Raw genomic sequence first — 461,373 nt, 5'->3', positions numbered from 1 at the left:
TTTAACTACATTGTTCATAATGGTCTACTTTTAATTCTGCCCAAAATAAGCATACGTATATTTAATTATTATGTCAACACTGTCACAAAAGAAATATATAAGAATTTTGTTTGATTTTTGGTGTAATCATTTGTTTACAAGTGTGTGAGGTCTAAATTAGAAAAAAAGTGATCTAGTGAAGTTGCAAGGAGCTGAATATGTTTCGGGTGAAAAAAAGGCTCCGAAACCAGGTGGTTAGGAGCCTTTTATTGTTTTCAAGGTTTAACTGGTAGGAAGGCGCTAATAATAGCTAAGCTTTTCCGATTTACCTGAAAATATTTTGTATACCATCGCGGTGTAGGCAAGAATGCAAGGTACTACAATAACGACACCCACTAATAAGAAGCGAAGTGAGTTGGCGTCGCTAAGTGCATCTTGTACCGTAAGGTGTCCTGGTATGACAAACGGGTAGTAACTTACTCCAAAAGCGGTGAAGCAAAGCACAAACACCGTTAGTGCTATAGCAAAAGGCATCCATTCACCTTTCCCGCCTGCATCAGGTAGCTTTTTCAATAGCACGCCACATAAGCTAAGTAATAAAAAGCAGGCAACAGGAATAGCCATCAATACATAGCCAACAGTGGATGATAACCACAAGTCACGCACATCATCATGCAAGGTTAAGTTTGCTAGACTAACCGCTACTATTCCTATAGAAAGCGCAAACAATCCTCTGCGCGCCCAATAATAGGCTTTGGCTTGTAAGTTGTTCTCTGCTTTTAATATTAACCAGCAAGAGCCAATAAACGCATACGCAGCCGTTACACCAATAGCAGACAGTAAGGCAAAGCCTTGTGCCCATAAGTCGGTACGCAAGCCGGTTACATAAATGCCTAGCATATAACCTTGCGCCAGCGTGGTAAGTAATGAACCGTACTTAAAGGTGAGATCCCACTTACGCTTATGCACTTGAACGACCTTCGCCCTAAAATCAAAAGAGACGCCACGTAAAATGAGCCCTAATAGCATTATAGTTGCGGGAATATAAAGGCTTTGAAGCACCTCACTGTGTGCTTCGGGAAAAGCAATCAGCAGAAGCCCAACGGCCAATACCAACCACGTTTCATTGGCGTCCCAATAGGGCCCAATAGACGCAATCATATCGTCACGAAACTTTTCTTCTCGGGGCGGTATTAAAACACCTACCCCTAAATCGTAACCATCTAAAATAGCGTACAGCAATACTGCCAGCCCAAGCAGGCCAACGTAAATATTCCCTAATGTTTCTGCTGATACATTTTCGAATAACATAGCTGCTCCTTAAGTGTTAGCCGGCGACATTTTGCTAGCTTTTGCCATTTCACGCTCTTCCGTAGAAATCTCTTCAATTTCAACGGCGCGGCGACACATCAACATGAGCGTTCCCATATAAGCGAACAGCAAAATTGTATAAATTGTGGCGTACATGGTGAACGAGAAAGCGATATTCGCAGGAGGAAGTGTTGTTACCGCTTCTTGAGTACGTAAAACACCACTGACGAGATAAGGCTGCCTCCCAATTTCAGTCACATACCAACCGGCTAAGGTTGCAATCCAGCCGCTGAATGCCATGCCAGCGAATACTCGCTTGAGCCAAAGTGGGAAAGATTTCCCTCTAAGTAAATAACTACTGCCAAGCCACGAAACCGCCAACATTAAAAAGCCCATGCCTACCATCACCCGAAACCCGAAGAATACAGGTGCTACTGGCGGATGCTCGCCTTCAAAGTCGTTTAGGCCTTGAATTTTGCCATCCATTTTATGGGTTAAAATTAGGCTCGCGCCGTTGGGTACCGGTATTTCGAAGTGATTTTCTCTGCTTTCTTCGTCGGGAATAGCAAACAACAGTAAGGGCGCACCCTCTGTGGTATCCCACAAGCCTTCCATTGCGGCAACTTTTTGTGGTTGATGCTCAAGGGTATTTAATCCATGCATATCGCCTGCAAAAGTCTGCAAAGGAATAAGCACTGCCGCGGTATAGGTTGCGGTTTTAAGAGCAAGCTTTGGCGCTAGCTTGTCATCACCTTTCAACATACGGTAGGCCGACAAACCGGCAATTAAGAAACTGGCCGTCAAACCCGAAGCTAGCATCATGTGTACAAAGCGATACGGGAACGAAGGATTAAAAATAATTTCGCTCCAATTTACCGCATACACAACGCCATCTATAACTTCATGCCCCTGAGGCGTTTGCATCCAGCTGTTAAGCGCCAAAATCCAAAAGGCTGACATGGTAGTGCCCACTGCCACAATCAATGTTGAAAGGGTGTGTAACCAATTAGGGACTCGGCGAATACCAAACAGCATAATACCAAGGAAGGTGGCTTCTAAGAAAAACGCAGTAAGGACTTCGTAGCCCAATAGGGGGCCTGCCACATTACCCACCCGCTCCATGAAGCCGGGCCAGTTGGTACCAAATTGGAAAGACATGGTCACGCCACTTACTACACCAAGTGCAAAGCTTAGTGCGAATACGCGCACCCAGAAGCGGTACATACGCATCCAAACAGGGTGGCCGGTTACATTTGAGCGAAATTTGAAGTAGAAAAGGAACCATCCCATTGCCATGGTGATAGTAGGAAACAGAATATGAAAACTAATATTTAATGCAAATTGTAAACGAGACAGCAAAAACGCATCCACAGATAGTCTCCTTAATTAACGGAATTTTTTCCCGGAAGAATTTTGTCTTTCAGTTCTAACATACGGCCAACACCCGAGCCGAGTTTCATCAAGGTGTTAAGTTTATCTGGGCCTAGGTTTTGAAGCTCTTGTGACCATGCGGTTACCGACTCTAATAAGTCATGAATTTCATTCAGCTTATCTTGTGCGTTGGCTTCAGTTTTGTTGGCGGGCGTATCGAGTAATAAATCTCGCAATAAACTCATGGTAGGGTCTATTTCGCGTTTGCGGCGCTCTTCGAATACGCGGTTTGCTAGGGTCCAAATGTCACCGCCTGCAATAAAGAACTCTTTTCGTTCGCCAGGGACAAGGTGCTGTTTTACCAAGCGCCACGACTGAAGCTCCTTTAATCCCATGCTGGTGTTGCCGCGAGATATATTTAGCGCGTCGGCGATTTCTTGCGCTGAGATGGGTTCATCAGCAAGTACAATCAGCGCCAAAATTTGGCCCACAGTACGGTTAAAGCCCCAACGACTGCCCATTTCGCCGAAATGCATAACCGCGGAAGTAATAAGTGGTGTCATTTTCATGTCTATACCTGCTGAACTTTCAGAAATTACTGAAAGTTTATGCCGAAGTTTGATTGAGATCAACAAGTATCAGATGAAAATTATGTTAGGAGGAACTCGAAAACGACATAAATGGGCATGGTGAATCTTATGTTCGTTGATAAGTTGTCTCGTGACGTTTCGATTTATTGTTAAGTTTAAAAGATAGGTGCTATAAACAATATAGAATTAAACAGGAAACGCGATGTTGAGGTTTATTACTTTTAACACGCTAAAAATTAGGGATAAATTGTGAAAATATTTTCTGCGCTATTATGCGTGTTATTGATCGTGTCCAGCAGCTTCTCTTTTGCCAATGGTAACAGCAAAGAAGTTAAAGCCGCCAAAATAATAAAAAATGCTAATAAAGTGGAAGAGACCTTTACCTCGCGCGGAGGCATGGAAGGTTGGACAAGAGTTTCATTTATAATAGACAAAGACGGCACAACGAAAGATATCGTTGTTTTTGATTATTCAGGCAAAGACAGATATGTCAAAAAAGTCACTAAATACATAAGAAACCTTCAATATTCTCCTGCGCTCGTTAACAATAAGCCAGTAGCAAGTGCTCAAACTCTGTTTGTTAAACACACATACTCAGAGGCTGGCCATAGCGAAGGTAGCGTGACGCCTGCCTTTGCAAAAGAATACCAAGCTACCATAGATGCGCTTTCTAGCCCTACCGCAGATATGCTTAACATAAAAAAATCCATAGACAATTTGGTAGAAGACCATACTAAAAATTTAAACGAACATGCTTTGGCTGCGTGGTTAAAGTCTATCTATTATTATAAAAATGAAAATTTTTTAGAATATATGCGCCAATCCCAAATTACAGTAGATTTATACGAACACTTGCCTATAGCAATATTGGCTAAGTCGACGGTGAATCTTTTTCAGTCACAGCTTTATTTCGGCAATTTTAATGGTGCCGCCGAAACCCTTTCGCGAATGGGAAGTGTTAATGGCCTTAATTTATCTGAAGAAACCTATCAACAATTTGCAGATGCACTGAAGGCTGCTAAAGCGACTGGGTCAGCAAACGTCACTAAAGGTCAGCTGAGTCATTTAGGCGCGTGGTCTCAAACGTATGATCCCTCAACATTTAAAGTTGAAGTTTCTCAAGGGAATGTTGATTCAGTGGAGCTTAGATGCAACGATTATCAACAAAAATATATAGAAGGTTGGGAGAACAAAATAGAGTTTCCGGCGCAAACTTCCGATTGTATTTTGTTAATCAGAGGGGATGCTGGCTCAACATTTGATATTCTTGAAATCACTAGTTGAAAATTAAGAAAGCGAGAGCGGTTTCGCAAAATGATTGACTATAAGGGCGCTCTTCTACAGTGCTAGCAAAAGGCACTGCTAAAATCTGCTCCTAAAAAGCGCAATAAAAAGCGCAATAAAAAGCGCAATAAAAAGCGCAGTTAAATAACTACCAGCGTCTAATCATGGTTTTATAAACATCAGGGTCGAGCAAACTTTCTCGCTCGGCCTTAACGCCATCAAGCATAGCCATCGCTTCAGCTTTCGTTTCAACGATAACACCATCAATAACGTAAATACTGCTATCACCAGGTAACGATTTATCGAGTGGGTAGGCGGTAAGTGTATCTGTGGGTACAAGGCTCACACTAGTTTCACCAATATAGTCGGCGATACCGTCGTTGTTAATGTCTTTGGATAGCCAAGGTAGCCCCAGAATTTTATTGTAACTGCCATCTTGTTGCATGACCTGAATGGTTTGTTCAAACGCTTCAATAGTGGCCTTAGCGTTAGGCGTACTTGTGCCAAGTGCCAAGGAAAAACCAGCGTTCATCAACGATGCTGAAGATACGTGTAAAAGCTCTTCACCGTCTTTATCAAGAAGTAAATTAAACTCTTCAATCAACAAGTGGGTAGTAATTAAATACGGCGCTCTGTCATCGGCTAGCTGCTTAAAAGCGTCGTACGTGCTGGGATTACGTGACCACTTGATTTCTTTTAGCATGCGGAACTTTGGCGTATTAGCAAAGCGGTTTTCTATCGCTACGCGGCTGTCTTTTAAATGCGGTATCAGCTTAATCTCTTCAACATCGTATTTTTTACCCGTGGCATATAAATAGATGGGAAGGTAGGGGGCTGAAAGGGTAACCGTGTCTTTTCTTTCACCTAAATCTATATAGGCGAACTCGCCATCCACCTTACCAGAACGTACTGCGCTACCTAAGAAAGCATCGCGCATAACCTGAAGCTCCAGGTCGGTTTGCATTCGCGAGAACGCCGCTTCAACGATAGACGTGAGTCTTGAAGGTTCGCCCTCATCGCTTACGTAAGTTTCAAATGGCGCTGCGGCAAGTGTGACACTGTTTGCCTTTAACGGCGCCACCACGGTGATAAAACTTAATAAAGCGATGACTCTCACCAACACGGGCGACATCTCCAAAACAACATTATTATTATCTATAGGCGCTATTACCTATCAACAGTATAACCGTTACTGGCCAAAACTGCCTGCAGCGCCTGGGAATACAACTGGGCTTTCAATGCCATCGTTGTTCACACTGGCAACCCCGAAAAAGTAGTTGTCAATTACTACGTTTTCTAACGTGGCTTCGTTCACCTTACCAACAAACTTACTAAATTCCCATTGCGGTGCATCGGTATGACGCCAGTAAACTTTATAGCCCGACAGTTGAGGGTTTTGCGCTGTATCTGCTATATCCCACATTAATGTGGTAGAAGGCTGAACGGCGCCTTTAATTTTTACGTTAGCTGGCGGGTTGGGCGCCCAAGCCATAGCCGCTAGCGATACTGCGTTTAAACCAGTTAGCTTGGCTGCGTAATCAAAATTCACACCGTCTAAGGTATCGCCATACTTGATACCATCTTCTTCTCGAAGATCCTGATGCTGGCGAGTGTAGTTTTCATTGGTTTCCATAATACGAATACCGGGGAAACCTAAATCGTTGAAGGGGCGATGGTGCCCGCCACGACCAAAGCGATCTAATCGATAAATGACCATGGTATCTAGATTCTCAATGTATTGGTCGGCAATGTTATCAATGTATCTTGCTAAGTTTCTGCTTGGTGAATCGACTTCTCCACCTGTGAAGCGGCGGGTGCGAGCTTCATCTGTGGTTTCGGTTACGCGAGTGCCTTCAGCAAATATGCGCGCCGTGGTGTTGTTGATAACCCCATTAACGCCCTCTATATTGCCAATCATGTCGTTGTTCAATACTGCTTTTAACCGCCAGCCATCTTTTTGAACTTGGTTTGCCATAATACGCCCACCAAACAGGCCTTGTTCTTCCCCTGCTAGTGCGGCGTACACAATGCTACCGTTAAACTTATATTTCGATAGTATGCGTGCGGCTTCCAGTGTTCCAGCTACGCCCGATGCATTATCGTTTGCGCCAGGTGAGTCTGATGTGAAATCCATCACATCAGATACGCGAGAATCTATATCACCAGACATCATCACGTAACGTTCTGGATCGGTACTGCCGCGTTGAATAGCAATAACGCTTACTACCTCGACAGGGTCGGGTATACGTTTTTCACCGCTAATGGTTTCAGACTGAAAATACACGTCTAAGCAACCACCACATTCGGCTGATATCTTTTCAAACTCAGACTTAATCCAGCGCCTTGCGGCCCCTATGCCTCGGGTATCTGATTCGGTTTCCGATAAGGTATGTCGGGTTCCAAAATTCACAAGGGTGGTGATATCGCTTTCAATGCGCTTGGGGGAAATGTCTTCGGCTATTTTGTACAAGGCTTGTTGTTGTTCATTTTGCGCTTGCGCTGTAAAGGTCAAGGAAAGTGGTAATACTGCTAACGCTGAAATTTTTACGAATGTAGGAATGCTTTTTATCATTGTTTTCTCCATCTCTTTTTTTATAACCATACTGGATACGAAAGAAAGCAACAAATGGGGTTAACGTGTGGAGAAGTTAATGGTCGAATTAAAAGGTGTATTAAGAATAGCCTCTTCAAAAAGAGGCTATTGACAAAGGTGAAAGCAAGTTGCTAACTATCTTGCTATATAAAGGGCACCAAATGAAGAATTACTCCAATCAGATAAAGATTCAAGATAATCAGTTGTATTTAGTACGTCTTCCGCTCGCAGATACAAGAACCCTGACTCTATTTCCTGTGTTATGTCTAAATCTAGTTCGAAAGGTAAAACAACATCATCAAAATTCAGCGTATCAAGAATGCTCATTGAACCTTGAGCGGGAGTGGTCAAGCTGAAAGAAAATTCACCATCTGAACTGAAATACAGGTAAACATTGTCGGCACCGGTATTGGAGAAATCATAATCGTCGCCTGAAAGCATATCTTGAGCGGCTTCAAGGAATGGGGTTGGTTCCATCACGGTAAAATCGACGACGCCTGCATAATCTGAATCGACCGAAACACCAGACACCATGTCCATCCAAACGAAACCTTCTATGTCATCAAAAAGTATCTCATCATAGGTTGTTTCTTGAAATGTAAGATAGGTTTCCAAGTTTTCGCTTTCGCTGTAAATAGGTAAACTTTGCGGTAAAAAGGCGAGTGAGTCAGCGCCTGTGTAAAAACCAAAAGAGTGTAAATCTTCAATCTGGCTAGAACTTGATACGCGGTAATTGCTTTCAGTAAATACAGGGGTATTGGTGACTAAATAAGGAACGTTCGTATTAAGGTGTGCATCTGATAGTGAAATATTATTCGTGCTATCAACGTCATAATCAGATATCTCGGTGCTGTACACCTCTATTTCTTGGTACGGCTGGCCGTTAATGGGAGTTGAAATAACGACTGCTAAACTAGGCCATTCGCCATCAACCGCTCTACACACTTCCGCTTCAGCCACGTCGTCAATGCTAGATAAATACGTTTGCTCATTAGTATTGGCCGCAGATGCACGCACGGTAACACCGCCTGATGAAGTAAATTCACTGATATCAAAAGTGACACTCTCGCATTCACATTGAGTCACATTATCATCGGCACCGGGAAAGGAAGTCATATCAAAAATTTTATCGGCGGTAACCGACACGTAGGTTTTTACTTCAGGAAAGCGGCCACTGTCGCCGATTGAGAAAGTAATTGAGCTGAAAGTGGCTACATCACCATAGTCTATCGTAATATCGCCATTTTCATCGGCTTCATAGACTTCTACAGCGTCGCCTGATGCATCATGCCGTACGATAACCGCTTCAGGTTGGGGAGTAATAGTGCCGCACTTCGATGTGTAAGAGGCGTTAACAATATATTCAAATGAAGAGTTTCCGCCACCAGATGGAGGCGTTTGTGTATCTGGGGTACCATCGCTACCACCGCAGCCAATCAAGCCCATGGCGACTGAAGCAACAAGAAGATTTTTGGTGTTATACATGATTTACTCCTACATACGTCAAGAAAAGGCGCAAGCAAAAGCAAAAACAAACAATTAAGGTGGCAATGCTTCTTGCTAGGCCAAAAAGGGCTATCCCGCCCTTTGGATACCGATTATAACAAAGCAACTCGTTGAGCAGTCAGTGGGAAGGTGCTCAACGCTTTGTTAATCAATTTTCATACTATCTCTGTATGTACAAAGTCACCATTTTAAAATGTAACAATATGTACGTATGTTTAAATAAACGCGAAGGCATCGCCAAATAGGTTTTCTACTTTTAAGCCGCGAACGGTAAAGTCTTCACGTACAGTTTTAGCCATTTCAAAACGCCCTGCTACATACACTTGCATGTGTTCGAAGTCTGTATGGTCGGCTAATACTGCATGGTGAACCCATCCTGTTCTACCTTTCCAGTCGTCTTCGGCAAATTCCACTACAGGTACAAAGGTAAAGTTATCGTGCTTGGCAGCGAGTGCATTTAGCGCTTCTGATAGATATAAATCACCGGTATGACGGCCTCCCCAATAAAGGGTAATAGGTGTTTTATCACCGCTGTTCAGATGCTGCTGTAAGATAGAGTAGGTGTAGGAAAAGCCTGTGCCGCCAGCGATTAGTACCATCGGCAAGCCATTTGATTGTAAAAAGGCTTCACCGTTATTTACGCTAAGACTAATTTCGCCTTCTTCTTTCATCCGACTTAATACTTCGCCGGCGAAAGTATTGCCAGGCTCTGCGCCAATGTGAAGTTCAATGCGTGAATTATCATAGGCTGCATTGGCAATAGAGAAGGGGCGCTTGTCTTTTTCGCCCATATCAATAAGTGCGTACTGGCCTGCTTGAAAGGCAACTGGCGCGGGAGGTGTTAATTCAATTTTGTATACTACGTCGGTTAACGGCGTGATGCTGGCAACCTTACATTTAATTTCTGACATGTAATCTCTTCTTACGTTTGCTGTTAGCGTTTCGCCGTTGGTAAGTCCATGATACCAAGTTCATCCCAGATATCATCCACCCGTTTTTTCACGTCTTCGTCCATCACAATGGGTTCGCCCCATTCACGGTCGGTTTCGCCGGGCATTTTATTGGTGGCGTCCATCCCCATCTTCGACCCAAGGCCAGACACTGGCGAAGCAAAATCTAAATAGTCGATGGGAGTATTTTCAATCATAACCGTATCGCGTGCCGGATCCATACGCGTGGTAATGGCCCAAATCACATCGTTCCAGTCGCGGGCGTTTACGTCGTCATCGCACACTATCACAAACTTTGTGTACATAAACTGTCGTAAAAACGACCAAACCCCCATCATTACGCGCTTAGCATGACCCGGATATTGTTTTTTCATGGTAACCACAGCCATGCGGTAAGAACACCCTTCTGGCGGTAGGTAAAAGTCTACAATTTCTGGAAACTGTTTTTGCAAAATAGGCACGAATACTTCGTTTAATGCTACGCCTAAAATAGCTGGCTCATCAGGCGGGCGACCGGTATACGTTGAATGGTAAATAGGATCTTTACGATGGGTAATATGGGTTACCGTAAACACAGGGAAGTCATCAACTTCGTTGTAGTAACCAGTATGATCGCCGTAAGGCCCTTCGGGCGCGACTTCGTCTTGTGCAATATAACCTTCCAGAACAATTTCAGCGCTTGCAGGCACTTGCAGGTCGTTACTTATCGATTTAACCACTTCAGTTTTATCGCCTCGCAACAACCCTGCAAAGGCATATTCGGAAAGGGTGTCAGGCACAGGAGTAACGGCACCTAAAATAGTGGCCGGATCGGCCCCTAGTGCCACGCTTACCGGATAGGGTTTTCCTGGGTGAGTTTGGCACCATTCACGAAAATCGAGCGCACCACCACGGTGAGATAACCAACGCATAATAAGCTTGTTCTTACCGATAACCTGCTGGCGATAGATACCTAGGTTCTGGCGGTTTTTATGCGGGCCTTTAGTCACACTTAACCCCCACGTAATAAGCGGCGCGGCATCACCGGGCCAGCAACGCTGGATAGGCAGTTTACCTAAATCGACATCATCACCGGTTAGTACGACTTCTTGGCAAGGTGCTTTTTTTACGACCTTGGCTGGCATATTCAGTACCTGTTTAAAAACAGGCAGTTTTTGCCATAAATCCTTTAGTCCTTTAGGTGGTTCGGGTTCTTTTAAATAGGCCAGTAATTCGCCCACTTCTCGAAGTGCCGCAACCGATTCTTGCCCCATTCCCATTGCCACACGTTCTGGTGTGCCAAATAAGTTGGCCAATACAGGCATGCTATGGTTTTTAGGGTTTTCAAATAATAGCGCAGGGCCACCGGCACGTAATGTACGGTCAGCTATTTCGGTCATTTCTAAATCGGTATCGATTGGCTGGCTAATGCGAACCAATTCACCTTTGGCTTCCAACTGGTGAATAAAGTCACGTAAATCTTTGTACTTCATTTGAACAGGGGGTATCCGCAGACTAAAGTTAGGAACAAGAATATACTATTTCGACACAAAGTCCGATCAGTTCAGTGGGCTAAAAGGGTGGCTTATCAGGTTTTAGCGGCGTATGTTGATAAAATAATCTGGACACCCTACGTAAATGGTAGTCTGATAGCGTTAGTGCGGTTGAACTTCAAGTAGTTGAACTGTCAATACAAAAGAGTGAAAAACAATAATACCCTTTTTTGCCTAAGGTGAGTGTATGACAATATTTGACCAGGACATGCTCGACGAACTTAACTTATTAGTTAAGTTCCCTACAGACAGTTTATTACAAGGCCTAAAGATACATCACGATGCCAGCCAATCAATGGTGAATGCTGCATCAAGACTTTATGCAAAGGGTCTGATTACTCAGCCCGATGGCGGTTACCTTACCGACTTAGGAATAGATTTGGCCGATCATTCCCGCCATCTGCAATCGGCGTTGTGTAACCGCAAAAGTAGCCACTAAAGAATACACGCTTGTAGCGGGGCTGCTGTTTAACATGCCCCGTTAAACAAGCCTCGTTAAACTAGCATTAAGTATTCGCTTTAATGGCCGATAATTAAACATAGCCATTAAGGTCTAGATGCAAATATCGTCATATTCATACCCTTATTTGTTTCTTTGCCATTATACCTAAACGCTTTAGAAGCATGGTTTGTAGACATTAACCTCAGACTTTAACTTAAGACTTTAACTTAAAATACCAACGTCTAAATAAAGAAGCCATTGATATGAAACTGTATTCACTGCCCACAATCTGTTTATTGCTTTCTACACTTTTCAGCGCCGCGGTGTTGGCTGAAGGGGAAACCATTGATGAAATTCGTGCGGTACAGTTATACGATCAAAATGCGCTTATCGATATGATTAATGCCAACACCCACTTAGATAAAGTGGTCGCCGATAGGTGTCAGCTTGTACAAGATATTGAAGCCCGTGCGGATATACTTAAAGTGCCTGCCTACCAGTTTTTATGGGGCGATATGTTAGCCTGGGGCGTATGTGTAGATGCTGAACCTGCCAGGGGCATGACCCATATTGAAGATGCAGCGAACCAAGGTTTCCCTGCTGCGTTAGAACAGTTAGGTCGTTATTATGCGAACGGCACTTTAGTACAACAAAATAAAGAAAGAGCGGTAGTGTATTTGCGAGAAGCCGCAGCGCTTAAAAGTTTAAAGGCGCAATTGCAGTTAGTTGAGCTATTTCTTGACGGTTACGGCAGCCCTTACGACTATCAAGATGCCTATCATTGGTTACATAACTCAGTCACTAACGACAAAGCACAGCATCAAAAAATAGCCAGTTACTTAAGCAAGCTTGAACAGCTAATGCACCCTAAAGCAGTACGCGCAGCAAAACGCCCACTAGACAGCTAATCCACTTAGGCTAGCAATCACTGGTAGCACGTTCGCCCGCCATTAAGCACGTTCGCTAAAAAGTATATGGCGCGCTCGAAAACTTCCCCCACTGCAACAATGCTTGAGCAAATTCACTTAAACCGCAATTCACTTAAAACGTAATATAGTGCGACTTTAATAAATTAAAACCGCAAGAAAAAACATCCAGTAGGCTATCAATAGCCTCTTACTCCAATCCAACACATTCATTGTGTACTTATATACGTGCATGATATTTATTGGGTTTTGAAACATGTTGTCATAAAACTGCCTCTTACCTGTCACCTTCGCTTCATCATTTCGTCTTATAACAAGATTAGATTCATCTGCTTTGCAGAGCTCTGACCACTACTGCAATAAACCATGAAAAAACACACACAACCAAGCGCAGAACACATTAACGAGATATTCATTAAGGGACACACATGTTTTCAAAAACGCTATTAGCCAGCGCTATTTTTAGTGCATTGGCCGCCCCAACATTTGCTAATACAGATTCACCAGCAGATGAGAAAGACTACATTGAAGAAATTACCGTTACTGCTCAAATGCGTGAGCAATCGATAATGGATGTTCCGGTAACCATGGATGTTATTTCAGGCGACTTTTTAGAGCGCACAAACATTATGGAACTTGATGAGCTTTCTCGCGTTTTGCCAAACGTTCAAATTCAAGAACAAGCGGTAAGCCTACCTTCATTTAATATTCGTGGCGTTACAGACGACGGCTCTTCCGTTTCGGCTACTCCACGTATCTCGGTATATCAAGATGGCTTCGATATCAGTAAGAAAACAGTATCAAGTGTAGCGCTTTACGATATTGCTCGTGTCGAAGTATTAAAAGGCCCGCAGCCCACACTATTTGGTGTTGCCGCGGCTAACGGTGCTATCAGTATTCACTCTCACTTGCCTACCAATGAAAAGGAAGCAAGGGTTCAGCTAGGTTACGACACTGAGTCGGGCAAAGAAGCCGAGTTCATGGTCAATACACCTATTAATGACAATCATAGCGTGCGTATTGCCGGCTTATATCGTCAGATGGACGGTATTGTAGAAAACAATGCCTGCTCTGAAGACAGCTACTATGGCAACGCCGACATGATTGATCATTTAGGTAATACCGTGCCCTGTAACAGTGAAGATCTGCAAGGTATTTCAGTACAAGCCCTACGTGGTACATGGAAAGCCAGCTACGATAACTTTGAAATAATAGCCCGTGCTTCAATGGAATATAACGACCAACCAGGTATTGCATTTAAATCAGGCTCGATTGCGCCTAATGGCGGCGATACCAGCCCGTTTACAGCGGCTGAATTTAGTATGGGCAGTGAGCTTGGTATTGAGCGTACACTGCAGGCCTACGATATTTCATTAGATTACGATATTAGCAACAGCTTAATGTTTCATGGCGATGCGTATTATAAAGATGTAGAAGTGAGTGAAGGGTTTGATGCCGATGGTTCGGCCCTTAGAATTCAAGATGCTTACTTCGATAACGATGCAACACTAAGCGGTGGTTCTATGCGCTTGGTTTATGATGCGGGCGAAAAGCTGGTGGCTTTTGTGGGCGCCTCAGTAAGCCAAGACGACTCAATATTGCCGTATTACGTTATGGTAGACCCGTTTGTACGCGGCACCTTCGATGCGGTAAAAGCGCAATTAGAAGCGTCTTCGAATATTCCGCTCAATCAAAACATTGCTACCGATGCCTCGCTTGAAGAAATTGAAGCTTTGCGCGCTATGTTAGTGTCTTCATTGTTTAATGCCGATGGCACGCCAATTTCAAGTGCAGACTTCCCCTCTACTATAATTCAAGGCCCGTACATCTTTGAAGCTGAGTTAGACATTACTTCTTATGTGGCAGAAGTTTCTTACTTTGTGACTGATAAAGTGAATGTGACCGCCGGCGTGCGCTACATTGATGAAACTCGCTATACCAAAAATACCTATACATTAGATTCAGGCACGTTTGAATTTGAGGGGGAAGGCGACTTTGACGATACGCTACCTCGTTTTGCTGTAAGTTATGACATGAACGATAACTGGAATCTCTATGCGAACTACGCCCGAGGCCGTCGCTCACCTGTAGTTAATGCCGACTTCTCTGGTGTATCGACGACTAAAGCTGAAATTGTTGATAGCTACGATTTAGGCGTTAAATATCAAAGTAACAATTTCACCTTCTCCGGTGCGGTTTTTACCTATGAATATAGCGATTATCAGCAGTCTTATACTGATCCTGAAACTTTACAATCCATTACCGTAACCGTGGGTGATTCAACCATGTCCGGTATTGAAGGCATGGGAACCTACCATTACAGCGATACCTTATCGATTACCGGTAGCATTGGTTTCTTAGACGCAGAATTTGCTGATGAAACGGCCGATGGTAGCCCATTTCAATATGCTGGCAATAAATTCCGCTTAGCGCCAGAAGTGAGCGGTGCGATAAACATCAATAAGGAATTTGAAGTTCAAAACTGGCTTGTAAATGTGAATTGGTTAACTAGCTTCCAGTCTGAAGTATTCTTTGAAAGCAGTAATTACCCGGGTTTATCGCAAGATACTCATTCTTTAACAGATATTTCAGTACAGTTCTCACAAGAAGCCAGCAGCTTTGCGTATGAAGTGTATTTAGAAAATGCCTTCGATAAAGAATATGTAATTGATGCTGGTAATACGGGTGGTGGTTTAGGTATTCCTACCTATGTTCGTGGTATGCCGCGCATTGCAGGCGTTCGCTTCTACTATAGCTACTAATATCGGTAGCTTTTAAATAATAAAAAATCCCGTTTCGCTTTTGGCGGTAACGGGATTTTTTTTGTCTTGGTGCTAGGTGGCAAGTAACGGGGCTAGCGCTTTACTCGTATCAATTCAGACTTTGCCCAGCCACTACTTACTTTTTTACTTAGCCTCTACTTGGCCACTAATCAGGCTTTCGTCAGCCCTCAATAACAAACTCATGACTATTTACTGTACTGGATGATGTGGATTTAATCGTATCTACATAACGCCACGTGGCAACCGCCTGTTTTTCAGTAAAAGATACCGTTAAATATCCCCGCTGATGCAAATTGCAATATGCTAAATCATCGATAAGTACAGGAAGATCCTCCGCCATAATTTTCGCAGTGTCAGCATCCATTTTTAAATAATGCTCCATACCCGGCGATGAAACACTGGATGTGGCAAGCTCCGTTGCCACCGCGGTGCCATCTTGCAAGGTTAAGGTGTTATGCCACGCATTGTGCGTGTCGCCCGCTAACGCGATCACTGGTTTATTTAATTGTTGCACTGCGGTTAGCAATTTTTCCCTTTCTACCGGATAGCCATCCCAGGCATCAAGGTTGTATGGCATGGCAGCGGCTAGCAGCTTTTCTTCTTGTGCTGAAATGGTTTCTCCGGCTAGCTTTCTGCGTTTGCTATTTGCAAGGGCGTGCACATGAGCAGGAATTTTTTCAAAAGGGACACCATTAAAGATAGAGGCAGGAAACATCATGCGGCCAATTAAAAGCTGCTGCCCTAATACTTGCCACTTCGCTTTGCTATCGTTCATGGCCGTGTTAAGCCATGTTCGTTGAGCATCCCCCAGTAAACCTCGTTCCGGCGCACTAATCGCCTTGGTAAAGCTGGGTAAATCAAAAGCCTCGGAATCGGGAGCATCAGGGTTGCGAAAGTCACTATAGGCTAACTGCTTATCTCGCGCTAAAACACGAGTATCTAGCATGTATAGGTCAACCAAGTCGCCAAAGGTAAACTGTCGATATATTTCTAATCTGCTTTCACCAAAGGTAGGTCGAATGGGGAGCCACTCATAATAGGCTTGCACCGCCGCGGCTCTGCGCGCATAAAAATCCCCCTCATCTTCCTGATGATTTTCAGCACCATCTTTGTAGGTGTCGTTAGTGATCTCATGATCGTCCCACACCACAATAAAAGGCTTAGCACGGTGTAAATCTAATAAACCTTGGTCAGTACGATAGAGCGCGTAGCGTTTACGGTAATCTTCAAGAGTATACAACTCGGTATCGTTGTCTTCGGCAAACGTGCGGCCTAATTCTTTAGCATGTTCGGTGGCATAGCCTTCGCCATCATATTCGTAAATGTAGTCGCCTAAATGCAATACAAAATCAATATTCTGCTGTGACGCAGCATCAGCATAAGGCGTAAAAAAGCCCGCAGGGTAGTTAGAACATGAAAACACTCCGAACGTTACCTGGCTTACATTTTCTTTCGGTAAGGTTAATGTTGTACCTACTTCGCTCATACTATTTGCGCTTTTGAAGCGATAATAATAGCGGGTGGCAGGATTCAAACCGGAAACATCAACTTTAACAGTATAGTCTCGTGATTGCTGAGCCTGGGCAATATCACTGGCAACAAGCGTACTAAAATCTTTTGAAGTAGATACTTCCCATAAAATGTTAGCGTTTGCTGCTTTTTTGTCGGGCAAAGCTCGGGTCCAAAGAATAACGCTATTATGCAGAGGATCGCCGCTAGCAATGCCATGAGTGAAGCTGGCACTATCTTGTGGCTTTTTAGTAGAAACACAGCCGGCTAAACCTGTTGCAATGGCAACACTGGCACCGGTAATAGAACTTAATTTAATAAAAGAACGTCTGTCCATAAGGCATGTCCGTAAGGGTTATTTTTTTAGTGATTGAGAACTAAAGATATATCGAAAGTGTATGACACTGGCATGGCAGTTTTATAACGTAATGTTTTGTGCAGATTGCTGTTATACTGTGCGTAAATCGAACGCTTTAAAATTGCTATGCGTAGAACATGGGCAACAGTGTTTGAAAAATGAATAAACTAACGAGGCGACAGAACAACTCTATGAGTGATGATCCGCATTATCAGCGCGAGAAAGAAAAGTACGAAAATCCGGTAGCAAGCCGGGAGTTTTTGATGAGTTTATTGAAAGAAGAAGACAGACCTATGTCTTTTCTTGAAATATGTACGGCAGTAAATGCCGAAGAAGAAGATGCTCGCATTGGCATTCAACGCCGCCTTCGCGCCATGGAGCGAGAAGGGCAAGTTCAGTTCACCCGTCAAAAGAAGTACATTCTTCAAGATCAAGATGAGTTGTTCCGCGGTAAAGTGATTGGCCACCGTGATGGCTTCGGCTTTTTACGCCCGGAAGATAAAAGCGGAGACCTGTTCATTAGTGCAGGCCAAATGAAACTGTTTTTGCATGACGATATTGTAGAAGCACGAGTAAGTGGCACTGACCGCCGCGGTCGTAAAGAAGCCTTTATTACGCAGGTGGTAGAGCCGCGTTCAGAGCCTATTGTTGGTCGCTACTTTGTAGAGCAAGGGTTTGGCATGGTTGTGCCAGATGACAGTCGTCTACAGTATGAAATTGTTATCCCTCCTGAACACGTACACGGCGCCCGTATGGGGCAAATAGTGGTGGTTGAGCTTACGCAGCGCCCACGTCGTAAAATGAGCCCAGTGGGTAAAATTGTTGAAGTACTAGGTGAACATATGGCGCCTGGTATGGAAATAGAGATGGCGCTTCGCACCTTTGATATTCCGCACCAATGGCCAAAAGGCGTTACCAAACAGGTTAAAAGCCTTACCGAGCAAGTGCCAGATGAAGCAAAAGAAGGGCGAATCGATTTACGTCAGCTTCCACTTGTTACCATCGATGGTGAAGACGCTCGCGATTTTGATGATGCCGTATATTGTGAACCGTTAGATGATGGTGGTTGGCAACTATGGGTAGCCATTGCCGATGTCAGTTACTACGTACGAAACGGCACAGCGTTAGACGATGAAGCCCAGCAGCGAGGCAACTCGGTGTATTTCCCCGAGCAAGTTATTCCTATGCTACCGGAAGTGCTGTCTAACGGCTTGTGTTCACTGAACCCAGAAGTTGATCGCTTGTGTATGGTGTGCGAGATGACCATTACCGCTCAAGGTAAGTTAGATACTTACCAATTCTATGAAGCCGTAATGAATTCTCACGCGCGTTTAACTTACACCAAGGTATGGCAAATACTGCAAGGCGACAAAGATCTTCATCAACGGTATGAAGCACAAGTGCCGCATTTGCGCCATCTTCACGATTTATATCGCTCGTTGAAAAAAGCCCGTCAGCACCGTGGTGCTATTGAGTTTGAAACCCAAGAAAGTAAGTTTGTATTTAACGCCCAGCGTAAAATTGAAAACATCGTGCCGCTTATCCGTAACGATGCCCACAAACTTATTGAAGAGTGCATGATTTTAGCTAACGTTAGTGCTGCACTGACACTGTCTGAAAATGAAGCGCCAACGCTTTATCGTGTACACGATAAACCAGATGCCGATAGGTTGACGGCTTTCACCAGCTACTTAGCTGAAATAGGTGTACCGCACAAAATTACCGATGAAGCCTTACCGGCAGATTTCACCGACGTGGTATTAAAAACCCGTGGTCGCCCTGACGAAGAGCTTATTCAAACCATGCTGCTTCGTTCAATGAAGCAGGCTATTTATGATGGTGACAACCTAGGCCACTTCGGCTTAGCCCTTGAAGCTTATGCGCACTTTACGTCACCTATTCGTCGTTACCCTGATTTGGTAGTTCACCGCGCATTAAAAGGGATTATTGCCAAGCAAAAGGGCAAAAATACGGTTTCAGGTGCAAAGAATTACACCGTTGAAGAAATTGAACAGCTAGGCGAACAGTGCTCGATGACTGAGCGTCGTGCCGACGATGCTACCCGTGATGTTGCAGACTGGCTTAAGTGTGAATTCATGCTTGACCATGTAGGTGACACTTTTGAAGGCGTAGTGAGTTCAGTGACAAACTTTGGTTTGTTTGTTCGCTTAACCGAATATCACATTGATGGCCTAGTACACATTACTTCACTTGATGACGATTTCTATCACTACGATCAAGTTAAACAAATACTGGCGGGTGAGTCGGGACATCGTCAATTTAGATTAGGCGATACCGTAGAAGTGAAAGTGGCTGCGGTTAACCTAGATGAAAGAAAGATTGATTTATTGCTGGATAAGTCTATGCTGCGCGGCCCCGGCGGCAAGAAGGTTAAAGTAGCCAGTGCGAAGAAGCCGCCTAGAAATGCCAAGCGAGGCCCTAAAAAAGCTGCGCCCAAAGGCAAGGGGGCACCATCGCGTTCGAAGAAAGGGGATAAGCGTTAATGGCACAGCAAGAATGGTTATATGGTTTACATGCAATGCAGTCGGTTCTAGAGCAAGAACCAGAGCGTGTAATGGAAGTAATGGTATTGAAAGGCCGTAATGATGAGCGTTTGACTAACATTGTTAATCAAGCACGTCGATTCGGTATATCAGTACAGTTTTGTCAGCGCAAAGCACTAGATGATAAAGTTAACGGTGAACAGCACCAAGGCGTAGTAGCCAGAGCGAAACCCGCTCGTGTTATGGATGAAGCTGACCTAGATAGAATTTTAGATAAAGAAAGTAAGCCTTTATTGTTAGTACTTGACGGTATAACCGACCCGCATAACCTAGGCGCTTGTTTGCGTACAGCTGATGGTGCTGGTGTGCATGCGGTTGTTGTACCTAAAGATAAATCGGCAAGCCTTAATGGCACTGTGCGCAAAGTCGCGTGCGGCGCAGCGGAAGTGATTCCACTTATTCAAGTGACTAACTTGGCGCGTACATTAAAGCATCTGCAAGACAAAGGTTTATGGATTGTGGGCACGGCGGGCGAAACCGACAAAACCCTTTACGATATAAAACTAGATGGCCCAACCGCATTAGTAATGGGCGCTGAAGGTAAAGGCATGCGCAGGTTAACTAAAGAAACCTGCGATGAGTTAGTGAAGCTACCTATGGCAGGTAGTGTAAGTAGCCTTAATGTATCGGTAGCCACTGGTGTTTGCTTGTACGAGATAGTGCGACAACGTGGCTAACTAGCTTTTATTAAGTTGGTATACAACTATTCGCTACAAACTTATATTAGCTACAGACTTATTCGCAAAAGACTGATTCGCAAAAGACAGAAGCCGTTAACGTATTCGTTAGCGGCTTTTTCGTTTCTGAAAACCGTTAGGGAGAGCGTGAAATTAATAAGTAAATATTTAAGGTGTTTTAAATTGTAAATTAATATTTTCTTACAAATTGGCGCTTTACATTCGAACCTCGCGCCACATCTGCATTTACCGAAATTCCAACGCTACTGAAGCACAATTCAATCTACAACTTACGTATATATTTTCAACGTGAGGAACATTTCGTAATACTTAACTCATTGATTCTATGCTTAATAGTTAAATGGTGTGCATTTGATGTATTACCGAATGCCACATCAAAAGGCAGGTGGGTCGTTTGCGAATTTGAGCATGGAGTGCTTTCGTAGGAAGTAGCGTTTGCCCTGAATGTCTATTAATAACAACGAAGTTTCAAAAGCGCTGTAAAGCGTTGAAACACGACAAGACAGATAACAGGAAATAAAAGTGAATATGAAACACACAAGTATATCAGCCATCGCCCTTGCAGTTTCTGTAGGGTTGGTAAGTCACGCTGCAACTGCAGCAATGACTAAAAACACGACAGCAACGAACACAACTAATGCACCAGTAAAAGTGGAAGAGCAAAAAGCATCGCTTCAATCTTTACTCGGTAAACGACTAGTTTTAAAGGGCGAGTCTGCACAAGAAGAACAGCGCTATATTATAAAATTCAAAGAAACATTAACGACAGATGTTATTAGCAATGCCAGTAGCAGTAAATCTGGCTCGGCTGAAACAGTTCAAGCCACAAAATCTATTGTGAAGCGACCTTTTGAAGTGCAATCAGCCCGCAGTGAAATACAAAAGGTGGGGGGAGAGGTTCGTAAAGAGCTTGGAAAACATCGCATGATGGCGGCGTCTTTAAGCCGAAGTGCCCTCAACAAACTGCGTAACAACGCAAATGTAGAAAGTATTGAAGTAGATGTAAAGCGCACACCTATGGCGCAAACCACGCCTTACGGTTACACAATGGTACAAGCTAATCAGCTGTCGCAAGCAGATACTACCGCTCGGCGAGTATGTGTTATCGACACGGGATACAACCTAGGGCATCCAGACTTACCTGGCACTAACAACGGCGTAACCGGTCAGGCGAATAATAGTGCCGTGGGGAATTGGTATAATGATGGTAACGGTCATGGTACGCATGTGGCGGGCACCATTGCCGCTTATGATAATAGCGAAGGGGTTGTTGGTGTTTACCCAGGCGTGAATTTGCATATCGTTAAGATATTCAATGACAATGGTGATTGGACCTACGCCTCTGATCTTATTGATGCCATTTCACAGTGTCAAAGTGCCGGGGCTAACGTGGTAAACATGAGTTTAGGTGGAGGCAGCGCGTCTACAACCGAGCAAAACGCCATGCAAAGCTTTACCGACGATGGCTTGTTGCTAGTAGCTGCTGCAGGTAATGCAGGTACGAGCGCGAAGTCATATCCTGCTTCGTACGATGCAGTCATGTCGGTTGCCGCTGTTGATTCAAATGAAAATAGAGCAAGCTACAGTCAGTACAATGACCAAGTTGAAATAGCCGCACCGGGTAGTGCCGTTTATTCAACATACCCTACAGACACGTATGCGTCTTTAAGTGGAACTTCAATGGCTACCCCTCACGTAGCAGGTGGCGCGGCCTTAGTATGGAGTTACTTCCCTCAGTGCTCAAACACGCAGATAAGAAATGCGTTAACATCAGCGGCCGAAGACAAGGGAGCAAATGGGCGAGACAACTTGTATGGTTTTGGCCTGATGCAACTTGAGGATGCCTACAGTTACCTGAATACCAATGGTTGCGGCGGCAGTGGCGGTTCAGATCCCGGTACCGACCCAACTGTTGAGCCGGTTTCAGGCCAACTAACTGGGCTATCGGCATCCCGAAGTAATTGGAATCGCTATACCTGGACCATTCCTGAAGGTGTGACGACTATGACGGTACAAACGTCTGGCGGTAGTGGCGATGCCGATTTGTATATGAAATTTGGGTCACAACCCGAAACCAGTGACTTTGATTGCCGTCCTTACGAGAATGGTAATAACGAAGTGTGTACGTTCCAAGCACCAGCAGCGGGTACCTGGCACATCGGAATTCGTGCTTACACAACTTACAGTGGCGTAACGTTATCGTATTCCTATGAATAAATAGTTAATCCACAAATAATAAGCTAGCCCCTATTACCTTATAAACAGGTAATAGGGGCTTTTTTGTATAGAAAGACAAAATACTTTTGTAGTGAATTGTCAGCTTTGTAAAGGCAGCGTAAAGGTGTGAACTATAACAAGCTTTGTAGTGCCATACGGCAGTATAGTTCACGCCTTTCTGGGCAGTGTAACTCCCTTCAAACAATCACGAATTTAGTAAGGACGTTCAGTATATGCAATTTCAATTTCCGGCTTGGTTACGAAACGTAGCTATCGGTCTGGTGGCAATATCAGGGTTAGCTGCTTGTGGTGGCTCTGACAGCAGCTCCGATTACTCGTATGCTTATATACAATTCTATAATGCTTCGCCAAATGGTGCGAATGTAGAAATGCGAGAAGTCGATGGAGATAGCTTTGGCTCTGCGCAATTTGGTGATACTACTGCGATGTACTCAATGGACAACGGTGAAATTGAACTTGAGTTCATTCGCACCGACTCAGATGACCAAGAAGTACTTATTGATACTTACACCGTTAACCTTAAAAATGGTGACAAGCGTCTTATCGTAATGAGTGGTGATTTTGATTCACCCATTATCAGCGATTACAGCTATACCCGTGAAACGCTAGAAGATCACTTTAGGTTATTCGCATTGTCTGTAACCATTGATGAAGGTTCTTACGACTTCTATTTAGCCGAGTCTGGCGACCCGTTTGAAGCGGCAAACTTCTTAGGTACGGTAACGGCCTCTGAAATGATTGAGTTTGACTACTGGGATCCAGATGATGACAGCGACTACTTTGATGAAGATGAGTACACCATTTATCTAACAGAGCCAGGAAGTACTGAAGTTCTATTTGAATCACAGACAATAGACTTTGCATACGAAACTGAATACCTACTCACCATGCGTGATGTAAGTGGCGCAATTCAATCAGGTTTGGTTGTAGACACTATTTTGAATTCATCATCAGTGACGGCGTTAACCGATGTTGAAGCAGACTCACAGTACCGTATTTATAACTCGACAAATATTACCACTGCACTTGATGTGACTTTTGGTGGCAACACCGACGAAGAGGATGTTGCATTTTCACTGGATGCCGGGGAATTATCTGAATTCACTGAAATTGGGTATGGCGATTACCGCGTAACAGTAACGGATACCTCTGGTGAAGCCACAACGCTAAGTAATAAGCTTATCACCTTGAACCAAGGTGAAAGTAAAGCAATTCTAATCTACGAAAAAGCGGGCGCACTTGGCGCGGTAACATTCGTAGAAAGTGGACTGCCTCAAGCGTACGATAAAACAGTGAACTTCATTAATCTTGTTGAAGACTTTGATGATGTGGATTTCTACCTAGTACGTAACGATGAAACTATCGATACTGCAGAATACGACCTACAAAATTTAGAGTTTGGCGAGACTGACAGTGAAGTATTACCGTCTGATTACTACGAAATCATTGCCGTTTACGAAGATGATAACGAAGAGCAGATTCTGCTAGACCGTACAGCTCTATTCGGATTTAACGAAGAAGAGAACTATATTGTTACGGTAGAACCCGCAGATACCGCAACTGGCTATGAAATTAACATTTTGTATTAATCACTTATGTGAAAATTATACTAATTGCTAATACTGGTATGCTTTAAATACCGAGAGTTTCAGTTACCTTTAGAAAAGACTATTACTTCCCTGTAATGGTCTTTTTTTGTTTTAAGGGCTTTTTAAAGGTGGGCGTAAATCCTCATGAGTGTAATTAAAGATCTTCACAAAATTACTACCGATGGCGGGTTATCCTTCAGCGAAAAAGTGGCCCGTTTGCTAGAGATTGGCACTGAGGTATTAGGCCTTGAAACCGGCATTGTTAGCTTTGTGCAAAATGGCACCTACACGGTGGTGCAGGCCATTTCACCGTTGAATGAAATTGTAAGCGGCGCTGAGTTTCCATTGTCTGATACGTATTGCGCTGATACCGTGAACGCAAATGGAATCGTGGCCTATAACGACATTGACGTAATGCCAGGCAACAGCCACCCGTGTTACGCCCTCTACACATTAAAAAGCTACTTAGCTACTCCTATACATGTGAATGCAGCGCTATATGGCACACTCAACTTCTCTTCTATTACGTCGAAGAGCGACAGTTTCACCGCCTTAGATTATGACTATTTACTGCTGCTTGCCGACTGGATAGGGGCAGAGGTGGCACGTGAACAAGCGTTGAGTGAAATCATTTCTCAGAAAAATGCCTTAGAAGAACAAAACGCGCTTTTAAACCAGATTACTGAATTGGCGGGTGTTGGCACGTGGGAGCTTGATGTAGAAACAGGTGCACTCAAATGGTCTGCGTCTTTGAAGCGCATGTTACAAATGAGCGAAAAGCAAGACATCACCCCATCCCACGCACTTAACTTTATAGCGAATAAAAAAGTACGGAATGTTTACGAATCTAAAATGGAAGAAATTGCCATAAACGGCAATGATTGGGCTTACGAGTTTGAAGTTATTACCGATGGTGGTGAAAAACGGTGGTTGGAGAGTCGTGCACACCCCATTATGAAAAATGGAACCTGCCTTAAAATTATCGGCGCAACTCGAGATATAACTGAGCGATTTAACACCACCCAATCTTTGAAACAAAAAACCGCGATCGCAGAGCAAGCCCTTAAAGCGCGAAGTGAGTTCCTAGCAAACATGAGCCATGAAATACGAACCCCAATTCATGGTGTGCAAGGCATGCTCGAGACCCTTTGCAGTACATCGCTTAATGAAAAGCAAAAAGAGTATACCCATGTAGCTATGCGAAGCGCAGAATCCTTGCTCAATATTGTGAATGATATTTTAGATTTTTCAAAAATTGATTCAGGGCATATGACCTATGATGTTGAGCCTGTTAATTTTAAAGAGTTAATTGAGCAACAAATACCTATGTTTAGGCGTTTAGCCGATAAAAAAGGGATTGAATTTATCACCGAAACGGCGGCGGTTTCAGATACGTTATTTCTCGCTGATTCGTTAAGATTAAGTCAGATACTGATGAACCTTATGAACAACGCGGTGAAGTTCACTGATAAAGGTTCAATTAAAATTAGTACGCGATGTACCAAGTATGGTGCAGGGCGCTTTAGGGTTAAGCTAATTGTTACCGATACGGGTATTGGTATTAGTGATGAGCAGCAAAAAGTCATCTTTTCGCCATTCCTTCAGGCCGAAGAGTCGACACAGCGACGCTTTGGCGGTACAGGTTTAGGCTTAGCCATTGTGAATAATATTGTTGAGCATTATGACGGCAACGTAGAAGTGTCTAGCGCGATAGGGGAAGGGGCTCGATTTATCGTTACCATGACCCTAGATTGTGCAAATGCCGGTGTAATGAAAGAAAAAGCTATCGCAGCAAACAAGGTCACACCGCTTTGCAAAAGAGTGCTGTCAGAATCGCGCGTGTTAGTGGTTGAAGATAACGAAATAAATCAGATAGTCATTAAAGAGCAATTAAAAGAAATTGGTGTGTCGGTAGAGCTCGCCAATAATGGTGCGTTAGGCCTCGCTAAGGTAACAAGTGCTATTGCGCGGAAAAAGCCATACGACCTTATCTTTATGGATTGCCACATGCCAGTGATGGACGGATTAGCTGCCACGAAAGAAATTAGAGCGCTAGGTGAAACCGTTCCTATCATTGCACTTACTGCCAACGCGCTGAGTGGCGAAAAGGAAAAGTGTTTGCGAGCAGGAATGGATGACTTCATATCAAAACCTGTAGGCGTTTCGCGGTTAGGAGACTGTATTAACTATCACTTGTCTTATAAACAGGAGAAGTTAAAAGATCCTGCTTGATAGCCAACTTTTGGCTATCTGCCCCGGCAATGCTGGGGCTTTTTTATGGATGTGTTACGGGGGATATAAAATCACAAGACAAACTATAAAATCATGCGTATAATATGTGTCTGCTTCTGGCGCTATTCATGTCATGCGTCATGCGACCCCCTCGCATTTCAGAAACAATGTACTCAAATTCCCCATCGATTAAAAATAATCCAATTTAACGCTATCTCTAGCTCAAAATTTCTGTTATAGTTTCGCGCCCTTTTTATGGGGGTATGTATATAAATTCAACAATGTTTGTTGGGTTTAGCAGCAATAACGACTCGGCAGAGTCTCATAATAGAGCGGAGCACTAACATGATCCAAATGCAAACTAACCTGGACGTTGCAGACAACAGCGGCGCTCGCAGGGTTCAGTGTATTAAGGTTCTTGGTGGCTCGCATCGCCGTTATGCAGGTATCGGTGACATCATCAAAGTTACTGTGAAGGAAGCAATTCCTCGCGGTAAAGTTAAAAAAGGTGACGTACTGAATGCAGTGGTGGTGCGTACTAGAAAAGGCGTTCGTCGTGCAGATGGTTCATCCATTCGTTTTGACGGCAACGCAGCTGTTTTGCTTAACGCAAACAAGCAACCAATTGGTACGCGTATCTTTGGACCGGTAACCCGTGAGTTGAGAAGTGAAAACTTCATGAAAATCATCTCATTGGCCCCAGAGGTACTATAAGGAGTCACGATAATGGCTAATAAAATTCGTCGTGATGATGAAGTAGTCGTATTAGCGGGTAAAGACAAAGGCAAACAAGGCAAAGTCCTTAAAGTGCTTATTGCTGATAACCGTGTAATTATAGAAGGTGTTAATCTTATCAAGAAGCACACTAAGCCAAACCCACAATTGGGTGTAGCTGGTGGAATTGTTGAGAAAGAAGCTTCTATTCACGTTTCTAATGTTGCGATTGTTAACCCGGCAACGGGCAAAGCAGATCGCGTTGGTTTCCGTTTCGAAGATGAGAAGAAAGTTCGTTTCTTCAAATCTAACGGCGAACTTGTTTAATTATATTGGAGAGTACGATGGCGAAACTGCATGATTTCTATAAAGAAACAGTAGTAGCTGAACTTGCTAAGCAGTTCGGGTACAAAAGCGTCATGCAAGTCCCTCGGATTGAAAAAATCACTCTAAACATGGGTTTAGGTGAAGCAATTGCTGACAAGAAGGTGCTTGAAAATGCTCAAGCTGACATGGCGGCTATCGCCGGTCAGAAGCCGATTGTTACAGTTGCTAGAAGATCAGTAGCGGGCTTTAAAATCCGTGAAGGTTATCCGATTGGCTGTAAAGTAACCTTACGCGGCGAGCGTATGTGGGAATTCCTTGAGCGTTTGATTTCAATCGCTATCCCACGTGTTCGCGACTTCCGTGGTTTGAACCCTAAGTCATTCGACGGTCGTGGTAACTACAGCATGGGCGTGCGTGAGCAAATCATTTTCCCTGAAATCGATTTCGATAAAGTGGATAAAGTTCGTGGTATGGATATTACTATCACTACCAGTGCGGACTCAAATGAAGAAGCACGTGCTCTGCTGGACGCGTTCAACTTCCCATTTAAAAAGTAGGGTGTAGGGTTATGGCAAAAGAATCAATGAAGGCCCGTGAAGTAAAGCGCGCTAAGCTAGTAGCTAAGTACGCAGAAAAACGTGCCGCACTTAAAGCGACTATCAGCGATGTTAACGTATCTGAAGAAGAGCGTTGGGACGCTGTTCTTAAGCTACAACAACTGCCACGTGACTCAAGTTCTTCACGTCAGCGTAATCGCTGCCGCGTAACTGGTCGTCCACATGGTTACCTTCGCAAATTCGGTCTTAGCCGTATCAAACTGCGTGAAGCAGCGATGCGCGGCGAAGTCCCTGGCCTTAAAAAAGCCAGCTGGTAAGGAGTAGCTGATAATGAGCATGCAAGATCCTATCGCGGATATGTTTACCCGCATCCGTAACGGCCAAATGGCAGAGAAAGTTTCTGTAGTTATGCCTTCTTCTAAACTTCGCGTAGCAATTTGTGAAGTATTAAAGTCTGAAGGTTATATTACTGACTTCGCTGCATCTGGTGACGTTAAGCCTGTTTTAGAAGTTACGCTTAAGTACTTCGAAGGCAAGCAAGTAATTGACACTATTGAGCGTGTAAGCCGCCCAGGTCTGCGAATCTATAAGAAAAAAGATGAGCTTCCTAAAGTAATGGGTGGATTGGGTGTCGCGATCGTGTCGACTTCTAAAGGTGTGATGACTGACCGTGCAGCGCGTAACGCTGGCATGGGCGGTGAGATCATCGGTTATGTAGCATAACGGAGGAGTTGAAATGTCACGAGTAGCAAAAGCCCCAGTAGACTTGGTTTCAGGTGTAGATATTTCTATCGCTGGCCAAGAAATTACCGCAAAAGGTAGTAAAGGCACTTTGACCCGCGTTTTTAACGACGCTGTAGAAGTTGTACAAGAAGAGAACCAATTGAAAGCACTTCCTCGCGAAGGTTTCGCTGACGCTTGGGCACAGGCTGGTACTGTACGCTCTCTTCTTAACGCAATGGTTCAAGGTGTTTCACAAGGTTTTGAGAAAAAGCTTCAGTTAAATGGTGTTGGTTACCGTGCGCAAGCACAAGGTAGCAAACTAAACCTGACGCTTGGTTTCTCTCACCCAGTAGTATACGAGATGCCTGAAGGCATTACCGTTGAAACGCCTACGCAAACTGAAATCGTCGTGAAAGGCGCCGATAAGCAGGTTGTAGGACAGGTTGCGGCGAACATTCGCGCTTACCGTCCACCAGAGCCTTACAAAGGCAAAGGTGTACGTTACGCTGACGAACATGTACGTCGTAAAGAAGCTAAGAAAAAGTAGGTGGGTGATACGATGGATAAGAAAACAGCTCGCATTCGTCGCGCTACACGCGCACGAGCAAAAATTCGTGAACTGGCCGCGCATCGCTTGGTAATTAACCGTACACCTCGCCACATCTATGCTCAGTTAATCGCTCCTAGCGGTTCTGAAGTATTAGCAGCGGCTTCTACTGTAGATAAAGAACTTGCAAAAGATCTTAAGTCAACAGGTAACGCTGAAGCAGCGGCGATAGTCGGTAAAGCAATTGCAGAACGCGCTAAAGAGAAAGGCATTGAAAAAGTGGCTTTCGATCGTAGTGGTTTTAAATACCACGGTCGCGTTAAGGCATTAGCTGATGCAGCTCGCGAAGCTGGCCTTCAGTTCTAGGAGTTTATAATGGCTAAACAAGAAGTTCAGAACGGTGAACTATTAGAGAAATTGATTGCTGTTAACCGCGTATCTAAAGTGGTTAAAGGTGGTCGTATCTTTAGTTTTACTGCATTGACAGTAGTGGGTGACGGTAATGGTCGCGTAGGTTTCGGTTATGGTAAAGCACGTGAAGTGCCTGCTGCAATCCAGAAAGCTATGGAAAAGGCACGTCGCAACATGGTTGACGTTGACCTTAACGGCCACACGTTACAGCACCCAATTAAAGGTCGTCACTCTGGCTCTAAAGTCTACATGCAACCAGCATCAGAAGGTACCGGTATCATCGCCGGCGGTGCAATGCGTGCAGTACTTGAAGTAGCTGGTGTACAGAACGTACTTTCAAAATGTTACGGTTCTACGAACCCAATCAACGTTGTTCGTGCAACAATCAACGCGCTGACAGAGATGAATTCTCCAGCGAAAGTTGCTGCGAAACGTGGATTGTCTGTATCAGAAATTTTGGGGTAATCAGACATGGCAACGATTAAAGTAAAGCAAACTAAAAGTGCGATTGGCCGTCTGCCAAAGCACAGAGCTACGCTTAAAGGTTTAGGCCTTCGTAAAATCAACCATGTTCGTGAACTGGAAGATACGCCAAGTGTACGCGGCATGATTCACCGTGTTAATTACATGGTCGAAATAGTCGAGGAGTAAGTTATGCGTTTAAATACTATTGCTCCTGCTCCAGGAGCTAAACATTCTGGTAAGCGTACTGGTCGTGGTATCGGTTCAGGTCTAGGTAAAACAGGTGGCGCAGGTCACAAAGGTCAAAAAAGCCGTTCAGGTGGCCGTGTTAAGCCAGGATTTGAAGGTGGTCAGATGCCACTTCAGCGTCGTCTTCCTAAATTCGGTTTCACATCACGTAAGAGCTTCGTTACTGACGAAGTAACTCTTGCAGAAATCGCAAAGGTTGATGGTGATACAGCATCTCTAGAAACTTTAAAAGCAGCTGGTCTTGTGAAAAAAGAGATTCAGTTCGTTAAAGTTATCAAGAGCGGTGAAGTATCACGCGCTGTTACAGTAAGCGGTTTAAAGGTTACTAAAGGCGCTAAAGAAGCGATTGAAGCTGCTGGCGGTAAAGTAGAGGAATAAGCTAGATGGCTAAACCAGGATTGGATTCAGGCGCGAAAAGCGGCTTGAGTGAGCTTAAAGCAAGATTGTTGTTCGTACTCGGTGCGATTGTTGTATTCAGATTAGGTTCTTATGTTCCTATTCCGGGCATCGATCCAGCTGTACTTGCTGACTTGTTCGAGCAACAGAAAGGTACCATTGTAGAAATGTTTAACATGTTCTCCGGTGGTGCGCTTGAGCGTGCATCCGTTCTGGCTTTGGGCATCATGCCATACATTACTGCATCAATTATTATGCAGTTGCTCTCGGTGGTTCATCCACCGATGATAGAGCTTAAAAAAGAAGGCGAAGCAGGTCGTCGTAAAATTAGTCAGTACACACGTTATTTAACGTTGGTATTGGCTATCTTCCAATCAATTGGAATATCGACGGGTCTGCCTAACCTAATTAATGGACTGGTATTGAACCCTGGCTTCGGATTCTACTTTACGGCAGTAGTGAGCTTAGTCACAGGAACGATGTTCCTAATGTGGTTAGGTGAGCAAATTACTGAACGAGGTATCGGTAACGGTATTTCTATATTGATATTTGCTGGTATTGTTGCCGGTCTACCAACAGCGATAGGTCAGACGGCAGAACAAGCAAGACAAGGCGACATTAACTTGTTGTTCTTGTTGTTGATGGCTGTGATTGTTATTGCGCTTACATACCTTGTGGTATTTGTAGAGCGCGGACAGCGCAGAATTGTGGTAAACTACGCAAAGCGTCAGCAAGGCCGTCAGGTTTTTGCCGCGCAAAGCACGCATTTACCACTGAAAGTCAACATGGCTGGTGTAATTCCACCCATCTTTGCTTCCAGCATCATTTTGTTTCCGGGTACTATCGCAGGATGGTTCGGACAGAATGAATCTACGGCGTGGTTGCAGGACGTAGCACTTATGCTATCTCCAGGTCAGCCCCTGTATGTGATGTTATACGCAACAGCGATAATCTTCTTCTGCTTCTTCTACACGGCGTTGGTTTTCAACCCGCGTGAAACAGCGGATAACTTGAAGAAGTCTGGTGCGTTTGTACCAGGTATCCGTCCTGGTGAACAAACATCACGTTATATCGATAAGGTAATGACTCGTCTGACTCTGGCAGGCGCGCTGTACATAACCTTTATTTGTTTGGTGCCTGAATTCATGCTAATTGCCTGGAATGTTCCGTTCTACTTCGGTGGTACGTCGCTTCTAATTATTGTGGTGGTTATCATGGACTTTATGGCACAGGTGCAGACACATTTGATGAGTAGTCAATATGAGTCTGTTCTGAAGAAAGCTAATCTTAAAGGCTACGGCCGTTAAGTTAGCCCCTTAATTTATAAGATAGGGGAGTGATGTAATGAAAGTTCGTGCATCAGTTAAAAAGATTTGCCGTAACTGTAAAGTTATCAAACGCAACGGTGTTGTGCGCGTAATTTGTACAGAGCCGAAGCATAAGCAAAGGCAAGGTTAATCTACGCGGTACTGAATACTCGCAAAGCCAATAAGCAGGGCCTGACTTATACTTATCAGGTTCTGCTGGTTTTGTTTAAAGTGTTCAGAACCTAAATATTTGCAATTTAGTTGACGGGTAAGTATCCTATCGGGCTTTTTAGGTCGTCAACAATAAATTAGAGGAGTGCTGTTAATGGCCCGTATCGCTGGCATTAACATTCCTGAGCACAAGCATGCTGTAATCGCTATCCAAGCGATCTATGGCGTTGGTCCTACACGTGCTAAAAGCATTTGTGTAGGTGCTGGTGTTGCAGAAGATACAAAGATCAAAGAGCTAGACGAAGCGACTATTGATAAGCTTCGTGACGAAGTGGCTAAATTTACCGTTGAAGGTGATTTACGCCGTGAAGTCTCTATGAGCATCAAACGTTTGATGGACCTGGGTTGCTTCCGTGGTATTCGCCACCGTCGTAGCTTGCCTCTACGTGGTCAGCGCACTAAAACAAATGCGCGTACCCGTAAAGGTCCTCGTAAGCCAATTAAGAAGTAAACGGGGAATAAGTTATGGCTAAAGCACCAGCTCGTAGTACGCGTAAGCGCGCTAAACGTCAGGTTGCAGACGGTATGGCTCATATCCATGCGTCTTTCAACAACACAATTGTGACTATTACAGACCGTCAAGGCAATGCATTAGCATGGGCGACATCTGGTGGTTCAGGTTTCCGTGGTTCACGTAAATCTACCCCATTTGCTGCACAGGTTGCTGCAGAGCGTGCAGGTGTTGCTGCACAAGAATACGGTCTTAAAAACCTAGAAGTGTTTGTAAAAGGTCCAGGTCCAGGCCGTGAGTCTGCGATCCGTGCTCTTAACGCTACTGGTTATAAGATCACAAATATTACCGATGTGACACCAATTCCTCACAACGGTTGTCGTCCACCGAAAAAACGTCGCGTTTAATCGACGGACAGTTGGAGAAAGATCATGGCAAGATATTTGGGTCCAAAACTCAAACTTAGCCGTCGCGAAGGAACTGATTTGTTCCTTAAGAGCGGCGTTCGCGCAATCGATTCTAAATGTAAAATCGATACAGCGCCTGGTCAGCATGGAGCCCGTCGTGGCCGTTTGTCTGACTACGGTGTTCAGCTGCGTGAAAAACAAAAAGTTCGTCGTATGTATGGCGTTCTTGAAAAGCAATTCCGTAACTACTATAAAGAAGCTGCACGTCTAAAAGGGAACACAGGTGAAAACTTGTTACAACTTTTAGAAAAGCGTCTTGATAACGTAGTTTATCGTATGGGATTTGCTAGCACACGTGCAGAAGCACGTCAGCTAGTTAGCCACAAGGCGATCATGGTAAATGGTCAAGTTGTGAACATTCCATCATTCAACGTTTCTGCCGAAGACGTGGTTTCTGTTCGTGAAAAAGCTAAGAAGCAAGCTCGTATCGTAGCTGCTTTGGAACTGGCTGACCAACGCGAGAAGCCAACTTGGATTGAAGTAGACAGCACTAAAATGGAAGGTACTTTTAAGCGCCTACCAGAAAGAACTGATTTGTCTGCGGAAATTAACGAACAGTTGATCGTTGAACTTTACTCTAAGTAAAGCTAACTAAAGAGGAAGCATTGTGGGTTCTGTGACTGAATTCCTTAAACCGAGATTAGTTGAGATCGAAAACGTTTCTCCTACTCGTGCCAAAGTAACTTTGGAACCACTAGAGCGCGGCTTTGGCCACACTCTAGGTAACGCCCTACGTCGTATCTTGTTGTCATCCATGCCAGGATGCGCAGTTACTGAAGTAGAAATTGATGGCGTTCTTCACGAGTACAGCACCAAAGAAGGTGTGCAAGAAGACGTAATTGAAATCTTGCTAAATCTTAAAGGTTTAGCGGTTCGCCTTGAAGGTAAAACTGAGGCAACCCTAACTCTAGTGAAATCTGGCGCTGGCCCTGTTGTTGCTGGTGACATTCAGCATGATGGCGACGTAGAAATTGTTAACCCTGACCACTTAGTTTGTACTTTAACTGGCGAAGCTGAAATCAGCATGCGCATTAAAGTAGAAATGGGTCGCGGTTATGTACCAGCTTCTACCCGTCGCTCCTCTGAAGAAGATGATCGTCCAATTGGTCGTTTATTAGTTGATGCTTCATACAGCCCAGTTGAGCGTATAGCTTACAGTGTAGAGTCTGCCCGTGTTGAACAACGCACAGACCTAGACAAATTGATTATCGATATGGAAACGAACGGTACTTTAGATCCTGAAGAAGCGATCCGCCGTTCTGCGACTATCCTAGCTGAACAGCTTGATGCATTCGTAGATTTACGTGATGTGTCCGAGCCAGAAGCGAAAGAAGAGAAGCCGGAATTTGATCCGATTCTACTTCGCCCAGTTGATGACCTAGAGCTAACTGTACGTTCTGCTAACTGTTTAAAAGCAGAAGCTATCCAGTACATTGGTGACCTGGTTCAGCGTACTGAGGTTGAGCTACTTAAAACGCCAAACCTTGGTAAAAAATCGCTAACTGAAATCAAAGATGTTCTAGCATCTCGTGGACTTTCTCTAGGTATGCGCCTAGAAAACTGGCCGCCTGAGAGCATCGCTGAAAAAGATTAATCAGGTTTTTAATAAACTGATTTGTAGAGAAGGATAAAACTATGCGCCATCGTAAGAGTGGTCGTCAGTTGAATCGCAACAGCAGCCATCGTCAAGCTATGTTCAAGAACATGGCCGGCTCTTTGGTCAAGCACGAAGTGATCAAAACGACGTTACCAAAAGCGAAAGAATTACGTCGCGTTATTGAGCCTCTTATCACTATGGCTAAGCAAGACAGCGTTGCAAACCGCCGTTTAGCTTTCGCCCGCACTGGTGATAAAGAAGTTGTTGGTAAACTATTCAACGAGCTTGGTCCTCGTTACGAAGCTCGCCCAGGCGGATACACTCGCATTCTTAAATGCGGACTCCGTGCTGGCGACAATGCCCCTATGGCATACGTTGAACTAGTAGACCGTCCAGTTGTTGAAGCTGAAGAAGAAGCAGTAGAAGCAACTGAAGAGTAATAAATACTCTTAATTCTGAGTTATCAGAATTATTAAAAAACCCGGCTTAGGCCGGGTTTTTTGTTTTTGGCACATTTCTTTTATTAAATAGGGAATGATAGAGACGAATAACTGTCGAAAATGTTATTATATTGAAGCTCTTTTTTATATATAAAGGGTGAAAGGAAGCGAAATGACAAAGAGATGAATCCGCAGCATGCTTAAAAATACGTCACTGAAAGAGTTCGGGTATAATTTTCTGGGCCCTATCCTATCTGTTTATACATCAAAGTTAATCAAAAAATTAAACGTTATACCAGGTGAGCCTAAAGTGTTTCACTTGGCTAGAGAAGGCTATGCGCTCAAACAAGCTTTCAATATACTCAATAACGATAGTATACCCTCACACTATCTTTATGCTTCTAGAACCTTTATGTTCAGAATAACGCTAGATATCGAACGTAGTTGGTCAATAAGCGTGAAGCATAGTTTCGATGGTTTGCTCGGCGAGTTTTTTAAATCTCGATATGCGTTCACGTCAGAGCAAACTGAAGCGATATTATTAGGTTATGATGAAAGCTCAAAGATTAAACTGCCTCGAGACTATCCGAAAGTCGTAAAAATCCTCAAAGAAAAAAAGAGTGTTATCAGTGATATTGTTTCTACAACTCGTAGCATTTATCAAAACTATTTGTCATCAATAGGTTTCACTGACATAGAAATTACGCCGGTTGTTACCGATGTTGGCTATTCGGGTACGATTCAAAAGCTTCTTGCCATGATAACCAAGCGTGAAATATACGGTGTCTATATGATCACTACTGCTTCCGGTGAAATAGATATCGATGGTTATACAGTTTCCATAGATCATATATACAAGACAAATGTGAACATGGGGGGAGGGTATATGATGCTAGACCGCTCTATGTTTCTTGAGTCTCTTCTAACGGCCCCCAATGGTCAATTTGTAGATATCCTCTTAGATAAAAATAGTAATAAATATCACTTTTGTTTTGGTAAAAGAACATATACACAAGAGAATTTTACAGATCTTGAGATGTTGCTATCAGGTGCACTAGAGTGCGTTTTTGATTGTCATGTCAATAACATTCAATATTCAATAGAAGAAGTTGAAGCTATATTTAACGCCCATGTTACACAACGTAACCTTTTACCTCGCGCCTCATGGCCGTTGTTTGAATTAGATGATGCAATCTCTGGGCAAGGTAATTTGAATCCATTAGATTTCTTTGGGTTATAGAATGCGAAATAAACTAAGAAATATTGTACGACGTGCTCAACAATCATTTGAAATGACAACTCGTCCAAAGGTTGCAAAGGCTTTTAAAAGAGCCGTCGCTGAGGGGTTATTCGATGTGGAGTGGTATCAAGAACACTATGGTACTTTTCCACATGCACTTGCAGCCTTTAAAGATTTCAGCGAAAAATCAAAATCGTCAAATGTAAATCCTTCTCCTAATTTTGATACGGAATATTATCTACGATGTAACCAAGACATATACTTAGCTGGGATCGAGCCGCTAACCCACTTCATGTATCATGGCCGCCATGAACATAGAGCTTCATCTAAAGTAATGAATCGCTGGTTCCCATCAACAGATCTCGTAGCAAAAGAAACCTCTTCTTGGAAACAACAAAAAGTTGCTATCGTTTTACATATATTTTATCCCGACTTTGTTGATAAGTTTGCGGCTTCAGTTCAGCGGTTTCCCACTAATGTAGATGTATTCATCACTGCCGGTACCGATGCTATAAAGAATAAAGCGCTAAAAACTTTTAATGGTTTGAAAAATGTTCAGAAAGTCCAAGCGGTTTTGTGTGAGAACCGAGGAAGAAACTTTGGACCGTTTCTTGTAAATTTCAGCGATGAATTACTCGATTATGACTTGATGTGTCATTTGCACTCAAAGAAATCTTTGTATAGTGGAAGAGAACAAACTCAGTGGTTCGATTATCAAAATAACTTTCTACTAAAAGATAAACACGTCGTAAAATCAATATTACGACTATTTGACGAAAGAGAAGAGTTAGGGATCTATTACCCTACCTCATTCTGGATGATGCCTGCTTGGGTTAATCACTGGACGTGTAACAAGGGCATCTCACAAGACTTTGTAGATAAATGGGGATTAGATATAAGCGACGACTTCGTAAACTATCCTGTAGGGGGAATGTTTTGGGCTAGGCCAAAAGCTATTGCGCCGTTATTGAAGGAGAAGTTCGAGTACTCCGATTTTCCCGAAGAGCCTCTGCCCAACGATGGCAGTTGGTTACATGCATTAGAACGTTCTATCGGTTTGTTAGCTGAGAAACAGGGCTTTAAACAGTTTTTTTATTATCCGCCACAAGGTAAATTCACTACAGACAAATCATACATTTCATCGAGTTATTATAAGCCCTTCGAAACTGTGTTATCTGATTTAAATACATTTGATATTATTTCGTTTGATATTTTCGATACGGTTCTGAGGCGAGAATACACTGAGCCCGATTATGCGAAGTTTAAATTAGGTAGAGAACTAGTAAAGTTAAGCTATTTCTCTTCGGAGAAAGATTTTGTCGCACAAAGAAACAATGCTGAACTTGCTTGTAGAAAAATGCGTGCTTTCGAAGGTGATGTAGATATATATGAAACTTATGAAAAGTTGGCTGAAGCCTTGTCAATACCGAAAGTCACAACAAAGGAGTGGGCCGATAAAGAGTTTTATTTTGACTTGTCTATGGCTAAGCCAAAAGATGAGATGGTCAAGATCCTCCATAACCTTCACGAGAAGGGAAAGGAAATTTGGTTTGTAACTGATATTTACTATACAAAAGCTCAGATAACCAAAATGTTAAGAAAAATAGGCATCACAATATCATTTAAATTGTTTGTTAGTTCCGATTTACGTAAGCGAAAAGATGCGGGAACCATGTGGACGTATGTAAAAGGCTTAGTTGATGAGTCAGGTAAAACATTTATTCACGTAGGTGATAACGTTCGTTCAGACGCTCAAATATGTGGGGATTTTGGGTTAAATAACTTACATATACTGAATCCTATTGATAAGTGGCGAATAGCAAATTTTCCAATGCCTGATTTCGAAAATGAACAGAATATTCTTAAGTGGGGGAAACAAGTTTCTCACTTTGGACGTTACCCTTTTTTTGGTGAATAAAGTATGAAGTTATATTTGCATGTTGGCCCCCATAAAACGGGTACTACATTAATTCAGAAGACCATGTTGGACAATCAAGGTTTGTTGCTTCAACAGGGCGTTTTTTATCCTAAAAACTTTGTCACAATATTTGGCCACCACGATTTTAGAAACAAAATTCAAGATGAAGCAATAACTGACGAAGATGTTTTATTCTTAGAGCATACTGAAAAAAATGTATTGCTTTCGAGTGAAGATTTTATTTCGCTAAATGAAAAAAATTTTAGATATTTAAAACAGCGTCTATCCAATTTCGATATTGAAATAATTTACTCATGGCGTCGTGGCAATAAGAAAATGTTTTCTATTTGGCAAGAATACGTTAAGCACGGGGGCCAGGATACCTTTTTTGAGTATCACTTCCCACACTTGGCGCGCCCAGCAACTAGTGCCATGCTTTCCCCAGATATAAAGCTGCAATCCTTTGCACGTGTCTTTGGAAAAAACAAAGTTAAGATAATAGATTACGACGCTGCTGCAGAAGCTGACAACTTACTAGAGCTATTTTTCAGCATAATACAAGTCAGTGATACCAAAGAGTTTAAAATTCCTCTGCAGGATGAAAACGCGAGCAATAAATCTCTCAAATATTATGAATCAGAATTGCTTCGAGCTTTAAATACTTTTTTCGCAGTAAATAAAGAAATTTCAGGTAGCCAAGTACGAATCGCATTTAATGAACACAGAGCAAAGCTTGATCCAGATATTATAAATAACTTATTTGAGCTGATTAAAAACGACATTATCGAAGTTAATGCCGATAAGTATTTTATCGATCAGCGTAGCGAGAAGGTAATGAGCGATAAATTTGTCGGTTGTATTGCTAACTATCAAGAAAACAAGCTTATTAATTCTTTTACGCTATCTAGTCAGAAATGGTTACTTCGGAGCGATGCTCAAATGAAAATTAAGCAACTTGCAGAGGAATTGTGTGAGTATCTATCATAATAGTGGACCTTTTAAAAAGCAGGTTGGTTCGATTTCCCTTTGCTTATTTTCAGACAAGTTAGAGGTGGTTGCATTATGAACTTCTTTAAAAAAACGGTGAAGCAAGAAAAGAAAGTCAAACTAGTCGCGGTAGCTAAAGATGAAGCAGCTTACTTGCCTGAATGGATACATCACCACCTATATTTCGGGTTCGACGAAATCGAAGTATATGTAAATAGATCATCAGATAACAGTATTCCCCTTCTATCTAAAATTTCACAGGAACATGATGAAGTAAAATTTACTACGGCTGATTGGGTTGATTTATGTCCAGAGGCAGCAAAAAGCCACATTCAACAAATTGTCTATTCATTGGCATTGCATAAGGCGAAAGAAGACGGTTTTGATTATATTATGTTTATCGACGTTGACGAATTCTATATGCCTAAGGATATGGTTACTGGCATAAAGAATAAACTGTTGCAATTGGATTACCCTGATTCGATATCTTTCCAGTGGTTTAATGAGAAAGGCCAAGATAAACCTTTTAGTGTATTACCGGCATCAATAAATGGCTTTAGACATAAACTAATAAAATCGATTGTTGCTACTAATGCGCCTATTGATTCAATGAGTTTACATTTACCGCGTTTCAAAAAAGGTAAAAAGTTGCTGTCAGATGGAAGCAAATTTATACCAGCGAAGGGCCATCATGAGCAACTTGATCCGAGGCTATCTCAACAAAGAGATACGATGATTGTTCATAGAATGTTCCGGTCACCATTAGAGTACGTTTCCCTTCTAAGCCGTGGGAGGCCGTCTAAAACTCGTTTAACTATTAAGACTAATCGGTTTGGTTACAACGTCGACAACGCTGAGTATGAAGACTTCACTGTAGATGTAGAAAAATATGAAGCTTATCAATTAAGTCTGCAACGTTTTATTGATAAATGTGGATTGGCCTCTGAATTGTTAATAGCTCAACAGTTTGTGAAAAGTCGTTATCACCAGACAATCAAATCTATATCCAATATTCCAATCAACGCTTCTAAGGAAGCCACTAGAGCATTTCGAAACTGTGATAAAGAAGTAGTTTCTGCTTTGAATAAGAAATACGCGACGAGTGAATTTCTTAACAGCGTATCAACGCCAGTCCTCCTATCTGAACTGGCTAGGATGTTTATAGATATAGATAAAGGTACAGCGAAAAAGCTAATTTCTAAGGCGGCCGAACTTCACCCAACCGGGCCTCAAATCAAAAATCTATATAAGCTAATTTTCGATAAAAATAGCGGAAATATTTGAACGATGTTAAATAGTTTTTTTTCTCGACAGAAAATAAATTTTTCAGACACTTTATGGTTATCTCATCACATACCCAAAACAGCCGGTACGTCGTTGCGAATAGCTTTTGATGATGCCGTAGGTCGCAAGGAAGTTCGAAAGGTTTACAGGCCATTTGAGGTGGTAAGTTTAGAACGGGGAAAGATAACATTACCTCGAAAGTTGCCCTTTATTATTCATGGCCATTTCAAGCCATCTCCCGAGCAGTTAGCAATAGCGCCTTCAATAAAAAGAGCAGTCTGGTTGAGGGACCCTGTTCAAAGAGCATGGTCCTTACTAAAACATTTAATTGATGCTCAAAACTACAAAAACGAGTATGAGATACTGAATAGAAAGTTTGGGGGAAGATTAGTAGACCCTGATCCAGAAGTTTTGGAATACTTCTTATCCAATAAAGAATTTGCTCATTTGAACAGGCCTTATCAAAATTACTTTAAAAGTGTTCGACTGCATGAGTTCGATTTTGTCGGCAAAATTGAGAATTTTGAAGGTGACCTATCACGGTTGGGACATATGATGAACATAAAGCTCAGTAGTCCACGTGTAAATGAAAGACGAAGTGAAATTGTCATTCACCAAAAAGACTTTATGCATTATTTAGAAAAGGAGTATGACGTTGTTAAAGACTATTACGAATAGTAAGACATTGGATGTGTAAATAATGGATTTTAGTATAGGGTCGCCACATAAAAGTGCGCTTTGGTATGACTATAGATTGTACGTTAACCTTATTGAAGCGATGGCATCGCTAGGTATTAATTACCGAAAAAATTCAAAGAATAGAATTTATTTCTTGGGAGCCCCAAGACGGCATGTTTATCCGGATGTTGGGAAGTTTGACCCGAGTGCCAATAACTTAGCATTGGCTTATTGTCATTTTGAGAAAATTAAAAGCTACAACGAATTTAGAAAGGTGTTTTTGCCAAGTGAGTTTGTTAAAGATGCTGTGCTTAATGATAAAAAGAAGCACTCTAAATTATTCAGGAAAAACGTATTTTTAGATAATAAAAATAGAATCGACATTATACGACCGTTTTCATCACTTTCATCTACCGATGAAGTATTAAAAACATATGAATGCGATATCTCTTTCATCGGCTCTCCACGGATAAGACCAATAGTAGAAGACATCATCCCTATTGTTGAAAAGCATAATTTATCCTTTCAAATATTTGGGCCACATTGGCATGAATATAAAGGTAATAAAAATGCGGTTAAGTACGTTACAGCGAATGAAATACCTTATGAAAATATTCCTTTGTTATCTTCTGCATCGAAAATTTCATTAGTTGATCATCATCAACCCATGAATGACATTGGAACTGTAAGTCACAAGTACGTTGACTTAATAGCTAGTGGCGCTTTTGTGCTAAGTGACAATAACAAAGATGCTGTTCAGCACTACAAAGGTATTACTTATAATAGTGTAAATGAACTCGAGGAATTGGTGCTTTTCTATATCAATGATGAAAACGCGAGACGTAAACAGCGTGAAAGGCAACTCGATATCGTCCAAAAAAATTCTACTCTTTTGGCTGCAAAGCAGATAAGCCAGTTTTTCATATAATTTATAACAGGGCAAAAAATTGAATAAAGAAAACGTCAAAGTATATTGTCTAAGTGCCAGTGACAGATACAACTACGGCGACTTATTATTTCCGATAGTAGCCAAATACCATCTTGAAAAACAAGGTCATTGTAACTTTGTGAATGTAGCGACAATTCCTAGTGATTTGAGGTCTATTGGGGCTCTAGAAACAATAGGTTACGATATTTTTTTAGATCCTAAAAAACGGCCAGTAAATAGTACAATATTGATTGCAGGTGGTGAGGTATTAAATGCAAACTGGCTCCGCCTACTAGGCTTTACCAAACGACGATGGCAAAACCTTTACGATAGATTTAAGGGGCCAACACTCGAGCGTCGCATAATGAAGCGATTTGGCTTAAACCGTGAACCAATACCATTTACGCTAACCAACCCAGGTTTAATAGAAAATAACAAGATTATTTATCATGCGGTTGGAGGAGGGCTTCCAAAAGTTAGGCGTCAGAAAATAATGACTAAGTCAGCTTTAGCTGGCGCAAAGTATCTATCTGTTCGCGAACACCTTACACAACGCGTATTAAAAAACCAGCTTCATCTGGATGCACAATTAATTCCTGATTCAGTTATTACTTACAGCGATATAGTGCCCAAAAATACGCTATATAGACAACTTGAAGAGGACTATGTGTGCGTGCAATTTGCTGTTGAAAAATCTAAAGGTCAGTGGCCTACCATTTTAAAAGAGTTAAAATCTATCCATATAAAAACTGGGTTACAGATAGCCGCTCTTAGCATTGGTAACTGCCCCGGACATGATGACATAGAGGTCGCCAAATGGCTTAAGGAAAATGCAGACTTTCCCATTTCTATTTTAAGTCATGAATGCATAGATGATATAACCAGTGCGATAGCCCACGCAAAGTTGTTTATTGGTACTAGTTTGCATGGCGCTATTGTCTCCATGACGTATTGTAACCCATTTGTGGCAGTCAATAAGCGTATAAATAAACTCAACGCCTATACCGTGGCCTGGGCTCCAGATTATTTAAAAGGATGTGTAGATTTTTCAGATATCTCTGAAGAAGGTATTTCGCGACTTAATAACCATTACGATTATTCAAAATTAATAGAGCAACAAAAAGAAGTGGTTCGTAAATCATTTCGCCATATATTTACCATCATGAATGACTAAATATTTCAATATATTTTTTGTAAGCTAGTTGCATCAGGAGCTAGCTTCTACTCCTCTTCCCCCTTATCTGTTACTTACCTTAGAAAATCTGAACTTCATCTTGATTTTAATTTGATATCGATTGTTTTTTATTCTATAAACTACTTTGTAGATATCTTGTTTAGGATGATGAGATGAAAAATACAGGGAGTGTTAACACCTAGTCACTTATCATTTCACATTTGTCCTTAATGCCTTTCTTGATTAGCAGAAAGTAAGAAAGCGTATTGATTTAATACAAAGCAAGTAACTACGAATCCCGTAAACTTTCAGTTTTTGGGCTAGTTCTGACTTCATTAAATTAATCGAGCGTAAAATGAAAAATATAACGTTGTTCAAGTCCTTATTAATGGGCATTAGTGTAGTGTTATCACCAGTGAGTTTGGGGGTAACCTTACAGCAACTGTTTGAAGAAAGTGACAAACTGCTATTGAATTCGGAAGAAAGGGTAGAGCACTTTGGAAGCTATCCAAATTATATACTAGACACATCGACAAGTGGTGAGGTAACCATTTCTAATGGTGATCTTTATTCACTGCTCCCCGTCGTTACTGTCAATATAGAAGCAACAAGTAATAGCGTATCGATTCCAGTAAATGGGTTTGCAAGTACATCGTATGAATATGTCGATGTTTACGATACTGAGTATCGCGATAAATGGGGTGATTCAGTTATAGACCAACTCATAAGCGCTCATACGCAAGGTCTTATACCACAGTATTACACCTTTGAAGTGACAAACGTGACCAGCACTATTTCAATATCTAATTTGGTTGATAACGATAGCTCCTACTCTGCAGATGTTTCGATCGTTCATTTACAAAGTTTAGTTATCCCACAATTTATAGTCGATGATATTGCAGGAGGTTGGGAAGGAGATTCTTTACCCACCATTGAACATGAGACTTTTGGCAACAATACAAACATTATTCCGATATCTAGTTCAAAAGTCACTGAAATGGGAACATTCACTGATAGTCAATGGACGCTACCGTTGCTTGATAATATTGCCTTTTACTATGATGAGAATGAGTTACTTACCGCAATTACAGATTTAAGTGGAGATATTACTAATGGTGTCGGTATCACCAAAGTACAAAACCTTCCATTTTCCATTAGCCAAACAAACGAAGAGATAATTTTATTTCAGGGGGAGTATCGATACGTGTATTTTCCCTTTGCTCATACAAGTGATGATTGGGAAACAATAGTTGAAGTTTATAGTGGCAATGAACTCATCTATATGTACGTAGAAATGCTGGTTGAACTACAGGAAAACACTGCAAATTTCAGTAAACATATCACAACTCAGTTTCCGTTTGTCCAGGGCAATTTTATTAACGGACGAAGTGTGTCTAGCTATGATGAAACGGGTCTCCTCAAGTGCAATTACACATTTGCCTATCGATTTAGCACTGAGGGGGCGCTTGAGCGCGGCATATTCTGCGACGAGGATGCAGATACTATTAATATTGGTGATTCTCGTTGGACTTGGTATTTAACTGATGATGGTAAAGTTGTTCATTCATTTGAAGATCCTGATAGTTACTTTGTTGCACGCACTAGGTACTGGGATCCTATTTCAACAAACGAGGAAGGCTTTACGCGAGTATTGGAATATAGCTATGCTGAAATTGACAATAATTTAGATGGGGAAATTGACGAAAGTGGTTTTTTAATTCGGCCTAGAATAAATATCGTCAAGCTTCAAGATTTAAGTAAATACGAAACTGAATACACAGCATCAGGCTTTCAAGGAGATAACGATAGTGATGGCATAAATGATAGCCAAGATGACGATGATGATAACGATGGCATGTCTGATGTATTCGAAAACTCTTATAGCTTGAATCATCTGGATGGTTCTGATGCATCAAATGATGAAGATTTTGATGGTTTGAGCAATCTACAGGAGTTTAGCTTGGGTACAGATCCCTCATTAATGGATACTGATGGCGACGGTGTGTCTGACGGGCGTGATATTGACCCTTTGGATCCGTTAGTCAGTGCAGATAGTAAAGTTTTGGCAGCAGAGTTCTTTGGTGATATCAATGGAGACTACTATTGGGATTGGTATATGGCTACCCAATTTAATGATGGGTATGAATTAGTAATTTACTCTGGCAAAGATAATGAAGTGCTTCAGACCCTGTCTTGGAATCAAGAATATACCAATGCAGAAATAGTTCAATTAGACGATATGAATGGTGACGGCGTCGCTGAGCTTGGCCTATTCGGCTTCGTAGACTTTGTAGGTGAAAACGAAAACCTCAAAAAGCCCCAGTTATATGTATTAGATCCGGTTTCGGGTGAACGAGTGGTAGTTCACAACTGGCCAGGGAATTGGTCTGATATTAGTTTTATACTATTACCTGACGCTAATGGCGACGGAATTTTAGATGTAGCTATTCAAGGCAAGTTTAAAGATGGCGGTCGCCCACAGTTATATGTAAAAGATGCCATTACCGGAGACAAGTTAGCACTTCATGCATACCCTGCGATTTATTCCAATACTAACTTTGGTTGGCATAGTGATTTCAATGGTGATGGTGTGCGTGATATTTCCATGATAGGTCAAAAATCTAATGGGAAGATTCAAGTGAGAATATCATCTGGTAGTAACGGGCAAAAGCTGGGTTCGTATAACTTTCCAGCTAATTATTCAGATATATCGTGGCTGTACGCAGGCGATATTAATGATGATGGCAATAATGATTACGGATTGTTGGGCAAGCGTTTAGATGACGGCCGTGTGCAATTTTTTACAAAAAGCGGGGTGAGTCAATCTGGATCCCTAGGTATTTATTCATGGCCTGATTTGACTAACTTCAACTTGTTCCGCGTGCGCGACTTAACCGGCGACGATGCACAAGAGTTTGCTTTGGTTGGGTTCAGGGAAAGTGCCAACCGGTACCAGATGATAGTAAAAGATGGAAGAGACCGAAACAGCACAATAACTTCGACTGGTTGGGCGAACAACTGGGATGAAGTCTCTTTTGAGTTCTTGGGTAACATTGATGGTGATGAATCTGGTTCTACTGAAATCGCACTATTTGGCCGTAAGAAGACTAATGGGAATTGGCAAATGAATATCCGAAGTTCTACCGGTGAATTCGTAGGTCTACTAGAACTTGGTTCAGAATGGGATAGCAAACCTGGCTTTCATCACATCATTCTCAGTGATTCTCAAGTTATTTTCTTATACGGAGAAGCCAACGGCGAGAGCACGACAAAATCAGTAAATTTTGATTTCTAGCAATGATTGGCAATAAGAATGGTGCTGACGTATATAACCCGTCGGCACCTTTAATTTTATAGAGTTTCTTTACTTTTCTTTACAGATGAAAGCCGTTAGTATATTAAGTTAACATTATTTAAACACGGATTTTTTTGCGTACTCCCTTTCTTCTCTCGACACTCGCTCTATTGGCTTTAGCTTATTGTTTTATTGATAGCGAGCCTTCTCATAGTGAAACCAAAAGGGCAAGCGTTGCTTTACAAAGTACAAACGTTCAGCCGGTTGTGAGTAATAACAACGGGAACGCAGGAAGGCTAATAAAAATCGAAGTAGAGCCTGGTACATTTTATTTGACCATAGAAGATAAAAATGGTGTCGAACAAACGCTTGCAACCTCATCATTAAACCGGGCTAGCTTATCGGGAGCCCCTTCCATTGGCGATGAAATAAGATGGGAAACCCTTACTAAAGATCACCAGTTAAACAGTAAGTACCTTGATAAAAGCTTTGAACATATCACCTTCGTAAGATTGGAACCTTTACTACCCATTAATGGTACGGTACAGAAAGTCAGTTTACTTACTAACGAAGCGATTATATATGTAAGTGTACTTAATACAGATGGTGGACAGCAGCAGGTTATGTTGAAAGGTAGAAAGGGTGATTTACCTGACGTTCAGTATATAAAAAAAGGAACAAATATAACGTGGAAAAATGCCGCGCTATTATCTATTTCTAGGGGCCGGGCCAAACCAGCCGTAGTTGCTATAAGTTCATTAAAAGTTACATCTTAAATTATAAGAAGAATTAGAATATGAAAAGGAATTTTACTCTAGGTTTCACTGCTTGTGTTGCATTGGTTACAAGCTTGCAATTATCAGCGGCTGATACCGGACGCCTTAATTTCACGGATGCATCAAACCAAATTGTAAAAAGTATACAAAAAGGCGATGCTTTGTTTCTGAAACTGAGCGATTCGGATTTAAATACCAACGCTAATCTTCGTGAAACCGTTGAGGTTGTCGCCACTAGTCTCTTAGAAAATCAGGGCACGCCAGCACAGATTATCGATTTCGTTGCCAATAGCAGTAATAATGGTAATGGTACAATAAACGTACGAATTAATTCAAATGAGGTCGAAGCACAAAGCTGGGAGTTATTGGCCCTCAGCAATTATGAGTTTCTAGTAACAGGCAGTAAAACAGGGCGAGAGGAACAGTACTTTTTTACCTACAATGATAATACTTATACAACAAGCAGCGGTCATATAAGCATTGATTTTGAGGAGGGGGATATTGATTTTGCCTTAGGTGACAAGTTCACCTTTACTGTAGCGCCTGAGGTGGTAACAGGGGAGCGTGTGATACTCACGGAAACCTCTGCAGATAGTGGGGTGTTTGTTTCATCTGTAGTCGTGAATACAGATGGCAGTGTAAATGCAGATGATGGAATCTTAGATTTATATACCGGGGATAAGTTACGCGCTTTTTATAGCGATGAAGTAACAGTAAACGACCTTGAAGATGAGATTCGAGCTGAAACACATTACGCTACAACAGTTTTGAGAGCTCAAAACTATACACAAGACACAGTATGGACACCAGCAAATAGTCCTTATCTTATTCTTGGTGATATTAATGTGAATAGAGATAGTACTCTCACATTACAGGCTGGTACGGAAGTATTATTTTTGCCCGATACTGATTACAGTGGAAACGGGAATTATTATAACAAAACAGAAATTTTCATAGAAGGCACGATCCAATTTCTGGGTAATGTGGATGCCCCTATAAGTTTAAAATCATTAAGTGATATCCCTTCAAATTCAGACTGGGGCGGACTGCGCTTATACGAGTCTGGCGATTTAACTATAAGTCATACAGAAATTAAAAATGCTGAAGCCGCTCTTAATTTGTATTTTAATGATGAGGAGGCAAAACTCAATATCGACCATTCAGTTTTCAAAGATAGTAAAGAGGGTCTAAATTTCTATTCTTGTTACGAATGTGATGTAACGATAAAAAACTCTGAATTCAGTAATATAACTTACAGGGCTATCGAAGCTTATGGCGAATCTGGAACAGTAAATTTCAGCGACAATATCATTTCAGATACAGGCGATATTTTCTTGAATTATTTTTCCAAAGTAACATTTAATGGGAATGTTTTTGATGACATCGGTTATCTCAATTTTTATGGTATGTCTTACTACCTTGATTTTTCAGAGAATACTATTGATAAAACCGAAGGAGTATTCATTTCTTCCTCTTACTATGAAGAGCAGCCGTTAGACTTCAATATATCAGATAACATTATCATTGGCCCAGGTTATCAAGGCCTAGTCTTGAGTATCTCAAGTGCAGGCGATGTGGAATTGAGTGTTACCGGCAATACAGTTCGTGGTTTCGGGATATATTCACCTTATGATTACGGGAACGGAGCCTTTGAAGGCGGCGGGTTAAATATTATTAGCGACTGGGATATAGCGCCAGTTATTGAAGGTAATACAATTAATGGCAATATTGGTACTGGTGTTAGCTTGTCCGGTAGAGTTTTACCTGTATTTCGTAATAACATAATTACTAATAACGGTGCAGGTTTATCTGTGGACTACAATGATGAAGACATTGTAGGCACGTTTGATATTACTAATAATAATATATCAAACAACAATAGTTATGGTATTGAGATAAGTGGAAGTGTACGGGCGAATATTCAATACAATGATATTGAAGGAAACCAGAGTTACGCAATTCGAAATTTAACTAATTTAGCAATCAATGCACGATTCAATTGGTGGGGAGAGGAAGAAACAGCCGAGATTGAAAACGCAGTCAATCCTCAAAGTCTCAGTTTCATCTACTCACCTAACAATTCAACAGTTAATTATTCTGCTTGGTTAAACAGTTCTTCTGGAAACGGTGGCATACCCTCTGTACATACATCTACAGGAATATTGACTTTTTTAAGTAGTAACAATAGTTCAGTTGTTAGTTATGAAACGGGTGACGACATCACCATTCAGCTCATCGATCAAGATCTTAACGAACAGCCTGAAGAAATTGAAACGGTAACTGTTCTCGTCACTAGTGACAAAGAGAACAAAGGTACTCCTGCCCATGTAATGAACCTCATTCCTAATAGTAATAATGTAGGTACTGGGGGAATCAATGTAAATATTAATACAGACAGCGTACAAGAACAAAGCTGGGAAGTCCTAGCGATCAACTCTTCTGAATTCTTAATTACCGGGAGTGTTTCGGGGCAAGAAGAAGAGCGCTTTAATGTTTATTACAACGATGATGAGGAATATACAACCAGCTTAGGTGAGTTATCTATCGATATAGATGCCGGCGCAGTAGAATTTGAGGTGGGTGATAAATTTACGTTTGATGTCGTGAATGAAGTATTGACCGGTGAGCAAATTGAGCTTACTGAAACACAAGCTAATAGCGGCGTTTTCACTTCCGAGGTTTTTGTTAACTCCGATGGAGACGCAGTGAATGCAGATGGTATTTTAAACGTAAATAAAGGCGATAGATTACGCGCTATTTACGAAGATGAGGCTGATGATTGGGGATTGTTCTCTTATGTTAAATCTGAAGCATACCGCGCGACTACTGTACTTAGTGGTCAAACGTTACATGAGGACACTAATTGGAACGCTTACGGTAGCCCGTATTTGGTATTGGGTGATATAAGCACTGATTCAGGTACCTTGCTTACACTGGAACCTGGGACTGAAATCCTATTTGTACCATATTATGATGACCAAATTAGTGGAAATTATAGAAATAGAAGTGAGTTAATTGTAAAGGGAAACCTTGACCTACTCGGCAGTGAAGACGAACCTGTTGTATTACGTTCGATAAGAGATAGGGGCAGAAGTAGTGAGTGGGGAGGAATATTCCTAGAAATGTCGTCTAGGTTTAAGATGGATCATACCAAATTATATAACAGCTATATTGGTGTTCGTTCAGATAACTACTCGCCGAACTCTTCTTTTATCATAACGAATAGTGAGATAGTTAATACACGGGTTGGAATGGAACTACCAGGCTACTGCGAGTGTGTCGTAGAAATTAGTGATTCCGAGTTTAGTAATATATCAAGCGATTTCATGTCAGGTTATTTAGAATCCACAACATTGGTGTTTGAAAACAACACTGTAAACAATGTAGGTCAGACTAGCTTAAGGTATTTGCAAAGTGTAACTTTTAATAACAATGTAATGACTGGTCAGAAGAATATTTACTTCGATAGTGTGACCGAAGACTTCACTTTTAGAAACAATATTATGCAAAACGGTGGGGGCATTATTCTAGAAATGGGATACGGTTCCGAAGAATTTGGTGAAATAGCTATAGATGGAAACTATATATCTGGGACAGGGTCGAATGGACTGCGTGTGTCCACTTATACCTCTCTAGCGAAAAATCCTAGTATTACTAATAATCACATTAGTGGTTTCGGTAGTGTGTTTGATTATGGGTATGATGACCTGTATTACGAAGGGTATGGGTTATCATTCTTCGCCTATGAGGATGTAACACCCTCCATCACCGAAAATAGTGTAAAAAATAACCTTGGAGAAGGAATTCGCTTAAGTGGTCATGTTCGTCCAGTACTGGAAAATAATGTCATAGTTAATAACGGTATAGGGTTGGTCAATTCCTTCGATGGTGATGAAGGAAATGGCACTTTTTCTATTACGAATAACACTATTTCAGGTAACAAAGATAGCGGCATTTTACTGTTAAATAATGCTGAACCAGTCATTCAATACAATGATATCGCAGATAATGCGGGCTACGGTGTGGAAAATCAAAGTACAAGTAACATTGATGCTCGATTTAATTGGTGGGGTGAAGAAGCCATCGCTGAATTGCAAAGAAGTACTGCGTCAACAAACCTTAGTTTTATCTATGATAAGTACGATGAATCCTACTATGGAAAGCTTAACTTTCTTGGTTATCAACTAGGTGCATCTTCAGACTCAGATGGCGATGGTATTGTTGGTCAATATGATAACTGCCCACTTATGAGCAATCCACTTCAAGAAGATTATGATAACGACGGGTTAGGTGATGCTTGTGATATAGATGACGATGGTGACGGCGTTGTTGATTCACAAGATGCGTTTCCGTTAGATGCTACCGAGTACCAAGATAGTGATAACGATGGTATGGGTGATAACTATGAGTTGTTGATAGGGTTCGATCCTCATAACCCAGATAGTAATGGCAATGGCATTCTAGACGGGAATGAGAATTTAACACTGCTAAGCACTATACATCATGTAACTTCGGTATCTGACACTTCTGGTGATGGCGTTGATGAGTTGGCTGTAACCTATGAAGCCATCAACGGCGATGTTACAACTAGTATTATAAATGGTGTAACTCAAGCTGAAATAAAACTACTTAAATATCCGAATAACTTTAGCCAATTTACCGTTCATAAATTTGCCGATATGAATAACAATGGGGCGTCTGAAATAGGGTTGTTTGGGGTTATTGAAGATGCAAACACCAATGCCGGATTGCGCTCGAAACTTATGGTTAAAGATGTGAAAACCGGTGCAACGGTGCAAAATTATTCTTGGGCAGGTAATTGGACTCAAGTACATTTTACCCCGCTAGCAGATTTGAATGACGATGGGGTTGTTGAAGTTGGGATGCAAGGGTTGTTCTATATTGGGGACAGGCCTCAGCTGCTGATAAGAGATGGCGTGTCTAGCCAAGCACTACATAAATATTCCTTCCCTGCTCTTATGAACAATGCAAAGTATTTGCAATTAAGTGATATGAACGGTGATGAAGTACCTGAAGTAGGAATGCTTGGAAGGCTAAAAACCAACAATAAAATACAGGTGAAAGTTATAAGTGGTACAGATTCAACAAATAAAATGCCAGCTTACAATTTCGGTGATAACTGGGAGGATGATGAATGGGTAACGTTAGAAGACATAGACTTTGATGGAGAAAATGACGTAGCCCTTTATGGTCGACGTACTGATACAGGTCAAGTTCAGCTATTTACAAAAAGTGGTGTGAGTAGAGTGGGCACTTTAGGAATCTACAGCTGGCCCAATGATTTCGTTTCCCATGAACCAGTGATCGTGCCTGACGTGAATGCCGATTCAATTAGTGAAATTGCAGTGGGCGGCCTAAGGGAAAGCTCTAACAGATATCAAATCATTGTAAAAAATGGCACGGATAGAAATGACACCATGTTTAGCATCGGTTGGCCCAACAATGTAACCGGAGGTCGCTTTGTCGCTATAGAAGACTTTGATGGTGACGAAGTTGTTGACATAGGCCTTTTAGGTCAGACAGCTAGCGGAACGTTTGAACTGAGTATTAAAAACTTATTTAACGTGAAGGTTTCGACATTTAATTTAGGCTCAGACTGGTTAAAAAGACCAACATTAACGGTAGTTCCAGATATTACTGGCAATGGCTATAACGATATAATTGTTTATGGTGAGAACCTGTATGGCCAACATAAACTAGAAGTATTGAGCGATTTACATTAATTAATAATTTGAGAATTACAGCGAGTAAAAGATATGGTGTAACAGTGAGTTACACCATATTTTTATGCGCTTAAATTGCCTTACTACGATATAGTAAGCTGGAAAAATAAATAGCGTTAAGTATAAAAAAAAATAACATTGCGCATTCTTCTATACCTGTAAATACATTGTTCTAACCATCTATTTCTAAATAAACTAATAGCTTACTGTATATTGATGTTCGGTTTTCCAATCGTGTCCGTCCGGTAATCCCCACATTCAATTCATAGGTTTTCTACGTCATGGTGCTCTCTTTGTTAAGGAGAATGACCATGGCGCATCATCAACGAAGAGAAGTAGAAGACTGGCTCAATTTATTTGAGCAACAAAAACAAAGTGGACTGTGTCCGTCCGGTAATCCCCACATTCAATTCATAGGTTTTCTACGTCATGGTGCTCTCTTTGTTAAGGAGAATGACCATGGCGCATCATCAACGAAGAGAAGTAGAAGACTGGCTCAATTTATTTGAGCAACAAAAACAAAGTGGACTCACAGCGGTGGCGTTTTGCCGCCAGCAACAGATTAATGTCCAAACCTACTACACCAGGCGACGTGATATTCGTCTTCAGCGTACTCACAGCAAGTTCGTTCACGTCAAACGTGAAGTAACAAAGGTTGAGTCACACACCGATGAGACCGGTGGCGAACTTCTTCTGCAACTTGGGAGCGCTCATCTTAGCGTGCCAACGAATGTTAGCCCTCACTGGCTTGCTACCGTGATGAAGGCACTAGCTGAATGAAGATGTTTGTTGAGCCTGCCGACGTTTATTTATACATGGATATCGTCGACTTTCGTAAATCGATTAATGACTTGATTGTAGTGGTCGAACAGAACATGGAGCTCAATGCCTTTCGTGATGCGCTGTTTGTGTTTTGCAATAAAAAGCGCGATAAGCTCAAAATACTCTATTGGGATAAAACGGGCTTTGCGCTTTGGTACAAACGTCTCGAGAAGCATCGGTTCAAGTGGCCTGTCGATGCTAACTTACAGCATCTGAATGTAAGTGAACAGCAGTTACAGTGGCTGTTATCAGGCTACGATGTAATAGGCCATCAGCCGTTGCACTACAATGCATCCGGCTTATAACCTGTGATCATAAGTAGCGATTAACGATCACGAAATCGTCTTAATAATGTCGGTAAATCAATGCATTATTACATTATAATAAGACCATGAATATTGATATCGAAAGCTTACCTGATGACCCAGCAACATTGAAAAAGGTGTTGTCGCAGGTGATGTCTCGCTATCAATATCTTGAGGAGCAGTTTCGTATTTCCCAGCATAAACAGTTCGGTCAAAGCGCCGAAGGTCATCCTGGGCAAGGTGAGTTGTTTAATGAAGCGGAAGCGCTTGCTGTTGAATCAGATACGCAAGAAGAAGCCATAAGCTACACGCGTAAAAAGCCCACACGTAAACCGTTACCCAAAGGCCTACCTCGTGAGGTTATCGTTCACGATATTAGCGACGAAGAAAAAGTCTGTGGCTGTTGTGCAGGTGAGCTACATCGCATTGGTGAAGATAAGTCAGAAAAGCTTCAGTTTATTCCTGCTCAGGTCAAAGTGATTGAGCATGTTCGCCCTAAATATGCGTGTCGTACCTGTGAGAAAGACGGTATTAGCAACACAGTAAAACAAGCGCCTGTACCTCACAGCGTTATCCCTAAAGGTTATGCGACCCCAAGTTTATTAAGCCAAATCATTACCAGCAAATATCAGTATGGGTTACCGCTGTATCGACAAGAGTCTATGTTCAAACAGCATGGTATCGAATTAAGTCGTAAAACCATGGCTGACTGGATAATCCGCTGCGCTGAGCTATTTAAACCGCTTTATGACCAGCTCCATCAACATATCCTGAAACAACCGGTTATCGCGGCGGATGAAACCACGCTGAAGGTCGTTGAATCTGAGAAAGTGAATAGCTACATGTGGTTGTACGCCAGTGGCGCTGACTCACCTACCGGTAATATCTCGGGGACAGAGATACCTAATATCGTGCTGTACGACTATCACAATAGTCGCGCTGGGCAATGCGCCGTAGACTTCCTTAAAGGTTACAGCGGCTACTTACAAGTGGATGGCTATCAAGGCTACGAGCAAACGCAAGCCATACTCATTGGTTGCTGGGCACATGCACGCCGTAAGTTCATGGAAGCCAAAAAAGGCGCAGGTAAGAAAGGCAGTGGCAAAGCGGATTGGGCACTCAATCACATCCAAAAACTCTACCGCCTAGAAACCCAGCTAAAAGATAAAACGGTAGAGGTGCGATATATTACAAGACAAGAAAAAAGTGTGCCGTTACTGAGCCAGCTTCATATGTGGCTAATGAAATCGGCTCAACAAGTGTTACCCAAAACCAAGTTGGGCGAAGCGATACAATACTGCTTAAACCAATGGAAAAAGCTGGAACGCTATACACTCGGCGGGTTATTGAGTATCGATAATAATCGCGCTGAGCGCGGGATAAAGCCGTTCGTCATAGGTAGAAAAAACTGGCTGTTTAGCCAAACGGCCACGGGCGCCAACGCCAGCGCTGTTCTCTACAGCATCATCGAAACGGCTAAAGCCAACGACCTGAACGTATTCGAGTATGTGATGACTTGCCTTGATGAACTCAGCAAGCCCGACGTCGACATCGAGCAACTGCTACCATGGCAGTTTGCTAAGCGCTAGGTGGAATTATCGGACGCTTACCTTTAAGCATTCCAGCTACAGGCTATCGAACAACTAGGCCGCTTTTTCAGTTGGGTATCGTGGTAGAAGGGGAGGCCCAAACGCTACTTCAATATTCAGGAATTTTTACAAGTAATTAAAACTAGATTAATAAAAGATTATGGCTTATTGCTTTTACCGTAAGGTCTATTCTTTGTTATATTGGCTAAAAGTATTTTAAAATCGTGATTGTTTAAAAAAGGAAACACGTATGCTCGGACAAGCTAGTATAGATGTCGCAAGTCGAGGGGTGGTAAGCGGGTGGTTGGTAGCAGAAAGTGGGACTGATACGTTCCTTTGCGTTAATGGCGAAAAAAAGGCAAAAATTGATACCTTCCATCGAAGACAAGATGTGGTCGATGCGGGGATAACAGATACTGACTGTGGCTTTAGTATCGATGTAAGGAACATACTGCTTGAGTACCAAGACGAAGTAGTTCTCTCAATAGAAAATAATGGCAATGTTTTAGTTGAACAGCCCTTGGTTCTGCCCTCCATCAAAAATTTGATTGCTAACCCAACGTTTTCAATATCGTCTTTAAATCAAATAAAGCATTGGAAACTCAATTTTTACCATAGAATTGGCGCAACGTTCAATAGCTTTATTTCGCCTAAAAGTTTGAAGTTTTCAGATGGCTACTATACGCGATTGTCTTTCGCTGATACTCATAACACCCGTTCTCAGGTTGAACTAACACCAGAAGTTGAATTCTCAGACGTTTTAAATCCGCTACAGCTAGCATTAGTTGCAAAAGCATCTCAAGAAACAAACCTTCACATAAGAATTGTCTCGAAGGATTCCCGTTCGATTATTTACGATGATATTTTCACTCTTACTAATGAGTGGCGTCACCACGTTTCAAGTATTCCTTCAGAGTTTATTAGCGATTTACGCGAGGGAGCAGCCGAACTAAAAATATGCACGAAACATTATGGTAGGCGTTTTGTAGATTTTGCATTTGCATACCTAGCTGAGGATGCCGTCAATATTCAGTTGCCAGAACGCGCTGATGTTACCGTAGATAGTTATAGTGAAGAAATTGAATCTGGTAAAAACTTAATTGCCAACGGCGATTTATCGTCTTGGGAAAAAGGAATTCGATTCGAGAAACTTAACAGAGTACAAGAGCTTGCAGATAACTGGTTTCTGGAGTTCAGCAAAACCAATAAAGAAAAAATTGCTGTAGCTGCTGTTTCTGATAACTCGCAAAAAGACCCACTTCAGGAAACGCTTACAAGTAAGTTTGGGTTACGGGTAAGAGCAAGCCAGAATTTAGAAGGTTACGCTCGCATCCTTTTACCTTTCGATAGAATTGCGTTAAACACTGTACAGCACGTTCTTTCAATTGATGTTGAACCAACAAACTTATCAAAGAGGTTGGTGCTTCCAAGAGTTTATTTAATTGCAAGAGATGCGGTAAATGAAACTGCGGTTGCTGACTTTGTGAGAAAGCAAACGGTTACCGATAGAACAACTTTGCAGTTCGAATTGTCGGCAAGTCAGGTTGAAAAAATTCAAACAAAAGCGCGGTCGCTACCTGTTTTTAATATCGTTGTTGATATACCGAGCGGCGCAGATTTCACACTCTATAGCGTTCTCTTGCAAGAGCAATCTTCCTCTCCTGTTGTTGAGTCTAAAAATGATGAGGCTGTTTCAGCGCTAAATATTCCCTTCGCGTTTGAAGATGACTGCATTAATCAGCAACTGAATGTGCTTAAAGGGCTAGAAGAATGGGCGACGGGTAAACCATTTGAGCAAGCTGCCTCCAATGTAGCATCAAGCGCTAAAAATGATTTTAAAGGTACGACATCGCTGGCAGAGTTTGACGAAAAGGTATTCTCATTGGTACCGCACAAGCTGGCTAGACCTACAAGACACTTCCCACTTGTTGATATAATTGTCCCCGTTTATAACGCATGCGATGATGTGCTGCTTTGTTTGTCAGCGCTTATCGAAAAAACAGACCTTTTACATCGCGTAATTGTAGTGAATGACGGTGATGATGAAAGAACTGCAACCATGCTTGCTGCATTCAATAACGCTTTTAATCACCTAGAAGTAGTAACAAACCCACAAAACATGGGTTACACAAAATCTGTCAATATTGGTGTTAAGCACTCAAATGCCGATTGGGTTGTTGTACTTAACAGCGATACAATAGTAAGCGAAGGCTGGCTTGGTAAGCTAATGAACTGTGCTCTGAGCGATGATAGCGTAGGTATGGTGGGCGCATTAAGTAATGCTGCAAGCTGGCAATCGGTCCCTCTCATACATGATAAAAATGGCGATTGGAATTTGAATCCGCTGCCTACAGGTACGTCAGTAGATGAAATGGCTAACTTGGTGGCGGAGTATTCAACGCGCGCTTACCCAGATGTTGGCGTAATAAACGGGTTTTGCCAGCTTATTAATATGAACTTATTAGATAAAATTGGTTTGTTAGACGAACAAGCATTCCCTGTTGGTTACGGTGAAGAAAATGATATGTGCGCTCGAGCGGTAAAAGCTGGTTTTAAATTACTTATTGCCGACGACACCTACGTATTCCATGCTAAGTCTAAAAGCTTTGGCCACGAAAAAAGAAAAGTACTTGCGAAACAAGGCAGTGCAGCATTGAAGAAAAAGCACCCTGATGTTGATTGGGGGGCAGTAACTAAAAAGATTTTTGAGCACCCAGCACTGGTAGAGTTAAGAGAAGATTTGGCTAAAGCACTGAGTAAGTAGTAAAGGATTAATGACGATGAAAGTATTATATGTATTACCCGTAAAGGGCGGCGGCGGCGGTGCTCACTCAGTAGCGCAAGAAGTTAATGAACTGGTGAAAATGGGAATAAGTGCACAAATTGCCGTGAACCAGAAAAATTTTGCTAGCTTTGTTACCTGCTACAGCGACATGCCAAATGTCAGCCGTAATGTTGTTGAATTTACTGACGAGAAGTCTCTGGCTGCGCTTTTAAGTAATGTTGACAGCGTGGTTTGTACCATTTTTACTTCTGTAAAGTTGGTGAAAGACGCGCTCACTATTACTAAATCTAAACCTAAGGTAAGTTATTACGCGCAAGATTATGAACCATTGTTCGTTCAACCCGCAGACCCTATGTGGCAAGAAGCCTTCGACAGCTATACGCTAATACCCAACATGACGGTGTTTGCTAAAACAGACTGGATTAGAAACGTAATTACAGCAAACCACGGTATTGAAGTAAGCAAAGTGAGTCCTAGTATAGACCACGATGTTTATTATCCCGGTTTGAACAAATCAGAAGCGCAAGTGTGGATTTCAGCGATGATAAGGCCGAGTACGCCAAGAAGAGCGCCACAACGTACTATGCGCGTGTTGAAGAATATTGCTGAAGAGTTTGGTAACAAGGTGAACATTAATGTGTTTGGCTGTACTGACGAGGATATATTTACAGCGAATTTATCTAGCGACTTTGAATACACAAACCACGGTGTTCTGTCTCGTAATCAAGTTTCTGCATTGCTAAGAAAAAGTCATTTGTTTATAGACCTCTCTGACTATCAGGCTTTTGGAAGAACAGGCCTAGAGGCGATGGCGTGTGGTTGTGTTTCGCTTGTTCCTTCAACAGGGGGGACCGAAGAATATATTAATGACCAGAAAAACGGTTTTGTTGTTGACCCAAGAGCTGAAAATAAAGTTTCAAAGGTTATTTTAGGCTTCATCAATAGTTCAAATACTGATAGAGACAAGCTAAGGAATGAGGCCATGAACACTGCAATACAATTCTCAGTGAGAAAAGCTGCATGTAGTGTATATGACTTATTGGCTGATAAGTAGGGAGCTATTAATGAATGGACTTGTGATTGAGGATAAAGGTTTGAATAATCAAATCCTTATAGAAGATGATACCGTTTTTATAAATTCTCGCATAACTATTGATGGTGACAATAATATAATTACCCTTGGCAAGGCAAGAGAGTACTTTGCACTAACAATAAATTTAAAAGGCCATAGAAAGAGTGTAAAGATTGACGCGTCAAATAAAAATATTCGAAGTCTCAAGATTGGCTCTATAAGAGGTTCTCGCCAAAAGCTTACAATTGGCAAGAATTTCAGTTGTGGGGGGATCGAAATTCAGATGAATGATGGCGATGAAAGTTGCCATATTGGTGACAATTGCTTGTTTAGTTGGGGTATAAAAATTAGAACTTCAGACGGGCATTCGGTAGTTAATTTACGAAGTGGTTTAGCGACTAACTTACCCAGAGACGTATTTATTGGGAATAATGTTTGGGTAGGAGAGGATGTATATTTTAGCAAGGGAGCCGCGATAAGCGATGAAAGTGTGGTTGCAAGCAGAGCAGTTGTAACGTCAAGTTTTAAAAGCCCAAATGTGATTGTAGCTGGTTTTCCCGCAAAGATTGTTAAAACGGGGATTTCTTGGGATAGGAGGATGCCTTATGAATATAATGCTAGTAAGTTAGACAATAACTACTTTAAGCAGCTCATTAGTGATGATAAAGCGCTTTTGGCATTTGAGTTATGGTTAAAAAATTCCGAAAGAGTAAACTCTAAAATCGTCAGTGAAAACGTCCATCTTATTGAGCAGAGTGACATATTTCAGGCTGTAATAAATGAACTTGCTCGAGAAAGTTTTGACTTTGAAAATCCTTCTCCATTCTCCAATTTGGTTTATCGCATTTACAGGACTAATAAGTTAAAATTTGAAAGATATTTAGACGCTATTAAAAAAGCTCGGGAGGTAGACTTGTTCTTGGCAGCAAGTGTTGGAATTGCTGATTCACTTCCTACGCAGTTTATTTTAAAGTTGTTAGATAAGAACGATAAAAAGCTAACTCTTAGAATCTTCTCTAGACTCCCTATTCATAAAAAAAATTATGAAATATTGAAAGAGAAGGTCGGAATAAGTTCTATTAAGCACAAAATTTTAAGACTAGCTTATAATCATGTTGAAAAAATGCAGCCGCTCCCACATTCGTTTCAACCAAGTAAAAGAGCTTTAAAAATTGCAGTTTGCATTTCTGGTCAATTGAGAGGGTTCGAGCAAGCCTTTAAGGCTTTAAAGGAAACCTCTTTTTTTGAGCATGATATTGATGTGTTTTTGTCGGTATGGAAAGACAAAGGAAGAAAGAAGATTCATCCAGCTCATTTAGATCGAATTTTTCCAAAAGCATTCGCTCAAGTTCTATCTAATTTCATTACTAGCTATGGGATCCCAGCACTTCAAGAGAAAATCCCTTCGTTGTTCGAAAAATTAAATCAAGCTAGCTTGATTAGCGAAAGCGAACTAAAATCAGTTTATAACCCCAAAAAATTACAGATACTTAGCGACAATGAATATGAAGATTTTTCCAATATGGAAAAGATGTACTTCATGATTAATCAATGTTGGAATTTAATTGATAAACCTGAGATGTATGACCTAGTTGTAAGGTTAAGACCTGATAAAGAGATGATTTCTTGTAGCTTAGACTTGGAAAGCTTAGCTAGTGATGAGTTTTCTCATTGTTTGGTAACTGATGCAAATCCAAATATCCACACTGATGATATTTATGTCGGTGACCAGTTCGCGGTAGGAACACCGGCTGTTATGAGAACGTATAGCGAAATTTTTAGCAATTATAGCTCTTCGTCTTCTGAATTGTTCGAAGCTGATGGCTATAGTCAATTATTGCCTCACAGTACCATTTTTGCGCAGATGTTGCTGCACAACGTTGATGTAAAACCTGCGGACCATTCGTTCAAGTGGGGGCAGCTACTAGATAGCGAAAAGCTATCCAATGACGAAATAATAAAGGCTTTGAAACTAGATTTGGTCGAAGACGACACCTTTCTTCAAACTTTATTAGATAGCCTTAAACAAGAAAAGAACGAATTATAATGAAACGATTAGTTGTGGATCTAGACGGTACGCTCACGCTTGCAAATACTAGCGACTATTGTAACGTATTGCCAAACAAGCCATTAATAGAAGTTCTAAGAAAATACAAAAATGATGGATTTACAATTGTCATAGCAACTGCCCGTAATATGAGAACTTTCAAAGGTGATATTGGGCTTATAAATGTTAAAACACTTCCTTTGATTATTGATTGGCTAAATAGGCACAATATTCCATATGATGAGATAATCGTTGGCAAACCGTGGTGCGGATTTGAAGGATTCTATATAGATGATAAAGCAATAAGGCCTTCAGAATTTATATCAATGAATTACCAAGAAATCATGGAGCTCTTAGAAAAAGAAAACAAATCAAAAGAAAGTGGGAATGAGGTCTAAAAAATTCAATGTTTTTAATTATGTCTGCCGCTTACATTGGCCAAGAATTACAATCTGTTTTTGGAAGAATGCCACCTAGCTTTTTACCGCTAGGAAATCGTCGGCTTTTCAATCATCAAATAAAGCTAGCAAAAGCATCATCCGATTTGATTTGTCTGGCTCTTCCGCAAAGTTATAAAGTACCGGAAATGGATCGTGCAATTCTCGAGAATAACAATGTTAAATTATTGTTTATTCAGGAAAAATTAGGCTTGGGTGAAGCTGTGGTGGCTGCGCTAAGCCAGTCTTTGCATGACTTTAATGAGCCATTTGAATTACTATTTGGAGATACGCTATTCACTGAGCTTCCGAAAGGTCAGAACTTTCTTTCTTATTCGAAGGTTTCAGAAAACTATCATTGGGCCGTAATTGCTAAGAACGATCATGGATGGCTGCAGCAAAGTGAAGGTGAAACGGAATTTACGGACGATGAAGTTGTCAATGGCTTTTTTAGGTTTTCTAAACCAAGGGACTTACTAAAGGCGCTGTCCCAATCAAACTGGAATTTTCTTGACGCGCTCAATGAGTACAGAGAATTGACGGACTTTGTCAGTCAGAGGTCTGATTTTTGGTTGGATTTTGGTCATTTAAATACTTATTTTTCATCTAAAGCACATTTCACTACTCAGCGCTCATTCAATAATTTGAAGATTACATCAAACTGGGTGGAAAAATCGAGCGATGAAAAAGATTTAAAGATTGCAGCTGAATCGAATTGGTTCAGAGAATTACCTCATTCACTTCGGTTTTACACCCCTCAGTACTTGGGAGAGGAAACACGTGATGATGTTACTTGTTACAAGCTAGAGTACCTTCATCTTACTGCACTTAACGAGCTATATGTATTCGCCGATTTACCAATAGAATCTTGGAAAAGGATCCTGAATAGTTGTATAAGCTTTTTAGTTGATTGCAGCAAACAACATAAGCCTGCTGAAGACCCGGGATGCTCGCTAAAAGAGCTTTTCAGTGATAAGACGGAAGAGCGGCTTCAAGAGTTTTGTGAACAGAGAGGAATAGACGTTAATGATAGTTGGTGTATTCAAGGAGAGCAGTTTAGCCTCAAAAGTTTACTAGAAATCTCCAATATGCACGTGCCCAAAAAAGAGGATTATGTCTCAGTAATGCATGGTGATTTTTGTTTTAGCAATATACTTTATGATTCACGCTCTAATCGAATAAAAACCATTGACCCTAGAGGCGTAACTCCGAATGGTAAAATCTCTATTTATGGAAATATATACTATGACATTGCAAAGCTTTCACATTCCGTCATTGGTCTTTACGATTTTATTATTGCTGGATATTTTAAAGTATCTCTGAATGGTGGGGAAGTGAAATTAGAAGTAAGCGTTAGTGAAAAGCATATCCTAATTCAAAATTATTTCACCGAGCTAGTACGAGAAAAGTTCTCATTAACACCGAAACAATTGATTGCGATGCAGATTCAACTTTTTTTGTCGATGCTACCTCTCCATTGTGATGATTTTAACCGACAGAACGCACTGTTTGCTAACGCGTTTCGACTCGGGAGAGAGCTTATTATTTTAAATAGGGAAATGAGATGATTGTCATACCTATGGCGGGAATGAGTTCCCGTTTTTTTTCAGCTGGGTACTCTTTGCCCAAATATATGTTAGAAATAGAGGGAAAAACACTTTTTGATTATTCTGTTGAAAGTTTTTCTAATTATTTCTCTAGCGAGTTGTTTCTTTTCATAATCAGGGATGTTTATGGTACAAAAAAATTTGTAGAGGAGCGTATAGCTGCATTAGCTATAAAAAACTTCACAATAGTCACTGTCAGAGGAGAAACGAGGGGGCAGGCGGAGACGGTTAATCTAGGTCTCTCAGAATGCCGCGGTTTTAAAGGCTCGATCACTATTTTTAATATTGACACATTTAGACCAGGTTTTACTTTTCCCACCAAGAATGATTTGGGTGACGGATACTTGGAGGTATTCAAAGGAGAGGGTGCCAATTGGTCCTACGTAAGGCCTGTGCAGAATCAAGGCACGGAAATAGACTTGGTAAGAGAGAAGCAACCAATCTCAGATCTCTGTTGTACAGGTGTATATAACTTTTCAAACGTTGAAGATTTTACTGCTTCTTTCGAACATTACACCAGCATGCCTAAAGAGTTTTGGGAAAAAGGTGAACTATATGTAGCGCCTCTTTACAATTACCTAATAAGTTTAGGTAAAAAAATTAACTATCACTTGATTGAGCGGGATGAAGTAATTTTTTGCGGTACACCTGATGAATATCGAACGTTAAAGAGAAATGCAGTTCGACTAAAATAGTGATCTATAATGTCAATAAAAGCTATCGAAAACGAAAGCTAGCGAATTTTTTGAAGCTGTGGTATTGGGGTGAATTAGTTCGGTCTCACTTGATCTTTAGTTGTATTTTAAAAAGTCGGAAAATAATAGGATTAATCGAATGCACGCATCATCAATGGAGAATATGGCCCGTTGTTTTCGGCGCTATGTTGGTGCTAAACAGCTCTCTCAAAAAGAAGCCGTTAAAGTATTAGATATTGGTGGTGCGAACGTAAATGGTTCTTATCGAGATATTATAGAGGGGTATAACCTAAGCTATCTTGCTGCCGATATTGCAGATGGTGAAGGGGTAGATGTACATATGGTCGACCCTTACAAAATCCCTCTAGATGATGGCAGTATTGATATTGTTATTTCTGGTCAAGCCTTCGAGCATGTAGAGTTTTTTTGGCTGTTGTTTGAAGAAATAGTGCGTGTAGTAAAAAACAATGGGTTCATTTTTTTAATCGCGCCATCAAGCGGCGTGATTCATCGGCATCCCGTTGATTGTTATCGCTTTTATCCAGACTCTTATTATGCATTAGCAAAATACACCAACATTCATACGCTCGAAGTTTTGCATGATGAACGAGGCCCATGGCGAGATCTCGTGGGTGTATTTTCAAAAACAGAGCAGAGTGTTTTGCCTTTAGCTGAAAGAGTATTTGGCAATTCTAATAGCCAGGTGGGAGCGGGTAGCGTTGAGGTAGACTACCCAACGTCAGGCCCCGATGCGGAAGTTAGCGGTTTAATGCCTTATTTGGAATTTATTGCTAAAGTTCACGAATTGTTAGAGCCAGACTGCTATTTTGAAATTGGTGTTAGAGAAGGCCACAGTGCCGAGCTTGCAAAGTGCAAAACAATTGGAGTTGACCCTGCATCGGCAATAACGCAAGATTTGCCGAGTACGTTCAGGCTTTTTCCATTGTTAAGCGATGAGTTTTTTGAAGAGCTTCCAGAACGTTTTGAACCGCCTGATTTGGCGTTTATTGATGGAATGCATCTGTTCGAGTACGTTCTTAGAGATTTTATAAATGTAGAGAAAAATTCTCGTCATCACTCTGTCATAATTATTGACGATATTTTCCCGTGTACAGAGGCACAAGCCTCGCGAGAACGAAAAACAAAAGCATGGATGGGGGATGTGTGGAAAATCAAAGAATGCTTATCCATTTACAGGCCCGATTTAATATGCATCGCAGTTGATACCTACCCATCTGGCTTATTGGTCGTATTCGGTGCAGATAGCGCCAATACCGTATTAACAGATAAGTACAATGAAATAGTAAAACGTTTTGCAAGAATGGCAGTGCCACCTTTTGATATTCTCAGTAGAAAAGGTGCATTTAATCCCAAAGATCCTTTTGTTCATCAGTCTATTCAAATGGCGAAAGTAACCAGGCAACAAAATAAACCTGTCTCGTATTTAACGACTAAGATTAAACAAGCTTTTCTAAAATATAACGCTTTAGCAAAACAATTAGACGGAATTTGAAAATAAAAAATTTGATTTATGTATGCAATTGAAAATAGAAATAGATTTTGCCTTTGCAGTAGGTTCTAAACTGCTACTAGGAGGGTGGGCAGTTGTAGACAGTAATATGTCCACGCACCCACTTCAGTTCGACGGTGAACCCGCCTCACAGCTTTTGCTCTATAAAAGAGAAGACGTAAGTCAGGTTATGCAGTGTCTCAGTGAGCACTGTTCTGGTTTTTTGGTTGTGCTTTCTGATGCCACAAATAAAAGCAGTGTAGATGTGTCGTGGGGAGAGGATTCTTGTAGTGTAGAGTTAACCCCTTCTTTATACACAACTTTGCTCGCAGAAATTTCCCCACTCCCGCAAAATTTCATGCAAAATGCCACAGCACTGCTTGAGAGGAACGGCTTTTACTGGGGGCAAAAGGCATTAGAATTCGACGAAAATACGCCCAATAATCTTTCTCTATTTCATAAAGACAGTAAAATCCAAGTAGATTATACCTATACCTTAGATGCAAATACCATTTTGTTAATAGGATGGGTGCTTGATGAGGCGCGTTTATTTAAGCGTATTAATTTGCGCATTAATAACGTTATTACCAACTGTATTTTAGAAGATGCGTTTTTTCATCCACGATACGATGTGGCAGAGGCGCTGAGTTTACCGCTTAGCCAAGGTGAAAAAATTGGTTTTGCATTTACTGTATCGTTGCCCGAGCAGGTAAATACAAACGTTGAGCTTATGTACAGTGTTGATGGTGTGTTTTTTCATGGGCAAGCGCTAAAGGCCGAGCAATTTAATCGCGAAGAAACTTGGTTAACAGAAATACTGCTTGCCAACGTAGATGTTACCAATACTGCTAAATTTCCAAAGCTTTCTAAACACGTTAACGTGGCCATAGAAAAGTGCTGGCGTGGAAGGCTTGAATCCCCAAATTCAGCCGTGGTTAAACAGTTTGGTACTTCGGTGGCTACCCCTCGCTTGTCTCTTATTATTCCTATTTATGGCCGCTATGACTTTGTGCAAATTCAAATGTCTCAATTTAGCTTAGACTCTGATTTCGACAATATTGAAATAGTATATGTATTAGATGACCCAAGAATAAAGCATGCATTTATGGTTACCTGTCAGGGGGTATTCGAAACTTTTGGTGTACCGTTTAAAGTTGTACTTAGCGAACGTAATTTAGGTTATGCAGGGGCGAACAATTTAGGTGTAGCTCATGCTTCTACCGAGCACATCGTACTGCTTAATTCAGATGTTATTCCAAAGCAAGTCGGTCAGTTTTCAGTATTACTGAGTCAGTATCTCGAAAACGATAATATGGGCATACTCAGTGGTACTTTGCTGTATGAAGACAATACTATTCAGCACCAAGGAATGGAGTATATGGAAGACCCTTCACACCCAGGTATGTGGATGAACTACCACCCACAAAAAGGGTTTCCATTATCGCTTACTGATGAATTCGATATACGTGATGCGCAAGCGGTAACTGGTGCGCTTATGCTTATGACTAAGCAGCAATATATAGACGTTGGCGGGTTTGACATTGGCTACATACTAGGTGATTTTGAAGATTCAGATTTGTGTATGAAAGTACGTAATCAAAACAAGCGTATTGCGGTGTCAGGAGTGGTGCAAATGTATCATCTAGAACGCTTATCGCAGTCGTTGGTATCAGGAAATACTTGGAAACATACTCTGTCTATGTTGAATGGTCTAAGACATACCAGTAAGTGGAACGATAGAATAGTAGAAGTGATGGCTGAAAATGGATAATAAAAAAATACTCATTGTTGCCCACGGTCACCCAGATGTACATAAAGGTGGTGCAGAGCTGGCAGCTTATCAGCTATTCCAAGAATATGAAGCACAGGGCTTAGACGTTATGTTTTTGGCTAGAAGCGAGGAGTCACCTCATGGTGGTGCGGCTTTTTCAATTCGCAATAAGCCCAACGAGTTACTCTTTCATACTCGCCAAGACGACGACTTTATGTTTTCGAATATTCGTACAAGATACATTTGGTCAGAATTGCGTGATTTACTAGCGCGTTTCAAACCAGATATAGTGCACTTTCATCATTTCTTTTTGATGGGTATTGAAACCCTGTTGGAAGTAAGAAAAACACTACCAAATGCAAAAGTTGTTTTTACGCTGCATGAATATTTAGCTATTTGTAATGCCAGTGGGCTAATGCTGAAGCCTAAGTCAGGCAAGCTGTGCTCAAAGGCTTCCCCGCGAGATTGCCACAATTGCTTTCCTGAAAAGTCGCCAGCAGATTTTTTTATGCGTGAGATTTATATTAAACGCGCTTTTGCGGTGGTCGATCAGTTTATTTCACCTTCAAAATTTCTAAAAGCCCGATATGTTGATTGGGGAATTGAGGAAAGCCGTATTTCTATTATTGAAAATGGCATGCCTATGGTGAATGAACAAGATGCTAAGCTATTAACTGAATCAGTTGGATGTGATGAGCAAAATCGCCAACCAGTACGCCTAGCCTATTTTGGCCAAATTAACCGCTTTAAAGGGTTAGACGTATTACTAGAAAGTTTATTGCTAATGAATAGGCAAAAAAGAAAGCAGTTCGTACTAAATATTCACGGTGCTAATTTAGACCAGCAACCACCAGAGTTTCAAGAAAAAATATTTTCTGCACTTAGCAAGCTTAAAGGTATTGTATTTATGCATGGTAGTTATGATAGTGCAGAGCTGCCAGGCTTACTTGCTAATGTAGATTGGATGGTGGTTCCATCCATTTGGTGGGAGAACTCGCCAATAGTGATTCAAGAAGCGTTTCGGTCTACCGTGCCAGTGATTACTAGTAATATTGGGGGAATGGTTGAAAAAGTAAAGCATGGTGTTAATGGGCTAACCTTTAACGTAGGCAAGCCTTTATCACTGTTATCCATACTGCAAGATATAGTGGAGAATCCTGGCTTACATTCACAATGCAAAGCCGGAATAACAGTGCCCATGTCTATTGCTGAGTCAGCCGAAAAAAACTTATCGTTGTACAAATAATATGAAGTGGACTTATTTTTTAGAGCACGATGATGCCTCTATTTTTGCTGGTGCCAGTGTTGGGGTTTGCTCAAAAACACTTAGCTTGAATTTACTGCCGAAGTTCAAGGATGCAGAGATTACAGTTCAATTTGCCTCACATTCTGAGCTTTTAAATAACGAGCGCCCGTTAGGTGGCGTTGTTGTTAATAACAGTCAACTCTTACTTCCTTTGAGCGCTTTAGTAAATGAGGTTCAAGTCCTCAAGATAGTTGCTTCGAAAGGTGGCAATACGTATAAAAACTATGTTGCGCTACTGCCTTCTCCAGACCTACCTAAGGTTTGTATTGTAGTGGGGTCGCCCCGAAGTGGAACAACGGTTGTTGGGAATATGATTCAACAAGCCTATGGAACAAAAGCCCACGGTGAATCACATTTGGCCGAGTTGTTTAGTGGGCTAATCTCTCATGCTGATGAATATTTAACCAATAGCCAAGCTGCTAAAAACAAGGGCACAATGGTATGGGAGATGCCAAGTCTGTTGGTAAAAGCACAGCTGATAAAGCAACTGCGCGATATTTACATTACCTATTACGGCAATGAAGTAGTGGTTGATAAAACACCGGGCATTCCTATGCTTAAGTCATTACCTCTTCTGATCTCAGCATTTCCAAGTGCTAAGGTAGTTTATTGTCAGCGCAGAGGGATCGAAAATGTTGCCTCTCGCCTGCGTAAGTTTCCCAACGCTAAATTTGATGTCCATTGTAAACAGTGGACTCAAACGCTAAAAATATGGAAAAGAATGAAGACTCAACTTAGCACTGTTTTGGGGAGTAGTTCTTGGTGCTTAGAAGTAGAGCAGTACGAGTTAGCTACGGCTCCTTCTAAGGTAACAGATGAAATAGGTTTTTTTCTTCAAGTTGGGAAAGGCGCTATAAATCGTATGTTCAGATACCAAGAACGGAAGGCTCCACAAGTAACAAGCGGCAAACCTTCCGATGTAACCAGTTTAAACGCGGTGAACTGGACTGAACAACAAAAGGCTTACTTTATAGAAACTTGCGGCGAACTAATGAAAGAGCAAGGCTATTCTCTAGATGAAAGTTACTATTTTAACGAAGCTCAATAAGCTTCGTTAAAAGCGTATAGTCTTTATATCTTTGGCCGGTATTACAAGCTCATCCCTTCCTTTGAGTACTTTATCTATTTCAATGTGCTCGCTAATAGGTGCTAATAATTTTGCGTTTACTTTTATAGGGGTAGAGTTATTGTTGGCAAAAAGTACTGCTTTTTCAAAAACTCTTGCCTCTATTTTTACGCCCGTTGATAAGAGTAAGTTACTTATTTCCGGTTTACCTGTTCCAGTTTCAAATGCAAAACAAATGGGCGAATTATTTTTATTCTCCCAAGAAAACCATGCCGTAAAAGGCTTGTTTCCATAGAATGTTTTTTGCTGGTTATTTTGTGTTCCAATGTAAAATAGGGCGGGGCGCTCACTTTCACTCTTCGCTGAAGAAGACGCAGTCGCTGTCATTTGTATTGTTGCACCCTCTAAGGCGGAAGAGGTATCAATACAATGTGTGGCGGCTAGTTTTTTAGCGCTATTATTTAAAGTTTCTTGCCGAAATAACGTTGTGTCAGATTGGTTAGCTTTTACGGGAGAATAGCTAATGGGTGAAAGCTGACTTGTGGTAAGTACTAAAAGTTCACTTAATGGCTTACCTATATTCTTAAGTTTTCTAAACTCTGGCCATTTGTGAAATGCCAAACCATTGGGCTTATAAGCTGGCACAATGGCACTATTGGTGAGCAACCCTGCGGCAACCACAAGGCGCCGTATGTTTGCTTCTGGCTCTATACTGCCTTTGCCCGGAACATGGTATTTGGCAACTTTTATATAGCTTATAGCTGGCTGCTGGGCAAAACTTTGCCAGAATTTATGGCGATTCAAACCGCTAGACCATTGTTGTAATTCTACATCACTAGCCGATGGCCATCCTTCACTTTCAATCCCATTTAGCAACCATGTAGCACGTTGGTTAGCGTAGCTTCCATCGGCGAGTATTAGTTTCTTCTTTGCTAATATTTTTCGTAAATTTTTTAAAAACGTATATATTCCTGCGGCATGGGCTTCACTGTATTCATTTGAAGAATACTTATCAGGCTTCCCATCTGAGTTAGCATCTAACTTCATAGGGTAGCCTATGTTAGTAGTGCGATGTGACTCTGTTAATACATCAAACTGCAAACCATCGAAGAAACTGTATTTTTTTGAAATATTTGATGCTAAAAAATCTGGCAAAGTTGAAAAAAGTTTTCGATTATTATCTTCAAACTTAAACCAGTTATATTCCCATAGGCGTTGGGTTTCTTGAGAAAAGGGGCCTTTTGCAACGTGCTGAGCAATGTAGGCGCGATTGGCAGCTAGTTTTATCTTGCCTGTATTCAATGTGTCTCGGAGTAGGGTTACCGTACCGTTTTTGTTTATTGATATTAATTTTGCGTGTTCAGTGTTGCTCCAGTTTAGCTCGCCATTATTGTCCAACTCAACAATAACGACATCTTCCGAAGCATTATTCTTGAGGTTTTTTCTGATAGAGAACGCATTTGTCTTACGAACCTTAATGGTCGACTTTTCTTCATTGTCCTTCAATTCAGAAATTGCTGAGGTTCCTAAAAAATACAAATAATCATGAGAGCTAGCATATTGAGAGGAAAAGGTAGGAAGTGAGGCTCTACCATTAAAGTGCAGTAATAATAGCTTGTTCGGGTAAGTTTTTTTGAAGCCTGCGAGTGTATCGTTAGTTTTGTTGTTAAAGCCTGAAATTTCTTCATTAAAGGCTTTCACTACAACTCCATCAAACCTACCCCAGCGCTTTATCCATTGCTCTTGTTCAGTATTTTTTAAACTACCTTCAGCATAGCGGAAAAAAAGCTGTTTCAGCGGCTTTTCTGACAAAACATCTAATTCTTCTGCTAAACAAAGTGGCGAAAGTAATATAAAAGTCAAAATGAATATGTGTTTCATGTAAGTCCTTTTCCTCTGGTGTATCGTGCTACTACGAAATTAACGCCTGAATAGCCTTTAATTTAGTTTGCAGGGCTTTATTTGAGCATTGTTCTGTTGCCCTTTTGAGTGACTGAGCAACTTCATGCTTTTCAGTTTCTTCAATTTTTGGGTGCGCTAAAAATGCGCTCATTTCCCGAAGATCTTTTGGCGTTACTGTATTTGTCGGTAGGTCATTGAATAAAATGTATTTTATTAAGTGGCTTTTATCTAAATTCAAACGCCTTAATTTCTGAAAAAGCTTTACTCTAGAGAGAAACAGTTTTCGTTTTTCATCAGATAATCTTAGTGATCTAACATATTCTAATGAGTCTATTTTTTCGTTCTCGACTAAAAGACGCTTAACCCGACTAATATCATAAGTCTTGCTAATGATGCCGGATTGCTCCAAGCCTTTTATGGTATCTATTATGTTTGCAAAATAGGCAAGGGCATTGTTAGGTCTATTTTGCGCTAGTTTATCCATTACAAGCGAACTATCGGTGTAAAGGTTGTCGTATTTTTTTTCGAGGAAGTTTCTAATGTTAGGGTTTTTAGGTCTTCGCATTATCAGCGCGGCGCGGGAATTTTGCTTTGCCAATAGCTCCATTAAGTGTACAGCACTTCCCTCTTCCCAAATAATATGTGATGCCGAAGATAGTAACAGTAGCTGTTCTTTAATGGACAGTTCTTCAGGGTAAACTTCTTCAAAGCCTTGCTCTGCTAAGAGTTCAGCCACAGCATCCATACCAGCTACTCTACCTTTAAGCTTATAATTCCGTCGAGAAATAAATAGCTTTCTATTTTGGTGAATATGAGATTGCTCGCCATATAGCGGATTTCCATTCAACCACTCGGCATACCACGATTTTATCTCCCCATGAAAAGAGGCCCCCATTTCTGGTATATGTATATGCTCTACTTCGGTCAAATTAGTAATTATTTTGATATCTTCTTTGGCGATACCAAATAACGCATACACATCAAATATAAAAGCTGGCCATTTATTGATGTCTGAATATCCAGGCGGGGGAAGCACAATAATACCGTCTACTTTGGTTGCCATAGATTGCCATGCCCATAATCTATGGCAACTCTCTGCCATAAAATGACCAAAATGGGGCGCCAAAAGTCCTCCAAAAAGCCATGTTCCTTGAAGTTTTAAAGATTTACTGTTTTTGATGGTGCTTAACTGTAAGTCTTTGTTAAGAAGTAAATTATTTTTGTATTTATGCCCGAAAAATATATCAGAGTTTTTGGTTTGACACACGCCACTAATAAAGTGGTCGCGAGACATAGGCTTTCTTCCAAAGTCCGAATGTGGTGTTTGAGGAATAACAAGAGCATTGTTTAGCTGCGAAATGTGGGCGTGATTTTCCATGGCACTCATTGATAAAGTATTTGATTCATTGTAACAAGTGTTTAGCTTCGCAAATAGGTAAAGCAAGTAGTTTAGTAGAACTGTTTGTTGCTTTTTTGTTCGCTTCGCTTTAGTCTAATTATAATAAATATCGATACTACTTACTTCCTACTAGAGTAGTCTCGTAAAGTGTAGCTATTTAGTTTTTGTTTTGGATAGTTACCCAGTATTACAAAGGAGTGTAGTATGTGCTTAAGCCCGATAGGGCGCTTTTTAGGCCTCTCCTAATTGCCTTTAATTACAAAATTTGCAATAGGGTTTATCATGGAAAGTCAAATTGCCTCATCCCGTTTACGGGCTAGTTTTTTGCGTCTCTTCTGGCGTCTTATCTTTTGTTCAATTATGAGCGTTTTCGCTTCTACGTCTGTTCATGCGTTAGAAATTGAAACGACACTCGACAATAAAATCAAACGCGAGGGCGGTTATCTAGTATATACCGTGGCGTTAATAAATAATGACTCGGTTACCAGAAACGATGTCACGCTTACCGTCTCTGCGCCAACGGGTCTTGAGTTTAAAGGTTATACCGCACTTCCCAATTTTACGTGTAATACCTGTAGCGGGGTGGTTTCTTATAATGTTGGTACTATTGTTTCAGGTGGCTCTGCGCTATTTACCATTCCTTTGTATCCAAACAGCTTATTCGACGACAACTATGACAGCGAAATGACAATTTCTTCATCTGTAACTCATGGGGGAAGCCCTACGCCTGTCACGAATACGGCTCTAGTTACGTATGTTGATGAAGAAAGTATTCTAATGAAGACTACTTCGGCAAACGCATTTGTAGAGGCGGGTTCAGATGTTACATTTGAAGTAACCGTGGGGAATATTGGCGATACGGGCTTCGCAGGTAGTTACATTTCGGCTGCAATACCAAGCGGGGCGACCTTTGTTAGTGCTTCGGACGAGGGGAGTTTAGTAGGCGGTGAAGTGGTTTGGCAAAGTGCCTCAGTGTTAAGTGGAGGCAGCGGAGAAAAACGATATTTTACGGTACGCTTACCTAATAACGCATCAAACGGCACCGTTTATAAAACACAGGTTAAGTGGGCAAGGAATAGTAGTCTATCTGCTGCACAGACCTCAGAGAGTATGGTGGTGGTGCGCAATTCAAATAACTATTTGGTAGAAACAGCGGTATTTGGTGATACAGCCATGACAGGTCAAGCTAGTGATTATCGCTTTACTGTAGTGAATAACAGTAGTCAGATCCAATCGAATTCGACGTTATACGTTAAAGCAGGATCTTACTCTAGGCTTTACGGAAGTAGAATTTGGCCTGCGTCAGCGGTTCCTTCTACTGGCGTATTCTATGGGGATAGATGGATAGCATTATCGGTAGAGGAACTTCTTCCTGGCGAATCAACTAGCCTACTTGTCCCTATGTCGGTATATAACCCGCTAGACGGTATGCCAATAGACCTACACGCCGTATTATACAGTGAAGATGGTATTGAGCTTCAAGCTTCTCATTCGGTATATCTATGGGACGTTGAACAGAGCATTCGGCTTGGTATCTCATCAGATAAACAGAAAGTGGAAGTGGGTGAGTTTTTCGAATATGAATTGAGTTTTGGTAATTTAACAGATACGGCTTACCAAAATACGGTGATAGAGCTGACTTTGCCGGAAGAGCTCGAAGTTATTGGTGCTAGTGACAGTGGTGTGGTTTCAGATACAAGCGTAGCTTGGTCAGTTGGGACATTAAGTGCGCGAAGCAGTGGAAAGCGTTATTTGAAAGTAAGGGCTCCAGAAACTAGTGACGCTGGAGACATATTTAAATCAACAGCTAACATCCATAACGGCGGGCTTAGTATATCCCGCGCCAGTGAAGTAGTATCTGTGGTGGATAACAGACCCTTAGGTCTCACTATCGGGCAAATAGGCGACATTCGGTCCCCAAGCCACTACAATTATTTAAGATACGTGGTGACCAACACTAGCAATATTACCCGTACAGATGTAGCACTAAATATATCAACTTCTGCTGGAACACGTTTTGCTGGGAATGACGGTTATCCATCAGCCCCTTCTAACGGTACATATTATGGCGACAACTGGGCTTCTTATTCTGTTGGCGATTTAGCACCGGGCGAAGAGTACATACTTACGTTGCCATTCAGTGGGTATAATCAAATAGACGGCGCACCGCAGATAAGCGATGTAATTCTAAGTGATTCTGTGAGTGCATTTATACAAGGTACTAAGCCTTCAACTCTTTATAGTGCAACAAATTCCGTGGTATTTACGGTAGCAAGCGATAAGCAAATAGTGATGCCGGGTGATGAGGTCACTTTAGAGCTTAATATAGCAAATGTTAGCGATTCTACTATTCAGAATTTGGCCGTCCCACTCACTCTACCGGGACAGGTTACAGCGCAGTCGGCTACCAATGATGCTGAAATAAATGGGTCGAATATAAAATGGAGTATAGGCAGCCTCGCAGTCGGTACCTCTGTTAAGCGTTTCATAACAGTAACGATAGATGAAGATCTTTCGGCGGGAGACAGCTTCAAAGTGGCAGCTGGCTTAGAAAGCAGTTCAACTACCTTAGCGCGTGCGTCAGAGGTACTAATCGTAACTGAAACAATGCCACTAGTGCTAACTCCAACTATAACAGGCGATACGCGTTCACACGCACACTACGGCTATAGTAAATACGTTATTTCTAACCCAGGTACAACGGTACGAACGGATGTGGTATTGGCCGTTTCAGTTGACGCAGGAGTACGTGTTTATGGAAACAACACATACCCTTATTATACCAATAGCTCCTTCTATGCTACAGATTGGATGTACTACACGTTCGATGTGATCAATCCAGGTGAATCGAAAGTAGTTCAATTTCCTTTGAATAGTTATCGGCAAATTGATGGTAAGCCTTGGGTTGAGAATGCAGTACTGTCAGATGGTTTAGATTCGTTCATTCAAAGTACAAGAAATACATATTCGTTCGATAATGAACGTACAATAAGCAGTCACTTGTCGAGTGATCGTAGCGTTGTAAAGGTCGGCGAAAGTATTAACTTTGAAGTGCTCTATGGCAATGAGTCTAATACCAATATGCAAAATTTAGTGTTGGAAGTAGCTATACCTGAAGGGCTCAATGTGGAAACTATTAACGATGGAGGTAGTTTTGCCGATGGTGTCGTTCAATGGGAGTTAGGCACGTTGACATCTGGATATGCTGCTAAGCGTTCGTTCACCGCATCTGTTAGTAATACTTTAAACGATGCTGATGCAGTGGTTGTTAAGTCAAATATTCTACAAAGTGGCGAGTCGCTAACCCGCTCTAACGAAAGCATTGTCGTCAAGGCAGATACTTCACTAACGTTAGATGTGACATACGAGCAAGGTATTACCAGCTTTATCATAAGTAATACAGATGATGTAAGTCATGCTGACGTAGAGTTAGTCATTCAACCAGGAAACTACTCAAGGTACTATACTCCAGATGCATTGCCGCTTAATGGTTCTTCAACAAAGTATGCCAACGAGCGAGTAGTGTATGAATTTGGCGAGCTATCAGCTGGTGAAACACGGGCTGTAGTTGTTCCTTTTTATAGTTACCAAGCCAAAGCTGGTGGCATAAGCGTGGCACACGCTACACTTGAAAGTTCCACTACAGATTACGTACTTACCGCTACTCCCACATTAGCATATACCAGTGAATTAGGAGGTGCTTTACCTCAGTTAGCAATTGACTCTACCTCTCATCATATGTCCGCTGGCGAAGAGATAAGCTTAAAAGTGACAGTGGGCAACCCTAGCCAACAAATTATTGAAAGTGCAATGCTTCAAGTACCAGTTCCAAGTAATGCTGAGTTCGTTTCTGCATCAGGTGTATATGAAGTAGTAGACGATATTGTTTATTGGCCTCTGGGTAACATTCCTGTAGGAAACTGGCATCAACTATCGATAACGCTTGCGGCTGATAGCAACTTAGAGCCCGGTGATACTATACATACCAATGCTCGTATTGTGGCGAATTCTACAACAAGAACACTGGCTGTTGCATCGCAAGTTAATGTTATCCAAGAAAGGCCCCTTTCTATTACTGCTACGCAAACCGTGGGATACCCTTTACAGCAAGGGGCGCAGATGCAAATTTCCATTGGTGTAGAAAATAATAAGCTTACTGAGTTGGCAGATGTTGAGCTCTATTTTATGCCCCCTCAGGGTACCCGAGTTTACAGTTCAGATATTGTAGGTGGTGGATGTACAAATGGCTCATATTGTACTTTTAGGGATTGGGTTTTGTGGGATTTAGGAAACATGGCGGGTAGCAAGATCTCTAATGTTTCGGTAGCTCCACTATTGCTTACCGGTAGTTATGGAGTCTCTAATGGCTCGGTTTTAACTTCTACCTACTTTGCTGAGCATACCTCTAACAACCTATCTACCACATTACTGCAAACCTCCTACGGGGTCGGCAATGCCTACGAGATAGATACTAATCATGATAGTGATGGGGATGGAATTCCTGATTTTTGGGAGCTTCGCTATTCTCATTTAGCTAATTGGTTAGATTCGTCTGATGCTGGCGATGACCTAGACGGCGATGGTTATACAAACTTGCAAGAGTATCTGAACGGCCTTTCACCAGATAACAGAGATCCTAAAGATACTGACTTCGATTCCCTTTTAGATAGCGTAGAAATAGCGCTGGGTTTAGACCCATTGAGTGAGGACTCAGACGGAGATGGACTTATCGATAGGCTTGATAATTGGCCTTCTATTTATAACGAGGCTCAGTCAGGGCTTACTGATCTGCTATCGGTTGGTGATGTTACGGGCGATGGTTCGGATGATTTCGCATTAATATCTGTTGTTGATGGTATCGTTTCAGCGAGTGTAGTAAATGGAGCTAACGATACGATTTCACACAATATTAATTGGTCTACTGAATATCAAGATGTTCAAGCTTATATACTGGAAGATATTAATGGAAACGGCAGTGTGGAAATTGGTATTTTCGGGATGATAAGCGCCAACGACGCCTCAGGTAATGCCGTAATCAAACCCCAACTATTCGTAAAAGATGGTAAAACGGGTAATCGGATAAATGTGTATAACTGGTCTGCTAATTGGCTAGAGACATCCTTAGTGGTTTTAGATGACGTTACGGGCGATGGAATAGCTGATTTTGGCATGCAAGGGCGCTTTATTGTAGAAGGTGCGCGCCCACAACTATTTGTCAAAGATGCAGTAAGCGGTTCAAATGTTACTACTTACGGCTATCCTAGTTTGTTTAAAAATCCGAAGTTCTATCAGCTCAGTGACTTCAATGGTGATGGCGTAGATGATGTTGGTCTATTTGGCGAAATCGAACGCAATGGAAAAGTGCAAATTAAAATCACAGATGGCACTGATTCGGGTAACAAATTAAAGGCGTACAACTTTGCAGCAAACTGGAATAATGTAAGCTGGCACCGTTTATCTGATATTAACGGCGATAGTGTTGATGATTGGGGCATGTTCGGAACAAGGAAGGATGATAATAAACCCCAACTATTCACCAAAAGTGGTGTGTCGACCTCAGGTACATTAGGTATTTACACGTGGCCGGAGGATTTGGAGTCTACGAGTTTTCACATTATTCCAGATTTCACTTCAGATGGTGTAGATGAACTGGCCGTAGGGGGGTTCCGGACAAGCGCCGGACGTTACCAATTGACAGTTAGAGATGGAACAAGCCGTTCAACTACACTGGTAAATTACGGTTGGCCAAGTAATTGGACTGAAGTATCTTTTGACGTAGTAGGCGATCTTACTAATGACGGAGTGAACGAAGTGATGTTGTTTGGATTGCGAAGTAATGGTAACTACGAGCTTAGTATTAAAGATGGTATAGCGAGTAACGGAGCATATGCTACCGTGAATTTAGGTAATGACTGGCTGGCTAAGCCAAGCTTTAAGCTTATAGGAGACATTGATTATGATGGTACGCCAACAGTTGTCGTTTATGGTAAGTCTAAAGCTGGGGTAGATAAATACCAGTTGCTTGATTAGCGATTGTATCTTGGTAAAGTAAAACCCTCTTACTGAACGGCAGTAGGAGGGTTTTCTTTTTGAGGAATTAAAGCGTTACTAACCGTTGTTAATAACCTCTTCAAATTACTAAACTAATAGGTATGGGTGCTAAGCAACGAAAGATCTTTGCCACTGTAAGTAGTAATAATTCGCTCTAGCGATGCCTTCGATATCGAATTTACAATAATGTCGTCGTGTGAATCGTTGCTAGCATCATATGAGTGAATTTTGATGTTTGCCCTGTCACCTTCTAGCCAAATACGACCATACTCTGCAGTGGTGGCTCCATCCTTAATGACAAGTTGGTAAGTGTCAGTACGCTCATGAATTCCTAACAATATAACTTCGTTGAGTCCGTCATTGTTTAAATCCCCTACCTCTTGAATATGCTCATCATGCCATAAAGCTGGCCAACTAAAATTCGCGATTCTTTGGTTCGGTAAGCGGCCATCGTTGATGCGTAACAAAGTATTTCCCACGCTATTTTTGCCGTAAATTGCTACTTCTCCAATACCATCCTGAGTTCTATCGGAAAGATATATGGAGTTAACGTTAATTAGATCTGCAGGCCAACTAAAAGTTCTTATAACGCCTTGCTTATCGTGGCCCTTCTTAACTACCCATTGGTATCGACCATCATCTATTCTTTGACCAAATTGTCCCCAATCAGTAGTGCCATCGCTGTCTATATCGTCCATTTTATGCAGCCTTAAGTTACTCCATAATTTGTTCCAGTTATAAACTGTTAATTTTTCAGAAGCATTGGCGCCACTAAATACAAATAGTTGACCTTTATTTAGCCGCTTATGTTCTCCATATAAAGCAATTTCTGGCACGCTATCGCTAGTAATGTCACTCATTACAACCAAGCGTGTATTTACCCAGTTATCTACCCATTTAAACGTTTGATGTGTCTGCTTTGTTACACCATTTTTTATGAACAATTGTCGAGCGCCATTAATTTTATGTGTGCCTTCAATGGCATACTCTTCAATTCCATTATTAGTTAAATCTGGAAGAAGTTTAAAAACAACGTCATCAAGCGTGTTTGACCAATTCCATACCCCCAAGCTAGCTCCGGTCTTTCCGTCTAAAATATATAATTGGTAGCGTTCTACACCTTGGTTAAATCCGAAAATACCAAGGTCCTCAATGCCATCAGCGTTTCGGTCACCAAGTACTTTTAATGATGCCAACTGAAAAGGGTGGGAAACGGAAAACTCTGAGATTATATTGAATTGTTTTGCATCAATGAGGCTAAATGCTGCGACTGCGTCTTCAATTCGGTACTTTAACCAATCTTTGGTTTTATCATTATTGATGTCGGAAAACTGAATGAAAATATCTGGTGCACGTGATGCGTCGGTGTCATTAAGAGGGTCTAACCCTAAACTTATTTCATTAGCATCATTTATACCATCTCCGTCAGTATCTTCAGAATAGATATTTGTGCCGAGTTCTATTTCTTCTTTATTTGATAAACCGTCTCCATCAAAGTCAGCATCAGCATCTGCGCTATCTAGTGGGTCTAGTCCTACTTGGACTTCTTCAAAATCGGAAATGCCATCGGAGTCGGAGTCTGCATTGTTAATACTCGTTCCGTATTCTTCTTCTTGGTAGTCAAATAAACCATCATCGTCTGAGTCACTTTTATATTGAGTGAAAGTAAACTTGGCATCTGGAATGACAAGCTTTGCTTTCTCATCGGTAGCTTCCCAAAAATTGAATAACCGCTGGTAATCGTCATTACCGTCCCGCGCAAAGTTACTCACTTGATGTTCGTAACTGTGCCACTCGTCATCCGTAAGGTATTCTTGAGAAACGACCACAAAAAGTGTATCGAAAGTAGGCTCAGTAGCATCATAAGAGGGTATGCGAGTTCCATTTGCATCAATAATTTGTTGTATGGAAATAGTATCAAAGCTATCTATCTGATAAATAGGGTAACTTTCAGTTTCTATAGGCTGGGTTGCGGGTTCGATAATATCGGGCACTTGTGAGGGAGGGCTCAAGCCCATCAGATAGAGTTCAAGCGGGCTATATTTGGCCGAGTTATTACCTGGCCCTAGCCCTGAGAAGCCTGCAGTACCTTCTGGTGCGTCACTAAGTAGGTAAAGGTTTCCACTATCAAGGTTGAAGTCAAAATCGTTCCAGCCTCCTAGTTGGCCACCAGCGCTCTGATATCCAAAGTGATATTGCTGTTGCTCTGTGTAGCCTAACCAATCACTGTGACGAAGGGACTCAAGTGGGTAACTAAGGTAATTCCCCCATCGGTGCGCTAGTTCATGAAGAGAGGGACCGTAGGTAAGGTCATATAGGGTCGGAAGTACAACAATACTTTCCAATTTTCCTTCACTGCCATAAGAATTCGAAAAGTCGAAAATACCTTGGCCAATTCCACTGATGCTATTTTGAACCGGCACATGATAACCATAAGCGTTAGAGTCTTGCGATTTTGTGGGCTCGTTGAATATAAAATAGATAAATTTATAGGAATCTTCGAGCTGCTCATAGATGGATGCGGTTGCCCGCCTTAATGCTGCGCGTTGGGCCACGCCGTCAAAGCTACCATGGATCAGGTGGTAGTCGTCTGAGTTGTTCAATACAAGGTTAACAACATTACCTTTTCTATTAATGCTTATTTTATCATTATTACTTAGTGTTTCTGACGCTATTTCTTTGGGAAGCCAGGGTTCATAAGGTAAAGGTTCTGTAGGAGTAACATCTAGCTCGAGTTTATAGACGTCTTTTGATTTATCGTCACCTTCATCTTCGGAAAACTCGATGTAATAAAGTGAAGAACCGCTTCCGACTATATCAAACGTTGATATTTCATCTGAGTTTGGCAGAGACTTGCCTAAAGACCATTGTAATTCGTCTGTGTCGTATATGTATGAATACCATTGACTGTTTATGGTTAAACTATCAGACGTCTTACCATAAATAATAAGGAGTTTTCCGACTTTCGTCATTTTTTGATGATAAAGTGTTTCAGGAAGCTCTATGGAGTGCCACTCAGATTCTGCAATATCAAATACTGACAGTAAGTGCTCGGGGTCGTCATTCGAAGGTTTTGCTGTTAGATATACTTTGTTACCAATAATTTCACTGTCAATAAACTCTGTTTCAGTTGGTGCGTTGATAGTTACACTCCAAGTATCAGTATTTATATCGTAAACTTGAACATCCTTTCTCCAGGTTGGATTTTCTGACAATTCAGTGAAGAAAAAACCATCTGCGCCAAGCTTTATATTGGCTCTGTTATAAGTATCAAAACCCCACCCACCGAATACATAAATTCTACCATTATATTGCTCAGCTATCGATCCCGACCTAGCTAGTGGCGCTGCAGAATGCTGTCGCCAACGGTCCCCAGCAGGGTCATACTCTACTACGTTGTTTAATGTATAATTTATGGCGTTATTTACTCCGCCAATAGAAAAGATTTTTCTCTGGTACGTTGCTGTTGCATTACCCAGTAAGTAATTCATTCCAAGAGCTGCGGATTCATTAATGTCGCCCGTTAAGAGGTCTATCGACAGCGCAGTGTTGGTAGCATGGGCACCTCTGGTAGTAGCATTCCCCAATAAAAAATAGGCTTTTTCGTTGATAACAAATGGCCTAACTGTTTGCCCTACGTATGCACCACCGTAACGTTTAACTCCTGCATTACTGGAAACAAATTCCCACTCGCCAGAACTGTAGATTTGGGTAGAGCTAGTGTGTTGACTAGTTGTGGGTGAATTATCAAAAGCCTCAGCGCTAGATAAAGTTGCTGTTAAAACCATGCAAATACTGCACGCTACTGAGCCAGCGCTGAGTCTAAAGTGTGTTACCATTGTGATATCCCTATAGATTATTATTTTTTATTTTTGGATGTTCGGATTGGGACTAGCTAAGTGTAGAAAATACTAGCGTCTGTTTGCTAACTAGGCAAATAAGTGTGATTTATTAGCCACTAACATCATTAGTGGCCGATAAAAAAGGAATTAGTATTAGCGGATAAATATTGAGAAAATTAGCGGTTTAATTACTTAATCGACTTGATTGTTAGTTAAATAAAAACGCGCGAACATATCAGCAATATCCATTTTGGTTAATGTTACTTCGCTATTTAACGTTGACTCTTCGCTTTTTAGTGTGCTTGAAATATTGGTTAAAAAAGCATTATCCCCAAAGTATTCAATCTCGACTTGACGATTGGATGCGTAATAAAAATCCAAAATAGCTTGGCGTTGCTCGGAATTGAAACGATAAATTTTATTGCGTTCTTTCTGCTCTAAGCTTTTTGCTACACCATTTAAAAAATTGACTCGATTATTGCCAAGTTGCGAAATGATCCTCGGCGAGTTGCACAATCTAGCTAATTCAATAACACTTACGGGCCAAGATACATTCTCATTTTGGCTTTCGAGTGATAGGGTTTCGCTATTGATGCCTACAATGTTAAAGAATGAAGATAGTAGCCCCTTGTCCTTTATTTCAGCTTCATAGTCTTTAACGATTAGTGCGTCTCTGCCAAATACTGAAACCCACCGGTCTAATAAAATGCTGAAGTCGTACCTTTCACGTAAGGGTAGGTGAGAGTTATAAAAGTCTTCAAATCCTATTCTTCCTCCAGCCTTTATAATAGTAGAGTAAGTAGATTCCATGAACTTGTCTTGCCTTCGCAAATAAATGATTATTTTTAGATTAAATAAGTTATCTAGGCCGCTTAGTTTTTGTTTCAAATACTGTAGCCCATTTTCCATGGTACGAGAGCTAAAATGTTCCGCACTGATTATTATGTCATTGCTTGCGTTAGCTTTTGCGAAATCAATAAACCCATTCCAAACAGAATCGGCATCAATTTCTTCATTTCCAGGGTAGTAATCAGCTCTTGGGCGTTGTGGGTAATCTAGTGCCTGCAGTGCAGCGGGAAGCAACAATTGTGCGAAGTCGAGTTTACCTATTTTTGGATACAAAACCCTTTGTTGTGAGAGCGCACTGCGGTTGTCTGCAAGAACATTTTGAATACTTGTTGTGCCAGTTTTTTCACATCCAATATGTATGTAAAGCGTTTTTTTAGTCATAGAATTCAACGTACTTTTTTGAACTAATTCGATTTTTAGGAATTTGAAAAATAGGAATGCGCGCAGTGTTCAAATCTGACTGGGCTTCATGCGTATTATCCGTTACCATTAATGATTAGCTCTATTGTATAGAAAAAACTAAACAACACGAAGGCTTAGTATGAGAAAAGGAATTATTCTGGCGGGCGGCTCAGGCACACGCCTACACCCGCTAACAAAAGTAGTCAGTAAGCAGTTAATGCCGGTTTACGACAAACCTATGATTTTTTACCCGCTTACTACACTCATGATGTCGGGTATAAAAGATATTCTTATCATCACTACTCCTCAAGAACAGCAGCGTTTTATTGAACTTATAGGTGATGGCAGCGCATTAGGTATTAATGTTCAATACGCCGTTCAACCTTCCCCAGATGGCTTAGCCCAAGCTTTTCTAATTGGCGAGGAGTTTCTTGCAGGGGAAAGCTGTACATTAGTACTAGGTGACAATATTTATTATGGTCACGACCTGAAGCTTTCACTTCAAAATGCTTTTAAACAAGAGCATGGTGCTACCGTGTTTGGTTATCATGTAAACGACCCCGAGCGCTATGGCGTGGTCGATTTTGATGACAACTGGAACGCGCTTTCAATTGAAGAAAAGCCCGAAGCGCCAAAGTCTAACTACGCTGTTACTGGGTTATATTATTACGATAATCGTGTGGTTGATTTTGCTAAAGAAGTGAAGCCATCACACCGTGGTGAGCTTGAAATTACCGACCTTAATAATCTTTATCTGCAAGATGGCAGCTTAAAAGTTGAATTAATGGGGCGTGGTTCTGCTTGGCTTGATACAGGAACGCTTGATTCTCTGTTAGATGCAGCAAACTTCGTAGCTGCTATTGAAAAGCGCCAAGGTTTAAAGGTGTGTTGCCCTGAAGAGGTGGCTTATCGAATGGGTTACATCGATGCAGCACAGTTAGAGCAATTAGCGGCGCCACTTAAAAAGAGTGGCTATGGCGATTACCTACTAAAAGTAATCAACGACCGCGTTAAGTAAGGCTACTAAGTGCGTTGTACTTTTCAAGTACACAGTATTACCAACGGAATTAAGTAAAACATGCAAGCAATAGCAACAGACATCCCAGACGTTAAAATCATTGAGCCAAAAGTATTTGGCGACGAACGCGGCTTCTTCCTTGAAACCTTTCGCACCGACTGGTTTAAAAAAGAATGTGCAGACGTTGAATTTGTGCAAGACAACCATTCAAAATCCAGCCAAGGAATCCTTCGTGGGCTGCATTATCAGTTGGAGCAGACCCAAGGTAAATTGGTTCGCGTAGTCAGCGGCGAAGTATATGATGTTGCTGTTGATATGCGTAAAGATTCACCTACGTATGGAAAGTGGGTCGGCGTTTTACTGTCGGCTGAAAATAAACGTCAACTATGGGTACCTGCAGGTTTTGCTCACGGTTTTTATGTAACCAGTGAGTCTGCTGAGTTCGTATATAAGTGTACTGACTACTATCACCCTGAGTCAGAAGTGTCGGTTAAGTTTAACGACCCAACTTTAAACATCGATTGGCCTTTAGTTAACGGTGAAAAGCCGTCTTTATCTGGAAAAGATGAAAATGGCGTCGCTTTCGTTGATGCCCCTACGTTTTAAGGATTAAACATGAGTATTGTAGTTATTGGCAATGCTGGCCAGTTGTCGTTTGAATTGGTTCGTATTCTAGGTGAAAACACTATATGTTTAGGCCCTGAAGATACTGACATTACCAACGAATCGGTATTATCTGAAACGCTAAGCAAACTAGCGCCAAGCGTCATTATTAACGCAGCGGCTTATACTGCGGTAGATAAAGCAGAAGAAGATTTCGATTTATGCCACGCGATCAACGCTACTGCCGTTGAAAATTTAGCAAAGTACTGTAAGCAGTCAGGTGCATTTTTAGTACATGTATCTACAGATTACGTATTTAACGGCCACAAAGGTTCGCCTTACCTCACTGATGACACTATTGAGCCTCAAGGGGTTTACGGTAAAACTAAAGCTGATGGCGAAAAAGCCTTGCTGGAATTACTTCCTAACTCAAGTTGCTTAATTCGTACTGCGTGGGTGTATTCATCACATGGCAATAACTTTGTGAAAACCATGCTGCGTTTAATGGCAGATAAGCCTCAATTGTCGGTTATTGATGACCAAATCGGCACGCCTACATGGGCAAAAGGGTTGGCAGAAGTGTGCGTAAGTGCAGCGCAAAATAAAACCCAAGGTGTATATCACTGGACTGATGAAGGCGTAGCTAGTTGGTACGATTTCGCGTTAGCCATTCAAGAGCTTGGTATTGAAAAAGGTTTGTTGTCTTCGGCTATTCCGGTATTGCCTATTCCTTCTTCTCAGTACCCCACACCGGCTTCACGACCGCATTATAGCGTGCTAGATAAAACCAGCACACGAGATACTTTTTCATCACTTAATCTTACACATTGGCGTACTCAATTGTCTGCCATGATGGATGAGTTAAAAGCATAATTATTGAGTAACACACGTATGAAAACAATTTTAGTAACAGGTGGTGCGGGGTTTATTGGCTCGGCGGTAGTTCGCCATCTTATTAATTATACAGAACATAAAGTCGTAAACTTAGATAAGCTTACTTACGCGGGTAACTTAGAGTCGCTTTTGTCTGTATCAGATAACGAGCGCTATGCGTTCGAACAAGTCGATATTTGTGATGCCGACGGCGTAAAAGCCGTTCTTAATACCCATCAACCCGATATCATTATGCACTTAGCGGCAGAATCTCATGTAGATCGTTCAATTGACGGCCCTGGTGAGTTCATTCAAACCAATGTTGTAGGCACTTATACCTTGCTTGAGCAAGCTCGAGCTTATTGGTCAACGCTTGATGATGTGAAAAAAGAAGGCTTTAAATTCCATCATATTTCAACTGATGAAGTTTATGGTGACCTTCCACATCCAGATGAAGTAGAAGAGGGCGCTGAACTGCCGTTATTCACTGAAACTACGCCATATGCACCAAGCTCGCCTTATTCTGCAAGTAAAGCGTCTTCCGACCAGTTAGTGCGCTCATGGCTACGTACTTACAAGCTACCTACATTGGTAACCAACTGTTCGAATAATTATGGCCCGTATCACTTTCCTGAAAAGCTAATTCCGTTAGTTATTCTAAATGCCTTAGCAGGCAAGCCATTGCCTGTATACGGTAAAGGCAATCAAATTCGAGATTGGTTGTATGTGGAAGACCATGCCCGTGCATTGGTGCTAGTGGCTCTTGAAGGAAAAATTGGCGAAACCTATAACATAGGCGGCCATAACGAAAAGCAAAATATTGAAGTAGTGAATACAATTTGCGACATTTTGGATGATGTTCAACCTAAAGACAGTAAGTATTCAGAGCAAATCACTTATGTTGCAGACCGCCCTGGTCACGATATGCGATACGCGATTGATGCATCTAAAATTGAACGCGAGTTAGGGTGGTCACCCCAAGAGACCTTCGAGAGCGGTATTCGCAAAACCGTTGAATGGTACTTAAACAACGAAGGTTGGTGGAAAGCGGTACTAGATGGTAGCTATCAAGGCGAACGCTTAGGTGCTGGCAGTTAGTTTTTTAGTTTTTAAATCATGTTAAACTTGAAGGCCGCTTTATTAGCGGCCTTTTTCTGTTTATCCGGGGTACCTACGCAGTATGAAGAAGTTTGCAATGCTTACCGTGAAAGGTGCGGTAGGGCTTTTGCCTTTGTCAGTGAAACAAAAGCTTAAACAAAATGCTCAACTCACTGAGTTATATAGCCGTTCTCTACAGCGCTCAGGACTCTTCTATGGTTTCCCTAGTAAAAAGAAGCGCATGGCAATGTATAAGCATTACTTAAAGCTTCAGGATAGGGCTTTAAGCGATAAATACGAGAACCTTTCTGAAAGTAATAAAGAAAAAATTAATGTGGTAGTAGTAGGAACTGACTTTCTAGCCACCACACAAAAAGATTTGCAACGCTATTTAAGTCAAATTAAGAAAGTGTTCGTAGTTGGTAAAGTGACGGCTTCGCAATACGAAGATGTTGAAAGCGTAGCGTCTCTATCTGAAGCCCTCGGGGCATGCGATTCATCTCATTCTACTCTATTCATAAAATCCGGCGACACGCTTTCGAAGTTTGCACTAAATGAATTTATTGCAGTGGCAAAACAAACCGATATTGCTTATTGCGATACCGATGAAAAGAATCAGAAAGGGGTATTAACAAGCCCTAAGTTTCTACCTGATTGGAATCCAGATCTGCAACTCTCGACTGCTTATATAAATACGGGCGTGCTGATTTCGCCAGAGATATCAGATGTATTAGCCGTGAACAATGTTAGTACTATTGCTCAATTAGTTACCACTGCTTGGCAAAAGCAATCAACGGTTACTATCTCGCATATTCCATATACCTTGGTGCATTCAGAAAATTCGGTCAAACGTGAGCAAAACGAATTGCTTTCAATCTCTGATGATTTGAATTCACAGGGTAGTGCGGTGTCGAGCTTTTCAAAACATCAAAAAGTTAACTGCGTGCTGTGGAAAACACTTAACGAGCCATTGGTATCTTTAATAATCCCCACTAAAAATGGCAAAGAGTTAGTAAAGGCGTGTATAGATTCCATCCGTGAAAAAACCATCTACAAAAATTATGAAATTCTTCTCATTGATAATGGTTCCGATGAAGACGCGAGCATTCGTTATTTTGAAACATTAGCAGAACTCCCAGAAGTTCGCGTTTTAAACTACCCTGGACCTTTTAATTACTCAGCGATAAACAACTTTGGCGTAAAACATGCTAAAGGAGAAGTAGTAGGGTTAATAAATAATGATATTGAAGTTATTAGCCCTGACTGGCTAACTTATATGGCTGGCCATGTGATGCGTGAAGATATAGGTTGCGTAGGGGCTAAATTACTTTATTCAGATGGCCGTATACAGCATGCTGGCGTAGTTCTCGGCTACGGCGGTGGAGCAGGTCACGCTCATAAATATTTCCCACGCTATCATCCTGGGTATTTGAAACGACTTGCTGCAACACAAAATTACAGTGCGGTTACTGCGGCATGTCTGTTAGTAAAGCGTAGCCATTTTGGTGCAGTGGGTGGCCTAGACGAAGAAAATCTCGCGGTGGCCTTTAACGATGTCGACTTCTGTTTACGGGTAAGAGAGTTGGGGGTTAGAAACTTGTATTGTGCCGAGGCTGAGCTATATCATCATGAGTCGGTCAGTCGCGGTTTAGATATTTCGCCTGAAAAGGCGGCTCGGTTTAATCGCGAGCTTGAATATCTACAAACAAAGTGGTCTCATGTTATTAAACATGACCCTGCATATAACCCTAATTTAACGCTGAAACGCGAAAACTTTGCGCTTAAGACAAAAGAAGAGCAGAGTGTTTTATTAGCTTCATATTGATAATTTATAGTCATTGCTTCTAGTTACGGAGAAAACGAAATTATGGAAAGCACACCACAAAGCATGAAAATAGCCGTTGCAGGCACAGGCTATGTAGGTTTATCGAACGCAGTTTTATTGGCACAGCACAACGAAGTTATTGCGGTTGATGTAGTACCAGCGAAAGTGGATCTTCTGAACGACAAAAAGTCTCCTATTGAAGATAAAGAAATTACAGACTATCTAAATAACAAGCAGCTTAACCTTAAAGCAACGTTAGATACTGAACTTGCTTATAAAGATGCCGAGTTTGTCATTATCGCAACGCCTACAGACTACGATGCACAAACCAATTACTTTAATACCAGTTCAGTAGATGCGGTAATTAAAGAGGTTATGCGAGTAAACCCTAATGCGGTAATGGTGGTTAAGTCTACCGTTCCAGTAGGTTTTACTGTTGAAGCAAAAGAGCGCCATGGCACTGAAAATATTATCTTCTCACCAGAGTTCTTACGTGAAGGTAAAGCCCTTTACGATAACTTGTACCCAAGCCGTATCATTGTGGGTGAGCAAAGCGAACGCGCAAAGAAATTCGCAGCATTGCTAGAGCAAGGTGCTATTAAAGAAGACATTAATGTACTTTTCACTCACAGTACCGAAGCTGAAGCTATCAAGCTTTTCGCTAACACTTACTTAGCTATGCGTGTTGCTTACTTCAACGAACTAGATAGCTATGCAGAGCGTAGTGGTCTTAACACGAAACAAATCATAGAAGGTGTTGGATTAGATCCACGTATTGGCGATCACTACAACAACCCAAGCTTTGGTTATGGTGGTTACTGCTTACCTAAAGACACTAAGCAGTTGTTGGCAAACTACAGTGAAGTGCCTAACAACATGATTCAGGCTATTGTTGATGCCAACCGCACCCGTAAAGACTTTATCGCCGATTCTATCGTGAGTCGACAGCCTAAAGTGGTGGGTATCTTCCGTTTAATCATGAAGTCTGGGTCTGATAACTTCAGAGCAAGTGCCATTCAAGGCATCATGAAGCGTATTAAGGCGAAGGGTATTGAGGTAGTGGTTTACGAGCCAGTAATTGCCGAAGACGATTTCTTTCACTCTCGCGTAATTAAAGATCTAGAAGAGTTTAAATCTATTTCTGATGTAATTGTTGCTAACCGCGTAACAGAAGACATTGAAGACGTATTAGATAAAGTGTACAGCCGTGATTTATTCGGTGCTGATTAACAGTAACTAGCTTTCGAACACGAAAAAAAACCAGCTATATCGCTGGTTTTTTGTTTTTAGCTCAAGTCAGTTGAATGACTCTTTGCTTATTTTGGGCTTCGGCCATATCTATCCGAAAAGCGAACAATATCGTCTTCATCTAAATATGCGCCTGATTGAACTTCGATAAGTTCAAGGGGGATCTTGCCAGGATTTTCCAACGAATGCACTGCGCCGATTGGAATGTAGACTGATTGGTTTTCAGTTAATAAATTCACATTATCATCTACCGTGACATTGGCCGTGCCAGACACTACAACCCAATGCTCAGCTCTGTGATGATGCATTTGAACCGAAAGCTTTTCACCTGGTTTTACCGTAATACGTTTAACTTTAAAGCGGCCACCATTGTCTATTGAGTCGTAACTTCCCCAAGGCCTGAATACTTCTCGGTGAAATTCAAACTCAGGGCGTTTATTTGACTTAAGATGATTAACTACGTTTTTAATGTGTTGTGAGTCGTTCTTATTCGCTACCATCACGGCATCTTTTGTTTCTACCACCACAACATTTTCCAATCCAATAACGGAAACAAATCTGTGCTCTGAGTTTACATAGCTGTTTTTGGTGTTTTCCAATAAGGTATCGCCAACCACAACGTTGCCGCTTTCATCTTTCTCACCTGTTTCCCATAAAGATGACCAACTTCCTACATCAGACCAACCGGCGTCTAATGTAACCATTACTGCACTCTCGGTTTTTTCCATTACAGCGTAATCGATTGAGTCGTCAGGGCATGTTTTAAAAATATCTTCTTGAATTCTAATGAAGTCTAAATCGCGTTGAGTCTCTGATGTGGCTTTCTTACATATAGCTAAAATTTCGGGGTTGTACTTTTTAAGCTCTGTAAGGTATGTACTTGCTTTAAACATAAACATACCGCTATTCCAGAAATATTCTCCAGAGTTGACATATTGCTTTGCGGTAGGTAAATCTGGCTTTTCTACAAACTGGCGAACTTTAAAGCCTAAGTTAACACTGTCACCAGATTTGATGTATCCGTAACCAGTATGCGCTTCGGTAGGTACTATACCGAAAGTAACAAGCTTGCCTTCTAAAGCGAGTTTTTCAGCATCTTTAATTTTGGCCTGAAAGGTTTTTGAGTCTTTTATGAGGTGATCGGCAGCAAGTACCAACAGTACAGGGTCCTCACCATTTTCCGTTGCGTTAAGTGCAGCAAGCGCAATAGCGGGAGCAGTGTTTCGTCCCACTGGCTCTAAGATAATATCGCTGTCTTCAATATCTATCTGGCGCATTTGTTCTGCAACAAGAAAGCGGTGAGCTTCGTTGCAAATAATAATAGGAGCGTCATGACTTAAGCCGTTTAGCCGCGAAACTGTTTCCTGAATCATTGTCTTATCAGAGGTAAGTGATAAAAATTGCTTAGGGAGTGCTGCGCGAGACTTAGGCCATAACCGGCTTCCAGTGCCTCCAGCGAGAATAACTGGTTTCATTAAGCTTTCCTTGGTTTTTTTGAAGTGTTTTTTGCAAGTATACTAACTTACTAAAAGATTGAAATGCTAGAGTAACTCACAACGTAGACTTTAGCTTTAGGATGCCATCATTTTCAGTCTACTTAGCCTTATCAAGTATATGCTTCGCGGCCTTAATAACAGATTCAATACTAGTAAAACCTACACGACCTTGCCCTGTATTAGTTGCTAACCGCGTAACAGAAGACATTGAAGACGTATTAGAGAAAGTGTACAGCCGCGATTTATTTGGCGCTGACTAACAGTAACTCGCTTTCGAACACAAAAAACCAGCTATCAAGCTGGTTTTTTTATTTCCAATTTAAACAGTACCTTACGCTTTTTACCTATATCTCTATCAGTGCCATTCATTTACATTCCATTTACTTAGTAATGCATTTCGAATTTTCATAAGCTATTATGCGTTGGAAATTAAATGGTATTGTTATAAAAACTATAAAAATTGATAAGGACGTTGAGTAATGAAACATAGCATTATTGCGCTTGTTGTTAGTGCAACTTTTCTTTCTGCCTGCGGCGGTGGTTCAGACGAAAAAAACCAAGCTCCCATTCTAACTGCTGATGCTGCATCCACGTTGAACGATTCAGCTGTTACTGTTGACGTGTTAGCGAATGACAGCGATCCAAATGGTGATGCGCTTACTATTTCTGCAGTCGGCACGCCTGATGTCGGCGAAGTCACCATTACAAACAATACATTGGTTTATACGCCTTCAGCGCAAGCAATGGGCGATGTGAGCTTTTCGTATGAAGTTACCGATGGTGAATTGTCATCAAGTTCAACGGTTACGATCACTAACCAACAGTCTGTCACAATCTCTGGTATTGCAACCGATGCGCCTTTAAACAATGGAGCGGTTACTGCTACTAACAATAATGGTGACGTTCTAGCGACTGCAACTACTGATAGCAATGGCAGGTATTCACTTCCAATTCTTGTAAGTGAAAACCCTGGTTACTTAGTGCTTAACGCTAACGGGGTGGGTGATCAGGCACATGTAAGTTTAGTGTCGCGGGTGGGTAATTTCTTAGATTTAAGCGCGCTTGCAAGTGAGAACGATACTAACGAGCTTTCAGATGCACTGCTCTTAGAAAGTAAAATCACCCATGTAAGCACCGCGCTTTCTATTATGTACACTGAGTATGTAAACGACGGCGGGGAAGCAAGCTTTGACGTATATGTCGCTGAAGCCGATTTTGAGAAAGTGTTAGGCCTTGCAAGCTTTATAAAGGTACTTGCTGACAATGAAGATTTTTCGTTACCTGATGGTACGGATACGGTTTCATTCTTTGCCAACAGTGAAGAAAACATTCTCACTACCATTCGTGCCTATTTAAATGATTTAGGGCTGATAAACGAAGACGGTACCTATGCCGATGCGTTCGCCGATGCAATTAACACTGCCCGTGTTGAAACATTAGAAGATGACACGCTTCAACAAAGCTACAGTGAATCATCGGTAGCAGGCAAAACCTTTGCAACCTATAACGCAGGAGCGTACCTAGCGACTAAAGGTTCGGCGGTTTATACATTCAATGACGATGGAACAGGAAGCAAATCGTCAGCCGAAAACTACTACAACATTTTTTCAGATAGTGTTAGTTGGTCGGTAGATGATGGGGTGCTTGTAGTGGTGAACCCAGATGCAACCCCAAGCCTTGAATTTCCGCTAAGCCCATCGAACTACCTTGAATACTTCGATGAAGAAACAGTATTGCAAATTCTTGCAGCAGATGAAGAAGGTTACTCTGCACAATGGAGAATAGAAAAAAGCCCGGTTTCTGAGAGTTTCGAATTAGTGTACGAAAATGGTGGCAATGCGATTGCCCAGGTATCACAAGTTATAGAGCTAACGATAACGCCAGCGGTTGATGAGAGTTATGGAGCGCCTAAGTTTGTCACAGAGTATCCTCAAACTTATACCTCCATTTACAGTGATACTTCTGAAGCCATTTCGCTTTCTGGTGAAGACGTGTTGGCATCTCCTTGGGTAGTCGCCTATAACAGTGAGTTTGAGTACAGCTTAAACGACCAAGAAGGCAATCCGGTTTCTCTGGAAGGTATGATAAGCGATTACCTTACTTTTAACGATGACAACACGGTCACTTCTCGTCTGTTTGGTACTCAGGGCAGTTGGGCTTTCGACAGCGGTACAATTAGTTTATCTGTAAATGGTAAATCATTTACTGTAACACCGTTCAAAAAGCAGAATGATTACTTAATTGCTGTGTACGAATATGAAGAGGCCGGAAACGTAATAAAGTATGCGGCTGATATGCATAGTATCGACTTCAGTTTACCTGAGAGTTTTGATGTAACGTCTACGCCACCAAAGGTTTGGGCTTCTACCTTGAGCGCTTCGCTTTTTGTTAATGATTTACCACTAGCGGAAGATTTGTGGAGTTACTACTTTGATAGTGATGGTACTGCCGGTAGGGTTTTTGCCGAGATAGATTATTCTGAGCCAGACTTACCTGTTTCTCGTTTTGTAGATGACAGTGCGCTCTATAACTTTCAGTGGCAGCAAGAGGGGGACCTTTTAACGCTAGATGGTCTTAGAGAGAACAGTGCGTTTGTCTTTCAGCGTCGTTTTAAGTGGGAACTACTTGGTGTAACAGATTCAGGGTTAATGGCTACCATTGAATATCAAGTAGGTACTATCAACTATAGCGACGGGTACAGCGTTGAGCCAGTTGGTACAGTTCCAAGGCTTAACTTCTTTATGCCACTAAACCTAGAGGAAGCTTATCCAGAGATTTGGGGAAATACGGAAATTAATGGTCTTAATACCCCAGACTCACAAAACAATAGGTCAGTTTCATCACTAGAGCTTGATCAATAACGTATTGTTGTTATCGGAACTATGACTCAAGCCGAGCACATGCTCGGCTTTCTTTTGTATTTAAAATCTCAAAGTTCATTCCAACTAAGCATCTATAAGCTTTTGTGAGTAACCTAAGATAATGCGTGCCGCCTTAATAATAGATTCAGTAATAGTAAAATCTACTCGACTTTTCCCCGTAATCGCATAGTACCTTTCATTCAGCGAGTGAGCCTGCCCTATACAATACACACCGTATTGTGCTTCCACATGATTTGATATGGCCGACGGCGCACAAAACACGCCGAAGTCCTCGCTACCAAATAGCTTTAGCAGTGCGGTGTCATCAAACTCTGCTACTATCTTTGGGTAGAGTTGCTCTGTTTCTAGCCAACTCATTAACGCGTGGTGAATACCGGATGTATTACCCTGAATCAGCAATGGCATATGATTTAAACAATCAGGGAATGTCTGACTGTTGGAAAGGGGCGCTTTGGCAAAAAAGCTTAGCGCGCTTTCTCCAAGAAAGTGACTGTTAGCATTCACCTGTGAGCCCGGAGCAATCCCCCTATCGGCCACAATGAAATCAATTGCATTAATTGCGAGTTCTTTAAGTAATCCATCGAAGCTATCTTCTTTAATAACATATTTAACGTTAGCAAAATTGCGCATAGTGTCATGAACGAAGTCATAAAAAAGCACTTTAGGTATACCATTAGTAATACCAATCACAAATTCTTTAGTATTTACTTCATCACCGGCGTTTAGTATTTCTGCTAGCTGATGGCCTTTATGAAAGATCTCACTGGCATATTGAAAGCTTACTTTTCCTTTATCATTCAAATATAGGCGTTTATTAACCCTATCGAAAAGCGGGTAACCAATTTGATTTTCAAAAGTACTTAGTTGCCCACTAACGGTTTGAGGAGTAACGTGAAGTAATTTAGCGGCTTGCGCAATGCTGCCTTCGCGAGCCACTAAATAGAAGTAGTAGAGATGATGATAGTTGAGGTGATGCATAAGTAAGGTTTTTACGATGAACTAATAAGAATATAACAGGTTTAGTATTCTTTTATTTGAATTACACTAGATAAAATGCGAAGTATCACTCGGCGCTATTGAAGGAATTATGGGAAAAGTCATTAATTTACACGCAACGAGGAAAACCTTGTTTGCTATTTTAAAGCCAGAGTCAGGTTTTTTCTGGGTTGCCATAGCTTATGGTGTTGCTATTAGTTTAATGACGTTGGCTGTGCCTATTGCAGTACAAACATTGATTAATAGTATTGCTAATATTGGCTCTGTTCGCTCGGTTGTCATACTTGCTATTGTGCTGTTTCTAACACTCTTCGTATCGGGTATTTTTAGTGCGCTTCGAATGCGCATTATGGAATATTACGAACGCAAAGTTTATGCACGCCTTACCGCTATGATCAGTTTAAAAACCATTATGGCGGAGCATCGTTTTTTTGAAGGCAGACAAAATACCAATATTACTCAGCGTTACTTCGACATTATGACCTTTCAGAAGAATGTGCCTTCACTTATGGTGGATGGGTTCGCGTTGGTATTGCAAATGCTGGTGGGCTTTACGCTAGTATCATTTTATCACCCCATGTTATTTGCGTTTAACTTAGTACTTATATTGGTGATGTATGCCATATGGAAAATATGGGGTACGGGGGCCAAACGCTCTGCTATCGAGCTTTCTCATGCAAAGTACGATTCGGCCAAATGGCTAAACGACATTGCTGCGGCCCATGAGTTTTTTAAATCGGCTGACCATGTTGAATATGCGGGTAGAAGTACCGATACCTTCATTAATAATTACATCACCAAACATAAAAACCACTTTCATTACACCTTTTCCCAAGTGGTAATGTTTTTACTGCTTTATGCGTTTGCCAGTGCGGCACTGTTAGGTATTGGCGGTGTGCTGGTGGTACAAGGCCAGTTATCTATCGGTCAGTTGGTCGCAGCAGAATTAATAATGTCTGCGGTATTCTTCGGGTTGTCGCGTTTTACGCAATATTTAAAGCTTTACTATGAATTGTATGGCGCCGCTGAAAAGATAGGTTCTGCCCTGGTTATTCCGCAAGAAGTCGTTAACGAAAAAGCAGATCGGGTGCCAAACTCTTCGCAGTTAATTTTTAATAAGTTACACCTCACCCATGGTAGCGATACCTGTTTAATAGATTTGCAAATTGAAGCGGGTGGTAAGTACTTCATTACTACGAATAAGAGTTGGGTTCAAAAGCAACTTATTGGGCTAATGAAGCGCTACGAAAAGCCGCAAAAAGGTGAGCTACTGCTTGGTGACTTAAGCTTGTATGATTTCGATACCTATGAATTACGCCAAGCAATTAATACGCTAGACCGCTCTCTTATCGTTGAATGTTCCATCGAAGAGTATTTACGACTGGCAAACCCAAGAGCGAGCTTTGCTGAAATTAGAGCTGCTTTGGCGGCTGTTGAATTAGATACCGTTATTGATGCGCTGCCTAACGGGGTTGATTCTAAGGTGTCGGTATTAGGGGCGCCATTGCAGCCGCTAGAATTCTTATTGTTAAAGCTGGCCGCAGTCATTATTGAAGAGCCCAAAGTGCTTATCATTAATCAACATTTCGACGCTATTCCGCTAGCACTGCGGCTACGGTTGTTAAACCGTTTGTCTGAACTTAGTTGTACGGTACTTTATTTTACCAACACACCTGAAGCTCATTGTTTGGACGGTGTTATTTATCTAAAAGACAGTGCCGAGGTAGTGGCAGCTGAACCTGCAAAAGAAAGCGTTCTTAGCCAAAACGTGTCGCAGGAAGGAGCAAATGATGAATAGTGCAGAAAAGCGATTTTTAGATAATGTCAGTTCTTTATCTTCACTACATGTTCCGAAGCTTCATAAAGTGGTGTGTGGATTGGTGTTAGCGATGGTGGTGTGTGCTTCGCTTATTCTGTGGTTTACACCATGGATGCAAACGGCCTACGGCACAGGAATGGTCGACTCTTTAGATCCCGTCGATAGAACGCAGGCGATTAGTGCTTTAGTTGATGGGCAAATAAAGCAATGGCATGTACGAGAAGGTATGCAAGTAAAGGCGGGCGACCCTATCGTCACGTTAATTGATACCGACGCTGGCCGATTAGAGAAATTGCAATCTCAACTAGCGGCGGCAAAAGCGGGGCATCAAGCTAATGAAACTGCAGTAGCTAACGCTGAAAATAATTTAGCACGTCAAATGGGCTTACAAGAGCAGGGGCTAGTGTCTCGCAAAGATGTAGAAGCAGCGCAAATAAAGGTGCAGGAGTTAAAAGCTAAGGCGGCAAGCTCTCTATCTGCCATCAACGATGTAAGCATGAGTTTATCGCGTCAGTCTATTCAAACAAAAGTGGCGCCTGTAGATGGCACTATTATTAGGCTTTACTCTGGTGGAGTCTCAACGTTTGTAAAAGCAGGGGCGGTGTTAGGGCAGTTTATCCCTTTGAACGCCAAACGTAGTATACGTATAACGGTAACAGGGCTAGATGCGCCACTAGTTAAAAAGGGTGCCAAGGCGCGTTTACAGTTTGAAGGCTGGCCAGTGTTTCAATTTAGCGGGTGGCCGGGTAGTTCTATAGGCACATTCGGTGGCGAGGTGGTTTACGTTGAGCCGGTGGCAAGTACCGCTGGTACGTTTCAGGTGTGGATAATGCCTGATGCAGATGACGTACCATGGCCTAAAGAAAGCGCTACGCGGTTAGGAAGCCGCGTTAAAGCGTGGGTATTGTTAGAGGAAGTGAAGTTGGGCTATGAACTGTGGCGACAACTGAATAACTTTCCTCCCCAGCAAACCGCTGATCCCGAATCATCTCAAACTAAAACGTCGAGTTGGTAAGGGATAGCATGAGAAAACTACATGTTGTTACGTTTGCCTTTGCATTGACCGTTTCTGTGATGAGCTGCGCAGTAGCCGCAGCTCTGCCAACGGTAACTGAGCTTATCGAGTCAATGCAGTATCACCATCCTTATACTCAAGCCATTGCTGAAGGTGAAATTCAAAGCGGTGCAGATATCGATATTGCGCTTAGCGAGTTCGACCCTTTTATAGAGCAACAAACATCTAGCAGAGTAAGTGGTTATTACGATGGTTTGGCACTACAGCAACGCGCGATAAAGCCGCTTCAGTCGTTGAACGCTTCAGTTTATACAGAGTACCGTGTGTCTGATGGTGACTTTCCTGTTTACGAACAAGAATATGAAACCCTCTCTGGCGGGGAGGCCAGCGTAGGAATTTCACTTTCGTTATTAAAGAACCGAGAAGTCGATAAACGAAGAGTAGGGGTAAGAAATGCAAGGTTAGCTGCACAGCAATGGCAGGCTGAAGCGCAAGACTTGCTGAATAGTTTTTTACACAAAGGGTTAACCGAGTATTTGTTATGGTATGAGAGCGCGTTGCAGGTTACATCGGTGGAATCATTATTGAGCCGCGCTGCTGAACGTGAACGTGCACTATCTACTCGGGTTGAAAAAGGCGATCTAGCTCGGGCCACGCTTACCGAGTTTAAAGCGAATATTTTAGAACAGCGTTTATTAGTGGCTAAGTTGAAGCAAAAACGAAATGCACATGCCCGAACCTTGTCTTACTATTGGCGCGATACTCAAGGTGAAATGATACCGATAACAGAAACTAAATTATCGGCAGATATTCATTGGCCTTTTAGCCTAAGTACTTCGCAAATAAGTCAGCTACATAAACAAATTACTCAGCACCCTCAGTTAGCGTTATTGCGCATGAGTAAAACGGTGGTTCAGAACAAGCAAGTCTTGGCTAAAAATGCGCTGTTGCCGAAACTTGACCTTAAGGCGTCTTTGGCACGAGATATCGGGAGCGGACCTAATTCACTTGACGGTACAGAGAGCAAAGTGGCCTTGGCGTTTTCCTATCCGCTAGGCAATAGAAAGGCAAAAGCTGAGCAAGTTAAACTCGTGTCGAAGGGACGAGAGCTCGAACACAAGTATGTATCTAGCAAGCAATCCATCGAGCAAGCATTCGAAAAAGCTTATGAGTATTGGGTGCAAGCAAAAGAGATCGCTAGTTTACAGCAACAAAATGCAGAACTCGCCAAGCTACTATCAAGTATGGAGCTTCAACGTTTCGACGCGGGCGACAGTGATATGTTTACGCTAAACGCTAGGGCATCCAATGAAATAAAGGCGCAAATGAAAGCGATAGAAACCAATATCGATTTGTTGAATGCTGAGCTTATGCTTTATCGTGTCGTTGCTGCATTGCACACGGTTAATCACTAGTTCAGTAGGTGGCCAAAACGTGTTTAATCTTAATGTTCTATTATACCTTTAAAGCTGGCTTGCAACTAGACGAGGGCGCTTATTGACTTGATGCATATACTCGCGCTTGATTATATTGCATTAAGGTAGGTATAAGTGCGGCTGCTAACATGTAGTTGGTTTCACTAAACCACCGGTCGTCATATCTAATCTCAGCTTTACGTGTTTCACAATTTCGCATTGGGTTGCCGAATAACACATGATGTGTCGATTTTCCTAGGTTTTCGTTAGGTGGAGTTTTTGACAACGCTAAAAAGTCGTAAACGTTGTCTAGCGTTTCACTGGGGTTGAAACAAAACGGTTCGTAACCTACCACTTCGAAGGGCAAAGCGAGTTGGTTTAAGAGAGATTCCCTTTTCTTATTGTCGCTTAGCCATCGCATCATCTGATACCAATAGTGGCCCTTTACCTTTTTTAATCCTTTGCGAGGCTGCGACCGGGCTAACCTTGCTTGCGAGCTTGCGTAAGAGCGAACATCTCTGATCAAAAATAGCGCTCTAACATCAATAGTCTCAGAGCCCGCCAGCAACGTTAGATGTTTTACGCCCTTAGAGGTATCTATGGGTTGATAGTTGTTACCATATAATTTAGAAAATTGAGAGAGCACAGTAGCGTAAGCATCTGGATAATAATTTGGCTTTGCAGGGTTTACGATATCTAAGCTTCGCATTTTCGATAATACAGGTTGCCAAAATTCGCACTTGTCAGCGGGGGCGCCACAACTACAAAGATGCGCTTGCTTATTTAGCCAATAGGTCGGGCCCATCCGTAAAACTTGATATATTTCTCCAAGCGATATGAGGTTTTCGTGACACGCTAATGCCATTGAGAATACCGTTGACCCAGAATGAGATAGGCTGGTTAAACAAACGATGGGTTGTTTAGATGGGGAGAAGTCGTCATTGTTTTGCGTCATGGGTTATCGTTAGTCAGAGTAAATATGGAATTACCTACTCTGACTTACAAAAGAGACGAAGGGTCTTATCTTTACGTATTATTTACGTAAGATTGAAAGATTGTTTAGTTTTGTTGAATCAGTTATTGATAGCTGAATTAAAATCTTCTTCAGATAACCCTGCGGCCATCGCATATTCTTTTAGCTTGTCGTCTTGAACACCTGCATGTTGCGCAGTGGCTAATATACGAATAACTTGCTCACGTTGCTGAGACGATTCTCTTACGGCCGTTTCCACTACTGTTTTTGCATCGTTTGGAAATACAGCTAACAGCGCATCTACTACATATTCACCAACAAAAGGGACTGCATTAAGTGCGCTCGTCATAATATCGACAATTTTGTTTGGGTGTTCTTGAGACAAAGTCTGAACAATACTGTCTGCTGCATCAGGTTGCGTTAGCACGGCAACGCGAACAATCTCGCTCAGTTCTTCAGGCGTTGCAACAGCAGCAGCTTGAACAACGAAGTCTACATAAGTAGGTTCTGCCATTATCGCCAACTGAACGATGTTGGGACATGAACTTACTTCTTTCTCTATAGCCAACTGTACTATTTCTTCTGTAGATGAAGGCTGAGACGAAATAGCAGCAAAGATAATCTCGCGGTATTGATCAGGGTATGTATCTAATGCGATATCAACAATAGAAACTACATCTTGAGGATAATGACTTGCTATAGAACTAATAGCACGCCCAACAGACATGTTTTGATCAACCTGGCGTTTTAAGAACGAGGTTTGAAAATGATTTGTTTGATTAGAGGTAGCTTCTTCCGGTGAAACAGTTCCATCCTTTGCGCTCATACCTATCGCTGGTGTACTTACTGCAAGTACCAGCACTGCCGATGAAAGCAATGAAGTAATACGAAACATATATCCACCTTATATTTATTGCGTAGTCTATTACCACTAACGGACTACTACTTTATAGGAATTATAGTCCCATCCTATTAGTAATTAGTCCATATTGTCTACTTATTATCTCATCTGAGTGAAAATTAACCGAATGGTTCAGTTTATTACACTTTTCTTAAAACAAGGGTTGACGCAGGCTCAGAAATCTCTAGAATGCGCATCCGCTTCGACAGGAAAGTGAAATAACTTACACTGACAAAGCAAGTCACTACTTACCTTTAAGGCCAAGTGTGACGGGGTTTTAAAGAAAACGCTTCAGAAAATAAATTTTCAAAAAGTGTTGACACTGAAAGCTTCAAGCGTATAATGCGCACCTCACTCGAACAGGGTGAGTCACTAACAAGCCAAGGCTTATAGTGAATTGCGACAACCAAGGTTGTCCGCTAGCAAGGAAAATGAATCAACTGAGAGTAATGTTGGTCCTTCTTGCGCAGAAGTCACGACAAAAAAGCGTCGAGATTCTGCACTATGTTCTTTAACAATTTATAACAAGACAATCTGTGTGGGCACTCATTAAGAGTGTCACACAACGACGATTCATATTCGATATATTTAATTGAAGAGTTTGATCATGGCTCAGATTGAACGCTGGCGGCAGGCCTAACACATGCAAGTCGAACGGAAACATGTCTAGCTTGCTAGATGATGTCGAGTGGCGGACGGGTGAGTAATGCTTGGGAACTTGCCTTTGCGAGGGGGATAACAGTTGGAAACGACTGCTAATACCGCATAATGTCTTCGGACCAAACGGGGCTTCGGCTCCGGCGCAAAGAGAGGCCCAAGTGAGATTAGCTAGTTGGTGAGGTAAAGGCTCACCAAGGCAACGATCTCTAGCTGTTCTGAGAGGAAGATCAGCCACACTGGGACTGAGACACGGCCCAGACTCCTACGGGAGGCAGCAGTGGGGAATATTGCACAATGGGGAAACCCTGATGCAGCCATGCCGCGTGTGTGAAGAAGGCCTTCGGGTTGTAAAGCACTTTCAGTTGTGAGGAAAAGTTAGTAGTTAATACCTGCTAGCCGTGACGTTAACAACAGAAGAAGCACCGGCTAACTCCGTGCCAGCAGCCGCGGTAATACGGAGGGTGCGAGCGTTAATCGGAATTACTGGGCGTAAAGCGCACGCAGGCGGTTTGTTAAGCTAGATGTGAAAGCCCCGGGCTCAACCTGGGACGGTCATTTAGAACTGGCAGACTAGAGTCTTGGAGAGGGGAGTGGAATTCCAGGTGTAGCGGTGAAATGCGTAGATATCTGGAGGAACATCAGTGGCGAAGGCGACTCCCTGGCCAAAGACTGACGCTCATGTGCGAAAGTGTGGGTAGCGAACAGGATTAGATACCCTGGTAGTCCACACCGTAAACGCTGTCTACTAGCTGTTTGTGGCTTTAAGCCGTGAGTAGCGAAGCTAACGCGATAAGTAGACCGCCTGGGGAGTACGGCCGCAAGGTTAAAACTCAAATGAATTGACGGGGGCCCGCACAAGCGGTGGAGCATGTGGTTTAATTCGATGCAACGCGAAGAACCTTACCTACACTTGACATGTTGAGAAGTTACTAGAGATAGTTTCGTGCCTTCGGGAACTCAAACACAGGTGCTGCATGGCTGTCGTCAGCTCGTGTCGTGAGATGTTGGGTTAAGTCCCGCAACGAGCGCAACCCTTGTCCTTAGTTGCCAGCATTTAGTTGGGCACTCTAAGGAGACTGCCGGTGACAAACCGGAGGAAGGTGAGGACGACGTCAAGTCATCATGGCCCTTACGTGTAGGGCTACACACGTGCTACAATGGCATATACAGAGGGATGCGAGACAGTGATGTGGAGCGGACCCCTTAAAGTATGTCGTAGTCCGGATTGGAGTCTGCAACTCGACTCCATGAAGTCGGAATCGCTAGTAATCGCAGGTCAGAATACTGCGGTGAATACGTTCCCGGGCCTTGTACACACCGCCCGTCACACCATGGGAGTGGGATGCAAAAGAAGTAGTTAGTTTAACCTTCGGGAGAACGATTACCACTTTGTGTTTCATGACTGGGGTGAAGTCGTAACAAGGTAACCCTAGGGGAACCTGGGGTTGGATCACCTCCTTACCAAAATGTCGATGGTGACATTGTTAGTGTAGTGCCTACACAGATTGTTTTGTTTAATAGTTTAAAGATGTGCCTTAGAGCGCTTAAGTTTGATTGTGAAATCAAACTTAAGTGCTTTCTTTGAAAGCATTATGTTCTTTAACAATTTGGAAAGCTGATATTTAATTAGTAAATCAATCAAAATTTGAGTAATTGAGAAGTCGAAAGACGTACTTACTACTCTACTTGACTTGAATTGCTTGTTATCGAAAAAGCGTTGAAAAGCGTGCCAATCGGCAAGTCCGATTAGCAAGAAGATAGCAAGGCAATTTCACGATTAGCTTGTCATGCATACAACTGAGTTAGATCTCATCCAGTCCTGATTTCAAAAGGCGGGAGAGCGCTTCGCTCAATCATTGTTTTAATATTCTTATTTATAAGATTATTAGTGCAATGGTCGAGGTAACAGTTTCTAGTCGACTAAATCGACGAGTAAGCGAAGACACATACTTTTAGTATGTAACTGAGCGAACGAGGAAAATTTAGGAAGAATAGGAAGTGTTAACGAAGGCCATTTGGGGTTGTATGGTTAAGTGACTAAGCGTATACGGTGGATGCCTTGGCAGTTAGAGGCGATGAAGGACGTGTAAGTCTGCGAAAAGCTGTGGTGAGCCGACAAAATGCATTTGAGCCACAGATGTCCGAATGGGGAAACCCACCTATTTATAGGTATCGTTACATGAATATATAGTGTAACGAGGCGAACGAGGGGAACTGAAACATCTAAGTACCCTTAGGAAAAGAAATCAACCGAGATTCCCCTAGTAGCGGCGAGCGAACGGGGATTAGCCCTTAAGCAATTATGAACGTAGTGGAAGCCTCTGGGAAGTGGCGCGATACAAGGTGATAGCCCTGTACACGAAGTGTTTGTTTTTGTGAAATCGAGTAGGTCGGGACACGTGTTATCTTGACTGAATATGGGGGGACCATCCTCCAAGGCTAAATACTCCTAACTGACCGATAGTGAACCAGTACCGTGAGGGAAAGGCGAAAAGAACCCCTGTGAGGGGAGTGAAATAGAACCTGAAACCGTATACGTACAAGCAGTGGGAGCCCCATCACTAAGTGCCTTTAGTGATGTGACTCACAAAGTGCAACCGTTTGATAAGCGTTAGCGTTGACCTGCGAAGCAGCCAACGGTAAACCGCCAAAAATCAAGCAGGGTGCTTAGTGATGGGGTGACTGCGTACCTTTTGTATAATGGGTCAGCGACTTATATTTAGTAGCAAGGTTAAGCGAATAGCGGAGCCGTAGCGAAAGCGAGTGTTAACTGCGCGTTTAGTTGCTAGGTATAGACCCGAAACCCGGTGATCTAGCCATGGGCAGGTTGAAGGTTGAGTAACATCAACTGGAGGACCGAACCCACTAACGTTGAAAAGTTAGGGGATGACTTGTGGCTGGGGGTGAAAGGCCAATCAAACCGGGAGATAGCTGGTTCTCCCCGAAATCTATTTAGGTAGAGCCTCGGACGAATTCCATTGGGGGTAGAGCACTGTTAAGGCTAGGGGGTCATCCCGACTTACCAACCCTTTGCAAACTCCGAATACCAATGAGAACTATCCGGGAGACACACGGCGGGTGCTAACGTCCGTCGTGAAGAGGGAAACAACCCAGACCGCCAGCTAAGGTCCCAAAATATTGCTAAGTGGGAAACGATGTGGGAAGGCATAGACAGCTAGGAGGTTGGCTTAGAAGCAGCCACCCTTTAAAGAAAGCGTAATAGCTCACTAGTCGAGTCGGCCTGCGCGGAAGATGTAACGGGGCTAAGCAATATACCGAAGCTGCGGATACGTGTTTACACGTATGGTAGGGGAGCGTTGTGTAAGTGGATGAAGGTGGATTGAGAAGTCTGCTGGACATATCACAAGTGCGAATGCTGACATGAGTAACGATAATGGGAGTGAAAAACTCCCACGCCGGAAGACCAAGGTTTCCTGTCCCATGCTAATCAGGGCAGGGTAAGTCGGCCCCTAAGGCGAGGCAGAAATGCGTAGTCGATGGGAAACGGATTAATATTTCCGTACTTATATAATCAGTGATGGAGGGACGGAGAAGGCTAAGCAAGCTTGGCGTTGGTTGTCCAAGTGAAAGCAAGTAGGCCGAGAATTTAGGTAAATCCGGATTCTTAAAGCTGAGATGCGAGACGAGCCACTACGGTGGTGAAGTTGTTGATGCCCTGCTTCCAGGAAAAGCTTCTAAACTTATGATTATATGAACCGTACCCCAAACCGACACAGGTGGTCAGGTAGAGAATACTAAGGCGCTTGAGAGAACTCGGGTGAAGGAACTCGGCAAAATTGTACCGTAACTTCGGGAGAAGGTACGCCCTTGTTTGTGATAGGACTTGCTCCTTGAGCAGATGAGGGCCGCAGTGACCAGGTGGCTGGGACTGTTTATTAAAAACACAGCACTCTGCTAACTCGCAAGAGGACGTATAGGGTGTGACACCTGCCCGGTGCCGGAAGGTTAATTGATGGGGTTATCTTCGGAGAAGCTCTTGATCGAAGCCCCGGTAAACGGCGGCCGTAACTATAACGGTCCTAAGGTAGCGAAATTCCTTGTCGGGTAAGTTCCGACCTGCACGAATGGTGTAACCATGGCCACGCTGTCTCCACCCGAGACTCAGTGAAATTGAAATCGCAGTGAAGATGCTGTGTACCCGCACCTAGACGGAAAGACCCCGTGAACCTTTACTACAGCTTGGCACTGAACATTGAACCTACATGTGTAGGATAGGTGGGAGGCTTCGAAGCACAGTCGCTAGATTGTGTGGAGCCGTCCTTGAAATACCACCCTTGTATGTTTGATGTTCTAACATTGGTCCCTTATCGGGATTATGGACAGTGTCTGGTGGGTAGTTTGACTGGGGCGGTCTCCTCCCAAATAGTAACGGAGGAGCACGAAGGTTAGCTAATCACGGTCGGACATCGTGAGGTTAGTGCAATGGCATAAGCTAGCTTAACTGCGAGACAGACACGTCGAGCAGGTACGAAAGTAGGTCATAGTGATCCGGTGGTTCTGTATGGAAGGGCCATCGCTCAACGGATAAAAGGTACTCCGGGGATAACAGGCTGATACCGCCCAAGAGTTCATATCGACGGCGGTGTTTGGCACCTCGATGTCGGCTCATCACATCCTGGGGCTGAAGTCGGTCCCAAGGGTATGGCTGTTCGCCATTTAAAGTGGTACGCGAGCTGGGTTTAGAACGTCGTGAGACAGTTCGGTCCCTATCTGGTGTGGGCGTTGGATGATTGATGGGAGCTGCTCCTAGTACGAGAGGACCGGAGTGGACGAACCGCTGGTGTTCGGGTTGTCATGCCAATGGCATTGCCCGGTAGCTACGTTCGGAACGGATAACCGCTGAAAGCATCTAAGCGGGAAGCCGGCCCAAAGATGAGTCATCCCTGACTTTTAAAGTCCGGAAGGGTTGTTATAGACGATGACGTTGATAGGCAGGATGTGGAAGCGTTGTAAGGCGTTAAGCTAACCTGTACTAATTGCCCGAGAGGCTTAACCATACAACGCCCAAGAGGCTTTATATCTTGAGTGTTGTAAGACAAAGCTAATAGCAACTAGAGTAGTAGTACTCAGTGCTCAAAGATTGATTACGTGAATATCAGAATTCCTAAATTGTTAATTATTAAAGTAATATGGACTAAATAAGTCGGTATTACGCAAACTAACGTTTGCAAAAGTTTTTGCTTGGCAGCCATAGCGATACGGTACCACCTGATCCCATTCCGAACTCAGAAGTGAAACGTATTAGCGGCGATGGTAGTGTGGGGTTTCCCCATGTGAGAGTAGCACACTGCCAAGCTCCCATTCGAAGAAAGGGCTATCCTAACGGATAGCCCTTTTTTTATGCTTGTAGAAAAGTGTGAGTTAGCGCGAAGCCCGTTGGTAGAAGTTACCATGTAGCTTACTTATGCTGATCGACTGACTCCAGCCGTATCCAGATCTTCAAAATAATATATTAATACGCCACTACTGAAAACTATGGTTAAAGTGAGTCGCTTAATTACGTACCTATAGTAAGTTACACAGAAAAAATAATAAAATCATGTGAGGCTAGTAGGTTAAGCTACATATTTCATGCCATAGCTTATCTGTCTGCTTTAAAACATAAGCTTTCAATTTAAGTAATTTAGTTAATCCCATAAGCCCCACCAAGTGAAATATGAACATGAAAGTATATGTGGGCATAAAGCCCACTAAACCAGAAGCAATGACTGTTAGAAACTATATGCGTACGACAGGTTCATAAAATCCAAACCAGGGTTATTACTATTAAATCCACCATTAGAGAAGTGCATATAGCGCAAGGCGACGTGTTGGTTTTCATCAAGTTCAAGTACTAAACCTAGCCTATCTTCAAATTGGTAATTAGACCCTATATCCTTACCTGCTACTTTCTCATCATTGATGAAACTTGCCCCTATACCTGCTTCAACAAACAGAGGGTAGTCATACACGGTGCTAATTTGTTTCATAAAAATTGGCGTTATCGATAGTGCATAACTTGTACTATGGTTATTTTCTTCACCGTATTCCCAGTGGTATGCACTAAGTTCCCAGTAAAGCTTGATGTCACCAAACCATCCAGTGCTTAAGTTGTGTTCTATGGGGCGGTAGGCAAAGCGAATGCCGTCGATATCGTCGAAGCCATTCATATAATCAACGCTGATGGTTTGTTTCGCTTGAACTAAGTTAGGTAGTAAAAGCAAAGCTAGCACGGTAAGTTTGAATGTAGTTTTGAACATGTTGTCTCCTTAATATATAAGGAGAAAAGCAAAATCATTACCAGAAATTAAAATCTATAATTTTCAGAGTGTTAAAGTTAGTTGGAATGCTTATGTATTTTTAGCTACTTAAGAATTTTCTTGAAATAAGTAATTATTACAGGGGTTTCCACACTTCGTTTTTCTCAATATTTTGTTCTGTTCGAAACCTTTCTACCAGCTCATCAGGTAGAGCAATATCGTATTTTTCGTAGATGTTAGATATCAAGCTTTGGTTATTTATTAAGAATAGGTTTAGTTCTTTAATTATTTCGGGGTGGCGTAAAGTGGATAATAGAAAAGGGACATCTATAAAAGGAAGTGTAACATCAACGGAAAAGGGACCCAGTTGAGGGTAACTCTTCATAAAATACTTTCCAACGTGATATTCAACATCTACAGCATCGACTTCTTTATGTTGAAGTAGTGAAAGTGCGTTATAAGTTTCTTCAATGGGAACTAAAGATAAAAGGTTGTCGTCAATTCTGCTTTGCCATTTAACCGGTGTAAACCCTTGTGGAATAGCTAACTTCTTAATGAAATTTATCCCTTTTCCAACATCTTCTGACCTAACAAAAGTTCCAGACAATGTATGAGCAATAGGTTTAGAAAATGTTTTTTGATCTATTGTTGTATCTGCGCTATTCCAACGTGGGTTATCAGGATAGACAAAATCTACATTCCCTTTATTTAATTCAATTTGTAACCTTCGAACAGGCATGTCTAAATATACGAATTCATGCCCTGAGGCATCAGAAAAGGCTTCTAAAATTGCCCATCCTACGCCTTTATCAACTTTAGAAGTGAAATCATAGTGAGGAAAGTACTCAATATTTTGAGCACCAATAATATACTGTTCCGCTTGCGCTAAGTTGACGCCGAAAACAAAGAGAAGGCAGTAGAAAGTCCGTTTTATGTAACCCACTGGTGTTACCTTATTAATGAATACTATTTTTTAACACAGAGATTAATAGTAGCCCATAAGCGATTATTCAGGCTGCCAAATGTCTTTATCTTCAATACTAAATTCAGTTTGAATTTGTTGTGTCAGTGCTTCTAATGTAGTTATACCATAGCGTGCTCTGATCGAATCAATAATCGCGGGGTTGTTATTTATAAAAGCATTAAGTTCCCCAATCACTTCCTGATGTCTTAAAGCAGAAAGCATAAAAGGGATCTCGTTGTGGGGGAGGGTAATATCTAATATGAAAGGGCCGATTTGCGGCGACTGACTAGAATAGTAATTACCTACATGGTATTCAAAATCTATGGCGTCTACACGCTCTAATTGTAGTAACGACAAACCTGCAAAAGTATCAGAGATAGACACTATTTTAATAAGGTTTTGGTCTAATCTTGCTTGCCAATTTACTGGAGTAAAACCCAGAGGCATAGCAATTCTCTTAATAGCATTGATACCTTTATTCACATTTTTTGGTTTTACAAAAGTACCTGTGACGGCACGGGTAAGAGCAATCGAGAAATATTTTTCTTTGGCCTTAGTGACATCGTTATACCAGCCAGGGTTATCTGGATATACAAAATCCACATGCCCTTTAAGCATTTCCATTTGAAGACGCCGAATAGGCATGGCTAGATACGAAAACTCGTGACCAGATGCTTCGGAAAAGGCTTCAAGTATTGCCCAACCAACACCCTTATCAATAGGTGAGGAAAAATTATAATGGGGGTAATATTCTATATTCTGTGAGCCTACAATAAATTTTTCAGCAGTTGCCGCTGTACTAATCCACATCAGTAATAGGCAAAACAACCCCTGCTTCATATCAAACTCCTTGTCATGTTGATGCTACAATACTTGAGACTGTAAAACGCGTATATACGTAATTGGACTTAATGAAAGTCTCTGGATGGCATACTGATATCCTCAAGCCATGATGTTCGGTCTATTAATTTTCCCGCAATAATATGAATAACCCCTTCCTTCGAGCGTTCAATAATACCATCAATTTGCATAAGTTTAGCCTTTAAAAAGGTCTTATGCTGGGCGCGAGAGGTAGCCTGCCATACTACAACATTGATATTTCCAGTATGGTCTTCTAACGTTAGAAATGTAACCCCAGCCGCACTGCCCGGTGCTTGTCGCCCAGTCACGCATCCAAGTATTTTTACAATAGATTTATGAGGCTTTTGAAGTAAAGCTTTAGCTGGGGTAATAAAACCTAGCTCTCGCTCTCTGTGCAACAGTGCTACAGGGTGGTCGTTAACCGAAAGCCCTATAGAAGCATAATCTTCAATTAAGGTTTCAGCTACGCTTGGAGCAGTATTGAACGTGTCCTCGTTATTAGTATGTTCAAACAACGGCAAATCGGCTTGCTTGTCCATTAGCCGCCAACGTGTTTGATAGCGATTACCTGCAATACTTCTAAATGCATCTGCACTTGCTAATGCTTCTAGTTCATCAGAACGTATTGCGAGGGTTCGCACACCCTCTATATTTTTATAGCCAGTTGACGGCCTGCAGCTAACAATAAGGTTTGCACTCTTTTCACTTAAGCCTTTTACAAGCGTTAGGCCAAGCTGAATTTGCTTATCGCCTTTGCATTCAACAATTAAGTGTTCGTAGTTTGATGCATTCACACAAGGCGCCTGTACCGTAACATGATGGCGCTTTGCATCTAGTACCAGCTGTGAGGGCGTATAAAAACCCATCGGCCAGCTGTTTAACAAGGCAACATAAAATTCAACAGGAAAATAATATTTTAACCAACATGATACATAAGCTAACACGGCGAACGATGCTGAGTGGGACTCTGGAAAGCCATAGCCAGCAAAGCCTTTAATTTGTTCGAATAGATTATTTGAAAAAGAGGTATCGTAGCCTCTTGCTACCATGCCTTTTATCAGCTTTTCTTTAAACTCAAAAATTCGGCCGTCTTTTTTCCAACTGGCCATCGCGCGACGTAGTTGATCTGCTTCACCACCACTAAAGCCAGCCGCTACCATGGCCAGTTTTATCACTTGTTCCTGAAAAATTGGAACTCCCATGGTACGCGATAACACTTCTTTTACTTCTTCAGAAGGGTAGGTTATAGCTTCTTTTCCATGCCGTCGTAGAAGATAAGGATGCACCATATCCCCTTGAATAGGGCCCGGTCTAACAATAGCTATTTGCACCACTAAGTCATAATAACGGCGAGGCTTTAAACGAGGAAGCATCGACATTTGTGCGCGAGATTCAATTTGAAATACGCCGACGGTATCAGCTTGGCAAATCATATCGTAAACCTGTTGGTCATCGCCTAATTTGGTAATGAAAGGAATATCTATATTGATAGGGAATTGCTTGTTAAGTAAGTCAAAGGTCCGGCGAATGGCGCTTAGCATTCCCAAAGCTAATACATCAACTTTAAGTAGTCCTAGAGTTTCAATATCATCTTTATCCCACTGAATAATAGTGCGCTCTTGCATAGCTGCATTTTCAACAGGGACCAACTCATACAGTGGTCCTGAACTAATAACAAAACCACCAACGTGCTGAGAAAGGTGTCGAGGCGTGCCGAGAAGTTGCTCGGTGATACTAATTAGAAGTTTTACCCTTTCATTTGCCGGGTCGAGCCCTAAATTCGCAAGCTGAGACTGCCAAGGAATGACACTGTCGCGGCGATTAATTTGCTTCATCACAAAGCTTAATTGCGACTCACTGAAGCCCAAGGCTTTACCTACATCTTTAAACGCCGATTTAAAGCGATAGCAGATAACCGTAGAAGCAATGGCAGTTCTTTCTCTGCCATATTTTTCATAGATATATTGGATAATTTCTTCACGTCGCTGGTGCTCGAAATCTACGTCGATGTCAGGCGGTTCGTTTCGTTCTTTAGAGATAAAGCGTTCAAAAAGCACATTGATTTGTCGTGGATCAACGGCGGTAATCTCTAAGCAATAACACACAATAGAGTTAGCTGCCGAACCCCTGCCTTGATAGAGGATTTTGCGCGATTTGGCGAATTGAACAATGTCATAAATGGTAAGAAAAAAGTACTCGTACTCTTGTTCGCGAATCAGTGAGAGTTCTTTTTCAATAAGTGCCCTAAGCACATCGCTCAGGCCATCTGGGAAACGCACTTTAATGCCGGCTTCTACGCGTTCCCTTAAATATGTAGTGGGCGATGCACCTTTAGGTATAAGTTCAGAAGGATATTGATAGCGTAGCTCTGCTAACGAAAATAGACAGCCTCTTGCCACGTCAATAGCATTGGCAATCCACTTTTCAGGGAAAAGCTTTTTTAATTTTGAAACGGTACGCAAGCTACGCTCGGCATTGCTTAATGCTGCTCGCCCCAATTTACTTACTTGCGTATGTGCTTGGGTGGCATGAAGAACATGTTGAAGTGGAAGGTTATCTACATGGTGCATAAGCACGCCAGTGCAAGCAAGAACAGGAAACTCGAATTTTTCCTGTAGTTGTGTGTAAGTCGCAAATCGATGATGATCATACCCATCAAGTAAACGTTGTGCGCCTATGTATGTTTTTATATTGGGTTGGCTGGTTAGCCAAGTCGCCCAGTAATTATCTTTTTCTTCCTGAGTATTGGGAAGCCATATAAAAATGCAGTGACGAATGGTCCGCAAGTCCCACTCTGCAAGTTGATACTCACCCTTTTGGCTGCGTCTTCTGGCATTTGTAATTATGCGACAAAGCTCGGTATATGCCGCTTTATTGGGGCAAAGTAATACAAAAGACAATGCATCATCGAAGCGAAAATAGCTGCCGACAATGAGCTTAATAGGGAGTTTTTGCTGTTTAATTTCAGCATAAGCTCGCACCACTCCCGCCACAGAACATTCATCGGTAATCGCTAACGCTTCGTATCCTAGAAAAGAGGCGGTAGTCACTAACTGTGCAGGCGAAGATGCCCCTGTTAAAAAGCTATAGTGGCTCTGACAGAAAAGTTCGCTATACATTAGCTGTATACGCCTTGTGTCCACCAACAGGCATTTACATCTTTAAAGACGAGCAAGCGTACACCGTGATTAGTTTCTGCTATAAAATAATCTTTCTGGCTAGCAGCGCTACTCCACCATTGCGTTTGAAGTCGTATAGGGCCAAAGCAAATACGTGTTGGTAGATTTAGGGGCATGGGGCGCTCAAACAAAAATGTCGGAATGATATCAGCGGTATAAGCAGGTGTAATTTCCTCTACTTGATTGACTGTCATGCCTTCAAAGGTATGACTGTTTCCAGCTTTAGGGTGAAGCGTGCTGTTGTCGCCTAATTTGGCTTTTAACCTTCCAACAAGTTGCTTTTGTGCCACTGAGGTAAATCGATGGGAAAAAAAATTATTCCCATCGTTTTCAATGGGCTCAAATTGCTGGCAGGTTAGGGATATAGCGATAGCGGGCTCGGGCAGTAGAAGGGACTCAACTTTAAGCTCAACCAGCGCTAACCAGTCTTTCTGCGTGGCAAAAGGCATAGCACCATTAACCGCTATAGATAAAGGCTCTGCTTCTCTAAAATGCACCTGAAAAAGTATAGATGACGTGAGTAAATTGCGTGCGCGTAAGTAGTGTTCTAACGAAATTAGTAGCGCTTTAATGCTCGGCAATAAGTGTTGAGTGTTTTCCACTTCAAACGATAAATTTTTTAACTGCTTGAAGCTTATCGATGGCCTGAATAAAACGTATTTGGGAAAGGTTTCCCCCCTCAGGGCGGTTAAATAACGAATAGTATCGTTTGAGAAGCGCTGTCCAAGTTCATGAACAGGAAGTTTAAGCAGTTGGCCTACCTGCCTAACACCTACTTTAGCAAGTGTGGCGATGGTTTTTGAATCAAGCGAGGTCTGCTCTAGCCTACACCGTGACAATAGTAATATTATGCTTTCTTTATTATCGGTATAGCGGTTTGTTTTATTGTGAGCGAGAAGGCGAGCTGCCTCCACCCCCCATGCTGTGGCGAAGTAATAGTGAATACCCGCAGAATGTAGTTCGTTTATAAGTACATGCCATAAAGCGTTAAGGCCACCGTAATACTGCAGTAAATTATCAAGTCGAATGGCGATGGCGTTATGAGCATCAATTACAATATCTGATGCCAGTGGGTATAACCGATGTGCAAGAAATAGAAGCGTCTCCTTTTCGGTGTCACGGTTAAATCCAAGAATGTGCACGTGTGGACAAAGCGCAGCAGCTTGTGCAAGCCCTTGACCACATTCAATTCCTTCTTTAATAGCCTGCGAATTAGCTTGTACTACTTGGTTGCCTTGTTCCTGATAAACCACAACAGGAATTTCACAGTCGGTGGCGCCGCCATCTTTTTTATAGGCATCAAGGGTTAACTGATAGCAGTAAAAATAAGCCCATAGCATGATTAAATCACCGAGTGTAATGTTGGCTCGGTTTTCTTATTATTCTGCATAGCCGATTGAATGGCGTGGTTGTTAGGGGTCCAAGAATGGGGGATCACAATATTCGATACGGGCCATCCATGACGCTGCTTAATGATATTAACAACCAATTGCGCATCACGTATATGCAGACTTAAATCAAGAGCAATTGGAAAAGAAGCCCCTTGTTGATGAGGGGAAGTAAAAAGTAAGCATAGGGTATCGTTATGCGATGCAGCCACTTGTAAGCGCCGAGCTGCTTTTGCATTCATAGTGTTATTCCAAAGCAATACGCAATGACAAGCTGCACTTTTTAAGCATTGCTCTGCTGCCCACAAGGCTTCTTGATCTGTTTTTGGAAGCACGACAATGACTTGTTCTAAGTCTACGCCTAAGCCGCTTAACCAAGGTGCTTGGAGCTGAGCGGGTGGTTTTATAAACACACGCAGTTTGTGCGCCCGATGTGTAGTTAAAACTTGTTTAAAAAGCGTGATTTCCCCAATACCGGTTAATGACGCAATTCTGACTACTCCGGAAGTTGCGATACCACCGTGCAGAGCCTCATCTAAAACACGAGTACCCAGCAAAAACTTGTTTTCGCTTATAGGCTTCTCTCGAGCTCGCCATATATGAGGGTGCTTATCAAAAAGCGCCGCTTTTGAACGAGTTTCATTAATGGGTGATATAGGAATATTCATAACACTATAATACTGTATATATGTACAGCATTATAGTGTAGAGGTTTGTCTTTTCAAGATGAGGCGAATAGTTAACGCTGAGAAGACATCTAACTATCTGAAAAAATTACTTAAATTTTTACGCTGTGCTGGCATCGTTACTGGTAGGGCTTTTTTTAGTGTTTCCGCCAACCGAGCTAGTAATTAATTGGCAGGCCGCTATAAAGCCATCAGCGCTGTTTTTAGACCATGCCATCCGAATGGGGCCTGGCATTTCTTTAATCACGTCTCGTACATCACTTTGCGATACATCGGTGCTGCTTAATGCAGAATCTAATGCTTCTTCTAGCGTAGCGCCTTTTTCACAGCAGGCCATTACAATACTTGAGAAGTTAAGCATAAGCGGCATAAGAGCCGTATGTTGTTGTTGACTTATCAAGCGGCTTTTGTAAGCACTTTCAATGCGAGCGGCATACGTTTTTTCTAAGGCATCTGTCACTAGCACTAAGTTTTTATAAGCATGATTAACTTTATTACCACTTTGTTTTGCTGATGAACGTGTAAGCGTAAGCTCTCGTTGCAGCGTTTGTACACGAAGTGCCAGATAAATCAAAAACAGGACAAGTAGCCCTATGATCCCAAATGCAAATATCATTACATCGCCGCCTTTTGTTCTTCTATGAATTGATTAATTTTTTGCTCTAAAATAAAGAGGGGTATAGATCCATTTTCTAAAACTGCTCGGTGAAATTTGCGCACATCGAAATGCTGCCCAAGTGCAACCTCAGCCTTTTCACGCAGCGCCTTTATTTTAATTTCACCGATTTTATAAGATAAGGCTTGGGCTGGCCATGATATGTATCGGTCAATTTCAGTATTCACATTATGCTCTGATAAAGCCGTATTGGACATCATGAAATCAACCGCTCTATCTCGGCTCCATCCCATGGTGTGCATGCCGGTATCTACTACAAGACGACACGCACGCCACATTTCATAGCTTAGGCGGCCGAAATTATCATAGGGGTCTTCATAAATGCCTGCTTCAATTCCTAAAAATTCAGAATACAAACCCCAACCTTCACCAAAGGCCGAAATATAAGTGTTACGACGAACCATGGGTAAATTTTCTAATTCCGCCGCTAAAGATATTTGTAAATGATGCCCAGGTACTGCTTCGTGCAATGTTAGTGCTGGAAGGGCATAAAGCGGGCGCTTATCTAGCGCATAAGTATTTACCCAATAGTAACCAGGTTGATCGTCACGGCTAGGATGAATATAACGACCCGTGGTGTACTTAGGGGCGATATTATCGGGAACCGGCGCTACACCATAAGGTGTGCGAGGCAAGTATTCAAAGAGTGAGGGTAATTTTGCGTCCATCTTTTTCGCTATAAAAGAGGCCTCTTTAAGCAGCTCTTCTGCGCTGGTGGCATAAAATTGCGGATCTTCACGTAAAAAGGTAATGAATTCATCAATACTGCCATCGAAATTAAGGCTATCTACTACGCTTTGCATTTCTGTGCGAATGCGCTTCACTTCTTTTAAGCCAAGGGTGTGAATGTCTTCAGGGCTCATATCTGTTGTAGTATAATGCTTAGCGCGATTGGCGTAATAAGCTTTGCCATCAGGCCACTCGTTAGCAGCAATGGCGGCTCGGGCGCCAGGAATATACTCATCAACCATAAAGTCATAAAATGCTTGGTAAGCAGGAAAAACGCTGATGGTGATGGCTTTTTGGCCCTGTTGAGCTAAAGCTGCTTGTTGCGAGGCATCTATATGTTTGGGAAATCGTGTAAATGGGCTGTAGAACCCACTCTTCTTTGGGTCGTCCAGAATATAGGCGGCTACCGCATTTTCGAAACCTTCAAGGACCACCTTAGGTTGGGTATAACCTTCTTCTAGGCCTTGACGCATATAGGCAATTTGCTGTTCAAAGTAGGGTTTTAGTGCATGCAAACGAGATATATATGCTTGGTAATCATTCTCGCTTTTAAATGCAGACAAATTTGGCAATGATGCCATGGCACCATGAAAACCGTATTCGGAGTTTATGGGGACAAGATAAGCGCGAAAGTGATATTGGCTAATATAGTTCTCTAGCCGATATTGCTGCATAAGTAAGGAAATAAACGCATCATCAGATAGGTTTTCCTTAGAATACGCTTCCAACGCTTTACGGTACGCTTGCCATTGTTGATCTTGTGTTGCCAATCCTTCTGGTGAAATATCGGGTAGCTTGTTATTTTGCGAATTATCACCTTGTCTTGAGGCTAGAAGTGGGGAAACACTAATCTCATATTCCCAAATTTCATCTAACAACGCATAAAATGACTTATCCTCATTGGTGTTTGCCAATGAGGTAAAGCTAATCAGAGCCAGCGTAAAAAGTAACAAATAACGATACATGAGAGCCTCCGGTAACCTTAGACCGGATTATCAACGGTGGGTTACTCTTTGTTAGGTGTATAAATTGGGCTAGGGAAAGGCATCACTTTATCAGACTTACTGTCTAATTTAGTAATTTTGGCTGTGCCTTTTTTACTGACCGCATCAATTCTAAGGATGTTATGCATAGGAATGTAAGTACTGGTAACGTCCGCGAACTCCGATTTGAGCTTTTCATGGCTGGGATCTACCACTATGCCGGTATGGGTATCCCACACAAATTCACCTATTTCCACAAATCCAAATAAGCCACTTTGAGAAAGTGATTTGACGTACACATCGTAGCGCTCGCCATTACTGATGAACTGCACGCGATATAAAGGGTCAGCTTTTGTCATAAAGGGGTCGTTAATTTCATGATGGTTTGAAGAGCGTGAATATTACAATGGTCTATGAATACGGGCAATGGTCGAAAATCCCTTGGCTTAAACGTTACGGAATCGCTTGGGTAAGGTACTATGTAAAGACCTTAAAAATAGTGGAAATACAATGATAAAAAAACTATTACTTGGAAGTGCGATGACGGCGATGGCATTGGCTGCCACTGCGCATAACCATGAAACGACAGAAAATAGCTTTAACCCTGATACTCAGCGTATAAAGTCACACTTATTTTTCTTAGCCGATGACTTACTTGAAGGTCGTGATACGGGTTCTCGAGGGCATGAAATTGCCGCGTTATATATTGCGACAGAATTCGCAAAATACGGTTTAAAGCCAGCAGGCACCGAAGGTTACATGCAGCAGGTGAGCTTCCGTAAAGCCAATCTATTGCAAGAGTCCCCCGAATTTACGCTTAACCGTAATGGCGAAAAAATTGACTTTGCTTACCCCAAAGAATATTTAGCGGGTCCTAGTTTACTTAGTGTAGATGCTAATGTTTCTGGCGAACTTGTGTTTGTTGGCTATGGCATAGTGGCTGACGAGTTGTCTCACAACGATTACGAAAATATCGATGTGGAAGGCAAAATTGTGGTTTCCCTAGCCGGTAAACCAAGTGATTTTCCTTCGGAAGAAGGTGCGCATTTTGCCTCAGGGTATCAAAAGCAAAAATACGCCGCTGAGCATGGTGCAATTGGTATGATCACCATCACCACGCCTAAAAACGAAAAAGTACGGCCTTATCAAAGTCGCTTAAGCTATATTCATACACCGCGCATGGCTTGGCTAAACGACGAAGGTCAGCCCGCCAATACCTTCCCACAAATTAAAGGTGGTGCTTATTTAAGTGAAGCTGCGGCAAAAACGTTATTTGAAGGTGCAGAACGAGAACTTGATGATATTTATGCCGATCTTGAAGCGGATAAAGTCCCCACCGGCTTTGCGTTACCTGGCACAGTAAGCTTAAGTAAAAAGAGTACTCACGAAGTAGTGACCAGCCCGAATGTGGTTGGCGTGCTTGAAGGTTCAGATCCTGCGCTTAAAGACGAATACGTTGTTTTTTCGGCGCACTCAGATCACATCGGCTTCGCGAAAACAGTTAAAAAAGACAATATCAACAACGGCGCTATGGATAATGCCTCTGGCACATCGGTAATGCTAGAAACTGCACGCTTATTTAGCGAAATGGACGTAAAACCTAAACGTTCGATATTGTTTGTATCGGTAACAGGTGAGGAAAAAGGATTATTAGGGGCAGATTACTTTGCTCGCAATCCTACCGTGCCGGTGACGTCAATGGTGGCAAACGTTAACCTTGATATGCCCATTTTAACCTATGAGTTTGCCGACGTAATTGCGTTTGGTGCAAACCACAGTGATTTGAAAGCGTCGGTTGAAACCGCTGCAAGTAATGCTGATATTTCATTAAGCCCAGATCCTTGGCCAGACCAAGCGCTATTTACTCGCTCAGATCACTACGCGTTTGTTAAACAAGGCGTACCAGCCGTATTTTTAGTTCCTGGTTTAACATCAAAAAATCCAGAGGTAGATGGTAGTAAAGTGTTTGGTCACTTCTTATCAACGAATTACCATAAACCTAGCGATGATATTAACCAGCCATTTAATTGGAATGCTGCTGAAGCCTTTACCAAAGTAAATGCACAAATTGGTTGGACGCTAGCTAATCAAGAAGAGAAACCGAAATGGAATGAGGGTGATTTCTTCGGGAATACGTTTAGTAAATAACGTAGCTTAATCTTAAATAAAAAAGCAGCATATCTATGCTGCTTTTTTGTAGGTAACGTGCGAACTACGTTATGCGATTTGAAAGCCCATTGAGGCTAAACATAACCTGTATCGATGTAACGAGATAGAGTCGTTGTTGATATTCGCTAGAGAAAACATTCTAGCCTTATACCACCATGATGATTGTACGCAAATGAGCGATGTTGCACTTGGAAGATGATATTAGAGAATATTTAAACTTATTTTTTACTAATACAGAACTAGTAAGCTTTTTTTTACTCTAAATCAGGGATTACATGGAATTTTTACGTTTGAGTTATCAATTAGTAAAAAAGTATCTTCTAAATATTTAATGGCATCATTATGTTTCAGCACTTTATATTGACGCGCTTTAATCTTAGGAAAAAAGGTTGGGATGAGACAAAATCTCAATCTAAAGTTTTAACCGATAAGTGGATGGAGAATAGATTAGAGCTGTTTGAACAGTATTGCTATTCTTCGATAAAAGCGCAAACTAAAAAGGATTTTGAATGGTTAGTGTTTTTCGATAAAATGACACCACAACTCTTTCGTGAAAAAATTAGTGAGCTCTCTTCAAATTTTTCCAAATTCATACCTATTTATGCAGATGGAATGGACGATTTTTTACCGTCTATTACCAGAGAAATAAAAAATCGTCTCACAACGCCTTATTTAATTACAACGAGGCTAGATAACGACGACAGTCTTCATCAAGATTTTGTAAAAGAAGTACACAATCAATTCTCTAAGCAAGAGTTTAGAGTTATCGATTTCGTTGACGGATATACGCTACAGGTTTCGCCACGGGTAAGATTTGGTCTGCATTCACATGTTCACAACCCATTTATGAGTTTGATTGAAAAGAGTGAAAACTTTAAAACAATATGGACTCAGGAAAGGCATGGCTATTGGCGCAGTGTAAAAGAAGTTACTCCTTTACGTGGTAAAAGGTTGTGGATGTCAGTTATTCACATTGAAAACAAAGCAAATGAATATAAAGGTTACGGTAACGTAGCAAAGAGTGCTATTGATTCATTTAATTTGCACCCGCAAGCATTAGAAAATTTCAAATCTAATGCTGAAGATCTTCAGTTAAACAGCGCTGGCGCTTTTAAGCATAAGCTAAGAACAAATTGGAAAGTTAACTTCAAGCTATTAGAGAGAAGGTTATTTTCTTAATTAACTATTAAAGACGAAAATAAATAAAATCTAATTTGCTGAAATTATTTAACCCCACACAAATCAAAAAGGCGCTGTATTAAAGCGCCTTTTTCTAATCTGAGATCTGCCTTATACAAACATCTGCTTAAAAGCTGCCCATTGCTCATTGAACTGTTCAGTTGGTTTACGGGTGAAACCACTTCGAATAAACAAGTTAATGCGGCCGTCGGTGTAACAAATAAGCATGTTAGCAATTATCGCTTCATCGGCTGATAGGGTTTTTCCTTCACGCAACTTGCGCTCACGTAGTACCTGCTTAAGCTGAGTCTCTAGGCGTTCAAAGAGTTTTGCGATACGCGCGCGCAGTCGGTCTTGCTCTCCCATTAATGCATCACCGTTTAATATACGGGTAATGCCGGGGTTCTTTTCGGCAAAGCCTAAAATGAGGTGAAGAATTAGCTGACAGCGAGTCAGCGAGTCTTTCTCTTCGTTAACTATTTTATTAATGCGGGTAAACAAGGTTTCTTCGATGAACTCAATGAGTCCTTCGAACATTCTGGCTTTACTTGGAAAGTGGCGATATAGCGCCGCTTCTGAAACGCCCACTTTTTCAGCTAATTTTGCTGTAGTGATACGTTGACCAGGGTTTGTTTCCAACATGCCCGCTAGGGCTTGCAGAATTTGGGCTCTGCGATTTGTTTTTTTGACAGCAGGCATGATGAGAGTAATTCCTCCGCAACCGGACTTAAGAAGTCCGTTCCATGTTAAGTTGGCTCAGGCCAAATCGTTATGATGAGTTCTTGTTATTATCGACACGCTGAATACTAGTATTAGCGTATATCGTTATTTTTTATTTTTAAGTGATGTTCTAAGCTTGGCTATTGAACAATATTCTTACTGTTAAATCGATTCGCAATAAGTAGTAACAATGCTTCAGCTAACTTAGGTTTTGTGGTGGCAGGTAGGTGTTTATCGCCATCGTCCCAAATCACATGTAACGCATTATTATCGCTATTGAAGCCAAGTCCGTCGGCAGTTATGTCGTTTGCCGCAATCATATCAAGCTTTTTGTTTTTCAGCTTTCCACGGGCGTACAACTCCACATCTTGGCTTTCTGCAGCAAATCCAACACAAAAAGGCTTATCAGTTCGCGTTGCAATCGTTGCTAGAATATCAGGGTTTTTAACAAAAGTAAGTGTTAACTCATCACCGATTTTCTTAATTTTATTTTCGGCAACCTGCACTGCTTTATAATCTGCTACCGCAGCCGTGGCCACAAAAATATCGCATTGAGAAACCGCTTGCTCGCATGCCACTAACATTTCATCGGCGGTAGTCACATCAATACGCTTACATCCATCAGGGGTAGGTAAGTTTACTGGCCCCGCGATAAGAGTGACGTCGGCGCCCGCTTTAACGGCCATATCAGCAATAGCAAAACCCATTTTTCCCGAGCTATGATTGGAGATGTAGCGGACCGGATCCAGTGGTTCTCGTGTTGGACCTGCTGTAATAAGGAGGTGTTTCCCCGATAAAATCTTATCGTTTGAGGTGCCTAGGCTTCGGCTGATGGCAGAAGCAATTTCTACCGGCTCCACCATACGGCCTGAGCCTACATCACCACAGGCTTGCTCTCCATCAGCTGGGCCAATAAATAATGCGCCATGCTGCGTCAAGATGCCTAAGTTCACTTGCGTTGCTGTCGCTTTCCACATTTGCTGATTCATTGCAGGGGCAATAAAAATTTTCGCTTCTGTTGCTAAGTATAAAGTGGTGAGCAAGTCGTCAGCCAATCCATGAGCCAGCTTAGCCATAATATTTGCTGTAGCGGGGGCAATAAGTAACACATCTGCCCATTTAGCCAACTCTATATGGCCCATTGCCGCTTCTGCCGCTGGGTCTAGCAAATGTTGATGTACTGGATTACCAGACACCGCTTGCAACGAGAGAGGGCTGACAAATTCAGCCGCAGAGTCTGTTAGTACAACACGTACATTCGCGCCTAGCGCGGTAAGCTTACGCACTAAATCTGGGGTTTTATAAGCGGCAATCCCACCACTAACACCAAGCAGAATATTTTTATTTGCTAAAGACATATTTGAAACATCATTTTTTACATAACCTAAGACTATCATGATGGCTATTTTTGCGGTAGCTGAACAAAAGTACGCTCGGCGCTTAACACGCACCAAATAGTAAGTCACTTAAACAAGAACTCGCCCAATGATCAGTCGATTATAAATAGACTACTGCGCTATAACCCTATATTCATTTGGTGTGTGAGAAACTAATCATGTCGATAAAAGTGTGGCCTGTTAAAGAAAGGCCAAGGGAAAAACTACTTTATTACGGTGCAGAATACTTAAGTGATGCTGAGTTAATTGCCGTTATGCTAGGCGCTGGAGTGCCAGGGAAAACCGCTTTAGGTTTGGCCAGAGATCTGTTGGAGAAAGTGGGATCGCTACGAGGTGTGGTTGCGGCAAACGAAGCCGAATTTACCGATGTGAATGGCCTTGGTGCTTGTAAATTTGCCCAATTCCAAGCCGCCTTTGAGATATTTAGACGCAACTTAGAAATCCCACTTGCTCGACAAGACGTATTTAATAATGTGGATGATACAAAGCGTTATTTGCAAGCAAAGCTACGAGACTGTCAGCAAGAAAAATTCCTGCTGTTGATGTTAGACAGTCAGCACCAACTTATTGCGTGTAGAACCATGTTTACAGGCACGATTAATAGTGCGGCGGTTTATCCCCGAGAGCTTTTAAAACAAGTGATGAAAGATAATGCAGCGGCCGTGATCTTAGTTCATAATCATCCCTCAGGCGTGGCGGAACCGAGTCAGGCAGATATCAGGCTGACCGGCGAGATCCAAAATGCGATGGCAATGATCGATGTGTCAGTTCTCGATCATTTTGTGGTCGGAGACACGGAAACGGTTTCATTTGCACAGCGAGGCCTGTTAACATAGAAATTGTTAGTCATTCATCGAATATAATCTAGTCAAATCGTTGAAAATGATTTAGCATATGTCTCTAATGGGTAAATTTTCTGAAAGGACTAATATGAAAAAGTCAATTATTGCATTGTTTGCAGCGGCGGCTATGTCTGCTGGTGTTAGCGCTCAAGACTCTGAAGGCGGAGCTGGATCTACAGGACTTGGCGCTGTAACTGCTCCAGTTGTAGCGACTGCTGCTGTTGTTGCTGGCGTTGTTGCTGGTATTGCTTCTAACAATTCATCAACTACCCCAGTTGAAACAGTCTCATCGTGTGAAGGTACTGATCCATTAGTTGATGGTGTTTGTGTTGGTACTACTAATACTGTAACCGTTAGTGGGACTACCACTATCACTGTTCCAGTGACATTTACTTACGCACCGACCGTACAGTAATAATAAATAGTTTCGAAAAAGCCGCTTTCATTAGCGGCTTTTTTATTTATGCCAAGAAAGTGTTCTTATTACTAAATAACAGTTGTCGAAATTTTCAATGAAAAAATCCCTTTTACTGACTGCTATCAGCCTGTTGTCTCTTCTTGTCTCAGGGTGCTCCACCACCATTAATGCCTATATTAAAACCGTTAGTCTTGCCCTTGAGGATCGCACCGTTTCCTACACAGTAGATGAAATAGCGGCAAGTAAAGCCGATTTATTACAAATTAAGGCGGGTGGGCGTGATGCTGCTTCACTTGCTCTTGCTTATATTGATGGTGATAAATACCGCTGGGTATCAGGTGATAAGGTTATTTTCACCATGCATCATGGCGTGATTGTTCGCACTGAAGGACTAGATAACGAACTGTATTATACAGGAAATTTAAAGCACAACCCCTTGGCTAGCAATGATGTTTTAGCCTACTCGTGGCAAAGAAAACTTGATTTAGAAAACGTAGGATTCGGTCTGCCTGTGAGCTCAACATGGCGAGTACACGGCGAGGAAAGCCAAACCTATCTAGGTGCTACTTTGACGGTTACTAAAATAACGGAAAGTGTTATTTTTCCAGAGACTACGCCTTATATCGACACCAACTTGGAATGGGAAAATACCTACTACCTTGACGCAAAATCGAAACAGCTTTTAGCTTCTACGCAAAAGTTTAGCCCACAAGGTGATGTATACGACATGGTCTATTTAAGTCGAGTAGTACGTTTAATGAAAAGTAAGGAGCAGTAAATAAAATGAGAGTTTTTGTTACCTTACTAATGAGTTTTTGGCTTTTACTATTTACCGCTTCTGTATCTGCCCAAGTGACTATCATAATTAATAAGCAATCTTATGAGTTTACGCAGCCGATAAGACTTAACAGTGTATTATCCATTGTGGCTGAATCTGGTGATTGGTATTGGCCAACATCAGGCATATACAATTTAAATGACGCTTATGCTGAGCGTGAGAAAGATGCTGTTTTATCAGAAATTCGTATGGTTATGAAAGACTACAATGCGAACAGCGATACGTACCGCGCATTAGAAAACCTGTATCAGCAGGTCTCTTCATGGACAGTATCTACGCGAGTCATCACGCCAATATCCTATAATCGTGCGCGTTTGATTGCTGAAGAAAATCCTATGTTTCAACCTGGGCGATATTTGCTTCGCATTAGTCCTCGTCCGTCAGTTGTGCACTTTTCTGGGTTAGTTATTAAACCTGGTGCTTATAGACACGGTAATGATCTTTCTATTTTTTCTACTGCAAAGTCAGTCACTAAAGCCTCAGACGCTGATAAAAGCCATGTTTTCGTGATTACTCCAATGGGCGAGATAGAGAAACGTGGTATTGCCTATTGGAATATTGATTACTCTCAATTAATGCCAGGCAGCCAAATTTATGTACCCATTACAGGGCAGATATTCAGTTCAACGTTGGATGCACTCAATACCCGCATCGCAAACTTAGCAGTACATAGGATCCTTCCTCAATGAGCGCTTTTCCTTATAAGAAAACATCTTTAGCACTCATCATTAGTGCATCAGCCTGTCCCGCCCTGGCTGATACAGATAACATCGACACCGAGTTTCGGGTTACTCCTTCGCAAATGGTGCAAGGCGGTAACGGGCTTATTCAAACCCCTACAGCGCGTATGCGTGAAGAAGGGGGATTAGCTGTAAATTATACCGATAACGGTGAATACCGTTTTTGGTCAGTCAATTTGCAATTATTCGATTGGATGGAAGCGACTGCTCGCTATACCGACGTACGTACACAATTTTATAGCAATGTTGAATCGTTCAGTGGCGACCAAACCCTTAAAGATAAAGGCTTAGATGTAAAATTTAGGTTGTGGAAAGAAGGCTACTACACGCCAGATATTTCGGTTGGTTTTCGCGACTTTGGCGGTACAGGTTTCTTTGAAAGTGAATATATTAACGCCAGTAAATCATTTGGGCCTTTTGATGTTCATTTAGGGTTAGGTTGGGGCTACTTAGGTACGGCAGACGATATCACTAACCCACTTTGTGAGTTTAGAGACAGTTACTGTGATCGACCGACAGGGTTTTCTGGTCGCGGCGGAAAGGTTGATTACGACCAGTTCTTCAAGGGAACAACGGCCTTTTTTGGTGGCATCGAGTATCAAACACCTTGGGAGCCATTAACCCTTAAACTTGAGTTTGAAGGTAACGATTATTCGTTAGATAGGGCTGGAGAATTAGAGCAAGATTCTCGTTGGAATGTGGGGGCGGTATATCGCTGGAAAGACTTTGATTTCAGTATGAATTATCAGCGCGGAAACACGTTTGGTTTCGGTGTAACCTATCGCTTTAATATGAACACCATAAGCCAAGTTAAGTACGATAAACCACCCAAAACCTTAATGGCTAGGCAAGCGCCTGATACTATTGATAAAGTGGATAAATCAAGATTGTATAATACACTTGTGCAGTCAGGTGGCTTTGCATTGTCCGACGTTAATATTGATGAAGACAAAGCTGTATTTTATGGAACACAGTTTGTTTACCGTGATCAGGATGAAGCAATTGAACGGGTAGGACGCATTATTGCATCAGAACTTCCTGATTCAGTGACTGACTATCACATTGTTGAAAATAGCGGTGGTCAGCCAATGGTTGATACCACAATAGATGCTGAACAGTTTATTACGGCAGCACGCTATGAGTCGATAGATTCGGACATCACCCAGTCTTATGTAAGAACCACACCTTCTAAAGAGGTAATGGATGCTTATGAGCCCACGAATACCCACGGGCTGTTTTATGGTGCTAACTTCTTCTGGACACAATCATTCGGTAACCCTGAAGACTTCTATTTATATCAAACAGGTTTAATTTTGAATGCAGGTTATGCCCTTAATAACAAACTATCTGTTATGGGCAGTGCGCGGGTTACCCTATTAGACAACTTTGATAAATTTAACTTTCTGGTTGATAACGAAGAAACCGTATTACCACGTGTAAGAACACGAGTAAGGGAGTACGTATCAGAAAATCCCATAGGGCTAGACACGGCCTTTATTCACTATAAAGATAATATCAGTGAGAACGTATTTGGGCAGGTGTACGCGGGTTATCTAGAAACTATGTTTGCTGGTGTCGGTGGTGAGGTTTTATACCGTCCTGTCGATAGCAGATTGGCATATGGAATAGACATTAACTATGTAAAACAGCGTGATCCTTATAATCAATTGTCGACTTTAGATTACGATGCTATCACCGGCCATGCCAGTGTTTATTGGCAACCTGAAATGCTTAAAGGTACGCAATTAACGGTCAGTGCTGGACAATTTTTGGCAAAAGACAAAGGCGTTAATATCGATTTCGCAAAACGTTTCGATAGTGGAATTGTTGTAGGTGCGTATGCGGCTTTCACCGATGTCTCATCTGAAGAATATGGAGAAGGTAGCTTTACCAAAGGCTTCTATATCTCAATTCCTTCAGACTTGTTCTTACTGCAACCTTCGAAGGGGAGAGGAACATTCCCCTGGGTGCCGATTTCTCGAGATGGCGGACAAATGTTAGGGCGGCCAGTGCGTCTTATCGATTCCACTGCAGTACGCTCACCGTTTTACGACTAACTACTAAGGTAAGCACGAGGTAACGATTGCTTCGTGCTTACTTCCACCATAACTAAAGCTTATTTTTACGTGTTTTTTAATAATATTAACAACACGTTACTCGCTGCTTTCTTTTATTATTTCAATAATTTCAGTGGTTGAAATAGAAGGCGTTCGAGGCAGGTAAACCACGTCGCATATATCCTTAAACTCATCAAATTTACCGTACCAGTCATCACCCATAACCAGCACATCCGCTTTGTGTTGAATAATATAATCACGTTTCTTTTCTAAAGATTCTTCCGTAAAAATTTTGTCGACAAAGCGCAAGGATGCAAGTAATTCCTCCCTACTGTGATAGGGATAAATAGGATTTCGCCCTTTTTTACTCAAATTGAGCTCATCTGAAGAAAGACCCACTATAAGAACGTCGCCTTCTGCGCGAGCACGTTTAAGTATTCTTATGTGACCAATGTGCAGTACATCAAATGTACCGAAGGTTATAACGCGTCTCAAAATGCCACCTGATTATTAGGTTTTAAGTTATTGGGTTGTAAGATATTCGGCTATGCGGTCACTGCATTTACCATCAGTGATGCCTACCATTTCTTGTGTAATTTTTTGGCGATTTGCGCTTAATTCCATCGGTTGTTTTAAACACTCTACTATTAACATATTCGCTTGAAAAGCATTGCTAGCTCGATGTGATAGCTGGTTAAACAAGGCGATATCTGGATCGAGTCGTTTCTTTAATCTGAAACTGAATAGTCCTGAGTAATTCCAGCGTGTATGAAAAAAGTCGCACCATACGATTGGGCGATCGATAGAAGCAAATTCAAAAATAGCGGATGATGCATCAGAAAGCATAATATCGGAGACCTGCATGAATGGCAGTAGGTCAAAGTCTTTTGCATTTGCTAGGTAAACATTGTCATAACAGCTCCAAGCTTCAACCCTTTGTTTTTGAGATTTGTATTTAGGTTTTGTCAGGCTAAAGAAATGAGGTTTAACAATAATATTTACGTTGCTTAGCATTTCCGGCCAATGTGGTGGGAAACACTCGATACTTGAAGGGAAAAAGGTGGGCGCATACAGCACAGTCGGCTTCTTTGAATCTAGCCCCAATGTTGACAAATCGATGGGTTGTTCAGTTTCATTAAATATTGGGTCGAGTTTCGCATAGCCTGAATTTATAAAATGTCTATTAGGGTACATTTCTTCTAATCGTTCAAGGCGACTTTCCCCTTCAACAAACCTGACATCGAAGGGAAATTCAGAGACATCGTAATAACATGCTTTAGGGCCGATGCCATGCAACATAAGCGCAAGGCGAGCAGTGATATGCTTTTTTTGGTCAGCATTAAAATAGGGGCGATTTCCAAATACAATCCAGTCAGCGTCACTTTTACTGTAAAGAGAAAGCGTTTCAGCTTTATTGGCAATAAACTGAAATCGGAAACCTTCTTTCTCTATCACTTCTTGTTTTAAAGCATCTAAACCAAGTTCTTGGTGTAAGACGAACTCACATAAAATACCCGCTTTTAACAGTATACGAGCCACGGGTATGTATTGCGGAAGGTAGTAAAGGTGTTGCACATCAAAGAGGACTTTACCTGGCATTTGGAAGGCTCCAACATCGCGGCGGCAAAGTTATTAAACAGACGCACCGTCAATTATTATTATTTTTATTGCGTATAATCTGCGTTTAACGCAGTATAGCGCGCGTTCGTAAAACAGTAACAGAGTTCAAAGCGCGATGACTTTACACTTAAGTGTAATTTTTTAGCTCTTTTTAAAGATAATCGTCATTTTTGACTAAAAATGTGACAAAAATTGAGCTTTTTTCCTTTTCTTATTGAAATTGGGATCTGTTTGCTGTATAAAATGCGCCCTCTAATTTATAGTAATACGTCATTTGATCCAGTGACCTTTTGATAGGTGGAATCGATTGACGCGACAGTTATCGTTGTTCTGGAGACAAATCAATGTCAAGAGTATGTCAAGTAACAGGTAAGCGCCCTACGGTTGGTAATAACCGTTCGCACGCAAGAAACGCGACTCGTCGTCGTTTTTTACCAAACCTTCACTCTCACCGTTTTTGGGTTGAGAGCGAAAACCGTTTCGTTAAGTTACGTTTATCTGCTAAAGGTATGCGTATCATCGATAAAAATGGTATCGATTCAGTACTAACTGACATCCGTGCCCGTGGTGAGAAAATCTAAGGAAGCCTACAATGCGTGATAAAATTAAATTAGTTTCTTCAGCAGGTACAGGTTTCTTCTACACCACTGATAAGAACAAACGTAACATGCCTGGTAAAATGGAGATCAAAAAATTTGATCCTGTTGTACGTAAGCACGTTATGTTCAAAGAGGCCAAAATCAAGTAATAAACTTGCTTTTGTCTCCACGAAAACCCAGCCTTTGCTGGGTTTTTTGCTTTTGAGCATATGAAAATATTGCCGCTGGAATATGTCTGTCTCAGGCATTACCATAAACGCTATATTCGTTAAATAGGATTGCTGGTGGCAAGACTCTCACAACGCGCGATGAACAATGTGGTTATTGTTGCCATGTTAGTCATGATTGCGCTATTTAACTTAGACAGCTTCCTGCCTAAACGTGCCGTTCCCGAATTAAGGCCGCTACTGCCACCTGACGCCTATGTACTTAAAATAGAGCATGCCAGTAGCAAGTTAGAGAGAAATGGTCAGCAGTGGCGTCAAGTGTCCTCTAAAGGGGCCTTGCCTGTATCAGCACAGGAGCAAATTGCAGCGTGGCAAGCCGCTCAGCTTAAAACGGCGTCTTTGGTAGACAACGCATTTCAGTCAATTGAGCCCATAGTGGTGGTTATCTGGCTAGCAGGGCAAGCGAATGGCCATGTCTTTGCGTTTTATAACAATACGCAGCCGGTTACTGTAAAATACAACGGCCTTTGGTACACCCTTGAAAATACTGAACTGAACGCGCTTCTTCCATGGCTTAGTGAACCCGCTAATTAATTAAGCGTATTAGCCTAGTCACTACTGTCAGTGACCAATGACGCTCAACCAATCTTCATTACAACGAATTAGATCACCCAAAGGTGGAGGGGAAAATGCCTGAGTTACCAGAAGTTGAAGTAAGCCGTTTAGGCGTTTCCCCCTATCTGTTAAACGAAACGATAGATAATATTATTGTACGCGAACGCAGAATGCGTTGGCCTGTTCCCGAGGATGTGGCGCTAGCTATCGGTCAAAAAGTGATAGCCGTTAAGCGTAGAGCAAAGTACCTCATGATCGAAACCGAAGCGGGCACGCTTATTTTGCATTTAGGTATGTCGGGTAAGTTGCGAGTTATTGATGCGTCTACACCTGTTGCGAAACACGATCATGTGGATATCGTGATGGCTACGGGGAAATGTTTACGTTTTAACGACCCTAGGCGTTTTGGGGCCTTCTTATGGCAACCACCTGGGGAAGCGTTGAAGTTACTTGCTAACCTTGGGCCAGAGCCATTAACTGACGATTTCGATGATAGGCGTTTGTTCACGCTCTCGAGAGGCAAAAAAAGTACAGTAAAAAACTTCATCATGGATAATGCTGTTGTGGTGGGCGTAGGGAATATTTATGCCAACGAAGCTTTATTTTTAGCGGGTATCGACCCAAGAAGAGAAGCAGGAAAAGTCAGCAGCACCCGCTATAAAAACCTTACGCAAATCATCAAGCAGGTTTTAGCAAAAGCGATAGAACAAGGCGGCACTACATTAAAAGATTTTGCGCAAACCGATGGTAACCCAGGCTACTTTGCACAGCATTTAAATGTGTATGGAAGAAAAGGGGAGCCGTGTGAGGTATGTAAAACAGAAATACAAAGTAAAGTGATTGGCCAGCGAAATACATTCTTTTGTAAACAGTGTCAGCGCTAGTTTTAGTGCACACTAGATAGAACACGTTAGATAAAACAGACTGAGCTCAATAGGCATGTTGAGCGCAGTGTGTTTAACATTTTCTATTAAAGCGTTTTAGTCTTCTCGGCGCAGTCTATCTTGCAATGCTTGATCGACCACCGGATGGCAAAAACCACCTACCTTACCTCGATGCAGTGCAACTTCTTTTACTAATGTAGATGATATAAAAGAGTTTTCTTCTGCTGGTGTCAAAAACACACTTTCTAATTTTGGATTCAAACGGCGATTCATGTTGGCTAGCTGAAATTCATATTCGAAGTCAGATACCGCACGTAATCCGCGAATAAGAATGGTGGCTTGTTGTTCGTCGGCAAAATCTGCAAGTAGGCCCGTGAAACCCACCACTTCTACATTCGGTAAATCGGCGGTGACCTTGCGAATCATTTCCACTCTCTCATCAAGGGTGAATAAGGGTTGCTTGTTGGGGTTCGCGGCAATACCAACTATTACATGAGAGAAAAGCTGTGATGCCCTTTCTATCAGGTCTGCGTGCCCATTGGTAATGGGGTCGAAAGTGCCTGGATAAAGTGCTCGTGTATGCATGTTAATCTAATCTTTATTGTTGTAGGGCAACAGTATCGATAAATATGGGTAGATGCAATTGCAATTCAGCTGCTTCTATAGCCCGCTAAACAATACTGCCAGTCATCTTGAGTCCAGTAAAACTGGGTATTCAAGCCTTTTTCTTTATTCAACGAGCGTAACAAACGGGACAGGTTATCTTTCTTCCAATGGTGTCCGCGACGTTCATGACAGCGATCAAAATCTATCAACCAAATATTACGCTCATTATCCATCATAATATTTCTGATGTTCGCATCGTGATGATAAATCTGGCAGGCATGCATTTTAGCCAAAGCTTCGCCCACCGCATACCAATCATCTTTTGATAAGGGTTCTCGGGTAAGCATGTGATGCAAGTCTTGGCTTGCCGGAATATTCTGGGTAATAAGATCCCCACGATAAATAAAACCACGGCGATGAATGCGGGCGCCAACCGGTACAGGCACGCGTAGGCCATGTTCTCGCATTTTAGTCAAAAGGCGAAACTCTTCAAACGGACGAGAACGCTCTACACCAAGAAAAAAATACTGATCACTAAGTAATTTCCCAACCAATCCGCCACGCTTAAAATGTCGTAGCACCCAATGCTGAGCATCATGATCGATAAAAACAGTGGTACCACGGCCTTTGGCCTCACCGGTAATTTTATTTTGGAATAGCCAAAATTCATGACTGAACATATCTACGCTAGGTTCAGTCATGAGTTCATCGTTGTATAAGAAGTGATGCCCAGCACCTAAGTCTCGTCGTATTATCGCCATGACGCCCGTTACTTATGGTAAAATTTACCATTCTAATGAATTATTTCGGCATTTCAGCAACGAGAGAGCATTTGTGGGAAAAAAGATTTGCTTAATGCGTCTATCTGCTATTGGTGATGTCTGCCATGCAGCCGCTATGGTAACACGTATTCAAACCCATTGGCCGGACGCTGAGTTAACTTGGGTCATTGGCAAGGTAGAGTATCAGCTGGTTAAGCTAATGCCGAATGTGCGCTTTATCATTTTTGATAAAAAACAAGGCAAAGCCGCCGTTGAGAGCTTAAAAAATGCAGTGAAAGGTGAAACCTTCGACGCACTGCTTATGATGCAAGTTGCCCTGCGCGCGAACCTAGCCTCTAGAGTTATAAAGGCGAAGCGCAGAATTGGCTTCGACTGGGCCAGAAGCAAAGAGCTGCACTGGTTATTCGCTAACGAGCGAGTCGCGCCACGTCAATACTCTCACGTGCTTGATGGCTTTATGGATTTTGCCGATGCGCTAGGTGTACCAAAAGTCGATACGCCATCATGGAATATTCCTGTTAGCGAAGAAGATGAGCGTTGGGGTAGAAAGCAAGCCGAGGCATTAGGCGACTATGTTGTAATTGCGCCTGCTGCCAGCAAGGCAGAACGTAACTGGCTTCCTGAAAGGTACGCTGAAACTGCTGACTACTTATCACAACAAGGTAAATCAGTCATATTAGTCGGGGGGCCTGGTGAGCTCGATAAAACCACTGCCAATGCTATTTCAGCGTATAAGCCAAGTATAAAAGCAGACTTTACTGGCAAAACCAGTCTTCACCAATTATTGGTATTGCTAAAGCACGCGAGTTTAGTGCTTGCACCCGATACCGGTCCTGCTCACATGGCTACTACCGTAGGCACACCCGTTATTGGATTATATGCGCATTCGAACCCTATTCGCACGGGGCCGTATAACAGTATAGATAACACGGTTTCTGTGTACGATGCGTGTATTGAAAAGCAAAAAGGAAAAAAGTGGGAACAATTACCTTGGGGAATTCGCGCGAAGGGCGATAACTTGATGAAAGGTGTTACCACTGATGCGGTTTTTTCAAAAATTAAAGCAGTGCTTTAACGAATACGCACTATTTCTGGGAATTTCTTTTAACCATTATCTACACTTAGCTTACACGCGCCAATTTTTCTAAGACATGGAGAGCCCCCTTTGGTGATTATGCTCGCATTGATTAAGCGAATACGAGCTTTAACTAGCAATACCGAGTACTCGGCACTGGTGCTCAGCATGCTATTTTTAACTTGTAGTCCAGTTGCTCTCGCACAACAGGCCGTCGTGGTCGCTAATGCGTCGGTGGATACCACATCCCTGACTCAATCAGAATTACGCCAAATATTTACAGGCCACAAACAATACTGGAGCAACGGAGAAAAAATCCACGTTGTTGTTCTTGAGGATGTTCACACGCTGCACAAAGCATTTTGTCGTGAAAACTTACAAATGTTTCCTTACCAACTCTCTCGGCTTTGGGATCAACTTACGTATTCCGGTCAAGGTGTTACACCTACACGGGTATCATCCCAAGAAGCCCTTCTTAAAATGGTAGAGAGTACTGCAGGCACTATAGGGTATGCAGATATCGACAAAGTAAAAAATGAAAAAATTATTGAGGTGCGTGAACAATGAATAATCAAGTGTTCGTATGGTTTCTACGCGCTGTATTTCTTGCAGCTTCTAGCTCAATAGTTATGGCACAAGAAGAGCCCAAGTTTTCATGGCATGGATACATAGCTCAAGGGCTAACGCAGTCAATTGATAGCAATTTTATCACCGAAGATAATAATATTACCGGTGAGTTGTCGGAATTTGGCATTAACGGTCATTACCGTTTGAATAGCAATTTATCAGTAGCGGGGCAGGTGGTTTATCTTGATGCAGGAAATAGGTTTGAAAAAGGCACGAGGCTAGATTATCTGTTTGTCGACTGGACTATTCCCGATTTGGCTGGGTGGCAAGCGCAAGTGCATATTGGCCGCTTTAAAAATACTCACTGGTTATATTCAGTGACTCGCGATGTACCTCAAACGAGAGATACTACGGTTCTTCCTCAATCAATTTACTTCGATGGGTTTCGTGATATCGCGTTAGGGAGTGACGGGCTTCAGGCAAAATTTAAGAAATACTCAGCAGACAATATTTGGGAAGTAAATTGGAGTTACGGTCGTTCTCCATTGAATGACGCTCAAAGAGACTTCTTCCTAGGCGACGATGCCAATGGGAGTATAGAGCAAGACTTCGTGCACCAAGTCAGCGCTTTTTGGCAACCTGCCACAATGGCGTGGAGGGTAGGCGTAAGCTGGCTTGAGTCAGATTTTGGATACACTGCGGCACAGGAGGATAGTCGTTTAGACGGCGGTGCGAGCATCCGCAGGTTCATGTTCTCTATGCAATACTTTAGTGAAAAATGGCAGTTTAGCAGCGAGCTAGTGAGAGAATTGCAAGAATATAATGGTCTCTTCGCGCCTAATTATGTCGATAGGCTTACAGGTGAAGGCGGTTTTGTTCAATTTAGGTACCTATTTAACAACCGTTTTAGCGGCCTTATTGGCTACGACACCTATGTGAACAACGACAATGATCCGAATGGGGAAGCCCTTGAAATAAGTACTGGCGGCCTTGTTCCTTCTTACTTTGGTTATATGGATACAGTGACCGTTGGGGCAAGGTGGGATATCTCGCCTAGATGGCGTTTACAGGCCGAGCATCATTGGGTTGACGGAGCCGCAAGAGTGGTAAGTTTACTCGACCCTAGTATAAGAGACCATTCGCAGGAACACTGGCGTATGTGGTCTGTACAACTGATGTACTGGTTCTAGGTTCACTTATGAAAGTGGAGATGTCCTTTACCACTAAAACCATCATTATGTTGATGGCGATGGTGTTAACCGTCACGGTGGTTATTTCCATGGTGCTGATTCGAGAGTCTGATTCAAGCCTGGTTTTTCAGCAGCAAGAAGAGCAACTTAAAAACCAACGTCGATTGCAGCTTTTCGAGGATATTCTGCATAACCGTATGGTGTTGTGGGTAGACATGTTTAGCCACATAGAAATGTCGGAGCATCAAGATGTAGATTACTTCTATGAAAACCTTCAGCGAAATCAAGAATACCTGATGCTGAACTTTCATGTGGAGCAGTTGTATCTGTTTGACCAAGATGGCGTAGTGGGAGAGCAGCCAACCCCCATCAGTGATTTTGTTCTAAAATTGGTGCGTAGCACGCAGCAGTCTCTTAGCAGTAGAGCGTTAATTCGCTGTGAGGATGCGTGCACACATTATTTATCAGTGCCCATTATGACCGATGACGAGGTGGTTCCTGTCGTTATCTTGTCTGCTTCATTGCGTGAACTTTTGTCTTTGTTTAACCGCTCTACCGACGCTCATAAGGTCGTGATGGTTCAGAATAAGCAAGGCGATGAAAGCGACCCTACCTTAACGCTGTCCAGCCAGCTTTCACAATCTAACCAAGATTATTTAACCGAGCTCATTGCCGCCTTTCCCAAAGGCTGGAGTGTAGAAAAGCTGGTGGTTAAAGGGCTTCGAGTTTCGTTTCAGGGAAAAGAGCTGTCGGTAAGTTTGTTGCCCTTCCCCCACAGCCTCACAGAGCAACCTTACCTCATGGTTGTGCAAGATATTACTGCATTAGTACATCAAAAAGAGCAGTACGAAATACTGGTGATCATCAGTGCGATTGTGCTGTTTATCGTGTTCTCATTGCTTCTAAGGCTCTTTCTTAATCAATACCGCTTGAGGCTATTAGGTATCAGTGAAGGTTTGCCTATGCTTGCCGACCACAAATTTATTGAATACCGCAAACTGGTTGGAAAAAAGCAGCACGCTTCGCTTTGGCGATTGAACGATGAACTAGATGTGGTAGAAGATGCCGCTAATGCATTGGCAAAACAGTTAGAAGACTTCGATGGCCAAATGGCGGTGAACACTGCCAAACTTGAAAAAATGGCTATGTTTGATGTGCTTACCGGCCTACCAAATCGGAACATGCTGACCTTTCAGATTGAAAACCAACTTGCCCACTCAGCGCGAGACGATAGATTGGTTGCACTAATGTTCATGGACTTAGACGACTTTAAAAAAGTTAACGACAGCTATGGTCATGACGTGGGGGATAAGCTTTTAAAAGCCGCGGCTATGCGGATATCGCGGCCTATTAGAGAAACTGATATTGCTTCACGATTTGGTGGTGATGAGTTCGTTGTATTGTTATCTAGCATCGAAAACAAAGAACAAGTGGAACACGTTGCGAAGAAAATCATTGAAGAGTTTGACCAGCCGATTGAAGCGGGTGGCATGCAATTTTACGTCTCTATTAGTATAGGTGTGGCCGTGAGCCGCCATGCCAGAGCTACGCCAGTGGAATTGTTACGGCATGCTGATATTGCTATGTATGAGGCAAAATCGAAAAAAGGGGCGGGCTATAGAGTTTACGATGCCACCATGAACTTGAAGGTAATGAAAAAGGTTGAGCTTGAAGCCGAAGCGCGGGTGGCGCTAAGAGAAAGTCAGTTCAGTTTGGCCTTGCAGCCTCAAATCGACTTGCGAACCAATGAATTAATAGGCTTCGAAGCACTACTTCGCTGGTATCACCCTGTTAAGGGGACCATATCACCGGCAGAGTTTATTCCTTCACTTGAAAACACCTCTTTCATGCTAGAGCTAGATTATTGGGTAATAGCCAAGGCCACCTACCTTATTAGAGAACTGAACGCGAATGGTTACCCTAATGTGAAGTTAGCGATTAACCTGTCTGCTGGGCAGTTTCTTGACCCCAGTCTTCCTGATTTTTTGCAGCAGCAAATTATTCGCAATGATATTTCACCATCCCAAGTGTGTTTGGAATTAACGGAAACCGTATTGGTCACCGACATTGAACGTGCAACCTCAATTATGCGTACTATTAGAGACATGGGGTGTACTTTGGCCATTGATGACTTTGGAACGGGCTACTCGTCACTCAGTTACTTAAAATCACTGCCCGCTGACTTTATAAAAATCGACCGTTCTTTTGTAGCCAATATCGTCGAGAATGCCGATGATAGAAACATCGTGCATTCAACCATTGCCATGGTGCGAAAAATGGGGTTAATTGTGGTAGCTGAAGGCATTGAAACAGCAGAGCAGTTTGAAATGCTATGTCACTTTGATTGTCAGATGGGGCAGGGGTATTTAATTAGTCGACCCATTCCAGAGCCAGACATTTGGACCACCCTAAGCAAGAACGTACACATGGGCATATGGGACAGTACGCGGTCTAACGAATAGGGCAGCCTAGCCAGTTAGATTTTTAGCCACAGCTAACAAGTGTGCTAAAAAGTTTACAGCTACAAGTTTTAATACTGTTAAAACGCCCCCTTCCTTGTGTAACCTTTATATCGCTTTCTTTAAAATACATTTTTTATTAATTTCGGAGTCTGACATGTCAGCGGCATTTATCTCTCACCTGCAAGCGCAAATTGAGGCCACTAAAGAAGATGGTCTGTATAAAAAAGAGCGCGTTATTACTTCACAGCAACAAGCAGATATAGACGTGGCCAATGGCGAGCATGTCATCAACTTCTGTGCGAACAACTATTTAGGTTTGGCTAACCATCCTGATCTTATCGCTGCGGCTAAAAGTGGCCTTGAAACCCACGGGTTTGGCATGGCGTCTGTGCGTTTCATTTGTGGTACGCAAGACATACACAAACAGCTAGAAACCGAAATTAGTGGCTTCCTAGGTACCGAAGACACTATTTTATACCCTTCATGCTTCGATGCGAACGGCGGGTTATTTGAAACCTTGCTTGGCCCAGAAGACGCCATTATTTCTGATGCGTTAAACCATGCGAGCATTATTGACGGCGTGCGTTTGTGTAAGGCTAAGCGCTACCGTTATGCCAATAACGACATGGACTCACTGGAAGATCAACTTAAGCAAGCCGTTGCCGACGGCGCACGATTTAAAGTGATTGCTACCGATGGCGTGTTCTCGATGGACGGTGTAATTGCCAACCTTGCAGGTATTTGCGACCTTGCTGAAAAGTACGATGCACTGGTCATGGTAGATGATTGTCACGCTACAGGCTTTTTAGGCGAAAACGGCAAAGGTAGTCATGAATACTGCGACGTAATGGGCCGAGTGGATATTTTAACTGGTACTTTAGGCAAAGCTATGGGCGGCGCATCAGGCGGTTATACGTCAGGCAAAAAAGAAGTGGTTGAGTGGTTACGTCAACGCTCTCGCCCGTACTTATTCTCAAACTCTGTTGCTCCACCTATAGTTTCGGCCTCACTTAAAGTATTTGAAATGATGAAAGATGGCGCAGCATTGCGTGAACAACTATGGCGCAATTCAGCCCACTTTCGTTCTCGTATGGAAGATGCTGGCTTTACCCTTGCAGGTAAAGATCACGCTATTATTCCTGTGATGCTAGGCGATGCGCGTGTTGCTAGCGAGATGGCAGACAAGCTACTTGAAAAAGGTATTTACGTGATTGGTTTCTCATACCCTGTAGTACCTAAAGGGCAAGCTAGAATACGCACCCAAATGTCAGCTGGGCATTCTATTGAGCACGTAGACAAAGCCATTGATGCGTTTATTGAAGTAGGCCGTGAAATGGGAGTTATTGCATGAAGTCGTTAGTTAAAGCAAAAGCTGAAAAAGGCATTTGGCTTCAAGATACCCAAGAGCCTGAAGTTGGCCATAACGATTTATTAATCAAAATTCGTAAAACCGCCATTTGCGGCACCGACATGCACATTTACAACTGGGATGAATGGTCGCAGCAAACCATACCTGTACCTATGGTAGTGGGTCACGAGTACGTAGGTGAAGTGGTTGGCATGGGCCAAGAAGTACGTGGATTTGCTATTGGTGACAGAGTATCTGGTGAAGGCCATATTACATGCGGACATTGCAGAAACTGCCGTGCAGGCCGTCGCCATTTATGCCGCAATACAGAAGGCGTTGGCGTAAATCGCTCTGGCGCCTTCGCAGAGTATTTGGTTATTCCTGCGTTTAACGCATTTAAAATTCCCGATAATATTAGTGATGAACTGGCATCTATTTTCGACCCATTTGGTAATGCTGTGCACACCGCCCTTAGCTTCGACTTAGTGGGTGAAGATGTATTAATTACCGGTGCTGGTCCTATTGGTATTATGGCAGCTGCAGTGGCGCGTCACGTTGGTGCGCGCCATGTGGTTATCACCGACATCAACCCGTATCGCTTAGAGCTTGCTAGAAAGATGGGCGCAACTCGCGCCGTTGATGTTAGCAAGGAAGACTTGCAAGACGTGATGAACGAGCTTGGGATGAGTGAAGGCTTTGATGTTGGCCTTGAAATGTCGGGCGTACCGGTCGCCTTTCGCGACATGCTAAAGAAAATGAATCACGGCGGAAAGGTGGCAATGCTAGGTATTCCACCACAAGATGTATCGGTTGATTGGAACCAAGTTATTTTTAAAGGGTTAGTGATCAAAGGTATCTACGGTCGTGAAATGTTCGAAACCTGGTACAAAATGGCAAGTTTGCTGCAAAGTGGCTTAGATTTGTCGCCAATCATCACACATACCTTCTCGGTTGATGACTTTCAGAAAGGTTTTGATACCATGGGTTCAGGACAATCAGGCAAAGTTATACTGGACTGGCAATAATGACAGCATTTTCACACATTAGTGTACAAGACGTAGCAAACTTCAATGGCGATGTAGCCATCGTAGATATTCGTGACCCGCAATCTTTTGCTAATGGTCACATGCCAGAAGCGAAGCCGTTGAATAACGATAACTTCGCGGCCTTTGTAGAACAAACGCCAAAAGAAACCCCTGTGGTAGTAGTGTGCTATCACGGCGTAAGCAGTCAGCAAGCCGCACAGGTTATTGCCGAGCAAGGTTTTAACACCGTCTATAGTATGGACGGTGGTTTCGAAGCATGGCGATTAGGTCAGTCTGTGGTGTCTGAAAATTCGTGAGCCATCCTTTAATTGCTTTTCGTCAGCAAGGCGTGGCGCATTTACTGGCTAACTACTTAGGTAGCCAGAATATCACCGCCACGGTAAAGCCTACTGAAACGGGTGATGAGTTTGTTGTATTATTGGCAGACGACAACGATGCACTTAAAGCCCGCGCCATAACTGAAGAATTTATTCAGCAACCGAACAATCCTAAATATCAGCAAGCTGCTTGGCAGCATGGTGAAAACGTCGATTTAGTGCCCTCACGTCAGTTTGATATGAAAGGGTTCATCAACAATGCATTGTCGGTACCGTTAACCAGTATTGTGTTTGTACTTTGTGTACTGGTGTATGGTTTGTCGTTGCTAGGCTTGTTCAGCCCCATTGCGCAACACCTGCTCATGCAGCCACTTAGTGTGCTTGCCGAAAACCATGAGTGGTGGAGGCTATTAGGCCCCGCATTTATTCACTTCAGCGCACTGCATATTATTTTCAATCTACTTTGGTGGTGCATGCTAGGCGCCAAAATAGAAAGTACCTTTGGTAAAAGCATGCTGTTTGTGGTGTTTGCACTGTCGGCCATTATATCGAACGTGGCTCAAGCGATGTTTACTACGCCAGTACAAGGTAACTTAATGCTCTTTGGCGGCTTGTCAGGAGTGGTATACGCTGTAATGGGCTTTGTATGGTGGTTAGGTTGGCTGAAGCCACAGTGGGGCTTGTCGCTGCCTAAATCGGTAATAGGTTTTATGTTGGTGTGGCTAGTATTAGGCTTTGCCGATGTGCTGTGGGTGAACATGGCCAATGCGGCGCACACCGCAGGGTTAATTACTGGCTGTTTACTAGCAGGGTTGCTAAGCCTTGGAGCCGATAAACGAAAGCAGGGGCAATAACACCTGCGGTCTTGAACAGGTGCTGCTGTAGTAGCGCCTAGCCCTGGTATAAATATTTGGTAAAGATAACGTTTTTGATAACCTCGCCACCGGTTTCTTTTTTCATATGATCTTGAAGTGCTTTTAGAATGGCGCGGCGAATATCTTCTCTGCCCGTTAGCGATTTTACTTTTTCTTCAGGCTGTCTGCCGAAGATATCGATGGCAGTTGCACGTAATAACGGCATATGGTGTTCTGCTATTTCTAGCTGATCTACGTCATAAATCATTAATTCAACGGTAACGCGAACATACCCAAGTTTTTTTGAAGACTCGCCAATGTAATTGGTAACGATGTCTGGCTCTAGCCCAAGATAAGCAAAATTTGCCTTATCTTGGGCAAATGCAGGGGCGAAAGCACTACTAACTAATAGAGCGGTAGCTATAAAACGTGAAGCAAGTGACTTTGTCATGATGAGAGCCAAAAATACCAATTAATTTAGATGACAGGCTGTAGTGTAGCAAATCATAGGTTAATGACACTACTGCAAAAGTACTAAGGTACACGTAAAATCAATATGCTAGCTATTAGCAATCAGATAAACCACCATGTCACCAACAAGTGATATGATACTTTTTTTATCATGTAAAATTATGACAGAGATTTGGTAGTGAGTTTTCCTAGCAGCTTTCCCGTTGGCTTAAATGTAGAGTGGATGCAAGCCGACAGTGCGCCCCGTAACAATCCGTATTTAAAAAATTGGTTACTAGATACGGGCTCCTTAACCAAGCGGGTGCAGTCGCTTTGCCATCAATTTTCGTTAAACGTGCTAGGGCAAGCTGAAACCGCACTTCATGCTAATGAGCAAAGCCTACTATCGAACCAAAAATCACATCTGCCTTCACAGGCATTTCAGGTACGAGAAGTACTGTTGTGTGGTAATGCATTGCCGTGGGTATTTGCCCGTTCCGTTATTCCTAAGCGTTTGGTTGAAGCTGAATTAGCCAATTTAGGCAGTGAACCCTTAGGTAAGCGACTGTTTAACGATGCTAGGTTTATACGCTCTGAGTTTCAATTGTGTCAGTTGCCAGCAACAGCATTAGGCTTTGAACGCACTCAACAATTATGGGGCCGACGTTCATTATTTACGTTAGGTGAAGACAGCATGATAGTGGCCGAAGTTTTTTTACCTGATGCCCCCGTTTATTATTCAAGGTACGACAATGGCACTGAATCTTAATTTAGCCCAAAACATCAATCATATAAAACAGCATCCGTCTGCGTATAGTCGCCTGATGCGGCTAGACAAGCCCGTGGGGATTTACTTGCTGCTTTGGCCTACCTTTTGGGCATTGCTTATGGCATCTGAAGGCCTACCCAGTATAGTCATTGCGCTTATTTTTACCGCTGGTGTGGTAGTAATGCGCTCAGCGGGCTGTGTTATCAACGACTACGCCGATAGAAAAGTAGATGGCAGTGTAAAGCGCACCGCCACGCGGCCTCTGGCCACGGGAGAAGTTACTCCTAAACAAGCGCTAACCTTGTTTGCGGGGCTAATTATACTGGCCTTCTTGTTAGTGCTGATGCTGAATTGGCAAACCGTTGCTCTATCTGTCATTGCGCTGTTGCTTGCCGCTAGCTATCCCTTTATGAAACGCTACACTCACTTACCGCAAGTGGTATTGGGCGCGGCCTTTGGGTGGGCAATTCCCATGGCTTTTATGGCGGTGTCTGAAACTGTGCCTGCGTATGGCTGGTGGCTGTTTGTGGCTAATCTATTATGGACGGTAGCCTACGACACCATGTATGCCATGGTAGACAGGGATGACGACCTGGAAATAGGGGTGAAATCTACAGCCATTTTGTTCGGTAAGTACGACGTGCCCATTATTATTGGGCTTCAAGCCACCATGCTAGTTATTTTGTATTTTATTGGCGGGGCTATCGAAGCACATTGGCCGTATTATCTATCGCTAATTATTGGGGCAGGGCTGTTTTACCGCCAGTATCAATATATTAAGAACCGACAGCGAGAAGGGTGTTTTACCGCCTTTATCGAAAATCACTATGTTGGCTTGGTTTTTACGTTAGGCTTAGTGGCAAATTTTTGGATAGGTTAAGCGGTTCAGTTATTAGTTAACACAATGAACCGCTTAGCATTAATGAGTAAAAAGCTATTCAGGCTTCGTTGTTTCAGCTGCTTTCGCTTCTAATTGAACAATGCGAGCTTCCATCGCATCTAACTTTTCGCGAGTGCGAATAAGCACCTGGCTTTGAATATCGAACTCTTCACGAGTGACTAAATCAAGCTTTGAAAGCTGCGACTGTAAAATCTGTTTAATTTTACCTTCTGCGCCTTCAGCCATGTTACGCACACCCGGTGGTACGGCGTCAGCAATCTGTTTCGCTAAATCTTCGAGTTTTTTCGGATCCAACATGGATTTCCCTTATAATGCGCTTCGTTAGAATAGGCTTCTATTCTATCGGTATCGCCACTTCTTGCAATGAAAAAGCACATTAAAGAAAAGCATGGCACACATTACACCTGTTAGCTTTTAGGAACGTAATTTAGGAACGCGATGAAATTAAACGATGCGCAACAATCAGCTGTCACCTTTGTGTCGGGCCCCTGCTTAGTATTAGCTGGCGCCGGCAGTGGTAAAACTCGGGTTATTACCAACAAAATTGCGCACCTAGTTAGAAATTGCGATATGCCAGCTCGGTATATTGCAGCGGTAACCTTTACCAACAAAGCCGCTCGCGAAATGAAAGAGCGGGTAGCCGAAACCTTAGGTAAGCCAGAAGCGCGTGGTTTGAAAGTATGTACCTTTCACACCATGGGGCTAACCATTATAAAAGCCCATATGAAAGAGCTAGGCTTAAAGCCTGGTTTTTCGTTGTTCGACGACAAAGACTCGTTGGCACTGCTAACCGATTTAACCGAAGACACGCTAGACGGCGACAAAGATCAGCTTTCGCTATTACAAAGCTGTATTTCAAATTGGAAGAACGACTTACTGCTGCCCGAGGCGTTACTAAAGCAAGCTACCAGTACCGGTGAGCGGGAATTTGCTGAAGCTTATAAGCGCTACCAAGATAACTTACGCGCCTATAACGCCCTTGATTTTGATGATCTTATTTTGTTGCCCACACTGCTGTTAAAAACCAGTGAAACCGTACGGGCCAAGTGGCAAAACAAAATTCGTTATCTGCTGGTGGATGAGTATCAAGATACCAACACCAGTCAGTATGAACTGGTAAAACTATTGGTGGGTGAGCGCTCGCGCTTTACCGTAGTAGGCGACGACGACCAATCTATTTATTCATGGCGCGGTGCTAAGCCACAAAACTTAAACTTGCTGCAGCAAGATTTTCCGCGCTTGAACGTTATTAAGCTACAACAGAACTATCGCTCTTCTGGGCGAATACTGCATTGCGCGAACATTCTTATTCAGAACAACCCCCACTTGTTCGACAAAACTCTGTTCTCTGAACTGCAATACGGCGAACCGCTTAGAGTCATAGAAGCGAAAAACGAAGAGCACGAAGCTGAACGAGTGGTAGCAGAGCTGCTAGCGCACAAGTTTATGAACCGTACTAAGTTTAAAGACTACGCTATTTTGTACCGAGGAAATCATCAAAGTCGCTTGTTTGAAAAGCTGCTTATGAGTAACCGTATTCCGTATAAAATTAGTGGTGGTATGTCGTTTTTCGGGCGCACCGAAGTGAAAGACATCATGGCTTACTTGCGTTTGTTGGTAAATCAGGACGATGACAACGCTTTGCTACGGGTAATTAATACGCCAAGCCGCGGCATAGGGCGGGTAACGCTGGAAAAGCTGGGTAACTTTGCGAACAGCTTAGGCGTGCCCATGTTCGAAGCAGCTTGTCACCCTAATTTAAACAGCGTGTTGTCGGATAGAGCCTTCGATGCCGTATCGGGGTTTGCTCGCTGGATAGTAGAAGTGGCCGACAATGCTACCCGAGGCGATACCAAAGATGCCCTTCGTGGCATGATCAAGTCGATGAGCTACGAAGAATGGTTATACGAGCAAAGCGCTAGCCCTAAAGCGGCTGAAATGGGCATGGCGAACGTGAGTACGCTATTTGGTTGGGTAACCGACATGCTAGAAGGCAACGAGCTTGATAGCCCCATGAATCTTACCGAAGTAGTCAACCGCCTTATTTTACGTGACATGATGGAGCGGGGCGAAGACGACGGTGATGGCGATCAAGTACAGTTAATGACCCTGCACGCTTCTAAAGGGCTAGAATTTCCTATTGTGTTCTTAGTGGGCATGGAAGAAGGCTTGCTACCCCATCAAAGCAGTGTAGATGAAGACAACGTAGAAGAAGAGCGTCGCCTAGCGTATGTAGGCATTACCCGTGCGCAGCGAGAGCTTATTTTTAGCCTAGCTAAGGAACGCCGTCAATTTGGGGAAGTCATTAACCCCGAGCCAAGCCGTTTCTTATACGAGCTACCCATAGACGATCTTCAATGGGAAAATCAAAAGCCGAAAGAAAGTGCCGAAGTGCGCCAGCAAAAAGGCCAAAGCAGTATTGCTAATTTAAGAGATATGCTGGGTAAGAAATAGCGCACGCGGTTACGAATAAAAGGTGACGCAAGTCACTCAAAAAAACCGTGACACAAGTCACAGAAACAAACAGTGCTAATAGTCGGAATGAAAAGGTGTTAGTGATACATAGCAGGTGAAGATAGCAACTAACCGCTAGGCTTAATGAAACAGCTAGCCAGCTAGCTGTTTCATATCAAGCACAGTAGCGCGAGTAAGTACTTTACCTTGGGCGTAATTACACTCAATGTCGGTAAGCGCGTTTAGCTGTGCAGGTGAATCTACCCCTTCGGCAATAACTTTAAATTTAAGGTGCTCAGAAATAAGCATTACCGATTGAATAAGCTTAAGGTTTCGCTGTGAACGCGGCAGCGAACGCACGAATCTGTGGTCTATTTTGATGAACTCGAACGGGTAGGCAAATAAGTAACTAAGCGACGCTAACCCGCTACCAAAGTTATCTAGTACTAAGGTAACTCCAGCACGTTTCAACTTCTTAATGGCAGGCAAAATAAACTGCGAACGTCGATTTAAATCGTTTTCATCAAACTCAAATACCAAGTCGTGGGGCGATATTTTGTATTCGTCTATCAGTGAAATCATCTTATTCACCATAGAGGCTTGCAGCAAATGAATAATAGAAACGTTCACCGCAATACGGCCTTTGTCTTCGCCTGTTGCTTTCGCGTGAGCCAGCAACTCGCAAGCTTTGCGTAGCTGAAACAAATCTAAATCTAAGGTTAAGCCACTTTGTTCGGCCACTTGGCGAAACTGCTCTCGGGCTATTTTGCCGAAAGTAGGGTGGCACCAACGCACATACATCTCGTTGTAAAGCGTTGTGTTGTCTCTTAAATCAATCACGGGCTGCAAGAAGTATTCAAACTCTTCATCACGCAAGGCACGGCGAAATTCGTTTTCTAGTTCTAGCTCTTCAATTAGGCGGTCGCGCATGCTCTTATCGAACATAACAAATCGGCCACGGCCTAAAGTTTTCGCTTGGTACATGGCAGCATCGGCATCACGCAGCACTTCATCGGCACTACGATAATACGACTCTAAATTAGCTATACCGATACTGGCACCCGAATACATTTCGCGGCCATCTAACAAAAACGGTTCTGAAATAGAGTTGATAATACGAGACGCCACTTCTTGCACATCGGTTAAATCTTCAAAGTTATCGAGTAAAACAACAAACTCATCGCCACCTAAACGTGCCAATAAGTCGTGCCCTCGAATGCATAATGCAATACGTCTAGCCACTTCAACCAAGAACTCATCACCTGCGTGGTGGCCCAAGGTATCGTTGATAACTTTGAATCGGTCTAAGTCGATGAACAACACCGCAAAGTAGTTTTCGGTGTAGCGCTGCTTACTGGCAACGGCGAGTTCAAGCCTGCTGGTAAACATCGAGCGGTTCGGAAGGTCGGTCAGTGAATCGTGATGGGCATCGTGAATAAGCTTAAGCTCAATCTCTTTACGCTCTTCAATTTGCTGTTTTAAGTATTTGTTGGCTCTATCAAGCTCGGCAGTGCGTGCAGCAACTCTAAGCTCGAGCTCACTGTTGTGGCGCTGAATTTCTTCAGTACTGCGCTTACGCTCCATGGTTACCGCAATATGGTGTGAAACAAAGCGCAGTAACTCTAGGTCTCTGGCGTTGTATTTGGCATGCTTACCATAGGTTTGTACCGCAATTACCCCAAACACCTCACCATCTACCACCAGAGGCGATCCTAGCCAAGAGTTGGCACTGTTTAGCATAGTTTGGGCAATAGTAACGTCAATTTCACCCGCTTCTGCCAGTTCCAACACTCTAGGCGGGTTAATTAGCTCAGCTTGACCTGTACGTAATACAAACTCTGTCAAACCCAACCCCATTGGGCGAGCTTCAACGTCTTCGCTTTCCATATCACTAAAATACGGGAACTCCAGCATTTGCTTCGATTCATCAATGATAGAGATAAAGCAGTTTGGTGCACTAATAAGGCGGGCTAGAATTTCGTGCAGACTAGAATAGAAGACCGACATATCGCCTTCTAGGTTGGCTGCTAATTCTGAAATTTCAAATAAGGCTTGTTGTAGCGACTCTACTTTTTGGCGCTCAAGAATTTCTTCTTGAAGGTCGTCGTTAATTTTTCTTAGCTGGCGAGTACGTTCACGAATGGTACGTTCGGTTAGTTCGCGGTTTTTAACCCGGTCAACCGTGGTAACAATGTGCTGAGAAACAAACAGCAGTACCTCTAAGTCTTCTTGGGTGTAATGCACACCCTCATCGTAGGTTTGAACCACCATAGCACCAATTACTTGGCTGCCACGTTTAAGTGGAACCCCAAGTAACTCAAAAGGCTGCGAACCAACTAATTTGATGCCGTGATCTTCTGCAAATATTTCTTCTTGAGCACGTTTATAAAATAAGTGCTGACCGGTGCGCAATATAAAGCCCGTCATGCCGTCCATTAACGAATCGGCGGGTAACTGTTTAACGGTTTGTTCGTCAAATTCATCAACGAAATAGGCGAAGTCGACAATTTGGCTGTCTTGTTCGTAGAAGGCAACAAAGAAGTTATCTGCGTTCATGAAGTCGGCAATGATTTCATGAATAGCGGTGTAAAGGCGGTTTAGGTGACTAACAGAACTTGCTAGCTCGGAAATGTCGAATAGCGCTTTCTGAACTCGTTCAGCACGCTTATATTTATTAGTGAGTTGTTGAAGCTGCGGGATAATTTCCCGCAGTTCTTCTTCTGTCAACTCATACTGCGTTGAATCTGATGACATTCCGTTCGCCGGCAAGTAAAAATAGCTTATTCTTAGATGCGGTTAAATTACCCGATCTACATCAAAAACGCTACTTTTTCCAACACATTGTACGTAAAGATAGAAGGTTAGATACCTTCTATCATGTACTCAATTGCGGCTTTAATTTCATCATCAGAGCACGAAGCACACGTACCACGAGGAGGCATAGCGTTAATACCGTTAAGGGCATTTTGCCATACGCCGTCTAGGCCTTTTTCGTCTAAGCGCGGCTGCCAATCAGCGGCTACGTGAACTTTAGGTGCACCAAGTACGCCAGAACTATGACACGCTACACAGGCAGAGTTATAAACATCTTCACCCGACTTAGCACCACCACCTGCAGCAGCAGGGCCAGCAGCTTCAGCGCCAGCTACGTGTATCTGACCAACCGGCTTAATACGGTTAGCAATATCGTCGTTACTCATTTCTTGTGCTTGCGCCGCAAACACCGTAAGTGCTGTAGCTGCAACAATAAACCAGGTTTTCAATTTCACATCTGTCTCCAGGCAATCATGAACTTTAATTAAAGTATAACTGGCCAGATTATAACGGTAATTCAAGCCCGAACAACTATTTGCTACCAATTACCTATAAAAAGTAAGGATAAAGTACCTTAAAAACCCATTAAAGTAAGAGAATTACACAAACCAGTTGATGCGAGCCCATGGCCTAAGTATCATTACGCCGCGCTTAAGCAGGAAGTTTAACCACACCACGTTCTTATTCCTTTAGAACAGGTTAAATTTTTATCACATTAAGCCATTTTCAATGCACCCGTAGCTCAGCTGGATAGAGCGTCGCCCTCCGGAGGCGAAGGTCACAGGTTCGAATCCTGTCGGGTGCGCCATTTTTAAAGGGTTTAAGCTAAATATCTTCTTGTGGGAATACCGTTTTAAAAATATGTAGGAAATGTGTAGCAGGTTCATCTTCATTAGCTAGCCAAATTAGGCAAATAAGTCCACAGAGAGCTAGGATAATTTTCAGGGATGAACCTAGTTTGTTTAGATAGTAAATTTCCTTAACCCGTATAGCATTGTTTCTTATTTTGTAATATTTAGTGAATAAGTGATATACAACTCCTGCGAGGATAGCAATGGCAAGTGGTACAACGTAGGCTTGCTTAATCTCATACTTTGTTGGGGCACTTTCAAATAGGAAATTTGATATGCCCCAGAGAAATATTAGAGAAAAGCCTAGCCATACTTTAGCTTTTGAGGCTATAAGCTCATATGCTGAATCAATATATTTAATACTTCCATCAAGTGCAGAAAAAGATTCTTTTACATTGTCTAGACGCTCTAGCTCAACTTGCGCCTTTTCTTCTGACAACATACCTAATGTTCGACAGGCTATTACTAATGATTTGCTATAAGCAATAATCCCAAGTGAGTTATTTGTTGGATGTGTGGAATTGTCAAACTTTGCGATTCGGCTTAATGTTGTGAGCTCGCGTTTGAGTTGGGTTAGTAATCTTAATGGTGCTTCTGAATCATTTGTAGTAATAGTCGTTAAAGAGTCTTGTTCATCAATGTGATGTTTATGACTGTGGGTAGAATACTTGATGTAGTAATAGACTTGACGAGCTATTACATACTTACTATCTGCATCAAGTGCAGAGCTTGAGTTCTCATAATCAAGGAAAATTAGTCCGTTAGGTTCTATTTTTATATCAAGTACTGCCTTCAAACAGTCCTCTTTCAGGCCACTGATATGCTCTCCCTCTTTTAGAAGAGCTTTGAGCTTAGTATATTGCTCATCAATGTTATCTTTGCAGATGTTGTGAGTTAAATTATGGAGAGGCATCTCCCGTTTTTCGTTTAAGTCGTCAGGCTCTGCATCTAACGGATAAATGAGTATTGTAGCGTGTAAAGCGCGTTCATCCATATCCGGAGATTCATTTACTTCGCCACAAGTAAAAAGCCTAAATTGTCCAATTGTATTGTTTTCGTTATCTAGCTTTGTATCTCGCCAATCCACCCAAGATTGAAGTATTATTCTTCGAACATGTGAGTCAGCGTGAGAGCCATTGGCTGATAAATTTTCGTCAATGACAGAAAGGTCTTTGTGTTCAGGAGTTGTAAAACCTCCTTTAATTCCGACTTTTGTTAAACCAAAGTCTAGATGACCATTTACGCATGGTATCCAACCGACGTAACGATAATCTTTATTTTCCTTCACTTTTTACTTCCATATAAACAAAAAAATCCTGCCATAGGCAGGACTTCTTAAAAAATAATTTTCTGTTAGGCCAGACGACTATACCATGCCGATGATTTTTTTTGGTCTTTGATTACGCCGGATTTATTATGGTTTAACTTCATCCCATGACATAAACCTGAGCCTGATGGCGTCACACCAACTTTTCTTAATTCATCTTCTCTTCGTTTCATTTTACTCTGAAGACGAATTATAGCCACTGAGTACACTAAGTATGCACAAATAGCCAAAGCTAAGGCATATAATAAGGTAGCCATTTTATTCTCCTTGGATTCCCATACGAGGGGCGCAGAATTGTACACATATGCAGCATTTCCGTCAACTACATACGATTTCTCTTTATCTAGATTCGTTTACATTGGGTATATTGTCAATAAAATAACTATTACTAATACGTGAAAATACGATGGGTGATCAGTTCTAATGCCACTAAGTAGCATCTAGTACATTTATTTACAGAACTCCAAGTAAAAGCATCTGAGCCGCGATGCGGCTCTAGTTCCACGGTTTTTTAATACACAACTAATGAATTCGACTAATCAGTTTTTCCCTAGCTTTACGCTTCGCAACGAAATCTAGATAATCTCATAAAATTAGGCTTGTTTAAGTTCTCCGGTTTTTGTGTCCGCTTTCCCTTTATAGAGCGGGTGTATGGGGACTCATCGCGCTTACAGAATACACCACCTATTAACGTTACAAATTCGGCTCACGAACTCTATCTACGTCGCCAGCGTATTTTTGCTTTGTAATAGGCAGCGACAAAGAAATAGGGCGTGCGCCTGCGCGCTTCATCCAACGTTCAGTATAAGAAAAATGGAGCCCACCGCTCTTATCTTTTAACAGTGTACCTACTTTGACCCCGTTAAGGCTTACCATCAGCTCCATATTACCACTCCTGATCCCAGCCACTATCAGTCTTTTGGCCGCTTTCATTTTCTTGCTTTGGCTTAAGCTCAATAGAGAGACCGAGTTCATGCGCAATTTTAAAGAGGGTATCAATACGGGAGGTACCGGCAGAATTTTCAATAGCCGAGATGGTTTTTTGCTTTAAACCAACATGCTGTGCCACATCGGTTTGCGTACGGTTTAGCGTATTTCGATGTAGCTTTATATAATCAGCCAGTTCTTTTGAGTTATTAAGCTTCATTATGCCTCTCCACTATTAATCCCTTTAAGGTATAACTTTAAACGTAACCCCTAAAAGGTATATTAAGTTCAATATACCCTTTGCGGTATAAGTGTCAAATTATACCTTGCAGGGTGTTATTTATTTTAAAGCATTGCCCGTGACGTAACCGTGACCAATGGTGTTAATCGTTGTAAATCAGCTAGTGCTCATGAAACTCTCAATCCCTTTATACACGCTGTGTAGACGCTTTCCGCCGGGGTAGACCGATTAAGCCCCTTTCGACGAGGCCTCCTTCCGGAGGCGAAGGTCACAGGTTCGAATCCTGTCGGGTGCGCCATTTCTTTCTAATGTATTAATTTTTCTTAGTCACAAGACTTTTCAAAGTAGTTATACTCCTTCTCACGACTTCATTTTTAAGTGCGCCAACTTGTCTTTTACTTCGCCTAACTCTATGCGTAGCCCCAGCTTTGCCCAGTCATTGCTATGTTTCAGCGTTATTGTAGCGTTAATAGCGGGTGGTTTATTTGGCTTAGGCATTAGCCTGCATGCATTAATTTTCTTGTGTTTGCTTTGGGCTGGTATTAATGCCTTTAGTTTGGGGTACAACTACCTGCAAATCCGTGAATTAATGACCAGTGCATTAACGCGGGCAATGCCGGCAATATTTATTTTTATCCTCATTGGAATGGTTATCGCCAGCTTTATGCAAAGCGGCACTATCTCAACCCTAATTTATTACGGCCTTAGTTGGCTAAACCCCAGTTTATTCTTGGCGGTAGGATTAATTCTGTGTGCGGTAATGTCGGTAGCCACCGGTACGTCGTGGGGCACGGTGGGTACTATGGGGGTGGTGCTAATGGGCATTGGCGAAGCCATGAATATACCGTTACCTATCATCGCTGGCATGGTAGTAGCTGGCGCTACGTTTGGCGATAAAATGTCTCCGGTTTCTGATACCACCAATCTCGCGTCGATGAGTGCGGGCACCACTATTTATCGGCATATGTATGCCATGCTGCTAACTACACTGCCTAGCTTTCTTCTAACATTCGTAATTTTTCTAGTTATAGGCTTTACCTACGCAAGCCAAAGTTTAAATGTTGAAGAGATATACAAAATTAAAGCAGCGCTTGCCAGCCTCTATAACCTTGCGCCTTACATTACCTTGTTACCGCTGGTGTTGCTAACGGTAATGAGCATTAAAAAAGTCCCAGCTGAAGTTGCCATGTCATGCAGTATTCTTCTTGCCGTCATCATTGCTATTTTCTACCAAGACACCAACACAATTAGCGTACTCAATGCACTTTGGGAAAACACCCCACAAAATACAGGTATCGCAAATTTAGATGCATTACTAGGACGGGGCGGCATCAGCAGTATGAGCTGGACGCTATTGCTCGCGTTAATGGCAATAGCATTGGGCGGTATATTGCACGGAGCAGGCTTTTTAGCGGCGTTATTGTCGGGCATTATTAAACGGGTAAAGCGCACCGAAACGTTAATTGCCGTCACCATCGCTTCAGGCTTTTTAGGGAACGTGGCAATGGGCGAAGCGTATATCTCTATTATTTTAAATTGCCAATTGTTTAAATCAAAATATCAGCAACAGAAGCTTGATCCTTCCATGCTTTCTCGGTCGGTGGAAGAAGGCGCTACCATGACCACGGGCCTTATTCCTTGGACAACGGCGGGGGCATTTTACTCTGCAACCCTAGGGGTTGAGGTTCTCGACTACGCGCCCTATGCATTTTTTAACTATCTAAATGGTGTTGTTGCGATAACCATGGCTGCATTGGGCGTAGGTTTATTGAAAGAAAAAAGAGCACAACACCACTGACATACCAATAAGCAGCCCGCCAGCTAAACCGGCTAGTGGTTCAAACGGGGTTGTTGTCTGGTTTTCCAACGCGCTCTTAACGTTTAACTTAGTTCGTTCTAATGCCCACAGGTTATTTAAGTATTAGTGTGCGTTGTAGGGGGAAACCATCATTCTTGGCCATTTTTTAAGAAGTACAAATCAGAAAACCCCATTTTTATAAATTCGGCATCTCTAAAGTTTCTTACGGTTTTTTTGTCTTTACTGATTGAGGCAAGTTGCTGTTCAGTTTGCAAAAACTGAGTAAGGTCTATTCCTTCAGCATCGGCCACGGCTTCATGCATATTTTGATAGCGGCTGTAAGAAAAGTTTATTTCTTTTGCCACACCATTAAATTTATAACGTACTTTATGGGCCATGTTCTACTCAGGTTGGTCGATAAAAATTCGAAAACGGTTTAACCGCCATTATAAACGCAATTAGCGGTGCATATTCAAAAAGCTTAGTAATAAAGCTATCGAGGTCAGGTGAACATTAAGCGTAAACTTGCAGTCAGTTACACCGACATACCTACAGCGTTAATCTGGTACACTGTTTCGTAAGATTGCCCGTTTAACGCTTCATTGCATAATGGCATCTATAAAAACAAAAAAAGGAACGTGTATGAGTAGTAACGCCCAAAATGCTTCTTCAAAAAAGGCCAGTACCGAACAGGAAAGCGCTTTTAGCGTTATCGACAAGCCAACGTTTTTTGGCTCTCTTATTCTTCTTCTATCGGTAACCATTCCTTTAATTATTTGGCCAGATCAAGGCGCACAATGGGTGGCGGCCGCAAAAGACTTCGTTACCAGTAAACTAGGCGTTTTGTACTTATTGCTTGGCGTTGGCGCGGGTGGATTCATGGTTTACATCATGTTTAGCGACATCGGCCAAATAAAACTGGGCGAGCCTGAAGAAAAACCCGAGTTCTCACCAGTATCATGGGCTGCCATGCTGTTTTGTGCAGGCATTGGGGCGTCTATTTTGTACTGGTCTATGATTGAGTGGGTGTATTACTACCAGGCACCTCCGTTTCATATACAAGGCGAAACCCCAGAAGCCGCCAAGTGGGCAGCTGCCTACGGCATATTCCACTGGGGGCCGCTAGCGTGGGCTATTTACCTTATTCCCGCCGTGCCTATTGCATACTTCTATTATGTGCGTAACCACAGCGTATTAAAAATATCTGAAGCGTTAATGCCGGTTATTGGCGAAAAGCTAGCCCACGGCTGGTTAGGTAAAATTATCGATATCAGCTTTATCTTCGGCATGTTAGGCGGTGGGGCCACCACGCTTGGTTTGGCTGCGCCCATGATTAACGAAGGGGTACATGAATTATTCGGAGTGCCCAAGTCACTGACCACCCAAATTATTGTGCTGATAACCTGTACCGCTATATTTGGTTACAGCGCGTATGTAGGGTTAAAAAAGGGCATTAAGCTGCTGTCAGACATTAACTTTTGGCTGGCCATTGGGTTGCTGCTGTTTATATTTATTGTAGGGCCAACCCTGTTTATGGCGAACACCGGCCTAGATGCCCTTGGCCGCGTACTTAGCAACATTGTGAAAATGGCCACATGGTTAGAGCCATTTGCTGAACTTAACGGCTTCCAGAATACCCACTTCCCCCAAGACTGGACCATATTCTACTGGGCTTGGTGGCTGGTATTTGCGCCTAGCGTAGGGCTTTTTATCGCGCGTATTTCAAGGGGCCGCACTATTCGTACTATGGTGGCGGGTTCCATGTTCTTTGGCACCATGGGCTGCTTTTTATTCTTCATGGTAATGGGGAATTACGGCTTGTATTTGCAGCTGTCGGGCGAGCTAGACGTAGTAACCATACTCAACCAGCAAAGCCCAACCGCGGCCATATTTGCCATGCTGCATACACTGCCATTGGACTACTTGGTTATCTTCGTATTTACCTTATTGGCGCTAATCTTCACAGCAACTACCTTCGACTCTATTTCATACATTCTAGCGGCGGTAGTACAAAAAGAAGTAGATGAAGAGCCGTTACGCTGGAACCGTTTGTTTTGGGCGTTTGCGTTATCGTTCATGCCCATTGTACTTATGTTTGTAGGCGGGTTAGAAACGCTGCAAACGGCATCGATAATAGGGGGCGTACCGCTATTAGCGGTGGCCCTATTGCTGTGCATTTCCATAGTACGAGCTGCAAACTACGACATGCGCTACCAGCTCGATTATTCCATAAAAGAAATCAATATAGGCGAATTCCCCGACGACGATCCATGGAGCGAAGAAGGCTCGTGGGATATTGAAGAAAGCGAGGTGGGCAATAAAAGCGAAGAGGATGTGCCAATTGCGGCAAAACCCAGACCTCGCAAACCCAAAAAACATATTGAAGGCGACCCGCACAGCAAGCCGTCGCGCCTGTAGTTTATAAGTGCGAATACGGTAAACAAAGCGCTGCCAATTGGCGGCGTTTTTTGCTTTTAAAACAGCGCAATTAACTTTTCCTATAAACTAGCTGTGTTACCGTTATTGGCATTAATAGCCCCGAAAGTTCCAAGCAAGTAGCACTATGTCAGTATCGAATTATCAAAAATTCTACGAACCATTAAACGCAGTACATTCGGCTGACTTTAACCGCTGTATTTACTGCGGCTGCGAAGCGGCGCGCCCCGACTTTATTCCGCCCATAAAATTTATTCACGACTGGCGAGACGTAAACTCAAGCGCCGATTTTATTTGTGTACCCTCATGCAACGAATGCTTCGACCTGCTAAAAAAAGAAAACAACGGCACGCTAGAACCCAGAATAGCAGTGTTAAAAAAGCTATTGGCAGCAAAATATAAAAAAGCCATTAGAGTGTTTAACCACTGGAGTATGGATGAAATTGAAGAAATGGATATCGCATTTCAAATAAGCCTTAAAGGCGGTGTGTATTTAGGTAAAGAAGCCCTTTCACGGCTTCACTTTGCTGGCTTCGACTATGAAATAAACGGCAGCACAACGCGGGTAGCAAAACCGCAGCGCGAGGTGTTTAAGGTGTTCGATGAAGAATTCGAGAGCTTTAGAGAAGCGCTAGCCTTTGCCAGCGATACCTACCAAATAAAGAAAAGCCGACTAAGCCAGCTTTATTTTGAAAATGATGAAAGCTTTGATAGGGCTATTGGGGGTTTTCATGGGTTGGTTGGGGGAAGCTATAGTTAGTGGAATACTATAGCTTGCTTGCTCATGCTCCAAAGGCCATAGAATCAAGTTTTATTCTGTATAACGACATTTAGGAAAGCTTGAACACCCTAAAAATCCGTTTCCTGAATTGGGACCTCGCTTTGCTACTCTTTGTACCAAAGCGCTTCTACATCGTGGGCAGAGAGCTTGTTTTTCATTGCTTAAAATTGGATTTGATTGGACATCTTGAATCAAAGCAGAAAGCTCATAGCCGTCCATAAGCGTCACCGGCTTATCTAAAGCGAAGCTATATGCATCCTGAGTAAACTTGCCTGAACAAATAATAATTATTTCATTAGCATTACTGGCAGTTAGTACTCCATACATTTCACGAATGATATTTACACCGACCTTTCGTGCTTTCCATTGCTTGCACTGAATGAATAGAAGCTTTCCATCCTTTCTAAGCTCTATGTCGATACCTCCGTCTGGACCAAATCCACCTTCTGTAACTTGATATCCCAACCTTCTATAAGCTTCCGCAACAAGCTCTTCAAAATTTTTCCAGTGAAGTTGTCGAATTGAATTTAAGTTGGTTTGCTGGTCTAGCATCTTAACTTTCCTGCGGGTATTAAAAAAAGCGAAAGGAGCTAAGAGTAAAAAGAAAAAACTGAAAATAGGCGCGGGGACGGCGACCGCATTTAAAATCATATTTAGGAATTGATTATTGGTTTCTATGGCAGGAATGATAACGCCCATGACAATGTAAACAGCTGCTGCTGTTACAACAGATACCCACCAAGGAGCTTGTAGCAATAAATCTGTGATAGAGTTGCTTTTTCTAGGCATATATAGACATCCTTGTTCTAAATTAATGCAGAATAAATTTAGCTAACTCAATATAAAGTATTTAAATTAAAATATACGTATCAAACCTATTCATTGATTTAATAGCTCCCAGGTCACATTCATTGGCTTTTCGCTTTCGTGTTTGACGTATTTAATTTCCCCGTAAAAGGTGAAGGGCGAAGCTCTTTTTCCTCTTAATTTATTCTCACGAATAAATAAGTAAACGCTACTATCTATTTTTTGATGCTCAATGATTTCACGTCCACGTTTGTTACTAGGCGAGGTACTATTCTGCGACTGCCAGTGAAAGTGTTTCTCGTCCATAAAGTAGTCGTGATATTGGTGATCTTCTGCCTTTCCTTGCTTATTTAGTGTAACTAGAAGAATTTGGGCGTTCTTCTCTTTTAAGACAACGTGGCCCGACTGCCAATTACCGGGGTTAAATTCTTCATTGAAAAGAGGCGGTATTTCCTCCCGCATAAACTCTTCACCTACAAATAGCTCGAGTGGGTCAACTTTCCCCTTTAGCCTAGCAAACGTCACCATATCTTCGCTTGCTGTTATATCTTCATAGTCTGGATTCGCTGCGCGTAAGGTGTAACTGCCGTCATTATTTTTCAGTACTTTTCTCAATAGGTACTGGTTATCACCTGCGGTATCTTGGCGCTCAATAGCAACGGTGGTGTTGCTTATGCCGCCTGCGTTGTTAGAGGTAATTTGTTCTAGTAACAAATAATCGCCGTCATAAATTGGTGTTTTACCACCATTCATTGAGTTGCCTGATGCGCGAGCGATGAAATGCTTGGTGGTATCCAGGCGACCAAAACCGCTCGGCATATTAACCATTTCAGAGGCTTCCGCGTCACCAGTTTTAAAATGACCGCAGGCTATTTTAATATCAGGGAAGAATGGTAACTGCTCCTTCTCAGGAAACCGCACTATATTATTGGTTGAAGGAATGTCGACAGACAGCCGCTTGTGCTTGTAGGCTGCCAACCGTTGCTCATTTACTTCTTTTGTCATCAAGCGGAATGTTTCAAGCTGACTGGCAGAAATGCTTTGATTAAAACTAAACTTATTTTGAGAGTTATTGAACCACACTATTTTTGATTCTGGTTCTTCCGTACACCAATACTTTATTGGGAAGTCACGCCAATGGCGTAACCATTCTGATTTACTAAGGCTTTGAATATCTCGTTTACTCTCTGGTAAATCTGTAAGCCAAACAGGGTTATCGAAATACCATTGGCTTGCCCATGCCGCCAAATCTTCAAATGCAATTTGTGTATGAAGAGATTGATGAGCAACTAGTGTGTCTAGCAATACTAGTTTGTATGACTTAGATACGCGGGTAACGGCAAGGTCTTTAAACCATTGAAGGTGTTCTTCAAGAACTTCAAGTTCGGCAGGTGTAAGGTCGCCTTTGTTATCAACAAACTCCCACCATGAGCCACGGTTTTTGCGAAGTTTATCCATATTTGCACCGGCGGTATAAAACTCGGTGTAGGAAGGCCGTCGGCCTAACGATGACTTTAGTTTTTCATATTGCGTATCAAGTTGATCTTCTGAGAGGCTTTCAAGAAAATCAATAAATGCTAGGTCAAAGTTAACGTAACACCCGTCGGGTAGTAAGGGGTTAGGGTTCTTGGCAATACTTACTATTTCATGTCTATTTAAAGGCTTATCTTTAATGCCAGCGAACAGCATTTCTGGGCGGTTTAAAAAGCTATGATGGTTACCAACAAAATCCAGAATAACTAATCTTTCTTTACCTTCGCTGCGTCGCAGGCCTCTTCCCATCTGTTGTAAAAATAGTATTTTTGATTCTGTAGGTCTAAGTAGCAATACAGTATCTATTTGCGGTAGATCTACGCCTTCATTAAACAGATCTACAGAAAAGAGTACTTTTATTTTGCCATCACTTAATCCCTCTAATGCTTCTGTACGTGTGAGTTCTGAATCGGAGTGAACGCTTGCCGCACTTACGCCGTTTTCATTAAAGTACTTGGCCATGTAATCAGCGTGTTGTCGAGACACACAGAATGCCAGCGATACCCTTTGAGCTTTTTCCTTCCATTCACTTAATGCATGTTTAGCCCTGCCTTTTGTGGCTAATTTATTTGAAAGCTTTTCTGGATCGAAGCGTCCGTTTCTCCAAGGCAAGTGCTCATAATCGACTTCTTTATCGTAAATAGCAAAATAGCTAAACGGGCTTAATACTTCACCGTTTACACCATCGAACAAGTCTTTTTGGTAAATTAGCTTGTTATCACACAACTTAAGAATGTCGCTACCATCTGTTCTATTTGGTGTGGCGGTTAGGCCCAACATGAAAGAGGGATTAAAATGCGCTAATAGTCTTTGATAGCCGTTGGCAGCAGCATGGTGAAATTCATCTACTACGATATAATCGAAGTCGTTTTTATCGAATTTATTTAAATGGCTTTCTCGTCCAATTGTCTGCACCGAAGCAAACAGCATATCGAACTCTTTGTCTTTTTGTTTACCGCTGTATCTGCCTACTTTTTTACTGGGGAGAATTTTTAAAAAGCTAGCTTCAGCCTGCAAAAGAATTTCTTCTCTATGCGCTATAAACAAGACCTTCTTAGCATTAAACTGCGCTGCATCGAACGCTGCTAAGTAGGTTTTCCCCATACCCGTAGCTAACACTACGAGGCCTTTTTTAAACCCAGAGTCACGAGCATTTTCTAAAGCTTCAAGCGCCTCTACTTGGTGGTCTTTTGGAGTGGGTATTTCGTGTTCGGTTTCAGAGGGAAGCGCAGAAGAAGAATACAACGGCGTTACTTTTCTAGCCGTGTTGTAACGAACTTCGTAGTCTTGAATCCAGTTATAGCTGAGTGACTTTACCTGTGGAAGCGTGAGTAGGTGGTTATATTCCTCTCGAATATTATCAATTCGAGCTTCTGCTTCACTGTCTTTGTTGTTCGGGTAATCAATACGGTAATTCCATTCTATACCGTCGGTTAAAGCCGTTTTACTGATGTTACTAGAACCGATGAATGCTGAAGCGGATACAACGCCTTGTTCGCTGTCGGTCACAAAAATGTACGATTTCAAATGAAAGCTAGTAGCTTGTCGGCTTTCGAATACTTGTATATTAGCGCCACGCTCTTTCAGCAACATAAGGAGTTTCAGAGCTTGGGGCTCTGTAATATTCATATAGTCAGACGTTAAAACCGTGAGCTCTACATTTCTTGTTGAAGAGCTCATCGCAGCTTCAATATCGTCGACGATAAGGTTTAAGCCAGAGTTGCGAATGAAGGAAACGGCAATTTCAATATTCGTCGCAGTTTTAAGTGCGTCTCGAATTTCATGCAGAAGGTGCTTTTCTTGCCTGCCAGTAATTAAATAGTTTTGTACTGTCATTTTTTAACTTCGGGCACAGTTTGGTTAACTTCCAAGTTAGCCAACAAATCGTAACGATCTGCGTTGCCACCATAATGCGGAGTAAATGCTTTCAAGACTAAAAATCCTTATTTATTCTGCATATACAATATCGTATTAGTTCGTACCCGACCAGTAGTACAGTTTCAGTAATTGAGGATTAGTACACAGCTCAAGCTTAGAAATTAACTACCAATCTCACCCACCAAGCCCAACCCGAATCAACAACACACCCATACCCCCAGCCACTACAGCGAACACGGCCAGTATTAGCGATGTGCTTTTTAGAATGTCGCCATCACGGTTTTGCAAACCAAGAATAGCGGTTACTGCCACTATGTTATTGATGCACACCATGTTGCCCATGGCGGCGCCTACACTTTGTAGTGCCAATATGGTGGTTAAGGGTAATGACAGTTGTTCGGCAATGGTGGTTTGAATACCAGCGAAGGTTAAATTAGAAATAGTGGCCGACCCTGAAAAGAATGAACCTAGTGCGCCTAATAGCGGCGCGAAGAAAGTCCAGTTTGCGCCGGTAATTTGTGCTAAATGATGACCTATTTGGGCTACTGCCGCGCTGTTTTGGCCAGAACTGTCGCCAAGCATCATCATGTTCACAAAGATAAGTGCACCTAGCATGGCGAAAAAAGGCGTGCGCATGCGGGCAAGAGTTTGTTGGCCTGCTATTTTTAACGTATTTGGTTCTGCTTGTTGGCGAAATAGCCACAAGGTTACGCTGCCGGTTACCGCAAAAGGAATGATAGACGGAATATATAAAACGCTATGTTTCCAGGTTACCGCGGTATTTAAAATGTCGGTTAAGCTGGCCACTAAACTTGTGCTTATGTGGAATGAGCCTAAAAAACCTAGGCTAATGTGTAATGCAGGTTCGGTGGCTTGTAAAAGCGCTTTTAACCCTAGTTCCGGCAGGCGAGTTAACACTAAAAGCAACACGGTGCCCCATAGCGGGAACGCGGCTTTTATTAGTGTTTTTAGTGGTACTGTATTCGCTGGGGCTTTTTCGGTGGCTGTTGGTCGATTAGCTGATGGTAGATTTACTGCCTCTATTCCTATTTTATATTTCGCTAGCAACAGGGTAATGATTAAGCCAATTAGCCCGCCCAGCAATGAAGGGAATTCCACACCAAAATAACTTAGCCCCAAGTAGGGCAGGGTGCATGCGCAGGTGGAAAGTAGAATAAAAAGCAGGTTCTTTTTAATATCGGCGGTATCGCTTACTACTAATCGCAATGCCAATATCACAATAATAGGTGCGGCTATGGTGTTAATAAGGGCTGCTTGCTGTGCTATTTCCCGCACGCTTTCTTGGGGAAGCTGCAACAGCGATAAGCCAAACCATACTGGCGTGCCCATGGCCCCAAAAGTAACGGGAATGGTATTTAGCACTAAACAGAACAGCGCCACTCGTAAGGCGGGAAAGCCAAGGCTGTAAAGTATGGGGGCGGCAATAGCGGCCGGTGTACCAAAACCACTGGCGCCTTCAATTAGAAACATAAACGCCCAGCCTACAATCATTAGCTGGGCTACGGGGTTTTCGCTTACGCCGTCTAGCGATTTACGTAAAATAGCTAAAGCGCCGGTAATTTCCATGCATTTAAAAAGGAATATCGCGCCGGCGATAATAGAAAGCGGGGTAAGTGCCAGTAATGCGCCACTTATTACATTGGCATTCACTAACCTTGCGTCTTGTTTGAATACCAACAGCACCACAATATAAGCGACCAAAGCGCTTAAAGGTAGGGCTTTGCTAGATGGCATAGGGTTCTTTTTTACCATTAAGGTAATTAGCAAAATAAGAGGTAGGTAAGAGAACGCTAAATTCATCATAGTGATAAGGCTTCGCTTAATGTAAGCATCTCTATACTCTGCTAGTTGCTTGTTAACTAGTCAAATTATTAGCGCATATGAGTTACAGCGCAACTTTACCTCAAGCAGGCTCTACGTTGCCGGAGTGGCGCACAGGTTAAACGGGCGGGGGCATTGATAGGCCCAAGTGCTACAATCATTGATGCACGCCGCGACCCCATGTCATGCGGGTTCAGCATCTTCAAGCAGTTGTTTGCGGAACGGCTGGAATTTTGTTACAACCTTGAAGATATTGGAAAGTACTACAATAATTACGTTGAGCTGATGGATCACTGGAACACAGTGCTACCAGGTAAAATTTTAAAGATGCAGTAATGGAAGCATTTTGAATCAGATTTAGGGCCATTAAGTACTTTGGTGTCAGCATTGACGTAGCCATTAATAGCCAAAGCTAGCTTATTTGCGGTACGGTACGACTTAGGTGTTATACTTTCGTATAATGCGATAGCCGTTGCAGTAACCCGAAAGGATGCATTGTGGTCAATAAAGTCTCCAAATCAGCACTCCTCATTTCTATATTCTGCGTATTATTTATTGCCATCGTGGCAGTATTAGCCAATATCTTGTGGATTGAAACTAAGCGGTTTAGTAACGACGCTATCAGCCAACAATTCGATGTACTGCATCAAAATTTTCAGAGTCAAATCAACCACGTTATATTGGATGCGCGTTCCATTGCTATTCAAGAAAGCAAAAGTACTTTAATTACCGATGCGCTAGTTGAACAGAATGCTAAGCGGTATCTTACTGAACACTGGTCAGCGCTTTTCGATGCCTACCCAAGTTTGCAGCAAATCCGTTATATTGCCCTTGATGGTAATGAACAACTACGGGCCGAAAAATCGTCCGGAAGCCTTATCTGGCGAGACACCCAAGACCTTCAAAACAAAGCAGATCGATATTATTTTATTGAAGCTGTTGAATCATCAAAAGACTATTACATATCGCCCTTAGATTTAAATAAAGAGCGGGGAGTAATAGAACTGCCTTATCGGCCTACTATTAGAAGTGTTGCTAAATATCGCGTTGATGGCGAAGTTTTGGGTTTAATCGTACTGAACTTTGATTTACGTGAAGTATTCTCTCGCTTAAAAGAGCTGCAAACCGAGAGTGCGCATTGGTTAATTAATCCAGATGGATTCTTTTTAGCTTCACCGAATAACGCAGCGTGGGGTTGGCTGCTCGATAGGCCCAAGAACCAAGTAAGTATGCAATTTCCTGGCTTTGAAAAACGCTTTTATGGTGGCGAAGATGACGTGCCAGATAGGAAATTTACCAGTCGATTTAAACACGGCATTATTCCTATTGGTAAAAGGAATACTGACGACACTGACATTGAAGATGCTTACTACTGGTTAGTCATGGAAAAGCCAACAGAGGTTATAGCGTATTTGGCGCGAACCAAGCATTTTATTGCTTTGGGCTTTGCGGTGGCGGCTTTGTTTTTAATAGGATTAGCGTATTTATTAATACGACTGCTTAATCAATTGAACTTGGAAAAAGAGCTTGCCATAAAAGCAAAGAATAAAGCCAACAGTGCCGAAAAATCTAAAGCCGATTTTCTCGCCAGAATGTCACATGAAATCAGAACGCCTATGAACGGTGTGTATGGGCTCCTGCAAATCACACTGGGTGAGCGTAACTATAAAAAAATCAACGATAATATAGAGCAAGCTATCACAAGCTTTTCTTTATTAAGCCGAATTATTGATGACGTGCTCGATTTTTCTAAAATTGAAGCCGGTAAGCTCGATATGGTTGAAGCCCCATTCCGTTTAGATAGTTTGCTTAATCAAGTGGGCAAGATGATGGGGCGTGCGGCTTACGGTAAACATATTGAGCTGTGGATTGATGTTGATCCTAAATGCCCACAACATGTTGTGGGTGATGCCGTTAGGCTTAATCAAGTTATCAGTAACTTAATTAGTAATGCCATCAAATTTACCTCTCGTGGGGAAGTGAATTTAAGCGTAGAATTACTAAACGAAAACGAAGATACCGTTCAGCTAGGGTTTGAGGTTCAAGATACGGGTATTGGCATGACTGAAAAGCAAGCCAACCAAGTATTTGGGGCGTTTACTCAGGCTAGCCGCGACACCAACTCTAAGTTCGGTGGTACAGGCCTAGGGCTAAGCATTGCCAAGCAGTTAGTGGAAATGATGCACGGTAAGATTGGTGTAGTAAGCCAGCAGGGTAAAGGCAGTAAATTCCATTTTAATGTGTTGCTTAAAAAAGCATCGGTAGCGCAAGCAGACAGCTTAAGTGAGCAAGATGTTATGTCTTATCAGGCCATAGTGCTTACGCAAAATGTAAATGTAGAAACCGGCATTCAGCGCCAATGTTCTGTACTTGGGTGGCCGTCCTATGTGGCAAAAAGTGTTGAAGACTTAACTACTCATAAAGCGTCGAATAGCCTACCTAGGGTCATTATCATTGATGAAGCAATCTTAACTGTTATCAGTAAAGAAGCACTGGAAAGTTGGCAACAAGAACAAAAAGAAATTACCCATTTGGTTGTGGTCTCGCACAACAGAGAGAGTCTTGATAAAAATAGCTTGGTGCTATACGACGACCTTTTATATAAGCCATTCACACCATCTACATTGTACGATACGGTTATTTCGTGCAGCCAATCTATCGATGAATTAGCTGAAAAGCCCGAGGTTGAAGATAACGAAAAACTCTTGGCTAAAACCTTAATCTTGGTAGTGGAAGACAACCCAATTAATCAACAAGTTGCGGGCGCTATGCTTAAAAGTGCAGGGGCTGTCGTAAAATTTGCCGAAAATGGACAAGAGTGTTTAGATCTTCTTCTGAGTGGGTTCAAACCTCACTTAATATTAATGGATATGCAAATGCCTATTATGGGTGGTGTAGAAGCAGCTGAGCACATTCGCGCAAATTCTACCTGGGATAATATCCCTATTTTAGCCATGACAGCTAACGCCATGGAAGCCGACAGAAAGCGTTGTATCGATGCAGGTATGCAAGGTCATATTGTTAAACCTGTGGTGAAACAGGATCTTATTACCCAAGTAAAATCGAGACTTCCCGATAGTTAGTATTTTTTTTCAGTGATGGCTGAAGGCGCTAAATTCTTTGGCCAACCAACTTGCCCTATTTATATTCTGAAGAAAGCAAAAATCTGATCAATTTTTATTAACAGGTAAATATTAGCATTATTGTAAATGCTAATAATTATCATTTGCGATCCTTCTCTACTTCCGTATAATCCTCTGCGACTAAAAACTAAACCAAAATCACTGTAGAGAACACAATGAAACTGACCACACTCTTTGCGCTTACCCCTGTAGCGCTCGCTTTCTCAATTAACGCTCAAGAAACTCAAACAGATACTGCAATTGTAGAAGAGTCGCAGGTTGAGAAAATTCACATTGTTGGTGTACGTCAAAACCGCGTAAGTCGCGGTGCGACTGGCTTAACAATGGAGCTAAGCGAAACACCTCAGTCAATTAGCCTTATCTCTGAAGCGCTAATGCAGTCGTTTGGTGCCTACAATGTTAACGATGCACTTAAACTTGCACCGGGTATTAACGTAGAAGAGTGGGAAACCAACCGTACAAACTACACAGCCCGTGGTTTTGAAATTAAAAACACGCAAATTGATGGCGTAGGATTACCTAACGACTGGGGAATTGTCACCGGTGCGCTTGAAGCCTACGGTTATGAAAAAATTGAAGTTATTCGTGGTGCCAATGGCCTGCTAACCGGTGTAGGTAATTCATCGGGTACATTAAACTATGTACGTAAACGCCCCACCAATGAAGAAGGTGGTGAAGTGACAGTGAGTGCAGGGTCGTTTGATTTTAAACGCTTGCAGGCGGATTACTCTACTTTGCTAACCGAAGATGGCCGTTGGGCTGCACGTTTTGTAGGTGCTATAGAAGATAAAGAATCTTACTTAGATGGCTTAGAGAACGATCGCACCTTTTTATATGGCGTAGTAGATGGGCAACTTACCGATAACGCCACCATTACGTTGGGCTACTCTTACCAAGATGCCAACACCGATGGAAACAATTGGGGCGGGTTAGTATTTAATTACACAGACGGTACACAAGCTGAGTGGGATGTGAGTGATACCACAGCGCAAGAATGGGCAATGTGGGACACAGAAAACACCAATGCCTTCGTTGAATTCGACTATATTTTCGATAACGACTGGCAAGTGAAAGTAAGCTACAACTATCGCGGCTACGAAGAACAAGATAAGTTGTTTTATGCTTACGGTACTATCGATAAAGACACGGGCTTAGGTTTAGTAGGCTGGCCCGGTCGTTATGATTCAGACATAGATTCAAACTTAGTAGAAGCGCGTACCTTTGGTACTTTCGAGCTCTTCGGCCGTCAACATGAAGTGAACGTTGGTGTAAGTCATGCCTCTAGTTCCGACACCATGTATCAATACGGTTTCGACTATGCTAATACGCCTGCCTATGGCGCAACGCCAGCGTTCCCCTATGCATTTGATGCCATTGCCGAACCAGACTGGTTTGACGCGGTGCTGTATTCTGATATTGAACAAGATCTTACCCGCTATTTTGGCTCTACCAAAATAAGCGTCACCAATGAATTGTTTGTTATTGCGGGCTTCAACGCAATTGATTTTGAGCGCAGTGGTAACAATGCGGGCACCACTATCGACAATGAAGAAAGTGAAGCTAGCCCGTATGTTGGGGCGACCTATGCGGTAACTGAAAACATCAATACTTATGTAAGCTATTCAGATGTGTATCAGCCTCAAGAGCAATACGACTTGTCGGGGCAATTTTTAGCACCCACTAAGGGCAAAAACTTCGAAGCAGGTGTGAAAGCGCAGTGGTTAGACGACGCACTATTAACGACCTTCGCATACTTCACAGCAGACCAAGAAAATCTTGCTGCTTTTGCGGGTATTAACCCAGAAAACCAGCAGTACTACTACGAAGGTGTTACGGTAGAGTCTGAAGGGTTTGAGGTGGAAGTGGTCGGTCAAATTACTGATGCATTGCGTGTTCAAGTATCGTATACCGCAATTGATGTGGAAGATGAAGCGGGCAATGATGCGAACCTATGGGCTCCACGTGATGTAGTGACTTTCCAATTGGGTTATGAACTACCAGCTGTACCAGCACTTACCGTTGGCTTAGGCGGCAGATGGCAATCTGAAATCAGCAACACCGATTACAACGTAGAGCAGGGCAGCTACTTCTTAGCAAATGCCTATGCAACCTACGCGGTAACCAACGACCTTACCTTGCGTGCAAACATCAACAATATTTTTGACGAAAAATACATTACTAGCCTACATACTATAGGCTTTTATGGTGCACCAGTGAATGGTTCTGTGAGCCTAACTTACGCATTCTAAAATGTAATAGAAAGAACACTAAAAAGCGCCTTCGGGCGCTTTTTTTATGTAGGTGTAACTTAGCGAAAACAGTAACATGGCAAACCTGTGGCTAGTTCAAAAGATGTCAGCGTGTTGTTGCACGGTATCGTTCAACCAATCTAAAAATACATTCACCCTGGCTAAGTGCCTTACATCGCGGTGAGTTGCCAGCCAAAAGGTACGGGTAATGTTTATTTTATCTTGCAGTACCGGTTGTAGTTCATGGGCATTCTTGGCAATAAAATGAGGCAGAATGCCTACGCCTGCTTTGTTTCGTAGCATTTGAAATTGCGCATTAATACTGGTGCTTTTAAGGGCGTGAAGCGGCGAAAGCAGCGATTCTTCAATGAAATTAAGCTGTGGCGCATAAATTAAATCGGGCACGTAACTTACTAGGTTAAATGGGCTTAGTTGCTCGATAGACGTTGGAGCGCCATGCGCTGCTACTAGATCTTCATGCATGTATAAATTTAAGCGGTAGTCGGTAAGTCTTTTAGTGTACAGCAAGCCTTTCGTGGGCTTTTCTAGCAAAATGGCAATATCGGCTTCCCGTTTATTGATATTTAAAAAGCCGCTGTTTGCCACTAACTCCACGCAAATAGCGGGGTAGCGCTGCTTAAACTCTGCCAATGCTGGAGCTAACACCCAAGAACCAAACCCTTCAGAAGCACTAACCCTTACCGTGCCGGAAAGCTCCTGACGCTCGTCGGTTAAGTCATTTTTTGCTTCTAAAATGTGCCTCTCTGCATGTTCTATGTAATTGACTAAGCGCTTACCGTGATCGGTAAGTAAATAGCCTTTATTGCTTAGCTCGAACAAATTGCAATTAAGGGCAGTCTCCAGTCTTTTTACACGCCTAATGAGCGTGGTGGCATCAAGGTGTAAGTTTCTGGCAGCAATGCTAATTTTTCCATTTCTGGCGAGGCCAAGAAACAGTCTTAAGTCATCCCAGTTCACGTGATTACCTTTTTAACTTGCTGCAAAAATGCAGCACTGTGCTGTAACTATATTGACTTGCAGTTTTTAACGCAAGGTTTCAAAATTGTAAATAATATGTTTTTATTTTTAAGTTGTTGAGGTAGGCCATGAGAACCATAACGCATTTTATTGAAGGCAAAGATTATACTGCTGAAGGCGAGCGTCACGCCGATGTGTTCGCCCCTAACACAGGAAAGGTTCAAGCCCACGTTACGCTGGCTACCGTGGAAACGGTAAATCATGCTGTTGAAGTAGCCCAAAAAGCCCAGCGTGAATGGGCAGCCACAAACCCTCAGCGCCGTGCACGGGTTATGTTTGAATTTAAACGCCTTGTTGAGCAAGACAAAGACAGGCTTGCCCAGTTGCTATCGAGCGAACACGGTAAAGTGCTATCCGACGCCCAAGGTGACATTCAACGAGGGCTAGAGGTTATTGAATTTGCTTGCGGCATTCCTCATGCGCAAAAAGGAGAATACACCGATAGCGCAGGGCCGGGTATTGATGTGTATTCCATGCGCCAGCCATTAGGTGTGGTTGCGGGGATAACGCCGTTTAATTTCCCAGCAATGATACCCATGTGGATGTTCGGCGTAGCCATTGCCTGCGGGAATGCCTTTATTTTAAAACCTTCAGAGCGGGATCCGTCGGTACCTGTTGAATTAGCCAAGCTCATGCTACAAGCAGGGTTGCCTAAAGGCGTATTGAACGTGGTACATGGTGACAAAGTAGCGGTTGATGCCTTGCTTGATCATCAAGACGTAAAGGCAGCCAGCTTTGTGGGCTCATCTGACATTGCCAATTATGTTTATGAGCGTGGTGCACGAGCCGGCAAACGTATTCAAGCCATGGGCGGCGCTAAAAACCACGGCATAGTGATGCCAGACGCTGATTTAGATCAGGTGGTGGCCGATTTAGTGGGCGCTGCGTATGGGTCTGCGGGCGAGCGATGCATGGCATTGCCTGTGGTAGTGCCCGTAGGTGAGGGCACCGCAGAAAAGCTTATCGACAAGCTTATCCCTGCCATTAAAGCCATAAAAGTAAGTCACTCTGAAGATGAGTCGGCCCACTACGGCCCTGTGGTAACCGCTGCCCATAAATCACGGGTTGAAGAATACATTGAACTAGCCATTTCAGAAGGCGCGAACCTTATTTACGATGGTCGCACGTCGCAAATACCTCAGCAAACTAACGGCTATTTTATTGGACCCACATTGTTCGACAATGTCACTGCCGATATGCGCTCCTATCAAGAAGAAATCTTCGGGCCTGTGCTTCAAATTGTTCGTGCCACCGACTTTAACCACGCGGTATCGCTGGCAAGCGATCACCAATACGGTAATGGTGTGGCTATTTACACCCGAAACGGCCATGCCGCCAGAGAGTTTGCGCATCGTGTGAACGTGGGCATGGTAGGCATCAATGTACCCATTCCGGTCCCTGTGGCTTACCACACATTTGGCGGCTGGAAGCGTTCGGCCTTTGGCGATACCAATCAGCATGGTATGGAAGGGGTTAAATTTTGGACCAAAGTGAAAACCGTTACCCAGCGATGGCCTGATGGTTCTGATACTAACGACAATGCGTTTGTTATTCCTACCATGGAATAGGCCGAGTCCAACGATATAAATTTGGAGTGAATGATGACTAAAAAAATTGCGTTTATTGGCCTAGGTAATATGGGCTCGGGCATGGCAAAAAACCTAGTGAAAAACGGGTTTAGCGTATTGGCGTTTGATTTAAGCAGCGATGCTATGGCCATGGCAAAAGAGAATGGCTGTGAATTAGCCGAGTCTGCCAAGCAAGCCGTAGAGCGCTGTGATGCAGTGGTAACCATGTTACCGGCTGGCAAACACGTTAAGGGCATATACGAAGAAACCGTATTGCCCAATGCAAAATCAGGTACCTTGCTATTAGATTGTTCAACCATAGATGTGGCCACTGCCAAGGAAGTCGGCGGCATGGCAAAAGCGCAGGGCTTGCTTATGGTAGACGCACCAGTATCTGGCGGCACCAAGGCTGCAGGCGACGGCACCCTTACTTTTATGGTGGGAGGAGAAAACACTGCCTTCGAACAGGCAGAAAAAGTACTTTCAGCCATGGGTAAGAAAATTATTCATGCGGGAGAATGTGGGGCAGGGCAATCCGCTAAAATTTGCAATAATATGCTGCTAGGTGCCAGCATGATTGCTACCTGTGAAGCGTTTCAACTAGCTGAAAAGCTAGATTTAGATCCACAAGTATTTTTCGATATTGCGTCGAATGCGTCGGGGCAAACATGGTCGATGACCAGCTACTGCCCAGTAAAGGGGGTAGGCCCAGCGAGCCCCGCGGATAATGACTTTGCCGGTGGTTTTGCCGCAGCGCTTATGGTGAAAGATTTGACCTTAGCCATGCAGGGCGCTGAGTCTGTGGGAGCAAAAGTGCCGATGGGAGAAAGAGCTGCCGAGTTATATCGGGCGTATTGTGAACAAGCACAAGAAAACGGTGGGCTAGATTTTTCTTCTATTATCAAAACCCTTTAGCTCAACGCTTCTATCTTTAGGATTTTAGCTAAAAAGCTTTGCTTAAAACTTGATTATTCAAGGTGTAAAAAAGGTGCAAGAAAGGTAGAGGCGACCTTCATTTTTTGCACCTTTATCAGGTTCGATATTCTTTTACTTTCCATACAAATATCCTCGCTTACGCTTCTAAGCAACATCTGTTTAATAAACTTCAGCTTACTAATAGCTCAACACTACGTTTTGTTGATTTAGAACAAAGATGCTTCCTCCCTAATGGGTACACTGGGTTATTCAGCTAGAAAGCCATTAATTGATTAAATCACAGGGGTAACTTATTCGTTCCCCACACCGTGAAAACACTCGCGCTTTTTATACAGCGAGATTCATTACACAGGAAGCGTTGCCGTGAAGACAGTGAAGAAGACCCCCTTCGTTTTAGTTCTTTTGTTGATGGTATTGTTAGTGCTTGGCTATAACGCCTTATTCGGTGACGCCGAACAAGAAGATGTGGTGTCGAGTAATGGCCGAATTGAAGCGATTGAAATTGGTATTGCTGCCAAGGTGGCGGGAAGAGTAGAAGCTATTTTTGTAGATGAAGGCGAGCAAGTAGAAGAGGGAATGCTAGTCGCAGAGCTTGATACTACAACGATTAAAGGTCAGCTTCGTCAAGCTAATGCCCAGCGAGTTCAGGCGCAAAGTGCAGTAGCCGCAGCGCACATGGCCATTGCACAGCGTGAGAGCGAAAAGGTGGCCTTACAAGCTGCGTTGCTTCAAACCGAAGCCGAACTAAAAGCGGCAGAAGCCCATGCAAGACGCACCAATGAATTATCAAAAACCGGTGCGGTGTCGAAACAGTTAGCCGAAGATAACTTAACCACGGTAGAAAGTGCGAAGGCGGCAGTGAATGCTGCTTCGGCAAGACTTGCTGCCGCAGACGCTACCATTGAAGCCTCTAAATCTCAGTACTTGTCAGCCCAAGCGGCGGTAACGGCAAGCGATGCCACCATCGCGCAAATTGAATCTGAAATAGACGATATGTTATTAAAAGCACCGCGCAACGGGCGTATTCAATACCGTGTTGTGCAACCTGGCGAAGTGGTTGCTGCAGGCGGGCGTGTACTTAGCCTTGTGGATTTAACCAATGTTTATATGACGTTCTATTTGCCTGCTACCCAAGTAGGGCGGCTTTCTATTGGCTCTGAAGCACGTATTGTTTTAGATGCTGCATCTGATATTTCTATTCCCGCCAGCATTTCTTATGTGGCAGATGTCGCCCAATTTACGCCTCGTTCAGTGGAAACTGAAAGTGAGCGAGAAAAATTGATGTTCCGGGTAAAAGCACAAATTCCAAAAGACTTGCTGCAAAAGCATATTGAAAAAGTGAAGACAGGCCTGCCTGGAGTGGTATGGGTAAAGCTTGATGATGATGCCGCGTGGCCAAGTGATGTGCCTGAATTGGTTGCGCTATGAAAGACGTCATTACCTGCGAAGGTCTGACGGTTCATTACAAATCAACTACCGCCATCGCAGACATCTCACTTCACATTCCGCGCGGTGCAACGGTAGGTTTCATTGGGCCTGATGGCGTGGGGAAATCTACGCTTTTATCGCTTATTGCTGGTGAACGGGCGTTGCAGCAAGGTACGCTTAATGTCCTTGATGGCGACATGCGTGAGCGGGCTCACCGAGAAGCCATTTGTGCGGATATTGCCTACATGCCACAGGGATTGGGCAAGAATCTATATCCCACCTTATCGGTTGAAGAAAACTTACAGTTTTTCGCCAAGCTATTTGGGCACGGACGCGCCGAGCGTCGCAAACGTATCGACAATTTAACTAAGCGCACCGGGCTGTTTCCTTTTTTATCTCGCCCTGCGGGCAAGCTGTCTGGTGGAATGAAGCAAAAGTTAGGCTTATGCTGTGCCCTTATTCACGATCCTAAATTACTGATTTTAGATGAGCCTACTACCGGCGTAGATCCGTTAGCGCGCAGTCAATTTTGGCGCTTAATTGCGGATATTCGAAAAGGGCAGGTTGATCTAACGGTGCTGGTTGCCACCGCGTATATGGATGAAGCGCAGCAATTTGAACATCTTATTGCCATGAACGATGGCAAGGTGTTAGCCACAGGTACGCCGAAAGAACTGCTGGCGAAAACCCAAACGGATAATCTAGAGTCGGCATTTATTGCGTTGCTGCCCGAATCGATAAGACGCAAACACCTGCCCGTTGTTATTACCCCCATAGATGAAAGTGCTCACGCGCCTATTGCCATAGAGGCGAAAAGTCTCACCATGAAGTTTGGTGATTTTACTGCGGTTGATAACGTCAGTTTTTCTATTAAAAAAGGCGAGATATTTGGCTTTCTGGGGTCGAATGGCTGTGGTAAATCGACCACCATGAAAATGCTAACTGGGCTATTACCACAAACCGCTGGCGAAGCATGGATGTTAGGCAGCGTATTAGATCCGAACGACATTGCCACGCGATACCGCGTGGGCTATATGTCGCAAAGCTTTTCCTTGTATACCGAGCTTACCGTTGAACAAAATTTGGTACTACACGCGCGGCTATTTACACAGGCTAATACTCAAGATAACAAGCAGCGTGAGGCTCGCGTACAAGAGATGCTTGAGCGCTTTTCACTAAGTCATCACAAAGATGCGTTGCCCGCATCGTTACCGTTAGGGTTGCGTCAACGGTTGTCGTTGGCGGTGGCCATGGTACACAAACCTGAAGTACTGATTCTAGATGAACCCACATCGGGGGTAGACCCCATCGCGAGGGATAATTTCTGGCGTTTGCTCATCACCTTGGCCAGAGAAGATGGTGTGACTATCTTTATTTCCACACACTTTATGAACGAAGCGGCAAGGTGCGATCGCATTTCGCTTATGCACGCTGGCAAAGTGCTGGTAACTGATTCACCTGAGGCCATTGTGGCCCACAAGCAAGCTGCGACCTTAGAAGAAGCGTTTATCGACTACTTAGAGGCCGCGCAGCCAAGTAAAGATGATGTGCAAAGCGAAGAGGCTAGCTTGAAGAAAGGTGTTTCTTCAGCGGGACAAGAAGCCATCCCAGAAAAAGAAAATACCAGCGCAGTGCCTGCGGCTACAAAACAAAAGAGCCGCTATAGACAGTCGCTACAACGTTTAATGAGTTATGCCACCCGTGAAACGCTGGAGTTAATGCGCGACCCTATCCGCTTAACCATGGCATTTTTAGGCTCTATCGTATTGATGCTGGTCATTGGCTACGGCATAACCATGGATGTAGAAGATTTACAATATGCGGTGTTCGACCGCGACAAGTCTGCCATCAGTGAGCAATACACCAATAGCCTTGCAGGTTCACGATATTTTGTTACCCAGCCTGATATAACCAGCTATGAAGATATGGATAGGCGAATGAAAAGTGGCGAGCTGTCACTTGCCATTGAGATACCACCTGATTTTGGTCAAAAGCTATACAAAGGTGAAAATGTACAAATTGCCGCGTGGATAGATGGCTCTATGCCCTCTAGAGCAGAGACCATTGAAGGCTATGTTGAAGGTATCCACTTAACCTGGTTGTTAGAACAAGCCTCTCAAATGAGCACGACCACTTCTACCTCGCTGATTGATGTGCAATCGCGCTACTTGTATAACCCCGATATTAAAAGCTTAGTTGCCATTGTACCTGCGGTTATTCCAATGCTGTTATTGATGATACCGGCGTTGCTTACCTCGTTAGCCGTGGTGCGAGAAAAAGAGCTAGGCTCAATTATTAATTTGTATGTGACGCCAGTATCGAAACTCGAATTTCTGCTGGGCAAACAAGTGCCTTATATCCTTACTTCGTTTGTTAGCTTCATTTTATTGGTACTGATGGCGGTGTACTTTTTTAAAGTACCGCTTAAAGGCGATGTCTTCGCGTTTGCCATTATTGCACTATTATTTGTGACCTTTTCTACCAGTTTTGGCTTGTTGGCGTCTGTTTTTACCAATAGCCAAATTGCCGCTATTCTACTTACTACCATTGGAACCATGGTACCTGCGGTACAATTTGCAGGCATGATTACGCCGGTTTCAGCGCTCGAAGGTATTGGTAAAGTTATTGGAGAAATGCACCCCATAAGCTACTTCTTGTTAGCCAGTCGAGGCATTTTCAGCAAAGGGTTAGGGTTTGGCACTTTAGATTTTGCGGTATATGCCATAGCGATTGGCATTCCCGTTACTCTGTGGTTGTCAGTGGTGCTACTTAAGAAACAGGAACGCTAAGACATGAAGATGAATAATGTATTACACCTTAGCGTAAAAGAACTGTGGAGCTTATGGCGCGACCCTGTGATGTTGGTGCTCATTTTCTATGTATTCACCTTAAACATTTACACTGCGGCCACAGCAGTACCTGAGTCTTTGCATAACGCGCCTATCGCGTTTGTAGATCACGACCGTTCGCAGCTTTCTCATCGGGTAATAGACGGCTTCGTGCCACCTTATTTTTTAACACCTGATATTATTACAGATCAGGAGGTTAACCCCAGCTTAGATACAGGCAAGTACACCTTTGTAGTGACCATACCGCCTGAATTCGAAAAAGACGTGATGAAGGGGTCAGTACCTGATGTACAAGTTAACGTAGATGCTACCCGCATTAGCCAGGCGTTTACCGGTAACGGCTATATTACGGAAATTATCGGCGAAGAGGTGGCCGCTTATGTGGCTGGGTATAAGTCAGAAACCAGTTACATTGTAGACTTAATCATGCGCGCACGGTTTAACCCCGCATTAGAAAGTTTTTGGTTTGGCTCCGTTATGGAGCTCATTAATGCGGTGACCATGATTGCCATTATTTTATCGGGCGCGGCGCTTATTCGAGAAAAAGAGCGGGGTACGGTAGAGCACTTGCTGGCAATGCCGGTATCTAGCAGTGAAATTATGTTGTCGAAAATTGCCGCTACCTTATTGATGGTATGGCTTGCTACACTCATGTCTGTGTACTTAGTGATTCAATATGTACTGGGCGTTCCCATAAATGGCGACGTGTGGTTATTTATGCTGGCGGTGGCCATTCACCTGTTTGCGGTGAGTAGTTTAGGTATATTCATGGCAACCATCGCGCGCTCTATGCCACAGTTTGGGCTTTTATTGATTCTAGTATTATTACCGCTTCAGTTGCTGTCTGGTGGTGTAACACCAAGAGAAAGTATGCCTGACTTAATTCAAAACATTATGCTTATTGCGCCTAATACTCATTTTGTTATGGCATCACAAGGTGTGCTGTACAGAGGGGCTGGGCTAAGTGTGGTGTACCCTCAACTTATTGCGCTAACATTTATTGGTGGGGTATTTTATTATATTGCCCTACGTCGATTTAAAAGCACCGTGGGTAGCATGGCTTAAAAAGAAGGTTTTGCCAAGAAAGGCGCGAGCCCAAGCCCCAAGCGGTAGCAGAAGGCACAATAGTTATTTTTTTGCCTATAAATTGTACATGTGCTAGGTTGAATTTAACGCATCAAAAAGGGAACAAATGATGAAGGCACACACCACTTCCGCTATATCTGGCGCTACCATAAAGCACTTAGCAGGCCTATTCACAGTAGCTTCTATTCTGTTTAGTAGTGCAGTATTTGCGCAGCATGATAAAACTCGACAGTATGAGAAATTTGAAATACTTGGACAAAAAACAAAACCGCAATTACAGCGTGAATTCAATAAAGCCAAATTTGATTTCTTGGATATGTATCATGAAATAAATGAAGTGGCGAAGTTTGACGTGCTCTGTTCTTATCATCGGCCTATAGGCAGTAAAATTGCCAAAAAAACCTGTGAGCCTCGGTATGTTAAAACTGCGCGAGCAATGTATATCCAAGCCATGTCTACTGGCACAGGGATTGATTTGAGTCGATTACCTAGCGACCAAATGATTAAATTTTTAACCAAACAAACTCGCGAAGAAAGCTATGAACACGTGTTGGCGTTAGTCATGACGAACCCAGAGTTAAACAAAAGTTTTGCCAAACTTGAGCTCATTCATAGTCGTTTGAACGAAGACAGTGAGTAGCGTAAACACCATTCTTTTGAACACCTAATACTGAAGAGTGAATAAGAAAAAGAGGCCTACTTAGAAAAGTAGGCCTCTTTTTTGTTTAATGCTCGAGGTTATTTATAAACGCTCATGGCTGGTTATCCGCTCAGGGCTGTTTACCTGCTCAAGGCTGTCTGTTCGCTCAGGGCTGTCTATTCGCTCAGGGCTGTCTATTCGCTCAAGGCTGTCTATTCGCTCAAGGCTGTTTTATTGATACTTTCTAAGCTCTATCCGCGACACCATGCCTTTATGCACTTCATCAGGGCCATCAGCTAATCGTAGTGCGCGAGCACCTGCAGCAAAGCGTGCTAATGGGAAGTCGCTACACATGCCAGCACCACCATGAATTTGCAGGGCCATGTCTACGACCGATTGCAGCATGTTTGGCACCACCACTTTAATGGCAGATATTTCTGTCATGGCGTGCTTCACCCCAAGGTTGTCTATCTTCCATGCCGCATGAAGGGTTAATAGCCTTGCTTGCTCTATGGCCATTCGAGCTTCAGCAACTCGCTCTAAATTACCGCCTAAGCGGATAATAGGCTTACCAAACGCGACACGTTCGTGCCCACGCTTAAGGGCAAGTTCAAGTGATTTTTCAGCCATGCCGATAGCGCGCATACAATGGTGAATACGGCCAGGCCCTAAGCGCCCTTGAGCTATAGCAAAGCCTTTGCCTAAACCCATCACCAGGTTTTCTTTGCTTACCCGTACATTATCAAAATGCATTTCACCATGACCGTAAGGGGCATCGTAATCGCCGTAGGCATCAAGCATGCGGGTTATAGTAATTCCCGGTGTATCAAGTGGCACAATCACCATACTATGGCGGCTGTGCTTGTCGTTTTCAGGGTTAGATAAACCCATGAATATAGTGAAAGCAGCGTTGGGATGCCCCAAACCGGTAGACCACCACTTTTTGCCGTTGATCACTACATCATCGCCATCTTCAATAATAGTCGCTGCCATGTTGGTGGCGTCAGAGGAGGCAACATCGGGCTCCGTCATACCAAACACGGAACGTATTTCACCTGCTAGCAATGGGGTAAGCCACTTGGCTTTTTGGGCATCGTTACCAAAGTGATAAAGCACTTCCATGTTTCCCGTATCTGGCGCGTTACAGTTGAATATTTCAGGGGCGAAAAGAAATCTGCCCATACGCTCAGCCATAGGCGCATATTCTAGCGTGGTTAGTCCTTTACCAAGCTCAGCATCGGGCAAAAATAAATTAGCTAAACCTGCTTCTCGCGCTTTTTGTTTTAGTGCCTCGGTGCCAGGGTGTAGCTTCCACTTTTTCCAATCACCGTGGTGGTTCTCTTTATGATGAAAATCATAAACTTCATTTTCAATGGGCTCGATATGTTCAGCAATAAATGCATCAAGTTTTTCGAGTAGGGCGTTTGTTTTATCGTTATGCGAAAAATCCATGACTATCCTCGGGTGCTTAGCAAATGGCTAGTAGCTTAAAAGCAGTGGGTAATAAATTTGATAGCTATAGCGTAGTTTAGTTAATAGAATGAATGAAATGAAATCTCGTCCGCCAGTATTGTGAATGCTATTCACTACGTTACGATGTTGTGATGCGCTTTTAGCAGCCGTTTTTAACAACCGCTTTTAACCGCCAGTTTGAAGCCAGTTTCAATAGGTGGCTTTAGCACAGTTTTACAGCACAGCTTTACAGCACGGCTTTACAGCATAGTGTGGTGGTAGGCGCTTTAGGTATTAAAAGGAAAGCCTTAATGCAAGATAATCGGCAATTTGAAAAGCTCGACTTAAACTTACTGAAAGTGTTTGAAGCTTTGTGGCAGCAGCGCAACATGACTCATGCGGCGGAGTCGCTGCATATCACCCCATCAGCGGTTAGCCACGCTATGAGGCGGTTTCGCGAAATTCTTGGCGACCCACTATTTGCTCGTGAAAAAAATCATATGCTGCCTACGGCCGCCTGCGAACGGTTAGCACCTCAAATTCTAGAGGCGTTAGCCAATATTCGTCGAGCATTAAGTGAATTTACCGTCTTTAACCCCGCTCACAGCCATCAGCGTTTCGTTATTGCCATGCAAGAGTCGTTAGAACTTAGTGTGTTGCCGGCACTATTGGCCAAGCTTGAAGTGCATGCGCCTAATGTTGAAATTGTCAGTGCGCGACTAAATCGCGACACTATGGTAGCCGACTTAAGCAATCGCAATTTACATTTAGTGGTAGACATTGGCCGACCCATTTCACCGCCGGTTGAACACTGTTTGCTAACCCGAGATAACTACGCTGTATTAATGAATACTCAGCATGCCTTGCGTAACAGCCTAAGTGCAGCGGCTTATTTAAATGCGCGGCATATAACGGTATCGAATAGAATAAAAGGAGCCTCGGTAGAGGAGATAGCTCTACAGCAACTTGGCGTAAGTCGCCCTTCGCTATGGCGTTGTCAAAACTACCGGGCCGCGGCAGAAGTTACCGCGAATACCAACGCACTGTTAACCTTACCAGGCTCTATTGCCAGCGCCCTTGCTGACGAAAACTTAAGTATCGCAGCACTGCCCTTCAACCTACCCGCATTGGAAACACATCTGTACTGGCATCAGCATCAAGAAGGTGAGCCAGGGTTAATGTGGCTTAAGGCTCTGGTATTACAGCTGTTTGCGTAATCTGGTTATTGCGTGTAATGTTTGCTAGTATTTCAGCATAAATTATTGGCTTGCTGTGCTATTTTCTTGCAGTGCTGTAAAAGTCACATAGAAAGCGCACATAATATTGATGGCAGTGTTCAACGCCTTGAGAACTCAAATGAAGATCCACACCATTTCTGGCTACATTCAACATATATACTTGGCTGAGCACGAGCATGGCCTACTGTTGTTAGATGGGTGTAGTCGCGCAGACGTTGAAACAGTGAGCCAGTTTATTACTGATACTTTACATCGGCCATTAAGTGACTTAAAACTGATTGTGGTAACACACATGCACCCCGACCATGCTGGTGGGGCAGTTCGACTAAAAGCGTTAACCGGGGCGCCTATTGCTGCGCACCCCAAAGCAAAAAGTTGGTATGCAGGCTTAATGGGTAGAGCAGCCCACGCCATTGATTTGGGCTTAACGTGGTGGGTGGCAAACCGTATAGGCAAGCAGCGTGAGTCTATTTGGTATAACCCTGTATTGCGTGCTGATATTTTGCTGGAAGACGAGCAAAATCTGCCCTTTTTTAACGAGTGGAAAGTGCTATATTCACCCGGGCACACTGACCACGATCTCACTATTATGCACGAACCTACGCGGCAAGCGTACGTGGCCGATTTATTGGTGAAAGTAAAAGGTGAGTTAGTACCACCTTACCCTCTATGCCATCCAAACCAGTACCGTAAGTCGTTGCAGCGCATTGCGCAGTCGTCTATAGAAACTATTTTCTGCGCCCATGTTGCCCCAGTACAATTGACTGATATTCCTTTCGACCACGTTATCGAGAACGCGCCTACCTTGCCAAAGAATCACTGGCACTCAGCTAAAAACCGTATAAATCGAAAGCTGTTTGGCAAAACCGCTCAGCACTAGTGGGTTCAGTAAAAGTGCATATTGCAAAAGTGCGAAGGCGGCTGTATTTAAAGCCGCTAAAGACAAAGCCAGCATGCTAAATTACCCCTGAGTAAATTGCTCGTAGGCTAACATGGCATCAGCAGCGTACATCAGGGACGGGCCACCGCCCATATAAATTGCCATCCCTAGTGTTTCTTCTAACTCTTCTTTGGTTACGTCTAAATCGACCAATGCTTTTACATGAAAGCCAATACAGCCGTCGCACCGTGTTGAAATACCAATAGCCAATGCAATCAGCTCTTTGGTCTTTTTATCTAGCGCGCCGTCTTGAGTCGCGGCTTTCGCCATGGCTGAAAACCCTTGCATAGTGTCGGGTATGCCAGCACGAAGCGACTTCATGTTATCTGAAATGCGTTTGGTTATATCAGGGTACGACTTGCTCATTTGATCATCCTTTTTACTATTAACGGTAAAGACTAAGCACAAAGTAAGTAAATATTTACATGCGTGTAATCTTATATATCAGTGCATTATATTATGGTCAATATAGAGTACGGCGAAATGCTGGAAGTTGTAACAAAACGTGCAATATGCTTGTCTTACATCAATTAATGACCACATTATGTAGAAGCACGTATGTTTAAGTGCAACTAAAAGGAAACGGGTGGCTCATGCAAAACAGTTTGTCTTCTTTACTTGATAAGGTGCGCTCAGCCGCGTCTGCATCAGGGGAAACCCTGTCTGATATCTTCAGTAAAGAAACCCATAGGTTTACCATTACCGGCTTAAGCCGAAGTGGCAAATCTATGTTGTTCACCAGCTTAATGACCATGCTGAAAAGTCGTAGCGAAGAGGGTTATGCTTGTATGCCTTTGTTGCGATACCTTCCGCCTTCACAGGTTGAGTTCATGCGGATTGAACCCATAGGCGGGTACAAGCCATTTCCTCTTGATGAGAACATGGCTGCACTGGCTGAGGGCCGCTGGCCTGCCGCTACGGAAGAGGCTTATGGTTTTAAGCTTATCGTGCGGTTAACACAAACCACCAGTATTAAGCGCCACGTGCTACCCCATACCGATATTGTTTTTGAGTTTATCGACTACCCAGGGGAGTGGATAACTGATATCCCCATGCTAGGTAAAACCTACGCCCAGTGGTCTGATTCTGCGTGGGCACAGTTAAGCAGCGGCCCCCAGCAGCATTTTGCGAATGAGTGGAAAACCGTTGTGAATGCCTTTGACTTCGAGCAATCACCTACTCAAGATAATATTAATGAACTTGTAAGTGCCTATCGACACTATTTAGTGATAGCGAAAAAAAATGGTATATCCCTACTACAACCTGGCAGTTTTTTATTAGATTCAAGTGATTTCGATTGGCAGCAGCTAGGGTTTGCGCCGTTACCGTCGAGTATTACCAGCGACGTATCTCATCCTTGGTACAAAGCATTTGAAAGCCATTTTACTGCGTTTCAAAAAGACTGGTTAACACCGTTAAAGCAGTCTGTATTTCGAGAAACCGATAAACAAATTATTTTGGTGGATTTATTCGAGGGTTTAAATCACAGCCGTCAGCATTTGTATCAATTAAAAGAAACGCTTAGTCATTTGGCCGACACCTTTGTGTACGGCCAAACAGGGTGGTTTGCCCGCAATGTTATGCGTAAAGAAGCCATTGGCCGAGTGGCTTTTGTGGCCACAAAAGCTGATTTAATACCGGTGTCTGAACGGGAAAACTTGTTATCGTTACTTAAGCAGGTTACTGAAGGGGCCAGAGCCCGTTTTGTTGATAAACCCATTCAGTTTGAGCACTTTTTAGTATCGGCAATACAGGTGACTGATGAAGGTGGTTCGCCGAACGCATTGCGCTATCAAGATGCCGAGAATGGCTACGTAGAAGCGGCATTTGAACCTATACCTGCTTCACTTAAAGCCATGGAAGCAGATGCACACTTTCCTGTATTGAACACCCAAGTGCCACAAGATTATATGGCGCGAATACTATCCGGCAGAGGATTGGACAGATTACTCCAGTTCTTGTTGGCTGAAGGAGTTTCCAATGAATAAGCCAAGCGCGATGAACGAACAAAACTCGATGGATAAACAACGCTCGATGGACAAAAATACCGAGAAACCAACAAGTGCAGCTGGGCCAGCCTATCGCCCCAAAGTGGTACAGCAGCGCCTTGATATTAGGCCCCCCGATACTGCAATGCCCGCAAAAACTGAAACCAACGAATGGCAAATGGACAGCGCAAAAGTGCGTATTTCCACTGGTGGATTAACCTTAGGGCTAGGTGTACTTTCCATTATTGGCTTCTTTGTTTTCGATGCCTACACCACCCTTACCGCAAGCGTGGCCGAGCACCCTATTGCTAGCATTGCTTTGGCCGCACTACTTAGTGGTTTTGTGGCCTGTTTCAGTTATTTGAGCTTTCGAGAATGGCGAGGCTATAAGCAAATCAATAAGGCCATTGATGATGGGCAAACAATCGCGTCGTTAACGGGTGAAGACAGCATTGAGACCGTGGATAAGGTACTCAAACGCCATGGTAGCCGTTTTACCTCATCGTCTTATGCTGCGCATTGTTTCGCTATTTACCAAAAGCAGTTACACAATGATATGTCTGCCAAAGAGCGGCTTGAGCTGTATCACGATACGGTGTTAAACGCGGTGCAACAAAAAGCGCAGAAAGTGCTTAACAAAGAATCGATTACCGCAGGAAGCTTGGCATTTATTAGTCCGAATAACTTAATTCAAACCTTTGCGGTGATGTGGATAAGCTTTCGTACCATAAGACGCATGGCCAAAATTTATGGCCTTCGACCCGGCACCATAGGCAATTGGAAACTACTCGGCGTATTAGCACAAAATATTGCTGCGCAGGGCGTGTTCGATTTAGCGACTGACGAAGTCGCCAATCAAATTGGTGGTTCGTTAAGTGCAAAATTTATGGAAAATTCCGCTGAAGCCGTTGCTGCGGGAGCGCTGAATGTGCGTTTAGGAAAGGCGCTAATGAAGCTATTGAAATAAAAAATAACAGCGTTATTTATAACGCTGTTATTTTTATATGATCATTTTAAGAGTATGGACACGAAGCGAAAATTCGAGCAGTCGTGCTCAGCTACCATAAGCTATAGCGCTTTTTTAGTTGGCATCACAACGTTGGCAAAAATAAGCCCTGCTACTAGCGACATAAAGATCAAGAATACTTCTTGGCCTAAGTGATCGGCCTGTACAAAATCTTGCCCCGAAATAAACGAGTTCAACCCAATATAAGTTTTAGACCCCGGCACCAATACAATTAGCCCATGCATAGCCACAATGGTAGCAGGCTGATTTGCAATGCGGGTGAAAGCATTGGCAAAAAGCCCTAGGGCGAAGGCTCCCACGAATGCGCCTAATCCGGGGCTCATGTAATCAGAGCTCCACGCCGTGGCACTGTATGCAATAAAGGCCGCCGCCATGGCCCATGGAATATGTTTAACCCGGGTGCGAAAAATAGCCACTAGCGCTAAACATAATAGAAATACCGATAACCACGTTGCCCAATAAGGCAAAGACTCAGCCGGTTGGTATACGTTCTCGCCAAATAAACTAAAGCCTGCCGATACGCCTAAAAAAGCACCGAAATAAAGCTTAAACAACTGCATTACGGCATCCATGGTGCGAGCAGTGCCCGATACCATATTGCGGGACGAAAGCTCGGCAAGCCCCATGGTAAGGGCAAGCCCAGGAACAAATACTATTACCGAGGAAAGTACAATAAGAGGAATGTTAATCCCTGGGTCGATGTAAGTACCAATAGCACACGCGAGTAGGGCAGCAATAAAAGCGGTAGCCGGTTCTAGCATTAAATTAACCCGCTTAGAACGCTCGGACCACAGCGTCCATACATAGGCAAGTAAGCCTAGTAAACCTGACCAACCAATTTCAGCCCAGCTTGCACCCATTAGCATGGCAAAGGCGCTGGTAGCCATACCGAAGGCGCCACCCGTAAGCCATTTCCCATAGGGGCTACCCATAGCATCAATTTCATCAAGGCGTTTATCGGCTGCTGCTAGAGTAAGCTCACCGTTTAGTAGTGAGCCTGCAAGCTCGTCGGTAAGTGATAACGCGTTCATGTCTAGGTCGCCGGGAAGTAGGCGAGAAGCATGATTATATTCATCTTCGTGTCTGTCACTCCAAATAACAAAAGTTAATGAAGTCGGTGTGGAAATAAATGAAGCGTGCACGCCTAAGTAGGTCGCAACTTCTAGTAAGTAAGCTTCTAGTCGAAAAGCAGGCGTGCCGTATTTGTGCAGCATTTTGCCAAGCTTTACAATAAATCTCCGAATTTGAATAAATTCTACAGTGTCCAACGACTTGTCCTACTTGGGGGTTATTTTTTAATAAAAATAAAAGTGCATTCACCGCTAAGTGCGGTAGCGAAATAAGCCAAGCCTGAATTTTTGAGTATAAAAAGGCTTGGCTAAAATTTGCGCGGATTGTAGAGGCAAAATAAGCATAACGCAAAAAACATTTATTAAATTTTCACGTTAGAAAAACTAATGCTTTTTTCTACTAAGATGCGTCACTAGGAAGGCGCTTATTTTGTGGAAGATCCCCAGGAGGGCCATCATCACGAAGACCTCCAGGAGGGCCACCAGGAGGATGATCACCAAGACCACCAGGGCCACCTCGCTTGGTATCGCACTGCATACTGTCACCCTGTATAGCGCAACCTTGAGGTGCACTGAAACAGGCTAAAATTTGGTTACTTCCGGCATCGCCAGCATGGTAGTGGTAACCGATGTCACCCTCTTTCTCTTTATCAACGCTACTTCCATCTAGAGCATGCCCGCCGCAGTCATCAAGATCATCAGGTACTTGTCCATCAGGGAGTTTACGTTCAAAAATAGTAAAACCGTCTAGTGCTACGCCTAACATTTTGCCGTGGGTAGAAAGCGCAGTATCAATAGATGAGCATTCGGTAATGGCATGGTAATGGTACCCAACATGAGGGTTAACGTGTCCGCCACAGTCATCAAAGGGGGCAAGAGTGTAAGCCCCTAAAATGGCATCAACTGGCGCAGGCGCATCCATCTTAATACCGTTGAAAGCAAGGCCTACTCCACCATGAGGGTCGAATTGGGTAATGCGTGATGCTTTTTTAGGGTAGGCGGGAATAAGGTATTTTTGTGGTTCAACATCTTCCGCGTATTCAGGTTGGCATTCAACGCAGTAGTTCTGATATTCGGGGGCAACATCGGGGCGCGCAGCAGCAAGGCAGGCATCTTTGCTATCGGTCACTTTAACTTCACCCGTTTCAGGGTTAAACAGCTGCCAATTGTCATCACTATAGAAGGTGGCTAGGTTTTCTATAAAGTTGCCATCCGCATCGTATACTTGGTTATCACTCAACCAAATTCCCGCGTCTTCAGCGGTATCGTTAATATTACGCGGGCACCACGGCCCTTTGTCGTGCCCAACGTCTATACCGCTATTTACCGGCATAGTAACGATATAACACGAAGATTCACTGCCATCGCTCAATGTACAGTCTACAAGGCCATCACTAACAATCACGTCATCAGTAAAGTATTCGGTAGTGGTTGGGAGTGAAGCGTTTGTACTTTGTTTTGTTGATTCTTTTTTTGGGTGCTCGTGGGAGTCTGGGTTGGAATGATCGCCGCACGCGGCAAGTGAGCTTAGGGTAAACACACCCATAACCAACGCTAGTCTTCGTAGTTTGTTATTCTTCATTGCTATCCTTTTCCACACGGTTAAAACAAAGCTGCTTAGTAATAGTAGCTTACAGAGGGCTTTTTGGATTAACACTCAGAAACAATAAGTATTACTCATCGCTTACATAGCACGACGAGGCCATGTCTTAGCCATATATAACGGCCAAAAACAAACAAAAGGGTGTGACAGAAAATAAGGTATTTATTGAATGGCTAACTAAAAGCCATCCAATCTTTCCATACCGGCTCCAACCCTTTTGCTTCAATGGCGGCGGCTACCAAATTTACAGCGCGGGTGTCATCTATATCAAACTGGTTAAGCGCTTCTGAAGGCGCACTATAACCGCCAGGTTGAGTTTGCGACCCTGCTGACATAGAGGTAATACCTAGTGGTAACACACCATCGCGAAATCGCGCCGATTCACGAGTAGATAGGGACAGTTCGGCTTGTGGGTTAAACAAACGGTGAGCGCATATCAATTGCAACAGTTGCGTTTCGTTAGGAAACTGCTGGGTTAATAAATTAACTGAATCGTTGGTATTGCCTTCGCACTGTCGTAAGCGCGGGAAAGAAATAGCCACCCGACTTCGCCAGTAATGCTGCTGAATAAGCTGGCCGTGCAGGGCAGTCATCACACTATCGGTACGCCAGTCACCTAACCCTAATAATGCGCCAATACCTATTTTATCAATACCTGCTGCGCCAATACGATCGCTGGCCTGCAAACGCCATAAGAAATCCTGCTTTTTGCCCCGAGTATGGTATTTTGCGTACGCTTGAGGGTTATAGGTTTCTTGGTAAACTAATACCGCATCCACCCCTAGGGTCTTTAAGGTTTCATAGTCTTTTTGTGGCAACGGCTGCACTTCCATCATGACGTTGCTCGCTTTAGCCCTTATTGCCGGTAGCACTTCACTAAAATAAGGCATGCCTACCTTTTGTTCGTGCTCGCCTGTTACCAGCAATACTTGTGAAAACCCCATATCGGTAATAGCGTCTATCTCGGTTTCTATTTGGCTCAAATTCAGCACCGTACGCTTTATTTTGTTACTCATGGTGAAACCGCAATATGTACATTCGTTTGCACATAAATTGGCAAGGTATAGGGGCACAAATAACCCCATGGTATTGCCAAATCGGGCGCGGGTTAGCATTTGTGATTGCGCGGCCATCTCTTCTAAATAAGGCGTGGCAGCAGGGGATATTAGCGCCATAAAATCATCTAAATTGCGGCTGGTTTTCCCTAACGCTTGCTCTACGTGCTTGTTGGTTTTACTTTGAATAGAAAGCGCTATATTCGTTAAATCTTGCGACATGAGTGTGCTTGCAATGCCCATTTTCAAATTACTCCTGCACCAAAAACTGGGTTAAGGGGCTAGAAGGCTGGGCTTCTTGATGAGTAATAGGCATGCCGGCTTCATAAGCTTTACGGCCTATTTCAACGGCTTTAGAAAAAGCGCTCGCCATGGCAACAGGATTGCTTGCAGTAGCAATAGCTGTGTTCACCAACACAGCATCAGCGCCCATTTCCATGGCCGCCATGGCTTCGCTAGGCTTACCAATGCCCGCATCAACAATAACGGGTACATTCGCTTGTTCAATAATAATGCGCAAAAAAGGCGCGGTTTGTAACCCTTGATTGGTGCCAATAGGTGCGCCTAATGGCATAACCGCTGCGCAGCCCACTTCTTCTAACCGCTTACAAAGCACAGGGTCGGCATGGCAATAAGGCAACACATTGAAGCCTTTTTTCACTAATACTTCGGCGGCACGTAGAGTTTCGATAGGATCTGGTAAAAGGTGCTGTTGGTCAGGGTGTATTTCTAACTTTATCCATGGCGAACCGAGCACTTCATAGGCTAACTCAGCAGCAAAAATGGCTTCTTGTGCGTTTTTGGCGCCAGAGGTGTTCGGTAATAGCGTAACGTCTAATTCTCTTAAAAGTGCTAAGGAATTATCATGCTCAATATGCGCAGAAAGCCGCTTCATGGCTAAGGTTACTATAGTGCTTTTGGCACTTTTTACGCTGCGTTTCATTATGCTTGGCGAGCTAAATTTACCCGTGCCCATTAATAGGCGAGATGAAAAAGTTTGATTCGCTAAGGTAAGCATTTACCCTCCTGCTACAAGCGTGAAAATATCAAGCTTATCGTTGTTTTGTAAGTGGATTTCATCCCAAAGCGGCTTGGCCAAAATAGTGCCGTTTTTAGCCACAGCAGTGCCGTCTTGGCTTATGTCTTGGATTACGCCTTGGGCTGTTAGAAATGCTAACACCGACGTATTTGGTGCACAGTTAGCCTGTTCACCATTTAATGAAATATTTATGTGTGACATTGGCATACCTCGCAGTGTTTGTAAGGCGGAAGTGAGAAAGATTGAAACTGTGCGGAGGCCACATTCATGATGGTGTATTGCCCCCACGTAATGTTTACCTTGGGGTTGGCCATATACAGCAGGGCTTGGGTAGCTTGAAAGCATGCTGCCATGCCTACCACAGGGCCTAAAATACCTTGACTGATGCAGTCTTCTTGTACCCTTGTGTGCGCAAGTAGGCATGCGTAGCAGCCACTGTTTTTTTCACTCAATTGCAGGTTTATCGCTTGCCAGCTGTACTGGCTGGCGGCAGCAATAAAAAGTGCTTTGCGCTGGTCAACACAAGCGGCATTAATGGCTTTTCGGGTAGTGATGTTGTCACTGCAATCCAGCACGCACTGGGCACCGGTTATCAGCAACGGTAAGTTACTGCTATTTGCGTGAATTTCGGCTAGTTCAATCTGGGTGTGGGGGGTTACTAGGCGCAACTGGGCATAGCTGGCTTTTGTTTTGTATTGGCCAATATGTTCTTGGTTAAACAGCACTTGCCGATGGATGTTACTCTTATCAACAGTGTCGTTATCTACCAGCAAAACTTTGCCAATACCTGCACCCACCAAGTAACGCGCAACTAAGGTACCTAGCCCTCCAAGCCCGATAACAACAGCGTATGCTTGTTTCAGGCGAGCTTGCCCTTCTTCGTCAATGTCATCAAGCAGCAACTGGCGACTGTAACGGCTGATGTCATCGGCAGAAAGGTGTGCACTATCCATAGCTAAGGCCGTGTTGAACTAATGCGCCAGGCTCGGTAATTCTGTCTACCATGTCTTCGCCATTATCTTCGGCATCATTCATCCGCCTTAACAAGTCGTGAAATGCCGCAGCCGGGTCCGCTGCTTGTGTAACGGCTCGCACAACGGCAATACTCGACACGCCAGTACTGGCTACCGTGTTAATTCGTGACAAATTAATACCGCCAATGGCCACCGTAGGAATATCTGCACAAAGCCGAACGTAACGTGAAAGGCGATCGAGCCCTTGTGGTTTCGACGGCATGTCTTTTGTGGTGGTGGGAAAGATATGACCAAGTGCAATGTAAGAGGGGCTTAGCCTTTTAATGCGTTGAAGCTCACAGTAACCGTGGGTAGAAACACCCAACCTAAGCCCTGCACGGGAAATGGCTTGTAAATTGGCCGTTTCGAGATCTTCTTGCCCCAAATGTACGCCGTAGGCACCATGCTTGATGGCTAATTCCCAGTCATCGTTAATAAATAACTGACAGGGTGTGTTCTTTACTACCTCTACAGCCTTCGCTATTTGTGTTGACTTGAAATCTTCAGTGCCAAATTTTATTCTCAATTGAATAATCACGGCGCCTGCTTTTACCAGTACCTCCAATTGCGATACATCGCTAACCACTGGGTATATCCCTAGTGAGGTGTTGGTTAATTTAGGAAATTGCATTGGGGTTTTGTGCGAAATAGGGTCATTTTCACCATAGCGGACAGAAGGATAGTGTACCGGCGTTAAAGGAAAGCCAACTAAACCTGCGCAATGAATTTGGTCGGCGGAACAGACAGAACTGCTTGAAAATACCGACGCGTTACGCACTTTATGCAGGTATGCATTAGCAAGGGTTAGCGCATCTTGAATATCATAATCACTTGCCACAAAACCGGCTAATGCACTGGAAAACATGCAACCTGTGCCTCTAAGGTTACCCATGTTATCTCGGGGTTGTTGGAAAATTCGAATCGCCTGCGCTGACACGAAAGTATCAATTGCTGTACTTTGCCAGTGGGCGTGGCCGCCTTTAACGTAAACAGCTTGAGCCCCACGGGCAATAAGCGCTTGTGCCGCGGCTAATAGAGACTTTTCACAGTGCACAGGCCAGCCGGTTAACTGTGCTAACTCTTTCACGTTAGGGGTTACAACATCCACAGTCGCAATAAGCGTATCAATACTATGTTGGCTGAGTTCACCTAAAACGCCTCCTGACGAACTTACCAATACAGGATCCCAAACGACAAAACAGTTAGCGGTTTTATACTGTTTTATTTTTACTACATGCTCACACAAAAATAGGGCTTGAGCAGAGTTTGCAATAGCGCCAATCTTTATTGCCCTAGGTGGAAGGTCGCTTTCGAGTGCTTGCCATTGTTCATTGAGTGTATCGATACTTAGCGCGGATGCGCTTCGCATTATCGAATGTGATTGGTTTGCGACCTGGGTGGTTAATACGCATGCATGCACATTTATATCAGCAAGGGTAATGGCGTCGCGGGTTATACCCGCGCCTCCACTTGTATCTATGCCACCAATAGCCCATACAACGGGTTCCTCGCTCATGGCTTGTGTTGCTTTAAATAAGCCTCTTGTTGTTTCTATCACGGCAGCTGCACCTTGGTATCGGCACCGTGATATAGCGCAGCTCCAGAGTTATTAAAGGCGGTAGCCATGTCTTGCATGCCTTTTTCTTGCAGTGCTTTTTCTTGAAGAGCACTGTCTTGTTGCGCAGCTTCCTGATTAGCTTTGGCTACATCTCGCACTTCTTGAGAAATTTTCATAGAGCAAAACTTGGGGCCGCACATAGAACAAAAATGTGCCACTTTACCCGAGGCCTTGGGCAGGGTTTCATCGTGATAAGCGCGGGCGGTATGGGGGTCTAATGCGAGGTTGAACTGGTCTTCCCAACGAAACTCAAAACGGGCTTTCGACATGGCGTTATCGCGAATTTGCGCACCGGGGTGGCCTTTCGCTAAGTCGGCAGCATGTGCCGCAATTTTGTAGGTAATTAGCCCCTGCTTAACATCTTCTTTGTTGGGCAAACCCAAATGCTCTTTAGGGGTAACATAACAAAGCATGGCGCAGCCGTACCAACCTATCATAGCGGCACCAATTCCAGACGTGAAGTGGTCATAACCTGGCGCGATATCAGTAGTTAGGGGGCCTAATGTGTAAAAAGGCGCTTCATGGCAATGGGTTAACTGCTCTTCCATATTAGCTTTGATCATGTGCATTGGCACATGCCCTGGGCCTTCAATCATAACCTGAACATCGTATTCCCAGGCTATTTTAGTGAGCTCACCCAAGGTGCGAAGTTCAGAAAATTGTGCCTCATCGTTTGCATCGGCTACGCTGCCTGGGCGTAATCCGTCACCTAAAGAAAGCGATACATCATAAGCGGCACAAATTTCACAAATATCGCGGAATCGTTCGTACAAAAAGCTCTGTTTGTGATGACTTAAACACCACTTGGCCATAATAGAGCCGCCGCGCGACACAATGCCCGTTACTCGATTTGCGGTAAGTGGCACGTATTCAAGTAATACGCCTGCGTGAATGGTGAAGTAATCTACCCCTTGTTCGGCTTGCTCGATAAGGGTGTCTTTAAACAACTCCCAGGTAAGATCTTCAGCCACGCCATTTACTTTCTCGAGGGCTTGGTAGATGGGCACAGTACCTAAAGGGATTGGGCTGTTACGAAGCAGCCATTCGCGTGTTTCGTGAATGTTGCGGCCGGTGGATAAATCCATAAGCGTATCGGCGCCCCAGCGGGTAGACCACACTAGCTTTTCTACTTCCTCTTCAATAGACGAGGTGACCGCTGAATTACCAATATTGGCGTTAATTTTGACTAAAAAATTGCGGCCAATGATCATAGGTTCTAGTTCAGGGTGATTTATGTTCGCGGGAATAATCGCGCGACCAGCTGCCACTTCTTGGCGAACAAATTCAGGGGTAATGTTTGAAGGCAGGTTAGCCCCGAAGTGCTCGCCTTTGTGTTGATTGCTTAGCGGGCTGTCTTTTAGTGCGTCGCGGCCCATGTTTTCGCGAATGGCAATGTATTCCATTTCGGGCGTTATAATACCTTGGCGAGCGTAATGCAGTTGGGTTACATTTTTACCTTCTAGGGCTTTGCGTGGTTTCAGCGTGCGCGTGAAACGAAAATCTTCAGTGACAATATCTTGCTCACGTTGCTTCGCGAAGTGCGACGATACCCCTTCAAGCTGGTACGTGTTTTCGCGGGCTTTAATCCAGTTTTCTCGTAGCGGCGCCAACCCTTTTTGCACGTTAATGGTAACGTCTGGGTCGCCGTAAGGGCCGGAAGTATCGTAAACCCCAATGGGTGGGTTACTTTCAAATATAGGCTTTTCTTCGGTGCCGCCAATTAAGCTGTCGTGCTGGTGAATCAGTCGCATGGCAACGTTAATATCGTCGCGGCTGCCTTTTTCGTAGTGACGAGTAGAATTAGGGTAGGCCTCACCGGCCAATTGATTAATAAAGTCTTGCGCCTGTTGGCGCTGTTCGCGTCGAGTCGACATAGCATTTTCGCCTGTTAGTTTAGGTTATAAAATGCTTGTCAGGAGTGGAGGAGAGAATACAAAGGGCGCAAAAGCATGACCAGTATTGCATGCAAAATCCTGAAGGACAAATTCATGCCATACCACATAGTTTAACTTTTACTATTTACGACTTACCACTTTGTACTTTCTTGTTCCCTTCGCAGGTATTAGCCTGATCAGGTTCAACGGATCCCGCTTTCGCGGTCTCAGCTCACTGGATTAATTCAGTTGAGCACTCCGACAAGTAACTGTAATCAGTATAAAGCGAAAGAAAATAAAATTTCAAGCCTTGTTTTAGCGTGGTAGGGGAAGCGTGTTAGCCGTAAAAAGCTGTTTGAAGTTTATCAAGCAACACACCCTTCTGCTGAGGGCGCTAGTGGATTATTTTGAAGTCGTTTCTGATTGTCTAGTATGCTGGTTGAACAAGTTTTGTGCATTGGTCAAACGAGAAACGATATGCTCAAACTCATCAGGAACTGTAAAAAACATTTTTCCAGAGATAGCTTCTACATGATCTTGATTGACTGCGTGTAATCTTTCACCATCAGGAATTAGTCGCAATCCACCGCTTAAAATAGCTTCAAAATCGACGCCTGGAGTGGACCACCTGTGCTTTTTCATTTCGATAACAGCCTGCATAGCCTCAGTTGTTGCAAGCGGGTCTGCAAATTTGTTTTGTAGTAAACAATCAACATCATACCAATGACGAGCCAACCTGACAGGGTTTGGCTCTTTTGTTTGTGTAGAAAATTGATGAAGAGCCGTTAGTTTTTCCCATAATATGTAATCCTGTTGGAAAACTTTAACATTGGCTCTGGGTAATTCCAAGTTACTCAAATCTGGACATTGATATAAATAAGTCTCGACATTCAAAGTTTCCGTAGGTTTTCCTCTGTTACGACCGCCAAATTCTAACAAAACATGATCGAGCTGGTAATCATTCGAGCCACGAGTGGTTCGTGGGAAGTGAATATCTATTTTTTCACCTCTGCTACCTGGCTCAATTTCAGCGTATAAACCTTCAATCTGGTACTTATCCAATTCTTGGTTTAGACCCACTAAAAATTCATTACTCCAGTCTTCCAATAGACTTTGTTGTTTATCTCTGAATTTTTTTGCTTGGCTTTTTGATGTGGTGCTTTGTTGCCATGCTTTTAATTCATCTTCTTCAGAGAGACCAGATAAGTCAGCCCAGTGAATTGAAAGATCGATGTCTTCAGAGAAACGCGAAATTGCACTCCAGCATTTACTTAAAGCGGTTCCACCTTTAAATGCAACTGATAGATTACCTAGTAATGACTCATCATAGAGTAATCTTAGTATCTCCGTTACCCAAATGTCTTTCTCTAAAAAGTTTGCAGGTAAGCCGACTGGGTGCTGTTGTGCGCCAATTGTGAATATATCAGTTAAATCTTTATAGTTTTTATTATCGGTATAAAGTTCAAATAAGTTCATGATGTCAAGGTCTGCTTTATGCTAGATAACTTGTTTTTCCAAGTCCTTAAGCTGCTGTTGTTGAGCAGTTTGTTTATCACTACCAATTTTTCTTCATGTGAAATATTGAGACGTTTGAGAGCTGTACTCAATTGTTGCATCGAAGTATGTTCAGGAGATACGAACATTAAACCGCGTAACAACTCTCCTTCAGGCCGATGCTGCCATCTAAGTTTGAAATTAGCAGTATGTTTGATCTGAACCTCTTCGTTCCCTACTTTAAATACACGTGAAGGGCCGGAACTCCAAAACACTGTTTTTAATGGAGCTTGAGTTTGTAGCCCTAATCGGTAGGCAGACTCTAGCCCCTGAGGAACCATCTTGTAGTGATTAGCCTTAGCCCAAGTTATAGCAACATCTTCAGCTTTAGCTGTAATTTTAATAGATGGGAGGGCCGCTAGTGGTTTCGGTCGAGAGTAGATCCCTTTTGCTACTCGAACAATTTCCCCCTCTTTTGTAAGCCTACTCATTGCCTTTTGGACAGCCGTAACAGAGCCTAGAGAATAAAATTTCTCTATTGTAAATGGTGTTCCTCGTTGCATACGAGATAACCTATTATTAACCAATGCGGACACGGACATATCTATTTAAATGCTGACAAATTTATTCTATGGTGAACCCATTGTATCCTACTATTTATGGTGTTTTCAAGGTTAATGATGTCAGGATTGACTGGTGTGACATGTTGCTATATATTCGCCCGGGAAAACACATTCTTAAGTTTTTGGTGGTTTATAAATTGTACTAATTTATATGCAGGCACGATACTATGAACCTGTTATCGGGCGGTTTTATTCGAATGATCTTGTTGGGTATACTGGTGAGGTAGATACGTTTAACAGGTACTTTTATGTCGCAAATAACCTTTTTAAATACACTGATCCGAATGGTGAGGAAAAATATTATAGGCAGGTAAAAGTGACGCCTTATGGAATTGCTAGTGAATTTCAAAGAAGAAGAAAAAAATGGATTTTAATATCCATTGTTTGCAGTTGTGTTTTTCTCCCTCTTCTATTTACCTTGGACAGTTTTGAGGGACAACGGCTGAGCATAGGAATTACTGTATTCACATTAAGTTTAATAGCTTGGGTTGTATTCACATTAACAAGTTTATACTTGCCCGAAATGCGATACTGTGCCATTTACAATAGTTGCTCAGGGCGGAGTTGTATTAAATCCAGACAGTTGCCCCCTATGCAAAGCAATTTTAAAGCCGGAGAACTTATAAAGAGGAACATCAAACGTCTTAGGCAATTTAAACAAAACTTAATTATAAATCCAAAGCCTCGCACTCTGAAGTGACCCCCAGTAATTGGATAGTCCAACTATTAGGGGTCACTTCAATGAGCCCCGTCTTTCTTAGAAATTACGTCTTACCGTAACGCCGTAAGTGCGTGGTTTTGCGTAAGAGATTTGTGAGTTTCCGTAGAAGCCTGATACGTCGAAACCAATTAATTCGTGGTCTGAATCGGTAAGGTTATCTACATAAGCGGCTACGCTCCATAAATCTTCTTTGTCAGTCCAGGTAATGCGTGCATCGGCTTTGAAGTGGCTTTCGATGGTATGCGCAGTAAAGTTTCTTGCGTTGTGGAAAGCTTCTGACTGGTATGAACCGCTTACTAGGGCTGCAACACTGCCGCTGTCTATATCCCATGTGTAGCGTACTAAACCTGATGATTGCCACTCAGGTGTGTAAGGGGGCGTGGTGTCTACAAATACGCCTGAAGCTACTTCTAAATCTTCTACCACAGCATCGGTGTAAGACACGCCGAACATGATGTCTAGTGCATCAATAGGGTTTAATAGTAGCTCAACTTCAGCACCGGTAAATTGCGCGTCTTCGTTGAACACTACGCCAGCATTATTCACCCACGAAAACGACTGATAATCAGAGTAATCATAGTAGAAAATACTACTGTTTAACTGTGCTTTACCGTCCATAAGGGTTAGCTTTGCGCCCGCTTCATAGGCAAGAAGTACTTCGGCGTCGTAGGTGCTAAAACTACCGCCTAAAGGCGCGTTGAAGTTACCTGCTTTTACGCCTCGGTTAATACCAGCATATAAAAGCGTATCTGAGTTTGGTTTATAATCTAACTGTAGCTTTGCAGACCACATGGTTTCATCATTATCCATGGCTACATCTACCAATGGATCAATGCCGTAATCTACTTCAATATCACGGTCTACCAAGTTGGCGTTTTGACGCAATTGGCCATCCATCGACTTATTTTCACGTACTAAACGTAAACCCGATACCAGCACGAGTTCGTCGGTTAAATCGTAGTCAATTTGCCCGAATACAGAGTAGGAGTCGGTATCAATGGTGGCTAACGTGTTTTGCTCTTCGCCGGCTAAATAACCGCCCGTTGGGCTTGCAGCTAGGCCTTGCAGGTAGTCGGTTTCAATGCTTAAGTAATAAAAACCTGCCACCCATTTGCTGTTCATAGTGTTGCCGCTTACGCGCAACTCTTCACTGAACTGGGTAATGTCGCCGTCTGATTGGAAAATCAATTCTGGTGAGGCGGTTTGATCTGAATCTAGGCCGATAACACGGGTAAAGTTTTTCCAGTCGGTCACCGAGGTAAAGGTGAAGTCGTCAAAATCATATTCATAGGTTGCCGCTAGGCCGCGTGACTTAATTTTGTTTTGATCTTCAAAGGCGAAGTCTTTATTTACTTTCTCACCGCTACCATCAGGGTCGATATTACCGTTAAAGTCACCGCCTTGAACTGGGCGCAACGGATCACCGTTAAAGTTACCGTCTACACAAGCGCCAGCTTGAATGGTGTCGCAGCCTAGAGGATCGTCAGCGGCGTAAATAACATCAATAACATTACCAGCAGCGTCTTTAACTTCTGTGGTATTAACTACCTGATAAGGGCCTTCACTTTTTGTGGTATCGGCCCAGTTTGCACTAACCAAAAGGTTAGAATTAGCGCTTAAGTCAAAGTTTAACTGTGCACGAAAAGCTTTGGTATCGTCGTTGTAACCGTCTTCGCCGCCACCAATACTTCCGGCACGGGTGTCGGGGGCCGCTTCATCTTCGTACACGTTCTCAAGGATGTTACCCATATGGTTCGCCATCACAGAGATACGGCCCGATACTTTATCGCTTAATGCGCCAGATACCGCACCTTCAAAGCGTTTTTGTTCGAAGCTAGCGAAAGTGAGTTCAGCGTAACCTTCCACTTCTTCAGTAGGTTTCGCTGTAATTGTATTTACCATACCGCCAGTGGCGTTACGGCCAAAAAGGGTGCCCTGTGGGCCTTTTAATATTTCAACACGGGCTATATCGAATAAACCGAATGTTTGCGCTTGTGTACTGGCTAAGTACCCGCCATCTACGTATACCGCAACAGGAGCTTCAGCAATGTCGGCGTAATCGTTTTGTACAACACCGCGAATGTTAAAGATGGCACGTTGACCACCAATATCACCGGCTAGGGATACACCTGGCGTAAACGCAATAAGATCAGTGCTGCTTTCAAAACCTAGTGACTCCATTTGCTCGCCACTAAATGCCGTTACCGCAATACTTACGTCGTTTATGTATTGCTCACGCTTTTGCGAAGTAACCGTAATTTTTTCAAGTACCACCGAATCTGCTGCTGCAGTGTATGAAGATTGAAGTGCTAATCCGATTGCTAAAGCGCATAGCGTCTGTTTCGATTTCATCATGTGTTCCCTTCTTGTTGTTGTTACATCTACAAACTACATAGAAGTATTTTTTTGTTTTTTATTTGATTAACTTTTGTTCTAACGAAACTAAAGGGGTTTTACCAAGGGGTAAATATTCATGTGTCGAAGTCATGTTTCATATTTATGAAACTAAGTGGCACTTACTTTCCTAAGTTTACAATATATTAACAATGTGGTGATTTAAGCGAAATTAGGTGGTTGGTGCTTAAATAGCTAATATATATAGGTAAAGTTTGTTTTTTATGGTGTTGGAACTGATTTAGGGTAAAGGGTTTATTGATATGGCTATAAGGAAAAGCGATAGCGTAGGGCGAAGTTTCAAGCAAATTAAATGACAATAATTTACGTGAAACTCACCCTTGGCTAGTCACCAAATTTATCGGAAGGCAGGGATAACTTCTTTGCCGTAACGGGTGATAATATTTTCTTCATCACCGTTGTCTAAATAGATATTAAATTGCGTGGTTCCGGCATTTTTAAGTGCCTGAATTTTAGTAATGTGATCTTCAGCTTCACCTAATACACAGAAGCTTTTTACGATGTCGTCGGTAATAAAGTCTAGGTAAGGGTTATCGCTTTGACCATGTTTTGAATAATCGTAGCCACGACGTTGTTCTATATAATCGGTTAAGCTTTTTGGTACTAAGCCTGAATCTGTACCGTATTTTTCTACAATATCAGCCACGTGATTACCTACCATGGCAGGGAACCATTTGGTTTTTTCAATACAGGTTTCCATGTCACCAAAGTATGCAGGTGCAGCCGCTTGAACTTTGAAGTCGCTCATGTCGCGCTCAACCTTGTTGCCTGCGTCTTGGCACTGTTGGCCAAACCATTGCACTAAATCTGGGTCGCCGATTTGAAGAATAACACCATCGCCATGCTCGCCAGCTACTGCTAGGGCTTTCGGGCCATAAGCGCCCACCCAAACTGGCAGTTCATAGCCTGTAGCCCAAGGGAATTTAACCGGCTTTTCGCATTCGCCGTACATCACTTCTTCTCCGCGCACCATGGCTTTCACTTTGTGAGTGAATTCGGTTAAGCGGGCTAGGTTAGCAGGCTTTTTACCCATTACGCGCATGGAAGAATCGCCACGGCCTAAACCAATGTCGAAACGGCCATTACTTTGCAACGCCAAGCTGGCGTACAAGCTTGCCGCTACCGACCAGTCACGTACGTTAGGGTTAGTCACACAGGGGCCAAAGCGCATTTTGGTGGTGTGCTCCATACACATAGCCATTGCCACGAAAGACTCGCGCCAAAGAATGTGTGAATCGTAAAACCAGCAATAATCGAAACCGGCTTCTTCGGCCATTTTTACTAATTTACGGGCACGATCTGGGCTAACAAAGCCTTTAAATGTAATACCAAATTCCATGAGTTCTTCCTCTGCTTTTTCTATTTTGTTTAATGCGTGTCTTTACTTAATTTTCTTTGCTTAATTTATTTGGCAGCTAATACCTAGTAGCTAATCACTAGCTGCTTACCTTGTTTTTCACGTCGCCGTTTTAATGATCGGGTGGGCAGATACGAATACCTGCATGGCTAAATGGCACTGCTTTGGATATGTTTAAGCGAATCAAAATGGGGGTGATGGCTTCAATACAGCGGGCACTTTCTGCTAGGCCAGCGTTGTAACTTTGAACACCTAAGTTATCTAGCAATGCTATGACTTTATTTTTGGCTTCAAGCTGATTACCGCAGACCAAAATGTCGCAGTTAATGCTTTGCTCAAGGTTGTTAAGGGTGACAGCAGATACATTATGTAGCGCACCTACCACGGCATAGTCATCGCCTAACAATGCTTGGGCAGATTCTGTGGCTGAGCCTTCTGGCGGCATGGCAACCGCTTTGGGGTTGTTGTCTGCCAGCGGTACAACAATATCGATAACGATTTTGTCGCGAAGCAATGGACGGATTGCATCTAAGGTCGCGTGATGCGCAGCCCAAGGTACTGAAATAATAACGAACTCATCCGCTGCCGATGTGGCTGCAATCGTATCTGTGCCACTGATGGTGCCCGTTGTGGCGGTACTTGCCGCTGCAATAGATTCTTGTAATGCTTGGGCTTTTTCTGCTGCCCGCTCACCATCTCGTGAACCAATAACGACGTCTATTCCCGCTAGGGCGAAGCGTTTCGCTAGCCCCGAACCTTGCGGGCCAGTGCCGCCTAAAATAGCAATCTTCATGCAAATAAATCCTCTTGGGTTGGTCTTAACAGGTCTGAGGCTTTACTGTCTGGGTTACTTTCCCATTCAAGCCCTTTGAATAAAATAACGGGACACTTACCTTGTTTACTCATCAGCAAGCCAGAAGCTGCAGCAAGTTCATCGGCAAGGGCAGGCGCTGTAACTTTTAGGGGGCGACCCCAAGCATCACATTCACCAAAAAGTGGGTTTAAGGCGGGCACATTCGCTACGCCAATGGCCACATTGGTTTGGCCTAATCGCCAAGGGCGGCCAAAGGTATCACTTATCACCACGCCAATACTGTGGGCTGGTGCGCCATAATATTTGCATAGACTTTCAGCAATTTCTCGCGCACTAGCGTCGGGATCTTTGGGGAGTAAAATTAACTCGCCTGGGTTATCGGTGTTCGACTCATCAACCGCTGCGTTAGCACTAATATGACCTAAACGATGTTCGGTAAGAATAATGCCTTCGTTAGCGCCAGGGTGTTTATGCACTTTTACCAAGCGGGTAGATTCCGATAAAATAACCGTAACTTTGCGAGGGTCTTTATTCACCTTTTCAGCCACGTCTATGGCCTCTTGCGTTGGGGTAATATCGTCAACATGGCAAACCGCGCCTTCAGCCTTCGATATGATTTTCTGGGCAATAACCAATACATCGCCTTCACATAAAACCTGTCGCTGTGCGGTAAGCTTCTCAATTATCAAGCCCACAAGATTGTCGCCTTCGCGGATATCCGGTAGGCCTTCAATTGTGTTGATGGTAAGTGCTCGCATACTTTCTACCTTAAGCAATCAAAGAGACGATAACGTCATTCACGTGCCGAAGATCGTCTGGATGGTCGATGTCTTGACTTAGGTATTTGGGCTGTATCGTTACGCACTTTAAGCCTTTTTCTATAGCAGCTTGATGATGTTCATAAGAAGACGCTTTACCAAATGCAAAGTCGATGGCATTTGGTGGTGTTGTGCAAAGCGCGTTTGTGCCGCCATCATAGGCACTGCCAATAACTACAGAGGTGTCTCCTGAGGCTAGTGAGGTAATTGACGTTAGTTCGGTTGCATCCAACCGAGCGATATCGGCAGGCAAAATAAGCTGGTGGGTAAAGCCGTGAGACATACTCCACTCAGTAGCTTGGGCAAGCGCGGTATTTAAATTACTGCCTTTTTGCTCGAATATGACCTTGCAACCCAAGCTGGTGGCTAAATCGGCGATATAAAGTGACGGCGTTACTACCAGTTTCTGCCATTGAGGAAACGCACCGTTTAACGACATAACGGTTTTCTTAAACAGTTTGATTGCTAAGGCTTTACGCACACTGGCAGGTAAATGCGGTGACAAGCGCTGCTTACTAAACGCCGGGTCTTTCATTGGAATAACAACGCATAGTTTATGCACAAGGCACCTCCAGTTGATAAGCGGTGGCCGCCGAAATAACCTCTTCCATAAGGGTGACTTTGTCTTGGTCTGATTTCATTAGGGTTGACGTGCAATGCGCATGTAAGCCAAAGCTTTCGATGGTGTCTATGTCGCCATCATCTTGATTATCAATTACTAATACATCGCACAGGCCTTGGTAGAATTCAGCAATGCCTTTGTTGCCCGGCGTATAGCTCATTTGCTGTAGTAGCTTTTCAGCAGGGCCTTTTATTGCTTTTCCTCCTATAAGTGGCGATACCGCAATTTTCGTGGATTCACTTGCTGCTAGTGCATCGCGAATTTGTGGTATAGCAAGCATAGGTGCAATACTGAGCAACGGGTTGCTAGGGGCAAAAACAATGATGTCTGCAGCTTCTATGGCGGCTAATACTTCCGGTGTGGCAGAGGCGAACTCTGCACCTTTGTACGCTATATCAGTTACATCAGCTTCGCAGCGTTGATGTACAAAGTAAGTTTGAAAGTCTACCCAGCCGTTTTCGGTCTTGAGTCGGGTTTGCACGGTATCGTCGGTAGCTGGCAGCAAAGGTACGGTAATACCTAATCGGGTAGTAATTTGGCGCGTGATGGCCGTCATGCTAGTACCTTCTGCTCGCTTAGCACTTCTGAAAATATGGGTGGCAATATCCATGTCGCCCAAGTGCATCCACGTACTAGATCCAAACTGAGCAAGTCGCGACAATATGCGGCAGCTGTCGTTTTTATGACCCCAGCCAGTGACTGGATTTACTTCGTTCGCCAACGTGTAGGTGAGCGTGTCTAGGTCAGGCGACACCCATAAATTATGAAACTCGTCGTCATCACCCACATTGCCAATAATGGTTAGGTTATCTTTGTAGTCTGATTGATACAGGCCCTTTGCGGCTTTTGCACCGCCTACGCCGCCTGCGAATAACACTATGTTCTTCATGCGCTTACCTTCACGGGAATGTGAGATGCTGCGTTAAATGGACTAATGGCTGGCTTGGCAGTTTTAGATACTGGCTTGGCAACTTCTGAACCCACAAGCGCCTCTTGGTGAGCTGGCTTTTTGTCTCGGCCGTAGGGGGTAACTACGTCGTACGAGGTATTGCGCTGATGGGCGTTTAGCCCCGCACGCTGAATAAAGTTCACCATATCCCTAGGGACAATTTCCTGACCATGGCTAGCCCCTGCTGCACGAGAAATACTCTCGTTCATTAGCGTACCGCCTAAGTCGTTAGCGCCTGCGCGTAGCACTTTTGACGCCATATCTGGGCCCATTTTTACCCATGAGGCTTGAATATTATCGATATAGCCTTGTAACACTAATCGCGCAATGGCGTGCATTTTGAAATGCTCATCGGCAGTTGGGCCGGTTCTTACTTCGCTAGGGTTATTTTTGTAAAGGGGGCTGTCATTATGTATAAAGCCTAACGGAACAAATTCGGTAAAGCCGCCAGTCCGCGCTTGCATGTCACGCAATAAAATAAGATGAGCGGCCCAGTGCGATGGCCCATCTATATGTCCATACATAATGGTGGATGTGGTTGGTAAGCCAACGTTATGCGCAGTTTCGATGATTTTAAGCCAGTTTTCGGTGCTGAGTTTATTTTTAGTTAGCTTGCGCCTTACTTCGGTATCAAGAATTTCAGCAGCCGTACCTGGCATAGAAGCCAAGCCACGTTGTTTTAAGTCGGTTAATAATTCTGTATAGGTTTTGCGGCCTTTCATTGCGCCATACCAAATTTCAAAGGGCGAATAGGCATGAATATGAATATCGGGTACGGTAGATGACACCGTATCAAGTAAATCACCGTAAAAACCGGCAGGTAAGTCAGGATGCAAACCACCTTGAACACAAATTTCTGTTGCGCCGCGAGCGTGGGCTTCTTTGGCTCTAGCGGCCACTTGATGAGGGGCTAAAAACTCTGCATCGCCAGCGTTTTTATTCACCCCAAAATTACAAAACTGACAGCCCATATGGCATACGTTGGTAAAGTTAATATTACGAGTGATCACAAAGGATGCATCATTGCCGGTGCGCAGTTCACGCACAATGTCTGCGGTATGCAACAAGGCATCTGTTTCTGGCCCTTGGCAGTAAAACAAGGCTTCTGCTTCTTCGTGGTTAAGCATTTTACCTTCTAAAGCCCGCTGTAAAATATGTGCAATAGCAGGGCGAAGTTGGCTTAGCTTACTTTGAATAGGCGTATCGCTGTACGGTAAGGTGAAGTCGCCCGCTGGGGTTAGTTCGCAAGGTGAAACCGAGGTGATATTTTGCAGTATGTTACCCATGAGCAACTCCTTGAAAAGTGGTGTTATCTATACATTGCTCTACGGCAAGGCCGTCGTTGCGCCAAGCTGGCATAGCTTGATGCAACGCTTTGGTAACGTAACGTTCGCCAGCTTGTAGGTACTTTGGATATACCGTTAAACGCTCTTGCAATGCATAGCCTTGTTGCTCGCATGCAGTGGCTAATTCTGTAATTTGCGGCCAGCTACGTTCAGGGTTAATAAAATCTTTCGTTAACGGTGAAATGCCGCCCCAATCGTTAATGCCTGCCGCTATGTAATGAGGGTATTCTTGGGCTAGGTTAGGCGGCGCCTGCAGTGAAATAGCCGGGTCTAATATTAACCGTGCCATGGCCAATGTGCGGCGCATATCATCTAGGGTAGGCTCTGGTGCATTTGCCATGGCTGTACCGGCTTTTGCGCGAAAATTCTGAACAATGACTTCTTGAATATGGCCGTATTCTTGGTACAGGGTGTTAATCGCCATTAAGCTATCAACACGTTCTTCCCACGTTTCACCGATGCCAATAAGAATGCCGGTGGTGAAGGGAATATCTAGCTTTCCTGCGTCTTCCAACGTTTTTAAGCGAATACCTGGCACTTTGTCTGGACAGGCATAATGGGGTTGGCCCTTTTTCATCAAACGGTCGCTGGTGCACTCGAGCATCATACCCATGCTGCCGCTTACGTTTTTCAGCTGTTTCAGTTCGTTAAAGGTTAACGTTCCAGCATTCACATGGGGGATCATCAAGCTTTTATCCAGCACCATTTCACATACTTCGGTAAGATAATCCACCATGCTGGTATGGCCCAATGTGGCCAACCAATCTTTCGCGTAGCGATAACGTTTCTCAGGTTTTTCGCCCAAGCTAAACAATGCTTCTTTACACCCTTGCGCCTGACCTTTTAGCACGGAAGCTAACACCTGACTTGGGTTTAAGATATTGGCTTGCCCCGAATCTGGATGTTTTACAAACGTGCAATACCCACAGGTATCCCTACACATGTTTGTAAGTGGAATAAATATCTTTCGTGAGTACGTGAGGGTATTAGGCCAGTGCGTATCGCGAACGCCTGCAGCTTGTTCGCAAAGTGCATCTAGCTGTGCACCTGTAGCATGTTCAAGGGCAATGGCGTGTTGGCGCGATAGCATAATGGGCGTCTCCTGCAAGTAAGGTTAATGCACTAAATATTCAATTTAGGCTGTTGCTTTTTTAATCTTTATCATGGTTTTTACCAAATGGTAAAGAAAATATTTGCAGGTTTTTTTGGTGCGAAGTGTGTCTCAAAATAGAGCAAGTTGGGTGCGCTAGTAGGGAGTTGGGTAGGTTTTAATGCTTGGCTTAATTTTGCTAAATCTTATATATAACAATGGCTTAATTTGGTTTATTGCTGATGCTAAAGTAGGGGGAGTAGAAAGTAAAAGGCGCGCCTTTTCGATGAGGCGCGCCAGAAAAAGAAGGATAAATTAATTTTTATGCACTAGTGTTGTGCATCTAGGGCACTTAAAACGAAATTGCATAAAAATTCAGTGGCCTCGTTAAAGTCATCTTGTTCTAAAGACGGCTTACCTAACAGTAATTGAATTTGCGTTGAGAAGTCGGCATAGGTTTGCGTGGCAGCCCATATGGTAAAAAACAGATGCTTAGGATCGACAGGGCGAATATGGCCAGCGGCTATCCAGCGCTCAATAATTTTTACGTCTCGTTCAAACGCAGGCTTCAAATTTTCTATCAAATAGGTTTTCAGTACAGGTGCACCGTTAATAATTTCATGGGCGAATACTTTTGACCCATTGGGATAATCACGAGATAACTCGATTTTCTGCTGAATGTACTGACGAATGGTGCAGGCTGGTGAAGCCTCTGGGTCGTCGTTGAACTGCATTTTCTCAAGCCATAAATCAATCATGTTTTCTAGTACGGCTTGGTACAACTTATCTTTGCCTGGAAAGTAATACAAAATGAGCTGTTTAGAGATGCCGGCTTGTTGCGCAACTGCATCCATTGAAGAGCCAGCAAACCCTTTTTGTGCAAATACCTCTTCTGCGGCGCGTAGAATTCCGGCCTCTGTTTTTGCACGATTGGCCTGCGTCTTTGTAGGTTTTGTCATTTTTATTTCCTGTTACCGCTTCCATGTGGCCTTGTATAAATTTGCCACTTGTTCTTATTGTTCGTTCTCTTTACTGCTTACCTAAGCATTGAAAGCACAACCTTGAATGTCATAAAGTCAGTGTAATCGCTACGCTAAATAGCCATTGTTTCTTCCTTCCCATGTTCCTTGGCAAGGGCTTCTAAAAATAACTCAACCAAACGGGTGGGCTTAGGTGACTTACGATAGATGGCCGCGAATTCACAATGATAGGCGAAATTATTAGGTTCGATAGAACGCATCTGGCCCTTTTTTACGAAAGATTCCGCATAATGATCAGGCAAAAAGCCTAAATAACAGCCCGAAGAAATCAGCGTGGCAATGCCCTCCTGATCGTTCGCTACCGCCATTTTATTGAGCCCTAGCGACATACTTTTATCCATATTTGGGCTGTGAAAGCTTAGCCCCGCATACTTAGCTTCGCATATTTCTTCTCGAGGAATGTCGCCAAGCTCAATGTAGAAAGGGTGTTTTCTTCCGCAGTAAAGATGCATTTGCTCACCAAACAAGGGCAAGTAATTTAGGCTTGAAGACGAACGATGGGTAGGAATAATACCAATATGATAGCGCCCATCCAATATGCCTTGCTCAATGGTATTAACCGGCACCACATGAATTTCTACATTCACATTAGGCGCCTGTTGCTGATAGGTGTAAATGGCTTCATTCACCTTGCACGCATCGTTCGACACGGTTTTATCGAACATGGCTACCACCACATTGCCCTGCAAATGCCGGTGCATGTCGTTAACTTCATTTCTAAAGTCTTGTAGAGACAGCAGTAAGCGTTGAGTCGATTCATAAATTCGCTTTCCTTCTTCGGTAAGCGAAAAGCCCCCACGGCCTCGATGACAAAGCACCATACCCAATCGAGTTTCTAAATCTTTTAAATGTCGGCTAATGGTAGAACGCCCAATATTGAGTTCTAGCTCGGCAGCAGAAAGGCCGCCAGCCTGCGCCACCACTATAAATACTCTTAATAAGCGAATGTCTGTATCTGATAGATTTCCAAGAATTGCGCGCATAGTTTCATGTTTATGAAAGTAAGATTTGAATATTTATAATTTATCGAACTTATGAGGCTAGGTAAAGTAGACCAAGTGAACAAATATCATAGGAAAACAATTATGACCCAGTGGGCTTCCAAGCTATCACAATCGCAAATGGATGCGTTGTGGATGCCTTACACTGCAAATCGCCAGTTTAAAGCATCGCCTAAAATGATTACCGGTGCACAAGGCAATTACCTCATTGATGACAATGGTCGCAAAATCTTTGATGGATTATCTGGGTTATGGACATGCGGCGCAGGGCATAACCGCCCTGAAATTGCCGAAGCAGTCGCGAAACAGTTAACAACGCTAGATTACGCGCCCGCCTTTCAGTATGGCCACAATTTGGCGTTTGAACTAGCCGACAGGCTAGCTAACATGGCGCCGGCCGACATCAATAAAGTGTTTTTCACTAACTCAGGTTCTGAAGCCGCTGATACATCGACCAAGATTGCTCGTGCCTATTGGCGCCAGCAAGGTCAGCCTACTAAAACCCGTATTATTGGTCGCGCGAAAGGCTATCACGGTGCAAGCTGGGGCGGCATTAGCTTTGGCGGCATTGGCGCAAACCGAAAAATGTGGGGGCCAGCCATGGAGTCTGATCACCTTTCACATACCTTGTTGCCGAACAATCAATTCTGCAAAGGCGCACCGAACTATGGTGAAGAGCTTGCTGATGAGCTTATCGAAATGGTGGCATTACATGATGCGTCGAATATTGCGGCAGTAATAGTTGAGCCAATGAGTGGTTCTGCTGGGGTTATCGTTCCACCAAAAGCCTATTTACGCCGCTTACGTGAACTGTGTAACCAGCACGATATTTTACTTATTTTCGATGAAGTGATTACGGGCTTTGGCCGCACAGGTAGCTTATTTGGCGCCGATGCGTTTGATGTAGTACCCGATATGATTAACGTGGCCAAGCAGATCACCAATGGCGCTGTTCCTATGGGCGCGGTATTGGCTCGCGAATTTATCTACGACACTGTGATTAACGCAGGCGGTGCCGACTACAACATTGAATTGCCACACGGTTACACCTACTCCGGCCACCCTGTTGCTTGCGCTGCAGCCATGGCTGCCCTTGATATTCTAGAACAAGAAAAGCTTGTTAGCCGGGTTGCCGAACTTAGTCCGTATTTTGAAGAGGCGGTGCATAGCTTAAAAGGCATGCCATTCGTGAGTGATATTCGAAACTTCGGATTTGCAGCAGGGTTTAGCATTGAAAGCTACCCAGGCGAACCGGCAAGGCGCCCGTATGAAATTGCTGACGCCATGTGGAAGAAAGGATTTTACGTGCGCTACGGCGGCGACACTATTCAGCTAGGCCTTCCGTTTACCACCGAAAAAGCGGAAATCGACACCTTAATTAACGCGATGCAAGACACTTTAATGGGCAAGTAGCCCTTTACCGTCTTATATCCACTTACGCAAAAAGAGATACAGATATGACTTCATTGGTAGGACACTTCATTCATGGCGAACACGTAGCGCCGCAAGATGGAAATTTGATTGATATCCACAACCCTTCTACTGGCGCGGTGTGCGGACAAGTAGAAATGGCGTCGTCGGCATTAGTACAAAAGGCGATAGATTCAGCAAAAGCGGCTTATCCAGCATGGCGTGCCACGCCACCAGCAAAGCGTGCACAGGTTATGTTTCGCTTAAAAGTATTGCTAGAGCAACACAGTGACAAAATTTGTGAACTGATTAGTGAAGAGCACGGCAAAGTGCTACACGATGCGAAAGGTGAGTTGCAGCGCGGTATTGAAAACGTTGAGTTCGCCTGTGGCATGCCTCAATTGCTAAAAGGTGAGCACAGCAAAGACGTGGGCCCGGGCATTGACGCGTGGAGTGAATTCCAGCCCCTAGGCGTAGTGACAGGTATTACGCCGTTTAACTTTCCGGCCATGGTACCTTTATGGATGTGGCCAAGCGCTATCATGTGTGGCAACACCTTCGTATTAAAGCCATCTGAAAAAGATCCTTCCAGCGCTTTATACATTGCGGCTCTTGCGGCTGAAGCAGGCTTGCCGCCGGGCGTGCTAAATGTAGTAAACGGCGACAAAGCTGCCGTTGACCACTTATTAGAAGACCCAACGATTCAAGCGGTAAGTTTTGTAGGTTCAACGCCTGTTGCCGAAGCTATTTATCAAAAAGCCAGTGCTAACGGTAAGCGCTGCCAAGCCTTAGGTGGCGCGAAAAACCACGCCATTGTTATGCCAGATGCCGATGTTGATAACGTTGTTAATGCACTCATGGGCGCTGCGTTTGGCTCATGCGGCGAACGCTGTATGGCGTTATCGGTTGTACTAGCGGTGGGTGATGAAATGGGTGATACCCTGCGTGACCGTTTGTCTGCACAAATCGAAACCTTAAAAGTGGGTGCGGGTAACGACAACAGTAATGACATGGGGCCGTTAATCAGTGCTCAACATTTCGATACCGTGAGTGGGTTCATCGACTCAGGTGTTAGCCAAGAAGCCGATTTAGTTAACGATGGTAGAAAGCTTAGTGTAGAAGGTTTTGAAGAAGGCTATTTCTTAGGAGCTACCTTGTTCGACAAGGTAAAACCTCACATGGAAATTTACCAAAAAGAGATTTTTGGCCCTGTACTTGTGATGCTACGTGTACCTGATATGCAGACCGCACTTGAGCTAATTAACGAGCATGAATACGGAAATGGTACCTGTATATTCACCCGCGATGGTGAAGCCGCGCGCTTCTTTATCGATCAGGTTCAAGTGGGCATGGTGGGTGTGAACGTACCGTTACCCGTGCCAGTGTCTTACCACAGCTTTGGTGGTTGGAAGCGCTCATTGTTTGGCGATTTACATGCTTACGGGCCGGACTCCGTACGTTTCTACACACGTAGAAAAGCCATTACACAACGCTGGCCTTCAACGAATTTGCGCGAAGGCAGTCAATTTTCTTTCCCAAGCAATTAGTCATAAAGCTAGCTTTTTAAACCGACGAAGTTCGCAAATAAGCGAACTTCGTTGGCCATTAAAAACCGGTACAACGGCCTCTGGCACAGCGGCTGGCATAAATGTTGAAAGTCCAAAATATAAGAATTTACCATTCGGTCAATTTTTACAATGTTATCGGCATTAATTAAGCGCCTAAAAATAGAACAGCGCATTAGACAAAAGAATAATCACGCCCTTTGCTTTAGGCGTCTCAGCAATAGTAGCGATACATAATAATGAGTGAACAATCAGTACAAAATCAAAGAGAAATTACATTTACCGTTTGGTAAATAAATTTATCAAGGTTGCACTCTTATAGTACGTTCGCTGAGCTAACTTGGGGCAAAGTGTTAATAGGAATAACCTTCCACCTGCGAGGACAAAACAATGGATAAGCTTAGAATTAACGGTCAAAGATTATGGGACAGCCTGATGGAAATGGGCGAGATTGGCGGCACTGAAAAAGGCGGATGTAACCGCTTGGCCGGCACAGATCTAGACAAGCAAGCTAGAGACTTGTTTTGCGCATGGTGTGAAGCCACTGGATGTGAGATTAAAGTAGATAAATTCGGGAATATATTCGCCAAACGCCCAGGTATTAATAACGAACTCCCTTCTGTTGCCACCGGCAGCCACTTAGATACTCAACCTACTGGTGGTAAGTTCGACGGCGTATTCGGTGTATTGTCAGGTGTTGAAGTACTTCGCACCCTACATGAAAATAATATTACTACCCCAACCCCCATTGAAGTTAGTGTGTGGACCAACGAAGAAGGCTCACGCTTTCAGCCTGCCATGCAAGGTTCTGGCGTATATGTAGGCCGTTTTGATTTACAACAAGAACTAGATAAAACCGACGTGAACGGTTTACGTTTAGGCGACGAATTAGCTCGCATAGGCTACTTGGGTGAAGAAGAGTTAGGTAGCCGTAATATAGGCGCCTTTTTTGAAGCCCATATTGAGCAAGGCCCAATATTAGAAGATGAAGAAAAGCGCATTGGTGTAGTACGTTTAGGCCAAGGTATTCGTTGGTACAACGTAGAAATACAAGGCCAAGAGTCTCATTCTGGCACCACGCCAATGCACTTACGCAAAGATGCCATGGTTGCCACAGGCAAAATTGTAGCGGAAATCGAATCGCTAGCTAACCGTTATGACAACGGCTTGGGCACCGTAGGTTTTATGCAGGTTTATCCAAATTCACGTAATACTATTCCTGGAAACGTGAAATTCAGCGCCGATTTACGTAATCCTAACCCCGACGTGTTGGCTACCATGCATGAAGAGTTCGTGGCCTACTGCGACGCGGTAGCCAAAGAGCGTAATTTAGAGATTACCGTGGATAACTTCTGGTACTTTGCGCCGGTCGAATTTAATGCCTCGGATGATGTGAAAGCCGCCACTGAAAACTTAGGGTATTCACACATGGATATCTACGCGGGCGCAGGTCACGATGCCTGTTATATGGCCGACCTAGTTCCTGCGGGCATGATTTTCACGCCTTGTGAAAATGGTATTAGCCACAACGAAATTGAATACTCTAGCCCTGAGCAATGTGAAGATGGCGCAAATGTGTTGCTTCATACCATGTTAACCGCCAGTAAGCGTATTGCTGAAGCTGCTGGTGCCCCTGTTACTGAAGACGAGGGAGCAAGCGTATGAGTTCAGAAATCAGTGAGGTCACACTTAGTAAATCGGTGACCGAGAGCGACTATTTTAACGAAGACCTTGCACCTACTAAGCTTTCTGAGCGTACGTGGGGTACGGGAAACATAGCGGCGCTATGGGTAGGTATGGCGGTGTGCGTACCTACTTACACCCTTGGCGGCGTGCTTACCAGCTACTTCGGTTTATCGGTGATGGAAGCCTTATTCACTATTTTGTTAGCAAACATAGTGGTACTTATTCCTCTTACGTTAAACGCCTTTCCTGGCACTAAGTTTGGTATTCCCTTTCCGGTGGTACTTCGTTCATCGTTTGGTGTGGTGGGCTCGAATATTCCCTGCTTAATTCGGGGTTTTGTAGCCTGCGGCTGGTTTGGTATTCAAACCATGTTTGGTGGCCTTGCCATCCATTTGTTTTTATCGTCGGTATCAGACGGCTGGGCCCAGCTTGGCGGTATGGGGGAAGTCATTGGCTTTTTTGCTTTTGGTGCGTTAAATGTCTTTATCGTAATTAAAGGGTCAGAGTCGATTAAATGGTTAGAAACCCTAGCTGCCCCGTTGCTCCTTATTGTAGGTGCAGGGCTTATTTGGTGGGCGAGTGATAAAGTATCGGTTACTGAGGTTTTAGCCACACCCGCAAGTCGCCCTGAAGATGCAGGCTTTTTCAGCTATTTCTTCGCCGGACTCACTGCCATGGTAGGTTTTTGGGCAACACTGTCGTTAAATATTCCTGATTTCAGTCGTTATGCTAAAAGCCAAAAAGCCCAAGTAACTGGGCAAATCATAGGCTTACCCCTCACCATGTTTATGTTTGCTGCCTTAGGGGTATTACTGACCTCTGCGTCAGTGACCTTAGTTGGTGAAACCGTATCCGATCCGGTAACGCTTATTGGTCATATTGATAGCCCGTTTTTTGTGGCAATCGCCATGCTACTTATTATTGTGGCTACCTTATCTACTAACACCGCCGCTAACGTAGTATCTCCCACCAACGATTTTCAAAACATAGCACCAAAATATATTAACCATACCCGCGGCGTTTTATTAACTGGCTTAGTAGGTGTGTTATTGATGAGTTGGGAGCTATTAAAGAAGGCCGGCATTATAGAGTCTGACGTTAGTGTAGAAAGCCTGTACTCAAATTGGTTGCTGGGTTATTCAAGCTTACTGGGCCCTATTGCGGGCATAATGATTGTTGATTACTTCCTGATTAGAAAACAAGAGCTAGATGTAGCCGCACTGTACACCAGCAGTGCCGCTTACCCGAAAGTGAATTGGGCTGGTTTTGTCGCTTTCTTAATTCCAGTTGGCATCACATTGTTAGCCATTACTGCAGATGTATTCACATGGTTTTATAACTATGGATGGTTTACCGGTTCTATTTCTGGCGCCATCATTTATTACTTTGCCGCGGGCAAGCTAGTTAACACCGTGAACACAAACGTTGGTGAGCTAGCAAAAGCCTCTTAATTTTACGCGAAACAGGACACGAAAATGGCCATATTATTACGCGGTGGTACCGTAGTTACCCACGAAATGACTTACAAAGCCGATGTACTTTGCGAAGACGGAAAAATTACTAAAATCGGCGAAGATCTTGCTGTAAATGAATCAGATGTAGAGATAGTCGATGTCTCTGAAAAGCTAATCATGCCCGGCGGCATCGACCCGCACACACATATGCAACTGCCATTTATGGGTACGGTAGCCGCCGATGACTTTGCCTCTGGCACCGCTGCCGCCCTAGCAGGTGGCACCACGACCATTATCGATTTTGTTATCCCAAGCCCAGGACAGCCTTTGATGGAGGCTTATCAGCAGTGGCGAGACTGGTCTGAAAAATCCATGTCTAACTACACCTTCCACGTGGCGATAACCTGGTGGGATGACAGCGTTCATAAAGACATGGAAACCCTGGCTACCGAATACGGCATTAATAGCTTTAAGCACTTCATGGCGTACAAAAATGCCATCATGGCCACCGATGATATTCTGGTGTCTAGCTTTACCCGTTGTATGGAATTGGGCGCTATTGCCACCGTGCATGCTGAAAACGGTGAATTGGTGTATCACTTACAGCAACAGTTAATGGAAAAAGGTATTACAGGGCCTGAAGCGCATCCGTTATCTCGCCCGCCTATGGTTGAAGGTGAAGCGGCTTACCGTGCCATTAGTATTGCTGAAACCCTAGGCGCACCTTTATATTTAGTGCATTGCTCGGTAGAAGAGTCGGTTGATGCTATTCGTTATGCACAGCAGCGCGGGCACCATGTTTATGGTGAAGTGTTAGCTGGGCATTTAACGGTTGATGATAGTGTGTATCAAGATGTCAGTTGGGAGCGCGCAGCGGCCCACGTTATGAGCCCACCGTTTAGGCCTAAAAAGCATCAAGACGTATTATGGAAAGCCCTACAGTCGGGCACGTTGCAAACCACCGCTACCGATCACTGCGCCTTTTGCAACGAACAAAAAGCGATGGGTAAAGATAACTTCACGCAAATTCCAAACGGCACCGCTGGGGTAGAAGAACGCTTGGCAGTATTGTGGGAAAAAGGCGTGAACGGCGGCAAAATAACCCCTAACGAATTTGTAGCGGTAACGTCTACCAACGCAGCCAAAATCTTCAATATGTACCCCGCTAAAGGTGCAGTACGTGAAGGTTCTGATGCCGACATAGTGATATGGGATCCGAAAGGCTCAAAGGTGATTTCAGCCGAAACCCATATGTCGAATATTGAAACCAATATTTTTGAAGGGATGGAAGTTACCGGTGTACCTGTGATGACCATTTGTAATGGTAATATCGCGTGGCAAAACGGTGAGTTGTTAGCGAAGGCGGGCGATGGAAAATACGTTATGCGCCCCACGTATGCGAACTTTTATCAATCGCTTCAAAAGCGAAAAGCATTAGCGGAGCCTAAAGCGGTAGACCGCACATCAGCGTAAAACTCAGCGTATAGCGTACAATAAAAAAGAAAAAGGCCAGTCGATTTGAAATGACTGGCCTTTCTTTTATCTTCTTTTAAATTAAAAGCTTACAGCGTAAAGCTACACCAGCTGTTGACCTTCCTTATAATATTGCAACGCCGTGGTGCTATCGTGTCTACGTTCACTAATGGCTGACAGCAATAACAGGTCATCTTTGTTCGATTCCATCTTCACGGCTTTTAATAACACTTTCTCCGCTAGAATGTCGTCACCAGCGTTAAACGCGACTCTTCCCAACGTTGAATATAACTCAACATTTTCGCTGTCTTGTTTAATCCAGCTTTCCAGCAACCGCAGTGAAGGGGCAGCATTCGGAATGTTCAACTGGGTGAAATAGGGAAATAGAGCAGGGTGCGGGCCACGTTTTTGCCACTCTACTAGCAGCGTTTGTGCTTCGGCATGCATGCCTTGTTCAAGCAATTGTTGAATATAAGCCGCGCGATAAGCATCGTCTTGCTTAATTTTACGAGGTAATCCTTCCCAGTGGGTTTTAAGCTCAGCAGCGCCGTTTTTGCTGGCAATTTCAGCTAGCTTGCCCTTGGCAATTCTCTGTGACCATGCGGTATAATCTTCTTTGGGTAACGCCTTGCGCCAACCGCTTAGCTTTTCTTGCAAGGTTTGCCATTGGCCTTGCTCTGCCATTATCGACGCTTTCAGTTGTATCACTTGTGGGTTGTTGGCTTCTTCTTCATCTAAGCTATCTAGCTTTTCAAGTGCGTCGGTATACTTACCTTCAGAAACATCAATGCGCGCCATCACAATAGTGGCAGCCACTTTGGCACTGTCATACTCTGCTGCTTGCAGTAAGAAGTAACGGGCTTTTTGTGGGTCGTTTTGGCTTTGTGCTACTTGTGCGGCAGCCAAGTAGTTTACCCCTTCAAAATCACCATTTGTGGTTTGGCTAAGTGCCTTGTGAGCACTTTTTAGGTCGCCAGCTGCTAATGACTGTAAACCATGGTAAAAGGCACGCTTGCGTTTACGCTCACCTAATGCACCAAACCAACGGTGAGATCCCGTTACCAAGCTTAATGTCCATAACACCAACTTAGAGATAATATACCAGCTGATAATGGCGCAAATAATGATAATGCAAAAACCAATTAGGCTGGTTTCTATCGCGGTATTACCTAATGAAATCAGCACGTAGCCTTTGTCGCCCAAAATCATGGGGCCAACAATAAGCGCAACAATAAATGCGGCCAGCACCGCAAGGGCAATGACTAACCATTTCATAATGCGCTAGCTCCCTGACTGAATGCTTGTTTTACACGAGATTCTAATAATTGCTCAAGCGGCTTTTGTGATGCCAACTGACTAGGGATTGGTTGTGAAATGTCGGTATCAACAAGGTTATCAAGTGCTGAGATAAAACCAGTAACTTGGCTCTTTTCTACATCGTAATGCTCTTCAAGCATGGTTTTAGCGTAAAGCAAAGATTGCTCATACAGACCTGAGTCCGCTTTAAGTGCAGCAGACTGAGCGTGCATTAATTGTAAGCGAAGCTGCTCTTTCACTAAAAATTGAGCTTGCAGCGACATCACAGGTTCAACCGGACCCTCTAAGCTTTTCACGGTTAAGAAACCATCGACAATGGAGTGCCATACTTTCGCAAGGTTCTCTTTCCAGTCGTCCGCCGATTCAGACAGTTCGTTGCTATCAGCATTTGCGTCTACTGGTTTTTCAAAGGTATCTAACGGTAACTTATCGATTTGCGCCAACATGCCGGTGAGGGCAAGCGCCACTGAACTTTGTGATACTGGGTTCATTTGCTGAAGGGTTTGAATGTCTTCAGCAAGTTTAGCGCGAACCGGCAACACCGAAGGGTCGGCTAGTGATTTCAATCGCTTATCTGCGTTCACTAATAACAAGGTTGCTGTACGAACATCGTTTTCCAACCACAATTTTCTACCTGCCATGCGAACCAAATAATCAGCCTCGGCAATAAGCCAATCGGCAGGGCGCTGACCTTCCATGCTATTGAGTTGTTGCTGGGTTGCTTCTGCTTGTTGCACTAACGCACTGTTTTGTTGTTGCAGTGCATTAAGCGTCTCTTTCAATTCATCGTTTTGCCTATTTAGCGTACGCAATGCGTCTGCTGTCTGCTTACGATCGGCAAGCATGTCGTTGACTTGCGCTGTATTTGCCTGTTGGGCTTTGGCAAGGGAATCGCTGCTGCCTTGTTGTTGGGTGTAGTACCAGTAACCAGCACCAATAATGCCTAGAACTAAAAGGAAAATAATAATAACCACAAACCATAGAAGCTTGGTTCCCGACGATTTTTTCGTTTTTTGTGGTGTGCTTTTAGATGAAGCTTTAGGTGATACGGTATCGCTAGCGGAAGCCGTGTTCGCTGACGTCGCTTCTGATGTCGTACTTGATGATGATTCCACGCTTACCAATTCCCCGTTTTGAGGGTCCTTCTCATTCTTGTCAGACATTTAATACTCCCAATTTTCCTTTACCCAGGCAATTAATGCCTGATCGGTGGCGCGGTTGCACACCGAAACGCGTGCTATCCCAAGATTACGTAAACTCGTTGCAACTCGTTCACTTACCGTTAACCAGGGCAACGCTAATATTTGTCTACTATGAGTAGAAATAAGTTGCTTTGCTAAATTCTCGCTTGTAGCGATAATGCCGCTAACATCGCCAATTTTCCAGCGCTTTGTGTAAATTGGGTTTGTAAGTGGTTCTCTTTTATAAACACAAAACTCGGTAACCGATATGCCTCTCTCGCCCAAAACGTGAGAAAGCTTATCTCTACCACCTTCGCCCTTTATAATAACGACTTGTGTACAGTTTGCCTCATTAAGTTGCTGCATGACCAGTATACCTTCGGACGTATGTAGCGAAGGGGTGACGATTTTTAAAGGTAAATTAGCGCTGTGTAATGCGTTAGCCGTGGCATCGCCAACCGCTATTAACGTAGGGGGCGCAGATAAAAAAGAGGCTTGATTAAGTGCGTGAAGTGCTGCTGGCACGGCATAAATGCTAGTAACAATAATAATATTAATGCTGGGCGAGCCCAACAAAAACTGTTGTAGCTTGCCTGCCTTACTAGGGATGCTTTGAATATCTGATGTAGCAACGCCTATTGTATCAATACCCGCCTGCTCAAATGCATCTGCACTTGCTTGTAATTTAGGAAGGGGGCGGGTAATCAGCAGCATAAGTTTGTAATAATATAAGTTAGCAACAACATACATTAGTCATACAATGCGCTAAGAATTTCCCCTGCACCTTGTTCAAGCAATGCCTCGGCGACTTCTACGCCAATACTCTTCGCATTTTTTGTAGGGCCTGTTGCAGAAGCGAACAATAAGGTTGAGCCATCTGGCTGTCCGACCATGCCGGTTAAGGTTATGCTGTCTCCGTCAAGGGTAGCAAAACTACCAATAGGTACTTGGCAACCGCCTTCTAAGCGTTCATTCATAGCACGCTCTGCGCTCACTCGGGTTTGAGTTTCACCATGGTTCAGCGCTTGAAGTAACGCAATAAGCTCGGCATCGTCATTACGACACTCAATACCTACCGCACCTTGCCCAACGGCAGGAAGTGATACCGAAGCCGGCAAGCCCGTTTTAATGCGCTCTTCCATGCCCAAACGTATGAGGCCCGCAGAGGCAAGAATGATGGCATCGTATTCACCCGCATCTAGTTTGGCGAGGCGGGTATTCACGTTGCCGCGTAAGTCTTTAATTTTCAGATCTGGACGATGCTTACGAATTTGGCATTGGCGGCGAAGGCTCGAGGTACCCACCACAGCACCTTCTGGTAACGCGTCTAAATTATCGAAGTGATTTGAAACAAAGGCATCAAATGGGTTTTCGCGTTCACAAATAGCGTGAAGGCCAAAGCCTTCTGGGAATTCAACCGGTAGATCTTTCATTGAATGCACGGCAATATCGGCTCTGCCTTCTAACATGGCGACTTCAAGCTCTTTTATAAACAAGCCTTTACCACCAATTTTCGCCAGCGGCGTATCAAGTATTCTATCGCCCTGAGTGCTCATAGGCACCAACTCAACCGCTATCCCATCGTGATGCTCTAACAGTTTCGCTTTCACGTATTCTGCTTGCCACAGCGCCAGCGCGCTTTTGCGTGTAGCGATGCGAATAGTTCGGTTTTTTTCAACTGGCATTTTTGAATATCCTATCTAAGTTCTACACCCCAAAAAACTAAAGTGTTTACCTGTTTTTGGTAAAAAGGGGTAATTAATAACGTTATTGTACTGAAAACTTACGTCAGCGCACAGGTTTACGGTTGGAGAAATATATAACTACTGACTATGCTTGGTTTACTCATTTTCCTTCAGTTATTTCTTGGGCTCCATGGACAGCATTTCTGTGCGACAGTTTTTAAAAAGCAACCATCAAAATGATGCCGAAATAAAACGCCGTCGATTAACTTTGTATTTTATTTCCTACGTGGGCGGCACAATTATGGCCGTGCTTGCTATTCAAAACGTATTTCGTGGCGATCATTTACTTGCTTTCTTTCTGGGGCTCTTTTCAGTTTCAGTATATGGGAATGCGGTACTGTCTCACCTGTACAATAAAAATGATATTTTCTATTATCTAGCAGGCGCTCTTGTCATAGTAATGATATCTACTATTACCATTACTGGCGGCTATCACAACACAGGTCTGTACTTCGTATTTCCGTTAATTTGTATTCAAATTATAGTTGTGCAATTTAGGGCTGCAATTGTCTATGTGTCTGTCACTATGTTGCTGGTATTTTTGATAGTTTCAAATCAAGATGTTATTCCCGCAAGTTATCGACCAGAAGATGTATCTCGATTTCTCATTTCGTTAAGTTGTTTTATTGCCGTATTTTTTATTGGCGAATATTTTTGGCACCAAAGCCGAAAAGAAATGATGTCGGATAACTTGGAGAAGATGCGCCAGGCGCACACCGACCCGCTAACTAAAATACCGAACCGTCGATTTTTAGAGTCGGTATATTTCGAACGCGCTATTAACAATCCAGTGGATTATTTTCCGCTAAGTGCCGTAGTAGTAGATGTCGACTTCTTCAAGAAGATAAATGACACATACGGGCATGATGTAGGAGACAAAGTGTTAATTCACCTCGCTCAAATCATGCGCAGTGCTATTCGTTCAACTGACTTGGTATCGCGCACTGGTGGAGAAGAATTTTTGATCATTTACCCAGCCACGCCGCTGAGTGTGGCGGTTAAGCTTGCTGAGAAAATACGTATAGAGATTGAATCTACCCCCTTCGAAGATGGAGATATCCGACACCCCCTTACATCGAGCTTTGGGGTAGCTACTGCCCTAGCAGACGTGAATGTAGAAGCCGCAATAAAATTGGCAGACGACAATTTATATGAAGCTAAGCGCACGGGTAGAAACTGCGTGGTTTAAATGCCCAGCCTTGCTTTTTTAAACGCAGACTGGGCTTGCAATACGATATCAGCCTAGAACTTTTTTAAGCCACGCTGAAATATCACTTATTTCTTGCATACAGACGTTGTGCTGCATGGTATAGGTTTGCCAAGTGGCATTAAAACCATTCTCAGTTAACGTTTTATAAGCCGCGTTACCCATAAAAATAGGCACCACTTCATCTTGTTCGCCATGAGCCATCATGATGGGAATGTCTCGATTTACGTCGGTAGCTTCTTGTGCCAACAAACTTGGTTCACACATATAAGTGGAAAGTGCCATAACACCAGCCAACTTATGCTTAAAGCGAGGCGCAAGGTGAAGTGCAATAACCCCCCCTTGTGAGAAGCCTGCTAATACAATCCTATCGGTAGGAATGCCTTTGTCGACTTGCTCTTGGATAAGTGTTTCTACATGAGCGGCGGACTCAAGCACACCACTTAAGTCTGCACGGCTATTAAAATCGAGTGACTTTATGTCATACCAAGCACGCATCCGCATACCACCATTAATGGTAACGGGGCGCTCTGGAGCATGAGGAAAAATAAATTTTACCGACATACTATCGGGTAGCTTTAACTCAGGGACGATAGGCGCAAAGCCATGACCCGAGTCGCCTAAACCATGAAGCCAAATCACACAGGCATTTGGCGTAGAGCTGGGGTTGTGTTCAACGTAAGGCAAAGTTGTTGCTCCATGTTTATGTGTCGTACTTTTTGTCTTTCCCTAAAACAGCGCCGAATTTAAGCTAACTGTAAATGCATTGCTTTGTTAAAGGTACACGCGTAGGCAATGTGAGTATGTGTTCGAAACGATTGCTACTACGGCTTAACGGTTCAATATGCTATCATTGCTCCACGAAATCACCATATTTTAAGATATATTTAATACTTTCATGGCATCTTTACTCGGAAACTTATTTATACTTGCAGCGCCATCAGGCGCAGGAAAATCCAGCCTTATAAAGGCGTTAATGGAAAAGTACGCGTCTAATAGCGATAATGCAATGGAAGTGTCAGTGTCCCACACTACCCGTAAACCTCGTCCGGGGGAAGTGGATGGGCAGCATTATCACTTCGTCAGCCGTGAACAATTTGAAGCGCTAATTGAACAAGGCGTTTTCTTTGAATGGGCTGAAGTGTTCGGTAATTACTACGGCACATCACGGGTAACCATTGAACAAACCTTGCACCGTGGTATAGATGTATTTCTAGATATTGATTGGCAAGGCGCACGCCAGGTGCAGAAACTGATGCCTGATACATGCGGTATTTTCATTTTGCCTCCTTCAATCGAGGTGCTAGAGCAACGTTTAACCAATCGTGGTCAAGATAGCGATGAAGTGATTGCCGGTAGAATGAAAGAGGCCGTGGCAGAAATGTCCCATTTTAGTGAGTTCAGCCACGTTATTGTTAATGATGATTTTGCGACCGCGCTTAACGATTTAGAAGCGATTGTGATTTCACAGCGTTTACGAACAATGAAACAACAAATGCGTTATCAGCCTTTATTGGACGAATTGCTCGGATCTGCTTAATATTTATATTGATTTAAATTCGCACAAACCGCTAGGATCGCGCAGTACAAGAGTGTATACTGCGCGGCCGTTTTTTGAATTACTTGATCAACCTAATTTTCGGAGAAATACATGGCCCGCGTAACAGTTGAAGATGCCGTAGATAAAATTGGTAACCGCTTTGATTTAGTTTTAGTAGCGGCTCGTCGTGCACGCCAAATTGCCACCGAAGGTAAAACTCCAATGGTTGATGTGCAAAACGATAAGCCTACCGTAACTGCACTTCGTGAAATCGAACAAGGTTTGGTAACTGCTAGCACACTTGAACAAGACGATTTGCGTGATCAAGAACAACAAGAACACGCTGAATTTTCATCAGTTGCTAACATTCTTTCTGATCAATAGTTACGTCGTATAGGTAACTATTGTATGTTTAAGCGCCAGTGCTTTGAAAAAAGCACTGGCGCTTTGCTTTTTGGGTATTGGCTAAAGGCTCAATTCTACGTATTCTAAAGGTTGTAACGTTAATCAGGAGTCGCACTAGTCCGTGTATTTGTTTGAAGGCTTAAAACAGAAAGTAATAAAGTACTTACCCTCTGACCGAGTTCAGCTGGTACAAGAGGCATTTGTGTTGGCTCAAGAAGCTCACGATGGCCAAATGCGCTCAAGTGGCGACCCTTATATTACGCACCCTGTTGCTGTTGCCAGTATTCTTGCCGACATGCATTTAGACCATGAAACTCTCATGGCAGCTTTGCTACACGACGTGATTGAAGACACCCCTTACAGCCAAGAAGATCTTGCTGAAGCTTTCGGTGAAACCGTTGCTGAGCTGGTGGAAGGGGTAAGTAAGCTAGATAAAATTGCTTTTAGCAGTAAGCAAGAAGCACAGGCTGAAAACTTCCGTAAAATGATGATGGCCATGGTGCAAGACATCCGGGTTATTCTGATTAAGCTAGCTGACCGTACCCACAATATGCGTACACTCGGTTCGCTTCGCCCTGACAAACGCCGTCGCATTGCTCTTGAAACCCTTGAAATTTATGCACCTATTGCCCATCGTTTAGGTATTCACGATATTAAAAATGAGCTAGAAGACTTAGGTTTTCTTGCCATGTACCCTATGCGCCATCGCGCACTGAAATCAGCGGTTCGCCAAGCACGCGGTAACCGTAAAGAAATTATTGAAAATATTCGTGAAGAACTTAGCACTCGCTTAACGGCTTATAAAATTGAGTCGGACGTACTGGGCCGCGAAAAACACCTGTACTCTATTTATCGTAAAATGCGTAATAAAGAACTCATGTTCAACGAAGTGATGGACATTTACGCGTTTCGTATTGTGGTTGACTCAGTCGATAATTGTTACCGCTCGTTAGGCGCCATGCATAGCTTGTATAAGCCTATTGAAAACCGTTTTAAAGATTACATTGCTATTCCCCGTACCAATGGCTACCAGTCATTGCACACCTCGCTTATTGGTCCCCATGGTATTCCAGTAGAAATACAAATTCGTACCCAAGAAATGGATCAAATGGCTGATAAAGGGGTTGCCGCGCATTGGCTTTATAAAGAGCCTGGCGACAACGGCACTACTGCGCAACTAAGAGCGCGTAAGTGGATGCAGTCGTTACTTGAGCTTCAACAATCAGCCAGTTCATCCTTCGAATTTATTGAATCGGTTAAAACCGATTTATTCCCAGAAGAAATATACGTGTTTACCCCAGATGGCCGCATTATTGAGCTGCCCATGGGCGCTACGGCTGTAGACTTCGCCTACGCGGTGCATTCAGATATTGGTAACACCTGCGTTGGTGTTCGAGTAGAGCGTAGAAACTACAGCTTAAGTAAGCCACTACAAAATGGCCAAACCGTAGAGATTATTACCTCACCTAAAGCTAAGCCCAATGCTAATTGGCTGAACTTCGTAGTAAGTGCTCGCGCACGCACCCGCATTCGCCAATATTTGCGTAAACAGCATTCGCAAGAAGCTGTGAACATGGGTAACCGCTTACTGCGCCATGCATTAGGTGAAGTGAAGCTGGACGATATTCCAGAGGCCGATATTGAACGGGTAGTGGCTGAAACTAAGCATGACGACTTTGATTCTTTACTTATAGATATAGGCTTAGGTAACGAGCTAAGCGCTATTGTTGCCCGCCGATTGTTAGGTGAGAACACAGATTTACCAGAGAAAAAAGGTAACGTGGCTATCCGCGGTACCGAAGGATTATTGGTGCATTATGCCCGTTGTTGTCACCCTATCCCTGACGATGAAATTGTGGCGGTATTAAGCCCTGGCCGTGGTATGACGATTCACCAAATTGGTTGCAACAACATTCGCAAGCTTTCAAAAGAAGAGCCTCAGCGCGTATTACCAATGCGTTGGGACGATGAACCTCAAGGTGAATTTAAAGCCTCGCTGCGAATTGAACTGTTTAATCATCAGGGAACCCTTGCTACCCTAACGAACACAATTTCTGGTTGCGATTCCAATATTATTGGACTGCAAACAGAAGAAAAAGAGAGTAATATCTACTTTATCGACATCGAAATTACCACGCAAAATCGCGTACATTTGGCAAGAGTGATGAAAAAAATCCGCACCATGCCAGAGGTTCAGAAAGTGTCACGTCATAGTCAGTCCAGACACTAACTTTTTAAAAATTTTTAGGATCCATTATGTCTAAGTCTATTATTCAGACCGATAAGGCACCTGCCGCTATTGGTACTTACAGTCAAGCCGTTAAGGCTGGCACAACAGTATATCTTTCAGGCCAAATTCCTTTAGTGGCAGAGACCATGGAAATGGTTTCAGAAGACTTTGCTGAACAAGCGGTACAGGTTTTTGAAAACTTAAAAGCGGTGTGTGATGCCGCGGGTGGCACCACCAACGACTTGGTAAAAGTGAACATCTTTCTTATCGATTTAAGTCACTTTGCGACGGTAAATGAAATTATGAGCCGTTACTTTACCAAACCATATCCAGCCCGTGCTGCAGTGCAAGTGTCTGCATTGCCTAAAGGCGCACAAATTGAAATCGACGGCGTGATGGAATTGCCGGAGTAAGCCATGTCGCCAGAGCGCTACCTTCGCATTCGAAGTGCGTTGGCAAAAAGGCAAACTGACCTTACGGTTTGCCTCGAAAATGTACACAAACCCCACAATGTATCGGCGGTAGTCCGTACTTGTGATGCCATTGGCATTCACCGCGTGCATACCGTGTGGGAAGAGAAATATCAGTTTCGTGGCGACACCGCCATGGGCAGCCAGCAATGGGTTCGCCAAACTAATCACGACAGTTTAGGAAACGCTATAGGCGCACTGAAGCAGCAGGGTATGCAAGTGTTAGTCACTCATTTGTCTGATACTGCCGTGGGCTTTCGTGAGGTGGATTACACCAAACCTACCGCGATTATTTTTGGTCAAGAACGCTACGGCGCTACCGATGAAGCCATTGCTATGGCCGATCAAGATATCATCATTCCTATGGCGGGCATGGTGCAGTCGTTGAATGTGTCGGTTGCGGCAGCGTTAGTGCTTTATGAAGCACAGCGTCAGCGGGAACTAGCCGGCATGTACGATGTTGAACACTTACCCGAAGAAGAATGCCAAAAACTCTTGTTCGAAAGAGGTTACCCCAGACTGTGCGCTCTAAGTAAGACGAAAGGGGTTCCATATCCTGCGATTGACGACATTGGCCGCATTGATGCACCAGCAAGTTGGTGGAAGCAAATGCAGCTAACGCCTGAAGCGTTACACGCCCTATCTGACAATGACGAGGCAGTGTCTACGCGCGCCTAGCCTGCTCATACTTATAGTACCTGTCATACTGGCCTTAAACCGTACTCGCCAAGCTTCTCGCAATCTATTACACTTCGTTTCTAATAAATGATTGCTTTCATTACCCTAATGAAATCATACGCTTGTTTTAAGGAATGTCGGTCAAATGCAAACTCTTGCCACCACGCCCATCACCGCCCTAAAAGGGGTAGGCGCTAAAGTGGCCGAAAAGCTGGCTAAAATTGGCTTATTTACCTTACAAGACGTGCTGTTTCACTTGCCGCTGCGTTATGAAGACAGAACACGGGTTTACAGTGTGGCAGAGTGCCGTCCGTTTACTCATGTTAGTGTGCAGGGCGAAGTGAAAAGCGCCGACATCCAATACGGCAAAAAACGCATGTTAGTGGTGAAGCTAAGCGATGGTACAGGCACTATTACTTTACGCTTTTTTCACTTTGGCGCAGTGCAGCGCACGATGATGACACCGGGCAATCTAATACGATGTTTTGGTGAGGTTCGCACTGGCAAGTGGGGCATTGAAATGATGCATCCCGAATTCAAATTAATTGATGAAGATGCACCGCTAGAAGCAGAATCCTTAACACCTGTTTACCCCACTACCGAAGGGGTAAAGCAACTCACCCTGCGAAACTTAACCGACCAAGCGCTTAAAATGTTAGATAAAGGCGCACTGGCCGACTTACTGCCTGAAGGTATGTACAGCGACCAGATAAGCCTAAACGAAGCATTGCATGCGGTACATCGGCCAGCCCCCGATACCGATGTGCATGAAATGGAAGAAGGGCTTCATCCTGCTCAGTATCGATTAATTTTAGAAGAGCTTTTGTCACACCATTTAAGTGTATTAAAAGTACGTAAGCTTTCAGATGCGCAGCCAGGCATTAGCATTAAGGTCGACAAGCCTCTTATTGAAAAAATGTTGGCCCAATTACCGTTTTCTCCCACAGGGGCACAGCAGCGGGTAGTAGCCGATATTCAGCAAGATATGCAACACCCCAGGCCCATGATGCGCTTAGTACAGGGTGATGTAGGCTCAGGGAAAACCTTAGTGGCCGCCCTTGCAGCGCTATCTGCTATTGGGGCTGGGCATCAGGTTGCGCTTATGGCACCCACCGAATTACTTGCCGAACAACATGCGAATAATTTTAGAGAATGGTTCGCACCGTTGGGGATAGAAATAGGGTGGCTAGCCGGTAAGCTTAAAGGAAAAGCCCGCACCGAAGTGTTAGCGCGGCTTGAAAGTGGCGATGTACAAATGTTGGTGGGCACCCACGCGATTTTTCAAGAAAGCGTAAACTACCAACAACTCGCGTTAGTGATTGTGGATGAGCAGCACAGATTTGGTGTACATCAACGCCTTGCGCTTCGAGATAAAGGCGAACAGCAGGGGCGATACCCGCACCAGTTAATTATGACGGCCACCCCTATACCTCGAACGCTGGCCATGACTGCCTATGCCGACCTAGATACCTCAGTAATCGATGAATTACCTCCGGGAAGAACCCCTGTGACCACAGTGGTATTGCCGGATAGCAGGCGAGGGGATGTTATTGAGCGTGTTCGCACAGCCTGCAAAGAAAACGGTAGGCAAGCCTATTGGGTTTGTACCCTTATTGATGAATCGGAAGTGTTGGAATGCCAAGCCGCTGAAGATGCTGCGGTTATCCTTCGCACAGCACTACCTGAACTTAACGTAGGTTTAGTGCACGGGCGCCTAAAGCCAGCTGAAAAACTACAAGTAATGGCTGATTTTAAAGCCGGTGAGCTCGATTTACTGGTGGCTACAACCGTTATTGAGGTTGGGGTAGATGTACCCAATGCCAGTATTATGATTATTGAAAACCCCGAACGATTAGGTTTAGCTCAGCTACACCAACTTCGCGGGCGAGTAGGGCGTGGGGCGGTAGAAAGCCAATGCGTACTTATGTACCAAAGCCCTTTGTCTAAAACGGCTACTCAGCGATTAACTGTGCTGCGAGAATCTAACGATGGGTTTTATATTGCCCAACGAGACTTAGAAATTCGTGGGCCAGGAGAATTTATGGGTACTCGTCAAACCGGTATGGCGGAACTTAAAATTGCCGACTTAGTGCGAGACGCCGCGCTTATTCCCAAAGTACAAGAAATTGCCTATACCTTATGGGAGCAATATCCTTCCCATGCACAAGCCATTATCAACCGCTGGATAGGGCACAAGGAGCAATATGGCCATGCTTAATACTTTGCCTCTTGTGATTGCTAGCACCGAAGGCGATACCCACTTTGAAAGCGACAAAGCCCTCGCGCTAACGATCAGTAAAAACTGGGGTTTTGCGATTGAAGAAAAGCCCGTTGAAGGATTTTATCTGCAAGTCAGTCACGATGTACTTGGGCTTGCTGATGCGAGCGAAAAGAAAACACTGCCTGTTGAAGTTGATTTTGCTTCCCCGGCTAGCTTATATCGCAAAGCCCATGGCGGCGGTAGAAAAGAGCCTATTGTAAAAGCGGTGGGGTTGAAAGGTGATGTACTTAAAGGTGCAACACCTTGGCACGTAGTAGATGCTACGCCGGGTTTAGGCAGAGATGCATTTGTGTTAGTTAGCGTAGGCTGCAAGGTCACTATGATAGAGCGTTCACCCATTGTAGCCGCGTTGCTTGAAGATGGTATTCGACGTTTACAACAGCGCTTCCCAGAACTTGCAGAACGATTAGCACTACAACATGGAAATAGTGCCGATGTAATGCAATACTGGAATGGTGAAAACGTAGATGCGATTTACTTAGACCCTATGTTTCCGCATAAAAAGAAATCAGCCTTGGTGAAGAAGGAAATGCGATTGTTTCAACAATTGCTTGGACACGACCCCGACGCCGACGCGTTACTCGCGCCTGCGTTGGCATTAACGTCGTCTAGAGTAGTGGTAAAACGCCCTAATAGTGCAGAAGTGCTAGCAGGAAAAAATCCATCAATGGCAATAGAAAGTAAAAAACATAGATTCGATGTGTATTTACGTCAAAAATCCTAGGAGAGCAGCATGATAGAAGTAGGTAGCACCTTGCCAGAGGTAGATTTCAGCCTTTTAGTCAATGGTGAGATGACAAACCCCGGCACTGCCGAGCTTTTTAACGACAAGCGTGTAGTAGTGTTTGCAGTGCCTGGCGCGTTTACGCCAACCTGCTCTCAAGCACACTTACCAGGCTATGTGGCATTGGCAGATAAAATCAAAGCGAAAGGCGTAGATACGGTTATTTGCTTATCGGTTAACGATGCGTTCGTGATGGACGCATGGGGAAAAGCGAATAACGCTGAAGAGATTATGATGCTGGCAGACGGCAACGGTCATTTCACTAAGCAAATTGGTTTAGACATGAATACCAGCGACTTTGGTGGCTTGCGCTCAATGCGTTACGCCATGTTAGTTGAAGACTGCGTAGTGAAAAAAATCAGTGTAGAAGATCCAGGTCGCTTTGAAGTCAGTGATGCCGAGAGCATGCTAAAAAGCTTGTAACAGCAAGTTCAATACTAAGCACTAAACCTATTGAAAGGCTTGAGCATAATGTAACGCAATGCTCAGGCCTTTTTTGATCGCCAAATTTACCGTCCAAGCCCAATTAGCATGCCTAAGTTAGCGAGCGTCATAAAAATATAGATAGATTTTTACGATTGCCTAGTCTGAATAAAGTTGATCGCATAGTGTCGTTAAAATGTAATATAACTATGTCGCAAACAGCCAGTGAATAGCGGTTATACGATGAATTGCTAAACGCAACTTTCGGTGCAAACACCGTAGTTACTGACTTTAATGTCAATTTGGTAATGCGAAAGTATGTCATAATCATACGTCGAGTTACCTTTACTTAATTAATGATAATAAGTATCATTTGCATAATTAAAAGCGTACTAGGAAAAGTGATGACAACAACAATCAAGAAGCTAAGTGCCTCGGTATTAGTATTAGCAGTGACCTTATCATTGGGTACAAGCAGCGCCTTTGCAAATGGTGTAATCAGCGAACATGTAAACAATCTTCAAGCTCATATTGGTGAGTACACAGAAGAAGTGCACTGGTTAGAAGAAAAATTCGGCAGTGTTGTTGATGCGTACGAAAAAGACAGCAAAAACGTAGACACAGACGTGTTAATTGAATATTGGGAAGAAGTTGATTTTCATTCTGCGATAGAAACTCAGTACGTACCTGTTTATGCGTCTATATGGCAGGGTATCTATGGCATTAAAATGGGCATCGAAAACGGCAAATCTGTAGAAGACGTTCGCGCAGAGCAAACCAAACTTAATCAAGCCTTGTGGCAAGCGTTAGGCGCAGTTAAACTTGCGTCACAATATCAAAAGCAGGGTTTGGTTGCCAAAGTACAAACCACTGAAGTTGAACCAACCACCGCGCCTGAAGTTATTGACGATATTAAAAAGCGTTTAGATCGCGTAGTCGCTAAATCGGCAGAGCAACTGACTGAAGTTGCCACCACCTTGGTTCACGATACTTACTTACAACGCTTTGAAGGGGTAGAAGGGGCGCTAATTGAATTAGACGCCGACCTAGTTGAAGACTTAGAAAAAGACTTTAACGTAACCCTTCCACAAGCAATTACTGGCGGTAAAGGCGTAGAGGCGGTTCGTGGTGTAGTGGAAACTATGCAAACGAAATTAGATCGCGCTCGTTCCTTGTTAGTAGAAGCAGAAAAAAGTCGTAAAGACGTTTTCTAAGGAATAGTTTTTTCAAATGCAACGTAGAACATTTTTACAAGGTTTAGCCGCCGCAGGTGCGTTAGGTAGTTTACCTGTTAGCAGTTTGAGCTTTGCCAACACCATTGCAAGTGTGTCGGTAGAATCCCTTCCTAAGTTGGAAGGTGATCTCACCCTTTATTTAGGGCGTGGCGAAGGTGGTTTGTATGAAAATGTGCTCGATGCCATTAAAAAACGTAATCCAAAGCTTAACCTAAAAATTAGACGCGGCGCTTCAGCCGCGTTAGCCAATACCCTTGCTGCAGAAGCAAAAGCAGGGGTGAAGCGCGCCGATTTATTTTGGGCGGTAGATACCGGCAGTATTGGCATGGTAACCGATTCAGGTTTAGCGAAGCCGTTACCTACCGACTTAACCACGCAATTGAAAGACGGTTTCCAATATCCTAGCTGGACACCCGTTACCGGCCGTATTCGTACATTGCCGTATAACACAGAGCGGGTAACCCCCGATCAAATCCCAGATAGCGTAATGGCCTTAGCTGATAGTGATTTAGCGTTGGGTTGGGCTCCGGCTTATGCCTCATTCCAGTCATTCGTTACCGCTATGCGCATTTTAGAAGGTGAAAAGGCCACGGCCGATTGGCTTAAAGGCGTTAATAGCAAAGCGAAAAAATACGCAGGCGAACTTGGCGTAGTCATGGGCGTTGAACGGGGCGAAGTGGATATGGGCTTTGCTAACCATTACTACACGTTGCGCTTAAAAGCCGGTAAGCCAAACGCTAATGTTGCCCTTGCCTATACGCAAAACGATGCAGGCTGTTTAGTCAATGCTTCGGGTATTGTGGCATTAAGCGAAGGTGATTTACCTGTTAACTTTATCCGCTATTTACTGAGCCGCGAAGTACAAGGGTATTTGGCAAGCGAAGCGTACGAAATTCCGTTGGTACAAGGTGTTACACCGCCGCAAGGCTTACCTGCATTATCTGAAATATCGCCACCCGATATGGATCTCAGAAAACTAGCAGATTTACGCCCCACGCTTAACCTTATGCGAAAAGTCGGGGTGCTGTGAGCAACTGGCCAAAGTCGTACCCGCTGGCTCTAATTATCGCGTTAATGGCATTGTTGCCAGTAGGCGTTTTATTTTCGTTAGCATCAGATAGCGCAGAAATTTTCGACACCCACAACTTGCGCGTACTCGGCAACACCGTATCACTTATGGTGCTGACTATTATTGGCTCGGTACTTATAGGTGTGCCTCTAGCGCTCTTTACTGCTTACGTGCAAATGCCGTTCAAACGATTTTGGCTAATTCTTTTAGCTGCGCCCTTAGCCTTACCCAGCTATATCGGTGCGTTCGCCATGTACTTTTCTTTTGGCCGTGGCGGCGAAATAGAAAACGTATTAGGAATTACCACCCCCAGTATTGATGGTTTGTGGGGCTCGGCCTTGGTGATGTCGTTGTACACCTACCCCTTTGTGATGATGACCACACGGGCGTCGTTACTTAGCCTTGATGCCAGCCTAATCAATGCGGCCCGCACCCTTGGTGTATCTTTGTATAAAAGTTTGTGGCGCGTGGTATTACCTCGTGTAGCCACCAGTATTGCAGCCGGTGCTTTATTAGCCGCACTTTATGCACTGTCTGACTTTGGTACGCCTGCCATCATGGGATTAGACACCTTCACCCGCGTTATTTTTGTCGAATACAATGCCTTTGGCTTAAGCCAAGCTGCCATGCTGAGCTTGCAGTTAATGGTGATTGTAGGGTTGATCTTATTCATTGAAAGTCGTATTGGCGGCGCCAAAGAACGCCCCGGCAGGCATTTAAGTTTATGGCCAGCCCGTTGGCAACGTAACCTTATGTTATTAGCGGCAATGCCTATATTGTTGCTGGCTATTGTATTGCCTCTTGCGGTATTCACTCTGTGGCTAATACGGGAAGGTACCGGTGGGTTTGAATTTAGTTATGCGTGGAATTCGGCTTATGCGTCTTTCCTAGCTGCTATTGTGGCTGTTATTTTGGCTATACCCGTTGCCCACGCGGCTATTGCAGGCAAAGCTGGACGTTTAATGGAACGCATTACTTATTTTGGTTTTGGCGTACCTGGCATCGTGATGGGTACTGCATTGGTTTACGTTGGCCTTCAATTACCTTATTTGTATCAAACCTTGGGTTTATTGGTGATGGCGTATGTTCTACGCTTTATACCCCTTGCCGTAGGCAGTGTGCGTAGTACCGCAGAGAATTTAGATACCGGATTAGTGAAAGCAGCACGAGTGTTAGGGGCTAGCCCTCGCGAAGCATTTATGCGCATTACGTTGCCACTTACCTTAAGGGGCATGATAGCCGGTGCCGCTTTGGTGTTTTTAGAAGCCATGCGAGAATTACCTGCCACCCTAATGTTGGGGCCAACGGGGTTTGAAACCTTAGCCACCTACATGTGGCGTGTGTACGAAGCAGGTTACTTCGGCCGTGCTGCTGTACCGGGGTTATTGCTGGTATTGTTATCGGGCTTTGGATTAATATTAATGCTTTCTGGCGAACGCCGGGCCCAGTTTACCGTTTCCGAGGATGATCGTAGTTAATGCTTAAAGTGAGTGAGTTGTCAGTTAATTATGGTGCTACCCGTGTAGTGAATAAGCTCAACCTAGAATTAGGTTCAGACGAAATTCTCATGCTGGTGGGCCCAACAGGCTGCGGTAAAACCACTATCTTACAGGCATTAGCAGGCCTTATCCCTATTTCAGAAGGGCAAATGACCCTTGGCAACTGGACCGCCACGCCGAAGAAAACGGTGCCTCCTGAAAAACGCAATGTAGGCATGGTGTTTCAAGATTTCGCACTGTTCCCTCATTTGACCGTTCAGCAAAATGTTTGCTTCCGTTTAAAAGATACTAAGCTTGCCGATCATTGGCTAAAGCTTCTTGGCCTTGAAGATTTTCGTGATGCTAAGCCTGCTCGTTTATCGGGTGGTCAAAAGCAACGTGTTGCACTAGCCCGTACCTTGGCACACGGGCCGGCATTTGTTTTATTAGATGAACCCCTATCAAACCTAGACGCTGCCTTAAAAGACAGCCTTCGTTGGGAAATTCGCGATGCCCTTAAAGCTGCAGGCGTGCCTGCTATTTGGGTAACTCACGACCAAGAAGAAGCCTTAAGCGTAGGTGACAGGGTAGGGATATTAAATAAAGGCGTACTAGAGCAACTTGCAACCCCAGAAGCATGTTACTCAGAGCCCGCCAGCCGTTTTGTGGCTCGATTTATGGGTGAAGCTAGCTTTATTCCAGGTACCTTCGATAACGGCATCGTTACCACTGACATTGGCACTGTGCCTGGCACATCAGTAGATGGTGCTAACGGCAAGGTAGACTTGTTAGTGCGCCCTGACGATTTAAGTTTACGTGCAGACCATGAATGCCCCAATGGCACTGTAGATTGGGTACGTTACGAGGGGGAAAGCCGCCTTTATGCCGTAACCCTAGACAGCGGCAGCCAGTTAAAGGTACGTGTAAGCCACGAAAACGCCATGAAACCGGGTGCGCGAGCACACATGGCACTCATCACTACGCATCCTTTAGCGGTGTTTTCGCGAGCATAAACTTTCGCACTCGAAGACTAAAAACCCCTATCTACCAATACACTACACCAGTGGTTTAAAATTAAACTGCTGGCACACATTGTAGCCCCCCAGCATTTACGTATAATTCAGCTCGTTTTTGCCCTATGCCTTATTATTAGACAGTTAGGGTAATTAGAACGATATTCCAAGTCAGGTACAGCAATTAAAGGTGAGTAGTGTGAAACAGCGTGATGTAATTGTGATTGGTGCTGGTGCAGCAGGGCTGTTTTGTGCAGCGCAAGCCGGTGCCCGTGGGCGCAGTGTAGAAGTGCTCGATCACGCCAAAAAAGTAGGTCGTAAAATCCTTATGTCTGGAGGCGGACGCTGTAACTTCACCAATATGTACGCTGGCCCTGAAAACTTTCTATCGCAAAACCCACACTTTTGTAAGTCGGCATTAAGCCGCTACACCCAATGGGATTTTATTGGATTGGTAGCAGAGCACGGTATTGCCTATCACGAAAAAACACTCGGCCAGCTATTTTGCGACGACAGCGCGAAAGATATTGTAGAGCTCCTGCTAAAAGAGTGTGATAAAGCGGGGGTAACTATTACCACACGCTGCGACATTGTAAGCGTTGAAAAAACCGAATCAGGTTACACGCTTAACACTTCTTTGGGTGAATACCAATGTGAGTCACTCGTTATTGCCACCGGCGGCTTAAGCATGCCGAAGCTAGGCGCAACACCATTTGGTTACAAAGTGGCAGAGCAGTTCGGCTTAAATGTGCTACCCACTCGCGCAGCTCTAGTACCTTTCACCCTGCAAGATAAAGACAAAGACGTATTAGCCGAACTCAGCGGCATTGCCATAGACGTAAATGCACAATGCAACGACACCTCATTCCGTGAAGCTATGCTGTTTACACATCGCGGCCTAAGTGGCCCAGCCATGCTACAAATCTCAAGCTATTGGGAAGCTGGCGATGCGTTAAGTATTAATACGCTCCCAACTGAAGATGCGCAGGCGCTTATTAATACGGCGCGCACCGACACGCCAGATGCCCTACTGGCAACCTGTTTAAACAAAGTGTTCCCCAAACGCATGGTACAAAGCTTTATTGAATATCATCAATGGCGCAATGTACCGGTGAAGCAGCTGAGCCACAGCGAATGCGAGGCTATTGCTAACACGCTAGAAAACTGGCAAATAAAACCAAACGGCACCGAGGGTTACAGAACCGCCGAAGTTACTATTGGTGGTGTAAACACCAATGAGCTATCGTCTAAAACCATGATGGCTAAAAACGTAGAAGGCCTTTATTTTATAGGCGAAGTGGTAGATGTAACCGGTTGGTTAGGGGGCTTTAATTTCCAGTGGGCTTGGAGCAGCGGCTGGGCAGCCGGGCAGGTGGTGTAGTTGACAATGATTAGTCAGAGCAAGTAGATTAAATGGTTAGCTATGCGCTTGAGTCAAAGCAATAGTTTTTCAGGAAGAGGGTTTTGATATCGAAAATATTTTACTATTCCTCTGTCGATACATTATCTAACCTCAAGACAACAGGGACGGTCAAGAGCGATGAAAGACATGCAGTTCAGAAGGTTATTAGCAAAAAAATTTCATGAACATGTATCTGACGCCTATTGTTTATTGTACTTGCATTTAGAGATAGGGGGGTACTTTAGTCAGTATGCCAATGAGCTATCTAGTGATGAATATGGAGATTACTCAGTCTTTACCCCCACAGAGCGTTCAGACTTTTTAAACGAATCAGGTCTTATGTCCTCTTTTCGGAAAATTGAAGAAGGCGGGTTCAAGGAAATAAACAAGTACTTTGAAACAGCGAACCTACTATCAGTTTTCGTGTTGATGGATGAATTTTTGCATGAAAACTCCAGAAAGTCTCATGAGACCATTGACATTATTTACGACGATATTCGTCATACTGTTCACCTATTGCAAAGCGATATATCTCATAACGACTTTATAACGACAAGAAAACAACGAGACAACCCAATTAGGGTAATGCATTGGAATCATATTCTGACAAACTCTTTTAGCTTTGCATTTGATTTTAAAGCGTTACCAGAGTCAGCATGGACAAATTTTCATAGTAAAAATCGAGAAACACCCAAGATATGCGTATGTAGTTTTGAAAGTGCAGGTGTTGAGTTTGAAATTGACAGAGGTGAGACTGACGTAAGCTTTTTAGCTAAAGATATTCATCCAAGTGTAGATCGCTTTGCTGAAGCTGAGAAAGTCTTGCACTACGCCGTCGAAAATGATTGTGACATTGTTATATTTCCTGAGCTAACTATTCCCAATAATATAGTTGACGAGATAGCCTGCTGGTTAAATACCAATAGAAATAGAGAAAATTCAAAAGGTCATGGGATAAGCCTAGTGATCGCAGGAAGCTTCCACAAATATAACCGTAAGAAAGATGCGTATTTTAATACGTGTACTGCATTGGATCATACCGGCTCAATCGCTTTTACTCATGACAAGATGACTCGATTTACAGGTGACGAAAAGTATGGGGTAGAAAAAACTTCTACAGGGCGTTCCTTGGCAATTATTGAACTCCCATTTGGCAGAGGAGTTACCCTAATATGCAAAGACTTCTGTGACGACAACATGAGAATGCACGATTTTGCTCATCAATCTGGGGTAGATTATTTCTTCGTGCCCACAATGGGAGGTGAAAGCACTATGAAACTCCATGAAACGCGCGTTAAGGCAATCTACAGAATGGCTGGGCCCGTAGTGGCTTTAGTTAACCAAGAACTCGGTGATCCTACCGACAATGGGGCTAGTTCTATTTATCATGGCTTCTTGAGGGGGGAAATAGGAAAAAAAAGTACAATCTCTCGTCTTGGCTATGAATCTTTTGGTAAAGATGTTACGTAGTAAACATTGTAATTGTTTACTAACCAAACTATAGTTATTTCACTTTCTAACATAGGTGACATCATGGTTACGCCAAACGCTCCATCTTCGAAAGAAGAGTTGGAAGCAGTAGAACTATTATCTTCGTTTAAAAATACTGGTATTGATCGTATCGAAGAACTTCCTGATGCTATTTTAAAGTTAAGAGGTTTTGTTAAGACGATCCCAGAATTTATTACAGATTCATTTATTCCATTTATTGAAAGCTTTTTTGATAGGCTTATTGAATCAGCATCTACTGATCAACTGACTCCTCAACAAATTCTTAATGTAGATGCAACATTCGCAGCATCACAGTTAATTTTGAGAGCAGTAGATACCGATCTGACATACGATAAAAATATTGCTTGGCGGACATATAAGCATATTTTTAATGTTCTCGTAAAACAAAAATTATTTAAAGATGAGATAGTTTTTTTATCAAAGCGAAGCCAGCATAGAGGTATTATTCGTTTAGCTTACAATGAGCCTTGCACAGTTCAAGATATAACCAACCAATTAGGTATAACACCTAAACAGAGAGTTTCTAGAATTACAACAGAACTCAAAAGAATGGGGACTATTTCAGAACGACTAAGTGCCACTGATGGGAAAACAAAAGAATATAGCTTAACTGAAAAAGGGAAGAAGGCTTATGTTCTAGTTCGAGAGTTGGAAGGTGAGCAAAAAGTTGAGTACCTAACAGTGAACCACATAAGACCAAGAGAAGCTATTTCCCAAACTTCCGGTCGAATAGTGCCGAGCTTCCATCAGGTTCCACATCAAGTTAGTGTTTCGGAGCAACCTCGAAACACCGAACTGACGAACGTAATACAAGAAGCGTTATCAGATAGTTGTAGAGCAAGTGATTCTTAATTTTTTATATAAAAAATTGGCAGTATTTTAGTTTGACGCTAAAAAGGCCTGAGTTCGATAAAATATCGAAATCAGGCCTTAGTTGTTGTTTAGCCATGAATCCAATGTATTTGTAGGCTTCTTAGTTCGCCCTTCTCATATCAGAATCAATGTCTAATTGGTCTCATTAACCAAAATAACTTTACGATGTGGGAATGGAATTTCAATGTTCGCTTCATCAAGCCCTTTCTTAATTTGCTCAGGCACTGAGTAACGAATATCGAAGTAGTGCTGACCTTCACAGAACGGACGTACAATGAAGTCTACCGAGCTGTTGTTTAAGGTTTCTACTTCAACAAACGGCGCAGGCTCTTTAAGTACATGGGGGTGTTCAGCGAGCACTTTGTCGATAACGGCGCGTGCAGCATCAATACTTTCACCATAAGCAACACCAAAGGTCATATCTACACCGCGAATTTCATGGTGTGAGTGGTTGGTAATTTGCTCGCCCCAAATTTGGCTATTTGGAATGATAATGTGTTGGTTATCGAAGGTTTGCAAAATGGTAGTGAACATATCTATTTCGGTGACTTTACCAAACTTGCCTGCTGCTTCTACAAAGTCATCTACTTTGTAAGGGCGGAAGATAAGTAGCATAACGCCAGCGGCTAAATTAGACAGTGTGCCTTGCAGTGCTAAACCTACGGCAAGCCCCGCGGCGCCAAGTAGTGCAATGATAGATGCGGTTTGTACACCAAAACGGTTAAGAACGGCTATGCCTACAAAGGCTAAGATGGTGTAGCGTATTACGCTACCAAAAAACTTAAATAAGGTGTCGTCTAATTGGGGGTATCTACCGGCTAGTGCAACCATGCCCTTATAGGCTTTACCTGCTACCCACATACCTATAATTAATATAAGTAGCGCAAGTAGTATATTAGTGGCCCACGCTAGTGCGCCAGGGAGATACTGATCAACATCAAGTGATGCAATAAATTCTTCCATGCTCAAATTCCTCATAACGATTGATTATTCTTTAATGATTCGTAAGGGTGCTTCAAGCCGCTATGTTATAGGCCATAAACCACATTAAAGGTATTCATCAATAGTATGAAGCTGTGAAAATAAAGCAGCGAAATACACAAGGATTTCACTACTTTATTTTGATTAATCAGATAATTAAACGTTTTTAAAAGGTATAGCGAACAAAGGCTGCAAACACCTCGGAATCGGAAAATTTAGTATATTCACCGCCAACTGCTATCGAATCCCAGAAATATTGCGTGCCTAACTTATAGGCTTTTTGATCAGAACCTTCATCCCATTTCTGCCATTCTAATCCGCCATAGACTTCCACATTGTTTGCTATCATATGTCGAATATTAGCCTCACCGGTAAGGTATTCGGTACCTGCTGAAACGGCATTTACACTGTCGTTTATTTTAATATCAATTTCACCATAGCCGACTTTACCGTCCAGTACTGTGCGATTTGAAAAGCGGTGAATATAGCCAACTGCCACTTTCCAACGGTCGACATCCATGTTTACCCCTTGGGTTTTATCATCAGCGGTAAAATATGTGGCTTCACCAAAAACGTTCATTCCAAGTACTTTACTTGCCTTAAATTCAAAGCCTTTCGGAGTAAACATATCTAAATCGGCGAATTCCGTTTGCACTAGTGAAACCTGTGCAAAGTCGTAAGAAGGGACATTAATAATGGGTTTGTCAGCCGCAAATACAGCACTTGCTGCTAAAAAACAGGTTGGAGCGATAAGAAGTTTATACATTGAATATCCCTATTAGGTTGGGGAACTAATAAGAAGAATAGGGGATGTGAGATGAACGAAAAATGAACGCTAAGTTAATCAATATTCAGGTAAAAAGAGGACATTTTCACTTATGCCTAGCTTTTTTAAACATACTGCATCGATACCACTAGATGCCCCCCACAAACTACAGGTAAATCGTTTCGTATTTGATTGGCGCTAATTTTTGCAGAATTTGATTCTCTTGTTGATAGGTTAAGCCAACATCACGCATCGCGTCTTGCACATACTCCACTAAAATATAAAACTCTCGCTCTTTAATATTTAAGTCTTTGTGGGTCTCTAGCATGGCCTTGCCTTCGTAAACACAAGGGCCGCCAATAAGCTCGCACGTTTGTGATACCAGTTGTTTGCGTAAATGACTTTTTGGAACACCATTAAAGTAATGCCCTATAACAGGGTCTTTATAGATGCGATTAATGGCAACACCAAACACAGTATTAAGGGTTTTACTGCCACCGATTTCATCGTACAGGCTGGTAGCGTTTTGGTTGGCAGTGTGCGTGTTAGAACACCCACTGATGCTGCCTAACAGAATAAAAAGTAGCGCAATTACGGCTGTCGTTATTCTTGTTTTGTGTAAATAGGTACTCATCATCACCAACTTAAAAATTAGCAGTGGCAGTTAGATAGAAGCCTGTCGAGCTAGGCTGCATAGGCAAGTTGCCTAAATCTACATAAGCTGCGGTGAGGGAAAATGACTTATTGGGAAAGTAAGCAATGAAGGCGTCGGTTACCGTATCTTCTTCTGCTAGCCCGCCTAGGCGATTGGTTTGCGTTCTAAACTCAACGCCGACCACGGTTGACGGGCTGGTTAGTAGCGCCAAAGAACCTTCCCATTCCAGTTTATAACTATCGTCATTTTCACTAGCAAAACCAAGTAACCCAAAGGTGTTTGCTTTGGTATAGCGGGCGGTCAGATTGGTCAATAGGTTGAAACCGTTAATATGGCCTAAATAAAGCTTGGTTGCAGAAACAAAAACATCAGTACCGCTATCATCTTTAGCCCCAAGTATGCGCGCTACACCTTGATTAGGAAGCGGGCCGGTGCCATCGGGCAATAGAAGCGTGGTATCAAAATCTCGGTGTTTTTTATATTGTGCGCCAATAGCCACTTGGGGTACCCAAGTGCGTTGGTTAAAAACGCCATCACCCAATATTTTCACTTTTGCAGACACAATATCTATGTCGATACGGGTAGATTGTGCGGCGCTAATTGCCCCATCGGTAAGTAAGCTGAAAACATTGCTGGTAATGCCAGATGAAATATCTAGAGTTTGTCGTTGTACGCTTAATTCAACGCGATCGTAAATGCCAAGGCTGGCACCAAAGGTGGTTAAGGTGTAGTCGTTTAAATGAAGGTATTGAACATTCGCGGTACCGTTAATTTCTTCTTTACTGCCATAGCCGCTAATAAAGGCCCAAGGCGTGATACCGCCACCAGCGGTGCCTTCAAATCCAGTAACGCCGCCCGTTGCAGTTAGGCGAGAGCCCGTGTTTGCACTGCTGAAAAATGAAATTAAACAAAAGCCTAGGCAAAAAAATGTTGCTTTAATCATAAATTCCCTTTCTTGAAGCTTACCTAAATAATAGGTAAGTTTTGTCAGAAATAAAGCCTTACTCGTGCTTTTCCTAAGCTGCAACCGTGAAGCGATTTTTGCCAGCCCGCTTAGACTGGTATAGCGCTGTGTCGGCAGACTCCATCATCGATTTCACATCTAAGGCAATAAGCTTGTTTTGATGATGATAAGCCACGCCCAAGCTCGCGGTTACACTAAAATCTGCGCCTTCTTTAGTGGTAAACCGGTGACTCCTGATATTTTCAAGGATTCGCTTGGCTATTTCTTTAGCTTGTAGCAGTGTGGTGCGGGGAAGGGCAATTATAAATTCGTCTCCCCCAATACGTGCAATAACGTCATTAGTACGTAGTGTATTTGCCGCTGTGTGTGCCACGGTTTTAATGACTTCGTCGCCTACGTGATGACCAAGGTTGTCATTAATGTGTTTGAAGTTATCTATGTCGAAAGAGATGAGTGCCAAGCCTACGTGACTGGGGTTCAGCTTAACTAGGTTGTGCTCGAAATAATCAAAGAAGTAACGCCGATTGTGTAAGCCAGTAAGATCGTCTCGAATAGAAAGGGCCAATAGCTTTCTTGAGTTTTTATATTGGAAAACCACAAAAATAAGTAACAGTGCAAAGATGACTACTACGCCTACCAGCATCATATTTTTCTGCCGTACTTTCAGCGATTGCTCCCTGGCCGTAGCCGCTTGAAGTTGTGTTTGTTGTTTTAGGAGGGCAATTTCTTTGTCTTTACGCTCGGCTTCCATTGTGGCTTGTACTTGGGTGACATATTCTGAATTGTTTAAACGCTGCAACTCAAGGAAGTCTTTGTAATACCTATGAATAAATTCAAAAGCCTGCTCAAAGCGATTATCTTTAAATGCCACTAAGCCTGCAATGTAATCAAGCTCTAAGTGCCACTGCGTATTGTGCAATGCTTCTATGCCGTTAAAAATAGTGCGTGCTTTCGATAAATCTTGTTTAGCCTCAGCTAAGTTATCAAGGGTTAAATTGCATAGGGCGCGTTTTTTGTAAAGTTCTGCGTTGTAATCAATGGGGCCCGATAAGCCCAGCGCATCATCAATAGCACCAATAGCAGCGTTACACTCTCCTCTTTCTGCCATTGTCATAGCACGGCCATAATGCAAATAGAAATTTTCGCTGTGATTATTGGTAAAATTCAACGCTATTTCGTAACGGTCAAAGTAGGAAAGTGCATCATTCCAATTTTCTAGCTTTCGGTTCACCATAGCTAAGCCCAATAAGGTACTGGCAACATGGGGTTGGTAGCCAATGGACTCGAAGAAGGTAAGTGCACCTTCGTAATACTCAATGGCTTTTGTGTAATTACCTAAATAGTTATAGGTGTCGCCTAAGCTCTCTTCTAACAACCCATTAAAAAAGGGGTTGTTTAAAATGACGAGATTTTTATAAGCATCTTGCAGTATGAGGGTGGCCCGGTAGTAGTCTCCGGAAAGTGCGAATCCGTAACCTAACTCTCTAATAGCAAGCACGTAAATAGTACTGTTAGGCTCTTCTTTAGCGACTTCAACTGCATACTTCAGCGTGTCGATAGCGCCAGAAATATCGCCTGTTTGGTGCATCCGGCTCCCTTTTAAATAAAGCCATAGTGCATTTTGTTCGTTCGTCATCACATTGGTGAAGGTTGCGACAGTGGCAAGGGTGGCATCCATTTCTTTGTATAAGGTTAATACACTCTCGGTTTGGGCTTTTCGTAACAACAGCCAAACTTTGCCTTCATCACTGAAGTCATTTGACTGAGCAAGTGTGACTAATTTTCGGTAGGTTTGCTGAGGGTTTAGAAAAATAGCATTTTCAAAGTCGTGTAATGCATTTTCACTAATTGTGCCTGGCATAGTGTCAGAAACAGGTACCGCTGTAGTTGCGGTATCAAGAGTTGCAGACACAGGAAAAGAAAGGCTAACCAGCACCCCCCAAATGGCGAAAAGCATCAAGAAACAGGTGCGTCTATGTACTACAGCCAAAAAAAGCCCTCCGAATGGCTACAACCTTGCTTAATTAACCTGCAATCTGGCACTAGGTTAGTATGAAAAGTGTTCGGAGTGAAGCGACATTTTTGCTTATTTTGTAAAGACTAAAGTTTGCCAACTGACACCTTGGCGGTGCAGTTTGTCGCTAGAGTCTGTGTTATGAATTAAGGTTAAGCCACAGGATTTTGCGAACTCGATAGTGTCCCTTGCATTAACCGGATTAGCCACCCGTTCGTCATCAAATTTCCCGTGTCGCAAAGTAATGACTAGGAGCCCTTCGGTTAAAAGCAATTGGCTACATCGTTGCAAGCTTTGTTGTTGCTGAACGTGGGTTAAGTGCATCCATACCGCGCTAATCAAAATTAACCCGTAGTGTTGCTTTTTCTGTGATGTGAGTAAGGGCAGGGTATCTTTAATCCACGTTACTGACTCTCCCGTAAAGGCAATGCCTGATTGCATTAGCGCGGTTGCAGGCTCAATAGCGGTTACGTGATTTCCCAAATCGGCCAGCGCTTTCGCGTCTCTGCCTGCTCCTGCACCTATGTCTAATATAGTGGTATGGGTTAGCGACGGTATATGTGACAACCAATCGCCATGTACATCCTCAAATGCAACACTAGTGTATTGTGAAGCAAGCTTTGAAGCGTGCTGGTGGTAATACGCGATGTGTTTATTGTACTTCATGGTGTTAGCTGTTCTTTTGAAATGTGTTTAACCACTTGGCTAAAATCGCCAAGGGCATGTGATGCCTGTTCTGTCCAATGCCAAAACAAAGGCACACCTAATTGTTTGCTAGGAAATAGCGAGATGAGCTGACCCGATGCCACTTCTTGTTTAACTTGTAAGGTTGGCAATAACGCCCACGCTACGCCTTCTACGGCCATTTTTGCAAACCCATGAGATGACGGATACCAATGACATGTGGTTAGCGACGGCGGAAAGTCTAAACATTCTCGCTGATAGTCGGTGAGTAGGGTGACATCAAATTCGTCATAAAGTAACCCCGGAGTGCTCATTACTCGTTCGGGGCTTATGTCATTTTGAAGGTAACGTTGTATAAAGCCAGGCGAAGCATAGAGTTGATAATTCATAGTACCAAGCCTGGCTGATTGCCCGCCGGTAATGGGAGTGCCAGTTTGGCTAATGCAGGCCATGACTTTACCTTGCTGCAATAGGGTGCGGGTTTGGGTTTGATCAGCATTATAAATATGTACGGGGTTAGAGCGCATTTCACTAAATCTTGCCATGACCTCAGTAAACCAGGTCGCCAGCACATCGTTGTTTACTGCTACACTCAGTGGCGAAGCATGGTCAGCCGCCCCGCTGCGTGTGGTTAACTGCTCTTCTAACACACTTACTTTTTGCACGTGAGACAAGAGTTGTTCGCCAAGTGGCGTGGCCTTTAACGGTTTCATACGCACTAATACCGGCCCGCCCACTTGTTGTTCTAGTCGCTTTATCTTTTGCGAAACTGCCGACTGAGTCAGATTGAGCGCTTGGGCGCCGCGCTCAAAACTGCCGTAGCGTAGCACTTCGCGAAAACTGTGTAGGGCAGCATAATCAAGCATGATGAAAGCAAGCACTCTTATTTAAATAGGTATTCCCAGTATTATTAATTAATTTAATAGCAAAGAAAAATTATTAATTTAATTTAGTTTGAAAGAGTAGCTAAAATCAACGCCTATTTTTTATTCATTCAATTTTTGAGGTTTAGTTCATGTTTGCGGCAGCGTTGAGTGGTTTTGTGATGGGCGGCACCCTAATAATCGCCGTCGGTGCGCAAAATAGTTTTTTAATCGAACAGTCTTTGAAGCGTCAATGGACCGGGTTGTTCGTACTGCTGTTTATAGTGAGCGATGCCATTTCTATCAGCTTAGGAGCAATGGGATTCGGGTTGCTGTTACAAGAATATCCTTTGTTGGTATCAGTCACTAAGTGGGCGGGCGTTATCTTTCTTTTGTGGTTCGCGTTTAACAAACTCAAAGCCTCTATGGCTGATGATGCGTTGGTACTTGAAATGTCGAAGAAGCAAACGTCATTTAAGCGTGCGTTTCTGATTGCTATGGCGGTGACGTGGTTGAATCCTCATTTTTACTTAGATACGCTGCTATTAATGGGGAACTTAGCCAGCCAATGGCAACTTGATAAATGGTGGTTTGTCTGCGGTGCAATTTGGGCGTCTATCGTATGGTTTGTTGGGCTAAGTACCCTCACCGCTAAATTTGCGCACCTTATGCAGCGCCCGTCGTTTTGGCGTTGGTTTAACCGCTTAAACGCAGCGGTATTAGGGGCGGTAAGCATTCAACTGGCTAGCTTGTAGTATACAGGCATGAGTGAAAGCTTTTGGTAAGCAGCCAATCGCAAGAAGGAGAGGTATATGAGCTGGGTTTATTTGATTGTGGCTGGCTTATTAGAAATAGGTTGGCCAGTGGGGTTAAAGCTGTCTCAAGAAGCTGAAACTCGCGTGCTGGGTATACTGTTAGCGATAGGGTTTATGGCGGCCAGTGGTTTCTGTTTATGGATGGCGCAAAAAAATATTCCTATAGGTACGGCATACGCCGTGTGGACTGGCATAGGTGCGGCGGGTACGTTTCTAGTTGGGGTTGTATTTTATGGCGATCCGACTTCTATCGCGCGCTACTTTGGCGCAGCCTTAATTGTGGCAGGCGTTGTGGTATTGAAATTAGCCCACTAAAAAATGTGGCGTATAAAAAAGCTCAGGTATTTCCTGAGCTTTTTGTTTATTGTCTAACTGTGGGTATTAGTTAGCGTTTAACTGAGCGCGAAGTTCAGTTAAAAAGGTGTCGATGCGTTCGGCGTTTTTACCTAAATCGCTTTTTCCAACCCGAGATTTACTGCGAATATCTACAAGGGTGTTATCGTCTTTTGCTTTTAGGCGAATAACCACATCATCTTTGAATCCAAACCACTGGGTGGTGTCAGTCGCCTCTAATGTATAGGGCAATGCGCCATCGGACACACGCTCCCAGCCTAATACGTCAATAGTTTGTTCACTAGCTGCAAAGACTTCATCAATGCTTTGCGCCAATAATTGGGTTCTAATTTCAGGGTAAGCATCGATTTGCTGACGTGTTACCTCACCACCCTCGTAAGTAATAGGGTTAGGTGCATTTTCACGTAGCGGCGCAATAGCCACAAACGCCGGAGGGTTGGTCACATCGGTAGTGATATCGTGAATAGGCGGTACGGTACTGGCTTTGCCCATCATGCTAACAGGCATGGCGACAGCAATTAACGCTAATATAGCGAAAACAAACGTACTGCCCCAGCTGACGCTTTTACGTTTTATTAGTACTTGTAGAATGATAAGTATAATGGCTGCGCCACCCACATATACGCCATAGCGCAGAGAGGTAAATGCGGTGCCTAAATCAACGCCTGCGTACTGATATAGCGGGCCTGGTAATACCACCATTAAAAATCCAATAATGCTGGTCAGTGCAATGAGTGCTTTCAAGTGAGCTCCTAATTATTATTGTTGCTTTGTATAACATAACTTTAACAGTCATTGGGCGCTTTTGGTTCAAATTTTCCACTAAATTTGCGAGTAAAGCGCTTGATCCGTCGCAAAAACCTTTGCAAGCAGTGAAAGGACGAAGGAGTCAGAAGCACTAGTGGCGTTTACATAAGGGGAATAGAGTAACTTCTGCTATGCTATATGCTGATACAAACATGAGGTTTACTATGGGGAATGCCCAAGAGATCCCTTCTTTTAATGCGACGAATGCACAGAAAGTGGAAGTGCTGTTAGACATACTTTCCACAAAAAAAGCAGAGTTTGAAGAAGGGATGACAGAGTATGCGCTAATTTCGCAACTTAAGTCGCCACCCTATCAGTTGTTCAATGACAACGCGCTGCGCGATTCCCTAGCATTGTTTAATACCCACTTCATCTTGTTTCATACCCTATATTTGCTTAGAAATCTCTGGCGTGATGCCTCGGTGGGTGAGCTAGATATTCATACTACACGCATCATTCTATTGCCCTTGAAAGCGAGTAGTCAAAGCGCCTCTGTGAGAAACGCCACTACATTAGATAAAAGCGATCCGCTTGCAGAGTACTACCTGAACTGGCAAAACTTGGCCAGCACTGGTGAAGCTGATGTAGAGGCTTTATTGAATGGCTTTTGGCAGCGAATGATGGGGGCTGAGCCCGCTTTCGATTCAAAAGAAAGTATTGTGCAATGTCACACTTTACTCAACTTAGAGGAGTCTGTGTCAATCACGTTACCGACGCTTAAGAGGCATTACAAGAAGCAGTTGGCAACAGTGCACCCAGACAAAGGAGGTAGCCACGAAGCAGCGCAAAATGTTATTTCGGCGTACCAAACCTTATTGCGGTATTACGGGCTCTAATACTAAAAGTTGAATGAAAAGCGTGTTTTACAACCTTAGGGTACCGCTACAGTATAAAAATACTGCAACTGACCGATAAGATCAGCACCTTTAACTCCCTTTACTTTTAATCTTTAGTATAAGCGCGCACAATGTAAAGCTTGTGTCAGATATGTCATGAATAGGGTGTCCCATTATTCATACTGGCCGATGAGTAACCCTTTCGTCACAGTAAATTGATACGTTGTGCGTTACTGCGATGTCGCGCCGCATTTGAAGCATACGATCTCATTAGTCCAGTTGATGTGATCGGGCTGAGTAATGCCAATGTATTTATAACTCGGCGCATGGAAGTTACCTACGTTAATACAGGCCCAAAATTTAAGTTTACCGGTTAAACGTTCTCGTTTGCCGGTAATCGTTAGTTTTTAAATTCGAGAAATTATTATGAAACGCGTTTTTTATGTCATCACTACCCTAGCTTTGTTGGTAGGTGCGATTGGGTGTTCGTCTGAGTCTGAACAGGCGGGCGCAGGGCAGCAAGCCATGCCGCCACAGTCTGTATCGGTGCTTACTATTGCACGCCAAGCGGTAACCCATGAAATGATTCTGCCAGGAAGGGTTACGCCATCTCGTCAGTCTCAGGTTCGCCCTCAGGTTGATGGAGTGATTACAGAGCGTTTATTTGAAGAAGGTGCGCAGGTTGAAAAAGGCCAGCAACTTTATCAAATTGATGATGCGCGTTATCGTGCTCAATTAAACAGCACCATTGCTGACGTTAAAAGTGCACAAGCGAATTTAAAAACCTTAGAAGCGAAAGCTCGCCGCTACGATGACCTAATTAAACAAAATGCCATCAGTCGCCAAGAATACGACGATGTTATTGCGCAAAAGGAACAAGCACAGGCAGCGATTAGTGTTGCTCAAGCGGCGGTAGATTTAGCACGAGTTAACTTAGGCTATACCAAGGTGTATGCGCCAATTAGCGGCCGTATCAGTCGCTCGTTTGTGACAGAAGGTACACTCGCGACCACAAACCAAACGCAGCAACTTGCCACTATTACGCAGTTAAACCCTATCTTCATCGATATGCAGGAGTCGGGTCGAGCCATACTGACCCTTCGCCAAGCCATGCAAGAACAAGGCTCGATGCCTGTGGAATTGACTGTGGACGAGGCCACGGGTAAGAAATACGAACACATAGGTAGCGTGAAGTTTTCGGAAGTTACCGTGGATGAAAGTACCGGTTCAGTCGCCCTTCGCGCCGAAATGCCAAATCCAGACGGGTTGTTGTTACCAGGCTTATTCGTGAAAGGCCACGTTATTACCGGTACAGAACAGGCTCTACTAGTACCGCAGCGCGCTACGATGCGTCAACAAGACGGTTCATTGTCAGTCTATGTGGTGAACAGTAATGACGTGGTAGAAGCGCGTGCACTAAAAACTAGCGACATCTACAAAGACCAATATATTGCCACCTCGGGTATCAAAGAGGGCGATAGACTTATTGTTTCTGGTTACCAAAAAGTGAAACCTGGCAGTAAAGTAAACACCAGCGAGTGGCAGTCATCGTCACGCGGCTCACGTTAAGATAGGATTAGTTTACTATGGCTCGCTTTTTTATCGACAGACCCGTCTTTGCGTGGGTACTTGCAATTATTACGATGATGGCAGGTGTACTTGCCATTTATACCCTGCCAATTGAGCAATACCCTAAAGTTGCGCCACCCACGGTGACGATTACTGCAACTTACCCAGGGGCTTCAGCAGAAACTGTTGAGAACTCGGTCACGCAGGTGGTTGAGCAAAACTTATCAGGCATCGATAACTTACGTTATTTCTCTGCCAGTAGCTCAAATAGCAGTATGTCTATTAGCCTCACATTTGAACCGGGCACCGACCCAGATATTGCGCAAGTTCAAACTCAAAATAAAGTGCAAGCGGCACTGCCATTGCTGCCGGCACAGGTGCAGCAACAAGGTGTCACTGTTGCAAAGTCAAACTCAGCATTTTCGTTAGCCATTGGTTTTTATGACGAAACAGGGCAAATGAGTCAGTACGACTTAAGTGACTTGCTGGTATCTCAATTTCGCGATTCAGTCTCCCGTGTTAATGGCGTGGGAAGCGTTCGGGTATTTGGTGCCCAGCGTTCAATGCGAATCTGGTTAGATCCAGACAAACTGTACAGCTACAACTTAACGCCGGTAGATGTACAAGCTGCTGTAGAAGTGCAAAACACCGATGTATCTGCGGGGCAACTCGGGGGCTTACCTGCCATTCAAGGCCAGCAAATTAATGCGACTATTCAAGCTCAGTCACGCTTACAAACCGTCGATGATTTTGAAAGCATCGTGTTGCGGGTAAATACAGATGGTTCTCAAGTTCGAGTCCGCGATGTAGCGCGGGTTGAACTAGGAGCTGAAAGCTACGATGTAATCGTTCGTTACGACCGTCACCCTGCCTCAGGTATGGCTATTAGCTTAGCGTCAGGTGCGAACGCGCTTGATACTATCAATGCGGTAAAGCAACGAGTTGAAGAGCTACGAGTCAACCTACCAGACAGCGTAAAAGTGGTTTATCCGGTAGATGCTTCACCCTTTATCGAATTGTCGATTGAGTCAGTGGTACACACGCTGATTGAAGCTGTGGTTTTGGTATTCTTCGTCATGCTGCTATTTTTGCAGAATTGGCGCGCTACCCTTATTCCTACTATCGCGGTTCCGGTGGTGTTACTAGGTACCTTTGCGGTGTTATTGGCATTTGGTTACAGCATAAACGTATTAACTATGTTTGCCATGGTGCTAGCCATTGGCTTGCTAGTGGATGACGCTATTGTCGTGGTTGAAAACGTTGAACGTATTATGGAAGAAGAGGGCTTACCGCCCGCTGAAGCCACTAAAAAATCCATGACACAAATTACCGGTGCGCTAGTAGGTATTGCCGCGGTGTTATCGACGGTATTTATTCCTATGGCCTTTTTCAGTGGTTCTGCTGGGGCTATTTATCGCCAGTTCTCAATTACTATCGTGTCTGCCATGGGCTTTTCGGTTTTGGTAGCAATTATATTGTCGCCTTCATTGTGTGCCACGCTGTTAAAACAACACGATCCTGAACATGACAAAGACAAAGGCTTTTTTGGTTGGTTTAACCGCACATTCAACAAAGGCCGCGACCGCTATCAGCGTACCACTACCCACATGGCGAAACGTGCTAAGCGTTACTTTGCGGTATACGGTATTTTGGTCGCCGGAATGGCATATATCTTTGCCCAATTACCTGGTGCTTTCTTACCCGATGAAGACCAAGGCCGCCTAATGGTGCTAATAAGTACGCCTCCTGGTGCAACTGCTGGGCGTACCTTAGAGTCGGTTAAAAAGGCAGAAGACTTTTTCTTAGACCACGAGCAAAGTGCGGTTAACGGATTATTTACGGTTGTCGGTTTTAGTTTTGCTGGCCAAGCTCAAAATGCCGGTATGGGTTTTGTAAACTTGAATGACTGGAGTGTACGAGATGAAAGTGACTCAGCATTTGCGCTGGTAGGTCGCGCCTTTGGCGCATTTAGTCAAATTGAAGATGCTTCTGCATTTCCTATTGTGCCACCGCCCATTATGGAATTAGGTAACGCCACAGGCTTTGATATGCAGCTTGTGGATCGTGGAAGTAATGGTCATGTGGCCTTGATGAATGCCCGCAATCAATTGTTAGGCATGGCTGCGCAAAACCCTAAACTTGCTGGTGTTCGCCCCAACGGATTAAGCGACGTGCCTCAGTTTAAGGTGAATATAGACAGTGAAAAAGCATCTGCGTTGGGGTTAAACCTAAGCGAAATAAACAGTGCACTGCAAATTGCGTGGGGCTCAAGTTACGTAAACGACTTTATTGATAAAGGCCGTATAAAACGCGTTTATATGCAAGCGGATGCAAAATATCGCATGTCGCCAGACGATTTAGACAAGTGGTTTGTGCGTAACGCCGACGGAGACATGGTGGCCTTCAGTACCTTCGCGTCTACTGAGTGGGTGTATGGCTCGCCGAAATTAGAGCGTTTTAACGGTATATCATCGGTCAACATTCAAGGTAGCCCCGCTGAAGGTATTTCATCTGGTGAAGCCATGGAAGAGATGGAGAAGCTAGTCGCTCAATTGCCTGATGGTTATGCCATTGAATGGTCCGGCCTATCTTTTGAAGAACAACAAGCAGGCTCGCAAGCGCCTATGCTGTATGCTATTTCTATTCTCATTGTATTTTTATGTCTAGCGGCATTGTATGAGAGTTGGTCTGTGCCCTTTGCAGTAATGCTAGTGGTACCTTTGGGTATATTAGGGTCGGTAACGGCTGCGTTCTTATTCAATTTACCAAACGATGTTTACCTACAAGTTGCGTTTTTGACCACAGTGGGTCTGGCGGCGAAAAATGCCATTCTTATTGTTGAGTTCGCGAAAGAGCAATACGAAGAAGGCATTGATTTAATGACGGCGGTATCAAATGCGGCTTCTCAGCGTTTTCGCCCCATATTAATGACATCTATGGCCTTTATACTCGGTGTAACACCGCTGGCAATGGCTAGCGGTGCAGGTTCAGCAAGCCAAAACGCGATAGGTATTGCGGTGATGGGGGGCATGTTTGCTGCCACCTTCTTAGCCATTTTCTTTGTACCTATGTTCTACGTGATGGTTGAAAAGCTGTTTCATAAACAAGATAAATAACTTAGACGTTGAGGTTTTACGATGACTACTGTCATTTTTTCTCATGGAAAAGAAAGTGGCCCTTGGGGCAGTAAGATCACTACATTGTCTAACGTAGCTAGCGATGTTGGCTTTGATGTTATTAGTGTGGATTATCAGGATTTACCTTCGCCAGAAGATCGCATCACCCGATTGGTTGATACGGTAGAAGCGCAAGGCAATGAAGTTATACTGGTAGGATCTAGTATGGGCGGTTACGTGTCTTTGGTGGCCGCTGAGCGTGTGTCTGCACGGGGTTTATTTTTACTAGCGCCGGCGCTGTATATGCCAAGCTACGAAGTGCAAGAATATAACTACACCGGAAAAACGAGTGTAATCCACGGCTGGAATGATGATGTCATTCCTGTTAGCCACAGTATAGATTATGCGAAGTTGCGTAATTCTCAGTTGTTACTGCTAGAAGACGGTCACAGACTGTCGAAAAGCATGTTTGCGATATCGCCTTTCTTTCGCAATTGGTTGCATCCGTTTACACTGAACTAACGGAAGCTTTGCTGCTGTAACGTTTTTCCTGTTGTCTTACCAGCTTGGTAACGCACAACAGGAAAAATGTGTCATTATAGCGGTACAGATTAGCGGGAATAAGGCCGAGGGTATGGCAATAGGTTTACCGTCTGAACCAGATTGGAAAGCGCTGATAAAGTCGGGTTGTCGATTATTTGTGGGTGGTAATGCATCAGTACCTTACGCACTGATTCAGCACCTAATTGATAATAGCGATGGCTTTAGCGATATTGAACTAGTACACATGCTTGCACTTGGCGATACGCGCTGGGTCAATGATGAGTACAAAAATCTATTTAAAGCCAATACCTTCTTTATTGGTGGTCAAGCGATGCGGCAAGCTGTTGATGAAGGCCGAGCCGATTACACCCCAGTTTTTCTCTCTGAAATTTCAAGTTTGTTTAGTGATGGCACGCTGTCTTTAGACGCCGCGCTGGTAAATGTAAGTCCTCCTGATGAATTCGGCTATTGCTCCTTAGGTGCGGCGGTTGATATTGCCATGTCGGCAGTGCGTCAAAGTAAATATGTGATTGCACAAATTAACCCGCAAGTTCCCCGAACGGCTGGTCATTCCTATATTCACGTCAGTGAAATTACCGCATGTATTGAAGCGAACGAACCCTTAGTTGAAGTTATGCCGCCACCTATTGATAGCGTGGCCGAACGTATTGGGCAGTACGTTTCCATGTTGGTTGATGATGGCGCTACCTTGCAATTTGGTATTGGTAAAATTCCAAGTGCCACCCTTAAATACCTGTGCCATCACAAAGATTTAGGTATTCACAGCGAAATGCTTACCGACAGTATTATTGAGTTGTTAGCATCAGGTGCGGTTACTAATAAGAAAAAAACCTTCCACCCAGGCAAGGTGGTAACCAGTTTCGCTATTGGTACCCGTAAGCTCTACGATTTAATCGATAACAACCCGCATATTGAATTTTACCCTAGCAGTTATGTGAATAAACCCACCAATGTTGCCAAGAACGACAATATGGTGGCGATTAATAGTGCGTTGGAAGTCGATTTAACGGGGCAGGTGGTTGCCGACTCGCTAGGATATGATTTTTATAGTGGTATTGGGGGGCAGGTCGATTTTGTAACAGGCGCATCTATTAGCAAAGGGGGGAAAGCCATTATTGCGCTGCCATCAACGGCAAAAAATGAAACCATATCTCGCATTACGCCACGTCTTGCTGAAGGGGCTGGGGTAGTAACCTCGCGGGGCAACGTGCAATACGTTGTTACCGAGTACGGTATTGCGTCTCTTAAAGGTAAAAGTATTCGTGAGCGCGCGCTAGAGCTTATTCGAGTAGCGCACCCTAAGTTCAGATCTCAGCTATTGGAAGAAGTCAGGCAGCATTATTGGGTACCGCATTACCAAGAAAAGTACCCGACAGATATTCCAGAGCTAGGCGCTATTCAGCTTAAGCGGCTAAATATTCAAGGCGAAAAATTTTATATGCGCCCGCTGAATCCCGCTGATGAACGCCGGTTACAAGAGTTCTTTTATTCTCACACCAAAGAAACACTGCGACTGCGCTACAACTACGACCCAAAACAAATGTCGAGAGAGAAGTCGTGTAACTTAGTGAGTGTAGATCAAACCTCTGACGTGGCGTTATGTATAGTACGCCAAGAAGGGTCTCGAATTACCATTCATGCCGTAGGTCGATTTTATTACAACGCCAGCAATAACTCCTGTGAAGTGGCGTTTGTTACCCGAGAAACGCAGCAGGGTAAAGGTATGGCAAGCCGCTTGTTGAACGAGCTTATTCGTATAGCGAAAGCCCGTGAAATAAACCAAATGGTGGCCTATGTCAGGGGAGAAAATACCCCCATGATCACAATCTTTGAACAAATGCAGTTTAAGCGGCTTTTTACCGGTGATCCCAGTGACGTTGAATTGGTATTAAACGTGAGTGAGTTACCATGACCATTCGAATTTACCGCACCAAACACGGCGTTAAACATGACTTGGGCCCAGAACACCCTGAGTCGCCAGACAGGCTATACGCCATAGACGATCAGCTGTTAGCGTCGGGTTTAGAAATGGTGTGTGAACACGCTGATGCAAAGCCCATCGCTGAGGCTTACCTCACTCTGGCACATAGCCCAGAGTACGTGCAAAGTGTATTTGCCCGTGCGCAACACCTGTCTAAAGCAGCGAAAGCACACCCCGATGCAAATCATAACGATAGCAACCCCGTTACTTGGTTAGATGACGATACTGGCATGATGGAGTACACCTTACTCGCCGCATTGGAATCGGCGGGAGCGGGTTGTAATGCGGTAGATTGGGCTATGCAGGGCGACGATAGGCAGGCATTTTGTTTGGCTCGCCCGCCTGGTCATCACGCTACCTACGATGGCTCAATGGGTTTTTGCCTATTTAATAATGTGGCCATTGCTGCACGCTATGCACTACAAAACTATCAACTCTCTCGTGTGGCTATCATCGATTTTGATGTGCATCACGGTAATGGCACTGAAAATATTATCGCAGGGGATCAGCGCATCATGATGTGTTCTAGTTTTCAGCATCCGTTTTACCCTCATAGCGGTGCGCCTGTGTCAGCGAGTAATATTTTATCTGTGCCTATTGAAGCGGGCTCCACCGGCGACGTGTTTCGAGAAAAAGTATCCCATTGGTTTAACGCGCTAGAGAACTTCCAACCCGAGCTTATATTTATATCGGCAGGATTTGATGGCCATGCTGAAGATCCTATGGCGCACCTTCGCCTTACCGAAGATGATTATTTTTGGGTGAGCCAGCGTATCAGGCGTGTTGCTGATAGTTGCTGTAATGGCCGTGTTGTGAGTACGCTTGAAGGAGGATACGATTTAAGCGCACTTGGGCGCAGTGTAGTAGCACATTTAAAAGGGCTATCTCACCCCTAACGGTGCGGGTTGCAAAAACACCCATCGGCGTCGGTTTTCACCACGGCATTGATGTAAGACGAACTTGTTGCATACCCGCTAATTTCATCCACTAAATTTTTACCGGTAAAACAACCGTACCCCGTAGCGTAAGGCCCTAAATAGCGAAGGTTATACTGGGTGTCTACAACAATAAGGGTAGGTACCGAAGGCAATATAGAGGCGAGTTCTGGCACATCTTCAATGTCTAGCGTCAAGCCGCTGTAGCCTAATTGACCTAGGTTGTTGATCAGCTGAGTTTGATGAGAATCGGTAAGGGTGTCGCAATAACACTTTTCCTGCGTACCCACATGAACAATACTGCCAGCAGGCACATCATAGTCTTTAAGCAGAGATATCAACGAAGCGTCAAAGGTGACGCTTGTTGATTGATGCAGCAAGGTGCCTTTAGGGTCGAACTCAGAAATTTGACGCTGGCTATAAAACAAAACAGCACTTAGTAAACTAATTGCCCATACCAGCAACAGCGTCCAACTTCCCTTTTTCGACATTACAGCTTAAAGCGACCTATAGCACCGCGCATCTGTTGTGAAATTTGAGACAAAATTTCCACTTCTGCTGACAACGATTCCGCCGTAGCGAGCTCTTCAGAAGTCAGTTCACTTAACCGAGCTGTACTTTGTGCGATGGAAGCCGATGCGGTTTCTTGCTCAACGGCAGAGGTGGCAATTTCAGTCATGCTTTCACTGGCAAACTGAATTTGCGTGGTGATTTCAGACATTGCTTGGGTAGCAGTATCAGCCGACAGTACAGCTTCATCAACAAGCTGAATACAGGTTTGCATCTGGTCTACCGAACTTGCCGTTTGACTTACTAATTGCTCGGTTACCGAGGTGATTTGATCAGCACTTTCTTTTGAACGAATGGCCAAGGTACGCACTTCATCAGCAACCACTGCAAACCCTCTACCGTGCTCACCAGCACGCGCCGACTCGATGGCCGCGTTTAGCGCCAGTAGGTTAGTCTGCTCTGCTACTGACGTTATGGCACGCATAGCTTCTGAAATGTGCGAACATTGCTCGTTAAGGGCCGTATTAGTTTTTGCGGCGTTGTTTAACGTACTACGCAGCGAATCTATGGTTCGACTGGTGGTTACAATAGTGTCGCGAGTTGAACCTGAAGAGGCCTCTGCAGCAGACGCTTTGTCGCTAGCACGGGTGGTTTGTTCGGCAGACATTTGCATAGTTTGCGCGATTTCTTCAGACGAAGCAGACACCATGGCAATTTCTTGGTCGGTATTACGGCTAATTTCAAACATATTACTAGCCGCCGTTTCCATTTTTTCACAGCCTTTAACCACTTCATTCATAAGTGAAGACGCTAAAGCAACCAAATCTTTAACTTGATCAATAAGTTCGCCAAAAGGACGAAGTATTTCGTTTTCTCTCTCAAAGGATACAGATAAATCTATTTGCCCTTCAGTTTTTTGCATATTCTCTATAGCGATACGTAATTCTGCAGCCCCAGCACCTTCTTGATGAGCTTGTTTGGCCATGTACATCAGAAGCCCGCCTTCCGCTAATGCAAAAGCGGCATGCATCAACAATATAGGGAATGTTAGGTCACCCTCTTGGAAGATGAAAACAGGGGCACCTTGGGTAGCCAGAATATAAAAACTGATATGATGTACCGCAACCACCGCAGTGGCGGTTGCAATAACCTTCCAGTCTCTGAAATAGGAAAGAAACGCCAGTGTCACGAATATTTCAAAGTGCATTTCAATAAGCCCGAAGGTTTGATGAATATGCAAAGCGGTAAGTAACTGTATACCTATTGCAACAGCATGCTTACTCACTACAGCGTGGGGCTGTTGAAGGCTAAAGTATAAAGGCACGACGGCAATAGGAATGCCTAGTACAACGGCAGTGATGATATCGCCAGTAACGAAGCCAATAACAAAAGAAATGACTAATTGGATCAGTATTACAACTCGAAAGATCTTGTGTCCTTCTAGTATCCAAGGGTACTGCATATTGTTTTCTCTCCACTAAAGCAGTTTGCCTAAGTGTAGGCAAGAAATGCAAAGCGCGCTATTTTGACCAATCATACGATTAAAAAAATTAAAATCTATTAGCCTTTGTACTAATGCGTTGAATGTTAATTATTTTTAATGAATTTTAATGGTTGGTTAAACGCTAGCTACAGCCAGCGCTTCCACAGCATCGCTACCAACATAAAGATGCTTAATGCTCCCATACTTAGCATTAAGTAAATAAAAGCATTAGCAGACTGAGTGCCTGGTAATCCGCCAACGTTCATACCAAACACACCCGTTAAAAAAGATAAGGGCAAGAAAATAGCCGTTACCATAGACAAAACATACATTCGCACGCCTTGTTGCTCCGCTATGCGGTTTCGCAACTCGTCTTGAAGTACGATTGCTCTTTCCCGTAATAAGTCCATGTCTTCTACATAACGGCTCATGCGGTCGGTTTGCTCACGTAGTTCAAAACTCTGATTTTGGGACAATGCATCAGGCAAACGAAACAGGGCATCTAATGCATCGCGTTGTGGCGCAAGGTAGCGCCTGATAGAGGCGGCTTGGCGTCTTACGATAGATAAATTTTGTCTATCTTCTTTTCGAAGTTGTTCGCTGGTTTCAAACCCTACTAAGCTCTCGTCCATTTCATCAACGGTGTCTAAAATGGTATCAGCGACTTTAGCAATCATGTTCAGAAAGAGGGCCGGTGGGCTAATTGGCACCTGTTCTGATGCTATTTCATCTCGAAGGTTTTGGATGGAGGTTAATCGCCTGTTTTTACGACGAGCACTAATAATAATATCTTTGTTATACCAAGTACGTAGCGACACCATATCTTCTGGGTCGGCATCGGGATTTTTATTAATGCCTCGCAAATACACCAAGGTACCCTGATGCAGGCTCATGGCTCTAGGCCTTGTTTCTAAAGCAAGTAAGCTGTCTATAACCGTTTGGTGTAAGCCACTAAATTGTAACAAGGTGCCAGCGTCTTCAGCATCTGACTGTACGTGTAACCACAGGTAATCATCACTAGCCGAACATTGTGCTAAGGCGTCGGGAATGGCTTTCGCTTCAATGGTTTTAACTTCACCATTGGGAGATAGTAAGTAAGCCCATAATAGGGCTTGAGGAGGTGAGGCTGCGTGCATTTGAGACCAAAACCATCAAAAAAGTTGCCTCATACTACGCAGAGATAAAGCCGCTTGCCATCTAAAAAAACGCGCTTAGGTGAAACTAAGCGCGTTTAATATTCTATCTTTCACGGTTTTGGGTTCGTTTCACTTTCGGCGTTGAGCGCTGTTGCGACATCGCCGAACGGTTAGACGAAGAACGATTACTTCTAACATCTGTTTTAGCGCGTTTTACATGCGTAGAAGCGCGCTGCTGATACTTCTGCCCTGATACCCGATTACTGTCTCTTTTTACGGTTTTAGTTGTGGTTACCGTACGCGTTGTGGTGCGACTTTTAGGTTCCACATGCTGACGTGGGTTTTTAACGCTGCGAGGTGCAGTAACCTGCCTGTTATTGCTGTTCACATTCCGTGCAGTGTGTTCTTTGATACGGTTCTTTTTAACCTGGCGCTCCTTAAGCTGGCTTTCGCGCAACTTATTCGACGACTTATTGTTAGGTGATTGGGCATGCAGCGGTGATTGCTGACGCACAATATTTCTATTCACTGTTTTGGTATGACTCACCTTAGTCATGGCTCGCTCGTTGCTTCTTACTTTCACTGAACGAGTGGCGCTATATCGTTTAGGTGCACTATGCACTACGCGGTTAGAATAACGGGCTCTACGATGGTCAGCATTATGCTGCCAGCGTTGATAACCTTTACTATAAACACGTTTATTCGGCGTCCCTCTGTAATAGTGGCGCACAGGTTCTCTGTGGATCACTACATGGCGGTTGCTCCAACGAATACCGCCAAAGTAGAAGAAGCTTGAAAGCCTAACTTGCGGTGCCCAGAAAAAATTCCCGCGATGGCGGTAGCTAACCCTATGATGCCAGTGTACAGGCGCTATCGCATGTGACCAAAGCCCGAATACAACAAGCGGGTCGTAATATGGCACGTAAACAACATCTCTATGGCGAGGAGCGATAACAATCACGCTGCGTTCTTGTTCTATCTCCCGTTCTACTTCAAGGTAATCATTCGATTGTAAGTTACCCGTGTTGAGAGCGTGTTGTCGAAGCAACTGTACTCTATCAAGTACACGGGCTTCGCTAATTAACACGTTATCACCAAGTTGCTGTAACCAGTTTAAATCTTCGGCCATGGTGTGCAGAATATCGGTAAATGCAGCCAAGGCTTTTACACTTGGATCCCATGTAACCGGGTCTAGCGCTTGCTCTACTTGTTCAGGGGTAAGGTGCAAATTGCTTTGACGCCACCTGTCTGCAGCCACAACGTCAAGAGGGTAGGTGGCCGCAATCATAATATGAGTAAGTAAGGTGTCGGGGTAAAGTGCAATAGGCGCAAGTAAGCTATCTAGCTCAGCATCTGAATACTGGTAGTTATCTACCTTGGTTTCTGGCTCAACCGATGCTGAAGCCAGCATGGGGAATGAGGTAGATAGGGTTCCCATGGCTACGAGTAAAGCTAAAGTCAGTTTTTTCATACGTTCTCCTTACATTACTCTGCATGGAAATGCTTAAACTAAGCACTTTTTACAGGCAATGTCACAAAGTCTGTATGTGTTATAACGCTTCTGGTATTAACGTAACCTGAACCAACCTGAATTAATGTTATTCAGGTTGGAATAGATTGAAGGGAAAAATGACTTACTTAAAAGAGTGGGGGTCGAATGCATGACCAAGTTTTTCAGTCTTGGTTTTGATGTAGTTCTTATTGTCTTTTGTAATACCATGATCAATAGGCTTGCGTGCCACTACATCAATGCCTAACGATTTTAACGCCGCTAACTTCTTGGGATTGTTGGTCATCAACTCAACGCGCTGTACACCCAAAGTATCAAGCATTAGCTTACAAATATCATAGCTACGCAAATCGGCATCAAAACCTAAATGTTCATTGGCTTCAACCGTATCCATGCCGCTATCTTGTAAATTATAAGCGCGAATTTTATTCAGTAACCCAATACCACGACCTTCCTGACGAAGGTAAAGCAACACACCAAAACCATTTTCGGCAATGTTCTGCATGGCTTTTTCTAACTGAAAACCACAGTCGCAACGGGTGCTGAAAAGGGCATCTCCCGTTAGACACTCAGAATGAATGCGGATGGGCACTACATCGTTTTCTTTCCATTCACCATAGGAAAGCGCCACGTGCTCCTGTCCACTGGTTTCAACGAAACCATGGATTTTAAAATTACCATGACGAGTAGGTAATTTTGCGGAACTGACATATTCGTATTTAGGTTGTTTGCTGCTCATGTTACTTCTACACCTGGATCATAAGCGTTATGTGGGGGTGTTCTTGCCTTTTACAAGGGCTTGAGACAGGTACAGCTCCCCATTCATTAATTCGCGAATGTTACAATATACCCCTTTTAAAGTGTAGCAATACCATAGCCTAATCGGTTTTAGGTTATAACGGTTTGAAGTCGTCAAGCAACGCGGGCTCAGCTACACCGTAACCTTGGGCGAAATCGATGCCCATATTACCTAGCTGTGTCATAGTGGCATCAGACTCTACGAACTCACCTACAGTCTGCATTCCTAGGGCTTTGGCGACCTCTTTAATGGAAGACACCATAGCGACATCTACAGGATCTGCTCGCATGTCTTTAATGAAGGTACCATCAATTTTGACAATATCGACAGGTAGGTGTTTTAGATAACCATATGACGCAAACCCTCTGCCAAAATCGTCTAACGCAAATGAACAGCCTAAACGATGGAAAGTACGCATAAAGTCAATGGTGTACTCCATTTTGATAATAGCGACAGACTCAATCATCTCGAAGCAAATTTTATCGTAAGGAATGTTGTAACGTTCAAACGCGTTTAACACGAAGAGTTTGAAATCTCTGTCGGCTAATGAATGGCAGTTTAAATTAATACTACAGCGCTTTAATTCAGCCAAATGCTCAGGATGCTCATTTAGCCAATTAAAGGTATTAACAATAACCCACTTATCTATTTTGACGTTCATCTCGAAGCGTTCAGCGGTAGGCAGAAATGCGGCGGGCTCTACAATGCGACCATCGGTTTCTTTCATACGCAGAAGCACTTCATAATAATAGCCGTCATTGGGTCGACTTAATGGTCTAAGCGGCTGGTAGTAAAGTAAGAATCTGTCTTCTGATAATGCCGATTGAATGCTGTTTACCCAATCCAGCTCATTTTGGTAGCGCAGCATGCTTTCATCGTCTTTGCTGTACTTATGAATTTGATTACGCCCCTGCTCTTTGGCGTAATAACACGCGGCATCTGCCATGCAGATATATTGCTCTGCACTGGCGTCGGGGTCGGTGCACACTACCATGCCAATGCTAACCCCCAAGCTAAATATGCGGTTTTCCCATGAAAAGCGGTAATCCTGAACGGCATTTAATAATGCGGTTGCCTGTAAGTAAGCTTGTTCTTCAGGCTGGTTTTCAAAAATAACACCAAATTCATCGCCGCTTATCCGCGCTAGCATTGCCTCATTAGGAAGTGATTTTTCTAGCAAGTGAGCAATATCTTTAATAAGGGCATCGCCTGCCTTATGACCAGAGGTGTCGTTAACAATTTTAAAGCGATCTAAATCGAGATACAGCACGCACGGTGGAATGGGTGACTTCTCGCTTAGTCTAGCGGTCAGAGTAGTTTCAAACTGACGCCTATTATAAACTCCAGTTAGCGAGTCGTGTGTCGCCATAAATTGTAGACTAGAGTCTGACTGCTTTTTCTCCGTAACATCGATAATAGAGCCATATAAAAAACTACCACTTTCATTTTCTCGTACCTGACAAGATATGGAAAACCAAAATGCACTACCGTTGGCGCGCATTCCTTTAATTTCCCGCGCCGCTACCTGCCCGCTATGAAGTAGTTCTCCTACCAGTACGTCGCGGTCTTCTGAGTTGGCGTAAAACTGCTTGGTGTTTTTTACTTCTGCTAACATTTTCGCTTCATCGGTATAGCCAAACAGGGCGCACATGGCAGGGTTAACTGTCTTTAATTCCCCGTCTAGGGTAGAGGTGTAAAGGCCTTCACTGGAATTTCTAAACAAATCGTAAAAGTGATGAAGGCTGCTGATCGTAGCTTCACTTTCAGACAATCGTAACCGGCTCACGTTCTGCTCTTTTAATTCAACGGCAAACCCGATGCAAAGAAGGGACAAGGTCAGCAGGGTTAGAATAATCATGACAATGGGGGCGGTGTAAAAGGCATTGTCGAAGGCGATTTTTACGAATACCGCATAAAGCATGAATACGAACACCCAGGCGAAGGCGAACAATCGGCTTGATGCAAGATTTTTTTTATCCTTAAAAATAAATGCTAAGCCAATATGATAAGCAGCAATAAACGGGCTGGCGGCAAAAAGGATGCGGGTTGCATCGTACGCGCTCGTTGATACTGCCGCGATAGCCATACCAATAGGGAGTGCAAAGGTAAGTATTCTTAGCACTAATGGAATAGGGGAAAACAAACTGTGGGTCACTTTTGCGAGTGTCACAAAGCTAAGGCTAATGAGTACCGCAAAGGTTATTTCGCTCGCATTAGTTAAAGAAGGCCATGTCGCAAGCCCGCCTTGCGCCATAAAAAACAGCGCAAACAATACAAAGTTGGTTACCGCCAACCAGAAACGGGCTGGGGTGCGCTGATATAAGTAAGACAGCAGGAAATAGCCAGTTAATACCGTGAGCATACCCAGTACGATGCCAAGTAGAATAAGCAAGGTTTCATCGTATTGTTCAATCGCCTGTTTTTCCCATAGCGAAATTGGGAAATAGCGAAGACCATCATCATATACGCCAATAACCAGCCGAACATTTTCTTGTGGCGTTAGTGAAAAGCTTAAGCGGATGGCAGAGAAAGGTTTCTTTAGTGAAAAATCCCCTTTACCCGCTTGGTAACGATAAGACTTAATGATTCGAGCATTGCCATCAAGCAAATAAATTTGAAGGTCGTTAATATTAAGCCTGTCTATATTTAGCACTAGGGGAATAGTGCTAAATCCCTCGTTCCTTAATTCATTAGAAATCCAGAGTCGACTATTATTTCTATCAAGCGGAATACTGCTGGTTAAGGGGCTAGAAGGATGAAGGACATCTAAGTACGTCATGGATTTATGCGCGACAAAAAACGAACTGCTTTCGTTAATGGTGGCGACACGAAAAGATTGGTCAATGGTAAGCTCTGATGCAACAGCCGAATTTTGGATGGCGTCGCTTAACGCCCAAGTAGATAAGGTGATACAAGCAATGAAGAATGCCAACATTCCTTTTCTTTTGAATGGCATAGCTACCTTATTAACGTAAATTCTCAAAGATCAGTAAACTAATAGTAACGGAAGATCCTGTTTTTGGGGAAAGAAATAATGAAAAGAATGATGAAAAGTCATTCACGTTTCATCAAATAGATAGTCGTACAGGTCCTGCGCATTTTCATTACTTCCTATTGGCTCAAGCCAAATGGCTTCGCAAAGCCATTCGATAAACAACATACAGCTGAAGCTGCCGTTACTTAACGTAACTTGATAGCGGTCGGCTCCCCACTCTTGATTTGTCGCGGTTAAATTAAAAAGCGTACAGAAGGTTTGCTCCCATTGCTGAGTTTTTAACGGTGTACTGGGAAGTGGGGTATCAATAAACAAAGCGTGGCCGTTTATTTTCGACAAGGCTTTGAGGTTTTGAATGGTTAACTGCTGCATGACAAGCTCGTGTGCGTTGATGATGAAGGTGGCTTTGAAAAGGGATGCGTATCCCATCTAGCATCATATGGTGTGCTAGTAGCTTCTAACAAAGATTCAGAGAGTGAGAAGTCACCCTTTTCGGCTAATTCAATCGCCTGTTGAAGTAAATGAGTACGAGGAATGACCGCAGGGTTTAGCGACAAGAGCTCAGTTTCTTCTTCTCTTGCTAAACGCAGCTTACGGTAGCTTTCCCACCATGCATCTGTTTTTTCTTGATCAACAAGTGTTACTTGTTTGAACCTGTTTTCCTGACTAACGAAGATATCGTGAAAAGGACACTGAGCCTTGTTTATATCTGCCAACGCCAACTGACGGAAGCAATACGTGTAATCTAGATTATTGGTCTCAAGTATTTGTAGCCAAGACTGCATGACAGCAAGGCTTTGCTCTTTCTCATTAGTCTCAATGCCCATACGAGATAGCATCAAGTGTTGATATTGGGAAATAAAAGTTGGCTCGAAGGTAGATAAAGCGGCTTTTATTTCATCAACAGAGCAATGTCCTGAAAAGGCATGGGCAAGGGCATTTAAGTTCCAAAGGGCAATACCCGGCTGTTGATTAAAGGCATAGCGGCCTTGATGGTCAGAGTGATTAAAGACCGCGCCAGGCTCGTAATTATCCAAAAAGGCAAACGGCCCATAATCAAAGGTAATGCCATGAATAGACATATTGTCTGTGTTCATTACGCCATGCACAAAACCGTGGGTTTGCCACAACGCGACTAATCTAGCAGTACGCGTTACTACTGCGCCTAGTAAAGCAGCATAAGGATTTGTTGCCGCTTTGCATTCGGCAAAATGATGCTCAATGGTGAAGTCGAGTAACCGCTGTAATTTATCTTTTTGACTGGCATAAAAATAATATTCAAAGTGACCGAAGCGGATATGGCTAGGGGCGGTTCTTATCATCATGGCGCCGGTTTCAGGGCGCTCTCGGTACACGGTATCTTCACTAGTAAAAAGACACAGCGAACGGCTAGAGGGAATACCTAAATAATGCAGTGCCTCAGCGCCAATATACTCCCTTAATGTAGAACGTAGTACGGCTCGCCCATCAGCGTGCCTAGAGTAGGGGGTAGGGCCGGCGCCTTTTAAATGGAGATCGTGGGGCTGCGCGTTTGAATCGATAACTTCTGCTAAAAGCAATCCACGGCCATCGCCTAATTCAGGGTTCCATTGACCAAACTGGTGGCCACCGTATTTTTGTGCAAATGCCTGTTGTGTAAGGGGCGTAACAGGAGAGTGTAGCCAATCAAGCATAGTTTGAGGCTGCAGCAAGTGTTCAGGAAGTGCAAGCTCGTTGGCTAGCGTGGTATTAAACAAGCCTACTCGCATGTCTTTAAGCGGTGCTGGAAGTACAAAGCTACCCAGTTCCGATAGGGTTTCTGCATAGCGATTTAATAAACCCATTAGTTAGTCGTTTCCCGATGGCGTGTCACAATCTATAGGGCGGAAAGTAGCAAAATGTGAAGGCTAATAAAAGCGCCATTTACATCAGTGAGACACAGTGCAACTTATCACAGATTAAAATTAAACTTCCCCTCTATAAAACGTGTATAAAAGACATAAGCTAGCAATAATAAAAAACGGCCTTATTAGGGCCTAAAGGAAGCATTATGCTCACGTTACATCACTTAAATAACTCTCGATCTCAACGTATTTTATGGCTATTGGAAGAGCTAGGCGTTGATTATAATATTGAACACTATCAGCGAGATAGCATCACTAATCTTGCGCCGGAATCGTTACGTGCAGTACATCCACTGGGTCGCTCGCCTGTACTGACTACCCCTGAAGGGGCAATTGCTGAGTCGGGCGCCATTGTCGAGTACTTAGTTCGCCAGTATGGACAAACAAATTTTACCTCTCCTGAGAGTGGTGAAAATCTGCAGCAGTATTTATTTTGGTTGCACTTTGCCGAAGGCTCGCTAATGCCACCCTTGGTAGCTAGGTTGGTGCTTGAAAAGGCCCGTCAAAAAGGGTCTAAACCTGAGGGATCCCCACGAATTTAATTCCATGTGCTTCCGGCCCATGCACTGTCTACTATGGAGCTGTACCATTTGAGTGCAGCTTTCCACTGTCGCATGGTAAACCTTATTCGGCAAGCAATAGCTCTAAGGCCAAGGTAGTGGAATGATAGCACGCTTCTGGTTTCGGTATTCGCTTGGAATTGGCGATGTTTGTTCGAAGAAACAAGCACCATACCCAGTAATATAGCAACCAGTGACGCTAATGTTGTCAGCAATATCAATATTGTAAGACGTTGCTTTTTAATACTTTTGTTTTGTTCATAGCCAAGCCCGAACTTGGTGCTTTTCATGTCCCTAAACCCTTCTTCAATTTGCATCCGCTGTCGATAAATACCGACCACTTGTTTTGATAACTGCCGATGAGAAGAGAGCGATGTTGCCAATAGCCAAGGATCTTTTGCACCCTGAGCATGTTTTTTTGAATGTCCTGAGCGCTTGAGCGAACCATCAGTGTTACGAGCGTGACGGCCTTTACTTTTTTGTTTAAATAAAACAAGCGTGCAGGCAAAAGGATTGCTTCTGACTATCTGGCTATTATCAAAACGCTTTGGTCTGCACGTGGCTTGAGCGTAAAGCTGATGAATACATTGCCACGTGTGCCCAGCGTCAGACGAGTAATAATGCGGCCGACGCACGCGACCGACAATATCCCACCCTAACGCCATCACCTCCCTGAACCACGGTGATTTATACCCTGCATCTGTAACGATAATGGGATGGCATTGTGAAGGTAATACTGCTCGCAGAGCATGCAAAAATGCTCTGTGCGTCGCTTGCTTTTCTCTGGTTTTATTACAATGGACTTCTTGGTAAAGCGTGATGGACCTGCCTTTAAGAGAAATAGCTGCGCGCAATAGAAAATGACCGTTATGCTCATCAAGATCTGACCAATCTACGGAAATAACAGGCCGCAAAATATGACTACATAACAACTGGCATGTAGCTGCATAGATAGTTGGCGTTTCATGTAATAAGTTTGTATTGGAAAGTAATCGGTCGGCTCGCTTAATCCGATGCTTCTCAAAGGCTTTATTATTGATGCCTCGACCTATGCTCGTGACAGTTGCGGCATTTCCGTTAAGCAAACTTTTAACACATGCGGTAAGTGCTTTTTGTCGCGACATATGCATTTTAAAGCTGACAAGCGAGATGACTTTGTTCACAATAGATAGGGCATTCATGGCGTTTAACCTTCATTTGTTTTTGGCGAAAGATCTGATCACCAAACGTCATGAATGTTCCCTTTATTTTTTATCTTACTGAATTTTAGTCATTATTTGTGGGGATACCTCAGGGGCTGTTCCGTATTAAATGTACGATATTTACCTAATTTGCCACACTTATAAGTAGTAACCCACCTCCGCAGCCATTTATTGGTGTGGTCTACAGAGGATTATGTCTTTTTAGAGGGGAAAATCCCTAGAACCCCTAATTCAACGCCTTTTTTGCCATCATCCTAAATGACAAAAACAACCTTATAAATAAATTTATAGCTAATGATTATGATTAATCTAACTTATCAAGTTGAGCATCTAGTTTTTTTATTAAAACTCTCAAATCATTAATATTACTTAATAAATCATCAGATACATTAGATGTATCAGTACAGATGAAACTTAGATTTTCAGCACTTTTCGCAAGTTCTGATACAGCAGCTATTTGCTCAGACAAAGATAATGTTGAAGAAGACATATCTGTAGAAATCGAATGAACAGAATCTAATACAATTTTAACTGCCTCAGAAGAGTCTTTAGATAAGCTAATAGCCTCTTCAGTCGCAGCTGAAGCTTCATCTCCATTTTTCCCTGCATCGACAATTAGTTTTCTAAGAGTCGTTGTCATCTCAGTAATATCTGAAGTCGACTTTCTTGTTTTATGGGCTAAAGATCTAACTTCATCAGCTACAACTGCAAAACCTCTTCCATGTTCTCCGGCCCTAGCCGCCTCTATCGCAGCATTCAATGCCAATAAATTTGTTTGCTCGGCAATATCTTCTATTATTTTTGCAAAACTATCGATATTTTTAGCATTACGCTCAACATGTTCAAATGTACTATCAAAAGCTCTAGCGGCCTCAGCAACATCGTGAAGCTTTACTAAAAGTTGTTGTACAAAACTATCAGCCTTATCTGAATTACTACTAGCCTGAGAAGCATTAGAACTTATAGTTTCAAAAAAGCCACCAACCTGCTTCATTGTATGATATAACTCTTCTGTAGTTGACGCTATCTGACTAGAGTGATCATCAAGCTTTTCTGTTGACTGCTGATTCCTAACTGCATTCTTTTCTATCTTATTACTAAGATTAACGAAACCATCACTAGATAAATTAACAGCAGTTATAATTTTAGAAAGTCGTAAAGACGCTTTATTGAATTGTTTGCCAATGTCAGCAAACTCATCATCACTACTTACCTTATATTCAGCATTTAAATCACCACTAGATACAGAAGAAGCAATTTTTTTTAAATCATTAATTCCTTGGAGAATATTAGATCTAGAAACAAAAAAAATTACTACGGAAAAAAAGACCAATAAAAAAGCAATGGGGATAGACCAATTACCAATAGTAAAAAAGTTTAACTCGGCAAGGAGATAAAGTGTTGATGCAACAAAACCAACAATAGAATTAGATAAAATAAGCTGGTTAATCTTAATGTTACGTAAAAATGCCATTGATAATCTTAAAAAATTTAAATTAAAACTAAAACTAGTTTAACATTAGTTTTACAATAGTGCTTATTTCGATCACTCACAGTACACATAAAAAACGGTTAAACTCGTTTCCCTGCATCTTTATACACTTCTGATTTATCTCTTTTGCCTATCGCCACAACAAGGATAGACACTTTTTCATCATGCACTTGGTATATTAACCGGTATCCAACTTGACGCAATTTAATCTTGTAGCAGTCAGGAAGCTCTCTTAACCGGTTAGCTTCAACTCTTGGTTGTTCCAGTACTTCGCTTAACTTCTTTTTAAACTGTTCACGAACGATAGCGCCTAACTTACGCCACTCTTTAAGCGCACGAGGATCAAATTCTAACTCATAGGTCATCTAGCGAGACCTTTACTCCAGCTTCTGGATCAGCTAAACGGGCTTGTGCCACAGCAATCAGCACTTCATCTTCACTTGTTAACGGCACTGATTTGAACGGTAGCTTTTCTCTTTGTGCTACATACTCCAAAGTTTGTCTTACCAACTCAGACGGGGTTACACCAAGCTTCTCTAATGCGGCAAAAGAGCGTGCTTTTAACTCATCATTAACCCGAATATTAATCGTGCCCATAACTCACCTGTAATTACAAATGTATTTACAAGGATTATAGAGGATCAATACTAAACCGCAAGGGCTATTCTATGACAATGCTTTGCGAGTACTAAAACCATTTTTAAAACCCTCCGATTGGACATCAGAAGCATGGTGTCCAATTGGGGCTTTTTTTGCATTTTTGCAACCAATACCCCCGCTATGTACACACTCGCTTAGGCTCGTAAACATAGCGGGGGTATGGTTTAAGCTTAATTCACGCAAAAAAATACGCGCAATATAAATTTATTTGACGAATTTAAACTCATCACATATATTAATTCTTGAAAATAGAGTTGTGCCTTTAGCACACCTGCTACACCGGATACAGGTAAACGATCTGAGGTCTAGCTCTCTGCTAGGTTCTAGTTACCCCGCTAGCGCAACGCGAAAATGGGAGGCCTGATCACCATGTCAGGAAATAGTCATCCACTAGCGAAAATCGAAATAGGAGATCAACGATGCAAAACGTAAAAGCCACTTAACCAGTGTAAAGGTCAGTGATTCATCCCACTTAAAACACGATGCGGAATAGACTAGAGAAGTCTGAATCTTCGCTCCGTTATGCGTAAATCAGGCTAATAGGGGTTCTAGGGATTTTCCCCTCTAAAAAGACATAATCCTCTGTAGACCACACCAATAAATGGCTGCGGAGGTGGTTTACTTTCAGCTTGGAGCCTAATCATCCACTATCGGCCTTGTTATTTCGCCAATATTGGGCAATTTCCCAGTATTAGTGAAGTTATACGTTCCGCTTAAGTTGATATTTTGCCACGCAACGGGCGAAACAGCACGAGTGATACCCGCTTTCTCTTCATCTCCTCTCGCTTCAAAGTGTCCCAGCAGATGACTCAGTATCGCGGAGTTGAAGTAGATGATCGCGTTGGCAAGCAATCTTGCACATTCATTCCAGATAGCGATTTCACTCTCGTTTTTGCCTCGGAACTGATCGCCATTCACCGACGCAATAGCCCGTCTCAGGAAGTGCCACGCTTCTCCCCGGTTAAGGGCACGCTGAACGTACTGCCGCAAACTGGCATTGTCTATGTAATCCAGTAAATATTGCGCTTTGACCAGTCGATTATACTCCGTCAGCGCCTGTAATGTCGGGTGCCCCGAAGGATAACCAGACAACTTTCTTACCAGCATTGCCTGTGTCGTTCGCTTTGTCTGAAGTGACAGAACAATGCGCCTAATATCCTGCCATCCCGTTTCGATGACATTCGTCCTGATGGGCTTTTTCAGGGCAAGGTTGGTGCCGCCGTGTTCATTTTCAGTTACGTCAAACAGATCATTGATGACACTACTGAACTGCGCGTATCGCGGTGCAAAACTGTAACCGCATAGATCCAGTAAGGCGAAGTTAACATGATTGACACCGTGTGTATCTGTCGAGAGTACGTCAGGTTTGATTTCACTGCTGTTGGATTGTAACAGGTCATAAATATAGTGTGATTCGTGCTCGTTGGAACCGATGATCCGAGCATTGAGGGCGCTGTGGTTGGCCACCAGTGTCATGGCCGTGATCCCTTTGTTGGTGCCGAAATACTTAGAGGAGTACCGGGTTTTAAAGGTTTCCAGATGGGTTTCGAATTTCTGACCATCCGCACTGACATGCAGCTGGTCCTCCTGAATATGGTAGTGGCGGAAGATGGGTAGCGCTGCAACCGCATTATTGATCACGTCGCTGGCGTCATGCAGCGTTTCAGGCCGGATATAGTTGGCCTGCACCGTACTCAGGTGTTCATAGCTTCGATCGGAGATCTGCGCCATGCCATACACACCACGGTGAGTGGCGTTGGCAATCAGAATGGCCAGTAAATCATCCTGATGAGTGAACCCTTGTTTTTGTATCGGAAGTACATGAGTCAGACATTTCATGAACCCGGTTTCGCGCTCTACATACCGCAGTACATCCGCGATACCGACCGGTTGCATTCGCTTAAAAAAGGGATTGTTGACCAGAGATGTAGCGCTTTTGGTCGGCAGACGCCAGCGGGTACCGGTACGATTTTTCATGATCACATTTCGATTGTCTCCCTCATCAATATGGAGAGCAACGTCTTTGAGTGCACTTTCCAGCCGGTGTTGTTTCTCCTGTAACAATAACTCTGCGGGCTGTTTTAGTCTGTCCAGTGTTGATGAGGCCAGCAAGGTATCCTGCGATGTCTGGGGGATCAGGTCGTCTTCCAGTGCGCGGTATTTGGTAACATTTGGCAAATAAATGCGTCCATTCAGTCGTGAGGTTAACTGCCGGTAGAGCAGCCATTCGTAACGTTGCGGGTTAACGTTATCCTGTTTAACCAACCATGGGAGGTGCTTTTTCGGGATGAGCGACGTATCCATCGTCTTCAGTGGTCCACCGAATGCGATTTCCGTCTGCATCTGTTGAAGTTGGGCGACGACGGCTTCTGAGCCTTTACCGGCCTCACATTCAAGGCACAAGAACACCTGCCTTAACAGTTGCTCCAGGAGATTGCATTGTTCATCGTAATGTTGCCACTGGTACTCTTCCACGGTCCGTTTCTGTTTTCAGGTAAAGGCAGAGGGTCTGGATATCCCTGTCATTCATGACCTTCAATGCCTGTTGTCTGACTACTGAGAAGGGTTGATTATCATCAATGTTCTCATCCACAAACAGATGCAGTAACTCTGCCGCTTTCGTGACATTGTCCGCGGCTGACTGCCAGGACAGGAACACTGCTTGTTGTGCAAAGGTGTTGGCAGCTTCTTGTTGCTTGCGGATATGGTAAATGAACCCATCAGTTAACCGTTCCAGTGCCAGTTGTATCCGCTCTGTCAGGTGACATAGCAACCATAGATGCTGCTGTGCGCGTTTGAATCGTTTGAGTTTACTACCGTAATAGTTGATGAGCTCACCGAAGTGTTGTCGATTTTTAAGAGACAGATTAAGCCCATCGATAACGCCATTGATTTGCGTGCGCCATGGCGCTAACTGATGATAAAGGGCAAGCTCTTTTTTAAGTTCAGGTACGGTCAGACTTTTTGCACCGCCTCTGAGCTGGTTCAGGCTTAGTCCGTCATCAATGGCTGTTATGCTGTCCAGAAAGACGTGAAGTTCAGGACTGGTGAGTTGATTAAGTTGGTGCGCCAGGTCTTTTCTGACCTGCTGCATCGCTCTGCTTATCAGTCTCTGGAGTACGGTGTACCTAGGGATAGCAATGCTGTGACTGGTTAGGAATTCAATAGCAGTATCAAAGAGGTAACGCGGCTCCAGCCAGGCATTGCCCACCTGAACAAGGTGGTCGAAAAGAGAATTGAAGTGCTGACTTTCGTCCCATTTGTGATAACCAGCAAGGTCTAATACTTTTGCGTAGAGTCGATCTTTTTGTTTTTTGTGAGGGAGTGAATGGTCTGAGCCCCTTGCCGCCAAGCAGCTCTTTACTGATGAACATTAAATCCTTAGAAACCTGCGAGTAAGCGATATCTAGGATGACGGGCTTTGATTTGAAGTATCCCAAAATCGCGACAAAGTAACATCTATGAGCTCTGAGACGAATTGACCGAAAAACTGCCAATTCCGCATCGTTCAGAGAAAAGTACAGACGTTGTTCTTCGATTGAAAAAATGGGTGGGGAATAAAGATCTGCCTGTTCTGCTCTCGTGAGAATAGTAATTTCGTTTTTGATGGCCATATCAGGGCTGTTCCGTATTAAATGTACGATATTTACCTAATTTGCCACACTTATAAGTAGTAACCCACCTCCGCAGCCATTTATTGGTGTGGTCTACAGAGGATTATGTCTTTTTAGAGGGGAAAATCCCTAGAACCCCATACAGTGGCTTCACTCCTTACTCAAAAGCATAATCAAAATGCTACACACCAACCTAACACTTATTTGGCATCAATCTTTTGTCTTCTTATGGCAATATCCAACCAAATGTGTGGGCTCAAAGGATATACTCAGATTATCGAGTTTAGCGTCCGAATCTGCTTAATAGCTTTCACAATTATCAATATAATAAACAAAAATTCAAAAAATTGTTTATATAACAAACGCTTAACGACTACTTAACGACTAAATAGCTAGTCAATTTCCAACAGCAGGAGTGTGAGTGCATGATTCGACATAGCCTTATTCATCCACCCATCATTCTCGATATCGAGGCATCGGGGTTGGCAGAGCCAAGCTATCCCATAGAAATCGGCTTTTATAAATCGGATTCCGATAGCTTTTGTACGTTAATAAAGCCTGCTGCTCATTGGAATTACTGGTCGGCAGAAGCAGAAAAACTCCACGGCCTATCCCAGGATATTATTACCCATCGCGGAAGAAGCACTCGAGCCATCGCACACGAACTGAACCGCTTACTAGCAGGGAAAACCGTGTTCAGTGATGGGTGGGTGGTGGATTTTACCTGGTTCAACAAACTTTTTTATGATGCCGGAATAGCCTCAACGTTTCGGTTATCAGCCATTGAAACCATTATGACAGAAGCAATGATCGACATCTGGGATCAGACTAAGCAAGATATTATTGCAGAACTTGGCATAGCTCGACATCGTGCTTCGACCGATGCTAAAGCCATCCAAAAGACATGGTTACGTGCTCACCAACAAACGCTTAACCCTGAAAAAATGCGCGCGTAAAGTAGAAGTTTTCACATAGAATAGGGATTTTTGGGCATTATTAATTAACGTGAGGATTAACGATCGAAATGATAATGAAGAGTAATATGACAAGCTAAACCTATGTTACTAGGAAAATATAGGCTTAGCTTGATCGTTAAAAGGTTATTTGAATTTTTTTAAGATGCGGTGATAAGAGTCTTTCAATTCAGCGGTCAGCAGATTAGCTTTGATGACTACGTCTTCAGATGATTCTTTGGTCTCGTCAGCGATATCGGCAACTTTTGCTTTTAGCTGATCCCACTTTTTTTCTGCTTCATCAAATTCATCTTTGGCATCCATAGACGCAAGGTGCAGCTTTAACTTAATTTCGTCTCGTTCCGTTTTAATCTTCTCGTAAAAACTATCGAAACTTTCTTCAGCCTCTGTTTGCTTCTCAGCAAGTTGTTGTTTAAGTGAACTGTAGGAGGCTTTTAACTCGACGCTCTCGTCTTTAGCTTTGGCAATGAGAGATTCTGATTTACTTTTCGTCTCATCTGCTATTTCTGCTGCTTCTAGTTTCAAAAGCTCCCATTTTTTTTCTGCGGCTAAAAATTCTTCTCTTGCATCCATGGATGCTAAATGCATTTTAACTTTCACTTCATCTCGTTCAGTTTTTAACTTTTCAAATAAACGATTAAATTCCGCCTTAATAGATAGGGTCATAGCGTGCCTCAAATAAAGTTATCTTAAAGAAAAATATTATCTGTATAAATAACATAAAAATATTACAATTTATAAGACTTTATCTTCAATAAAAACTAATCTGAAATAACTATGTCATACATCAATATCTTCATATCCACTAAGGGGTTCTAGGGATTTTCCCCTCTAAAAAGACATAATCCTCTGTAGACCACACCAATAAATGGCTGCGGAGGTGGTTTACTTTCAGCTTGGAGCCTAATCATCCACTATCGGCCTTGTTATTTCGCCAATATTGGGCAATTTCCCAGTATTAGTGAAGTTATACGTTCCGCTTAAGTTGATATTTTGCCACGCAACGGGCGAAACAGCACGAGTGATACCCGCTTTCTCTTCATCTCCTCTCGCTTCAAAGTGTCCCAGCAGATGACTCAGTATCGCGGAGTTGAAGTAGATGATCGCGTTGGCAAGCAATCTTGCACATTCATTCCAGATAGCGATTTCACTCTCGTTTTTGCCTCGGAACTGATCGCCATTCACCGACGCAATAGCCCGTCTCAGGAAGTGCCACGCTTCTCCCCGGTTAAGGGCACGCTGAACGTACTGCCGCAAACTGGCATTGTCTATGTAATCCAGTAAATATTGCGCTTTGACCAGTCGATTATACTCCGTCAGCGCCTGTAATGTCGGGTGCCCCGAAGGATAACCAGACAACTTTCTTACCAGCATTGCCTGTGTCGTTCGCTTTGTCTGAAGTGACAGAACAATGCGCCTAATATCCTGCCATCCCGTTTCGATGACATTCGTCCTGATGGGCTTTTTCAGGGCAAGGTTGGTGCCGCCGTGTTCATTTTCAGTTACGTCAAACAGATCATTGATGACACTACTGAACTGCGCGTATCGCGGTGCAAAACTGTAACCGCATAGATCCAGTAAGGCGAAGTTAACATGATTGACACCGTGTGTATCTGTCGAGAGTACGTCAGGTTTGATTTCACTGCTGTTGGATTGTAACAGGTCATAAATATAGTGTGATTCGTGCTCGTTGGAACCGATGATCCGAGCATTGAGGGCGCTGTGGTTGGCCACCAGTGTCATGGCCGTGATCCCTTTGTTGGTGCCGAAATACTTAGAGGAGTACCGGGTTTAAAGGTTTCCAGATGGGTTTCGAATTTCTGACCATCCGCACTGACATGCAGCTGGTCCTCCTGAATATGGTAGTGGCGGAAGATGGGTAGCGCTGCAACCGCATTATTGATCACGTCGCTGGCGTCATGCAGCGTTTCAGGCCGGATATAGTTGGCCTGCACCGTACTCAGGTGTTCATAGCTTCGATCGGAGATCTGCGCCATGCCATACACACCACGGTGAGTGGCGTTGGCAATCAGAATGGCCAGTAAATCATCCTGATGAGTGAACCCTTGTTTTTGTATCGGAAGTACATGAGTCAGACATTTCATGAACCCGGTTTCGCGCTCTACATACCGCAGTACATCCGCGATACCGACCGGTTGCATTCGACTTAAAAAGGGATTGTTGACCAGAGATGTAGCGCTTTTGGTCGGCAGACGCCAGCGGGTACCGGTACGATTTTTCATGATCACATTTCGATTGTCTCCCTCATCAATATGGAGAGCAACGTCTTTGAGTGCACTTTCCAGCCGGTGTTGTTTCTCCTGTAACAATAACTCTGCGGGCTGTTTTAGTCTGTCCAGTGTTGATGAGGCCAGCAAGGTATCCTGCGATGTCTGGGGGATCAGGTCGTCTTCCAGTGCGCGGTATTTGGTAACATTTGGCAAATAAATGCGTCCATTCAGTCGTGAGGTTAACTGCCGGTAGAGCAGCCATTCGTAACGTTGCGGGTTAACGTTATCCTGTTTAACCAACCATGGGAGGTGCTTTTTCGGGATGAGCGACGTATCCATCGTCTTCAGTGGTCCACCGAATGCGATTTCCGTCTGCATCTGTTGAAGTTGGGCGACGACGGCTTCTGAGCCTTTACCGGCCTCACATTCAAGGCACAAGAACACCTGCCTTAACAGTTGCTCCAGGAGATTGCATTGTTCATCGTAATGTTGCCACTGGTACTCTTCCACGGTCCGTTTCTGTTTTTTCAGGTAAAGGCAGAGGGTCTGGATATCCCTGTCATTCATGACCTTCAATGCCTGTTGTCTGACTACTGAGAAGGGTTGATTATCATCAATGTTCTCATCCACAAACAGATGCAGTAACTCTGCCGCTTTCGTGACATTGTCCGCGGCTGACTGCCAGGACAGGAACACTGCTTGTTGTGCAAAGGTGTTGGCAGCTTCTTGTTGCTTGCGGATATGGTAAATGAACCCATCAGTTAACCGTTCCAGTGCCAGTTGTATCCGCTCTGTCAGGTGACATAGCAACCATAGATGCTGCTGTGCGCGTTTGAATCGTTTGAGTTTACTACCGTAATAGTTGATGAGCTCACCGAAGTGTTGTCGATTTTTAAGAGACAGATTAAGCCCATCGATAACGCCATTGATTTGCGTGCGCCATGGCGCTAACTGATGATAAAGGGCAAGCTCTTTTTAAGTTCAGGTACGGTCAGACTTTTTGCACCGCCTCTGAGCTGGTTCAGGCTTAGTCCGTCATCAATGGCTGTTATGCTGTCCAGAAAGACGTGAAGTTCAGGACTGGTGAGTTGATTAAGTTGGTGCGCCAGGTCTTTTCTGACCTGCTGCATCGCTCTGCTTATCAGTCTCTGGAGTACGGTGTACCTAGGGATAGCAATGCTGTGACTGGTTAGGAATTCAATAGCAGTATCAAAGAGGTAACGCGGCTCCAGCCAGGCATTGCCCACCTGAACAAGGTGGTCGAAAAGAGAATTGAAGTGCTGACTTTCGTCCCATTTGTGATAACCAGCAAGGTCTAATACTTTTGCGTAGAGTCGATCTTTTTGTTTTTGTGAGGGAGTGAATGGTCTGAGCCCCTTGCCGCCAAGCAGCTCTTTACTGATGAACATTAAATCCTTAGAAACCTGCGAGTAAGCGATATCTAGGATGACGGGCTTTGATTTGAAGTATCCCAAAATCGCGACAAAGTAACATCTATGAGCTCTGAGACGAATTGACCGAAAAACTGCCAATTCCGCATCGTTCAGAGAAAAGTACAGACGTTGTTCTTCGATTGAAAAAATGGGTGGGGAATAAAGATCTGCCTGTTCTGCTCTCGTGAGAATAGTAATTTCGTTTTTGATGGCCATATCAGGGCTGTTCCGTATTAAATGTACGATATTTACCTAATTTGCCACACTTATAAGTAGTAACCCACCTCCGCAGCCATTTATTGGTGTGGTCTACAGAGGATTATGTCTTTTTAGAGGGGAAAATCCCTAGAACCCCAATCTACTTACCCTATTAGCGATGGTGCTAGCGATTGGCTTAGTTGTAGACGATGCAATTGTTGTAGTAGAAAATATTCATCGTCACATTGAAGAAGGACTGTCCCCAGTAAAAGCTTCGCTTTTGGGCGCCCGAGAAATAGTATGGCCAGTGGTTGGTATGACTATAACACTAGCCGCGGTCTATGCTCCAATAGGCATGATGGGAGGTGTTACTGGCGCTTTATTCAAAGAGTTCGCATTTACCCTCGCCTGCTCGGTAATTGTGTCGGGGGTCGTCGCTCTTACTCTGTCTCCGATGATGAGTAGCTATATGCTCGACGCTAAAATGTCTGAAGGACGATTAGCCCAAATAATAGATCGAACCATGACCGGCTTGGCAAATCGTTACGGCAAGCTGCTTAGTTATGTATTGCACGCAAGAGCCGCGGTTTTATTTGTTTGTGTCGCCATTCTAGCAGGCATAGTCGTGTTATTTATGGGGGTTAATCATGAATTAGCACCAGGCGAAGACCAAGGTTATGTTTTTGTTCAAACCAAATCTCCCCAATACGCAAGTGTAGATTATACAGAGCAAGCGACGCTGGAAGTTGAAAATGTGTTCAGACAACTTCCTGACTATCAAGCAAGCTTCTTCGTGAATGGACTAGATGGGCAGAATAGCGGGTTTGGTGGTGTCGTACTAACGCCTTGGGATGATCGTAAAATGAATACCAACGAAGTAGAAGGCATTATTAACGGTCAATCTGGAAAAATTACCGGAGCTTTTGCTACAGCCTTCCAACCGGCACCGTTGCCTGCGGGTAGCGGTGGCTTACCTGTTCAAATGATTCTGCGCGCACCATCTGAGTTCTCTGAACTGTACAAAACAATGGAAGGAATTAAAGGTGCAGCATGGGGTAGCGGATTGTTTGCTTTTGTAGACAGCAATCTGGCTTTTGACAGTCCACAGGCTCAAATCTCTATAAATGCATCTAAAGCAGGCGAGATGGGCGTTAGCATGAATGATGTCGCAGAGACACTAGCCGTTCTTGTTGGTGAAAACTATATTAACCGATTCAATTGGTTCGATCGCTCTTACGATGTAATTACTCAAGTGCCTCAAAGCGAACGACTAGCCCCTGATGATTTATCAGGATACTACGTTCGAGCCCAATCAGGTGAGATGGTGCCGCTATCCACGGTCGTTGATATAAAAGTCACCCCACAGGCCAATCGGTTACCACAGTTTAACCAAATGAACGCTATTACCTTGTCCGGCGTCCTTCTACCGGGAGTAACCATGGGACAAGCTGTTGAGTTTTTACAGGCACAACCACTTCCTCCTGGCGCTCAGATAGACTGGATGTCCGACAGCAGGCAATTTGTCAAAGAGGGTAATCGCTTAATCATCTCCTTTGGATTTGCGCTGATCGTTATATTTTTAGTCTTAGCTGCTCAGTATGAGAGCTTCAAAGACCCATTGGTAATTTTGATTACAGTACCGCTAGCTATTTGTGGGGCCCTAATTCCACTTTGGCTAGGATTTGCAACGATGAATATTTACACCCAAATTGGGCTAGTCACCCTAATTGGGCTCATATCTAAACACGGTATTTTAATGGTGTCTTTTGCCAATGATATTCAGAAACATCAAGGCTTGAGCCCTATGGATGCAATGCTACACGCAGCAATGATTCGTATGCGTCCGGTTCTAATGACTACGGCTGCAATGGTATCAGGATTAATTCCTTTGATGTTTGCCACAGGAGCGGGTGCAGCCAGTCGCTACTCCATTGGCTTAGTGGTTGTCACAGGTCTACTGATCGGCACCTTTTTTACACTATTCGTATTGCCCACTATTTACACTCTGCTTGCCCGCGATCACCGCGAAACCTCAGCTTCTGAGCGCGAGCGAGAGTTACTGGAAGAGGATTCAAATCATGCATAAGATTAAGGCTTATCGTGCGCCCAAGACTACATTACTTTCCCTCACCTTGATGCTGGCACTTGGCGGTTGCTCACTTGCACCAGAATACAAGAAACCAGAGAACCCGGTGTCGGCAAGCTGGATATCAAACGAAGCAAATAGAATCGAGAATAAATCAACTATTTCATCTGGCGCACAGGTCAACTGGCAGGAATTTGTTAAAGACCGCCATTTAGCAGCTCTTATCGAGCTAGCGTTAAATAGTAACCGTGACTTGAAACAAACACTGCTTAATGTCAAAGCCGCTCGAGCTCAATACGGCATACAACGAGCGGATACGTTGCCAACAATCGCGGTACAAAGCACTGCAACACGTCAACGAACCCCAGAAGACTTAAGAATCCCTGGTATGCCAAGCGTTCAAAATACGTATCGCGCTGGTGTGGGATTTACTTCGTTTGAGCTTGATTTTTTCGGAAGGGTTGAGAATATGACGGAGGCTGCACTTCAGGAGTACCTTGCAACCGAAGAGGCGGCACAAAGCTTACGCATTAGTCTAATAGCTGACGTTATTCAAAGCTACCTTGTTTATCAGGGCGCAGTGAAACGCTTAGATATTGCTGAGCAAATTAAGCTATCAAGAGAAGTGACTCAAAGCAAAATCAAACAACGTCAGGCTTTTGGTGCGGCTACAGCTATAGAGTTTCAGGATGCCCTCGCTTTAACTTTACAATCCTATGTCGAAGTAGAGCGGTTAAAACGGGAGCAAGAATTAGCGCAGAACGCACTGACTCTGCTAGTGGGAGTTCAGGACATAACTCCAATGCTAAATAAAATATCCTTAGATGAGTCTCCAATCGTAGACGAGATCTCACCTGGTGCACCTCCTGAACTTCTGATATTCAGGCCTGATATTCGTTCTGCAGAGCATCAGTTGATGGCAAGAAACGCAAATATTGGAGCGGCCCGAGCAGCATTTTTCCCTAGCATTTCACTTACCGGTTTTTTCGGGGCTTCCAGTATGGAGCTATCAGAGCTATTCAATAGTGGACAGCGCAGTTGGTCTTTTTCTCCACAGCTATCATTACCCATTATTGACAATGGCAGAAACCAGGCGAATCTTGAGTTAGCAAAAATCCGTAAAGATATTGCCGTAGCAAATTACGAACAGACCATACAATTAGCATTCAAAGAAGTAGCAGATGCTCTCGCCTCCATTGATACTCTTCGGCGCGAACAAACCGCTCAGGAGAAGCTAACTGAAACAAGCAAAGAACGTCTTCGTCTGTCCAGGGCCCGTTACGAAAATGGAATAGATGACAACCTCAGGTTTCTTGATGCTCAACGGGAAAATTTAACAAGTCAGCTAGCAGCGATTAACGTTAGAACTCAAAAGCAGATAGCTATATCTACCTTGTATCGTTCGCTTGGAGGAGGCTGGTTTAGTGGTGCTGACAGCGCTGAGCAGGTTAGCCAGATCAAATAGCGTTGTATTCATAGAACTGGTTACAAGGAAGTAACCAATTCAGCTTGTTGAAAAAAGCCCACTGTTTTGACTTGCTTTGTCAGAGTCAGGATCTTTAGCTATCTTAGTATGGTGTTGACTGGATTTTGATGCCTTCGGTATATCTACTATGTTATTACTTCGTGCAACTTATGCAGCTTTACTTCTTACATGTAGCGAATATGCCAACGCGCAATTAAAAGAATGCGTTATGAACGTTTATGAGAGCGGCGACGACTCAATGACACTTAGCGAAATCCGGGATAAGTGCGGAGCGCAAACATCGGAGATAGAAGTTGACAGTATTAAACCTATAGCTGCTTCTTCCACGACCCCAGGATTAATATCAAAACGCTTTAATAATGAATCCCGCACAGAGTTTGAACCCTATGTAATAACACCTCATAGAGTCAATTTTTACTTACCTTTTTACACTACAAACTCGATTAATAAATTTGCTTATCAGACTTATGGTGGCTATGAAGAGAACCTTGAGGATTTAGAGTCTAAATTTCAGATAAGTCTGAAAGTCCCTCTTAATCACAAAAGCCTCTTTATCGAAGGTGACGGTATTTATTTGGGTTTTACCCTACAAGCGCTCTGGCAGGTCTACTCGAGCAACATTTCTAAACCCTTTCGAGAAACCAACTATCAACCGGAAATATTCTACGCAGCCCCTTTAGGCTGGCAACCCTTCCAGAGTAATACAGGTTTTATCCTCGGGTTCGAGCATCAATCTAACGGACAAGCTCAGCACTTATCCCGCAGCTGGAACCGCATTTACGGCAGCTTTCTACTTGAGAAGGAAAACTTTGCGCTGTCGTTTCGCCCCTGGTACCGAATAGAAGAAGAAGCAAAGGACTTCCCACTCGATCCAGATGGTGACGATAACCCTGATATTAATGAGTACATGGGCCATTTTGATCTGGAAATGGTTTATAAATGGAACGAATTACAAATAGGCTTCACGGGTCGCCGGAATTTCGCCACACATAAAGGCTCAACTGAATTCAGCCTAACTTTCCCACTTTGGGGAAAGTTGAAAGGTTATGCTGTGATGTTTAATGGTTATGGGGACAGTTTAATCGACTACAACTATAGCCAGACAAGATTCGGATTAGGTCTGGCGCTTAACGAACGATTATAAGTTAAAACAGGTAAAGTCCTGACTAAGTACGCGAAAGCAATCCGTTTCGAACGGTAGAATTGTTTTCAGTTCAGAATCTGTCTGCTTATTGTTTTATGCTAGAAAAGAAAAACAACATCGAACCTGATATTCCGACAGAAAGCTTACAATTCATAAACAAAAAACAATATTAATATAAACAGTGCCTTACAAGCATATTCGACAAAAATATGGAATATATAGACTACAAAGATATTAAAACTACGGAATATTGTCTACTCCAAACATGAATGATATTAATATCGTGTATTAGATTCGTTAGCTATCTAAATTATAGATGACTCAGTACACTCAAGGTTTACGCAATACACAATTTTAAGTACAGAGGTTGCCATGAGAGTTACTGTATCCCCATTAAATAAAGACATAAATGTTGAGGCAGGCTCAAACTTGCTGGAATCTCTTCTAGCAAATGATATTCCAATTTCATACAGTTGCATGTCTGGACAGTGCAATACCTGCCAGTGCACGTTAACATCGGCAAGTAACGCTGGCAGTAAAGTGCTAGCGTGCATGACTCAATTAGAAACTGACTGTTCAATAGAAATCCCGGAAGTCGACGAAATTGTTACTCATCCGGCGAAAAAATTAAAGGGCACGGTTACAAGCATTGAGCAGCAGACCCACGACATAATTAAAATAAAGTTGAAAACCAATAAGCCATTAGAATTTACTGCCGGACAATATGCTTTATTGGAATTTGCGCCAGATGCAAAGCGCCCCTATTCAATGGCGGGATTGGACCAGGACGATGAACTAGAGTTTCATATCCGTATCGTTCCTGGGGGCCGAGTGACTCCTAAACTCGCTGAGACTTTACGAGTTGGCGATAAAGTGAAAGTGGCTGGGCCTAGAGGTGCCTCATATCTACGTAAGGCTAACAGCGATCCCATTTTGTGCATCGCAGGAGGAACTGGGTTCGCACCAATGCTATCTGTTGCTAGAGGCGCTCTGGAAGCGGGTTTACAAAATGACGTATTTTTTTACTTTGGCGTTCGAACCATAAAAGATGTTTATGGAATAGACATTCTAGAGCGCCTTAGCAATGAATATAAGAACTTCAGCTACAAAATAGTAATCAGTGAATCAGGCGATGAGTCCAGTTATGCACAAGGGTTTGTAACCGACATAGTAAAAGACGATTTTGACACTTTTGCAGACTGGCGAATCTACCTTGCGGGCCCCCCGCCGATGGTTGAGGCTGCTCAAGCATTAGTTGTTGAAAAAAACGCAACTCTCGCTAATGTTTATGCTGATGCATTTTATGCAACAGGCGATTGATAGCTTAAAGTAAGTCTAAAGGCTCCGGTAATTGTAACCGTTAATTGGCCGAGCCTTAGTCAAGCTATTCTCTTCCAAAGCTGCAAAAGCAGCTTAAGGAACCCATTCCTGATTGGAGTTTGGATGAAGGGAGAATGTCAATAATGTTGTTTAATCAGTTTCTTTCAGATAAGAAAATTCATCTATTTCCAAAACCTAATTTGGAACCGACATATCTTGGCTGAGGTCATTGCTGGATAATAAATAGTTATAATAATCCAGAATTTCACGTTCGAGATTATTTTTTAAGTCATCCGGCAGGACAACACTTGGCGAGCTTTCGACCTCTTTTAAAATATGAGATTCAACGTCTAGGAGATTCTTAGCACAATATTTACGTCCGAACGGATCTTTCTCTAGATAAGAATCTACATTATCCAAAATGTATACATCCTAGGAAGTCTCGATATCAGACAAGGTGTCTTGAAGGAGAGTGATCCACTTTTTAGCATCGTCACTGTACTGTCCTACAAAATTTTGACCATTGTAGACTACTCTTGCTCCGGTAAGGATAGAGCTGATGAACTACTATTGCGGAAAGAATTAGCGTTTGCGAACAGGAAGCTGAAAAGATACTGGCAGCCTACAAAACCATTTGTAGACGGCTTTAAGAATCACGATTGCTCTGATTTAGTCGGTCTGCGGAGTTGTAAAGCCTACCTAGAGTATTTCGATCACGTACTTAACGTATTCGAAATTGCTGACATCAGGTGGCTTCGATGATTGCTTTTTACATTGCCTAGAGCCATTTGGGCAGTCTGGCAAGCTCAATCAACAGGAACCTGGTGAACGGTTACGTATATTGTCAGCCAGAACTTCTCTAGCAGTTTGATGTGGGTTGCGATGTCATAAAACAGCAGGCCAGCCTTTCTGGATTGTCGATTTTGATTCCATACACCGACAAAAATACTAAGGGGTTACAATAACGACGAAACAAAGCAACACTAGCAAGATGAGTGCTATCACAGCCGGAATTGAATGGGCAAACTCCTTATGCCGCCAGAGTGTTACAACAGCAAATATCATAATGACAGTTGCTAATGCTGAGCCATATAAACGTGTTCCTTGATAAAAAATCAGGCCTGCAGCTATGAGCTCGAGAATAGCTGTAACTATGAAACCATTCAGGGTAGCCCCATAATTTAAATTGTGCGCGGGTAGTATCTTTAGCAGGTATATTGACGAAAAACCCAACCACCATAAACCCGCCTAAAAGTACTGATAAAACTGTTTCTAGGTCAAAACTCATATCACCCAACTTAAAATAATCTTCATTAGTAGATAGTTGAAAGCAATCATTTGCTTAAAACATTACTTACTCATAAACACAATGCACTGCCAGTACCTGAGAGTATGGCTATGCGTTTGATTCTTAAAAAGAACAGTAGTGACAAAAAAACAGACACTCAGTTTTCACTGCGAGTGTCTGTTGTGGCAAAAATGATTAAAACTCGTATTCCCGTCCAAAAGTCTAGGGAAGGAAATTACTTATTCAAACCGAACGAGAATTTTTTCACCGTCCAAAGAGGTTTCATAGGTTTTGATATCTTCAGTTAATGGTGCACACATAGCCTTACCAGACTTGATACAGAACTTCCCCTGGTGAAGGGGGCATTCTATTTCACCGTCTTCAACGAAACCATCGCTCAGCAACGCCTGCCCGTGGGTGCATACATTATCGGTAGCGAAAACCTCACCATCAATTAAATAAAGTGCAACAGGGTGCCCATTTACATTAATACCAATTACATCATCTTCTATAAGATCTTCTTGATTCGCTACAGGTATCCAACTATTACTCATGTTTCACCTCATATCGGATATATCAGAGAGTTGAGAATCATGTCATTGTCAAAAACGCAGACTCGGGATTGCAATACCAGAGAGTCACCATCAATGACGAAGCGATCAACATACCGCCCAACATTGAAAACCTCCGCTATACCGTCATTCTTAGTTCTAAATACAGAGTAATTGGCCTGAGCATCAATAAAGTCTTCACTGCTACTAATCACTCTTGGGGCTGAAACGACATGTTTCTGCATGTATGGGTCATGAAAAATGGTTTCTGTAACACCATATATACGATCTTTTAGCATGCCTTTACCCTCTAGAGACAAAGCAGCCATAGGCAAATCTCGATCGTAATTTTCGCGCGATTGAATTTTATAAATACAATCATCTGTAAACATGTTAAACCAGCTATCCCACTCTTCCAGGTCAATACTCGCTGCATAATCCTGATAGAACTGGGTCAATTTTAAGTAAAGTTCTGTAGTCATCACTTAAACCCCCATCTGCTTGCGCCAATAATCGTACATACCTCGGATAAGAGTTTCAGATACCATATGGTCAGTATGCTCAATATCCCGTCCCCCTAACTCAACCAGAGTTTGATAGTCTTTTTTAGCTTCAAAGCCCTCTTGCGAAAACTCGATAACTTCACCGTCATCAGCTGAGACAAATCCTGCAGGACCAAATAAGTTAGCTTGCCGTAACCGTCGCTCCGTTAACTCAGGAGTATCATCCTCGTAGCCAAAGTGAGTCCATACGAAGTCAAAGGAGCCATTACCATTAGGCTGAATATGCCTGGTGCTAACACTGTTAACCTGTTGCTGTAGAATTACGCTTGGAAACACTGTCATCATTACTGCTGTAGGACCATCCCACCATTCTTCAGGCTGCACATCCAAAAAGCGCGGATCATTCAATTGCATCTCTTCTTTGAAACTACTGACGTTGGTAGTTTGCTCATTTTTACCACCACTGCCTCGGGTAGAAATCATGGCCGCGTGACGATAATGTTCATCCATTTTGAGTTCAGAGCGATTATCTGCTCGCCATAATCCAAAAGTAACAAACCACGTGTGCAACAAGCCCGGGTGATAAGGATCTTTGATATTTTCCATCATCAGTTTCCAGTTACCCGGAATCCGTTGCTTGTTATATCCCAGAACCTTCAGTTTTCGTCCATTAAACATGCGGTCAAAGTAGTGCAACATTTCAGGGCCAAGAAAGTCTTCAAATGACTCAACATCATGATCAAAACTGGCGAAAACAACCCCACCTCGTTGAGCAACCTTTAGCTGAGTTAAGCCATGTTCTTTTGGTTTAAAGTCTTTTGGCATTCCGCCCTTTACTTGACCATCCTGCTTAACACCACGGCGAAATGGAACACCCTGCAAATCACCTTCTAACGTATAATTCCACTGGTGATACGGGCATACAAAGCTCTGTGCATTACCATGTTTCTTACGGCAAAATCGCATCCCTCTGTGAGCACAAATATTCTCTACAACATGAATTTCGCCTTGCTCGTTACGCACCATAATTACAGAACGCTCGCCGATCACGGTACGTTTAAAGTCACCTGGTTCAGGTATTTCTGCTTCAAGACCAACATAACACCAGTGTTTTTTGTAAAAGATATTTTTAAGCTCTTTCTCGTATATACCTTTATTGGTATATGCCCAGAATGGAATTTTACTTGTATCGTCAAACTTCCACTCTGTTTCGCTTAAGAGTTCTTGATTATTCACATGACTCTCCTCTTTGTGTTAGGTGTACCGCTTTGAAAGCAACAGAAATAACAATTCATTAACCAAATAAGTTGCCTGCGACTATAAATTCAGTAATGATATTAAGAAAGCTAATGTGACTAATAAACGATATTAACCAGACTAATATGTTGTGAATTATGATTGAGCTTCAAGACGTCGATTTAAATCTACTTGTAATATTTCAGCTAATGTATAAGGAGCGCAAAACAGGAGTAGTAGCAGAGCAACTCAACTTATCTCAGCCTGCTGTGAGTCACGCTATTGGCAGATTAAGGCGACTATTTAATGATGAACTATTTGAGCGTACAGCAAGAGGTATGCGGCCAACTCCGTTCTCTGACAACATTTATTATTCTATAAGCCAGGGATTAAGCACTCTTCATGATGGAATCAACTTTCAAGATAAGTTTGATCCCAACGACAGCAGCAGGATGTTTAAAGTTGTCATGACAGATTTAGGCGAAATGTATATTCTTCCGCGACTACTGGACTACCTTGCGAAACATGCTCCAACTGTATCAATCAGTACTGTTAGAGAAGCTGACGGCTCGCTAAGAGATGACCTTGAGTCAGGCAACATGGATCTGGCATTAGGCCTTATTCCGCAGTTAGAGGCTGGGTTTTATCAACGTCGGTTGTTTGAGCAACGGTATGTATGTTTAATGCGCAAAGGTCATCCACTAAGTAAAGGAGAATTTAGTTTAGAACGTTTTGCTGAAGCCGAGCATATAGTTATCGAAGCCAAGGACACAGGTCATGTGGGCGTTGAGAAATGCCTTAAAAAAAGTGGTATAGCCAGAGTTATACGATTACAGCTTCCAAATTTCATGTCAGCACCTTATATAGTTGCTCAAACAGATCTTATTGCAACAGTTCCAGAAACATTGGCCATGACCACAAAAGACAGCCTCGGTCTGGAGGTACGAGAACATCCTGTAGAAATTCCCCCAGCCCAAATCAATCTGTTTTGGCACAAACGTTACCATCAGGACAGTGGCAATATGTGGTTGAGAAACGTGTTATATGACATTATCCCGTCAAATTAGTCGCATTTAATTAAACGCTCGCTCAGTTTCATGCACCTTGTTTGCAACAATATTTTGATAGATAGGGCATAAGCTATTTCAGTCTTCATTTAATGAACAACTAGCTTTGCGGAAACACTCTAAAAGGGCTTCGACGGCTTTATCATCGACAACCTCATCTCGCCAGCACATACCAACAGAGCCATCGTCTCCAGCGACGTCAATATTCAAGGGCTCCATAAGACCTCTACGTTTAAAATGATTTGCGACTTCTTCTGACGCAACGGACAACATATTCGAATGCTGCAGTAACCAAAGATTAGCGACCTGAGACGAGGATTCAACCCTGTACGTGGGAGGTTTTTGCCCCGCGAGAGTCAAAGATGCATCAAACTTACGCCGGATAGGTGATCCATCAGGCCAAACTATCCAGTCGAACATTAACAGGTCATCCCAATATAACGTTTTCTTTTGTGTTAAAGGGTGGCCAGGCCGGGACACGATGCAAATATTCTCACTGTAAAGATGTTCATTACGAAACTTAGAGCTGGGTTGGTAATTATCCAAACGTCCAACGACTACGTCTAAATCACCTCGAGCTAATTGAGACAATAAAATATTCATTGTACTTTCTTGCACGCGGACACTGGCTTGTGGGTGTAATTTAAGAAACTTCGCAATCGCTGTTGGTACGAAACTTGGCGCTGATGCTGGCGAGGTTCCAATTGCTATGGTTCTGCCTGAACCATTTTTCGCTGCACTGATATTTTCTTGTGCGCGCTCTATTTCTGCTTGAATTCGAATGGCGTGTTCCAGCAGTAATTCGCCTAATAATGTAACTTGTAAGCCCCTCGCCTTTCGCTCAAAAAGCACTCCCCCTACATCCTGTTCGAGCTCTTTTAACCAGCGTGATAACGCAGGCTGAGTAGTGTAAAACGCGTTCGCTGTCTTGCTTAAGCTTTTTGACTCGTTTAAATGAATGAGCAGGCTTATATGCTTTAGCTTTAAATGTCGTGACCAATCCATACAACATACCATTAGTGATATACATCAATGATTATATATCATTTGTCGTTATATGTAAGCTATTACAAAATACAGCTATCACTTAGTGACCTGACTAATTATGTAATAGGGGTCTTTATGCAGCTTTACAGTTTCTTCAATAGTTCAACATCTTATCGCGTACGTATAGCACTAGCTATCAAGGGTATTGCTTACGAATACAAGGGTGTAAATATACGGATAGGAGAGCAAGCATCTCCTGAATATCTCAAGTTAAACAAGTCTAAGGGGGTGCCTGTTCTTATCGCAGACGACGAGTTTCAGTTAACCCAGTCGCTTGCCGTTATCCAATACTTAGATGACTTGCAGCCATCGCCATTATTAATCCCTAAAGACCCAAAAGCGAAGGCCCGTGTTTTAGAACTTTCAAACGCAATTGCTTGTGACATGCACCCGGTAAATAATTTAAAGATCCTCGGCTACTTAAAGAATGAGCTAAAAATTACAGAGGATCAGAAGAACGCATGGTATCAACATTGGGTTGCAGAGGGGTTTTCAGCTGTTGAAGCGCTACTCGAAAAATATGGTGAGGGCCCCTACTGCTTTGGTAGCTCACCAACCCTTGCCGACTGTTGTTTAGTACCCCAGGTTGCCAATGCTCTCCGTTTTAACTGTGATCTATCATCATTCGAGAAAGTTATGCGTGTTTATCAACATTGTATATCACAACCGCAATTCCAACAGGCAGCACCAAAAAATCAACCCGATTTTTCTGATTAATAGATGAAGCTGTTCTCTTAATATCAGAAATCTTTGTGTCCTTAATAAGGAGTAAACAATGCAAACTTTAGGAACACTTGAAGAGCTTCCAAAAGATTATCGCGATCAATTAGAGTCTAAAAATCTGGTTCCTCTATGGCCAAGCATGCGAGCGGTATTGCCATATAATGTGCCATCTCGTAAAACAACATCACTAAACTGGGATTTTGAAACGCTACGCCCCTTATTGTTAAAAGCTGGCGAACTTACTCCCATGGAAAAAGCTGAACGTCGGGTACTAGTGTTAGCCAATCCAGGGCATGGTTTAACTAACATGCAAGCGACTCCCAGTATTTATATGGGCATGCAATTAATTCTTCCTGGTGAAACTGCGCCGAACCACAGACATACACCAAACGCTGTGAGAATAATTGTTGAGGGAGAAGGTGCCTACACCACCGTAAACGGCGAACCATGTCGTATGGACCGAGGGGACCTTATTTTGACACCCTCAGGTATGTGGCACGAACATCACCACGAGGGGGACGGGCCTATTGTATGGTTAGATGTGCTTGATCTACCCCTTTGCTACTACCTTGAAAGCTCTTGGGCTATAGAAGGCGAACCACAACCTAACAAACGGCCATCTGATAAATCATTTGCCGAATACAGCGCAGCAGGCATTGTACCCAGCATAAACTATTCTCGAGAAAAGTCGCCAGCCCCAATGCTTCGTTATCCCTGGGACAAAACTCGAAATTGCCTGGTTGAAATGTCAAAAATTTATTCTGAGGGGCTGTTACGTATCAGCTATATCAACCCCGAAACAGGAAAAAGTTTATTTCCCAGTATAGGATTTGGAGCAATCATGCTACGCCCAGGAGAGACCATCACACTGCCCAAACGAACCACTGCATGTATATTCCATGTAGTTGAAGGCGATGGACAGGTCGTTGTAGATAATTCAAATACTATCGAATGGATTGAAAAGGATACTGTATCTGTACCCGGCTACACAAACATTACACTAATCAATAAATCATCAGGTTCACCAGCATTTCTGATTTCTGCTGATGAAGAACCGTTACACAGTTACCTTGGCATCTATTGATTTAACTAAACACTATAATTAGCGAGGCGTATTTATGTCTGAACAATATCTTTACCCGGTTACTCCACCCTCTTCAGTTGAGGTTGTAGGTGAGGAATCACTTTATAATGTCAATCGTATTTTTTGCGTTGGCAGAAACTATCTTGCGCATGCCTCAGAAATGGGCGTAGCGGTTGATAAATCAAAGCAAGAGCCTTTCTACTTTCTGAAAGATCCAAGCACTTTAATACCGAGCGGTTCTGCGATTTCTTACCCACCACAAACATCGAACTACCATCATGAAATGGAATTTGTTGTTGCTATTGGTAAATCAGGTTTTGAAATTACCGAGGACGAAGCGGACTCCTATATTTACGGTTATGCATGTGGTTTAGACATGACCCGTAGAGATCTTCAGCTTAAAGCTCGGGAGACTGGACGTCCTTGGGATCTAGGCAAAAATTTTGAGGAATCAGCTGTTATTTCACCCATAGTGAAAGCGTCAGACAGTGGAATTATCAACGAGGGCTCTATTGAACTCACAGTAAACGGCCAAACTAAACAGTCTTCTGATCTCAACCTTCTAATTTGGAGTGTAAAAGAGATCATCGTTCATTTATCAAAGTTTTATCATCTACAGCCTGGAGATCTGATATTTACTGGTACACCCGAAGGTGTCGGTCCTGTTGAAGCCGGAGATCAAATTAAGGGGAAAATTCAGGGCGTAAATGAAATCGAATTAACAATCTTAAGATAGCTTTTTTACTAAGTAATTGATCTTAAAAAGCATCATTGGCCCAACGAGCTTTTTACGCTGTTTATCAATTACTTAGTTTTTTATTGCGTGCCGGTTCATACCTACACTAGATAATTTTCACATGTGAAAATCAACACTGCCCTAGCCTAACGTTTCACTAATATACGTTACGTCGGCTTAGTGTTGACACAATGCTGTCAGCCTGACTTTTTTCATATGTGAAAATTAGCACTGCCCTACCCTAACGCCTAACTAATACGCGTTACGTCGGCTTGGTGTTAACGCTACGCAATCAGCCTGACTATTTTCGCATGCGAAAATTACCACTGCCCAACCCTAACGTCTAACTAATACGCGTTACGCCGGCTTGGTGTTGACACAGTGCTGTCAGCCTGGCTTATTTTCGCATGCGAAAATCAACACTGCCCTACCCTAACGTCTAACTAATACGCGTTACGTCGGCTTGGTATTGTCACAATGCTGTCAGCCTGACTTTTTTCGCATGCGAAAATCAACACTGCCCTAGCCTAACGTTTCACTAATATACGTTACGTCGGCTTAGTGTCGACACAATGCTGTCAGCCTGACTTTTTTCATATGTGAAAATTAGCACTGCCCTACCCTAACGCATAACTAATACGCGTTACGTCGGCTTGGTGTTAACGCTACGCAATCAGCCTGACTTTTTTCACATGTGAAAATTAGCACTGCCCTACCCTAACGCCTAACTAATACGCGTTACGTCGGCTTGGTGTTAACGCTACGCAATCAGCCTGACTATTTTCGCATGCGAAAATTACCACTGCCCAACCCTAACGTCTAACTAATACGCGTTACGCCGGCTTGGTGTTGACACAGTGCTGTCAGCTTGGCTTATTTTCGCATGCGAAAATCAACACTGCCTTACCCTAACGTCTAACTAATACGCGTTACGTCAGCTTGGTGTTAACCCTACGCAATTAGCCTGACTAATTTTCACATGTGAAAATCAGTACTACTCTACCTCCTAAGACGAGTGAAATAGCTTGCGACCTTGTTATTGAGTGTTCAGATCGGAAAAAGACGTGGCAATAATGTGATTTTGAGTGAGGCAGTTCATACTAGGCCTTACAGGAACAGGCTAATGCCAGGCGCGTTGTCGAAACTAAACAACCCGACAATGCACCTGGGGAAGCCGCTTCAATTAACAAATTGGGAATAGCTAAAATAATAAGGGCAAATATTTAGCTTGTACCATGTATTGAAATCCACAAGTTACCGGATCGAATCTGCTTTTACTATATAATCTTTAAAAGACCCACCTATTTATTTTAAATATAAAAAAACGCCACAGGGCCTGTATATATTGACCTGTGGCGTTTTCAGAGCGGATTGGTTCAGATGAACTAGAAGGCGCTATTTAGAGAGCGCTGTCAGCAATGCTTTAAGTACTTTTTCAACCATTGCAGCATCTTCAAAATCAACTTTTCCCCAATCAATGCCAACATCTAGTTGAGTAACATCCTCCGTCAGGAGTCGACGAATAGCTGACGTTTGTGTCACCTTGACTTTAGGCATTGTGATGTACTTTTTTGCCCTACCCGGCTTTTTAAGTGTCTCGGGAGGCAAATATTTAAGGAATTTACGCTGTGCATTGAGTGTTTCCAAATATCGTTGCGCATCCTGATGCTCTTCGGCCTTCTTAATTTCTTCGTACAAAGCAACAAGACTCGTTACTATCTTGTTTTCAAGCAACGGCATGACAAATTCAATATTTTCGTAAAGTTTGTCATATCGGAAGAATGAAGTACGACTGATCCCTAAATATGATGTCACTACAGAAATTCGGTCACTCTGAATTGTTGCTGCTTCCAGGTTTTCCAGTTCGCGAACAGCTTTCGCATAACTGCTTAAAGCATCTGGTGGTGTCAGGTCAGATCGGGAAAAGTTCTCAATGTGACGAAGTACATTGAGATTCTTTGGCTTCTCAGCGTAGATTTTCACTTTGACCTTGATTAGGCCTCCGTAAAGGAAGCGAATCGCGTAGAAACGTCTGTGACCAGCCACTATGGGATAGTCAGACATGTTTTTCCGCCAAACTGCTATTGGGTGCACAAGTTCACTGTGTTTAAGCGTCTCAGCCAGGTTTCTAATCTCTTCAATTTCCTGATTGACGGCATCATAACGAGGATTGTCTTTCGACAGTCGATTCTCTAGAACACCTTTTTCACAAACTACGCAGTCATCTAACGCGGCGATAGATTCCTCATCAGCTTTCTTGGCAAACGTAACCGGCAAATACCGGGAGTTGTCAGCTTGCGGCTGAATGTAATCCACCAAGACCCTGTCTAACTCAGATGGTGTCTTAAAAAGTGGATCATCATGGACTTCGCTTTCTTTGGATTTATCTCGTTCTTTGAGCCCGTCTAACATCTGTTGCGACTTTTTAGATACGCCTTGTCCTGACTCAAATTGGCTTATGAGATCTTCCTGAGAAGTTGCCTTACTGACTGTGCGGCGTCTTGACTTTCTGGAGGTGGTCATATTTCATTCCCCCATAAACTGCTTTCAACAAGTTCATAAAGTTTTTGCATTTCTTTTAGCGCATGATGGTTATGCACGTAATTAAAGTGTGATTCATCAACAGATGGTCGTTCCATCACTCGATAACAGTTGCGTTGTTGAAGCCAGAACCGACTCATGTATTTTCCTGTAGGACCGTTTCTGTCGTATAACTTAGCCAGGGCCACTTCATCTTTTTGGGTAAGACGAGACTTACTTGGTACCTTGTTGGGCACAACGCCAACTATCTCCAGAGGATGATCCGGGCGTTCCTCGTTGATACGTGCAATACGGTTCAGCAGCATAGGCACACCATCAATAGAGTCATACTCTGGTTCAGTCGGTATTATTACATGCGTTGCGGCCCCTAATATGCCGGCACTTACTGGTGATTTACTGGGCGGATTATCAACAATAACGATGTCGTAATCATTTGCCAGTTCAGGATCTGAAAACCAAGTGCGCATGTATGTGGTGATTGTGGGCGCTAAACTCGCAGTTTGCGGCGTCATGGATAGTACGCGGTCAACGTTGCCTTCTGAAGGCAACACCTGGATGTTTTCAAAAGCCGTTGGATACTCATACACCGGTGAATCAAATAGAATATCAGTAGATGTATTACGGCCACTCCATTCAGGATCAACAATCTCATCGACTTCTGGATGCAGCGGCGCGGCGTATTCGTCATCACCTGGGATGGCGTCCATTTTCAGAAAGGCTTTTGACGAGTCCTGTTGCGAGTCATAATCCAGCACCAACACTCGACGCTTTACCCCTTTTCCATCCGGACCGCCAGTTGCTAGTAAATAAGCGATTGTAGAAGCGAGGAAGGTTTTACCCACGCCACCTTTCCTGTGGTAGCTGGAAAGTACTCGCATTCCATTATATGGCTCAGCTTTCTTCATTATTTCGACCTTGTTTTAGCACACGAAATTAGTCTGACATGCTAAAGATTTAAAGTCTCGGATCGAATCTATAAAATATGTGTCTATCGGGTTAGTTTCAGATAATTAAAATTAAAATAAAATATTCTCGAAGAGCTTATTACATAAGGCTTGCAGGCGATTTTACGCCGTCCGGTTCACCTGAACTAGTATTGGTAATTTGTCGAATCACTTCGTAACAATAGAAATTTATTCTCCCGGTTGGCACCTCAACGTTCTTCACTTATGAATTCAGTACCACATGTGAACAGGCCAATTTAATAAATAATATTAAATAGCTGAAAAGCCTATTAGACGTGACTTTTAAATGAAGATCTAACTACAAGTTCAGCTGTACCAAACTGACATATATTCTAAAAATTGTATGCCATACGAATGGGTTCAATTCCGAATACCTCCCCTAGTAAACTCCTACAAGATTTCTTCATCCATTATGGATTTTAAAAGGCTAAGCAGACTATTTTTTAAAAAGAAAAATAGCTAGAAGCCTCGTCATTACTAGTCTAAGGTAATTAAATTTAAGTTTGGTTCACCTGAACCTCATTAAAGAAAAAATAGAAAACATCTTTAGATTGGACTTGGAGGACAGAGTTAGATAATCTCAGGATCGAATCTGGGAATTAAATATAATCTATAAATTCGGTGGAATTTTCGTGCGAGAGCTTTTTGACTTATCAGAGAAATATGGATTTACAGCACCGTTAGTTAGCGCACCAGACACTCTTGATTTGAAAGTTTATCTTCGCTTATGTGGGGCCTTATCTGTTTCGCCAACTACAATAGCAGTTATTTCTGACATCTTCATAGCGCTTCAAGATATCGACGAACGCATTGCCAGTTTCGAATTTTTAGCAGAACGCATTAACCGAAAAGTCTCTAATATTCGCCATCACCTGGTTACACTTGAAAAGGCAAACCTCATAGAAAGTGAGTTCATTACGACCGATCCTATACGTCGGCGCCGAGGGAAGCTTTTTACCTTGGCAATACCCAAGGGCCAGGCGATAGCGGGCTCGGATTCGGCATCTCCGCCAGACGTCAGTAACTTTCAGCTGGTGGCATCCAATACTGTAGAAACTATCGATATTGACAGGTACGACGACAAAACCCGTTTCCTTGAGCTGCAAATTGTCCGGTACTTGGTAAAAGCCATGCGCACAAACCGAAAAGACAAAGCCGGAATCATACGGGTGAAATTGAAAGAGGAGGGTAGGGTAAAGCCCATTTCCATTACGGCTCGCGCAGAGGAGGGCAGACTTATCTACCTACCTGATATGAGTTATTACGCTGGCGCGATCACATGGCTCATCAACCACATATCTGAGCGAATAGATCAAGCTGATACCATCGGTGAAACCTTTACTCTGCCTTTAGAACAGCTTATCTCCATGGCAAAAGACGTGCCCCTATCAGATTCTTCTGCTGGTGGTTACATGAATAATGCAATCCACTCTTTACAGCGAATCTCTGCAACCACTTTCGATATGCGGGACTTCTATGATCGTAGTCCTGACTCTATCAAAGATATAGAAATGTACTACAAGCTGTTCAGGCTCGAAGCTCTGGTCACCTATGAGGATGAAAGACAAATGGAGAAAAAGGCGGCAGTGGTTCAATTCCCACGTTCGACGGTGAAAAACATCATTGCTGCAGTACGTGCAAAGCGCACCCTAGACGATATGCTTTTGATAGATAGCGATGTCTTTGCCACAAAAAACGAAATTGAAATCCTGTTTGGCCTTTGGGCAAGAGAACACCTTATTACAGGTCGCCAGGCACAAAAAATCTATACTTGGAACGAGCTTCGAGAGTCAATTGCACCTTCTTCCAGTCTTAGTGAGTTCAAACGCAAGTTTTCTAATATGGTGCTGGCAAATGCTGATCCAGAGTATAATGCAAAAATACATGACGCCGTCAGAGATAAGATAGTTCAGATTGTTGAAACCTGTCATCTGTCTGAGCCGCGTAAAGGAGAATTAGTAGTAGAATACGGTAGGGCGACGGTTCAGGGTTATCTAATCAACATTGGCTTTTCACCAGAACAGGGCGCATCGGTGATTGCTTTCAGACGGCATATGTCTGCCTTACATATTTTGAATCAATTCAACAGCAAGCGATAGTAGCTACAATAATGTTATTATTTCCCGGATCCAATCTTTAACCAAGAAAATTCAATAACTAAGCATCGGATCCAATCTTTAAAAAGATCCTGTTTAGATCGCGATCTCGCTTGATCTCTCATACCTTTCATATAAAGATTACATCTGTTAGCTGATTCTTTTCTACAAAATTGAATCTTTAACCAATAGCTAGGAATATATAAAGCAAACTAGCGGGAAGATAAGAAGCGCTAAAAAGACAAAACCCGCGAAGTGTTGGCGCACTTTGCGGGTCTTAGGATGTAACTTTTGGAAAGCAGTTACTCATCTAATTCTAGCGGTTTGATCGATCAGGTCAACTGCTAATGCGTTTTTTATCAGCAAAAACTATGAATTGTTGATAAAAATATGAACAGAAAAAGAAAATACACAGAATTTGTGTTCATGAGCACACAGCTCTTTGAGCACTTAACAGAAACCGAAGCCTTTGTTTTTAGTTTCACCGCATACTTTGCCTGTGACGAAACTAAAGGCAATATTTTTAAACGAACAACAATAAGCTTATGCAATAACCTGGGGTATTCACCAAATACCATCCGGGCTGCTATTAATTCATTAATCGAAAAGAAGTTCCTTAAAAGCGAGACTCCACCAGCTCGCGAAAAGAAAGATCTCAAATATACCTATATAGACGACGTATCTCACCATCTGCGGATCGGTGATCACGCCTATGCAGTGGAGTTCGCGTACTGGATGCAGTTAATGCTGAATGAGCTTCGCACCCGAAAAACAACCAAAGGTTTCTACGACAAGTACAAGCCAAAAGTAACGTTTTTCAAAGTGCCAGTGAGTGCTCTTCAACCTAATTCGGCAGGGGAGAAATGGCAGCGCAATCAATCTCGGCATTTACACAAGACTCTCATTCTCCATGCATATTTACACAACCAGGATAAGCACATTCAGAAATATAATAAACCTGTGCTTTCGCGCAGCGTGGCTTTCCTTTCTGCAATGATGCAATGGTCTCGCAACACTATACGCAGAATTATAAATACAATGTCTGATATGGGTCTTATCCGTTTCAAGCTTATGGACAACCGAATTCTGTTCACCAAGATCAATAAAATTATTAATATGCGGGGAGGTTACAAATCCCTGAAATCAAAACTTCATACAACAGACGCCGAGAAGAACAAAGCTTTGTTTTCTAATTTCGAGCTCGATATTCCCCGGCCAGGGCCTAACGCTTCACCACAAGAACATTCGGCTTATCTTCAAAGTAAATTAGAAAGACAACGGCTCCAAAGCCAATAACAGTTCCATTGGTTTACCGGATTAGTTTCCGGGGCATTGCTGTGCCTGTTTATCTATCCCACACTAATAGCAGCATAAAACGACATCATTTAGACCGCTTGATGACTCAATACAGGCGTAATAGCTCGAAAAATTTAGAAAAAATACGCTGAACGATGTCGAATTCAGGCTATAACTTGAATTATCCACAGCCATTACTCCATCCATGAATTACAAAAATACTGTCAAGCCATTCACACGCATAAATATCCAGCCATATTTTATTTGTGCCGTTCATACAAACTATTCGTCAAAACTGAACACATTAGATCTTTAGTTAGAAATTAAGATAGAAAATAGATATAAGCTCTTCGAGCTCACTAACATTCTCTATGTATTTTTTTCAAAATGACTTTGAACAGCTCGTGGACGGAGATCCATGACAATCACTTTCAACTAAAATGTACCAATAATTGTCACAACAGAATCTGGCCCACAGAGGGTAATACATCGTAACTACTGAGATGTTAACATTACAGCATACAGTTGGACTTGACATTCATTACTTTGAAGATCAACCTTTTGTCCCGAACAATATGAAATTGAGATCAAGCAATACTTGTACTATGTTTCAACGTAGCAAAGCGACACTTGATAATGATTCTGATTATCGTGGATTTTGGGAATACCTAGGGTATTTTGACTTGTCTACCACACAAGTATATCTGGAAGTAACGCAGATACAGCTCCAAAAAAACTTACGGCAAAATACGCCCTGTGGCAATAGTTAGAAACAACTAAATAAAGTAGAAGTTAGCTAGTATTTACATCCCCTTTTTTAATTACTCGCCGGTTATAAATCTGTACTTCTTTTGGAGGGATTATGGCCGGAAAGCTCTGTTTCTTGTGTACCATCTTCAAGCTAATGAGCATTAAAGCCTAGAAACAACAAGTCATTAAAACCTATAAATAAAATGACATTAAAACCTATAAGTGATATAACGCTAAAACCTAGAGCTGAGGATTGAGAACTGGTCAGTATCACTCGTAATAGTTGGAGCGAACATGAATGACATATCACAAAAACTAGCAGATTCGCTTGAGCAATTACAACAGCTTCAAGAGTCAGGGGTTGTTGCCATCCAGTCAAAGCAACTCAGCAGAGTGCATCGAGAGCGGCTATTGAAGCATGGGTTTATTCGCGAAGTCATCCGGGGCTGGTATATACCTGCGATGCCTGATGAAAAGCCGGGCGACAGTACATCCTGGTATACCTCTTTCTGGGATTTTTGCGGTACTTATTTGTCACACCGTTTCGATAATGCCTGGTGTTTATCACCTGAGCAATCAATTAGCCTGCATATCGGCGATAGAACCGTGCCTCAGCAATTGCTCGTGCGCTCGCCCAAAGGCAATAATAAACCCACCGCCTTTTTGCATGACACCTCGATTTTTGATGTCAGGTTGAACATGCCAGCAGCAGAACACATTGAAAACCTGGACGGGCTCAATGTTTACAGCTTAGCGGCTGCACTTGTTTATTCTTCGGCAAATCAATTTCAAAATGCTCCTGTCCATATGCGTACAGCCTTTTCGATGGTGACTGATGCATCCGATGTATTGTCCGTTTTACTCGCTGGTAATCACAGTGTAATTGCCGGCCGATTAGTGGGGGCTTTTAGAAATATTGGCCGGGATCTGATTGCTAACAATATCTTAAAGGGCATGCAAGCGGCCGATTTGAAAGTGCAAGAAGAAGACCCTTTCGCCGAGAAAGTGCAGGTGAGCTTTGGCCGTCGTGACGTTTCGCCCTATGTTAATCGCATGCGGCTGATGTGGGCGCAAATGCGTGAAAGTATTATCGCGCACTTTCCAGAACAACCACAGCAAACCATCGACATCGAAAACTACATGGCCGAAGTGGAAGACAAATTCGTCACAGACGCCTACCACTCACTGTCCATTGAAGGCTATCGGGTAACTCGCGAATTGATTGAACTGGTTCGCTCTGGTAACTGGCAAGCTGAAGGCTCCGACGAAAGTAAAAAACACTTAGATGCCATGGCTGCTAGAGGCTACTGGGATGCGTTTCAGGAAGTTAAAAAAGCCTTGTTAGCAGTATTAGAAGGTAAGAACCCTGCCGATGTATTGGAACAGACGCACAGCGATTGGTATCTCGCCTTATTTGGTCCTAGTGTTGCGGCCGGTATTATTAAACAGTCGGACTTGGCTGGTTACCGGTCAGGGCCTGTCTATATTCGCCAGTCTATGCACACTCCACCAAGCAAAGAAGCGGTTCGCGACATGATGCCGACACTCTTCGACTTGCTCGCAGAAGAGGAAAATGCAGCAGTCAGAGTGGTACTGGGTCACCTCATTTTCGTCTACATCCACCCTTACTTCGATGGTAACGGCAGAATGGGAAGATTCATCATGAATTTAATGATGGCGTCTGGTGGTTACCCATGGACAGTCGTACCTGTCGAGCGAAGAGATGAATATATGCAAGCGTTGGAAGCTGCGAGTGTTAGACAAGACATTGTGCCTTTTACACAGTTCTTGGCATCGCTAGTTTAACCACTCTTTAAAAGAGTGCGTTTCAAAGTGATCTAGCAAAAGTGCTTTCGCTTAAACTCAAGGATTTATAATGATAACGTCAGCAGGGTAGGGCACGCGAGTTGCGTGCTGTCGTTTGAGTCTGACGAAAATTAAATAAGGGTAAAAAGATGGAGCAGCGCCCATATCGAGAAATTCGCCGTAGCGATTTTAATTTAAATATTAGGCTGAGATTACAGGATTAGATAGGCAGCCAATTTTAGGGCAGGACACTTCAATAATATCACCATCACGCAATAGACGCTGAGGAGTTCGTGCATAGCCTACACCATATGGAGAGCCCGTACTATAAACATCGCCAGGCATCAACTTGTACCACCGAGAAAAATAGGCCAAGCTCTCAGCAATTGTAAATATAAGGTCCGAGGAATCCGCTGATTGCATGATTTCGCCATTGAGCTTTGTCTCTATTGAAAATTGATTTACATCCCCAAAGGTATCAAAAGTTTCAATAACAGGACCCATAGGACAGAAACTTGGCAATTGTTTGTCCTGCGCAGTTGCCATAAATAATTCTATACATTCTTTGGGGTTTGTACCTTCCATAGCGTTTAACCATGCTCGCACATGTGAACGAGAGCCCAGTTCATTAATCATAGTAAAGCCAGCTATGTGCTTCAGAACATCTTCAGGCTGCACATTATAAAGAGGGCGACCAATAACACAGGCCAACTCACATTCAAAATCAACCATATTCGGATCGGTGGAGGGTAAAATTATCGGATCACCGTTAGCAATGATCGAATTAGGTGATTTTAAGAAGCCTGCAGGCTTTTTTGGAATTGGCGTGTTCATCTCGCGCATGTGATCTTTATATGCCATCCCGCATGCGAGCAAAACGTGCGGACGCAAAATTGGGCTATATCGAACTGTACTTGCATCGTGAAATGCGTTGTTAGATTGCAGTAGTTTTTGAGGACCTGGATCGTAATTCTCGAGTCGCTTAACTAAGTTTTTAACTTGGTTAAATAACGTGCCATCGAGATCCACAATATCAGATAAATTTTGTAATGGTACCGGCCCCAATAAGTTAAGCTTCGAAGCAGTAGAAAGGTCTACTAATGTGTTTGTGGTTGGCTATGTTCTGCTAAATTGTTGCTATACTGTATATGAATACAGCCATTGAGGATTAATCATGCTCCCAGCACAATTTACAAAGCTTATAGCCGAGTTAGAACACTTAACAGATAGTCAAACCCGTTATGTTGAGAAGCTGCTGAAAGGCACTGATAGCGTCTCACAGTTGATAACAGAGCTTGAGGAGCGGATGGTTGAAAACCCTGAATGTCCGCACTGTCATAGCTCACTGATCAATCGGCACGGCAAGGTAAACAAGATGCAGCGTTATCGCTGCAAGAACTGCGGCAAAACCTTTGTAGCGACAACGGCGACACCGCTAGCTCGCCTGAGGTACAAAGAGCTTTGGTTAGAATATATTCGCTGTATGCTGGACAGTAAGCCATTGCGTAAATGTGCCGAAGAATGTGGCCTCCACCTTGAAACATCGTTCAGGTGGCGGCACCGATTCTTGGCACTACCATCAGCACTGAATGCGAGCAAATTAGAAGGCATTATCGAAGCAGACGAAACACTTTTTCCCTACTCAGAGAAAGGCTCAAAACGGATGACTCGTCAGCCCCGTAAAAGAGGGGTGAAAGCGAAAAAACGAGGGCGTTCAAAGGATGATTGGGTGCCAGTTTTAACGGTCAGAGACCGAGCTAAGAATACGTATGAAGCCGTTGTACCAAGTGTTACATCGGCAGCTCTGCATCAGGAGCTAGCAGGAAAATTAGAGAAAGACAGTGTGTTGTGTAGTGATGGCTATAAGCCCTACATAGCTCTTTCTGAGAAAAATGATTTAATACACAAGCGCTTAGATGTGGCAGGAGGAGTTAAGGTGATAGATAAAGTCTTTCACATTCAAAATGTTAACGCCTATCACAGCCGTCTGAAAGCGTGGATAAAACGGTTTCACGGAGTAGCCACAAAATACTTGGAACACTACCTAGGTTGGTTCAGGTTTATGGATAATCCAGAAAACCTTAACGAAAACAGGCTCTTTTCGATTCAACAACAGTTAATCCGAACATAGCCTTGTGGTTAATAAGGCCGCAGGAACAGGTCCTTGTTCCAGCATTATGCTTGTTAGTTTCATTATTCCTCCACTGCCAATTCAATTACTTTACGGCGCTAGTCGTGGTCACATATCCAGATATTTTAAATTTAGGATATCCAAAGGGGGGACCTAAACACCCATTACAAATTAGATTATTATAAAAAGTGGATACAGTAAATAGGGCGGTACGACTATGTTATTTATTTGTTCATGATTGAATTTATTTAAGTGTTTGTTTTTGATGTGTTATTGTTTATGTGGATGGTTATATTTTATATTAATTAACATTTAATGTTGGGTAATCACATTTTTAAGTGTAAAGTGGATGCACTTTGATTTGAGGTACGTAGTCTTTGCTTGCACTATTGAAGACAGTCTGTGTGTTTAGAAAAGTAATAAGGTAATTTTAAATGAGTAATGAATTTTACCGATTAGCGGTTGTTCAGGAACCGAAAACAGGTGAGTCAATGGTGATGGTTGAACAACATGAATTGATGTTGCCGCTTGCTGTTATATTAGAAGGAAACACTCAAGCAAAAAGCTGGGCTAATGCTTCTGATATCAAGCCTATCCTTGAACAGTGGTCTAAAGCAGAGCCATTGATTCAAAAAGCAGTGATAGATGGAAAGTCTTTATTCATCAATAAAGGGCTGCCGGCAAGTGAAGTAACATATCTCCCGCCCTTGGCACTACCCAATAAAATCGTCTGTATCGGTGTGAACTATCGTGATCATATTGAAGAGATGAAGATTCCAGCAGATCAGACCTATCCTTACTCTTTTATTAAACCCGCCAGCAACACTTTACGGGGTTCTGGAAGCGAGGTAGCTATTCCTAACAACGTAAGCATGATCGACTGGGAAGCTGAACTGGCAGTCTTAATTGGTAAACCGGCACGTAATGTATGCGCCAGTGATGCGTTGGATTACATTGCAGGATATGCAAACTTTAATGATTTATCTGCTCGAGATAGATATGCCTCACGTGGTTCAGTAGGAGTCGATTGGGTAGCAATGAAAGGCATTGATGGCTTCGCTCCAATGGGACCGTATTTTGTTCCGTCTTGTTTTATTGATGATCCTCAAAAGCTGTCTGTACGCTTGACTATTAATGGTGAACTAAAGCAGAACTCATCAACAGATCAAATGGTATTTGGGGTGGCTGAAATTATCGAGCATCTATCTTCTGTGATGACGTTAGAAGTAGGGGATGTGATAGCAACTGGTACGCCAGCAGGAACGGCTCTGGGCCACCTACCAGTTAAATGGCTTGTGCCAGGGGATATTGTATCTGTTGAAATTGAAAAACTTGGTGCGCTTATCACTTACATGACGTAGCTTAAAGCTAGCGCCAATTAAAGTTAAATGTATTGATTAAGTAACATCTTGATGCTTGTATGTCCTCTCTTATTTTTGTGGTGCTAGGGGACAAGTAGCAACCAGGATAGCATTGGCATTGGCGTTCTGAGTGTCATTTTTAATTTATTTTTGTTCATAAATTTACTGTAGGAAAATAGCTATTAAGGTCAACGTTCGTGAAAATAATCTTAGGTTAAGTGAAAAGATGCCTCAAGCGTGGGATATTCAGGTTGAGAACGCTTATGGTGAGATAAAACCTATCGAAATCGAAGATCCCAGACAAGTGGGGAGAGCGATTCATCAAATATTGCGCAGCTATATCCTGCAGGGAGTATTACAGCCTGGCACCGTACTCAACCAAGTGAGCTTAGCACAACGCTTAAATGTCAGCCGTACGCCTATTCGTGAGGTGATTCGTATGCTGAAAGAAGAAGGGTTAGTCACCGCAGATCTTAACCAAAGGGCCTTGGTTGCAGGCATTTCCTATGATGACCTGGATGCATTATATTCTGTACGTATTACTAATGAGGCTTTAGCTCTAGCAGTATCTATACATCGCAATACGGAGCAAGACAAAGAGCGAATCAAAAGTGCCGCGGATGTCATTAATTCGAGCAACATCAATGATTTTCCAACTTGGTTGCAGCACCATAGAGATTTTCACTTAGCTCTTTATGAGAGTGCTGGAGAATCGATGCTGCAATTGATCCGGCCGAATATGGAAAAGTGTGAACGCTTCCAGGCAATAAGATGGCGAAAACTTCCCTATAGTGGCTTTAGGAAAGGAGATGATGAACATCTTGCTATCGTTGAGGCCTGTTTAGCTCGTGAAACGATTAATGCTGTTGAGTTACTATCAACTCACTTGGCTCGCACTGCTCTAGATACCCTAAACGATCTTGCGCCAGAAAGAGAGCCGCAATTTATTCGTCAGGCCTTACGTTGCGTCACTACAGGTGTTCAAGGTATTTCTGTGAAATAAACCGTAAGACCAATCTCCTCTTACTTTACATTAATTTTACCAATTAATCACAAATTTGCTTGCTTCTTAAGCCTGACATTTGTTATAAATATTTAATAATCATGATTATATATAATCATGATTTTATTTTTGCTTGAGTCGTTAAACACCAGAAGATAAGAGGATTATCAATGTCCAGCACCAATAGAGAAGGCTGAACGGAGAGTTTTAGTACTAGCAAATCCAGATCATGGCCTTGAAAATATGCAGGTAACTCCTAGCATATATATGGGAATGCAATTGATTTTACCCGGAGAAACAGCGCCTAATCACCGACATACACCTAATGCGGTAAGAATTATTGTAGAAGGGAAAGGTGCATACACAACAGTAAATGGCGAGCCCTGTAAAATGGAACGGGGGGATTTGATTTTAACACCTTCTGGGATGTGGCATGAACACCATCATGAAGGTACAGAGCCTATTGTTTGGCTAGACATTCTTGATTTGCCACTTATTTATAACTTAGAAGGCTCATGGGCCATTGAAAGTGATTTACAAAGAGTTCATAAAACTAGAGATAAGTCTTATTCAGATTACAGTGCTGCGGGTATTGTTCCAAACATTGGCTTTAAACGAACAGAAAACAAAACACCAATGCTTCGTTATCCTTGGGCTAAAACAAAATCTTGTTTATTAGAAATGGCCTCAGACTCTAGCGAATCAATAATACAAGTAAGTTATATTGACCCAGAAAATGGTAAAAGTTTATTTCCAAGTATTGGATTTGGTGCCTTAATGATTAAAAATGGGCAAAGTACTACATTACCTGATAGAACAACACCTTGTATTTTTCATGTTCTTGAAGGTTCTGGATCCATGACTGTAAACAATAAAACGGTAAACTTTACCGATAAAGATACGCTCTCAGCACCAGGATATAGCAAGATAGAATTTAAAAATTCAACTGAGGAACCAATTTTTATGCTAATAGCAGATGAATCACCACTCCATACTCATTTAAATATATTTTAACAACGAGAAAATTATGACTGATAAGTTATTATTTCCAGAAAAACAACAAATTTTAACAGCAATAAAAAATACTGATACATTATTTCCTGTACATCGCATTTTTTGTGTGGGTAGAAACTACCATGCTCATGCAGCTGAAATGGGTGTTAGCGTTGATAAAACGAAAAACGTTCCTTTTTACTTTACAAAACATCCAAGTTCAATCATCCCTTCTGGTTCAACTATTAAATATCCTCCTCAAACAAACAACTACCATTATGAAATGGAATTAGTCGTAGCAATAGGTAAAGAAGGTTTTGAAATAACCGAAAAAGATGCAGAAGATTATATTTTTGGCTATGCCTGCGGATTAGACATGACGCGTCGTGACCTACAACTTAAGGCAAGAGAAACAAATAGACCTTGGGACTTGGGTAAAGATTTTGAAGAATCGGCCATCATTTCACCAATTGTTCCTAAAGCGGAATGTGGCGTAATTGATACTGGCAAAATAAGCCTTTCGGTCAATGGTGATATAAAACAAGATTCTGAGCTAAAAAAATTGATATGGAACGTGAATGAAGTGATTGCACATTTATCTAAATTTTATCACTTACAGCCAGGAGATCTTATCTATACAGGAACTCCGGAAGGTGTTGGCCCTGTAGTTTCAGGCGATAAGATTGAAGGTGCTATTGAAAAACTCGGTAATATCGAATTAACGATAAAATAATTAAATTTTTCAAACTTATCGGGGTTAAAAAGTATGACTGAAAAAAAATTAATCAAAGCAATCGAAGTAATTAAAGTACCAGAAGATGATGTCATTGGTGTTGATATTAATGGCTTAAATTTAGCTATCTATAATGTAGAAGGTGAAATTTTTGCTACTGATAATATTTGCACACATGGAAATGCTAAATTATGTGATGGATTTCTTGATGGGTACAAGATCGAGTGTCCTCTTCACCAAGGTGAGTTTGATATTCGAAGTGGCAAGGCTTGTACTAGCCCTTTAACGGAAGATATAAAATCGTATCCCACAAAAGTAGGTGACGATGGGTTTATATATATATCAATGGCTTAATGTAAATATTATGAGGAAGTTTTAATGAAAACACAGCTAATCATAAATAATAAGTTTGTCGATAGTGAAAGTACAAACACATTTGAGCGTTACAACCAAACGCTTGGTGAGGTTGTAACATCTGCGGCAGCAGCGAGTGTCGCAGATGCAAATAATGCAGCTGAAGTTGCACAAGAAGCATTTAAATCTTGGTCTAAAACTGGGCCTACAGAACGCCGTAATGTTTTATTAAAAGCAGCAGATATATTAGAAAGTAAAACAGCTGAGTTTATTGATGTAATGGCGAAAGAAGTAGGCTCTTCAGGGCTATGGGCTGGCTTCAATGTCATGTTAGCAGCTAATGTTTTTCGTGAAGCTGCAAGCTTAGCAACTCAAATACAAGGTGAGACTATTCCAACAGATAAGCCTGGGACACTTTCAATGACAATACGTGAACCCGTAGGTGTTATTTTGAGTATAGCACCGTGGAATGGGCCTATTGTATTAGCGGCTCGGGCTATTGCTTACCCTATTGTTTGTGGAAATAGTGTTGTATTTAAAGCTTCAGAAGTAAGTCCTAAAACGCATAGTTTAGTTGTTGAGGCTGTTATTGAAGCAGGTTTACCGGCGGGTGTTTTAAATTTACTGTCCAATAAACCAGAAGACGGTGAAAGCATTGTTAATGCTTTAATTGAGCACAAAGCTGTACGAAGAATAAATTTCACAGGATCAACCCATGTTGGGCGTATTATCGCACAAAAAGCTGGTTATCACTTAAAACGATGTCTATTAGAATTAGGTGGAAAAAGCCCTCAGGTCATTCTTGATGATGCAAATTTAAAAGAAGCAGCAAAAGCGGCAACTTTTGGATCATTTCTATATCAAGGACAAATATGCATGACTACTGGCCGTATTATTGTAGATGAATCTGTGGCTGATGAATTTGGTGAAATCTTTGCTAAACTTGCTAGCAAGCTACCTGTTGGAAATCCCTGCGATAATAATGATTGTATTGTAGGACCAGTGGTAACGCAGAGTTCAGCCGAACGCCTAAATGGCTATATTGATGACGCGTTGTCCAAAGGCGCTAAACTGATTACAGGTGGCAAAGCAAATGGCACGGTGATGAAACCTACTATTCTTGATCATGTCACCTCTGATATGGAAATTTACCATGAAGAATCTTTCGGTCCGCTAATCTGTATGGTTAGAGTTAAGAATGCTGATGAAGCATTACATACAGCAAATGACACACCCTATGGCTTATCCGCTGCTGTATTTGGTAAGGATGTCAATAGAGCATTACAAATGGCTAAAGATATCAATGCAGGGCATTGTCATGTCAATGGTACAACAGTCCAGAATGATGCTCAAGCACCTTATGGTGGAACCAAAGATAGTGGCTGGGGACGATTTGATGGTCGCGCCGTTATTGATGAATTTACTGAATTAAAATGGATAACTATTGAGCCTATTGTTCAAGATTATCCGTTCTAGCTAATTCCCATAAAAACACACCTCAACTTAATGATACTTAGGTTTTCTAAATCGGCATGATTAAGTTGATAAATATGAATATTAAAACAAACTTATTAAAGAGATAAAATGACAACTCAAAACAAAAGAAAATTAATGACTGTTGATGATGTACATGGGCTATGGGCCATTATGCCTACACCCGCAAAAGAAGGTGCTTCTAACTGGCGCATGCAAGATACCGTCGACTTAGAAGAAACTGCACGTGTAGTCGAAGAGCTTATTGCTTCAGGTGTTAACGCTATTATTAGTACAGGGACGTTTGGCGAAGGTGCTACATTAACTTACAATGAAAAAATCGTCTTCATGGAAACTATCGTTAAAACCGTTAATGGCCGTGTACCTTATTTTTGTGGCACAACAGGATTAAATACGCGAGACACTATTGAGTTAACGAGAAAAGCAAGTGAAATTGGTTGTGATGGTACAATGCTAGGTTTGCCAATGTGGCAATTATGTGATGTACCAACTGCGGTTCAATTTTATAAAGATGTTGCAGAAGCTTGTCCTGACATGGCGATTTGTATTTATGCAAATAATGAAGCCTTTAAATTTGATTTTCCACGTCAGTTTTGGGCGCAAGTAGCAGAAATACCACAAGTAATTACTGCTAAATATCTTGGCATAGGTTCACTTGTTCCTGATATGAATTTAAGCCAAAGAAAAATTAGATTTCTTCCTCTTGATGTCGATTTTTATGCTGCTGCTCGTATTGCTCCTGAATTTTGTACCGCATTTTGGACAAGTGGCGCAGTATGTGGCCCCGCCCCAGTATTAAAATTACGAGATGAAGTAAAAAAAGCAAGTAAAACTGGAGACTGGGATGAAGCTCAGAAAATTTCAGGACAAATTGCTAGAACATATGCAACATTATTTCCAAACGGCTCGTTTAAAGATTTTTCAACTTATAACATCAATTTAGAAAAACATAGAATAAATGCTGCTGGTTGGATGAATGCAGGTCCATGCCGTCCTCCTTATATTTTTACACCTGAAGAGTATTTAGAAGGTGCATATAAATCAGGTAAGGCTTGGGCTGAGTTACACCAAAATCTTTCTAAATAAAGGAGGTCAATATGTCAGTTTATACAATTGAACGTGTGTTATGGGATCTACAAGATTCTGATGAAAAAGCGGCTCTTTATCGTGAGCAGCCGAATGAAATTTTAAATCAATATAATTTAACCACTGATGAGCACAGTTTGCTATCAGATATGGATATTGAGTCAATGGTCTCTTTAGGTATAGACCAGATGTTAATGTCTATGACATGGCAGGCAATCAATGGCCCTCAAGGGATCCCCGAATATATGCAGCGTCTTAATAGCATTAAATCATAAAATATTTTAGGAGTTTATATGTCTCAAATTATCAGTGGCTTTTTAATGCCCCATGACCCATTAATCGCAGCAATGCCTGATGCACCACCTGTTGAAAAACGTGATTCATGCATGAATGCCTACAAGGATATTGTTGAAAGAGTAAAAGAACAAAATATAGATACCGTTATTATCATTGGTGATGACCATTATACCGTTAATGGCCCTTATTGTGTACCACAAGCTATGATTGGTATTGGTGATGTAGAAGGACCAAAAGAACCTTGGCTAGGGATCCCTCGTGAGAAAATAGCTAATAATGAAAGCCTTGCTAAACATATTATGGATTATGGGCATACTCATCAAGTTGACTGGGCAGCATCAAAAACATTAATAGTTGATCACTCTATCGCAATTCCCGTTGAATATGCCGTAAAACCAATAAAAGATTTAAAAATTGTGCCTATTTATATTAATTCGGGTGTTGAGCCTTTTATCAATAGTAAACGTGCTTACGAAATTGGTTTATCAATTAAAGCAGCAATCAATAGTTGGTCAGGAAACGAACGTATTGCCGTTTATGGTACAGGTGGAATTAGCCATTGGCCTGGTATGGCTCAAATGGGTAGTGTTAATGAAGCATGGGATCGTAAAATAATCGATCTTATCTGTAAGGGGAATGTTGATGAGCTAATAGCCATGAGCGATGAAGAAATATTGCGTGAAGGAGGAAATGGCGGGTTAGAAATAAAAAACTTCATATGTGCAATGGGGATTCTAGATGGCTGGACTGGGGAAGAAATAGCATATGAAGCAGTACCCGAGTGGGTTACTGGTTGTGGCTATCTAGAAATGAAAATAAAATAAAATAAAATTTTACAAAAAGGAACACTCTATGTCAAATCAAGAAGAAAATTTAATCGATGTTAACCATGGAACACAATTACATAAAATGCATGGTGATCAAAAAGTTTTAGAGCAGGAGCTTGAAAATGTATTTGGCCGTTCATGGCTATTTTTAACTCATGAATCTATAATTCCAAATCATGGTGATTATGTTGTTACTAAAATGGGAACAGATGAAGTAATCGTTAGTAGACAAGAAAATGGTGATGTTAAAGCATTTTTAAATGTCTGCCGTCATAGGGGCGCGCAATTGTGTCCACACGAAGCAGGTAATGCTAAAGGCTTTGTTTGCTCTTACCATGGCTGGGGGTATGGCAATACTGGTGAATTACAAGCCGTACCTTTTGATAAGGAGGTTTATGGTGGCTTACTTGATAAGTGTAAAAACTCTCTACATGAAGTGGCAAAAGTTGAAAATTATAACGGCTTCATTTATGGCTGTTTTGATGAAAACTCCCCATCATTCTCTGATTATTTAGGCGATCTTAAGTGGTTTTTAGACCCTTACTTTGAACATTCGGGTGGCCTTGAATTAATTGGACCTCCTGCTCGTTGCCTAATTAAAGCGAACTGGAAATGCTCAGCAGAAAACTTTGTGGGTGATGCTTACCATGTTGGCTGGACACATGCTTCAGCACTACGTACTGGTGAATCAGTTTTTACACCACTGGCAGGAAATAGTACACCTCCAACTGAAGGTTTAGGTCTACAAATAACCAGCAAATTTGGGTCAGGGCTAGGTGTGCTGTGGGATGCTTATGCAGGTATTCATGATAGTTCATTAATTAACGACATGATGCAATGGGCTACCATAAAAGAGCAGCAATTAGCCGAAAAAATTGGTGCTGATCGTGCCAGAATTTATCGATCTCATTTAAATACGACTATCTTTCCTAATAATAGCTTTTTAACAGGATCAGGTGTATTTAAAACTTGGCAGCCTATCGATAAAGATACCACAGAAGTTTTTACCTGGACAATGGTAGAAAAAGATATGCCAGAAGAACTTAAACAGCGTATTGCTATGTCAGTCCAGCGTACTTTTGGTGTTGCGGGTTACTGGGAAAGTGATGATAATGACAATATGGAATCCGAAACATACATGACAAAAGGTTTTCAAGCTAGAAATAAAAATCTTAATGCCCAAATGGGTATTGGAAATGATGTTTACAATGGTAAATATCCTGGTGTTGTTTGTGAGTCCGCTATTGGAGAAACAAGTTATCGTGGTTATTATCGTGCGTATAGTGCCTTTATAAATGCTAATAGCTGGCATGAGATAGAAGACAAAAGTAGTAATTGGGCTGATATTTTAACAAATGCAAAAACCAAATAATTAAGGGATAAAGTATGACTGATACAACTAAAAATAACGAACCGTTAGCCCTTGAAAGTGATATTGCTTTTGACGAACTAATTAAAAACACACAGGTATCTGAAAGTTTAAGACAGGAGGTTTCTTCGTTTCTTGCTAGAGAGTCAAGATTACTAGACTCAAGAATGTATAGGACTTGGCATAGTGAAATATTAAGCCCTGATATCACTTATGCTGTTGTTAGCAAAGAATTAAGATCTATAAAAGAACGGCGCTATGACCAACCTGATACCGTCTATTTGTTTAATGATGATCATCGTCAATTAGGTATTCGTATTGAACATGATCTTGATCCTCAAAACTGGCGGAGTAGTCCGCTAGAAAGGTATTGCCGTATACTTAGTAATATTGAAATTGGCCAAGAACAAGGCAGTTTAGATTTAGAAGTACGTTCTTCTTGTATCTTAACTCGTGGCAGAAGAGCCTACCAAGTAGATCAGTTTTTTTACACTCGGACTGATATTCTGATACGTGATGATCAAGGTCAACTCAAGTTAAAATCCCGTTACATTGAATATCCAGAGCGAAGTATTTCTGGCCATAATATGCTGGTATATCTATAAAACCATACGCTATTAATAAAAGTACTTTGCCATAACAAAGTACTTTTACATGTATATATTAAAACTGAATAACAACTGACTAAAATAAAGAGAAATATAATGAAATTGCAAAATCAAGTTGCCATTATCACAGGAGCTTCTTCAGGAATAGGCTTAGCCGTTGCAAAACGCTTTATCAGCGAAGGAGCAAAGCTAGGGCTTTTGGTTAGAACTGAAAAAGATGCCAAAATGCTACAAGATACTTTTGCTGATAATGTTGTAGTAACCATAGGTGATGTTAGAAATTATGACGATAACGAAAAGCTTGTTCAATCAACTATTGATAAGTTTGGAACACTAGATTGTTTTATAGGTAATGCAGGTATTTGGGATTATATGACACCAATAAACTCAACAGAAGCTAGTCTATTAGAATCAGGTTATCGTGATTTATTTGATGTTAATTTACTTGGTTATATTCTTGGTGCTAAGGCCGCGTTACCTGCACTTAAAAAATCTAAAGGCTCTATGATTTTTACTGCATCATCATCAAGCTATTCATTAGGTGGAGGAGGTCCATTATATGTTGCGTCTAAACATGCGGTTTTAGGCTTTATTAGAGCATTAGCATGGGAGTCAGCTCCAGACATTCGTATTAATGGTGTTGCTGCTGGTGGCACATTAACACCACTATGTGGCCCTGAGAGTTTAGACTTAGGTGGGGCAAGCCTTGAAACATCTGACGGAATAGAAGAAATGATTAGTGCTATGACACCACTAAAATTTGCTTCCAAGCCAGAAGACCATGCAGGAATATTTGCATTATTAGCCTCAAGAGAAGATGCCAAGTATATTACTGGCACTGTTATCTTAAGCGATGGCGGTATTGGACTAGGCATGAGACCTGATCAAAAATAGCAATACAACGTATCGCTCTATAGTTTATATCTATAACTTATATGGTTGTTCTTTACTTTTACATTGGACATAAATAGCTTGAATATAAATTTCTTTTTTGATTTTTTAAGCCCTTTTTCATATTTAGCTAGCGTAAAACTTGCAAAGCTAAGTGACGATACAATTCATAATATATGCTATCACGCTATTGATTTAGCACGTGCAAAAAAAGCAATCGGAAATATCGGACCTACAAATCGAGATATGCCAGTAAAGCTATCTTACCTAAAGAAAGATATAGATCGGTGGGCAGAGCTGTATGATATCCCATTAAAATTTATACCTAATTTTAATTCAGAAAAATTAAATATAGGTATGTTTTATACTGCGGATAAAGATATCCAAGCAGAATATGTCAATCTTGCATTTTTTTTAACATGGGGAAAAGGAAATGCACCTGATAGCCCATTAGTTTTTGATGAAATTTGTAAAACACTGAATTGGGAGATAAAAGAATTCACCCATTTTATTGAATCAGATATAGGCATAAAAGCCTACCAGAAATCTACTGAAAACGCGATTAAGAAACATATCTTTGGTGTCCCAACTATGATGATTGATGAGAATATGTGGTGGGGAAATGACCGTATTATATTTTTAGAAAAATTTTTAAATACAAATAATAAACAAATAAACAGAAGGGAAAGCAAATGAAATTAATAAAAAATAAAATACCCTTGTTAATCTTAAGTTCTACAATAGTAACTTGTGCTCATGCAACCGATGTATTTAGATTAGAAGGCTTTGGATCAATATCTAAAGCAATGGGTGGGACAGCCACGGCCTATGATGTTGGACCAGCAGGCATGATGTCTAACCCTGCAACATTATCTTTAATGAAAGAGGGTACACAGTTTTTGATAGGTGTAGACATTATCGTTACTGATATTTATACCCGAAATTTATCTACTGGCGAAAAAGCTTCTTCTCATTCCCATTCTCATAATAGAGGTCCTTATGCCATTCCTCAGCTTGCTATCACTTACCGCACAGGAAAATATACAGTAGGTATTGGTGTTTTTGGCCAAGGTGGTATCGGTACTGAATATGGCAACTCTTCATTTTTATCACAAGCTACTGGTGGCTTAGATACAAATTTAGACGTATTCAGCCGCCTTTTTGTTTTAAATATCCCTTTTGCCATAAGCTATCAGTTCAATGAAAAATTGACTATAGGGGCAAGTATTGATGCCACATGGCAAGGATTAAATCTTAATTTATTATTAGGCGCAGATCAACTAGGCTCATTAATTCAAGATGGCAGAGTAAGTGGGTCAATGTTGCCTACATTAGGAGAATTTCCTGATTTAAGAGGTGCCCATATAGGGTTTACAGAAAACAAGCCTGTTAGTAACGGCATAAGCTCATGGGGTGTTACTGCGTAAGCGGTTAATTAACCCCACATTCCAATAAAAATCAGGCTTTGGCATAGTGCTTCTTTACAAAGGAGATGCTATGAATCAATTGCAAAAACATGACCACTGGACTCAAATACTGACTGAGTTCAAACAAAGCCAGTTGCCGATTAAACAATTTTGTACTGAGCGGTCAATCCACTATCAAACACTTTACTATTGGGTCAAAAAACTCAACAGTAAAGAGGCCAAGCAACAAGTTCAGCCAATTGTCTTTGACCAGGAAAGCGCTGATGTCGTGGTGCTATTATTACCTAACGGTATTCGCGCTGAACTCCCTTCGATGCTCAGTCAAACACAAATCAAACATTGGGTTGCAGCATTACAATGACTCCCACTGGTAACGTGTATTTAGTGTCGGGTGTCACCGACATGAGAAAGTCGATTGATGGATTATCACTCATCGTCGCGGATACGCTTGAAATGGACCCCTTTAGCCAGGCTTGGTTTATTTTCTGTAATCGGGGCCGCGATAAACTCAAAATCCTATTCTGGGATACCAATGGATTTTGGCTTTATTATCGTCGCCTCGAAAAAGGTCACTTTAAGTGGCCGGTGCCTAAATGTGATGGCGCTGTTCATATCAGCAAGCAGCAATTACAGTGGCTATTATCGGGATTAACCTTAGATAATCCTAAGGCGCATCGACCCATATTTGGACTTGAAGTGTGACGTTAAATGTTGATCGCAAATTCTACTTGAACGATCATTTTTCGCTGTCACACTAAGGATATTGATAACCACTTAAGCCCTGAGCCACCTTGACTGACCTACCTGATGACGTAGCACAACTCAAAGCCATGTTGCTGCAACTGCAAGCAAAAGAGCGTGCACAAGCAGAAGAAATTGCTGAGCTTAAAACGACAGTGCAACTGCTGGTTGAACAACTCAACTTAAGTAAATCAAAGCGCTTTTCATCACAAAGTGAAAAGGTCGCCAAGGGCACGTTTAACGAAGCTGAGCAGCAACATGCGTTGCCCAACGTAAATAAGAGCAAGGCTAAAACAGGCAGAAAACCATTACCTGAAGCGCTTGAGCGTGAAGTTTATCTGCACGAACTCAGTGCCCCTTGTTGTGAATGTTGCCAAACACCCCTTCATGAATGCGGTAAAGAAGTCAGCGAAGAGCTCAAAATCATTCCACAGAAAGTCAGCGTTATCCGTCATGAGCGTACCAAATACACGTGTCGTCAATGTGAGAAAACACACGTCAGCAATAAAGTCATTACGGCTCCTAAGCCTGCGAGCATGTTGCCTAAAAGCATGGGCAGTGCTGAAACGTTTGCGGCAATCGTCACGGCTAAATATGTTGATGCATTACCGCTCTATCGCCAGGTTGATATTTTAAATCGCTCCGGTATTGAAATCAGCAGAGGCACACTCGCAAATTGGTGTGTACAACTAGGTGATAAAGTCCAAATTATCATCGATGCAATGAAAGCCAAACTCCTGAATGAAAATCTGATTTGTGCCGATGAAACAACGGTGCAAGTGCTTCGTGAAGAAGACAGAAAGGCCGAAACTAAATCGTACATGTGGGTTTATCGCAGTGGTGAATTTGCAGAAAACCCAGCTGTTATTTACGACTATCAACCGAGTCGTGCAGCTGCCTGTGTAAAGGATTTCTTAACGGGATACTCAGGCTACCTCCTGACCGATGGCTACAGTGCTTACAATACGCTTGAACAGGTCACTCAAGCTGCTTGTATGGCACATGCCAGACGTAAATTTACCGATGCACAAAAAGCATCGCCTTCAAAAAAAGCAGGTAAACCCGAAAAAGCGCTCAGTTACATAGCCAAACTTTACGGCATAGAAAAGCAGGCAAAAAACTTAACCTCACAAGCGCGTCAACAGCTGAGAAAGCAACAAGCCGAACCTATCCTCAATGAATTTTACAATTGGCTAAACAGCCAACATGTTTTACCTAAAGGGGCATTAGGTAAAGCCATTAGTTACACCTTAAATCAATGGCCCAAATTACTGACCTATCTTGAAGATGGGGATATCAGTATTGATAATAATGTCACAGAGCGGGATATCCGGCCATTTACCACAGGGCGAAAAAATTGGATGTTCTCGACGTCGGTGGGTGGCGCTAAAGCCAGTGCGAATTTATACAGCCTGGTAATGACCTGCCGTGCCAATGATTTGAATCCCTACTACTATTTCCGTCATCTCTTTACGGAATTACCCAAGCGTGCACCATCAGATGAACTGTCTGATTTGCTGCCGTGGAATGTTGATTTAGGTGAAGCAGAATAACCTTCACCGGTTCATTGAGCGCTTACGTTACTGCTAAAATGGGATTAACGTATAAAATCCAAAAAAATACAACCTTAGGTATGTCATACAGTACCGAAGGGTATATGAAAGATATGACAGGTGATGCTACGTTAACTGTTGTTGATGCTGTTGCTGGACAAGTTCCTGTAAATGGTGACGTACGCGTTAAAGATTTTAAATTACCCGCTAATATTACAATAGGCATAAGCCATAAAATTTCACCTGATTGGATGATTACATCAGACTTCTCAAGAGTATTTTGGGAAGATGCAATGAAAGATATCGATATCACCTATTCATCAGAAATGGGGCAATTAGGGATTTTACTACCTCAAAATTATTCAGATATATCAATATGGTCAGTAGGAACAAATTATCATTATCAAGATTGGGAATTTAGAGCCGGATATAGAACTGCAACAACGGGATTGAATAACAAAACACTTGCACCAACTATCCCAGCATTACCAACAAAACACTTAACAGCAGGCTTTGCTTATAACTTTAGCAAATACTCTACTCTAGATTTTGCATACTCCTATGGATTCGATGGAAAAATGAAAAACACTAGCCTACCGATGACACCTGTACCTATAGAAGCATCAAATACGTTAAATAATTTTTCAATTTCTTATACGCGAAATTTCTAATATATTATTCTGTATATGGAACAGATCCACCCAAATATAGGCAGAAAGTCTTTATCCAATTTTATCATGCAACGATGATAATTGATATGGTTGGATATAATTTGACAGGGCAAACGGCACGGCTTGCGCATTTTGGGGTTTTGCGCCCATCCCCTCGAAATGAACCTCAAGCCTATTTTATGACCAACTAGGAGTTTTGTTAGTTACTTCTGATTGGGTTTTGTGCCCATCCCCTCGAAATCGGCATTAGGATGAAACTTTATCTTTTTTAGGGTTCTCTTCTTTGTAAGCGCTCAATGAACCGGTGAAGGTTATTCTGCTTCACCTAAATCAACATTCCACGGCAGCAAATCAGACAGTTCATCTGATGGTGCACGCTTGGGTAATTCCGTAAAGAGATGACGGAAATAGTAGTAGGGATTCAAATCATTGGCACGGCAGGTCATTACCAGGCTGTATAAATTCGCACTGGCTTTAGCGCCACCCACCGACGTCGAGAACATCCAATTTTTTCGCCCTGTGGTAAATGGCCGGATATCCCGCTCTGTGACATTATTATCAATACTGATATCCCCATCTTCAAGATAGGTCAGTAATTTGGGCCATTGATTTAAGGTGTAACTAATGGCTTTACCTAATGCCCCTTTAGGTAAAACATGTTGGCTGTTTAGCCAATTGTAAAATTCATTGAGGATAGGTTCGGCTTGTTGCTTTCTCAGCTGTTGACGCGCTTGTGAGGTTAAGTTTTTTGCCTGCTTTTCTATGCCGTAAAGTTTGGCTATGTAACTGAGCGCTTTTTCGGGTTTACCTGCTTTTTTTGAAGGCGATGCTTTTTGTGCATCGGTAAATTTACGTCTGGCATGTGCCATACAAGCAGCTTGAGTGACCTGTTCAAGCGTATTGTAAGCACTGTAGCCATCGGTCAGGAGGTAGCCTGAGTATCCCGTTAAGAAATCCTTTACACAGGCAGCTGCACGACTCGGTTGATAGTCGTAAATAACAGCTGGGTTTTCTGCAAATTCACCACTGCGATAAACCCACATGTACGATTTAGTTTCGGCCTTTCTGTCTTCTTCACGAAGCACTTGCACCGTTGTTTCATCGGCACAAATCAGATTTTCATTCAGGAGTTTGGCTTTCATTGCATCGATGATAATTTGGACTTTATCACCTAGTTGTACACACCAATTTGCGAGTGTGCCTCTGCTGATTTCAATACCGGAGCGATTTAAAATATCAACCTGGCGATAGAGCGGTAATGCATCAACATATTTAGCCGTGACGATTGCCGCAAACGTTTCAGCACTGCCCATGCTTTTAGGCAACATGCTCGCAGGCTTAGGAGCCGTAATGACTTTATTGCTGACGTGTGTTTTCTCACATTGACGACACGTGTATTTGGTACGCTCATGACGGATAACGCTGACTTTCTGTGGAATGATTTTGAGCTCTTCGCTGACTTCTTTACCGCATTCATGAAGGGGTGTTTGGCAACATTCACAACAAGGGGCACTGAGTTCGTGCAGATAAACTTCACGCTCAAGCGCTTCAGGTAATGGTTTTCTGCCTGTTTTAGCCTTGCTCTTATTTACGTTGGGCAACGCATGTTGCTGCTCAGCTTCGTTAAACGTGCCCTTGGCGACCTTTTCACTTTGTGATGAAAAGCGCTTTGATTTACTTAAGTTGAGTTGTTCAACCAGCAGTTGCACTGTCGTTTTAAGCTCAGCAATTTCTTCTGCTTGTGCACGCTCTTTTGCTTGCAGTTGCAGCAACATGGCTTTGAGTTGTGCTACGTCATCAGGTAGGTCAGTCAAGGTGGCTCAGGGCTTAAGTGGTTATCAATATCCTTAGTGTGACAGCGAAAAATGATCGTTCAAGTAGAATTTGCGATCAACATTTAACGTCACACTTCAAGTCCAAATATGGGTCGATGCGCCTTAGGATTATCTAAGGTTAATCCCGATAATAGCCACTGTAATTGCTGCTTGCTGATATGAACAGCGCCATCACATTTAGGCACCGGCCACTTAAAGTGACCTTTTTCGAGGCGACGATAATAAAGCCAAAATCCATTGGTATCCCAGAATAGGATTTTGAGTTTATCGCGGCCCCGATTACAGAAAATAAACCAAGCCTGGCTAAAGGGGTCCATTTCAAGCGTATCCGCGACGATGAGTGATAATCCATCAATCGACTTTCTCATGTCGGTGACACCCGACACTAAATACACGTTACCAGTGGGAGTCATTGTAATGCTGCAACCCAATGTTTGATTTGTGTTTGACTGAGCATCGAAGGGAGTTCAGCGCGAATACCGTTAGGTAATAATAGCACCACGACATCAGCGCTTTCCTGGTCAAAGACAATTGGCTGAACTTGTTGCTTGGCCTCTTTACTGTTGAGTTTTTTGACCCAATAGTAAAGTGTTTGATAGTGGATTGACCGCTCAGTACAAAATTGTTTAATCGGCAACTGGCTTTGTTTGAACTCAGTCAGTATTTGAGTCCAGTGGTCATGTTTTTGCAATTGATTCATAGCATCTCCTTTGTAAAGAAGCACTATGCCAAAGCCTGATTTTTATTGGAATGTGGGGTTAATTAACCGCTTACTAACAAGGGTTGATAAATCTGATGTACTAGAGAAAATTGAGCAAACGGTGATTGATTTTTTTACGCAAGTCATGCAAATGGATAGTTTTACCTTACGTCAAGAAGGGATAGAGTGAGGTAGAGTTCACTTTTATTGGATAAAAGTGAATCCCGAAACTTGAGTTTCTAAATACTTAGTTGTCACGCCTTGAAATATATCCATCGAAGCCCTTAATCGGCTATGGTCTATATTGATTTTTGAATGTGTAAACATATCAACCATTTGTACGCCAGAAGCTACACCTAACCGTTTGTAAGTAAATCATTGTCTTATGTAAGCTTGATATAATATTTTAAATTCATCAGCGCATAAAATGCTATCTTTTTCTCGCCTCTGGCGCAAGTGTACGACTTTCTTTCTCGGAGCGAGGCAAACAAGGTTTCATCAGATTCTTCTAACCATTAAGAAACAGTGTGTAGCCTAATGAAAAATTGAAATGCTAATATCACACTGGCTAATACCCAATTACAGAAAAAGATGCGAATAATAGGCAGACTAGTAAGGTTGCAGGCAGTTGAATATTTATTAGCGATAGCTTGGTTCTTTTTCACTCAAAAATCAAGTATCTCCATTGGCCATAAGCATAAGCAGGGAAGAAAAATACATTTATGTCTCACTTGTGTAGTTTTGCTTTTATATATGACCCCAAATTTTTCATATTATGCTTGCTATTAATTTCATTTATTGCAGCTTTAATATTTTCTTCCATCATATGGCCATCTAAATCAATCAAAAAGTAGTATTTTCCAAAATCACCTTTTGTGGGTCTTGAGGTTATAGACGTTAGATTTATTTTTCTTTTTGAAAAAGATGATAAAATATTTCCTAAAAAACCGGGGTAATCATTATCATCAATAACGATAATTGTTGTTTTATAATCTATATCAGGGCTAATAATATCGATATTATTTTCTTTAGTTAGAACTAAAAATCTCGTTTGGTTATTTTTAAAGTCATTGATATTATTGATTTTTAAATTGAATTCATCATCATTAATAGCGTAAGTAGGTACAATTGCGGCACTATTTCCTCTGTTTTTTAAAAAAAGATTTAATGATTCAATATTGCTTTCTGTAAGAACTAACTCAATTTTAGCATCCATGCTATCAATAAATTTAGAGCACTGCCCTTTAGCTACAAATTGTACAAAAAGTTTCTTTATGTCTACAGGATTTTTTTTATTACTTATTAAGGAAAATTTAATAGGTAATAAAATTTCTTTTTTAATATATAGCTTACTTTTTATAAAATGATCTAATACCACCGAAATATAGCCTTCAGACAAATTTTCTATTGGTAAAACAGCTAATTCAGCCTGATTATTATCCATCATATCTAAAACATTTGTAATAGATCTAGCGTATACGATATTATATTGATGTTCTTGTAAGGAGCAATAAATTTGAGTTGCCACATCAGAATATGTGTTTTTAGGGCCTAATGTTACAATTCTAATCACTAAAATAACTCCATAAAAATTTTATTATACTCTGTTCCTAAGTATTCAAACAAAGTGTGGTACAGCTTATACTCATTTGTTTCTGCTATTTTTTAACAGAGCGTAGCGAAAGCCCCCGTGCTGAATAGCGTCGACTGGGCAAAGTCTAGCCGAAACTGTCTAGTATTTGTGTTTTCAAGCTTTGGGCTACTTTAAAACAATTAATCGAGTAAGCCTTCTTCTTTTAGTGCTTTTTGAACTGAAGGACGTCTTGCTATTTTTTGCTGATATGTTACTAATTCTGGCCATTTAGCAAGGTCAAAACCAACCATTGGACACCAACTTAATACCGTAAATAAATACGCATCGGCTACACTAAATTGCTCACCTAAAAGGTAACTATCATCAGACAATTTAGGAGCAAGGACATCTAAACGACGAGAAAAATTGTTTTTAAATATTTCTTGGGTATCAGATGAAAATGCAGGATTAAATAATCCTCCCAGCCCCTTATGTAATTCAGTTGAAATTAAATTTAGTTGTTGCTGTAGTTGATAACGCTCAAATGTTCCATTAACAGGCGCTAGTTGTTTTTCAGGTACTTGATCAGCAAGGTATTGAATAATGGCAGGGCCTTCTAATAGAATTTTACCATTTTTAAGTTCAAGGGCAGGCACATAGCCAAAGGGATTTATTTTGTAAAAATCTTGTTTATTCTCTAGTGATTTTGTATTGAGATCTACACGAACAAGATCATATGTTAGCTCAGTCTCACACAACACGATATGGGTAGATAATGAACATGCTCCAGGGCTGTAATACAGTTTCATTAGGTGTACTCCTTTTATTGACAGTATTAACAATTTATTTTTAAATTAAATCATTGTAATAGATGTTGTTATTACTCAAGTTTCGGGGTTCAAAATAGACGAGGAAATAACAATAACCTAATGATTTAAAAGAAGTTGATGCCTCATTGTGGTAAAATACTTGTTAACTAGACAACGTAAAAAACCACAAGAGACATCGAATGAATTCTGCCACAAAGACCTTGAACTTACAATCATTAACCGCTGACTTATTGAGCCAAACAAACCTTAAAATAGATAACACCTTTAGCTCAACATGGAAAAGCATTGGTTTTAACATCATGTTACGCCAAGCTAAGTTTTCTAAGCGATCAGGTACGCCAGTAGGTGATATCACCTACCTTTTAATGCTCTGGGTTTGGCTTAAAGTAGACTCTGTAGCCATGTTTTCAAGGGATGCTTTATTAAGTTTTTCCGCGGCAAAAAAAGATGCGTTATATGACTTACTTAACCGTGAAGATGTAGATTGGCGAAAGCTACAATTATTGACCGCTAAAAAAGTCCTTAAGGCTAACAGTAAAAGCCGACTCTGTGCCTTTGTTATTGATGACACCGTAAAAACAAGATCTGGTAAAAAGATGCCCGGCGTATCGAGTCACTTTGACCACTTAACAGCTCGTTGCGTGATGGGGCAGCAAATAGGGGTTCTAGGGATTTTCCCCTCTAAAAAGACATAATCCTCTGTAGACCACACCAATAAATGGCTGCGGAGGTGGGTTACTACTTATAAGTGTGGCAAATTAGGTAAATATCGTACATTTAATACGGAACAGCCCTGATATGGCCATCAAAAACGAAATTACTATTCTCACGAGAGCAGAACAGGCAGATCTTTATTCCCCACCCATTTTTTCAATCGAAGAACAACGTCTGTACTTTTCTCTGAACGATGCGGAATTGGCAGTTTTTCGGTCAATTCGTCTCAGAGCTCATAGATGTTACTTTGTCGCGATTTTGGGATACTTCAAATCAAAGCCCGTCATCCTAGATATCGCTTACTCGCAGGTTTCTAAGGATTTAATGTTCATCAGTAAAGAGCTGCTTGGCGGCAAGGGGCTCAGACCATTCACTCCCTCACAAAAACAAAAAGATCGACTCTACGCAAAAGTATTAGACCTTGCTGGTTATCACAAATGGGACGAAAGTCAGCACTTCAATTCTCTTTTCGACCACCTTGTTCAGGTGGGCAATGCCTGGCTGGAGCCGCGTTACCTCTTTGATACTGCTATTGAATTCCTAACCAGTCACAGCATTGCTATCCCTAGGTACACCGTACTCCAGAGACTGATAAGCAGAGCGATGCAGCAGGTCAGAAAAGACCTGGCGCACCAACTTAATCAACTCACCAGTCCTGAACTTCACGTCTTTCTGGACAGCATAACAGCCATTGATGACGGACTAAGCCTGAACCAGCTCAGAGGCGGTGCAAAAAGTCTGACCGTACCTGAACTTAAAAAGAGCTTGCCCTTTATCATCAGTTAGCGCCATGGCGCACGCAAATCAATGGCGTTATCGATGGGCTTAATCTGTCTCTTAAAAATCGACAACACTTCGGTGAGCTCATCAACTATTACGGTAGTAAACTCAAACGATTCAAACGCGCACAGCAGCATCTATGGTTGCTATGTCACCTGACAGAGCGGATACAACTGGCACTGGAACGGTTAACTGATGGGTTCATTTACCATATCCGCAAGCAACAAGAAGCTGCCAACACCTTTGCACAACAAGCAGTGTTCCTGTCCTGGCAGTCAGCCGCGGACAATGTCACGAAAGCGGCAGAGTTACTGCATCTGTTTGTGGATGAGAACATTGATGATAATCAACCCTTCTCAGTAGTCAGACAACAGGCATTGAAGGTCATGAATGACAGGGATATCCAGACCCTCTGCCTTTACCTGAAAAAACAGAAACGGACCGTGGAAGAGTACCAGTGGCAACATTACGATGAACAATGCAATCTCCTGGAGCAACTGTTAAGGCAGGTCGTTCTTGTGCCTTGAATGTGAGGCCGGTAAAGGCTCAGAAGCCGTCGTCGCCCAACTTCAACAGATGCAGACGGAAATCGCATTCGGTGGACCACTGAAGACGATGGATACGTCGCTCATCCCGAAAAAGCACCTCCCATGGTTGGTTAAACAGGATAACGTTAACCCGCAACGTTACGAATGGCTGCTCTACCGGCAGTTAACCTCACGACTGAATGGACGCATTTATTTGCCAAATGTTACCAAATACCGCGCACTGGAAGACGACCTGATCCCCCAGACATCGCAGGATACCTTGCTGGCCTCATCAACACTGGACAGACTAAAACAGCCCGCAGAGTTATTGTTACAGGAGAAACAACACCGGCTGGAAAGTGCACTCAAAGACGTTGCTCTCCATATTGATGAGGGAGACAATCGAAATGTGATCATGAAAAATCGTACCGGTACCCGCTGGCGTCTGCCGACCAAAAGCGCTACATCTCTGGTCAACAATCCCTTTTTTAAGCGAATGCAACCGGTCGGTATCGCGGATGTACTGCGGTATGTAGAGCGCGAAACCGGGTTCATGAAATGTCTGACTCATGTACTTCCGATACAAAAACAAGGGTTCACTCATCAGGATGATTTACTGGCCATTCTGATTGCCAACGCCACTCACCGTGGTGTGTATGGCATGGCGCAGATCTCCGATCGAAGCTATGAACACCTGAGTACGGTGCAGGCCAACTATATCCGGCCTGAAACGCTGCATGACGCCAGCGACGTGATCAATAATGCGGTTGCAGCGCTACCCATCTTCCGCCACTACCATATTCAGGAGGACCAGCTGCATGTCAGTGCGGATGGTCAGAAATTCGAAACCCATCTGGAAACCTTTAAAACCCGGTACTCCTCTAAGTATTTCGGCACCAACAAAGGGATCACGGCCATGACACTGGTGGCCAACCACAGCGCCCTCAATGCTCGGATCATCGGTTCCAACGAGCACGAATCACACTATATTTATGACCTGTTACAATCCAACAGCAGTGAAATCAAACCTGACGTACTCTCGACAGATACACACGGTGTCAATCATGTTAACTTCGCCTTACTGGATCTATGCGGTTACAGTTTTGCACCGCGATACGCGCAGTTCAGTAGTGTCATCAATGATCTGTTTGACGTAACTGAAAATGAACACGGCGGCACCAACCTTGCCCTGAAAAAGCCCATCAGGACGAATGTCATCGAAACGGGATGGCAGGATATTAGGCGCATTGTTCTGTCACTTCAGACAAAGCGAACGACACAGGCAATGCTGGTAAGAAAGTTGTCTGGTTATCCTTCGGGGCACCCGACATTACAGGCGCTGACGGAGTATAATCGACTGGTCAAAGCGCAATATTTACTGGATTACATAGACAATGCCAGTTTGCGGCAGTACGTTCAGCGTGCCCTTAACCGGGGAGAAGCGTGGCACTTCCTGAGACGGGCTATTGCGTCGGTGAATGGCGATCAGTTCCGAGGCAAAAACGAGAGTGAAATCGCTATCTGGAATGAATGTGCAAGATTGCTTGCCAACGCGATCATCTACTTCAACTCCGCGATACTGAGTCATCTGCTGGGACACTTTGAAGCGAGAGGAGATGAAGAGAAAGCGGGTATCACTCGTGCTGTTTCGCCCGTTGCGTGGCAAAATATCAACTTAAGCGGAACGTATAACTTCACTAATACTGGGAAATTGCCCAATATTGGCGAAATAACAAGGCCGATAGTGGATGATTAGGCTCCAAGCTGAAAGTAAACCACCTCCGCAGCCATTTATTGGTGTGGTCTACAGAGGATTATGTCTTTTTAGAGGGGAAAATCCCTAGAACCCCAGTATGACAGAAGATTTTTTAGGTAGACCTGAAAGCGTCTATGGTGCCGCCATACATGCTGGGGTTTTTGGTGCTGATACGTATTTGCATGACAGGCAAATGTTTGTTGATAGGGTTTTAGGTGCATGGAACACGCAGATAAATAACTATTACTCTTGTCCAACAGAGAAGCATGAGAATGCGGCTGAGGCCTTGCATGAGCTGTACGTGATGTACAGGGAGTTTATGTCGATATGCCCTTGTGATAAGAAAGGTGCGTTTTCTAGAATGTTTGTTGCGCTAGCAAAAGGCGATTTGGATGCAGCGTTTGGCGAGTTCGGCAAAGCAAAATGGCCTATCGTAAGAATACTCGCTGAGGAACGGGAGCGTCGAAGGGAGTTACCGACTGCCTCCTGTTCGTAATATTTTTACAGCGTTGCCTTTAGCTGGATAAACGCAAGCGTTTCTATCAACTTGCTGTCATTTTTATATGGCGGCTCTGCGTCATTTGTCCATGCGTGACATAGCATTCCAGCAATCAATGCGACTTCCATCGTTCTGGCTTGAGCTTCCTTTATCTGGGTATCAAATTGTGCTCTGTTCTGAACGGGGTCCGATGTGATGATTTCGCTTGTTCTTAGTGTATCGTTGACGGTTGCTCCCATCATCGATAGTAATATGGCCTTCCATTCGACTGCATCCATCGCATGCGGCAGCGCATCCATAGGGGTAAGGTTTTGGTGCTTGAGGTAATGGTGTAAAGCAACATGGATTACATCGCTTTGAAATGTTGCCTGTTCTTTGGGATGCATCATTCTTTCCTTCTGCTTAAGGTTGTCAATGTTGCTATCTTAGGTGATGCAGCACGTCTATTTTACCGTAGACACCTTAATTTTTCGCCATCTATGACAGAACTGTTTTTTATAGCTTGGTATCTTTTACCTAACACTGCAAATACATGTGTTTCCCAACCCTTTACCCGGCGCTTTTGCCGGGTTTTTTTGGCTAGTTTGTAGCGCTAAAACGCCAAGGTGTCAGAATGATCTCAGTTGAAACAACCGCTGGGGATAACCATGCCTACCACTGACGTCAAAGTAAAAAATTTTGTTTCTTATAATGCGTTTATGCGAGCGAAATTTAAGGACAAGGTGTTACGTTACAAAAATGCGGGTATTACGCCGCCATCTTTCGAAGAGTTCAAGTCTTACAGTATTGCATCAAATGGTTTATCGCCATGGTTAGAGTCAATACGCGGTCTGCCAGCGACAGAGAAACAGATATATTCCATTTTAAATACGTATATGAAAGAGGCAAAACGATCACTCTCCGACATCCCAAACATTCTACGTTGGCTGGACCGTTATTACGACATAGAAACGCCAGTCGTGGAGGGGATTGCGACTGAAGCGTATTGGCGTAAAAGGTTACTCGCACAGAGCAAGGATTAATTGGCTTACTTCGTTCTGCCTTTAGAGTGACGAAAATCGCTGTGTCTATGCGAAAACCAATGTTTATCCATTGGCTATGATGTAGCGCATGTAGAAGCGCTTTTTAATAGCACTCAATGTCTTTTATGGACGGGTTTAATCGCTACTATTAATTGCCCGTTTTATAGCGAACATTACCAATGTAGATAAAGTAATTGTGTAGTTAAGAGTTGCGTCTGGCACATGCGTGGCCCCAAGCGTACCAATTGAGTCATTTGTTCCTTATGGCGATGGACGTTGGATAAGCTGAATGTGCAAGCCTTCATCATTTTAACTGTGTTTATAGGCTGGTAACCCCGCCAGTGGCGACAGAGGGGTTTATTTCTAATCTTCTGTGGAGAGATGTCATGCAAGTTTCAGTAGATAAAAATGATTTGATCGCACTGATAAAAATGGCGCAAAGCACGGATGATATGTGGGATGAATCAATGGATAAGGCGCTGTCTGTGTTATGCAAAAAGTATCGTCCTGCATCGACACCAGTAACGCTTAATAACGACACAGCTTCTGCCTGATATTTCTTATCAAGGAGTGTTTATGAGACCAGTTAACGAAGATAAAACCATCATACTGCGCGTGAATTATACGCAGCTTGCTTTTTCATGCGAAGGGCGTCTGGCTAAGGCGCTTATCAATGATTACAAGGGGAGTCATGTGTCACTGATTGAAAAGAAAAGCTCCGGCGTAAAAGTGCCGTATTTTGTGTCTGTTACGGACGACGGTAAGCTGGTGGATACCTATACGGGTGAGCCCTTCGAATTATCGAAATTCTGGCAACATACCCTATGACGCCAAGGGTGAAACTAAGTACGCCATGGAAAAATAGAGTGGCATTCGTGCATCAAGTCCGCGCTGAGGCGTTCTTTCTTTTGGTTCATCCATCTGGCGAGCTTTTACTTGTAAGTAATGCCGAGCGGGGCGCTGTTCGTTGGGATGTAGCATGTATACGTTGGCTGGTGGAGCGTGACGCATATTGGATGTGTAAGTACAGCACCCACGACGCAAAATTTCCCCTGCCAGGTCTTGATGAAAAACAGTTGGAAACTTTAGCTGTTAATACGGGAATTACGTTTATCTCGCGGGAAAACAAACATGTTGAGACATCGATGATGCTAGATTCCCTCATGGCTAGAAGTCTGCTCACTTGGTGTATTAAGCACCCAAGAATGGCTAAAGATAACCCAGCTGTTTCGACATACCAGAGCATGATGCTGGAGGCAGGCTTATCGCCACTTTCCGATGAAGAGTACACGGGATTCTAATGCGCCAATTTTACTATTAACTATCAATGGGTAATGCCAATGTTAAAAACACTGCTTATATCTACTTTTACAATAACACTGTCTTTTTCTGTGTGGGCAAACGATGCGTTCTTTCAGGGCGCAGAGGCGCTCGATAAAGGCGATGTTAAGTCCGCTATTTCCCTCTTTGAAAAGGCTTACAGCGAAGGGCATAGTATTGCGCCTTATACAATTGGTGTTTTATACGAAAAGGGTGAGGGCGTTAAACAAGACTTTTATCAGGCCAAGATTTGGTATACAAAAGCTGCCGATAAAGGACACGAAGGTGCCAAGTCTAGGTTACCGTTCGTCGAAGCACAGATCACTGCTCTTGAAGAGGGCAATTGATGTGCATGCGCATTCCTGTCCATTCAGGAATGCGTTTTTGATATTTTTCGGCTTTCACTTTTTATAAATTTGAACCACTTTCCTGCCTATCTCTTCCTTTTTTCTTTTCTCTTCCAGTGCGTTGTAGTAACGATTAAGCAGGTTATCATTCACTGTTTTCAATATACTGCTGTAACGTGATACCTCTACCTCTTTAGGGTCGTTTGGGTCAAACTCTTTCACTTGATTCTGACCTTTCATGCTGTCTACCATGATGTCGTTTATGTATTCGTGGATCGAGTCTATGAATGACTCAATATCAACACCCGCATCCTCCAATTCTTGATTAACCTTGCTAATAGCTAATGACAAAACAGCGAATTCTAAATGGTACGCCCCTGTATTCATAAATATATCGAATTTAGAATTATGTTTGATTTGACGTTTTACATCTAATTCTCTCATATAGATTTGATGTAGTACTGCTTCTGCGTTCATGTATTTACCCTTTTTGTTAAGCGATAAATACATTTTGCATGCGTTATGAATGTCGTCGCGTGATTAAGAGCCCTTTTTTCCTTCGTTAATTAATTTTTCTATGTTCTCAGTGAAAAAACATTTTCTCTTGTAAATAAAAAGGCCGCCTAAGTGGCGGCCTAACGTTGTGTAGGAGGACAACGAATTCTGTACAATCATAATGACATGATTTTTCACAGCGCAACCCCTTTTCTTTGGGTTTTTCCAACGAAATTTGGCATTTATGGTATAGTCTGTCTCTCCGCGAATACCAATGCTTGTTGGTTATATACGTACAATAAGAAGGAACTTTAATGCGAATCGTGTTGATCTCTGGCGCTGGACTATCATCAACATCTGGAGCCCCTGTCTACAATGATATCTGTGACCATCCCTTGTATGAAGCTTTCAGCAATCTTGATAACGATGAGGTAGACGCTGTAGCGCACCAGATTGCTGATAACTTTCTTTCGCTTAGTCCAAGCAAAATACATAGAGAGTGCGCGTTAATAGAGCGTGTATGCAATCAATTGGATATTGATTTTTGTCATTACACGCTGAATATTGATGTACTAATAGAAAAAGCGGGTGGTTCCACTCAGCATGTCTATGGGGATGTGCTAACGCCATCCTCGCTCGTGAAATTTCGGTCCATGCCTCAAGTTGATTTGTCGACACTGAATTGGGAGCCGGACGACATTGTGTTCTTTCTTGGCGTAAGTGAGCAAGGTTTGCCATTGGCCTATATTACGTCCTGCATAGACAGTGCTGGTGGGAATATTTTTCACTACAACCTACTGCACAATGGTGACTTGATTGGTAATCAGATAGTGGGAGATTTAACTAACACTTTTTCTTGTGCTGAAGTTTTGAAGCATATTCCACTGCCGATAAGCGTTGCTGACTTCGGTATTGGTACTGATGTTGAATTTGCTGAGTTCTCTATCTTCGGTACCGATTATACAATCTATTTTACGAGCTGCGATTACTCAACCGTGGATCCCGCTATGATTGATTCAGGAGCAGAACAACTTAACGTAGATGATGCAAGCCGTGCATTTGAGGTCAAGTTTGATGTATCGCAAAATATTGGCGACAGTACGTACTACAAGCGTCCTACACGCAACTTTAGCCTTAAAGAGCTGAATGTATTAGGTCAAATATTGATGGCTTACATTTACTCACATTATGCTTGTAGTGAGGTAAAACCTTCAATGTACGTGGCGGAAGCGTATTATCCTGAACTCAACGCGTTTTACAGGAGGCTTGCTAATTGCCACGGTGTTGGGCTATTATGGGTACATAGGTTAATAAATAACCCTTATCAACAACGTACTTCTGGAGATTTTCATGCATTCAAACCAACCTCGTAAGGTTTCTGAGCGGAAAGCCGCTGGTTTGCGCATGCTTCACACTGCGCTGGCCAAAGCTAAGCAAGAAGGCAAAGTTCGCACAAAGACCAGAGCGTCAATTAACTGATTTCATTTCTTTTAAGAAAGCCGACATTACGTCGGCTTTTTTGTCTGTTCAAGATATACGATGCTCAAATGCATGTATTCTGTCAGCGAGCTCAGCTACCAATTTGTCCGGGTCAAAATCCTTAGGTCTGTGCTCGACATCATTAATGGGTACCTTAATTGGGTATCCAAATTCTGGCTGAAGCGTTATTGTATTATCTTCTACTTCTATCACCCTGTAGCTCAAGAACGCGCCACTAGTGCCAAATACGACAAGGAAGTGCTCATTAATCACTTCGCGCTTGAATATTACATCATCACCAATTGAAACACCCATAACCACCTCTGCGTTGTTTTTGAGGATTATAGAGATTGGTATTTTTAGTTTTTTGCGTAGAGCAAGGGTATCTGCTAGGTCTAATGTAAAAAACGCCTATGCGTCGCATTGCGACATTACAATGTCGTTATTTGATGTCTGTGATGTACATATACATACATGAATTTCTTAAAATACCACCTCTTTTGATAAGTGAGGTTGTTATGAAGGAGAAAATAATAGACAAGAACCAGTGTATACGAGAGACAGTGTTTCCACTTGTTGATGTACGCATGGTTGGGATTGACTGCACATGCGAGCAGGTTGAAAAGATAGCGCTATCATGGCCAGTATTCAGTAATAGCGCAGCCGAGAATGAGCACATTTTGGATGCTATGGCGTTCACGGACAATGACGTTAAGCGTCTGTCATGGATATTGGGGCAAGATGCAAAAGAATTAAAAGGCGCTTATATTTTACTGGTCACGCCCATATAAAACGTTTCGCTAGAGGCTTTACAAGCGTCTTAGGACGCCGCTGCGTATGCTCCTCAATAAAACCCTTTCCCGGCAAGAAAAAATGCTGGGGTAATTTTAGGGAGGATGGGAAAAGGGAAGATAAAAGCCAGTAAGTACGTTTTATTGACGTCAATGTGTCGTTTATCGACAAGGTTGTCTCCAATAAAAAAGAGCCTGACCATCAATCAGGCTCTTTGCAATTGGCCATCTGCGAGAGGGCATGGCAAATGTCCAATATTGCGACTTACTGTAGCTCCAGTAATGATCTTCCCTGTGGTGTAGGCGCCTTGAAGCTACGGAGAAACTCTTCTCTCGTTCTTTCTACCTCTGCTTCCGCATCTTTAAACGTCTGCGCATTCACCACTATTCCCATTTGATTTGCCTTGGCGTACAAGGCATCTTCGTCGGGCAGCTGCGCCATAAACTCAGCTGGCTGCCCCAATGTTGAATCATTGTCTATGATTATAAAGCCTTCCTTGACGTATACGGCCACCAACGTTTCGATGTACACCCTGACTTCAGCAGCAGTCTTTCCTGCTTCAGTCAGGTCTAGGGCCAATTGAGTGCCATCAATCACTACAATGCTGTCGGCAGGGTTGGTCGGTGCCGGACGGGTAAAATATACCGTCGCCATGATAGCAAGACCCAGAACGACGATAAGCATATTCGTAAATGTCGAAGAGTTTGCTAACGTCGCCTCTTTTTTCTCTTGCTTCTTGTCTGTATCAGCCATCACTAACCTCCCACTTTAAAGGTTGTTGACCCGGTAATCATGAAGTCCACTTCAGTGCCGGGAAGCACCTCAATGACCGGTGTAACTTGCTCGGCCATGGCCATATAGTATTCTGCGAGCGTATCACCCGCTTTCGCTACACCTGAACCTACGGCAGCGACACCAGCTGTGCGTAATTGTTGTTGCTCCCATATTGCCTGTGGCGCACCGTTTGTGTTGATATTTTGCAACTGGCGAGGCGAGGCGACTTCTGCTACGCCCGACAATAGTCCTGCATAGACCGTGTTTTCAAGCAGGTCGTAACCCGTGAATATCATTTCTCCGGGAATGCCCAAAAGACCGTCGCCGCGAGACACAGCTACCGCCTTTAACGGCTCCTCATAAGCGATACCGTCATCGGTGATGCACGAGATTGAATCTGTTCTGATATAAACACGGCTATCGCGTAATCGACCTGTAGCCATCCCCATAATGTGGCATTCACGAATATCCAGCGTGAAGTAGTTTGGCATGAGCGCTTCTTTCTTTACGCGGAACATTACCGGCATCGGTTCTGATGTGGCTTTGACACCTGTCGGGGCCGCGACGCCATTCAACATAACCGCACTCATGATAGAGCCCTGTGCTAACGTGGTCGTATTCTGCAACTCATCGGCAATCTTCTTAACTTTGCTTTCTTGTTCAGCTATTGCCGACGCACGTTCATCTCGGACTTTTCTGTCGCGTTCAGAAATGGTGACTACGCCTGAGTCTTTAATCTTCACTTCACCGTCAGTGCCTAACTCCATGACTTGGCGTTGTGTTACGGTTCTGATGACATTGTTACCAAAAGTCTTTGGTGCCTCACTGATGATTTGACGGTTAGCTGCAGGAGGTGGTGGCATCATCGGCATGCTACCGTTGGGGTACATGCTCATTGGGTTTTGAGTCTGTATTTGGTCTTGATTAGGTCGACGATCTACTCCATCTTGCGCAGGTTGTCCGCCCACAACCGATGGGCCATTTTCCTGCATAGTCTTTAGGATGTTCGTCAGCTCAAACAAATCCTGCTTCAGCTCAATGTTTTGGTCTTTTATGGACGCCAACTCTTTCTCGCGAAGCGCTTCTTTCTCCTCTAATTCTTTCTCGCGCTGGGTGAAGCGCTCATCCAATTCGTCCACCAGCCCTTTGATTTCATACGATTCCATCTCTTCAACAGAATCAGAAATGCCAAAGATGCTTTCTGGTTCCTCAAAGACTTTTCGGTTGCGTCTTTCCCCGCCAGAATCACTAAAGACAAAGGCAGCCAACCCTAGAAAGACGGCGCCTACCACTACGCCAGTGCGAAGCTTGTAGTCTTCAGCCCATTTTTCTTTAAGCGTATCTAATGCATCTTTAAACATTACTCATCTCCCCACGTTACACGCGGACGTCTTGCCTTACGCTGTACATTTTCGTAATAAAGCTTGTCACGGAGAATGTAGAGCTCCATTTCTTCACCCGGTGCTAGATATGATTTTTTAAAGAGCGCTACTGCAATCACGTCGTCACTCAAGCACATCTCCTCACGCACCATGTACGTGCTGTCTGTGGTGTTCTTTACACCTACGACATCAATAATTTCAGTGCCACCTAGTAACCGTTGCGCAGCCTTGTGTGGTATGGCCATGCGACACGGTGTTCTATAGTCCTCAGGAATGTCACCACTTAGCGTGAATCCACGCGGAAAGTCTCCTTGCGCAACTGGTGTAAGCAAGTCGATAATGCGCTTAGTGTGTTTATCCGAATAGGGCACACGCTCCGCCTTCGCTTTGTTAATCGCTTCCTCTTCCTTCATCTTCTTCTGGTACGCCACGGACTCTCGTTTCATGCTGTCGTCCATAGACACCGTGATATCTGCAATTACCGGGGGGGCGTCGATAGGGATGAGGGTAATCGAAACTTGTGAGCTTTTAACTCCAGCTTCATGTATCACCAATCCAACAGGGTTGCTGTCTGGGATAGATATATAAAGGTGACCACCCTCTGTCTCGATGACAGAACGGGCGTCTGAGGTTTTCACTTTTAGCTCAGTAAAGTTAGTCGATAGGGTATTTAACAGTCCTTGACCGACAGGAATGACGATACTCTGCTTAGGGTCGATATCAAATGCCATGCTGGGCTTATACATCTTTCGAGCTTGCTCTAAAAACTTTGCGCCCGGCGAATTAGCTATCTGCTCTGCAGCATACTGCTCACGAGCTGCCATTGCCGCTTGATATTGCTCCTGCTGACGGCGTATCTCATCAACTTGATTGAATAATTCCGAGTCTTCAACGTTAGTCGAGGGTGGTGTATATCCATCCTCGACAGGAATACGCTGGTTATTGGACTCCTGCAGGTAGGGTATTTGTGGCATCTGCTCTGGTTGTGCTGGTGGCTGTTGAGCGAATGCGCTGCTACCCGCTATGGCCAATGTTGCTGCTAATACCTTAATCTTCATTGCTTTCACCCTCAGCGTTAAGTGGCTTTGCTGTAATGCCTTCTTTCATTTTCATTTGTTCTTCGGTGTAATACTCGTTCACAACTTCTGTACCTTGTGACTTGATTACGGTGGTTGTTGGATGACCAGAATAGGCTTTATAGTGCGTCAGGCGCGGCATACCATTGTTAACAATAAATTGGAACTCGTAGGTATAGTCATCACTAATTGGCGGAACACCTTTACCTTTCACGGAACGTTTACCCCAGACCCAAACAATATTGCGTGTGTCGGAATACATCGCATCATCTACAGTGAAGGTTTGCTCTAATTCACGTACTTGAAGGACGCGAGCTTCGCTCTTGAGCTTCTCTGATACAACTTGGCGAAGCGCTGGTGACAGGAGCTCTTCCATTCTCTCTACGACAAAATCAATGTTGCGCTTTGAAATGTTGCCCACCAGCAAAGCGGTTTGGTACGCAAACTGCGTTTGATACGCTTCACTCGCTTTATTGCCTTCAATTACCATGTCTTGTGTCATGTTAGGCGGCACCATGACGACAATAGGCTCTTTACTAAACGCCATAAACATCAAAAGAACGACAGTAATGGATAGCGATACAATAGTAATCATCGCGAAACGCTTGTAACGCTCGTAATCGGCGTAGGTTTTACTGATAAACGAATCTGATTTTTTCATTATTTTTGGCCCTCTCGTATTCTTCTCATTAGCTGTGATACCGTTTGATGGCCGGATTCACTACCGTTCTGCTTTTTCGCATGACTTTCATAACGTCCAGCAACCCCATCTTCCATATCTTATGGACGTATTCGTCAAAGAATGAGTTTTGCAATATTTTCCCTACTCCCCAGAACACTAATATCGCTCCACCAAAGCCTGTCTTCCACATACCAAACATTAGGCATATCACCAGTATGATGACGGCCGGTGCAAACTGTATGGCTGGGAAGATAAGCATCATTAGCGGATCGTTTATTCGCCGTGGAAACTCATATTGGTTGTTACCTGACATTCCTACCTCGCGCAGTAAATTTTTCTACGCTTATTATTCCGTGTTTTTTAATCCATTCTTTTCGTAGAGGGGGGAATTTTTAGGGGCGTAAATTGACTTTTTTGTCTTGAGGGGGGTTGCCTTGGATATGCAGCCGAGAAAAAGGGGTTGGGCAGAGATGCCATCGGTGCGAACGCTCTGCCTTGAGAAGGGGTCATGTAGTCTCTCAAATAATCGAATAGAACATCTGATTGCCTGATGACTGCATTGCAACCCAACGCGATGCTTCGTCGTAGCTCATGCTTCGCTGCGGCGGAATAGGAACGTGAAAAGCGTGACGTTCAATTTTGTAGCTTGCGCGAGTAGGTTTGCTCATTATGTCCCCCTTATTGTTGCAATTCTTTTAAACTGTCTTGAAGGTAGTTCTCAACGTCGAACAGCTCGCGTTTCTCTTGTGCGTTAAGGTCTTGTCCGCTTAACAGTCTTAACAGTAGTTGCGCTTCAGTTTCAGTCATTGGGATGTTAAATGTGTTCATAACTATGTCCGCTTGGTCGTTGTCGATACAGTTAAATCATACCGCTTTGAGGTGATGCAGCTACGCTTTGGGCAGTGTTAAGTTGTGTCGGAGACGGACTTGGAGGGTGGTAGTTACGAGCAGGCTAGACTGGGGCATTGCTGCCCCGGTCTATAATTAGCGGCAGGTTGTATTGCCGAAGCTATCGGTAGTGCAGTTGGTGCGACTGTTGCCCAAGCTTGAGCTTGAGTTACCAAAGCTATCTGAGTAGCTATTGTATCTATCGTCACCGATACGGCCATTGGTATTGCCAAAGCTATCGCTATAGGTGTTAACGCGGTCATTACCTATGCGGCCAGTTGTATTGCCGAAGCTATCGCTATAGGTGTTGACGCGCTTATCGCCAATTCGCCCTGTCGTGTTGCCAAAGCTGTCTGTATACAAGCTGCCTGTTGTTCCGTCACTGCATCGCACGGAGGTGTTGCCAAAAGCGTCCGTGGTGCTGTTGCAAGCGGCTTGCGCGAAGCCTGTTAAGGCTAAAGATATTGTAGCCGCTAACGTGATTTTATTGATGAATCTCATGTTTTCTCCTTTTGTAGATTCATTGGTGAGTGTAGCAGAGTTAATGGGCATTTATACTAAAGTTGTAATTTTTCGCTGGTTAGTTTTCTGTCCATAAGTGACACCGGCTCGCTGTTCAAATAGTCACCCGGAACGCTAAAGTTCTACCTTTAGAGGTGGATTTTCGATACTTATTTTTGACACGAATGTTATTACGTTTAGAGTGATTTCTTTCTCTCATAGCAAGGAATTTCTCTAATGTTTTATAAAGTTGTCAATCGCGCAGATGGTGCTGCAATTGTTGCAATGTCAGAAAGTGGCATGGCCACAATAACACCTGAGGTAGCAGAGATTAACGACATGCGTTGCTTAGGCGTTGTCGGTGATGAAGCGCTGCATGAATTTGTCTCGCTTCAAAACCAAATTTCAAACAAAAGAGCAAACCAAGCTGACGGTTAACGGAACAACGATATGTTGATCACCTTTTTCAATTGCGTGTCCGTCAAATACTGCGATTCACGGGCATGAGCGTAACTTCATAAGCCTGAAAAAAAGGCCGCCTTGCTGGTGGCCTTGCGTTTGATGTTGGCGTCTTGATAGCCTATGCGGCCTTTTTGTGTCTAGCAATGTTTTTGTGCATCCAGTGTGCGGTGCACATCCATTTAACACCTTTCTTCGTGACAAAGGCTGCGTGACCGCCAAATCCATCTGGTCGAGGCTTTGAGCAGGTGTGTGCCGCTTCAATACATACATAGTCGTCACTGTCGAAATGCTTGAGAATAAGGTAACAGAATGTCGCGGCGGCTTCGGTATTGATGCTCTCATCGTGAGCGATATGAATGCTATCGCCTGTATCTGCATACTTAAATGGCAGATATACATTGCCAGGTTCATAATCATCGAGGCTTTTCACGAACTTTTTAGCTAGGCGATAGACATCGTTCGGATAAGCTGCCTCATGTACTGTCTTGTGACTTTTCGTGAAATCGACCTTCTCATCTTCAGCACACTCCAATACTTGCAGTGCAAATATTTTTTGCTCCAACTCTAAATTAATTTCGAATGCCGCTTGTGTGTAGTAGTTTGCCATCGTCCTCTCCTCTTTCGCTATGCTTTACGTGGTTTATAACTCAAGTTTCGGAGTTCAGTTTAGCCTAAAATCAGCACTCATCACCAATAGATTTGGCTTCTAGCCTCAGCGTGAAGGTATCCATTTGCATGACTTGCATAAAGAACTCCTGAACCGTTTTGTCTATTTGGTTCATGATCTCTTGTGCGGCGCTGACTCCGTATAGCTTGCTGAGCTCATCAAGCGCTCCCGATATCAGTGCTCTAAAGATAACCCAGAGTCGGCTAGCAAAATCTAAGGTGCACAGACTGTTGATCATGTCGTTACGACTATCACTCAGTCTAGCGGCACCTTCCTCGTGTTGAGTCAGTAGCAGCAAGCAGAATCGCAGCGCCGTTAAATGGATGGACGCGATATAAGCACTGTAATGTGTACTTTGCTCTTTGAGGAACCCAAGCTTTTGTTTCGCTTCCTTAAAGTACACTTCGATGCCCCAGCGCAACGCATAGATTTCGAGTATTCTCTCATCACTGAGGTGAGTGTCGGTGGATAAAAACAAGGCCCAATCATGCTTTCCAGCGCGCTGTTTTTCTTCGTTGACACCACGAACAAACAACAGCTTGACCTTGATCCAGTGATCAGGCTCTTTGATGCTTTTTGCTAGATTCAACTCAACGGTGATCGCCTTAGACTGGTATGGTCTACCCTTAATCTTCTGCCATTGGCCTTTGATGTGGTGTTGGTAAAGCTCAGCCGCTGTTGCTAGAGCCGAGGTGTTATCCATAGTGCGATAGCGCGTCTTATTTTTCTTCATGCGGACAATGGAGACTAACGATTGCGCGTCCATAAAGGCCAGTATGGACTTACTGGCAAACCATGAATCAGCTAAAAAATATTGCGCATGAATGTCGGACCGCGCGGCTCGCTTAATCATGCGGTGGATCATCTCCGGCTTACTCATTGACTGCGCATCACGATAGCGTTTTGCTACGATACTACGACCATCCGCAAATGCTTTGGTGAGTGGTTGTGCTTTCACTCGACTGATATAAAGCTCGCTATCTAAAGGGATAAATTGCTTTTCAGTCGCCAGTCCTAGGGTCAGGATTTGCTGCCCCATCACACAACGACCGTTGAGGTGATCAAAGTGGCTGGAGATGCCTGGCATGGTTTTACCGCGCCGTGTTTTAACTGAATCATCAACAACATAGGCGCGTATGGTGCTGTGGTCAGTCATACTGATGACGGTCTTCGCTGTTTGAAGGTGCAACTTGCGCCAATCCAGATCCTCCCGATTAAGAAGATCATAAAGGGCATCCCTCTTAGTGATCGAGAAGCTTTGTAACGACTCCCTTGAAAACATCGCAATTGAGTCTGCTTTGAGCCAGACCCAAAGCAGTAAAAGGTACACTACATCACTGACGGGTGATCCTGAACGCTTTGAAAACCGCGCTTGTTTCAGCAGTCGATTAAAACCGATGCGCTGCCATGCTTTGCTAAACAGATTATCCACTTGAACATCGTGGCGGCTTAAATACTCAGCGGTGAGTGATGGCAAAACAGAAGAGCTTGTGTCAGAATTCATGTGTAGCCTTTGAGTTGTATTTGTTATGTCTAGACAACTAACATTATACCACGAAAAGGCTATTTTTATTTATACTATTCAGTAACTTAAGCTATAATTTCTGCTGTTTTTGAACCCCGAAACTTGAGTATTAAATTCATATATTTATTTTTTTTATTACCATTAACACACTGACTCAGGCATTAGTTTATCTTAACTTGTACCTGAATCCGTGACTTCAGATTCAATAAATGTGTTCAAAACCCTGCAATAGCAAGGCTTCCAACGTTAAAATAGTCATCACTGTCCATTCACCCAATCAGTGATGTTACTACCATGCGTAAGTTCAAGCTTGTTCAGTCTAAAACCGAAGTGATCACACCTCATGGTGGTCTTGCTCTCATTGGTCATTGCATCAACCAAATGACATCACTTCATAAGACTTCTCGTGATGTCGCTAAACGCCATGGTATCGCTAATATCGATCTTATTCGTACGTATGTAGGACTCGTTTGCTTGGGCAAAAGTGACTTTGAAGCCGTCGAACAAGCCAGACATGATCCCTACTTCAAGGCCGCCATGGGTATCAAACAATCACCCTCATCCGCGCGATTACGTCAGCGCTTTGATGAAGATGCCGTTAATTTACTACCACTGTTAAGTTCGGCCAGTGTTGAGTTTTTACAGAATGCATCCATTCCACTAACAGAGCTCTCAACAGGGCATATTCCCTTGGATATGGACGTGTTCCCCATGGATAACAGTGACACTAAAAAGGAAGGTGTTTCCTACACTTACAAAGGGCATGATGGCTATGCGCCGATTGCTGCCTATTTGGGTCAGCAAGGGTGGTGCTTAGGTTGTGAGTTACGCCCTGGCAGCCAGCATGCTAATGCTGAGTTTATCAATGTACTTCAACGCGTGATTCCAAGAGCACGTCAGCTGACCGATCAGTCATTACTGATCCGACTGGATAGTGCACATGATGCGCTTGAAAACCGTGTTTTTCTGAACAACCAAAACGTCGACTTCCTGATTAAATGGAACCCACGAAAGCAGGATGTCTGGCAATGGTACGATGAAGCCTGTGCACATGCGAAGTGGCATCATCCACGACCCGGTAAAATGGAAGCCGTGTTCTCTCAACAGCTGGATGATGCGGCCAATACGCGTCGAGTGGTCAAAGTTACGGTGAGACACTCTGATGCCAAAGGTCAGTTGTTCTTGGAGCCTGAAATCAGCTTAGATGGCTGGTTGACCTCATTGTCTTCAGATGTGGCAGATGACGCCACGGTGATTAAACTCTACAAAGGGCATGCGCTGTGTGAACAGTTCCATAGCGAGTTCAAGACTGACTTGGATCTAGAGCGCCTGCCATCTGGGAAGTTCGCGACCAACGATCTGGTCATGGGCTTTGCCGTCATGGCTTATAACATCTTACGCTGGATCGGTTTACGCGGCTTAATGCAATCTGACTCACCTGTGCGGCACTCAGCGAAACGTCGCCGATTGAAAACCGTTATGCAAGAGTTGATGTATCTGGCCTGCCGACTCGTGAAGAGCGGTAGACAGCTGACACTTAAGTTTGGCTCTCATTGTCCAGGCTTTAGCGCATTCAATCGCGTGTATCACATTACCTGACATACTCGATATACCAAACATTCCTTGCATGGCTAGTAGCCAGGCCTCAGCATGCCAAATCGGTCAAAATTGTTTGAATTTTAACCAGAGAAAAATCCTTTAATAGGCAAAAATCAGTAGCCTGCAATGCAAGCGCACATCAGTACGAATAAAATCGATTGTTAAAGAGCGATAAAACAGTGACTGCTCCGATCTGTAATCTTAAGCAATACTCGTCACTGATTCAGGAGATAGCTTCCTCAGTTTGGAAATGGTAGTCAGCGTAATCGGACAACTCTTTCAGAATTTGCTCAATAGCCTGTTTGGAAACACCCTGCACATACTGCTGACCCAGCTTGTTCAGCAGGATCACCAAATTACGATGCTGATCATCAATAATCGCAATACCCGTCTCAAGTTGCGGGTTCCAGGGAAAGATTTCAAACGTGTTGTTTGCATCATCTGAAAGTGATGTCATGTGTAAAATAGCCTTATAGCCGAATTCAAACCTTTAAAAAGACATTGTATACCAGCCACCTATTCCCATATATCCATAAGGGATAAATACAGTAAATTTTTGCTATGGGAATTAACACCACAGGTTAATGAAACGTGACCCTGGCCTTTTCTTCCGGTAGATTAATGTCCCTGATACAGAGCCTTTTGCTTTGCAGGGAGACCTATCTGCGATGAAACCATCAAACTCGCTTGCCCATGCACCCGCTACACGGCGCAACAGAGAGCCGATCTTCAATGTCTTGCAGACATACCTTCCCGATCCGGCCAGGGTACTGGAAATAGCTTCAGGAACGGGCGAGCACGCGGTGTATCTGTCCTCAAATCTCTCACAGGTCGTTCACTGGCAACCCACCGATATAGATCCGACAGCCTTAAGCAGCATCGAAGCCAGGCGACAGAGTGACCACCATCCAAAGCTGTTTCCAGCCCGACTCCTGGATGTAACCGCTCCCACAGAAATGCCTCAGGGTGACTACAACACCCTGCTGGCGATCAACATGATCCATATTGCGCCCTGGCAAGCCGCCGAGGGGCTTATGAAATTAGCCCAAAATCTGCTCAGTAACGATGGCGTCCTCTTCCTCTATGGCCCTTTCTGGCAGGCCGATGTCAGCCCTGCCGAGAGCAACCTGGCATTTGATGCATCACTCCGCCAACGTAACCCGCTCTGGGGTATCCGCCATCTGGATGAGGTCACTCATCTGGCAAAAGAGCAAGGGCTGATACGACAAGCGGTAGTTCCCATGCCAGCTAACAATCTATCGGTGGTATTTCGGAAGGAGTGAGCAAGTACAGCAGCCGAACTGCTGTACCCGCCAGGCTGGCAATCCACTCTTTACAGGCTATCAACTCTGCAGATAGTGAACGACTCAATAGTCACTGACTTTCACTTTGAACAACCATGCATAGAGCGCTGGCACAAATAGCAAGGTAATCAGCGTACCCACAGCGACACCGCCAATCAGCACATAGGCCAAGGGTCCCCAGAACAGATCCAGAGCCAGCGGAATAAAAGCCAGCACCGCCGCCAGAGCGGTTAGTACCACCGGACGGGAACGCTGCACCGCCGCCTCAACCACAGCGGCACCCGCCTGCATACCGGAATCGAAGTTATCCTGCACCTGTTGCGCCAGTATCATGGTGTTGCGCATTAAAATACCACTTAAACCGATCAACCCCAGCAGCGCGGTAAAACCAAACGGCTGGTTAAACAACAGCAGTGCTGCCACCGCTCCTACCAACCCGAGTGGAGCCGTCGCAATCACCACAAACGTGCCGGTAAATGAGCGCATCTGCAGCATGATGAAAATCAGCATAAGCGCCAGCATAAGCGGTTGCAGCTTCTGGATGGAGCTATCCGCTTTGCCAGACTGTTCAACCGATCCACCTATATCGATACGATAGCCCGGTGGTAATTCAGCAAGCAGCGACTGCATGTCAGCCCAGATCGCATGGGTCACGTCAGGTGGCTGGGCTCCTTGTACATCGGCATGTACAGCCAGAAAGGGTTCACGGTTATAGCGTTTTATCACCGGATCTTCATAGCGGATACTCAACTCGCCCAACTGACTGAGCGCCACCTTGCGCCCATCCGCTGTCTTAAGCTCTAGCGCCTCGGGTAACAGCCCCCCTTCGCGTGCACTGCGCGCGATCACCTGTACGCTGCGAACATCCTGACGCACATCGGTGACATTAAAACCATTGAGTTGAAACGCCAGTTGCTGCGCAACCTCGGTCGGCGTCAGTCCCATTAACCGCAGACGGTCAGGGTCCATATCCAGATAGTAGGCGGGTGTACGCTCATCCCATTCCAGGTGCGGCATCACGGTATTGGGATGCGCCGCCATCAGATTACGCACCTCGTGAGCGATGGAACGCAAGACTTCAGTATCCGGGCCCAGCACGCGAAAGCTGACAGGCCAGATAACCGGCGGTCCAAATAGCAAACGGGTAACGCGTACCCGTGCTTCAGGAAACTCACCTGCCTCCAGGTGACGATTCATCTCCGCCATAATACGATCACGAGCACCGGCATCATGGCCTATGGCAATGATCTTGGCAAAGGCCGGATCAGGCTGTTCAGGGTTAGCCGAAATAAAGAATCGAGGCGCACCCGCACCGATATAGGATGACAGGCTTTTCACTTCGGGCAGCGTTTCCAATATGGCTTCGAGGCGTTTTACCGTGGCTTCTGTCGTGCCGATTGCACTGCCCTGCGGCAGGTTAATATCGATCAATACCTCTGGACGGTCTGAACCTGGAAAAAACTGCTTTTGTACCAGCGTTGCCATACCCACACCGCTGAGTATCAACAACATCAGTGTCGACAGCACGACCGTTTTACGATAACGCACACAGGTGTTTACCACGCCTCGCAGATACTGGTAAAAACGTGTTTGATAGATATCTCCAGCCTGATGCTGAGTATAGGATGGCAGCAGCTTCACTCCCAGATAAGGCGTAAAAGTCACAGCCACCAGCCAGGAAACCAGCAGTGCAAAGGCCAGCACCCAAAAGATATTGCCGGCATATTCACCCACACCTGACTGGGCAAAGCCGATCGGGACAAAACCCGCTACCGTCACCAGCGTACCAAACAGCATAGGGGCGGCCGTCACACTCCAGGCATGACTGGCCGCGCGCACCCGCTCCCAGCCCTCTTCCATTTTAACGATCATCATTTCAATGGCGATGATGGCATCATCCACCAGTAACCCCAGGGCGATAATCAAGGCACCCAGAGTGATACGATCCAGATTGATCCCGGTAATTTTCATCAACAGGAAGGTCAGGCCGATGGTAACGGGGATGGCAATACCTACCACCAGACCCGCACGAAAGCCAATCGCCAGTAAGCTGACAGCCATAACGACCAGCACCGCCACCAGAAACTTGATCTGAAACAGATCAACGGCCTGACTGATCGCTTCGGTCTGATTGGTCAGCATATGCAAAGACATACCCAGGGGTAACGCGGCCTGTTCAGCATCAATAAAGGCCGTCAGACGCTCACCAAACTCCAGGCCGTTCTGACCGGCCTGCATCACCACCCCCAACAATATGGCCGCTTCACCATCCGCCCTGATCATATAGGAGGGAGGATCTTCGTAACCTCGCCGTATATCTGCCAGATCAGACAGCTTTAACAGATGGTCTCCCACACGTATCGGCAAAGCAGCCAGTTGATCAAGGTCCGCCAGATCAGCATCCACACGCAGGTAGGCGCGTGGCCCGTCCAGGTCAACAAAGCCAGCTGGCATCATACGATTACTGGCTTCAATCGCGGCAAAAATCTGCTCTGCTGACAACCCCAGGTTATTCAGGCGGTTCATATCAAAGTCGATAAACACCCGCTCACTGCGCTCGCCCAGTAACAGCGCTTTTTGCAGGCCAGGCACACGCTGTAAACGATCACGGACAGATTCCGCTTCACGGGTGAGGCTGTGCATCGGCATACCCGGTGCCGTCAGTGAAATCAGCGAGAAATACACATCTGAAAAATCATCATTAACGATCGGACCTATGACCCCCGCAGGCAGACTTCCGGCTTCATCCAGCATGCGCTTACGTACCTGATAAAACAGATCAGGCACCCTTTCACTGGGTGAAAAGTCCTCGAACTCTATCTGTAAATCGGCCCGACCCGGACGTATCGTGGTTTCAATTTTATACAGGTACTCCACTTCCTGAATGCGTTTCTCCAGACGGTCAACAACCTGATCCTGTAACTCGGTCGGTGTGGCACCGGGCCAGATAGCCGACACCACCATCACCCGTACAGTGAAGGATGGGTCTTCGGCACGCCCCAAAGATGAAAACGCATAGACACCGGCAAAGACAGACAGGAGAAGAAAAAACAGGGTTACCGAGCGTTCACGCACTGCCAGGGCTGACAAATTGGGAAAATTCATCGCGCCTGCTCCCTGACCTGCATGCCCGGCGTTAATAAATGCGTGCCCAGCGCAACAATGCGACTACCCTGCGTCAGGGAAGCGCGAATACGGGCATATTCCTGGCTCAGCTCCAGCACCTCCACAGGCACAGGCTGCACCTGCCCCTCAACTACTTGCCAGACCTGAGCGCCTTGACTGCGTTCATCCAGTGCGCCCAGGGGCACACTAAAGGTTGTCTCCTGCAGTGGCTGGTCAAGCCTGACCTGTACCACACTGCCCAGACTTAAGGCATCAGAGCGCGACTCAATACGATAACGTGCCCGCCAACTGCGACTGTCAGGATCAGCCGAGGCTGCCATCTCCCGCAAAGTAATCGCTAATGATTCACCATCAATCAACAGGCTACCAGACGCTGGAGCATCCTCACCTTCAGGCAGATATACCTCCGCTTCAAGTGAGCTATCGTCAATCAGAGTAGCCAGAGCCTGCCCCATGATGACCACCTGTCCTGGCTCAGCTGTCACGGCATTCAGTATGCCCGCTTTTTCAGCACGCAGTTCAGCATAATCCACAGCATTACGTGCCTGCTCCAACACAGCATTAGCCGCCTGATGACGACTGATGGCTTCACGCAGTGTCAGCTCATAACGCTCCAGGGTTTGGCGGCTGACAAACTGGCCGTCTACCAGTGTTTGTTGACGATTCAACTCGCTGCGTGCAATTGCCAATGCCGCTTCAGTCGTTTTCATGTCAGCTTCAGCCACTCGCACCGAGGCTAACAAATCACGCGGGTCCAACTGGAACAGCAACTGCCCCGCTTCGACCCGCTGACCCGCATCAACATAGCGCTCCAGAATACGGCCCGAAACCTGAAAGGCAACGGGTGTTTCATAGCGCCCTTTTACTGTGCCGGATAGCTTCAGAAAAGCAGAAGAGGCATTACTCACTACCAGAGTTCGAACCCAGGGAGCCGCAGACTGAGGTGCATTGGATGCACCATTATCTGGACTACAGCCCAGCATTAACAGCACAATAGCCATAAAGAATAAGGGTCTATGCATGGTAATCGACTCAAAAATACACTATGATTAATGAAGGCAATCGTACACTAATTAAAATGGATAAAAAAGTGCCTTGTAAGTCACGATCGGGACGACCTGTCGATCCCAGCAAAGAAGTCGCTATTCTGGATGCCGCCACAGAACTTCTGTTCACCCAGGGCCCAGCTAAATTCTCGATAGAAGCGGTCGCACGTAAAGCGGGCGTTTCAAAAGTAACGGTCTATAACCGCTTTAACGAAAAAAACACACTGATCGAGGCCATCATTCATCGCCAGTGCGATAGCTTGCTTCAACACCTGGTTATCGAACCTGAGCAGGGCCAAACACCTCGGCAAGCACTGCATGACTTTGCACTAAACCTGGCACATTTCGTACTCAGCCATGAACACCTCAATTTTCTGCGTTTGCTGGGCAGCCTGCACGAAGTAGACCGGGATCTACTGCACAGCATGTACAACAACAGTGTTCAAAACGCCTTAGACACCTTGAGCGGCTGGTTAAAAATACAACAAGAGGCAGGACGTATAGAGTGTACTGATACTGAGCATGCCGCCGAGTTGTTTTTGAGCATGCTTGCAGGACTGGACATAGTGCGTGCCTTGCATCAACTCCCACCCAGACAACCTGGTGAGGAAATCAACAGGCATGTTGACGCTGTTGTGAAGCAGTGCTGGAGGCTGTGGCAGAGATGAAATGTTTCATTTAGTAAAACTGATTACCATTTTGCTTTATTTGCATCTAAAATAAAGATCAAAAGTTAGATCCTGGAGTGAAAAGCAAGATGACTGCACAACTAAAGCAACGACCAGACCCAGCTGTTGTCCTGTCAAAAGCACTACTTAATGCATCCAAACAGCTGACACTCAAGCAAGATGAGCTGGGCAAGGTGATTGGTGTGCATAGAACCGCGATAACACGCTTAAAGCAAAACCTGGACCTGAGTCCCGACAGTAAACAAGGTGAACTGGCCCTGCTGTTGATCAGAGCCGCCCGGGCACTATTTGCACTCACCGGGGGTGACCAGGCCTGGATCAAACATTTCATGCGCTCACAGAACAAGCTTACTGGCGGTGTTCCTGCTATACAGGTACAAACTGTTCAGGGACTTATGCGTGTGGTGACCTGCCTGGATGCGATACGAGGCAAGGTGTAACCATAATCTGGGCTGACTGTAACGGCGAAGCCTGCATCAGACCCATTGAGGGGTTGTTATACCGCCTGGTGGAAAATCAGGAACAAGTCGCCACACTAGGCTATGTGGACACACTCGAAGAACAGGCGGTGCTTGAAGAGTTACTTGAAACCTCAAAACCCGACTATCCTGATACCTACCCAAACACCCTGCACTACCTGCTCAAAACACCTTTTCGTTATCCTCCCTTACACTGGGGATCTCGATTTGGCCGTATCCATGAACCTAGCCTGTTCTACGGCGGAAAATCACTTGAAGTAACCCTGGCAGAATCCGCCTTCTACCGCTTTGTGTTTCTCCGCTCAATGGAAGGAACGGCACCTGCGGCAAAATTGAACACCGAGCATACGCTGTTCACAGTGGGTTATAAGACCGATAAAGGTATCCAGCTTCAACAGCCACCCTTTAGTGCATTCACGGCAGCATTGCGCCACCGCACTGAGTACTCCCTGACTCAAGCATTAGGCACCAACATGAGAGAAGCTGGAGTAGAAGCCTTTGAATATCTATCGGCCCGTTCAGCTCGTGATGAGCTGTGCGCAGCCCTCTTTACCCCCATCGCCTTCACTGACCAGGCGCCGCAATCCAGAGAAAACTGGTTTTGTGAACTAACCCAGGAACAGGTAACCTTTAAAGCAATGGGCTCCCAACAGGTCTTCAGCTTTTGTCTGGAGGAGTTCTCTGTTAACAGGCTGTTTCCTATGCCAGCCCCATCCGCACCACGGAACCCGGTATGATTAACCCAGCGTCATTTACACATCCATACCAATTAAAGAATCAATTCCTTCATCTCTGATGGTCGCCTTAACTTCATCCAGTGCGGCTTCCTCTGTATCGAACTCATCTTCCCAGACTGTCGAAACACCCGATTCATCAATCACTTCAAGAATCCAGCCTCCCGTGTCGCCACGGTAAATATCGACCTGAACAGTTTTACCCTCAGCCGTCAGCTCCTGGCTTAAAGCACTCATTTCAACTTCAAAATCATCTTCCATCTACAACCTCCAACGTGGGATTTTCAATTCATTAGGCTTTTACCATAAGGTATGTGCCTGCACCAACCATAAAACCGCCAGCGGTCTTTTTAACAACGCCTGGTGCTCTGCCCTTAGTCCAGGACAGAATCCTGCTGGCGAAATACGCATAACCCAGTTTAACACCACCGACTGCAACGACAGTCAACACAATAATCGTTGCAATGTCTGACGTGGCGATAGTCGTCAGATCGACAAATGCAGGAAACAAGCTTGCATAGAAAAAAATGGCTTTTACATCACCGAGAGTAATAACTCAAGTTTCGGAGTTCAGTTTAGCTTAAAATCAGTACTCATCACCAATAGATTTGGCTTCTAGCCTCAGCGTGAAGGTATCCATTTGCATGACTTGCATAAAGAACTCCTGAACCGTTTTGTCTATTTGGTTCATGATCTCTTGGGCGACGCTGACTCCATATAGCTTGCTGAGCTCATCAAGCGCTCCCGATATCAGCGCTCTAAAGATAACCCAGAGTCGGCTGGCAAAATCTAAGGTGCACAGACTGTTGATCATGTCGTTACGACTATAACTCAGTCGAGCGGCACCTTCCTCGTGTTGAGTCAATAGCAGCAAGCAGAATCGCAGAGCCGTTAAATGGATGGAGGCGATATAAGCACTGTAATGTGTACTCTGCTCTTTAAGGAACCCAAGCTTTTGTTTCGCTTCCTTAAAGTACACTTCGATTCCCCAGCGTAATGCATAGATTTCGAGTATTCTCTCATCACTGAGGTGAGTGTCGGTGGATAAAAACAAGGCCCAATCATGCTTTCCAGCACGCTGTTTTTCTTCGTTAACGCCACGTACAAACAGCAGCTTGACCTTGATCCAGTGATCAGGTGCATCGAGGGTTTGTGCTAAGTTTAACTCAACGGTGATCGCCTTAGACTGGTATGGCCTGCCCTTAACCTTCTGCCATTGGCCTTTGATGTGATGTTGGTATAGCTCAGCCGCTGTTGAGAGAACCTTGTCACTACCGGCCACGCGGTAACTCATTTTATTTTTCTTCATACGGACAATGGAGACTAACGATTGCGCTTCCATAAAGGCCAGCATGGACTTACTGGCAAACCATGAATCGGCTAAAAAATACTGTGCATGAATGCCGGACCGATCGGCTCGCTTAATCATGCCATGGACCATCTCCGGTTTAGTCATTGACTGCGCATCACGATAACGTTTTGCGGCGATACTGCGACCATCGGCAAAGGCTTTGGTCAGAGGTTGTGATTTAACTCGACTGATATAGAGTTCGCTATCTAAAGGGATAAATTGCTTTTCAGTCGCCAGTCCTAGGGTCAGGATTTGCTGCCCCATCACACAACGACCGTTGAGGTGATCAAAGTGGCTGGAGATGCCTGGCATGGTTTTACCGCGCCGTGTTTTAACTGAATCATCAACAACATAGGCGCGTATGGTGCTGTGGTCAGTCATACTGATGACGGTCTTCGCTGTTTGAAGGTGCAACTTGCGCCAATCCAGATCCTCCCGATTAAGAAGATCATAAAGGGCATCCCTCTTAGTGATCGAGAAGCTTTGTAACGACTCCCTTGAAAACATCGCAATTGAGTCTGCTTTGAGCCAGACCCAAAGCAGTAAAAGGTACACTACATCACTGACGGGTGATCCTGAACGCTTTGAAAACCGCGCTTGTTTCAGCAGTCGATTAAACCGATGCGCTGCCATGCTTTGCTAAACAGATTATCCACTTGAACATCGTGGCGGCTTAAATACTCAGCGGTGAGTGATGGCAAAACAGAAGAGCTTGTGTCAGAATTCATGTGTAGCCTTTGAGTTGTATTTGTTATGTCTAGACAACTAACATTATACCACGAAAAGGCTATTTTTATTTATACTATTCAGTAACTTAAGCTATAATTTCTGCTGTTTTTGAACCCCGAAACTTGAGTTATAAGAAAACTCTGCGTCCTGACGCAATTGCCTGTTGAGCTCCCTGCATCGCTTGTGTGCATCGGCCTCCGTCATCGTACCCTCGAAGGTGGGCTTGTCCGGGAACGCGGTATTTAATGGCGCTTTCACAATGATGTGTGTTTTCGTCATCGATGATTTCCTTGCTGAGAACTTCACTATGTAACTATCATAGCGAAAGCTGTTATTGTGACTATGGTTTGGGCAAAGCAACCGTAAGGAGCGTAGCATTGTTAGGCGAGATAGGCTGTGTCCGTAAGTGACTGAGTGTTATTGTCCGCGACTGACGTGAATTACCTTGCGTGTACGTAGCTTACCTACAACTTCAATAATAAATGGCGCTACCCGGAACAGTGGACTTATTCCATGAGGCGCGGATCGAAATTCACAGGAAGCTCTTCGACGTTGGAGAGCAGTTCGTCGATGTCCGGGTGTGATGGGTTTATAAGGAAATTGTGTTCGCGAGGGACAATGCAGCTCGGTACGCGAAGGACGCAGCTTGCCTGAGAAGCAAGCCATTGATCGCCAATGTTTGAGGTTTCTTTGGGAGCCGGATATTCGCGCCAGTTGTCAGGTAGAGTGCTCAAGTTTAGTACCTTAGATTCGTCAACGCTTAACCTGAATAAGCGGTAGTGTTCTAGACAGTCGTCATCTTCCAGATGCACCAACACCTCAAGGACCGCTAATGATTCGCTGGATGCGGTATAGATGCAAGCTCGCCCGGCGCTATTCCATCGACCACCGTGACGCAGGGCGCCTTCACCGTCAAATGCGGTGTGCGCCCATTTCTTTTTCACGATGCGATAAAGGTGGAGTTGGCTCAAGCAAATACGCCGTGTTCGAGTTGACCAATCAGATCAAGTACTGCCTTGGCTTCGGCGCTGGTGGCTGCCATATCGATAGGGCGTTTATTCCCTAGTCCTTTTGCAGGCTTCTTAAGCCATGCGATAGCTTTGGCTTCATCACCCTCAAACAACTCTGTGGCGGCGCTGATAAGCTCAGCCAAACGAAAGAACTTGTCGCCCTCTTCAACTTTGAAGCGCTTTTCTTTGGCACGACGGCTCAAGGTGGCCGGAGCGAGATGAAGGATGTGAGCAATCTCAGCCTTGTCCATCAGAGACACCTTCGCAATGCGATGATAGACATCAAAAGGAAGTCCACGATGGATAGCATCGTGCAGACGGGAACCCCGCTCAGGGATACCGACACGCTCCCAGACTGACGGGTTAGTGGTTTTCTGTGGGATAAATTCCAACATAACAAAACTACCTCAAGTGATATGAACGCATTATATCACATGATTGGTGAGTTTGCATCATGCAGTACGATTGGGTTTTTCGGTCCTTACCCGACATAGCTTGGCCGTTCAATTTCGTAGCAGAACGCACGAGCGGCCTCCTCAGACGAAAAATGATAGTACAGGTTGCTTAGCAAGTCCTTGACCGCATAAAACCGCTCATCGCGCTCTGGAGCGCATTTGATGCAATCGTAGCTATCTGTCATAGCTGCGCCGCCAAACGTCTTGCCAACTCAACCAAGAGAACAGCTTTTGGATATTGGACGGCAGGCCAAGGGTCGAGCGTATCCCGATTGAATAGCGGGTGGTTCGGGAAGCAATAGAATTGTCCTGTCCCGTAGCGACGGCGATTAAAAGTGACCTCAGATAACGCCGCCGAAGCCTTTGCTTTCAATGATGTGGGTAGTTGAGCGACAACCTTATCCGCTGAACGCTTTTCGCATTGGCAGGTGTTGAACGCTTCCTGCCACATGACAGTGATGTCTTGTCGTGTAATAGTGCTCATCGAAACGGCTCCTATATCCTTGATTCGTTCAGTCCAAACATCTCCCCATCTTCCGTTGGTATGAACTTCGTATTAGGATATTTTGCTTTGAATTTCGCCATAATATTGATTGCGGCTTCGCTCATGTCTAAGAAAACAGAGCCTAATCGCTCACCGCGATACGAGCCTATCCAACCTTGAGATGTCTCTTGGAAAGCAACTTGTTCATCGTCTGTTGCTGTATCAATATCTCCAGTTGTTGTGGCGATAACATAAAACCCCATAGCGTTTACCCTTTGTAAATTATTGATGTGGTTAAATAATATCGTCTCAAAGCAATGCCGCCATGATTTGGGCAGGTGGGTTTTTGTCTATGAGGGACGTGTTATCGTATTGCGGCGGAAGGAAGGGAGAGGGCTTTAAATTCAAAACCCTCTGGTCGGTTTGATGAAAACCCAATTCGCACTAATAGAGATTAATATTCGCCATATGCTGCGTTGTCGATTTCGAGTGCGTCTTCATCCTCCTCATCATCCTCCTCATCATCTTCCCAATCGTCTGCTTCGTCCTCCTCATCCTCATCTTCCCAGTCATCTTCCCAGTCATCTTCCTCGTCTTCCTGACGCCAGCCTTGGTCTGGATCATCCAGTGAGCGTTCAGTAGGGGCAAATCCATTGTAATAGTTTGATTCCAGTATCGCGCAAATGCCTGATGTCTCGTCGTCAGAAAAATGCTCATCTACGATGCCATCCCATTCTTCGCTTATCCAGATGTCTCCAGAGAAACTGACAGCATTTCGCATCTCGTCTGTGACCGATTTCATTTCTCCGTCCTTGAGCACGGCGTGGTAGGTTTGGTCTTCTACATCTACTGCCCCATAGTTGTTGTATGTGCCACGCATTTCCTCAACAACTTTCCCTTTGACAAGGCGATATAGACGAACATTGTCGCCACCGCAGATTTGCTCTCCAGTGATCTTGTCCATGTAAGAAAACATACCCATAACGCTTACCTCGTGTAACTCATTGATATGGTTAAATCATACCGACTCGACGCAATGCGACTATGGTTTGGGCAGGTTGATACTACGTCCGTGGGAGACTTAGGGCTGGTTGCCAGCCCCTCGATGACAGCATCGCATTAAACGATGTGCGATAGTTCTGATTTACCTATATAGCGCGGAAAGCCCTGTACTTTAGTGCAGGGATATGAGCGCATCGGCGTAAGCCGATAATGATCAGTAAATTTTTCTATTTTGTAGCTAAATAGTAATAACTGTATATAATAACAGTGTATGCATACTAAAACCCTGAAACTCCGTGTCAGAGATAAACATTGCAGCGAGCTTAAGCAACAAGCACGACAGGTTAATTTTGTATGGAATTATATCAACGATCTGAGTTCAAGAAGTATCAGGGAGCGCGGCGTTTTCCTGTCAGCCTATGACATCCAAAAATACACAAACGGCGCAGCAAAAGAACTAGGTTTGCATAGCCAAACCGTTCAGTGTGTTTCGAAAGAATACGTTACCCGACGAAAGCAATTCAAAAAGCGTCAATTGAACTGGCGCAAATCAAGAGGTGTTCGTCGTTCTCTAGGCTGGATACCAGTTAACACTGGTGCTGCTAAGTGGAAAAACGGACAGATATATTTCAACGGGAAACACTATTCCGTGTGGGATAGCTATGGGTTATCAAAGTATACATTTCGTACTGCATCATTTTCTGAAGATGCCCGTGGTCGTTGGTACTTTAACGTTGTGGTTTCTATTAAAGCTGAGCCATCAAAGGGTACATCGCTATTGGGTATCGATTTAGGCTGTAAAGATTCAGCGACAGCATCAAACGGTGAACAGCTTACTAATGGTGAATACCGAAAACTGCAACAGCAATTAGGTATTGCCCAACGTGCTCGTAAAAAGCAACGTGTTAAAGCAATCCACGCTAAGATTGCAAATCGTCGCAAAGACAACATACATAAATTCACGCGCAAGCTGGTGAATACCAGCAGTGCAATCTTCGTTGGCAATGTGAGTTCTCAAGCTATGGTCAAAACCAAACTGGCCAAGTCAGTGCTTGACGCTAGCTGGGGCTCAATCAAAACGGTACTGGAATACAAATGCGCTCACGCAGGTATCCATTTTGAAGAAATCAATGAAGCATACTCAACCCAGACCTGTTCGTGCTGTGGGACAATACCCACCAGCAGTCCGAAAGGTAGAATTGGTCTGCGAATAAGGCAATGGACGTGTAGCGATTGCGGTACTCAAAATCATCGCGATATCAACGCTGCTCGGAACATTGCTGCGGCGGGGCATCGCCGTCTCGAAGGAGGAATCCCGGTTCTTTAGAGCCGGGAGGATGTCAAATGGTCGTCATAATCACAGCATCGGCCAGTTATTACATATTGTGTTAATTTCAATTTTTCACCTAAATATTGTCTATGTCTGACTGAACAGCCGCAAGAATATCGTTCTCTGACATGCACACTTGTTCTTCCAGAAAACGTAATTGCTCAGCCATTCCTTCATTATTAACGCGTGACACGAGTCGGCTTGCGCCTTCCTCCACAATGCTGTCCAAATCTTCCGTGGTAACGCCCATTTCCCATAGCTTTGTCTTTAATTCGCTCATCGAGACCTCTTGTGTTTGCCAAAAAGGGCTACCAATGAGGCAGCCCGTTGCGGTTGTTGTTCAATTAGCTGGCGCGTTGTGACATAGGTTGGCGTTGATAATTGCCTTGCTGCTGATAACCGCCTTGTGCGTTGTTACGGCGATTGTTTGGCTGCTGATAGCCCTGATTGTTATAACCTTGATTAGGTGCTTGATTATAGCCCTGACCATTGCTTTGGTTATAGTTGGCGTTGTTTTGCGCATTTTGATGCTCTTTGCCGCGACGAAGCACATCAAAGGTGTCAATCACAATACCAACCTTAGAGCGATTTTGGTTGTTCTGGTCAACCCACTTATCTTCCACCAGCGAGCCTGTGACAAATATTTCAGTACCTTGCTGCGCGAGCATGTCCAGTAACTCAGCGGTGCGACGGTAAGCTGTGGCGCTTATCCATGTGGTCTTTTCCTGCTGCTGACCTTGATTGTCTTTGTACTTCTTGGTGGCGGCAAGTGATAGGTTGGCAACCAAATCACCTGACGGCAATGTGTTGACTTCGATAGAGCCGATGTTTGCTTTCGCTTTCACTTCAAAAAAACCTTGTGACATAACATATTTCCTCAAATTGGATTAAAGTGTTTAACCTTGTCTCGAAAGACATCTTAATAATGCCTTACCTGAGTAATGCGACTACGCTTTGGGCATGTGGCAACCGTAAAAGATGGCGTCTGTCGAAGACTGCAATATGACTTGTCTGTGGTTGGCATACAGTCCATAATTAAGCTGTACATAAATACAGTAATGAGGCGAGCATGGAATTTTTAATCAGTCGTAACTACACCAATGTCAGTATTGGCGATACACCCAATAATGAGTACCTCTCTGTCATGGTGTCGCCCACGGACTTTGAAAATATGCGTTATGGCGGAACGGTTTGTACTAATGATGCAATGCGGTTTCAGAATGGTTACTTAACGTTTTTTCGCATTAATCCGGCTTACAGGGAGCGATTCGAAGACTCATTCACTTATTGTAATGATGAGGCGACGCTGGTGGCCTATGTAGAAGGCAATGTGGTCTATATTGTCATGGAGGCGAAAGACCAGCCATTATTGTCTCCTCGTGACTATAGTGCTCTTGGTCAGCCACGGACGCCAATGTCTGAACACAAAATTGCGGGGTAGGGTATGGCGCGTGTATCACGGGTTCCGCTTGCATTTATCCTTTCCAGCAAGAACCCCAGACCTGAAGACAAGAGGCGGCTGGATGAATTTATGGCGACCTTCAGAGAGAGGTCGAAAGCCAAAATAGCGAAACAGTTCCCGCCGCTGCTGGATGAATTGCACAAAGAGAGTCAGTAGGCCGTTACTTGTTGGTCAGGCGTACTTCGCTGCAAAACCATTCTGTTTCGTTCAGGCCCATATCGCCGCAGTCGATTGTCTGCGAAGGCATCTGTGTTGCCAACACATCACCATAACTCTGGGCAGAGGAGGGTGACGTCGCTTTTATGGTCACGGTGACGGCTTCTTCTGTGTACGTCTCGGACACAGTGATATCAAACACGGCTTGATTTTGCATTACCGGTACCCCCTTGAGTTGGGTAGGCCGTGGTTTCTGTCTGCATCATTTCGGCGATTTCCCGCGTACATACTGCTCTTGCTAATTTGCTGGCTTTCACCATTCTCATCCGTGAACTCGAATACCACTTCAAAGTCTTGGCTTTTTCCTGAGTTTGATCGATACGGTAGTACCGTTTTGGTGACAGGTATACCGCCAATATTCATCTCCTGTTGCCCGGTGCATTTACCCAGATGTGCAAAGAAGATGTCATTGAGCAATGAATATGTAAAGTCCGTAACAGACAGGTTTTGAGGGTTGTTGATACGCTCCTCCCGCTCCTCTTTTGCCTTTCTCTGTGCTTCCTTGATGGCGAGGGTTTTATCGATGAGCGCTGCTTCAGATTCAGAATAAGCAATCAGTTCGTCATGGACAGCTTCTACCTTGGCTTTTTTGTCACGCTCTGAAAACAAGCCGCCAGCCTGATACAGCGAAATAAGTATTCTAGCTCCTTGAGGTGGTGTTTTTATCCTGCCGAAGTCAGGTGTATCTCGAATGCTGTGTATGTCCGACAAGGACAGCGTAATGCCGCAGTACTCAATGGTGGGTTCTGGCGTATCCGCTGTCATATGAAGGATGTCTACTTGACTCCTGACTCTATCAAGCAGGCTATTGAGAATATTACTTACTACTCGCGGTTTGACGTTAGGTAGCATCTTGCATGCTGCTTGGTAATCAAGTAGAAGATTGCGTTCTATTTTCATTCAGCGCTCCTCAAATGGTGTTATCTTTTCTCTCTATTATTCAGTTGCCTCTAACCAGCTTGGATCGAAATCCGATGGCCATTTGAAGTATGGGCCAAACCGGCTCTTCTTAACATGTTCGCCACCGATGGATTTTCCCTTGTCCGTGAGCGACATTTCCCCACCTTTATTTTCGATGTAGCCATTCTGCTGAAGTTTACTCAAGAACTCATCCGTGGTTTGGCCAAGACTCTTGGCTATTTTGCTCGATGATATGAGTGCAGCGGGTGCTAGGTTCTGAGGCTTGGGAGAAGGTTGAGAATTAGCTGTTGCTTTACCTTTGTTTACCTTGTCACTTGGCGCTACCTTTTCTAGTGAAATTCTTACTTCATCGCTAATCCTGATTATCCGTTGAGCTTCTTCAAAAGCATCACTGTAGATTTGGCTATCTTCAATCCTGTCAATGTATATTCCCATTTCATTATTATTAACTTGGGAAAACTCGTACAGATTTAAACTCGTAATTATGCATCCTTGCTCATTGATATAGCACTTGGCATGTAGGTTTTTACAGAACGATGTACGAACATAGTCTAGCGAGCGCAACCAGTTTATCTCCTCTGGCTGTAACTCACTTTTACCATAAATAATACGAACATCGATTTTTAGCCGGTTTTTATCCTCAAGCAACTCCTTTATACGGTCATTTAGCTTTAGGAAGGGGCTAATGAGAATGAGTCTTTCTGAGGCGCTCTTAATGAGCTCTTCTAGGAAATAGTTTGTAGCGCTTGTATTAAGGAATTTTGCCATCTTTTATATTCTCCTCTACCTTCACTTACTTATAGGCACTCGCAAAGATGTGAGCATCATCACATACACCTTTGGCTATTCCGGTTCGGCCGCCATAGTATCCACCATTGTTATCTGCCACCGCTCTATCGAAGAATTGGTGGTATTTGGTGGCTTTCCTTTTCACTATGCTAAGCGTCTCATCACCTGCGAAATGCTGCGTGGCTAAAAACAAATCAATGTTTTTCTTGTGCATGCTTTCGCCTTCTCCCATGCTTTCGTAGATAGGCTGGGCAACTGCGAAAAACGCTGCACATTCCGCAAACATTTCGTGCATCTCTATATTGTTTCTTTGCATGTATTTGTTGAATTGATACACACTCTCAAATTCACCTTCAACGAGATTAATGTCTCTGAACGACACGTCAGCACTCGCTATTGGTGTAATAAATGCGCTGGCAATAACGGCAACCACTGTATTTCTTAATTTCACGGACTCTCTCCTCAATAACGTTGCCGGCCATCATATCTTTCCTTGGTATTGAAGCTACATGTTGGGCAGGATGGTCGGGCGGGTGGTATTTCAAACACAAAAAAAGCGACACTATGGTCGCTTTTTTGTGTCAGTGATGGATTAACATCCACATGCTTTACATGCACAATCCACACATGCACATGCGATATCTTGTGCTTTGACGGCCGCCGTGGTAACCACCGGCATCATTTCTTCTTTTGCTGCTGTGACTGCTGCACCCACACCCGTTGAGTCAACAATGTCACTTAGGTTTGCTAATGTTAGTCCTGCAAGGAATGCGCTTCCTACTTGGATCCAGTCTGTCGCCAAAATCTTTACTAGACCGTAACCAAATGCCAGTACAATGATCAGCTTACCAAATGGACCTTCAAAGAACGCAATAACATCAGACAGAATGTTATCAATACCTGTTGTGGTACCTGTAGCCATTGCTGCGCCACTTACCGCGAATAAGCCTGCCAGAGTGACGAGCTTGCCTGTTTTTGAAGAGAAGAAGTTAGTAGCCTTCATATCTATTCACCTGTATACGTTAACGTTAATGTTAGCGGACAACCCGCACCTTCTGCTGACGAACCAAGTTCGACATTCGTCCCAACTGAGTCGAGCTTGGTTCGACCTGCTCCGGCTCAAGCTTGGCTTGTCAGCGACAGGGTTATTATTCATTACATTCCTATTAGTTTTTTTCATAGAGCTCAAAAATTTAGGGGCTGTAATGTCAGAATCAAAACAACTTGGAAAAATTGGCGATGTATTGGCTTACAGCAAATGATGCAACCAGAACAAAGATGGCTGGCGCATAAACACTCGCTGATGCGAGAAAGCTCGGTGCCAATAACAAACTTAAAAACGAAATAAAGACAAACCACAGTACCTTCAGGGTCTAAACCTTTCTTTATCAAACCTATTACGAATAAGTTAATCGATGGAATTTTAAATGCCTATTATGGGCCCAATTTAGCCCAAAGCTTGCGTTATGTAGAGTCTTACCTTGCCCATCACACGTGGTTTGCCGGTGAACAACCCACCGGAGCTGATGTACAAATGATATTTCCACTAGAGTCATTAGTGGCAAGTGGGAATGCCAAAGATTTTCCTGCCATTCGGGAATACGTGAAACGGGTACATGCAAGGCCTGCGTATAAGCAAGCGCTAGAAAAAGGCGGTGAGTACGCATACGCCTAATACCCAATGTTGAGCCCTTCTTTGTTTAGATGTAAGTCTATTTAAATATAGGCCTGTTTAGATGCAGGCCTTTGTGGGTATAGGCTCTGGCGAGGAATAGGCTTTAGCTAAACCCATATGCTAACTAAATACTACCGCTATTGTTCACGATGAATGTAATCGTTTATCAACTGCATAAAGGCGTCGCCGTAGCGCGATAGCTTGGTTTGCCCTACGCCGCTTACATCTAACATAGTATCGCGGGTGGTCGGGAGCTTAGCGGCCATGTCTACCAGCGTAGCATCACTGAATACCACATAAGGCGGCACTTCGTTTTCTTCTGCCAGCACTTTACGTAAGTGCTTTAAGCGCATAAATAAGGTGCGGTCGTAGTTAGCCGGCGCTTGTTTCGCCTTTTTATCTGGCTTGAATTCTAACCTAGGTACCGCTAGCTGTACGGCCACTTCGCCTTTTAATACAGGGCGGGCAGCTTCAGTTAAGCGAAGCGCAGCGTTGGCGGTAATATCCACCCGTATCAACCCCTTATGAATAAGCTGGTTAATCATGTTGTGCCAATAGCTATCAGATTTGTCTTTGCCAATACCATAGGTTGAAAGCTGGTGGTGCCCAGCTTCTTGCAAGCGCTTTAGCTGTTTGCCGCGCAGTACATCAATAAGGTATTGGGTAGAGGCTTGCTGTGAAAGCCGAAGAATACAAGACAGTACTTTTTGGCTAATGACCAAGCCGTCAATCATGGTGGGTGGATCTAGACAAATATCACAGTTGCCGCAGGCACTGTCACTAAATTGAGAAAAGTAGTTAAGCAGCACCTGTCGGCGGCAGGTTTGCGCTTCAGAAAAGGCCTCCATGGCCGCAAACTTTTGAAGTTCGATGGCATTTCTATCGGCCTGCTCACCTTGCTCAATCCACTGACGTACCCGAGCCGCATCTTTTTCATCGAACAGCAGCATGGCTTCAGATTCAAGGCCGTCTCGTCCTGCGCGGCCTGTTTCCTGGTAGTAACTTTCAACACTGCGAGGTACATCGTGATGCACCACGTAACGCACGTTCGATTTATTAATCCCCATACCGAAGGCGACCGTGGCTACAACAATATCAATTTTATCGTTCAAAAACTGGCGCTGAACTAATTCTCGTTCGTCGGCATCCATACCCGCATGATACGCCGCGCAGCGAAAACCTTGCTTGAATAGCTTGGCATGTAAGTCGTCTACTTTGGCGCGACTATTACAATAAATAATCCCGCTGCCTTCTTGTTGCTTAACGTAAGTAACAACCTGTTCGAAGGCTTTGTACTTCGACATCACCCGATAACGAATATTCGGTCTATCGAAACTGCCTTTATAAACTAGGGGGTCATTAAGTTGCAGTTGGGTGAGAATATCGCTTTGGGTAGCGATGTCTGCGGTAGCCGTTAACCCAATAACAGGGATATCAGGAAAGCGGGCTTTAATCTGGCCGAGGGCCCGGTAGTCGTGCCTGAAATCGTGCCCCCAATGGGAGACGCAGTGGGCTTCATCGATAGCAAATAAGGCTACCTCTGTAGTACGAAGCGTTTGCTGAAAGCCAAATTGAAGCAAGCGCTCAGGAGAGACATACAATAAGTCTAACTGGTTAGACACCATTTGCTCTGAAATACTGGCTTGGTCTTCCTGACTAAGTGTTGAATTTAGGTAAGCGGCTTTCACACCCAAGGCTTTTAACTGTTCTACTTGATCTTGCATTAACGAGATAAGTGGCGACACTACAATGCCAGTACCTGCGCGGATAAGCGCTGGAATTTGATAGCACATAGATTTTCCACCACCGGTAGGTAGCAATACAAGTGCATCTCCACCGTGGCATACATGGTGGATGACGTCTCCTTGTCCCTCGCGAAATTCATCGTACCCAAACACATTTTTTAAAACGTTTTCAGGGGTTAGCGCATCGGGAACGGGAGAACTAATAGTGGTGTCGGCAATTACAGTAGTCATGGCGGGGGATTTTACGCGTTTTTCTATCGTTCTTCACGAAACAAACGCAAAAACTGGACTAAAATTCAGAAGTCATATGAAAAGGTATAATAAATTAAAACAGTGCATCCCTTAAAAGTAGGCTAACGTCGATGTAATGCTACTCATAAGAAAGGATGCAATATGCGCACTTCAGACAATAAAAATATGCCTAGCCGCAACGATATGATTGCACATGTTATTAGTTTATTTCGTGATACTATGCCGTTTAACCAGTTATTAGGGTTAGAGTTTGTTCGCCCGAATGAAGGGGTAGAAAGTGACAGCATAGAACTTCATGTTTCTTGGCGTGAAGCCTTAACCGGAAATCCACTGCAAAAAATTCTTCATGGCGGCGTGACAGCCACTATGCTAGATACCATAGGCGGCTTGGTCGCTATTATCGAAGCGATTAAACGAACTAACGATACTGACCTAGCAAGCTTGCAAACCCGTCTACCGAGAATGGGTACCGTAGATATGCGCGTTGACTATTTGCGACCGGGTCGTGGAGAGCGGTTTATTGCTACGGCAAAAGTTATTCGCGGCGGCGCTAAGTTGGCGGTTTGTAGGATGGAGCTTCACAACGAAAAAGGCGATCATATTGCCTTTGGTACGGGTACCTATATGTTGGGGTAGCCGGTATATAATGCATTTTGGAGGTGTCGAGTGGCGGAGCCATTACCCGATCTTATCGAAGAGTTTGTAACAGATGGTATGGGTGATGACCCAGCGTCTATTCTTACCGCATTAAGTGGGCAGGATACTGTCTACATTGCCTCCTTATTAGAATCGTTACCCCTAGAGCGACGTCTCGTCGTTTGGGAGGGCATTCCACGTGATCGCAAGCTTAGCGTGCTGGTGGAAATGCGAAGCGATCCCCGTGAAATTCTTATCGACGCCACGCCGCATAACGAGTGGGCGTCTATCTTTGCTGATATTGACGCAGAAGACTTACTTGAACTCCTCGACTCATTACCCACGCGGTTAGTTGATGTCGCATACGAAGCCCTTGATAGCCAAGAACGTAAGTATTTCCGCGAAGCGACGCAGTTTCCCGACGAACAAGTGGGTCACTGGGTCAGTCATGAGTTGCTAGTACTACCGGCTAATGCAAAAGTGAAAGAAGGCTTACGCCTATTACGACGAGACATACCTCAGCACTGCGATAGTATTTATTTGGTGAACCGTTCCGGTCAATTTACCGCACTGGTGAAGATTCATCGTCTTTTTGCGGCGCAAGAACACAGTTCACTGATTAGCATGGCCGAAGAAAATGTCACTATGCTAGTGGGCACTGATGAGTCTACCGCGGCATCCTTACAAGTGCAGCGTTCAGGGCTATCGTCGTTACCTGTGGTAGATGAATCGAACAAACTTATTGGTCGTTTAGATATCGCTTCGGCCAGTGAGTTAATGAACGAGTTTTACGAGCGTCAAGTCATGGCCTCTGCAGGTATGGATGAAGACGAAGATTTATTCTCACCTGTGGCAAAAAGTGCGCGAAACCGCGCATTGTGGCTTGGTATCAACTTGCTAACAGCGTTTTTGGCGTCTTGGTTTATCGGGTTGTTTGAAGCTACCTTACAGCAGGTGGTTGCGCTGGCGGTATTGATGCCAGTGGTCGCTAGTATGGGCGGTATAGCAGGCAGCCAAACCCTTACGCTGATTGTGCGCGGGTTGGCACTTGGGCAAGTAACGCCAGCCAACTTACGTGCACTTATGATGAAAGAACTCAAAGTTGGGGGGCTAAATGGCGTGATATGGGCGTTGGTGATAGGCATAGTGGCCTATTTCTGGTTTGCCGATGCGCTACTTGGCATGGTGATTTGCCTAGCCATTCTCTTTAATATTGTGGCGGCTGCGCTTGCCGGTGTGTTCGTGCCCTTTATTTTGGACAGACTTAAGATAGATCCAGCGTTGTCTGGATCAGTTATTCTTACCACTGTGACTGACATTGTTGGCTTTGTTGCCTTCTTAGGGTTGGGAACGTTATTTCTGTTATAGCTGGAACTATAAGTTGTCATCACCCCTAGACTAACTTTGTCTGTAAATACCCCATTCTGGGCGTGATAGGCTTGCTTTCTTAAGTAAGGTAATGAACACTACGCGCCTTTTTCTAGCCCTAAAAAAGTGATAGTTAGCTATGCGTGCTCAGCAAGCCAGCGCTGCCCAAGTCGGAATAATTTGTGCCATCGCGGCCTACACCATGTGGGGCATAGCGCCAATCTACTTTAAACAGCTTACTGTATTGCCCGCAGCAGAAATTCTAATGCACAGGGTAATTTGGTCGGTGTTGGTGCTGGTAGGCTTGATTGCTGGGTTAAAGCAGTGGGCCAAGGTTGCCGCAGCTTTGCGAAATAAAAAGGTGATGCAAGTGTTGTTTGTTGCCGGCATTTTGCTTGGGGCAAACTGGCTACTGTTTATTTGGGCGGTAAATAACGACCATATTCTTGATGCTAGCTTAGGTTATTACATCAATCCCCTCATTAATGTGTTTCTTGGCCGGCTTTTTCTAGGAGAAAGACTAAGAACGTTTCAGCGAGTGGCAGTAGTACTCGCTATTGTGGGCGTGGCCATTTTGATTTTCTCTTACGGTCGCGTGCCTTGGATTGCCCTGATATTGGCGGGCAGTTTTAGTATTTATGGCATTTTACGCAAGCAAGTAGCCGTAGACTCTTTACCGGGTCTATTTATAGAAACCTTAATGCTGTCACCGTTGGCAATAGGGTATTGGCTACTATTTGGATCGGAATACAGCAATCTTTTTAATAACGATGCTAGCTTAAACATGCTTATTTTAGCGGCCGGTGTTGTGACCACCGCGCCCTTGTTATGCTTTACCGCAGCGGCACGGCGTATCATGTATTCAACGTTAGGCTTTTTACAATATATAGGGCCAACACTCATGTTTGTGTTGGCAGTTTACTTGTACGATGAACCGTTAGATGAGGCTAGGCTAATTACCTTTGGTTTTGTGTGGTTAGCACTTGCAGTATTTAGTGTCGATTCTCTTATCGCTTACAAAAAGCAGCGAAAAGCCCTAAGGGCATCGGTACAGGCGGCTAAGTCAATCAGTGAAACTCAAACCTCTTGAGTTTCACTTGTTACATGAACTTGGTTACGACCTGCATTTTTTGCTTTGTACAAAAGCTTATCGGCACTACTTAGCAAGGTTTCAATATTTTGCGTAGGGGTATTGCAAAGGCCAATACTGCAGGTGACCTTCACGCTTTCTTCGCCTATTTGAATTGGCGTTTTCTGAAGTGCTAATCTGAATCGGTTTAACCGCTCTTGTGCGTTATGAATGTCAATTTTAGGCAAGTACACGCAAAATTCTTCCCCACCAAAACGTGCAACCAGCGTATCGTTAAAATGAACTTGTAACAGGTTAGCTACCGCTTTGAGCACGAGATCACCCGCATCATGCCCGTAGGTATCGTTAATGCGCTTAAAATGATCAAGGTCGATAAGCGCTAAAGCATGTTGCTCAGGTAGCTTTTTATACTGCACGGTAACGGTATAAAAGAAATGGCGGCGGTTAGGCAACCCAGTTAAGTAATCGGTATTGGCCGCACGTCGAATGGCTTCTACGCTTTCGATATATTCAATATTCTGCATCACGCGGCATAAAAACTCTTCATGACAGTAAGATAAATGCAAAAAGTCGTTCGCGCCGCTTTTTATGAAATGCGCAGACATAAGCGGGCGTTGGTCGCTTGCTAGCCCAATAATGGCTAACTGCTCTTTTGAAAAGGCTTTACGCAGGCCTGAAATAAATTGCGTGCCCGTCATATCTGGAAGCGCGTTATCGGTGATAACCAACCTGATATGTGCATGCTCAGCCAGTATGCTCATAGCCTCACTGGCGGTAGGGCAGTCATAAACCACAAAGTTGTGTCGATAAAGCAGCGAAAGCATTTTTCGTCTAGATGAACGGTGCGTACTTACTACTACAACACCTGTCGATTTGTTTTTCTCTAATCGAAACAGTAAACGGCTTAAGTAATCGTAATTTTGCGCGTTTTCTTTGGGAATGTAATCAACGACGTCTTTTTCTAAGACCCTGTCTCGGGTTTTTGCTTCTAGCGTATCGGTAGTGACTATGGCTGGAATAAAGGCATCAATAGCGAAGTCGATGGCTTCGCCATTCGGCGCATCAGGTAAGTTATGAGCAACAATGGCGCACAAGAAACTTTCAGGCATCATAAGCGCAAAACGGGCGCTCGCTTCCGTTAACGAGTGAGCGCCAACAGGGATTAACCCTGCTTTTCTGACAAGTTTTGATACAACGTCTAAATTTTTATCGCTGTTTTCTATCACCAGCACATTTTGCGGCATATTTCTCTACTTGGGTTCAGGCTTCTTGCCAGATTGCTATGCTTTTTCCAATTTAGCATAGGCGAGAACGAGCCATTTTGTACCAAATTCGTCAAAATTAACTTGTACCCTAGCGTGTTCACCACTGCCTTCGTAGTTTAGTACTATCCCTTCACCGAATTTACGGTGAACAACTTTTTGGCCCAACTGAAAGCCAGTTTCTTCAAATGAGGCGTGTGAGGTCGCTTGGCTGAATCGGTTATGTATCGGTCGAGAAATTGTAGACTTGAGTCTTACTTCTTCAACACAGTCAGCTGGAATTTCACGAATAAAGCGAGATGCGGTGTGGTATTTGTCTTGCCCGTATAAACGGCGGCTTTCCGCGTAAGTAATATATAGCTTTTCCATGGCGCGAGTCATGCCCACGTAACACAGGCGGCGTTCTTCTTCCATTCTGCCTGGTTCATCATTGGTCATCTGGCTTGGAAACATGCCTTCTTCGACACCGGCCATAAATACCATAGGGAATTCGAGCCCCTTTGCGGTGTGAATCGTCATCATCTGCACCGCATCTTGATCGGTGCCCGCCTGGGTTTCGCCTGCTTCTAACGAGGCGTGAGCAAGAAAGGCAGAAAGCGGCGTCATTTCTTCTGCTTCATCAGGTACGGTAAATTGCTTACACGCGGTAACCAATTCTTCTAAGTTTTCCAGTCGCGCTTGGGCTTTTTCGCCGCGTTCGGCTTGATACATGGCGTATAAGCCTGACTGCCTAATGGCCACGTCGGCGTGTTTTTCTAAAGGCTCGTCTACAGTAGCTTGTTCAAGCTCGGTAACTAACAGCACAAAACTTTGAAGGGCATTAAGTGCACGGCCTTTGAGCGCGTTTTCGTTAATGAGTAGTTGGCTAGCCTGCCACATAGAGCAATTATGTGTTCTGGCGGCTTCTCGTACCTGTGAGAGGGTTTTTTCACCCATACCGCGAGTTGGCGTGTTCACTACACGTTCAAAGGCGGCATCGTCATGAGGATGATTCATCATACGAAGGTAGCCAAGTGCATCTTTAATTTCTTGGCGTTCGAAGAATCGAAGGCCGCCATAAATGCGATACGGTGTACCTTGGTGCAGTAAGGCTTCTTCTAATACCCGCGACTGGGCGTTATTGCGATATAAAATGGCAGTGTCTTTTAACGCATTGCCTTGGTTCAGCCAGTCTTTAATTTTCGACACAATAAAGCGGGCTTCATCTAACTCATTAAACCCCGCATAAACAGAGATGGGCTCGCCATCGTTGCCGTCTGTCCAAAGCTCTTTGCCTAAACGGCCCGTATTATTATCAATAACCGTGTTGGCGGCTTTCAAAATGGTACCGGTAGAACGGTAGTTTTGTTCTAATCGAATGGTTGTGGGGTTATTGAAATCTTTCAAGAAGTGCTGAATATTATCAACATTCGCGCCACGCCAGCCGTAAATAGATTGGTCGTCATCGCCCACAATCATGATATTGTTTTGATTGCCGCTACACAGCATGCGTAGCCATGCGTACTGAATGTTGTTGGTATCTTGGAATTCGTCAACTAATACGGCGCGGAAACGTCGTTGGTAATTAGCGAGCACTTCTGGGTTTTTAGCCCAAAGTTCGTGTGCACGCAATAATAGCTCGGCAAAATCCACAAGCCCTGAGCGGTCGCACGCGTCTTGATACGCGGCGTAAATTTCACGCATCTTTTGTTGGGTTTGGTCATTGTGGGTTTCAATATGTTGAGGGCGCAGGCCTTCGTCTTTATTGCCGTTGATATACCACTGAATTTGACGGGGCACCCAGTGCTTTTCGTCTAAATTCATGGCTTTTAAAATACGTTTAATCAAACGGTATTGGTCGTCTGAGTCAAGAATTTGGAAGTTTTCAGGCAAATTAGCTTCTGCATGGTGGGCGCGAAGCAGCCTGTGAGCTAATCCGTGGAAAGTACCAATCCACATATTATTCAGACCACGACCCATCAACGACTCTATTCGGCCACGCATTTCTTTCGCGGCCTTATTCGTAAAGGTTACGGCCAGAATGGAAAACGGGGCAATATTTTCCACTTCCATTAACCATGCTATGCGATGCACCAACACCCGAGTTTTGCCACTTCCTGCGCCAGCTAATATGAGGGCGTTAGAAAGAGGGGCTGCTACCGCTTCACGTTGTTTATCGTTAAGCTCGTCAAGCAGTCGGGATACATCCATAATATGGTCAACCTAATTTGTCTAGTTTCAATGCTGCAACATTATGCCAGCTGACTGTGAATTTATACAGGCCTGTTTGATGAAGCTTAGCGGCTAGGGGGAATTTTTAGCGATGAACTTAGCCTTGTTTAGACGACACCAGCGGTATTCACGGGCAGGTTATCGATAAGTTGAACAATTTTCACGCTTGAAGCGTAGTCTGTAGGTGTTGTTTTAACTGTGGCTCATGTACACTTCGAGCCATTATGTTGCCTAATACAATGTAGGCCTTTTACCCGCATTTAAGTGGGCTCTGAACTTTATTTTTACAGGAACTGCCTCATGCACGCACTCTCTCCATCGACTGACTTTTGGTTATCGTTAAAAAAAGAAGCGCAAACTGTGGCAGAAAGCGAGCCGCTACTAGCAAGCTATGTTCACGCCTGTATTTCAGCACATCATAATTTTGAATCGTCGTTAAGCTTTATATTATCAAGCAAAATGGCTGATGAAGTGATGCCGGCTATTGCCATTCGTGAAGTGTTCGATGAAGCCTATTTGTTAGAGCCGTCAATTAGTGAGTCGGCAATGGCAGATATTAATGCTATTCGTGCCCGAGACGCCGCAGTAGATGATTTCTTAGTGCCATTGCTGCACTTCAAAGGGTTCCACGCAGTGCAAGTTCACCGCATGGCGCATTACTTGTGGTTGCATGGTAGACATCAACTTGCTTTGTTCTTACAAAGCCGTAATTCGGCTACCTTCGGCGTGGATATTCACCCTGCCGCTAAAATAGGTAAAGGGGTGATGTTCGATCACGCTACCGGAATTGTGGTGGGTGAAACCGCAGTTATAGAAGACAACGTGTCTATTTTGCAAAGCGTAACGCTTGGCGGAACTGGGAACGAGTCGGGTGACCGTCACCCTAAAATTCGCCAAGGCGTGTTAGTAGGTGCGGGTGCTAAAATTCTTGGCAATATCGAAATTGGCGAAGGCTCTAAAGTGGGAGCGGGTAGTGTTGTGTTAGACAATGTACCGCCGCACGTTACAGTAGTCGGTGTGCCGGCTAAAGTGGTTGGACGCCCAGTATGCCAGCGCCCTTGCGATTCTATGCGCCAAAACGTGTTAGAAGACAATCAGCCTTACTCGCAAAAGCCTTAAACGCGCCAGTACTTTAAGAGCAAGTACTTTAAGCGCCAGTACCTTAAGAGAAAGCGCTACTTACTGATTTACTTACAAGAAGTAAGCTAACTCGTCTAACGAATCTAATGCCACGTGAGGGAGTACAGATGCTCTCTCACGGGGTAAATGCATTTCTCGGTTGCATGCAAACCAAGCAGACTGAAACCCCGCATTTATCGCCCCATACACATCTTTAATAATGTTATCGCCCACGTGCAATATATTTTCCGGCGCATCGCCTATAAAGCTTGCTGCTTCATCGAACATAGCCCGTGAAGGTTTCATAGGTCGGCTAGTACTGGCATGTAAAATGGTATCGAAATAAGGCGTAATACCTATTTGGTCAGCGTTTACATTGCCGTTAGTAATACCTACCAGTGTCATATTTTCACTTAAAATTGATAAGGTTTTATGCACATCATCAGCCAAATCAAACTCGCTTCTGGCATGATAAAAACAGTCGAAACAGGCTTGCACGGCAGCATCTAACGTGTGGGTGTCTTGGGGTGGAATATCATGTATCAAAGCCGCATTTAACACCGCTAAGCGAAGTTTTCCCATATCAGATGAATAAGTAGGATTGGCCGTTATAGCATCCCGCTTTAGCTGTTGCCAGTGTGTAGGAGTTAATGCTGCTGCTTTGGGGTGATACTGCTTTAAATGCGTATTCAATGCTGCTTCGGCTTGGCGAATAATAGGTTCGTTATTATATAAGGTGTCATCAAGGTCGAAGGTCATAGCCTTCACGGAATTTATGGCTCTGAAGAACTGCATAATAGTTAAAGGCCTATTTTCAAAAGAGGATTATTTTTTATGTGCTCTAGGGTGCGCGGCATCATAAACCTTGGCTAAATGCTGAAAATCTAAATGAGTATACACTTGCGTGGTAGATAGATTGGCATGGCCTAATAATTCTTGCACCGCCCGTAAATCGCCGCTCGACTCTAATACGTGCGTGGCAAAAGAATGGCGCAGTTTATGTGGGCTTACTTTCTGACTAAGGCTTTGCAACTCTGCCATTTGGTTAAGCCGGTTAGCCACTTGGCGATTTGAAATGCGGGTTTTACGCTTGCTAACAAAAATAGCGGGTTCATAGGGTGAAGCATAAGCAGGGCGCACTTTAAGCCAAGCATGTAGCGCCTTTTGCGCTTGTCGGCCTAAGGGCAATATACGCTGCTTACTGCCCTTACCGGTCACTTTAATGGTACCGTCTTTCGGGTAGTCACTTAAGTTTAAGCCCGTTAGTTCGCTTAATCGAAGTCCGCAGCCATAGAGTAATTCAAACATGGCTACGTCGCGGCAAATAATGCCTTCGTCGGTATCGCCGCTGGCGGCTTGTTCATTTGCCAACAACTGCTGCATTTCATCAACGCTAAGCTGTTTAGGTAATGGTTTGCCTTGTTTGGGCGCTTGAATACCCTCCACGGGGTTGCTGAACAGCTGTTCGTTATCAATAAGGTATTGGCAGAAGGTACGAAGAGCTGACAACCGCAATGCTATGCTACGGGGTTTATGCCCGTCCATTTTTGCTGCCGCCATCACGCGCTTTACATCAGAGGGCGTCATACCTGACCACTCGTAAAGCCCCAAAGTAATGGCTATGCTGGTAAGTTGTCTGCGGTAGTTACTGATAGTAAGCGGCGATAAACCGCGTTCAACTTGTAGGTGGAGAAGAAACTTTTCAAGCCAAAGGTGGCAAGGTTCGCTCAGTACAGTTTCCGTTGTCACGAAAACTAATACCCCATCATCTCAGGCAAAATAATATTAAGCACTTGTTGTAGCTGTTGTAGCAACAAGGTGTCCATATCAGGGGTGAAATGGCTTGGATCACTGCTGCTAATACCTAAAATACCAATTTCTTGGTTGTCGTCTAATAGCATTAGGGCAACAGATTCTGCGCTACTATCAGCAAACAATAACTGGCGTTCGTGCTGCGATAATCGTCCGAAAAAAAAGTTCGACGTTTTAAAGCGCTTTTCGGTAAATAACCTGCGTTGTAACTCGGGAATAGCATGAGGGCCCTTGAAGCTTTTTATCACCGCAGAAGACAACTGCAAACGCTCTTGCAACACATCTTCAAGGGTAAACTGAACTTCTGCCACACTTTCGCAACGCAGTAATTGTACGTTTAGGTCGGTGTATACGCGGTAAATTTTTTCGTTTTGCTTGGCAATACTCACCAGTTGCGTAAGTTTATAATTCAACTGGCGAACTTTTTTGCGCAATTGCTCACTTTGAATTTCAACCAGCGAGACGCTGCCTTTATGCGAATGGGGAATTTTAAGTTTTTCGAGTAGTTCTGGGTATTGAGCAAAAAAATCAGGGTTTTCTAACAAAAAAGTGCGAACCTGTTCTGAGGAAACATCGCTGTCGCCTGAAAACACGTCTACTACCGACGATGCGCTAGCTTGTCCTGATAATTCACTCATAAATTTATATGTCCGTCGTACACATGGTCGGCGGGCCCTGTCATTTTTAATACATTATCTGGGCCTGGCCAACGGATCCGTAAACTGCCGCCGGGCAAATCTACCCGAACATCTTTGCTTAATTTACCTTGAATCTGACCAATTGCAACTGCTGCGCATGCACCGCTGCCGCATGCCAAGGTTTCACCCGATCCACGTTCAAATACACGCAATCGAATGTGCGATTCATTAATAATCTGCATAAAGCCCACATTCACGCCTTCTGGGAACCGTTCGTTGCGTTCAACGAGGGGCCCTATTTCTTTAACAGGCGCGGTATCTACATCTTCCACTTCCATGACGCAATGCGGGTTACCCATAGATACGGCACCGTAAAACAAGGTTTTATCGTTTACGCGCAATATATAGGTATTTTCTTGTTTGTTCGCTTTCAGTGGAATTTTAGCTGGCTCGAATTCGGGCTTGCCCATATTCACGGTAACTTGGCCATCTTTCTCCAAGTACAACACCATTTTCCCAGCTTTAGTACTCACCACAATTTTATTGCGGTTAATTAGCCCTTTTTGCTTTACGAAGCGCGCAAAGCAACGAGCACCATTACCACATTGTTCAACTTCAGAGCCGTCAGCGTTAAATATGCGATAGTGAAAATCTTGTTCAGGATCGTAAGGCGGTTCAACCATAAGCAATTGATCGAACCCTATACCGAAGTTTCGATTTGCTAACTGCTGTATTTTGTCCTTCGAGAAAAAGACGTTCTGGGTGACATTATCAATCACCATGAAGTCATTTCCCAGACCGTGCATTTTTGAAAACTGAACCTGCATTAACCGCGCATCTTTATTATGAGTTTAACCCTAGTTTACGTAAGTTTGTGCTCACCTTTCCAGAGATCTTTTAGAATTTCTCTTTCACGCACCACAATTGTTGCATCACCATCTACCATAATCTCTGCTGGACGGCAGCGGCTATTGTAGTTTGATGCCATTGCAAAGCCATACGCACCGGCGCTTCGCACTGCTAGTAGGTCAGTTGGTTCGATAGCAAGTTCACGGTCTTTACCGATGAAATCACCGGTTTCACATACCGGGCCTACCACATCGTAATTGCGTGCTGTAGCAGTACTTTCTTGCTTTACTGGGATGATATTCTGCCATGCAGAGTAAAGTGCAGGTCGAAGCAGGTCATTCATAGCGGCATCAACAATAGCGAAGCTTTTCTCTTCACCCTCTTTGATAAACTCAACCTCAGTGACTAAAATGCCTGCGTTAGCAGCAATAGCGCGGCCTGGCTCTAAAATGAGCTTAAGGTTCTCTCGACCCACCATTTTTTCTGCCATCGCTGCAGCGTAAGCTTTTGGATGCGGCGGTTCTTCGTCGTTATAAGTCACACCTAAGCCACCACCAACATCTAAGTGATCAATGGTTATACCGCGCTCGGCTAATTCATCAATAAGCAGCAACAAACGCTCTAGTGCATCAACAAAGGGGCCAATTTCAGTCAATTGCGAACCAATGTGGCAGTCCATACCCACTACGTTCAAGTAAGGAAGTGATGCAGCTAGCTCGTAGGTTTGCAACGCGCGTTCACGGGCGATACCAAATTTGTTTGCCTTCAATCCTGTTGAAATATAGGGGTGGGTTTTTGCATCTACATCTGGGTTGATGCGAAGCGAAATAGGCGCCTTTTTGCCAAGGGATTCTGCTACCGCGTTAATGCGATGCAATTCAGGCTCAGACTCTACGTTAAAGCACATAATGCCTTGCTCTAACGCATAACGTATTTCGTCTGCTTTTTTACCTACACCTGAAAATACCACTTTGCTGGCATCGCCACCGGCTTCAATAACACGTGCTAATTCACCACCAGAAACAATGTCAAAACCAGAGCCAATTTTGGCTAGTGTACTGAGTACACCTAGATTTGAATTGGCCTTTACTGCATAACAGATAAGGTGAGGGTGCTCACCAATAGCATCATTAAAGGCATGCCAATGACGTTCTAACGTTGCCCGTGAATATACATAAACAGGGGTTTGGTACTGTGCAGCAATATCTGCAACGGCTACATCTTCAGCAAAAAGCTGGCCGTTTTTATAAGCGAAAAAATCCACTAGTGAGATTCTCCTGGTGTGGAGGCGGGTTGGCTTTGCGTGTTTGGTGAAGACGCTGTTTCGTCTGGCTTTTCAGTAGGCGTCGTTTGTTCTGGCGCTTGTGGAATATACAGCGCCCCTTTATAACCACAACCACTAAGTAGAATGGCTGTGAATGTAACTAAAACCCACTTCTTAAGCACGAAAAATCCCGCGAATACGACAATAAATGCCGTTATCATCGCATTGCGTGATTAAAATGCAAGAGACAATAAGCGTTCTTGTGTTTTATCGCCGTAGCGAACCTCTTTCCACAGCGAATTACATAGGCTTTGCGTGTCTTGCAAGTCACCTTTTTTCAGCCAATCAATTAATGTATTAGGGTCGTCGGGGAATTGAATAGCTTCTATGTCTGCTGTTTCTAGCCACTCTTCAACAATATCCGTATCCAGTTGAAATAGGGTGTGGCAAAGGTCAAGCTTATTAAGGGTGAGTACATTTGATAGCTGCTCAAATTGGCCATGAAGAGGCTTGATAAGTAGCTTCTTGCCTAGCTGTAAGGCTTCGCTTGAAAGTTCAAAACCTCCGTTCGCAATAACGCCATTACAATGCTGTAGCGCACGCTGGAAATGCTGTTTTGACGTCGGGTTCCACTGAATGTGTCCCGCGTCTTTAATTTCGCTAATATCGGGGTGGAAGCACTGAAATTTTTGGTCGCTTAAAGGCTCCAGCATTTGTTGAACGTCGCTAACATCTTCAAATGGTAAGTAAACCAACACATGACCCTTACCCGGTACTGATAGCGGTTTCTCTGCCACAAAAGGCGGAATGATCGGTTGATTAAAGTGAAACCAATGGACACCTAATTGAAGGTCGGTAGGGGCGAATTTTTTCATTAGCAGCCGATCAATAATGGTGTCGCCAGATTTTGGCACATCATAAGAAAATGCGGCTTGGTGGCTAATTGAAATTGACGGAATATGCTGACGCTTTGCCGCCCACGCTGTGACAGGCTCAAAGTCGTTAACGAGAAGATCGTATCCGCTTGCATCAAAACGTTTCACGTCTTTTAGAAATTGACTGATATTAGCTTCTTTAATGGTTTGCCACCGGTCTACGCGGCCACTTTTAGTGATAAAGCTTAAGCCAGTGAAGGTGCGATAGTCGCCAAATACATCCATATCAAAATATTTATCGGGTTCACGACCTGTGAAAACAAAATCTACTTCAACATCTGAACGCTTGGCTAGTGCTGCCGCCATAATTCGTGCACGAGCAATGTGCCCGTTTCCGGTGCCTTGCACGCCATACAATAATTTCATGTTACCCCAGTATGGAAATACTCAACGATGCGATAGTGATACCAAGTAACATACCTGCGACTACATCTGATGGGTAGTGCACGCCTAGCAAGACGCGAGACAGGCCAATAAGGGCTGCCCAACTGTATGCCAGTACCGCGAATGGTGGATAGTAATGCGCTACAATACTTGCCATTAAGCAAGCCGCAGCAGTATGCCCAGAGGGCAGAGAGAATTTATCGGATGGCGTAACATGTGCTGTTAAATCCAATAGAAAATCACAAGGGCGCGGGCGCTTGAACATTTTCTTAAGCAGCACATAGATAGGTAATTCCAGCGCATATGCCATCAGCGCTGTGTAGAGGAAAAGTTCGCCATGCTCGGGTTCAAAAGCCCATAATAAGGCGCCAATGAACAAGTAAAGGTATCCATCTCCGGTTTTTGATAACCAGATGATACTGCGACAATCTCGTTTTACGGTAAGACTGTATAAGCGATAGAACAAATTTGTATCGTATTTGGTCAAGGATTTAAGAAGCATTAGCCTTGCCCCCTTTCGATTGATTATTGAACAATTTAAAAGCATTCTGTGACCAACCAGTGACAGAAAAAAGAAACCTTTATGACAGATGAAAAGGTTCGTTGGTCAGGCTGTTCTGCACGTATTAACTTCTATTAGGTGCGGTGTGCTAGCGAGTTAGTCTTTTATAAAAAGGTAAGCAAGTTACGTGCTAAGTAGGTGAAAATGTCTTTGCTAATAAGAGTGGCAGTCTATTTAGTGGAAAGGTTGTTGCTGTTTCCCTGAAACTTCATAAATCAGGCGTTTTCAACGACTAAATTAATGCTATGCTAGAACAAGGTAAATAACCTACTACTCTCAATTAAAGTAAGGTAGAGCAATGGATTACAACACTTCTGAATTGTGCGATTTATTTGCAGACAGCGTCGACGTAGTTGACCCTATCTTTGCAAGCTTTGGCGGCCGTTATTCTTTTGGTGGCGAAATCACCACGATTAAGTGTTTCGAAGACCGTGGTCTTATTGACCGTGTATTGGCTCAACCTGGTGCAGGTAAAGTACTGCTAATTGATGGTGGTGGTTCTACACGTCGTGCCTTATTCGATGCAGCCCTTGCTCAAGTAGCAATAGATAACGACTGGGAAGGCATTGTGTGCTACGGCAGTGTACGTGAAGTGGATAACTTGGCCGAAATGGATATTGGCGTATTAGCGGTGGCGGCAATACCTGTTAACGCTGAATGTGAAAGCATTGGCGATGTTGACGTACCGGTTAATTTTGGTGGCGTTACCTTTCTGCCAGAAGATCACCTTTATGCTGATAGCACGGGTGTTATTCTTTCACCTGAACCTCTCGATATCGACTAAGCTTTGATACTAGCTTCTTAGCGACGTTTGAGAATTATTGCTTAAATACGCAGGTTTAAGACAACAAAAAGCGGAGACAGCTGAATAAAGTGCCTCCGCTTTTTTGTGCTCAGGATTCAGCAACTACCAATAGCCGCTAGCAGAACCCTCTGCGGTATGTATTGGTAATTACTTATCAAACGTTTCGTTTAAGTACATGGCAAGTCGAATACCAGCCATTTGTAAACGCTGCTTAGCCGTTGGAAGATGCTGATATAAGTAGTCATAACTCATGTTGTTGGCATCTTCAGGGTAGACTTCATCACGGAGTTTAGTGCTTTCTTCAATCCACACTAACGGATCTGTGGTTGCCCAGCTACGAATGTCATCCGGTGTAATGTGTTCTGTAAGCCATGTTGTCCATTCTGTATAAGACAGCTTACGTTGCTCTAGCATTTGAGAGTCCCACACCCGATGTAAATTAGAGTTCTGCCAAAAGAAATTTACTTTTACATCGTTACCGCCGCGATCGCTGCCATCACCCGCATGCAGCGGTTGGTGCAAATCACCAATAATGTGCACTATAAAACGTAGCGCTAAGCGTTTTTCTTCAATAGTGGCCGAATCGCTTTTTAAGGTTTTTGTATAGGCTTCAAGTGCGGTAACGGCATCACCTTGTCTAGGCGCACCAACTTCAGCATAGTTTTTCCCTTGAGGCACTGTTACATAGTGCCAATGGGTAGACATCTTTTGCCAAAACTCACTTGGGTTTGAGCGCATTTCATCTGCATAAGTTGATGCTTCTGCTAGCGAACTGTTTGGTAATAGTTCTGCTACAGCAGCTTGAGACAAGGGGCTTAAATACTGCTGCGCAATAGCGCCAGTAACCCGATGGCCTGTTTGGCCCCAGCCAAACGCTGGCGACGAAACAAATAACGTAATAAGTGAGCTTAGCGCAACGGCGAAAGTCCTATTTCTCAACGCTGTCATTAATTTTCCTTTGTTCTATTTTTAAATTTTGCAAATCGCTATTTCTAGCGGCTGTTTCTATTAGCAATGTACTATTAGCTAAGCGTTACCACTATGTTTAGCGGTTTCATAACCCCAGCGTGCCACTAAAGATTGTTCAACGCCGAGATGATCAAGAATACGCGCCACAACAAAGTCGACCAAATCTTCGATGGTCTTAGGATTATGGTAAAAACCAGGTGCCGCTGGCATTATTGTCGCACCCATTTGTGACAATTTAAGCATATTTTCCAAATGGATTGAGGAAAGGGGCATTTCTCGTGGTACCAGAATAAGCTGTCCTCTTTCTTTTAATACTACATCGGCTGCCCGTTCTATCAAATTGTCGCTAGCACCAACGGCGATAGACGAAAGGGTGCCCGTAGAGCAAGGGCATACTACCATTTTGGCCGGTGCTGCTGAACCTGATGCAACAGGTGAAAACCACTCTTCTTTTCCAAATACTTGCACTTGACCAGGCTTGCCGCCGCAGTGCTCAATGAAAAAAGCACTGGCGTCTTCAGGCCTCGCGGGAATTTTTATATTTTCTTCTGTAGCCATCACCACTTTAGCGGCAGAAGAAATAAGCACATACACTTGGTAGTCAGCTTTAACTAACGACGTTAATAGTGATAGTGCGTATGGTGTGCCGGAAGCACCCGTAATAGCTAGGGTAATTTGCTTATCATGTTTCATTTTTCTACCTCGATTGACGGGGTAAGTACGCGTAAAACACGGTTGTGGATGCCTTCAAAACCACCATTACTCATAATAAGAATATGATCGCCAGGGCGCACTTCGCTTTGCAATACTTTTACAATGTTTTCAACATCATTGAATACGGTGGTGGGCGCTGGGCTAGCAGCTGCTGCTTCCTTTAGCGACCAGTCTAGCCCTTGAGGTTCATACACATAAACTGCATCGGCGGCCTGCCAAGAGTGAGCAAGGGTATTCTTATGCACCCCCATTTTCATGGTGTTCGAACGAGGCTCCAGCACAGCCAGTATGCGGGCATTACCTACTTTCTTGCGAAGTCCATCAATAGTGGTGGCAATGGCGGTGGGGTGATGAGCAAAATCATCATAAACCGTCACGGGTTTACCTTCAGCTGCGAGTGTCACTACGCCTTTTATTTCCATGCGGCGCTTAACATTTTTAAAACTTGATAGCGCGGCAATGGCATCGTGGAGGGTAACACCGGCATGATGAGCCGCAGCAATGGCCATGAGTGCGTTATCCACATTGTGCTGGCCAAGCAGTTCCCACTGTACTGCGCCAACAATCTCATTGTTAAATAGCACGTTAAACTGGCTACCATCTTTATTGATAAGTTCTGCGGACCATTCTTTGCCTAGACATTGGCGTGGCGTCCAACAACCTTTTTTAAGGGTTTCCTCAATAGCGGGCGTGTGGTTGGGCGTAAGAATCAGGCCATTTTCTGGCACCATGCGCACAAGGTGGTGAAACTGGGTTTGAATGGCGGCTAAGTCGGCGAAGATGTCAGCATGATCAAACTCTAAGTTATTAATCACCAGCGTTTTAGGTCGGTAATGCACAAACTTAGAGCGCTTATCGAAAAAGGCGCTGTCGTATTCGTCTGCTTCAATGACAAAAAACGGGCTTTCTCCAATACGGGCAGACACACCAAAGTTTTCAGGCACACCACCAATAAGGTAGCCGGGGTTTAATTCGCTGTACTCTAAAATCCACGCCACCATGCTGCTGGTCGTGGTTTTGCCGTGGGTTCCTGATACACCAATGACCCATCTATCTTTTAATAAGTTATCAAGCAACCATTGCGGGCCACTGGTATATGGCAAGTTTCTGTTTAGCACGTACTCAACCGCCGAGTTGCCACGAGACATCGCATTTCCAATAATGACCATATCTGGAGTTGGATCGAATTGGTCAGTATTAAAGCCTTCGGTAAGTTCTATACCAAGAGCTTCAAGTTGGGTACTCATGGGCGGATACACGTTGGTATCTGAGCCTGTGACCTTATGGCCCAAGGCTTTCGCAATGGCTGCGATGCCACCCATAAAGCTACCGCAAATACCTAGAATATGTAAATGCATAGCGAATTCTCATTTTTTACTGCATTGAATACTGGCTACTTTATCAGAACAGCAGTAGGTTAAATAATGCATTTTTACGCATAATGCCTGCTTTCACTGGTATGTTGTGTAGATTGCCTGCGCTTGGCTTATTCCACTTCGGTGCATTCACGGTTACAATCAAATTAACGAGCATATAAAGCAGTGCTTGTTGGTAATGTGAGAGAAAGCCGGTAAGGAAAGCTGTGCGCCTCCCATTGTCATACCCTACACACTAAAAAAAGGCTTAACTAAGATGAGACGTTTAAATTCCCAGTTGCAAGAAGATGGTGCCCCGTTAGAGCTGATCCTGCTCATAAGAACCTTGTTAGCGAGCTGTAAAGAAATTTCATTCCGAGTGAGTCAAGGTGCCCTTGCTGGCGTATTGGGTTCTACCTTGTCAGAAAACGTACAAGGTGAAACGCAAAAGAAGTTAGATGTAATTTCTAATCACATCATTAAAGATACGCTTCGTGAGTCGGGCTATGTAAAAGCCATTTCTTCAGAAGAAGAAGACGATGTTGTACCGTGCAACCCAGATGGTAATTATTTGGTGAGCTTCGATCCACTAGACGGCTCATCGAACACCGAAATTAACAGCTTAATTGGTACTATATTTTCTATCACTCATGCTCCTCAGTGGATGGAGCCTGATGATCCATCAGCATTTCTTCAGCCAGGTACACAAATTGTGGCAGCAGGTTACGTACTTTATGGTCCGTCTACCATGCTTGCATTAACCACTGGCCGCGGCACTCATATTTATACATTAGATAAGACCCACGGTGGTTTCTTACTTACTCACCCTAATATTCAGGTGCCAGAGCAAACCACTGAATACTCGATTAACGCGTCAAATCAGCGTCACTGGGAACCGGCTATGCAAGCCTATATTGCTGACCTAATTGCAGGTAAAGATGGCCCTCGTGAGAAAAATTTCAACATGCGTTGGGTAGCAGCCATGGTCGGTGATATTCATCGTTTATTATGTCGCGGCGGTATTTTCATGTACCCCTACGATAAACGTGACCCATCTAAGCCAGGTAAATTGCGCTTACTGTATGAAGCAAACCCCATGGCCTTTTTGATGGAACAAGCCGGTGGTAAAGCGGAAACCGGTGCAGGGCGAATTCTTGAAGTCATGCCGGAAGAAATACATCAGCGCGTACCATGTATTATTGGTTCTAAAGAAGAAGTTGAAACCTGTTTAAGCTATTACGGTAAAAGTGAATAGAAATATTGCTAAATAAAGGCGGTTTTGCGTGTGATTAGCGCTAAACCGTTTTTATTTTGCCGCCGTCACCGTATACTTAGCGCCACATTTTTTAAAACATCATTGAAAGGACCTTAGAATGAGCTTGAATGATATTCCTGCGGGCAAGAACTTGCCTGAAGAAGTGAATGTAGTTATCGAAATTCCAGCACACGCTGACCCGGTAAAATACGAAGTAGACAAAGACTCAGGCGCTATGTTTGTTGACCGTTTCATGGCAACTTGCATGCACTACCCAACTAACTACGGTTATGTGCCTAACACCTTGTCTGAAGACGGTGACCCAGTTGACGTATTGGTAATGACGCCGTTCCCACTATTAGCGGGTTCAGTAATTCGTTGTCGTCCAATTGGTGTTTTGAACATGACTGATGAGTCAGGTAAAGACGCTAAAGTATTGGCAGTGCCAATCGACAAGCTTTCTACTATTTACCGTAAAGTGCAAGAAACTGAAGACGCACCTGAGTTGCTATTACAGCAAATCGAGCACTTCTTCTCTCATTACAAAGATCTTGAACCTGGTAAGTGGGTTAAGATTGACGGCTGGGCTGGCTCAGCAGCAGCGAAAGAAGAAATTGTCGCAAGCGTTAAGCGTTTCGAAGCAGAATAATTCACGCTGCTTACAAGACATGCTAAAAAGGGTCGGTGCTGGTAAGTACCGGCCCTTTTTATTTTAAGAGCGACCTTTTTATTTAAGTGAGTGTTATGTTGAAAGTCATGGGAAAGGCATTGGGTTTAGCCTTAGTCATATTACTTCCGGCGTTCTCAGCGTTTAGCGACGAAGAGCCTATTGAAGTGTATTGGGAAGATTTGGTACCAGAAGGGTTTAATGAACTTGCGCCTCCCGCCGTTCAGCACAATGGTGAAATGTCACAGTTGCAGCCAGATGCCCCAGTAGTTGATAAATTTGATGGTAAGCGGGTAAAAATTCCTGGCTTTGTGGTGCCCCTTGAAGGCACGCCTGAACTCACAACTGAATTTTTACTCGTGCCTTACTTTGGCGCTTGTATTCATGTACCGCCGCCTGCGTCGAATCAAATTGTGTACGTGACGTTTGAAGAGGGTATTCCTCTTGATAATATTTACGACGCGATATGGGTAACTGGCGAACTTACCACTGAAGGGTGGAAAGGTGATATCGCGTCGGTAGGGTATCGACTTAAAGGTATCGCGGTAAGTGCTTTTTAGGCCAGCGTAAGCGTTTAGGCGGGCCCAAGCACTTTTTATAGGCAGGGAAGCTCCTCATAGACTAAGAAGCTCCTTATAGGCAAAAAATATGGTCTAGCCTTGTGGTGTATAGATCTGTTCTGCGCGATTGAACAGCAGCCACGAGGTTAGAATGTACTTGTCGTTGCTTTTAGGTATTTGCCCACGGTGAGTATGGGTAAAATAAGCAGGGGCAATCACCATTCTGCCCGCTTTAGGCTTTACGGCTTTATCTTGATAATAAAATTCGGTTTCCCCACCATCTTCCACATCATTCAAATAAAACATAAACAGTAATACGCGATGCAAAGCTTCATTATGAGGTGCTTGCGGATAAACCTCTGAATGCCAGTAAGGATAACCGCCATTACCTGCACTGTAGCGTTGTGCGTTAATGTCGCCAATACGAAAAAGATAATTAACCAAGTTATGAAGGTTAGGTTTACCTACTTCTTCAAAGTTTTCACCGGTTAGTTTAACAGGCTCGCCGGTTTTTGGATGGCGAACGGTCAACCCTATTGGGCCTACCAACGCGTAATAATATTTCTCTATATACTTCACCAATTGCTCGCCTGTTAACTGCATGACCTGCTTAAACAAGTCAGCAAACTCAGGCTGTTGAGAAATAGATACATCAACACTACGCTTCTTATCTAAATCCACACCGCCGCCGGTTTTACCTTGAGTGAGGTTGGGGCTTTTTTCAAAGCGCGCGATGAGTTGGGTACACAATTCGGGAGATAAAACATCATCAATAACGTCAATTAAATCAGCCATTAGGTAGTGCCTTAAAGTGTGCCTGTAATGTCGCTTTTATATCGTCAGGGATAGGCGCCGAGCGCTGCTGCTGATAATCGAAATGTACCATAGTGGTAATGCCCGTTGAGCACAGATTCCCGTCTTGCCAAAGCTCTTGATACACATCGAACGCACTGTTCCCTAAACGACTGATAAACGTTTTTACGGTAACGGTTTTTCCGTAAAAAATTTGCGCAAGAAAATCGACTTTGTAGCTTGCTAAAATAAGCGGCCAGTTCTGTAAATCCATCGTCGGCGTAAATATTCTGAAGATAGGATCCCGCGCCGCTTCAAACCAGCTGACTAATGCGGTATTACTTACGTGTTGCAGGGCATCGGTCTCACAAAACCTAACTTCGAATGACATTTCCATAGGAATGATTTCTGATGGAGTGGCTACTGACATATTGCCTCTTATTTTTATCGTGATGTGTCCTCACTTTATCACGCTATATTGGGTTTTTCAGTAATCTGGCTCAACCTGAGCGGCCATTGGAAACGAAATTAAGATGAAAAGTGATTCCAGCGTGGTTTTAAATTACAATCTGCGCCAAATTTCTGATTAAACAATAATTATGACTGCAATTGGGATTGATTACGGTACCTCAAATTCTGAGGTGGTGTACTTTGATGGCGCTACCCATAGACATATAAAGCTCGACCCGTCACTTGAACAGGGTAATAAAATTCGCTCGTCTGTATTTATATACTTTGAGGATGAACTGCCGCCTCCGCCCGATGCCATGGTGGAAGCTAAAGTGTCGCAGTTGCAGCGTTTAATCAACGAGCAAATAGACAAAGCCAAGCAGGGCTATTACGACGCTAAAGACCCTAAAGAGCAGTCGCGCTATAGCAACCGCATTGAATCGCTTCGTGGTGAATACCATAACCGACCAGCGTTGCAACGAAAGGCCATTCAGCAACTTATGCATGCTATGTCGCTGGAAGAAATTCCATTATTGCGACTAGTAGAACACGGTAAGTTTGCCTTCGGTGAAGAAGGGTTTAAGCGCTTTTTAAAAATGCCTGATAAAGGCCGCCTAATTTACTCACCTAAAAACTTCTTAGGTGCATCTTTAGATGGTGACCAGAAAAAGGCATTTATTGGCATTATTGCCAAACAGCTAGCCTACTTTAAACAGTGTGCCGAAACCCAATTAGAAAAGCCTGTTTCATCGGTAGTTATAGGTCGCCCGGTTAAGTTTCACGGTACCCGTGGTGAAGTAGGCAATACCCAAGCCATTCAGATTATGACTGAAGCTGCATCTAACGCCGGCTTTAGTAAAATTAACTTTTTGGATGAGCCCATTGCGGCGGCGTATAAAATTGAGCAGACATTACCCCGCGATACCACCGCGCTTATTGTGGATATTGGCGGTGGTACCACAGACATCTGTTGTATTAATCTTTCGCCTGAACGCAATAACCAACTGGATAGAAAGCAAGATGTGCTATCGGTAACGGGAAGACGCTTAGGCGGCATGGATTGTGATAAGAGTTTGTTGCTGAAAGTGGTTGCGCCTGAAATGGGAATGGGGCTTAAAATGATTAATGGCCTGCCTATTCCCCCTACTTATTATTCAGATATGTGTGCGGTTGATAATATCCCTGCACTTACTCGGTTCTTCTCTGATGATTACGGCCTAGAGATTTCTCAAACCATGTCAGTAACCAAGCACCCAGAACAATTAGAGCGTTTACTGCTAGTACAAGAAAACAAATTGTCGGCGCGGGTGGTTAACTCGGTGAGAATGGCAAAAGAACTGCTTTCTAGCAAAGACAAGATCACCTTACCGCTACATTACATTGAAGATGATTTTGATGTAAACATTAGTACCGAAGACCTAAAAAGCGCATTAAAGCCGTGGTTAAGTAAGGTAAAAGCGTTAGTGGTGGAGTGTTTAGAGAAAAGCAGCGCGGCACCCGAGGTAGTAATGGTTACCGGTGGTATGAGCTTATCGCCTATTATTATCGACGCACTGTATGAAGAGCTACTGACCGGATTGCCTCGGTTAGAGAACGATGCGTTTAACTCGGTGTGCGAAGGCTTGGCTATTCAGGCATTTAAGTTTTAAAGCGTGGTCAGTTAAGTACCTAAGTATTTAACCGAACTACATAAGAAACTACATAAAAAACGCGCCGAAATGGCGCGTTTTTTTGTTTTGATACTAAGCCTTTATGCTCGTAAGCTTAGGCTTGTGCTTCAAGCATCGGCTTTAAGAAGCGGCCGGTATGAGACACTGTAGATTCAGCCACCAACTCAGGCGTACCTTCAGCAATAATTTGACCACCACCTGAACCACCTTCTGGGCCCAAATCGATGATCCAGTCGGCAGTTTTAATCACATCAAGATTGTGCTCAATAACTACCACTGTGTTGCCATGGTCACGGAGTCGGTGCAGTACGGCGAGTAACTGTTTGATATCGTGGAAGTGAAGCCCAGTGGTGGGTTCATCCAAAATATACAGCGTTTGGCCGGTATCGCGTTTCGACAATTCCTTGGCTAACTTAACCCGCTGTGCTTCACCGCCTGATAACGTCGTGGCTGCTTGCCCTAAACGAATATAAGCCAAACCTACTTCTTTTAAGGTTTGCAGTTTGCGGGCAATGGCCGGAATGGGGTCGAAGAAATCTCGAGCATCTTCTACCGTCATTTCTAGCACTTCATGAATGTTTTTGTCTTTGTATTTTACTTCTAAGGTTTCACGGTTGTAGCGTTTACCCATACAAACGTCGCAGGGCACGTACACATCAGGCAAGAAGTGCATTTCTACTTTAATCACACCGTCGCCCTGACACGCTTCACAACGACCGCCTTTCACGTTGAAACTAAAGCGTCCTGGCTTGTAACCGCGAGAGCGCGCTTCCTGCGTTCCGGCGAATATTTCACGAATAGGCGTGAAAATTCCAGCGTAAGTTGCAGGGTTAGAACGGGGCGTTCTGCCAATAGGGCTTTGGTCAATATCGACCACTTTATCGAGCTGATCTAACCCTGTCATTGAGGTATAAGGGGCAGGCTCAGAAGTAGTGGCTTTGTTTAATTCGCAGTGGGCGATTTTATAGAACGTATCGTTAATAAGGGTCGATTTACCTGAACCAGAAACCCCGGTTACGCAGGTCATCACGCCCATAGGCACTCGCAAGTCTACCGACTTCAAGTTGTTACCTGTGGCGCCTTTTAATTCCAACCATTTATCATCTTTAATGGGGGTGCGAACTTCAGGTATAACTATTTTTTCACGGCCAGATAAGTACTTTCCAGTAAGTGAGTCTTCACTTGCTAGAATGTCTTCAAGCTGACCTTCGGCAATAATCTCTCCGCCATGTACACCGGCTCCAGGGCCAATATCCACGATATAATCGGCTTCACGAATGGCGTCTTCATCATGCTCAACCACCAATACCGTGTTACCTAAATCACGCAAGTGTCTTAGGGTTTTCAATAAGCGTTCGTTGTCTCTTTGGTGAAGCCCAATAGAGGGTTCATCAAGAACATACATTACGCCAACTAGCCCAGCACCAATTTGGCTAGCAAGGCGAATACGCTGTGCTTCACCGCCTGACAAAGTATCGGCGCTGCGCGAAAGGGATAAGTAGTTCAAACCAACGTTAACCAAAAAGCGTAAACGGTCGAGAATTTCTTTTAGAATTTTCTCTGCAATTTGCGCTTTCTGGCCTGTTAGCGATAAATTTTCGAAAAAATCATAGGCATCAGCAATCGATTTTTCTGCAATGGTGGGCAGAGTCGTGCCTTCAATAAACACATTACGGGCTTCTACACGCAGGCGTGTGCCGTTACAGCTGCTGCAATGCTGCTGGCTTAGATATTTAGCAAGCTCTTCACGCACCGCGTTAGACTCAGTTTCCCGATAGCGGCGCTCCATATTCGGAATAATGCCTTCAAACGGGTGCTTACGCTCCATCACATCGCCGCGTTCGTTAATGTATTTAAACGCTAACGACTTACCTTTAGAGCCATACAACACGATGTCTTTGTGCTTATCGTCTAACTCGCCAAAGGGGCCTGTAAGGTCGAATTCGTAATGGTCGGCAACCGATTGCAGCATCTGGAAATAGTAATAGCTACGTTTGTCCCAACCACGAACCGCACCGCCTGCAAGACTTAACTCGTCGTTACCCACCACACGTGTTGGGTCGAAAAACTGTCTTGTGCCTAAACCATCACAGGTTGGGCACGCCCCGGCAGGGTTGTTGAACGAGAACAATCTAGGCTCTAATTCACTAATACTGTAACCACAGTGTGGGCAGGCGAAGTTAGCTGAAAATACAATTTCTTCAGCATCGCTATTGTCCATGTCGGCTACAAGCGCATTCCCACCAGCCAACGCTAATGCGGTTTCAAATGATTCAGATAAACGCAATGCAAGGTCGTCACGCACTTTAAAGCGGTCTACTACCACTTCGATAGTATGCTTTTTATGTAAATCTAACGGCGGTGGATCGGACAGGTCACATACATCGCCATCTATTCGCGCTCGAATAAAACCTTGGGCAGACAAATTCTGCAGGGTTTTTAAATGTTCACCTTTACGTTCTTTCACGATAGGCGCCAGCAGCATTAACTTGCTGCCTTCTGGCATTGCCAGCACCTTATCTACCATCTGGCTCACGGTTTGTGCGTCTAGCGGCACATCGTGGTCAGGGCATCGTGGCGTGCCAACACGGGCAAACATCAAACGAAGGTAATCGTAAATTTCGGTAATAGTACCCACAGTAGAACGCGGGTTATGCGACGTTGATTTTTGCTCAATGGATATAGCTGGCGACAAACCTTCTATATGATCAACATCAGGTTTTTCCATCATAGACAAAAACTGACGAGCATACGCAGACAACGACTCAACGTAACGACGTTGGCCTTCTGCGTATAGGGTATCGAATGCTAAAGACGATTTACCTGAGCCTGAAAGCCCAGTTATCACTACCAGCTTGTCTCGGGGCAGTGTTAAATCGATATTTTTCAAATTGTGGGTGCGAGCACCGCGTATCTCGATTTTATCCATTGAAGCCTAAGTGCGAAAAAAAGAATCAGTATGCCATAGTCGTCAAGCAAATTGATATTGCATTGCATGATCAAGTTATACTGATTGGCTATCAATGAGATCACCTTAAGATTACATTAATCGATTATTGCGAACGTGGGCAGCTTATCAATATATGCTACACTTCGCGCCCACACTATCTGTCAGACTGATTTAGAGGAACGGTACAGCTTTGAACGCTTTGGAATTGCGCGCCTCGCTAGCGCTTGCATCTGTTTATGTACTTCGCATGCTGGGATTATTTATGGTGATGCCGGTATTAGCCGTCGCTGCTATGGATTATTCAGATTACTCGCCACTAATGGTGGGGTTAGCGGTGGGTGGATACGGTTTAACACAGGCTGCTTTGCAAATTCCAATGGGTATGATGTCTGATAAATGGGGTCGCAAGCCCGTTATTTTGTTCGGATTGGCTGTATTTGCGTTCGGTAGCTTCGTGGCGGCTAACGCTGATACCATGGCCTGGCTTATCGTTGGGCGTATATTGCAAGGAGCAGGCGCTATCGCTGGTGCGATTATGGCATTAGCCACCGACGTTAGCCGTGAAAGCCAGCGGGCAAAGGTATTGGCTATCATCGGTATTGCTATTGGTTTTTCTTTTTATATGGCTGTGTTGCTAGGGCCATTAATTGCTAACAATTGGGGTTTAGCTGGTATTTTCGCTATTACCGGTATGTTAGCTATTGTTTGTATGCCTCTAGTGCAATGGGTTGTGCCAAACGGTGAAATACTCAGTAGCGGCGATACGTTACCCCAAAAGGGTCAACTTAAACGCTTGGTGTTCTCTTCACAGCTTTGGCGTTTAAACGTCAGTGTGCTTATTTTGCACATGCTTATCACTTTGCTATTTGTACAACTTCCCTTAACGTTACTGCATTTCGACATGGCCCTTGATACCCATTGGACCGTGTATTTACCGGTATTAGGTATTTCTGTGGTGGGGCTAGTCATAATGATGGGAATGGCCCGAGGTCGCACGCCGAAATCCTTTCTATTTTTCGCCGTGGTGCTGATGGGCAGTGCGTTTGCAGCCCTTGCCATGAAAGACCATAGCTGGTGGGTAACTACAGCAGCTGTTGTACTGTTTTTCACTGGGTTTAACTATTTAGAAGCGAACTTTCCTTCTCTTGTTTCCAGTATCGCGCCAGCGGGTCAAAAAGGCACTGCCATGGGGATTTATGCTAGCTTCCAGTTCTTCGGCGCTTTTTTAGGTGGCATGTTATCTGGCTTTGTGACCGATATTTGGACACCTGATATTGCCTATATGATTGGGGCGGTAAGCACGTTGATTTGGCTGTATATTATTTGGGGGCTTAAGGAAGTAAGCCGCGTTAAGCGTGTCATGATGAACGGTAGCTTTACTGAACAGCAGCAAAACGCGTTAGAGAAAAATATTTCTTTGGTTCCAGGTGTTTTAGAGGTGACTTTAAATAGTCAAAATGGCACGGTATATTTAAAAGTAAATCGAGATTTCGATGCTACCCAAGCTAGAGCGGTAATTGATAGCGCTTAGTAGAAAACATATTGGCTTTCATTGCCTAGAATAACGAACGTAAGGAGTGCGACCGTGATAGATTTATCGTCTTTTAAAGGCATTATTTTTGATATGGATGGCACCCTAGTCGATTCAATGGGCAGACATATCAATGCGTGGCAAGTGACTTGTGAAGTATTCGGCTACCCTTTTGATGCCAATTACATCCACAGTTTAGGCGGCGTACCAACACTCGAGACCGTCGAGATGTTGAATGCTAAATACAATATACAAAACGATGTCGAAGAAGTGGCAGGTTTTAAAAAGCGTGCCTCAGAAAAGTTACCCGATATCCCTATGTTAATTCCAGATACCCTCGCCGTATTTAACCATTACATTAAAAGTCATCCAATTTCTGTGGGCACCGGCTCTGACAGACAACATGCTGAGTGGTTATTAAGTCATCATAATATTATCGATCAATTGAAAGTATTGGTCACCGCCGATGATGTCAAAAACGGCAAACCCCACCCAGAAACCTTCCTAATGGCTGCAGAAGCAATGCATGTTGCGCCAGAAGATTGTGTAGTATTTGAAGATACTGAAATGGGTCAACGGGCAGCGTTAGATGCAGGAATGACATGTGTTATGGTAAAAGACGGTAAGATAGTAAATTCATTGGTGTAAGCAAACACGTAGTCAACAAGGATTGTGATATGACATTTTCAAAAATATTCACTGTGGCTGTTATGTCATTGGGCTTGGCCGCCTGCGCGATTAATGTAACCCCAAGCGCTTTTTTTCATCAAGACAACCAAATAAAACCACTGACTACCACAAAGCTACATGCCGCCATCGAGCAAGACAAAACTTCAGCTGGGATTACTCGCGTAGAAATTGATAATGAGCAAGGCCTCACCTTAAGAGGTGTAGCGGTGTCGTATGCTGAACCTGTGGTGAATATTGTTTTTTACGCCGATAACCGTATGCCGGTGAGTGAAAACAACAGCGTGTTGCATCGCTTAGGTAAGATTCCAGCGAATATTCTTTGGATGGATTACCAAGGTGTGGGTGCCAGTGAGAAATCTGAAAAGCTCAGCATTAATGCGATTAAAGCCGATGCATTAACTGTTTTTGATTACGCCGAAGGTATATTCGATAAGTCACTGCCCACTATTGTGCATGGCAGAGGCGTGGGCAGCTATTTCGCAAGCTATGTGGCGGCAAACAAACCTATTGGCGGGCTAGTGCTCGATGGGGCGTTTAACGACATATCCGATCTTATTGCCAATATGGTGCCTGGGTTTTCTAATTCACTAACCAGCATGAAACTTCACCCTGAAGTACATTTAATGCAAATAGCGCCTATTTTGCGACATTACGAAGGCCCATTGTGGTTATTGGTAGGCGAGAAAGACGTCATCACCCCATTTGAAATCAGCAAGCAGTTATTAGCGACTGCCGCGAGTGATGCAAAGTACATTAGCGTGGTACCCGGTGCTACCCATAACGCCACGCTGAAACACGACTTTGCGATAGAAGAATATCAAAGGTTCATCAGCCATATAAGCCCGTAGAATCAAGGTTTATCACACTTTCAGACCTGTGGATAAAGTGTGGATCAAGTTGTTGGTAACTCCCTAAGTTTATAAATCTACTATAAGATCGTGATCTTCCTAGACTAACTGGTCAGATCACGTTAGCTCAATTAAATCAAGGGCTGTAGCAAGTTTATTTTAGATCGGTTGATAAGTAGATCTTTAGCGGTGTAAGGATCGCTAGTAGCAGGGGATTGGGGATAAATATTTTCGCTAACAGATCAAGCTCAGTAAGTTGTCAAGATCTGTCATCCATGAAATTTTCTAACAGATAGTGTCTTACCTTCATAATTTTTACCTATTTATAAAGGTAAGAACCTAACCACATACCAAGTCAAGAAAACAGCGTGCTAGACCCGTACAACCGAGTCACGTTTAACGATAGTGGGCGTGTATTTAAAGGTGAGGCCTTCTTCAGGTTTAGCCCCAGCAGCGTATTTCAGTGCAAGTTCTGCCGCTTTTGCTGCCATCATTTCTATGGGGTAACGTAAGGTTGTCAATTTAGGGCGACAATATTTAGCTAACAACACATCATCATAGCCCATCACCGACACTTGCTCGGGTACGGCAATGCCATGGTCTTGTAACATGGTCATTGCCCCAGAGGCCATTGCATCGTTATAGGCAAGCACCGCAGTAAATTCAGCGCCAGTAGCGAGTAAGTTCTGCATGGCTAATTCACCACCTTCTTGATCTGGGGTCGCATACTCAATCATGCTTTCAGGTAAGGAAAGCTTGGCTGCTTCGACAGCGTTTACGATGCCTTCTAGTCTGTGGTTAGGATCATCAATGCGGTATTGGCTGCTAATGACCGCCAAATTCTTGTGTCCTTGATTGATAGCGTGTTCAGCCATCAGGCGTCCACCGGTTACGTTATCTAACCAAACGCAGCGATTAGCAATTTCAGGAATATAGCGGTTGATTAATACAAATCCAGGTACTTGCTTAGCAAAGTCGATAAGGGTTTTATCGTCTAACGCTTTACTGTGAACCACCATGGCTTCAACGCGGTGTTCCAACAAAATTTCGATGGCACGCAGTTCGGTTTCTTTTTCTATCGAGCCCGCACTTAACAGGATTTGAACGTTATTCTTGCGAGTAACGGTTTCAACACCATGGGCAAGCATAGCGAAAAAAGGGTCGTGAAGTTCAGCTAATACTACGCCTAGCGACGCACTGCGCTTAGTCACCAAAGCTCTGGCATTAGCATTGGGTCTATAACCCATTTCTTCCATGATGAGCTTAACCCGTTGACGAGTATCTTTGCCAACTTTAGGGCCGTTATTTATAACGCGTGAAACGGTTGCAAGCGATACACCTGCAGCCTGAGCAATGTCTTTAATCGTAGCCATACAAAAAAATTAGCAATTATTATTAGGTTATAGAAGTGAAGACACGCAGTTTAGATTGGCCGGTAAGCACTTTTGCGACTCAATTTAGCCATATTGGCTGCAACTATCCTCTGTTATGGCGTACAGCGTACAGTATATTTACAAAAAAACATAAAAATGTTGTGCGAATTAGCACTATAAACGGAGTAAGAAAACGTATACCCTCCTTGCTGTTGAGGTCGTGCCAGCCTGTTAATTAAAAAATGGTAATCTTCATTTCTTGCAAAAAAGGTTAATGCATTGTTATGAAAGTTGAAGCGTCTGATTTTGGTGTCGTTGATGGTGAGAATGTCACCCTTTACACGTTAAGTAATTCACAGGGTATGCAGGCAAAAATTTTGAATTATGGCGGCATAATTCACGAATTAAATGTGCCAGATGACCAAGGTAAGCTTCATGCTTGCGTGCAGTCTTATTCAACCATTGATGGCTATGTGGACGACCCCAGTTATAGAAATGCAATAGTCGGGCGTTTTGCCAACCGTATTGGGCATGGAACGTTCACGTTAGAAGGTACGGAGTATCATCTAGATAAAAATGGCGGTGAACATAACTTGCACGGCGGCATTCCTGGTTTCCATAAAAAGATGTGGAAGGCTAAAGCAGAAACGCATGCTGACAGTGTTTCGTTGTCTTTAAGCTTAAGTAGCCCCGATGGCGAGGGAGGTTTTCCTGGCAACGTAAACGTTGAGGCTATTTATACCTTAGATGATGCTAATACGTTATCGTTGTCATTAAATGCTACCACAGACAAAGCGACCCCTTTCAGTCTCACCCAACATGCTTATTTTACGTTAAGTAAAGATAAGACAGTGGGAAGCACCTTCGTGCAAATTGACGCAAAGAAAGTTACCGATGCAGACAATACCTTGTTGCCAACAGGCAGCCTTGTAGAGGTTACAGACACGCCGTTCGACTTTAGTGAACTAACGCGGGTGAACGAAAACAGTGTGAAATCACATGATTTGTATAATCTAGTGGGTGGATACGATCATAACTTCGTATTAAATGAATCGGTTGCTGGAAAACCTCAGGCCCAAGTTTTTGCTGAAGATACACACCTACAAATGGATTTATATACCGACTTACCGGGTATTCAGTTTTACACTGGAAGTCTACAAACTGACAGTCAGCTTGGCGCATTATGTTTAGAGCCTCAGCACTTCCCCGATGCACCGAATAAGCCACAGTTTCCTGATTGCATTATTTATCCCGATAAACCTTTTACCGCTGAAATTCGGTATCAATTTAAGCTGATTTAAACGAATAGAGAGTACACTTTAATTGTTAATTTATTTAACAATGTATTATCTTTATTCGATAATTGATAATCGCGAGCCCTTAATATATCATTGAGGGTAAACGTTTAACCTTTTGGTTTGATTACACCCATTCACACAAAATTTGTTTGGTGACGGTGTGGCAAAATTTCAACGAAAGCCAAATAAATAGTGAGAGAAATTATGGGAAAGCCCTTCGACCCAACTGACGACCCACATCGCCGTTATAACCCACTACTAGGTGAATGGGTTTTAGTGTCGCCACATCGCGCTAAGCGCCCTTGGCAAGGACAATCTGAAGAGCCTTCGAACGAGCAAAAGCCCTCATACGATCCCACTTGCTACTTATGCCCAGGAAATACGCGGGTAAACGGTGAAGTGAACCCAAGCTACACGGGCACATTCGTTTTTGAAAATGACTTTGCCGCATTGAAAAAAGATACAGAACAAGCCAGTGAAAAAAGTGGGTTGTTCCAGTTTGAAACCGAGCAAGGTTGCAGCCGTGTTATCTGCTTCTCTCCCGATCACAGCAAAACGTTGCCGGAGCTTACCGACGATGAACGTGCCGATGTGGTGAATTGTTGGAAAGCACAAACCAAAGAACTGGGCGAAGAGTTTACCTGGGTTCAGGTTTTTGAAAATAAGGGCTCTGCAATGGGGTGTTCAAACCCGCATCCTCACGGGCAAGTTTGGGCGCAGCAGCATTTACCTTCAGACCCAGCTAAAAAGCTGGTTCAACTAGGTCAATACTATGCAGAAAACCAACGCCCTATGTTGCTCGATTACGCCGAACAAGAAGTGGAAAAGCAAGAGCGAGTAGTTTGTCAAAACGATGACTGGGTTGTAGTAGTACCATACTGGGCAGCTTGGCCTTTTGAAACCTTATTGCTTCCGCGCTTTAACGTACAGTCATTAGATAAAATAACCGATGCGCAATCTTACTCGTTGGCGCAAATTATTGGTGATATTACCAGTCGCTACGACAATTTATTTGAAACATCATTCCCTTATTCAATGGGCTGGCATAGTGCGCCGTTCGATAACGAAACGCACCCAGAATGGACTGTACACGCCCATTTCTTCCCGCCACTTTTACGCTCAGCAAGTGTACGTAAATTTATGGTTGGCTACGAAATGATGGCTGAAGCTCAGCGCGATCTTACGCCCGAGCAAGCTGCAGACCGATTAAAAGCACTGCCTGTAGTGCACTATAAGAAACGCGAGAACACCAATGGATAACCAGTTACTTTCATCAGAATTTACACGTTGTTTCGGCACAGAGCCTACGCTTATTGCCCACGCGCCAGGTCGAGTGAACCTAATCGGTGAGCATACCGACTACAACGAAGGATTTGTGTTTCCAGCCGCCATTAACTTTGGTACGTGGGTTGCTGCATCCAAACGTGATGACAACGATATTGTAGTGACAGCGCTTGATTATGAAAATCAGCAAAATCAGTTTTCACTTAACGATATTCAGTATGACGACAATCAAGGCTGGGCGAATTATGTGCGTGGCGTAGTTAAAGTGCTTAAGGATGCCTTACCTGATTTTTCTGGTGCTAATCTTGTTGTTACAGGCAACGTGCCACAAGGCGCGGGTTTAAGCTCATCTGCTTCTTTTGAAATCGCTATTTTGAAAGCCCTTAGCGCACTATATGAATTACCGCTAGACGGTGTTCAAGCGGCCTTACTTGGTCAGAAAGCTGAAAACACCTTTGTGGGTTGTTCGTGCGGCATTATGGATCAATTGGTATCGGCAATGGGGCACGAAGGAAGTGCAATGTTGCTTGATTGCCAATCACTGGCGATTGAACATTCTCCACTGCCATCATCACATCAGATTGTGATCATTAACTCAAATGTAAAACGCGGTTTGGTAGACAGCGAATACAATTTGCGTCGTGAACAGTGTGAGCAAGGCGCGTCGTTATTAAGCGTTCCGTCGTTACGTGAAGCAACGATAGAAATGCTGGAAACCGCTAAGCCCCATATGCCTGAAGTGGTTTATCGCCGGGCCCGTCATATTATTACTGAAAATGCGCGTACATTAAGTGCAAGTGAAGCGTTGAAGGTAGGTGATATCACTACGGTGAGTGAGGCGATGGCAGAGTCGCATGTTTCTATGCGCGACGACTTTGAAATTACCGTACCGCCCATTGACTACCTTGTTGAAATTATTGGTGAAGTATTAGGTGAAACCGGTGGCGTTCGCATGACGGGCGGTGGTTTTGGTGGCTGCGTCGTGGCGTTAGTTCCAACTGATTCTGTCGATGCGGTTAAGCAAGTGGTTGCTGATAAGTACTTTGACGAGACTGGCTACAAAGCTGATATATATGTATGCACTGCCACTCAAGGTGCATTTGCTTAAACATTATATGTAATACACAAGATTCCCGTTAACAATTAATTGTGCCCCTTGCGTTGTTTTGAATTTCAAAACAACGCTTTTTTTTGCCTTAAATTTACAATTCTTGTTCATCTAAGTTAATGAAATGTGATATTAATGATGCGCTTTTGGGCAAAGTCATAAAGAAAGTCATGGTGTGGACTTTAACTTTTACAATAATAATAAAACCAATAGCCTTCATCGACCCTGCATCGAGAAAATTCGCACCGCAAAACTAAAATAATCGTTGGGAAAAACTATGAAATTAGCATCGTTAGATATCACAGTGTTTGTGATCTATGTGGTGGCGCTTATCGGCATCGCATGGTGGGTATCAAGGGAAAAGCAGGGACACGAAAAAGATACGAACGACTACTTCTTAGCAGGCTCTAGCTTGCCGTGGTGGGCAATAGGGGCCTCGCTGATTGCAGCAAATATATCGGCAGAACAAATTATTGGTATGTCAGGCTCTGGCTATCAACTAGGTTTAGCTATCGCTTCTTATGAGTGGATGGCAGCTATTACACTTATCATTGTGGGGAAATACTTTTTACCTATTTTTTTAAAGCACAAAATATATACCATGCCGCAGTTCTTAGAGCAGCGTTACGACCATCGAGTGCGTAAAGTCATGGCAGTATTTTGGTTGGGTGTTTACGTATTTGTAAACTTAACCGCGGTATTGTGGTTAGGCGCTTTAGCCATTAACACCATTGCTGGTGTGGATATGGTTTACGGCATGATATTCCTAGGTGCTTTCTCGCTGGCTTATTCATTATACGGCGGGCTAAAAGCTGTGGCACTTACCGACATTATTCAAGTGGTATTGTTAATATTCGGCGGCCTGTTTTTGTCTTACACCGCGCTTAATTTAATCAGTGGCGGTAATGGCCCCATTCAAGGTTTTATCGACCTTAGCAACCAGTTACCTGAAAAATTCGATATGATTTTATCGAAAGATAATCCGCATTATATGGACTTGCCGGGCATTTCCGTACTCATTGGCGGTATGTGGATAATGAACCTCTCATATTGGGGCTTTAACCAATACATTATTCAGCGCACATTGGCGGCGAAAAGCCTACAAGAAGCACAAAAAGGGATTGTGTTTGCTGCATTCCTTAAACTGTTAATGCCATTGATTGTGGTGTTACCAGGCATTGCGGCAGTGCTATTAGTGCCGGAGCTCTCAAAGCCTGATCAAGCCTACCCATCACTAATGAGCATGATGCCAGTAGGGCTGAAAGGGGTGATTTTTGCCGCGTTAGTAGCCGCAATAGTGTCGTCGTTAGCTTCGATGACCAACAGTGTATCGACCATTTTCACTATGGATTTATACAAAGATAAACGTCCTAATGAAAGCCAGCATCACTATGTGAAAGTAGGGCGTATAGTGAGCTTTGTCTCACTGATTATTGCCATGATCACGGCCAAACCATTGTTGGGTAATTTCGACCAAGCCTTTCAATATATCCAAGAGTTTACTGGCTTCTTTACGCCAGGTATTTGCGCCTTGTTTGTATTGGGCATGTTCTGGAAGAAGACCACTGCAACCGGTGGACTGTGTGCGGCACTAGGTTCGTTTGTACTTAGTATTGTATTCCGCCAATTCTGGCCTGAACTGCCGTTTATCGACCGTGTTGGTATCGTGTTCTTACTTTGTGTTTCTGTGGCTATTATCGTGTCGCTTGCAGAGAAAAAAGGTGTACATGAAAATGCGGTAGATTTAGATGAGGTCGAATTCGCTACAACGAAAGGGTTTAATATTGCCGCGTTCGCCGTAGTGTGTTTGCTTATCGCCTTCTACGGCGCTTGGTGGTAAAGCGCTGCTGACAATAAAGAGCCGCTGGAGTTAGAAAGTAATTGGTAATGGTTTGGGCGCTTAAGCTATCAAGCGCCCGATAAAACCATGCGAAAGTTCAGCCGACAAGCGATGAATATTTTGATAGCGTTCAAATTTGAAAGCACATGGGAGAGAAAAAACTTAATTTCTCCCGTTCAAAATAAGATATACTAACCGGCTAATATCGATGAAACTTTCGCACTTGTTGTTGTCACAAAGTGATAGAGCAGCAAGGCACTAAATACGTTACAGGAGACACCAATGGCAACGAAAGGCGTTAATAAAGTCATTCTTGTGGGAAATCTAGGTAATGATCCTGAAGTACGATACATGCCTAACGGTAACGCCGTTGCGAACCTAAGCTTGGCTACCAGCGAAAGCTGGAAAGATCCGCAAGGCCAAATGCAGGAACGCACTGAGTGGCACCGCCTTACTATGTACCGTCGCTTAGCAGAAATTGCCGGAGAATACCTGAAAAAGGGTTCTCAAATTTACGTTGAAGGTAAATTGCAAACGCGCAAGTGGCAAGATCAGTCAGGCCAAGACCGTTACACTACAGAAATCATTGTAGACCAAATGCAAATGCTTGGTGGTCGCGGTGGTGAAGGTGGCGGTGGTAATGCGGGTGGCGGTTATCAACGCCCTCAGAATAACCAGCAAGGTGGATACCAGCAACAAGGTGGTCAAAGCCAAGGCGGTTATCAGCAACAAGGCGGCCAAAATCAAGGTGGTCAAAACCAGGGCGGCTATCAACAGCCAGCACCTAACCAAGGTGGCGGTCAGTCACAGCCTAAGCAGCCTCCAATGGCTGAGCCAGACTTTGATTTTGATGACGACATTCCGTTCTAGGTTCTGATAAAGCTTTTTTGTAAATCAAAAAAATAGATACTAAGCCCTTATATTAAGGGCTTTTTTTTGTTCAAAATTAATTGATTAGTAGCTAATTAGCTCGTTGTGAAGCGCGATATGTATCAGACAAATTTAAAGGGGCACTGATATAAGAAATCTCTTATCGACAATTAACGCAAGATACGGCAGCATAACTTAAAAAATAAACAGTTGAACGCACGCGTTTGGTTGGAATTTGTATCAACAAGGAAGAATGGGATGGCAGTATATATCCGAGTGTTCGTTATCTTTTTGAGTTTCTTATCGATAACTAACGCAAGTGCAGAAACGACGAGTATAGGTCCCGATGCCGAGACTTTATTAGCACTCAAAACGGACGCTACAGAATATGCAGACAGGGGGGCGGTAATACTCAGTCGCAGAACCGAAATTACGGTCGACGAGCAACGTTTAGAGTCCACCAAATATTACCGTGCTATCTATATTGCAAGCGAAGAGGCGGTATCTGACTATTCAAAATTGGTTAACTCGTTCAATGCTTATTATCACACTAGCAGTATCGATTTTGCTCGGGTAATTGCTGCCGACGGTCAAATTTTCAATATGCAAGATGATGCTATCTCTGAAGTGTCGGCTAATAATGACGATTACCTTGATGATATGAAGCGTATTGAGTTCGCTGTGCCTCAGTTAAAAGTCGGTAATATTATCGAGTACCAAATTAACGAAAAGCAGACGAAAGCGATTATCGATGGTGAATGGTTCACAGGCATTCGCTTTAATCACGTAAAGTTTTTACCGCTGAAAAACTGGGTGAGAATCGATCCTATTCTGTCCTCGTTAACCACACTCACTATTCCAAACACCGTTGATTTATATATCGAAAATCGAAACACGGATTTGTCTCCGCTTGTGACGAAAAGTGGAAGCACAACGCAATACGTGTGGAAAATGGATAAGCTAGAAGGCATAGAAATTGAGTCTGGCATGCCGCCTATCGATGAAACCTTACCTCTTGTTTACGTCTCTACGATGAACAATTGGAAAACAGTAGATGATTGGTACTGGGACTTATTCAAGCCAAGCTTGATGCCAGCAGATAAAGTTACCGCGTTAGCGAATGAACTGTTTAGTGAGCAGGACACCCAGACCGATAAAGTAAAAGCGGTGTTTGATTACATGCAAAAAAATGTTCGTTATATAGGTGCACATGTTAATCGTGGGGGCTATCAGCCTCATACTGCGCAAGAAGTGCTGCAGAACGCCTATGGTGACTGTAAAGACCAAACAACTCTTATTGTGGCGCTACTCAACGAAGCCGGTATAAAAGCATCACCAGCACTCGTAAATACCTACAATGGAAGTGTTGTATTTGACGATTTACCAGCACTTAACTTTAACCATATGATCACTTACGTTACCACGGATGAAGGTAGTTATTGGCTAGATACCAGTGGCCAAACGGGCACTTTCCCGGGGTTAAGTGCCATGCTTGGGGGCAAACGTACATTTGTGGTAACGGGCAGCGCGGGTGAACTAGTAGAGGTTCCCCATGTTCAACCTGAAGAGAATGTGGCAAAAGTGGCGGTTGATTATTCGCTGAATGATTCTGCATTAGACGCATCAGTAAAGATGAGTTTTGACGGTCAGGTAGAAACGAACCTTCGTAGTTACTATCAATTTTCGCCAGAAAAGCGCGCTGTAGTAGAGCAACTTCTGTCGCCATTTGTTCACGATAATCGAGTAACGTCGTTTACCGCAACGGATCCCGCAGACTCGGCTACACCTTTTGAAATAGAGGGAGATTTTGTAGATTTACTCTCTATTACTGAAGACATTTCTCGTTTTCATTACAGCATGAATTATGCGCAAATTTTAAAAGTCTTTACCGGTTTTTCCATCATGGAACCTGTATCTGAGCGCGACCAAGACCTTTATATACAAATACCCATTACGGTAGAACTTTCTATTACTTATCCAGCCCCTTGGTCAGATGCAGAACTAGTGCAAAATGGGCCTGCCAGTAATTATCAAAACCCATTTTTTGAAATTACACATACTGCGCAGCCTAGTGACAACGAGGTAACAAGTACCTCAAAGTTTGTACTGTATGCGCAAACCATACCGGTTGAAGAATATGCGGCCTTTTTTAATGCTATTGATGCCTTTCAAAAAGGCAGCGAGAGTATGTTCGTCTATGACAAGGTGGTGGCAACATCACCGCAAAGCCACGAAGCGTTATCGATAGAAGAGCAAATAGCGCACTCGCGAGCCTTACTTGATAGTGGGCGCTTTGACGAGGCGTTGGAATATGTTACCGAACTTGCTAATGGCAACAAAGATAATGGGGAAGTGCAGTTTTTACTGGGTATTGTGCATGGTTTTAATGGCAAAGACGCGCTGTCTGAAGCGGCGTTCGAGCGTGCTGAATCGCTTGGCTATCAGTATTAGTACATAAAGGATTATTAGATGATGTTTTACCGAATTGTACTACTTGCTGGTGCGATATTACTGAGCGGCTGTGAGTCTACTTCAACCCAAAATGTAAATGCCTCGTCTGAACTCGTTGGTTTAGAGCAGCAGGTTAAGAATTATCCTAACGATTCGCAGGCATTGCGCAATTTAGTTGAGTACCAGCTAAAGGCGTTTGAGCGAGAGCCGGATTATGACTTATTGAATAAGCTGCAAAGCAATTTGCAACAAGGCATAAAACAAGCGCCTAACGATCGGTATTTTGCTTTTCACTATTACCGGTTGAATTTGCAATTAGCATTTGTAGAGCAAGAATACGACGAACAAAAGTGGCAAGGTTTTTATAATCAGCACCCGTTTTTGAGTACGTTAGATATTGCACCGCCGGTGTATGTCTCTTACTTACTCGAGCAACCCCAAGACGAAAAAATGTTAGCGGCGTTAAAACAAACGGTTCGTGACAATCCATTTTTTATGAATGGGGCTTTAGAGTTAGCTTATTATTATTATAATCAGGATCAGGTTGAATTAGCGTTATACATTGTAGAGGCGGCGCGCAAGCGAGATGATAGTAATCCTGATGCAAAGTCGGACTGGGTGCTTTATCAAACGGAATACGCACTTAATAATATGTGTGATACGGGCACTTATAAACCATTAGACGATATCATTACCGAAAGCCGTCTTCTGACGCAGTCTTTTCCTAATGATCCATTTCATTTTAATTTACTCGCGGAATTATTCCGTATTAGTAATAAAACCACGTTGGCCGTCTATACCGCACAAAAAGCGGCTAAATTAGATCCTAGCTATCAGAGTTATTTAAATGAAATGTATTTATGGGATACCAAAATCGATAAAGTCATCGACTATGAGATAACTGATGTTGATAGCAAAGCAGAGATTTTACTTACCCAAATTTACGCAAATATTGCGGCGGGAAATTGGGATAAAGTAGCTAATCTTGCTAGTCGTTATAGTCAAGCTGACGAGGCTCGAATCTATGGGGTACTTTATGGTGCGTATGGCTATAGAATGCAGGGTAATAGCCAAGAAAGTCGTGAGCTATTAAACTTTGCCTCTGAGAAACTTGAATTGGATGATTGGCAAAAAGGGATGCTTAACTTTGCCAAAGGCAGTATTGATGAAACGCAATTGATGGCACTGGCGAGTGATCGCTGCGAACAGTCTGAAGCCCTATTCATTGCAGCGCTAAACCACATAGAAAACGACAACGCTGAACTTGCAGAGACCTACTGGCAGCGTATTTACGAACTTGATATAAGAACGTTTTTCGAATTCGCAGTAGCGAAGAATAAAATTAAAGCTGCAAAAAAGTAGCAGGGCCAGACCTACTCTGCCAAACCTATTCTAATGTAACGGGGTTCCCGTCAGGGTTCCCCATACAGCCTTTTTTCAAATAAAACGGTGAATAACTACCTAAGTGTTTGTTTAAGCCTTAGGGATATATTTTTCAATTAACCTATCAAACGAGCTTTTTTGCAGGGGCTTAATAATGTAACCCTTAGCTCCCTTTTGCATCGCTTTAGTCACCGTGGCTTTATGTTTATCCCCCGACAACATAATAATCGGTGTGTCAGCATTTAGGCTTTGCTCCGAGTTAGCCTGGCCTACAATGTAGATGCCATTAGTGTCTGGTAAATTCACATCCATCAGCACAAGGTCGTACTTTTTGGCGGTCAAAGAAGCGAAGGCTTGCCTGCCTGTGGTAACGGTATCGCAATGCATCTTATATTTATCAATCAATCGCTTAGTTAATTGAAGGCTAATAATGTCATCCTCAACCACAAGAATAGAGGGCACGTCGTTCTTTTTTGCCAGTATTTTTTCAGGGTCGATATCTTGGTTGTATAGTCGGTTAAAGACATAGCCCTTGTCTTTTTCGTCTGCGCTTGTTTCAGTGCTCGCACCTGTCGTTGCTTCTTCAGCGTTAGTATTTGACGTTAATTCTGCGGTTTTTAAATCAAGGGTTTTTTCTAATAAGCTAATTGCCCTTGCTTGCAGTTTAATTAGCTCTGGGCGAATTTGGTCTGACTTTATTTTAGATAGGGTCTCTTGTAACTTGGCAATATCAAGATCTACGGACTGCTCCATTTCTACCCGTGTTACTGCGCGTTCTAATGCGTTTTCAATTTCTACAATAGAGCTTTCAAACTCTAACTGTAATTGATTTTTGTAGTCTAGGCCTTGTTTTAAAGCCTGCTTTATTTTGTCATCAAAATGATCGATTTTGCTAAAGTAGGTTTGTTGAGCCAGCATCTCTTTATCTTGAACATGCACCCCTAGTTCGCTGAATAAATGTTCGCAAATTAATATAATGCGATGTAGTTCATAAACCGGCCGGGCAATCATGTAATCATCGATAATCCCCGCCGCATGGGCTTCATAAGCTTCTCTTTCAAACTGACGAGGTATTAAACTAACTATCTTGTGGTTGCATAGATGGTATGATTTTAGTGCTTCCAGTGTGCGGTAATAAGTAAACAAGCTTTTCTCTAATGAGTCGCCTGTCAGCAAAAGCACTTTGGGCTTAGAATCAATTAATAGCTTGCATAAGTCTCTTAAAGAATCACAGGTAACGTAGTCATCAAAATGCTTCTTAATAACCTCAAGAACGATTTCGTCACTTTGCGGCTCTGTAATGTAGAGTACAATTTGTGCTTCACTGGGTTGAGTCATGATTTTCCAAATACTTCCTTATATGGGTAATGAGTTCTTCAATAGCGAGTTTCATTTCTTCCCAATCTAACAATATGAGTGGTTCTGCGGGAATTTGACGCCCTATATGTTCCACCGTTTCGCACTTCTGGCTTAAATGATAAGCACCAACAATTCTGGCACTACTTTTCAATCTGTGAGCAAACTTCGAGAGGGTTTGCCAGTCTTCAACATCCACTACATCAAGCATAAGAGGCAAGTCTTTACTCAGGCTTTGTTCAAACCCGCATAAATAGTCGTACTCCTCTTGTGGGCTAATATCGCCAACAATTTCGGTGAGTGCTGCAATATCAAAAACACGCGTAGAATCAACCTTACTATTAACCTCACTACTGTCATCAAAAAAGTCCGCTTCAAAGAGGAGATTTTCCGCATCGTGTTCATCTGTGACGGTTTCCACAGAGGAAGTCAGGGCGGATTGTTCGCTGTTAAGACGGCTAATTAAATCTGCTAGGGTTTGCAAGGTTAAGGGCTTCATTAAGATTCTATCGACACCCACCTCGTTACAGTGAGCCTGACACTGCTTAGAATTGTCGGCGGTAAGGATTAGCATGGTAGACTTGGGTCGCTGTTCACTTTCTTCTAAACATCGCAAAATACCAATCAGTTCTCCACCAGTAATGACGGGCATCTGGTAATCGCTAATAACCACATTGAACGGCTGTTGTTCGAAGAAAATAATCGCTTCTTCAGCAGACATTGCAAAGCTTGCTTTAATGTTCAGCGCATCAAACTGTTTTTTGAGCACGTAAATATTATCTGGGTTGTCCTCTACTACTAAAATTCGCAATCGGTCGGAAATGTTTTTGGGTGACATACTTGCAGCAGTAGCCGACAAGGAAGGGCAGTGTGGTGCTGCTAGGCTTAACAATTCGGCTAACTTGAGTGGAGCGAGATGAATTTGCTTAATAGTTAGCTGGGCATGCATATTCACATTATCCACGAGCAGCGCGATTTGATGCACAGGGATAGGAGGCCTGTTATCTTGCAATGCCTGTTCAATATTAATTACTTCGGTTTCACAGCCGCTAGATGCATCCAGTAAGTAGAAGTGGTTTGGCAATGCGTTACTGGGTAAGGCGTCTGTTAAGATGGCCTTAAAGTGGAATCGCTGTGCATAGCGATTGAGGTCGTTAAAAAATACCGCGCTGTTAGTTTCAAAAGTGAACGTGTCTAAATTTGCTGGCGCTAGCTCTATTTCCGGCGCAGAGCAGGCTTCTAATGGTAGTTGCACCACAAAGGTAGAGCCTTTGCCTAGCTCACTGTCTACATAGATACCGCCACCCATTAACTGTACTATTTTCTGACAGATGCTTAACCCAAGTCCGGTGCCACCAAACGTTTTGTGAATATCATCATTAGCTTGGGTGAAGCGATCAAAAATCGTATGTACTTTAGTACTCTCTATCCCAATCCCATTATCAATAACGTTGAAGTGAATGTAGTTGGTTAAATCATCTTGCAATACCTCAAGGCGAAGTGTTGCATTTAGCTTTTGATTAAACTTCAGACCATTGCTAATAAGGTTTGTGAGTACTTGGGTAAGGCGAAGTTCATCTACACTAACAATTCGAGATATGACGGGATCGACAAACAACGTAAGTTCCACATTTTGCTGCTTTGCCTGTCCATAGAAGGTGTTAATTAGCTCTTCACACAGTACTCTCAAATTAACGTCTGACGGCGAGAGCTGTACCATATTGGCATCAAACTTAGTGAAATCTAAAACATCATTGATGAGGCTTAACAGTGAGATAGAGCTTTTAGACACTCTTTTTAATAGCTCATTCCCTTTAAACTCTTCTTGATGCTCGCATAAATCTAGCAGACCTATAATGCCATTTAATGGGGTGCGTATCTCATGACTCATTGCTGCCATGAAGTTGCTTTTTGCATTGCTAAGTGCGGTGGCTTCATTAAAAGAGATTTCGAGTTGCTCGTTCAGCCCTTTTATTTGTGACTCATTGATAATGAGGCCAACACGTCCACCTGTGAAAGTGAGATTATCGCGATACTCATAGAATTGTCCGTCGGGCGCTGTGAACGACAAAGACATCTCTTGCTTACTATTAAATTTCCGTCGTAAAAAGCGATAGGTAACAGCCTGTAGATGGCTATCCCCTTGTGCGAAATAGTCACTAAAATCGTTAAGAATGGAATCTAATGGCACACCGTTTAAACTTTTGTTCCCGCAAAAAGGGAATATGTTTTGGAATTGCTCATTAACTAGGTCAATCTTTCCGTCACTACAAATTATTGCGGCATCGGGTATCTTATCGATTGCGGTAACCAAGTTATAGTATCGTTTTGCTAGCGCAGATGGCTTAGAGCGAGCAATTTTAACTAGAGTCCTCCCATGTTCCATGGGCATGGCCGTGCACAGTTTTTCTTCGCCTTCTATCACGCAAAAAGCCAGTTCTTGCTCGCCGTTTAGCAAAGGTACTATGGCATCTATAATAGTTGGCAAATTGGAAGACAGTGCCTCACTTTCATTCAACTTATTATTTGAAGCCAGAATGTCCAAGTCGTTATTAACCACAAGCACGGGATGATAAAACAGATTTATGAGACTTTGGGTTTTTTTCAGGTCTCTATTAATTTCAATATCTTTTATAGTCATGAAAAGGTGGTCTATTATTTAAGAATCGCCAAACAGTTTTATAAAAACCTGTCTTAAATATTTATTACATAAGGTTTTTCTAATTAATTTTGTTCTCGCTTTGTAATGAAGCCAGTTAAAACCGCGACAATTTTAATGTAGATGACAATAGCGATAATTGCGAAGATCAGCGCGGTCTAGATAAGGACAATTATTGCTTCCTAATGCATTTTAATTAGTGGCCGATTTTCAGCCGCAGCCTAGTAATCTTATGGAGTAGCCGATGGTGAAGGATGTGTTAACTGCAAGGCAGCTTGTATTTAACGAAAACCACGAAATCTATGCTTGTGAGTTCTTATGCTTAGATGAAGGGGCGGAAGATACCTCTTCAAGCGTAAATGTGTGCCCATCAAAAAAGTTTATGACCACAAAGCGATTAGCCAATGTTTGTGAGAGTATCGCTGAAAGTGAACGGCATTTAGATGTACCTATTTTTATCAACGTCGATCAAACCTTCTTGAGTGAAACTGATGATATTTATGCGGTAAAACCAAACATAATTTTGGAAATATTGGCTTCGGTAGAGCCTACGGAATCAAACCTGAAACGTATTCAGCAATTGCGACGCAAAGGCTTTGATTTTGCGCTAAGCGAATATGCATTAGACCCATCTAAAGCTTCTTTTTTTAAATACCTTAAAGTAATAAAAGTTGATGTGCTTAACGTGACCCAGTCACAACTTAGTAAAAGCCTACCAATTTTTAAAGAAGTCGAAGTGCTTAATACTGGCAGAAAAAGTGGAAAGCCAAACGGTATACGAAAATTGTAAAGCGCTAGGGTTTGACCTATTTCAAGGCGACTTCCTTGAAAACCCTACCATTATTGGTGGTAAAGAAATAAGCGAAAAACAAAACAGTAGTCTGCAGCTAGTGTCTGAATTCAGTAAAAACGACATAGAGGTTGATAAGGTCGCAGAAATCATTTCATTAGATCCTGTGCTGACTACTAAAATTTTGCTGTTAATTAACTGCCCGCTTTATCAACTGGTTCGAGATGTAAACAGTGTACGGGAAGCCGTTGTTATCTTAGGGCTAGATGTTGTTAAGCAGTGGGCAATTGTTATGTCGCTAATGTCTGTTTCTACTAGCCCAACTGAATTATTCCGGTCATTGTTAGCACGGGCAAAAACCCTCGAACTTATTGCGTTTAATAATCAGGATGAGGAGGTTTCGCTTCACCCCTTAGAATGTTTTCTAGTGGGATTGCTATCAGGTGTAGATGCCATTTTTAAAGTGAACATGGAGACATTAGTCGGCAGTTTGAAACTAGAAGCCCATTTAAAACAAGCGTTACTAACACATGACAATGCGCTAGGTTCCTTGCTTATTAATGTGATTGGTATTGAGCGATTTGATAGCCAAACGTTCGAGCGCTTATCAAACCAAGATATTTGTCTTTATGGTCGTTGCCAACAAGACGGCGCGTTATGGGCAGATACCGTAATGAAAAATCTATGATCAGCTTTTCAAAAGCATAAAATGTTGTTCTAGTTTAGAAGGTAACGAGATGTATGTGGACGAATGATAAGTGTATGATTGATGTATAGTAACGTTAATCGCTTAAATACATCGCTTGCCCTTCGCATTAGGAGCCTCCATGTTCACCGGATTGTGTGCTTTTCCTCTTACGCCCTTTCACCATGAAAAAATTGATTTTCACGCTTTTGAAAAGTTGATTGGCAACCTGAAGCAGGCTAATGTTGAGTCAATTTGTGCAATGGGATCGACAGGTTTGTATCCCTATTTATCAAGAGATGAACTAGCTAAGGTAACAAAAACGTCAGTAGAAATAGCTGGCAACACGCCGGTAATGGTAGGCATTGGCTCACTGCGTTCCTATGATGTATTGAAAAACGCAGAAGCGGCGCAACAAGCGGGTGCGAATGCGCTGCTGTTAGCACCGGTTTCTTATCACCCGCTACACGAAGCTGAAGTATTTGCCCTGTACGAGAAGGTTACCGCTGAAATCTCAGTCCCCTTATGTGTTTACGAGAACCCTGGAGTGACCCAGTTTAGTTTCAGCGACGAGCTATATCGCCAAGTTACCCAGCTTCCCAACGTTGGCGCGATTAAAATTCCAGGAATGCCTTTTGCTGATACTAATGCTGATGGCAATGGTAATGCGGCTGGGAAAGCACGACTTTCGAGCCTGCGAAATATAGTGCCAGAGCATGTCGCCATTGGGGTAAGTGGTGATAAATTTGGTGCCTTGGGGATGCAGGCGGGATGTGATTTATGGTTATCTGTACTCGGAGGTTTATTCCCTAATACGGTGAAAACCATGATTGCACTGAGTCAATCAACATCGTCGCAAGCAGCGATAGCAGAATCTGAACGCTTAACGCCGTTGTGGGATTTATTCGCCCGCAATAAAGGCGGTATGCGCGTAATGGCCACCGCGGCGGCGATACTGGGTTACACAGAAACAAACTGTTTACCTCATCCGCTACAGCCCCTTCAGGTCGAAGATAAACAAAAACTTGAAGCGATTTTAACGCAACTATCATTGGATTAAGTTATACCCAACCCAGGTTGAATCTGTTGCCAATGCTAACGCAAAAGCCCAGCGCCAAGAGCAGCCTTGAGCCAATAAGTAGCCATGAGCCCAAAGAGCAGCCCTGAGCCAATAAGTAGCCTTGAGCCAAAAGAGTAGCCCATCGTTGAATAAAGAACATTTTTCACCATTATTCAAATATGTTGTAGCCGCCATTATCGCGCGCACCGCAACAGGTGGTGCTATTGTGGCCATTGTATTGCTTGCTAGAAATCTTGAGCTTGATGGAAAAGCGGCGGGCATTTTAGCGGCGTGTTTAACGCTGCCCCACTTGTTAGGGCCAGTATACGGGCGTTGGTTGGATGGGGTTTCGCAGCCTAAGTACCTTATTAGCGGGGCAGCGCTGAGTTATACCTGCTTTTTTCTTTTGGCTATCTTCAGTTTTGAAAGGCATTTGGCTTGGCTGTTGGCGTTTTCATTGTTGTTAAGTGGTGTTTGCAGTTCGTTTATTATGGGGGGCTTGGGCACTCAATTGCCAAGTTTAGTTAGCGCAAGTAATACATCCCTTAGAAAGGCGCAAAGCTGGGACACCATTACCTATGGGGTAGGGCACACATTGGGGCCGTTTATTATTGCTTCCTTGTCGGCGCTGTTCTCGACGAAGGTGGCTGTCAGTGTACTGGTGTTTACACCTCTGTTAGCCGGCATACTCATTTTAACCTTCCCTAAAAAGCATGTACTGCCGAAAAGTGATGCCTCGCTAGACATAGGGTTTAAAAGCGTATTTTATGCGTTTAAAGACTCGAGCGCATTGGTACGTACGTTAGTGATGACATCGGGAGCGGCATTCAGTATTGCAGCCTTGCCCGTATTGGCTGTTTATCTTAGCGAACATTGGCAGCACGCAGAGCATCATGGCGCTTATCTGGTCACAGCATACGGGGTAGGAAATTTAAGTGGTGCGCTATTTCTCATCTTTAGGCCACTCTCGAAAGAGCCCTTAACATTGTTAAAGCGTTCAGGGGGCTTTTTGTTGGTGGCGTTACTGGCCACAACCCTAAGTCCATCTTTCGTTCTTGGGGCGGCGGGCTACTGGTTGTGTGGTGTAGCCAATGCCATATTCTTTACTTCCAGCCTAGCGGCACGAACTGAGTTTGCCCCAGCGCACAGCGCGGCGCAAACGTACATGTGGGTTGCCGCAGCTAAGGTGGGAGCAGGCGCAATAGGGGCTTTAGTTGCTGGAACCTTGTTAGTCCAAGGGGTAACTGTTTCGTTGGTAACTTCTTGCGCTACCCTCGCACTCATTCTTATCGTGTGCTTTGCTGTATTCAGAGTACAAAAATAGCCTTTAGGTTATACGTTTACATTTCTTACTTTCAAAATTGCCGTTTTAATTTACCAGTCTTATTGATGACAATTCATTTAATCAATGGGCTATGCCTTGTTTATTGAGGTCATAGAGGTAATATAGGCTATGCACAATAATTAACAAAAAATTAGCAAATTATGAAAACGTTATCCCTGTTATGTATCGCAGCATTATTAGCAGCCACACCGGCATATTCAGCGCAGACGCTTTATCAAGACTATCCTAGTGATATTACGCCCGAGCTAAGTGAAAAAGGCGCCTATCAAGTGGGCGTTAAAACCTTAACTGTTAACTATCCAAAGCCCGTAGTTACCTTACAAGGGCAAGTTGTTGACCGAGTATTGAAACTGGAAGTTTGGTACCCCACCACTGATAGCGGCGCGGCCACAACGTATGAAAATCAAACCCGTAGTGGTAATGAGTTTAGTATTCAAGCTGATGCTATTCGCGATGCCAGTGTGGCAGAACCGCAAGGCAGTTACCCTGTCGTTGTGTTGTCACACGGCTATACGGGTTATCGCACAATAATGTATTACCTTGGTGAGCACTTAGCATCTCATGGTTATATTGTGGCTGGGATAGATCATACCGACTCTACTAACGAAGATGTAGATTTTACCAATGCCCCTTATGCTGGATTCCCTAGCACGCTATTAAACCGCTCACGAGATCAAGTGTTAACGTTGAATGCGGTAAGTGAACATGCGCTATTTAAAGATGTTGTTGATACCCAAAATGCCGGGCTTATTGGCTATTCCATGGGTGGTTTTGGTGCGGTGAATACCGTTGGTGGTTGTTATAACTTTGGAACTGAAGCTACTGCTAGCTTTACTGGCGTGACAGACCCTGCGGTTCTCAGTGCGCTACAAAATGTACTTAACACCTGTGCCGGTGGTAATGCCGACGCTGAAAGCGTAGATACGCGCTGGAAAGCGGCGATGGCGTTAGCGCCTTGGGGCGGTCAACATAAAGCGTTTTCAGAAGATGCACTTAATAATATTCACGTTCCCATGCTATATGTCGCTGGTGATCATGATGATATTGCTGGTTACCAAGGTATACAGTGGTTATTTGAAAATACAGGTAACGAAGACAGTAAACTGCTTACGTACAAAAATGCCAGACACAATATTGCACCCCATCCCGCTCCTAAAGAAGCATTTGGCAACGAATTCGATATTGGCCATTACTTAGAGCCGGCTTGGCGTTCAGAAACTATGAATGACATAAACGAACACTTTGCATTGGCTATGATGGAATGCCATGTGAAAGGAAAAGCTGACTTTTGTGCTTATTTAAATGTTGAAGGTGATAGTGGGCAAGTTGCCGTAGACGACAAAGTGCCAGAAGTCTGGAAAGGCTTCGACAATCGCTATGCGTTAGGCTTAATAATGGAAGGCAAACCTAAGAAATAGGCGTAACCTTTACTATCTCCAACAATAAAAAATACCGTAAAGGCCTAACCGTGTTAGGCCTTTTTTTGTTTCGCGCTGTGCTATACCCATACGCATACCCATACCATACCCACAGACCAAGGTTTCATTCTGGCAAGACATGCTTTGTTACTTATTCAGTTAGAGAAGTCATATTAAGCATGCTAATTTACTACTTAACGCTTATTTACTTAAGGCAAAGGAATGTTCATCCAGCGAAATCAAAACAAATTAACTGTTCTCCATTGTTTGTGTCTGCCTGCTATTACTGCGTTTAAGGGTGCAAATATAGCCGCTTTACTGTGTTTATCATTCTTTGTGTCGTTTGCGAACGCTAGCGCATTACCTTCTGACGACGTATTAGACGCTATGTTTCAAGCGCAGGATTATGAAAGTATAGTGAGCGCACTTGAGCCCATAACATCGAAAACCCCGAAGCAATATAACGTGTTAATTTCGGCGTTAATGAATACAGATTTAGATGACGCTGAGGATATGGCGGCTCAATTTGTTGACGAGCATAAAGACAATTACCGCGCTTACCATATGCAGGCTAACGTGATGGGTGCGCAAGCAATGGATAGTGTTTTTTCCGCCCTAGGTTATGCCAAAAAAGCCAAAGCGAGCCTACAAAAAGCAATTGAAGTGGCACCAGATGAAATTGAGGTTTATCAGGCGCTAATGCAATTTTACATAGTCGCGCCGTCTATCGCTGGTGGCGATATAGATGAAGCCAAAAAGCTTGCTGACAAAATTACGCAAATGGATGCACTAGAAGGCAAGTTTGCGACAGCAACAATTTACGCTGCAGACGATAAAGCTGCTGAAGCAAAAGCAATGTTAATTGAGCTTAGCGAAAAGCCTGAATTCGAAGTTCGGGCACGTTTTGAGCTTGGTCGATTGCATATAGATGGTGAAGAATACGATGACGCGATAGCAGCGCTAACCCCTCTATTAAACACTAACGTAGTTAAAGCACAGAAAGCAGATGAACAAGCATGGAACACGTATTCTGAAAGTAAGTTTACCCAACTATATGGCACTTATCGTATAGGCTGGGTGGCAGTAGAAACCAGCCAATATACTAAGTCGGGAATTGATGCGCTTAACTATTACTTGGCTGAATTAGAGGCGACAGATATTGATACTCATCAGTTGCCAAGTAAGAATTGGGCTAACTTACGTTTAGCCGAGCTGTTCCTAAATGCTGATGATGTTTCAATGGCATCTAGCACCCTTGAGAAAGTGACAAAAGACGGTGATAAACGTTTGGCAAAAATAATGAAAAGCCTCAAAAAACAAATAAAAAAGCGAACCTAGTGGTTCGCTTTCTTTAAGCTTTATGCAGCGTATTTTTATCGAACTACACTTCTTTAGCGGTATAAATAAGCGAAGTTTGCGGGAATAAAACCGGCATTTGCATACCGTATTTCATTAACGCTTCACCGCTAAATACTTGCCCGTCTGTTTTTTGCAAAATAGACGGTGAGTATTCTTTCAATGTACCCGGCCAAACCCGCTCAAGGGTATAGGACTTATCGGCATCAAGCCCGGCAAAATAGAAACGAGATGGTGTAGTACGCCCGGTTTCTTTCACGCTATTGTAGGCAAAAATACCCTCGGCTTTGTCTTTTGATACATAACCAAACTTCACGTTAAGGCCATCATCATCCATACGGTATAAATCGCCGCCGTGGGTAATATGGCGGTATTTTTTATATAGCGAAATAGCCGATTTCAGGGTGTCTTGCTCGTGCTCAGTAAGCTCACGGGGGTCCATCTCAATACCCATGTGGCCAAACATCGATACCGCAGAGCGGATCTCAATCGGTAAATTACGGCCAGTAATATGGCAATCGCGAGGGCCTACGTGTGCGCCCATCACTTCAGAAGGGAAGAAGTAAGAGAAGCCGCGCTGTATGTACAAGCGGTCTAACGCGTCGTTAGAGTCTGACGTCCAAAAACGGTCGGTGTGAGGTAATATACCTAAATCCACACGCCCCCCGCCTGAACAACAGCTTTCAATTTCAATACCCGGATGTGCCGCTTTAACGCGATCGATTAACGTATACAAAGCCGCCATTTGGCCATTCATAGCTGGTTTGCCATGTAGGTTGCCAGGATGATTTACATCGCGGTTCATGTCCCACTTAATGTAACTAATTTTAGGGTAAGTGCTTAGTACGTCGGTGATGACTTTATAAAGGTACTCAACCACTTCAGGGTTCGTTAAATCGAGTACGTACTGATTACGAAAGGGTACATGGGGGTTATTTTTGGTGTGTAACGCCCATTCAGGATGTGCGCGGTACAAATCGCTATCTGGGTTAACCATTTCAGGTTCAAACCATATGCCGAATTCCATGCCTTTATCGGTAACGTGGTCGATAAGCCCATCTAGTCCTTCTGGGTAAATGGCTTCATCTACTGTCCAGTCGCCTAAGCCAGCTTTGTCATTTCTTCGGCCTTTAAACCAGCCGCCATCTAGTACAAAGCGCTCTATCCCTAAGGGGGCTACTTTGTCAGCAAGGGCTTTAAGCGTGGCTTCATCATGGTCGAAATAAATGCCTTCCCATGTGTTGTAGTGCACTGGGCGGGGCTTGTGCTGTGCACTGGTGATATCAGCGCTGTGGGTTAACACATTGTTTCGAATAAAGTTATGGAACTGCTGCGAAAGGGATGAAAAGCCAGCGTCGCCAAACCCTGCGTAAAGCACGGGGGATGTATAACTTTCACCTGCACCGAGGGTTACTTCACCTGGAAACAATAGTTCGCCAAATTGAACGTAGCTTCTGCCATCAGCCATCATTTCCGCGCGGAATTTATGGTTAGCTGAAGCACCTAAATGGAAGCCGAAACACTCACCAACTAGCTCACCGGTTCCATTAGCAAACGCGATTAAGCCTGGGAAAGTATCGTGAGAAGTTTTGCCGCGGCGGTTTTCACGTACATAACTACCGAAGAACAAGTCATGGTCGGCAGTTTGGAATTCATTAGACCATCTTCCTTCAAAGCTTTTAATCTTGCTCATGGTCGTTGGTAAGGCAAGACTAGCAGCATTTAAGTAGTTTAACTGTAAAGTGCTCTCACCTTGGTTTTCGATACTTGAGGTAAATGTGGCCACGGTTGTTTCAGCATCTAATACAACCCGTGTAATCAACTGCATTTGCCTGTCGGCATCAACCGCAGTAAACGTTAAGCTGGTATCGGTTTGCTCAATATCCGACAAGGTAAAGCCAGCAGACCATTGATCTGCATCCCCTGAAATTTCTAAACCAGGTGAACCGGTAACACCTTCACCATGGGTGGGAACTAATGAGATAGGTGGCTCGATAACCGGCGCACATTTCGCTTCTTGGCGAGTGTTAAGCAGCGCTAACATGTCTGGCGTCGTTGCAGTCTTCAACTGCTGGCCATAGTAAATCAGAGTAGGCATGCGCCCTTGGCAGTCGAAAATTAAAGTCGTTTTTGCGTTGTCTAAGCGGACAAAAGCCGTGAGTGATGACATGTTAACCTCTCAGGTTTTAAATATGATTGAATACCGCACACCCATTTATATCGCATGTATAACATAGAAAAGATGCGGAATAAGACGTTTATCTAAATTGGGTAAAACGTTTACATTGCGTGTAAAATACCATGCTCTTTACTTCTCCACCAATAATTAGTTGGTAGTTTTTAGCCCGATTTTAACCACAGGGTTGTTCGCATTTTTAGTGAGTTGTACCAAGCGGTTGTATTGCCTAAGTGAAAGCATCATGGCATTTATTGCCATCAGTAACCCTTGGGTATGCAATTGGTGAATAATATCTGCGTTTAGCTGCGCTAGCTTATCTTCATTAATAGTCATAAGCCCTGTGCTTTCACGGGGTTCGCCATTTTCAAAATGTAAGGTGATTGATAGATTAGATAGCAACTCAAGGTCGGTTAAAGCTGAATAAAAGCACTTGCTTGTTGAGAGCCGCTCGCTAAGTTAGATAGCATACTTTGATACTGTTTAAGACTTGCAGATGGGGAGCCATCTGATGCAAATAAAGCGCTGGCACCTTCGCTACTATTGTTAGAAACCAAAGGGCTGTCTTCATCAAACAATACAGTGAGTTTGTCTTGTTCAACAGCGTAATTGAATGGGTAGCTTTGGATGCTCAGCGGCACGGCATGACCCATCCATTCAGTGTCGCTACAATATACGTTACCAAATTCGGGCCAGCCAACCACTGCCGCTAACGTGTGAGAATGGTTTGTGTCATTTGCAGTAACCACTATAGGCATACAGCCGGCAATACTGGCAATCTCATTGAAGCCTAAAGACACTAAGTTAAACTCGGCGTTGTGACCGAAATTTTTATCTACCTTAATACGAAGGTTGCGATGAGCTTGGCTATCTAACGGCGTATATGACGACATAACAATACCTGATTGATTAAATTAAGGTGTACTAGGCTTAATGCTTATTAAGCATTGTATCAATTAAGCCGCGATGAGAAGGAAGGCGCGCTTTCAACTGAGCGATTAAGGCTTTATTAAGTTGTAACTGTTTATCGGCACCCTCGTATTCGCTCATTGAACGCACATACTGGCTCAAGTTGGTCTTATGTGACATTCCATAAAGTATATAGCGATAGCTTTGTGCGCTAAATACCTCATCTGTATCAGTAAAGTCGCTATCAAGAATAGGGCGGTATTGCCACTCTTCAAGCAAGGATGCTAGCCGTTGTGGAATGCTCTGTGGTGATCTGTTTGCTAACCAGAAGTCTTCGTTACGATTACTAAGAACATAGTGTAGTTTTAAAAATTCTATAGTGCTTTGCCACTTATTAGTTAACGCCCGATTAAAGCGGCTTGCCACGTGGGGCATTACCTGTGTGTAGGCGGGTAATTGCTCAGCAAGTTGAATTGCACTTTGCTCAATTAACATCAGTGAAGAGGCCTCAAGGGGCTCTAAGAAGCCACTAGATAAACCTATAGCTACGCAATTTTTTTCCCAGAAACGTTTTCTATAGCCAGTTTTATAGTTAATTTTTCTAAAAGTAGAAGGTAACTCTTCGTTAGGGTTTATCGATTTTAGATAAGCCATAAACGTTTGAGTTGCCTCATCATCGGATTGAAATTCTGACGAATAAACGTAACCCGTGCCCCGGCGATTTTGCAAACCAATGTCCCATATCCAACCAGCTTCTTGCGCGGTAGATAGGGTGTGACAAGCAATAGGCTGATGTTCATCAGAATATGCAATTTGATGCACCAAAGCTGAATCTGAAAACAATACAGAGGATGCGTCTTCCATGGGAACATCTAGTGCTTTTTCGATAAGACGTGCACTAAAACCTGTGCAATCAACAAAAATATCACCGCGAATATGGTCATTATTTTTTGTCACGACATGCTTTATGCCTGCGTCATCAGTAGCAACATCGGTGACATCATCAATAATGTGCTCGACGCCTAACACTTTCTTACAGTGTTCACGTATTACGTTAATGAATTTACCGGCATCAAGATGATAGCCGTAATTGGCACTGAAGCTTTGCTTTGAATCGGCCTTTAATTTGGGGGCTAGACCTTGTTCGCACAGGCTAGGTTGAAAACATACATCTGAGGCATACTCGTTTAATGAGTCGTTGTGTAACCAATACGGGGTTATATCTACACTGGCCGAGCCTTGAGGCGCGCTAAAGGGGTGGTAGTATCCAGTGCGTTGCCCTTCAGTGTGCCAGTGAACAAACTTACTCGCCTGTTTAAAGGTCGCACTCGCTTGTTGGACGAGTGCAGCTTCTTCAATTCCTATTTTAGCTAAGGTGCTGCGCATAGTAGGCCAAGTGCCTTCGCCCACACCAATAGGATGAATCGAATCAGATTCAATAACCTTTACAGACAAGCGTGCGCCGGTGGAGCCTTGTTTAGAGTGGGTAGCCGCCAGCAGACCAGCAGTAAGCCAACCCGCCGTGCCTCCGCCTACAATAACAACACTATTTACCGGCGTCATACGCTGCGCTACCTAGTCTGCATCTACCAATCTGCCACGCCATTGCGCCGACTGTCTAAATACGAGTTTATTTACACCTAAGGCTACACCAATACAGCAAATTAAGGTAACCAACATAAGGTGAATATAATGCAAACCAAAAGGTGCGTGCACGAAGCTAAAGAATGAATAAAGTAACACGCCGAAGATAACAGCAGTAATGCCTGCATACGGGTTAACATTATTAAACAACAAGCCGACTATAAAAATAGAAAGTATAGGCATGCTAAGCAAACCATAGAGTTGTTGTAACAAGTTAATGATACTTTCGGCTTGCGCGTAGATTGGCACCATTACCAGTGAAACTACAGTAAGAATTGCGGTAACAATTCCACCTAACTTGGCCACTTCAGGCTTTTTGTTCACGTAAGCTTCGTGTATATCGCATACATATAACGCCGTGGCTGAGTTTAAGTTACTGTTATATGTTGTGAGTACCGCCGCCGCTAGCGCAGCTGCAAAAACGCCCGACAACCAATCAGGTAAAACGTCGCCAACTAGTGTTCCGTAGGCTGCATCGTTTATGTCACCGTAAAGTTTGAATGAGATGATGCCAGGGACAACAATTATACTAGGAACAATGATAAAGCGAATGATCGCTGCTGCGTACACGCCTTTCTGTGCCTCTTTGATATTAGGGGCAGCCATAGCGCGTTGTGTAATGGTTTGATTGGTACTCCAGTAGAACGTCTGAATGAAGATCATACCGGTTAATAGGGTTTGCCATGGAAGAGGAGAGTCTGCATCACCAATTAATGTTAAGCGTTCTGTAGGAATGCCTGAGAAATCAAAATCGATAGCTACCATTGCCAATATCACTACAACTATTGCCATAACCAGCAACAAAACACCCGAGTACGTATCTGATACCGCAACCGCGCGTAACCCGCCAAAAATTGCATACAACGCACCAATGATGGCAAAAGCTGTAGCTACATACATGAGTGGAAGGTCTAGGTTAAACATGTTAATCATGAACAAAGAGCCAGAATAAATAACCGCTGGCATAAATATAAGGCTGCTACCTAAGAAGAAAAGCAGCCCAATAAGCGCACGAATATGCTTGTTGTTGTAACGCTTCTCTAAAAGCTCGGTAGTAGTTGTGCATTGATAGTGATAATAAACAGGAAGGAAAATACGGGCTAAGATTATTAAGCCTATAACGGCTGCAAATTCCCACCATGCCAGTAACGCCATTTGGTTACCGTTCATACCTACTAATTGGTCGGTACTTAAATTAGTTAACGTAATAGAGCCCGCGACAAAGATCCATGTAAGACCACCGCCAGCTAGAAAGTATTCTTTAGTTTCACTTGCCTTACTGTGTCCATGTCCGCGGCACTTAATGTAGGTGAGTAGACCTATAAGCGCAGTAATAACGAAGAAAACAATGATTTGGATTAAGCTGCCTGACACAAAAAACTCCTCAGCAGAAGAAACAACTAAAAAGGGGGCGAATGCCCCCCTCTTTCATTCTAGGTATAATTAAAAGTTAGCACGTACGCCAACTGCATAGCGAGCACCATCATTCACTTGTTGTACAAAGTGTTCAGATAGGCGACCACGACGCGTTAGCTCTTCTTCAGTAATATTGATACCTTCGAAGAACACGGTAACGGTTTCATTAACATCATAGCTTACGCTCATATCCACTTGGGTATATGTCTCTGTGAACAGAGGCTCAGTACCACCTAGTGAACTTACCGCTTCTTGCATGAAAGTTTCACGGTTGTTCAGTGCTACACGGGCTTGGAACGCATCTTTTTCATAGAAAAGCGTAATGTTTTGAGAGTTCCCCAAACCTGGCAGACTAAATTCAGCATCTGAATTTACGATAGTGGCGTTAGCTTGAATACCAAAACCATTTTCTAAAGTATGTAGCCAAGCTAGTTCAAGACCTTCAACATTCAGTGTCTCGCCATTACGAGGACGAAGCACACTAAATACATACTCACCGCTATCTAAGAATAAAGACTCTTCTTCAGTAGATGAAGAAATGAAGTCTTCAACTTCCTTATTAAATGCAGCCGCTGAGAAGTAACTCGTGTCATCGTAATACCACTCTAAAGACACATCCCAGCTAGAAGCTTGGTATGGTTGAAGTTCGGTATTTCCCGCTTGAGCTTGCAAGTTACCTGGACGAGATACCGTTACGTTAAATACAGGTACTAGGTCGTCCATCATTGGGCGAGTAAGTGTTTCTGAATAAGCATAACGTAGATACAAATCGTCAGTTAGTTGAAGTTTAACGTTTACATTAGGCAGCAACGAAGAGTAGCTGTTTTTCTCATTAATCGGCGTTCCAACATCGGTCGCATAAACAACGTTAAGGTCTGATGGGTCGTTAGGAATAAACTCTAAATCTTGAACCTGTTGAACAGTTCCATCTACAGATGTATCTGTTTCTGTGTAACGGAAACCGAAGTTAATATCTAAAGGTAAATCTGAGATTTCAGTTTGGAAGTAGAACTGCGTGTAAACACTTAATAGTTCTTCGCCCACAACGTAAGAGTCGGCACTTGCTTGCGGGTTACTAATATTTGTTGCATCAAGGGTTGCACGAACATCATCAAATGATAAACCTGTTGCATCAGCAATTTGCTGTGCAGCGACGTCAGAGTTTGCATAATCGAAGAACGCTTCCGGGTTGTACGTCAACCATTGGTTAGGTACGCCAGCAAAGTAGTTTTCGGCAGTGAAAACAGTAAGTAGCTCATCAGGAATATCGAAACTGTATCCACAGTAAACATTACATGCTGAAGCGAAGCGACGTGTGTTGTCTTTTTCACGGTCTTGATAGTAAATACCAAAATCCATTTTGTAGAAGGCATTATCCGAATCTGGCACCCATGTGAAATCCGCACGGTATTCTGAAATAGTGTCTTCAGTATCGAAGCCGTTACGTTCGTTGTAATGCATGCGGCCTAACGATGGTGTTTGTAAGGCTGCATCACCACCATCAACAGTTAGTGTTGGTGTAGTAGTCCCTGAATAATCTACGCTGTAGGCATTGTTGTAACCTACAACGGTAAAGAAGTTATCGCCACCACTGTTGTCTTCAGCCGTTGATGTTGATAAATCGATAACGGCAGTTAAATTGTCATTTACTAACCACTCGAAGTTCGCACCAAATGCTTGAATTTCAACGTCACGACCGTATCAACGACGGATAAAGTCAGTTGCACCACCAACACCTTCAACTAATGTACTGTCTAAGCTAGTTAGTGAGCCATTGTCATTAAAGGTCATATTGTCTAAGTTGCTATCGGTGAACCAATGACCAACACTGTGGGCGTCTGAATCAACTTCGAACTTTGAGTAAAGACCGTCTAAGGTAAGAGTCATATCATCGTTAGGAGCGTATTGAACAACCAAGTTTCCAGATGTTCTTTCACGATCTACCAAGTCAACAATTTGGTCAAAGTTCTGTGGAACGTAAACGCCATTGTATTGCGAGCTATCGGCATAGTCTGGGTTATCCAGTTCTGAACGATCTGTGATGCTAACACCTGGACGCCAGTAGCGTGTTTCCAACATATTTGTTTGAAGTTTACGTTGTTGGAAGGAAGCAGCAGCTAAAACGCCCAGCTTGCCATCCATAAAGGTATTGGTAACAAGGCCAGATAGTTGTGGTGTTGTTTCTTCAGAAATGTCTTCATACATGCCTTTAACACTTGCTACAGCTTTAAAGCCATCAAATGCGAAAGGGCGTGCAGTGGTAACTTCAACAGTCGAGCCAATACCACCTTCTTGCATTGATGCTAGCGGGCTCTTGTATACCTTTGCACCACTAATTAATTCTGCAGGAAGCGTGTCGAAGCTGAACGCTCGACCTTGGTTCTCAGTAGCGATTTGACGACCATTTACCAATACGGTGTTAAATTCTGGGCCGAACCACGTACTGTAATGAATTGTCCTTCACCGCCACTTCTATCAATAGCAACACCAGTAATGCGCTGCAGTGACTCTGCAACGTTTTGATCTGGGAATTTACCAATATCTTCAGCAGTAATACCGTCGTAAACAACATCAGATGCTTTCTTATCTAGCATTGATGCTTTAAGTGAACTGGTAAAACCTTTAACTTCAATAACATCAACTTGGTCTTCAGATGGTGTCGCTTCTTCTTGAGCGAATACCAACGGGGTGTGTAAGGCTGTCGCAATAGCAACGCCTAATAGTGAGCGCTTGGCCATTGGGCCTAATAATGATGTGTTAATTTTATGTGTCACTGTGTTTTCTCCGTGAGTAGGCTATTTTCTACTTAGTTAGCGTACAAATAGCGTAATAAGTATGTTCGGATCAAGCTTATTAACATTCTTTTTACACATTTTATAACCTAAATTTCGAATTATTATTATTAAGATGTTGAAATTAAAGGTTTTTAAAAATTAAGAAAAAGGTAAACGTTTTCCTTAATTTTTGATAGTAACACAAATTTACATTGTAATGACAATGTTATAAAAATATTTTTTTATATTAAAAGCGCGGTTTATTACCGCGCTATATATGGAGAGGTAAAATTAACTACAGCGGATACGGGCAACGGCGTTTTTCCAACCGTCATAGGCCTTGTCACGCTCTTCTTTTGAAAGCCGAGGAGTGAAAATACTGTCACTTTTCCAGCACTCGGTAAGGGAATCAACAGAGGTAAATACACCAGCTTGAAGGCCAGCAAGGAATGCGGCGCCAAGTGCGGTGGTTTCAGTAATTTCGGGGCGTTCAACTTCTGCGCCTAATATGTCAGACAAGAAACCCATTACCCAATCGTTTCGAGACATGCCGCCATCTACGCGGATAGTGGTTGGCCGTGCGCCATCACTTTCCATGGCTTTCTGTAAGTCTTTGGTTTGATAACATACTGATTGCAAGCCCGCGGCAACAATTTCGCTTATGCCGGTGTCTCGAGTTAGGCCCAAAATCGCACCTCGCGCATCGGGATCCCAATAAGGAGCGCCTAGTCCGGTAAAGGCTGGCACAAGAAAAACACCGTTATCTTGTCGCGCTCTTTGCGCCAACGCTTCGGTTTCGGAAGCATCGTCAATCAGTTTCAAGCCATCACGTAACCACTGCACCGTAGCGCCGGCCATGAAAATACTACCTTCAAGGGCGTAAGTGGTTTTTCCGTTTAACCTATAACCTACGGTAGTTAACAAGCGGTTCTTAGATTGAAGAGGCTTGTCGCCTGTATTCAAAATCATGAAACAACCCGTACCATAAGTACTTTTTGCCATGCCTTTCTGGAAGCAGGCTTGGCCAACAAGCGTAGCCTGCTGATCGCCGGCTACACCTTGAATAGGGATAGCACAGCCCAAAATATCTTTGCTTACAACACCAAATTCATCAGCACAGTCCATGACCTCAGGAAGCATGGCTTTAGGGATATTAAAGGTATCGAGTAATCGTTCGTCCCAACACTGAGTATTAATGTCGAACAACATGGTACGAGAAGCGTTAGTGGCATCGGTCTTATGTGATTCGCCGTTGGTCAAACGCCAAATTAAGAAGGTGTCCACTGTACCAAAAAGCAATTCACCGGCTTCGGCTTGCGCTCTTGCACCTTCTACATTGTCTAAGATCCACGCTAGTTTGGTGGCCGAAAAATAAGGGTCAAGCAGTAGCCCCGTAGATTCAGTAATATGCGCCACTAAACTTTCATCGTCGTCGAGTTCGCGACATTGCTGCGAGGTACGTCTGTCTTGCCAAACAATAGCCGGGTACACAGGCTTGCCGGTGTTTTTATTCCAAACTAAGGTTGTTTCGCGTTGATTGGTAATACCTATAGAGGCTATATCTTCAGGTGATACAGAGCACTTATCGAATACTTGCTTCATGGTAGTGGTTACGCTTTCCCAAATTTCTTCTGGATCGTGTTCCACCCAACCATCTTGTGGGTATTTTTGAGAAAACTCTTGTTGTGCAACAGCTACGATAGCGCCGTCCGCTGCAAAGATAATGCTACGTGAACTCGTGGTTCCTTGGTCTATGGCAAGAATATATTGGCCCATGACACGTCTCCTGAACATAATTTGGTAAGAGTTTGCACCATTTACACCAGTTTAACAATGCTATATTTTCGAAAACGAACATTTCAGTGTTCGAATTACCGTAGGCAGGCAAAGGTGAACCACGTATAATAGCTAAATCGCCACAAGGAATGACCCAATGAACCAAACGCAAAGACACGAAAAAATTGTTAGCTTTATCAAACAAAATGGCTTCATGTCTATTGACGACTTGGTTACTCGTTGTGATGTTACCCCCCAAACTATTCGTCGCGATCTAAACCAGCTCGCCGAGGCAGGTATTGTTAGTCGATACCATGGGGGCGCTGGACTTAATCGAAGTTGGGAAAATACGCCTTATCAAGAACGCAAAACACAAAACAGTGAAGTAAAAGAAAGAATTGCTGAGGCAGTGGCTAGCATGATCCCCGACGGGGCTTCATTATTTATAAACATAGGCACGACGACTGAAATGATAGCAAGCAAGTTACTTAATCATAAAAACTTGCACGTGGTAACGAATAACATTCATGTCGCGACCATTCTTTCTGCTAAAGAAGACTTCTCAGTTATTATCGCTGCGGGCGAAGTACGTTACCGAGATGGCGGTATTATTGGGGAAGCAACCTGCGACTTCATCAGCCAGTTTCGTATGGATTACGGCATTATAGGTATCAGTGGAATTAGCGCTGATGGTGCACTGCTCGATTTTGATTTTAGGGAAGTAAAGGTATCACAAGCGATATTAGAGCATACCCAGCACGTTATTCTTGCAGCAGATTATAGTAAGTTTGAACGAAGAGCTATGGTAGAGCAGGGGCATATTTCTCAGGTTGATTGCCTGGTATGCGATCAAACACCGCCCCCTGCTATTCGAAAAATTATTGATGAAAACAACATCAGTTTCATTAAGGCGTAAACGGCCAACTTATAACCTTAGTAGTCACTTATCAGTTTACTATCTACTTCCAAAACAGCATGCTGCCCAGCATTGTTGTAACGGCGCGCCATCCTTGTTACCCATGTATTAACTGCTATGGTTAAGTAAGCTTACGGCTATGCATAACAGTAGGCATACCTAATACCTGCAAAAGCTGTATATCAAACTTTTATCTGAAAAGATGGGGCTATGCATAACAGTAGGCATACCTAATACCTGCAAAAGCTATACATCAAACTTTTATCTGAAACCATGGGGCTATGTTGAACCAGTGCTTTAATTGCGTAGGTTAAAAATGAGCAATAATGTTCGTTAATATTCGTTTTGTGTTGACATGTTTTCTTTTTGGTTGTCAAATAGCCAGCATGCTAGTGAAGCCGAAAGGGGCGAGAACATGAATCAAAATACAAATAGTACACAAACCGTTGACGTTTTAGTGGTTGGCGGCGGTGTAAATGGTGCCGGAGTAGCATTAGATGCAGCCGGCCGCGGACTTTCGGTAGCACTATGTGAAAAAGGCGATCTTGCAGGTGCAACGTCTTCCTCTAGCAGCAAGTTAATACATGGTGGTTTACGCTATTTAGAGCATTATGAGTTCCGCCTTGTGAAAGAAGCGCTCGCTGAGCGTGAAGTGCTATTGGAAAAAGCCCCACATATCATGTGGCCTTTACGTTTTCGTTTACCTCATCAAAAGCATCTTCGTCCCGCATGGATGATTCGAATTGGCCTGTTTATGTACGATTCACTAGCCAAACGTAATGTATTACCGCGCTCAAAGAAAATGTCTACGTCACCGACAGGCCCCTTGGTGAATGATATTACAACGTGTTTTGAGTACTCAGATGGTTGGGTAGATGATGCTCGTTTAGTGGTATTGAATGCGTTAGCAGCGCAAGATAAAGGTGCTAGCATCTATACCCGCACTGAATGTATTAGTGCCGAGAAGCAAGACAAGTTATGGAAAGTGACTTTAAAAGACGCATTAGGGAAAACGTTTACAATCAATGCCAAGGCTGTGGTTAACGCTGCTGGGCCATGGGCTGTTTCATTCCTAGATAGACTTGCCGACACTAAAAACCCAAATGCGATGCGTATGGTGAAGGGCAGTCATTTTATTGTGCCTAAATTGTACGACACAGAAGAAGCTTATATTCTTCAAAATAAAGACGGCCGTATTGTTTTTGTTATTCCTTACGAAGATGACTTTTCACTCGTTGGTACTACCGATGAGAACTATGTTGGTGAGCCATCGCAAGCCGCTATTTCTGAAGCTGAAACTGAATATCTTATTGATGTTGTTAATACGTATTTTAAAACCAAAATTGACGAAAGTGATATTGTTCATAGCTACAGTGGCGTGCGCCCATTACTTGAAGAAAAAAATGCGTCTGCGCAAGAGTTAACGCGCGATTATAAAGTAGAGCTAAGCGGCACTGAGTCTTCGCCAATATTGCTTAATATTTTCGGTGGAAAAATTACTACTTACAGAAAATTGTCTGAGCATGCAGTAGATAAGTTAACTAGCCTGTTTCCAAAGGCAGGTAAAGCGTGGACCAAAAATGTAGCGCTTCCGGGTGGCGCTTTCACCAATAAAGCAGATTTAATTAAACAGCTACAACAAGACTACCCATGGTTACCTGAATCGGTAGGGGTTCGCTATGCGCGTCAATACGGCATGTTGTGCGTTAAGTTTCTTGAAGGAAAAGCAGATTTAGGCAGCATGGGTGAGAACTTTGGTGCCGACATGTACCAAGCAGAAGTGGACTACCTTATTGATCACGAATGGGCAATGTCTCTTGAAGACGTCATTTGGCGCCGAACTAAGCATGGTTTACGTTTAAGCCAGAGCGAGCAAACCAACTTAGAAAGCTATATAACGACTCAAGTGTCTAAAAGTGTCGATATGCAGCAATCTGCGTAGATATTCAATATAGAATCTTAAAAAGCCCGTATCTTTATTTCACAAAGTGCGGGCTTTTTTATGTCCAAAATACTTAACTACAGCGATATAGTTGGTCTACTGGTTTTAAAGCTATTCATATAGAGGAAGATAGGATGAAGGAAATAATTCTAATTCGGCACGGAAAGCCGTTGTCTGCTCACAACAATAAATTAAGTGCGGGTGAATTTACCAATTGGGTTCGCCAGTACAATCAGTCACCTTTAGACAGCGCCCATTACCCAAATGAAAAGCGCGAATTTGCCGCGCATCACATCATTGCTAGCCCGCTTAAAAGAGCGCAGCTCTCGGCGAACTATTATATGGGCGAGCCCGCAGTTGACGTTATTCCCGAATTAAAAGAAATGGATATACCCTACTACAGGCTACCGCTAAGATTAAAAGCGTGGCATTGGGTTTTATTAAACAGGCTAATGTGGATTTGCGGGAAAGCGGGGCGGTTTGAGTCTTTCGTTGAGGCTAAAAATCGCGTGGGTAAAGCGGCAAAGGAACTCGAAAAGAAAGCCGAACAGCACGCTCAAATTGTTGTGTTTGGACACGGCATGAGTAATCGTTATATTCGCATTCTTCTGGCTAAAAGAGGCTGGGAAATAACGGAGAAAAATAACGGTTATTGGGGTGTGACGCGTTTAATAAAAAATTGAAATATTCTTAAAAATAAACAACTTTCGTCTACTGGTGCTATTGTTATTACTTTGTTGTAATAACACAATTATTCATGGTCAAAGATTTTACGATGCACATTGGATGGCGCCAATACCTAAAGCAGAAATTTAGACGTGTTCCCAAGCACCATGTGCTCGGCGTTTCTGTAGACGCTGAGTCTGTATCCTTCTGCATCGTAAAGCGTGAGCAAGATTCAATAGTTTTAGTTGACGAAGAAACGGTAACACCAGAAAAATGGGGTGAAAAGCTTCATACTTGGCTAAAGGAAAAAAACCTTCTTGGTATTTCAACGTGCGTGTGTATGTCTCACAGTTGGTACAACGCGTTACAACTAGACCGGCCAAATGTTGAGGACAACGAAGTTCACGGCGCACTGCAATGGTCTGTTGCCGAAATATTGGGTAGCGACAAAGCCTATGTATTTGATTATGTCGATTTGCCCGTGCCTCTTGCAGGCACTAACAAGGTAAACGTATTCGCGTTACCTCGCTCTGTCATTGCTGATGTTGTCAGCCATATCCAATTTGCCGATGTCACTTTAAAAGAAATCACGACTGCTGAATTAGCGCTATGCGAGCTCATGCCGTCAATGGAAAGCGCCACCGTACTGTTAACACAAGAAGCCGGTGAAGAAGTGGTTTTAAATGTGGTTAAAGATGGAAACCTTTATTCTTCTCGGCGGTTAAAAGGTTTTGAAAATATTGGCTCGTTTTCCCAAGAAGAATTGGAAATGGGACTGCTTGATAATTTGGGTGTGCAAATTCAACGTTCTATGGACCACTTTGAAAGTCAGTTGCGCCAACCGCCCATCCGGTCGGTTTTATTTCGGTTAGACTCCCCGCATTCTACTACGCTTAAGATGCAGCTCAGTCAGTTAATTCCGGCACAAATCGACCAGTTAATTTCGCCTATTCAAGTTAGCGAAGACATTGATGTTTATCGGCTGAACTTGGTGAGCTTAAGTGCTGCGTTTTGTGCACTGGTTCCACAACCTATAGCACCTCCTACTATGAGTACTACAGGAGAGCTGAAATGAGACAGCGGATTAACCTCTATTGGCCAGAGTTTAAACCGGAGTTTCGCTGGTTGAACGTAGGCACAATGCTCGTAGTGTGGTTACTTACATTGCTGATAGTCGTGCTAGTTACCATGAGGTTGAGCGCGACGGTTCAAAAACAAAGTGCAGTGTTAAACCAAGCGCAAGAGCGAACTATCCAGCTTGATGAAGAGTTAGCCATGGCGAAATCTCAATTAGCTGAACGAAAGCCATCACAAGTTTTATCTGAAGAACACGAAACGTTAAACCTTTCGGTCAGCCAAAAAACATTACTTATAGAAGAATTGAGTGGGCAAGAAACTCGAGAGCAGGCGCCATTTTACCAAGCCTTAAATGGTTTTGCCGATGTTGCAGACGGTTCTCTATGGTTAACGCGATTTGTAGTGCGCAGTGAGCGATTGTCATTATATGGCAAAGTAAACGACCCAGGTGCGCTGCCAGCGTGGTTAAAACGACTAGGAAACGCTACCTACTTTGAAGAAAAAGAATTTGAAGTCATTAAATTAAGCCGTGATATCAACAAGGATGGCAATCCAAATGGCGTGTTGTCGTTTGAGTTACTCAGTGAGCCAGCTGATGAAGACGTTGAGGTGGCACCAGAATGAGCAAAGATAGCTTGAACAGTAAACTGGCCGCCATGAGCCCTCGAGAACTCATCATGCTCTTCGTCGCGGGCTTAGTGGTGATAGTACTTGTTGGTTTCACGTTTTTCATCGAACCACTTTGGAAAAAGTCGCAATCGATTCAAAGAAGGCTTGCGTCTGAAGCCACGCAAACCTCTTCGTTAAGCCAGCAATTGCAAATTTATCTCGAAGCGCTAGAAGAGGATCCCGACAAGGCCTTGATATCAAGCATTGCAGAATTAGAAGAAAAAGATGCGATATTGGAACGGCGATTTAGAGATGAACTTAAAACCCTAGTCACCCCTGATGAAATGCCAGCGTTGGTTAGTCGTATGTTTGATGATGCACAACAAGTGCGCTTGGAATCTATGGCAACTATTGCGCCTGTTAATATATTTGCAGGGCGTGAAGACTTATCGGCGCTTACGCTTTATCGACACGGCCTAACCTTAACGTTCAGCGGTAGCTATTTTGATATCAGAGACTTTCTTCAACGTGCTCAAAAAGAAAATATAAAGCTTTATTGGGAAGCGATGGATTACCAAGTCAGCGATTACCCTAACGGAAAAGTGACAATAGAGTTTTATACCGTTAGCACGCAAAGGACATTTATCCGTGTTTAAACTAATACTAACAATAGTGCTCACTTTTAGCTCATTTTTGTTGTTTGCACAGCAAGACCCAACTCGTCCTGGGAATACCAAAATGACAGGCATTGGTGCTACGCAGCAAGGGGAGTTTTCCTTAAGCGCCATCATGTATTCTGCGCAAAGTAAGCATGCCATTATTAATAATAAAGTGGTCAGGGAAGGGGATGATATCGCCGACGGCAAAGTAGAAAGCATCACTAAGAATACCGTAGTAATTTTGAAAAACCGTTATGCCAAGCCTGTACGAACTGTATTGTCTCTCGCGCCAATAACAACAATTAAAAAAAATGTATCAGAGGATCTGTAAAATGGGCAAGTTACCCCGTCTGTTTGGAGTATTAAGCATATCTTTAGCGATGGCCGGTTGTCAGAGTACATCAGAGCCTCAGCAGCAGCTTGTGTCAAAAGTTGAACAAAACTTACAAGAACAAATTGATGCAGAAAAAGCGCGTAAATCTTCACAACTAAATACCCCAGTGCCCATTCCCTCTGCGGTATCAGCTGCATTGGCAGCACCCGAAAGTGTGTCTTCAACTAACAGCTTGTTCGGCCCACAACGTTTCGACGTTAACGCGCAAAGTGTGCCTATCAGCGCCTTTTTCGCAGGCTTGGTTGAAGGTACGCCTTACAGTGTTGCTATTCATCCGCAAGTAACTGGGTCGGTATCGCTGCAACTCAAGCAAGTTACAATAGATGAAGTTATGTCACTACTCAGTGACTTATATGGCTATGACATTGCGCGCTCAGGAACGGTGTTTAAAGTGCGCGCTGCAGGTATGCGTACTGAAACCTTTGCTGTGAATTACCTCTACATGCAGCGAAACGGGGCAACTCAAACCAGTATTACCTCCGGCGGTGTAACGCAAAATAATAATCAAAATAACAACAATGGTTCTTCTTCGGGCTCGTACAGTGGCAACTTCAGCAGTTCCGAAAGCTACGGAAGTCAAAACAACAGCAATACTAACGGCACAACGATAAACACTCGCACTGAAACCGACTTTTGGGCCGACTTGAAGGTTAGTCTTGAAGCTATGGTAGGTAAGGAAAACGGCCGTGCTGTATTTGTTACTCCGCAAGCAAGCTTAGTTACTGTGCGGGCTATGCCTGATGAATTGTCTGATATACGCCGCTTTTTGAAGACCTCAGAAGCGAACTTAACTAAGCAAGTTATTTTGGAAGCCCGTATTTTAGAAGTTGAACTGAATGACGGTTATCAGCAGGGTATTAATTGGAATGAAATATTGGCCAACACCGGCAATACAGACTTTTCACTTTCAACCACTGCTGGCACGTTAGGCAATGACATCAGCGCTACTTTGGGTGGCGTGACAAGCCTCGCTTTTTTGAACAAAGACTTCTCAGGCGTGCTGTCATTACTGTCTACTCAAGGGAATGTACAAGTACTTTCTAGCCCCCGGGTGACCGCTATTAATAATCAAAAAGCGGTTATAAAAGTAGGTGACGATGAATATTTTGTCACTGATGTGTCAAGCGACAGCACGGTAACCAGCACTACAACGTCTATATCACCGGATATTGAACTTACCCCCTTTTTCTCGGGCATTGCACTAGATGTAACACCGCAAATTGATGACAAAGGCACGGTACTATTGCATGTTCACCCATCGGTGATTGAAACTGCTGAGCAGCAAAAAGTTGTGACTATGGATGATGAGCAAATTGTATTGCCATTGGCACAAAGCACCATTCGAGAGTCAGACACTATAATTCGTGCTGGTTCTGGCGAAATTGTGGTGATAGGTGGCTTAATGCAAACCAGTCAAACCGATGTGGTATCAAAAACGCCATTACTGGGTGACATTCCCTTGTTTGGTGAATTGTTCAAAAATCGCCAAGTTAGCGAAACAAAAAAAGAACTTATTATTTTACTCAAACCCACTGTTGTAGGACACGACACGTTCGAACAGCAACTTGAAACCAGTCGCCAAAATATGGTTGATTGGTTGTATGTGGATTAAGTATGTATTTGTATCATTTTGGCATTAGAGAGCTACCTTTTACTTTAACGCCACATACCAGTTTTTTTTATGGCCTACCCAGTCATATTGAAGCCAGTGAGGTGTTACTCACTGCGCTTAAATCTGGTGAGGGCTTTATCAAAGTGACTGGTGAAGTCGGTACAGGCAAAACCCTTATTTGCCGGAAATTTCTTAATGAATTGCCCGCGCATTTTCAATCAGCCTATATTCCTAACCCTCTTTTAAGCCCAGACGAGTTGCGCCGTGCAGTGGCAAGTGAGTTAGGAGTAGATATAGGGCAAACCTGCGATCAGCAGCGTTTCACCCAATGTATTCAAGAGCGACTTATCGATATTAATGCCCAGCATCGCAGTGCTGTTTTGGTGATTGATGAAGCGCAAGCGTTACCGGTAGAAAGTATTGAAGCACTTCGGTTGATGACTAACTTAGAGACAGAAAGCCGTAAATTATTGCAGGTGGTGTTATTTGGGCAACCAGAGCTCAATCAAAAGCTTTCAATGCCGGAGCTGCGGCAGTTAAAGCAGCGCATTACATTCAGTTATTCGTTATCGCACATGGATACCGACCAAATATACCATTATGTAAAACATCGTTTAGTGGTAGCAGGGCACACAGGAGAAGAGGTATTCGACTTAGCGTGTTGCCGATTAATGTTTATGGCTACGAAGGGGACGCCAAGACTGGTCAACGTACTGTGTCATAAGGCCATGATGCTGGCGTATGGCGAAGGCAAGTACAACGTGGATGTATCGCATATTAAGTTGGCTATTGCTGACACCGAAGCCACTACATTGCCTTGGTACGCTTCTTTTGCCCTGTGGCCTTCTTTGGTAGCGGCCGGTGTGGTGGTTTCGGTTACCCTTGCCAGTGTACTCGAGTTTGGAGGCATGGCATGAGTGTTGTGAATAAAATGCTGAAAGATCTAGAAGCTCGCGAAGGCGTTGAACAACCGCAAGCTCGATACGAGCCCCCACAAAAAAAGTCAGTAAGTGCGCTTACTATCGTTGTGTTTTTGTTAGTTATCGTCACCATCGCGTTAGCTGTGTGGGTGCTGCTTAACCCCGCGCCATCGGTTTCATCTGCGGTGTTGCCCTCTGAATCAATGCCGATAACAGATACAAACGAAGTGTCATTAACCGAACCAAGCCCCGCTATATTGCCGACTTCTCTGACAGCAAGTGCTCAACCAAGTACTGAATCTGCCGAAAAAGAAAGAGCTGAAAAAGAAACTGCTGAAAAAGTAAGTGCTGAAAAAGTAAGTGCTGAAAAAGGAAGTGTTGAAGCTAGCCTCTCGCAAAACGACGACACGAATACGCCGCAGAATTTATCAAAACCGATGCAGGCGTCTGCCCAAGTAGCACAGGATACCTCTTCAGAAAAGGCGACAGCCACCGAGGGTGAATACTTAAAAAGCCCAAGCTCGCGTGCTGCTTCTGATGCAAGCATTAACCCTACTTCCAACCCAGACAACAGCCCTACTGGCATCTTTGTAGCGAAGACTGTATCAAAGTCGGTAGACAGCCTAAAAACAGCCGAGTCTGCACCAGTGCCACGTTTTTCAAAGCAGATTGATAACAATAAAAACGCCCCTGCGATAGACGAGCAGGTGCGCTTGGCTCTTGATAATAACGACTACAACACAGCCATCAGGTTAATGCAGCAGAAAGCGCAAAGCCATCCAACCGATATTAGTGTTAAGAAGAAGCTAGCGTCCTTGCTATTTGCCAGCGGCCAGGTAGAACAAGCCCAGGCCTTACTACAAGGTATGCTTGTGAATTCACCGGATGATCACAGTGTTCGCCTTATGTTGTCGCGGTTGTATGTGAAACAAGGGCTAACAACGTTAGCGATAGAAAACGCGAACGGGGCTGTTTCTTCACCCCGCAACCCACTGTCTGTAGAGTTACTTAGTTTTAGAGCGAATTTACTGCAGCAACATGGCGAGTTCGACAAGTCACTTAATGATTATTTAGTGCTAACTAAGCGGCGACCTCTCGAGCCAAAATGGTGGTTAGGTGCTGCGATAAGTGCTGACAGTTTGCATCAATCTGCACTGGCGTTTCACGCGTTCTCCCAAGTAGTAAAGATTGATACGCAGCAGACCCTATCACCAAATGTACATCATTATGCGCAAGAGCGCATGGCTAGGCTTCGGGAAGTAGTAAAATGAATAAACCTAGAGTTCGCCTTGGCGACCTTCTTGTTCAGCATAATTTGATTAGTGCTGATGAGCTAATGACGGCATTGTCTGAGCAAAAGAGTACGGGCCGCAAGTTAGGTGCTACGCTAATTTCGATGGGGTTGGTGACTGAACACCAAATGCTTGAATTGTTATCTCGGCATTTAAATGTTCCGCTTATCGATATCGATCAATACCGCGTAAATCAACAAGCTGTGCTGCTTTTACCTGAAATTCAAGCTAGGCGATATCGCGCACTCGTTATTGATGATAAGGGTGACAGCCTGCTAGTTGCCATGTCAGATCCCGCCGATTTAACCGCGGTAGATCATCTTTCAGAAACGTTAAACAGACAAATTGAACTTGCCGTAGTTAGCGAGCAACAGCTGTTCACCGCTTACGATACTTTTTATCGAAAAACCCAAGAAATTGCGAGTTTTGCCCAAGAACTAGCAGAAGAATACGATACTGAAGATAACTTTAATATAGAACTTGGTGGTGCGGGCGATCAAGACACAACAGTCGCCCGTTTGCTACAATCTATTTTTGAAGATGCCGTGATAGCAAAAGCGTCTGATATTCATATAGAACCTGATGAAAATCAGTTGAGAATACGACAGCGGGTAGATGGGGTTTTACAAGAAACTGTGATACCCGAGAAAAGTATAGCGGCCGCGTTAGTGTTGCGTTTAAAGCTAATGGCGGGGTTAGATATTTCCGAAAAGCGGCTACCGCAAGATGGCCGTACTCAAATTAAAGTTAAAGGGCACAAAATAGACGTGCGTTTGTCCACCATGCCAGTGCAAGGTGGTGAGTCTGTGGTCATGCGTTTGCTTGATCAGTCCGCAGGAATACTGACCCTTGAACAAACCGGCATGCCTTCAGCACAGTTAACCCGCTTTAGAAATTTGTTACGACGCCCTCATGGGATGATTTTGGTTACCGGGCCTACAGGTTCGGGTAAAACGACCACTTTGTATGGTGCATTAAGCGAATTAAATACGGCAAAGTCGAAAATTATTACCGTAGAAGATCCGGTGGAATACCGCTTACCGCGCATTAATCAGGTTCAAGTGAATCCTAAAATAAACCTGACTTTTTCAAATGTACTTAGAACCACACTACGACAAGACCCCGACATTATTATGGTGGGGGAAATGCGTGATCAAGAAACGGTAGAAATTGGGCTTCGTGGCGCATTAACCGGTCACTTAGTACTATCGACACTGCATACCAATGACGCTATATCTAGTGTAGTGCGCTTACTCGATATGGGCGCGCCAGGTTACTTGGTGGCAAGTTCTCTTCGAGGCATTATTGCTCAGCGCTTGGTACGCCGAATTTGTGATAATTGCACCACCTCTTATACGCCAACGGATGATGAAAAGGTGTGGTTGAACGGTATTGATGAAAATGCCGCAGACGTTGCCTTTAAACAAGGGCGTGGCTGTCAGAAATGTAATCAAACAGGATACAGAGGGCGAATTGGGGTTTTTGAGTTACTCGAAATGACTGAAAACATGATGAATTATTTAAAATCCAGTGATATCCAAGGCTTTAGTGATGCCGCGACTAAAAGCACAGGCTATCGCTCTTTGCCTCAATCTGCTCTGACTTATGCAAAAATGGGCGTAACCAGTGTAGAAGAGGTGTTAAAACTGGTTGAGATGGTAGCCCAAGATGCTCCCTCCTCTGAAATCACTGACGACACAACAGTGCAATAAGGCAATGATAGATGGCACGGTTTAGCTACAAAGGGCGCGAAAGAAATGGCGCCCTGACAGAAGGCGAGTTAGACGCGAACGATGCAGGAAGTGCAGCGGCAATGTTGCGCGCTCGCAGTGTAACGCCAATTGCTATTGTCCCCATGAGTGATAAAAAAGAAAGTGTCGTGTCTGGTTGGCAAGGCTGGTTTGTCCCCGAAGTCACTTTGGACGATTTAGTTATTTTTTGTCGCCAAATGTTCTCGCTAACCAAAGCGGGTATTCCCTTACTAAAAGCGGTGTCTGGCTTAGCTGAATCCTGTAATTCTATTCGCCTTAAACTTGCCCTTGAAGACGCTATCGTAAGTTTAGAACGAGGCCGCACCTTGTCTTCCGGATTAAACCAGCACCCTAAAATTTTTAATCAATTATTTGTAAGTATTATTCATGTGGGCGAAAACACCGGTCAATTAGAAGATGCCTTCGCTCAACTGGCGGTGTATTTAGAGCGCGAACAAGAAACTCGCAAACAAATTAAAGCCGCCACGCGCTACCCCATTTTTGTGCTTATCGCCTTAGCGGGCGCGTTTGTAGTGCTCAATATCTTTGTTATCCCCAAATTCGCCGACATGTTTTCTAAGTTCAATGCCGAATTGCCTTTAATGACCCGAGCGCTCATAGGCACATCAGATTTCTTGCTGAACTATTGGTACCTGCTAATTGCTGGCGGGATATTCATTGCCTACATGATTAGGCGTTCATTAAATACGAAAGTCGGGCGTTTAAATTGGGATAGACGTAAGCTTTCATTACCTATAGTGGGCAGTATTTTTAATCGTTCTTTACTAAGCCGCTATTGTCGAAGTTTTTCAATGATGTTGCGCGCGGGCGTTCCCTTAACCAGTGCACTAAACTTAACCTCAGAAGCGGTGGGAAATGTGTACATGGGGCAAAAGATTATTGCGATGCGCGAGCGAATTGAAAAAGGTGAGGGGCTAGCACGAGTCAGCGCAGCAAGCGGACTATTTACACCTTTGGTGATGCAGATGATTCGTGTAGGTGAGGAAACCGGTCGCGTAGATGAATTACTGGTTGAGGCGTCGGAGTTCTATGAGCGTGAAGTTGACTACGATCTTAAAAATTTAACAGCAAAGATAGAGCCTTTTTTAATTGTCGTGGTGGCAGCCATGGTACTGGTGCTCGCGCTGGGTATTTTCACCCCCATGTGGGACATGATGAACGCAATAAAAGGCGTATAACTCCCTAGCTTAAAGATGTGTTATAACAGTATGTTAAGAGCAATTAATGACTGCGAAAAAGTAATAGCAGCAAGGGTAGTAACATGGTGACGAAAAGCGAAGCGGCAAAAAGTAAGAACAGATCCTTATTTATCAACATTATTGTGATCACGTTGTTTGCTTCACTAATGGCTGTTTTTATCGTGCGACTGAATACCAGCGAAGTTAATTTTGAAGCACAGATGCTTAGGCAGCTAGCGCTCAAGTTGGAAGAATCTGCAGTAACGGCTCATTGGAAGTGGCAGTCAGAAGGGCGGCCGGTTCGTATTCTGCTTACGCACTATGATAGGCAGGGTAATGAAGTTGGACGTACGCCCGTGCTAATGAGTCATGAGGGATGGCCAGAAGTGTCTCCTTCTGTGCAAGGGTGTAAAACCCTTTGGAACGCATTGCTAACCGTGCCTATGATGGTTAATGGTTTTAATGTGCGTGGTGAATATTTTCGTGGTGAGTTAGTCGACGATGAGGCCGTGAATGCACGCTGCCGATTTTCCTTAAGCGCGGGGGATTACTTTGACTACTTTGTATTTCGTGGTGATGTGGTTCCAGAAAACGAACAATAACAAACAAACTGAATTTTAATAATGAGAAAACTGGGGTGGTCCAAATGAAAAAGCAACGACATCAAATAGCGGGAAAACAACTGGGTTTTACGCTAATAGAGCTTGTGATTGTAGTCGTATTACTTGGGCTACTAGCGGCAGTGGCCATTCCACGCTTTCTTGATATTACTGAACAAGCTGAAGATGCCACGGTTGAGGGTGTTGCCGGTGGTTTCGCCACAGGGGTTGGGCTTGTGCGCGCACAATGGGAAATAGAAGGTCGGCCAGAAGAGAATGCGTCTACCAATCAGACCTTTGTGACACTTGATGGCATTAATGTCGCGGTTGATCAGGATACCGGCTATCCCACAGGCCTGCTAAACGGTGACGGTAACAGTCAAGACACAGCGATTACCGCATTAGACTGCGAAAGTATCTTTAGCCTGATAATGCAAAGTGCCCCCTCCATTACATCGAGTTTTTCAGAATCACCATTTGACGGTTACCGATACTTTGCTACAAATAGTAGTGGTGGCGGCGCAAGTGGTAATGACCTTTGCTATTATTACCTTAGCCAATCTATAAAAAATCTGAACAGTAGCCCTACCAATGATGCGCAAGGCGATGGGTTTCTATACGACCCACGGATAGGCCAAGTTATCGTTTTTAGTAATGATTCGAACTCATAACTATGTATTGAGTTTTATACGTAAACTGGTGATTTTTAAACTAAAGTTTTATATTCAATTACGCCATTTTTGCAATAATAAACGTAATTGAAACAAAAGGACATTTTTTATGCAGCAACGCGGTTTTACCCTTATTGAGCTAGTCATAGTTATCGTAATTCTTGGTATTTTAGCGGTTACCGCTGCGCCTCGGTTTGTAGGTTTCCAAACTGATGCTCGCATTGCCACATTAGAAGGAGTGGAAGGCGCACTGATTAGTGCTTCGGAAGCTATTCATGCAAAAGCAATTATTGCTGGCGCGACTGCATCGTCAAATACGACCATCAACGTAAATGGCACTGATATCAATGTTCGTTATGGTTACCCGTACAGCACATACTTCGATGACAATAACAATACCACCACTGTGCAGCTAGATTCATACATGAACCTAGATATTCGTGCAGTAAACACTACCGCAGACCAAGGTACTACAGATTGGTATGTGAGTGCTAACGGTACTTGGGCTCGCATTTACCCCGACGGTTTTGAAGGTGCTAACTGCTATGTTGAGTACAGAAATGCGGCAGCGGGTGGTTCTCCTACTATCACATTGACTTCGACTGCTTGTTAAATATTACCTAGCACATGGCCAGGCATTTCGTTCCTGGCCAGCGTCAGGCCCGAGGCGCTGGCTTTACGCTCCTTGAGCTTATTATTGTCATCGTCGTTATTGGTATTATAGGCGTGGTCGCTTCTGCGCGAATACAAGATGATACCGGCTACACTGAATACTCCCTTCAAATACGTCTTCTCTCTACCTTACGAAATATTCAAGGCAAAGCCATGCAAGATAACCGCGCAGGCTATTGTTATCGCACTATTGTGAGTTCGTCTGGTGACGGTGCTTACGGCCCTACTGTTGTTAACTACGGGAGTGCAAATCAATCAGCCAGCTGTGGCGCAAGTATTGCCGCCAATGCGCCCACATTTTTAGCGGCGCGGGGTGATGAAATTGGTGCTAAAGGGGTATCTATCACCTTTTCAGAAGGTGTTGCTTCGCCTTCCTATATTGACTTCGATTACCTTGGTCGGCCAATAACCGCCACCGGCAGTTGTGCATCAGATATTTGCAGAGTGACCTTTGCGGGAACAGCAACAGTAGGTGTCTGTATTGAAGCTGAGGGGCTTATTTATGCGTGCTGAGCGAGGTTTTACACTACTTGAGATCGTGATTGGATTAGTGGTGACCAGTATTGTCATGCTTATTGTTACCGATTTACTTGGCGCGCAAGCGCAACAAAGCGTGGCGCCTGTAACGCAAGCCCGCGCTAATATTTTAGCCCAAGGATTACAACGAGAAATACTGAGTAAGGCATTTGACGAAAATAGCAGTGGGCATAACGCCGGTGAACGATGTAGCGACACTATTAACTGTACGACTAGCGCAAACTTGGGGCCTGATAGTGGAGAAAATCGTTCTACCTTTGATGATGTGGATGATTACCACGGCTACAGCGTTATTAGAAACAGTGCGGGTCAAACCATCACGCAAAGTGGGCAAAGTTTATATCAAGGTTACCAGCTCAACGTAGTAGTGTTTTATGATGATAACCTTGACGGTATTGATGATGCCGGCGTGGGTAGCTATACGGGCAACACCAAATTGGTTCGCGTGTCTGTACTTACCCCTAACGATGAAACCATAGTCTTTAGCGGTTATCGGTGGAATTACTGATGGCAAATAGCACACCAATGAACAAAGCTCGAGGCTTTACGTTAGTAGAGCTTGTCATCGTGCTGGTGGTTATGGGGGTGATAGCCACAGGGATCGCAAAAGTGGTTACCAGTAGCATGTCTGTATTTGTTGGTGTTAGTGAAAGAGAGCAGCTCGTTGCCCAAACGTCTTTTGCCATAAATCGTATGGCTCGTGAACTACAAAACGCCGTGCCTGCCAGTGTGAGAGTCAGGGGATCATCGTCTCAACACTGCCTACAATTCGTTCCCGCTGATGTGGTAACAGGTTACAGTGAGATTTCCGTTCAGCCAGCCACTGAAAATACTATCGATATCTTATTTCCTGCGGATGCCCTTGATAATACTCAGCCCTTTACCGCGAGTGCATCTGTGATTGTTGCACCACCTAGTGTATTAGATGTCTATAACGCCGCTAATGATTACCGCCAACCTATAGTAAGTTGTACCGATGACGGCGATGGCGATTGTGCAACGAGAGACAGCACTGACGATACCCTCGAGATTACGGTAAGTGATGCCTTTGCAGAAGCCTCACTAGCTAACCGTGCTTATATTGCCTCAAAAGCGGTGAGCTTTTGCTTAAGAGGTTCGGTACTTCACCGGATTGAGTCTGGGTTTACCACATCGCAGCCTTTGGCTTTGGCAAGTAGCCCGAGGCTTGGGGTGGACTTCATTAATGTTTTATCTGCCTCACCTGCTAGCGGTACCTCAAACGATGATCCTTTTCAGGTTCGTAGTGTGAACGGTGGGGTTAATAATATGGTGATGTTGCGCCTACGAGCCCAAAAAGGCGATGAAGTATTAAGTCTGACGACTGAGGTGGCAATTGAAAATGAGCCGTGAACCTTTATCCCAACAATATCTAGTACATAAAGCACATAAAGCGCTTTCAAGAACTGATAGAAATAGAGTAGAGAAAACACATCCTAGTACGGCAACGTTAGGCGGTTCGTTCTTTACTGCCTCGCTAAAACATCAGCGAGGCAGCATGTTAGTCACTGCACTGTTTATTATGATAGTGCTGGCTCTGTTAGGGTTAACCCTAGCCTCGTCACTCTCTTCTACGGGCAACAAAGTCGCTGCGGATAATCTAGGTTTTCGCGCTCAGCTGGCAACACAAGCGGGCATGGAGCATATAAAGGCCACTGCAAACCCTGCAGGTGCCACCCCATTATCTTGTAATGGCACCATTAATAGCCCCGCTTCGTTTGGCCAAGTAAGAGGCTTTGAAGGGTGTGCTTACCAAGCCAGTTGTCAAACAAGCACTACGATTATTGCAGGCGTAAACTATTATTTCTATCGTTTTGCCTCTACCGCCCAATGCACCGCTAGTGAGTTAATTTCAGCGCATACACAGACCGATTCAATGATGATTGAACAATAAATATTATATTAATGTGAAACTTCCGGTTCAAATGCTTGTCTACTCTTACTGGTTTAAAAATAGCCACTTAACAAGAAGTTGGTTGGAAGTGAGTAGAAGGCGCAGTGGGTTTCCACTTAATCGCCACCTAATTGTTTAAAAAATGGTTCTCTGCTTGCCCAAATATGCCCCCATTGTTAAAGTGTGCGGATAAACATCGACTTCACGTTAAAGCGCTGTCATCTCACCCTTGCTAACACGCGATAACACAGAAACAGGAATACACTTTTCATGTTTAAAAAGCTTCGAGGCATGTTCTCTAATGATCTGTCCATCGACCTCGGAACAGCTAACACGCTGATTTACGTTAAAGACCAAGGTATTGTACTCAACGAACCCTCTGTAGTGGCTATTCGCCAAGAGCGTGCTGCTGGACCTAAAAGCGTTGCCGCTGTAGGTGCAGAAGCCAAACGAATGCTAGGTAGAACGCCTGGTAACATTCGCGCTATCCGCCCTATGAAAGACGGCGTTATTGCCGACTTTTATGTAACAGAGAAAATGCTTCAGCACTTTATTAAACAAGTGCATGACAACAATTTCCTTCGCCCTAGCCCTCGTGTTTTAGTTTGCGTTCCATGTGGCTCTACCCAAGTAGAGCGCCGAGCCATTAAAGAGTCTGCGCTAGGTGCAGGTGCACGTGAAGTGTATTTGATTGATGAACCTATGGCCGCCGCTATTGGTGCAGGCTTACCTGTATCAGAAGCAACCGGCTCAATGGTGGTCGATATTGGTGGTGGTACAACCGAAGTGGCTATCATTTCACTAAACGGTGTTGTGTACTCGTCATCGGTACGTATCGGCGGTGATAAGTTCGACGAAGCTATCATTAACTATGTACGCCGTAACTTTGGTTCACTTATTGGTGAAGCAACGGCCGAGCGCATCAAGCATGAAATTGGTGCAGCTTACCCAGGTGAAGAAGTTCGTGAAATTGAAGTACGTGGTCGTAACCTTGCTGAAGGTGTACCTCGTGGCTTCACATTGAACTCCAATGAAATCTTAGAAGCCTTGCAAGAGCCGCTTACTGGTATTGTTTCTGCGGTTATGGTTGCCCTTGAGCAATCTCCACCAGAACTCGCGTCTGATATTTCAGAACGCGGCATGGTACTTACCGGCGGTGGCGCATTACTGAAAGATTTAGATCGTTTGCTAATGGAAGAAACGGGCATTCCAGTAGTTATTGCAGATGATCCGCTAACTTGTGTAGCGCGTGGCGGTGGTAAGGCATTCGATATGATTGACCTACACGGTGGCGACCTGTTTAGCTATGAGTAAACAGGAAAGGCAGCCTTAAGGTTGCCTTCTTTGTATTATGGATACTATTTTTACTCGCGGTCCCTCACTGAATAATAGATTAGCGCTGGCAATTGTTTTGTCAGCGTTACTTATTTTTGTGGATCACAAAGTAGAAGGGTTTAAATCGACTCGGGTCTATTTAAATTCATTCATGAGCCCCCTTCAATATTTAGCCAATTTACCTCGGCTAATGCTAAGCGAAAGCGCCCAGCGCTTGACCTCACATGAAGATCTTCTCGAAGAAAACGACAAGCTCACGAATCAACTGTTGCTCATGAGTGAGAAGCTCCAGCGGTTTGATGCCTTGTCTCAAGAAAATAAACAATTAAGACATTTGCTGGATGCACCTGTACGTAACGACTTACGTAAAATGGTGGCCGAGCTGATGGCGGTTGATAAAAATCCTTATAGCCAGCAGGTGGTCATCAACAAAGGCGCCATTGATGGAGTTTATTTATCTCAGCCCATTATTGATGAAAAAGGCATAGTGGGGCAGGTTATGGAAGTGGGCACTACCAATAGCCGCGTACTTTTACTGGCTGATGTGACTCATGCTATTCCTGTCCGCTCTCAGCGTAATGATATCCGCTTTATTGCTACTGGCAGCGGCGCGCTAAACGAGCTGTATTTAGAGCATGTTCCCCACAGCGTTGATATTAAAGCGGGAGATGTATTGATTTCCTCCGGCTTAGGAAAAATTTTCCCCGAAGGCTATCCCGTAGGTACAGTGAAAGAAGTACGACGGGATGAAAGTCGTCCATTTTCTATTGTAACCGTAACGCCTATGGCTAAATTAGACAGGTTAAAGTATTTGTTACTCTTGTGGTCTGATGAAGGCAAACCTATCGACAGTAATGTGGATAGTGAAAGTGAAGCGGATAAAGAAGATGAAAGCAACACGGTAAGCAAGGAGGAGGCTGAAGATGATTCGTAAGCGTCATTCGGTTATCGTCACTACGCTTTTGATTGCGCTAGTTCTTCAAATTGTGCCATTGCCTATTCAGGTTGATTTATACCGTCCTGATTGGGTTTTGATTGTGCTTGCGTACTGGAGCATGGCGCTTCCCCACAGAGTGAATGTGGGCGTGGCCTTCTTAACCGGTGTGGCGGTTGACATACTAGTCGGCACTACCTTGGGCATCCACAGTTTAAGCTTAAGCATTTCAATCTATATTTTAGCCGCGAACTATCAGCGGCTTCGAAATTACTCGGTATGGCAACAAGCTATTGTTATAGGATTGCTTTCTTCGCTGTACCACTTGCTAACATTCTGGGTACAGCACTTACTTACTGATATCTATTTCCAATTGGATTACTTGTGGCCCGTGCTTACCTCTATGCTGTTATGGCCTTGGGTATTTTGGCTACTTCGTAAAACCCGTCGTCAGTTTTCCATTAGTTAAAGTGTGAGGCTTTTATCGTGAATTACTCAGTGGTTTTAGCCTCTGCTTCCCCTCGTCGTACCATGCTGTTAGATCAGATGGGCATTGCCCATTCAGTAAAGCCAGTGGATATTGATGAATCAGCCCTTGCTAATGAAACGCCTGAAGCCCAGGTAGCTCGACTCGCTGAGCAAAAAGCGAAAACAGCACTTGCACGGTTACACGATGAAGATGCACTTAATGAAAATACGCGTGTATTAGCGTCTGATACGCTTATTGCCTTTAACGGGGTTAGTTTAGGTAAGCCTGAAGATAAAGAAGACGCTAGACGTATTCTTTCAATGCTATCGAACAACGAGCATGAAGTACTGACGGCCATTAGTGTGGCGTCTACCACCAAGCAAGTAACACAAACTATTACCACCAAGGTAACTTTTGCCGCATTGACGAACGATGAAATTGACGCATACTTGGACACAGGTGAACCTGCTGACAAAGCAGGCAGTTACGCCATTCAAGGTATTGGCGGTCAATTTGTAAAAGCAATAAATGGCAGTGCTAGCGCAGTGGTTGGGTTGCCTTTGTATGAAACAAGGCAGTTACTTAGAGAATTTGGAGCCGTGTAGTGAGTGCAGAGCTACTAATCAATGTTACACCGTCAGAGTCTCGTGTTGTTCTCATTGAAAATGGGATATTGCAGGAAATTCACGTAGAGCGTCATACCAAGCGTGGCTTAGTGGGCAATATCTATCGCGGTAAAGTGAGTCGGGTACTTCCTGGAATGCAAGCCGCATTTGTGGATATTGGCCTTGAAAAAGCCGCTTTTCTTCATGCCTCGGATATTGTTATTCATAATGAAATAGCAGAGGAAGTATCTGCCAGTCACATTCAAAAACAAGACATTCGTGAGCTTGTTCGAGATGGTCAAGATATTGTTGTGCAAGTAGTGAAAGATCCTATTGGCACCAAAGGCGCCCGCCTTACTACCGATATTACTATTCCTAGTCGCTATTTGGTGTTTATGCCAAGTGTTACCCATGTTGGCGTATCTCAGCGTATTGAAGAAGAAGCCGAGCGAGAGCGTTTAAAAACGCTGGTGCAGGAATTCTGCGATGAAAACGGTGGCTTTATTTTACGTACCGCAGCTGAAGGGGTAGGTAAAGCCGAATTACAGCAAGATGCTGCCTTTTTACGCCGACTGTGGGACAAAATTCAATCGCGGATGAAAAAGCGTAAGTCTAATGTGTTGTATGAAGATTTACCGCTGGCGCGCCGTGTGCTTCGTGATTTTGTCGGCACCGAGTTAGACAGAATTCGAATAGACTCTAAGTTGTCTTTTCAGGAGCTGTTCCAGTTCACGAAAGAATACGTGCCCGAAATGAACGGCAAGTTGGAATATTACACGGGCGACAGGCCCATATTCGACTTGCACGATGTTGAAAATGAAACCCAACGAGCACTTGAACGTAGGGTCGATTTGAAATCAGGCGGCTATTTGATTATCGATCAAACCGAAGCCATGACCACCATTGATATAAATACCGGCGCATTTGTTGGGCACCGTAACCTAGAAGAAACTATCTTTAATACTAACACCGAGGCAACACAAGCCATTGCTAGGCAGCTTCGGTTACGTAATTTAGGCGGTATGATCTTAATCGACTTTATCGATATGATTGAACCAGACCACAAAAGACGTGTCTTACATAGTCTAGAAGTGGCGACAAGTAAGGACAGGGCCAAGATTAATATTCACGGGTTTACGTCGCTAGGGCTCATAGAAATGACCCGCAAGCGCACCCGTGAAAGTATTGAGCACATACTGTGTGGCGAATGCCCCGTATGTAAGGGCCGAGGTACGGTGAAAACCGTTGAAACCATCTGCTTTGAAATTATGCGTGAAATCGTTCGGGTAAACCGCGCATATGATGCCGATAAATTTGTTGTTTATGCTTCCCCTAAAGTGGTTGAAGCATTAATGGGCGAAGAATCGCATATGCTTGCAGAGCTGGAAGTGTTTGTATCGAAGCAAATTAAAGTACAAACCGAAACCTTGTACAACCAGGATAAGTACGACGTCGTCATGATGTAATGCATTAACTATACGAAGGCGAAGTGTGACAAATTTAACGTCGGTAGCAGCCTATTTAGTTAAAAAAATATGGTTGCTGCTTGCCATCCTGCTTGTTCTATTCGCGCTGTTAATCAGCGCCGCTCGCTATGCGCTGCCGCATATTGAACACAACAAGCACCTGCTGGAAGACTATATCAGCCAGCGCTATGGCGTAAATCTTACTATTAACAGCGTGCATGCAGTATGGCAACGCTCTGGGCCGAGTATTGTCTTGAATTCGGTCTCCATGGCGCAAAGTGATGCGTCTCCTGTCGGACTCAATATTCGTCAAGTCTATGTTGAATTAGATTTTTGGCAGTCTTTGAGACGACAAATGATCTCATCTACGCGTTTTGAACTTCGCGGCCTTAAGCTCGATGTTGATGCCGATAGGTTCGAGCGTGCAGGCGATAACAACTTTCCTGTTGTTGATGCATTAAAAAGCTTATTTCTAGAACAACTTCAAAGCTTCTCTCTTGAAGAAGGGGAAGTGCTCCTCTCTAAAAATGGCGAGACTCAATCTTTCATCATCGACCAGTTAACCTGGAACAACAGCGGTAAACGTCACCAAGGCTTAGGGCAAATGAAGGTGGCCGATGTATCGTCGAATTCTGCTTCTTTCATTATTGATGTGACTGGCAACAAAGATGCCTTTGAAGGGGTGTTTTATGCCCGCGCTGAAGATTTAGATATTTCACCTTGGGTGAGCGACTTAATCAAAACCAAACGTCCCTTAACTGAAAGCCGAGCCAGTTTCGAAATATGGGCCGATGTACAAAGTAATGGCATTACGGGTGTTCAAGCCCAGTTTGAAGAAAGTTTATTGGAATGGGGCGGAGAAGAATACTCAACCCTAGTCACAGGTATTCGTGGTGGCAGTATTGAAGCAGCACCCACGCAAGATGGGTGGAGCGTTAGGGTAGATCAATTGGTGATAGACTCTGGCAACGAAACCATAGAAGCTGATTTCGTAGGTAAAGTAACAAATGCAGGCGACGCAGTCGTCAGCATTGTAAAACCGGTTCAGATAAATCCATTTCTGATGCTTCTACCCTTGTTTATGGATGACACCAGCGAAGAGGAAATTCGCGCGTTAAATCCCACAGGGCAACTTGCCACGTTGGAACTTCAATTTAGAAATCGCCGCCCGGAATTAACCGCAAAAATTCTTGATTTGTCATGGGAGCAAGCCGGCAAAACCCCAGGTCTTACCTCGCTAGATGCCGACATTTATTGGTATAAAGAGTCTGGCGCTGTTTACTTAAAAAGTGAAAACAGTACCTTATCTGCTGACAATATTATTAAGCAAAATCTGGATATCAATGCCTTCAACGCCAACCTGTACTTTCATACCCTAGCGGTAGGTGACGAAAAGCAATGGGTGATGACGGGCAAAGAGCTCGTGTTCGACAGTGAACAGTTAGTGTTAGAGCCCGCATTTCGTGCCAATTTAACCACGGGCAACCTAGACATATTTGCCAATATTGAGCCTCTGGCGTTAAACGCCGTAAATAACTTCTTTCCTGCCTCGTTGATGGGCGTGAATACCGATAAATTTCTTACCCGTGCCTTCGCTGGCGAAGGTAGCATAAGCAAAGCGCAAGTATTGTGGCACGGTAATCCTAAAAACTATCCGTTTAACGACAACAGCGGCATTTTTCAAGCTTATGTCGATATTGAAGATAGCGACTTTGTGTTTTCATCAAAATGGCCTGCGTTAAATGAACTTGATTTGTCGGTACGTTTTGAAAATGCCGGCTTAGTCATGGAAAGTGACAAAGGAACGTTAGCAGGTATAGATGTGGCGGCTATGTCGGCAGAAATTCCACGTCTACACCCATCTTCAATGTTAACGATTAAAGCAGACGGCTCTGGAACAGGGGAAAAGTTAACCTCGTTAATGAAACAGTCTTCAATTGCCAGCTCGCTAGGCAAAGTGCTCGATAAAGATGTGCAAGTTTCAGGACCATTATCCGCAAGCTTAACATTAGATATACCGCTTAAAGGCAAAGATATACGTGTTCAAGGCGAAGCTCAGTTAAACAACAATGATGTGTATATTACTAGCACACGTATGCAGTTCGATGATGCTAACGGAACGCTTACCTTCGACAACGCAGAAATTGACGCTAACGGGTTAACTGCGAGTTTATTGGGCCAGCCTGTGGAAATGTCAATCCAGGGGCGTCAGAACGATAGCTACGACGTTAATGTGAACCTTAAAGGGTTGTGGCATGTTCACCCGCTAGTGAAGTATGTGAAAACCGACCTTATTGATTACCTAGACGGTGAAACCCATTGGCAGGCCGATGTTAATTTGAGCTTATCTAATAGTGACTTTTCCTACAATGCCCAAATTAACGCCGATTTAACGGCAACCCAAAGCTTGTTGCCAGCGCCGTTTGCAACTGTTCAAGGCACCAGTCTGCCACTACAAATTAACAGTGAGGGTAATCTACAAGCGTCGAATATAGAGGCAAGGCTCGGTGACAACATTCATTTCGACGGCGTATTGCCCCATAAAGAAATGCAATTTTCTCGAGCACTTCTTTCCTTAGGCGACGCAGATGTGGGTGATAGAGGTACCGGGTTTAGTATTGCCGCGAACTTAGAGCAGGCCGACATTGTTGAATGGTTCACTACCTTGCAGACGCTGATTATGCCGAGCAAAATGGACGATGCTAGTACGAGCTTAACCGTTAATACAAACACCAGCGCCATAACAAATAAGAATATCAATAGCGATACGTTATCCACACAAAACCGTGCCCAAAAGCAAAACATCTTCGGGGTGCCATCACGCATATTTGTGACTGCAGATACCTTAACAGGGTGGGGGCACTCACTGAATAACGTGTCTTTAACCGCTCGAGAACAAGACAAAGATTGGCTGCTACAGGTGGATGCGGCAAAAGCGCGAGCAACTATTAGGGTGAATAACGATATTAATAACCAAGGTATCGATATTAATGCTGATTACTTAGTACTGGATAAACCTGCGACTGAAACTGAATTAAACGAGACACCGGTAGAAGAAATCGAAATTGCTAAGCAGCAAGCTGAAGTCGTGGAGGTTGACCCGCTAGATGTACCACCTATCTACTTTTATTGCAATGTGTGTAGTGTTCATGGTCTCGATTTAGGCGAAGTCACCCTTGATGTAGCGAAAACAGACCAAGGATTGCAAATAAGACAATTACTCACGCGCTCTTCCAGTGCCGATGTAACTGCAACCGGATACTGGCAGCATGAAAACGGCGACATCACCACCCGTTTAAACGGCACGCTTTCTTCCCCTGATGTAGGCCAAATGTTAAAGCAACGAGGAATAACGTCGGGTATTAAAGACTCTGAAGCCGATGTTAAATTTGATTTGGGTTGGCCTTCCGCTCCATTCGACTTTTCGTTAGACAAACTAAGTGGTGACGTAGATTGGGCCCTCACTGATGGTTATCTCACTGAGGTCAGTGATAAAGGGTCGCGCATATTCACATTATTCAGCCTAAACTCATTAGTACGTAAGTTAAGCCTAGATTTTAGAGATGTATTTGCCACGGGTTTCTTCTACGACAAAATGGGTGGAAGCCTACAAATTGCGGACGGTACCGCCTTTACCGACGATACTGAAATAGACGGCGGTGCAGGTGAGATTGAAATTAAAGGGTATACCAATTTAAATACCGGTGGCCTTAATTACAATATAACCTTTGCCCCTAATGTAACGGGCAACTTGCCCTTTTTAGTGTACTTTTTAGCTACGCCTCCAACCGCATTGGCTGCGCTGGCGTTAGATCAAGTGTTAACATCTGCTAAAGTTATCTCGAACGTGAACTATAAGGTTTCTGGTACCATTACTAATCCGCAGTTCGAAGAAGTAGAACGACATAGTAAAGATATAAGCTTACCGGCGAATGTGTCGCCAGAAAGCACTTCGCCATTAGATCGGCCGCTTACCGAAGATGATTTACGCAGAGTAAAAATGGAGGTTATCGATGGTTAATCTAGTTGCAGTTCAAATGACATCTACACCCAGTGTAGAAGACAATTTAAATCATGTAGAGCAGGCGCTTGCCAACGAACAAGTCCCAAAAGACAGCTTGGTGGTATTGCCAGAATGCTTTGCCTGTTTTGGTACCAAAGATGGCGAGCTACTCAATGCCGCCGAAGTCAAAGATGAAGGGCTGATTCAGCAACGTTTATCGGCGCTAGCCAAAGCCCATGAGTGCTACATTGTTTCGGGCACATTTCCTATGGCTACCAATGATGCGTCAAAGTTTTCAGCAGCGTGTTTATTGTTTGGCCCAGACGGCACAGTATTGGCCGACTATCGTAAAATTCACCTTTTTGATGTGTCGGTTGATGACAATACGGGCAGCTACAAAGAATCTAAGTTTACAAACCCAGGCAGTGAAGTTGTTACGGTAAAAACCCCAATTGGCAACATTGGGCTAGCGGTATGTTATGATGTGCGCTTTCCAGGCTTGTTTACCGCCATGGGGGATATCGATATTTTAGTGTTGCCTGCTGCCTTTACGCAAAGAACAGGTGAAGCGCACTGGCACACGTTAGTGAAAGCGCGAGCCATTGAGAAACAATGCTATGTAGTAGCCGCTAATCAAACCGGTGAGCACCAAAATGGCCGTGAAACCTTTGGTCACAGCCTAGTGGTTTCGCCGTGGGGTGAAACCTTGAGCGAGCTACCTCAAAATATTGGTGTCATTCAAACCAGTGTTAATATTGAAACGCGACAAGCCATTAAACAAAATATGCCGGTTGCCGAACATAACCGATTCAGGAGTCACTTTGTCTAAATCTGTTGAACGCCATTTACTGTCTGACTCTGGACTAGATGTAGCGTCGCTAGAAAAAGCCCTTTCGGGTATCCATCGTCACGATACCGATTATGCTGATCTTTATTTTCAGTCGAGCCAACACGAAAGTTGGGTGCTCGAAGATGGCATTATAAAAGAAGGTAGCTATAACATTGAACGTGGCGTTGGCGTTCGCGCCATTAGCGGTGAAAAAACCGGTTTCGCCTATTCAGATGAAATCAGCGAAGATGCCTTGGTAAAGGCGTGCAACGCTGCGCGCAGTATTGCCCCGGATGGCGGTTCGCAAAAAGTATCATCGTTAGGGCGTAGCGACTATCAAGCGCGCTACGGTGAGAAAAACCCTATTCTCGCTATGCAAGATGCAGAGAAAATCTCTTTGCTAAAAGCCGTGGACGCGTATGTTAGGCAGCAAGAGCCATCAGCCAATCAGGTTGTAGTGAGCATTAGTGGTGTATACGAAGAAATTTTAGTGGCTGCCAGTGATGGTACATTTGCCACCGATATCCGCCCCTTGGTTCGCCTTAATTGTTCTGTGTTGCTTGAAGACGGTGATCGTCGTGAGCGTGGCAGTGCGGGTGCTGGCGGTAGATACGCCTATTCCTTTTTTGAGTCAGATAAAGACGGTCGCCCCTACTATGAGCAATTAGCCGACGACGCCCTGCATATGGCTCGGGTTAATATGCAAGCGGTGGCATCCCCAGCGGGTGCTATGCCGGTAGTATTGGGTAATGGCTGGCCTGGTGTATTGTTACACGAAGCGGTGGGTCATGGTCTTGAAGGCGACTTTAACCGTAAAGGTGCATCTACCTTTAGCGGGAAGATTGGTCAGCGAGTAGCTGCAAAGGGTGTAACAGTAGTAGACGATGGCACATTAGCTGATCGTCGTGGCTCGTTGTCGGTTGATGACGAAGGTACACCAACACAGCACAATGTACTTATTGAAGATGGCATTCTAAAAGGCTACATGCAAGATAAGCATAACGCCAAGCTAATGAGTGTTGCGCCAACTGGAAACGGTCGTCGCGAGTCTTATGCGCATTTACCTATGCCGCGCATGACCAATACTTACATGCTAGAAGGGCAGTACGATCCGAAAGAGATTATCGCCTCTATCGAAAAAGGTATTTACGCGCCTAACTTTGCCGGTGGGCAGGTTGATATCACATCAGGTAAATTCGTATTTTCTAGTGCAGAAGCATACCTTATTGAAAATGGTAAAATTACCGCACCAGTTAAGGGCGCTACTTTGATTGGAAATGGCCCTGAAGTTATGCAGAAAATTTCCATGATTGGCAACGATGTGGCATTAGACAACGGCGTTGGCGTGTGTGGTAAAGACGGCCAAAGCGTGCCTGTTGGCGTAGGCCAACCTACATTGAAAATAGACGAGCTGACTGTGGGCGGAACGGCGTAAATTACGCGTTACGCTAGTGTGAGAATTCGAGAAAAGGCGCCGGTTGGCGCCTTTTTTATTGCAATATTTATGACTGTTTATATACGGTCAGTGCAGCATGTTAGTTACGAAAGAGCCTTCTATTCTAAAGTGACTACCATATCAAGACTGGTAGTAACGCCACTGGGAGAGGTCACTAGCGCACTTACAATCGCACTGGTGCTGGCTTCCGACTCATCTAATAGGTTTGTCAGTACGAATGATAGCTGTCTGCTACCTGCTTCGTTGGTAGAAGGTACTGTGGCTTCAAGTGAACCTGAAATACCTCCTTCAGAGCTTGTAATGCTAATTTCAGTATCTTCCGCTAATGGCTGATTGGCGGTATCTGAATACGCTAACGATAGCAACGCATTGCTTCCTCTTGGGATACTCAACACAGGCGTTAACCCAGGCGGATTAGTGTTGTTCGCTAGCGCATCGGTACTGCTGTTAAACGTTAGTAATGCAGATGACGATGACATAATAATCACCATGGCACGCCTCACATGCAGCGCGCTGTTTCCACAGCTTGTGGCATCGCACTGCGGGCCATCAAATAGTCCATTGGCCAGGGTGAAGTCACCTGAACTGTCGTAATCGAAAAAGGGCTCTGTGGCGTCATAGCTACCGTTTTCGTTGTCGTCTCTCCATGCTTCAGGGTAATCGATAAAGCCGGTGGTATCAGGCAGTAATATGGATAGTCCGTTACCCGTGCTGCCGGTAATTGCGCCGCCATCAGCATCGTCGTATAGGTTATTGCCATTAGCATCTATTAAGGTTTCATGGCCTACTGCTGTCACCATGACCGTAATTCGGTGGTCGGCGACTCTTGGTTCGGCACTTGTCCAAGTCACACTGCAACTGCCACTTTGGGTGGTACAGCTTGGTTCAATTAATCCGCCTTCGGTGGTGAAGTTTAGCGTGGTGCCGTCTGGCACTGGATTGTTAAAAGCATCAGCCGCGCTAGCGGTAATGGTCAGTTCGTTGCCGTTAATGGTGTGCGCTTCAGGGTTCAAACTCGATGGCGACAAACTAATACTGTTTTGATCTGGCAACCCAGTGTTCACGCTAAGTAAGTCAGACTGAGACTGAATGCTAGTATCATCAATTTCAGTAACAGCAGTGACCCGAACTGCAGTAGGTACGCTACCGGCAGTCACAAAGGTACTGACTTGGCCTTCAGAGTTAGTCAGTGCAGTGTCAGGGGAAAGCGCCAGGCCACCAATATTACTGTTTAAACTAAACGCCACTTCTTGTTGAGCAAGTGGATTACCCAGCGCACTATTAACTTGAAAAGTTACTCTTGATACTGAGCTTGCATCTTGGCCGCCCGTACCACTGATTACAATCGATGACGGAGACGCATCGATAAAGGCGATGCTACCTGCGGTTTCAGGCAGAATTTCTATAGAGCGGGACACACTTAACGTACTGCTATTGATGGTAACCGTTGCACTTACCTCGTCGTCGAAGCCGGTATTTCCCGCGCAGCTGTTGTCTTGAAATGTAGAGCGAGCTTGTCCGCTGGCGGTAAATACGGTTTCATCAATATCGGCACTATCGTTCGCCACACAAACAGAGCTAAAGGTAACAGGAATGCTAGTGGCATAAGTTTCGCCTTCAGAATTAACCAGTGCTACGTTAACACCAAGGGTTGCGCCAGCGGCAATGACAACGTCTTCGTCCGTGGTGTAACCGTCTACCCCTAATAAACCAGCGACAAATTCGCCGTTATCAAACGTACCAATTCGAATAACTTCATCGGTTACCGCAGAAGACTGAATTTCATAATTGAGCGTGGCTGTTAGGGTTTGTTCATTGTAAACGTATGACACAGTGGCCGTTCCGGCACCTAGGTCATCGTCGGTAGGGAGTAACTGACTATTGGCAAGGCCGTCACTAGTAGTTAGCGCATCATCTATGCTTACCGAGCCGCGAGATACCTGGAAGCTAACAATGGCATCTGTAATTGGGGTGTCATCGATATTTACTAGCGACGCACTAAGGGTGCCGGTTTCATCAGCGGTAATTCTACTGACTTGATTGCCTGCACTGTCACTTAAGGTGAGTGAAAGGGTGGGTAAAAATACGGTATCGGTGTCGGCAATCAAAAACTCAATGTTTGCTTCTGACGATGTGCTGTCGTATGTCGCGGTTATCGTGCTAGCACCAGCGATAGCGCTATCTGAGTCTAGATACACAATGGCTTCACCGTTACTGTCAGTGAGCTTATCGCTAACAGAGAGCGTGCCTATACCGCTTGTAAAACTGACAATTTCTCCGGCTAACGCGGCACCATCTTCCGTAATGGTCGCAGTAATGCAGGCAGTATCACCAATATCGAAACTAGCCTGATTAACCGTATTACAGTTAGCATCGCCTA

At 43.6% G+C, this 461,373-nt stretch carries 395 protein-coding genes, 1 tRNA gene, 3 rRNA genes, 7 pseudogenes and 1 riboswitch (1 of these 407 only partly in view); of the genes and pseudogenes, 238 read left to right on the top strand and 168 right to left on the bottom strand.

The genetic code is table 11. The annotated features are described in order from the left end of the window. Positions 1-279 precede the first annotated feature (279 nt). The 3 genes from AMBT_RS18855 to AMBT_RS18845 are packed head-to-tail and all read right to left on the bottom strand — an operon-like array spanning position 280 to position 3,230. On the bottom strand, positions 280-1,290 hold the full coding sequence (locus tag AMBT_RS18855; protein WP_013786246.1) for a cytochrome d ubiquinol oxidase subunit II: 1,011 nt from the start codon (positions 1,288-1,290) through the stop codon (positions 280-282). Positions 1,291-1,299: 9 nt separating this feature from the next. Beyond that, a complete protein-coding gene (locus AMBT_RS18850; protein ID WP_013786245.1) occupies positions 1,300-2,661 on the bottom strand; it encodes a cytochrome ubiquinol oxidase subunit I in 1,362 nt (453 codons plus the stop codon). Positions 2,662-2,672: 11 nt separating this feature from the next. After that, on the bottom strand, positions 2,673-3,230 hold the full coding sequence (locus tag AMBT_RS18845; protein ID WP_013786244.1) for a GbsR/MarR family transcriptional regulator: 558 nt from the start codon (positions 3,228-3,230) through the stop codon (positions 2,673-2,675). A gap of 270 nt (positions 3,231-3,500) precedes the next feature. Between AMBT_RS18845 and AMBT_RS18840 the strand changes: the two genes are divergently transcribed. Further along, entirely contained in the window at positions 3,501-4,535 is a 1,035-nt protein-coding gene (locus tag AMBT_RS18840) for an energy transducer TonB (RefSeq protein ID WP_013786243.1), read from the top strand. A 148-nt stretch (positions 4,536-4,683) separates the two neighbouring features. Here AMBT_RS18840 and AMBT_RS18835 read toward each other — a convergent pair whose 3' ends face one another. The 5 genes from AMBT_RS18835 to ubiD all read right to left on the bottom strand — a co-directional run bounded on the left by AMBT_RS18835 (position 4,684) and on the right by ubiD (position 11,056). Beyond that, a complete protein-coding gene (locus AMBT_RS18835) occupies positions 4,684-5,667 on the bottom strand; it encodes a substrate-binding periplasmic protein (RefSeq protein ID WP_126871751.1) in 984 nt (327 codons plus the stop codon). Positions 5,668-5,724: 57 nt separating this feature from the next. Further along, a complete protein-coding gene (locus AMBT_RS18830; protein ID WP_013786241.1) occupies positions 5,725-7,107 on the bottom strand; it encodes a M28 family metallopeptidase in 1,383 nt (460 codons plus the stop codon). A 156-nt stretch (positions 7,108-7,263) separates the two neighbouring features. Continuing rightward, positions 7,264-8,613 carry a hypothetical protein gene (locus tag AMBT_RS18825; RefSeq protein ID WP_013786240.1) on the bottom strand — a complete coding sequence of 450 codons (1,350 nt, stop codon included), beginning with the start codon at positions 8,611-8,613 and terminating at the stop codon, positions 7,264-7,266. A 236-nt stretch (positions 8,614-8,849) separates the two neighbouring features. Further along, positions 8,850-9,545, bottom strand: a complete 696-nt coding sequence (gene fre, locus AMBT_RS18820) for an NAD(P)H-flavin reductase (RefSeq protein ID WP_013786239.1) — start codon at positions 9,543-9,545, stop codon at positions 8,850-8,852. A 23-nt stretch (positions 9,546-9,568) separates the two neighbouring features. After that, on the bottom strand, positions 9,569-11,056 hold the full coding sequence (gene ubiD / locus AMBT_RS18815; protein WP_013786238.1) for a 4-hydroxy-3-polyprenylbenzoate decarboxylase: 1,488 nt from the start codon (positions 11,054-11,056) through the stop codon (positions 9,569-9,571). Positions 11,057-11,303: 247 nt separating this feature from the next. Between ubiD and AMBT_RS18810 the strand changes: the two genes are divergently transcribed. From AMBT_RS18810 to AMBT_RS18800, 3 genes are all read left to right on the top strand, one after another. Next, the gene (locus tag AMBT_RS18810) at positions 11,304-11,555 is read left to right on the top strand and encodes a TIGR02647 family protein (protein WP_013786237.1); all 252 of its coding nucleotides are present in this window, start codon (positions 11,304-11,306) and stop codon (positions 11,553-11,555) included. 266 nt (positions 11,556-11,821) lie between these two features. Further along, positions 11,822-12,466, top strand: coding sequence for a tetratricopeptide repeat protein (locus AMBT_RS18805; protein ID WP_013786236.1), 645 nt, complete (start codon positions 11,822-11,824; stop codon positions 12,464-12,466). A gap of 446 nt (positions 12,467-12,912) precedes the next feature. After that, positions 12,913-15,246: a TonB-dependent receptor gene (locus AMBT_RS18800; RefSeq protein WP_013786235.1), complete on the top strand. Its 2,334-nt coding sequence runs from the start codon at positions 12,913-12,915 to the stop codon at positions 15,244-15,246. A gap of 181 nt (positions 15,247-15,427) precedes the next feature. On the opposite strand, the gene AMBT_RS18795 is transcribed toward AMBT_RS18800, so the two are convergent. Next, positions 15,428-17,113, bottom strand: a complete 1,686-nt coding sequence (locus AMBT_RS18795; protein ID WP_013786234.1) for an alkaline phosphatase D family protein — start codon at positions 17,111-17,113, stop codon at positions 15,428-15,430. A gap of 212 nt (positions 17,114-17,325) precedes the next feature. On the opposite strand from AMBT_RS18795, the gene rnr reads away from it, so the two are divergent. The 45 genes from rnr (at position 17,326) to AMBT_RS18575 (ending at position 70,352) form a co-directional block, all read left to right on the top strand. Then, positions 17,326-19,638, top strand: coding sequence for a ribonuclease R (rnr, locus tag AMBT_RS18790; protein WP_013786233.1), 2,313 nt, complete (start codon positions 17,326-17,328; stop codon positions 19,636-19,638). Next, a complete protein-coding gene (rlmB, locus tag AMBT_RS18785; protein WP_013786232.1) occupies positions 19,638-20,375 on the top strand; it encodes a 23S rRNA (guanosine(2251)-2'-O)-methyltransferase RlmB in 738 nt (245 codons plus the stop codon). Before rnr ends, rlmB begins: the two co-directional genes overlap by 1 nt. A 549-nt stretch (positions 20,376-20,924) precedes the next feature. After that, positions 20,925-22,613: a S8 family serine peptidase gene (locus AMBT_RS18780; RefSeq protein ID WP_013786231.1), complete on the top strand. Its 1,689-nt coding sequence runs from the start codon at positions 20,925-20,927 to the stop codon at positions 22,611-22,613. 233 nt (positions 22,614-22,846) lie between these two features. Then, entirely contained in the window at positions 22,847-24,223 is a 1,377-nt protein-coding gene (locus AMBT_RS18775; protein ID WP_013786230.1) for a DUF4397 domain-containing protein, read from the top strand. Positions 24,224-24,367: 144 nt separating this feature from the next. After that, positions 24,368-26,455 carry an ATP-binding protein gene (locus tag AMBT_RS18770; RefSeq protein ID WP_013786229.1) on the top strand — a complete coding sequence of 696 codons (2,088 nt, stop codon included), beginning with the start codon at positions 24,368-24,370 and terminating at the stop codon, positions 26,453-26,455. Between the two features lie 345 nt (positions 26,456-26,800). Continuing rightward, positions 26,801-27,169, top strand: a complete 369-nt coding sequence (gene rplN, locus AMBT_RS18765; RefSeq protein ID WP_013786228.1) for a 50S ribosomal protein L14 — start codon at positions 26,801-26,803, stop codon at positions 27,167-27,169. A 12-nt stretch (positions 27,170-27,181) separates the two neighbouring features. After that, positions 27,182-27,496 carry a 50S ribosomal protein L24 gene (rplX, locus tag AMBT_RS18760; protein WP_013786227.1) on the top strand — a complete coding sequence of 105 codons (315 nt, stop codon included), beginning with the start codon at positions 27,182-27,184 and terminating at the stop codon, positions 27,494-27,496. Positions 27,497-27,513: 17 nt separating this feature from the next. After that, entirely contained in the window at positions 27,514-28,053 is a 540-nt protein-coding gene (rplE, locus tag AMBT_RS18755; protein ID WP_013786226.1) for a 50S ribosomal protein L5, read from the top strand. A gap of 11 nt (positions 28,054-28,064) precedes the next feature. Beyond that, positions 28,065-28,370, top strand: a complete 306-nt coding sequence (rpsN, locus tag AMBT_RS18750) for a 30S ribosomal protein S14 (RefSeq protein ID WP_013786225.1) — start codon at positions 28,065-28,067, stop codon at positions 28,368-28,370. A 13-nt stretch (positions 28,371-28,383) separates the two neighbouring features. Further along, complete coding sequence (rpsH, locus tag AMBT_RS18745) at positions 28,384-28,776, top strand: 30S ribosomal protein S8 (protein ID WP_013786224.1); 393 nt, start codon at positions 28,384-28,386, stop codon at positions 28,774-28,776. A 13-nt stretch (positions 28,777-28,789) separates the two neighbouring features. After that, on the top strand, positions 28,790-29,323 hold the full coding sequence (gene rplF / locus AMBT_RS18740) for a 50S ribosomal protein L6 (RefSeq protein WP_013786223.1): 534 nt from the start codon (positions 28,790-28,792) through the stop codon (positions 29,321-29,323). A 12-nt stretch (positions 29,324-29,335) separates the two neighbouring features. Next, positions 29,336-29,689 carry a 50S ribosomal protein L18 gene (rplR, locus tag AMBT_RS18735; RefSeq protein ID WP_041453128.1) on the top strand — a complete coding sequence of 118 codons (354 nt, stop codon included), beginning with the start codon at positions 29,336-29,338 and terminating at the stop codon, positions 29,687-29,689. 9 nt (positions 29,690-29,698) lie between these two features. Further along, positions 29,699-30,199 (top strand): 30S ribosomal protein S5, encoded by a 501-nt coding sequence (rpsE, locus tag AMBT_RS18730; RefSeq protein ID WP_013786221.1) that lies wholly within the window; start codon positions 29,699-29,701, stop codon positions 30,197-30,199. A gap of 6 nt (positions 30,200-30,205) precedes the next feature. Continuing rightward, a complete protein-coding gene (gene rpmD, locus AMBT_RS18725; protein WP_013786220.1) occupies positions 30,206-30,385 on the top strand; it encodes a 50S ribosomal protein L30 in 180 nt (59 codons plus the stop codon). A 3-nt stretch (positions 30,386-30,388) separates the two neighbouring features. Next, positions 30,389-30,823 (top strand): 50S ribosomal protein L15, encoded by a 435-nt coding sequence (rplO, locus tag AMBT_RS18720; RefSeq protein ID WP_013786219.1) that lies wholly within the window; start codon positions 30,389-30,391, stop codon positions 30,821-30,823. A 5-nt stretch (positions 30,824-30,828) separates the two neighbouring features. Next, positions 30,829-32,148: a preprotein translocase subunit SecY gene (secY, locus tag AMBT_RS18715; protein WP_013786218.1), complete on the top strand. Its 1,320-nt coding sequence runs from the start codon at positions 30,829-30,831 to the stop codon at positions 32,146-32,148. A gap of 37 nt (positions 32,149-32,185) precedes the next feature. After that, on the top strand, positions 32,186-32,299 hold the full coding sequence (gene rpmJ, locus AMBT_RS22270) for a 50S ribosomal protein L36 (protein ID WP_013786217.1): 114 nt from the start codon (positions 32,186-32,188) through the stop codon (positions 32,297-32,299). A 174-nt stretch (positions 32,300-32,473) separates the two neighbouring features. Then, positions 32,474-32,830: a 30S ribosomal protein S13 gene (gene rpsM, locus AMBT_RS18710; protein ID WP_013786216.1), complete on the top strand. Its 357-nt coding sequence runs from the start codon at positions 32,474-32,476 to the stop codon at positions 32,828-32,830. A 14-nt stretch (positions 32,831-32,844) separates the two neighbouring features. Next, positions 32,845-33,237, top strand: a complete 393-nt coding sequence (gene rpsK, locus AMBT_RS18705) for a 30S ribosomal protein S11 (RefSeq protein WP_013786215.1) — start codon at positions 32,845-32,847, stop codon at positions 33,235-33,237. Positions 33,238-33,261: 24 nt separating this feature from the next. Next, entirely contained in the window at positions 33,262-33,882 is a 621-nt protein-coding gene (gene rpsD, locus AMBT_RS18700; protein WP_013786214.1) for a 30S ribosomal protein S4, read from the top strand. A gap of 19 nt (positions 33,883-33,901) precedes the next feature. Continuing rightward, positions 33,902-34,891: a DNA-directed RNA polymerase subunit alpha gene (locus AMBT_RS18695; RefSeq protein ID WP_041452624.1), complete on the top strand. Its 990-nt coding sequence runs from the start codon at positions 33,902-33,904 to the stop codon at positions 34,889-34,891. A gap of 41 nt (positions 34,892-34,932) precedes the next feature. After that, positions 34,933-35,334 carry a 50S ribosomal protein L17 gene (gene rplQ, locus AMBT_RS18690; protein WP_013786212.1) on the top strand — a complete coding sequence of 134 codons (402 nt, stop codon included), beginning with the start codon at positions 34,933-34,935 and terminating at the stop codon, positions 35,332-35,334. A gap of 412 nt (positions 35,335-35,746) precedes the next feature. Beyond that, positions 35,747-36,574: an HAD family hydrolase gene (locus AMBT_RS18685; protein ID WP_232363157.1), complete on the top strand. Its 828-nt coding sequence runs from the start codon at positions 35,747-35,749 to the stop codon at positions 36,572-36,574. 1 nt (position 36,575) lies between these two features. Further along, positions 36,576-38,492 carry a rhamnan synthesis F family protein gene (locus AMBT_RS18680; RefSeq protein ID WP_013786210.1) on the top strand — a complete coding sequence of 639 codons (1,917 nt, stop codon included), beginning with the start codon at positions 36,576-36,578 and terminating at the stop codon, positions 38,490-38,492. A 3-nt stretch (positions 38,493-38,495) separates the two neighbouring features. Then, positions 38,496-39,479 carry a hypothetical protein gene (locus tag AMBT_RS18675; protein WP_013786209.1) on the top strand — a complete coding sequence of 328 codons (984 nt, stop codon included), beginning with the start codon at positions 38,496-38,498 and terminating at the stop codon, positions 39,477-39,479. A gap of 75 nt (positions 39,480-39,554) precedes the next feature. Further along, positions 39,555-40,763, top strand: coding sequence for a glycosyltransferase family 2 protein (locus tag AMBT_RS18670; protein ID WP_013786208.1), 1,209 nt, complete (start codon positions 39,555-39,557; stop codon positions 40,761-40,763). A gap of 3 nt (positions 40,764-40,766) precedes the next feature. Continuing rightward, positions 40,767-41,441 carry a hypothetical protein gene (locus AMBT_RS18665; protein ID WP_013786207.1) on the top strand — a complete coding sequence of 225 codons (675 nt, stop codon included), beginning with the start codon at positions 40,767-40,769 and terminating at the stop codon, positions 41,439-41,441. Positions 41,442-41,463: 22 nt separating this feature from the next. Beyond that, entirely contained in the window at positions 41,464-42,369 is a 906-nt protein-coding gene (locus tag AMBT_RS18660; RefSeq protein WP_013786206.1) for a glycosyltransferase family protein, read from the top strand. A gap of 19 nt (positions 42,370-42,388) precedes the next feature. Then, complete coding sequence (locus tag AMBT_RS18655) at positions 42,389-43,543, top strand: polysaccharide pyruvyl transferase family protein (protein ID WP_013786205.1); 1,155 nt, start codon at positions 42,389-42,391, stop codon at positions 43,541-43,543. Between the two features lie 355 nt (positions 43,544-43,898). Then, a complete protein-coding gene (locus AMBT_RS18650) occupies positions 43,899-46,838 on the top strand; it encodes a hypothetical protein (RefSeq protein ID WP_013786204.1) in 2,940 nt (979 codons plus the stop codon). A 170-nt stretch (positions 46,839-47,008) separates the two neighbouring features. Continuing rightward, positions 47,009-47,614: a hypothetical protein gene (locus tag AMBT_RS18645; protein ID WP_013786203.1), complete on the top strand. Its 606-nt coding sequence runs from the start codon at positions 47,009-47,011 to the stop codon at positions 47,612-47,614. A 20-nt stretch (positions 47,615-47,634) separates the two neighbouring features. Then, entirely contained in the window at positions 47,635-53,358 is a 5,724-nt protein-coding gene (locus tag AMBT_RS18640; protein WP_013786202.1) for a right-handed parallel beta-helix repeat-containing protein, read from the top strand. 459 nt (positions 53,359-53,817) lie between these two features. Beyond that, positions 53,818-54,138, top strand: a complete 321-nt coding sequence (gene tnpA, locus AMBT_RS18635; protein ID WP_013784481.1) for an IS66 family insertion sequence element accessory protein TnpA — start codon at positions 53,818-53,820, stop codon at positions 54,136-54,138. Next, on the top strand, positions 54,135-54,485 hold the full coding sequence (gene tnpB / locus AMBT_RS18630; protein ID WP_013786201.1) for an IS66 family insertion sequence element accessory protein TnpB: 351 nt from the start codon (positions 54,135-54,137) through the stop codon (positions 54,483-54,485). Before tnpA (AMBT_RS18635) ends, tnpB (AMBT_RS18630) begins: the two co-directional genes overlap by 4 nt. 86 nt (positions 54,486-54,571) lie before the next feature. Then, positions 54,572-56,074 carry an IS66 family transposase gene (tnpC, locus tag AMBT_RS18625; RefSeq protein ID WP_013786200.1) on the top strand — a complete coding sequence of 501 codons (1,503 nt, stop codon included), beginning with the start codon at positions 54,572-54,574 and terminating at the stop codon, positions 56,072-56,074. Between the two features lie 250 nt (positions 56,075-56,324). Next, positions 56,325-58,838: a glycosyltransferase family 2 protein gene (locus tag AMBT_RS18620; RefSeq protein ID WP_013786199.1), complete on the top strand. Its 2,514-nt coding sequence runs from the start codon at positions 56,325-56,327 to the stop codon at positions 58,836-58,838. Between the two features lie 16 nt (positions 58,839-58,854). Next, positions 58,855-59,913, top strand: coding sequence for a glycosyltransferase (locus tag AMBT_RS18615; protein ID WP_013786198.1), 1,059 nt, complete (start codon positions 58,855-58,857; stop codon positions 59,911-59,913). 10 nt (positions 59,914-59,923) lie between these two features. After that, entirely contained in the window at positions 59,924-61,978 is a 2,055-nt protein-coding gene (locus AMBT_RS22745; protein WP_013786197.1) for an acyltransferase, read from the top strand. Then, on the top strand, positions 61,978-62,376 hold the full coding sequence (locus AMBT_RS18605; RefSeq protein WP_013786196.1) for an HAD hydrolase family protein: 399 nt from the start codon (positions 61,978-61,980) through the stop codon (positions 62,374-62,376). Before AMBT_RS22745 ends, AMBT_RS18605 begins: the two co-directional genes overlap by 1 nt. Positions 62,377-62,384: 8 nt before the next feature. Next, positions 62,385-63,983: a hypothetical protein gene (locus tag AMBT_RS18600; RefSeq protein WP_013786195.1), complete on the top strand. Its 1,599-nt coding sequence runs from the start codon at positions 62,385-62,387 to the stop codon at positions 63,981-63,983. Continuing rightward, positions 63,980-64,717, top strand: coding sequence for a glycosyltransferase family 2 protein (locus AMBT_RS18595; RefSeq protein WP_013786194.1), 738 nt, complete (start codon positions 63,980-63,982; stop codon positions 64,715-64,717). The genes AMBT_RS18600 and AMBT_RS18595 overlap by 4 nt, the downstream gene beginning before the upstream one ends. 139 nt (positions 64,718-64,856) lie before the next feature. Beyond that, a complete protein-coding gene (locus tag AMBT_RS18590) occupies positions 64,857-66,230 on the top strand; it encodes a methyltransferase domain-containing protein (RefSeq protein ID WP_013786193.1) in 1,374 nt (457 codons plus the stop codon). Positions 66,231-66,252: 22 nt separating this feature from the next. After that, a complete protein-coding gene (locus AMBT_RS18585) occupies positions 66,253-67,998 on the top strand; it encodes a glycosyltransferase (RefSeq protein WP_013786192.1) in 1,746 nt (581 codons plus the stop codon). Next, complete coding sequence (locus AMBT_RS18580) at positions 67,991-69,244, top strand: glycosyltransferase family 4 protein (protein ID WP_013786191.1); 1,254 nt, start codon at positions 67,991-67,993, stop codon at positions 69,242-69,244. Before AMBT_RS18585 ends, AMBT_RS18580 begins: the two co-directional genes overlap by 8 nt. A gap of 1 nt (position 69,245) precedes the next feature. Next, positions 69,246-70,352, top strand: a complete 1,107-nt coding sequence (locus tag AMBT_RS18575) for a sulfotransferase (protein ID WP_013786190.1) — start codon at positions 69,246-69,248, stop codon at positions 70,350-70,352. A 6-nt stretch (positions 70,353-70,358) separates the two neighbouring features. Here the strand turns inward: AMBT_RS18575 and AMBT_RS18570 are convergent, their stop codons facing one another. Continuing rightward, positions 70,359-72,251 (bottom strand): hypothetical protein, encoded by a 1,893-nt coding sequence (locus AMBT_RS18570; protein WP_013786189.1) that lies wholly within the window; start codon positions 72,249-72,251, stop codon positions 70,359-70,361. Between the two features lie 31 nt (positions 72,252-72,282). Then, a complete protein-coding gene (locus AMBT_RS18565) occupies positions 72,283-73,650 on the bottom strand; it encodes a glycosyltransferase family 61 protein (protein ID WP_041452623.1) in 1,368 nt (455 codons plus the stop codon). A 303-nt stretch (positions 73,651-73,953) separates the two neighbouring features. Between AMBT_RS18565 and AMBT_RS18560 the strand changes: the two genes are divergently transcribed. Continuing rightward, positions 73,954-79,701 (top strand): DUF11 domain-containing protein, encoded by a 5,748-nt coding sequence (locus AMBT_RS18560; RefSeq protein WP_148259130.1) that lies wholly within the window; start codon positions 73,954-73,956, stop codon positions 79,699-79,701. Between the two features lie 113 nt (positions 79,702-79,814). Here the strand turns inward: AMBT_RS18560 and AMBT_RS18555 are convergent, their stop codons facing one another. Together AMBT_RS18555 and AMBT_RS18550 are read right to left on the bottom strand one after the other, a co-directional pair. Further along, a complete protein-coding gene (locus tag AMBT_RS18555) occupies positions 79,815-83,510 on the bottom strand; it encodes a Kelch repeat-containing protein (RefSeq protein WP_148259129.1) in 3,696 nt (1,231 codons plus the stop codon). Between the two features lie 246 nt (positions 83,511-83,756). Beyond that, positions 83,757-84,794: a hypothetical protein gene (locus AMBT_RS18550; RefSeq protein ID WP_013786185.1), complete on the bottom strand. Its 1,038-nt coding sequence runs from the start codon at positions 84,792-84,794 to the stop codon at positions 83,757-83,759. A gap of 160 nt (positions 84,795-84,954) precedes the next feature. On the opposite strand from AMBT_RS18550, the gene rfbA reads away from it, so the two are divergent. From rfbA to AMBT_RS18520, 6 genes are all read left to right on the top strand, one after another. Beyond that, complete coding sequence (gene rfbA / locus AMBT_RS18545) at positions 84,955-85,833, top strand: glucose-1-phosphate thymidylyltransferase RfbA (RefSeq protein WP_013786183.1); 879 nt, start codon at positions 84,955-84,957, stop codon at positions 85,831-85,833. A gap of 60 nt (positions 85,834-85,893) precedes the next feature. Beyond that, entirely contained in the window at positions 85,894-86,439 is a 546-nt protein-coding gene (gene rfbC, locus AMBT_RS18540) for a dTDP-4-dehydrorhamnose 3,5-epimerase (protein WP_013786182.1), read from the top strand. 9 nt (positions 86,440-86,448) lie between these two features. Further along, the gene (gene rfbD, locus AMBT_RS18535; protein WP_013786181.1) at positions 86,449-87,309 is read left to right on the top strand and encodes a dTDP-4-dehydrorhamnose reductase; all 861 of its coding nucleotides are present in this window, start codon (positions 86,449-86,451) and stop codon (positions 87,307-87,309) included. Positions 87,310-87,327: 18 nt separating this feature from the next. Then, positions 87,328-88,407 carry a dTDP-glucose 4,6-dehydratase gene (rfbB, locus tag AMBT_RS18530; RefSeq protein WP_013786180.1) on the top strand — a complete coding sequence of 360 codons (1,080 nt, stop codon included), beginning with the start codon at positions 87,328-87,330 and terminating at the stop codon, positions 88,405-88,407. Between the two features lie 82 nt (positions 88,408-88,489). Further along, the gene (locus AMBT_RS18525; protein ID WP_041452622.1) at positions 88,490-90,232 is read left to right on the top strand and encodes a glycosyltransferase family 2 protein; all 1,743 of its coding nucleotides are present in this window, start codon (positions 88,490-88,492) and stop codon (positions 90,230-90,232) included. A 42-nt stretch (positions 90,233-90,274) separates the two neighbouring features. After that, positions 90,275-91,462, top strand: a complete 1,188-nt coding sequence (locus AMBT_RS18520; RefSeq protein ID WP_083820169.1) for a nucleotide sugar dehydrogenase — start codon at positions 90,275-90,277, stop codon at positions 91,460-91,462. Between the two features lie 86 nt (positions 91,463-91,548). On the opposite strand, the gene AMBT_RS18515 is transcribed toward AMBT_RS18520, so the two are convergent. Continuing rightward, positions 91,549-92,955, bottom strand: a complete 1,407-nt coding sequence (locus tag AMBT_RS18515) for a mannose-1-phosphate guanylyltransferase/mannose-6-phosphate isomerase (protein WP_013786177.1) — start codon at positions 92,953-92,955, stop codon at positions 91,549-91,551. Between the two features lie 500 nt (positions 92,956-93,455). Here AMBT_RS18515 and AMBT_RS18505 point away from each other — a divergent pair, with 500 nt between their 5' ends. Continuing rightward, positions 93,456-95,837, top strand: a complete 2,382-nt coding sequence (locus tag AMBT_RS18505) for an Ig-like domain-containing protein (protein WP_013786176.1) — start codon at positions 93,456-93,458, stop codon at positions 95,835-95,837. Positions 95,838-95,921: 84 nt separating this feature from the next. Here the strand turns inward: AMBT_RS18505 and AMBT_RS18500 are convergent, their stop codons facing one another. Continuing rightward, positions 95,922-96,836, bottom strand: coding sequence for a LysR family transcriptional regulator (locus AMBT_RS18500; protein ID WP_013786175.1), 915 nt, complete (start codon positions 96,834-96,836; stop codon positions 95,922-95,924). 109 nt (positions 96,837-96,945) lie between these two features. Here AMBT_RS18500 and AMBT_RS18495 point away from each other — a divergent pair, with 109 nt between their 5' ends. The 3 genes from AMBT_RS18495 to AMBT_RS18485 are packed head-to-tail and all read left to right on the top strand — an operon-like array spanning position 96,946 to position 101,103. Beyond that, entirely contained in the window at positions 96,946-98,652 is a 1,707-nt protein-coding gene (locus AMBT_RS18495) for an ABC transporter transmembrane domain-containing protein (RefSeq protein WP_013786174.1), read from the top strand. Continuing rightward, the gene (locus tag AMBT_RS18490) at positions 98,645-99,688 is read left to right on the top strand and encodes an efflux RND transporter periplasmic adaptor subunit (protein ID WP_041452620.1); all 1,044 of its coding nucleotides are present in this window, start codon (positions 98,645-98,647) and stop codon (positions 99,686-99,688) included. The genes AMBT_RS18495 and AMBT_RS18490 overlap by 8 nt, the downstream gene beginning before the upstream one ends. Before the next feature lie 8 nt (positions 99,689-99,696). After that, positions 99,697-101,103: a TolC family protein gene (locus AMBT_RS18485; RefSeq protein ID WP_013786172.1), complete on the top strand. Its 1,407-nt coding sequence runs from the start codon at positions 99,697-99,699 to the stop codon at positions 101,101-101,103. A 79-nt stretch (positions 101,104-101,182) separates the two neighbouring features. Here AMBT_RS18485 and AMBT_RS18480 read toward each other — a convergent pair whose 3' ends face one another. Together AMBT_RS18480 and AMBT_RS18475 are read right to left on the bottom strand one after the other, a co-directional pair. Continuing rightward, positions 101,183-102,058, bottom strand: coding sequence for a hypothetical protein (locus AMBT_RS18480; RefSeq protein ID WP_148259128.1), 876 nt, complete (start codon positions 102,056-102,058; stop codon positions 101,183-101,185). A gap of 118 nt (positions 102,059-102,176) precedes the next feature. Beyond that, complete coding sequence (locus AMBT_RS18475) at positions 102,177-102,902, bottom strand: hypothetical protein (protein ID WP_417874143.1); 726 nt, start codon at positions 102,900-102,902, stop codon at positions 102,177-102,179. A gap of 664 nt (positions 102,903-103,566) precedes the next feature. On the opposite strand from AMBT_RS18475, the gene AMBT_RS18470 reads away from it, so the two are divergent. The 3 genes from AMBT_RS18470 to rrf all read left to right on the top strand — a co-directional run bounded on the left by AMBT_RS18470 (position 103,567) and on the right by rrf (position 108,954). Continuing rightward, a 16S ribosomal RNA gene (locus AMBT_RS18470) occupies positions 103,567-105,098 on the top strand. A gap of 566 nt (positions 105,099-105,664) precedes the next feature. After that, a 23S ribosomal RNA gene (locus tag AMBT_RS18465) occupies positions 105,665-108,655 on the top strand. Positions 108,656-108,838: 183 nt separating this feature from the next. After that, positions 108,839-108,954 (top strand): 5S ribosomal RNA (rrf, locus tag AMBT_RS18460). Together the 16S, 23S and 5S rRNA genes form the textbook arrangement of a ribosomal RNA operon. 415 nt (positions 108,955-109,369) lie before the next feature. On the opposite strand, the gene AMBT_RS18455 is transcribed toward rrf, so the two are convergent. From AMBT_RS18455 to AMBT_RS18415, 9 genes are all read right to left on the bottom strand, one after another. Beyond that, positions 109,370-109,897, bottom strand: a complete 528-nt coding sequence (locus tag AMBT_RS18455; RefSeq protein ID WP_013786169.1) for an acyloxyacyl hydrolase — start codon at positions 109,895-109,897, stop codon at positions 109,370-109,372. 136 nt (positions 109,898-110,033) lie between these two features. Beyond that, on the bottom strand, positions 110,034-110,840 hold the full coding sequence (locus AMBT_RS18450) for a type 2 periplasmic-binding domain-containing protein (protein WP_013786168.1): 807 nt from the start codon (positions 110,838-110,840) through the stop codon (positions 110,034-110,036). A gap of 63 nt (positions 110,841-110,903) precedes the next feature. Next, on the bottom strand, positions 110,904-111,701 hold the full coding sequence (locus AMBT_RS18445; protein WP_013786167.1) for a transporter substrate-binding domain-containing protein: 798 nt from the start codon (positions 111,699-111,701) through the stop codon (positions 110,904-110,906). 68 nt (positions 111,702-111,769) lie between these two features. Further along, positions 111,770-114,841, bottom strand: coding sequence for an error-prone DNA polymerase (locus AMBT_RS18440; RefSeq protein ID WP_013786166.1), 3,072 nt, complete (start codon positions 114,839-114,841; stop codon positions 111,770-111,772). Then, on the bottom strand, positions 114,841-116,241 hold the full coding sequence (locus AMBT_RS18435; RefSeq protein WP_013786165.1) for a Y-family DNA polymerase: 1,401 nt from the start codon (positions 116,239-116,241) through the stop codon (positions 114,841-114,843). Before AMBT_RS18435 ends, AMBT_RS18440 begins: the two co-directional genes overlap by 1 nt. Positions 116,242-116,243: 2 nt before the next feature. After that, positions 116,244-116,957 carry a translesion DNA synthesis-associated protein ImuA gene (gene imuA / locus AMBT_RS18430; protein WP_013786164.1) on the bottom strand — a complete coding sequence of 238 codons (714 nt, stop codon included), beginning with the start codon at positions 116,955-116,957 and terminating at the stop codon, positions 116,244-116,246. A 118-nt stretch (positions 116,958-117,075) separates the two neighbouring features. Beyond that, entirely contained in the window at positions 117,076-117,591 is a 516-nt protein-coding gene (locus AMBT_RS18425) for a hypothetical protein (protein ID WP_013786163.1), read from the bottom strand. Further along, complete coding sequence (locus AMBT_RS18420) at positions 117,591-119,345, bottom strand: DUF885 domain-containing protein (RefSeq protein WP_013786162.1); 1,755 nt, start codon at positions 119,343-119,345, stop codon at positions 117,591-117,593. Before AMBT_RS18420 ends, AMBT_RS18425 begins: the two co-directional genes overlap by 1 nt. A 41-nt stretch (positions 119,346-119,386) precedes the next feature. Continuing rightward, positions 119,387-119,722 carry a DUF1820 family protein gene (locus AMBT_RS18415; protein WP_013786161.1) on the bottom strand — a complete coding sequence of 112 codons (336 nt, stop codon included), beginning with the start codon at positions 119,720-119,722 and terminating at the stop codon, positions 119,387-119,389. Positions 119,723-119,873: 151 nt separating this feature from the next. On the opposite strand from AMBT_RS18415, the gene AMBT_RS18410 reads away from it, so the two are divergent. After that, a complete protein-coding gene (locus AMBT_RS18410; RefSeq protein ID WP_013786160.1) occupies positions 119,874-121,511 on the top strand; it encodes a M28 family metallopeptidase in 1,638 nt (545 codons plus the stop codon). A gap of 363 nt (positions 121,512-121,874) precedes the next feature. Then, on the top strand, positions 121,875-122,711 hold the full coding sequence (locus AMBT_RS18405) for a glycosyltransferase (protein WP_013786159.1): 837 nt from the start codon (positions 121,875-121,877) through the stop codon (positions 122,709-122,711). A gap of 111 nt (positions 122,712-122,822) precedes the next feature. On the opposite strand, the gene slmA is transcribed toward AMBT_RS18405, so the two are convergent. Further along, positions 122,823-123,410 carry a nucleoid occlusion factor SlmA gene (gene slmA, locus AMBT_RS18400; protein WP_013786158.1) on the bottom strand — a complete coding sequence of 196 codons (588 nt, stop codon included), beginning with the start codon at positions 123,408-123,410 and terminating at the stop codon, positions 122,823-122,825. Positions 123,411-123,571: 161 nt separating this feature from the next. Continuing rightward, positions 123,572-124,789 (bottom strand): bifunctional phosphopantothenoylcysteine decarboxylase/phosphopantothenate--cysteine ligase CoaBC, encoded by a 1,218-nt coding sequence (coaBC, locus tag AMBT_RS18395; protein ID WP_041453125.1) that lies wholly within the window; start codon positions 124,787-124,789, stop codon positions 123,572-123,574. 197 nt (positions 124,790-124,986) lie between these two features. On the opposite strand from coaBC, the gene radC reads away from it, so the two are divergent. The 5 genes from radC to AMBT_RS18370 all read left to right on the top strand — a co-directional run bounded on the left by radC (position 124,987) and on the right by AMBT_RS18370 (position 129,723). Beyond that, positions 124,987-125,664, top strand: a complete 678-nt coding sequence (gene radC / locus AMBT_RS18390; protein WP_013786156.1) for a RadC family protein — start codon at positions 124,987-124,989, stop codon at positions 125,662-125,664. Positions 125,665-125,758: 94 nt separating this feature from the next. Beyond that, positions 125,759-126,085 carry a hypothetical protein gene (locus tag AMBT_RS18385; RefSeq protein WP_041452618.1) on the top strand — a complete coding sequence of 109 codons (327 nt, stop codon included), beginning with the start codon at positions 125,759-125,761 and terminating at the stop codon, positions 126,083-126,085. 97 nt (positions 126,086-126,182) lie between these two features. Continuing rightward, positions 126,183-126,866, top strand: a complete 684-nt coding sequence (locus tag AMBT_RS18380; protein WP_013786154.1) for a YjbF family lipoprotein — start codon at positions 126,183-126,185, stop codon at positions 126,864-126,866. Between the two features lie 5 nt (positions 126,867-126,871). Continuing rightward, a complete protein-coding gene (locus AMBT_RS18375) occupies positions 126,872-127,615 on the top strand; it encodes a capsule biosynthesis GfcC family protein (protein ID WP_013786153.1) in 744 nt (247 codons plus the stop codon). Then, positions 127,612-129,723 (top strand): YjbH domain-containing protein, encoded by a 2,112-nt coding sequence (locus AMBT_RS18370; RefSeq protein WP_013786152.1) that lies wholly within the window; start codon positions 127,612-127,614, stop codon positions 129,721-129,723. The genes AMBT_RS18375 and AMBT_RS18370 overlap by 4 nt, the downstream gene beginning before the upstream one ends. Before the next feature lie 96 nt (positions 129,724-129,819). Here the strand turns inward: AMBT_RS18370 and AMBT_RS18365 are convergent, their stop codons facing one another. Both AMBT_RS18365 and AMBT_RS18360 read right to left on the bottom strand, forming a co-directional pair. Next, complete coding sequence (locus AMBT_RS18365; protein ID WP_013786151.1) at positions 129,820-130,218, bottom strand: FAD synthase family protein; 399 nt, start codon at positions 130,216-130,218, stop codon at positions 129,820-129,822. A 27-nt stretch (positions 130,219-130,245) separates the two neighbouring features. Continuing rightward, positions 130,246-131,322, bottom strand: coding sequence for a CDP-glycerol glycerophosphotransferase family protein (locus AMBT_RS18360; RefSeq protein ID WP_013786150.1), 1,077 nt, complete (start codon positions 131,320-131,322; stop codon positions 130,246-130,248). Positions 131,323-131,687: 365 nt separating this feature from the next. Here AMBT_RS18360 and rpmB point away from each other — a divergent pair, with 365 nt between their 5' ends. From rpmB to mutM, 4 genes are all read left to right on the top strand, one after another. Continuing rightward, positions 131,688-131,924: a 50S ribosomal protein L28 gene (gene rpmB / locus AMBT_RS18355; protein WP_013786149.1), complete on the top strand. Its 237-nt coding sequence runs from the start codon at positions 131,688-131,690 to the stop codon at positions 131,922-131,924. A gap of 11 nt (positions 131,925-131,935) precedes the next feature. After that, positions 131,936-132,091 (top strand): 50S ribosomal protein L33, encoded by a 156-nt coding sequence (gene rpmG / locus AMBT_RS18350; RefSeq protein ID WP_013786148.1) that lies wholly within the window; start codon positions 131,936-131,938, stop codon positions 132,089-132,091. A gap of 135 nt (positions 132,092-132,226) precedes the next feature. Then, entirely contained in the window at positions 132,227-132,703 is a 477-nt protein-coding gene (locus tag AMBT_RS18345) for a hypothetical protein (protein ID WP_041452617.1), read from the top strand. A 95-nt stretch (positions 132,704-132,798) separates the two neighbouring features. After that, a complete protein-coding gene (gene mutM / locus AMBT_RS18340; protein ID WP_013786146.1) occupies positions 132,799-133,608 on the top strand; it encodes a bifunctional DNA-formamidopyrimidine glycosylase/DNA-(apurinic or apyrimidinic site) lyase in 810 nt (269 codons plus the stop codon). A gap of 96 nt (positions 133,609-133,704) precedes the next feature. On the opposite strand, the gene coaD is transcribed toward mutM, so the two are convergent. Together coaD and AMBT_RS18330 are read right to left on the bottom strand one after the other, a co-directional pair. Further along, the gene (gene coaD, locus AMBT_RS18335) at positions 133,705-134,193 is read right to left on the bottom strand and encodes a pantetheine-phosphate adenylyltransferase (RefSeq protein ID WP_013786145.1); all 489 of its coding nucleotides are present in this window, start codon (positions 134,191-134,193) and stop codon (positions 133,705-133,707) included. Between the two features lie 65 nt (positions 134,194-134,258). Further along, complete coding sequence (locus AMBT_RS18330) at positions 134,259-134,975, bottom strand: 3-deoxy-D-manno-octulosonic acid kinase (protein WP_013786144.1); 717 nt, start codon at positions 134,973-134,975, stop codon at positions 134,259-134,261. Between the two features lie 94 nt (positions 134,976-135,069). Here AMBT_RS18330 and AMBT_RS18325 point away from each other — a divergent pair, with 94 nt between their 5' ends. The 8 genes from AMBT_RS18325 to glpG all read left to right on the top strand — a co-directional run bounded on the left by AMBT_RS18325 (position 135,070) and on the right by glpG (position 143,855). Continuing rightward, entirely contained in the window at positions 135,070-136,071 is a 1,002-nt protein-coding gene (locus tag AMBT_RS18325) for a glycosyltransferase family 9 protein (protein WP_049791843.1), read from the top strand. Between the two features lie 168 nt (positions 136,072-136,239). Continuing rightward, positions 136,240-136,638, top strand: coding sequence for a substrate-binding domain-containing protein (locus AMBT_RS18320; protein WP_041453123.1), 399 nt, complete (start codon positions 136,240-136,242; stop codon positions 136,636-136,638). Further along, positions 136,635-137,828, top strand: coding sequence for a hypothetical protein (locus AMBT_RS18315; protein ID WP_013786141.1), 1,194 nt, complete (start codon positions 136,635-136,637; stop codon positions 137,826-137,828). The genes AMBT_RS18320 and AMBT_RS18315 overlap by 4 nt, the downstream gene beginning before the upstream one ends. A gap of 8 nt (positions 137,829-137,836) precedes the next feature. Then, positions 137,837-140,290, top strand: a complete 2,454-nt coding sequence (locus AMBT_RS18310) for a bifunctional diguanylate cyclase/phosphodiesterase (protein WP_049791776.1) — start codon at positions 137,837-137,839, stop codon at positions 140,288-140,290. Positions 140,291-140,444: 154 nt separating this feature from the next. Continuing rightward, positions 140,445-141,641, top strand: coding sequence for a glycine C-acetyltransferase (gene kbl, locus AMBT_RS18305; RefSeq protein WP_013786139.1), 1,197 nt, complete (start codon positions 140,445-140,447; stop codon positions 141,639-141,641). After that, positions 141,638-142,663 (top strand): L-threonine 3-dehydrogenase, encoded by a 1,026-nt coding sequence (gene tdh, locus AMBT_RS18300; protein ID WP_013786138.1) that lies wholly within the window; start codon positions 141,638-141,640, stop codon positions 142,661-142,663. Before kbl ends, tdh begins: the two co-directional genes overlap by 4 nt. Then, positions 142,663-142,980 carry a thiosulfate sulfurtransferase GlpE gene (gene glpE / locus AMBT_RS18295; RefSeq protein ID WP_013786137.1) on the top strand — a complete coding sequence of 106 codons (318 nt, stop codon included), beginning with the start codon at positions 142,663-142,665 and terminating at the stop codon, positions 142,978-142,980. The genes tdh and glpE overlap by 1 nt, the downstream gene beginning before the upstream one ends. Continuing rightward, positions 142,977-143,855: a rhomboid family intramembrane serine protease GlpG gene (gene glpG / locus AMBT_RS18290; RefSeq protein ID WP_013786136.1), complete on the top strand. Its 879-nt coding sequence runs from the start codon at positions 142,977-142,979 to the stop codon at positions 143,853-143,855. The genes glpE and glpG overlap by 4 nt, the downstream gene beginning before the upstream one ends. A gap of 37 nt (positions 143,856-143,892) precedes the next feature. On the opposite strand, the gene AMBT_RS18285 is transcribed toward glpG, so the two are convergent. After that, positions 143,893-144,306 carry a flagellar basal body-associated protein FliL gene (locus tag AMBT_RS18285; RefSeq protein ID WP_013786135.1) on the bottom strand — a complete coding sequence of 138 codons (414 nt, stop codon included), beginning with the start codon at positions 144,304-144,306 and terminating at the stop codon, positions 143,893-143,895. A gap of 198 nt (positions 144,307-144,504) precedes the next feature. Here AMBT_RS18285 and AMBT_RS18280 point away from each other — a divergent pair, with 198 nt between their 5' ends. Both AMBT_RS18280 and ubiA read left to right on the top strand, forming a co-directional pair. After that, entirely contained in the window at positions 144,505-145,074 is a 570-nt protein-coding gene (locus AMBT_RS18280) for a chorismate--pyruvate lyase family protein (protein ID WP_013786134.1), read from the top strand. Next, entirely contained in the window at positions 145,058-145,954 is an 897-nt protein-coding gene (ubiA, locus tag AMBT_RS18275) for a 4-hydroxybenzoate octaprenyltransferase (protein ID WP_013786133.1), read from the top strand. The genes AMBT_RS18280 and ubiA overlap by 17 nt, the downstream gene beginning before the upstream one ends. A 54-nt stretch (positions 145,955-146,008) precedes the next feature. Here the strand turns inward: ubiA and ubiK are convergent, their stop codons facing one another. Next, on the bottom strand, positions 146,009-146,272 hold the full coding sequence (gene ubiK / locus AMBT_RS18270) for a ubiquinone biosynthesis accessory factor UbiK (protein WP_013786132.1): 264 nt from the start codon (positions 146,270-146,272) through the stop codon (positions 146,009-146,011). Between the two features lie 141 nt (positions 146,273-146,413). Between ubiK and rep the strand changes: the two genes are divergently transcribed. Then, on the top strand, positions 146,414-148,429 hold the full coding sequence (gene rep, locus AMBT_RS18265; protein ID WP_013786131.1) for a DNA helicase Rep: 2,016 nt from the start codon (positions 146,414-146,416) through the stop codon (positions 148,427-148,429). Between the two features lie 153 nt (positions 148,430-148,582). Here rep and AMBT_RS18260 read toward each other — a convergent pair whose 3' ends face one another. After that, positions 148,583-151,183, bottom strand: a complete 2,601-nt coding sequence (locus tag AMBT_RS18260) for a sensor domain-containing phosphodiesterase (protein ID WP_013786130.1) — start codon at positions 151,181-151,183, stop codon at positions 148,583-148,585. Positions 151,184-151,290: 107 nt separating this feature from the next. Then, positions 151,291-151,698, bottom strand: coding sequence for a c-type cytochrome (locus AMBT_RS18255; RefSeq protein WP_013786129.1), 408 nt, complete (start codon positions 151,696-151,698; stop codon positions 151,291-151,293). A 276-nt stretch (positions 151,699-151,974) separates the two neighbouring features. Between AMBT_RS18255 and AMBT_RS18250 the strand changes: the two genes are divergently transcribed. Continuing rightward, positions 151,975-152,051, top strand: a tRNA-Arg gene (locus AMBT_RS18250). A 17-nt stretch (positions 152,052-152,068) separates the two neighbouring features. Here AMBT_RS18250 and AMBT_RS18245 read toward each other — a convergent pair. The 4 genes from AMBT_RS18245 to AMBT_RS18230 all read right to left on the bottom strand — a co-directional run bounded on the left by AMBT_RS18245 (position 152,069) and on the right by AMBT_RS18230 (position 154,568). Then, on the bottom strand, positions 152,069-153,382 hold the full coding sequence (locus tag AMBT_RS18245) for a hypothetical protein (RefSeq protein ID WP_013786128.1): 1,314 nt from the start codon (positions 153,380-153,382) through the stop codon (positions 152,069-152,071). 65 nt (positions 153,383-153,447) lie between these two features. Then, positions 153,448-153,678 carry a hypothetical protein gene (locus AMBT_RS18240; RefSeq protein ID WP_013786127.1) on the bottom strand — a complete coding sequence of 77 codons (231 nt, stop codon included), beginning with the start codon at positions 153,676-153,678 and terminating at the stop codon, positions 153,448-153,450. A gap of 436 nt (positions 153,679-154,114) precedes the next feature. Then, positions 154,115-154,306 (bottom strand): HipA N-terminal domain-containing protein, encoded by a 192-nt coding sequence (locus tag AMBT_RS18235; protein WP_013786126.1) that lies wholly within the window; start codon positions 154,304-154,306, stop codon positions 154,115-154,117. A gap of 1 nt (position 154,307) precedes the next feature. Beyond that, complete coding sequence (locus AMBT_RS18230) at positions 154,308-154,568, bottom strand: helix-turn-helix domain-containing protein (RefSeq protein WP_013786125.1); 261 nt, start codon at positions 154,566-154,568, stop codon at positions 154,308-154,310. Positions 154,569-155,001: 433 nt separating this feature from the next. Between AMBT_RS18230 and nhaC the strand changes: the two genes are divergently transcribed. Then, positions 155,002-156,387: a Na+/H+ antiporter NhaC gene (nhaC, locus tag AMBT_RS18225; RefSeq protein WP_041452615.1), complete on the top strand. Its 1,386-nt coding sequence runs from the start codon at positions 155,002-155,004 to the stop codon at positions 156,385-156,387. Between the two features lie 149 nt (positions 156,388-156,536). On the opposite strand, the gene AMBT_RS18220 is transcribed toward nhaC, so the two are convergent. Beyond that, entirely contained in the window at positions 156,537-156,785 is a 249-nt protein-coding gene (locus tag AMBT_RS18220; RefSeq protein WP_013786123.1) for a DUF2960 family protein, read from the bottom strand. A 244-nt stretch (positions 156,786-157,029) separates the two neighbouring features. On the opposite strand from AMBT_RS18220, the gene AMBT_RS18215 reads away from it, so the two are divergent. Then, positions 157,030-158,805: a BCCT family transporter gene (locus AMBT_RS18215; protein WP_013786122.1), complete on the top strand. Its 1,776-nt coding sequence runs from the start codon at positions 157,030-157,032 to the stop codon at positions 158,803-158,805. Between the two features lie 145 nt (positions 158,806-158,950). Continuing rightward, a complete protein-coding gene (locus AMBT_RS18210; protein ID WP_013786121.1) occupies positions 158,951-159,583 on the top strand; it encodes a hypothetical protein in 633 nt (210 codons plus the stop codon). A gap of 51 nt (positions 159,584-159,634) precedes the next feature. On the opposite strand, the gene AMBT_RS18205 is transcribed toward AMBT_RS18210, so the two are convergent. From AMBT_RS18205 to AMBT_RS18195, 3 genes are all read right to left on the bottom strand, one after another. Further along, positions 159,635-160,393: a restriction endonuclease gene (locus AMBT_RS18205; RefSeq protein ID WP_013786120.1), complete on the bottom strand. Its 759-nt coding sequence runs from the start codon at positions 160,391-160,393 to the stop codon at positions 159,635-159,637. A 90-nt stretch (positions 160,394-160,483) separates the two neighbouring features. Further along, positions 160,484-163,780: a DUF3427 domain-containing protein gene (locus tag AMBT_RS18200; protein WP_013786119.1), complete on the bottom strand. Its 3,297-nt coding sequence runs from the start codon at positions 163,778-163,780 to the stop codon at positions 160,484-160,486. A 216-nt stretch (positions 163,781-163,996) separates the two neighbouring features. Continuing rightward, positions 163,997-165,646 carry an L-lactate permease gene (locus AMBT_RS18195; RefSeq protein ID WP_013786117.1) on the bottom strand — a complete coding sequence of 550 codons (1,650 nt, stop codon included), beginning with the start codon at positions 165,644-165,646 and terminating at the stop codon, positions 163,997-163,999. A 153-nt stretch (positions 165,647-165,799) separates the two neighbouring features. Here AMBT_RS18195 and AMBT_RS23135 point away from each other — a divergent pair. The 3 genes and pseudogenes from AMBT_RS23135 to AMBT_RS18185 all read left to right on the top strand — a co-directional run. Further along, a pseudogene (locus AMBT_RS23135) lies at positions 165,800-165,997 on the top strand (sulfotransferase); the annotation flags it as partial. A 164-nt stretch (positions 165,998-166,161) separates the two neighbouring features. Next, positions 166,162-168,747 (top strand): hybrid sensor histidine kinase/response regulator, encoded by a 2,586-nt coding sequence (locus AMBT_RS18190; protein WP_013786116.1) that lies wholly within the window; start codon positions 166,162-166,164, stop codon positions 168,745-168,747. A gap of 215 nt (positions 168,748-168,962) precedes the next feature. Continuing rightward, complete coding sequence (locus AMBT_RS18185; protein ID WP_013786115.1) at positions 168,963-171,056, top strand: TonB-dependent siderophore receptor; 2,094 nt, start codon at positions 168,963-168,965, stop codon at positions 171,054-171,056. 96 nt (positions 171,057-171,152) lie between these two features. Here the strand turns inward: AMBT_RS18185 and AMBT_RS18180 are convergent, their stop codons facing one another. Then, entirely contained in the window at positions 171,153-172,034 is an 882-nt protein-coding gene (locus tag AMBT_RS18180; protein WP_013786114.1) for a LysR family transcriptional regulator, read from the bottom strand. Positions 172,035-172,162: 128 nt separating this feature from the next. Here AMBT_RS18180 and AMBT_RS18175 point away from each other — a divergent pair, with 128 nt between their 5' ends. The 6 genes from AMBT_RS18175 to AMBT_RS18150 all read left to right on the top strand — a co-directional run bounded on the left by AMBT_RS18175 (position 172,163) and on the right by AMBT_RS18150 (position 180,601). Next, positions 172,163-173,662: a CoA-acylating methylmalonate-semialdehyde dehydrogenase gene (locus tag AMBT_RS18175; protein WP_013786113.1), complete on the top strand. Its 1,500-nt coding sequence runs from the start codon at positions 172,163-172,165 to the stop codon at positions 173,660-173,662. A 33-nt stretch (positions 173,663-173,695) separates the two neighbouring features. After that, positions 173,696-174,577: a 3-hydroxyisobutyrate dehydrogenase gene (gene mmsB / locus AMBT_RS18170; RefSeq protein WP_013786112.1), complete on the top strand. Its 882-nt coding sequence runs from the start codon at positions 173,696-173,698 to the stop codon at positions 174,575-174,577. Positions 174,578-174,961: 384 nt separating this feature from the next. Then, positions 174,962-176,026, top strand: a complete 1,065-nt coding sequence (locus AMBT_RS18165; RefSeq protein WP_013786111.1) for an HlyD family secretion protein — start codon at positions 174,962-174,964, stop codon at positions 176,024-176,026. Next, the gene (gene rbbA, locus AMBT_RS18160) at positions 176,023-178,815 is read left to right on the top strand and encodes a ribosome-associated ATPase/putative transporter RbbA (protein ID WP_013786110.1); all 2,793 of its coding nucleotides are present in this window, start codon (positions 176,023-176,025) and stop codon (positions 178,813-178,815) included. The genes AMBT_RS18165 and rbbA overlap by 4 nt, the downstream gene beginning before the upstream one ends. Before the next feature lie 3 nt (positions 178,816-178,818). Then, complete coding sequence (locus AMBT_RS18155) at positions 178,819-179,940, top strand: ABC transporter permease (protein ID WP_013786109.1); 1,122 nt, start codon at positions 178,819-178,821, stop codon at positions 179,938-179,940. Between the two features lie 127 nt (positions 179,941-180,067). After that, complete coding sequence (locus tag AMBT_RS18150; RefSeq protein ID WP_148259126.1) at positions 180,068-180,601, top strand: hypothetical protein; 534 nt, start codon at positions 180,068-180,070, stop codon at positions 180,599-180,601. A gap of 231 nt (positions 180,602-180,832) precedes the next feature. Here the strand turns inward: AMBT_RS18150 and AMBT_RS18145 are convergent, their stop codons facing one another. Continuing rightward, positions 180,833-182,053 carry an acyl-CoA dehydrogenase family protein gene (locus tag AMBT_RS18145; RefSeq protein WP_013786107.1) on the bottom strand — a complete coding sequence of 407 codons (1,221 nt, stop codon included), beginning with the start codon at positions 182,051-182,053 and terminating at the stop codon, positions 180,833-180,835. Between the two features lie 311 nt (positions 182,054-182,364). Here AMBT_RS18145 and AMBT_RS18140 point away from each other — a divergent pair, with 311 nt between their 5' ends. Together AMBT_RS18140 and AMBT_RS18135 are read left to right on the top strand one after the other, a co-directional pair. Beyond that, a complete protein-coding gene (locus tag AMBT_RS18140; protein ID WP_013786106.1) occupies positions 182,365-183,270 on the top strand; it encodes a LysR family transcriptional regulator in 906 nt (301 codons plus the stop codon). A 139-nt stretch (positions 183,271-183,409) separates the two neighbouring features. After that, positions 183,410-184,171 carry an MBL fold metallo-hydrolase gene (locus AMBT_RS18135; protein WP_041453117.1) on the top strand — a complete coding sequence of 254 codons (762 nt, stop codon included), beginning with the start codon at positions 183,410-183,412 and terminating at the stop codon, positions 184,169-184,171. A gap of 81 nt (positions 184,172-184,252) precedes the next feature. On the opposite strand, the gene AMBT_RS18130 is transcribed toward AMBT_RS18135, so the two are convergent. Next, the gene (locus tag AMBT_RS18130) at positions 184,253-184,597 is read right to left on the bottom strand and encodes a carboxymuconolactone decarboxylase family protein (protein WP_013786104.1); all 345 of its coding nucleotides are present in this window, start codon (positions 184,595-184,597) and stop codon (positions 184,253-184,255) included. A gap of 227 nt (positions 184,598-184,824) precedes the next feature. On the opposite strand from AMBT_RS18130, the gene AMBT_RS18125 reads away from it, so the two are divergent. Beyond that, positions 184,825-186,219, top strand: coding sequence for a YcjX family protein (locus AMBT_RS18125; protein ID WP_013786103.1), 1,395 nt, complete (start codon positions 184,825-184,827; stop codon positions 186,217-186,219). After that, complete coding sequence (locus AMBT_RS18120) at positions 186,212-187,186, top strand: DUF697 domain-containing protein (RefSeq protein WP_013786102.1); 975 nt, start codon at positions 186,212-186,214, stop codon at positions 187,184-187,186. Before AMBT_RS18125 ends, AMBT_RS18120 begins: the two co-directional genes overlap by 8 nt. Positions 187,187-187,287: 101 nt before the next feature. On the opposite strand, the gene AMBT_RS18115 is transcribed toward AMBT_RS18120, so the two are convergent. From AMBT_RS18115 to AMBT_RS18070, 10 genes are all read right to left on the bottom strand, one after another. Beyond that, positions 187,288-188,514 (bottom strand): threonine/serine exporter family protein, encoded by a 1,227-nt coding sequence (locus tag AMBT_RS18115; RefSeq protein ID WP_013786101.1) that lies wholly within the window; start codon positions 188,512-188,514, stop codon positions 187,288-187,290. A 202-nt stretch (positions 188,515-188,716) separates the two neighbouring features. Then, positions 188,717-189,898, bottom strand: a complete 1,182-nt coding sequence (locus tag AMBT_RS18110) for a YHYH protein (protein ID WP_013786100.1) — start codon at positions 189,896-189,898, stop codon at positions 188,717-188,719. Between the two features lie 194 nt (positions 189,899-190,092). Continuing rightward, positions 190,093-191,217, bottom strand: a complete 1,125-nt coding sequence (gene thiH, locus AMBT_RS18105; protein WP_013786099.1) for a 2-iminoacetate synthase ThiH — start codon at positions 191,215-191,217, stop codon at positions 190,093-190,095. A 7-nt stretch (positions 191,218-191,224) separates the two neighbouring features. Beyond that, on the bottom strand, positions 191,225-191,992 hold the full coding sequence (locus AMBT_RS18100; protein WP_013786098.1) for a thiazole synthase: 768 nt from the start codon (positions 191,990-191,992) through the stop codon (positions 191,225-191,227). Continuing rightward, positions 191,993-192,214, bottom strand: coding sequence for a sulfur carrier protein ThiS (gene thiS, locus AMBT_RS18095; protein ID WP_013786097.1), 222 nt, complete (start codon positions 192,212-192,214; stop codon positions 191,993-191,995). Next, positions 192,202-192,966 carry a HesA/MoeB/ThiF family protein gene (locus AMBT_RS18090; RefSeq protein ID WP_013786096.1) on the bottom strand — a complete coding sequence of 255 codons (765 nt, stop codon included), beginning with the start codon at positions 192,964-192,966 and terminating at the stop codon, positions 192,202-192,204. The genes thiS and AMBT_RS18090 overlap by 13 nt, the downstream gene beginning before the upstream one ends. After that, on the bottom strand, positions 192,959-194,584 hold the full coding sequence (gene thiE / locus AMBT_RS18085) for a thiamine phosphate synthase (RefSeq protein ID WP_013786095.1): 1,626 nt from the start codon (positions 194,582-194,584) through the stop codon (positions 192,959-192,961). The genes AMBT_RS18090 and thiE overlap by 8 nt, the downstream gene beginning before the upstream one ends. Next, on the bottom strand, positions 194,581-196,518 hold the full coding sequence (gene thiC, locus AMBT_RS18080; protein WP_013786094.1) for a phosphomethylpyrimidine synthase ThiC: 1,938 nt from the start codon (positions 196,516-196,518) through the stop codon (positions 194,581-194,583). Before thiC ends, thiE begins: the two co-directional genes overlap by 4 nt. A 157-nt stretch (positions 196,519-196,675) precedes the next feature. Beyond that, positions 196,676-196,789: riboswitch (TPP riboswitch) on the bottom strand. A 131-nt stretch (positions 196,790-196,920) separates the two neighbouring features. Continuing rightward, the gene (locus AMBT_RS18075; RefSeq protein ID WP_013786093.1) at positions 196,921-197,994 is read right to left on the bottom strand and encodes a nucleotidyl transferase AbiEii/AbiGii toxin family protein; all 1,074 of its coding nucleotides are present in this window, start codon (positions 197,992-197,994) and stop codon (positions 196,921-196,923) included. Beyond that, positions 197,991-198,575 (bottom strand): DUF6088 family protein, encoded by a 585-nt coding sequence (locus tag AMBT_RS18070; protein ID WP_013786092.1) that lies wholly within the window; start codon positions 198,573-198,575, stop codon positions 197,991-197,993. Before AMBT_RS18070 ends, AMBT_RS18075 begins: the two co-directional genes overlap by 4 nt. A gap of 211 nt (positions 198,576-198,786) precedes the next feature. Between AMBT_RS18070 and AMBT_RS18065 the strand changes: the two genes are divergently transcribed. Beyond that, on the top strand, positions 198,787-199,335 hold the full coding sequence (locus AMBT_RS18065; protein WP_013786091.1) for an RHS repeat-associated core domain-containing protein: 549 nt from the start codon (positions 198,787-198,789) through the stop codon (positions 199,333-199,335). A 57-nt stretch (positions 199,336-199,392) separates the two neighbouring features. On the opposite strand, the gene AMBT_RS18060 is transcribed toward AMBT_RS18065, so the two are convergent. The 10 genes from AMBT_RS18060 to AMBT_RS18015 form a co-directional block, all read right to left on the bottom strand. Then, positions 199,393-201,711, bottom strand: coding sequence for a TonB-dependent receptor (locus tag AMBT_RS18060; protein WP_041452612.1), 2,319 nt, complete (start codon positions 201,709-201,711; stop codon positions 199,393-199,395). Positions 201,712-202,108: 397 nt separating this feature from the next. After that, positions 202,109-203,110 carry a TIGR03842 family LLM class F420-dependent oxidoreductase gene (locus tag AMBT_RS18055; protein ID WP_013786089.1) on the bottom strand — a complete coding sequence of 334 codons (1,002 nt, stop codon included), beginning with the start codon at positions 203,108-203,110 and terminating at the stop codon, positions 202,109-202,111. A gap of 130 nt (positions 203,111-203,240) precedes the next feature. Next, the gene (gene npdG, locus AMBT_RS18050) at positions 203,241-203,921 is read right to left on the bottom strand and encodes an NADPH-dependent F420 reductase (RefSeq protein ID WP_013786088.1); all 681 of its coding nucleotides are present in this window, start codon (positions 203,919-203,921) and stop codon (positions 203,241-203,243) included. Then, the gene (gene cofE, locus AMBT_RS18045) at positions 203,918-204,700 is read right to left on the bottom strand and encodes a coenzyme F420-0:L-glutamate ligase (RefSeq protein ID WP_013786087.1); all 783 of its coding nucleotides are present in this window, start codon (positions 204,698-204,700) and stop codon (positions 203,918-203,920) included. The genes npdG and cofE overlap by 4 nt, the downstream gene beginning before the upstream one ends. Positions 204,701-204,710: 10 nt before the next feature. Further along, positions 204,711-205,322 carry a 2-phospho-L-lactate guanylyltransferase gene (gene cofC, locus AMBT_RS18040; RefSeq protein ID WP_013786086.1) on the bottom strand — a complete coding sequence of 204 codons (612 nt, stop codon included), beginning with the start codon at positions 205,320-205,322 and terminating at the stop codon, positions 204,711-204,713. After that, positions 205,315-206,271 carry a 2-phospho-L-lactate transferase gene (gene cofD, locus AMBT_RS18035; RefSeq protein ID WP_013786085.1) on the bottom strand — a complete coding sequence of 319 codons (957 nt, stop codon included), beginning with the start codon at positions 206,269-206,271 and terminating at the stop codon, positions 205,315-205,317. The genes cofC and cofD overlap by 8 nt, the downstream gene beginning before the upstream one ends. Continuing rightward, entirely contained in the window at positions 206,268-207,617 is a 1,350-nt protein-coding gene (gene cofH, locus AMBT_RS18030; protein WP_013786084.1) for a 5-amino-6-(D-ribitylamino)uracil--L-tyrosine 4-hydroxyphenyl transferase CofH, read from the bottom strand. Before cofH ends, cofD begins: the two co-directional genes overlap by 4 nt. Beyond that, positions 207,610-208,767 (bottom strand): 7,8-didemethyl-8-hydroxy-5-deazariboflavin synthase CofG, encoded by a 1,158-nt coding sequence (cofG, locus tag AMBT_RS18025; RefSeq protein WP_013786083.1) that lies wholly within the window; start codon positions 208,765-208,767, stop codon positions 207,610-207,612. Before cofG ends, cofH begins: the two co-directional genes overlap by 8 nt. Before the next feature lie 329 nt (positions 208,768-209,096). Beyond that, entirely contained in the window at positions 209,097-209,726 is a 630-nt protein-coding gene (locus AMBT_RS18020; RefSeq protein WP_013786082.1) for a TetR family transcriptional regulator C-terminal domain-containing protein, read from the bottom strand. A 134-nt stretch (positions 209,727-209,860) separates the two neighbouring features. Beyond that, positions 209,861-210,790, bottom strand: a complete 930-nt coding sequence (locus AMBT_RS18015) for a LysR family transcriptional regulator (RefSeq protein ID WP_013786081.1) — start codon at positions 210,788-210,790, stop codon at positions 209,861-209,863. 102 nt (positions 210,791-210,892) lie between these two features. Here AMBT_RS18015 and aptA point away from each other — a divergent pair, with 102 nt between their 5' ends. The 5 genes from aptA (at position 210,893) to hydA (ending at position 218,396) form a co-directional block, all read left to right on the top strand. After that, the gene (gene aptA / locus AMBT_RS18010) at positions 210,893-212,221 is read left to right on the top strand and encodes an omega-aminotransferase AptA (protein WP_013786080.1); all 1,329 of its coding nucleotides are present in this window, start codon (positions 210,893-210,895) and stop codon (positions 212,219-212,221) included. A gap of 44 nt (positions 212,222-212,265) precedes the next feature. Further along, the gene (locus AMBT_RS18005) at positions 212,266-213,765 is read left to right on the top strand and encodes a CoA-acylating methylmalonate-semialdehyde dehydrogenase (protein WP_013786079.1); all 1,500 of its coding nucleotides are present in this window, start codon (positions 212,266-212,268) and stop codon (positions 213,763-213,765) included. Between the two features lie 408 nt (positions 213,766-214,173). Continuing rightward, positions 214,174-215,448: a Zn-dependent hydrolase gene (locus AMBT_RS18000; protein ID WP_013786078.1), complete on the top strand. Its 1,275-nt coding sequence runs from the start codon at positions 214,174-214,176 to the stop codon at positions 215,446-215,448. Beyond that, the gene (locus AMBT_RS17995; protein ID WP_013786077.1) at positions 215,445-216,920 is read left to right on the top strand and encodes an NCS1 family nucleobase:cation symporter-1; all 1,476 of its coding nucleotides are present in this window, start codon (positions 215,445-215,447) and stop codon (positions 216,918-216,920) included. Before AMBT_RS18000 ends, AMBT_RS17995 begins: the two co-directional genes overlap by 4 nt. Before the next feature lie 24 nt (positions 216,921-216,944). Beyond that, the gene (gene hydA / locus AMBT_RS17990; protein ID WP_013786076.1) at positions 216,945-218,396 is read left to right on the top strand and encodes a dihydropyrimidinase; all 1,452 of its coding nucleotides are present in this window, start codon (positions 216,945-216,947) and stop codon (positions 218,394-218,396) included. 102 nt (positions 218,397-218,498) lie between these two features. Here the strand turns inward: hydA and AMBT_RS17985 are convergent, their stop codons facing one another. Genes AMBT_RS17985 through hemC form a run of 4 tightly spaced genes read right to left on the bottom strand, consistent with a single transcriptional unit; the run spans position 218,499 to position 222,579 of the window. After that, positions 218,499-219,671 carry a heme biosynthesis HemY N-terminal domain-containing protein gene (locus tag AMBT_RS17985; protein ID WP_013786075.1) on the bottom strand — a complete coding sequence of 391 codons (1,173 nt, stop codon included), beginning with the start codon at positions 219,669-219,671 and terminating at the stop codon, positions 218,499-218,501. Then, the gene (locus tag AMBT_RS17980; protein ID WP_013786074.1) at positions 219,668-220,876 is read right to left on the bottom strand and encodes a uroporphyrinogen-III C-methyltransferase; all 1,209 of its coding nucleotides are present in this window, start codon (positions 220,874-220,876) and stop codon (positions 219,668-219,670) included. The genes AMBT_RS17985 and AMBT_RS17980 overlap by 4 nt, the downstream gene beginning before the upstream one ends. Then, positions 220,877-221,644 carry a uroporphyrinogen-III synthase gene (locus tag AMBT_RS17975; protein WP_013786073.1) on the bottom strand — a complete coding sequence of 256 codons (768 nt, stop codon included), beginning with the start codon at positions 221,642-221,644 and terminating at the stop codon, positions 220,877-220,879. Continuing rightward, entirely contained in the window at positions 221,644-222,579 is a 936-nt protein-coding gene (gene hemC / locus AMBT_RS17970) for a hydroxymethylbilane synthase (protein ID WP_013786072.1), read from the bottom strand. Before hemC ends, AMBT_RS17975 begins: the two co-directional genes overlap by 1 nt. A gap of 205 nt (positions 222,580-222,784) precedes the next feature. Between hemC and AMBT_RS17965 the strand changes: the two genes are divergently transcribed. Continuing rightward, positions 222,785-223,828 (top strand): GGDEF domain-containing protein, encoded by a 1,044-nt coding sequence (locus AMBT_RS17965; protein WP_232363155.1) that lies wholly within the window; start codon positions 222,785-222,787, stop codon positions 223,826-223,828. A gap of 48 nt (positions 223,829-223,876) precedes the next feature. On the opposite strand, the gene AMBT_RS17960 is transcribed toward AMBT_RS17965, so the two are convergent. Next, positions 223,877-224,533, bottom strand: a complete 657-nt coding sequence (locus tag AMBT_RS17960) for an alpha/beta hydrolase (RefSeq protein ID WP_013786070.1) — start codon at positions 224,531-224,533, stop codon at positions 223,877-223,879. Positions 224,534-224,744: 211 nt separating this feature from the next. Here AMBT_RS17960 and gmk point away from each other — a divergent pair, with 211 nt between their 5' ends. The 15 genes from gmk (at position 224,745) to AMBT_RS17885 (ending at position 241,218) form a co-directional block, all read left to right on the top strand. Then, a complete protein-coding gene (gene gmk / locus AMBT_RS17955; protein ID WP_013786069.1) occupies positions 224,745-225,386 on the top strand; it encodes a guanylate kinase in 642 nt (213 codons plus the stop codon). Positions 225,387-225,497: 111 nt separating this feature from the next. Then, a complete protein-coding gene (gene rpoZ, locus AMBT_RS17950) occupies positions 225,498-225,770 on the top strand; it encodes a DNA-directed RNA polymerase subunit omega (protein WP_013786068.1) in 273 nt (90 codons plus the stop codon). A 142-nt stretch (positions 225,771-225,912) separates the two neighbouring features. Next, positions 225,913-228,021 carry a bifunctional GTP diphosphokinase/guanosine-3',5'-bis pyrophosphate 3'-pyrophosphohydrolase gene (gene spoT, locus AMBT_RS17945; RefSeq protein ID WP_013786067.1) on the top strand — a complete coding sequence of 703 codons (2,109 nt, stop codon included), beginning with the start codon at positions 225,913-225,915 and terminating at the stop codon, positions 228,019-228,021. A 26-nt stretch (positions 228,022-228,047) separates the two neighbouring features. Beyond that, positions 228,048-228,434, top strand: coding sequence for a deaminase RidA (locus AMBT_RS17940; RefSeq protein WP_013786066.1), 387 nt, complete (start codon positions 228,048-228,050; stop codon positions 228,432-228,434). 3 nt (positions 228,435-228,437) lie between these two features. Continuing rightward, positions 228,438-229,169 carry a tRNA (guanosine(18)-2'-O)-methyltransferase TrmH gene (gene trmH / locus AMBT_RS17935; RefSeq protein WP_013786065.1) on the top strand — a complete coding sequence of 244 codons (732 nt, stop codon included), beginning with the start codon at positions 228,438-228,440 and terminating at the stop codon, positions 229,167-229,169. A 145-nt stretch (positions 229,170-229,314) separates the two neighbouring features. Then, positions 229,315-231,387: an ATP-dependent DNA helicase RecG gene (gene recG, locus AMBT_RS17930; protein WP_013786064.1), complete on the top strand. Its 2,073-nt coding sequence runs from the start codon at positions 229,315-229,317 to the stop codon at positions 231,385-231,387. After that, positions 231,380-232,174, top strand: a complete 795-nt coding sequence (locus AMBT_RS17925) for a class I SAM-dependent methyltransferase (RefSeq protein WP_013786063.1) — start codon at positions 231,380-231,382, stop codon at positions 232,172-232,174. Before recG ends, AMBT_RS17925 begins: the two co-directional genes overlap by 8 nt. Before the next feature lie 9 nt (positions 232,175-232,183). Continuing rightward, entirely contained in the window at positions 232,184-232,657 is a 474-nt protein-coding gene (locus AMBT_RS17920) for a peroxiredoxin (protein ID WP_013786062.1), read from the top strand. A 404-nt stretch (positions 232,658-233,061) separates the two neighbouring features. Further along, positions 233,062-233,871, top strand: coding sequence for a hypothetical protein (locus tag AMBT_RS17915; RefSeq protein WP_013786061.1), 810 nt, complete (start codon positions 233,062-233,064; stop codon positions 233,869-233,871). Between the two features lie 16 nt (positions 233,872-233,887). Then, positions 233,888-234,922 (top strand): extracellular solute-binding protein, encoded by a 1,035-nt coding sequence (locus AMBT_RS17910; RefSeq protein ID WP_013786060.1) that lies wholly within the window; start codon positions 233,888-233,890, stop codon positions 234,920-234,922. Beyond that, a complete protein-coding gene (locus AMBT_RS17905) occupies positions 234,919-236,439 on the top strand; it encodes an ABC transporter permease (protein WP_013786059.1) in 1,521 nt (506 codons plus the stop codon). Before AMBT_RS17910 ends, AMBT_RS17905 begins: the two co-directional genes overlap by 4 nt. Continuing rightward, positions 236,439-237,452, top strand: a complete 1,014-nt coding sequence (locus AMBT_RS17900) for an ABC transporter ATP-binding protein (protein ID WP_013786058.1) — start codon at positions 236,439-236,441, stop codon at positions 237,450-237,452. Before AMBT_RS17905 ends, AMBT_RS17900 begins: the two co-directional genes overlap by 1 nt. A gap of 199 nt (positions 237,453-237,651) precedes the next feature. Then, positions 237,652-238,833, top strand: a complete 1,182-nt coding sequence (locus AMBT_RS17895; RefSeq protein WP_013786057.1) for a BaiN/RdsA family NAD(P)/FAD-dependent oxidoreductase — start codon at positions 237,652-237,654, stop codon at positions 238,831-238,833. Positions 238,834-238,992: 159 nt separating this feature from the next. Next, complete coding sequence (locus AMBT_RS17890) at positions 238,993-240,324, top strand: nitrilase-related carbon-nitrogen hydrolase (RefSeq protein ID WP_013786056.1); 1,332 nt, start codon at positions 238,993-238,995, stop codon at positions 240,322-240,324. Positions 240,325-240,387: 63 nt separating this feature from the next. Then, positions 240,388-241,218, top strand: coding sequence for a winged helix DNA-binding protein (locus AMBT_RS17885; RefSeq protein ID WP_013786055.1), 831 nt, complete (start codon positions 240,388-240,390; stop codon positions 241,216-241,218). A 153-nt stretch (positions 241,219-241,371) separates the two neighbouring features. On the opposite strand, the gene AMBT_RS17880 is transcribed toward AMBT_RS17885, so the two are convergent. From AMBT_RS17880 to AMBT_RS17850, 7 genes are all read right to left on the bottom strand, one after another. Next, the gene (locus AMBT_RS17880; protein ID WP_013786054.1) at positions 241,372-242,202 is read right to left on the bottom strand and encodes a mechanosensitive ion channel family protein; all 831 of its coding nucleotides are present in this window, start codon (positions 242,200-242,202) and stop codon (positions 241,372-241,374) included. Positions 242,203-242,386: 184 nt separating this feature from the next. Next, positions 242,387-242,986 (bottom strand): porin, encoded by a 600-nt coding sequence (locus AMBT_RS17875; protein ID WP_013786053.1) that lies wholly within the window; start codon positions 242,984-242,986, stop codon positions 242,387-242,389. Positions 242,987-243,152: 166 nt separating this feature from the next. Further along, positions 243,153-243,620, bottom strand: coding sequence for a group I truncated hemoglobin (locus AMBT_RS17870; RefSeq protein ID WP_013786052.1), 468 nt, complete (start codon positions 243,618-243,620; stop codon positions 243,153-243,155). A 10-nt stretch (positions 243,621-243,630) separates the two neighbouring features. Beyond that, entirely contained in the window at positions 243,631-244,584 is a 954-nt protein-coding gene (locus AMBT_RS17865; protein ID WP_013786051.1) for a DUF3034 family protein, read from the bottom strand. Positions 244,585-244,657: 73 nt separating this feature from the next. After that, positions 244,658-246,595 carry a diguanylate cyclase gene (locus AMBT_RS17860; RefSeq protein ID WP_148259125.1) on the bottom strand — a complete coding sequence of 646 codons (1,938 nt, stop codon included), beginning with the start codon at positions 246,593-246,595 and terminating at the stop codon, positions 244,658-244,660. 96 nt (positions 246,596-246,691) lie between these two features. Next, a complete protein-coding gene (locus AMBT_RS17855; protein ID WP_013786049.1) occupies positions 246,692-247,285 on the bottom strand; it encodes a class I SAM-dependent methyltransferase in 594 nt (197 codons plus the stop codon). Next, positions 247,282-248,169 (bottom strand): ArgP/LysG family DNA-binding transcriptional regulator, encoded by an 888-nt coding sequence (locus AMBT_RS17850; RefSeq protein WP_013786048.1) that lies wholly within the window; start codon positions 248,167-248,169, stop codon positions 247,282-247,284. The genes AMBT_RS17855 and AMBT_RS17850 overlap by 4 nt, the downstream gene beginning before the upstream one ends. Positions 248,170-248,318: 149 nt before the next feature. On the opposite strand from AMBT_RS17850, the gene AMBT_RS17845 reads away from it, so the two are divergent. Then, positions 248,319-248,921 carry a LysE/ArgO family amino acid transporter gene (locus AMBT_RS17845; protein ID WP_013786047.1) on the top strand — a complete coding sequence of 201 codons (603 nt, stop codon included), beginning with the start codon at positions 248,319-248,321 and terminating at the stop codon, positions 248,919-248,921. 57 nt (positions 248,922-248,978) lie between these two features. Then, positions 248,979-249,296 (top strand): DMT family transporter, encoded by a 318-nt coding sequence (locus AMBT_RS17840; RefSeq protein WP_013786046.1) that lies wholly within the window; start codon positions 248,979-248,981, stop codon positions 249,294-249,296. Positions 249,297-249,362: 66 nt separating this feature from the next. On the opposite strand, the gene AMBT_RS17835 is transcribed toward AMBT_RS17840, so the two are convergent. Then, the gene (locus tag AMBT_RS17835; protein ID WP_013786045.1) at positions 249,363-250,079 is read right to left on the bottom strand and encodes a DUF1499 domain-containing protein; all 717 of its coding nucleotides are present in this window, start codon (positions 250,077-250,079) and stop codon (positions 249,363-249,365) included. Between the two features lie 227 nt (positions 250,080-250,306). Here AMBT_RS17835 and AMBT_RS17830 point away from each other — a divergent pair, with 227 nt between their 5' ends. From AMBT_RS17830 to AMBT_RS17805, 6 genes are all read left to right on the top strand, one after another. After that, a complete protein-coding gene (locus tag AMBT_RS17830; RefSeq protein WP_041453106.1) occupies positions 250,307-250,978 on the top strand; it encodes a DNA-J related domain-containing protein in 672 nt (223 codons plus the stop codon). 426 nt (positions 250,979-251,404) lie between these two features. Continuing rightward, a complete protein-coding gene (locus tag AMBT_RS17825) occupies positions 251,405-252,547 on the top strand; it encodes an efflux RND transporter periplasmic adaptor subunit (RefSeq protein WP_013786043.1) in 1,143 nt (380 codons plus the stop codon). A gap of 17 nt (positions 252,548-252,564) precedes the next feature. Then, entirely contained in the window at positions 252,565-255,663 is a 3,099-nt protein-coding gene (locus tag AMBT_RS17820) for an efflux RND transporter permease subunit (RefSeq protein ID WP_013786042.1), read from the top strand. 21 nt (positions 255,664-255,684) lie between these two features. Next, the gene (locus AMBT_RS17815; protein WP_013786041.1) at positions 255,685-256,185 is read left to right on the top strand and encodes an alpha/beta fold hydrolase; all 501 of its coding nucleotides are present in this window, start codon (positions 255,685-255,687) and stop codon (positions 256,183-256,185) included. Between the two features lie 112 nt (positions 256,186-256,297). Further along, a complete protein-coding gene (locus tag AMBT_RS17810; protein WP_013786040.1) occupies positions 256,298-258,139 on the top strand; it encodes a bifunctional acetyl-CoA hydrolase/transferase family protein/GNAT family N-acetyltransferase in 1,842 nt (613 codons plus the stop codon). Further along, positions 258,136-259,104, top strand: a complete 969-nt coding sequence (locus AMBT_RS17805) for a histone deacetylase family protein (protein WP_013786039.1) — start codon at positions 258,136-258,138, stop codon at positions 259,102-259,104. The genes AMBT_RS17810 and AMBT_RS17805 overlap by 4 nt, the downstream gene beginning before the upstream one ends. Here the strand turns inward: AMBT_RS17805 and AMBT_RS17800 are convergent. From AMBT_RS17800 to AMBT_RS17765, 8 genes are all read right to left on the bottom strand, one after another. Continuing rightward, positions 259,101-259,634 carry a DUF6436 domain-containing protein gene (locus AMBT_RS17800; RefSeq protein ID WP_013786038.1) on the bottom strand — a complete coding sequence of 178 codons (534 nt, stop codon included), beginning with the start codon at positions 259,632-259,634 and terminating at the stop codon, positions 259,101-259,103. The two genes, AMBT_RS17805 and AMBT_RS17800, sit on opposite strands and share 4 nt — an antisense overlap. Beyond that, positions 259,634-261,115, bottom strand: coding sequence for a methyl-accepting chemotaxis protein (locus AMBT_RS17795; protein WP_013786037.1), 1,482 nt, complete (start codon positions 261,113-261,115; stop codon positions 259,634-259,636). Before AMBT_RS17795 ends, AMBT_RS17800 begins: the two co-directional genes overlap by 1 nt. A 167-nt stretch (positions 261,116-261,282) precedes the next feature. Then, positions 261,283-262,272 (bottom strand): zinc transporter ZntB, encoded by a 990-nt coding sequence (locus AMBT_RS17790; protein ID WP_013786036.1) that lies wholly within the window; start codon positions 262,270-262,272, stop codon positions 261,283-261,285. Positions 262,273-262,375: 103 nt separating this feature from the next. Continuing rightward, positions 262,376-263,743 carry a DUF3300 domain-containing protein gene (locus tag AMBT_RS17785; RefSeq protein ID WP_013786035.1) on the bottom strand — a complete coding sequence of 456 codons (1,368 nt, stop codon included), beginning with the start codon at positions 263,741-263,743 and terminating at the stop codon, positions 262,376-262,378. A 163-nt stretch (positions 263,744-263,906) separates the two neighbouring features. Then, the gene (gene ribA, locus AMBT_RS17780) at positions 263,907-264,521 is read right to left on the bottom strand and encodes a GTP cyclohydrolase II (protein ID WP_013786034.1); all 615 of its coding nucleotides are present in this window, start codon (positions 264,519-264,521) and stop codon (positions 263,907-263,909) included. Positions 264,522-264,675: 154 nt separating this feature from the next. Next, on the bottom strand, positions 264,676-267,516 hold the full coding sequence (locus AMBT_RS17775; protein WP_013786033.1) for an EAL domain-containing protein: 2,841 nt from the start codon (positions 267,514-267,516) through the stop codon (positions 264,676-264,678). Between the two features lie 123 nt (positions 267,517-267,639). Beyond that, positions 267,640-267,948, bottom strand: a complete 309-nt coding sequence (locus AMBT_RS17770; protein ID WP_013786032.1) for a DUF3630 family protein — start codon at positions 267,946-267,948, stop codon at positions 267,640-267,642. Continuing rightward, the gene (locus AMBT_RS17765; protein WP_013786031.1) at positions 267,936-269,399 is read right to left on the bottom strand and encodes a protein adenylyltransferase SelO; all 1,464 of its coding nucleotides are present in this window, start codon (positions 269,397-269,399) and stop codon (positions 267,936-267,938) included. Before AMBT_RS17765 ends, AMBT_RS17770 begins: the two co-directional genes overlap by 13 nt. Positions 269,400-269,605: 206 nt before the next feature. Here AMBT_RS17765 and AMBT_RS17760 point away from each other — a divergent pair. After that, positions 269,606-269,980 (top strand): annotated as a pseudogene (locus AMBT_RS17760) (glutathione S-transferase); the annotation flags it as partial. A 17-nt stretch (positions 269,981-269,997) separates the two neighbouring features. Here the strand turns inward: AMBT_RS17760 and AMBT_RS17755 are convergent. The 5 genes and pseudogenes from AMBT_RS17755 to AMBT_RS22260 all read right to left on the bottom strand — a co-directional run bounded on the left by AMBT_RS17755 (position 269,998) and on the right by AMBT_RS22260 (position 276,987). Further along, positions 269,998-271,200, bottom strand: a complete 1,203-nt coding sequence (locus AMBT_RS17755; RefSeq protein ID WP_013786029.1) for an IS4 family transposase — start codon at positions 271,198-271,200, stop codon at positions 269,998-270,000. 325 nt (positions 271,201-271,525) lie between these two features. After that, positions 271,526-272,695: a methyl-accepting chemotaxis protein gene (locus AMBT_RS17750; RefSeq protein ID WP_013786028.1), complete on the bottom strand. Its 1,170-nt coding sequence runs from the start codon at positions 272,693-272,695 to the stop codon at positions 271,526-271,528. Between the two features lie 98 nt (positions 272,696-272,793). Beyond that, positions 272,794-273,078: a type II toxin-antitoxin system RelE family toxin gene (locus AMBT_RS17745; protein WP_013786027.1), complete on the bottom strand. Its 285-nt coding sequence runs from the start codon at positions 273,076-273,078 to the stop codon at positions 272,794-272,796. Beyond that, entirely contained in the window at positions 273,068-273,310 is a 243-nt protein-coding gene (locus AMBT_RS17740) for a type II toxin-antitoxin system RelB/DinJ family antitoxin (protein ID WP_013786026.1), read from the bottom strand. Before AMBT_RS17740 ends, AMBT_RS17745 begins: the two co-directional genes overlap by 11 nt. A 699-nt stretch (positions 273,311-274,009) precedes the next feature. Then, positions 274,010-276,987: pseudogene (locus AMBT_RS22260) on the bottom strand (Tn3-like element ISShfr9 family transposase). Positions 276,988-277,412: 425 nt separating this feature from the next. Here AMBT_RS22260 and AMBT_RS17725 point away from each other — a divergent pair. Continuing rightward, positions 277,413-277,943, top strand: a complete 531-nt coding sequence (locus tag AMBT_RS17725; RefSeq protein ID WP_013786025.1) for a 3'-5' exonuclease — start codon at positions 277,413-277,415, stop codon at positions 277,941-277,943. Positions 277,944-278,087: 144 nt separating this feature from the next. On the opposite strand, the gene AMBT_RS22775 is transcribed toward AMBT_RS17725, so the two are convergent. Both AMBT_RS22775 and AMBT_RS17715 read right to left on the bottom strand, forming a co-directional pair. Beyond that, complete coding sequence (locus AMBT_RS22775; RefSeq protein WP_013786024.1) at positions 278,088-278,627, bottom strand: hypothetical protein; 540 nt, start codon at positions 278,625-278,627, stop codon at positions 278,088-278,090. A 237-nt stretch (positions 278,628-278,864) separates the two neighbouring features. Further along, a pseudogene (locus AMBT_RS17715) lies at positions 278,865-281,841 on the bottom strand (Tn3-like element ISShfr9 family transposase). A gap of 160 nt (positions 281,842-282,001) precedes the next feature. Between AMBT_RS17715 and AMBT_RS17705 the strand changes: the two are divergent. From AMBT_RS17705 to AMBT_RS17690, 5 genes and pseudogenes are all read left to right on the top strand, one after another. Then, positions 282,002-283,909 carry an efflux RND transporter permease subunit gene (locus AMBT_RS17705; RefSeq protein WP_013786023.1) on the top strand — a complete coding sequence of 636 codons (1,908 nt, stop codon included), beginning with the start codon at positions 282,002-282,004 and terminating at the stop codon, positions 283,907-283,909. Continuing rightward, a complete protein-coding gene (locus AMBT_RS17700) occupies positions 283,902-285,374 on the top strand; it encodes an efflux transporter outer membrane subunit (RefSeq protein WP_013786022.1) in 1,473 nt (490 codons plus the stop codon). Before AMBT_RS17705 ends, AMBT_RS17700 begins: the two co-directional genes overlap by 8 nt. 148 nt (positions 285,375-285,522) lie before the next feature. Further along, positions 285,523-286,539: a phospholipase A gene (locus AMBT_RS17695; protein ID WP_041452610.1), complete on the top strand. Its 1,017-nt coding sequence runs from the start codon at positions 285,523-285,525 to the stop codon at positions 286,537-286,539. A gap of 372 nt (positions 286,540-286,911) precedes the next feature. After that, positions 286,912-287,040, top strand: a pseudogene (locus AMBT_RS23230) (2Fe-2S iron-sulfur cluster-binding protein); the annotation flags it as partial. Between the two features lie 51 nt (positions 287,041-287,091). After that, positions 287,092-287,859: an FAD-binding oxidoreductase gene (locus tag AMBT_RS17690; RefSeq protein ID WP_013786019.1), complete on the top strand. Its 768-nt coding sequence runs from the start codon at positions 287,092-287,094 to the stop codon at positions 287,857-287,859. 195 nt (positions 287,860-288,054) lie between these two features. Here the strand turns inward: AMBT_RS17690 and AMBT_RS22480 are convergent, their stop codons facing one another. From AMBT_RS22480 to AMBT_RS17665, 4 genes are all read right to left on the bottom strand, one after another. Continuing rightward, a complete protein-coding gene (locus tag AMBT_RS22480) occupies positions 288,055-288,279 on the bottom strand; it encodes a hypothetical protein (RefSeq protein ID WP_013786018.1) in 225 nt (74 codons plus the stop codon). A gap of 1,107 nt (positions 288,280-289,386) precedes the next feature. Continuing rightward, a complete protein-coding gene (locus AMBT_RS17675; protein ID WP_013786015.1) occupies positions 289,387-289,701 on the bottom strand; it encodes a non-heme iron oxygenase ferredoxin subunit in 315 nt (104 codons plus the stop codon). An 8-nt stretch (positions 289,702-289,709) separates the two neighbouring features. Beyond that, positions 289,710-290,180: an aromatic-ring-hydroxylating dioxygenase subunit beta gene (locus AMBT_RS17670; RefSeq protein WP_013786014.1), complete on the bottom strand. Its 471-nt coding sequence runs from the start codon at positions 290,178-290,180 to the stop codon at positions 289,710-289,712. A gap of 3 nt (positions 290,181-290,183) precedes the next feature. Beyond that, positions 290,184-291,437 carry an aromatic ring-hydroxylating dioxygenase subunit alpha gene (locus AMBT_RS17665; protein ID WP_013786013.1) on the bottom strand — a complete coding sequence of 418 codons (1,254 nt, stop codon included), beginning with the start codon at positions 291,435-291,437 and terminating at the stop codon, positions 290,184-290,186. Between the two features lie 158 nt (positions 291,438-291,595). On the opposite strand from AMBT_RS17665, the gene AMBT_RS17660 reads away from it, so the two are divergent. Beyond that, positions 291,596-292,504 carry a LysR family transcriptional regulator gene (locus AMBT_RS17660; protein ID WP_013786012.1) on the top strand — a complete coding sequence of 303 codons (909 nt, stop codon included), beginning with the start codon at positions 291,596-291,598 and terminating at the stop codon, positions 292,502-292,504. A 78-nt stretch (positions 292,505-292,582) separates the two neighbouring features. Here the strand turns inward: AMBT_RS17660 and AMBT_RS17655 are convergent, their stop codons facing one another. Then, positions 292,583-293,509, bottom strand: coding sequence for a LysR family transcriptional regulator (locus AMBT_RS17655; protein ID WP_013786011.1), 927 nt, complete (start codon positions 293,507-293,509; stop codon positions 292,583-292,585). A 117-nt stretch (positions 293,510-293,626) separates the two neighbouring features. On the opposite strand from AMBT_RS17655, the gene maiA reads away from it, so the two are divergent. The 3 genes from maiA to AMBT_RS17640 are packed head-to-tail and all read left to right on the top strand — an operon-like array spanning position 293,627 to position 296,094. Next, complete coding sequence (gene maiA / locus AMBT_RS17650) at positions 293,627-294,268, top strand: maleylacetoacetate isomerase (protein WP_013786010.1); 642 nt, start codon at positions 293,627-293,629, stop codon at positions 294,266-294,268. A 58-nt stretch (positions 294,269-294,326) separates the two neighbouring features. Next, positions 294,327-295,358, top strand: a complete 1,032-nt coding sequence (locus AMBT_RS17645; RefSeq protein WP_013786009.1) for a cupin domain-containing protein — start codon at positions 294,327-294,329, stop codon at positions 295,356-295,358. Between the two features lie 34 nt (positions 295,359-295,392). Then, positions 295,393-296,094, top strand: a complete 702-nt coding sequence (locus AMBT_RS17640; protein WP_013786008.1) for a fumarylacetoacetate hydrolase family protein — start codon at positions 295,393-295,395, stop codon at positions 296,092-296,094. A gap of 1,395 nt (positions 296,095-297,489) precedes the next feature. Here AMBT_RS17640 and AMBT_RS17635 read toward each other — a convergent pair. Together AMBT_RS17635 and AMBT_RS17630 are read right to left on the bottom strand one after the other, a co-directional pair. Next, complete coding sequence (locus AMBT_RS17635) at positions 297,490-298,617, bottom strand: ParB/RepB/Spo0J family partition protein (protein WP_013786007.1); 1,128 nt, start codon at positions 298,615-298,617, stop codon at positions 297,490-297,492. Next, positions 298,614-299,540, bottom strand: a complete 927-nt coding sequence (locus AMBT_RS17630) for a ParA family protein (protein ID WP_041452609.1) — start codon at positions 299,538-299,540, stop codon at positions 298,614-298,616. The genes AMBT_RS17635 and AMBT_RS17630 overlap by 4 nt, the downstream gene beginning before the upstream one ends. 692 nt (positions 299,541-300,232) lie before the next feature. On the opposite strand from AMBT_RS17630, the gene AMBT_RS17625 reads away from it, so the two are divergent. From AMBT_RS17625 to AMBT_RS17615, 3 genes are all read left to right on the top strand, one after another. After that, positions 300,233-301,699, top strand: coding sequence for a helix-turn-helix domain-containing protein (locus AMBT_RS17625; protein ID WP_013786005.1), 1,467 nt, complete (start codon positions 300,233-300,235; stop codon positions 301,697-301,699). A 423-nt stretch (positions 301,700-302,122) separates the two neighbouring features. After that, positions 302,123-302,992, top strand: coding sequence for a hypothetical protein (locus AMBT_RS17620; RefSeq protein WP_013786004.1), 870 nt, complete (start codon positions 302,123-302,125; stop codon positions 302,990-302,992). 1,044 nt (positions 302,993-304,036) lie between these two features. Next, complete coding sequence (locus tag AMBT_RS17615; protein ID WP_013786003.1) at positions 304,037-305,548, top strand: Fic family protein; 1,512 nt, start codon at positions 304,037-304,039, stop codon at positions 305,546-305,548. A gap of 201 nt (positions 305,549-305,749) precedes the next feature. Here the strand turns inward: AMBT_RS17615 and AMBT_RS17610 are convergent, their stop codons facing one another. After that, a complete protein-coding gene (locus AMBT_RS17610) occupies positions 305,750-306,613 on the bottom strand; it encodes a fumarylacetoacetate hydrolase family protein (protein WP_013786002.1) in 864 nt (287 codons plus the stop codon). A 109-nt stretch (positions 306,614-306,722) separates the two neighbouring features. Between AMBT_RS17610 and AMBT_RS17605 the strand changes: the two genes are divergently transcribed. The 19 genes from AMBT_RS17605 to AMBT_RS17515 all read left to right on the top strand — a co-directional run bounded on the left by AMBT_RS17605 (position 306,723) and on the right by AMBT_RS17515 (position 323,087). Then, on the top strand, positions 306,723-307,679 hold the full coding sequence (locus AMBT_RS17605; RefSeq protein ID WP_013783130.1) for an IS1595 family transposase: 957 nt from the start codon (positions 306,723-306,725) through the stop codon (positions 307,677-307,679). 434 nt (positions 307,680-308,113) lie between these two features. Beyond that, the gene (locus tag AMBT_RS17600) at positions 308,114-309,040 is read left to right on the top strand and encodes a fumarylacetoacetate hydrolase family protein (RefSeq protein ID WP_013786001.1); all 927 of its coding nucleotides are present in this window, start codon (positions 308,114-308,116) and stop codon (positions 309,038-309,040) included. Positions 309,041-309,266: 226 nt separating this feature from the next. Next, a complete protein-coding gene (locus AMBT_RS17595) occupies positions 309,267-310,043 on the top strand; it encodes a GntR family transcriptional regulator (RefSeq protein WP_013786000.1) in 777 nt (258 codons plus the stop codon). A gap of 243 nt (positions 310,044-310,286) precedes the next feature. Next, entirely contained in the window at positions 310,287-311,057 is a 771-nt protein-coding gene (locus AMBT_RS17590) for a cupin domain-containing protein (protein WP_083820167.1), read from the top strand. A gap of 13 nt (positions 311,058-311,070) precedes the next feature. After that, positions 311,071-311,769 (top strand): fumarylacetoacetate hydrolase family protein, encoded by a 699-nt coding sequence (locus AMBT_RS17585; protein WP_013785998.1) that lies wholly within the window; start codon positions 311,071-311,073, stop codon positions 311,767-311,769. A 33-nt stretch (positions 311,770-311,802) separates the two neighbouring features. After that, complete coding sequence (locus AMBT_RS17580; protein ID WP_013785997.1) at positions 311,803-312,123, top strand: non-heme iron oxygenase ferredoxin subunit; 321 nt, start codon at positions 311,803-311,805, stop codon at positions 312,121-312,123. 24 nt (positions 312,124-312,147) lie between these two features. Continuing rightward, positions 312,148-313,599 carry an aldehyde dehydrogenase gene (locus tag AMBT_RS17575; protein WP_013785996.1) on the top strand — a complete coding sequence of 484 codons (1,452 nt, stop codon included), beginning with the start codon at positions 312,148-312,150 and terminating at the stop codon, positions 313,597-313,599. Between the two features lie 108 nt (positions 313,600-313,707). Continuing rightward, on the top strand, positions 313,708-314,703 hold the full coding sequence (locus AMBT_RS17570) for a dihydrodipicolinate synthase family protein (protein WP_013785995.1): 996 nt from the start codon (positions 313,708-313,710) through the stop codon (positions 314,701-314,703). A gap of 11 nt (positions 314,704-314,714) precedes the next feature. Continuing rightward, positions 314,715-314,978: a hypothetical protein gene (locus AMBT_RS17565; RefSeq protein WP_013785994.1), complete on the top strand. Its 264-nt coding sequence runs from the start codon at positions 314,715-314,717 to the stop codon at positions 314,976-314,978. An 18-nt stretch (positions 314,979-314,996) separates the two neighbouring features. Beyond that, complete coding sequence (locus AMBT_RS17560; protein ID WP_013785993.1) at positions 314,997-315,824, top strand: DODA-type extradiol aromatic ring-opening family dioxygenase; 828 nt, start codon at positions 314,997-314,999, stop codon at positions 315,822-315,824. Positions 315,825-315,852: 28 nt separating this feature from the next. Then, positions 315,853-317,199 carry an aromatic ring-hydroxylating dioxygenase subunit alpha gene (locus AMBT_RS17555; protein WP_013785992.1) on the top strand — a complete coding sequence of 449 codons (1,347 nt, stop codon included), beginning with the start codon at positions 315,853-315,855 and terminating at the stop codon, positions 317,197-317,199. 14 nt (positions 317,200-317,213) lie between these two features. Next, positions 317,214-317,801, top strand: a complete 588-nt coding sequence (locus AMBT_RS17550) for an aromatic-ring-hydroxylating dioxygenase subunit beta (RefSeq protein ID WP_013785991.1) — start codon at positions 317,214-317,216, stop codon at positions 317,799-317,801. A 99-nt stretch (positions 317,802-317,900) separates the two neighbouring features. Next, a complete protein-coding gene (gene hcaB / locus AMBT_RS17545) occupies positions 317,901-318,698 on the top strand; it encodes a 3-(cis-5,6-dihydroxycyclohexa-1,3-dien-1-yl)propanoate dehydrogenase (protein ID WP_013785990.1) in 798 nt (265 codons plus the stop codon). A gap of 78 nt (positions 318,699-318,776) precedes the next feature. Further along, the gene (locus tag AMBT_RS17540) at positions 318,777-319,391 is read left to right on the top strand and encodes a 2-hydroxychromene-2-carboxylate isomerase (RefSeq protein ID WP_013785989.1); all 615 of its coding nucleotides are present in this window, start codon (positions 318,777-318,779) and stop codon (positions 319,389-319,391) included. Continuing rightward, complete coding sequence (locus AMBT_RS17535; RefSeq protein WP_013785988.1) at positions 319,388-320,122, top strand: OmpP1/FadL family transporter; 735 nt, start codon at positions 319,388-319,390, stop codon at positions 320,120-320,122. Before AMBT_RS17540 ends, AMBT_RS17535 begins: the two co-directional genes overlap by 4 nt. Positions 320,123-320,192: 70 nt before the next feature. Further along, positions 320,193-320,483, top strand: a complete 291-nt coding sequence (gene tnpA, locus AMBT_RS17530; RefSeq protein WP_013785984.1) for an IS66 family insertion sequence element accessory protein TnpA — start codon at positions 320,193-320,195, stop codon at positions 320,481-320,483. Further along, entirely contained in the window at positions 320,480-320,824 is a 345-nt protein-coding gene (gene tnpB, locus AMBT_RS17525; protein ID WP_013785985.1) for an IS66 family insertion sequence element accessory protein TnpB, read from the top strand. The genes tnpA (AMBT_RS17530) and tnpB (AMBT_RS17525) overlap by 4 nt, the downstream gene beginning before the upstream one ends. An 89-nt stretch (positions 320,825-320,913) precedes the next feature. Continuing rightward, entirely contained in the window at positions 320,914-322,416 is a 1,503-nt protein-coding gene (gene tnpC, locus AMBT_RS17520) for an IS66 family transposase (RefSeq protein WP_013785986.1), read from the top strand. A gap of 38 nt (positions 322,417-322,454) precedes the next feature. Continuing rightward, positions 322,455-323,087 carry an OmpP1/FadL family transporter gene (locus tag AMBT_RS17515; protein ID WP_335328952.1) on the top strand — a complete coding sequence of 211 codons (633 nt, stop codon included), beginning with the start codon at positions 322,455-322,457 and terminating at the stop codon, positions 323,085-323,087. Positions 323,088-323,398: 311 nt separating this feature from the next. Here AMBT_RS17515 and tnpC (AMBT_RS17510) read toward each other — a convergent pair whose 3' ends face one another. From tnpC (AMBT_RS17510) to tnpA (AMBT_RS17500), 3 genes are all read right to left on the bottom strand, one after another. Then, complete coding sequence (tnpC, locus tag AMBT_RS17510) at positions 323,399-324,901, bottom strand: IS66 family transposase (protein ID WP_013785986.1); 1,503 nt, start codon at positions 324,899-324,901, stop codon at positions 323,399-323,401. Positions 324,902-324,990: 89 nt separating this feature from the next. Next, positions 324,991-325,335 carry an IS66 family insertion sequence element accessory protein TnpB gene (gene tnpB / locus AMBT_RS17505; protein ID WP_013785985.1) on the bottom strand — a complete coding sequence of 115 codons (345 nt, stop codon included), beginning with the start codon at positions 325,333-325,335 and terminating at the stop codon, positions 324,991-324,993. Next, positions 325,332-325,622, bottom strand: a complete 291-nt coding sequence (tnpA, locus tag AMBT_RS17500; protein ID WP_013785984.1) for an IS66 family insertion sequence element accessory protein TnpA — start codon at positions 325,620-325,622, stop codon at positions 325,332-325,334. Before tnpA (AMBT_RS17500) ends, tnpB (AMBT_RS17505) begins: the two co-directional genes overlap by 4 nt. A 25-nt stretch (positions 325,623-325,647) precedes the next feature. On the opposite strand from tnpA (AMBT_RS17500), the gene AMBT_RS22715 reads away from it, so the two are divergent. Then, positions 325,648-325,812 (top strand): hypothetical protein, encoded by a 165-nt coding sequence (locus tag AMBT_RS22715; RefSeq protein ID WP_013785983.1) that lies wholly within the window; start codon positions 325,648-325,650, stop codon positions 325,810-325,812. Positions 325,813-326,349: 537 nt separating this feature from the next. Here the strand turns inward: AMBT_RS22715 and AMBT_RS17495 are convergent. Together AMBT_RS17495 and gstA are read right to left on the bottom strand one after the other, a co-directional pair. Further along, positions 326,350-327,195 carry a prephenate dehydratase gene (locus AMBT_RS17495; protein WP_013785982.1) on the bottom strand — a complete coding sequence of 282 codons (846 nt, stop codon included), beginning with the start codon at positions 327,193-327,195 and terminating at the stop codon, positions 326,350-326,352. Between the two features lie 200 nt (positions 327,196-327,395). Then, positions 327,396-328,004, bottom strand: a complete 609-nt coding sequence (gene gstA, locus AMBT_RS17490) for a glutathione transferase GstA (RefSeq protein WP_013785981.1) — start codon at positions 328,002-328,004, stop codon at positions 327,396-327,398. Between the two features lie 200 nt (positions 328,005-328,204). Between gstA and AMBT_RS22255 the strand changes: the two genes are divergently transcribed. From AMBT_RS22255 to AMBT_RS17465, 3 genes and pseudogenes are all read left to right on the top strand, one after another. After that, positions 328,205-328,720: a transposase gene (locus AMBT_RS22255; RefSeq protein WP_013785980.1), complete on the top strand. Its 516-nt coding sequence runs from the start codon at positions 328,205-328,207 to the stop codon at positions 328,718-328,720. Between the two features lie 103 nt (positions 328,721-328,823). Continuing rightward, positions 328,824-331,802 (top strand): annotated as a pseudogene (locus AMBT_RS22250) (Tn3-like element ISShfr9 family transposase). Positions 331,803-331,899: 97 nt separating this feature from the next. Beyond that, positions 331,900-332,298, top strand: a complete 399-nt coding sequence (locus AMBT_RS17465; RefSeq protein ID WP_013785979.1) for a hypothetical protein — start codon at positions 331,900-331,902, stop codon at positions 332,296-332,298. A gap of 5 nt (positions 332,299-332,303) precedes the next feature. Here the strand turns inward: AMBT_RS17465 and AMBT_RS17460 are convergent, their stop codons facing one another. Then, positions 332,304-332,690 carry a hypothetical protein gene (locus AMBT_RS17460; protein ID WP_148259123.1) on the bottom strand — a complete coding sequence of 129 codons (387 nt, stop codon included), beginning with the start codon at positions 332,688-332,690 and terminating at the stop codon, positions 332,304-332,306. Between the two features lie 258 nt (positions 332,691-332,948). Between AMBT_RS17460 and AMBT_RS17455 the strand changes: the two genes are divergently transcribed. The 5 genes from AMBT_RS17455 to AMBT_RS22020 all read left to right on the top strand — a co-directional run bounded on the left by AMBT_RS17455 (position 332,949) and on the right by AMBT_RS22020 (position 334,990). Beyond that, positions 332,949-333,323: a hypothetical protein gene (locus AMBT_RS17455; RefSeq protein WP_013785977.1), complete on the top strand. Its 375-nt coding sequence runs from the start codon at positions 332,949-332,951 to the stop codon at positions 333,321-333,323. A 386-nt stretch (positions 333,324-333,709) separates the two neighbouring features. Further along, positions 333,710-333,877: a hypothetical protein gene (locus AMBT_RS22625; RefSeq protein ID WP_013785976.1), complete on the top strand. Its 168-nt coding sequence runs from the start codon at positions 333,710-333,712 to the stop codon at positions 333,875-333,877. Between the two features lie 22 nt (positions 333,878-333,899). Next, entirely contained in the window at positions 333,900-334,151 is a 252-nt protein-coding gene (locus AMBT_RS17450; protein WP_013785975.1) for a hypothetical protein, read from the top strand. A 38-nt stretch (positions 334,152-334,189) separates the two neighbouring features. Beyond that, positions 334,190-334,624, top strand: coding sequence for a hypothetical protein (locus tag AMBT_RS17445; RefSeq protein ID WP_148259122.1), 435 nt, complete (start codon positions 334,190-334,192; stop codon positions 334,622-334,624). A gap of 39 nt (positions 334,625-334,663) precedes the next feature. Continuing rightward, positions 334,664-334,990 (top strand): tetratricopeptide repeat protein, encoded by a 327-nt coding sequence (locus AMBT_RS22020; protein WP_013785973.1) that lies wholly within the window; start codon positions 334,664-334,666, stop codon positions 334,988-334,990. A 54-nt stretch (positions 334,991-335,044) separates the two neighbouring features. Here AMBT_RS22020 and AMBT_RS17435 read toward each other — a convergent pair whose 3' ends face one another. After that, complete coding sequence (locus tag AMBT_RS17435) at positions 335,045-335,467, bottom strand: hypothetical protein (protein WP_013785972.1); 423 nt, start codon at positions 335,465-335,467, stop codon at positions 335,045-335,047. 332 nt (positions 335,468-335,799) lie between these two features. Here AMBT_RS17435 and AMBT_RS22015 point away from each other — a divergent pair, with 332 nt between their 5' ends. Then, positions 335,800-336,858 carry an SIR2 family protein gene (locus tag AMBT_RS22015; RefSeq protein ID WP_013785971.1) on the top strand — a complete coding sequence of 353 codons (1,059 nt, stop codon included), beginning with the start codon at positions 335,800-335,802 and terminating at the stop codon, positions 336,856-336,858. A 154-nt stretch (positions 336,859-337,012) separates the two neighbouring features. On the opposite strand, the gene AMBT_RS17425 is transcribed toward AMBT_RS22015, so the two are convergent. Beyond that, entirely contained in the window at positions 337,013-337,279 is a 267-nt protein-coding gene (locus AMBT_RS17425; RefSeq protein ID WP_013785969.1) for a hypothetical protein, read from the bottom strand. Between the two features lie 203 nt (positions 337,280-337,482). Between AMBT_RS17425 and AMBT_RS17420 the strand changes: the two genes are divergently transcribed. Beyond that, entirely contained in the window at positions 337,483-337,755 is a 273-nt protein-coding gene (locus AMBT_RS17420) for a hypothetical protein (RefSeq protein ID WP_041452604.1), read from the top strand. Between the two features lie 265 nt (positions 337,756-338,020). Here AMBT_RS17420 and AMBT_RS17415 read toward each other — a convergent pair whose 3' ends face one another. The 7 genes from AMBT_RS17415 to AMBT_RS17390 all read right to left on the bottom strand — a co-directional run bounded on the left by AMBT_RS17415 (position 338,021) and on the right by AMBT_RS17390 (position 343,059). Further along, complete coding sequence (locus AMBT_RS17415) at positions 338,021-338,509, bottom strand: hypothetical protein (RefSeq protein ID WP_013785966.1); 489 nt, start codon at positions 338,507-338,509, stop codon at positions 338,021-338,023. Between the two features lie 2 nt (positions 338,510-338,511). Next, positions 338,512-339,891, bottom strand: coding sequence for a TraB/VirB10 family protein (locus tag AMBT_RS17410; RefSeq protein WP_013785965.1), 1,380 nt, complete (start codon positions 339,889-339,891; stop codon positions 338,512-338,514). Then, on the bottom strand, positions 339,891-340,970 hold the full coding sequence (locus tag AMBT_RS17405; RefSeq protein ID WP_013785964.1) for a type-F conjugative transfer system secretin TraK: 1,080 nt from the start codon (positions 340,968-340,970) through the stop codon (positions 339,891-339,893). The genes AMBT_RS17410 and AMBT_RS17405 overlap by 1 nt, the downstream gene beginning before the upstream one ends. After that, positions 340,960-341,649: a TraE/TraK family type IV conjugative transfer system protein gene (locus tag AMBT_RS17400; RefSeq protein ID WP_013785963.1), complete on the bottom strand. Its 690-nt coding sequence runs from the start codon at positions 341,647-341,649 to the stop codon at positions 340,960-340,962. Before AMBT_RS17400 ends, AMBT_RS17405 begins: the two co-directional genes overlap by 11 nt. 539 nt (positions 341,650-342,188) lie before the next feature. After that, complete coding sequence (locus AMBT_RS22620) at positions 342,189-342,338, bottom strand: hypothetical protein (protein WP_013785961.1); 150 nt, start codon at positions 342,336-342,338, stop codon at positions 342,189-342,191. 10 nt (positions 342,339-342,348) lie between these two features. After that, positions 342,349-342,498 carry a hypothetical protein gene (locus tag AMBT_RS22615; RefSeq protein WP_013785960.1) on the bottom strand — a complete coding sequence of 50 codons (150 nt, stop codon included), beginning with the start codon at positions 342,496-342,498 and terminating at the stop codon, positions 342,349-342,351. 156 nt (positions 342,499-342,654) lie between these two features. Next, on the bottom strand, positions 342,655-343,059 hold the full coding sequence (locus AMBT_RS17390) for a hypothetical protein (RefSeq protein WP_013785959.1): 405 nt from the start codon (positions 343,057-343,059) through the stop codon (positions 342,655-342,657). Positions 343,060-343,296: 237 nt separating this feature from the next. On the opposite strand from AMBT_RS17390, the gene AMBT_RS17385 reads away from it, so the two are divergent. Beyond that, entirely contained in the window at positions 343,297-343,497 is a 201-nt protein-coding gene (locus AMBT_RS17385; RefSeq protein ID WP_013785957.1) for a hypothetical protein, read from the top strand. A gap of 142 nt (positions 343,498-343,639) precedes the next feature. Here the strand turns inward: AMBT_RS17385 and AMBT_RS17380 are convergent, their stop codons facing one another. Then, positions 343,640-344,128 carry a hypothetical protein gene (locus tag AMBT_RS17380; RefSeq protein ID WP_013785956.1) on the bottom strand — a complete coding sequence of 163 codons (489 nt, stop codon included), beginning with the start codon at positions 344,126-344,128 and terminating at the stop codon, positions 343,640-343,642. A 70-nt stretch (positions 344,129-344,198) separates the two neighbouring features. Further along, positions 344,199-345,692, bottom strand: a complete 1,494-nt coding sequence (locus AMBT_RS17375; RefSeq protein WP_013785955.1) for an IS4 family transposase — start codon at positions 345,690-345,692, stop codon at positions 344,199-344,201. A 315-nt stretch (positions 345,693-346,007) separates the two neighbouring features. On the opposite strand from AMBT_RS17375, the gene AMBT_RS17365 reads away from it, so the two are divergent. After that, a complete protein-coding gene (locus tag AMBT_RS17365; protein ID WP_013784042.1) occupies positions 346,008-347,312 on the top strand; it encodes an IS1380 family transposase in 1,305 nt (434 codons plus the stop codon). 223 nt (positions 347,313-347,535) lie between these two features. Here the strand turns inward: AMBT_RS17365 and AMBT_RS17360 are convergent, their stop codons facing one another. After that, positions 347,536-347,769, bottom strand: coding sequence for a bacteriohemerythrin (locus AMBT_RS17360; protein ID WP_013785954.1), 234 nt, complete (start codon positions 347,767-347,769; stop codon positions 347,536-347,538). 211 nt (positions 347,770-347,980) lie between these two features. On the opposite strand from AMBT_RS17360, the gene AMBT_RS17355 reads away from it, so the two are divergent. Further along, complete coding sequence (locus tag AMBT_RS17355; RefSeq protein WP_013785953.1) at positions 347,981-348,595, top strand: DUF938 domain-containing protein; 615 nt, start codon at positions 347,981-347,983, stop codon at positions 348,593-348,595. Positions 348,596-348,679: 84 nt separating this feature from the next. Here AMBT_RS17355 and AMBT_RS17350 read toward each other — a convergent pair whose 3' ends face one another. Both AMBT_RS17350 and AMBT_RS17345 read right to left on the bottom strand, forming a co-directional pair. After that, positions 348,680-351,721: an efflux RND transporter permease subunit gene (locus tag AMBT_RS17350; protein WP_013785952.1), complete on the bottom strand. Its 3,042-nt coding sequence runs from the start codon at positions 351,719-351,721 to the stop codon at positions 348,680-348,682. Then, positions 351,718-352,743 (bottom strand): efflux RND transporter periplasmic adaptor subunit, encoded by a 1,026-nt coding sequence (locus AMBT_RS17345; protein WP_158306776.1) that lies wholly within the window; start codon positions 352,741-352,743, stop codon positions 351,718-351,720. Before AMBT_RS17345 ends, AMBT_RS17350 begins: the two co-directional genes overlap by 4 nt. 44 nt (positions 352,744-352,787) lie before the next feature. Here AMBT_RS17345 and AMBT_RS22010 point away from each other — a divergent pair, with 44 nt between their 5' ends. From AMBT_RS22010 to AMBT_RS17330, 3 genes are all read left to right on the top strand, one after another. After that, the gene (locus AMBT_RS22010; RefSeq protein ID WP_013785950.1) at positions 352,788-353,456 is read left to right on the top strand and encodes a TetR/AcrR family transcriptional regulator; all 669 of its coding nucleotides are present in this window, start codon (positions 352,788-352,790) and stop codon (positions 353,454-353,456) included. 89 nt (positions 353,457-353,545) lie between these two features. Then, positions 353,546-353,917, top strand: coding sequence for an MbcA/ParS/Xre antitoxin family protein (locus AMBT_RS17335; protein ID WP_013785949.1), 372 nt, complete (start codon positions 353,546-353,548; stop codon positions 353,915-353,917). 68 nt (positions 353,918-353,985) lie between these two features. Next, positions 353,986-354,693 (top strand): RES family NAD+ phosphorylase, encoded by a 708-nt coding sequence (locus AMBT_RS17330; protein ID WP_013785948.1) that lies wholly within the window; start codon positions 353,986-353,988, stop codon positions 354,691-354,693. A gap of 15 nt (positions 354,694-354,708) precedes the next feature. Here the strand turns inward: AMBT_RS17330 and AMBT_RS17325 are convergent, their stop codons facing one another. The 9 genes from AMBT_RS17325 to AMBT_RS22740 all read right to left on the bottom strand — a co-directional run bounded on the left by AMBT_RS17325 (position 354,709) and on the right by AMBT_RS22740 (position 359,701). After that, entirely contained in the window at positions 354,709-354,951 is a 243-nt protein-coding gene (locus AMBT_RS17325) for a hypothetical protein (RefSeq protein WP_013785947.1), read from the bottom strand. Between the two features lie 325 nt (positions 354,952-355,276). Next, positions 355,277-356,674: an IS4 family transposase gene (locus AMBT_RS17315; protein ID WP_013785945.1), complete on the bottom strand. Its 1,398-nt coding sequence runs from the start codon at positions 356,672-356,674 to the stop codon at positions 355,277-355,279. Beyond that, on the bottom strand, positions 356,644-356,769 hold the full coding sequence (locus AMBT_RS23085) for a hypothetical protein (protein WP_257720339.1): 126 nt from the start codon (positions 356,767-356,769) through the stop codon (positions 356,644-356,646). The genes AMBT_RS17315 and AMBT_RS23085 overlap by 31 nt, the downstream gene beginning before the upstream one ends. Before the next feature lie 91 nt (positions 356,770-356,860). After that, positions 356,861-357,049: a hypothetical protein gene (locus AMBT_RS17310; protein ID WP_013785944.1), complete on the bottom strand. Its 189-nt coding sequence runs from the start codon at positions 357,047-357,049 to the stop codon at positions 356,861-356,863. 227 nt (positions 357,050-357,276) lie between these two features. Beyond that, a complete protein-coding gene (locus AMBT_RS17305; RefSeq protein ID WP_013785943.1) occupies positions 357,277-357,741 on the bottom strand; it encodes an RES family NAD+ phosphorylase in 465 nt (154 codons plus the stop codon). Next, a complete protein-coding gene (parS, locus tag AMBT_RS17300) occupies positions 357,738-358,175 on the bottom strand; it encodes an Xre family toxin-antitoxin system antitoxin (protein WP_013785942.1) in 438 nt (145 codons plus the stop codon). Before parS ends, AMBT_RS17305 begins: the two co-directional genes overlap by 4 nt. Before the next feature lie 241 nt (positions 358,176-358,416). After that, on the bottom strand, positions 358,417-358,719 hold the full coding sequence (locus tag AMBT_RS17295) for a hypothetical protein (RefSeq protein ID WP_013785941.1): 303 nt from the start codon (positions 358,717-358,719) through the stop codon (positions 358,417-358,419). 11 nt (positions 358,720-358,730) lie between these two features. Continuing rightward, the gene (locus tag AMBT_RS17290) at positions 358,731-358,982 is read right to left on the bottom strand and encodes a hypothetical protein (protein ID WP_013785940.1); all 252 of its coding nucleotides are present in this window, start codon (positions 358,980-358,982) and stop codon (positions 358,731-358,733) included. Positions 358,983-359,173: 191 nt separating this feature from the next. Then, positions 359,174-359,701 (bottom strand): hypothetical protein, encoded by a 528-nt coding sequence (locus AMBT_RS22740; RefSeq protein ID WP_013785939.1) that lies wholly within the window; start codon positions 359,699-359,701, stop codon positions 359,174-359,176. A 291-nt stretch (positions 359,702-359,992) separates the two neighbouring features. Here AMBT_RS22740 and AMBT_RS17280 point away from each other — a divergent pair, with 291 nt between their 5' ends. After that, entirely contained in the window at positions 359,993-361,048 is a 1,056-nt protein-coding gene (locus AMBT_RS17280; RefSeq protein WP_013785938.1) for an RNA-guided endonuclease InsQ/TnpB family protein, read from the top strand. A 79-nt stretch (positions 361,049-361,127) separates the two neighbouring features. Here the strand turns inward: AMBT_RS17280 and AMBT_RS17275 are convergent, their stop codons facing one another. Together AMBT_RS17275 and ssb are read right to left on the bottom strand one after the other, a co-directional pair. Beyond that, positions 361,128-361,331, bottom strand: a complete 204-nt coding sequence (locus AMBT_RS17275) for a hypothetical protein (protein WP_013785937.1) — start codon at positions 361,329-361,331, stop codon at positions 361,128-361,130. A 64-nt stretch (positions 361,332-361,395) separates the two neighbouring features. Then, a complete protein-coding gene (ssb, locus tag AMBT_RS17270; protein ID WP_013785936.1) occupies positions 361,396-361,917 on the bottom strand; it encodes a single-stranded DNA-binding protein in 522 nt (173 codons plus the stop codon). Between the two features lie 203 nt (positions 361,918-362,120). On the opposite strand from ssb, the gene AMBT_RS17265 reads away from it, so the two are divergent. Together AMBT_RS17265 and AMBT_RS22610 are read left to right on the top strand one after the other, a co-directional pair. Then, positions 362,121-362,492 (top strand): hypothetical protein, encoded by a 372-nt coding sequence (locus AMBT_RS17265; RefSeq protein ID WP_013785935.1) that lies wholly within the window; start codon positions 362,121-362,123, stop codon positions 362,490-362,492. A 3-nt stretch (positions 362,493-362,495) separates the two neighbouring features. Beyond that, on the top strand, positions 362,496-362,669 hold the full coding sequence (locus tag AMBT_RS22610; protein ID WP_013785934.1) for a hypothetical protein: 174 nt from the start codon (positions 362,496-362,498) through the stop codon (positions 362,667-362,669). Positions 362,670-362,673: 4 nt separating this feature from the next. Here AMBT_RS22610 and AMBT_RS17260 read toward each other — a convergent pair whose 3' ends face one another. The 5 genes from AMBT_RS17260 to AMBT_RS17240 form a co-directional block, all read right to left on the bottom strand. After that, complete coding sequence (locus tag AMBT_RS17260) at positions 362,674-362,886, bottom strand: hypothetical protein (protein ID WP_013785933.1); 213 nt, start codon at positions 362,884-362,886, stop codon at positions 362,674-362,676. Continuing rightward, complete coding sequence (locus AMBT_RS17255; RefSeq protein WP_013785932.1) at positions 362,886-363,629, bottom strand: hypothetical protein; 744 nt, start codon at positions 363,627-363,629, stop codon at positions 362,886-362,888. The genes AMBT_RS17260 and AMBT_RS17255 overlap by 1 nt, the downstream gene beginning before the upstream one ends. 36 nt (positions 363,630-363,665) lie before the next feature. Next, positions 363,666-364,418 carry a phospholipase D family protein gene (locus tag AMBT_RS17250; protein ID WP_013785931.1) on the bottom strand — a complete coding sequence of 251 codons (753 nt, stop codon included), beginning with the start codon at positions 364,416-364,418 and terminating at the stop codon, positions 363,666-363,668. Positions 364,419-364,443: 25 nt separating this feature from the next. Then, a complete protein-coding gene (locus tag AMBT_RS17245) occupies positions 364,444-364,890 on the bottom strand; it encodes a hypothetical protein (RefSeq protein WP_013785930.1) in 447 nt (148 codons plus the stop codon). 141 nt (positions 364,891-365,031) lie between these two features. Next, complete coding sequence (locus tag AMBT_RS17240) at positions 365,032-365,442, bottom strand: hypothetical protein (protein WP_013785929.1); 411 nt, start codon at positions 365,440-365,442, stop codon at positions 365,032-365,034. 456 nt (positions 365,443-365,898) lie between these two features. Between AMBT_RS17240 and AMBT_RS22465 the strand changes: the two genes are divergently transcribed. Next, entirely contained in the window at positions 365,899-366,114 is a 216-nt protein-coding gene (locus AMBT_RS22465; RefSeq protein ID WP_013785928.1) for a glutathione binding-like protein, read from the top strand. 137 nt (positions 366,115-366,251) lie between these two features. On the opposite strand, the gene recQ is transcribed toward AMBT_RS22465, so the two are convergent. Next, entirely contained in the window at positions 366,252-368,090 is a 1,839-nt protein-coding gene (gene recQ, locus AMBT_RS17230) for a DNA helicase RecQ (RefSeq protein ID WP_013785927.1), read from the bottom strand. A 162-nt stretch (positions 368,091-368,252) separates the two neighbouring features. Here recQ and AMBT_RS17225 point away from each other — a divergent pair, with 162 nt between their 5' ends. The 3 genes from AMBT_RS17225 to rarD all read left to right on the top strand — a co-directional run bounded on the left by AMBT_RS17225 (position 368,253) and on the right by rarD (position 371,205). Next, entirely contained in the window at positions 368,253-368,747 is a 495-nt protein-coding gene (locus AMBT_RS17225; protein ID WP_013785926.1) for a thioesterase family protein, read from the top strand. A 30-nt stretch (positions 368,748-368,777) separates the two neighbouring features. Further along, entirely contained in the window at positions 368,778-370,115 is a 1,338-nt protein-coding gene (locus AMBT_RS17220; protein WP_013785925.1) for a magnesium transporter, read from the top strand. 139 nt (positions 370,116-370,254) lie between these two features. Next, complete coding sequence (gene rarD, locus AMBT_RS17215; protein WP_013785924.1) at positions 370,255-371,205, top strand: EamA family transporter RarD; 951 nt, start codon at positions 370,255-370,257, stop codon at positions 371,203-371,205. Here rarD and AMBT_RS17210 read toward each other — a convergent pair. Both AMBT_RS17210 and uvrD read right to left on the bottom strand, forming a co-directional pair. Continuing rightward, a complete protein-coding gene (locus AMBT_RS17210) occupies positions 371,193-372,449 on the bottom strand; it encodes a GGDEF domain-containing response regulator (protein ID WP_013785923.1) in 1,257 nt (418 codons plus the stop codon). The genes rarD and AMBT_RS17210 overlap by 13 nt on opposite strands. 36 nt (positions 372,450-372,485) lie before the next feature. Further along, positions 372,486-374,657: a DNA helicase II gene (gene uvrD / locus AMBT_RS17205; protein ID WP_013785922.1), complete on the bottom strand. Its 2,172-nt coding sequence runs from the start codon at positions 374,655-374,657 to the stop codon at positions 372,486-372,488. A gap of 321 nt (positions 374,658-374,978) precedes the next feature. On the opposite strand from uvrD, the gene cysE reads away from it, so the two are divergent. Continuing rightward, positions 374,979-375,797, top strand: coding sequence for a serine O-acetyltransferase (gene cysE / locus AMBT_RS17200; protein WP_013785921.1), 819 nt, complete (start codon positions 374,979-374,981; stop codon positions 375,795-375,797). A gap of 72 nt (positions 375,798-375,869) precedes the next feature. Here the strand turns inward: cysE and AMBT_RS17195 are convergent, their stop codons facing one another. The 8 genes from AMBT_RS17195 to AMBT_RS17160 are packed head-to-tail and all read right to left on the bottom strand — an operon-like array spanning position 375,870 to position 382,181. Further along, positions 375,870-376,592 carry an HAD-IA family hydrolase gene (locus tag AMBT_RS17195; RefSeq protein WP_013785920.1) on the bottom strand — a complete coding sequence of 241 codons (723 nt, stop codon included), beginning with the start codon at positions 376,590-376,592 and terminating at the stop codon, positions 375,870-375,872. Positions 376,593-376,622: 30 nt separating this feature from the next. Beyond that, positions 376,623-377,546, bottom strand: a complete 924-nt coding sequence (locus tag AMBT_RS17190) for a tyrosine recombinase XerC (protein ID WP_013785919.1) — start codon at positions 377,544-377,546, stop codon at positions 376,623-376,625. 5 nt (positions 377,547-377,551) lie between these two features. Next, a complete protein-coding gene (locus AMBT_RS17185; protein WP_013785918.1) occupies positions 377,552-378,247 on the bottom strand; it encodes a DUF484 family protein in 696 nt (231 codons plus the stop codon). Next, positions 378,244-379,074 (bottom strand): diaminopimelate epimerase, encoded by an 831-nt coding sequence (dapF, locus tag AMBT_RS17180; protein WP_013785917.1) that lies wholly within the window; start codon positions 379,072-379,074, stop codon positions 378,244-378,246. The genes AMBT_RS17185 and dapF overlap by 4 nt, the downstream gene beginning before the upstream one ends. A 35-nt stretch (positions 379,075-379,109) precedes the next feature. After that, positions 379,110-380,360 (bottom strand): diaminopimelate decarboxylase, encoded by a 1,251-nt coding sequence (gene lysA / locus AMBT_RS17175; RefSeq protein WP_013785916.1) that lies wholly within the window; start codon positions 380,358-380,360, stop codon positions 379,110-379,112. Continuing rightward, positions 380,360-380,581, bottom strand: a complete 222-nt coding sequence (gene lptM, locus AMBT_RS17170; protein ID WP_013785915.1) for an LPS translocon maturation chaperone LptM — start codon at positions 380,579-380,581, stop codon at positions 380,360-380,362. The genes lysA and lptM overlap by 1 nt, the downstream gene beginning before the upstream one ends. 12 nt (positions 380,582-380,593) lie before the next feature. After that, entirely contained in the window at positions 380,594-381,661 is a 1,068-nt protein-coding gene (locus AMBT_RS17165) for an MJ1255/VC2487 family glycosyltransferase (RefSeq protein ID WP_013785914.1), read from the bottom strand. Between the two features lies 1 nt (position 381,662). Further along, a complete protein-coding gene (locus tag AMBT_RS17160) occupies positions 381,663-382,181 on the bottom strand; it encodes a phosphatase PAP2 family protein (protein ID WP_013785913.1) in 519 nt (172 codons plus the stop codon). 358 nt (positions 382,182-382,539) lie between these two features. On the opposite strand from AMBT_RS17160, the gene rraA reads away from it, so the two are divergent. Then, entirely contained in the window at positions 382,540-383,025 is a 486-nt protein-coding gene (gene rraA, locus AMBT_RS17155) for a ribonuclease E activity regulator RraA (RefSeq protein ID WP_013785912.1), read from the top strand. 168 nt (positions 383,026-383,193) lie between these two features. Here the strand turns inward: rraA and AMBT_RS17150 are convergent, their stop codons facing one another. The 3 genes from AMBT_RS17150 to mpl form a co-directional block, all read right to left on the bottom strand. After that, positions 383,194-383,994: a S1/P1 nuclease gene (locus AMBT_RS17150; protein ID WP_013785911.1), complete on the bottom strand. Its 801-nt coding sequence runs from the start codon at positions 383,992-383,994 to the stop codon at positions 383,194-383,196. A gap of 78 nt (positions 383,995-384,072) precedes the next feature. Beyond that, positions 384,073-384,708 carry a flavin prenyltransferase UbiX gene (locus tag AMBT_RS17145; RefSeq protein WP_013785910.1) on the bottom strand — a complete coding sequence of 212 codons (636 nt, stop codon included), beginning with the start codon at positions 384,706-384,708 and terminating at the stop codon, positions 384,073-384,075. After that, the gene (mpl, locus tag AMBT_RS17140) at positions 384,705-386,087 is read right to left on the bottom strand and encodes a UDP-N-acetylmuramate:L-alanyl-gamma-D-glutamyl-meso-diaminopimelate ligase (protein WP_013785909.1); all 1,383 of its coding nucleotides are present in this window, start codon (positions 386,085-386,087) and stop codon (positions 384,705-384,707) included. The genes AMBT_RS17145 and mpl overlap by 4 nt, the downstream gene beginning before the upstream one ends. Before the next feature lie 274 nt (positions 386,088-386,361). On the opposite strand from mpl, the gene AMBT_RS17135 reads away from it, so the two are divergent. The 3 genes from AMBT_RS17135 (at position 386,362) to AMBT_RS17125 (ending at position 388,566) form a co-directional block, all read left to right on the top strand. Then, on the top strand, positions 386,362-387,339 hold the full coding sequence (locus AMBT_RS17135) for a class 1 fructose-bisphosphatase (RefSeq protein WP_013785908.1): 978 nt from the start codon (positions 386,362-386,364) through the stop codon (positions 387,337-387,339). Between the two features lie 118 nt (positions 387,340-387,457). Beyond that, on the top strand, positions 387,458-387,988 hold the full coding sequence (ppa, locus tag AMBT_RS17130) for an inorganic diphosphatase (protein ID WP_013785907.1): 531 nt from the start codon (positions 387,458-387,460) through the stop codon (positions 387,986-387,988). 107 nt (positions 387,989-388,095) lie between these two features. Then, positions 388,096-388,566, top strand: coding sequence for a DUF3299 domain-containing protein (locus AMBT_RS17125; RefSeq protein ID WP_041453090.1), 471 nt, complete (start codon positions 388,096-388,098; stop codon positions 388,564-388,566). A 93-nt stretch (positions 388,567-388,659) separates the two neighbouring features. On the opposite strand, the gene AMBT_RS17120 is transcribed toward AMBT_RS17125, so the two are convergent. Together AMBT_RS17120 and AMBT_RS17115 are read right to left on the bottom strand one after the other, a co-directional pair. Then, positions 388,660-389,361 carry a 2OG-Fe(II) oxygenase gene (locus tag AMBT_RS17120; protein ID WP_013785905.1) on the bottom strand — a complete coding sequence of 234 codons (702 nt, stop codon included), beginning with the start codon at positions 389,359-389,361 and terminating at the stop codon, positions 388,660-388,662. Beyond that, positions 389,354-389,788: an acyl-CoA thioesterase gene (locus AMBT_RS17115; RefSeq protein ID WP_013785904.1), complete on the bottom strand. Its 435-nt coding sequence runs from the start codon at positions 389,786-389,788 to the stop codon at positions 389,354-389,356. Before AMBT_RS17115 ends, AMBT_RS17120 begins: the two co-directional genes overlap by 8 nt. A 169-nt stretch (positions 389,789-389,957) precedes the next feature. Here AMBT_RS17115 and AMBT_RS17110 point away from each other — a divergent pair, with 169 nt between their 5' ends. Next, complete coding sequence (locus AMBT_RS17110; RefSeq protein ID WP_013785903.1) at positions 389,958-391,457, top strand: Hsp70 family protein; 1,500 nt, start codon at positions 389,958-389,960, stop codon at positions 391,455-391,457. Between the two features lie 115 nt (positions 391,458-391,572). Here AMBT_RS17110 and uvrA read toward each other — a convergent pair whose 3' ends face one another. Further along, a complete protein-coding gene (gene uvrA / locus AMBT_RS17105) occupies positions 391,573-394,407 on the bottom strand; it encodes an excinuclease ABC subunit UvrA (RefSeq protein WP_013785902.1) in 2,835 nt (944 codons plus the stop codon). A gap of 211 nt (positions 394,408-394,618) precedes the next feature. Between uvrA and AMBT_RS17100 the strand changes: the two genes are divergently transcribed. The 3 genes from AMBT_RS17100 to AMBT_RS17090 are packed head-to-tail and all read left to right on the top strand — an operon-like array spanning position 394,619 to position 397,497. After that, entirely contained in the window at positions 394,619-395,959 is a 1,341-nt protein-coding gene (locus AMBT_RS17100; protein ID WP_013785901.1) for an MFS transporter, read from the top strand. Positions 395,960-396,013: 54 nt separating this feature from the next. Further along, positions 396,014-396,607, top strand: a complete 594-nt coding sequence (locus AMBT_RS17095) for an HAD family hydrolase (protein WP_013785900.1) — start codon at positions 396,014-396,016, stop codon at positions 396,605-396,607. A 29-nt stretch (positions 396,608-396,636) separates the two neighbouring features. Next, positions 396,637-397,497, top strand: coding sequence for an alpha/beta hydrolase family protein (locus tag AMBT_RS17090; protein ID WP_013785899.1), 861 nt, complete (start codon positions 396,637-396,639; stop codon positions 397,495-397,497). 371 nt (positions 397,498-397,868) lie between these two features. Here AMBT_RS17090 and AMBT_RS17085 read toward each other — a convergent pair whose 3' ends face one another. Further along, positions 397,869-398,870, bottom strand: coding sequence for a LacI family DNA-binding transcriptional regulator (locus AMBT_RS17085; protein ID WP_013785898.1), 1,002 nt, complete (start codon positions 398,868-398,870; stop codon positions 397,869-397,871). Between the two features lie 284 nt (positions 398,871-399,154). Here AMBT_RS17085 and AMBT_RS17080 point away from each other — a divergent pair, with 284 nt between their 5' ends. From AMBT_RS17080 to AMBT_RS17050, 7 genes are all read left to right on the top strand, one after another. Beyond that, positions 399,155-400,171 (top strand): aldose epimerase family protein, encoded by a 1,017-nt coding sequence (locus AMBT_RS17080; RefSeq protein WP_013785897.1) that lies wholly within the window; start codon positions 399,155-399,157, stop codon positions 400,169-400,171. A gap of 201 nt (positions 400,172-400,372) precedes the next feature. Further along, entirely contained in the window at positions 400,373-401,428 is a 1,056-nt protein-coding gene (locus tag AMBT_RS17075; protein ID WP_013785896.1) for a UDP-glucose--hexose-1-phosphate uridylyltransferase, read from the top strand. Continuing rightward, a complete protein-coding gene (gene galK, locus AMBT_RS17070) occupies positions 401,421-402,560 on the top strand; it encodes a galactokinase (protein ID WP_013785895.1) in 1,140 nt (379 codons plus the stop codon). The genes AMBT_RS17075 and galK overlap by 8 nt, the downstream gene beginning before the upstream one ends. Before the next feature lie 277 nt (positions 402,561-402,837). Beyond that, positions 402,838-404,400: a sodium/sugar symporter gene (locus AMBT_RS17065; protein ID WP_013785893.1), complete on the top strand. Its 1,563-nt coding sequence runs from the start codon at positions 402,838-402,840 to the stop codon at positions 404,398-404,400. 282 nt (positions 404,401-404,682) lie between these two features. Then, positions 404,683-405,270 (top strand): single-stranded DNA-binding protein, encoded by a 588-nt coding sequence (locus AMBT_RS17060; RefSeq protein ID WP_013785892.1) that lies wholly within the window; start codon positions 404,683-404,685, stop codon positions 405,268-405,270. Positions 405,271-405,528: 258 nt separating this feature from the next. After that, positions 405,529-407,721 carry a transglutaminase family protein gene (locus AMBT_RS17055; RefSeq protein WP_013785891.1) on the top strand — a complete coding sequence of 731 codons (2,193 nt, stop codon included), beginning with the start codon at positions 405,529-405,531 and terminating at the stop codon, positions 407,719-407,721. A gap of 18 nt (positions 407,722-407,739) precedes the next feature. Beyond that, a complete protein-coding gene (locus AMBT_RS17050; protein ID WP_013785890.1) occupies positions 407,740-409,083 on the top strand; it encodes a tetratricopeptide repeat protein in 1,344 nt (447 codons plus the stop codon). A gap of 111 nt (positions 409,084-409,194) precedes the next feature. Here AMBT_RS17050 and AMBT_RS17045 read toward each other — a convergent pair whose 3' ends face one another. Next, complete coding sequence (locus AMBT_RS17045; protein ID WP_013785889.1) at positions 409,195-410,442, bottom strand: response regulator; 1,248 nt, start codon at positions 410,440-410,442, stop codon at positions 409,195-409,197. Further along, on the bottom strand, positions 410,426-413,101 hold the full coding sequence (locus AMBT_RS17040) for an ATP-binding protein (RefSeq protein ID WP_013785888.1): 2,676 nt from the start codon (positions 413,099-413,101) through the stop codon (positions 410,426-410,428). Before AMBT_RS17040 ends, AMBT_RS17045 begins: the two co-directional genes overlap by 17 nt. A gap of 262 nt (positions 413,102-413,363) precedes the next feature. Here AMBT_RS17040 and AMBT_RS17035 point away from each other — a divergent pair, with 262 nt between their 5' ends. The 6 genes from AMBT_RS17035 (at position 413,364) to AMBT_RS17010 (ending at position 419,755) form a co-directional block, all read left to right on the top strand. After that, positions 413,364-413,909: a YuxH family protein gene (locus AMBT_RS17035; protein WP_013785887.1), complete on the top strand. Its 546-nt coding sequence runs from the start codon at positions 413,364-413,366 to the stop codon at positions 413,907-413,909. Beyond that, positions 413,878-414,597: an EAL and HDOD domain-containing protein gene (locus AMBT_RS17030; protein ID WP_013785886.1), complete on the top strand. Its 720-nt coding sequence runs from the start codon at positions 413,878-413,880 to the stop codon at positions 414,595-414,597. Before AMBT_RS17035 ends, AMBT_RS17030 begins: the two co-directional genes overlap by 32 nt. Before the next feature lie 139 nt (positions 414,598-414,736). After that, on the top strand, positions 414,737-415,654 hold the full coding sequence (locus AMBT_RS17025) for a dihydrodipicolinate synthase family protein (RefSeq protein ID WP_013785885.1): 918 nt from the start codon (positions 414,737-414,739) through the stop codon (positions 415,652-415,654). Between the two features lie 145 nt (positions 415,655-415,799). Then, a complete protein-coding gene (locus AMBT_RS17020) occupies positions 415,800-416,978 on the top strand; it encodes an MFS transporter (RefSeq protein WP_041452602.1) in 1,179 nt (392 codons plus the stop codon). 161 nt (positions 416,979-417,139) lie between these two features. Then, complete coding sequence (locus AMBT_RS17015; protein ID WP_013785882.1) at positions 417,140-418,417, top strand: alpha/beta hydrolase family protein; 1,278 nt, start codon at positions 417,140-417,142, stop codon at positions 418,415-418,417. 222 nt (positions 418,418-418,639) lie between these two features. Further along, the gene (locus tag AMBT_RS17010) at positions 418,640-419,755 is read left to right on the top strand and encodes a tetratricopeptide repeat protein (protein WP_013785881.1); all 1,116 of its coding nucleotides are present in this window, start codon (positions 418,640-418,642) and stop codon (positions 419,753-419,755) included. Positions 419,756-419,798: 43 nt separating this feature from the next. Here the strand turns inward: AMBT_RS17010 and AMBT_RS17005 are convergent, their stop codons facing one another. The 8 genes and pseudogenes from AMBT_RS17005 to glpK all read right to left on the bottom strand — a co-directional run bounded on the left by AMBT_RS17005 (position 419,799) and on the right by glpK (position 430,468). After that, complete coding sequence (locus AMBT_RS17005) at positions 419,799-421,943, bottom strand: alpha-galactosidase (RefSeq protein ID WP_013785880.1); 2,145 nt, start codon at positions 421,941-421,943, stop codon at positions 419,799-419,801. 156 nt (positions 421,944-422,099) lie between these two features. Continuing rightward, a pseudogene (locus AMBT_RS23015) lies at positions 422,100-422,842 on the bottom strand (SapC family protein). 37 nt (positions 422,843-422,879) lie between these two features. Further along, the gene (locus tag AMBT_RS16995) at positions 422,880-424,421 is read right to left on the bottom strand and encodes a tryptophan halogenase family protein (protein ID WP_013785877.1); all 1,542 of its coding nucleotides are present in this window, start codon (positions 424,419-424,421) and stop codon (positions 422,880-422,882) included. Between the two features lie 12 nt (positions 424,422-424,433). Continuing rightward, positions 424,434-425,876, bottom strand: a complete 1,443-nt coding sequence (locus AMBT_RS16990) for an SLC5 family protein (protein WP_013785876.1) — start codon at positions 425,874-425,876, stop codon at positions 424,434-424,436. Between the two features lie 69 nt (positions 425,877-425,945). Further along, positions 425,946-427,601, bottom strand: a complete 1,656-nt coding sequence (locus AMBT_RS23010; RefSeq protein ID WP_232363235.1) for a TonB-dependent receptor domain-containing protein — start codon at positions 427,599-427,601, stop codon at positions 425,946-425,948. A gap of 18 nt (positions 427,602-427,619) precedes the next feature. Then, a complete protein-coding gene (locus AMBT_RS23005) occupies positions 427,620-428,330 on the bottom strand; it encodes a TonB-dependent receptor (protein ID WP_232363154.1) in 711 nt (236 codons plus the stop codon). Next, a complete protein-coding gene (locus AMBT_RS23000; RefSeq protein WP_232363153.1) occupies positions 428,324-428,692 on the bottom strand; it encodes a TonB-dependent receptor plug domain-containing protein in 369 nt (122 codons plus the stop codon). Before AMBT_RS23000 ends, AMBT_RS23005 begins: the two co-directional genes overlap by 7 nt. Positions 428,693-428,983: 291 nt before the next feature. Then, the gene (gene glpK / locus AMBT_RS16980; RefSeq protein ID WP_013785875.1) at positions 428,984-430,468 is read right to left on the bottom strand and encodes a glycerol kinase GlpK; all 1,485 of its coding nucleotides are present in this window, start codon (positions 430,466-430,468) and stop codon (positions 428,984-428,986) included. 157 nt (positions 430,469-430,625) lie between these two features. Here glpK and AMBT_RS16975 point away from each other — a divergent pair, with 157 nt between their 5' ends. The 27 genes from AMBT_RS16975 to tldD all read left to right on the top strand — a co-directional run bounded on the left by AMBT_RS16975 (position 430,626) and on the right by tldD (position 458,972). Further along, positions 430,626-431,384, top strand: a complete 759-nt coding sequence (locus AMBT_RS16975; RefSeq protein WP_013785874.1) for a DeoR/GlpR family transcriptional regulator — start codon at positions 430,626-430,628, stop codon at positions 431,382-431,384. Positions 431,385-431,799: 415 nt separating this feature from the next. Continuing rightward, positions 431,800-433,326, top strand: a complete 1,527-nt coding sequence (glpD, locus tag AMBT_RS16970) for a glycerol-3-phosphate dehydrogenase (RefSeq protein WP_013785873.1) — start codon at positions 431,800-431,802, stop codon at positions 433,324-433,326. 134 nt (positions 433,327-433,460) lie between these two features. Beyond that, complete coding sequence (locus AMBT_RS16965; RefSeq protein ID WP_013785872.1) at positions 433,461-434,009, top strand: histidine phosphatase family protein; 549 nt, start codon at positions 433,461-433,463, stop codon at positions 434,007-434,009. Between the two features lie 92 nt (positions 434,010-434,101). Continuing rightward, positions 434,102-435,067 carry a hypothetical protein gene (locus AMBT_RS16960; RefSeq protein ID WP_013785871.1) on the top strand — a complete coding sequence of 322 codons (966 nt, stop codon included), beginning with the start codon at positions 434,102-434,104 and terminating at the stop codon, positions 435,065-435,067. Further along, positions 435,064-435,693, top strand: coding sequence for a PilN family protein (locus tag AMBT_RS16955; protein WP_013785870.1), 630 nt, complete (start codon positions 435,064-435,066; stop codon positions 435,691-435,693). The genes AMBT_RS16960 and AMBT_RS16955 overlap by 4 nt, the downstream gene beginning before the upstream one ends. Further along, on the top strand, positions 435,690-436,334 hold the full coding sequence (gene gspM / locus AMBT_RS16950) for a type II secretion system protein M (RefSeq protein WP_013785869.1): 645 nt from the start codon (positions 435,690-435,692) through the stop codon (positions 436,332-436,334). The genes AMBT_RS16955 and gspM overlap by 4 nt, the downstream gene beginning before the upstream one ends. Next, entirely contained in the window at positions 436,327-436,668 is a 342-nt protein-coding gene (locus AMBT_RS16945; protein ID WP_013785868.1) for a hypothetical protein, read from the top strand. Before gspM ends, AMBT_RS16945 begins: the two co-directional genes overlap by 8 nt. A gap of 1 nt (position 436,669) precedes the next feature. Then, positions 436,670-438,343: a pilus (MSHA type) biogenesis protein MshL gene (gene mshL, locus AMBT_RS16940; protein ID WP_013785867.1), complete on the top strand. Its 1,674-nt coding sequence runs from the start codon at positions 436,670-436,672 to the stop codon at positions 438,341-438,343. A 2-nt stretch (positions 438,344-438,345) separates the two neighbouring features. Continuing rightward, positions 438,346-439,260 carry an ExeA family protein gene (locus AMBT_RS16935; protein WP_013785866.1) on the top strand — a complete coding sequence of 305 codons (915 nt, stop codon included), beginning with the start codon at positions 438,346-438,348 and terminating at the stop codon, positions 439,258-439,260. Further along, positions 439,257-440,534 (top strand): tetratricopeptide repeat protein, encoded by a 1,278-nt coding sequence (locus tag AMBT_RS16930; protein ID WP_013785865.1) that lies wholly within the window; start codon positions 439,257-439,259, stop codon positions 440,532-440,534. The genes AMBT_RS16935 and AMBT_RS16930 overlap by 4 nt, the downstream gene beginning before the upstream one ends. Next, positions 440,531-442,267, top strand: a complete 1,737-nt coding sequence (locus tag AMBT_RS16925) for a GspE/PulE family protein (protein ID WP_013785864.1) — start codon at positions 440,531-440,533, stop codon at positions 442,265-442,267. The genes AMBT_RS16930 and AMBT_RS16925 overlap by 4 nt, the downstream gene beginning before the upstream one ends. Positions 442,268-442,278: 11 nt before the next feature. Then, a complete protein-coding gene (locus AMBT_RS16920; RefSeq protein ID WP_013785863.1) occupies positions 442,279-443,505 on the top strand; it encodes a type II secretion system F family protein in 1,227 nt (408 codons plus the stop codon). Positions 443,506-443,588: 83 nt separating this feature from the next. Beyond that, on the top strand, positions 443,589-444,107 hold the full coding sequence (locus tag AMBT_RS16915) for a hypothetical protein (protein WP_013785862.1): 519 nt from the start codon (positions 443,589-443,591) through the stop codon (positions 444,105-444,107). A gap of 44 nt (positions 444,108-444,151) precedes the next feature. Continuing rightward, on the top strand, positions 444,152-444,775 hold the full coding sequence (locus AMBT_RS16910) for a prepilin-type N-terminal cleavage/methylation domain-containing protein (RefSeq protein ID WP_013785861.1): 624 nt from the start codon (positions 444,152-444,154) through the stop codon (positions 444,773-444,775). A gap of 109 nt (positions 444,776-444,884) precedes the next feature. Next, positions 444,885-445,388, top strand: a complete 504-nt coding sequence (locus AMBT_RS23120) for a type II secretion system protein (protein WP_013785860.1) — start codon at positions 444,885-444,887, stop codon at positions 445,386-445,388. Between the two features lie 14 nt (positions 445,389-445,402). Beyond that, positions 445,403-445,960: a prepilin-type N-terminal cleavage/methylation domain-containing protein gene (locus AMBT_RS16900; RefSeq protein ID WP_013785859.1), complete on the top strand. Its 558-nt coding sequence runs from the start codon at positions 445,403-445,405 to the stop codon at positions 445,958-445,960. After that, positions 445,950-446,492 carry a prepilin-type N-terminal cleavage/methylation domain-containing protein gene (locus AMBT_RS16895; RefSeq protein WP_013785858.1) on the top strand — a complete coding sequence of 181 codons (543 nt, stop codon included), beginning with the start codon at positions 445,950-445,952 and terminating at the stop codon, positions 446,490-446,492. The genes AMBT_RS16900 and AMBT_RS16895 overlap by 11 nt, the downstream gene beginning before the upstream one ends. After that, positions 446,492-447,355 (top strand): prepilin-type N-terminal cleavage/methylation domain-containing protein, encoded by an 864-nt coding sequence (locus AMBT_RS16890; protein ID WP_013785857.1) that lies wholly within the window; start codon positions 446,492-446,494, stop codon positions 447,353-447,355. The genes AMBT_RS16895 and AMBT_RS16890 overlap by 1 nt, the downstream gene beginning before the upstream one ends. Then, entirely contained in the window at positions 447,345-447,896 is a 552-nt protein-coding gene (locus tag AMBT_RS16885) for a pilus assembly PilX family protein (protein WP_013785856.1), read from the top strand. The genes AMBT_RS16890 and AMBT_RS16885 overlap by 11 nt, the downstream gene beginning before the upstream one ends. A gap of 270 nt (positions 447,897-448,166) precedes the next feature. Continuing rightward, complete coding sequence (locus tag AMBT_RS16880) at positions 448,167-449,210, top strand: rod shape-determining protein (protein ID WP_013785855.1); 1,044 nt, start codon at positions 448,167-448,169, stop codon at positions 449,208-449,210. Positions 449,211-449,247: 37 nt separating this feature from the next. Continuing rightward, a complete protein-coding gene (mreC, locus tag AMBT_RS16875) occupies positions 449,248-450,165 on the top strand; it encodes a rod shape-determining protein MreC (RefSeq protein WP_013785854.1) in 918 nt (305 codons plus the stop codon). After that, positions 450,158-450,634, top strand: a complete 477-nt coding sequence (mreD, locus tag AMBT_RS16870) for a rod shape-determining protein MreD (RefSeq protein ID WP_041453083.1) — start codon at positions 450,158-450,160, stop codon at positions 450,632-450,634. The genes mreC and mreD overlap by 8 nt, the downstream gene beginning before the upstream one ends. 17 nt (positions 450,635-450,651) lie before the next feature. Beyond that, complete coding sequence (locus AMBT_RS16865) at positions 450,652-451,239, top strand: Maf family protein (RefSeq protein ID WP_013785852.1); 588 nt, start codon at positions 450,652-450,654, stop codon at positions 451,237-451,239. Next, a complete protein-coding gene (gene rng / locus AMBT_RS16860) occupies positions 451,239-452,705 on the top strand; it encodes a ribonuclease G (protein WP_013785851.1) in 1,467 nt (488 codons plus the stop codon). The genes AMBT_RS16865 and rng overlap by 1 nt, the downstream gene beginning before the upstream one ends. 25 nt (positions 452,706-452,730) lie before the next feature. Then, positions 452,731-456,726 (top strand): YhdP family protein, encoded by a 3,996-nt coding sequence (locus AMBT_RS16855; RefSeq protein ID WP_013785850.1) that lies wholly within the window; start codon positions 452,731-452,733, stop codon positions 456,724-456,726. Continuing rightward, positions 456,719-457,537 (top strand): carbon-nitrogen hydrolase family protein, encoded by an 819-nt coding sequence (locus tag AMBT_RS16850; RefSeq protein WP_013785849.1) that lies wholly within the window; start codon positions 456,719-456,721, stop codon positions 457,535-457,537. The genes AMBT_RS16855 and AMBT_RS16850 overlap by 8 nt, the downstream gene beginning before the upstream one ends. Then, positions 457,530-458,972 (top strand): metalloprotease TldD, encoded by a 1,443-nt coding sequence (tldD, locus tag AMBT_RS16845; RefSeq protein ID WP_013785848.1) that lies wholly within the window; start codon positions 457,530-457,532, stop codon positions 458,970-458,972. The genes AMBT_RS16850 and tldD overlap by 8 nt, the downstream gene beginning before the upstream one ends. Positions 458,973-459,091: 119 nt before the next feature. On the opposite strand, the gene AMBT_RS16840 is transcribed toward tldD, so the two are convergent. Next, positions 459,092-461,373: the 3' portion of an Ig-like domain-containing protein gene (locus tag AMBT_RS16840; protein WP_013785847.1), read on the bottom strand. The gene runs 142 nt beyond the window's last position; only the last 2,282 of its 2,424 coding nucleotides appear in the window; its start codon lies off the right edge, out of view; its stop codon occupies positions 459,092-459,094.

The sequence above is a fragment of the Alteromonas naphthalenivorans genome (genome assembly GCF_000213655.1).
GTDB classification, from domain to species: domain Bacteria; phylum Pseudomonadota; class Gammaproteobacteria; order Enterobacterales; family Alteromonadaceae; genus Alteromonas; species Alteromonas naphthalenivorans.
This window is presented reverse-complemented; position numbering and strand designations above follow the sequence as displayed.

Excerpts from the sequence above, each read along its gene's own strand:
- AMBT_RS18550 (WP_013786185.1), bottom strand. The coding sequence starts at position 84,794 with ATGACTAAAAAAACGCTTTACATACATATTGGATGTGAAAAAACTGGC.
- AMBT_RS17995 (WP_013786077.1), top strand. The coding sequence starts at position 215,445 with ATGAGTTCAGAAATCAGTGAGGTCACACTTAGTAAATCGGTGACCGAG.
- AMBT_RS16960 (WP_013785871.1), top strand. The coding sequence starts at position 434,102 with ATGCACATTGGATGGCGCCAATACCTAAAGCAGAAATTTAGACGTGTT.
- AMBT_RS18210 (WP_013786121.1), top strand. The coding sequence starts at position 158,951 with ATGTCAGTATCGAATTATCAAAAATTCTACGAACCATTAAACGCAGTA.
- AMBT_RS17800 (WP_013786038.1), bottom strand. The coding sequence starts at position 259,634 with ATGTCGAAAAAGGGAAGTTGGACGCTGTTGCTGGTATGGGCAATTAGT.
- recQ (WP_013785927.1), bottom strand. The coding sequence starts at position 368,090 with ATGACTACTGTAATTGCCGACACCACTATTAGTTCTCCCGTTCCCGAT.
- AMBT_RS17045 (WP_013785889.1), bottom strand. The coding sequence starts at position 410,442 with ATGACTCAACCCAGTGAAGCACAAATTGTACTCTACATTACAGAGCCG.
- AMBT_RS22610 (WP_013785934.1), top strand. The coding sequence starts at position 362,496 with ATGGCGCGTGTATCACGGGTTCCGCTTGCATTTATCCTTTCCAGCAAG.
- AMBT_RS17210 (WP_013785923.1), bottom strand. The coding sequence starts at position 372,449 with ATGCCGCAAAATGTGCTGGTGATAGAAAACAGCGATAAAAATTTAGAC.
- AMBT_RS18200 (WP_013786119.1), bottom strand. The coding sequence starts at position 163,780 with ATGACAGTACAAAACTATTTAATTACTGGCAGGCAAGAAAAGCACCTT.
- AMBT_RS18845 (WP_013786244.1), bottom strand. The coding sequence starts at position 3,230 with ATGAAAATGACACCACTTATTACTTCCGCGGTTATGCATTTCGGCGAA.
- AMBT_RS17085 (WP_013785898.1), bottom strand. The coding sequence starts at position 398,870 with ATGGCTACGATTAAAGACATTGCTCAGGCTGCAGGTGTATCGCTTGCA.
- AMBT_RS17765 (WP_013786031.1), bottom strand. The coding sequence starts at position 269,399 with ATGGGTTTATTAAATCGCTATGCAGAAACCCTATCGGAACTGGGTAGC.
- AMBT_RS18855 (WP_013786246.1), bottom strand. The coding sequence starts at position 1,290 with ATGTTATTCGAAAATGTATCAGCAGAAACATTAGGGAATATTTACGTT.
- AMBT_RS18130 (WP_013786104.1), bottom strand. The coding sequence starts at position 184,597 with ATGAGCAAGTCGTACCCTGATATAACCAAACGCATTTCAGATAACATG.
- AMBT_RS17785 (WP_013786035.1), bottom strand. The coding sequence starts at position 263,743 with ATGAAAAAACTGACTTTAGCTTTACTCGTAGCCATGGGAACCCTATCT.
- AMBT_RS16955 (WP_013785870.1), top strand. The coding sequence starts at position 435,064 with ATGAGACAGCGGATTAACCTCTATTGGCCAGAGTTTAAACCGGAGTTT.
- AMBT_RS18665 (WP_013786207.1), top strand. The coding sequence starts at position 40,767 with ATGTTAAATAGTTTTTTTTCTCGACAGAAAATAAATTTTTCAGACACT.
- tnpA (WP_013785984.1), bottom strand. The coding sequence starts at position 325,622 with ATGAATCAATTGCAAAAACATGACCACTGGACTCAAATACTGACTGAG.
- AMBT_RS17925 (WP_013786063.1), top strand. The coding sequence starts at position 231,380 with ATGCTTAATACTTTGCCTCTTGTGATTGCTAGCACCGAAGGCGATACC.
- AMBT_RS17260 (WP_013785933.1), bottom strand. The coding sequence starts at position 362,886 with ATGCAAAATCAAGCCGTGTTTGATATCACTGTGTCCGAGACGTACACA.
- AMBT_RS17940 (WP_013786066.1), top strand. The coding sequence starts at position 228,048 with ATGTCTAAGTCTATTATTCAGACCGATAAGGCACCTGCCGCTATTGGT.
- AMBT_RS18020 (WP_013786082.1), bottom strand. The coding sequence starts at position 209,726 with ATGACAAAACCTACAAAGACGCAGGCCAATCGTGCAAAAACAGAGGCC.
- AMBT_RS17590 (WP_083820167.1), top strand. The coding sequence starts at position 310,287 with ATGCAGGTAACTCCTAGCATATATATGGGAATGCAATTGATTTTACCC.
- AMBT_RS18455 (WP_013786169.1), bottom strand. The coding sequence starts at position 109,897 with ATGTTCAAAACTACATTCAAACTTACCGTGCTAGCTTTGCTTTTACTA.
- AMBT_RS17060 (WP_013785892.1), top strand. The coding sequence starts at position 404,683 with ATGGCAACGAAAGGCGTTAATAAAGTCATTCTTGTGGGAAATCTAGGT.
- AMBT_RS17265 (WP_013785935.1), top strand. The coding sequence starts at position 362,121 with ATGGAATTTTTAATCAGTCGTAACTACACCAATGTCAGTATTGGCGAT.
- AMBT_RS17380 (WP_013785956.1), bottom strand. The coding sequence starts at position 344,128 with ATGGCAAACTACTACACACAAGCGGCATTCGAAATTAATTTAGAGTTG.
- coaD (WP_013786145.1), bottom strand. The coding sequence starts at position 134,193 with ATGCATACACGAGCACTTTATCCAGGCACTTTCGACCCCATTACCAAT.
- AMBT_RS17010 (WP_013785881.1), top strand. The coding sequence starts at position 418,640 with ATGTTCATCCAGCGAAATCAAAACAAATTAACTGTTCTCCATTGTTTG.
- AMBT_RS18330 (WP_013786144.1), bottom strand. The coding sequence starts at position 134,975 with ATGGCGATAATACGACGAGACTTAGGTGCTGGGCATCACTTCTTATAC.
- thiS (WP_013786097.1), bottom strand. The coding sequence starts at position 192,214 with ATGTCACACATAAATATTTCATTAAATGGTGAACAGGCTAACTGTGCA.
- AMBT_RS17880 (WP_013786054.1), bottom strand. The coding sequence starts at position 242,202 with ATGGAAGAATTTATTGCATCACTTGATGTTGATCAGTATCTCCCTGGC.
- thiH (WP_013786099.1), bottom strand. The coding sequence starts at position 191,217 with ATGGGCATTGCAAGCACACTCATGTCGCAAGATTTAACGAATATAGCG.
- AMBT_RS17600 (WP_013786001.1), top strand. The coding sequence starts at position 308,114 with ATGAGTAATGAATTTTACCGATTAGCGGTTGTTCAGGAACCGAAAACA.
- AMBT_RS16910 (WP_013785861.1), top strand. The coding sequence starts at position 444,152 with ATGAAAAAGCAACGACATCAAATAGCGGGAAAACAACTGGGTTTTACG.
- AMBT_RS17585 (WP_013785998.1), top strand. The coding sequence starts at position 311,071 with ATGACTGATAAGTTATTATTTCCAGAAAAACAACAAATTTTAACAGCA.
- parS (WP_013785942.1), bottom strand. The coding sequence starts at position 358,175 with ATGTTGGAATTTATCCCACAGAAAACCACTAACCCGTCAGTCTGGGAG.
- AMBT_RS16900 (WP_013785859.1), top strand. The coding sequence starts at position 445,403 with ATGGCCAGGCATTTCGTTCCTGGCCAGCGTCAGGCCCGAGGCGCTGGC.
- AMBT_RS22775 (WP_013786024.1), bottom strand. The coding sequence starts at position 278,627 with ATGACCCTATCTATTAAGGCGGAATTTAATCGTTTATTTGAAAAGTTA.
- AMBT_RS18145 (WP_013786107.1), bottom strand. The coding sequence starts at position 182,053 with ATGGATTTTTCGCATAACGATAAAACAAACGCCCTACTCGAAAAACTT.
- AMBT_RS18425 (WP_013786163.1), bottom strand. The coding sequence starts at position 117,591 with ATGATATTTGCATTTGGGATCATAGGGCTACTTGTCCTGTTTTTGATT.
- AMBT_RS17910 (WP_013786060.1), top strand. The coding sequence starts at position 233,888 with ATGCAACGTAGAACATTTTTACAAGGTTTAGCCGCCGCAGGTGCGTTA.
- AMBT_RS22740 (WP_013785939.1), bottom strand. The coding sequence starts at position 359,701 with ATGGGTATGTTTTCTTACATGGACAAGATCACTGGAGAGCAAATCTGC.
- AMBT_RS18235 (WP_013786126.1), bottom strand. The coding sequence starts at position 154,306 with ATGGAGCTGATGGTAAGCCTTAACGGGGTCAAAGTAGGTACACTGTTA.
- AMBT_RS18240 (WP_013786127.1), bottom strand. The coding sequence starts at position 153,678 with ATGGCTACCTTATTATATGCCTTAGCTTTGGCTATTTGTGCATACTTA.
- AMBT_RS17565 (WP_013785994.1), top strand. The coding sequence starts at position 314,715 with ATGTCAGTTTATACAATTGAACGTGTGTTATGGGATCTACAAGATTCT.
- AMBT_RS18515 (WP_013786177.1), bottom strand. The coding sequence starts at position 92,955 with ATGAAACCAGTTATTCTCGCTGGAGGCACTGGAAGCCGGTTATGGCCT.
- AMBT_RS18555 (WP_148259129.1), bottom strand. The coding sequence starts at position 83,510 with ATGGTTTTAACAGCAACTTTATCTAGCGCTGAGGCTTTTGATAATTCA.
- AMBT_RS18070 (WP_013786092.1), bottom strand. The coding sequence starts at position 198,575 with ATGCAACGAGGAACACCATTTACAATAGAGAAATTTTATTCTCTAGGC.
- AMBT_RS17400 (WP_013785963.1), bottom strand. The coding sequence starts at position 341,649 with ATGAAAAAATCAGATTCGTTTATCAGTAAAACCTACGCCGATTACGAG.
- rfbA (WP_013786183.1), top strand. The coding sequence starts at position 84,955 with ATGAGAAAAGGAATTATTCTGGCGGGCGGCTCAGGCACACGCCTACAC.
- hydA (WP_013786076.1), top strand. The coding sequence starts at position 216,945 with ATGGCCATATTATTACGCGGTGGTACCGTAGTTACCCACGAAATGACT.
- AMBT_RS18485 (WP_013786172.1), top strand. The coding sequence starts at position 99,697 with ATGAGAAAACTACATGTTGTTACGTTTGCCTTTGCATTGACCGTTTCT.
- ubiD (WP_013786238.1), bottom strand. The coding sequence starts at position 11,056 with ATGAAGTACAAAGATTTACGTGACTTTATTCACCAGTTGGAAGCCAAA.
- AMBT_RS18075 (WP_013786093.1), bottom strand. The coding sequence starts at position 197,994 with ATGAACTTATTTGAACTTTATACCGATAATAAAAACTATAAAGATTTA.
- secY (WP_013786218.1), top strand. The coding sequence starts at position 30,829 with ATGGCTAAACCAGGATTGGATTCAGGCGCGAAAAGCGGCTTGAGTGAG.
- AMBT_RS16895 (WP_013785858.1), top strand. The coding sequence starts at position 445,950 with ATGCGTGCTGAGCGAGGTTTTACACTACTTGAGATCGTGATTGGATTA.
- AMBT_RS18360 (WP_013786150.1), bottom strand. The coding sequence starts at position 131,322 with ATGCCAGGTAAAGTCCTCTTTGATGTGCAACACCTTTACTACCTTCCG.
- AMBT_RS16930 (WP_013785865.1), top strand. The coding sequence starts at position 439,257 with ATGAGTGTTGTGAATAAAATGCTGAAAGATCTAGAAGCTCGCGAAGGC.
- rpsK (WP_013786215.1), top strand. The coding sequence starts at position 32,845 with ATGGCTAAAGCACCAGCTCGTAGTACGCGTAAGCGCGCTAAACGTCAG.
- kbl (WP_013786139.1), top strand. The coding sequence starts at position 140,445 with ATGTCAGCGGCATTTATCTCTCACCTGCAAGCGCAAATTGAGGCCACT.
- slmA (WP_013786158.1), bottom strand. The coding sequence starts at position 123,410 with ATGCCTGCTGTCAAAAAAACAAATCGCAGAGCCCAAATTCTGCAAGCC.
- AMBT_RS18410 (WP_013786160.1), top strand. The coding sequence starts at position 119,874 with ATGATAAAAAAACTATTACTTGGAAGTGCGATGACGGCGATGGCATTG.
- AMBT_RS17575 (WP_013785996.1), top strand. The coding sequence starts at position 312,148 with ATGAAAACACAGCTAATCATAAATAATAAGTTTGTCGATAGTGAAAGT.
- AMBT_RS18675 (WP_013786209.1), top strand. The coding sequence starts at position 38,496 with ATGAAGTTATATTTGCATGTTGGCCCCCATAAAACGGGTACTACATTA.
- AMBT_RS17325 (WP_013785947.1), bottom strand. The coding sequence starts at position 354,951 with ATGGAAGATGATTTTGAAGTTGAAATGAGTGCTTTAAGCCAGGAGCTG.
- glpE (WP_013786137.1), top strand. The coding sequence starts at position 142,663 with ATGACAGCATTTTCACACATTAGTGTACAAGACGTAGCAAACTTCAAT.
- glpD (WP_013785873.1), top strand. The coding sequence starts at position 431,800 with ATGAATCAAAATACAAATAGTACACAAACCGTTGACGTTTTAGTGGTT.
- AMBT_RS18490 (WP_041452620.1), top strand. The coding sequence starts at position 98,645 with ATGAATAGTGCAGAAAAGCGATTTTTAGATAATGTCAGTTCTTTATCT.
- AMBT_RS18385 (WP_041452618.1), top strand. The coding sequence starts at position 125,759 with ATGAAAAAGTCAATTATTGCATTGTTTGCAGCGGCGGCTATGTCTGCT.
- rpsD (WP_013786214.1), top strand. The coding sequence starts at position 33,262 with ATGGCAAGATATTTGGGTCCAAAACTCAAACTTAGCCGTCGCGAAGGA.
- AMBT_RS17915 (WP_013786061.1), top strand. The coding sequence starts at position 233,062 with ATGACAACAACAATCAAGAAGCTAAGTGCCTCGGTATTAGTATTAGCA.
- AMBT_RS17745 (WP_013786027.1), bottom strand. The coding sequence starts at position 273,078 with ATGACCTATGAGTTAGAATTTGATCCTCGTGCGCTTAAAGAGTGGCGT.
- AMBT_RS17535 (WP_013785988.1), top strand. The coding sequence starts at position 319,388 with ATGAAATTAATAAAAAATAAAATACCCTTGTTAATCTTAAGTTCTACA.
- AMBT_RS17250 (WP_013785931.1), bottom strand. The coding sequence starts at position 364,418 with ATGGCAAAATTCCTTAATACAAGCGCTACAAACTATTTCCTAGAAGAG.
- AMBT_RS17460 (WP_148259123.1), bottom strand. The coding sequence starts at position 332,690 with ATGATGCATCCCAAAGAACAGGCAACATTTCAAAGCGATGTAATCCAT.
- AMBT_RS18810 (WP_013786237.1), top strand. The coding sequence starts at position 11,304 with ATGACAATATTTGACCAGGACATGCTCGACGAACTTAACTTATTAGTT.
- rfbB (WP_013786180.1), top strand. The coding sequence starts at position 87,328 with ATGAAAACAATTTTAGTAACAGGTGGTGCGGGGTTTATTGGCTCGGCG.
- rpoZ (WP_013786068.1), top strand. The coding sequence starts at position 225,498 with ATGGCCCGCGTAACAGTTGAAGATGCCGTAGATAAAATTGGTAACCGC.
- AMBT_RS17875 (WP_013786053.1), bottom strand. The coding sequence starts at position 242,986 with ATGTATAAACTTCTTATCGCTCCAACCTGTTTTTTAGCAGCAAGTGCT.
- AMBT_RS17595 (WP_013786000.1), top strand. The coding sequence starts at position 309,267 with ATGCCTCAAGCGTGGGATATTCAGGTTGAGAACGCTTATGGTGAGATA.
- AMBT_RS18220 (WP_013786123.1), bottom strand. The coding sequence starts at position 156,785 with ATGGCCCATAAAGTACGTTATAAATTTAATGGTGTGGCAAAAGAAATA.
- AMBT_RS18405 (WP_013786159.1), top strand. The coding sequence starts at position 121,875 with ATGTTTCAGCACTTTATATTGACGCGCTTTAATCTTAGGAAAAAAGGT.
- AMBT_RS22620 (WP_013785961.1), bottom strand. The coding sequence starts at position 342,338 with ATGAGCAAACCTACTCGCGCAAGCTACAAAATTGAACGTCACGCTTTT.
- AMBT_RS18135 (WP_041453117.1), top strand. The coding sequence starts at position 183,410 with ATGAAGATCCACACCATTTCTGGCTACATTCAACATATATACTTGGCT.
- AMBT_RS17410 (WP_013785965.1), bottom strand. The coding sequence starts at position 339,891 with ATGTTTAAAGATGCATTAGATACGCTTAAAGAAAAATGGGCTGAAGAC.
- AMBT_RS17805 (WP_013786039.1), top strand. The coding sequence starts at position 258,136 with ATGACCATTCGAATTTACCGCACCAAACACGGCGTTAAACATGACTTG.
- maiA (WP_013786010.1), top strand. The coding sequence starts at position 293,627 with ATGCAGCTTTACAGTTTCTTCAATAGTTCAACATCTTATCGCGTACGT.
- AMBT_RS18005 (WP_013786079.1), top strand. The coding sequence starts at position 212,266 with ATGACTTCATTGGTAGGACACTTCATTCATGGCGAACACGTAGCGCCG.
- tnpB (WP_013785985.1), bottom strand. The coding sequence starts at position 325,335 with ATGACTCCCACTGGTAACGTGTATTTAGTGTCGGGTGTCACCGACATG.
- AMBT_RS17050 (WP_013785890.1), top strand. The coding sequence starts at position 407,740 with ATGATGTTTTACCGAATTGTACTACTTGCTGGTGCGATATTACTGAGC.
- AMBT_RS17630 (WP_041452609.1), bottom strand. The coding sequence starts at position 299,540 with ATGAAGAAAGCTGAGCCATATAATGGAATGCGAGTACTTTCCAGCTAC.
- AMBT_RS17825 (WP_013786043.1), top strand. The coding sequence starts at position 251,405 with ATGAAACGCGTTTTTTATGTCATCACTACCCTAGCTTTGTTGGTAGGT.
- AMBT_RS18795 (WP_013786234.1), bottom strand. The coding sequence starts at position 17,113 with ATGGACAGACGTTCTTTTATTAAATTAAGTTCTATTACCGGTGCCAGT.
- AMBT_RS17560 (WP_013785993.1), top strand. The coding sequence starts at position 314,997 with ATGTCTCAAATTATCAGTGGCTTTTTAATGCCCCATGACCCATTAATC.
- AMBT_RS17075 (WP_013785896.1), top strand. The coding sequence starts at position 400,373 with ATGGGAAAGCCCTTCGACCCAACTGACGACCCACATCGCCGTTATAAC.
- rpmJ (WP_013786217.1), top strand. The coding sequence starts at position 32,186 with ATGAAAGTTCGTGCATCAGTTAAAAAGATTTGCCGTAACTGTAAAGTT.
- glpK (WP_013785875.1), bottom strand. The coding sequence starts at position 430,468 with ATGGGCCAATATATTCTTGCCATAGACCAAGGAACCACGAGTTCACGT.
- AMBT_RS18575 (WP_013786190.1), top strand. The coding sequence starts at position 69,246 with ATGAAGTGGACTTATTTTTTAGAGCACGATGATGCCTCTATTTTTGCT.
- AMBT_RS18150 (WP_148259126.1), top strand. The coding sequence starts at position 180,068 with ATGATGAAGGCACACACCACTTCCGCTATATCTGGCGCTACCATAAAG.
- AMBT_RS18500 (WP_013786175.1), bottom strand. The coding sequence starts at position 96,836 with ATGCATCACCTCAACTATCATCATCTCTACTACTTCTATTTAGTGGCT.
- AMBT_RS17810 (WP_013786040.1), top strand. The coding sequence starts at position 256,298 with ATGGCAATAGGTTTACCGTCTGAACCAGATTGGAAAGCGCTGATAAAG.
- mshL (WP_013785867.1), top strand. The coding sequence starts at position 436,670 with ATGGGCAAGTTACCCCGTCTGTTTGGAGTATTAAGCATATCTTTAGCG.
- mreC (WP_013785854.1), top strand. The coding sequence starts at position 449,248 with ATGGATACTATTTTTACTCGCGGTCCCTCACTGAATAATAGATTAGCG.
- AMBT_RS18445 (WP_013786167.1), bottom strand. The coding sequence starts at position 111,701 with ATGAAGCAGGGGTTGTTTTGCCTATTACTGATGTGGATTAGTACAGCG.
- aptA (WP_013786080.1), top strand. The coding sequence starts at position 210,893 with ATGACCCAGTGGGCTTCCAAGCTATCACAATCGCAAATGGATGCGTTG.
- AMBT_RS17185 (WP_013785918.1), bottom strand. The coding sequence starts at position 378,247 with ATGAGTGAATTATCAGGACAAGCTAGCGCATCGTCGGTAGTAGACGTG.
- AMBT_RS16935 (WP_013785866.1), top strand. The coding sequence starts at position 438,346 with ATGTATTTGTATCATTTTGGCATTAGAGAGCTACCTTTTACTTTAACG.
- AMBT_RS18060 (WP_041452612.1), bottom strand. The coding sequence starts at position 201,711 with ATGATGAAATCGAAACAGACGCTATGCGCTTTAGCAATCGGATTAGCA.
- AMBT_RS17040 (WP_013785888.1), bottom strand. The coding sequence starts at position 413,101 with ATGACTATAAAAGATATTGAAATTAATAGAGACCTGAAAAAAACCCAA.
- AMBT_RS18480 (WP_148259128.1), bottom strand. The coding sequence starts at position 102,058 with ATGACGCAAAACAATGACGACTTCTCCCCATCTAAACAACCCATCGTT.
- AMBT_RS17055 (WP_013785891.1), top strand. The coding sequence starts at position 405,529 with ATGGCAGTATATATCCGAGTGTTCGTTATCTTTTTGAGTTTCTTATCG.
- AMBT_RS17695 (WP_041452610.1), top strand. The coding sequence starts at position 285,523 with ATGTTATTACTTCGTGCAACTTATGCAGCTTTACTTCTTACATGTAGC.
- tdh (WP_013786138.1), top strand. The coding sequence starts at position 141,638 with ATGAAGTCGTTAGTTAAAGCAAAAGCTGAAAAAGGCATTTGGCTTCAA.
- AMBT_RS16880 (WP_013785855.1), top strand. The coding sequence starts at position 448,167 with ATGTTTAAAAAGCTTCGAGGCATGTTCTCTAATGATCTGTCCATCGAC.
- rarD (WP_013785924.1), top strand. The coding sequence starts at position 370,255 with ATGCGTGCTCAGCAAGCCAGCGCTGCCCAAGTCGGAATAATTTGTGCC.
- AMBT_RS18090 (WP_013786096.1), bottom strand. The coding sequence starts at position 192,966 with ATGGATAGTGCACACCTTTCTGCCGATGACATCAGCCGTTACAGTCGC.
- fre (WP_013786239.1), bottom strand. The coding sequence starts at position 9,545 with ATGTCAGAAATTAAATGTAAGGTTGCCAGCATCACGCCGTTAACCGAC.
- rpmD (WP_013786220.1), top strand. The coding sequence starts at position 30,206 with ATGGCAACGATTAAAGTAAAGCAAACTAAAAGTGCGATTGGCCGTCTG.
- rplE (WP_013786226.1), top strand. The coding sequence starts at position 27,514 with ATGGCGAAACTGCATGATTTCTATAAAGAAACAGTAGTAGCTGAACTT.
- AMBT_RS17645 (WP_013786009.1), top strand. The coding sequence starts at position 294,327 with ATGCAAACTTTAGGAACACTTGAAGAGCTTCCAAAAGATTATCGCGAT.
- AMBT_RS16920 (WP_013785863.1), top strand. The coding sequence starts at position 442,279 with ATGGCACGGTTTAGCTACAAAGGGCGCGAAAGAAATGGCGCCCTGACA.
- mmsB (WP_013786112.1), top strand. The coding sequence starts at position 173,696 with ATGACTAAAAAAATTGCGTTTATTGGCCTAGGTAATATGGGCTCGGGC.
- tnpB (WP_013786201.1), top strand. The coding sequence starts at position 54,135 with ATGAAGATGTTTGTTGAGCCTGCCGACGTTTATTTATACATGGATATC.
- AMBT_RS18370 (WP_013786152.1), top strand. The coding sequence starts at position 127,612 with ATGAGCGCTTTTCCTTATAAGAAAACATCTTTAGCACTCATCATTAGT.
- AMBT_RS17090 (WP_013785899.1), top strand. The coding sequence starts at position 396,637 with ATGACATTTTCAAAAATATTCACTGTGGCTGTTATGTCATTGGGCTTG.
- AMBT_RS18230 (WP_013786125.1), bottom strand. The coding sequence starts at position 154,568 with ATGAAGCTTAATAACTCAAAAGAACTGGCTGATTATATAAAGCTACAT.
- AMBT_RS18440 (WP_013786166.1), bottom strand. The coding sequence starts at position 114,841 with ATGTATAGCGAACTTTTCTGTCAGAGCCACTATAGCTTTTTAACAGGG.
- cofG (WP_013786083.1), bottom strand. The coding sequence starts at position 208,767 with ATGCTATCGCGCCAACACGCCATTGCCCTTGAACATGCTACAGGTGCA.
- AMBT_RS18065 (WP_013786091.1), top strand. The coding sequence starts at position 198,787 with ATGCAGGCACGATACTATGAACCTGTTATCGGGCGGTTTTATTCGAAT.
- AMBT_RS18315 (WP_013786141.1), top strand. The coding sequence starts at position 136,635 with ATGAATAATCAAGTGTTCGTATGGTTTCTACGCGCTGTATTTCTTGCA.
- gmk (WP_013786069.1), top strand. The coding sequence starts at position 224,745 with ATGGCATCTTTACTCGGAAACTTATTTATACTTGCAGCGCCATCAGGC.
- AMBT_RS18420 (WP_013786162.1), bottom strand. The coding sequence starts at position 119,345 with ATGTATCGTTATTTGTTACTTTTTACGCTGGCTCTGATTAGCTTTACC.
- AMBT_RS17635 (WP_013786007.1), bottom strand. The coding sequence starts at position 298,617 with ATGACCACCTCCAGAAAGTCAAGACGCCGCACAGTCAGTAAGGCAACT.
- mpl (WP_013785909.1), bottom strand. The coding sequence starts at position 386,087 with ATGCATTTACATATTCTAGGTATTTGCGGTAGCTTTATGGGTGGCATC.
- AMBT_RS17415 (WP_013785966.1), bottom strand. The coding sequence starts at position 338,509 with ATGGCTGATACAGACAAGAAGCAAGAGAAAAAAGAGGCGACGTTAGCA.
- AMBT_RS18615 (WP_013786198.1), top strand. The coding sequence starts at position 58,855 with ATGAAAGTATTATATGTATTACCCGTAAAGGGCGGCGGCGGCGGTGCT.
- tnpA (WP_013784481.1), top strand. The coding sequence starts at position 53,818 with ATGGCGCATCATCAACGAAGAGAAGTAGAAGACTGGCTCAATTTATTT.
- AMBT_RS17360 (WP_013785954.1), bottom strand. The coding sequence starts at position 347,769 with ATGACATCACTTTCAGATGATGCAAACAACACGTTTGAAATCTTTCCC.
- AMBT_RS18380 (WP_013786154.1), top strand. The coding sequence starts at position 126,183 with ATGAAAAAATCCCTTTTACTGACTGCTATCAGCCTGTTGTCTCTTCTT.
- AMBT_RS17160 (WP_013785913.1), bottom strand. The coding sequence starts at position 382,181 with ATGCTTCTTAAATCCTTGACCAAATACGATACAAATTTGTTCTATCGC.
- AMBT_RS17790 (WP_013786036.1), bottom strand. The coding sequence starts at position 262,272 with ATGCACGCAGCCTCACCTCCTCAAGCCCTATTATGGGCTTACTTACTA.
- ribA (WP_013786034.1), bottom strand. The coding sequence starts at position 264,521 with ATGAGCAGCAAACAACCTAAATACGAATATGTCAGTTCCGCAAAATTA.
- cofH (WP_013786084.1), bottom strand. The coding sequence starts at position 207,617 with ATGGGTAACATACTGCAAAATATCACCTCGGTTTCACCTTGCGAACTA.
- dapF (WP_013785917.1), bottom strand. The coding sequence starts at position 379,074 with ATGCAGGTTCAGTTTTCAAAAATGCACGGTCTGGGAAATGACTTCATG.
- rfbD (WP_013786181.1), top strand. The coding sequence starts at position 86,449 with ATGAGTATTGTAGTTATTGGCAATGCTGGCCAGTTGTCGTTTGAATTG.
- AMBT_RS18660 (WP_013786206.1), top strand. The coding sequence starts at position 41,464 with ATGGATTTTAGTATAGGGTCGCCACATAAAAGTGCGCTTTGGTATGAC.
- AMBT_RS17150 (WP_013785911.1), bottom strand. The coding sequence starts at position 383,994 with ATGACAGCGTTGAGAAATAGGACTTTCGCCGTTGCGCTAAGCTCACTT.
- coaBC (WP_041453125.1), bottom strand. The coding sequence starts at position 124,789 with ATGTCTTTAGCAAATAAAAATATTCTGCTTGGTGTTAGTGGTGGGATT.
- AMBT_RS17675 (WP_013786015.1), bottom strand. The coding sequence starts at position 289,701 with ATGAGTAATAGTTGGATACCTGTAGCGAATCAAGAAGATCTTATAGAA.
- AMBT_RS17390 (WP_013785959.1), bottom strand. The coding sequence starts at position 343,059 with ATGAGATTCATCAATAAAATCACGTTAGCGGCTACAATATCTTTAGCC.
- AMBT_RS18285 (WP_013786135.1), bottom strand. The coding sequence starts at position 144,306 with ATGACAAAGTCACTTGCTTCACGTTTTATAGCTACCGCTCTATTAGTT.
- AMBT_RS18120 (WP_013786102.1), top strand. The coding sequence starts at position 186,212 with ATGAATAAGCCAAGCGCGATGAACGAACAAAACTCGATGGATAAACAA.
- AMBT_RS17845 (WP_013786047.1), top strand. The coding sequence starts at position 248,319 with ATGTTTGCGGCAGCGTTGAGTGGTTTTGTGATGGGCGGCACCCTAATA.
- AMBT_RS22625 (WP_013785976.1), top strand. The coding sequence starts at position 333,710 with ATGCAAGTTTCAGTAGATAAAAATGATTTGATCGCACTGATAAAAATG.
- AMBT_RS17755 (WP_013786029.1), bottom strand. The coding sequence starts at position 271,200 with ATGAATGCCCTATCTATTGTGAACAAAGTCATCTCGCTTGTCAGCTTT.
- AMBT_RS18520 (WP_083820169.1), top strand. The coding sequence starts at position 90,275 with ATGGAAAGCACACCACAAAGCATGAAAATAGCCGTTGCAGGCACAGGC.
- AMBT_RS22010 (WP_013785950.1), top strand. The coding sequence starts at position 352,788 with ATGATTAATGAAGGCAATCGTACACTAATTAAAATGGATAAAAAAGTG.
- AMBT_RS18505 (WP_013786176.1), top strand. The coding sequence starts at position 93,456 with ATGAAACATAGCATTATTGCGCTTGTTGTTAGTGCAACTTTTCTTTCT.
- AMBT_RS17125 (WP_041453090.1), top strand. The coding sequence starts at position 388,096 with ATGGGAAAGGCATTGGGTTTAGCCTTAGTCATATTACTTCCGGCGTTC.
- rep (WP_013786131.1), top strand. The coding sequence starts at position 146,414 with ATGAAATTAAACGATGCGCAACAATCAGCTGTCACCTTTGTGTCGGGC.
- AMBT_RS17405 (WP_013785964.1), bottom strand. The coding sequence starts at position 340,970 with ATGAAGATTAAGGTATTAGCAGCAACATTGGCCATAGCGGGTAGCAGC.
- AMBT_RS17655 (WP_013786011.1), bottom strand. The coding sequence starts at position 293,509 with ATGGATTGGTCACGACATTTAAAGCTAAAGCATATAAGCCTGCTCATT.
- AMBT_RS18805 (WP_013786236.1), top strand. The coding sequence starts at position 11,822 with ATGAAACTGTATTCACTGCCCACAATCTGTTTATTGCTTTCTACACTT.
- AMBT_RS17640 (WP_013786008.1), top strand. The coding sequence starts at position 295,393 with ATGTCTGAACAATATCTTTACCCGGTTACTCCACCCTCTTCAGTTGAG.
- AMBT_RS18125 (WP_013786103.1), top strand. The coding sequence starts at position 184,825 with ATGCAAAACAGTTTGTCTTCTTTACTTGATAAGGTGCGCTCAGCCGCG.
- AMBT_RS22745 (WP_013786197.1), top strand. The coding sequence starts at position 59,924 with ATGAATGGACTTGTGATTGAGGATAAAGGTTTGAATAATCAAATCCTT.
- tnpB (WP_013785985.1), top strand. The coding sequence starts at position 320,480 with ATGACTCCCACTGGTAACGTGTATTTAGTGTCGGGTGTCACCGACATG.
- rpsH (WP_013786224.1), top strand. The coding sequence starts at position 28,384 with ATGAGCATGCAAGATCCTATCGCGGATATGTTTACCCGCATCCGTAAC.
- AMBT_RS16925 (WP_013785864.1), top strand. The coding sequence starts at position 440,531 with ATGAATAAACCTAGAGTTCGCCTTGGCGACCTTCTTGTTCAGCATAAT.
- AMBT_RS17295 (WP_013785941.1), bottom strand. The coding sequence starts at position 358,719 with ATGAGCACTATTACACGACAAGACATCACTGTCATGTGGCAGGAAGCG.
- AMBT_RS18650 (WP_013786204.1), top strand. The coding sequence starts at position 43,899 with ATGAAAAATATAACGTTGTTCAAGTCCTTATTAATGGGCATTAGTGTA.
- AMBT_RS17115 (WP_013785904.1), bottom strand. The coding sequence starts at position 389,788 with ATGTCAGTAGCCACTCCATCAGAAATCATTCCTATGGAAATGTCATTC.
- ssb (WP_013785936.1), bottom strand. The coding sequence starts at position 361,917 with ATGTCACAAGGTTTTTTTGAAGTGAAAGCGAAAGCAAACATCGGCTCT.
- AMBT_RS17820 (WP_013786042.1), top strand. The coding sequence starts at position 252,565 with ATGGCTCGCTTTTTTATCGACAGACCCGTCTTTGCGTGGGTACTTGCA.
- AMBT_RS18325 (WP_049791843.1), top strand. The coding sequence starts at position 135,070 with ATGCGTCTATCTGCTATTGGTGATGTCTGCCATGCAGCCGCTATGGTA.
- AMBT_RS17080 (WP_013785897.1), top strand. The coding sequence starts at position 399,155 with ATGAAAGTTGAAGCGTCTGATTTTGGTGTCGTTGATGGTGAGAATGTC.
- AMBT_RS17385 (WP_013785957.1), top strand. The coding sequence starts at position 343,297 with ATGTTTTATAAAGTTGTCAATCGCGCAGATGGTGCTGCAATTGTTGCA.
- AMBT_RS17605 (WP_013783130.1), top strand. The coding sequence starts at position 306,723 with ATGCTCCCAGCACAATTTACAAAGCTTATAGCCGAGTTAGAACACTTA.
- AMBT_RS22015 (WP_013785971.1), top strand. The coding sequence starts at position 335,800 with ATGCGAATCGTGTTGATCTCTGGCGCTGGACTATCATCAACATCTGGA.
- AMBT_RS17425 (WP_013785969.1), bottom strand. The coding sequence starts at position 337,279 with ATGGGTGTTTCAATTGGTGATGATGTAATATTCAAGCGCGAAGTGATT.
- cofD (WP_013786085.1), bottom strand. The coding sequence starts at position 206,271 with ATGAAGAACATAGTGTTATTCGCAGGCGGCGTAGGCGGTGCAAAAGCC.
- AMBT_RS17015 (WP_013785882.1), top strand. The coding sequence starts at position 417,140 with ATGAAAACGTTATCCCTGTTATGTATCGCAGCATTATTAGCAGCCACA.
- thiC (WP_013786094.1), bottom strand. The coding sequence starts at position 196,518 with ATGTCGACTCGACGCGAACAGCGCCAACAGGCGCAAGACTTTATTAAT.
- AMBT_RS18185 (WP_013786115.1), top strand. The coding sequence starts at position 168,963 with ATGAAACTGACCACACTCTTTGCGCTTACCCCTGTAGCGCTCGCTTTC.
- AMBT_RS18580 (WP_013786191.1), top strand. The coding sequence starts at position 67,991 with ATGGATAATAAAAAAATACTCATTGTTGCCCACGGTCACCCAGATGTA.
- AMBT_RS17110 (WP_013785903.1), top strand. The coding sequence starts at position 389,958 with ATGACTGCAATTGGGATTGATTACGGTACCTCAAATTCTGAGGTGGTG.
- rpmB (WP_013786149.1), top strand. The coding sequence starts at position 131,688 with ATGTCAAGAGTATGTCAAGTAACAGGTAAGCGCCCTACGGTTGGTAAT.
- AMBT_RS17670 (WP_013786014.1), bottom strand. The coding sequence starts at position 290,180 with ATGACTACAGAACTTTACTTAAAATTGACCCAGTTCTATCAGGATTAT.
- AMBT_RS17740 (WP_013786026.1), bottom strand. The coding sequence starts at position 273,310 with ATGGGCACGATTAATATTCGGGTTAATGATGAGTTAAAAGCACGCTCT.
- AMBT_RS18175 (WP_013786113.1), top strand. The coding sequence starts at position 172,163 with ATGAGAACCATAACGCATTTTATTGAAGGCAAAGATTATACTGCTGAA.
- AMBT_RS17725 (WP_013786025.1), top strand. The coding sequence starts at position 277,413 with ATGATTCGACATAGCCTTATTCATCCACCCATCATTCTCGATATCGAG.
- AMBT_RS17465 (WP_013785979.1), top strand. The coding sequence starts at position 331,900 with ATGACAGAAGATTTTTTAGGTAGACCTGAAAGCGTCTATGGTGCCGCC.
- AMBT_RS17195 (WP_013785920.1), bottom strand. The coding sequence starts at position 376,592 with ATGCAGTTCTTCAGAGCCATAAATTCCGTGAAGGCTATGACCTTCGAC.
- AMBT_RS18600 (WP_013786195.1), top strand. The coding sequence starts at position 62,385 with ATGTTTTTAATTATGTCTGCCGCTTACATTGGCCAAGAATTACAATCT.
- AMBT_RS17570 (WP_013785995.1), top strand. The coding sequence starts at position 313,708 with ATGACAACTCAAAACAAAAGAAAATTAATGACTGTTGATGATGTACAT.
- AMBT_RS18640 (WP_013786202.1), top strand. The coding sequence starts at position 47,635 with ATGAAAAGGAATTTTACTCTAGGTTTCACTGCTTGTGTTGCATTGGTT.
- AMBT_RS22020 (WP_013785973.1), top strand. The coding sequence starts at position 334,664 with ATGTTAAAAACACTGCTTATATCTACTTTTACAATAACACTGTCTTTT.
- nhaC (WP_041452615.1), top strand. The coding sequence starts at position 155,002 with ATGCGTAGCCCCAGCTTTGCCCAGTCATTGCTATGTTTCAGCGTTATT.
- AMBT_RS17255 (WP_013785932.1), bottom strand. The coding sequence starts at position 363,629 with ATGAAAATAGAACGCAATCTTCTACTTGATTACCAAGCAGCATGCAAG.
- AMBT_RS18775 (WP_013786230.1), top strand. The coding sequence starts at position 22,847 with ATGCAATTTCAATTTCCGGCTTGGTTACGAAACGTAGCTATCGGTCTG.
- AMBT_RS18525 (WP_041452622.1), top strand. The coding sequence starts at position 88,490 with ATGAAGAAGTTTGCAATGCTTACCGTGAAAGGTGCGGTAGGGCTTTTG.
- AMBT_RS17375 (WP_013785955.1), bottom strand. The coding sequence starts at position 345,692 with ATGAATTCTGACACAAGCTCTTCTGTTTTGCCATCACTCACCGCTGAG.
- AMBT_RS17240 (WP_013785929.1), bottom strand. The coding sequence starts at position 365,442 with ATGAAGGCTACTAACTTCTTCTCTTCAAAAACAGGCAAGCTCGTCACT.
- AMBT_RS22715 (WP_013785983.1), top strand. The coding sequence starts at position 325,648 with ATGCCAAAGCCTGATTTTTATTGGAATGTGGGGTTAATTAACCGCTTA.
- AMBT_RS18605 (WP_013786196.1), top strand. The coding sequence starts at position 61,978 with ATGAAACGATTAGTTGTGGATCTAGACGGTACGCTCACGCTTGCAAAT.
- AMBT_RS18475 (WP_417874143.1), bottom strand. The coding sequence starts at position 102,902 with ATGAGCGCAAAGGATGGAACTGTTTCACCGGAAGAAGCTACCTCTAAT.
- rplF (WP_013786223.1), top strand. The coding sequence starts at position 28,790 with ATGTCACGAGTAGCAAAAGCCCCAGTAGACTTGGTTTCAGGTGTAGAT.
- rpsN (WP_013786225.1), top strand. The coding sequence starts at position 28,065 with ATGGCAAAAGAATCAATGAAGGCCCGTGAAGTAAAGCGCGCTAAGCTA.
- AMBT_RS18205 (WP_013786120.1), bottom strand. The coding sequence starts at position 160,393 with ATGCCTAGAAAAAGCAACTCTATCACAGATTTATTGCTACAAGCTCCT.
- AMBT_RS18155 (WP_013786109.1), top strand. The coding sequence starts at position 178,819 with ATGAAGATGAATAATGTATTACACCTTAGCGTAAAAGAACTGTGGAGC.
- AMBT_RS17975 (WP_013786073.1), bottom strand. The coding sequence starts at position 221,644 with ATGTATGTTGTTGCTAACTTATATTATTACAAACTTATGCTGCTGATT.
- AMBT_RS17275 (WP_013785937.1), bottom strand. The coding sequence starts at position 361,331 with ATGAGCGAATTAAAGACAAAGCTATGGGAAATGGGCGTTACCACGGAA.
- AMBT_RS17870 (WP_013786052.1), bottom strand. The coding sequence starts at position 243,620 with ATGAGTACCTATTTACACAAAACAAGAATAACGACAGCCGTAATTGCG.
- AMBT_RS17455 (WP_013785977.1), top strand. The coding sequence starts at position 332,949 with ATGCCTACCACTGACGTCAAAGTAAAAAATTTTGTTTCTTATAATGCG.
- AMBT_RS18770 (WP_013786229.1), top strand. The coding sequence starts at position 24,368 with ATGAGTGTAATTAAAGATCTTCACAAAATTACTACCGATGGCGGGTTA.
- AMBT_RS17035 (WP_013785887.1), top strand. The coding sequence starts at position 413,364 with ATGGTGAAGGATGTGTTAACTGCAAGGCAGCTTGTATTTAACGAAAAC.
- AMBT_RS18670 (WP_013786208.1), top strand. The coding sequence starts at position 39,555 with ATGAACTTCTTTAAAAAAACGGTGAAGCAAGAAAAGAAAGTCAAACTA.
- cofE (WP_013786087.1), bottom strand. The coding sequence starts at position 204,700 with ATGCGAGCACTTACCATCAACACAATTGAAGGCCTACCGGATATCCGC.
- AMBT_RS18140 (WP_013786106.1), top strand. The coding sequence starts at position 182,365 with ATGCAAGATAATCGGCAATTTGAAAAGCTCGACTTAAACTTACTGAAA.
- AMBT_RS16995 (WP_013785877.1), bottom strand. The coding sequence starts at position 424,421 with ATGACGCCGGTAAATAGTGTTGTTATTGTAGGCGGAGGCACGGCGGGT.
- AMBT_RS17815 (WP_013786041.1), top strand. The coding sequence starts at position 255,685 with ATGACTACTGTCATTTTTTCTCATGGAAAAGAAAGTGGCCCTTGGGGC.
- AMBT_RS17890 (WP_013786056.1), top strand. The coding sequence starts at position 238,993 with ATGAAAGACATGCAGTTCAGAAGGTTATTAGCAAAAAAATTTCATGAA.
- AMBT_RS17980 (WP_013786074.1), bottom strand. The coding sequence starts at position 220,876 with ATGTCTGACAAGAATGAGAAGGACCCTCAAAACGGGGAATTGGTAAGC.
- AMBT_RS17660 (WP_013786012.1), top strand. The coding sequence starts at position 291,596 with ATGATTGAGCTTCAAGACGTCGATTTAAATCTACTTGTAATATTTCAG.
- rplR (WP_041453128.1), top strand. The coding sequence starts at position 29,336 with ATGGATAAGAAAACAGCTCGCATTCGTCGCGCTACACGCGCACGAGCA.
- AMBT_RS18110 (WP_013786100.1), bottom strand. The coding sequence starts at position 189,898 with ATGAAGAATAACAAACTACGAAGACTAGCGTTGGTTATGGGTGTGTTT.
- rpmG (WP_013786148.1), top strand. The coding sequence starts at position 131,936 with ATGCGTGATAAAATTAAATTAGTTTCTTCAGCAGGTACAGGTTTCTTC.
- uvrA (WP_013785902.1), bottom strand. The coding sequence starts at position 394,407 with ATGGATAAAATCGAGATACGCGGTGCTCGCACCCACAATTTGAAAAAT.
- AMBT_RS17065 (WP_013785893.1), top strand. The coding sequence starts at position 402,838 with ATGAAATTAGCATCGTTAGATATCACAGTGTTTGTGATCTATGTGGTG.
- AMBT_RS18590 (WP_013786193.1), top strand. The coding sequence starts at position 64,857 with ATGCACGCATCATCAATGGAGAATATGGCCCGTTGTTTTCGGCGCTAT.
- AMBT_RS18260 (WP_013786130.1), bottom strand. The coding sequence starts at position 151,183 with ATGTCATCAGATTCAACGCAGTATGAGTTGACAGAAGAAGAACTGCGG.
- AMBT_RS18055 (WP_013786089.1), bottom strand. The coding sequence starts at position 203,110 with ATGGAATTTGGTATTACATTTAAAGGCTTTGTTAGCCCAGATCGTGCC.
- cysE (WP_013785921.1), top strand. The coding sequence starts at position 374,979 with ATGCACGCACTCTCTCCATCGACTGACTTTTGGTTATCGTTAAAAAAA.
- AMBT_RS17550 (WP_013785991.1), top strand. The coding sequence starts at position 317,214 with ATGACTGATACAACTAAAAATAACGAACCGTTAGCCCTTGAAAGTGAT.
- AMBT_RS22615 (WP_013785960.1), bottom strand. The coding sequence starts at position 342,498 with ATGAACACATTTAACATCCCAATGACTGAAACTGAAGCGCAACTACTG.
- AMBT_RS17365 (WP_013784042.1), top strand. The coding sequence starts at position 346,008 with ATGCGTAAGTTCAAGCTTGTTCAGTCTAAAACCGAAGTGATCACACCT.
- rlmB (WP_013786232.1), top strand. The coding sequence starts at position 19,638 with ATGGCACAGCAAGAATGGTTATATGGTTTACATGCAATGCAGTCGGTT.
- rplX (WP_013786227.1), top strand. The coding sequence starts at position 27,182 with ATGGCTAATAAAATTCGTCGTGATGATGAAGTAGTCGTATTAGCGGGT.
- rraA (WP_013785912.1), top strand. The coding sequence starts at position 382,540 with ATGGATTACAACACTTCTGAATTGTGCGATTTATTTGCAGACAGCGTC.
- ppa (WP_013785907.1), top strand. The coding sequence starts at position 387,458 with ATGAGCTTGAATGATATTCCTGCGGGCAAGAACTTGCCTGAAGAAGTG.
- AMBT_RS17450 (WP_013785975.1), top strand. The coding sequence starts at position 333,900 with ATGAGACCAGTTAACGAAGATAAAACCATCATACTGCGCGTGAATTAT.
- AMBT_RS17855 (WP_013786049.1), bottom strand. The coding sequence starts at position 247,285 with ATGAAGTACAATAAACACATCGCGTATTACCACCAGCACGCTTCAAAG.
- AMBT_RS17920 (WP_013786062.1), top strand. The coding sequence starts at position 232,184 with ATGATAGAAGTAGGTAGCACCTTGCCAGAGGTAGATTTCAGCCTTTTA.
- AMBT_RS18835 (WP_126871751.1), bottom strand. The coding sequence starts at position 5,667 with ATGTCGCCCGTGTTGGTGAGAGTCATCGCTTTATTAAGTTTTATCACC.
- AMBT_RS17315 (WP_013785945.1), bottom strand. The coding sequence starts at position 356,674 with ATGGCAGCGCATCGGTTTAATCGACTGCTGAAACAAGCGCGGTTTTCA.
- AMBT_RS17700 (WP_013786022.1), top strand. The coding sequence starts at position 283,902 with ATGCATAAGATTAAGGCTTATCGTGCGCCCAAGACTACATTACTTTCC.
- lptM (WP_013785915.1), bottom strand. The coding sequence starts at position 380,581 with ATGATAACGGCATTTATTGTCGTATTCGCGGGATTTTTCGTGCTTAAG.
- rfbC (WP_013786182.1), top strand. The coding sequence starts at position 85,894 with ATGCAAGCAATAGCAACAGACATCCCAGACGTTAAAATCATTGAGCCA.
- AMBT_RS16975 (WP_013785874.1), top strand. The coding sequence starts at position 430,626 with ATGAACCAAACGCAAAGACACGAAAAAATTGTTAGCTTTATCAAACAA.
- AMBT_RS18560 (WP_148259130.1), top strand. The coding sequence starts at position 73,954 with ATGGAAAGTCAAATTGCCTCATCCCGTTTACGGGCTAGTTTTTTGCGT.
- AMBT_RS18565 (WP_041452623.1), bottom strand. The coding sequence starts at position 73,650 with ATGGAAAATCACGCCCACATTTCGCAGCTAAACAATGCTCTTGTTATT.
- AMBT_RS18435 (WP_013786165.1), bottom strand. The coding sequence starts at position 116,241 with ATGCTATGGGCTTATTTTTACTGCTATCAGTTAACCCTTGATGCCTAT.
- AMBT_RS16965 (WP_013785872.1), top strand. The coding sequence starts at position 433,461 with ATGAAGGAAATAATTCTAATTCGGCACGGAAAGCCGTTGTCTGCTCAC.
- npdG (WP_013786088.1), bottom strand. The coding sequence starts at position 203,921 with ATGAAGATTGCTATTTTAGGCGGCACTGGCCCGCAAGGTTCGGGGCTA.
- uvrD (WP_013785922.1), bottom strand. The coding sequence starts at position 374,657 with ATGGATGTATCCCGACTGCTTGACGAGCTTAACGATAAACAACGTGAA.
- rplN (WP_013786228.1), top strand. The coding sequence starts at position 26,801 with ATGATCCAAATGCAAACTAACCTGGACGTTGCAGACAACAGCGGCGCT.
- AMBT_RS17290 (WP_013785940.1), bottom strand. The coding sequence starts at position 358,982 with ATGGGGTTTTATGTTATCGCCACAACAACTGGAGATATTGATACAGCA.
- tnpC (WP_013786200.1), top strand. The coding sequence starts at position 54,572 with ATGAATATTGATATCGAAAGCTTACCTGATGACCCAGCAACATTGAAA.
- AMBT_RS17005 (WP_013785880.1), bottom strand. The coding sequence starts at position 421,943 with ATGTCATCACTCACGGCTTTTGTCCGCTTAGACAACGCAAAAACGACT.
- AMBT_RS17025 (WP_013785885.1), top strand. The coding sequence starts at position 414,737 with ATGTTCACCGGATTGTGTGCTTTTCCTCTTACGCCCTTTCACCATGAA.
- AMBT_RS18585 (WP_013786192.1), top strand. The coding sequence starts at position 66,253 with ATGCAATTGAAAATAGAAATAGATTTTGCCTTTGCAGTAGGTTCTAAA.
- AMBT_RS23120 (WP_013785860.1), top strand. The coding sequence starts at position 444,885 with ATGCAGCAACGCGGTTTTACCCTTATTGAGCTAGTCATAGTTATCGTA.
- AMBT_RS18310 (WP_049791776.1), top strand. The coding sequence starts at position 137,837 with ATGAAAGTGGAGATGTCCTTTACCACTAAAACCATCATTATGTTGATG.
- galK (WP_013785895.1), top strand. The coding sequence starts at position 401,421 with ATGGATAACCAGTTACTTTCATCAGAATTTACACGTTGTTTCGGCACA.
- AMBT_RS17335 (WP_013785949.1), top strand. The coding sequence starts at position 353,546 with ATGACTGCACAACTAAAGCAACGACCAGACCCAGCTGTTGTCCTGTCA.
- gstA (WP_013785981.1), bottom strand. The coding sequence starts at position 328,004 with ATGAAACTGTATTACAGCCCTGGAGCATGTTCATTATCTACCCATATC.
- tnpA (WP_013785984.1), top strand. The coding sequence starts at position 320,193 with ATGAATCAATTGCAAAAACATGACCACTGGACTCAAATACTGACTGAG.
- AMBT_RS17515 (WP_335328952.1), top strand. The coding sequence starts at position 322,455 with ATGGGATTAACGTATAAAATCCAAAAAAATACAACCTTAGGTATGTCA.
- AMBT_RS17830 (WP_041453106.1), top strand. The coding sequence starts at position 250,307 with ATGGGGAATGCCCAAGAGATCCCTTCTTTTAATGCGACGAATGCACAG.
- AMBT_RS17355 (WP_013785953.1), top strand. The coding sequence starts at position 347,981 with ATGAAACCATCAAACTCGCTTGCCCATGCACCCGCTACACGGCGCAAC.
- AMBT_RS17985 (WP_013786075.1), bottom strand. The coding sequence starts at position 219,671 with ATGAAATGGTTAGTCATTGCCCTTGCGGTGCTGGCCGCATTTATTGTT.
- AMBT_RS18375 (WP_013786153.1), top strand. The coding sequence starts at position 126,872 with ATGAGAGTTTTTGTTACCTTACTAATGAGTTTTTGGCTTTTACTATTT.
- recG (WP_013786064.1), top strand. The coding sequence starts at position 229,315 with ATGCAAACTCTTGCCACCACGCCCATCACCGCCCTAAAAGGGGTAGGC.
- imuA (WP_013786164.1), bottom strand. The coding sequence starts at position 116,957 with ATGAATATTCCTATATCACCCATTAATGAAACTCGTTCAAAAGCGGCG.
- gspM (WP_013785869.1), top strand. The coding sequence starts at position 435,690 with ATGAGCAAAGATAGCTTGAACAGTAAACTGGCCGCCATGAGCCCTCGA.
- AMBT_RS18685 (WP_232363157.1), top strand. The coding sequence starts at position 35,747 with ATGTTCAGAATAACGCTAGATATCGAACGTAGTTGGTCAATAAGCGTG.
- AMBT_RS18000 (WP_013786078.1), top strand. The coding sequence starts at position 214,174 with ATGGATAAGCTTAGAATTAACGGTCAAAGATTATGGGACAGCCTGATG.
- AMBT_RS17280 (WP_013785938.1), top strand. The coding sequence starts at position 359,993 with ATGCATACTAAAACCCTGAAACTCCGTGTCAGAGATAAACATTGCAGC.
- AMBT_RS16915 (WP_013785862.1), top strand. The coding sequence starts at position 443,589 with ATGGTGACGAAAAGCGAAGCGGCAAAAAGTAAGAACAGATCCTTATTT.
- AMBT_RS17840 (WP_013786046.1), top strand. The coding sequence starts at position 248,979 with ATGAGCTGGGTTTATTTGATTGTGGCTGGCTTATTAGAAATAGGTTGG.
- AMBT_RS18015 (WP_013786081.1), bottom strand. The coding sequence starts at position 210,790 with ATGCGCGCAATTCTTGGAAATCTATCAGATACAGACATTCGCTTATTA.
- AMBT_RS23085 (WP_257720339.1), bottom strand. The coding sequence starts at position 356,769 with ATGAATTCTGACACAAGCTCTTCTGTTTTGCCATCACTCACCGCTGAG.
- AMBT_RS17555 (WP_013785992.1), top strand. The coding sequence starts at position 315,853 with ATGTCAAATCAAGAAGAAAATTTAATCGATGTTAACCATGGAACACAA.
- AMBT_RS16890 (WP_013785857.1), top strand. The coding sequence starts at position 446,492 with ATGGCAAATAGCACACCAATGAACAAAGCTCGAGGCTTTACGTTAGTA.
- AMBT_RS18830 (WP_013786241.1), bottom strand. The coding sequence starts at position 7,107 with ATGATAAAAAGCATTCCTACATTCGTAAAAATTTCAGCGTTAGCAGTA.
- AMBT_RS18825 (WP_013786240.1), bottom strand. The coding sequence starts at position 8,613 with ATGTATAACACCAAAAATCTTCTTGTTGCTTCAGTCGCCATGGGCTTG.
- AMBT_RS17615 (WP_013786003.1), top strand. The coding sequence starts at position 304,037 with ATGAATGACATATCACAAAAACTAGCAGATTCGCTTGAGCAATTACAA.
- trmH (WP_013786065.1), top strand. The coding sequence starts at position 228,438 with ATGTCGCCAGAGCGCTACCTTCGCATTCGAAGTGCGTTGGCAAAAAGG.
- rnr (WP_013786233.1), top strand. The coding sequence starts at position 17,326 with ATGAGTGATGATCCGCATTATCAGCGCGAGAAAGAAAAGTACGAAAAT.
- AMBT_RS18495 (WP_013786174.1), top strand. The coding sequence starts at position 96,946 with ATGGGAAAAGTCATTAATTTACACGCAACGAGGAAAACCTTGTTTGCT.
- AMBT_RS18570 (WP_013786189.1), bottom strand. The coding sequence starts at position 72,251 with ATGAAACACATATTCATTTTGACTTTTATATTACTTTCGCCACTTTGT.
- AMBT_RS17900 (WP_013786058.1), top strand. The coding sequence starts at position 236,439 with ATGCTTAAAGTGAGTGAGTTGTCAGTTAATTATGGTGCTACCCGTGTA.
- AMBT_RS17120 (WP_013785905.1), bottom strand. The coding sequence starts at position 389,361 with ATGGCTGATTTAATTGACGTTATTGATGATGTTTTATCTCCCGAATTG.
- AMBT_RS17435 (WP_013785972.1), bottom strand. The coding sequence starts at position 335,467 with ATGAACGCAGAAGCAGTACTACATCAAATCTATATGAGAGAATTAGAT.
- rpsM (WP_013786216.1), top strand. The coding sequence starts at position 32,474 with ATGGCCCGTATCGCTGGCATTAACATTCCTGAGCACAAGCATGCTGTA.
- AMBT_RS18620 (WP_013786199.1), top strand. The coding sequence starts at position 56,325 with ATGCTCGGACAAGCTAGTATAGATGTCGCAAGTCGAGGGGTGGTAAGC.
- AMBT_RS17135 (WP_013785908.1), top strand. The coding sequence starts at position 386,362 with ATGAGACGTTTAAATTCCCAGTTGCAAGAAGATGGTGCCCCGTTAGAG.
- AMBT_RS17225 (WP_013785926.1), top strand. The coding sequence starts at position 368,253 with ATGCGCACTTCAGACAATAAAAATATGCCTAGCCGCAACGATATGATT.
- AMBT_RS18215 (WP_013786122.1), top strand. The coding sequence starts at position 157,030 with ATGAGTAGTAACGCCCAAAATGCTTCTTCAAAAAAGGCCAGTACCGAA.
- AMBT_RS17620 (WP_013786004.1), top strand. The coding sequence starts at position 302,123 with ATGAGCACACAGCTCTTTGAGCACTTAACAGAAACCGAAGCCTTTGTT.
- AMBT_RS17345 (WP_158306776.1), bottom strand. The coding sequence starts at position 352,743 with ATGGCTATTGTGCTGTTAATGCTGGGCTGTAGTCCAGATAATGGTGCA.
- AMBT_RS17885 (WP_013786055.1), top strand. The coding sequence starts at position 240,388 with ATGGTTACGCCAAACGCTCCATCTTCGAAAGAAGAGTTGGAAGCAGTA.
- AMBT_RS18415 (WP_013786161.1), bottom strand. The coding sequence starts at position 119,722 with ATGACAAAAGCTGACCCTTTATATCGCGTGCAGTTCATCAGTAATGGC.
- AMBT_RS18595 (WP_013786194.1), top strand. The coding sequence starts at position 63,980 with ATGATTGTCATACCTATGGCGGGAATGAGTTCCCGTTTTTTTTCAGCT.
- AMBT_RS17690 (WP_013786019.1), top strand. The coding sequence starts at position 287,092 with ATGACTCAATTAGAAACTGACTGTTCAATAGAAATCCCGGAAGTCGAC.
- AMBT_RS18800 (WP_013786235.1), top strand. The coding sequence starts at position 12,913 with ATGTTTTCAAAAACGCTATTAGCCAGCGCTATTTTTAGTGCATTGGCC.
- AMBT_RS17750 (WP_013786028.1), bottom strand. The coding sequence starts at position 272,695 with ATGGCATTTTTACGTAACATTAAGATTAACCAGCTTATTTTATCTAAT.
- AMBT_RS18195 (WP_013786117.1), bottom strand. The coding sequence starts at position 165,646 with ATGATGAATTTAGCGTTCTCTTACCTACCTCTTATTTTGCTAATTACC.
- AMBT_RS17145 (WP_013785910.1), bottom strand. The coding sequence starts at position 384,708 with ATGAAACATGATAAGCAAATTACCCTAGCTATTACGGGTGCTTCCGGC.
- rplO (WP_013786219.1), top strand. The coding sequence starts at position 30,389 with ATGCGTTTAAATACTATTGCTCCTGCTCCAGGAGCTAAACATTCTGGT.
- AMBT_RS17165 (WP_013785914.1), bottom strand. The coding sequence starts at position 381,661 with ATGAAATTATTGTATGGCGTGCAAGGCACCGGAAACGGGCACATTGCT.
- AMBT_RS16885 (WP_013785856.1), top strand. The coding sequence starts at position 447,345 with ATGAGCCGTGAACCTTTATCCCAACAATATCTAGTACATAAAGCACAT.
- radC (WP_013786156.1), top strand. The coding sequence starts at position 124,987 with ATGTCGATAAAAGTGTGGCCTGTTAAAGAAAGGCCAAGGGAAAAACTA.
- AMBT_RS17310 (WP_013785944.1), bottom strand. The coding sequence starts at position 357,049 with ATGACGAAAACACACATCATTGTGAAAGCGCCATTAAATACCGCGTTC.
- AMBT_RS17865 (WP_013786051.1), bottom strand. The coding sequence starts at position 244,584 with ATGATTAAAGCAACATTTTTTTGCCTAGGCTTTTGTTTAATTTCATTT.
- AMBT_RS17580 (WP_013785997.1), top strand. The coding sequence starts at position 311,803 with ATGACTGAAAAAAAATTAATCAAAGCAATCGAAGTAATTAAAGTACCA.
- AMBT_RS17775 (WP_013786033.1), bottom strand. The coding sequence starts at position 267,516 with ATGTTGGCATTCTTCATTGCTTGTATCACCTTATCTACTTGGGCGTTA.
- rplQ (WP_013786212.1), top strand. The coding sequence starts at position 34,933 with ATGCGCCATCGTAAGAGTGGTCGTCAGTTGAATCGCAACAGCAGCCAT.
- rpsE (WP_013786221.1), top strand. The coding sequence starts at position 29,699 with ATGGCTAAACAAGAAGTTCAGAACGGTGAACTATTAGAGAAATTGATT.
- AMBT_RS18100 (WP_013786098.1), bottom strand. The coding sequence starts at position 191,992 with ATGCTTACCTTAGCGAATCAAACTTTTTCATCTCGCCTATTAATGGGC.
- ubiA (WP_013786133.1), top strand. The coding sequence starts at position 145,058 with ATGGCACTGAATCTTAATTTAGCCCAAAACATCAATCATATAAAACAG.
- rbbA (WP_013786110.1), top strand. The coding sequence starts at position 176,023 with ATGAAAGACGTCATTACCTGCGAAGGTCTGACGGTTCATTACAAATCA.
- ubiK (WP_013786132.1), bottom strand. The coding sequence starts at position 146,272 with ATGTTGGATCCGAAAAAACTCGAAGATTTAGCGAAACAGATTGCTGAC.
- AMBT_RS17350 (WP_013785952.1), bottom strand. The coding sequence starts at position 351,721 with ATGAATTTTCCCAATTTGTCAGCCCTGGCAGTGCGTGAACGCTCGGTA.
- hcaB (WP_013785990.1), top strand. The coding sequence starts at position 317,901 with ATGAAATTGCAAAATCAAGTTGCCATTATCACAGGAGCTTCTTCAGGA.
- mutM (WP_013786146.1), top strand. The coding sequence starts at position 132,799 with ATGCCTGAGTTACCAGAAGTTGAAGTAAGCCGTTTAGGCGTTTCCCCC.
- AMBT_RS17850 (WP_013786048.1), bottom strand. The coding sequence starts at position 248,169 with ATGCTTGATTATGCTGCCCTACACAGTTTTCGCGAAGTGCTACGCTAC.
- AMBT_RS18320 (WP_041453123.1), top strand. The coding sequence starts at position 136,240 with ATGCTATTTTTAACTTGTAGTCCAGTTGCTCTCGCACAACAGGCCGTC.
- AMBT_RS18680 (WP_013786210.1), top strand. The coding sequence starts at position 36,576 with ATGCGAAATAAACTAAGAAATATTGTACGACGTGCTCAACAATCATTT.
- hemC (WP_013786072.1), bottom strand. The coding sequence starts at position 222,579 with ATGCCAGTTGAAAAAAACCGAACTATTCGCATCGCTACACGCAAAAGC.
- AMBT_RS17420 (WP_041452604.1), top strand. The coding sequence starts at position 337,483 with ATGAAGGAGAAAATAATAGACAAGAACCAGTGTATACGAGAGACAGTG.
- AMBT_RS17770 (WP_013786032.1), bottom strand. The coding sequence starts at position 267,948 with ATGCAGCAGTTAACCATTCAAAACCTCAAAGCCTTGTCGAAAATAAAC.
- AMBT_RS22255 (WP_013785980.1), top strand. The coding sequence starts at position 328,205 with ATGAATTCTGCCACAAAGACCTTGAACTTACAATCATTAACCGCTGAC.
- AMBT_RS16850 (WP_013785849.1), top strand. The coding sequence starts at position 456,719 with ATGGTTAATCTAGTTGCAGTTCAAATGACATCTACACCCAGTGTAGAA.
- AMBT_RS17795 (WP_013786037.1), bottom strand. The coding sequence starts at position 261,115 with ATGCAGTACCCTTGGATACTAGAAGGACACAAGATCTTTCGAGTTGTA.
- AMBT_RS18780 (WP_013786231.1), top strand. The coding sequence starts at position 20,925 with ATGAAACACACAAGTATATCAGCCATCGCCCTTGCAGTTTCTGTAGGG.
- AMBT_RS17705 (WP_013786023.1), top strand. The coding sequence starts at position 282,002 with ATGGTGCTAGCGATTGGCTTAGTTGTAGACGATGCAATTGTTGTAGTA.